The organism is Streptomyces sp. NPDC093149 (assembly GCF_044754145.1).
In the GTDB taxonomy this organism is placed as follows: domain Bacteria; phylum Actinomycetota; class Actinomycetes; order Streptomycetales; family Streptomycetaceae; genus Streptomyces.
Genome location: NZ_JBIVON010000002.1, coordinates 1 through 461,373, shown reverse-complemented (window position 1 = coordinate 461,373; position 461,373 = coordinate 1). Strand labels below are relative to the sequence as shown.

The following is a 461,373-nucleotide window of genomic DNA, read 5'->3' as shown; positions in this document are numbered from 1 at the left end:
GAGCTGGGGAGAGCCAGGAAGCTCGCGGACGGCGATCCCCGGGGGAGCTCGCCGGTGGAGAAGGCCATCGACGGTGTCTCCGAGTGGCAGGACCGCCACCGGACCGCCCGCACGACCGACGACGGCGGCGACTACGAGGGCGCGCTGAAGCAGATCATCGGGCCGAAGGACTCGACGGGTGAGTCCTTCGACCGGGTGGACGAGGCGCTGAAGCAGGCGCTCGCCCATGAGCAGGGCGAGTTCAGCCGGGCCGCGGAGAACGGGCGCGGGGCGCTGGGCGGGCTTCCGGCCGGCGCCGCCGCACTCGCCGCGCTGGGCGCCCTCGCCGCGATCCTCGGGGTCAACCGCAGGCTCTCGGAGTACCGGTGAGAGGGGGAGCGATGACCAGGAAGCGCACGGGCCCCGGGCTGCGCGGCTGGGGCGGGGTGACGGGCATGGCCGTGGCCTGCGCGGTGACGGCCTCGCTCACCCTGCTGCCGCTCTCCCACGGCGGCGCCGAAGCCTTCGTCCGGGACACCGCCGGACCGGGTACGGCGCAGGCCGTGCAGACCCGGTCCGGCGACTGCGAGGATCCGGAGGCGAGTCTGCCGCCGTCGAGCGGAAGCGGCCCGAGCATCGAGAAGATCAAGGCGCGCGGAAAGCTGATCGCCGGCGTCGACCAGAACAGCTTCCGCTGGGGTTACCGCGATCCGGAGACCGGTGGGATCGAAGGCTTCGACATCGACCTGGTGCGGGCCATCGCCAAGAACATCCTGGGCGATCCCGACGCGGTGATCTTCCGGGCCATCCCCACCAACCAGCGGATCGCCGCCCTGGAGAACGACAAGGTCGATGTCGTCGTCCGGACGATGACGATCAACTGCGCCAGGCTGCAGCAGGTCTCGTTCTCCACCGCCTATTTCCAGGCCGGGCAGCAGGTCCTGGCACCGAAGGGCTCGTCGATCACCGGGTTCGACAAGTCCCTGGCCGGCAAGCGGGTCTGCACCGCCGAGGGCTCCACCGCGTACGAGGCACTGGAGAAGCAGTCGTTCGGTGCGGTCTTCAAGGACGAGCACGACGGCACGGACGAGGACGAGGACCAGCTCACCGTCCCCAATCAGCTGGACTGCCTGGTGCGGCTCCAGTTGGGTGAGGTCGACGCGATCGTCACGGACAACGCGCTGGCGGCCGGACAGGCCGCCCAGGACCCGGCGGTCGAGCTCAAGGGCGACAAACCGTTCACCACCGAGTACTACGGCGTGGCCACGAAGCGCGGCGCCGACGATCTGGTGGCCCGGGTCAACCAGGTGCTGGTCGACTACCGCAGGGGTGGTGCGAACAGCCCCTGGATGGAGTCGTACCGGCACTGGCTGGAGGCCGGACTGCCGGGGATAAAGGCACCGCCGGCACCCAAGTACCGGAGCAACTAGTGCGGGGCCGGCCGGGTGCGCTCCGGCGCGGTCCCGGTCGGCGAGGCAGTGGCACTGATCCTTTCGGGCCCGTCCCGGCAGGAAGAGCGGAGAGGTGATCGATGGGCGTCGCGGGCTCCTTCCCCGGCTATGCGGGGAGGCCCCCCGGCCCGGTCATGGACCGGGACGAGGCGGACCGTGCGCTGGCCCGGCTGGGCGCGGAGCACGAGGCGATCGAGACCTCGCTCCTCGCCCTGCAGGACCACGCGGGCCGCCGGCTCCTGGAGGGCGCCGATCTGACCGGTGTCACCAAGGAGCGCTGGGCCTCCACCGAACAGTCGATCACCCTGCTGTGGGGGTACTTCGACGCCTACGCGGGGGCGCTGGCCGAGGCCCGCGCGGTGCGGGCGCGCCGACGCCACCCCAACCGGGACGACCTGGTGGCCCTCACCGAGCTGCTGCGCGGCCAGGGTGTCACCGTGGCGCACGCGGCCGGCCGCCCCGATCCGTCGATCACCGGCCCGGCCAGGCTCTCCGAGCGGTTCACGCTGGAGGAGCTGGTCGCCCGGATGAACGAGCTGTACGCCCGCTCGCTGGACATGGTCGTCGCCTCCGACTCCGTGTGGTCCGCGCTGCCCGCGCGGATAGACCTGCTCTCCGCCGAGCTGCACCGCACCCGCTCGCTGGCGCACTCCGTCGGTGTGCGGCCCGGTGAGCACCCGGCGGGTGACGATCTGGAGGCGATCACCCAGGAGCTGACCACGCTGCGGGTGCAGGTGATCTCCGATCCGCTGGCCTTCTGGCTGTCGGGGCCCGGCAGTTCGGCGCCGGGCGGCGGGCGGCCCGACACGACGCGGTACGACCGGGCGGCCCGCGCCCTGGACGACGTACGCCGCGAGATCGAGGCGGTGCTCGCGGTCCGGCAGGACGCCGAACAGCGCCTGGTCCACCTGCGTGACGTCCTCTCCCGCGCGGACCGGACGCTGACCGAGGCCCGGTCGGCGCGCGGCGAGGTGCTGGCGAAGATCGCCGCCTCGGAGGTGCCCGCGGTCAGCGGTCCGGCGACCGCGCTCCAGGAGCGGCTGGCCGCCGCGTCGGAGTACCGCAGGCATGCCCAGTGGCACCGGCTCTCCCCGCTCCTGGAGACGCTGGAGCGGGAGGCCGAGGAGGAGTTGTTGCGGGCCCGCGAGTCGCTGACCGCGGTCACGGCCCCGCTCGCCGTGCGGGCGGAGCTGCGCGGCAGGCTCGACGCGTACAAGGCGAAGGTCGCCCGGCACGGTCTGGCCGAGGACCCGCTGCTGATCGAGCGGTACGACGCGGCACGCCGGATGCTGTGGAGCGCGCCGTGCGATCTGCGGGTCGCCGCGCAGGCGGTGCTGCGCTACCAGGAGGCGGCGGCCGAACTGCTGTCGCAGCGCCGGGCCCCGGAACCGGAGGACCGGCGATGAGGACGGGTGTGCGCGAGGTGGACGGGCCGCCGCGGCGGCGGGGCGAACAGGGGGACGGACCATGAGTACGCAGTGCCAGCGCCCCGCGTGCGAGGGCAGTTACGAGGACGTGGGCGGCGGTGAGCTGTACTGCGACACCTGCGGGCTGGCTCCGGTCGTCTCCCCGAGCGGCACGGTGAGTTCGCCGCCCACCGGGATCGCGGGCGGCGGCGCGAGCAGCAGGGGCAGCAGGGGCAGCAGCAGCAGTTCCCGGGCCTCCTCGCGGTCCTCGTCCCGTTCGTCGACCTCGCGGCGTTCCGTTTCGGGGCGTCTGTCGCGCTCGTTGTCCGGCGGCGCCACGTCCCGTTCGGTGTCGGTGCGTTCCTCCGGTTCGTCCTCGGGGGCGTCCGGTCGCAGCAGGCTGGGTGCGGGGCTGGTGCAGGTACCGGACGTGCCGCGTCCCGACCCGCGCTCGGCGGTGATGGAGAACCCGGAGGTGCCGGAGCGGAAGCGGTTCTGTTCGCGTTCCGACTGCGGGGCCCCGGTGGGCCGGGCCCGTGGTGAACGGGCGGGCCGCACGGAGGGGTTCTGCACCAAGTGCGGCCACCCGTACTCCTTCGTGCCCAAGCTGCACGAGGGCGACATCGTGCACGGTCAGTACGAGGTCGCGGGCTGTCTGGCGCACGGCGGGCTCGGCTGGGTCTATCTCGCGGTCGACCGGGCGGTGTCGGACCGCTGGGTGGTCCTCAAGGGCCTGCTCGACACCGGCGACCAGGACGCCATGGCGGCCGCCATCTCGGAGCGCCGCTTCCTCGCCGAGATCGAGCACTCCAACATCGTCCGGATCTACAACTTCGTCGAGCACCTCGACCAGCGCACCGGCTCGCTCGACGGCTACATCGTGATGGAGTACGTCGGCGGCAAGGCGCTCAAGGAGATCGCGAACGAGCGCCGCACCCCGGCCGGGAAGCGCGATCCGCTGCCGGTCGAGCAGGCGTGCGCGTACGGCATCGAGGCGCTGGAGGCGCTCGGTCATCTGCACAGCCGCAACCTGCTGTACTGCGACTTCAAGGTCGACAACGCGATCCAGACCGAGGACCAGCTGAAGCTGATCGACATGGGCGCGGTCCGCAGGATGGACGACGAGGAGTCGGCCATCTACGGCACGGTGGGGTACCAGGCGCCGGAGGTCGCGGAGGTCGGCCCGTCGGTCGCCTCCGACCTGTACACGGTCGCGCGGACGCTCGCGGTGCTCACCTTCGACTTCCAGGGCTACACCAACGTCTTCGTGGACTCGTTGCCGGACCCGGACAACATCGAGGTGTTCCGGAGCTACGAGTCGTTCTACCGGTTGCTGGTACGGGCCACCGACCCGGATCCGGCGCGGCGGTTCGCCTCGGCGGCGGAGATGGCGGAGCAGCTGACGGGCGTGCTGCGCGAGGTGGTGTCGCTGCAGACCGGACGGCCGCGGCCCGCGCTGTCGACGCTGTTCGGCACGGAAGTACGGGTCACGGACACGCAGTTGTTCGCCGAGCTGACGGACGATGTGTCACGGCTGGGGGCACGGGCCGCCGCTCCGGCGTCGTCCGGGCGCTTCGGGCGAGGACGGAAGGGGGCGGGGACCGGCGCGCCCGCGGTCACCCCCGTGCCGGGTACGGGGCCGGGCGCGCTGCCCGCGGGTGTGCCGGCCGCGCCCGGACATCCGGTGGCGGGAGCCGGTCCGCTGACCGCGCCGCCCGCACACGTACGGTCCGGCGGCGCGGCGCTCCCGTACGCGCAGACCCCCGCCGCGATTCCGGGTCCTCGCGTCCCGGTCGCCGATCCCGGTGCGCCGTCGGGGCCGTACGTCCCGAACGGCCCCCGGCCGGCCGGGCTCGACGCACGGGCCACCTCGCTCGCCCTGCCCGTCCCCCGGGTCGACGCGAGCGACCCCAACGCGGGCTTCCTCGCCGGGCTGATGGCCACCGCTCCCGCCGAACTGATCGCCGCGCTCGGCGCCGTGCCCGCGGCGTCGCTGGAGACCCGGCTGCGTGAACTGCGCGCCCGTCTGGAGATGAACGAACTCGGTGCCGCGGGGCAGACCCTGGCGGAGCTGGAGGACCGGTTCCCGGACGACTGGCGGGTCGTCTGGTACCGCGGAATCACCTCGCTGGTCATCGGCGACAACGAGAACGCGGCGCTCTCCTTCGACGCGGTGTACGACGCGTTCCCCGGTGAGCCGGCGCCCAAGCTGGCGCTGGGGATCTGTGCGGAGGTGCTGGGCCAGCTGGACAACGCGGCCGAGTACTACCGGCTGGTGTGGACGACCGATCCGAGCTTCGTCAGCGCCGCGTTCGGCCTGGCCCGGGTGCAGATCGCCGCCGGGGACCGCACCGGGGCCGTGGCGACGCTGGAGTCCGTGCCGGAGGCGTCGATCCATTACACGGCGGCCCGGGTCGCGGCGGTGCGGGCGAGGCTGCGGGAACGGGCTCCGGACGAGCCGCTGATCGCCGATCTGACGGCCGCGGCCGAACAGATCTCGGGACTGGCCGGCTTCGGCCTGGGCGCGGTGCGCCGCGAGCAGTTGTCGACCGAGGTGCTGGGGAAGGCGCTCGACTGGGTGCTCTCCGGGAGTCCCGCGGCTCGGTCCTCGGCCCCCGGGGCACACGTGCCTGCCGGGTCGAACGGGCCGAGAACGCTGCTCGGCAGTGAGGTGGACGAGCGCGGCCTGCGTTTGGGGCTGGAGCGCTCGTACCGGATGCTCGCCCGGCTTGCGGAGCCCGGCGACGAGAGGATCGAACTGGTGGAGCGGGCCAACCGCTTCCGCCCCCGGACGTGGGTGTGAAAATGTCGCAGAAGCCCCAGGAGACGGCCTTGTCGAAGTGCCCCGGCTGCGAGGAGCCGCTGGAGCCGGGGGACCTGTTCTGTGGTGCGTGCGGGTACGACCTCTCGGCCGTGCCCGCGCCGCCGCAGGACCGCCCGACGATCGCCATGACCGTGCCGACGGAGAACGGCGCGGCGGCCCGCCCGGCCGAGGTCCGGCCCGACGAACCGGGCGGATCGGGCGACTTCGAGCTGGCCGCACCCGGGCCGGCGCCCGCGTCCGCACCGGCCGCCACATCATCGACGGCCGCGCCCGCACCGGCCGCGAAGGCCTCGCCGCCCGCGCCGGACCCCCGTACGCCCGCCGTCGATCTGTCCGCACCGCCGTCGGCCGGCACCAAGCTGTGCGTGGCCTGCCGGGCCGGCCGGGTCGACACCGACGGCTACTGCGAGAACTGCGGTCACGCCCAGCCGCGCGAGCGCGACCACATGGAACAGGAGCTCGGTTCGGTGGCCGCCGTCAGCGACCGGGGTCTGCGCCATCACCGCAACGAGGACTCGTTCGCGGTGTCGACCACCGCCCTGCCCGACGGTTCGCCTGCCGTCGTCGCGATCGTCTGCGACGGTGTCTCCTCGGCGAGCCGTCCCGACGAGGCGTCGGCGGCTGCCGCGAGCGCCGCCAACGAGGCGCTCCTGGAGTCGCTGCCGCGCGGCACCCATCCGCAGCAGGCGATGCACGAGGCGATCGTCGCCGCCGCCGAGTCGGTCAACTCCCTGGCGCAGGAGCCCGGTCGGGCCATGGAGCACGACCCGCACCGCCATCGGAACGCCCCGGCGTGCACCCTGGTCGGCGCGGTCATGGCGGCCGGTCTGCTGGTCGTCGGCTGGGTCGGTGACAGCCGCGTCTACTGGGTGCCGGACGACCGCACCAGCCCGCCCGCCCGGCTGACCGAGGACGACTCCTGGGCCGCGCAGATGGTGGCGGCGGGCCTGATGAACGAGGCGGAGGCGTACGCGGACGAGCGCGCCCACGCCATCACGGGGTGGCTCGGCGCCGACGCGTACGAACTGGAACCGCACACGGCCTCCTTCAAACCGGACCGGTCCGGTCTCGTGGTGGTGTGCACGGACGGGCTGTGGAACTACGCGGAGTCGGCGGCGGAGATGGCCGCGGCGGTGCCGGCCGACGCGCGGTCGCGGCCACTGCACGGCGCCCAGGTGCTGGTGGGTCACGCGCTCGACGGTGGGGGCCACGACAACGTAACAGTGGCTCTGCTGCCGTTCGCCGTACCGCCGCAGGGGGCAGGATCGGCCTGCGGCACCGCATGAGGCCCGTTCCGTAACGCTTGGTTCCCGTTCCGTTCGCCCCTTCCGCCCCGTCGCCTTCGCCCGCCTTCACCCTTTTTTTCTTCTCTCACAGCTGTCTTCATCCGACACCTGGAGTCCCGAGGAGCCGATCAGATGGCCAACTTCTCCAAGTCGAACGTGCCCCAGTTCTCCGTCGAGGTGTACCAGAACGAATATCTGCCGGAGGGTGGTCGCGAGGTCAACGCGATCGTCACGGTCACCTCCACCGGGGGCGGCACCACCGGAGGCGTCCCGCTGCCCGGTGCGGCGGGGACGCCCACGCGCACAGCGGGGCAGGCACCGGACGCCGCCGTGGTGATCATGGTCGACTGCTCCGGCTCGATGGACTATCCGCCGACGAAGATGCGCAACGCCCGCGACGCGACGGCTGCGGCGATCGACACCCTGCGCTACGGCACCCGGTTCGCCGTGGTCGGCGGTACGCACGTCGCCAAGGAGGTCTACCCGGGCAACGGAAGGCTCGCCGTCGCCGACGCCCGGACCAGGGCCCAGGCGAAGGAGGCCCTGCGCGCGCTCAGCGCCGGTGGCGGCACGGCGATCGGCACCTGGCTGCGGCTGACCGACCGGCTGCTCGGCGCCGCCGATGTGGAGATCCGGCACGGCATCCTCCTCACCGACGGGCGCAACGAGCACGAGGCGCCGGAGGATCTGCGGGCCGCGCTCGAATCCTGCGCGGGCCGCTTCACCTGTGACGCCCGCGGTGTCGGCACGGACTGGGAAGTGAAAGAGGTCACAGCCGTCGCCTCCGCGCTGCTCGGCACGGCCGACATCGTCGCCGACCCGGCAGGGCTGGCCGCGGACTTCACGCAGATGATGGAGAACGCGATGGGCAAGGAGGTCGCGGATGTCGCGCTGCGGCTCTGGACCCCCGTCGGGGTCGAGATCAAGTTCGTGAAGCAGGTCGCCCCCACGGTCGTCGATCTGACCGGTCGCCGCACCGAGGCGGGTCCCCGCGCCGGGGACTACCCCACGGGTTCCTGGGGCGACGAGTCCCGCGACTACCACATCTGTGTACAGGTGCCGGAGGCCGGGATCGGGCAGGAGATGCTGGCGTCCCGGGTCTCGCTGATCCTCCCCGACCCGTCGGGCGGGGCGCCGCAGACACTGTCGCAGGGTCTGGTACGGGCGGTGTGGACCGAGGACATGGCGGCGTCCACCTCGATCAACCCGCAGGTCGCGCACTACACCGGCCAGGCGGAACTGGCACAAGTCATCCAACAGGGGCTCGATGCGCGCAAGTCGGGAGATTTCGACGGCGCGACCGCGAAACTGGGCCGTGCGGTGCAGCTGGCGTCGGCGTCCGGGAACGAGGACACTGCGAAACTGCTTTCGAAGGTGGTGGACGTCGTCGATGCCGCGACCGGTACTGTGCGACTGAAGGCGAAGGTCGCGGAGGCCGACTCGATGACACTCGAAACACGCTCCACCAAGACCGTACGCGTCAAGAAATAACCGCACAGCAGCACAGTCGGGCCACCCGGCCGGAGCGATCCACCGGGTGGCGAAGAGCAACAGCGAACGACGGCCCCCGGGGCCGGACGAGGAGAGGAGGAAGAGCCGACATGCCGACCTGCCCGAACGGACACCAGTCGGGTTCCGATGACTGGTGCGAGGTCTGTGGCCATCGCATGGCCGGGGCTGGCGCGCCCGCGGGTGCAGTCCCCCCGCCGCCTCCCCCGCCGCCCGCTCCCGGTTACGGCCACCCGCAGGGCTCCGGCCCGGGCACGCCCCAGCAGGCCGAGCTCTGCCCGCAGTGCCGCACACCGCGCGAGGCGATGGCGCCGTTCTGCGAGGAGTGCCGCTGGAACTTCCTCACGAACACCGCGACGTCGTACACGCCGCTGGCCCCGTCCCACAGCGTTCCCGGCCCGCCGCCCGGCCTCAACCTGCCGCCCGGCTTCCAGGCGCAGCAGCCGCCGGGTCCGCAGCAGCAGCGCGATCCGTTCGAGTACCAGGGGTCGCGGCCCTCGCAGGTGAACCGCCCGGCCGAGCCGCTCTCCCCCGAGCCGGGAAGCCGCCCCGGCCCCCCGGCGCCGGGTCCGCAGTCGCCGCCGCCGTTCCAGCAGGGTCCGCCGTCCGCGCCGTCCTTCCAGCAGCAGTCGACACCGCCCCCGTCGTTCCAGCAGCAGTCGGCACCGCCGCTGTTCCAGCAGCAGTCGGCGCCGCCCTCGTTCGAGCGGCCGGGTCCGCCCGCGCCGCCCGCGCCGCAGCCGCCGGCCCCGCAGGGGCCGCAGGCCGGTGGCGACGACGACTGGATGCTGTCACCGCCGTCCCGCACCGAGGCCCCGCAGCCGTCGGGTCCGCAGCAGCAACCGTCGTTCCCGGGCCGGGAGCAGAACGAGCCGCCCGCGAGCTGGACCGCGGTCATCGCCCCCGACCGTGAGTACTTCCTGGCGATGATGCAGCGCAGCGGTCCCGAGGCGACCGGGCTCAACCTGCCCGCGTACTCCCCGGAGCAGCAGCTCGCGCTCACCGGCAACCAGGTCACCGTCGGTCGCCGCAGGCAGAGCACCGGCGAGTCCCCGGACATCGATCTGTCCGTGCCGCCGGAGGACCCGGGCGTCTCGCACCAGCACGCCGTGCTGGTGCAGCAGCCCGACGGCGGCTGGGCCGTGGTCGACCAGAACTCGACCAACGGCACCACGCTCAACGGTGCCGAGGACCCGATCCAGCCCTATGTCCCCGTCCCGCTCCAGGACGGCGACCGGGTGCATGTCGGGGCGTGGACGACGATCACGATCCGCCGGGACTGAGAGCCTGCCGGGTGACCTCCGGCCGAAGGTCACCCGGCAGGCTCCGAACCGCGCTATCCGTCGGGCAGTGGCCAGGCGTACGGCCCCTCGGGGTCGTCCAGCCAGGCCCATTGCCGCCCGTCGCGGACCGTGATGCCGAACCTCTCCCGCTCGGGGCGCCGCTCGCGCTGCCAGAGGGAGAGGGCCTCGCGGGGGTCGAGGGTGGCCTCGGTCAGCGTCAGCAGGAACTGGAAGAGTTCGTTCTCGCTGACGCGCCTGGGCACTGTGCCGGTGTGCGGACGTCGCGCCGATCCCGGTGGTGTGCCGCGCAGTGGCACGAAGTACGCGGGCGTGTGCAGGAACCGGCCCTCGGCGTACTTCCCGTGCGCCGACTCCCGTACCCGCAGCAGGATCAGTCCGGTGGCGAACGGAGCCAGTATCAGTGCGCCCGGCCTGCACTGGTCCAGCCAGGCCTGCGGTACGCACGGCAGGGTGCAGGTCACGATGATCCGGTCGTACGGTCCGCGCGGGGGCCAGCCCCGTGTGCCGTCCCCGGTGATCACGGCCGGGTGGTAACCGGCCGCCGCCAGGTGCCGGCGGGCCGACTCGGTGATCTCCGGGTCGAGGTCGAGGGTGGTCACGGCGTCGTCACCGAGCCGGTGCGCGAGCAGTGCCGCGTTGTAGCCGCTGCCCGCGCCGATCTCCAGGACGCGCTGCCCGTCACGTACGTCCAGCTCTTCGAGCATCCGTGCCATCAGCGACGGCTGGCTGCTCGACGAGATCAGCTCGCCGTCCCGGATCCGGGTGGCCAGCGCTCCGTCCGCGTACGCCCCGCGCAGCCACTGGGCCCGCCTGACCGGGTCGGGGTCCTCGCACCACAGGCGGTCCCGTCCGCCGCCCACGAAGTAGTACGGCACGAACAGATGCCGTGGCACCTCCTCGAACGCGGCCAGCCATTCCGGGTCACCGAGCACCCCGCCGGCCACGATGCCGCGCACCATCGCCCACCGCTCCTCGGCGGCGGACGCGGCGAACGGATCCGGCTGCGCGTCGTCCATACCTCCACCTTCCTGCGCCGGGGGCCCCGGGGCCAGGAACCGGGCCGGGTCCGGGCCGTCCCGTCGCGGACGCCGTGCGGTGGGCGACAGCCCGCGGCGGGAGGACCGGGACCTGGTGCCGTGACCGGCAATGTTTGCCCCGTGAGGAGTGTCGTCCAGTGCGTGCGATCGCAAGGCGGCCGGGAGTCCTTGTAGCGGAGCTACCAGGATTTTTGGCCAACGCCGCGAGCGTGCGTGCTGGACGGCGCGACGGGGCAAAGCTTGCCGGGAGGGGACCTAGGACCCCGGTACTCGGCCGGTGCGTCTGCGACCATGGACGGGTGACTGAGATTCCGCGCGACACGCTGCAGGAGCAGACCTTCTACGAGCAGGTCGGCGGCGAGGAGACCTTCCGACGCCTGGTGCACCGCTTCTACCAGGGGGTCGCCGAGGACCCGCTGCTCCGGCCGATGTACCCGGAGGAGGACCTGGGACCCGCCGAGGAGCGGTTCCGGCTGTTCCTGATGCAGTACTGGGGCGGCCCCCGCACCTACAGTGAGCGGCGCGGACATCCGCGGCTGCGGATGCGGCACGTTCCGTTCCAGGTGGACCGGGCGGCGCACGACGCGTGGCTGAGCCACATGCGCGTCGCCCTCGACGAGCTCGGACTGGCGCCGGAGCACGAGCGGCGACTGTGGGACTACCTCACCTACGCGGCCGCCTCGATGGTGAACACCGGCGGCTGAGAACGCCCGCTGTTCCCCGCGCCGGGTGCGAAATGCGTTCCCCCGTCGCCGATTAACGGTCACGATCCCATCAAGGTGCACGCACAAGCGGTTTCCAACAGCGCGCATGTCCTGACAACATCCGTAGTACGCCGGGGGGCGTGTGTGCGGTGAGGGTTCAGGGGGGCACGTGTGACGGGGTTCGTCTTTCTGCGGGTGAGGGCCTATCGTCTCCTGCTCGCCGCCGCTGTCCTCGCCATCCTGCTGACCACCTCGGTACTCGCCGCGCTCACCGCGTTCTCCGGTTCCGTCGGCGATGCCGCGCTGCGCCACGCCCTCACCCATCGGTCGGCGTCCGCCGCCTCGCTCGTCGTGTCGGCGCAGGTGGCGTCCGCTCAGCGGGACGCGGCCGACGCGGCCGTCCGCAAGAGCGCCCACGACACCTTCGACGGCCTTCCCGTGACCGTCCGGACGCTGGAGACATCGGGTTCGTACGCGCTGCCGGACAGTCTGCGGGCTCCGGGCGGCCGGGACGGCGACCCCGACCTCACCCACTTCGCCTCGCTCGACCGCAGCCGCGTCCGGCTGACCGCGGGCCGTATGCCGGCGGCCGGGACCAAAAGGGCCGGCGATCCCGTCCAGGTCGCCCTGCCGCACACCGCCGCCGGCGCCCTGAAGCTGAGGCCGGGCTCACGGATCACCCTCACCGACCGGCTGGACGACAAGCCGGTCCGCGTCCTGATCACGGGCTTGTACGAAGCCTCGGACCGGACCGACCCCTACTGGCAGTTGGACGAGCTCGGCGGTCGCGGCATCCGCACGGTCGCCTTCACGACATACGGTCCGCTGCTCGCCGACCCTGCGGTGCTCGGTTCGGGACGGGTGAGTTCCGGCACGGTGTCCTGGCTGGCCGCCGCCGATTTCCGCTCGGTCACCACGGGGCGGACGGACACCCTGCACGACGCCGCCACGGCTGCTCCGAAGAAGCTGCGGGCCACCCCCGGGTTCAGCAGCGGGGCCACCGTGCGGACCTCGCTCCCCCAGGTGCTGGAGCAGATCGACCGGGCGCTGCTGGTCTCCCGCTCCACGCTGATGATCGTGGCCGTCCAGCTGGTGCTGCTCGCCGGTTACGCGCTGCTGCTGGTGGCCCGGCTGCTGAGCAGTGAACGCGACGGGGAGACCCGGCTGTTGCGCGCCCGCGGCGGATCGCGCGGCCGCATCACCGGGTTCGCCGCGATCGAGGCGCTGCTGCTCGCGCTGCCCGCCGCCCTCCTCGCCCCGCTGCTCGCCGGGCCGCTGACCCGGCTGCTCGCGAACAGCGGCGCGCTGGCCCGGATCGGGTTGCGGCTCGACGCGGGCGCGACCGCGACCGTGTGGCTGGTCTCCGCCGTCGCGGCGCTGACGTGTGCGCTGGCCGTCGTGGCGCCCGCGCTGGCGGCCGGTGCCGGGGAGCGTCGCTCCCGCCGTGCCGCGGCGCTGCCCGCGCCGCTCCGGGCGGGCGCCGACATCGGCCTGCTGGTGATCGCGGCGGTGGCGTACTGGCAGCTCGACCGCCAGACGACGGGCTCCGGCAGCGGTGCGCTGAGCGGTGACCGGCAGGGCGGTCTCGGGGTCGATCCGCTGCTCGTCGCGGCCCCCGCCCTGTTGCTGCTCGCCGGCACCGTGCTGACGCTGCGTCTGCTGCCGCCCGCGGCCAGGCTCGCGGAGCGCCGCGCGGCGGGCGGCCGGGGGCTGGTCACGGCGCTGGCCGGCTGGCAGTTCAGCCGGCGCCCGCTGCGCAACGCCGGACCGGTGCTGCTGCTGGTGCTGTCGGTCGCCATGGGCATGCTGGCGATCGGGCAGCGCACCTCCTGGGACCGTTCGCAGGGCGACCAGGCGGACTTCAGGGCCGGTGCGTCGGTGCGGGTCGTGGGCAGTGTCGAGAACGATCCGGCGCAGGCGGGCGCGTACGCGCGGCTGCCGGGCGTACGGGAGGCGGCGCCCGCGTTCCGTACGACGTTGGACCTGTCCGACGAACGCACGGCCGAGATCCTGGCCCTGGACACCGCGCACGCCGACGAGCGGATGCTGATGCGCGGCGACCTCGGTGACCGGCCGCGGGAGCGGCTGTTCGACTCGCTCGCCCCGCGGGGGACCGCACGGGCCGGACTGCCGTTGCCGCGGCTCGCCCGGAAGGTCCGGTTCGACGTGCGGATCACGGCGGCCGGGGCGCCCGCGCGGACGTCGCCGTCCCGCGCCGCGCCGCTCCTCACCGTGCTGCTGGAGGACCGTTACGGCTTTCCGTACCGGGTACCGGCCGGAACCGTCCCCGTCGACGGGAGAACGCACCCGTTCACGTTCGCGGTGGCGGCCGGGGGCGATCTCGCGGTGACCGGGTTCGAGCTGGACGGCAACCGGCCGTACGGCCGGAGCGAGTCCCACCGGGTCGACATCGGCACCCTCAGGTCCGTGTCGGCCGACGGCACCGAGCAGACGGTCCCGGTGCCCGACGGGTTCGGCTGGGACGCCACGCAGACCGCCACCGGATCCGGTGAGGCGGGCCCTGGCGATCCGGTGGACGCGAGGGTCTCCGCGAAGAGTCTGCTGGCCTTCGGATACCGCACCGGCTCGAACACGGGCTGGTCGTCATCGACGCCTTCCTTCTCCGTACGGGCCACCGCGCCCCTTCCCCCGGCTCCGGCGCTGAAGGCCGTGGCCACCGACGCGTACCTGCGCGCCGCCGGTGCGAAGGAAGGACAGGACGTCGACGTCACGCTGGCCGGCGAGACGGTCCGGGTGAAGATCGTGCGGGTGGTGCACCGCCTGCCGACCACGGGTCCCGGTACCGCGCCCGAGGCCTCCGCCGGCAGCGCCGACCAGCAGCGGGACGGCGGCGCCCTGCTGCTCGACCTCAGGGCCGTCGGCCAGGTCCTCGCGCATCGCCCGGGGGCGGTGCCGAACCCCGTCGAGTGGTGGCTGAGCACCGCCCCCGGACAGGCCGGGAAGGTCGCCGCCGCGCTGCGGGCACAGCCCTACACCGATCCGGCGCAGGTCCTGGTGCGCGACGAGATCGCGCGGGAACTGGTCGGCGACCCACTGGGCGCCGGGCCGCAGTCCGCGCTGCCCGCGGTGGCGGTCGTCGCCGCGGCCCTGGCCGCGGTCGGCTTCGCGGTGAACGCCGCAGGTGCGCAGCGCGAGCGGACCGCCGAGTTCGCCGTGCTGCGGGCACTGGGGACGCCGCGCCGACGGCTGACCCGGATGATCGCCGCCGAGCAGGGTGTGCTGATCGTGATCGCGCTGCTGGTCGGGGCCGCGCTCGGGGCCGTACTGAACCGTGCCGTCGTGCCGCTCATCGTGCTGACCGGACAGGCCACCGCGCCGGTGCCCCCGGTGCTGGTGCAGTTGCCGGCCGGGCAGGTCGCCGCGCTGCTGGCGGGAGTCGCCGCGCTGCCGCTGCTGATCGTCGTGTCCCTCGCATGGCGCGGCGCCGATCCCGCGACCTCGCTGCGCCACCAGGGGGACAACTGACATGAGTCCGCGCTCCGTCCGAGACCGTCGCGCCACGGCCGCCTGTGCGCCCTGGGTCCGTACCCGGTTGCGTACCGCACCCGGCACGGCCTGGGCGCTCGGGCTGCTGGTGCTGCTGACGGCGTTCCTCGCCGCCGCCTTCCCGCGTGCCGTCGACCGTTACGAGAACGAGGGGCTGCGCCGTGACATCGCCACCGCGGACCCCCGGCTCAGTGTGCTGGAGCTGAGTACGCCGCAGCCCGATCTGCAGGTGCCTCAGCCACAACGCGAGGAAGCGGTGCGCGCGGCCTCGCTGGCGTCCGTCCACCGCGCGGTGCTGTCCGGTCTGCCCGACGTGCTGCGGCCCGACACCGCCCAGTCCGCGTACGGATTCCGCACCGTGACGCCGATCCCCTCCGAGGAGGGCTGGCTGCCCCGGCCCTATGGCATCGACCCCCAGCTGACGTACGCGACCCTCTCGGCCCTCCCGGACCACGCCGCCCTGCGCGCCGGGGCGTGGCCCACCGCGCACGGCACGGTCACGGCGCACACACCGCAGGTGGAGGGCGCGGTCACCGAGGAGACGGCGAAGGCGCTGCGGATCAGGGTCGGCTCGACCGTCTCCGTACCGACCCAGGGCGGCACGCCGCTGACCGTGCGGATCACCGGCATCATCGCCCCGGAGCGCCCCGAGGCCACCTACTGGTCGGCCCAGCCACTGCTCCGGACCCCGTCGCTGGTAGCCAAACCGAAGGACCCCGACCCGCGTTACTACTGGATCGCGGCCGTTCTGCTGCCGCCGGACGCCGCGCCCGCGCTGCTCGCCACCGCCGCTCAGCCGGAGGCGTTCTGGCGGATCGCGCCGGACGCCTCCCCCCTCACCGCCACCGACGTGCCGGCACTGCGCTCGTCGATCGCCTCGCTGGAGGGCGGTCCCGGGCTGGTGGACATGCGGGCGGTGGCCGGTCCGAACGCCACGCTCGAGACCGACCTGGACGCGATCCTCGCCAGGTACGACACCCTGCGCGAGGCGATCGGCCCGATCGTCACGGTCGCCGCCGTGGGCATCGGAGCGGTCGCCGTGGTCGTCCTGCTGATGACGATCGGACTGATGGCCGGACGGCGCCGCGGCGAACTGGCCCTGCTGCGTGCGCGCGGCGGATCGCTGCGCGGCATCGGCGGCCGACTGCTCGCCGAGACGGTGGTGACCACGCTGCCCGCGGCGGCGCTGGGTCTGCTGATCGCCGTGCTGACCATCGGGGAAGCACGGCTGTGGCCCTCGGTCACCGGCGCGCTCGCCGTCGCCGCGTTCGTCTGCGTCGCCCTGCCGCTGCGTACGGCGCTGCCGCACCGCAGGCCGCAGCCGCACGGTGCCCGCGACGATCTGATGAGCGCCCGCCCCTCACGGCGGCGCACGGTCGCCGAACTCACCGCGCTGGTACTGGCCGTCGGCGCGGTCGTCGCCCTGCGCCGGCGCGGTACGGGCTCCGGCGACGGCGACCTGCTGGTCAGCGCCGCCCCCGTGCTCGTCGGTCTGATCGCCGCCCTGGTCCTCGTACGGCTGCTGCCGGTGCCGCTGCGTCTCGCCCAGCGCTCCGTCGCCCGGCGGCGCGGCGCGATCGGCTTCCTGTCGCTGGCCCGTGCCGGACGCACCTCGGCGGGCGGCGCGCTGCCGCTGCTGGCGCTGCTGCTCGCGCTGACGACGACGGCGTTCGGCGGTTCGGTGCTCGCGGGCATCGCGGACGCGCGGGACAAGGCGGCGGTACGTGCGATCGGTGCCGACGCCCGGATCGGCGGCCCCGGCAGCTCCGTGCCGCTGCCGGACCGTCTGGTCCGGGAGGTGCGGGAAGCGGACGGTGTCCGGGAGGTGGCGGCTGTGGGGATCGAGTACGACGTCACGCTGCCGTTCGACGGGACCGGGGACCAGCAGACGAAGAGCGCCACCCTGGTGGCCGTCGACCCGGCGACCTATGCCCGGCTGGCCCGCTCGACCGGCCTCGGGGCGTTCCCCGCCGACCGGTTGGAGGTCTCCGGCTCCGCGGTCCGGAAGGCGCCGTCGCAGGACCGGGTGCTGCCCGTCATCGCGTCGCCGTCCGTCGCCCGGCGGCTCGGTGACCGGCCGCGCGACTTCTCCGCGGCGGCCGGGAACTTCAGCGCGCGGGTGGCGGGTGTCGTCACCCGCACTCCCGCCGTCGCCGTCAGCGACTTCCTGATCGTCGACGCCGCTTCGCTCCCCCGCCCGCAGACCACCGACCTGCTGGTCACCGGCGGTTCCCCGGACGCGAAGGCGCTGCGCACGGCGGCACACCGCGCGGGCAAGGACGTCACCGTGCGGCTGCGCACCGAGGAACGCGGCACGTTCGTCGACACTCCCGTGCAGCGGGGTGCCGGGGAGATCTACGCGGCGGCGATCGTGGCCGGGGCGGGCTACGCCCTGCTGGCCGTCCTGCTGTCGTTGCTGCAGACCGCCCCGGAACGCACCGCCCTGCTGGCCCGGCTGCGGACCATGGGCCTCACCTCCCGGCAGGGCAGACGGCTCCTGGGGTTCGAAGCGATGCCTCAGGCGCTGCTGGCGGCCGTCGGCGGGCTGCTCGTCGGCTGGGCGACGACCGCCTTGCTGGCGCCGGGCATCGACCTGGTGGGCCTCGCGCTCTCCACCGGATCCGGAGCCGCCGCACCCGACACCGTCCCGCTGCGGACCGACCCGTGGTCGCTGGCGCTCCCGGCGCTCGGCGTGGTCGTTCTCACCGCCGCGGTGGCCGCCGTCCAGGCCTGGTGGGCCGGCCGCCGCGGACCGATCACCGAACTCAGGTCAGGAGACCCCCGATGACGTCGCCGTCGACCGCCACCACACTGGCCGAACTCGAACAGCGGGCCGCCGCCCGCCGCGACCGGCCCTCGTACGGGCACGACGCGCTGATCGCCTGCGACCGCCTGGTCCGCATCTTCTCCGCGGACGGGGTCGAGGTGCAGGCGCTCCAGGGCCTCGATCTGCTGGTCACCGAGGGCGAGTTGATGGCCCTCGTCGGCGCGTCCGGCAGCGGCAAGTCGACCCTGATGAACATCCTGGCGGGCCTCGACGTGCCCACGGCCGGGTCGGCGAGGGTCGCGGGCTGCGATCTGCTGTCGATGGGCTCGAAGGAACAGCTGCGCTACCGCCGGGACGTCGTCGGGTTCGTCTGGCAGCAGACCGCCCGCAATCTGCTCCCGTACCTCACCGCCGTGCAGAACATCACCCTGCCGATGCAGCTGCGCGGCCGGGGACGCAACCGTGAACGGGCCGAGCGGGCCGAGTCGTTGCTCCGGATGCTGGGGCTGGAGGAGTGCCGCGACCGCCGCCCGCAACAGCTCTCCGGCGGCCAGCAGCAGCGGGTGGCGATCGCCGTCGCGCTCGCCAACCGCCCTTCGGTGCTGCTCGCCGACGAGCCGACCGGTGAGCTCGACTCGGCCTCCGGCGAGCAGGTCTTCGCCGCGTTCCGCCGTGCCAACGAGGAACTCGGCACCACGATCGTGATCGTCACGCACGACCACGCGGTGGCGAGCGAGGTCCGTCGCACCGTCGCCATCCGGGACGGCCGTACGTCCTCCGAGGTGCTGCGCCGCACCGAGGTCGACGCGGCGACGGGCCTGGAGTCCCAGGTGGCACGCGAGTACGCGATGCTCGACCGCGCGGGCCGCCTGCAACTGCCCGCCGACTACACGGAGGCGCTCGGGATGGAGCACCGCGTGATGCTGGAGCTGGAGCAGGACCACATCGGGATCTGGCCGGACGACCAGCCGCGCCCGTGACGGCAGTTGGTGGGGCCAGCCCCAGGCGGCTTCGACCGGGTGGCCCGATGTTCCCGCGCCCCGCACACCCCTAGCGTCGTACGGGAGTCATCCGCCTGATCCCGAGGAGCACGATGCGCGGCACCGCACTGGCCACCGCCGGCCTGGGCCTGACCTGTCTACTCGCGGGCACGGTGCCCGCGTCGGCCGTCCCTGCCACCCCTGCCACCCCCACTCACCAACGGCTCGTCTGGGGCCCCTGCTCGCCGGAGCAGCAGGAGCTGAACGAGGCGGGCGCGCAGTGCGCAAAGGTGACCGTCCCCCTGGACTACGCCGATCCCGGCGGGGCGACGATCCGGATCGCCGTCTCCCGTATCAAGGCGACCGGGCACGGGAAGCGGCGGGGCGTCCTGCTGTCGAATCCGGGTGGACCGGGCGGCACCGGACTCGCCAGCACCCTGCTTCTGCGGCCCGCCTTGAAGGATGCGGCCGACCGCTACGACCTGATCGGCTTCGATCCCCGATTCCTCGGCGAGTCCACCCCCATCGCCTGCGACCCCGCCACCCCGACGCAGGAGCCCGGCCCGACCACGACCCGCCGCGAGGACTTCGAGCGGTCGGTACGGTCCGCCCGCGACACCGCACGCCGCTGCCAGGAGCACGGGGACAACGCCCGGCTCCTCCCGCACGCCACGACCAGGAACGTCGCCCGCGACATGGACGCGATCCGCGCGGCGCTGGGCGAGCGCAGGCTGTCGTACTACGGCGTCTCGTACGGTGCCGACCTCGGGGCCGTCTACACCCAGATGTTCCCCCGCCGCGCCGACCGCATCGTCATCGACTCGTCGACCGACCCGTCGGCCACCCAGTACGAGCTCTTCCAGCGGGCGGGCAAGCCGCTCGAAGAGGCCCTGGACGCCTGGTCCGGGTGGGCCGCCCGGCACGACGGCACCTACCGGCTCGGCAAGACGCCCGCCCAAGTACGGTCGAGTGTCCAGCGGTTGCTCGATGGAGCCGAGGAGCGCCCGGTCACCGTCTCCGGCGTCCGGCTCGACGCGCCGTTGCTGCGGCTGGTGCTGAGGCAGCTCATCCAGCACGAGGAGTACGACCCGGCGCTCGCCGCTACGGTGCGCGACCTGGCCGATGCCGCCGCGGGCAGGCCGGTCGAGCCCGGCCCGGAGCTCGCCGCCATGCTCGAAATGCTCGCGTCGCCCGAGCTGGCGGACAGCATGCTGGGCGGAACCCTCTTCATGTGCGGCGACCGTGGCTGGCCGGCCGGCGGCTGGCCGGGGAACCCGGAGACGTACTGGACGAACATGGAGCGCAGCCGCGCCACCCAGCCCGTCTTCGGTCCGCTCGTCAACAGCATGATCGCCCCGTGCGCGTTCTGGACGAGCACGTCCCGCGAGCCCGCCACGGTGATCGGCAACGACGTACCCGTGCTGATGCTCCAGGCCCGGCGCGACAACAACGTCCCGTACGAGGGCGCGTTGGCGCTGCACCACCGCCTGACCGGTTCACGACTGGTGACGGCGGACATCCGTTCGCACGGGGTGTACGGGCGTGGACTCGACGGCCTCACCCCCGTCCCCTGCGCCGACGAAACCGTCGTCGCCTATCTGCGCGACGGCACACTGCCCGCCGCCGATCTGCTCTGCCCTCGCACCGGGGAGGAACGTTGATCAGCAGACGTACGGGCCTGGCGGCCACGGCGGCGGCCCTGTTCACGGCGGCGTCCGGCCCGGCGGCGACGGCCGCCGCGCCCCGTCACGACCCCGGGCTCGGCAGCCGTCTCCAGAACGATGTGGACGCGATCCTGGCCACCGGGGCGACCGGCGTACTGGCCGAGGTGCAGAGCGCCCACGGCCGGACGACCGCCCGCGCCGGCTCCGCCGACCTGCGGGCCCCGCACCTCCCGGTCCCCCGGGACGCCTACTACCGCATCGGCAGCGACACCAAGACCTTCACGGCCACGCTCGCCCTCCAGCTGGTGGGCGAGGGGCGGCTCGCGCTCACCGACACCGTCGAGCGGTGGCTGCCGGGCGCCGTGCGGGGCAACGGCAACGACGGCCGCAGGATCACGGTCGCCGATCTGCTGCGCCAGACCAGCGGGCTGAACGATTATCTCGCCGTCTCACCGGACGCGGCCGAGGCGTTCACCCCGGCCGGCTACCGCCGTTCGCGGTTTCGCACCACGCCCCCCGAGGACCAGCTGAAGGCGGCCGTGAGCCGGCCGCCCCTGTGGGTGCCGGACCCCGGACAGCCCGCCGGGGAACGGCGCTGGGGCTACTCCAACACCAACTACGTGGTGGCGGGCCTGATCATCGAGCAGGTGACCGGAAACTCCTGGGCGCAGGAGATCCACGACCGGATCATCGAGCCCCTGGGCCTGCGCCACACCTTCACACCGGGGACCTCGCCGTACGTCCCCCGGCCCACGGCCACCGCGTACACCTGGTTCCCCGGCCGCACCCGGCCGACCGACACGACGACGGCGTCCGGCGGCGGGGCCGACGGCTCCGTGATCAGCACCACCCATGACCACGGCGTCTTCCTGCGCGCCCTGATGAGCGGCCGGCTGCTGCGCCCGGCCCAGCTGGCGGCGATGAAGGAGACGGTCGCGGCCGAGGACTGGAGTGCGGCGCCGGGGGTCCGTTACGGACTGGGCATCGCCTGGCGCCCGGTGGCCGGGAGCGACGACGGGGTCTGGTTCCACGGCGGAACCCATCTGGGGATCGTCTCCGAGAGCGGAGTGACGCCGGACGGCTCCCGGGCCGCGACCAGCGCCACGTTCACCCTGCGCATGGGCGACCCGGCCCAGGACGCCCAGGACGCGGCCGCGCTACGACTGGTGGACAGGGCCCTGACCGGCTAGTGCTGTGACCGGAAAGGTTCACCGGCTCGCGACGCCCGGCAAACCTCTCCGGCCAGTTCGGCCCGATCGCCCTGCGCGTCAGGACGTCCTGTCGTCCGGGCAGGCGCTCAGCCCGCGCCCACCGTCACGGCGAGCGTGCCGAGTCCGCTGCCCGGACCGCGCAGGGCGATCGAGCCGAAGGGGGTACGCAGCCGCAGCCAGGACCCGGCCGCGAGCAGAGCGACGGGGAAGTCCGGCGCCGGGCGGAGGAAGCCCAGGGACTGGGCGGCGTGGACAGCCCTCAGCGGAAGCTCGGTGGGGCCGACGGTACGCGACCAGATCTCGCGGCCGATCAGGTCGCGCTCCGCCCGGGTGCGGCGGCCCTCGGGCAATGCCTCGTCGCGGGAACGGAACTCCGCCACCGCCGCGGTGACCGCTGTGCGCAGGGAGACCGGGTCGGGCAGGCCGGACACTTCGTGCCAGCCACCGCGGGGCGGCAGGACACCGGTCCACGGCGGCCCGGTGACCGGTGCGGGCAGGGCGCCCGAGCCGGCCGCCACGCCCTCGACATCGAGGGATTCGAGGAGCTCACCGGCGGACACCGTGATGTCGAACTCGTGCGATCCGGCCAGCCGCGCCGCCCGGATCGCCAGCACCTCGAACGACGGCGGCCTGCCGAACACGGCCAGCGCGCCGCCGCCCGCCTGCATCCGCACGGCGGCGGCCCGGTCGTAATGGATCAGCCGGCCGAGGAAGGCCGCGAGATCCGCGGCCTCCCTCGTGTCGGCGAACTCCAGCGACCTCACGGGCACTGTCATGCTGCGGCGGGCTCCTCGGCCAGGTACTGCTGGAGGAAGAGCTTCTCCTCGGCGGAGATCCGCCGAGGCCGCTCCTCCGCCAGGTCGTACGGCACGACGACGGTCGTGGCCCGCACGTACACCTGGTCCGGGTCCTTGATCTCGTACGCGATCGTCAGCGACGCGGCGCCGATCTTCGTGACCCAGGACTCGACGGTCACCGGCTCGTGCCGGTGGACCAGCGGCCGTACGTAGTCGATCTCGTGCCGGGCCACGACGGACCCGCCCGAGAAGGACGGCGAACCGTCCCCCGGCGCCAGCCGGAACATGAAGTCGATGCGCGCCTCCTCCAGATAGCGGAGGAAGACCACGTTGTTGACGTGGCCGAAGGCATCCATGTCCGACCAGCGCAGCGGGCAGTTGTAGATGTGACGTGCCAAGACGATCAGCCTCGCGTGAGCTTCTTGTACGTGGCACGGTGCGGACGGGCCGCGTCCGCGCCGAGGCGGTCGACCTTGTTCTTCTCGTACGACTCGAAGTTGCCCTCGAACCAGTACCACTTGGAGTCGCCCTCGTACGCCAGGATGTGCGTGGCGACGCGGTCCAGGAACCAGCGGTCGTGGGAGATGACCACCGCGGCGCCCGGGAACTCCAGCAGGGCGTTCTCCAGCGAGGACAGGGTCTCGACGTCGAGGTCGTTGGTGGGCTCGTCGAGGAGCAGCAGGTTGCCGCCCTCCTTGAGCGTCAGCGCCAGGTTGAGGCGGTTGCGCTCACCACCGGACAGGACGCCGGCCGGCTTCTGCTGGTCCGGGCCCTTGAAGCCGAACGCGGACACGTACGCCCGCGAGGGCATCTCGACCTGGCCGACGTTGATGTAGTCCAGCTCGTCCGAGACGACGGCCCAGAGGGTCTTCTTCGGGTCGATGTTGGCGCGGGACTGGTCGACGTAGGAGATCTTGACCGTGTCACCGATCTTGATGGAGCCGGTGTCCGGGGTCTCCAGGCCCTGGATCATCTTGAACAGCGTGGTCTTGCCCGCGCCGTTCGGACCGATGACGCCGACGATGCCGTTGCGCGGCAGCGTGAACGACAGGTCGTCGATGAGGACCTTGTCGCCGAAGGCCTTCGAGAGGTTCTCCACCTCGACGACGATGGAACCGAGCCGCGGGCCCGGCGGGATCTGGATCTCCTCGAAGTCCAGCTTCCGCATCTTGTCCGCCTCGGCCGCCATCTCCTCGTAACGGGCGAGACGCGCCTTGGACTTGGTCTGCCGGCCCTTGGCGTTGGAGCGGACCCACTCCAGCTCTTCCTTGAGCCGCTTGGCGCGCTTCTCGTCCTTGCGGCCCTCGACCTTGAGGCGGGCGGCCTTCTTGTCGAGGTACGTGGAGTAGTTGCCCTCGTACGGCAGGGCGCGGCCGCGGTCGAGCTCCAGGATCCACTCGGCGACGTTGTTCAGGAAGTAGCGGTCGTGGGTGACTGCGACCACGGCGCCCGCGTACTTCGAGAGGTGCTGCTCCAGCCAGTTCACCGACTCGGCGTCGAGGTGGTTGGTGGGCTCGTCGAGGAGGAGCAGGTCGGGGGCCTCGATCAGCAGCTTGCAGAGCGCGACGCGGCGCTTCTCGCCACCGGAGAGGTTGACGACCGGCCAGTCGCCGGGCGGGCAGCCCAGGGCGTCCATGGCCTGCTCCAGCTGGGCGTCCAGGTCCCACGCGTTGGCGTGGTCCAGGTCCTCCTGGAGCTTGCCCATCTCCTCCATCAGCGCGTCGGAGTAGTCGGTCGCCATGAGCTCCGCGACCTCGTTGAAGCGCTTGAGCTTGCCCATGATCTCGGCGGCGCCGTCCTGGACGTTCTCCAGGACCGTCTTCGACTCGTCGAGCTTCGGCTCCTGCATGAGGATGCCGACGCTGAACCCCGGCGACAGGAACGCGTCACCGTTGGACGGCTGCTCCAGGCCCGCCATGATCTTCAGCACCGTGGACTTACCGGCGCCGTTGGGGCCCACGACACCGATCTTCGCGCCGGGCAGGAAGTTCAGGGTGACGTCATCGAGGATCACCTTGTCGCCGTGCGCTTTGCGCGTCTTGCGCATGGTGTAGATGTACTCAGCCAAGAGAAACCGTCCGGCTATCGATGTGTGGGCAGATACACCCCATCTTGCCTGACGTCCATCCCGGGACGGAAACCAGTCTCATCAGGGGCCTGCGACCTGCCCCTCCACCGGCCCGTTCGTAGCCGATCCGTCACCTGCTGTCGCGCCCGAACGCCGACGAGCGCCCCTCGACCGGTGCCCGGGGCCGGCCCCGGGCACCGGTGTGGTCGACGGTGGCCGGGGCCGGAGGGCGGTCGCCGGGACCGGCGACCACCCCCGCCGCTCACTGCCCGTACGCGACCAGCAGGTCGGTGGCCGGAACCACCACGAGCCCGCCACCCGCTCCGAGACCGGTCAGCGGCTCGGACACGTTGTGCTCGTCGGGCCCGTTGATCGGCGCGCCGACGTCGGTGGACCAGACGGACTCACCGGTGGCGCCGTTGAGCGCCCACAGCCGACCGGTTCGGGAGCCGACGTAGACGTAGCCGTTGACGACGATCGGCGCCGTGCTGATCCCGCCGTCGCCCTCGAACTTCCAGCGAGTGGCCAGGGTGCGGCTGTGTCGCTCCTGAAGGACACCTTCATCCACGAAGTAGCCTTGACGGCCGTCGAAGGCCGGGGCGGGCGACCGGCCGGCGGCCTCGTAGGTGCCGCGGACCTGCCCGTCGGCGATGTCGAGGACCGAGGGGGCCATCCCGGCGTCGTCGCGAACCCAGACACCGCCGTCGGCGAGAACAGGGGTGCGGCCCCCGCCACCGGAGCAGTCCGTCCGGTGGTGCCAGATCGGGTTGCCCGACTTGGGGTCGAAGGAGTAAGTCTGCTCGCAGGCGTATGAGACGTAGACCCCGTTGGCCGTGACGGCGGGCGAGCTGTTGTCCCCGTTCGCGACGGGCTGGGTCCAGAGCACCGCGCCGCTGGAAGCGTCCACCGCGTACAAGGTGCCGCCCGAACCGGCGCCGCCCGTGTACACCACGCCGCCGGCGAAAGTGGGCGGCGAGGTGAAGGAATACTGTCCGGGCAGCGTGACGGTCCAGATCTCCTTCCCGGTGGCCGGGTTGAACGCCGTCAGCACGCCGTCGTAGTTCTGGGCGTAGAGCCGGCCGCCCCCGTAGGCGAGCGCGGACCACCAGTAGGTGCCGCCGAGGTCAACGGGCTCCCAGGCGTTCTCGCCCGTGGCCGCGTCAATGGCGTGGAGGACGGTGCCGTACCCGTTCGGCGAGGCGGCGGTGGCGAAGACGCGCCCGCCGGCCACGATGGGGTAGGAGACGTTCCCGCCCAGGTCGCGGGACCATTTCCGGCTGAGCGGCGGCGCGCCGACAGCGGTGTCGACGAGACTGCCGTCGTGCCGTGCGTTGATCTGGTAGGTGGTCGAGACTCCGGTCTGCGTCGGCTGCGCACCGACCGGCGTCACGGGCATGACGACCGACAGTGCCGCACCGAACAGGACGGCGATGGTTCTTCGAAGGTTCACTCGGACATCCCTCATCATCCGGCATCGCTGTGGCGATGCGCGCAAGGCGGTCCGGCCCCCGGGTCCGGCGGCCCGCTTCCAGGCCCCATGGTTCGCCAAGGACGTCTCAACCGCCCTGTATTTTCGATCAGTTGGACGTCTTCCGGACATCTTCGCGACCGCGTCCCGCGGTCCGGAGCAGGGCTCGTGGCGCTCTGCCGAACGGGTGGGAGCCCGCGCTCGCCGCCGACGGCATCGGCCCGGTGCCGGACATGGGCCGGCGCCACGCGGCGGCCCATGAGCACGGCATGCACGCCTTGCGGCACTTCTACGCCCGGCCCTTGTGGTCGCCGACGGGAACATCAGGGCGCCGAGCGGGAAACCTGCTGGTGAGGGGCTGTTTTGTGCCCTCACTCGGAGAGAGGCGCCCCGCTTTGCCGACGTCCGTTCCCGGACGGAAACCGGTCCGGCTCGCGGTACGCCCGGTCCCGTCTCCCGGCCCGCGCCGCACTCCGCTTTCCGGCATGCGACGGCCCCGGTACGCGTACGCGTACCGGGGCCGTCATCGGACCGTCGTGACAGTCCGCCCACCGTCCGTCATTCGGCGGTCACCGATGTGATCGTCGGCGTGATCCGTGCGGTGACTACTGGGCGGAGGACTGCGTCTTGCGCTTGCGGAGCATGAAGACCGCGCCGCCGCCGACGACGACGAGGGCGATCGCGACGCCCGCGATGACCGGGGTGGCGCTGGAGCCACCGGTCTCGGCGAGGTCACCCGAGCCGCCGGTCGAGCCGCCACCGGTCGTGGCCGGGGCGGGCTTGTCGCCGCCGGTCTGGGTGTCGGTGCCGCTGCCGCCGGTGCCGCTGCCGCTGGTCTTGCAGTCCAGGACGCCCTTGAACGTCTTGGTGAAGCCACCGGGGCCGGTCACCGTGATGTCGTACGCCTGGTCCTCGGCGACCGGGACGGTCACGGTCTCGGACTTGCCCGCCTCGACGGTGTGCTTCGCCCCGGCCAGCTCGAAGGTGAACGCCTCGTCGCCCTTGTTGGTCGCGGTGACGTCCACGCCGCCCTTGGCGCAGTTCTTCTCGGCCGACACGGCCGGGATCGCACCCTGCTTGGCCCAGGTCGCGTTGGCGGTCGCGGAGACCGTGGACTCGCTGGAGCCGGCCAGGATCATGGTCTGGCTCTTGGTCACCCCGGCGAAGGCCCGGCCGACGGGCACCGACGTGGTGGCCTGGACGGTCAGCGAGGCCGAACCGTCGGCGGCACCCGCCGGGACGTCGAAGTAGAGCTGGGCGCCGTCGGACGCGGTGGCCACGGGCCGACCGCCCTTGTCGGTGATCTTGACACCGCTGGCGGCGTCGGCGGGCGGGGTCACGGAGACCTGGCCCGCGTTGGTGTGGACGGTGACCGGGCCGAGCCGCTCACCGGACTTGCCGGAGACCGCGGCCGGGTCCAGGGCGAGGGACGCCTTGGGCTCGGCCTGGTCGGCGGCGTTCTGCTCCAGCCAGTCGGCGAGCTTCTCGGCCTGGCTGTCGGTCGCGTCGACGTCGGCGTCGTCCGAGTAGCGCCAGATCGCGACCTGGGTGCCCGCGGCCGCGGTCTTCTCGGTGAGCGGTCCGGTGCCGGCCTGCTCGGCGAGCGCCGCGAGGTCGTCGACCTGCGGGTAGGAGTGCTCCAGGATCCAGCGGATCTTGCCCGCGTTCTTGTTGCTGCCGAGCGAGGTCTGGTTCCAGGGGGTCTCCAGGTACTTCGCCTGGTCCTGGGTGGGGTTGTGGATGTCGATGCAGTACGTCTTGAGCTTGCCGCCGCCGTCGACGGTCATCTCGAAGAGACCGGCGGGCAGCTGCTGGTTCCTGCCGTCCGTGTGGAGCACGGCACGGTCGTAGGTCTTCAACCCGTCCAGGACCGCAGCCGCGCCGCCTTGATGCTGCGGCGCCTCGTCGGCGACCGCGCCGCCCGCGCCGACAAGGGTGCCCGCCATGACCAGACCGGATGCCACCACCGACGCGGCCAGCCGGGCCATGCCCCGCCGCCGTGGAGTACGGGTCGTCTCCGTGGACGACGAAACGGTCGCTGAAGAAGCAGAAAACACAGAATTCCCCTCCGGGCGAGGCCCTCCGCGCCTGATGCGCGTGTGGGGATTGCCTCGCCAGTCGACTCAAGTGCCCCGTGAGTACGGGGGAATCCTAAGGAGGAAGAGATGAACAATCCCCCGTCATACCGTCGTACAACCATTCCGAATCAGAATCGTTATCGCCGGTACCGCGCGCGGCGCCTCGACACGCGTCGGATCCGACCCTCCGTCAGATCCGTCCCCTCGCCCCCGTCCGGTCACGACACCGACGCGAGTTCCTGGCCACGCTTCTGACGCACCGTCGGCCGCCGCGCCCGCTGTCGGCCGACCCGTTCCGCCTGCTCGGACTTCTCGGACTGCTCGACCTGCTCGGACCGCGCGGACCGCTCGACCCGCTCGGCCTGCTCGACCCCCTCGGCCCTTGGCGCTTCGCGCGAACCACCCGGCCGCGCCTCGCTCACCTCCTGCGCTTCCCGTGTCTCCCGCGCCGGACCGCCCGACCAGTCCGGCTCGTCCGAGCGCCCCGGTCCCTCGCCCCGGTCCACCGCCCCGTCCACACTCCCCCGGTGTGCCACCGACCCCGGCTCGCTCCTCACCACCCGCCGGAACGCGGCCGTCCCCCGTGTCAGATCGTGTCCCACGGCGACCGCCTCGATGTCCACGAACGTCCGGCGCCGGTCCTCCCGTTCCTCCTCACGGACCTTCAACCTGCCGTGCACGACGAGCGGTTCTCCGACCGAGACGGAAGCGGACAGGTTCGACGCCAGGGTCCGCCAGGCCCACACGGTGTAGAAACTGGTGTGCCCGTCCGTCCAGAGCTGTTTCCCGCGATCCCAACGGCGCGGTGTCACCGCGAACCGGAATCGCGCCATTCCACCGGTCGCGGTCTCCCGGAACTCCACGCCTGTCGCCGCGTTTCCCACCAGTGTCACCAGGGTGTCATTCATGACTCCGCCTTCCCTTCGGCCTTCGGTTCCGGCGACCGCAGCCGCGCGGTCACCGGAACCAGGTTGAAGGGAAGGCGGAGACGCCGCTGATGCCTGTGGACTACCGGACGGTTGTGGAAAACTCCGTCACCGTCACGTACCGCTCCCGCACCTCGCGGTACCGCACGAGTTCCGCGGCCACCGGATCGAGTACCCGCGCCCGCCCGCAGGCCGCCGCCGCCTCGCGCAGTTGCCGCTCGGCCTCCTGTCCGTACCGTCGCGCGGGCCCCCGGGCCGCGACCGCGCACGACCACTCCACCAGCGGGCCTCCGACGACCCCTGCCAGCATCACCAGGGCGGGCGTGAGGAACCCGGGTGCGAATACCCCGACGATCTGGCCGACCAGCCAGAGCCCGCCGAAGATCTGCAGCAGCGTCATCGACGCCTGTGCCAGCACGGCGGCGGCCCACCACCTGGGCCGCGGCGGCCTCCCGCCCACGCGGCCGCTGTGCGCCACGCCGGAGGCCCCGGCCACCCCGGTCGCCACGACCGTCGAACCACCCGGACCCGCCTCACCTGCATCGCCACCCCCGTCCCCCGCACCGCCCGTCGGCCGGCCGCGCCCGTCCACGGCGCCGGTCCTCTCCGCCAGCTCGTCGAGCGCCTCCGGCAGTCCCTCGGCACCCTTCACCGCGGCCTCGCGGACCGCCTGGGCCCAGGGACCGGGCAGTCCGTCGGCGGCCCCGTCCGCGACCGTCCGCACCGCCTGTTCGACGCGTTGCCGGGCGGTGAGCTGCTCCTCGGGAGGTGCGGGCCGCGCCGGGCACTCCAGGCCCCCCGGCCGCCGGGTGGACTCGTACCAGCGCCACAGCCGCAACCACGGCGTGCCGCAGGCCCGTCCGGCGTTCCTGCGCCATTCGCGCTCGGCCGCCTGACCCGCCGCGCCCGCTCCGACGGCTTCCGCGAGCCGGTCGGCGAACTCCTCGCGGGCGCGTTCGCCCAGACCCGGGCGCCCCTCGGCGACGTAGACCGGACGCAGCCTGGCCGCTGCGGCGTCCACGTCCGCGGAGAGCCTGCGTGCGGCGGCCGTGCGCTCCTGCACGAACCGGCCGAGCACCTCACGCAGTTCGCCCATGCCTTCGCCGGTGAGCGCGGACAGGGACATGACGGTGGCGCCCGGTTCGCCGTGCTCGCCGAGCGCCATGCCGTCCTCGTCGAGCAGTCGCCGCAGATCGTCGAGCACCTGGTCGGCGGCGTCGCCGGGCAGCCGGTCGATCTGGTTGAGGACGACGAAGGTGATCTCGGCGTGCCCGGCGAGCGGCCGCAAGTAGCGCTCGTGCAGGGCCGCGTCCGCGTACTTCTCCGGGTCGACGACCCAGATCACCGCATCGACCAGCGCGAGCACCCGGTCGACCTGATCACGGTGTCCGGTCGCCGCCGAGTCGTGGTCGGGCAGGTCGACGAGGACGAGCCCCTGGAGCGCCTCGTCGGCGTCCGGACCGCCCTGCAGCGGCCTGCGCCGGAGCCGTCCGGGGATGGCGAGCCGGTCCAGCAGTCCGGCGGCCCCGTCGGTCCAGGAGCAGGCGATGGGCGCGGCGGTGGTCGGCCTGCGCAGCCCGGTGTCGGAGATCTGGACGCCCGCGAGGGAGTTGAAGAGCGTCGACTTGCCGCTGCCGGTCGCTCCGGCGATGGCGACGACGGTGTGCCGGGAGGAGAGCCGCCGACGGGCCGCCGCTTCGTCGAGCACGCGCCCCGCTTCGGCGAGGGTGGTCCGGTCGAGCCTGGCCCTGGACAGTCCGACGAGTTCACGCAGCGCGTCGAGCCGCGGCCCGAGCGGACCGCCGGAGGGTACGTACGCCTCGACCTGCGGCGGACGCACGTCGTCGTCCGGGGCGGCGCCGGGCTCGGGGTCCGCCGCCCTGACGGCCGCGCGCCGGGCGATGAGCCCGTCGTTCCAGTCGCCGCGCGCCTGAGGCGCCCGGCCCCGGGCGGGGCCGTCCTGGTCGCGGTCCTCGTGAGAAGCGGGACTCTCGCCCCGGCCGGGCCCCTCGTCAATGACGGCAGTCATCACTGCCACCTCTCCTTCTGCAGTACGGACAGGGCGGCGATCAGTTCGGCCTGCGGCTCCGGCGCCACGTCGAGTGCGTCGAGCGGCGCGAGCCGCCGGTCGCGCTCGCCGTCCAGCACCCGGTCGAGGCAGTCGGCGAGCAGGGCGCCGCCCTTGTCGCGCAGCCGCAGCGCACCCTGGGCACCGATCCGTTCGGCGAGCTGTTCGCCGGCGCCGCGGGTGCGCCGGCCGCCGAGCAGCGCGGCGGCCAGCAACGCCGTCACGGTCCCGGCGTCCGGCGCGGCGTTGCGTTCGAGTCGGCGCACCTCCTCCTCGGCGAGTTCCTCCAGCACCCGCCACCAGCGTCGTACGGCCATGGCGATCCGGCCCCGGATGTCCTCGGCGGGCCCCCACCCCCCGGCCTCCCGGCCGACGTCCTCGAAACCGAAGACCCCGGCCGCGGGCTCGCGCCGCCAGGTCGTGCGGATCTGTTCGTCGGCGGCCGCCACGGCGCACTGCAGAAGCGCGGCGAGGCTCTCCACCAGCGCTTCGAGGAGTTCCTCGGAGGTGCTGTACAGCGGGTATCCGCGCCAGCGGGTGCGGGCGTCCCCGGCAAGCACACCGCCGTTCGCCAGGCGCCGCCGGACCCGGGCGCCCTCCGTGCGGTACGCGTCCTCGACCACACCGGTCAGCCGCACGGCGGCCGCGTGCTGCGCCGCGACGGCCCCGGCCAGCGCGGGCATCCGCACGTCCAGCGAGGCGATCACCCCGGCCGCCGTGCGCCCGACCGCCTGCTGGCGCGCCGCCGGGTCCTGGGCGCGGTGGGTCAGCCAGGCCCGCAACGGGGCGACCGCGGTGGTGGGAAGCAGCCCACTGCCGCCGCCGGCCGATTCGGGCAGTTCGGGAATGGTGAAGCGTGGCACCTCACCGAGGCCCGCCTTGGTGAGCAGCGCCCCGTACTGCCGCGAGACCTCGCCGATCACCTGGTGCGGCACCCGGTCGAGGACGGTGACGAGCGAGGCGTCGTACTCCTTGGCGGTACGCAGCAGATGCCACGGCACCGCGTCCGCGTACCGGGAGGCCGTGGTCACCATGACCCACACGTCAGCGGCGGAGATCAGCTCGGCGGCCAGCATCCGGTTGCGCACCACGAGCGAGTCGATGTCGGGCGCGTCGAGGAGCGCGAGCCCGCGCGGCAACCCGGCGGCGGTCTCGACGCGCAGCACGGTTCCGTCCTCGTCCCCGCTCCCGTCGAATCCGTCGAGGGCGTCCAGCTCGTCGCACCGGCCCCGCGCCCCCGGCTCCTCCGGCGGCAGCCAGACCCGGGTGAGCTGCGGCAGCACACGGCCCCCGGCGAACCAGTGGTGATCGTCCGGATGGCAGACGAGCACGGGTGTCCGCGTGGTCGGCCGCAGTACCCCGGCCTCGCTGACCGGCCGTCCCACCAGCGAATTGACGAGCGTCGACTTCCCGGCCCCGGTGGAGCCGCCGATGACGGCGAGCAGGGGTGCTTCAGGGTCCCTGAGCCGGGGAAGCAGATAGTCGTCGAGCTGGGCGAGCAGCTCGCTCCGGGTCAGGCGAGCGCGCGGGGCTCCCGGCAGCGGAAGTGGAAGACGCACGGCAGCGACACGGTCGCGCAGGGCGGAAAGTGCGTCGATGAGCTGAGGCCGTACGTCCAAGGTCACCACATGCGAAGAATGCCCAATTTTGAAGCCTTTTTGAAGCGTATAGCCGCCTCTGCGCGCCGGTTCTCCCCTTGGGGCGGAGTCCGGACAGAGGGGACGAGTGGGGCGCAGGCATAACGAGTGCACAACACCCGGGGCGCGAGGCGTCAAAAGCGATGCGCGAATCCCACCCACCTGCGATTATCGGTTCGCTTCACCGAACCTCCACATCGTGCCACGCAGGTGAAGCAACCGGGTCGAGGCCATCGGAGCCCTATCCTTGTCCCGGCAGGTCACCGACCGGCCAGGCCTCAGGGCTCCAGGCCGCCGAGGCCACCATCCGGCCCCCGTAGCTCAGTGGATAGAGCAGGCGCCTTCTAAGCGCTTGGCCGCAGGTTCGAGTCCTGCCGGGGGCGCGTTGCCCGCACGACATCAGGCCCTCCCTCGGGAGGGCCTTTTTTGCGGGTCACCGCACCGTAGCGAGGGCGGCGTAGCGAACGCATAAGACCGACCGGCGAATGGGGGGGCGGCGTCGCGGGGCCGGGCACGCACATCCACGGCATTGTCGTCGGTCGACAACGCTCCGCGTTGCCTCCCTCCTCCGCCTCGCAGCCGCACGCACCCGGCCCCGCTCCTTCTCCCACCCCCCATCTGCCGGTCGATCCAAGCGCCGGACCCTTCCCAGGTCACGATGGGGAGGGTCCGGCGCTGTCCGGCCGTCACCGGATTTTCGCGGGTGGCCGTACCCAATACGTGTCGAAGTTTTCGGCTACGTGTCGAAGCTTTCGACCGGACCAGTCAGCCGGCATCCGGCATCCCGGGAAGATCCCCCGCAGCTTCGAGCCGCCTCTTGAGATCAGGAGGAGGTCGTGCCAGACGCGTGCCAGGTTGCGCGGGAGACCACGGGAAAGCCGGGGAACCGAGCGGCGGCCGAGCAGGGGCACCGGCGCTCTTGACCGCAGGTCAGCAGGGCAACCGGGGCCAGGGAACACGAGCTTCCCAAGGAGACGTCCTGAGCGCCTGCGCGGGCGTTCTGCCCGGATCCCTCACCACCCACTGACTCGTGGTGCGGCCCCGGTGCTCCGGTTACAGGAAGGCGTCAGTCGATGCGGGCGCAGAGGTCGTCCGTTGCCCCGTGCACCAGGTTCACGGCCTTGTACCCGACGGAGCTGATGTCCATCGTGTACACCCCGTCGACGATGTACAGGCCGCGCGGCAAGTTGCCCTTTCCCTCACCGATACCGGCCAGCACCGGGCCGTGCACGGCCCAGAACTGAGAGCCGTCGGTTCGGTGCTCGACGATGGCCGAGCCGCTCGCGTCGGCGTCGTAGAAGGCGCCGGTCCCGGTGTTCGTGATCCGTACGACCAGATCGCCCTTGTACGCGACGCGCCTCACGGTACCGTCGGGATAGGTGTCCAGTACAAGTTTCTTCACCTTGTCGATGACGGGTTCGCCGTGGACGGGGAAGTCGCACCGCAGCCCGGCGCCGACGTCCCACGAGGTGGAAGGTGCCGGCTCCCACCCGGTGCCGGTGGCGGCGGGTGCGGCCGACGCGGGCTGTACTCCCATGAGCGCGGCGGCAAGCACCAGCGGCGCGAGAACGGTTCGTCGCATGACTCTCCCTGGGCAGAGGGTTGAAAGGAAGGTTTCGCCGAAGAGGCGTACGCCAGTGTTCCGCCGGTCTCTGACCAAACCCTCACCACGACCGGCACGGACTGCGGACGCTCGGCCGGCCCTTAGGCTGTCGAGCGCCATGGAGTTCCAGTTGCTCGGTCCGTTCGCCGCCCGCCACGAGGGACGACAGGTGCTGGCAGGCAGCCGTCGCCAGGAGCGGTGTCTGCTGTCGGTCCTGCTGCTGCACGCGGGTCGCGCCGTGACGACCGAGCGCCTCATCGACCTGCTGTGGAACGGCGATGCGCCTGCCTCTGCCCGCGGCACCATCCACACCTACATAGGTCGGTTGCGTGCCGCTCTCAAGCCGTACGGAGTGCCGGTCGAAACCCGGCATGACGGCTACGCCGTCGAGCAGGGCCCTCATACGATCGACGCGCAGGAGTTCACCCTCCTCGTCCGGCAGGCGGCCGATGCCGGTGACCCCGCGGAGCAAGTCCGCCTCTACGACTGGGCCCTCGGGCTGTGGCGGGGCCCGCTGCTCGCCGACGTGGCCGACGACCGGCTGCGCACCCGCCTCGGCGGTCCTCTCGACGAGCTTCGCCTCTCCGCCGTGGAGCGGCGAGCGGAGGTGCAGCTCACCATGGGTCTTCACGACCGCGTCGTGGCGGATCTGACACCGCTGGTCGAGGAGTGTCCAGGGCGGGAACGGCTGGTCGCCGCCCAGATGACCGCTCTCTACCGCGGCGGCCGCCAGGCCGATGCCCTTGAGCTGTACCGCAGCACGCGTAAGGCGCTGGTTACCGAGTTCGGCATCGAACCGGGTGCGGAACTGCAGACGCTGCACGATCGCATGTTGCGTGGCGACCACCGACTCGACCGGCCTCCCGGACCCGTATACGCCGTGCGGGTCGGCGACCAATGGCTGCCATGGAGCACGAGCGGGCATCCCGCACTGGAGTTCTGCAACACCTACGCGGGCTGGGGCGGGGACCGGCTACCGGGATCGGAGTGGCTGCGAAGCTACGCCACGCTCGCTGTATGGGCCGGCCATATGGACCTGATCGAGGACCAGTTGGTCACCCGGCTGCGTGAACAGGCGCTGCGGCACCCCGACGAGGCTGCCGCAGCGCTCGCCGAGGCTCGGCAGTTCCGTACGAAGCTGTATGCCTGCCTGGCCGATCCGGGCGACGCCCGTGCCTTCAAGGCGGTGGCCGGCACCGTGGAGGACGCCGCCAGGCACTCGGTCTTCACCCGTGGCGAGGACGGTCTCGGACGCTGGCAGCCCTCCCCCTCCGCCCGTTTGCGGCTGCCCGTCTGCGCGGTGGCCCGTAGTTCGGGCGAACTGCTCGCGGACCCACGGCGCTTCATGGTTCGCAGCTGCCCCAGTGAGGACTGCGGCTGGCTGTTCCTCGACGCGAGCGGGCGCCGCAGATGGTGCAGCTTGGCGACCTGCGGCGCCAAACGGATGTCCAGCGGCCGCTGACGCAGGCACCGACCCCCTCACGCCACACCTCCGCTCGCGCGGAGAGGACTGTCGAAGATCCGGGCCCGGACCAGGTCGTCCTCCGGAAATTGATCGCGAATCGGCCCTTCCCGAGCCCCTCGTGGCGGATTCCCTGAGGCCGCTCGACGCCCGGCAGCCTGTAGTGCCTCTGCCGACCGATCCGGCGTCCCCCGTCCACCGACGTACATGATCTTGCGGAGTGGGCGACGAACCTCACCTGCTGTCACGCGCCGGCTCGTAAGTGGGACAGGATCTTCACCGACCCCGCCTTCACGACGGCGTGCCGGCCGCCGCATGGACGGCGATGGCCGCGATGTCGTCGTCGAGACGGCCGTGGCTGAAGCGGACCAGGTCGCTGTGCAACTGTCCGAGCAGCCGGGACGGGGAGCCCGCGTCCCACTGTCCCGCGTGCTGCACCAGCGGGAAGAACGCGCCGGTGCGGTCGCGGGTCTCGGTGACGCCGTCGGTGTAGAGCAGCAGCTGGTCCTCCGCGGCGAAGGAGAAGGTGTCGATGCGGTAGTCCTCCCCGACCAGCGCGCCCATGTTGATGGGTGGCGAGGGAGCCGTGGGGGTGACCTCGCGGACCATTCCCGCGCTGAGCAGCAGCGGAGGGGGGTGCCCCAGGTTGACGATGCCGACGGCGGATCCGTCGTCGGGGATCTCGACGAGCACGGCCGTGGCGAAGTACTCCATCGGGTCGCCGGGCAGCAGTGCGGTGTAGCGGCTCGTGCTGACGTCCAGTCGGCCTGCCACCCGTGCCAGGTCCGGCTCGTCGTACGCGGCTTCGCGGAAGCAGCCGAGGATCGCTGAGGCCATGCCGACCGCGGGGAGGCCCTTGCCGCGTACGTCTCCGATGATCAGGCGGACGCCGTGGACCGTCTCCAGTGCCTCGTAGAAGTCGCCGCCTACGCGGGCCTGGGCCGCGGCGGCCAGGTACAGAGCCTCGATGTGCAGCCGGCCGAGGCGGTGCGGCATGGGGCGCAGCACGACTTTCTGGGTCGTCTCGGCGACGGAACGAACCTCGGCGAGGGTCCGCTCCCGCCGCTGGCGCACATGGCTGGCGCAGGCGGCCGCGGCGGTGGCGCCCACGATCACCGCGAGGGTGAACAGGTGTGTGAGCTCCTCACTCACACTGCCGATGGTCACGGCGATCACTACGTCGAGGGCCGCGGCGAGCGCACCGATGGCCACCGTTCCGACCACTGGCCATATCGAGGCAGCGAGAGCGGGGGCGAGTGAGAGAAAGCGGCTGAAGTGGAGGTTGCTCGGAGTGACGAAGGCAACCACAGTGATGATGGCGATCAGTGCCAGGGGCGCCAGACGCACCACCTGCTCCCCGGGGCTGCTGCCCGCACTGCGCCAGAATCGATCCGACCAGTTCACATAAGCAGCATATAGGGGCAATTGCATCGAACCGGTCGGACACAGAGCCGGTAGCCCGCCGGGCCCAGGACAACCCGTAACAGCTCGGGCGCCGAAGGTGGGTCATCGAGCGCAGCATCAGCGCCTTCTTCGATCTCGCCGACACCGTCATCACCGTCCGTAGCCTGATCCGCCGATCCTGGACCACCCGCCGCCGGGATACCCGTCCCCGACGCCGCTCATGGCTGATCACCAGGGCACGGGCGTTCCGTCCCAGGAGAAGAAGCCACCGGTGGGGCCGCCGTCCGGCAGCAGGGCCAGGCGGAGGGCGCCCCTGGCGGCCTCGGCCGGGTCACCACCGGCAGAGGCGGCCCGCGGGTCGAGATCGGTGGCCCGCAGGCCGGGGGCGAGCGCGTTGACCTTGAAGCCCTCCTCGGCCGGCGTCCGGGCGTACAGGACGGTGAGGGCGACATGCCTGCCTATGCCTCGTCGTCGAGCGTTCAACAGGCCCGACGGGCACCCGCCGACCGGCTCGGCGAGATCCGTCGAATACCGCAGCTGTCGTCTTACGCCCGCCAGGGATTACGGGACAGCCCTTGGGCCTGCAGGTTTCGCATCGGGAGTATCCCCACGGACGGACGTCATTCGCTCGCTTCGAGGTCCAGACGCATCGCGTCCCGGAGCGCCTTGATGACGGTGATCAATACATGGTAGGCATCTTTGAGGTCATCGCCGGTGGCGCCCTCCTGGATCTGGTTCCGTACATCGCGCAGTCGCCTGAGGGATGCGTCCGAGTGCTCGGCGACGACCGCGGAAGCGGTGATGGACATCTGGTAACGCAGCTCATAGGCCCCGCCCTCGCGGAATGCTTCCCCAGCCTGCAGGGCGCGATCCTCCGCGACGAGAGATGATGACGCGATGTCCTTCAACTGATTCCTTGTCCGCATCAGTGCGGCCAAGTATTCGCCGTAGAGCTGACGTTTTATGTCCCGCTGCCGTGCCGTCTGATCACGCTGCCAACGGACACGATCAACGATCAAGGTCGAGCCGACTCCCACAAGCGCGCCAAGTGCCGTGCCGAGCAAGGTCCCCCAGTCCATGTCCCCAGACTAAGGGCTGCGCCGTGATCCCCGAAGTGCACCCGCACCACCACTCGTACCAAACGGCAACAGCACCCTGCGCGCTCGCGCAGAGCCCACCAACGGACTCGGAAGGCATGTGGCCCGGACCGCTCAGCGGTCCGGGCCTTCGTCGCCTCGTGATCCCCGGTGAAGCGGCAGGCGAACGTTGGGAATGCGTGCGCCGCAGCGCCCCCTGGTCGTCGGCGCTCCGCGCGTGCCGTCTCCGGATCGCTGCCCACGGCGAGTTGAGGACGGCAGATCGCGTGGCCACCTCCCGCCAAGGGGATTCTTCGCGCAGCACCTCAGCCGGTACCAGGTCGCGCCGGATGCGGAGGCGAGCCAGCCCGTGCGGTGACTCCTCGGATTCAGCGCTTGAGGCTCGACATCAGGTCGCGCATGTCACCGATCACGGCCGACTGGTACGGGGAAAGGTCCGTGATGTCCGGACCGCCGACGGCCGTGCCCTCGCCGTCGTCCTCGCCGGGGCCGTCGCCCAGGTACTGCGTGAAGGAGGAGAGGCTCAGCGAGAAGACCGCTCCGCCCTCCAGCACCCGCAGCTCCACGTTGCCGTCGTCCCCGGTCAGCAGATACGCCTTGTCGCCGATGTCCGGAACCGTCTCCAGCTTCGCCTCGGGATCGAATCCGAGATCGGTCACCTGCCGCCGCGCCTCGAATTCCGGGGCGGGGTCGGTCCTCTTGTGCAGTTCCACCTTGATTCCCACGGTGTAGTGGACCGACCAACCCCTCCCGGCCCGTTCCCCCCGGGTCCGGGAACGAAGAGGAATGAAGCACTGGGTCTGGTCGAGGACGGCATGGTGCAACATCGTCGAGCCGGCCACGGTGGTGCGCTCCCTCGGTGCGATCGCCGCGCCGATCGACTTCAGCCGCAGGGACGGGCAAGGGTCCCGGTCCAGCCGGTATCCGTGCATGTCGGGCTCTCGATCGCCCGGGCCGTGCAGGAAGAGCGCCGCCCCCCAGAGGGCCGACGCCGTCACCGCGCCGCCCAGCGCCCACAGCCACGGTCCTCGCCGCCGACGCCCCCCGGCCTGCTCCCGGTCGAAGCCGGCCATCACCTCGCGGGTCTCGACCGAATCGAACTCCCCCGCCATCTCCGGTTCAGAGATCACCGTGCCCCCCTCGGCCGTGTGTTCCGCCTTCGCCGCCATGATCGCAGGGTCTATGCCGCCGCACCGCGGAACCGGACAGGACGGAGCCCGCACAGGGTGTGCCCACGGGGCGGGGCGCCGGGCCCGGGAGGAGGCGTGCCGGCGCCCTCGGCCCCCGGCACGGCTGCGGGCGCCGCCGCCGTACCCGGACGGCCGGGCGAACATCAAGGGCTGTCCCGTAATCCCTGGTGGAGCGCCTTGGGAAAGTGTGCGCCGCAGCGCCTCGAGCGGTCCGGCGACGCCCTCTTCCGGCATGCACGCCCCCGACCGGCTCGCCGGGCCGGACCCCGTCGCCGGACGCCGCGCGGTGCGCGGCGGTCCGGCGACGGGGTTCCGGATCGGTCAGCGATTGAAGGAGGAGCCCAGCTTCGCGGCCTTCGCCACCGTGCCCAGCACGCCATGGCCGAAGGTGAACGAGCCCTTGGCCGTCACACCGGAGGCAGTGGTCGGGAACACCCACAGGGAGCCCGCGTCCGCGTTCTCGCCGGGGGCGCCGACGACCAGCTCGGCGCGGCCGTCGCGGTTGGCGTCGACCAGTTTGACGGCCCCGCCGAACTGGTCGTTCGCCTCCGCCGCGCCGGGGACGCCCGGCGTGTCCTGGTTGAAGCCCACGGTGCCCTTCCCGGTGGGGCCGGACGCGGTGCCGGGCAGGACCAGGACGGAGCCGGCGTTCTTCGTCCTGCCCAGGTCCTCGTAGGGGACGCCGACGGCTATGTCGCCGTATCCGTCGCCGTTCACGTCGCCGATCGACAGTGACGCGCCGAAGCCGTCGTGGACTTCGGCGGCACCGGGGACTCCGGCGGTGTCCTGGTTGAGGACCTTGGCCCGGTCGCCCCGCGGGCCGGTGGCGCTGCCCGGTACGTAGGTGATCATGCCGCCGAGGGCGAGCGGATAGTCCAGGTCGCTGTCGTAGCCCTCGATCGTGCGGCCCACGACGAGGTCGGCGTACTTGTCTCCGTTGATCTGCCCGGCCGCTATGGTCTCGCCGCCCTGGAGGCGGAAGCCGTTCGGCCGGTTGACGACGGTGTACTTCTCGGCGAGGCCCTTGGCTCCGCCGTTGCGGATGAGGATGCGCCGGGCGTCGAACTCGTCGCCGTCGTGGACGACGGCGGCCAGGTCGTCGCGGCCGTCGCCGTTGAAGTCGCCTGCGGCGAAGTCGAGATGGCGCAGATCGTCCATGTCCCGGATCACCCGGACGGGGGCCGCGGCGCTGCCGTCGCGCTTGAACGGGCCGGACAGGACGTGGAGGTCGCCCATGCCGAGGGTGACGATGTCCATGGCTCCGTCGCCGTCGAAGTCGCCGACGACGGTCTTGGCACCGATCCCCGCGTACCGCTCGTCGCCGGTCAGCAGGGTCGCACCGCCGGACAGCCCCTGCGGGCCGCCCCAGATCACGGTGAGCGAACCGGCGGCGTCGGCCGTACCGACCTTCTCGGTCCCGGCGCCGACCACGAGGTCGCTGTACCCGTCCCGGTCCAGGTCCGCGGAGACCATCGAGCTGCCGAACGCGTCACCGGCCTCGGCGGTGTCCGGGATTCCGGGCGAGTCCTGGGTGAAGACCTGCTTGGTGGAGGTCTGCAGACCGGCCTTGGAGCCGTACACCACACCCACGTACCCGGCTCCGGCCTTCCCGCCGACGGTGGCACCGGGCGCGGTGAACGCCATGTCGGGGTAGCCGTCGCCGTTGAAGTCGTCGCGTCGCGGGGCCGGGGTGGGCACGGCCCCCGCGGGGGACGCCGAGGCCGTGACGGGGGCGGGCGTCGACGCCTGGGCTGCGGGGAGGGTGATCACGGCGGTCGCCACGGTGATGGCGAGGGCCACGGTGGATCCGAGAGCACGGTGTGCCACGTGGACTCCTTCGTTCGTTCGGAGTTGGGGGGTGTGCCGTGCGCCGGGCACGGCACTGTGCAGACTCAGACCGGCGCGCACGGCCGAGGGTTGCGTTTCGGCATGAACCGTCACAGCGCCTCCACCTCACGTGAGTTGACGCGCGAACCCGGTGCCGGGCCGCTGAGGAGATCGGCCGACGGCGGCAGCCGCCCGAAGTTGAGGATGCGTGCCATGACCGGCCCCGCGCGTGACCTCCTGCTCCAACGGTTCCGGCGGGTGCGTGCTGAGCCGATCGCCCGTGACCCCCGCGCCACCGGATGCACCGTGCCATAGTCGGTTCCATGGACGCCGCCGAGAAACGACCCGCCGGGCCTCTTCTGGACCGCTTCATCGCCGACGCCGGTCGTGTCGTGCCCCTGGAGGCGGTCTGGGTGCACGGGTCCCTGGCGTTGGGGGACTATCAGCACGGACGCAGCGACCTCGACCTCGTGGCCCTCGTGGCGTCGGCGGTCAGCGACTCCCAGAGGCGGCAACTCGGGCTTCTGCACCGCACCTTGATCGCTGATGTGCCGGGGGCCTCGCTGCTGCACTGCTCCTACGTGGTGCGTTCGATGCTCCCTGAGGTGGGACGCGACCATGTGACCTGGGCACAGGGGCGGCTGTTCGAGCGGCCGGTCACCGCGGTCGGCCGACGGGAACTCAGTACGGGCGGGCTGTCGCTGTTCGGGCCGGGACCCGCCGGGCTCGTCCCGGAGGTCTCCGACCGGGAGCTGGCGGAGTTCGTCCGGAGCGACCTCAAGGACTACTGGTATCCGGCGAGCGCCAAGCCGTCCCTCTGGCTCCGCGATGTCTGGGTGGACCACGGACTGCTGACCCTCGCGCGGGCATCGGTGACCCTGCGGGACGGGCGGCTCATCACCAAGGGGGAGGCGCTGGAAGTGCTGGCCGAGTCGGGGGCTCCCGCAGAGGTCGTCGCCGACATCCACCACCGGCGCTACGGAGCCGATCCGCGCCCGGCCTCCCCGAAGTGGCGCGTCCGACGGGGGCGCCTGGCGCGCTCCTTCGTCCGGGCGGGCATCGAGCGGGCACTGTCGCAGTGACCGAACCCCTGACGAGCGGTATTCGCCGGAAAGCCTGAATCGATTCAGATTTTCCGCTCGTTCACACCACTCCCCACCCTCGACCGCGAGAAGTTCTCGTCACCGACCCATTGACTGCGCGAGCAGTCCCCGTCTAGCTTCCGAGCTGTCTCATTGAAACCTTTCATGGCGTGAGGGCCACCGCATCCCGTCGGCGCATCCCACCGCTGAGGAGCACCCATGAACCAGCCCGCCACGGGCCCGTCCCCGGCCACGGACCGGGCGGCCCCGGTCCTGGCGCTGAGCGACGTGAGCAAGTCCTTCGGTGCCGTACGTGCCCTTCGGGACGTGTCCCTGTCCCTGCTCCCCGGCGAGATCCACGCGCTCGCCGGGGAGAACGGCGCGGGCAAGTCCACTCTCATCAAGACGCTCGCCGGAGTGCATCGCCCGGACGGCGGACAGGTGTTGCTCGACGGTCGGCCCGTCGTCCTCCACGGACCCGCCGACGCCCGCGCCGCCGGGATCGCCGTCATCTACCAGGAGCCGACGCTCTTCCCCGACCTGTCGATCGCGGAGAACATCTTCATGGGCCGCCAGCCCCGGCGCGGGCTCGGCCGGATCGACCACCGCGCCGTGCGCGAGGCCACCGAGGGGCTGATGCGCCGGCTCGGTGTCGATCTGTCGCCCGACCGGCCGGCCCGTGGGCTCTCCATCGCCGACCAGCAGATCGTCGAGATCGCCAAGGCGCTCTCCTTCGACGCCCGGGTCCTGATCATGGACGAGCCGACGGCCGCGCTCACCGGCGGCGAGACGGCCCGGCTCTTCTCCGTCGTGCGGACACTGCGCGACCAGGGCGCGGCCGTGCTCTTCATCTCGCACCGGCTCGACGAGATCTTCGAGCTGTGCGAGCGGGTCACGACGCTGCGCGACGGCCGTCCGATCTCCTCCGGACCGCTGGCCGGACTCACCGAGGACGATCTGGTGCGACGGATGGTCGGACGCGATCTGGAGGACCTCTACCCGAAGCAGGACGCGGCGGTCGGCGGCGTCGCCCTGTCCGTCGGCCGTCTGACCCGCGAAGGTGTCTTCCGCGATGTGTCGTTCGAGGTCCGGCGCGGCGAGATCGTCGCGCTCGCCGGGCTCGTCGGTGCCGGAAGGACCGAGGTCGCCCAGGCGGTCTTCGGCGTCGACCGGGCGGACGCCGGGGAGGTACGAGTGGCCGGCACCATGCTGCGGCCGGGGTCGCCGGCCGCAGCGATGGCCGCCGGGCTCGCGCTCGTGCCCGAGGACCGTCGTCAGCGCGGGCTGGTCATGGAGCTGTCCATCGAACGCAACATCGGGCTCACCGGCCTCGGCGAGGTCCGCAGGGGCGGCCTCGTCCGCCGTGCCCTGGAACACGAGAGGGCCGCCGACTGGGCCGTACGCCTCCGGTTGAAGTACAGCCGGCTGACCGACGCGGTCGGCGTGCTGTCCGGAGGCAACCAGCAGAAGGTCGTGCTCGCCAAGTGGCTCGCGACCGAACCGTCCGTCCTCATCGTGGACGAGCCGACCCGTGGCATCGATGTCGGCACCAAGGCCGAAGTGCACCGGCTGCTCTCCTCGTTGGCCGCCGACGGGCTCGCGGTGCTGATGATCTCCTCCGATCTGCCCGAGGTGATCGGGATGGCCGACCGGGTGCTCGTGATGCGCGAGGGCCGGCTCGTGGCCGAACTCCCGCGCGGGGGCGCCACCGAGGAGACGGTCATGGCGGCGGCGACCGGCGTGGGCGGGAGGGCGGCAGCATGACCACCACCGTCGAATCCCCGTCGGACACCCGCGCCGAGACCCCGCCCCGCAGCGCCGCCTCGCTCGTGGACGCGGTCTTCCGGGCCCGTGAGTTCTCCATCGCCGGGGCGCTGGTCCTGCTGGTCCTGGGAACGTACCTCGCCAATCCGCGCTTCCTGTCCGACCAGGGCATCAAGGACCTGTTGCTCAACGCCTCGATCCTGGTGCTGCTCGCGGTCGGCCAGTCGGCCGTCGTCATCACCCGCAACATCGATCTGTCGGTCGGCTCCGTCGTCGGCCTCTCCGCCTTCGCCTGCGGGAAGTTCGTCGCCGGGACGGACCACGGCGTGCTCACCGTGATGCTGCTCGGCGTGGCCATTGGCGTGGTCTGCGGGCTCGTCTCCGGCGCTCTGGTCAGCTTCGGCAGGGTCCCGGCGCTCGTCGTGACGCTGGGCATGCTCTACATCATTCAGGGCGTCGACTACTGGTGGGCCCAGGGCGACCAGATCGGCGCCGCCGATGTGCCGGACCGGATCCTGGGGTTCGGCAGCGGCAGCGTCGGCGTCATCGGAATACCGTATCTGCCGCTGATCGCCCTGGTGCTGCTCGCCGCGACCGCGTACTTCCTGCGCGGCTACCGCTCCGGCCGGGAGCTGTACGCGATCGGTTCGAACCCGGAGGCCGCCCTGCTCGCCGGGGTGCCGATCCGCCGTCGGATCCTGGCCGCGTACGCCTTCTCCGGGGCCGTCGCCGGCTTCGCCGGGGCCCTGTGGCTGGCCCGTTTCGGCACGGTCGTGGCGGACAACGCGCACGGCTGGGAGCTGACCGTCGTCAGTGCCGTCGTCGTCGGCGGCGTCGCCATCACCGGCGGCACGGGAACGGTCTGGGGCGCGGCGCTGGGCGCCCTGCTCCTCACCACCATCGGCAGCGTCCTGATCGTCCTGAAGGTCGACGCCTTCTGGCAGGGCGCCATCACCGGTGCGCTGCTCCTGCTGGCCATCGGCGTCGACCGGATCGTCAACCTGCGGATGACCGCCGCCCTGAGGAAGAGGAGCGCCCGCCATGGGAACGGCGCCTGAGACGCAAGAGGCGGTGCCTGCCGGGCCGGGCGCCGCGAGGACGCCGAGGACCGGGGGCGGTCCGTTGCGGAGCGCCGCCCTGCGCTGGGACACCGCGGTCGGTGTGCTCCTGGTGGCGGTCTTCGTCATCGGACTCGGCTCCACGGACGGCTTCGGCTCCGCGGGGAATCTCGCCTTCGCCTTGAACGACATCGTCGAAGTCGCCGTGATCGCCCTGCCGATGACGCTCCTCGTCGTCGCCGGTCAGGTCGATCTGTCCGTCGCCTCCATGCTGGGCCTGGGCAGCGCGCTCACCGGCGCGCTGTGGAACGCGGGCTGGGCGTTCGAGGCGATCGTGCCCGTCGTGCTGCTGGCGGGTGTGGCGGGAGGGCTGCTCAACGGCTGGCTGGTCACCCGGGTGGGGCTGCCGTCGCTGGCCGTCACCATCGGCACCCTGGCCCTCTATCGCGGTCTGGCGTCGGTGGCGCTCGGCAGCGACGCGGTGACCGACTTCCCGCAGAAGTACACGGACTGGGCCGTCGACACCACCACCGTGCCGGGCACCTTCCTGACGTATCCCGTCGTGCTGTTCATCGTCCTCGCGGTGATCACGGCGATCGTGCTGCACGCCACGGGGCCGGGCCGTTCGCTGTTCGCGATCGGCGCCCAGGAGGAGGCGGCGTACTTCGCAGGGATCAGGGTCAAGCGGATCAAACTGCTGCTGTTCGTCGTGGCCGGGCTGTTCGCCTCGTTCTCCGGCGTCGTCTTCACCCTCCGGTACGGCAGTGCCCGCGCCGACAACGGTCTCGGATTCGAAATGCTCGTCATCGCCTCCGTGCTGCTCGGCGGCATCGACTTCGACGGCGGAAAGGGAACGCTCTTCGGCGCGGTCGCCGGGGTGCTGCTGATCGGGATCCTGAAGAACCTGCTGACGCTCAATGACGTGGCCAACGAGGTGCAGGTGATCGTGACCGGTCTGCTGCTCGTGGCGTCCGTCCTCACGCCCCGGGTGATCGCCTCCGTCGTCGAACGACGGCACCGGCGCGCCGCGAACGCGCGGCCCTGACCGCTTCGTTCCCCTCCCCGCACCTCTTCGGAAGCCCCGTACCTCCCCGAGAGCACCCGCACCCCTTCGAAAGCCCCGTACCTCCCCGAGAGCACTCGTACCTCGCCGAATGCCCCGTACCTCTTCGAAAGGCACATCGCCGCCATGATGCTCCGCAATGCCGCCGGGCGCCGCGCCTTCGCGACCGCCACCACCGCCGTCTCGCTCGCTCTCGCGCTCTGCGCCTGTTCCGGCACGACGAAGGACAGCGCGGGCAAGGACTCCGCACAGGCCGGGACCACGGCGAAGGCGGACCCGAACGCGCCGCTGAAGAAGGGCCTGAAGCTCGCCTTCCTGCCCAAGCAGATCAACAACCCGTACGAGAAGATCGTCGACGACGCGGGCATCGCGGCCGCCGGGGAGTACGGCGGGACGGGCAAGGAGGTCGGCCCGTCCGACGCCAGCGCCTCCTCGCAGGTCAGTTACATCAACACGTTGATCCAGCAGCGGCAGGACGCGATCCTGGTCGCGGCCAACGACCCGAACGCGGTGTGCGGCCCGCTGAAGCAGGCCATGCGCAAGGGCATCAAGGTCGTCGCGTACGACTCCGACACGGCGAAGGACTGCCGCCAGCTCTTCATCAACCAGGCGAGCTCGGAGGAGATCGGCCGCAGCCTGGTCCAGCACCTCGGTGCGCAGATCGGCTACAAGGGAAAGGTCGCGATCCTCTCGGCCACGCAGAACGCCACGAACCAGAACACCTGGATCGAGTTCATGAAGGACGAGCTGAAGCTGCCCGAGTACAAGGACATGCGGCTGGTGAAGGTGGCGTACGGGGACGACGCGGACCAGAAGTCGTTCCAGCAGACGCAGGGCCTGATGCAGGCGTACCCGGACCTCAAGGGCATCATCTCGCCGACCACCGTCGGCATCGCCGCCGCCGCCCGCTACCTGAGCGACTCCTCGTACAAGGGCAAGGTCGTGCTGAACGGGCTGGGCACGCCGAACCAGATGCGCAAGTACGTCAAGGACGGCACCGTCGAGCAGTTCTCGCTGTGGAACCCGCAGGAGCTGGGCTATCTCGGTTCGTACGCCGCCGCCGCGCTGGCTTCGGGGCAGATCAGCGGCGCGGAGGGCCAGAAGTTCAAGGCCGGAAGGCTCGGTGAGTACACGATCGGCAAGGACGGCGAGGTCATCCTCGGCGAGCCGACCGTCTTCGACCGGAAGAACATCGACACGTTCAACTTCTGAGCGCACACCGAGGTCTTCCACCTCGCATGACGCACGGCGGGCCGGTTCCTCCACGGCAGGGAACCGGCCCCCGTCCTTTGCGGGGCGCGTCCTACGCGGCGGCCACGGCCAGCAGCGCGAACGCGGCGAGGGACAGGACCGTCCGGATCCGGTGGAGGCTGTTCCAGCGGGACTCGAACGCCGCGCGGGCCGCGCCGTCGTCACCGCCCTCGGACTCCGCGAGCCGATAGTTCAACGGGATGTTCCCGACGATCGTGATCAGGTGACTGACGACCGCGCAGGCCAGTGCCGCCAAGGCGAGCAGTCGGCCGATGCCGCCGTCCCCGACGACGGCCGCCGCGGCCGGAAAGGCGATCACACCGAGGAAGAGGACCAGGAAGACCGGTCCGGGCACCTTCTCGTTGAAGCGGCGCATCGCGGCCGTGAACCGCTCATCGGGCAGTACCGCGATGCCGGGCATGATCGCGGTCAGGAACGTCAGCAGGAATCCGGCGTAGAGGCCGGTCGTGATCACGGCGAGCGCCAGGAACAGGGAGGACATGATGCCCATCATGACGTCGGTGGGCAGGCCGCACAGCCGACTTTCGCAGGTCTGTGCGACCGGGGCCGTTCCCGGGGGCCGTTCCCCGGTCGGCGAGGCCGTTCGGCGGGCCGGCGCACGGCCCGCCGGCTCACCCGGTCCGATGCGGCAACAAAGACCGGGGAGTCGGCGGAATATCGAGCTCAGGACACGATGTCCTTACGGCTGAACCCCCGGAAGGCGAAGGCGAACAGGATCAGGGCATACGTCACCGAGATCGCCGCGCCCTTCGCCATGCCGCCCCATTCCAGATCGGGCTGGAGCGCGTCCGCCCAGGCGAACTGCCAGTGCGCGGGCAGGAATTCGCGCCAGGAGCCGAGCGCGGTGACGGCGTCCAGCACATTGCCGACGATGGTCAGTCCGACCGCGCCGCCGACCGCGCCCAGCGGGGCGTCGGTCTTCGTCGACAGCCAGAACGCCAGCCCGGCGGTGACGAGTTGGGAGACGAAGACGAACGCGACGACGAGGGCGAGACGCGGCACGGTGGCCGACGTCGCGAGCGCGCCGCCGGTGGGGAGTTGGAGCGGCCCCCATCCGTACGCGGCGGTTCCCGCGGCCAGTGCGACCAGCGGCAGCAGCACCATCGCGGCCAGGCTGAAACCGAGCGCCACGACGAGCTTGCTCCACAGCAGTCTGGCCCGCGGCACGGGCGCCGCCAGCAGATAGCGCAGCGACGACCAACTGGCCTCGGAGGCGACGGTGTCCCCGCAGAACAGCGCCACCGGTACGACGAGCAGGAACCCGGCGGACACGAACAGGCAGGTCGCGGCGAAGTTCGCGGCGGACGCGGTCGCGGTGTCCATCAGCGTGATCCGGTCGCCGCCGCCCCGTGAGGACGGTGTGCCGCCGATCGCGAACGCGGTGATCAGGATGAACGGCAGCGCGGCCAGGACCCCGCCCATGAGCAGGGTGCGGCGCCTGCGCAGCTGACGTACCGCCTCGACGCGCAGCGGCAGGGTTCGCCGGGCGCGGTAGCCCGGGGCCTCGGCGGCCTCGGTGAGATCGGCTGCGGCACTCATGCGGAGCCTCCGGAGATCAGGGTGAGGAACGCGTCCTCCAGGCGGCGGTGGGGGCCGACACCGGTCAAGGGCACGTCCAGCCGGACCAGTTCGGCGATCAGCTCGGAGGAGGTGGCTCCGTCGAGCCGGACGAGCAGCCCGCGTCCGCCGTCCGTACGGACGGCCGAGCCGATCCCCGGCAGCGCCGCCACCTTCTCCACGAGGGGTTCGGCCACGTCCTGCGCGCTGGTGACGAGCAGCATGTCGCCGGAGCCGGTGATCTCGGCGACGGGGCCGGCCTGGACGAGCCGGCCGCGGTCCATGACCACGAGGTGGGTGCAGGACTGTTCGACCTCGGAGAGGAGGTGGCTGGAGACGATGACGGTACGGCCCCCGGCCGCGTACCGGATCATCACGTCGCGCATCTCCCGGATCTGGGGCGGGTCGAGTCCATTGGTCGGTTCGTCGAGGATGAGCAGGTCCGGCAGACCGAGCATGGCCTGGGCGATGGCGAGCCGTTGCCGCATGCCCTGCGAGTACGTACGGACGGCACGGGCCAGGGCGTCGCCGAGACCGGCGATCTCCAGGGCCCCCTCGATGTGCGCGTCCTCGGCGGGGCGCCCCGTGGCCTGCCAGTACAGCTCCAGGTTGGCGCGTCCGGACAGGTGCGGCAGGAAGCCTGCGCCCTCGACGAACGAGCCGACGCGCGACAGCACGGGCGCGCCCGGCCGGATGGCCTGCCCGAAGACGCGGATCTCGCCGTCGTCGGGCGTGATGAGGCCCATCAGCATGCGCAGGGTCGTGGTCTTGCCCGCGCCGTTGGGTCCGAGGAGCCCGAGCACCTGCCCCTTCTCGACCCGGAAGGACAACTCCTTCACGGCGAAGGCGGCCTCCCCCGTTCGAACGAAGCTGAGAGCTCGGCGAAGGTCGGCGGACCCGGCGTACTTCTTCGACAGGCCGCTGATCTGGAGGGGCACCTCGGCGAGCGCCGGATCGGGTGCGGGTGTGGCGGTACGGCGGCGGGCGGTGAGCAGCAGCAGGGCGGCGATCACGAGGGCGGCGGCCGGGAGCCCCCAGGTCCACCAGGGCAGGGTGGCCGGTGCGGTCCTCAGCGCGGGGACGGTGGGGACGGTCAGCGGGCCGAGGGTGGTGACCTCGTACGTCGTCGGCTCGGCCGGTGAGGCGTAGCCGAGGTCGGTGGCGGAGAGGACCAGGCGGAGCCGGTGTCCCGCGTCGAACGAGTGGTCGATGGCGGGCAGGGTCAGGGTCACGGGTCCGCCCTGTCGGTCCGGGGTGATCCGGAAGGGTGCGACCAGCTGGGAGGGCAGCACCTGCTGTCTGCCGTCCGGCGACACGTCGTACACCTTGCCGAACAGCACGGCGTCGCCGCGCCCCGCGTCGACGCGGACCCGCACGGTCGGGGAACCGGTGACGCGCAGGGACGTGTCCAGCGGGGCCGAGTCGAAGCGGGCGAACTGTCCGGGGAAGTCGATCGAGAGGCCGACGCCGAGGGAGGACAGCCGGGAGAGACCGCCGCCGATGCCGGGAACGGCGGAGATGGCGGGCGGGTTGGCCCCGGCGGGGTTACGGAACGTCTTGGTCCGACGCCCGAGGTCGAAGGTCTCACCGCCGCCGGTCAGCCCCGGGTACGTATCGCTGGTGGCCCCTCGGGTGAGTACCGCCCCGTCGGTGGAGTCGACGCCGCCGGTCCGGGTGACGCGGAATCCCGGGCCGGTGTCGGCGCCCTTGTCGCCCTTCAGGTAACGGTCGAACCAACCGGCGATCCGCTGCCTCACCCGGTCGGTCTCCGTCTCACCGCTGTCGTGCCCGCCGGCGATCCAGTCGACGGCGACCGGTGCGCCGTTGCCGCTGATCGCCTTGGCCATGGCGTCGGCCTGGCCGAGCGGGAAGAGGGAGTCGCTCTGGCCCTGGACGATCAGCGCGGGCACCTTGATGCGGTCGGCGACGGCGCTCGGCGAACGCTCGCTCAGCAGCGCACGCGCGGCGGCGTCCGGCTTTCCGTCGGCGGCGACCCGTTCGTACATCGCGCAGAGCCGCTGCTCGAACTTCTGGCAGCCGCCGCCGGTGGTGATGAAGATTCCGGCCCAGAGCTTCTTGAAGACCCCGTTGGGGAACAGCGCGTCGGCCAGGTTCCAGTAGGTGATCTGCGGTGCGATGGCGTCGACGCGCTTGTCGTACCCGGCGGCGAGGAGCGAGACGGCTCCGCCGTAGGAGGCCCCGGTGACCCCGACCCGCGGGTCGCCCTCCGCGTCGAGCTCCACCTCGGGCCGGTCCGCCAGCCAGTCGATCAGCCGGGACACGTCCCGGACCTCGCGGTCGGGGGCGTTGAGCGAGATCTTTCCGCCCGACTTCCCGAACCCGCGGGCGGACCAGGTCAGCACGGCGTATCCGGCACCGGCCAGCTGCTCGGCCTGCGCCCGCACGTCGTTCTTGCTGCCGCCGAACCCGTGCCCGATCAGCACGGCCGGCCGGCGTTCCGTGCCCCCGGTGGTGAAGTACGAGGTGTCGATGGACACCCCGTCGATCCGCATCATCCGGTCCTGGCGGTGCACGGCGGGCCCGCCGTCGTCGGCCGCGGCGGTCCAGACCCCCGCGCCGGCCAGCACGACGAGTACCGCGAGTGCCGCGGCCCATCGGCCGCGTTTACGGGGCGGCGGTCGCCACCACCGGGACGTACGCGTATCAGGGGTCTCCATGGCCCCGACTCTAAGACCGACCGGCAAATGAGGGGGGTGGAAGAAGGAGCGGGGCCGGGTGCGTGCGCCTGCAAGGCGGAGGGGGGAGGCAACGCGGAGGGGGCCCCTCCCATGCCTTTCGGGCTATGGGGGAGTTGTCGACCGACGACAACGCCGCGGATGTGCGTGCCCGGCCCCGCGACGCCGCCCCCCATTCGCCGGTCGGTCCAAGCGGGCGTTCGCCGCGTGCGGGCAGCCGCCAGGGGGGAACTCTCCCGCCCCCTTGCGGCGTAGGGCGTCCGTCCGCCGTACTCCGTACGCGGTATGCCGCGCGGCTCGGGCGGGCGCGTTCGGGCGGCCCCGCCCGGCGCGCCCGCGCAATCGGATCGCGCGAGACCGCAGGGGCTGGCACCCTGCCGACATGGATCACGCAGAGGTACTGCTCATCGGCGGGCGCGCGGGCGTAGGCAAGTCGACGGTGGCCTGGGAGGTCTCGGCGCAGCTGCGGGCCGTCGAGGCGGCGCACGCGGTGGTGGAGGGCGATCTGATGGGCCAGGTCCATCCGGCGCCGGAGGGCGATCCGCACCGGGCGGGAATCACCGAGCGCAACCTGACGGCGGTCTGGTCCAACTTCGCGGACCTCGGCTACCGGCGCCTGATCTATACGAACACGGTGAGCGTGCTGCCGGAGTCGGCGGCGATGTTCGAGCATGCGATGGGTGCGGACGTACGGATCGTGCGGGTCCTGCTCACCGCCTCCGACACCACGACGTACGGCCGGCTCGCGGGCCGCGAGATCGGCTCGGAACTCGGCCGTGAGGTGGCGAACAGCGTCCGCAAGGCCCGTCTCCTGGACGCACGTTCACCGGCGGACACGGTCCGGCTGGCGACGGACGGCAGGAAGGTCATGGACATCGCGCGCGAGGTGGTGGCCGTGACGGGGTGGGCGGATCCGGCGGGCACGAGCGGGACGGTGCTTTCGCCGTGAGGGCGGCGGCCTTCTGCGGTGCGTCGCTGCGAGGAGGGAGCGCGCCGGGAGCTCTTCGCAGCGCCGCCCGGTCCCGGCCCGTTGCCCGAGCGGCATCGGGTGCGGTTCACATGGTGTTGACGATGAGTCCGATGTGGGTGAAGTAGTTCAGCCCCCCGAAGAACAGGAACGCCAGTCCGGCCAGACCCCAGACGACCCCGATGACCGGGCTCATCCAGCTTCTGGGCCGACGCAGCGCGAACGGGAACAGGAGCGCGCCGATGCCCACCAGGACGTAGAGCCCGGACATGAAGCTCGCTTCCAGCACCGGCCACTTCGCGAACTCCCCGGAGATGGGTTCCTCCGGCGGCGCGGCGAAGAGGGTGTACTTCCAGCCCGCGGCGGCGATCCCGAAACAGGCGAGCCCGAGGCCGAACACGAAGACGGAGATGGGCGAGGCGACGCGGGACGTGCGAACGATGCGATCGGCGCTGTTGAGTTCGGCGCCGCGTTTCCAGAGGTAGAAGCTCGCCGCGAGAAGGAAGACGCCGAAGGCGAGTGCCGGCTCGCCGAAGATGACGTTGTCGAACGGGAAGCCCTGTCCGGCCAGCGGCCAGGTCAGGGTCATGTGGAGGCCGGTGGTCACCAGGGTGAAGCCGATGGCTCCGAAAGCCAGCACCCAGCCCTCGGGGGTGATGGTGCGTCCGGGTGTGAGGAGCTGACGCCCCAGCATCACCACGAGCAGCAGCCCGGCACCGGCGGCCACCGACATGATCGTGTTGTACGTCGGCATCCTGGTCCAGTCGATCTTCAGGCCGGTTGCCGCCAGGGAGATGGCATGGGGGGTCATTCGCGGAGCGTATCGCTGTATATGTTATTTATCGGGCATTAACTCTTCTGCCGGGGTCACGGGTCAGATCACGGCAGCCCCGGGGAGCGGGGCGTCGGCCGACGGATAGGGCGACTCGGGCGGCAGGAGTTCCGCCGCGTCGTCGAGCCGCCCGGCCGACACCCGTTCATGGATGCGCCGGGCGAGCGGGGTGACGTCGGTGATGGACACCGTCCACTCGTCCGCGTAACGCCGCGCCGCCTCGCCGGAGAGCCCGAGCTGGAGGGAGCGGTACGGGAGCCGGTTCAGGCGGAGATCGCGCTCGGGGTCCCACTGGACTCGGGCCGGGCTCCGGCGCAGGCTGCGCTGCCAGGCGGCCCGGTCGGGGTGGACCCCCCGCACGTAGTGGGACAGTTCGGAGCCGGCCAGGGCCCAATCGAAGCCCTCGCGAGTGATCTCGACGGCCAGGACGGTCTCCTGACCCTCCTTCGTGGCCCAGCCGCAGCGGTACATCATCCACAGGAAGCTCGGCTTGATCCATGTCATGCGGTCGCGCTTCCAGACGTCGGGGAAGCGCCCGTCGCGCGCGGCGGGACGGCCGATGTGCGGGGCGTACGCCTGGTAGACGGTGATGGTCGTGTCCGTGTACTGGGCGCGGATCTCGTGCTGTGGCCTGGTCGGGGCGGTCATGACCCCATCACAGCATCGGCCGGCCGGGTGCGGCGAGCGAGTTACCGCGCCGCGCGCGGCAGCCCGTACCGACGGCCGGCGGGACCTCAGGGCGCTCGCGGCCCGCCGACCGGCCGCCGGCCACGTCATCGGCGACGGCTGAAGGGGAGCCGCTTTCGCGGCTTCCCTTTTTCTGCTGTTCCCCGGCCGATTTCCAGCCGCATTCCGGCTGCTTTCCGGCCGCTTTCCGGCTGCGGCGGACGGGCCCGGTACGGACTCGCGAGCCCATCACCGCGAACGGGCCGGCTCCCGCCTGTTCCGGCCCCAGCCACGACGGTGCGAGGCGGCGCGATCCGGCGAAGGAGCAGGGAACCGGAGCCCGTGCCGCCGAGCGGGTCCGAACTCCCGCGACCGAGCGGACGACGATTACCTGAGAGGTAATTGAGATGGCCGCGCGCCGGTCATTACCGTCCCCGTATGGGCATGCGTTCCTCCGAAGACGACGGCGTCCTGGGGCTGCTTCTGCGTGACCTGCGGCGCCAGAAATCGCTCAGCAAGCAGATGCTTGCCGAGCGGGCCGGTTTTTCCCTGAACCACCTGAGGCGGATCGAGGCCTGCGAGCAGACCCCCGACGCCGAGACGGTTCTCCACATCGCCCAGGCGCTCGGGCTGCCGCCCGCGCACCGACAGCAACTCGTCGCCCGTGCGAGCGCGGCGGGAAGGCTGCGCTGGTACGACAGCGTGCCTCCGCTGCCGGATGACGTCCGCCCGGTTCTGGAGAAGGTGCTGACCGGTCATGAACCGTATCCGGCCATGGTCACCGACAGCTGCTGGAACATCGTGGCTCTCAATCACACGATGGAAATGCTGATGAGCGACGTCCCGGGCCATCTCCTGGCACCCGCCAATTTCCTCCGCATCATTCTTCACCCGGATGGACTGGCACCTCACCTGACCAATCTCGCCCAGGTTCGTCACCACGTCATACGCATGCTCCGGCGCTGGAGCGAAATCACCGGGGACGCCCGCCTGCGCGAATTGGAAGCGTCCATAGAAGGTCTTCCGGAGGCGCGGGGCACGGAATTATCCGACTCCGAGGGATCTGAATTCACTGATTCCGGCGAGGCGGACCGGCTGCTTCTCCCCATCGAACTGAACCGGGACGGCCGCCTCCTGACCTTCTTCCACATCGTCACCTCGTTCGGGGAGCGCCCCGGCACCCTGTTCTCCGATCTCCCCTGCGGTCCGCTGAGCGGCATCGCACTCGAATCGTTCCTTCCGGCGAACACCGAGACCCGGGTCCTCCTCGGTTCACCCACCCCGGTGCTCCCCGACGCCGGGGGCACGGCCGGCTCCACCCTGCACACACCTCCGGATCAGCAGCACGACAACGAAAGGAAGACCTCATGACGTCGTCCCAGAACGCGGGTACGGTCCCGGCGACGGGTGCCGCCCGTTCCGACAGCCTCCTGCGGTTCGCCCTCGTGGCGGACGTGGTCCTCACCGGTGCGAACGGCATCGGCTACCTCGCACTCGCCACGGTCCTGGACTCGTTCCTGGGAGTGCGCCTCGCGGTGCAGTACCCGGTGGGCGTGTTCCTCACCGTGTACGCCCTGTGGGTGCTGGTCGTCTCCCGCCAGGAGAACATCAACCGCGGCGCGGTCTCGGTCATCATCACCATGAACGTGGCCTGGGCCGTGCTCAGCGTCGCGACGGTCGCCATGGACTCGCTGAGCGCGACGGGCATCGGCAACGGATGGATCGTGTTCCAGGGCCTGGTGGTGGCGGCCATGGGGGCGCTCCAGTACGCGGGCCTGCGGCGCATGTGAGGGTGCGCCGGGCCGGGGCGGACCGGGCCGGCGCACCATCAGCGGGACGTCAGGGCCATGTCAGGACCCTCTGGCAGACTCTTCAATGTGAACGGGACGGGAAACCGGACCGGGAACACGGAGAGGTGCCCGGAGTGGTTTATCGGGGACCGCGCGCAAGCAAGGTCGGGCCCGCAAAGGTCCACGCAGGTTCGAATCCTGCCCTCTCCGCAGCACGCAGCAATGGATCCGGCCCTGCACTCCATCAGGAGCAGGGCCGGATCTGTCTGACTTCCCGCTGCGCGGCGGCAGACCGCATTACCCGTCTATTCTCGTGGGGCGTGCAGGATGACTTCCAGTGTCACAGCAGACAGCATCGACTTCGACAACACGCTCCGCGCCGTGGCGGAGTTCAGCGACAATCCCAGCGCGTTCCTGGCCCTCAGCAGCGGTAATTCCCGCTTCTCGCTGCCGGGTCTGCCCGGAGTGATCGTGTACCGGACCTCCGGCCCTTATCTGGTGCAGTTCGGCGGCCCCTTCTCTCCCCCGGACGCCGCGGGCCGGCTGCTCAAGGGCTTTCTGGAGTTCGCCGCCGCGCAGGATCGTACGGTCGTGTCGGTCCAGCTCCAGCAGGCGGAGACCGGCCTGTACACCGAGCACGGCTTCACCGTGAACCAGGTGGGCGCGTCGTACGCCATCGATCTGGCCGACTTCAGCCTGCGCGGCACGCGCTTCATGCAGCTGCGGAACAAGATCGCCCGTTCGTTCCGGGCCGGGCTCACCGTGACGGAGAGCCCTCTGGCGGACTGTGCGGAGGCGGTGGCCGAGGTCGACCGCGCCTGGCTGGGCAGCAAGGGCGAGCACGCCAAGCCGCTGGAGTTCCTGGTGGGTGAACTGGGCGGCGAGGCGCAGGCGCTGCGCCGTCTGTTCGTGGGCCGGATCGACGGCAAGCCCGTCGGGTACATCTCCTACTCCCCCGCCCACGGCAGCCGCAGCGGCTGGCTGCACGACCTCAGCCGCCGGCTTCCGGACAAGGTGCCGGGCATCATGGAGGCCATCAACCGGACGGCCATCGACACCTTCGTCTCCGAGGGCGCCGACTGGCTGCACTTCGGGTTCACCCCGTTCACCGGGCTGGACGAGGAGTACGAAGTGCCGGGCGCCAGCAAGGGGTTCGCCTGGTTCATGCGGTGGCTGCTGGCCAATGGCGCGGCCGTGTACCCGGCTCAGACGCAGCTGGCCTACAAGCAGAAGTGGGCGCCGCTGGTGCTGCCGGAGTACGTGGCCTTCCAGGGCGAGGCCCGGCTGAGCGGGCTCCTTCACATCTTCAAGGCGGCCAACGCCGTCTGAGGCGGCCACATCCGTCCGACCCGATCCGAGACCCGGGAGCTTGTCATGGGACCGACACCGGAGCAGTTGGAAGCCGCCGAGGGCCAGCTGCTGAACACCTTCTTCGGCCTGGCCGGCGACCCGGACAGCGCCGCCGCCGCTGCTGCGGCGGACCTGGCGCTGACGGAGCTGGACGCGCTGCTGGCCACGGTGCCCGAAGGGGCCTCCGCCTGAAGAACCACCGCCCGACGGTCGCCCCTCGCCGTCCGGAAGGCCCCCGGGACCCACCGGTCCCGGGGGCCTTCCGCGCCGTGCGCACCGTGTCCCGTCCGGCACCCGGCGGTGCGGGCGACGACGGACGACGGGCTGCCGACCGCGGGCCCGACGGGCTGCGGACACTGCGAACAGGCCCGGCGCAGTGCGGGCATGACGAGCGGGGGCCCGCCGGATCCGGTCCGGCAGGCCCCTGTGCGATGTCCGGGCGTCGGCCCGGGGCGGGTCGTTCAGTCCTGCGGCGGCAGGCCGTCGACCAGCACGATCTCGTCCGGAACCGGCCCGGCGGGGCGCTGCTCGGCCAGCCAGTCGAGGACGGCCCGGGGATCGAGGCGCGGCTTGCCGGAATCGGCCGAGGCCACCACCGGCCGGGGATCGTCCGCGTACTCGGGGCGAACCGCCTGCACGGCGTACCGGCCGGTGCCGCGCAGCAGGTCCTCCTCGGCCACGGCGGCCCGGAAACCGTTCGCGGTCAGCAGGTCCGTCACGAGCTGCACCCGGCCTTCGGTCGGGGTGCCCTTCTCGTCGTGGACCTCCATGCTGATCTGCTGGATCCGGGACCAGTGACGCTCGTCGACACCCCGCAGGACGTCCAGTTCCGCCCGCTGCACATCGATCTTCAGCAGATCGATGCGCTCCACTCCGGTCTCCTCGATCACGTCGGAGAGCGCCCTCAGCCGGCAGCGTCGCTCGGTGAGTTCGAAGTCCTTGGCGACCAGGGCCTCCACCTGGGCCAGGTGGTCGTCCCGGCCGGTGGCGCCGGTCTCCCGGGTGTTCGCGACGTACTGCTTGATCAGGTCGACCTCGTTGTCCAGGTCCGCGTAGTCACTGCGGCACGACATGATCGAGATGCCCGGATAGAAGTTGAAGACGATCTCCTGCTCCCGGTCGGACAGCCCGAAGGGCAGCAGCCGCGCGGAGACGCCGTGCCGCTCGACGTTGCTGCGCAGCACGTCGAAGACGTCGGGCACCGGTTCGTAGGCGAAAACGCGGGCCGAGGGGCAGCGGGCACCGACGAAGAGGCTGAACATTCCGATATTCGCACCCACATCGAAGACGACGGCGTCCTCGCGGAGAGTGATACCGCCCTGCAAGTAGGATTCGGCGGAAAAAATCTCGTCGTAGAGAAAACGCGTTTCGTGCGGATTTATCTCGGCGAGCTCGCTCAGCGGCCCGGCCGGTGAGAGGTCATTCGCGTTGTCCCAGCCCTGGATGCGCGCGGTCAGCCGGCCCGCGGCCGTCCGCTCCAGTCGCGCACGGGCGACACCGGGGTAGCGCAGAATCAGATCGCGCACATCGTCGAGTTCCGTCGTAGGCGCATCCGGCGAAGTGGTCCGGTCGGGCTTCGTCACGAGAAATTCCTCCGTCATCGACAATCGCTTTCCGGGGTGCGTGGAGCAGGGAGCGGTGTGCCGGGGCGTCGGGTCAGGACGCGACGGCGGTACTGCACAGCGGGGTACGTGCCACCACGAGCCGTTCGGCGCCGCCCAGCGCCGGGTCCTGGTTGAGGATCGCCATCATGCAGCTCTTGACGCTCGGCGAGGGCTCCATCCCGAACTCCTCGACCAGGCGGCTGCGCAACTGGTTGTAGGTCTGTATGGCCTCGGCCTGACGGCCGAGCCGGTAGAGGCACACCATCAACAGCTCGAACAGCCGCTCCCGCCAGGGGGCGAGGTAGGCGAGCATCTTCAACTCGCTCACGGCCTGCGCGTATCCGTCGATCGCGATGTCGAGCTGTATCCGTGTTTCCACGGCCGAGAGCCGGTTCTCCTCGAACTGGGCGGCGGCGCTCTGGCAGATCGGGCCGCCCGTGACACCCTCCAGCGGTGCGCCGTGCCAGAGCGACAGGGCCCGGTCGAACAGCTCCCTCGCGGCGACGGGATCATTCCGCATCAGCCCGCGTGCCTGTTTCGTCAGGGAGCCGAAGAGATGGACGTCCACCTCCAGCGGATCGACGTCCAGCACGTAGCTGGACGGGCGGGTGATGAGCCGCCGGCAGACGAACTCGTCGCCGAGCTCCGCACGGAGCACCTTCCGCAGCCGGGCCACCTGGGCCTGTAATGCGTTTCCGGGCTGACTCGGTATTCCTTCCTCCCACAGCTCCTCGAAGAACTGCTCCTTGGTCACCGGCTCACCCGCCTTCAGGAGCAGCAGCGCGAGCAGTGTGCACTGACGGGCACCCCGTAAAGCGGTCAGGCCGGTTCCGCTTGTTATTCCAACTGAGCCAAGAACCCTGAATGTCACGAATCCCCCCGCGTCCAATCGTCCGTTGACCGTCGGGAAGGGCCGTCACTCGTCGAATGGATATCGAGCATGCCCCTCGCTCGACCAACTGTGCAGGAGGGCAATTGGCAAAGTCCATTACCCACTCAGTAATTGACGCCGCACCGGGGTCGTGATAAAACCCATTCTCGGCGCGGTGTGCAAAAAAACAGCCAAGAATACCTGTGCGTCGGCCGGTACGGCCGAGCGTCCGCGTACCATCCGGCGCGCGGGCCCGGCGGCACCCGATGCCGCGCGGCGACGCGCGGTCCGGCACCGTCGGACCCGGCCGTGACACTCACGCAGCCTGCGGTTCCGCGCCGTTGCGGGCCTCGTCGCTCACCTTCCCGAGGAAGGCGGCCACCTCGCGGTACGACGCCCAGACCGACACCTCGCGGTACGGGATGGAGTGCTCCGCACAGTAGTCGATGACCATCGGCCGCACATGCCGAAGATTGACACGGGGCATGGCGGGGAACAGATGATGCTCGATCTGGTAGTTCAGCCCCCCGTACATGAAGTCGGTCAGCCGGCTGGACCGGATGTTCCGCGACGTCAGGACCTGGCGGTGGAGCCAGTCGAGCTGGACATCGCTGCGGTAGACGACCATGCCCTTGTGGTTCGGGGCGAAGACGGCTCCCAGATACAGGCCGAACACCGCCTGGTTGAGGAGCACGAACACCACGCCGGTCAGTGGTGACAGCACGGTGAACACGGCGGCCAGGCAGACCACGGCGTGCACCCCGATCAGCCCGAGTTCCAGGACGGGCCGGCGCAGCCCGCCCGCGCGCGCCGCCTTGAAGCCGGACGCGTGCAGCCGCCAGGCCTCCTGCCCCAGCAGCACGAAGAACATCACCGACTGGAAGCGGATGACGAACCGCCTGAAGCCGCTCGTCGCCTTCGCCGGCATCTCGTCCACGTCGAAGATGACCTGACGGCGCATCGTGTCCGGGTCGCGGTCGAGGTTGTTGGGGTTGCTGTGGTGCCGGTTGTGGTGGTTGATCCACCAGCCGTACGCGGTGCCCATCAGCAGATTCATGTGGATGGCGCCCAGCACCTCGGACGGCACCTTGGCCTTGCTGATCTGCTTGTGGCCCGTGTCGTGCGCGATGAAGCCGGTCTGGACGAAGGCCAGTCCCAGCACGACCGCCGTCACCAACTGCCACCAGGTGTCCCCGAACCAGAACAGGGCCACCCAGCAGGCCCCGAACAGCACGAGGTTGGAGATTATCTTGAAGGTGAAGTAGTCCTTCCGGGGATCCATGAGCCCGGCCTGCTTGACCTGTTCGGACAGCTCCTCGAAGGAGCCTGTCGGCGAGATGGTCAGCGAGTCCTGTCGGGCGGGCATGAGCGTTCTCCTTCATGTCGAGCCGAATGGCGCCGCGGTCAGGCCGCGGTGAACACGAGCACGGCGTTCTGTCCCCCGAATCCGAAGGAGTTGCTCAGCGCGACTCCGATCGGCAGGGCCCGGGGCGCCTTCGCCACGATGTCGACCTCGATGGCGGGGTCGACGCTGTCGAGGTTGGCGGTGGGCGGCACGGTCCCGTGTTCCAGGGCGAGGACGGTGAGCGCCGCCTCGATGGCTCCCGCGGCGCCGAGCGAGTGCCCGGTCACGCCCTTGGACGAGGTCACGGCGGGGCGCGTCCCGAACACCCGTTTCAGCACCCGGGCCTCGGTGAGGTCGTTGAGCGGGGTCGAGGTGCCGTGCGCGTTCACGTGGTCGACCTCGTCCGGGGCCACCCCCGCGTCGCGCAGAGCCGTGCGGATCGCGCGTTCGGCGCCGCGCCCCTCGGGGTCGGGGGCGGTGGCGTGATGGGCGTCGGCCGACGCCCCGTACCCGCTCAGCCGGGCCCTTACCCGGGCGCCGCGGGCGCGGGCGTCGGCCTCCCGCTCCAGCACCAGCACCCCCGCGCCCTCCGCCGCCACGAATCCGTCCCGGTCGGTGTCGAACGGGCGGGAGGCCGCGGCCGGATCGTCGCTCCGTCTGGAGAGTGCTCCCATCCGGGCGAATCCGGTCAGTACCGTCGGGGTCAGGCTCGCCTCGGTGCCGCCCGTGATCACCACGTCGCAGGTGCCGGACCGCAGCAGGTCCCGCGCCGTGCCGATGGCGGTGGCGCCCGAGGCGCATGCCGTGGCGGTGACCAGGTTGGGACCGAGGGCGCCGAACTCCATGGCCGCGTAACCGGACACCATGTTGACCGCGGACATCGGCACCAGCATCGGCGAGACGGAGGCCGCTCCCTGCCGGTCGAGGGTGCGGACCTGCTGCTCGAAGGTGGCGGTGCCGCCGAGGGCGTTGCCGAGGACCACACCGACCCGGGCCCCGTCCCAGTCGGCGGGGTCGAGCCCGCTCTCGTGGACGGCCTCCGCAGCGGCGATCAGGGCCAGTTGCACATAGCGGTCGAGCCGCCAGGCCCGCCGCTTGCCGAAGTGGGCCACCGGGTCGAAGTCGGCGGCGCGGCAGCTGAAGTCGACCGGCAGCCCCGCCAGAGCGGCATCGCGGGCCGCGGTCGGTTCGGCGTCCAGGACCCGCGTCCAGTTCTCCGCCACCCCGATGCCCGCGGGAGTCGCCAGGCCGAGGCCGGTGACCGCGATGTCACGGGCCCCGGCGCTGTCGCGGTCAGAGATCACAGCACGGCGCTCTTGCTGTCGACGAGGGCGATCAGGTCCTTGACCGATGATTCGGCGCCGACCTCCTCGTCGTCGATCTGTATGCCGAACTCACCGCCGGCGACCAGGGCGAATTCGACCAGGGCCAGCGAGTCCAGGTCGAGATCGCGCATCGTGGTGTCCTCGGTGACCTCCTCCGGCTCGACTCCGAACCGGCTGACGAGAACCTCGGTGATCCGGTCGAGAACGCTGGGCATCTCTGTCTCCTTAGTACGCATGGGGGGTGGGACGGGTGGTGTGACGGTGTGCCGGTGTGCCGGTGCCTGCCGTCAGACGGCGTCCAGCTGCGGCCAGCGCAGCGTGGTGGAGCCCCAGGCGAGGCCGCCTCCGAAGGAGGTGAGCACCACCGAGTGGCCGGCACGCAGGGTGCCGTCGGCCACCGAGTCGGCGAGCAGCAGCGGGACGGACGCCGCCGCGGTGTTGCCGACCCGGTCGATGTTGGACAGGGCGCGTTCGCCCGGCAGCCCGAGCTGTTCGGCGAGGGCGTCGAGAATGCGGGAGTTGGCCTGGTGGGCGGCGAGCCGGTCGAGGTCCCGCACGGTCCAGCCGGCCCGGTCGACGACCTTGCGCACGGAGCCGGTCATCCGCAGCACCGCGTGCCGGAACACCTGCTTGCCCTGCATGGCGAAGTAGTGGCCACGGGGCCCGGCCGGCAGGCCGCTGCCCCGCTGGCGCGAACCTCCGGCCGGTACCTCGATCAGATCGGAGAGGTGCCCGTCGGTGCCCAGGTCGAACCCGCCGAGCGCGCCGGGCTCGTCCGCCTCGCCGCGGCGCAGTACGACGGCTCCGGCACCGTCCCCGAAGATCGGACCGGTGGTGCGGTCCCGGGGGTCGAGCAGTGTCGAGTAGGCGTCCGCGCCGATCACCAGGACGTCGTCCGCGGCACCGGAGGCGATCAGGCCCGCCCCGGTCGCCAGTGCGTAGACGAATCCGGCGCAGACGGCCCCGATGTCGAAGGCCGGGACGCCGTCCAGACCGAGCCGCGCGGCCACCTCCGGGGCGGTCGCCGGGCAGGGGCGGTCCGGGGTGGTGGTGGCGAGGACCACCGCGCCGACGGATTCCTGCTGCGCCGACTTCAGGGCCCTGGCCCCGGCCTCGACGGCGAGCGAACCGGTCGACATCCCGGGCTCGATCACATGACGCTGCCGGATGCCGGTACGGGTCCGGATCCACTCGTCCGAGGTGTCCAGCCGGGCGACGAGCTCCTCGTTGGTCACCACCCGGGGCGGCAGCCAGGCGCCGAGCCCGCACAGCACCGCGGCCGGTCCGGTCGGCCGCCCGGCCGCGGCCGGGCCCGTCATGCGAGGGCCTCTTCCAGCCCCATGTACTTCAGGCGCTTGGCCTTCATGTCGTCGGACCACTGGTCGGCGGTGTCCTGCCGCTCCTGCGGGGTGGTGTCGATCAGCCGCCGGCCCGGCCAGATCTCGTAGTCGCCCACCACGTCACCGTGGCGGCGCAGCCCCTCCTGGAACCTCTCCTCGCGCCAGTGCACCATGTCGTGGGTGGGGAGCTCCTCCCACATGTCCATGCCGCGGCGGATGAGTTCGACGACCCGGTCCTTGTCCTGCGGGTGGTCGACCAGGTGGCGGCGCGCGATGTCCGCCCCGACCGTCAGATGACGGATCTCGTCGATGCCGGCGCCCTTGTCGATCTCCGCCGCCGCCGGGTCGAGGGGACGCCACTTGCGCTCGCTCAGTTCGGCGGCGGGGGCCAGGGCGCCCTCCAGGATGATGGTCATCATCACGACGCCGCCGATGAAGTCGCGGTCGTCACGCATGATTTCCAGGCTGCGCTGCTCCAGCGGCCCCAGCACGCTGTCCTTGTACGGCGAGGCGAAGGTGTCGACGGCCTCGACCAGCCGCTCGGGGGCGATGCCCAGCGCCAGCAGGTGGTTGCGGAAGACCATGGCGTGCCGGCACTCGTCCAGCACCTGGGTGGCGTAGAACTCCATGGTGTCGTTGTCCGGCGCGATCGGGACCAGGTACGACAGCACCCGGGTGGCCTTCTCCTCGGCCAGTGCCCGGAAGGCGTACTCCTGGGTGATGGCCTCGAAGAACGGCCCCTCCAGCATGTACGGGGCCACGGTGAGCGCGGGGTCGTGTCCGTCCGGCCTGCCGCGCAGGGTGCCCTGCGGTACGGCCTGCAGCCAGTAGCGGAGGTTGCAGTCCGCCGCGGTGAGCTCCAGGTCCATGGCGCCTTCGAGCAGCCCCGGGGCCTGGTCCCAGTCCGCCTCGGCGGGAATCTGCGTGGTCATGTGGTTTCCTCCTCGATCCGGATGTGACCGGGGTGAAGATGCCCGGCGAAGTACAGCAGTGGGGCTCCGCCGCCCTCGGCCGCGCAGGCCGTCACGGTGGCCAGTACGACCATGTGGTCCCCGGCCGGAACGCATTCGTGCACCCGGCAGTGCAGCCAGCTCAGGGCGGACCGCAGCTTCGGCACACCGCCCTCGCCCGGCGTCCACTGCACCCCTTGGAACTGGGCGCGTCCCGGGCTCTTGGAGCGGCTGGCGAAGTGCCGGGCCAGCGCGGACTGGTGGGCGGCGAGCACATTGACGGTGAAGTCGCGGTGCTGCGTGATGCGCGGGAGCAGCGAGCTGTCGTTCTGCAGGCAGACGGAGATCAGCGGAGGTTCGTGGGAGACGAAGGAGAACGCGCTGACCGTGCTGCCGTGCACCGCGTCCCCGCTGCCCACGGTCACCACCGACACCCCGGTGGGGAACCGCCGGGCCGCACTCCACACCGTGGTCTCGACGACCGGCCGGTGCGCCGTGCCGATCGGCGAGCTCATGAGGTGGCGGACTGGCGGGCGGGAGCCGGGGCGGGGGCGGAGGCCGGGGGCCTTCCCGGTCCCTGCTCCACGGCCGCTTCCAGCGCGGCGAACTGCGGATGGACGACGGGCTCGAAGCTGACGCCGAACGGCTTCAGGAAGTTGCCGAACAGGGCCCGGTCGCCGCACAGATGGATGGGGAGGGCGAGCAGCGCCCACTCGTTGCCGATGAGCAGGATCCACAGCAGGGCGACGACGCCCTGGGTCGCCATGCTGTGCATGGTGTTGTACAGCACGTAGTACGCCTTCGGTATCCGCTTGGTCCTGCTGCGGTGATAGGCGATGGCGCCGGGGATGTAGCCGATCAGGTCGATGTAGACGAAGAGCAGGGCGAAGGGCCACCAGCGGATGTCGCCCAGGTGCCGGAAGAAGAAGTAGAAGCTGACACCGAGGGCGAAGAGGTATTCGAGCCGGATCAGCCGGTAGGTGGCCTTGGTGTCGAAGCGGTTCAGCGCATCCATCAGGCGCCTCCTCGGGCGGAGAGCGAGTGGGCCGGCTCCGGAGCGGGACCGGGCAGATCGGTGAGCGCCTCGCCGCCCTCCAGCACCGTGATGGAACCGAAGAGCCCTTCGAGCACGGAGCAGATGGCCCGCTTGATCACGCGTTCGGCGATGGGGTCCATGATTCCCACGAGGCTCTCGATGCCGAAGTCGTAGGTGACCTCGAAGCGGACCTCGATGCCGGAGCCGGCCGGGGTGAGCTGCCAGCTGCCGCGGAATTCCTCGAAGTCGCCGTCGGTCTGGTCGAATTCGATCCTCAGCTTCTCCGGATCGAGGATCTCCGCCTCGTTCCAGCGCATGATGCCGCGCCGGAAGTTGACCTCCCAGTCGCTGTCGCGGGGTGCGTCGGGGGCGGTGGGCCGGTGGGTCTCGACGACGTGGATGTCCTCCGCGATGTCCGCGAAGCGGGTGAAGTCCGCGATGGTCTCGAAGGCCGCCGAGGGGTTCTCGGTGTCCAGGGCCACCAGGAGGTGAATGCTTCTCACGGTGATTCTGCTCCAGTTGTCGGAGGGGGAGGGGCGGCCGTACGGTCCGGTGGCTCAGGCGAGGACGGCGCGGGCGGCCTTCTCGAAGGCGTCGAGGAGGAACTGCACGTCGTCCTGGCTGAGCACCGCCGGTGGGGTCAGCCGCATGACGGTGGAGGAGTTGAGCGAGTGGTTGGCGAGGACACCGGCGCCGATCAGCTCCAGGAGCAGGTCCCCTGCCAGTCCGGGCACGGTGAACTCCAGGCCGATGAGCAGGCCCGCCCCGCGCACTTCGAGCAGCCGGTGGCCGAGCACCTCGCGGGCGATCCGCTCCAGCTCGGTCAGCAGCAGCCGCCCCAGCTCGTCGGACCGTTCGACCAGGGAGTCCTCCTTGATGGCGGCGAGCGCCCCGCGGGCGGCGGCCATCGCGAGCGGGTTGCCGGAGAAGGTCGAGGTGTGGATGAACGGGTCCTTGTCGAAGGGCCGGAACACCTGAGGGGTCGCGACCAGCGCCGAGACCGGCACCACACCGCCGGCCAGTCCCTTGCCCACCAGGAGGATGTCCGGCACGACGCCCTCCCGGTCGGCGCCCCACCAGGTGCCGAGGCGGCCGAGTCCGGTCTGGATCTCGTCGAGCACGAAGAGCGCGCCGTACTCGCGGCAGAGCCGGGCGACGTCCCGCAGATAGCCCTCGGGCGGCACGATCACACCGGCCTCGCCCTGCACCGGCTCGACGATGACGCAGCCCTCTCCGGGGAAGCGCGCCAGCTCGGCCTCCAGGGCGGCGGCGTCGCCGTACGGCACGTGCGAGACCTGCGGGAGCAACGGCCGGAACGGCTCCTGGAAGACGTCCTTCGCGGTGAGGCTGAGGGCTCCCATGGTCTTGCCGTGGTAGCCGAGGTCCATGGAGATCAGACGGCCGCGGCCCTGGGCGCGCGCCAGCTTGATGGCGCCTTCCACCGCCTCCGCACCGGATCCCGCGAAGTGCACCTTCTGCAGCCCGGCGGGAACGACGTCGATCAGTGCCTCGGCCGCGTCGACGACGGCGGGTTCGAGGAGCAGCCGGGTGGCGACCGGGTTGGTGTTGAGCTGCCGGGTCACCTCGGCGACGACCCGGGGGTGCCGGGCGCCCATCAGGAAGACGCCGTATCCGCCGCAGTTGAGGATGCGGCTCCCGGACGCGGTGTGGATCCAGGGGCCCTCGGCGGCGACCTCCACATCGCCGCCGAACATCTCGCCGAGCGAGGCGCGGCCCTTGCTCAGGAAGCGGCGGTAGCGGGTGACGAGGTCGGCGTACGGGTCCTTGGCGGGGGCCGGCGCGGTGTCGGTGTACGTGGTGGTCATCGTGGACGCTCCCGGTGTCATGCCACGACCAGCGGCTGGCCGGCGTAGTAGTCGAGCAGGCCGTCGACGGTGCTGGTGCGCGACGGCGGGTGGAAGGCGATCGCGTGGGTCGCCGCGGCGAGGTACGCGATGTCGGAGGAGGAGATGAAGGCCATGCCACCGAGCATCTCGACGGCCTGTGAGGTGATCTCGGCGATCAGCTTCTGCACACCGAAGCGGGTGACCAGCGCGGCCGCGAGCCCGTCGTTGTCGGTGTCGCCGTCCATGACGCGCCGGGCCAGTCCCTCGGTGAGCGCGGCCGCGGTCTCGATGCCGACGGCGAGCGCCCCGCGGTCGGCGGCGGAGCCCCGTCCGCGCTTGAGCACCCGGTCGACCAGGGAGCTGGCCATGCCGGTGTAGGCGGCGCACACGATCATCTGGAACCAGATCAGGCCGACCTCCTGGAGCTCGCTGAGGTCCTCGGCCAGTTCGGCCGGTGGCTGAAGGATCTGGCGATCGGTCACGAACACATCGGTCAGACGCACCTCGTTGCTCTCGGTGCCCTGCAGCGCGCTGGTCTTCCAGAAGGGGTGCACGCTGATGCCGGGGGTGTCGGCGGGCAGGATCAGGAAGCCCATGTCGACCGAGCCGTCCGGCCGGCGCATCCCGACGCTCGCGGTGATCAGGTCCATGGACTTCGACAGGCTGCACGGTTTCTTGGAGCCGGTCAGCAGATATCCGCCGTCCACCGGCCGGGCCTCCATGGTGGGGCTGAGGATTCCCTGTTCGGTGCGTCCCTCGGCGAAGGCCGAGGCCACCAGCAGGCGTTCCTGGGAGACCCGCTTCAGCAGCAGCTCGTCGAGGTCCGTGCCGTCCGCGAAGGTGTCGGCGACACCGAAGAGCGTGCCGATCGAGAAGTGGTGCATGGCCGTCGCCACGGAGAGGGAAGGAGCCGCGGCACCCAGGGCGCGCACCACCCGGGCCGCCTGGAGCGCGGTGGCGTCCGCCCCGCCGAACGCGGCGGGCACCAGCAGATTGGATCCGCCGTGGTCGCGGAAGATCCCGACGGCGGGGCTGTCGCCGGACTCCAGTTCGGCGAAGGGGACTTCGGCCAACCGGTCCAGCAGGCCGGGCAGCAGCGCGTCACAGGTATCGCGGTCGGCTTGCATGAACTGCATTACTGCTCCTCAGAGTTGTTTTCCGGCGTGGCGGTCGGCAGCGGTCCGGGACGCATCCCGGCGAGCTCGGCGTAGGCCCCGAACACCGCCTCGCGCGGCCTCACCCCGGTGGCGCGGGAGACGCCCTGCAGATGAGTGGTGCGCAGCATCGGGTAGTTGGCCTCGCCGAAGGCGCCGCCGGTACGCCCGGTGCCGCCGTGCGTCGGCAGATAGGGCAGGAACCCGATGTGCGAGTCGTTGACCTTGAGCAGACCGCCGTTGGAGACCTCGTTCACGAAGCGGTCGGCGACGGCCTCGTCCCTGGTCCACAGCGAGTTGCGCAGCCCGTAGGGGTTGCTGTTGACATAGGCGAGCATCCGGTCGAGCAGTTCGCCGTCGGGGGCCTGCTCGGGCACGATGACCGGCAACAGCGGGAAGAACGTCTCCTCGGCGACAGCCTCGATGTCCCGGCAGTGTTCGAGGCCGTCCACCCGCAGGACGGTCGGTTCCAGGAAGAGGCCCGTGTCGGAGGGCGTGCCGTCGGTCTCCATCCGGCGGGCGCCGTGGATCATGGTGGCGCCCTTGTCCAGTGCGTCCTGGACGTAGGCGTAGAAGCGCTCGCTGCGCAGTACGGGGGAGAGCAGCGCGCCGGGGTCCTCGGGCAGTCCCGGACGGATCAGTGACGCGGTCAGCCGCAGGCGTTCCAGCAGTTGCTCGGCGACGGCGGGGTGCACGATCACCTGGTTGGGCACCATGCAGATCTGCCCCGAGCCGAAGAAGCACTCGACGAGTGCCTCGCAGGCGGCCTCCAGATCGGCGTCGTGCCAGATCAGCACGGCGTCGTTGCCCGCGAGTTCGAGGACGGGCTTCTTGCCGTGCGCGACGCAGTCCCGTTCCAGCTCCAGGCCGGTGGTCACGCCCCCGGTGTAGAAGATGTCGTTGATGTGCGGGCTCTCCAGCCAGCTCTTGATGGCCGGTCCGGGGCGGGAGCAGAAGACGTTGAGCGTGCCGGGGGGCGCGCCGATGTCGTCGAGCGCCGGGGCGACCAGCTCACGCATCGCGTACATGACGCCGAGCGGTGCGCTGCGCGGGGCCCGTACGACCACGGCGTTGCCGGCGATCAGCGGGGTGATCCCGAACAGGGCGCTGCTGGCGGGAGCGTTCTGCGGCGGGTTGACGGCGACCACGCCGTCCGCCACGCGCCGTACGGTCATCCGGCGGCCGGCGTGCTCGATGCTCTGCTCCATCTGCCGGGCGCACCAGCCGAGGGTCTCCTCGCTGAAGATCTCCAGCAGACCGGCCACCTGCCATTCGGCGAGCGCCCTGGGGTTTCCTTCGGCGATGAGCAGATCGACGAACTCCAGGTGGTGGCGGAGCAGCCGTTCGCGGATTCCCCGGCCCAGCGCGAGACGTCGTTCCAGCGGAAACCGTGCCCACACCGGAGCCGCCGCGGCCGCTTCGCGGGACGCCTCTTCGACCGTGCGGTCGTCGGCCAGCGCGCAGCGTCCCACGACAAAGTCCGCCGCGTCCGCGGGATCGGCTTTACCACGCTCCAGTTTCCGCTTGAGTGTCAGACTCCTGAACACGTCGTCAAGAATCGACGACGTCTTCACCGTGTAGACGTGTCTTTCCGCTGGCACCTCATGTCCGGCGATATACGAGTCGTAGCTGAGGAACACGGGTCGGGGCGGTCGCGAACCACTCGTGGCGACTTGTCCGAAGGTCCCTGTGGGAGATTCCACGATTCGACGTCTTCCTTCCGAGGTGCTGGATGCTCGACGCTGCGGAGACAAAGGCTGCGGAAACACGGAAGTGGCCGAAAGCTGCGCGACTCGGCCCGTCGGCGATTCTTGCAGGGCGCACTGATACGGCCCTGACGGTCGACTGACCCATCCGAATACTGGACGGGCACGACGCCACACGTCCGAGATCAGGACAGTCCGGATTCTTATCGCCGATTCGCCGTTTATTTACGAGGAGGACAACACCGGGTCGGGCGATTAAAAGCCCTGCGGCCATGGGCGCATCATTCCGGCCAAAGTTTATTACAGCTCACGGCCGGGCCGGGAAGGGCGAAGTCCGGCTGCCTACCATGGACAAATGCGCGGACACACGATGGCCAGCGGACACACGAAGCCCAATCGAATCGGCCCCATGCTCCGGGAGTGGCGCCACCGACGCAATCTGAGTCAAATGGCGCTCGCCCTGCTGGCGGAGACATCCAGCCGTCATCTGAGCTTCATAGAGACGGGGCGCGCCAGGCCGAGTCGCGAACTGCTGCTGCGGCTCTGCGACCAGTTGGACGTGCCCGTGCGTCAGCGCAACGGTTTGATCATGGCCGCCGGATATGCGCCAGCCTATGAGGAGACTCCGATCGGTGAGTCCCACATGGATCGAGCCAATGAGGCCGTCGAGCGGCTCCTCACCGGCCACGAGCCGTACCCCGCCCTGGTCTTCGACACCGTTTCGGACATGTGCCGCGCCAACAGGTCGGCGATGGCGCTGCTGGACGGTGTCGCCGAGGAGCTGCTGCTGCCGCCCGTCAACGTCGTGCGGCTCGGGCTGCATCCGATGGGTATGGCGCGGCGGATCACCAACTTCGCCGAGTGGCGCCGGCATCTGCTCGCCCGGCTGAGGCGCGATGTCGCGTTCACCAACGACGAGCGGCTCGGTGCCCTGTACGAGGAGGTCCGCGCCTACCGCTACCCGTCGGGTCTGCTGGAGTCGGAGCCGAGCATCCCCGATCCCGCGGAAGCCCACCGCGTCGCGATTCCGCTGCACATCCGGGCGCTCGGGACCGAGTTGAGATTCTTCAGTGCCGTGACCGCCTTCGTGGCGCCCGCCGACGCCACACTGGCCGAGCTGACCATAGAGACGTTCTATCCCGCCGACACGCACACGGCCGCCACGCTCCACTCCCACCACTGGAGCGAACATCTGCGCGCGGCGGTCCCGGAGGGCTGTCCCCTGCTGCCGACCGGCCGTTGAGCGCACCCGCGACCGCGGGTGCGCTCAACGGTTCCGGGTCCGGGTGCGCTCGGCAGGCCCGGGATCCGGGTGCGGACGGTGCGGGCCCGGAAGGTCTTCTCGACCGCCGTGCGCTCAGACGGTCTCCTCGACCCCCGTGCGCTCGGCAGGCTTCGTCGGCGCGGGCTTTCCCGGCAGCAGCTGGATGGCGACGACCAGGACGAGCGCGAGGGCGGCCAGGTACACCAGCCCGGCGTCCAGCCCGTCCGCCGCGCTCGCCGGGGCGGCGTCGACGCTGCCGTAGTAGATGATGCCGATCAGCGCGACGCCCAGCGCGTTGCCCACCTGCATCATCGTGGTCAGAACCCCGGAGGCCGCACCGGCCAGGCGGGGCGGAATACCGGCCAGGACGGTCGAGTTGAGCGGCGCCATCACCATTCCCATCCCCGCTCCGTCGAGCAGCAGGGCCGGGGCGAGCAGCCAGATGTTCCCCTCGACGCCGATGCGGGACACCGTGAGGAAGAGCAGCAGCTGGCCGACCGCGATGAGCACGCCGCCGAGGGCCAGGGCCTGTCGTCCCAGCCAGGCGCCGAGCCGTCGCCCGGAGACGGACGTGACGAAGAACCCGACGCCCATGACCGTGAAGGTGAGGCCGGAGTCCAGTGCGCTCAGGCCGCGGCCCTGCTGCAGATACAGCGCGAGGACGAGGAAGAACGAGGCCATCCCCGAATAGAAGACGATCACCGCGAGCAGTCCGACGGTGAACGCACGCTGACGGAAGAGCCCCGGATCCAGCAGGGGCGAGCCGCCGCTCGCCGACAGCCGCCGCTGATGCAGCAGGAAGGCCCCGAGGAACGGCACGGCGAGGATCAGGCACACCCAGGTCCAGGCCGGCCAGCCCGCCTCCCGGCCTTCGACCAGCGGCAGCACCACGGCCACCAGCCCCAGGGTGACCAGCACCGTCCCGGGGATGTCGAGCCGGCTGGCCCCCTCCGCGCGTGACTCCGAGATCAGCTTCGGGGTCAGCAGCAGAGCGGCGGCCCCGATCGGCACATTGATCAGGAAGCAGCTGCGCCAGCCCAGCCCGGCGACATCGGCCTGGATCAGCGCCCCGCCTATCAGCTGGCCGCCGACCGAGGCCGAGGCCAGGACCAGGCCGTACGCCGTGAACGCCCGAGCGCGCGAGGCGCCGGTGTACGTGACCCCGAGAATGGTCAGCACCTGCGGCGAGAGCACCGCGGCCCCGATGCCCTGGGCGACCCTGGCGAGCACCAGCACCGGTGCGTCGGGCGCGATCCCGCACACCAGCGAGGCCGCCGTGAACAGCAGCAGCCCGATGACGTACAGACGGCGCCGGCCGAAGATGTCACCCAGCCGTCCCGCCGTGATCAGGCCACAGGCGTACGCCAGCCCGTATCCGGCCACGATCAGCTGGACCTGGGCCGTACTCGCGCCGAGTTCGCTCTGCACCGCGGGGATCGCGACGTTCACGATGAAGAAGTCGAGTACGACCATGAAGGTGCCGGCCAGGATCACCGGCAGCGCCAGGGAGCCGGTTCCCTCGGCGGTGGCGCGGCCCGCTTTCGGTGGTGCGGTGTTGGCGTCGTCCACAGCGCTCTTCCCCACGCTCGAACCAGTACAAGTCCTCCCACCTTCCGCGCGCGGCGGAGAGGGTGTCGATTACCTGCCAGGTAATTGTTCCGGCCACTGCCCGCTGCCTAGCGTCGAATGGTACGGACGCGAGGCGGCGGTGGCGGCAAGGCCCCCGTCCGTCGCGGCACAAGCGCGGGAGGGGCAGATGGTCCAGGAGAACGCGGGGCTCGGCGCCGCTTGGTTCCACACCGGCCGGGCACGGCCCGACGCGGCGTGCCGGCTGTACGTGTTCCACCACGCGGGCGGGTCGGCCGCGACGTACGCCCGCTGGGCGCAGATGCTGCCCGACGACGTGGAGGTCGCGGCGGTCCAGCTGCCCGGCCGGCAGAACCGCCGCGCCACACCGGCGTTCACCGATCTGGACGACCTCGTCGAGGCCGTCTACGAGGCCTTGGAGGACGACCTCGACGGACGTCGCTTCGCGTTCTTCGGGCACAGCATGGGCGCGCTGATCGCCTACCGGCTGACCCTCGCCCTGCAGAAGGACGGTGCGCCCGCCCCCGCTCTGCTCGCGGTCTCCGGATGGGAGGGGGGCGCTCACCGGCCGAGCCCGGTGCCCGTCGCCCAGCTCTCCGACGGGGAATTCCTGGCCCGGGTCGAGGAGTTCGGGGGCCTGCCGCCGGAGGTCACCGGGAACCGTGAGCTGCTCGACCTCGTACTCCCCACGCTGCGTGCCGACTTCACCGTGGTCAACGGATACACGGACGACCGTGCGCGGGTCGACTGCCCGGTGGTGGCCTACGGCGGGGCCTCGGACCCGCTCCTGGGCGGGGGCGCCATGGGCGCCTGGGCGGACCGGGCGGACGCGTTCCAGGGACTCAACGAGCTGCCGGGCGGCCACTTCTACATCTACGAGCAGGCCATGGCGGTGGCCGCGGATCTGGCGCGCCGGCTGCGGCGCGGCGCGGCGGGCCCGCGCCGGGGCTGACACCGGCCCCGGCCCCGGCGCCGGTTTCGGTGCCGGGGCCGGTTTCGGTGCCGGGGCCGGTTTCGGTGCCGGGGCCGGTGCGGCAGCCGATGCCGGCACCGGTACCGCCGTCGGCCCCGTCCGTCAGTGGATCTTGCTGGCCCGCCCTGCCCAGAACCGGTCCCGCAGTTCGCGGCGGAGCACCTTGCCGGTCGAGTTGCGGGGCAGGCCGTCCAGGAAGTCGTACCGGACGGGGATCTTGAAGTCGGCGATCCGCCCCTTCAGGGACAGCATCAGTTCCCTCGGGGTCGCCCGCATGCCCTCGTTCAGCACCACGCAGGCATGCACCGCCTCGCCCCAACGAGGGTGCGGAGCACCGATGACCGCCACCTCGGCCACCGCGGGGTGCTTGCCGAGCGCCTCCTCCACCTCGCCGGGGTAGACGTTCTCCCCGGCGACGATGATCGTGTCCTTGATCCGGTCGCAGAGATAGAGGTAGCCGTCCTCGTCGAGGTAGCCGGCGTCGCCCATCCGCAGCCATCCGTCCGTCAGGGTCCGCGCGGTGGCCTCCGGCAGGTTCCAGTAGCCCAGCATCACCGCGGCCGACCGCACCCACACCTCGCCGGTCTCCCCCGCCGCACAGGTCCTGCCGTCGGCGACGATCCGTATCTCCACCCCCGGGCACGCACGCCCGGCGGCACGCAGCCGCGGGCTTCCCGGTATGTGGTCGGGCATCGGCAGCAGGGCCACCGCGTTGCCCGTCTCGGTGGCGGCGTATGCCTGCACCAGATCGGCCCCCAGCACGTCGAGGGAGCGGACCAGCAACTCCTGTGCGATCGGCGATCCGCCGTAGACCGCCTTGCGCAGTGTCGCGAAGGTCTCCTTGGACGCGGCGGGCTCGGCCAGCATCATCTGGAGCATGGCCGGGGCGACGAACGTGGTGGTGACGCCCACGTCCCTGATCAGCGCGACCGCTTCCTGGGCGACGAACATCCGCATGATCACGTTCGTCACGCCGGCGGTGAACCCCTGCATGGACCAGGAGAGCCCGGCGATGTGCAGTCCCGGCAGCCCGATCAGGCTCTTGTCGCCGGGTTTCCAGTCCACCCAGTCCAGGCCGTTGTCGTCCATGGCGCGGCCCAGCGCGAAGAAGCTCCGGTGGGGCAGGACCACGCCCTTCGGCGGTCCGGTGGTGCCGCTCGTGTACATCTGGGCGACGGGCTGGGCGGGATCGGGGCGATAGCCGGTGCCGGTGTCCGGGAAGGCGGACTTCCAGTCCGCGTAACCCGCGCCGCGCCGTCCCAGGACATCCATGCCGACGATCGTCTTCAGCTCCGGCAGTTCGGCCTCGACCTGCTCGGCGGTGGCGCGGTACTCCTCCTCCACGAACAGCAGCCGGGCGCAGGAGTCGCGCAGCTGGTGCTCGACCTCGCTCTCGGTGAGCCGCCAGTTGACCGGTACCAGGACGGTGCCGCTCTTGGCGCAGGCGAAGGCGATCTCGTAGTAGTGCTGCGACTCCATGCCGAGGAACGCGACCCGGTCGCCGGGAGCGAGCCCCGCGGCGAGCAGGGCGTGCGCGGCGCGGTTGCTCTCACGGTCGAGTTCGGCGTACGTCACCTCGGTGCCGAGGTGGATCATGGCGACATGATCGGGCCGGACGGCGGCGTGGTGTCCGGGGATGGCGGCGAGTGTCTCTGGCGTGGCCTCGTCCATGGTCTCTCCATCAACAGGTCCGGCTGATCGGAAGGTTGCTGCCCGGCCGGGTGCGGCGCGGGGTTCAGTCCGAGGTCAGCCGTTGCTCGGCGAACTCGGCCAGGGAGCGTGCGCTGGGGTGGTCCAGCACCTCGGACACCGTGGTCCTGCGGCCCAGGGCCGTGCCCAGCTGCCCGCTGAGCCGGGCGGCGGCCAGCGAGTCCAGACCCAGGTCGAGGAAGTGCGCGCCGGGCTCGATCTCCGCGGGGTCGTCGAACTGGAGCTCGGCGGCCATCAGCGCACGGATGTGTCCGGTGAGGGCGGCGAGCCGTTCGTCCTGGCCCATGGAGAGCAGCCGTCCGGTGTCCAGCTCGGCCGGGGCGGTGGCGACGGGCCCGGCCGCCGCCGGGGCGTCCGGTGCGGTGCTCGGCCGGGCACCCGCTCCGGCCCCGGGCGAGAAGCGGCGCGGGTTCGCCGACCGGAGCCAGTACTCCTGGCGGTCGAAGGCGTAGCCCGGCAGCACCACCCGTCGCATCCGCCGCTCCGAGTGGAAGCCGGTCCAGGACACCGGGTATCCGGCGGCGTACAGCTTGGCGACCGACGACAGCAGCGCCAGGTCGTCCTGCTGGGCCGGGCGCAGACTGGGCAGCCAGGTGTCTCCCGGGGCGTCGAGGTTCTCCCGGGCCAGCGAGGACAGCGTGGCGGACGGCCCGATCTCGATGTACGCGTGCCTGCCGCGCCGGGCCACGGTGCGCATCCCGGCCGCGAAGTCCACCGGTTCGGCGATGTGCCGGACCCAGTAGTCGGGCTTGGAGATGTCCCGCCACCGGGCCACCTGACCCGTGAGGTTGGAGATCAGGGTGAACTCGGGCTCGTGGAAGACGATGCCGGCGAAGACCGCCCGGAACTCCTCGGTGACCGCGCCCATCAGCGGCGAGTGGAAGGCGTGCGAGACGGGCAGCCGCTTGACCCGCACGCCCTTGGCGGTCAGCGCGGTGGTCGCCGCGTCGAGCGAGGCGGCGCCGCCCGAGATGACGCACTGCGTGGGTGCGTTGTACGCGGCGACGGCGAGGTCCTCGTACGGCTCCACCAAGGCGTTCACCGTCTCGGCGGGAGCCCCGACGGCCGCCATGCCGCCGGGAGCGGTGACCGAGTCCATCAGCCGGGCCCGCACCGCCACCAGCCGCACCGCGTCGGCCACGGTGAAGAGTCCGGCGACGGTCGCGGCGACCACCTCGCCGATGCTGTGTCCGATGACGGCGGAGGGCCGCACGCCCCAGGAGAGCCACAGCCGCGCCAGCGCGTACTCCAGGACGAACAGGGCGGGCTGGGTGTACCGGGTGCGATGCAGTTCCTCGGCGTCCTCGGTACGGCCGAACATCAACTCCCTGATGGAGCGGCCCAGATGCGGGGCGAACAGCTCGTCCAGCTCGTCGACGGCCCGGCGGAACAGCGAGTGGCGGCCGTACAGGGCGAGGCCCATGCCCGGGTGCTGCGCACCCTGTCCGGTGAACAGGAAGACCGCTTTGCGTACGGCCTCCGGCCTGTCGGCCGTGGGCCTGGCGGCCCGGTCGGCGAGCAGTGCGCGCAGACCGGCGTGATCGCGGACGACTCCGGCGATCCGGTGGTCGAAGTGGGCGCGACCGGTGTTGCCGGTGTGGCAGATGGCGTCGACGGGCAGGTCGGGCCGGTCGGCCAGCAGCCGCTGGTAGCGCTCGATCTGCAGGGCGAGGGAGCGGGCCGACTTCGCGGACAGGGTGAAGACATGACCGCTCTCCCGGCCGGCGCCGACGGGCCGCCCGTCCGCCTCACGGTCCGCGTCCTTGGACCGGCCGTCCGTCTCACGGCCCGCGTCCCCGGCCGGATCCGTCTGCTCGCGGGCGGGGGCGTCCGCGTCGGCGGGCGCCTCTTCGAGGACCGCGGACGCCAGAGTTCCGGCGAAGCCGAAGGAGTTGACCATCGCGCGCCGGGTGGCGGACGTCCAGGGACGGGTCCGCGTGGGGATCTCGACCGGGGAGACCTCCCAGGGAATGCGCGAGGACGGCTTCTCGAAGTTGAGGTGCGGGAAGATCTCGCCGCTGCGGAGCTGGGCGACGGCCTTGATGACTCCGCCGATCCCCGCGGCCGGCTCCATGTGTCCGAGGTTGGTCTTGGACGAGCCGACGATCACCGGATCGCTCCTGCTGTGCGAGTCCGCGAAGACCTCGCTGATCGCACCGATCTCGATCGGGTCCCCGAGAGGGGTTCCGGTGCCGTGCGCCTCCACGTACTGGATGTCGCCGGGCTCCAGCCGGGCGCTGCTGAGCGCCCGCCGCAACAGGGTCTCCTGCGCCGCGCCGTTGGGCACGGTGAGCCCGGCGCTCTCCCCGTCCTGCCCGACGGCGCTGCCGCGGACGAGCGCCAGGACGGCGTCGCCGTCGCGCCTGGCGTCCGAGAGCCGCTTCAGCACGATCATGCCGCAGCCCTCGGCCCGGCCGTAGCCGTCGGCCGCGTCGTCGAAGGTCTTGCAGAGGCCGTCGGGCGAGAGCGCGGTCAGATCGGAGAAGAGTGCGGTGCTCCGGGGGTGGTGGATGGCGTTGACCCCGCCGGCCAGGGCGATGTCGCACTCGCGGCGGCGCAGCCCCTGGACGGCGAGGTGGAGTGCCACGAGGGAGGCCGAGCAGGCGGTGTCCACGGTGATGGAGGGCCCGCGCCAGCCGAGGAAGTACGAGAGTCTGCCGCAGATGCCCGAGTGCGAGACCCCGGCCGCGATCCGCCCGTCCAGTTCGTCGTCGGGGAGCTCGTCCATCTCCATCACGTAGTCGAGGGAGCTGGCGCCCACGTAGATGCCGCCGTTGCCGTGCCGCAGCGCGGTCGGATCGATCCCCGCGTGTTCGAGGGACTCCCACGCCGTCTCCAGCACGAGCCGCTGTTGCGGGTCCAGACAGTGCGCCTCGGCCGGGGCCGTCCTGAAGAACTTGGGGTCGAACCGTTCGAGGCCTTCGAGGAAGCCGCCGCCCGTGGTGCGGATGACGCCGCGGCCCTCACCGGACGCGTATGCCTCGACGTCCCAGCGGTCCTTCGGCAGCGGGCCGATGGCGCTGCGTCCCTCGCGCAGGAACTCGGTGAATTCCTCCAGGGAGTTGTTCCCGCCGGGAAAGCGCAGGCCGACGCCCACGATCGCGATCGGTTCGTATTTCTCCCGCAGCAGCTCCTTCAGGAGCTCACGCTGCCTGCGCAGATCCTCCCTGGCCTGCTCCAGGGCATCGGCGGTGGTCGCGTCGTCCAGGTCTGCCATGTCTGCTACCCCTGTCCCTGGTAGAGGTTCTTGAGGGCTTCGTCGACCAGATCGTCCGCCGAGGGGTCGGCGGGGGCGGCGGCGCGGGGGCCGGGGGCGGCGCCGGACGTGGTTCCGTCGCCGGGCGCGGACGCGCGCGCGGGACGGAACAGGCCGGGGAGCAGCTCGTCGCAGATGTGGTCCATCAGCTGGCCCACGGTGGGGCTGTTGAACAGCAGGTTCGCGCTGAGTTCGTGCCCGATCATCGACTCCAGGCTCTGCTTCAGATCGGTGATCGTCAGCGAGGTGAGCCCCAGGTCGAAGTAGCTCTCGTCCATGGGGAGTTCGTCGTCGTCCTCCATGAGGAGCGCGACCTTGAACTCGGCGACGACGAGGTCCTCCAAGGCCTGTCGCCGCTCGGACCGGGCGAGATCGAGCAGGTCCTCCACGACCGTGGTGGCGCCCACCGTCTCGGGCCCCGAAGGGCGTTCGTCCACCGCACTCACTGCCATCGCCTCCACCACGTCGAGCCTCCGCAAGAGCCCCCGGTACCGCGCTTCGTGGGTGCCGGATCCATTCCAGTCGACGAGCACGAGGGCAGTCCAGCGCCGTCGGACCGGCGGTACGGCCATGTGCCCGCGCCGTCAGCGACACGTCAGCGCGGGGGTGCGGCGGACATGACGACGGCCCGTACGGACACAGCGTCCGTACGGGCCGTCGGGTGGGGCTACGGGTCAGTGGTTGCGGGGGAAGCCCAGGTCCACGCCCGCCGGGGCGTCGGCCGGGTCCGGCCAGCGGGTGGTGACGACCTTGCCGCGGGTGTAGAAGTGCACGCCGTCGTTGCCGTAGATGTGGTGGTCGCCGAAGAGGGAGTCCTTCCAGCCACCGAAGGAGTGGTAGCCGACCGGCACCGGGATCGGCACGTTGACGCCGACCATGCCGGCCTCGATCTCCATCTGGAAGCGGCGGGCGGCGCCGCCGTCGCGGGTGAAGATCGCGGTGCCGTTGCCGAACGGCGAGGCGTTCATGAGGGCGACGCCCTCCTCGTACGTCTCGGTGCGCAGGACGCACAGGACCGGGCCGAAGATCTCGTCCTTGTACGCGTCCGAGTCGGTGGAGACGTTGTCGAGGAGGGAGAGGCCGATCCAGTGGCCGTCCTCGAAGCCCTCGACCGTGAAGCCCGTGCCGTCGAGGACGACATCGGCACCCTGGGCGGCCGCGCCCGTGACGTAGGAGGCGACCTTGTCGCGGTGGGCGGCGGTGATCAGCGGGCCCATCTCGGACGTCGGGTCGTTGCCGGGACCGATCTTGATCTTCTCGGCGCGCTCCTTGATCTTGGCGACGAGCTCGTCGGCGATGGAGCCGACCGCGACGACCGCGGAGATCGCCATGCAGCGCTCACCGGCGGAGCCGTACGCGGCGGAGACGGCGGCGTCGGCCGCGGCGTCGAGGTCCGCGTCCGGCAGCACCAGCATGTGGTTCTTCGCGCCACCGAGCGCCTGGACGCGCTTGCCGTTGGCGGTGGCGGTCGTGTGGATGTGACGGGCGATCGGGGTGGAGCCCACGAAGGAGACCGCGGCCACGTCGGGGTGGGCGAGGAGCCCGTCGACGGCGACCTTGTCACCGTGCAGGACGTTCAGCACACCGTCCGGCAGACCGGCCTCGGAGGCCAGCTCGGCCAGCAGGTTGGCGGCCGAGGGGTCCTTCTCGCTGGGCTTGAGCACAAAGGTGTTTCCGCAGGCGACGGCGAGCGGGAACATCCACATCGGCACCATGGCCGGGAAGTTGAACGGGGTGATGCCGGCGACGACACCGAGCGACTGGCGGATCGCGGAGACGTCGACCCGGCTGGAGACCTGCGTGGACAGCTCGCCCTTGAGCTGGGTGGTGATGCCGCAGGCCAGCTCGACGATCTCCAGACCGCGGGCGACCTCGCCCAGCGCGTCCGAGTGCACCTTGCCGTGCTCGGCGGTGATCAGCGCGGCGATCTCGTCGCGGTGGGCGTCCAGCAGCGCGCGGTAGCGGAAGAGGATCGCGGTGCGGGTGGCCAGCGAGGACGTGCCCCAGGTGGCGTAGGCGTCCTTGGCGGCGGCGACCGCCGCGTCGACCTCTTCGAGGGAGGCGAGCGCGACCTGCGTGGTGACGGCGCCGGTGGCCGGGTCGGTGACCGGGCCGTAGTTGCCGGACGCGCCCTCGACGGTCTTGCCACCGATCCAGTGGTTGACGGTCTTCATGACAGAACTCCTTCAGTGGCGTCTTCAGAGGTGGCGGCGTCGGTCGGCGACGTGTCGGTCGTACTCTTCGCGGGCTTTCACGGCCGACGGCCGGGTGGCCGTTTCGGCTACGGGAACATCCCACCACGCCTGCGCCGGAGGGGGGCCCGACACTGTGTCTGCCGTTTCGGTCTCGACGTAGACACAAGTGGGACGGTCCGCCGCGCGCGCCTGGGCAAGGGCTTCGCGCAGGTCACGCACGGTCTGGGCGCGGAGCACCCGCATCCCCAGCGAGCCCGCGTTGGCCGCGAGGTCGACGGGGAGCGGGGGGCCGGTGAAGGTGCCGTCGGCGGCCCGGTGGCGGTAGGCCGTGCCGAAGCGCTCGCCGCCGACCGCCTCGGAGAGGGAGCCGATGGACGCGTAGCCGTGGTTCTGGAGGACGACCAGCTTCACCGGGAGCTCCTGCTGCACCGCGGTGACGATCTCGGTGGGATTCATCAGGTACGTGCCGTCGCCGACGAGGGCCCAGACGGGGCGGCCGGGGGCGGCCAGCTGGACCCCGATCGCGGCCGGGATCTCGTAGCCCATGCAGGAGTAGCCGTACTCGACGTGGTACTGGTGCGGGGAGCGGGCCCGCCAGAGCTTGTGCAGGTCGCCGGGGAGCGAACCGGCCGCGTTGATCAGGATGTCGTCCTCGGTGACCAGAGTGTCGAGGAGGCCCAGGACCTGGGTCTGGGTGGGGCGGGCGTCCGGGTCGTCGGCGGTGAACGCGGCGGTGACGCGCCGCTCCCATTCCTCCTTGGCCTCGGTGTACTCGGTCTCGTAGGACGGGTCGACGCGATGGTTGCGCGCGGCGAGTGCGGCGGTGAGGGCTTCGAGAGCGGTGCGGGCGTCGGCGACGAGCGGCAGCGCGCCGAGTTTGTGGGCGTCGAAGCCCGTGATGTTGAGGTTGACGAAGCGCACCGCCGGGTTCGAGAAGAGCGTGGCGGAGGCCGTGGTGAAGTCGGAGTAGCGGGTGCCGATACCGATGACCAGGTCGGCGGTGCGGGCCAGCTCGTCGGCGGTCGCGGTGCCGGTGTGGCCGATGCCTCCGACGTCCGCGGGGTGGTCGTGGCGCAGGGAACCCTTGCCGGCCTGGGTCGAGGCGACGGGGATACGGGTGGCGGCGGCGAACGCGGCCAGGGTCTCCTCCGCCGCACTGTGATGGATGCCGCCGCCCGCCACGATCAGTGGCCGACGGGCGCCGCGCACGGCCCGTACCGCCCGGTCGAGCTCGTACGGATCGGGAGCGGGGCGGCGCACGTACCAGACGCGCTCGGCGAAGAACTCCTCCGGCCAGTCGTACGCCTCGGCCTGCACGTCCTGCGGCAGCGCGAGGGTGACCGCGCCGGTCTCCGCCGGGTCGCTCAGGGTTCGCACGGCCTGGAGGGCCGCCGGGATCAGGGCCTCGGGGCGGGTGATCCGGTCGAAGTAGCGGGAGACGGGGCGCAGGCAGTCGTTGACCGAGAGGTCCCCGGCGGACGGGACTTCGAGCTGCTGGAGCACGGGGTCGGCGGGCCGGGTCGCGAAGGTGTCGCCGGGCAGCAGGAGGACGGGGAGGTGGTTGATGGTGGCGAGGGCGGCGCCGGTGACGAGATTGGTGGCGCCGGGGCCGATGGAGGTGGTGACGGCGTGCGCGGAGAGCCTGCCGGACTGCCGGGCGTAGCCGACGGCGGCGTGCACCATGGCCTGCTCGTTGCGGCCCTGGAGATAGGGCATCGCGCGGCCCGACTCGGTGAGGGCCTGACCGATCCCGGCGACGTTGCCATGGCCGAAGATGCCCCAGGTGGCGCCGATCAGGCGCTGTCGTCGGCCGTCGCGCTCGGTGTACTGGCGGGAGAGGAAGGACACCAGGGCCTGGGCGGTGGTCAGCCTGCGGGTGCGTGGTGCGCTCATGAGCTCGCCTCCGAACCGTACGGCGGGACCGTCCCGTACAGCGGCAGTCTGGGGTCCACCGGCTGCGAGGTCCAGGTGTCACGGATCCAGCCGTGGTCGGGGTGGTCGCTGATCAGCCACTCCCGCTGCTCGCCCGGACCCGCCATCACATTGAGGTAGTACAGCGTGCGGCCGGGGGCCGCGATGGACGGGCCGTGCCAGCCGTCGGGGACGAGCACCGTGTCACCGCTGCGGACCTCGGCGAGGACGTCCGTGCCGCCGTCCCTCGACGGCGACACCCGGTGGTAGCCGAGCCCGTCGTCCGCCACCTCGAAGTAGTAGATCTCCTCCAGCACGGACTCGACTCCGGGGCGGTCCTCGTCGTGCTTGTGCGGAGGGTAGGACGACCAGTTGCCACCCGGGGTGAGGACCTCGACGGCGATCAGCCGGTCGCACTCGAAGGTGTCGGCCGCGGCGAAGTTGTTGACCTGACGGGAGCAGTTCCCGGTGCCGCGCAGCTCCACGGGTACCTCCGGCGCGGGGCCGTAGCGAGCGGGGAGTCGTCGCTCGCACTTCGCTCCTGCCAGGGCGAAGCGGCCTCCTGCGCCGGAGGCGATCTGTGCATGGGCGTCACGCGGGACGTACGCGAAGTCGGATACCCCGCTGAACACGCTTTCCCGGCCCAGCAGTTCAAAGATCTCACCTGAGGTGTGCACCGTACAGCCACCGGTCAACGGCAGTACGATCCACTCGCTCTCCCCGGTGACGAGCGTGTGAATTCCGCCCGGTCCCAGCTCCAGCACACGCAGGCTCGACCGGTCCCAGCCGGCCCGCTCCGGATCGATGTCGAGGGCATAGGGCCCGTTCGCCGTGGTTCCGGCGCGGAGGTGGTACCGCGGTTCGTCGTCCGTCGTCATACCCACTCCCTACCCCGTGCCGGGCTCTCGCCCGTTCCTCTCGGCTCCAGCAGCGACACGGCCGTGTCGACGGCCTCCGCCACCTTTCCGTCGGCCGGGTAGAGCAGCGAACGCCCCACCACCAGGCCCTGGACGGTCGGCAGTCGCAGCGCCGTGCGCCACTTCTCGAACGCGCCGTCCAGATCGTCGCGCACCTCGCCGCCCAGCAGCACGGCGGGCAGCGTGGAGGCCTCCATCACCCGGGCCATGTCGTCGGGGTTCTCGGTGACGGGAACCTTGAGCCAGGTGTACGCGGACGTCCCGGCGAGCCCCGAGGCGATGGCGATCGAGGTGGTGACCGCCTCCGCACCGAGGTCGTTGCGGACATGGCCGTCCGCGCGGCGGCAGAGGAACGGCTCGACGAAGACCGGCAGCCGGTGCGCGGCCATGGCGTCGATGGCACGTGCGGTGGCGTGCATGGTGTCGAGCGAGCCGGGGTCGTCGTAGTCGATACGGAGCAGCAGTTTGCCCGCGTCGAAGCGCAGACGGGCGAGGTCCTCGGGGCGGTGGCCGGTGAAACGGTCGTCGAGCTCGAAGGCCGCGCCCGCGAGCCCGCCGCGGTTCATCGAGCCGATGACGACCTTGTTCTCCAGCGCGCCGAGGAGCAGCAGGTCGTCGAGGATGTCGGCGGTGGCCAGGACTCCGTCCACACCGGGACGGGAGAGGGCGAGGCGGAGCCGTTCCAGGAGTTCGAAGCGGTTCGCCATGGCCAGTTCGCGGTCGCCGACGGCCAGGGAGCCACGGGCCGGATGGTCCGCCGCGATGATCATCAGGCGTCCGCCGCTGCCGACGAGGGGGCGTCTGCGGCGCCGCGCCGCGGCCTCCGCGACGGCCTCGGGGTGGCGCACGCGCAGGTGGACGAGTTCAAAGACCGAGGAGGCCGCGGGCGTCATGGAGTGGCTCCGGTGGGGCGGGAGGTGACGGCGCCTTCGGCCAGCGCCGTTTCGACTTCGTGCGGGAACGGCATCGCGGAGGAGCAGGCGAGCCGGGAGGCGACGATCGCGCCGGCCGCGTTGGCGTACCGCATGATGCGCTCCGTCTCCCAGCCGGCGAGCAGTCCGTGGCAGAGCGCCCCGCCGAAGGCGTCACCGGCGCCCAGGCCGTTGACGACCTCGACGGGCAGCGGCGGCACGTCGGCCACCGTGCCGTCGCGGTGGACGGCGAGGACGCCCTTGGGGCCCCGCTTGACGACGGCCAGTTCGATGCCCGCGGCGATCAGGGCGCGGGCGGCCGCGTGGGGTTCGCGCTCGCCCGTCGCGATCTCGCACTCGTCGAGGTTGCCGACGGCGACGGTGGCATGGGCGAGTGCCTCCCGGTAACGGGCGGCCGGGGCGCGGCGGGACGCGGGATCCTCCGTGGTGTCCCAGAACATCGGGCGCCAGTCGAGGTCGAAGACGGTGATGCCGGACCGGTCGCGGGCGCGGAGTGCGGCGAGGGTCGCGGTACGGCTCGGCTCGGCGCACAGGCCGGTGCCCGTCATCCAGAAGACCCGGGCGGACCGCACGGCGTCGAGGTCCAGTTCGGACGCATGGATCTCCAGGTCGGGTGCCTTGGGCTGCCGGTAGAAGTAGAGCGGGAAGTCGTCGGGCGGGAAGAGCTCGCAGAAGGTGAGGGGGGTCGGCCAGGCGTCGACGGGCGTCACCCACCGGTCGTCGACCCCGAACTCCCTCAACTGGTGGTGCAGATACTCCCCGAAGGCGTCCCGGCCGGTGCGCGTCACCACCGCCGTCCGTCGTCCGAGCCGGGCCGCCGCGACGGCGACGTTGGTGGGCGAACCACCGAGGAACTTCCCGAAGGTGTCGACCCGGGCCAGCGGCAGACCGGTCTGCAGGGGGTAGAGGTCCACGCCGATCCGGCCCATGGTGATCACGTCGTACTGCTCAGGCATACGCATCCCTTCGACCGGCGACCGGGGCGGCTGTTCCCAGGTCTAGCCCTCGCCCGGAACCCTGTCAATGCTTTGTCCGGACATAAGGACGAATGATTGACACTCACTCCCGGGGCCGGGAGGCTGGACGGCATGACCTCCTCCGCATTGACTCCGGCCCGTATCCGTATCGGTTCGGCACCCGACTCGTGGGGGGTGTGGTTCCCCGACGATCCCCGGCAAGTGCCCTGGCAGCGCTTCCTCGACGAGGTCTCCGCGGCGGGTTACGAGTGGATCGAGCTCGGCCCGTACGGCTATCTCCCGACGGACCCGGCCCGCCTCGCCGACGAGACCGGCCGCCGCGGACTCACCGTCTCGGCCGGGACCGTTTTCACCGGATTGCACCATGGACCGGACGTCTGGGACCGGACCTGGGCGCATGTCGCCGACATCGCGGCACTCACCCGGGCGATGGGTGCCGGGCATCTGGTGGTCATCCCGTCCTTCTGGCGCGACGACCGGACGGGCGAGGTCCTGGAGGACCGCGTTCTCACGGCCGAGCAGTGGCGCCACCTCACCACCCAGACGGAACGGCTGGGCCGCGAGGTACGGGACCGCTTCGGGCTGCGCATCGTCGTCCATCCGCATGCCGACACGCACATCGACAGCGAGGAGAACGTCAGCCGCTTCCTCGACGCCACCGATCCCGACCTGGTCTCGCTCTGCCTCGACACCGGCCACTACGCCTACTGCGGCGGTGACAGCGTCAAGCTGATCGAGACCTACGGCGAACGGATCGGTTATCTCCACCTCAAGCAGGTCGACCCGGAGATCCTGGCCGAAGTCGTGGCGCACGAGGTGCCGTTCGGGCCGGCCGTGGCGCGCGGCGTGATGTGCGAACCGCCGGGCGGGGTACCCGCACTGGAACCCGTACTCGCCGCCGCCCGCGAGCTGGACGTGGACCTCTTCGCCATCGTCGAGCAGGACATGTATCCGTGCCCTCCCGACAAACCCCTCCCCATCGCCCGCCGTACGCGGGACTTCCTCCGCTCCTGCGGTGCCCCGCGCGCCGACGGCCCCCGCCGGACCCCGGACACGCCGAACGACCCCGGGAAGTGACGAAGTGACGGTGCGCGGTGTTGTGCTCGACGAGGCGCCGGTACGCGGTCCCGGCCGCGCCCGCCGCCGAACACCCCGCCACCGCACGAGGAGCAACTCGCCGTGATCCGAAAGATGCTGTCGTTCCGCAGGACGGCCGGGGCCCCGGCCCTGGCCGCGGCCGCCCTGGCCGCCGCCCTCACCACGGCCCCGGGAGCCTCCGCCGACGCGCACAACCCGCCGCCACCGCCCGGCTCCAGCCCGGTCTGCGTCTTCTACGACGGCGACGGGCCGGCCTTCTTCGGGGAGCGGGGCGAGCGGGTCTCCCAGGTGCAGTGCATGCTGGCCAACCGCCACTATCTGCCGTGGTCCGCGCTCGACGGAACGTTCGGACCGCAGACCCTCCTCGCCGTGCAGCGCTTCCAGGCGGACCACCCGCCGCTCGCGCCGAACGGCCTGGTCACCCCGGCCACCTGGTCGGTGCTCCGGCACGCGGGGCCGAGTCGCACAACGCCTCTCCCCTATCCGCCGGTGTGACTCCGGTCGCCGGACGCCTCTCTCGCCAAGGGCTGTTCCGCAATCCCTCGAACACCATGTACTGCTTCTGTCACAGAGATCCATCTCTCGTCACAGGTGTCTTCGGTACGCGGGTCTTTCGTCACAGGCGCTCGACAGCCCCTCCCCGGAACTCGCCCCGTTTCGTTGCACCGGGCACTGACTGAGTGATCGTCAGCGTCGATACCGCGGCTCCCCCGGCGGCCTCCCCCGGCTGCCGCCGCAGTGCAGAGAGGTGTCACTTATGACGGACAGAAGACTCTGGTCCTACAAGGACATTGCCGCGCACATCCGGGTGCAGCCGGACACCGTCCGCTCCTACCGCAAACACGGTCACCTCCCGCCGCCCGACCATGTGGAGGGCGGCAAGCCCTACTGGTACGCGGACACCATCCGTGCCTGGGTCGCCTCAAGACCCGGCAACCGAGGGCGCGGTCACTGATCGCCTCCGGTCCCGTACGGCGAGCGGTCCCCACCCGCCGCCGCACGGGACCCCACTCCTTCGCCGGGGCGTGCGACCCGCCCTTCGACGGTTCGACGACGATCACTTGTGCCACGGGCGGCCGGGCGGATCTACGCGCCGCTGGTGACCCTTTCCCGCTCCGGGGCGTCCTTCGACATGTCCTCGGCCGCAACCGGCGCGGACTCCCCCTCGCTCAGGCCGAACCTCCGGTGGAAGGCCCGCAGCGGGGCGGGCGCCCACCAGGTGACCCTTCCCATCAGCTTCATCACGGAAGGAACCAGCAGGCTCCGCACCACCATGGCGTCCATCAGCACGGCCAGCGCGATACCGAGGCCCAGCATCTTGGTGTTGGTCACCCGTGATGTGCCGATGGCGACCATCACCACCGCCAGGATCACGGCTGCCGCGGTGATCAGCCCACCGGTGTGCCGCAGCCCGAAGGTCACCGACCGCTCGTGGTCCCCGGTGCGGTCGTACTCCTCCTTGATCCGGGAGAGCAGGAAGACCCCGTAGTCCATGGAGAGTCCGAAGGCGACGCAGAACATGAGCACCGGCAGTGTCGTCTCTATGTCCCCCGTGCTGGTGAAGGAGAGCAGCCCGGACAGATGCCCGTCCTGGAAGACCCAGACGACCGCTCCGAACATCGCCGTGAGACTGAGCGCGTTGAGCACGACCGCCTGAAGGGGGATCAGCACACTTCCGGTGAGCAGGAAGACCAGGAACAGCGTCACCACGACGATGATGCCCACCGCCCAGGGCAGCCGGTCGGCGATGGCGTGCTTGGAGTCGACCAGGACGGCCGCCGTGCCCGTCACCGAGGTGTCGAAGGGGGCGGGCTCGGCCCGGAGGTCCTGGACGAGCCGCTGGGTCCCCTCCCCCACGGACTCGCCGTCGGGCAGCACACTGAAGTAGGCGAACCGCCCCGCCGTGACCGGTCCGTCGACCCGCAGCACACCGGGAAGCCCGGCGATCCTGTCGCGGTATTCGGCGTACTGGGCCGGCGTCGCCGCACCCTCCGCGAGCACTTCGAGGCCGCCGCCCGGACTGCCCGGGAAACCGTCCCGGATGTGCTGCTGCACGACATGCGACTCGGCGGACGCGGGCAGCTGGCGATCGTCCGCAGTACCGAACTTCACCCCGAGGAACGGCAGCCCGAGCAGGACGAGCCCCACAGCGGTGGCGGCGGCGAAGACCGGCGCCCGACGCATCACCAGGGCCGCGAACCGGCCCCAGCCGCGGCCGGGCCCGGTCTCGACGGGCGCGGCGGATTCGGACGGCTCGCCATGTCCGCCCGGACGCCCTCGCCCGACTCCGCCGGAGCGCTCGGCCGAGCGCCCGTCACCACGTCGCAGCAGCCGGCGCAGATCGAGGGAGTTCACCCGTGGCCCGAGCAGCACCAGAGCGGCCGGCAGCAGCACGAGCGCGGCGGCCGCCGCCAGCAGGACCACGGCAATCCCCGCGTAGGCGAACGAGCGCAGGAAGTACTGCGGGAAGACCAGCATCGCGGCGAGCGAAACCGCGACGGTCAGCGCGGAGAACAGCACCGTGCGGCCCGCGGTGCGCAGCGTCGCCCCCACGGCCTCCCGGGTGTCCGCCCCGGCCGAGAGCTCCTCCCTGAACCGGCGCACGATGAACAGCGCGTAGTCGATGGCCAGTCCGAGGCCGAGGGCGGTGGTGAGGTTCTGGGCGAAGACCGAGACATCGGTGAATTCGGTGATGCCGCGCAGCACGGCATTGGTCCCCAGGATCGCGACGATGCCCACGCCGAGCGGCAGCAGGGCGGCGATCGCGCTGCCGAAGACCATGACCAGCAGCACGAGTGTCACCGGCAGGGCGATCATCTCGGCCCGCAGCAGGTCTTCCTGGATGATCGTCTGCATCTCGTGCCGAACGGCCACCGGGCCGCCGACCGAGACTTCCACCGGCCCGTGCACGCCCCGGTAGGCGGGAGCCATCCGGTCCAGGACCTCGCCCATCGCCTTGTCGTCACCCTCGATCCGGGCGGCGATCAGCGCCTCCCGCCCGTCCTCGGCACGCAGTGCGGGTGACTTGCTCTGCCAGTACGAGCCGACACCGGTGATGCCCTTCTCGCCGGCCAGCCGCTCGGTCAGCCGGGCCGCCTCGGCGGCCACCGCGGGATCGTCGACCGATGCGTCACCACTGTCCACGAGCAGCAGCAGATTCGGCTGGGACGCGGGGAACTCGCGCTCCAGCGCCTTGGTCGTATAGGTCGATTCGGCGTCCGGGGCCTCCCAGCCCCCACTGCCCATCCGGTCGGCCACCCCGCTGCCGGCGAACACGGCGAGCATCGTGATCACCAGGGCCGCGAGCAGCGCGAGCCGTGGTCGCGCGGTGACGAATCGCGTCCAGCCCCCCAGACGCTGCGGACCGTTCACTTCAGGCATGACGCGGTGTCCCCTTCCCCCCGGATCCGACGGCGTGCGACGGCCCCATGGGGCGGCGGCGCAGGGCAGCATGGATCAGTCGTTGCCGATTAGACTGGCAAACACGAGTCATCGCTCGCGTTTCACCAAGAATGCGAGCGACCACTCGTGTTTGTCAACCGCGCCATGAAAGCTGGGGATTGACCGTGTCGGAGGCCAGAGCGAGGCACACCGGAGACACGACGGGCATGGGAGGCGCGCGAGACGCGGGACACTCACGGGACGCCGGAGGGGCGAGAGACGCCAAGGGCACAGGAGACGGCGCCGAGGGGACAGGCGGCGCCCGCACGCAGGCCGCCGACACGGGTGGCGCCTCCACCACACCCCCGGGAACGGCCGCGGGAACAGCCGTGACAGGGGGCGCCGAAGCAACCACCGGCGCCCCTCGCCCCCGCCGCCGCCAGGCCCGCGGCGAAGCCCGCATCGCCCAGCTCCTCAAAGCGGCGGCCAGCGTCTTCTGCACCACCGGCTACACCGCCGCGAGCACCAACGCCATCGCCCGCGAAGCCGGCGTCTCACCGGGCACGCTCTACCAGTTCTTCCCCAACAAGGAGGCCATCGCCGTCGAACTCGGCGACCAACTCCTCAACCGCTGGCGGGAGACGTACGGCGCCGCCTTCCTTCCCGACCACCTGACGCTCCCGCTGGACCGGATGCTGGACGCCGTCCTCGACCCGCTGATCACCTTCAACTGCGAGAACCCGGCGTTCACCGTCCTGATGCACGGTGGGGAGATCCCCGGAATGATCACCCAGGGTCACGACGCACTCCACATGACCATGCTCAACCGCGTCGAGACGATCCTCGGCGGCTACCTGCCGGACACTCCGCCCGCCCAGATCGCCCGCATCGCCAACATGATCTTCACCCTCTTCAAGGGCGGGCTCGACCTGATCATGGCCCACGAGGGCGAGGAGCGGGACGCGTACACCAGGGAGCTGAAGACCGCGCTGCTCCGCTACCTCGAGCCGCTGGTCTGCGACACCCCGCTCCCGACTCCCCCGAATGCCCGATAGCTCCACACCTCATAGGATTCGGGCAATTCAGGAGATATGCACAGGGAGTACGCATGAACTGGTACACCGATCCCGGCAATCCGTCACCCGCCACTCCTTCCGGCCGACGGCCGGGCCCCGTCCCACCGCACCCCCAGGCCCCTCCGGAGCCACCACAGCCGCGCCCAGGCCTCTGGAAACGGTGCCTGTGGGGTGGCGCAGCCCTCTGGATCCTGACCGCGGTCGTCACGTACGCCACCCAGAACACCACCCTGCTGCCGACCCTCATCCTGCTCGGCAGCTTCCTGGTCCCGGCCGCCTTCGTCCTGTGGGCGTACGAACGACACGGCCGCGACCTCGGGGTGAACCTCATCCTCGGCTGCTTCCTGACGGGCGGAATCCTGGGCGTGCTGGGCGCCTCCGTCATGGAGTACTACCTGCTGAACCCGTCGCTCTGGATGTTCCTGGGTGTCGGGCTGATCGAGGAGGCCGTGAAGCTCGCGGCGCTGATGTTCGTACTCCGCCACCACACCCGCATCCACGGCATGCGAGCCGGACTGGTGCTCGGCGCGGCGGTCGGATTCGGGTTCGCCGCCCTTGAGAGCGCGGGCTACACCTTCAACGCCGCCGTCACCATGAAGGGCATCGATCTGCGCGCCCTGCTGGAGACCGAGGTACTGCGCGGGGTACTCGCGCCGTTCGGACACGGCCTCTGGACGGCGATCGCCGGCGGCGTCCTGCTCTCCTTCCGCAGGCCGAACGGGCGTTTCCGCTTCGCCGCACCCGTGATCGCCACCTATCTCGGCGTCGCCGTGCTGCACTCGCTCTGGGACTCGATGCACGGCATCGCGATCTGGCTGGTCGCCCGGGTCACCGACACCGGCCTGAGCCGCGCGCTCTTCGCGCAGGGGTACATCCCGACCCCCACCGAGGAGCAGCAGCATCTGTTCACGCTGTTCTCGGTGGGCGGCCTCGTCGTGATCACGTTCGTCGCACTGGCCTGGCTGCGGTCACTGGCGCGGAGCGCGCGCAGCAGACAGGGAGGCGCTCACGGCGAAGGGCGGGGCGCTCGCATTCATACCCCCTAGGGGTATAGTGTGATGAGCGTCGGGGCACCGGTCCTCCCGGACCCCGGCACCACGCCCTTTTGTGCTCGTCGAAGAGGAGAACACCATGACCGCCGAGACCCAGCTCCCCCAGGCCACCGGCTCCTGCTGCTCGCCCAGTGGCTCCTGCCACGACGGCGCGGACACCGGCGACCGGACGGCGGACGGCGTGACCACCGTGTACCAGGTGTCCGGCATGACCTGCGGGCACTGCGAAGGCGCGGTCTCCGAGGAGATCTCCGGCATCGAGGGGGTCACCTCGGTGAAGGCCGTCGCCTCCACCGGCCAGGTGACCGTGACCTCCCGGGCCCCGCTGGCCGAGGACGCCGTGCGCGCCGCGGTCGACGAGGCCGGCTACGAGCTCGTCGGCCAGGCCTGAACGCCACCGGCACACACCCGATACACCGGGTACGCAAAATCACCTGGATCACCCGTATCGCCCCCTTTTGCCGCCGGGCCGGACCCATCAGCAGATACTGGTGAGGTACGGCCCGGTCGGCGTTACAGGAGTTCGGACATGCACAGCGCTACAGAGGCCGAGACCCCGGCAGCGGGAGGTTCTGGGGCCGAACTCGCGATCGGCGGGATGACCTGTGCCTCCTGCGCGGCCCGCGTCGAGAAGAAGCTCAATCGGATGGACGGCGTCACCGCCACCGTCAACTACGCGACGGAGAAGGCCCGCGTCTCCCTCGGTCCCGGTATCGACCTCGCGGATCTGATCGCCACGGTCGAGAAGACCGGATACACGGCGCGGCCCGTACGCCGCCCCGAACCGGCGCCTCCCACCCCGTCGCGGGCCACGCCCGCGTCAGCCGCCATGCCGGTGTCGTCCCCTTCGGACGGCGTGCCGGTCACACGCGCGGGCGCCGCCACGGACCTTCCCGGGGACGGCAGCCCGCGCAGCACCGACGCCCGAGCCGCCGAGCACTCCACCGCCACCGGCGGCGACGTCCGGACCGACGCCGAGGCGGACACCGGGGGCGGAGCCGGAGCGGAGGCCGCCCCCGCGGTCGCCGATCTCTCCGAGCCGAGCACCGACCCCGCCGAACGGAGCGCGGACCTCGCCCTCGCCGCACTGCGGCAACGTCTGCTCGTCTCGGCCGTTCTCGCCGCCCCCGTCGTCGTACTCGCGATGGTCCCGGCCCTCCAGTTCGACAACTGGCAGTGGCTCTCCCTCACCCTCGCCGCCCCGGTGGTCGTCTGGGGCGGGCTGCCCTTCCACCGCGCCACCTGGACCAACCTCCGGCACGGCGCGGCCACCATGGACACCCTGGTCTCGGTCGGCACCCTCGCCGCCTTCGGCTGGTCCCTGTGGGCGCTGTTCTTCGGTGACGCGGGCATGACCGGGATGCGGCACGGCTTCGACTTCACCGTCTCGCGCGCCGGAGCCTCCTCCACCATCTACCTGGAGGTCGCCGCCGGCGTCGTGACCTTCATCCTGCTGGGCCGCTGCCTGGAGGCGAAGTCGAAGCGGAAGGCCGGCTCCGCGCTGCGCGCGCTGATGCACCTGGGAGCGAAGGACGTCACCGTCCTGCGGGGCGGTACGGAGGTGCGCATCCCCGTCGCCCGGCTCGCCGTGGGCGACCGTTTCGTCGTCCGTCCCGGCGAGAAGATCGCCACCGACGGGATCGTCGTCGGGGGCGTCTCCGCCGTGGACGCCTCCATGCTCACCGGCGAGTCCGTTCCGGTCGACGTGGGCGTGGGCGACCCCGTCACCGGGGCCACCGTGAACACCTCGGGCCGGCTCGTCGTGGAGGCGACCCGGGTCGGTGCCGACACCCAGCTGGCCCGGATGGCCAAGCTCGTCGAGGACGCCCAGAACGGCAAGGCCGAGGTACAGCGCCTCGCCGACCGGATCTCCGCGGTCTTCGTCCCCGTGGTGCTGGTGCTCGCCCTGGCCACGCTGATCGCATGGCTGCTCGTCACGGGCGACGTGACCGCCGCGTTCACCGCGGCCGTCGCCGTACTGATCATCGCCTGCCCCTGCGCCCTCGGCCTCGCCACCCCCACCGCCCTCATGGTCGGTACGGGCCGTGGCGCCCAGCTCGGCATCCTGATCAAGGGACCGGAGGTCCTGGAGGCCACGCATCGCATCGACACGATCGTCCTCGACAAGACCGGCACCGTCACCACCGGCCGGATGACCCTGCAGGACGTCCACCCCGTGCCCGGCACCGACGAGAGCCGGCTGCTGCGGCTGGCCGGGGCGCTGGAGCACTCCTCCGAGCACCCCATCGCCCAGGCCGTCGCCGCCGGAGCCGCGGAACGCATCGGCGGCCCCCTCCCCACCCCCGTGGATTTCGCCAACGTCGCGGGGCTCGGCGTACGCGGCACGGTCGACGGGCACCGGGTACTGGTCGGCCGTCCGCAGCTGCTCACCGACGCCGGCATCGACGTCCCCGACAGCCTGTCCGGCGCCGTGGCCGACGCGGCGGCCCGTGGCCGTACCGCGATCGCGGTCGCCTGGGACGGACAGGCACGCGGTGTCCTCGCCGTCGCCGACGCGGTCAAGGAGTCGAGCGCGGCGGCCGTCGCCGAGCTGCGCCGGCTCGGCCTCCGTCCCGTTCTGCTGACCGGCGACAACCGGGCCGTGGCGGACGCCGTGGCCCACGCCGTCGGGATCGACGAGGTCCACGCCGAGGTTCTGCCCGAGGAGAAGGTCCACGTCATCGAGCAGCTGCGGGCCCGGGGGCGCTCCGTCGCCATGGTCGGTGACGGGGTCAACGACGCTGCCGCCCTCGCCACCGCCGACCTCGGCCTGGCGATGGGGACCGGTACGGACGCCGCGATCGAGGCGAGCGATCTCACCCTCGTTCGTGGAGATCTCAAGGTGGCGGCAGACGCGATCCGGCTCTCCCGGCGCACCCTGGCCACCATCAGGGGCAACCTGTTCTGGGCATTCGGTTATAACGTTGCTGCCCTACCCCTTGCGGCATTTGGCCTGCTCAACCCTATGATTGCGGGAGCGGCGATGGCGTTCTCATCGGTCTTCGTCGTGACGAACAGCCTGCGGTTGCGTGCCTTCACGTAACTTCCACAAAGAGATTTAGATCACACCGGTTTCAGGGTAACCATCTGGTGGGTTCGCGAGTCTTAGAGTGCGATGCCAAGGATGTCTTGGGGGATGTCCGTCGAAGTGTCTTGGGGGACGCTTCGGGCAAGCGTTTGCCGGGGCACGTGCACCGGGGAGCTTTGAGCGGCCCTCCCGTGCGTACGTACCCCGGCGGACCGCACTGGAAGTACAAGTGAAGAGCGCAGTTCGCAGTGGGTGAGGAACGCCCCGGAGCTTCGGCTCCCACAGACGCCCGGCCGGATCCCGTGGGGGGAATCCGCTCGGGGATATGGGAAGCGCCTCGCTGTCGGCCCGTGGGGGGATCGATGGCGGGGCGCTTCTCGCTGTCGACCCGGCAGCGGCCGCACGGGGCCGGGCATGCAAATCGCCCCGGTCACCGCGCTCTGTGCGAAAGCGCGGTACACGGGGCGAAGACGACCGGCCTCGACGGCCGGGGCGGTGCGGTGGTACGAGGTCAGCGACCCTCGACCGGGACGAAGTCGCGCAGGACCTCGCCGGTGTAGATCTGGCGCGGGCGGCCGATGCGGGAACCCGGCTCCTTGATCATCTCGTGCCACTGGGCGATCCAGCCGGGAAGCCGGCCGAGCGCGAAGAGCACGGTGAACATCTCGGTCGGGAAGCCCATGGCCCGGTAGATCAGCCCCGTGTAGAAGTCCACGTTGGGGTAGAGGTTGCGCGAGACGAAGTACTCGTCGGAGAGCGCGTGCTCCTCCAGCTTCAGCGCGATGTCGAGCAGCTCGTCGGACTTGCCGAGCGCGGACAGCACGTCGTGGGCGGCGGCCTTGATGATCTTGGCGCGCGGGTCGAAGGACTTGTAGACGCGGTGGCCGAAGCCCATCAGCCGGACGCCGTCCTCCTTGTTCTTCACCTTACGGATGAAGGAGTCGACATCGCCGCCGTTGGCCTGGATGCCTTCGAGCATCTCCAGCACCGACTGGTTGGCGCCACCGTGCAGCGGACCCCACAGCGCCGAGATGCCGGCGGAGATCGAGGCGAACATGTTCGCCTGCGAGGAGCCGACCAGACGCACGGTGGAGGTCGAACAGTTCTGCTCGTGGTCCGCGTGCAGGATGAGCAGCTTGTCGAGCGCCGAGACGACGACCGGGTCCAGCTCGTACTCCTGGGCGGGGACCGAGAAGGTCATGCGCAGGAAGTTCTCGACGTACCCGAGGTCGTTGCGCGGGTAGACGAAGGGGTGGCCGATCGACTTCTTGTACGCGTACGCGGCGATCGTCGGCAGCTTGGCCAGCAGCCGGATCGTCGAGAGGTGGCGCTGCTCCTCGTCGAACGGGTTGTGGCTGTCCTGGTAGAACGTGGACAGCGCGCTGACGACCGAGGACAGCATGGCCATCGGGTGGGCGTCGCGCGGGAAGCCGTCGAAGAACCGCTTGACGTCCTCGTGCAGCAGCGTGTGCTGGGTGATCTCGTTCTTGAAGGTCGACAGCTCGTCGACCTTGGGAAGCTCACCGTTGATGAGCGTGTACGCGACCTCAAGGAACGTGGAGCGCTCGGCGAGCTGCTCGATGGGGTAGCCGCGGTAGCGCAGAATGCCCTGCTCACCGTCGAGGTAGGTGATGGCGGATTTATAGGCCGCGGTGTTGCCGTATCCGCTGTCCAGCGTCACGAGACCGGTATTGGACCGGAGCTTCCCGATGTCGAAGCCCTTGTCGCCGACGGTGCTGTCGATCACCGGGTAGGTGTACTCGCCGTCGCCGTACCGCAGTACTACAGCGTTGTTGGTGTGCTCGCTCACGTCATCCCTCACCGACGTAGTGCCTCTTCTTTGAGGTTCCCTGACTGTCTCCACCCTCCCCCATTTGGCTCAGGAGAGTGCACTCGGGGTCGTCCATTGGACCTACTCGCGGCACTCAGTGCCGCGAGCCTACTCATCCTGCCCCTTCGGATCCGGTTCCGGAAGGCCCGCGTGATGTTTCCCACCGATTTGATCGATCATTTTTTCCGCGGATCCTCCGCCCGAGCCCCCTGACAACCGGTAATCCAGCGCCGTACAGCGCCTGCCTGCGGAAACCGTGCGGACCGCCTGGCCGATCGCCTGCCGCGAGCCGACCAGCACGACGAGCTTCTTGGCCCTGGTCACGGCGGTGTACAGCAGGTTCCGCTGGAGCATCATCCAGGCGCTCTTCGTGACGGGGATGACGACGGCCGGGTACTCGCTGCCCTGGGAGCGGTGGATCGTCATGGCGTACGCGTGGGCCAGCTCGTCGAGTTCGTCGAAGTCGTAGGAGATCTCCTCGTCCTCGTCCGTGAGGACCGTCAGCTTCTGTTCGTCCAGGTCAAGGCCGGTGACGACGCCGACCGTGCCGTTGAAGACGCCGTTCTCCCCCTTGTCGTAGTTGTTGCGGATCTGGGTGACCTTGTCGCCGACCCGGAAGACCCGGCCGCCGAACCGCTTCTCGGGCAGATTCGGGCGGCCCGGCGTGATGGCCTGCTGGAGCAGCCCGTTGAGCGTGCCCGCGCCGGCGGGCCCGCGGTGCATCGGGGCGAGGACCTGTACGTCACGCCGCGCGTCCAGTCCGAACTTGGCCGGAATGCGGCGGGCGGCGACATCCACCGCGAGCACGCCCGCGTCCTCCGTCTCGTCCTCCACGAAGAGGAAGAAGTCCTTGAGGCCCTGGGTGAGCGGCGGTATCCCGGAGTTGATGCGGTGTGCGTTGGTGACGACTCCGGACTGCTGGGCCTGGCGGAAGATCGTGGTCAGCCGGACCGCCGGAACGGGGCTGCCGTCGGCGAGCAGATCGCGCAGCACCTCCCCCGCGCCGACCGACGGCAGCTGGTCGACGTCCCCGACGAGCAGGAGATGGGCACCGGGTGCCACCGCCTTCAGGAGCTTGTTGGCGAGCAGCAGATCCAGCATCGAGGCCTCGTCGACGACGACGAGGTCGGCGTCCAGCGGGCGGTCCCGGTCGTACGCGGCATCGCCCCCCGGCTTCAGTTCGAGCAGCCGGTGCACGGTGGAGGCCTCGGCCCCGGTCAGCTCGGAGAGCCGCTTGGCCGCCCGCCCGGTGGGCGCGGCCAGTACCACCTTGGCCTTCTTGGCGCGGGCCAGCTCCACGATGGACCGGACGGTGAACGACTTCCCGCAGCCGGGCCCTCCGGTCAGGACGGCGACCTTGCGGCTGAGCGCGAGCCGTACCGCGGCCTCCTGTTCGGGAGCCAGATCCGCCCCCGTGCGTGTGGCGAGCCAGGACAGCGCCTTGTCCCAGTCCACGTCCGCGAAGGCCGGCATCCGCTCCTCCGGCGTCCGCAGCAGCCGCTGCACCTGCGCGGCGAGGGCGACTTCGGCCCGGTGGAACGGCACGAGGTAGATCGCCGTGATCAGTTCGCCGCCCTCGGGCGACGGCACCTTCTCCCGTACGACGCCCTCCGGGTCCTCGGCCAGTTCCGCGAGGCACTCGATGACCAGTCCCGTATCGACCTGGAGCAGCTTCACACCGTCGGCGATCAGCCGCTCCTCGGGGAGGAAGCAGTGTCCCTGGTCGGTGGACTGCGACAGCGCGTACTGCAGACCGGCCTTGACCCGCTCCGGACTGTCGTGCGGGATGCCGACGGCCTGGGCGATCCTGTCGGCGGTGAGGAAGCCGATGCCCCAGACGTCGGCGGCCAGCCGGTAGGGCTGGTTCTTCACCACGGAGATCGAGGCGTCCTCGTACTTCTTGTAGATACGGACGGCGATGGAGGTGGAGACACCGACCCCCTGGAGGAAGACCATCACCTCCTTGATCGCTTTCTGCTCCTCCCAGGCGGCGGCGATCATCTTCGTCCGCTTCGGCCCGAGCCCGGGGACCTCGACCAGCCGCTTCGGCTCCTGCTCGATGATGTCGAGGGTGTCGACACCGAAGTGCGTGGTGATCCGGTCCGCCATGACCGGGCCGATGCCCTTGATCAGCCCGGAGCCGAGATAGCGGCGGATGCCCTGGATGGTGGCGGGCAGCACGGTCGTGTAGTTCTCCACCGTGAACTGTTTGCCGTACTGGGAGTGCGAACTCCAGCGGCCCTCCATCCGCAGGGACTCGCCGACCTGTGCGCCGAGCAGCGAGCCGACGACGGTCAGCAGATCACCCGCGCCCCGGCCCGTGTCGACGCGCGCGACCGTGTACCCGTTCTCCTCGTTGGCGTAGGTGATCCGCTCAAGCACACCTTCGAGGACGGCCATGTTGGACATGCTCCGACGCTATCGGTTCCCACCGACAACGCATTCCCGGCCTCGGAGGCCGTCCGTTTCCGGCGGCGACGGCGCCCGGGCGGCGCTGTCCGGACCGACGGGAGAGCATCCGGGCCAGGGCCTGTTGCGCCCGTGGTCCGGGACCGGAATGATCAGCAACTCCGGTGTGAGGAGAACGCCTTGGCATACGCCGACGGTCCGAGCGTGCACAGTGTCGTCCATGTCGAAGCAGCCGTGCCACGGGTCTGGGAGCTGGTGACGGACATCCGCCTGCCGGCCCGGTTCAGCCCGGAGCTGCGGTGCGTCGCCTGGCTCGACGGGGCGAACGGGCCCGTGGTGGGAGCACGCTTCGAGGGCTTCAACCACCACCGGATGCTCGGCGAGTGGCGGACCGTCTCCCACGTGATCGAGGCGGACGAACCACGCGTGTTCGCCTGGGCCGTCACGGACGCGGACGGCCGATACGGCGAGGTGACGCCGGACCCGGCGCGGCCCATGGCGACCTGGCGCTACGAGATCGAGGCCGAGGGTTCGGGCACCCGGCTGCGGCAGGCGGTCCGCCTCGGGCCGGGCCGCAGCGGGGTCACCGCGGCCATCGAGAGCCGCCCGGACCGGGAGCGGGAGGTGATCGCCTTCCGGCTGAAGGAACTGCGTGCGGGAATGGAGGCCACCCTCCAGGGCATCAAGACGCTCGCCGAGGAGGGCGGTCGGAGCGGCTGAGGGCTGTCCCGTGATCCCCGGCGGGCGCACGACGACAGCCACGCCACGGCACCTCGCCGCGTTGTCCGGACGCCTCGGGAAGCCGCTGTCCGGCGGCGCTCTGCCCCGGCCGGCCATGACCTCATCTGTCGGTGATCCCGGAGAGCCATGCCGTGTCCTGCGGACCCGGCGCTCCGAGGCCGGGCTCGGGCAGCCGGCGGACCTCGCCCGTTCCCAGAGCGACCGTGGCCCGTGGCCGCATCGGCCCGTCGCCCCTGCGTGAGAGCAGGACGAGTTCCCAGACTGTCGCCGCCATGGTGTCGAGCCGGGTGACACAGTCGGCGGTGACTCGCCGCGGATCCCGGGTCCGGCCCAGGGACAGATGTGGGGTGAAGTCCTCGACGGGCCCACTGCAGCGCGGGAACCGCTGCTGCAGCAGGCGGTGCAGGTCGGCCCACGGCGCCTGACCGGCTGCCGTCGGGTCGAGCCACACGGTGGAGTACGCCCTGTGCCGGAAGGTGCGCACCCCTTCCAGCCGGGCGGTGAAGACCGGCGTCTCGGCCGTCGCCGCGGCAAGCAGCGGGGCGGCCCGCACGAAGTCGGACTCCGGCACGAAACCGAAAAGCAGATTGACGTGCGGCGGCCATCGGTGGATCTGTGGATCGTGATCCCGGCGGATGTCCTGGATCGGCGGCCACAGCTCCGCGGGCGGGATCCAGGCCACCGCCGTGCGGGCCGTCGGGGGCACGTCGAGGACGCCGACGAGACCGCCCCCGCCGGAGTTCGTGTCGAAGCTCAGGTCCGCCTGCGGGGCCCGCGCCCGGCCGGCGCCCGACGCATCGATCCGGTCCACGCCCGTGGCCCGGTCCCAGACCACCTCGCCGTCCGCCTCGATGAACACCACCCGGTGCCACGGGATGTCGCCCCCGGGCACGAATGACGGCAGCGGGACGCGTTTGCAGGCATCCCCGCGCTGGCTGATCCCCAGCACGAACCGGGCCGGGTCGAACCGCGGATCCCAGCGGACCCGGTGATAGATCTCGTCGCTGGTTCGCATCACGCCTCCTCGCCCGCTCACGCCGCGACCGGCCGGACCGGCGCTCAGTGCGGCTTCACACACTCCACTACTCCACCTTCACCACGTCCGGCACATCGGGCAGCTTCTCCCGGCCGGCCGGGCCGGCGCTCAGACCCCCGTCCGGCCGTCGATGCGCTCGCGGATGAGGTCGGCGTGCCCGCAGTGGCGGGCGTACTCACCGATCATGTGCGTGTAGATCCAGCGCAGGGTGACCTGCCCGCCCATGAACGGGCTGGTGTCGTCGAGCGACCGGGCGGCGCAGTTCGCCCTGGCCCGCTCCACCTCGGACTGCCATGTCGACAGCGCCGTGTCGTAGCCGGCTCCCTCGGCGAGGTCGAACCCGCCGTCGCTCGCCGACGGGTCGGCGTCGGGGGTGAAGATCGGCGGCGCGTCCTCCTGGGCCAGGACCCGGCGGAACCAGTTCCGCTCGACCTCCGCCATGTGCTGGACGAGGCCCAGCAGGCTGATCGGCGAGGGTTCCACGGATGCCTCACGCAACCGCTCGTCGTCGAGCCCCTCGCACTTCTGGGCAAGGGTGGCGCGGTAGAAGTCCAGCCAACTCGTCAGCGACGTCCGCTCGTCGGCGTCCAGGGGCGGCATGGCGCGGTCGGGAGTGCTCATGGGCGACAGCCTGGCACGAGGGTCTGACAGCGGCAGTGATCGCCGGGGCTGCCGCCGCGGTCACACGGCGAGGCTCGGGCTGCCGCATCGAGGGCACTCCCGACCTGGCACAGAAGCAACAACCGGCCGGTTTCCGGAGCACCTTGAAATAATTCGCCCGCACACAACCACGGGCACACCTGATGATGTGCACATGGCACTGAAGGAGACGCTGGAGCGCGTGGACGCGGACCTCGCCGCGGGACGTGTGCCCATGGCCCGCCAACGACTGCGCGGACTGGTCTCGTCCTACCCGCACCATCCGGCTCTGCGCCGACGCCTGGCCGACATCTACCGGATGTACGGCGACCCTGCGGAGGCCGGCCGTTGGACGTACCTCGAAGAGGGCAGGCTTCCGGAAGAGGTCGCCGCGTTCGAGAAGAGGTACAACGACCCGGTGCGCCGGATGCGCGCCCTGGCCTGGCAAGGCCCGGAATCCGCGGCCGGCTCGCCCTTCGCCGAGGAGCAGTTGGCAACCGTGCGGACCGCCGCCTCCAAGGCCCTCGGCCATCCGGTCACCTGGGACACGCTCGCCGAGGTACGGGGTGACGCGCCGGAGGCGGGGTCGTTGCGCCAGTCCTTGGCGGCCATGGGCTGCGCGCTCCTGGCGATCGTGTTCGTCGGGATCTGGGTGAACGGGTTCCTCGACCTCTTCCGCTGACAGCGAACGCCTCGAAGTCGCCTGTGGCCACGCCACCGCCCCCGTCCGCAACAGCCCCCGGCACGCCTCCATCCGCAGGAGATCGCCCACCGGGGCACGAGCAGCGCGCCGACCGCCGCGAGGAGGTCACCGCCGCCGTGCCCGGTGTCGACGTGAACGACGGTGCACCCGTTCTCCTCATTGAGGTTTTCTCAGCGGTGATCACTTCCAGATTCCGTTGAGGACGAGTGCTGCTCGGGCGATGTCGCCGATCCGGCTGGGGCTGAATATGACGTGCTGCAGGGTGCGCCAGCGCTGTTTGAGTTCGGCGGCGGTGCGCTCGCCGAGGGCCCGGACGTGCCGCAGCAGGGCGCTGAACATGCGGGTGTCGACGTGAAGTGCCTGTTCGGACTGGCCTTTTGGGCGGCGCACGGGGATGCGGATGCCGATGCCCGCGCCGATGTAGCCCTTGTCAGCCAGGGTCGGCAGGCCGTCGGCCGCCGCCTGGCACAGCGCGGGCAGGGCGTGAATGCGGGCGGCGGTGATGGCGGAGGTGGAGCCGGGCTCGACGTCGGAGACCCTTGTGTTCAACGGGCACTGGAAGTGATCTTCATTGAGAAAACCTCAGTCACCACCCACACCAGCACCGTAACTAGTAATTTCAAGACGAAACTTCCTCATTGGCGTTCCCGGCAGCGGCTGCTGACGTCGGCGGCGAAGCCGCCCCAACCTGGCGCGGAACCTGACCCCGAAGCCGGGGACGAAGCGCCCCGTCAGAGCAGTTCCTGGTCGTACTTTGCCAGGATCGACTGCATGGCGATCCGATCCGGGCGGCCGGACGCCGACAGACGGGCGGCCTCGATGAAGAACCTCTCGAAGCCGGCTGGTGTGAGCATCACGAGGATTGTGCTCGGCTCGTCGCCGACGCTCGTAAACGCATGTGGGTAGGTGCGCGGCACGTGGAAGAACCCACCCGGACCCTCCTCGGCGACCCGGTCCCCGCACTGGAAGCGGAACCGGCCGCTCACCACGTGGAACGTTTCGTCATGGCCGCGGTGGCGATGGAGTGGAGCGCCTTGCCCCGGGGGGAAGGTGGACTCAAGCACCGCCAATGATCCGGCGGTCTGTTCGCCCGCGAGCTTGATCACGTACGGGCCCGGCACGTGGAAGCGACCGCCCTCTCCGGGCGGCAGCATCACAGGTTCACGGTTATCGTCGGCCATCTCGGAAGCTCCCTTGGTTTTCGTTGCAGTTCAAGACGGTTCAAGAACACTTCTCGCGTTTTCGATCAAGAACCGGACAGTCCGCCTCTTGAGAACGCGAGGCTAGAGCTCGACGATGACGGCTCCCAGGTGGCGTCCTTCGATGACCTCGAGCAATGCGTCGGGAGCATGGGCGATGCCGGTAACACGTACATGGGGGAAGGTGATATCGCCGGAGCGCAGCCAGTCGCCGAATCGCTGGATCCACTCCGCATGCACCTCGGGGTTGTCGTCCGCGCTGTAGCCGCGCATGGTGATCTTCTTCATGAGGAGCTGGAAGGAGTCCAGCTCCACCGGGGCCGTCCTACCGGTACCGCGTGCTGCCAGCTGCCCCGACAGAGCTCCAACCAGGACGAACCGTGCCCCCTCACGGGCAGTCGTCACCGCCGCGCGCAGCTGGTCACCGCCGACATTGTCCAGGAGGACATCGATACCGCCGGGCGCGGCCTTGGCCAGCTGCTCGACCATCGGTTCATCGGTGCCGCGGACCACCGCCGCGTCGTAGCCGAGTTCCCGGACCAGCCGTTCGGCCTTGCTCCACGAACCGGTGCTGCCGATCACCCGGCCGGCGCCCAGCAGGCGGGCGATCTGCCCGGCCATCGAGCCGATGGCGCTGCCACCGGCCGAGACGAACACGGTGTCGCCGGGCCGGAGGTGTACCCCCCGGGTCAGTGCCGCGTAAGCCGTCCCCCCGTGTCCCAGGTATGCGACCGGGTCCGGCAGCCCTCCGTCCAGTCGTGTGCAGGCCGCCGCGGCCACGACCGCGTACTCGCGCCACCCCAGGAAGTGGGAGACCAGGTCGCCGGGACACAGCCCGCTGTCGACTGGTGCCACGACGACCTCGCCAACAGCCTCGTCGGCCAGTGTGTCGCCCGGGCGCAGCGGGGGAAACGGCACACCCTCCACGGCCGCGTCGCTCTGACTGATCATCATGCGAAGCGAGGCCGAGACGCGGAAGAAGCGATTTCGGATCAGCACCCGATCGGCGCCCGGGTCCGGCAGCGGGATCTCAGCGATCTCCAGGTGCTGGCGGCCGGGCAGGCCGTCGGGGTGTGCGACGAGCCGGACTTCGCGGCAGGTCAGCGGAAGGTCGGACATGGCTTGCTCCTCAAATCGGGTGGAACATCGCAAGGCGGAGGGGCTACGTCCACGATTGATCAGGCAACTCGGTCGTTCCAGGCAGCCACAGAGCTGCGCCGCTTTTCGACACGCGTAGGGTGATCGTGCATGGATTCACTCGACCACCAGCTTGTTCATGCCCTGCACATAGACGGCCGAGCGCCGTTCAACCAGATCGCCGACGTGCTCGGCGTGTCCGACCAGACGATCGCCCGCCGCTACCGCCGGCTGCGTCAGACCGGCGCGCTACGCGTGCTCGGCCGCCTTGATGCTCGCCGCCTCGGACACGTCGAATGGGTCATCCGCCTGCAGTGCGCACCGGGTGCCTCGAGTGCCATCGCCGAGGCGCTTGCCAAGCGTGACGACACGTACTGGGTCCGCCTGGCCTCGGGTGGCACCGAGGTCGTTTGCAATGTCCACACCGGCAGCGAGCGGAATCGCGACGCGCTCTTTCTGAAGAAGCTCCCTGCGACTCGCCCAGTGACCGCAATCAGGGCGCACTGCTTCATCCACACCTTCCAAGGCGGCCCGACCGGTTGGCAAGCGGTCGCCTCGGCCCTGACAGAACAGCAGGCCGCCCAACTCGCACCGTCGCTCGCCGCACTCGGTACGGAGCCCGAGCCGATCGAGCTGGACGAGGGCGACCGCGCACTGCTGGGCGAGCTGGCATATGACGGCCGCGCCACCCATGTGGCACTCGCAGCAGCCACTGGATGGCACGAAGCGACCGTCCGCCGCAGGATCGCGTCCCTACGTGCGAGCGGAGCGCTGTACTTTGACATCGACGTCGACGACCGGCTCCTCGGTTACGCCAGCCCGGCGCTCCTGTGGATCTCCGTCGCTCCCCCCGAACTGGATGCTGTCGGACAGGCACTTGCCCAACACCCTGAGATCGCCTTTGCGGCCGCCACCACCGGCCCGACCAACCTGCTCGCCTCAGTCCACTGCCCGGACGTTTACGCCCTCTACGACTACATCGCGAACAGGGTCGCCGCCCTTCCCGGCATCCGCGACATCGACAGCGCGCCGATCCTCCGAACCGTCAAACGTGTGGGTTCGATGAGCAAGTGAGGTGACCCCCGCGCGCTCGGTTCGCCGGCACCGCGGGCATGCGCTCAGCCCGAGCCGGATTGGCGATGTCTTCCGCGCAGCTCTCGTGCTCAACGGGCACTGGAAGTGATCTTCATTGAGAAAACCTCATTGGCGTCGTCAAGCGGGTTGCCGACTCACGCTTCGAATGACCCGGCCGCGCTCCGACTGCGACGCGCATTTCATTCATTGCACGGGGCGAGTAGGTGACTTTTTCGCTCGCCATGGACCATACAGCGGTGTCCGTTTTGGAATGATTTAACACTTTCGTCGTGTGATGTGGCCGATATGGCGCGCGTCACCATGATGCGACTTAGTAGGACAAAGAACCCGCATCGTGGTCTGTTTGCGGTGATTCCGAAAGCCGTCACCCATTCTCTGTACTTATTCGGATAGTAAAGAGAGTCATTGACCGAAACTTGATCCCGGCTTAACACTTCTTGGCATCCCCCACGGAAGAGGTAATTTCCGATGCAGATCTCCGCGATGTCCAAGAAGTTCGCCCGCATGACCCAGACCAAGAAGATCTCACTGGGCATGGCCGCCGCAGGAGCCGCTGTCGTCGCCGGTTCCCTCGTCAGCGCTCCGGGCGCCTCGGCCGCCACCCCTACCCAGGCCGGCGACCGTGTCAGCACCTGGATCAACCAGTCACTGGAGATCATGCGCGCGCAGGGCATCCCGGGCTCCTACCACGGGATCCACCGCAACCTGATGCGCGAGTCGAGTGGCAACCCGAATGCCATCAACAACTGGGACTCCAACGCCGCCAAGGGCATCCCGTCCAAGGGCCTGCTCCAGGTCATCGACCCGACCTTCAAGGCCTATCACGTCCCCGGCACCTCGTGGAACATCTACGACCCGGTCGCCAACATCACCGCCGCCTGCAACTACGCGGCACATCGCTACGGCTCGATCGACAACGTCAACTCGGCGTACTGATCAGCATGTGATGAGGTTTCGGGAATTCACGAGACGGTCCCGACGAGACGAAACGGGGTCCGGTCGCAAGACCGGACCCCCCTCGTATTCCCCCTCCGTCAGGGCTTCCCGATCCCCCCGGATCCCTCCCCGGAAGCTCCCGACGACAGATATGACTCGGCGGGGTGCCGAACGGTTGCACGCCTTGACGATCTCTTTACCTTGATGGCAAAGAGGCCCTCTCAGCAGGCGTGTTCGGCGTAGCGGGACGCGACCTCGGCGAGCACTTCGGCGCCGTCGCGGGCCCAGAGGCCCTCGTTGAAGATCTCCACCTCGATCGGGCCGTCGAAGCCGGCGGCCTCGACCAGGGAGCGGAAGGCGCGGAAGTCCACGGCCCCGTCGCCCAGTTGCCCACGGCCGAGCAGAACGCCCGCCGGGAGCGGGGTGATCCAGTCGGCCAGCTGGAAGGAGTGGATGCGGCCGGCCGCGCCCGCGCGGGCGATCCGGTCGGGTGCCTGGTCGTCCCACCAGACGTGGTACGTGTCGACGACCACCCCCACCCGGTCGGCGGGGAAGCGCTCCGCGATGTCCAGGGCCTGGGAGAGCGTGGAGACGACGCAGCGGTCCGAGGCGAACATCGGGTGCAGCGGTTCGATCGCGAGACGTACGCCGCGCTCGGCCGCGTACGGCGCGAGCTGCCCCAGGGCGTCCGCGATGCGTTCGCGGGCGCCGCGCAGGTCCTTGCTGCCCGCCGGGAGGCCGCCGGAGACGAGGACCAGGGTGTCGGTGGACAGGGCCGCCGCCTCGTCGATCGCGGCGCGGTTGTCGTCCAGGGCGCGGGCCCGTTCCGCCGGGTCGAGGGCGGTGAAGAAGCCTCCCCGGCAGAGGCTGGTGACGGTCAGTCCGTTGTCGGCGAGCAGGGCGGCCGTGCGCTCCACGCCGTACTCCTGGACGGGGGCTCGCCACAGGCCCACCTTGTCGATGCCCGCCTTGGCGCAGCCCTCGGCCAGTTCGGGCAGCGACCACTGCTTGATGGTCTCCTGATTGATGGAGAGACGGCCGTCGCTCATCGGGTGCCTCCGTTGACCGTGAGCAGGGCACGCATCCGGGACTCGGCCAGTTCCGGATCGGGGAACAGGCCCAGTCGGTCGGCCAGTTCGTACGCCTTCGCCAGATGCGGCAGCGAGCGGGCGGACTGCAGGCCGCCGACCATGGTGAAGTGGTCCTGGTGCCCGGCGAGCCAGGCAAGGAACACCACGCCCGTCTTGTAGAAGCGGGTGGGCGCCCGGAAGAGGTGGCGGGACAGTTCGACCGTCGGGTCGAGGAGGTCGCGGAAGCCCTGGGTGTCACCGGTGTCCAGGACGCGTACGGCATGGGCGGCCAGCGGGCCCAGCGGGTCGAAGATGCCGAGCAGGGCATGGCTGAAGCCCCGGTCGTCACCCGCGATCAGCTCGGGGTAGTTGAAGTCGTCGCCGGTGTAGCAGCGGACCCCGCCGGGCAGGCGGCGGCGCACGTCGATCTCGCGCTCGGCGTCCAGAAGCGAGATCTTGATCCCGTCGACCTTGTCCGGGTGCTCGGCGATGACCTTCAGGAACGTGTCGGTGGCGGCGTCCAGGTCCGAGGAGCCCCAGTAGCCCTCCAGCGCCGGATCGAACATCGGGCCGAGCCAGTGCAGGACGACCGGTTCGGAGGCCTGGCGCAGCAGGTGCGCGTACGTCTCCAGGTAGTCCTCGGGCCCCTTCGCCGCGGCGGCGAGCGCACGGGAGGCCATCAGGATGGCCTGGGCGCCGCTCTCCTCGACGAGCGTGAGCTGCTCCTCGTACGCGGCCCTCACCTCGGCGAGCGAGGCCGGGCCGGCGGGGAGCTGGTCGGTGCCGACACCACAGGCGATACGGCCTGAGACGGCCTTCGCCTCGGCGGCGGAACGGCGGATCAGTTCGGCCGCGCCCGCCCAGTCCAGGCCCATGCCGCGCTGGGCGGTGTCCATGGCCTCGGCGACGCCGAGACCGTGCGACCAGAGATGACGGCGGAAGGCGAGGGTGGCGTCCCAGTCGACGGCGGCCGGTGAGTCGGGGCTGATGTCCGCGAACGGGTCGGCGACGACATGGGCGGCGGAGAAGACCGTACGGGAGGCGAGCGGTGCGCCGCCGGGGGCGAGGTCGAGCGGGGTGGTGCGGGGCTCGTACGGGCCCTGCGGGAGGTGGATGGTCACGGGGTCGGCTCCGATGTTCCGTACGCGGGGTGGATGGTCACAAGATCGCCTCCGACGTCCCGTGCGCGAGGTGGCCGGTCAACGGATCGGCTCCGTCGCCCGGCACGCCGGGCGGCTCGTCACAGTGTCAGCTCCGGCACGTCGAGGCGGCGGCCCTCGGCGGAGGACTTCAGGCCCAGTTCGGCGAGCTGCACGCCGCGGGCACCGGCCATCAGGTCCCAGGTGTACGGCTCGTCGAGGGCGATGTGGCGCAGGAAGAGCTCCCACTGGGCCTTGAAGCCGTTGTCGAAGACGGCGTTGTCGGGCATCTCCTGCCACTGGTCACGGAACGACTCGGTGACCGGGAGGTCCGGGTTCCAGACCGGCTTGGGGGTGGCCGAGCGGTGCTGGACGCGGCAGTTGCGGAGTCCGGCGACGGCGGAGCCGTGCGTTCCGTCGACCTGGAACTCGACGAGTTCATCGCGGTTGACGCGGACCGTCCAGGAGGAGTTGATCTGCGCGACGGCACCGCTCTCCAGCTGGAAGATGCCGTACGCGGCGTCGTCGGCGGTGGCGGCATACGGCTTGCCGCGCTCGTCCCAGCGCTGCGGGATGTGCGTCTGGACGTGCGCCTGGACGGTGGAGACCCGGCCGAACAGCTCGTGGAGCACGTACTCCCAGTGCGGGAACATGTCGACGACGATGCCGCCGCCGTCCTCGGCGCGGTAGTTCCAGGACGGGCGCTGGGCCTCCTGCCAGTCGCCCTCGAAGACCCAGTAGCCGAACTCGCCGCGCACGGAGAGGATCTCGCCGAAGAAGCCGCCGTCGATGAGGCGCTTCAGCTTCAGCAGGCCCGGCAGGAAGATCTTGTCCTGGACGACGCCGTGCTTGATCCCCGCGTCACGGGCCAGCCGGGCCAGCTCCAGGGCGCCCTCGACGTCCGTGGCGGTGGGCTTCTCGGTGTAGATGTGCTTCCCCGCGGCGATCGCCTTCTTGATCGCCTCGACGCGGGCCGAGGTGACCTGGGCGTCGAAGTAGATGTCGATGGTCTCGTCGGCGAGAACCGCGTCGAGGTCGGTCGACCACTCGGTCAGGCCGTGCTGCGCGGCGAGCTCCTCCAGCGCATGCGCGCGGCGGCCGACCAGGACGGGTTCGGGCCACAGCACGTCGCCGTCCCCGAGGTCGAGGCCGCCCTGCTCGCGGATGGCGAGGATCGAGCGCACCAGGTGCTGCCGGTATCCCATGCGACCCGTCACGCCGTTCATGGCAATGCGCACTGTCCTGCGTGTCACGAAAGTTCCTCCATACACCCGTAGCAAGCGCTTTCTATCGGAGATGACGCTAGCCTGCCGACAGCGGCCCGGACAAGAGGGGGCGCGCCGGCAACCTCTCTCACTCCTCTCACCCCCGGCACTCCTCGGAGGAAACCGATGACAGTCACCCTGGCTGATGTGGCGGCCCGCGCCCGGGTGTCCCCGGCCACCGTCTCCCGCGTGCTGAACGGCAACTACCCGGTGGCCGCGTCCACCCGGGAGCGGGTGCTGCGCGCGGTGGACGACCTGGACTACGTGCTCAACGGGCCCGCGAGTTCGCTGGCCGCGGCCACGTCCGACCTGGTCGGCATCCTGGTCAACGACATCGCCGACCCGTTCTTCGGGATCATGGCCGGGGCCGCGCAGACCGAGATCGGCGGGCCCGGGGACGGTTCCGGCCGAGCGGGCGGCGAGAAGCTCGCCGTCATCTGCAACACCGGCGGCTCCCCGGAGCGCGAGCTGACCTATCTCACTCTCCTCCAGCGCCAGCGCGCCGCCGCCGTCGTCCTGACCGGCGGCGCCGTGGAGGACCCGGAACACCGGGCGGCGGTCTCCGCCAAGCTGACGAAACTCGCGGACGCGGGCACCCGGGTGGTGCTGTGCGGGCGGCCCCCGCTGCCGGGCAGCGAGGCGGTCGTGGCCTCGCTCGCCTTCGACAACCGGGGCGGCGGGCGACGCCTCACCGAGCATCTGCTCTCGCTCGGCCACCGGCGGATCGGCTATGTCGCGGGCCCGTTGGAGCGGACGACGACCCGCCACCGCCTCGAGGGCCACCGTGCCGCGATGCGGGCGGCGGGGCTCTTCGGTGACGAAGGGGGTACGGAGGGGAGCCCGGCGCACGCGTACGACGAGGAGCGGCTCACCGTCCACGGCCCCTACGACCGCCGCTCCGGCTACGACGCGACCCTCGAACTGCTGCGCCGCGAACCCGGGGTGACGGCCGTCGTCGCCGCCAACGACACGGTGGCGCTGGGCGCCAGTGCGGCGATCCGGGACCGGGGCCTGCGCATCCCCGAGGACGTCTCGGTGGCGGGATTCGACGATCTGCCGTTCTCGGTGGACGCGGTCCCGGCGCTGACGACCGTACGGCTGCCGCTCTTCGAGGCGGGCGCACGGGCGGGGCGGCTGGCGATGGGCAAGGAGGCGCCGCCGCCGGGAGGCATCGCGACGATCGCGGCCGAGCTGATGGTGCGGGGGTCGACGGCGCCGCCGCGGGCGGTGTGAGGCTCCGCCCCGGGGCCGGGGTACCGGCGGGGCGGGCACCGGGGTCATGATGTGCCGGCCACCGTCCGGTCCGCGCGGGACGGTGACACGTACCGACGGAAGGAACACGCACATGAAGCTCGCCTTCTCGACCCTCGGAGTGCCGGGGATGCCGATGGCCGATGTCGTCCGGCTCGCCGCCGAGCACGGTTATCAGGGGGTGGAACTGCGCGCCCACCCCGAGGAACCGGTGCATCCGGGTCTCTCGGCACCGGAACGGGCCGACGTCGTCGAGGAGTTCAGGAAGGGCGGCGTCGAGATCCTGACCGTCGCCGGGTACGTCAGGGCCGCGGCCGAGGGGGACGACCGGCCCGTGCTGGACGAACTCGCCGGGCTGGTGGAGCTGGCCCACGACCTGGGTGCCCGGCACGTCCGGGTCTTCCCGGGCGGCGGCGACCAGGACCCCGCCGCGGCCGACGCGATCGCCGCCCGGCGGCTGGGCGCCGCCGCTCCGCACGCCGCCGACCGGGGCGTACGCATCCTGCTCGAAACCCATGACTCGCACCGGGCGGGCGCGGACGTGGCCCGGGTCGTCGAAACGGTCGGGCACCGGCAGGTCGGCGCGCTGTGGGACATCATGCACACCTGGCTGGCGGGCGAGGAACCGGCCGCCAGCCACGCCGTGCTGGCCCCGCACCTGGCCTACGTACAGGTGAAGGACATCGCGTCGGCCGAGGACACCGAACCGTTGGCGCTGGGCGCCGGGGTACTGCCCCTGCGGGACTGCCTGGACACGCTGGACCCGGACATCTGGGTCTGCTGGGAGTACGAGAAGCGGTGGCACCCGGGGGCGGCGGAACTGCCGGGGCTGCTCGGCGCGGGACGCGAGCACCTGCTGCGGCTGGGGGCACCCACGTCGTAGGCGGACGCGGGCACGGGCACCTCGCGGTCGCGGGCGCAGTCGCAGGCGTGTTCAGGCCCGCGCCCTCGGCCGCGGTTCCGGTTCCTGGTCCGGTCCCTGCTCCGGCTGCTGTGCCTGCTCCGATTCCGGTTCCGGCATCCGTTCCGGTGTCGCCGGTACCGCGCCGCCGGTCCGGCGCGCCCCCGCCAGCGACGTCAGAGCCACCCCGCCCACCAGCAGCGCCGCCGCGCACCACCGCAGCGGGCTCACCGACTCGCCCAGCAGCAGTGCGGCCGACGACATCCCGAAGACCGGGACGAGCAGCGTGAACGGGGCCACCGAGGACGCCGGGTGGTGGCGCAGCAGGAAGCCCCAGGCCCCGAAGCCGAAGACGGTGGTGATCCAGGCGACGTAGACGATGATTCCGACGCCGCTCCAGTCGAGCGCGGCCAGCGCGTCGGCGTCGCGGTCCCAGCCCTCGAAGAGGAGGGAGAGGCCGAGCAGCGGGAGCACGGGGACGGTCGAGACCCAGACCATGAAGTTGAGGGAGTCGGGCGGTGCGGCCCTGCGGGTCAGCACATTGGACACACCCCAGCAGGCCGCCGCCGCGATCACCAGGACGAAGGCGAGCACGGGCCCGCTCGTGCCCTCGTCGATCGCCGCCACGCCGATGCCCGCCAGCGCCACCGCCATCCCCGACATCCGTACTCTTCCCGGGCGTTCGCCCAGCGCGAGCGCCGCGAAGAGGGCCGTGAAGACGGCCTGCACCTGGAGCACCAGGGAGGACAGGCCGGCGGGCATGCCTCGGTCCATGCCGATGAAGAGCAGACCGAACTTCGCCACTCCGAGAACGAGCCCGACACCCACGATCCACTTCCAGGCGACCTTGGGCCGGCCGACGAAGAAGACCGCGGGCAGCGCGGCGACCAGGAAGCGCAGGGCGGAGAAGAGCAGCGGCGGGAAGTGCCCGAGGCCGATCTCTATGACGACGAAGTTGACACCCCAGACGGCGGCCACCAGGGCGGCCAGGGCGATGTGGAGGGGACGCATGCACCGAGGATCACCCGCGCGGACCATGTAGCACCAGCACGGACTCCTTCATGGTGGAATTGAGCGTTGCTAATGAATCGCAAGATCCCAACGGCCTCCCCCACTCCCTGTCGTGGGGAGGCCCCAAGTCCGGGAGGTTCCGGTGCTCGATCTGTCCCGGCTGCGCGCACTGCACGCCATCTCCGTCCATGGCTCCGTCGCGGGCGCGGCCGCCGCGCTCGGCTACACCCCGTCGGCGGTTTCGCAGCAGATCACCAAGCTGGAACGGGAGACCCGCACGACGCTTCTCGAACGCCGTGGACGCGGTGTCGCGCTGACCGAGGAGGCCCTCCATCTCGCCGCGACGGCCCAGCAGTTGCTGGCGATCATGGAGCGCGCGGAGACCACGCTGGAGGAGCGCAGGGGGCTGCCGACCGGGCGGCTGTCGATCGGCGCGTTCGCGTCCGCGGCGCGCGGACTGCTGCCCCGGGTGCTGGCCGGGCTGGACCGGGACCACCCCGCTCTGGACGTGCGGATGACCGAGGTCGATCCGCACCTCTCGGTCGACCTGGTGGCCAAGGGCGTGATCGATCTGGCGGTCGCGCACGACTGGGACATCGCCCCGCTGCCCGCGCCCGACGGCGTGGCGCAGGCGGTGATCGGTGACGACCTGTGCGATCTGCTGGTGCCCGAGGGTCATCGGCTCGCCGGGCGGGACGCGGTGCGGCGCGAGGAACTCGCGAGGGAGCGGTGGATCTGCCAGCCTCCGGGGACGGTCTGCCACGACTGGCTCGTACGGACGCTGCGTGCGGCGGGTTACGAGCCCGACATCCGGCACCAGGCGGAGGAGAACCACACCCAACTGGCCCTGCTCGCCGCCGGTCTCGGGGTCGCGATGATCCCCCGGCTGGGACGTGGGCCGCTGCCGACGGGAGTGGTGGCGGTGCCGCTCGCCCCCGTACCGGTGCGCCGGCTGTACGCGTTGTGGCGCACGGAGGCGGCCCGGCGGCCCGCGATCACGGCGGCCGTGTCGGCCCTCCAGTCGCACGGGGCAGCGGTGGGGCTGAGGTAGCGGGCCGGCCGGGGTCGTGGCGCCGCGCCCCCGATCGCCGGATCGGGACGGGATCGCCCGTGCCCTTCAAGCACTGGACAGGCTCAAAACGGTCCAGACCCTTGACCGGAAGTTATTTTCTGTATATCCGTGCTCCTTGGAAGTTTCTTTCACCTTCTCTCTCGTCCCCGAGTACGGCCGAAGGAGCTCACGTGCACCACCGCACCTCCAGACGCACCCTTCTCACCGCCACCGCCGCGACCGCCGCGGTCGCCGTCACCGGCGGCGTCATCGCCCCCGGCGCCGTCGCCGCCCAGAGGTCCGCGAGCAGCGGGCCCGGCGGCGGGCAGCACGACTCAGCCGCCACCACCAAGCGCCTCAAGGGGCTCATCTCCCGGATGACCCTGGAGGAGAAGGTCGGGCAGCTCTTCGTGATGCGGGTGTACGGGCACTCCGCCACCGAGCCCGATCAGGCCGACATCGACGCCAACCTGGCCGAGATCGGCGTCCGCACCGCCGCCGAGCTGATCGCCAAGTACCACGTCGGCGGAATCATCTACTTCGCCTGGGCGCACAACACCCGCGACCCGCACCAGATCGCCGACCTCTCCAACGGCATCCAGCGCGCCGGCCTCGCCGGCCCGACTCCGCTGCCGCTCCTCGTCTCCACCGACCAGGAGCACGGCATCGTCTGCCGCGTCGGCGAGCCCGCCACCTTGATGCCCGGCGCGATGGCGCTGGGCGCGGGCGGCTCGCGCTCCGACGCCCGCCGGGCCGGGCAGATCGCGGGCGCCGAGCTGGCGGCGATCGGCATCAACCAGAACTACGCCCCGGACGCCGACGTCAACGTCAACCCGGCCAACCCGGTCATCGGCGTACGGTCCTTCGGCTCCGACCCGCAGTCGGTCGCGGCGATGGTCGCCGCGCAGGTGAAGGGGTATCAGAGCAGCGGGATCGCCTCGACCGCCAAGCACTTCCCGGGCCACGGCGACACCAGCACCGACAGCCACACCGGCCTGCCCGTCATCCGCCACACCCGGGAGCAGTGGGCGGAGCTGGACGAGCCGCCGTTCCGGGCCGCGATCGCGGCGGGCATCGACTCGATCATGACCGCGCACATCGTGGTCCCGGCGCTGGATCCGGCCGAGGACCCGGCGACGCTCTCCCGTCCGATCCTCACCGGCATCCTGCGCGAGGAACTCGGCTACGACGGGGTCGTGGTGACCGACTCGCTCGGCATGGAGGGCGTGCGGACGAAGTACGGCGACGAGCGCGTGCCGGTCCTCGCCCTGCTTGCGGGCGTCGACCAGCTGCTCAACCCGCCGGACCTGGACGTCTCCTGGAACGCCGTCCTGGAGGCCGTGAAGAGCGGTGAGATCAGCGAGGCCAGGATCGAGGAATCGATCCTGCGCATCCTGCGCCTGAAGACGAAGCTCGGGCTGTTCGACGACCCGTTCGTCAGTCACAAGGGCGTGGACCACACCGTCGGGACACGGGCCCATCTGGCCGCCGCCGACCGGATCGCCGAGCGCACCACCACACTGCTCGCCAACGACGGTGCGGTGCTGCCGCTCTCGCGGCGGTCCCACAAGAACCTGCTCGTGGTCGGCGCCGACCCGGCCTCCCCGTCCGGCACCACCGGACCGCCGACCACCACCCTGGCCACCGCCTTCGGTGAACTGGGTTACGCGGCAACGGCGCTGTCCACCGGTACCGCCCCCACCAAGGCGAAGATCGACGAGGCGGTGGCGGCCGCACAGGGCAAGGACGCGGTGATCGTCGGGACGTACAACGTCACGGCGACCAGCTCGCAGCGCACCCTGGTGAGCGCCCTCGCGGCGACCGGCATCCCGGTGATCACCGTAGCGATCCGCAATCCGTACGACATCGCCCAGCTGGCCGGGACCGGGTTCGCGGCGAACCTGGCCACGTACTCCTGGACCGATGTCGAACTGCGGGCCGCCGCCCGCGTGATCGCGGGCCGCGCGGAGCCGGAGGGCACCCTGCCGGTGCCCGTGCAGCGCGCCGACGATCCGGCGCGGGTGTTGTACCCGGTCGGTCACGGGCTGACGTACTAGTGCCGTGACCGGCAAGGTTTGCCCCGTGAGGAGTGTCGTCCAGTGCGTGCGATCGCAAGGCGGCCGGAAGTCCTTTTAGCGGAGCCACCAGGACTTTTGGCCAACGCCGCGAGCGTGCGTGCTGGACGGCGCGACGGGGCAAAGCCTGCCGGGAGGGGCACCAGAACCCGGGAAGGGGCTGTGCGTGCGCACAGCCCCTTCCCTGTCTGCGAGGACGGCCTCACGTGGACCGCGTTCGCGAGGACGGCCTCACAAGGACGGTCTCACGAGGACCGATTGCTCAGGGGCGCAGTCCGCGCTCGTTCGTCACGTCCCGCTTGTCGAGCCGCGCGTCGAACTTCGCGAGCGGCTTCGCCTTCGCCGGGTCCTCCTGCACGGCGGCCGGCGCGACGCCCGCCCAGCGCAGAATGGCGGCGGTGGCCGTCGCCTTGTCATCCGCGTCGAGCCCTGCCACGTTGGAGCCGTGGTTGCCACCCGCCACGGTCATGACATAGCTGTCACGGGCGCCCGCGCCGAGCCGGAAGCGCTCCGCGCCCCACGGGTCGTTCTGCCCGTACACGTACAGCATGTGGTTGGCGTGGTGCTTCACCCAGGTGTCGACGTCACGCATCACCGACGGCTGGAACTTCATCGGGATGGAGCGCGGCACGTAGTTGCGCGGCGGCTGGTACCCGTACCGGCTCAGCTTGCCGAGCCACGGCTGCTTGATGTTCGGCGAACCGAGCTGGGTGCCCGCCTGGTAGTAGTACGGGGTGTACCTCTCCAGGCCCTGGTCGGTGTAGGCGGAGAATCCGGAGATCGAGTCGATCGAGTCCCAGATCGCCTGGTCGGGGGCGTTCTCGGCGTCGGCGGGGATGGTGTCGCAGTCGGACAGCAGGCTGTACTGCCAGTACGCCCAGACGTAGTCCATGACGACGGCCTCGTAGGCCCGGTCGAGCGAGCCGACGGTGTCGAAGGTGTAGCTGTTCGCGGCGGCGTACTCCTGGTACTTCTTCTCCAGCGGCCCGCGACGGACCAGCGCCTCGCGCTGCACCCCGTTCAGCCTGTCGCGGCACTCCTTGGTGCCGACGTTCTCGAAGAACCGGTCGTACGCCGAATCCTCCTTGTCGACGACGTCGTTGGGCGCGACGTACGCGACGACGCCGTCCATGTCATCGGGATAGAAGCGCTCGAAGTACGTGGCGGTCATGCCGCCCTTGGAGCCGCCGGTGGTCAGCCAGTTCTTGGTGTAGATCTGCTTCAGCGCGGTGAAGACGCGGTGCTGGTCGCTGGCGGCCTGCCAGATGTCGAGCTTGGACCAGTCGGCGGGCGCCGGGCGGGACGGGGTGAAGAAACGGTACTCCAGGGAAACCTGGTTGCCGTCGACGATCCGGGTCGGCTCGGAGCGGCTGGGGTTGGTGGAGACGTTGTAGCCACTGGTGTAGAAGACCGTCGGGCGGGACGTGTCCTTGTGCAGCAGGGTGATGCGCTGCTGGAAGGTGCCCTTGGACGGGTGCCGGTGGTCGATCGGCTGAGTGTAGTTGAGGACGAAGTAGCGGTAGCCCGCGTACGGCTTCTCCTCGATGAGACTCATTCCCGGGATGGCCAGGATGCGGTCCTTGATGTCCGTGCTCGTGCCGTCGTCGCCGACGGCCGTGCTCCGGAACGCGGTCGGTTCCGCGGCGGTGGCCGCCCCGGCCGAGGCACCCGTCGCACTCACCGTGCCGATGAGCACCGCGAGCGACAGGAACCCTCTGAGCGCCTTGCGCATGCACCCTCCCCATGATTCACAACATTCGTCGTGAACCTAGCGGGGCAACACCGGCACCGCCAGCCCCTGTTGCAGGGGAAAGATGCCAGGGCAGAACCATGGACCCGGGCCGTCGGCTCTCGGCGACCACCCCGGCCGCCGCCGTCGGCCCGCCCTCCGTCAGCAGAGAATCCAGCCCGTGGAACCGGACTTCCCCTCGATCGTGGCCGAGGCCCGGACGCACCGGTTCAGCGCGTGGACCGTCACCGGTCCGGCCTGCTTGGTGTACTTGCCGCTGTCGACGACGGGGCTGCCGCCGCGCGGCTGGATCATCACGGCCATCCTGCGGCGCGGGCCCGGCTTCTTGGCGACCGCGACGGCGCAGGCGTAGGAGCGGCTCTTGTAGACGCGCAGCTCACCGGTCTTGAACGGGACCGCCTTCGCGAGGCGCCCGGGGCAGACGGCCGCGGCGTGGGCGCTGCTCGCAGCGGTGCCGGTGAGCAGCAGACCGGCGGTCACCAGCGGCAGGACGAACAGGTGCGCGAGCATCCGGCGTCCGATGCCGATGCCTCTTCCGCCCCGGCCGGCCGTTCCGACCGCGTCGGACGCATCGGCCGCATCAGCCGCTCCGGTCTCCCCGGCCCCTCCGGCCCCTCCGGCCCTTCCGGTCCTTCTGATCACCAGCAGCCCCATCAGCTAATCGAACATTTGCGCCCTTGTTCGGTACATACGCACACATGCGTACGACGCAGGAGGCCATCCGAAGGTTGCACCCGGCGTGCTCCGCCTCCCGGGCAGCCGCATCGCCCCAGCATGGCTCCAACCAGGCAGAGCCACAGGAAAGGCAGGAACCGCCATGCTCCGACTCCGCCATGCACAGGGCCCCCTCGGCCGACGCGCCGTCGCAAGGACGCTGCTCGCCACCGCACTCCTCTCCGTCGTCGCCGTGGTCCCGGCCGCCGCGTCGGCCCCGCGGGCGCCGATGGCCGCGGCGCCGGTGCGCAGCGACGCCGGCACCCCGGCCTACCAACAGGTGGCCCACTTCTACGGTGCCTACATCGATGCCGTCAGGGCGGAGGGCGGCGGCAAGCTCGCCGCCGCCCTGAGGTCGTTCTACCTGACGTCCCACCTGCGCACCCAGCTGAACACCTGGGAGAGACGCAACCACGCGGACGCGGTGCTCCGCGCCCAGAACACCCCGCTCGACTTCCGGGTCACTCCGGGCGAGAGCGGGGCGGGCCACACCTGGTCGAAGGTGCGGCTCACCTGGAGCAACGGCAAGCACCCCGCACACACGTATCTGACCGTGCGGTCGGACCTGCGGACCGGAAGGATCTCCGGCATCGGCAGGTGAACGGGGGTGGACGGACCCGCCGTTCACACCCCGGCGGGCTCGTCCTCCCCGATGAAGGTGCGCCACAGCACGGCGTAGTGCCCGTCGCGGGCGAGGAGTTCGTCGTGCGTGCCGTCCTCGACGACCCGGCCGTGGTCCATCACCACGACCCGGTCGGCGCGGGCCGCCGTGGTCAGCCGGTGGGCGACGACCAGGGTGGTGCGCCGGCCGGTGAGCCGGTCGGTCGCCTGGTTGACCAGGGCCTCGCTGGCCAGGTCCAGGGAGGCGGTCGCCTCGTCGAGCAGCAGGACGTCCGGGTCGACGAGTTCGGCGCGGGCCAGCGCGATCAGCTGACGCTGACCGGCCGAGAGGTTGCGGCCCCGCTCGGCGACCTCGTGCAGATACCCGCCGTCCAGCGTGGCGATCATGTCGTGGGCGCCCACCGCCCGCGCCGCCGCCTCCACCTGCGCGTCGGTGGCCTCGGGCCGCCCGTAGGCGATGGCGTCGCGGACCGTACCGGCGAAGAGGTACGCCTCCTGCGGCACGACTCCGAGCCGGTGCCGGTACGCGGTGAGGTCGAGCCGGCGCAGATCGGTGCCGTCCGCCGTGACCCGGCCGCCCGTCGGGTCGTAGAACCGGGCGACGAGTTTGACGAGGGTGGACTTCCCGGCGCCCGTCTCGCCGACGAACGCGACCGTCTGGCCGGCCGGTATCCGCAGGTCGACCCCGATCAGGGCCTCTTCGGCGTCGTCCCCCGAGCCGTAGGCGAAGGACACGTCCTCGAAGGCGATCTCGCCGCGCAGCGACAGCACGTCCAGCGGTTCGTCCGCCTCGTCGGTGGAGGTCGGCTCGCGCAGCAGTTCCTGGATGCGGCCGAGGGAGACGGTGGCCTGCTGGTAGCCGTCGAAGACCTGGGAGAGCTGCTGCACCGGGGCGAAGAACAGATCGATGTAGAGGAGGTACGCGACCAGCGCACCGGTGGTGAGCGTGCCGTTGTCGACCCGGCCCGCGCCGACGATCAGGACGGCGGCCGAGGCCACCGCCGACAGCAGCTGCACGAACGGGAAGTAGACCGATATCAGCCACTGGCCGCGGACCCTGGCCCGGCGGTAGTGGTCGCTGCGCTCCGCGAACCGGTCCGCGCCGTCGCGCTCGCGGCGGAACGCCTGCACGATCCGCAGTCCGGAGACGGACTCCTGGAGGTCGGCGTTGACGACACTGATGCGTTCGCGGGCCAGCTCGTAGGCCTTGACGCTCTTGCGGCGGAAGAAGAACGTACCGACGATCAGCGCGGGCAGCGTGGCGAAGACGACGAGGGCCAGCGACACGTCGAGGACCAGCAGGGCGACCATGATGCCGAAGAAGGTGACGACGGAGACGAAGGCCGTGACCAGACCGGTCTGCAGGAACGTCGACAGCGCGTCCACGTCCGTCGTCATCCGGGTCATGATGCGGCCGGTCAGCTCGCGCTCGTAGTAGTCCAGGCCGAGCCGCTGGAGCTGTGCGAAGATCTTCAGCCGCAGGGAGTACAGCACCCGCTCGCCGGTGCGGCCCGTCATCCGGGTCTCGCCGATCTGGGCCGCCCACTGCGCGAGCACGACCACCAGGGCCAGCGCGGAGGCCGCCCAGACGGCACCGAGGGCGAGCCGGGAGACACCCTGGTCGATGCCGTGCCGGATCAGTACGGGCAGCAGGAGTCCGGCGCCCGCGTCCACCGCCACCAGTACCAGGCTCACCAGGAGCGGCAGCCCGAAGCCCCGCAGCAGCCTGCGCAGTCCGTAGGACTCCTCGGGCCGGACGGCCCTCGCCTCGTCGATGTCGGGGGTGTCGGTGGCCGGTGGCAGGGCCTCGACCTGGGCGAGCAGCTCGGGTGTCGCGGGCATGCCGGCCGCCCCGACGTCGCGGGGCTCGTCCTTGCGGACCCACAGGTGGGGGCTGATGCCGCGCTCGGCGTCGAACGTGGCGTCCAGCTCCTCCTGGAGCGCGCGGTCGTCCTCGGGGGTGGTGTCGACGGCGGAGGTCAGCGGGTGGTGTCCGGGCGAGGTGCCGCCGAGCTCGTCCGGGTCGGTGAGCAGCTGCCGGTAGAGCGCGCAGCGGCGCTCCAGCTCCTCGTGCGTACCGATGTCGGCGAGCCTGCCGTGGTCCAGCACGGCGATCCGGTCGGCGAGGCCGAGGGTGGAGCGGCGGTGTGCGATCAGGAGGGTCGTCCGCCCGGCCATCACCTGGCGCAGCGCCTCGTGGATCTCGTGCTCGACGCGGGCGTCGACGGCGGAGGTGGCGTCGTCGAGGAGGAGCAGCCGGGGGTCGGTGAGGATGGCGCGGGCGAGCGCGACGCGCTGGCGCTGGCCGCCGGAGAGGGTGAGTCCGTGCTCGCCGACCTTGGTGTCGTAGCCCTCGGGCAGGTCCGCGATGAATTGGTCGGCCTGGGCGGCGCGGGCCGCCTGCTCGATCTGTTCCTGTGTGGCGTCCGGGAATCCGTAGGCGATGTTGGCGCGGACGGTGTCGGAGAACAGGAAGCTGTCCTCCGGCACGAGGCCGATGGCGGCGCGCAGGGACCGCTGGGTCAGTTCGCGGACGTCGTGGCCGCCGACCAGGACGGCGCCGTGCGTCACGTCGTAGAAGCGGGGCAGCAGCAGCGAGACGGTGGACTTGCCGCTGCCGGACGCGCCGACGACGGCGACCGTCTCACCGGGCTCGATGGTCAGCGAGAACCCGTCGAGGACGGGGCGGTCGTCCGCGTAGCCGAACCGTACGTCGTCGAACTCGACGCTCGCGGGGGCGTCGGCCGGGAGTTCCTTGGTGCCGTCCTTGATGGCCGGCTCGGTGTCGATCAGTTCCAGTACGCGTTCGACACCGGCGCGGGCCTGCTGTCCGACGGTGAGGACCATGGCGAGCATCCGGACCGGACCGACGAGCTGGGCGAGGTAGGTGGAGAAAGCGACGAACGTGCCGAGGGTGATCTCTCCCCGGGTGGCGAGCCAGCCGCCGAGGGCCAGCATCGCGACCTGGCCGAGCGCGGGGACGGCCTGGAGCGCCGGGGTGTACCGGGAGTTCAGCCGGATCGTCCGCAGCCGTCCGGCGAACAGCTTGCGGCCGACCTCGCGCAGTTTGCCGGCCTCCTGGTCCTCCTGTCCGAAGCCCTTGACGACCCGGACCCCGGAGACGGCCCCGTCGACGACTCCGGCGACGGCGGCGGCCTGCCCCTGGGCGTACCACGTGGCGGGGAAGAGGCGGGCGCGGGAACGGCGGGCGATGTACCAGAGGGCGGGGGCGACGGCGATCGCGACCAGGGTGAGCAGGGGCGAGAGCCACGCCATGATCACCAGGGAGATGAGGAAGAGCAGTACGTTCCCGATGGTCATCGGGAGCATGAACAGAAGTCCCTGGATCAGCTGGAGGTCGCTGGTGGCGCGCCCGACGACCTGTCCGGTGGACAGCTCGTCCTGCCGCTTGCCGTCGAGGCGGGTGAGCGTCCCGTACATCTCGGTACGGAGGTCGTGCTGTACGTCGAGGGCGAGCCGGCCGCCGTAGTAGCGGCGGATGTACGTGGATATGTACACCAGCACGGCCGCGACCACGAGGAGCCCGGTCCAGACGGCGAGGGAACGCGTGTGGTCGACGACGACATCGTCGATGATCACCTTGGTGATCAGCGGGACGAGCGCCATCACCGCCATGCCGGCGAGCGACGAGCCGAGCGCCAGCAGCACATTGCGCCGGTAGCGCCAGGCGTAGCCGATCAGCCGCCGAGCCCAGCCCGAGGCCTGCGCCGTGCCCTCCGCGTGCCCTGCGTCCGTCACCGGTACCTCCCCGTTCGACCTGCTCTACCGGAAGGCACCAACGCGGTGGGCAGCGGATTTCATCCCGCTGTTACAAAAAACGGGCCCAAAGGGCTGTAGGCCGGTGCGACGTCTTGCCTACGACCTGCATACGACCGGCCGCTCAGGGCCTGTCACCCGCCAGGCTCTCGGGCGGTGGGCGGCCGGTCGGTGCCGGAGGCCGGCCGATCCGGCCTCCGGCACGCGGCTACGACTGCGGTGTCGCGGTGAGCATCCGTACGGCCGGTGCCTCCGGGACCGCGGGCACCGCCTCCTGCGGCGCGGCGGGCGGGGCGACGGTGGACTGGGTGGCGACGGCGGGGTTGAGGTCCTTGTGCACGGCGCGGGCGACGGCCTGGATGGTGTTGATGCCGTCGTTCATCGTCTTGTTGTCCTGGGTGAGCACGGTGATCGCGTAGTCGTGCCCCTTGCCCGTGAAGGCGCCGATGCTGTGGACCCGCCAGCCGTGGGTGGCGCGCGGCAGCCAGCCGTTCTTGACCTGGACGGTCACGCCGGACGGCGCACCGGCGGGCGTGCCCCAGCGCTGCGAGGAGACGACCTTGCGCATCAGGCCCAGCTCGTAGGAGCGCGCGTTGTCGCTCAGCACGGAGTTCTTCGCGGTCAGCAGGGTCAGCAGCCGCTGCTCGTCCTGGGCGGTGATCTGGGTCAGCCCCCAGTAGCCACCGGAGCCGGGCACGGTGTGCGTCATTCCGGCGGCCTTCAGGAACGCCTTGATCTTGGTCACCCCGAGCTGCTTCCACAGGCTGGTGGTCGCGTCGTTGTCGGACTTGGTGATCATGGCGGTGGTGAGGTTTATCTCGCGCTGGGTGAGATAGCGGTTGTGCTTCTTGTTGTCCCAGAGCAGCGCCGCCAGCACGGTCGCCTTCACGACACTGGCGGAGTCGTACTTCGTCGTCGCCCGCAGGGAGCAGTTCGTCTTGGTGGTGCGGTCGTAGAGCGCCACGGCCGTCGTCGACGTCCTCCCCTTGAGCGCGGCGGTGATGTCCTTCGTCAGCTTGGCTGCCAGCCCCGCCTTGCCGGACGTGCAGCTCACCGTCGGTGTCGCGGCGGCGGCGGGCGCGGCGCCGAGCGCCACGGGTACGAGCACGCCCGCGGCGAGCGCGACGGACAGCGCGCCACGCGCACGGCGGGTTATGTGGGATCCAGTCATGAGGCTTCCGTCCCCTGAGTCATCTGTACGGGCGCGCCCCCGGCACGCCCGTACAGATGACTCCCGGCGGACGGGAAAGTTGTACGAAACACGGTCCAATTGGCCAGGACTTGACGCTCGGGGCCCGATGCCTCCGCCCGGAAGTTCGCCGTGTCCGGGACCGGGGTAGTCAGTGATCGCATTCGTCGCCCGGTCTCATGAGGAGGTTCACGAAGTCATGTCCGAAGCCCAGCCGAGCACCGCCTACCGCTGCGGTCAGCTGTACGCGACCCTGCACGTCCTGTGTTCCGTCGGTACCGGCGACCGGGCGCTGGACAAGCAGGAGGCCCGGGACAAAGTGCTGAAGCGGCCGGAGGAGCACCTCGGACCCCCGCTGGGCAAGGCAGCCCAGTACGTGATGGCGGCCCGGCGGAAGGGGTCGGACCGCGCAAAGGCGGCCGACGAACTGTTCCGCGCCATAGTGGACTTCATACCGGCCAACGGCAAACTCCCCGCCGCTCTCGGGGAGGGAGAGAAGGGGGAGTTCACCAAGGGCTTCCATCAGCAGATGGCCGAGTACGCGACCACGCACGGCCGTCTGATGACATGACGGACGAGGTCCGGCGCGGTCACAGATGCGTCGGCTCGAACATCCTCAGCAGGGCCGGGAGCACGACCACCGAGGGGCCCGGCTGAGCGAGGGACTTCGCCAGGTCGGCGGCGAGCGTCTCGGGGGTCGTGCGGACCGCCGGGACGCCGAAGGACTCGGCGAGGGCGACGAAGTCGGGACGGGCGAGTTCCGTCGCCGTGGCCTCGCCGAAGGCGCCCGTCATGTACTCGCGCAGGATGCCGTAGCCGCCGTCGTCGACGATCAGCCAGGTGACGGGCAGGTCGTACTGGCGGGCCGTGGCCAGCTCCGCGATCGAGTACATCGCGCCGCCGTCGCCGGAGACCGCCAGGACCGGCCTCGTACGGTCGGCCGCCGCCGCACCGAGGGCGGCGGGGAAGCCGTAACCGAGGCCGCCCGCGCCCTGGGCCGAGTGCATCGTGTTCGGATGGCGGGCGTCGAAGGCGGACCAGGCCCAGTAGGCCAGGATCGTCATGTCCCAGAAGCTGGGCGACGCGTCGGGCAGGGCCTGACGGACCGAGGCGATGAGCTGCTGCTCCAGGGTGAGTTCCTGGGCGGCGATCCGGTCGCGCACCGCTGCGAGGACCGTGCGGACCCGCTCCGGCGCCGACGGGTCCTCGCGGCGGTCGACCGCGTCGAGGAGGTCGGACAGGGCCTCGCGGGCGTCGGCGTGGATGCCGAGCGCGGGATGGTTGGACTCCAGCTTGCCGGCGTCGGCCTCGATCTGGACGACCCGGCCGCGCGGGGCGAACGTGTGGTAGTTCGAGGAGAGTTCACCGAGCCCGGAGCCGACGACCAGCAGCACGTCGGCGGCTTCCAGGAAGTCCGTCGTGTGGCGGTCCTCCAGCCAGGACTGGAGCGAGAGCGGGTGCTCCCACGGGAAGGCGCCCTTGCCGCCGAAGGTGGTGACGACGGGCGCGTCGATCTTCTCCGCGAGCGCGAGCAGCTTGCCGGACGCGTCGGAGCGCACGACTCCGCCGCCCGCGATGATCGCCGGACGTTCCGCCCTGGACAGCAGGTCGGCCGCGACGGCGGTCAGTTCGGGACGGGCGTGCAGTGCGCGCGGGGTGGCGTCCATCGCCGTGACGACGGGCAGCGTGGTCTCGGCGAGGAGTACGTCCTGCGGGATCTCGACCCAGACCGGACCGTGCGGGGCGGTCAGCGCGGACTCCCAGGCGGCCGCGATCGCCGACGGGATCTGGGAGGCCGTACGGACGGTGTGGACCGACTTCACGACATCGCGGAACGACGCCTTCTGGTCCCTCAGTTCGTGCAGGTAGCCGTGGCGTCCGCCGCCCAGGCCCGCGGTCGGGATCTGGCTGGAGACGGCCAGCACGGGGGCGGAGGCCGCCGCCGCCTCCTGGAGAGCGGCGAGGGAGGTGAGCGCGCCGGGGCCGGTGGAGAGCAGCAGCGGGGCGACCTCGCCGGTGACCCGCCCGTAGGCGTCGGCGGCGAAGCCCGCGTTGTTCTCGACCCGCAGGCCGATGTAGTTCAGCGACGAGCGGCGCAGCGCGTCGAACATGCCCAGCGCGTGCTGGCCGGGCAGACCGAAGACGGTGGTCGCGCCGAGGCCCTGGAGCGTTTCGACGACGAGGTCTCCGCCGTTGCGTCCTGCCGGGGGGTTCAGAGCGGCCGCGATCTGCTCGGGGGTGAGCTGCGGCCGCTCGTCGTGGTGGTCGTGGCTCACTTCGTGCGGGCCTCTGCGATCTGGCGGGACATGACCGTCGTCAGCTCGTACGCCGTGTGGGAGGCGGCGACGGAGGTGATCTCGGCGTGGTCGTACGCGGGGGCGACCTCGACCAGGTCGGCGGAGACCAGGTTGCAGGAGGACAGGCCGCGGACGATTTCGAGCAGCTCGCGGGAGGTCAGACCGCCGGCCTCCGGGGTGCCTGTGCCGGGGGCGTGCGCCGGGTCCAGGACGTCGATGTCGATGGAGATGTAGAGCGGCCGGTCACCGATGCGCTGACGGAGCTGGTCGGCGACCTCGTCGACACCGCGCCGCATGACGTCGGCGGAGGTGACGATGCCGAAGCCCATCTTCGCGTCGTCGTCCAGGTCCTGCTTGCCGTAGAGCGGTCCGCGGGTGCCGACGTGGGAGAGCGCGGAGGTGTCGAGGATGCCCTCCTCGACGGCCCGGCGGAACGGGGTGCCGTGGGTGTACTCGGCGCCGAAGTACGTGTCCCAGGTGTCGAGGTGGGCGTCGAAGTGGAGCAGGGCGACGGGGCCGTGCTTCTTCGCGACGGAACGCAGCAGCGGCAGCGCGATGGTGTGGTCGCCGCCGAGCGTCATCAGACGGGCGCCGGTCGCGAGGAGGTCGTCGGCCGCGGCCTCGATCGTCTCGACGGCCTCGTTGATGTTGAACGGGTTCGCGGCGATGTCACCGGCGTCGGCGACCTGCGCGAGGGCGAACGGCGAGGCGTCCTGCGCCGGGTTGTACGGGCGCAGGAGGCGCGACGCCTCACGGATCGCGTTGCCGCCGAAGCGGGCACCGGGGCGGTAGGAGACACCCGTGTCGAAGGGCACGCCGACGACGGCGACGTCGGCGGTGCCGACCTCGTCGAGGCGGGGCAGCCGGGCGAACGTCGCGGGTCCGGCGTACCGCGGGACGCGGGAGGAGTCGACGGGACCGCGCGGCGTTTCGTTGCTGCTCATGGCGGGTGCCTTTCTTGTTGCGATGCGGGTGACGCGGAGGTGGTGCGAGCCTTGTGGGCGTTCGTACGTTATTCGACTGCGGGGGACGCGGTGGAGTGCGGGGTCCCCGCGGCGGCGGCGGTCTTCTCGGCCGCCGGACCGTCCTGGTCCGCCCGCCCCGCCAGCCGGTCGCGCCAGACGGCCAGCACGGCCGCGTCGGTGGGCTTCGTCGCCAGGGAGACGATCACATACACCGCGAGCGAGGCCAGCAGCCCGTAGTAGACGGGTTCGTTGGCGAGGATGCCGTACGTCGCCATCAGGCCGATCACGGCGACGCCACCGACCGACACCGCTGCCAACGCGCCCGCCGCGGTACCGCGGCGCCACAGCAGGCCGCCGAGGATCGGCACCAGCAGGCCGCCGACGAGGAGGTTGTACGCGACGGTCAGGGCCTCGACCACGTTGTTGAGCGCGATGGCGATGGCGATGACGGCGACACCCATGATGAGGATGAACGCGCGGTTGCCCTTCACCTCGTCGTGCTCCTCACCGCCGCCCCGTGAGACCACGCCCCGCAGCCGGGACCAGATGTCGTTGTTGGCGACGGTCGCGCAGGCGATCAGCGCACCGGAGGAGGTGGACATCACCGCGGCCAGCGCGGCGGCGAGGACCAGTCCCCTTACGCCGACGGGCAGTTCGTCCTTGACGATGGTCGCGAACGCGGTGTCCGCACTGGACAGGTTCGGGTACATGACCTTGGCGGCGGTGCCGATGACGGCGCCCGCGATCGCGTACACCAGACAGTACGTACCGGCGACGGTGCCGCCCCAGCGGGCCGTCCGGTCGCTCTTCGCGGTGAACACCCGCTGCCAGATGTCCTGGCCGATCAGCATGCCGAAGGTGTAGATCAGCACGTACGTGAAGATCGTCTCGCCGCCGATACCCAGCGGGTCGAAGTACTCGGTGGGCAGCTTGGCCTTCATCTCGCTGAAGCCGCCCGCCTTGATCACCGCGATGGGGAGCAGGAGCAGCAGCACACCGATGGTCTTGACGACGAACTGCACCATGTCGGTGAGCGTGATCGACCACATGCCGCCGAGCGTCGAGTACGCGACGACGATGGCGCCGCCGAGGATGATCGCGACGGTCCGGTTCACGTCGAACAGCACGTCGAAGATGGTGGCGTACGCGATGGTCGAGGTGACCGCGAGCATCAGCGTGTACGCCCACATGACGACACCGGAGATGATCCCGGCCCGGCCGCCGTAGCGCAGGTCGAGCATCTCGGAGACGGTGTAGACCTTCAGCCGGGCGATGCGCGCCGAGAAGAAGACGGAGAGGGCCAGCAGTCCGAGGCCGATGGTGAAGACCATCCAGGCGCCGGAGAGCCCGTACTGGTAGCCGAGGCCGACGCCGCCGATGGTGGAGGCGCCGCCGAGAACGATGGCGGCCATCGTGCCGGAGTACATCCAGGGGCCGAGGCGGCGCCCGGCCACCAGGAATTCGCTCTTGGACTTGGCGCGGCGCATGCCCCACCAGCCCATGGCGAGCATGCCGGCCAGATAGACGATGATCACCGCGTAGTCGACAGCCATGGGCTTCCTCCGTTTCAGTCATATGCGCTCGTCGTATGTGGTGAAGACGGTAGGTGGCCCGCAAGCGACGCTGAAGTGTACGTTTCATCCATAATTGAAATCCTCGATGGATGGACCGTCCATGCCGGAAGCCTCGGCCGGGGTCGCCCCGCCCAGTCCCCCTCCCCTCTCCGCTCCCCCCACGCCCCCGATCCCGCTCACGGAACTGCTCGCCCGTGAGGAGCTCGGGCTGCACCGGATCGCGGGTCCGGCCGAGGCGGATCTGTTGTGGGTGCACACCTCGGAGATGGCCGACCCGTACCCGTATCTGCTCGGCGGCGAGCTGCTGCTGAGCGCCGGGGTGCTGCTCAAGGACCCGGACGCCTTCGTGGCCCGGCTGGTGGAGGCGGGGGCGGCGGCGCTCGGTTTCGGGGTGACGCCGGTGTTCGACACGGTGCCGCAGGCGCTGATCGAGGCGTGCGACCGGCATGGGCTGCCGCTGGTGGAGGTGCCGCCCGAGGTCCCGTTCACGGCGATCGCGCGGGCGGTGTGGCGGCTGATGGCCGAGGCCCGGCACCGCGAACTGCGCCGGGTGACCCGGGCCCAGCAGGCCCTGGCCACGGCGGCGGCCAGGCCGGATCCGATCCCCGCGGTGCTGCACCAGCTGGCGGCTCAGTTGGAGGGCCGCGCGGTGCTGCTCTCCGCCGACGGCGAGGAGCTGCACGCGGCGGGCCGCCGTCCGGCCCCCGACATCGGGGCGGCGCTGACCCGGCTCACCCGGGTGGTCTCCACCGTGACACGCCCCGCCCCGGCGTCCGCGACCGACACCTTGCGCGAGGCGCACCTGTCCGCGTACGCGCTGGGCGGCGGCCAGGGTCTCGTCCTGGCGCTGGCGACGGACCGGCGCGAGGCGGGCGACCACACCATCGCCGGGGTCGCGGTCGTCCTGCTCTCCCTGCTGGCCGCCCCGCACCAGGGCGCCGACGCGGCGGGCCGGTCGGCCGCCCTCGTACGGATGCTGCTGGGCGCGGACCCGCAGGACGTCGCGCCGCTGCTCGGCGGCGCCGAGCAGTGGACGGTGGTGCACGCGCGCCGCAGCGGCGACGCCCCGGTCGACCCGCTCACCGCCGGTGCGCTGGGCGCCGCCCTCGGCTCGGCCCTGGTCGACGGGGGCCGGGGCCGCGACGCCGTCAGGGTGCTGGTCCCCGGCGGCGACCGGATCACCCCGCAGCCCGGCTGGACGCTCGGTGCCTCCTCCCCCGCACCCATCACGGCACTCGACCTCGCCGACGGCCAGGCATCCCGCGCCCTGGGCCGCGCCGTGGCCACCCGCACCCCGCTGGCCCACCACCACACCGGCGCCGGAGCCGGCCTGGCCGCCCTGATCCCTCCCGACCAGGCGGAGGCGCACGCCCGCGCCCTCCTCGCCCCGCTCACCGAGCCCCTGGCCGAGACCCTGCGCTGCTGGCTGAGCCTGCACGGCAGCTGGGACCGCACGGCCACAGCCCTCCAGGTCCACCGCAACACGGTCCGCCAGCGCATCGCCCGCTGCGCGACACTGCTGGACGCGGACCTGGACGACATGGACGTACGGACGGAGCTGTGGTTCGCGTTGCGGCAGCGGTGAGCCGCCGCCACTCCTGACGTACCTGCACCACGACACCGGCCGCCGCCTCGGAGGCCGCCCTCTGCCACTGCCGCACCTGAGCCGTACGGGAGCACAACATGCACAACAGGCACAACGACGCCATGCACATCGAACTACTGGTCGTGCCCGACTGCCCGAACACCCGGACCGCCGCCGACCGTCTCCGTCAGGAGCTCGACGGACTGGGCCTGCACGATGTGACGTTGCGGACCCGCACCATCACCAGCCAGGCCGAGGCGGAGGCCGCGCACTTCACCGGCTCGCCCACGATCCTGATCGACGGACGCGACCCCTTCGCCGAGCCCGGCCGGGCCCCCGGACTGACCTGCCGCGTGTACCGGACCCCGGACGGCCTGGCCGGCGTGCCGACGACCGACCAGCTGCGCCGGGCCCTGGCCGACACCCTCGGGGATGAACCCGCGACGCGTCACCCGGACCGGTGAGCTCAGCCTGACGCCCGCCCCGCCCTCCTGACGCGCCCCGGCACCCCGTCCCGACTCCGTGACCGCAGGCCTGCTCGACGGCGAAACAGGAGGGATCCCCCAGGACGGCCAGAACCGGTCAGGCGACGGAATGGGTGATCGTGCCGGTGTACTGTCCGACGGCTGCGGTGGCGGGCACGGTGATGACCAGAGTGGGATTCCAGCCACAGGTCTGGGTCGCGACCGCCCCCGAGTGGGAGAAGGCCGTGCGAGCCGCGTCGAGAGTGACTTGGTCGGCGGCAGTCGTCTGTCCGGGATGGCATGCGTCGTTGCCCGAGTCGGCGGTGACGGGTCCGGACCAGTAGGCGATGTTGCTCGTGGCGATGCTGCCGCCTGCGGCGGTCAGGGCGGTCGCGGTCACCGTGACGTCCCACTGTGATACCTCGCTTCCTGTGACCGTGATGGTCCCCAGTTGCGCACTGTGGGTACTGCCGACCGAGGCACTGCCCAGGTTGGCCGCCGTCGGCACGCTGATGGTCAGACTTGGTTGTGCCAGGGCACGCGTGGGGGGCGGCTTCGCCCGGCGGGAGGACGGGGCGCTGCTCTGCGGTGTCTTCGCGATGGTGGGGACGGCTCCCGGTCCGGTTGCCTCCGCGCTCGGTGTGCCCGTGGCCGGCGCGGAGGCGAATGGTGTCGGTGAGGGCTGGATGACCGCCGTGAACAGGACGGCGGTGAGCAGGATACGGGTGTGCACGAATGTCCGTCGGTGCCTTGGTGTGTGAGGTCAGGAGGTGGTGTTCCGGCCGCGTTTGCGTACGGCGAGTGCGAGCAGACCGACGGCGACAAGGGTTGCGGCGCCTGCTGCCCAGAGCGCGCGGCCGGAACCGGCGGCGATCATGGCGCGCACGGGTCTGCCGTCCCCGGCATCGGGGAAGGAGAGGTGCCCGGCGGCGGTGTGTTCCAGGAGACCGCTGCGCAGGGTGACTTCCGACGTCCACGGCCCCTTGGGGACGCTGGTGCCGAGAGTGAAGGTGATTTCTCCGGTTTCGCCGGTGGCGAGTGTGGGACCTTGGTTGCTGGTGAAGGGGCCTGCTGCCAGGCCGTCCGGGCCGTTCTTCAGCATCAGCTTGCCGCTGATGTCCACAGCCCGCGCCCCGGTGTTGCGTACCTGGGCGCGCAGTTGGGGCAGGCCACCGCGATCGCGTGCGGGGATGAGGTTGGTGATGCGGAAGTCGGAGGGCTGTTCGCCGCCGGGGCCGATGTCCAGGTAGACGCGGGTGCCGACGCGCTGGACCATGGCGATGTTGTTGTGACGTCCCGGGGCTGAGCGGTGCTGGGCCCAGATGACGCCGTAGCGTTCGCCTTCCGAGGCACGGCGGGGGACATGGATGGTGGCTCGGATACGGGCCTTGGTGTGAGGGCGCAGGGTGAGGCGGGCCGGTCTGAGGGTGATCCAGCGGGTGAGTTCGTTGCGCCTGCCGTTCGGCAGGTAGACGAAGTGGCCTCCATGGATGCCTGCCCTGCCCGCGTACATGCGCAGCTTCAGTGGCTTGCGGCTGTCGTTGGCCACTTCGAGCTTGCGGTGGATCGTGGCGCCGGGTGCCAGGTGGTCGATGATGTAACTGGCGGCGCGCGGATCGTCTTTGCGTTCGACGGGCGCTTCGAGCAGCTTGATTCCCAGGGTGATCCGGGGGACGCCTGGTGCCGTGTGTGCCGTGGCGGCGGCGGGGAGGCTGAGCAGCCCTGCCGCCGCCAGGAATGTGAGAACTCGCTTCATCGTGCTGTCAGGCCACCGAGTGCGTGATCGTGCCGGTGTACTGGCCGGCGGCGACGGTGCTGGGGACGTTCACGATCACGGTCGGGTTCCAGGAGGCGTTGTCGGCACCGCCGCCCCCGGTGTGCGCGAAGGCGGTCTGCGCGGAGGACAGGGTGACGGCGGCGGCCGCGGTGGCCTGGCCGGGGGTGAAAGTGCCGCTTCCGTTCGTACTCGTGGCGGGCCCCGACCAGTACTCGACATCACTGTTGGGGATGCTCTGGTTGGCGCCTCCGGCACCGGTGGTGAAGGCCGTGGAGGTCACCGTCGCGGTCCACGGAGCGGGCACGACACCGCGCTGGTCGTTGACCGTCACCGTGCCGAGTTGCCCGGTGGCCGTACCGCCGAAGGTCGTGTTCGACAGAGCCGCGCCGGCCGGCGCGCTCATGACGAGATTCGACCCCTGAACGGTGAAGGTGACAGTCGTGTCCTGGGCCTGAGCCGAAGACGTCACTGTGGCCAGCGTCAGCACAGAGGCCCCGACGACAACAGCAGGCAAGATTCTCATCCACGTTCTCCCAACGATCGGTTAGCCCCTAAGAGGTGTCCCGTAAGCCCTGGTGGGTCGGCGCGCGGCGTCGGATGCGGTGCATCGCAAGGCGGAGGGGCGTCCGCACACTGGATGCATGTGGACATTCCGACAACGCGGCGAGGTGCCGTAGCTGTCGTCGCGCGCCCGCCGGGGGTTACGGGACAGCCCTCAGGAGTACCAGCGCCGCCATCCGGAGCCATGGCAGCACCCGCAAGACCATGCACGCAGGCACACGGATGGTCCATTCGTCGGGGCCTTCCCTGTCATGACGAAAACGCATTCATGTTTTATTACTGACCTGTTGATACTCATCGACGTCCTGGACCAGCCACCGGAGCGAGGCGTTGTCTGTCGAGTTGCCGACGGCGCTCACACCCCGGAATCACGCCGAGGCCGACTCGCAGGACGTGCCCGTAGCACTCCAGGAGCGTTCCAGGACCGGCGAGTTCGCCACCGCACCTCACACACGGGCGAGCGGAGAGAGCACTTCCACGCGCGGGCGAGCGCAGAGGGCGCTTCGCGCAGGCCGTGCCAACCGCGCCGGGACAAAGGGTCCTTGCCGTGCCGGGCCGAGTGCCTTCACACGCGCGGGCGGCGGCTGTGGCGTGGTCGGGTGCTGGCGTCATTACCGCAGCCCGAGGCAGGGCAGCCAGTCGCGCGAGGCGTTGTGGTCGGCGGTGAGGAGGGCGCTCAGTGCGCCCGGGGCTCCGTCGAGCAGGGAGGTCCGAGCTGCCGAGGCCCGACCGGGCCGGGTGGTTCGGGGTTCGCCGGAGGTGAGCGCCGCCGAAAGTCGTCGGCCCAGGTGATCGGCCAGGCGGTCACGAAGGGCGCCGGCGGCCAGCAGGCCGGCCCAGCGGTGGAACGCGTCCGCCACCGCCAGCACGCCGGCGGCGCCGTGGCACAGCCCGAGTCGGTCCGTCAGAGGATCACCGAACAGGTCGGTGTCCTCGTCGTACCGCTCCGCGAGGGTGGTGAACGCGGTCGCCGCCCAGTCGGCCGTCGACCGGTCGCCCATGGCGTCGGCCGCGTCCCACAGCGCCCAGGTCACACCGGGAGTGCCGTAACACCATGCCTGACGGGCTCGTGCCCCGGAAGGAGGCAGGCCGTCGAGTCCGGCCGGGTCCCAGCTCCGGATGGACCGGTCGTCGTCGAAGGACTGCCGTACCAGCCAACGGGTGGCCCCGCGCAGGGCGTCCAGCAGCTCCTGCTCCGGGCCGACGCGGCGGACGGCGGCGGTGAGCGCGGCGACGAGCCCCGCCACGCCGTGCTCCGTCCCGGTGTTCACCCGGCCCTGCATCCAGCCCGGACTCGGGTGACCGGAGTACTGGCCGACGCGCAGTCGGCGCAGGTCACCGCTGTCGCACAGCTCGGTCAAGTGAGCTGTGAAAGTACGTAGTTGACTACGTCTCGGTTGGGGCTCGCCGACGCAGAGGGCCAGCAGGGTGCCGGACGGGCCGCTGATGAGGTCGTAGTCGGACAGGCCGACGTCCGCCGCCCGCCAGGGGCGCGCCCCCGCCCTGTCCAGCAGATGGTCGCGCAGCCGGTCGGCGGCGCGGTGCAGTGGTGGGTGGATGCGGGCGCCGAGTCGCAGGCCGACGAGGGTTCCGGCCATCCCGCCGTCGTACAGCCCGCAGTGGGAGGCGCCGCGACCGATGGCCTGCGCCCACGCGGCCACCGCGCGTCCGGCGCTCTCAGCGGCCGCGGGGTCGGGTGTCCGCGCCGCCGGACCGCGCGTCCCGGCGACCAGACAGGCCAGTACGGGAATGCCGGGGTCGGGCGTCGCATGCTCTCCGTCGGAGAAATCGTCGAGAAGTCGGACGGCGATCCGGACGGCGCCGTCGAGAGCCGCGCGACGCGGCGGGGCCTGGCTGCCTGGGTGCATCGGAGCTCCTGGTCGGGGGAGCCACGCGGATCGGGTCCGGGTGGCTTGGTTCAACTCAGCGGTGGGCAGGTGATGTCCGGGGGGAGAGCCGTCAGCGGTTGTTGTCCGCCGCTCGACCGCGTCGACATGGTCGAACAGGGGCCGCGGAGGCGCGCACCGGAGCGGTACGGCCGAGGAGCTTGCCCTCGGTCGCGGCATGACGGGAGCGGATTCGGACTTCGGCCATGTCAGTCCACCACCCCGACGTCGGCCAGGGCCTCGGCGACCAGGCTCTGCCGGGCGTACGACAGCCGTCCCCGGTTCCAGTGGAAGATCACGGCGTGGGCGGCGGCGCGACGTGGTCCACGCACCGCGCCACCGGACTCGAAGTAGCCGGTGCGCCAGCGATCCGCGGCCCGGCGCACCGCCTCACCGTGGAGCTCCTGCGACGTGCGCCAGGCCTCCGGCGTCCCGTCCAGCAGTTGTGCGCGTGGCCGTTTCCAGTGGATGCGGATGCCCTGGGCGGCCTGGCGGAGCGCGACGTCCCGGGGGCCGCCGGCCAGGGCGGGTCCGGTGTCCGCAAGCACCGCCTCCCAGACGCCCCGGTGTTCCCGGCCGACGATCCCCAGGCCGTCGAACATCTCGCGGAGCAGCAGGAGGGAGAGCCGCCAGTCGGCCGGTACCTGCCCGTCGCCGTCCCAGCGCCGGGCGTGGTGGTCGAGCCAGGCCAGCGAGTCCGCCGTGAACACCTCATGCACCCACGGCATGGAGGCGGGACCGCCGAAGAGGTAGGACTCCGGCTCGTACACCACGTACACCGGCGGGGCGATGAGCCCGTCGAACTCCGTCAAGCGGCCCCGGAGTTCGACCCGCAGTCCCACGGCGTCGTCCGCCCCGAACGCCTGGAAGCGCACGCACAACCCCGGCGGCTTGTGCATGAAGAAGAAGGCGTGTGCAGTGTGCGCGCCGAGGAGGTCGCGCGCGGTGTCGGCGAGCCAGGCGTACAGGCGCGGCCACGCACTCGACCGCGGGGCCAGGTTCACCTGTACCCAGCGCGCCTCCGGGTGCTCCACCCTCGGCATGGCACCTCCGTGTGTCGTGGTTCCGGCGTGGCAGGACCCCTCACGGACCGCGGCGTGCTCTCGCGGGCGCATTCGGATATCGGGAGAATCCCTTGGTTTCGCGTTGTGTCGCCCGCGGGTTCACGGGATGCGGTGGAGTCAGCAACGCTCGCCGGTCGAGCCGGATGCGCGGGGGTCGGGGGCCGAAGCCGTCCTGCTCAATGGTGTCGGGCCTCCCTGGCCCTTCACCCACCTATTTCCCGCTTTACCACCAACTGAAAGAGATATTTCAATTAGTCACATTATGAACAGGGGTGCGCTTGGCGCGCCCACGAGGAAAACGCACGTGGTCGATTGCGCCGTCGCACGGATCGGCGTGCACGGCCACCCCCGGTGAGACCGTCATGCGCACTCGGACCCGCTCGCCGATTCCGTCACCACGGATCTTCCCCGAGGGCTTCGCAGCCGCCTCCGGCCCAGGACGCGAGGGGCATCACCGGGCCGGGCATGGTGGATTCAGGGTGGTTCAGGACTCCGAAGGGCACGGGCCGGCGTCCGGGTCGCCGGGACCCCGGCCGGAGGTCCGGAGACGAAGGCCTCGGCTCTCGGCGACGCGGCACACATCGCGCAGCGCCTCGGCCATGCGGGCCACGACATAGCGGAGCTGCACCGACGTGACCTCGGAATCGCCGAGCATGTCGTCGACGTGGTCGAGGAGTTCGGCGGCCATGCCGAGCTGCACGCTCTCGACATTGTCGGCGACGCGGGAGACGTATCCGGTCCCGTCACCGATGACGTAACACGGGTTGCCGTCCACGCCGGACCACGGAAGCAGACGCACCGAATCGGAGCCCGGGGCGTTCGGGGCGATCACGCGGTCACCTCGACACCATGGATCGGGCGAGGCGCGATGCCGATGTCCGGAGTGGGGCGTACGCCCGCGGGAGGCACGGCGCGATACGAGTCCATGGGCCGGTGGCACTTCAGGGCGGGCCACCGGAACCGCAGCAGCGGCTCAAAAGCATCGGCGATACAGCGCAGCACGTCGTCAACTCCGTTGAGGTAGAGGGGCGTTTTCCGGACCGTGCGACGGCGGCGGCCGACGTCCGGGCGAGCCACCGCTGTGTAGTGATCCACTCACAGAGTGAGACGGTGCGGACTAGGCTCGCCAGGGGGTTCCAGGTGACAGGCCCTTTGGCGCACGGGAGTTGACCATGAGTAATACCTATGGCGATTGGTTGAAGGCTCAGCGGGAAGCGGCCGGACTGACGCAGCAGGAGCTGGCCGACGCGGCGATCATGACGCGGTCGCACATCTCACACATCGAGGCGGGGCGCCGCATCCCGTCGGAGGAGGACGCCCGGCGCCTGGACAAAGCCCTCAACACGGGGAACGTACTGAGCAGTTTCCTGCCGGGCAAGAATGACGGCACGATCGCCGACTTCTTCGAGCCCGCGCGCCAGCTCGAACAGCAGGCCACGATGATCAGGGAGTTCGCTCTGAACTTCGTGCCCGGCATCCTTCAGACGGAGCGATACGCTCGCGCGGTGCTCGGCCCAGCGTTCCCGCCCAAGAGCGACGAAGAGCGTGACAAGCACGTCGTCACACGCCTGGAACGAGCCAAGATCCTGAATGATCCCGTGACGCCCGTAGTCTGGGCGTTGCTCGACGAGGCGGTGCTGCATCGCCCCGTAGGCGGGCCGGGCGTCATGGCGGAGCAGCTCATGCACATCGTCCGACTGGCCGAGACCGAGCGGATCCGTGTGCACGTACTGCCCTTCGCGCTGGGCTTTCACCCGCTCATGGAGAGCATGCTCACCCTGATGTGGTTCGAGGACCAACCGCCCGTGGCGTACAGCGAGGCCCTACGCATGGGGAAGGTGCATGACTCTCCGTCCGTGGTGAGGCAGTTGCAGAGCCGCTACGATCTCGCTTTGAGCGACGCCCTGCCGCTGAAGGAGTCACAAGCCCTGCTGAGGGCGACAGTGAAGGAATACGCACACCATGACTGACCGCACCGTCCTGGACGCATCGACGCTCAGCGGCTGGCGCAAGTCGTCGCACAGCGGAAGCGAATCCGGCAGCTGTGTCGAGGTGTTGGACGGTCACCCCTCCGGCGTCCCCGTCCGCGACTCCAAGGCCCCGCACGGCCCCGCCCTCGTCTTCCCGGCAGTCGGCTGGTCGGCCTTCGTCGCCGCGGTCAAGGACGGCACCTTCCCCGCCTGAACGCCCCGTCCCGGCCCGCAGCGAAGGCGGACCGGGGCGGGGCTGTTCGTGCCGTACGAGTGTGCGGCGCTGCCGTGTTACGCCGTCGTCGGGGCGGAAGTCTCGCCGGTACGGTCGACCGCGGCTCGGGTGAGGACCGCGGAGGTGCCGACAACGGTTCCGGCCGGGCCGGCGTCGCCGGATTCGGTGAGGACCGTGCGCTCACCGAGGAACGCGTACGTGGTCCGGTCGAAGACCCACTGCGTCTGCTGCCCGTGTGCCGTACGGGCGACGGCGACGCCCTCGCGTCCTGCGGCGTCGGTGGCCGCATCGATCACCGTGACTCCGGGGATCTTCGCGGCGGCCTTGTAGAGCGCGGCGCCGACCTGCGGGGGTGCCCAGGTCTCGGCCAGCAGGTCGCCGATCGCGGTGAACGCTCGCTGGTCCGGGTCCTGGCCCTGCCCGCGGGTCTCGTCCCGGATCAGCTTCAGCAGGGCGTCCGGGTCGGTGGGCAGCGACGCGACGTACTTGTGCGTCGGGTCGCTGATCGACGCGGCCTTCTTGTGCGCGGTGCGGGGCCGGGGTGTCGCCCCTCGGCGGTCGAGGTCGTAGACCGGTGCGTCGTCACCGAGCGAGGAGTCGGGCTCGCCCTCCTCGCGCAGCAGGCCGGGGCGGCTGCCGTCGGCGGACAGCCACACCTGCCGCGTGTGTGCGGGAGGCATGGTCACCTCGCCGCCTCCGGCGCTCTGTCCGGCGAAGGCGACCTTGCTCTCGATGTACACGAACTGGTCGTCGCGGACCGTCGGTTGCTTCTCCCCGGCGGCGGCGAGCGCGATGCGGTCGAGCAGCTGTGCCGCTTCGGACGTGCCGGGGGTGCGGTCGCCCGGGGCCGCGGTGGTGCCGCGCCCCGGCGCGTCCGCGAGGTTGACCACCACGACGCCGCCGACCGCCAGGGCGCAGGCGACAGCGGGCACCATGACCCGGACCAGACGTCGGCGCGGGCGCGCGGCCCGGGGGGCGAGGCCGCCACGCGGTTCGGCGACGGCGGCCTCGCGCAGCAGCGCTTCCTTCAGCAGCAGTTCACGGTCGGGGTCCAGGCCGGGGACCGACGGCGGGGGCAGCAGTGCGGTGAGGCCGGGACCTTCGGTCTCCTCGGACCGGTGGTGCGTACGGCGCCGCGAGGTGAAGTTCATCTGTGGTTCTCCTGGGTCAGCAACGGGGCCACGGGGGCGCGGCCCGGCAGTGGCTTGTCGGGGGTGGTGGTCGCGGCGGGGGCTCTGTTTCCCGCCGCGGGTGGCCTGTCGGTTCCGGCCCGTGCGTCCGGCGCGCGTGTGGCGCGGGTTTCGGCCTCGGTGAGCTCGCGCAGTCGGGTACGGGCGCGGGACAGGCGCGACCGGACGGTGCCGACCGCCACGCCGAGCGCCTCGGCCGCTGCCGCGTAGTCCAGGCCGGCCCACACCACCAGCGTGAAGACCTCCCGGTCCCGGCGCCGCAGTCGGGCGAGAGCGGCGTGCGCGGCCCGCAGTTGCTCGGTGTCCGCGAGGTGCGTGACGAGGTCGTCGGCGAAGTCCGGGATCGAGCCGCGTTCCGGGACGCGGGCGAGCGCGATCTCGCGGCTTCGGCGGGTGCGTGCGTTGCGGCGCATGATGTTGGTGGCGATGCCCAGCAGCCACGGGCGCAGACCGTCCCCGTCGGGACGCAGCTTCTCGCGGCTGCGCCACGCTTCCAGGAAGGTCGACGAGACGACGTCCTCGGCCTCCGCCCAGTTGCCCGTCACCCGCAGGGCATAGCGGTACACCGCTTGGGCGTGCTCGTCGTACAGCTCCCCCAGGGCGTCGCGGTCTCCGCGGCGGAAGCGGTTCCTCATGAGTGATTCCACACTCTGCACTGCCGCGCCCGTTGCGCCGGTTCCGGTGACGTGCGCCACACGCATGCCGCCCCGGGATCACACCCCGCAGCCCGTGTGACTCAGCTCACGGGAACGCCGCCGCCCGGCAGCGCAGTGCAAGTCATGAACAGTTCTTCCGTATCCCGCCGGAGCGCGCTCCGGACACTCGCTCTCGCCGTCGCCCTGGTCGGCAGCACGACGCCCGCGTGGAACACCGCCGCCTTCGCCGCGGAGCCGGCGACGTACACCCTCACGATCAATCACCTCGACCGCACCGGCCACAAGACGGCGGACTACACCACCCATGTCACCGGAGTCTCCGGGCCGGGTGCCGACGAGGCCGTCCAGCCGTACGACGCCTCCGGCACGACCACCGTGCGTCTGCCCAAGGGCCGGTACCTCCTGGACAGTGCCCTGACCACCGGCACGGCGGCGGAGGGCACGGACTGGGTCGTCCAGCCGCGCCTCGACCTCGACCACGACTCCACCATCACCGTCGACGCACGGACCACCGCCCCTGTCGACGTGACTCCGCCCGACCGCTCCGCGGGTTTCCAGCACAGCGTGATGTTCGTGCAGGTCAAGCACGACGGCGCGGTCCGGACCACCAACCTCGTCAACGGCACACCGAACCTGCGCGTCGCACACCTGGGCCCCGACAGCGAACCCGGATCGGTGGAGCAGTGGTTCGACTCCTACTGGAGCACCGAGACCGCCGGCTACGCGCTCGGCCACACCTTCACCGGCAGCCGCGCCCTGACCGGGCTCGTCCGGCACCCCGCCGCGAAGGACCTGGCCACGGTGCGGATCCGCGGCGCGGCGCGGCCGGGCACCGAGGGGCGGGCGACCGTCGACCTGCAGCCCACGGCCGGACCGACCCTCGGCGTCTCCCAGACCCTGCCGGCCCCCGCGACCGCCACCTACTACGTGACGCCTGAACGCGGCACCTGGGACATCACCTACTGGGTCCCCACCGCGCCCGGCGCGGCATCGAACCGCTACAGCGCCGACGGCATCGCCGTACGCGCCGGAAGCACGACCACCCACACCTTCGACAACGCCGTCTTCGGCCCCGATCTCACCGACCGCCCCGGTATCGTGCGCGACGGTGACCGGCTCGCCGTCGACGTCCCGCTGCTCGCCGACGGCGACGGCCACGTGCCGTCGGCGCCGTCGTACGACTCGGCGTCGAGCACTCTGCACCGCAACGGCGTGCGCGTCGGGACGAAGACCGGCACCCCCGGGAAGGCCGCGTTCACCGTGGCGCCGGGGCGCGCGGCGTACCGGCTCACCAGCACGGTGAAGCGCGGCGGCGCGCCCGGCGTCGCCACGCGGGTGACCACGTCGTGGACCTTCACCTCGGACACGACGAGGGGTCCGGTCCCGGTGCCGGCGAGCGCCGTGCGGTTCTCGCCCGAACTCAGCCCGACCGGTACCGCGCCGGCGAACGCGACGCTCCGTGTCCCGGTCACCGTGCTGGGCGCCGCCGCGAACGGACGCGCACGTTCGTTGGCGGTCTCGATGTCCGTGGACGGTGGCACCTCGTGGACCCGGGTCCCGGTCGAGCGGGGCGCCGTCGAGATCCACAACCCGCGCGCGGGCACCGGCGTCTCTTTGCGTGCCGCGCTGACCGACACCGAGGGGAACACCCTCACCCAGACCGTCATCGACGCCTACCGCACTCGGTGATCCCGACTCGGTGATCTCGTGAGGCCTGCCCCTATGACGCCGTGGTCCGGGCAGGCGGACGGCGACTGCGCGCCGGTGTACACAGGGGCGCCCCGAGCCGTGACGCACGCTTCGGGCGCCCCTCCCTCCGCCCTGGCTTCAGCGGTAACAGCCGTGACACGGTGATGATCACCGAGAGTGCCTGCTTGATCACACAAGGGAATGAAGGGGCTTCGTCATGAACCGCATCGCCGCGCTCGCCGTCACCTCGATCGCCTTGACCCTGGGCCTCGGCTCCGGGCCCGCCGCGGCCGGAGCCGCCGAGAACGCCGGGACCGGGCCCGCCGCCACCGGGAGCGCCGCGGCGTCCTACAGCTGCAGCCCCGGCTACTTCTGCATCTACAGCGACTGGAACGGAGGCGGTACCCGCTGCCAGTGGTCGGACAAGCAGCGGGCGAACACCGCCGACGACTGCTCCTTCATCCAGCGGGGCCAGAACGTCCGCTCCGTCTGGAACGGGACCGGGCACCGCGTTCAGTACTACACCAAGACCAACTACAACTCCCGGGTCGGATCCACCCCCGCCGGAAGCGGCGGCAACCTCCAGGGGAGCTACCAGATCCGCTCCTTCAAGCCCCAGTAGGCGGGAGCGGGCAGCACGTACGGGAGCCCTTCCCGGCCGCCGGCCGGGGAGGGCTCCCGCGCGTCCGCGGCCGGAAGATCGGCTCGGGCGTGCTGAGCATCACCCTGGACAGCGTCGATGACCGGCGGGTAACTTTTGACCAGGACTGAGCAAGCGCTTAGCCAGCCTGGCCGAAGCTCACCCGAAAGCTCGCCCGAAGCCGATCGAAGCTGACCAAGGAGGCACCCCGTGCGCCGTACGGTATTCAACGAGGACCACGAGGCGTTCCGGGAGACCATCCGCGCCTTCATCGAGGCCGAGGTCGCCCCCGTCTACGACGAGTGGTTCGCGGCGGGCCAGGTGCCCCGCGACTTCTACTACAAGCTCGCCGAGCTGGGCATATTCGGCATCGAGGTGCCGGAGGAGTACGGCGGCGCCGGTGTGGAGTCCTTCAAGTTCGAGGCGATCATCTCCGAGGAGTGCGCCCGCGCGGCCGTCAACTTCGGCGGCTCCGGCGTGCACGTCCTGCTCTGCCTGCCGTACATCAAGGCGTACGCCACCGAGGAGCAGAAGAAGCGCTGGCTGCCGGACTTCGTCAGCGGCAGGACGATGTACGCCATCGCCATGACCGAACCGGGCACGGGTTCCGACCTGGCGGGCATGAAGACCACCGCCAAGCTCTCCGAGGACGGCACGCACTACATCCTCAACGGCGCCAAGACGTTCATCACCGGTGGCGTCCACGCCGACCGGGTCATCGTCTGCGCCCGTACGGACGCCCCCAAGGCGGACGACCGCCGGCACGGCATCTCCCTCCTCGTCGTCGACACCAAGGCCGAGGGCTACTCGGTCGGCCGCAAGCTCGACAAGCTGGGGCTGCGCACCTCCGACACCGCCGAGCTGGCGTTCGTCGACGTCAAGGTGCCGGTCGAGGACCTCCTCGGCGAGGAGAACAAGGGCTTCTCGTACCTCGGCCAGAACCTCCCGCAGGAGCGCCTCGGCATCGCCGTCGGCGCGTACGCACAGGCCAAGGCCGCCGTCCGGTTCGCCCAGAGCTACGTGCAGGAGCGCACCGTCTTCGGCAAGACCGTCGCGTCGTTCCAGAACACCAAGTTCGAGCTGGCCGCCTGCCAGGCCGAGGTGGACGCCGCCGAGGCCGTCTGCGACCGCGCCATCGAGGCCCACGACGCCGGTGAGCTGACCGCCGCCGAGGCCGCCTCCGCGAAGCTGTTCTGCACCGAGGTCGCGCACCGCGTGATCGACCGCTGCCTCCAGCTGCACGGCGGCTACGGCTACATGAACGAGTACCCGATCGCCCGTCTCTACGCGGACAACCGGGTCAACCGCATCTACGGCGGCACCAGCGAGGTCATGAAGTCGATCATCGCCAAGTCCATGGGCCTGTAGAACGGTTACGTTCTTTCCATGAGCTCAGCACTCGATTCCCTGCTCGATCTGCTCGACCTGGAGCGGATCGAGCAGGACATCTTCCGGGGTACCAGCCGCTCGGCGGTCGTACCCCGCGTCTTCGGCGGCCAGGTCGCGGCCCAGGCCCTGGTGGCCGCGGGCCGTACCGTCCCCGCCGATCGCACGGCCCACTCCCTGCACTCCTACTTCCTGCGGATGGGGGACCCCGGCGCGCCGATCGTCTACAGCGTCGACCGCATCCGGGACGGCCGGTCCTTCACCACCCGCCGGGTCGTCGCCGTCCAGCACGGCCAGCCGATCTTCCATCTCTCGGCGTCGTTCCAGACGTACGAGGAGGGCCTGGAGCACCAGGCGGCCATGCCGTCCGCCCCTGCCCCGGAGACCCTGCCCACGGCCGCGCAGATGCTGCCCCGGTACGCGGACCGCTTCAGCGACCCGGGGGTCGTGGACCGGCTGATCGAGGCGCGGGCCGCGGTCGACCTGCGGTACGTGGACGCCCCGCCCTTCGGCACGGTCGGCGAACCGCGCGAACCCCGCTCCCAGGTGTGGTTCCGCACCAACGGCAAGCTCGCGGACGACCCGTTGCTGCATGTCTGCATGGCGACGTACGTCTCCGACATGACGCTGCTCGACTCGGTGCTCCTCGCCCATGGGCGCGGGGGCTGGACGGTCGGCGACGTGGTCGGGGCGAGCCTGGACCACGCGATGTGGTTCCACCGGCCGTTCCGGGCCGACGAATGGCTGCTGTACGACCAGGAGTCGCCGTCCGCGTCCGGCGGGCGCGGGCTCGGCCAGGCCCGTATCTACACGCAGGACGGCCGGTTGGCGATCACCGTCATCCAGGAGGGCGTGGTCCGCGTCCCCCGGGGCTGATCCGTTCCCCGCCGCCGACCGCGGACCGGTCGGCGGCGGACCGGCCTGCGTCAGACGAGCCCCGCCGCGTCCAGCAGATAGTCCGTCAGCGGGTCGTAGAACCGCGGGTCCAGCACATGGTCGTCCAGCGGAACGGCCACCTGGAGCGTCCCCTCCGCCTCGCCGACGAACAGCGCCGGGTCGTTGCAGTCCGCGTACCCCACCGCGTCCAGCCCGCGCTGCGCCGCGCACCCCGCCCAGCCGTGGTCGGCGACCACCAGGTCCGGCAGCGGCCGGCCCTCGCGCTCCAGACCGTCCAGGATGGCGGCCATCGGGGCGGGCGAGTGGGTGTGCCAGAGCGTCGCGCCGCGCTCCTGCACCGCGACGTCCGCGAACTGGAACACCATGCCCTCGTCGGCCACCAGCCCCGAGGGAATCCTCACGATCTCGCAGCCGGCGGCCCGCAGCGCCTGGGCCGTCTGCCGGTGGACGTCGAGCAGCCCGCCCGGGTGCCCCGTCGCGAACAGCACCCGCTCCCTGCCCGCCGCCGCCTTCCGCAGCCGCGCCGCCATCCGCTCCAGGGCGTCGACCGTCAGCTCCGGGTCGATGGTGTCCTGCCCGAACCGGTGCTCCGGGTCGTCGCTGACCCCGCAGCGCTCGGCCATCACGGCCAGCACGTCCTGCTCGTCGCGCCACCGGTCGCCCAGTTCCAGACCCAGCCAGTAGTGGCGGTCGCCGTTGGCGAGCTTGCGGTAGTGGGAGAGGTTGTTGTCGCGGGGTGTGGCGACGTCTCCGGCGATACGCGTACGGACGAGATGTTCGACTAGGGCGGCACGGCTGGGTATCGGCATGAACCCATTGTGCCGTCAGGTGTGCGCAGTGTGCCGGGTGTCTTGCACGACGGACGGGCCGGCCGCTCAGGAAAGGCGGGTCGAGTACGTGATCTTCTTCAGGTGGTAGTACTGGGCGACGCACCGCGCCGGCCACTGGTTCTTGCCGTGGTTGCCGAACGGCTCCCCCATCCCGCTGACCGACACCGGGGTGTACGGAAGCACCTGGGCACCGCGCGCCGCCCCTGTCCGCAGGAAGTGGTCCTGGCGGTCCCAGCGCTGGGCGCGCACGTCCATCTGCCGCTCCAGGTGGAGCAGCGGAACCGCCAGGCCGACACAGGCCACGGCGCACACGGCGCCCGCGGCCACGGCCGTCGCCGTACGGATCCCCGGTCGGCGCGCCCGCAGCGCCCGTCCCAGCAGCGCGCCGATGCCGACCAGGAGCATCACGTACAGGAGGAGGAAGTCGCCCCAGACGCGGGACGCGATCACCACGCTCGTCCCGAAGGCGGGGTAGGCGACGACGGTGCAGAGGTACCCGGAGACCAGGAAGGTGAGGCATCCGGTGAGGACCAGGAGGAAGGGCCTGCGGCGCAGGGATCCGGCCGGCCCGTCCGTTCCCTGTCCGGCGCCTCGCACCAGCAGGCCCAGCAGTACGCCGACGGCGAGCGCTCCCACGTACTGCCAGGTCGTGAGGATCGTCCCCAGGATGTGCCCGAACGCCCGCAGCCCCGTGATCAGCGCCTCCGGGCCGAACATGGAGGAGCTGTCGGCGCCGAACCGTGCGCGCCGGGCGCGTGCGCCGGGCGACAGGTACAGGATGGCCGAGCCGACCGCCACTCCGGCGAAGGCGAACGCGCACCAGAAGCGCGCGTAGGTCCGGCCGGTACCGGGGGCCATCCAGCGGCTGAGCAGCAGCGCGGCGGCGAGCACGACGAACGCGACGACCGCCGTCTCCTCCGACAGCGTGCCGATGAAGACGCCGACGACGAAGGCGATGCCCACCGCGAAGTCGCGTCCCCGCCCGGTCCGCGCACGCAGCATCGGGATCAGGGCGGCGCAGGCCAGCACCGGTGACACGGTGTGCGAGACGGAGGAGGCGGGCCAGTAGAACGCCTTGTACGGGTTGGGCGACGCGAAGAAGAAGACCACCGCCGTCATCGCGCCCACCAGCAGCGCGAGACCGCGCGGCGCGGTCAGTCGGGCCCTGCGGAGCGCGGAGGCGGTCAGCGCCCAGAGGATGCCCAGCATGAGCACCCCGCTGACCAGGGCGAACCACTGATGGCCCGCGACACCGAAGGATCCGTACGCGATGACCAGCAAGGCGTTGGCGATGCGGCCGTTGTCGTGGAGGAAGAACTTCGCGATCATCCCGGAGGCGCCGTCGTCCCGTACGACCGGGAGGAAGCACCAGTCGTCCCCTCCGGGGCGGACCAGGCGGCCGATCCAGAAGGCCGCGCCGAGCAGGGTGAGCGGCACCAGGGTGAGGGCCACCGTCCAGATCGAAGCCCACCGTCGCACGGGGCCCGGACGGGCCTCCCGGGGGGACTCCTCGTTCTCCTTCTGTGCGTCAGCGGTCTTGGACGTGTCCGCGGTCATGTGCACTGGTGCCCTTCGTACGTTGCTCGCGTCTTGCGCGCCGAGAGGTTCAGGCGGTGGGGATGCGGGGGTGGGGGTGCGGGGGGTACGGGTTCAGGGGACGGGGGGCCGGGCGGGGCTCTCGGCCGGCCCGGTGCTCTGCCGGGCCAGGGCGGCGCCCGAGTCGATGGCCCAGCGGGCGAGCAGGAACGAGAAGGGGGTGGCGAGGATTCCCGCGGCCACGGCGGCGATGTTCTTGTCCATGCCGAGCCCGCTCACGCCGAGGTAGAGCAGAACGCCGGTGAGCACGAGATTGACGACGCTCGACAGGGGATACCGGACGAAGGCCTGCCAGGTCGGCTTCGTACGGCAGGTGATGTACGAGTTGAGCAGGAACGATCCCACGATGCTGACCGCGTATCCGATGACGTGCGCGGCAAGATAGGGAATCCAGGTGTTCAGTGAGACGTACACCGCCAGATATACCGCCGTATTGACGACGCCGATCATCCCAAAAATGATGAACTGGCGTACGGTACGGAATCTGGACGCCCCGATCGCGGTCGATCCGGTGCGTCCCGCGAGTGGCCTCCTGCCCCCGGTGGCGGGAGGGTCCGAACGGACCTCTGCCGGAATGTCGACCGGCAGGACGTGCGGGGATTCATCCGTTTCGCGCACCACGTAGTGGGGGCGGCGTTTCACCTCGTAGTAGATGCGTCCCACGTACTCGCCGATGATGCCGAGCGTGGCGAGCTGGATTCCGCCGAGCGCGACGACGGCCGTCAGCAGGGTGGTGTAACCGGGCACGCCGACACCGTGCAGGGCGACTTCGGTGATGATCCACAGGGCGTATCCCAGCGCGGCCAGCGCGAGTGCGAGGCCGGCGTGGATGGCCAGACGCAGCGGGCGGCTGTTGAACGAGATCAGTCCGTCGATCCCGTAGTTGAGCAGCCGTCGGCCGCCCCACTTCGAGCGTCCGGCCGCGCGCTGGGTGTTCTGGTAGGTGAAGCTGACGGTGTCGAAGCCGATCCAGGAGAAGATCCCCTTGGAGAACCGGTTGGTCTCGGGCAGCGCGAGCACCGCGTCCACGGCGTTGCGCGACAGCAGCCGGAAGTCGCCCTCGCCGTCGACGACCTCGACGTCCATGCACCGGCCCATCGCCCGGTAGTAGGCGGCGCTGAGAACGGTACGCAGGGCACCTTCGCCCGTGCGGTCCCGCCGCGCGACGACCTGGTCGTAGCCGCGCCGCCGCAGCTCCAGCATGCGGGGCAGCAGTTCGGGCGGGTGCTGGAGGTCGGCGTCCATGAGGACGACGGCGTCGCCGCGGGACATGCGCAGTCCCGCGAGCATGGCGGCCTCCTTGCCGAAATTGCGGCTGAAGGAGGTGTAGCGGACCCGTCGGTCCGCGGTGGCGAGCGATCCGATCCGGATCCTGGTGCGGTCGCTGCTGCCGTCGTCGACATAACAGATCTCGAAGGTCCGCCGCGTCGGTTCGAGGACGGAGATCAGCGCACGGTGAAATGCGTCGATCACCTCGTCCTCATTGAAGCAGGGGACAACGACCGAAACCTGACATGTTTTCATTTGAATTCCCCATCAGGCGTGGGCGAGACAGCTCAAACCATATGCCTGAGGGTCATCGCGACACTCCGTCCTGCGGAGCTCGCCGAGGAAAAGGAAGGAGAATTTGAGGAGCCGCTTCTCCCTTTTACATAAATTCATATGTTCAAAGGGCCGGTGAAAACGGTGCCGCACGGGGATGACGACGCATCCGCCGCAGGTGCCACGGCCATGCGCCACTGCCATGCGTCACGGCAGTGTCGCTGCCGGGCCCTACGGAACAGCCCTTACGCCCGCGCGGCCGCTTCGAAGGCCCCGCGGGCCAGCCGGTGCAGCAGTGCCGCCGTGTCCGCGCGGTCCGGCTGCGCGCCGGGGCGGCCCAGGTGCGGGGTCGAGTTCAGGAGCCCGAAGACGGCGTGGACGGCGGCGCGGGCCTCGTGCTCGGGAAGCTCCGGATACAGCTCGCGGACCACCTCCACCCACACCTCGACGTACTGCCGCTGGAGCTGGCGGACCCGCTTGCGGTCGGCCTCCCGGAGGCGGTCCAGCTCGCGGTCGTGGAGGGTGATCAGGGGGCGGTCGTCGAGGGCGAAGTCGATGTGCCCCTCGATGAGCGCGTCGAGCAGGGCCTGCGGGGAGCCGTCCCCACAGGCCGCGTCCTCCGACACACGCAGCCGCCCGCCCGCCAGCAGCCGCTCACTGATACCCACCAGCAGCTCGGCGAGCATCGCGTCCTTGCCGGGGAAGTGCCGGTAGAGGCCGGGGCCGCTGATCCCAACGGCGGCACCTATCTCGTCGACGCCGACGCCGTGGAAGCCGCGCTCGGCGAAGAGGCGGGCGGCCTCCTTGAGGATCTGCTCGCGGCGGGTGGGGGCGTCGGTCCTGGTGGTCATGGATTCGATTCTAGACAGGCGGGTTAGCGGTCGTTAACCTGAAGGAAGACGTTAACGCTCATTAACCACTGCGGTACGGGCAAGGGGGCTCGACACGATGCAGCAGGCACCGGTGCTGGCGAGCGCGGCCGATCCCGCCTCCGAGGCCTGGCAGGCCAACGAGGCGGCGCATCACGCGCTCGCCGACGAGCTGCGCAAGCGGCTCGCCACGGCCAGGCTCGGCGGGGGTGAGAGGGCCCGCGCGCGGCATGTGGCGCGCGGCAAGCTGCTGCCCAGGGACCGGGTGGACACCCTGCTCGACGCGGGGTCGCCGTTCCTGGAGCTGGCCCCGCTGGCGGCCGAGGGGCTGTACGGGGGCGCCGCCCCGGCGGCCGGGGTGATCGCGGGGATCGGCCGGGTCAGCGGGCGGGAGTGCGTGATCGTCGCCAATGACGCCACCGTCAAGGGCGGCACGTACTACCCGATGACGGTGAAGAAGCACCTCCGTGCCCAGGAGGTGGCCCTGGAGAACCGGCTTCCCTGCCTGTATCTCGTCGACTCGGGCGGGGCCTTCCTCCCGATGCAGGACGAGGTCTTCCCGGACCGGGAGCACTTCGGGCGGATCTTCTACAACCAGGCCCGGATGTCGGGGGCCGGGATCCCGCAGATCGCGGCGGTGCTGGGGTCGTGCACGGCGGGCGGGGCGTACGTCCCCGCGATGAGCGACGAGGCCGTGATCGTACGGAACCAGGGCACGATCTTCCTGGGCGGTCCGCCGCTGGTGAAGGCCGCGACCGGTGAGGTCGTGACGGCCGAGGAACTGGGCGGCGGCGAGGTGCACTCCCGTACGTCGGGGGTGACCGACCACCTCGCCGAGGACGACGCGCACGCGCTGCGGATCGTACGGAACATCGTGGCCACGTTGCCGGAGCGCGGGACGCTTCCGTGGCCGGTGCGGCCGGCCGAGGAGCCGAAGGTCGATCCCGCCGGCCTGTACGGGGCCGTCCCGGTCGATTCCCGGACGCCGTACGACGTACGGGAGGTGATCGCCCGGGTGGTGGACGGCTCGCGGTTCGCCGAGTTCAAGGCGGAGTACGGGACGACGCTGATCACCGGCTTCGCCCACATCCACGGCCACCCCGTCGGCATCGTCGCCAACAACGGCATCCTGTTCTCCGAGTCCGCCCAGAAGGGCGCCCATTTCATCGAGCTGTGCGACCAGCGCGGCATCCCGCTGGTCTTCCTGCAGAACATCTCGGGCTTCATGGTGGGGCGCGACTACGAGGCGGGCGGCATCGCCAAGCACGGCGCCAAGATGGTGACGGCGGTCGCCTGCACCCGAGTGCCGAAGCTGACGGTGGTGGTCGGCGGTTCCTACGGAGCCGGCAACTACTCGATGTGCGGGCGGGCCTACTCGCCGCGCTTCCTGTGGATGTGGCCGAACGCGAAGATCTCCGTCATGGGCGGCGAGCAGGCCGCGTCCGTCCTCGCGACGGTCAAGCGCGACCAGCTGGGTGACGACTGGAGCACGGCGGACGAGGAGGCCTTCAAGGCCCCGATCCGCGAGCAGTACGAGACCCAGGGCAACGCGTACTACGCCACGGCCCGGCTCTGGGACGACGGTGTGATCGACCCGATGGAGACCCGGCAGGTGCTGGGGCTCGCCCTGACCGCGTGCGCCAACGCCCCGCTCCCCCAGAAGGACCCTGCGGCGCCCGGCTTCGGCGTCTTCCGGATGTGAGGAACAGATGACGATGTTCGACACCGTTCTTGTCGCCAACCGCGGCGAGATCGCGGTACGTGTCATCCGTACGCTGCGCGAGCTCGGCGTCCGCTCGGTCGCCGTCTTCAGCGACGCGGACGCGGACGCCCGGCATGTGCGGGAGGCCGACACGGCGGTACGGATCGGGCCCGCGCCCGCCTCGATGAGCTATCTGAGCGTGCCCGCGCTGCTGGACGCGGCCCGTCGCAGCGGCGCGCAGGCCGTCCACCCCGGATACGGGTTCCTCGCCGAGAACGCGGGCTTCGCGCGGGCGTGCGCGGAGGCGGGGCTGGTGTTCATCGGTCCGCCCGCCGACGCCATCTCGCTGATGGGCGACAAGATCCGGGCCAAGGAGACGGTCGCGGCGGCCGGGGTTCCGGTGGTGCCCGGCTCGTCGGGGAGCGGGCTCAGCGATGCCCAGCTGGGCGACGCCGCCCGTGAGATCGGGACACCGGTGCTGCTGAAGCCCTCGGCGGGCGGCGGCGGCAAGGGCATGCGGCTGGTGCGCGACGCGGCGCTGCTCGCGGACGAGATCGCCGCCGCACGGCGTGAGGCACGGGCCTCGTTCGGCGACGACACGCTGCTCGTGGAGCGGTGGATCGACCGGCCCCGGCACATCGAGATCCAGGTTCTGGCGGACGCCCACGGCAACGTGGTCCACCTCGGTGAGCGCGAGTGCTCGCTCCAGCGCCGCCACCAGAAGATCATCGAGGAGGCGCCGTCCGTCCTGCTCGACGAGGAGACCCGGGCGGCGATGGGCGAGGCGGCCGTCCAGGCGGCCCGCAGCTGCGGATACGTGGGCGCGGGCACGGTGGAGTTCATCGTCCCGGGCAACGACCCCGCCTCGTACTACTTCATGGAGATGAACACCCGCCTCCAGGTCGAGCACCCGGTCACCGAGCTGATCACCGGCCTCGACCTGGTGGAGTGGCAGCTCAGGGTCGCGGCGGGCGAGCGGCTCCCCTACGCGCAGCAGGACATCGGGCTCACCGGCCACGCGATCGAGGCCCGGATCTGCGCGGAGGACCCGTCCCGCGGATTCCTGCCGTCCGGCGGCACGGTGCTCGCACTGAACGAGCCGCAGGGCAACGGCGTACGGACGGACTCCGGGCTCGGCGCGGGCGGCGAGGTCGGCAGCCTGTACGACCCGATGCTGTCGAAGGTCATCGCGTACGGCCCCGACCGCGCCACCGCCCTGCGCCAGCTGCGTGCGGCGCTCGCGGACACGGAGATCCTCGGCGTCCCGACGAACGCGGGCTTCCTGCGCCGGCTGCTCGCCCACCCGGCCGTGGTGGCCGGCGATCTGGACACCGGTCTGGTGGAGCGCGAGGTCGACGGGCTGGTGCCGGAGGGGGTGCCCGAGGAGGTCTACGCGGCGGCGGCACTGCTGCGGCAGGGCGTACCGGCGTCCGAGCCCGCCGCGGCCTGGGTGGACCCCTTCTCGGTGGCGAACGGCTGGCGGCTGGGCGGTACCCCGGCCCGCACGGTGCGCCACTTCCGGCTCCCGGGCCACGACCCCGTCCAGGTCTCGCTGCGCACCTGCCCGGCGGGCACCGAGCTGACGTTCGGCCATGTCGGGGAGGGCGCGCAGCCGCCGGAGCCCGCGACGGGCGCCTGCGGTCCGCTGGCCCCGATGCCCGGCGGCAGGGAGACGGCGAAGACGGTGGAGCTGACCGCGCACCGGATCGTCATCGAACTCGCCGGTTTCACCCACACGTTCGCCCACGCGGCCTCGTCGGAGGGGACCTGGCTGGGCCGCGACGGCGACACCTGGCACGTCCAGGACCACGACCCGGTGGAGGCGGCGCTGGCCGGTGCCGCCCGTTCCGGGGCGGACACGCTCGCCGCGCCCATGCCCGGCACCGTCACCGTCGTGAAGGTGGCGGTCGGGGACGAGGTCGTGGCCGGTCAGAGCCTGCTCGTCGTCGAGGCGATGAAGATGGAACACGTCATCTCCGCCCCGCACGCCGGGACCGTGACCGAGCTCGATGTCATCGCGGGTGCCACGGTCGTCATGGACCAGGTCCTGGCCGTGGTGGCACCCACCGGAGCTCCCGGGGAGGACGCATGACACCCCGCACCCTGCCCATGACCGTGCCCGCCCAGGACCTGCCCCCACGGGTGCGTGTCCACGAGGTCGGCGCCCGCGACGGGCTGCAGAACGAGAAGGCGGTCGTGCCGACCGAGGTGAAGGCGGAGTTCATCCACCGCCTCGCCGCGTCGGGCCTGACCACCATCGAGGCGACCAGCTTCGTGCACCCGAAGTGGGTGCCCCAGCTGGCCGACGCGGAAGACCTGTTCCCGCTTCTGGGAGACATCGGGGATGTCGCCCTGCCCGTACTCGTACCGAACGAACGCGGACTGGACCGGGCGCTCGCGCTCGGCGCCCGCCGCATCGCCGTGTTCGGCTCGGCGACCGAGACGTTCGCGGCCCGCAATCTCAACCGCACCGTCGACGAGTCGCTCGCCATGTTCGAACCGGTCGTCGCACGGGCCAAGGCCGACAAGGTGCATGTCCGCGGCTATCTGTCGATGTGCTTCGGCGACCCGTGGGAGGGGCCCGTCCCCGTCCACCAGGTCGTCCGGGTCGCCAAGGCGCTGATGGACCTCGGCTGCGACGAACTCTCCCTCGGCGACACCATCGGCGTCGCCACCCCCGGCCATGTGCAGGACCTCCTCTCCGAGTTGAACGAGGAGGGTGTGCCCACCGACACCATCGGCGTGCACTTCCACGACACGTACGGTCAGGCCCTCTCCAACACCCTCGCCGCGCTCCAGCACGGTGTGACCACCGTGGACGCCTCCGCGGGCGGCCTCGGCGGCTGCCCGTACGCGAAGAGCGCGACCGGAAACCTCGCCACCGAAGACCTCGTGTGGATGCTCGACGGCCTCGGCATCGAAACCGGGGTCGACCTCGACGCGCTCACCGCCACCAGCGTGTGGCTCGCCGAACAGCTGGGCCGACCCAGCCCGTCCCGTACCGTCCGCGCGCTCTCGGTGCGGTCCACCCAGTCCCACAAGGAGTGACACTGCCATGCCCCTGGACCACCGGCTGACCGCCGAGCACGAGGAACTGCGCCGCACCGTCGAGGAGTTCGCGCACGACGTGATCGCCCCGAAGATCGGCGACTTCTACGAGCGCCATGAGTTCCCGTACGAGATCGTGCGGGAGATGGGACGGATGGGCCTGTTCGGGCTGCCGTTCCCCGAGGAGTACGGCGGCATGGGCGGCGACTATCTCGCCCTCGGGATCGCCCTGGAGGAACTGGCCCGCGTCGACTCGTCCGTGGCGATCACGCTGGAGGCCGGGGTCTCGCTCGGCGCGATGCCCGTGTACCACTACGGCACGGAGGACCAGAAGCGGCAGTGGCTGCCGAAACTCTGCGCGGGCGAGGCGCTCGGCGCGTTCGGCCTGACCGAGCCGGATGCCGGTTCGGACGCGGGCGGCACCCGCACGACGGCGGTGCGCGACGAGGCGACGGGCGAGTGGGTGATCAACGGCTCCAAGTGCTTCATCACCAACTCCGGCACGGACATCACGGAACTGGTCACGGTCACGGCGGTGACCGGCCACAAGGAGAACGGCGCCCCGCTGATCTCCTGCATCATCGTGCCGTCCGGCACCCCCGGCTTCACGGTCGCCGCCCCGTACTCCAAGGTCGGCTGGAACGCCTCGGACACCCGCGAGCTGTCCTTCTCCGACGTCCGCGTGCCCCTGGGGAACCTGCTGGGCGAGGAGGGACGCGGCTACGCCCAGTTCCTGCGCATCCTGGACGAGGGCCGGATCGCCATCGCCGCCCTGTCCACGGGCCTGGCACAGGGCTGTGTGGACGAGTCGGTGAAGTACGCCAAGGAGCGCCACGCCTTCGGAAGGCCGATCGGCGCCAACCAGGCCATCCAGTTCAAGATCGCGGACATGGAGACGCGGGCGCACATGGCCCGGATCGGCTGGCGTGACGCGGCCTCGCGCCTGGTGGCGGGCGAACCGTTCAAGAAGGAGGCGGCCATCGCGAAGCTGTACTCGTCCTCGGTGGCGGTGGACAACGCCCGCGAGGCGACCCAGATCCACGGCGGCTACGGCTTCATGAACGAGTACCCGGTGGCCAGAATGTGGCGCGACTCCAAGATCCTGGAGATCGGCGAGGGCACGAGCGAGGTGCAGCGGATGCTGATCGCCCGGGAGCTGGGTCTGCCGGCCTGACGTACGAGTGACCACGGGGCGGTTCCCGATTGCGGGACCGCCCCCGTGCGGCGCCCGGCGACGCGGCCGGCCCCTGCCGCCGGGGCCGTGCGCGGGTACCTGATGCCGGGCCGGTCTCCTGGAGAAGCCCCCGGTGGTCCGCTTCGCCGTACCCGGGGCGCGGGCCGGGGCGCCGTGGACGACGATCCGACCCGCCGTCACCACGGCCTCGGCGGCTGACGGCCGGGTGCACGATGGAGGGTGGATCAGGGAGCATGACACCGGGAGCCTGCTCGCTCTCGTGCACCGGGCCGTAATCGTTCGACAGCGCCCGGACCGGGGCGGCAGAGTCGGTCCATGAAACCGCAGCACTGGCCCCTGTACGGGCTCCGCCTCCGCACGCCGCGTCTGGAACTCCGCCTTCCGGACCTGGAGTTGCTGGACGACCTCGCGTCGGTCGCCGTCGACGGGGTGCATCCGCCGGCCGAGATGCCGTTCACCGCCCCCTGGACCGACGCCCCGCCGGCCGAGCGCGGGAAGGCCGTGTTCCAGCACGTGCTGGCCACCGTCGCCGACTGGTCCGTGCGGAGCTGGGCGTTGAGCCTCGCCGTGCTGCACGAGGGGAAGGTGGTCGGGCGGCAGGACGTGATGGCGAAGGACTTCGCCGTCACCGGTGAGGTGAGCACCGGGTCGTGGCTGGGTCTCGCTCATCAGGGCCGGGGCATCGGCACCGAGATGCGGGCCGCCGCCCTGCATCTGGCCTTCGCCGGACTCGGCGCCCGGACCGCCGTCTCGGCCGCGATGACCGACAACCCGCGTTCGCTGGGCGTCTCGCGGCGACTGGGCTATCTGCCGGACGGGCTGGAGGTCGCCGCGGTACGGGGTGCGCCCGTCACCCTGCAACGGCTGCGGCTGGACCGGGACCGCTGGGAGGAGCACCGGGCCGTCGAGGTGACGGTCGAGGGGCTCGACGGCTGCCGGAAGGAGTTCGGGGCATGACGCTGTCGGTGCACACCTTCGTCCACGACGAGCACGGCCGACCGCGTCTTCTCGACGACCCGGAGGACGGCAGCGACATGGCCGGGACCGAGATCTGCCGGACCACCTTGTGGGGATCGGACGCCGCCCGGATGCTCGGCGCCCGGTTCCTCCCGGAGCTGGCCACCGGCGATCTGTACGTGGACCCGGAGGACGTCGTCGACTTCCTCGCCGAGTGCGAACTGCTCCACCAAAACGCCGCGACGCTCGCCGGAGGCGGCGGCGACCGACGGGACTACGTGGTGGCCCGGCTCGCCAACATCACCCGCGCCGCCCTGCGGGCGCGGGCGGTGGGCGGCGGGGTCCTGATCTGGTGAGCGGCCGGGCAACTCTCGAATGTTCAATGAGGTTAGGCTAACCTTCCTTCGAACACATCGGCGGCCGATTCCCGGCTTCGCTTCCTGTTCCTGGGAGGACCCCCCGCATGACGACGTCCGTCGCACCCCCCATCGCCCCCTTCCGGTTCTTCGACCTGACCGTCCTGCGGACCCGACGGCTCGGACCCTCCATGCTCCGGGTCACCTTCGGCGGCCCGGGACTGGACGGCTTCGCCGCCGGGGGCCGCGACCAGAGCCTGTCGCTGTTCCTGCCGCACCCCGGCCAGGCGGAACCAGTCGTTCCGGTCGGCGAGGACGGCAACTGGTTCGCCACCTGGCGCGCCCTTCCGGAGAACGTACGGGCCGTCATGCGTTCGTACACCGTGCGCGCCCAGCGCCACACGCCCGACGGGGCGACCGAGATCGACATCGACTTCGCGCTGCACGGGGACGGCGGCCCCGCATGCCGCTGGGCCGCCGCCGCCTCCCCCGGCGCCCCGCTCAAGGCACTGGGCCCGGCCGTCGAGGACAACACCGCCGTCCGCTTCCGCCCGCCGCAGGACACCGACTGGGTGCTGATCTGGGCCGACGAGACCGCCCTGCCCGCCGCGTCCGCCGCCCTGGAGTGGCTGCCGGCCGGCATGCGGGCCCGGGTCTGGCTGGAGGTCCAGCACACCGAGGACCGCCAGGCCCTCAACACCGCGGCGAAGGCCCGGATCAGCTGGCTCGTCCGGGACGAGGGCGCGCCCTCCGCCCTGGAGGCCGTCCGGGCGGCCGAGCTGCCCGAGGGGACGCCGTACGTCTGGATCGCGGGCGAGTCGTCGCAGGTACGGGCAGTGCGCCGCCATCTCGTACAGGAACGCCGGTTCGACCGCAGGCGCGTGACGTTCGTCGGGTACTGGCGGCGCGGGATGAGCGAGGAGCAGCTGCGCGAGACGGCGACGGCCGCGGACCACTGAGGACCGCCCCGTAACCCCCGGCGGGCGCGCGACGACAGCTACAGCACCTCGCCGCGCCGCCGGAACGTCCACATGCATCCGGTATGCGGACGCCCCTCCGCCTTGCGATGCACCGCATCCGACGCCGCGCGCTGATCCACCAGGGATCACGGGACAGCCCTTGGGCCCGCATCCGGCCCACCCACGGCCGCGCGGGCCGTCGTACGCCCCGGAGTACGGACCCCCGCACCCCCGGGAACGGAGCCGCGGCCCGAGCCGCGCACGGCCCGCAGACCGGAAGCGGCCATCCCCTACGCGCGAATCGGACAACCTGCGCGCGACGCGGGGGCGAGGGAACAATCCGATGCAAAGTTAGGTTAGGCTAACCTAACTTCAGCATCGGGCCCTCGCCCCCTCCTTCTGCCCTGAGGGCCGATGAAGTTTCCCCGCATCCGGGAGGACCCCTTCATGCGTTCGCACCTGCTCAACGACACGACCGCGGAGCACTACCGGCGCTCCGTGACCGCAGGAGTCGAACGGGTCGCAGCCAAACTCGCCGCCACAGACCGGCCGTTCACCGGTATCTCCGTCGACGAGCTCACTCCCGTCGTCGACGCGATCGATCTGGACCGACCGCTGGGCGACGCGTCCGCCGCCCTCGACGAGCTCGACCGCGTCTACCTCCAGGACGCCGTCTACTTCCATCACCCCCGCTATCTGGGCCACCTCAACTGCCCGGTGGTCATTCCCGCCGTACTCGGCGAGGCCGTGCTCTCGGCCGTCAACTCCTCGCTGGACACCTGGGACCAGAGCGTCGGGGGCACCCTGATCGAGCGCCGTCTCATCGACTGGACCGCGGGCCGGATCGGGCTCGGCCCGGCCGCCGACGGCATCTTCACCAGCGGCGGCACGCAGTCCAATCTGCAGGCCCTGCTGCTCGCCCGAGAAGAGGCCAAGACACCGCCCCACCACTTCACCCGGCTGCGCGTCCTCACCTCCGAATGCAGCCACTTCAGTGTCCAGAAGTCGGCGAAACTCCTCGGTCTGGGACCGGACTCGGTCATCGCCGTCCCCGTCGACCACAACAAGCGCATGCAGACCGTGGCGCTGGCCCGCGCCCTGGAGCAGTGCGTCGCCGAAGGCGCCGTACCGATGGCCGTCGTCGCCACCGCGGGCACCACCGACTTCGGCTCCATCGACCCGCTGCCCGAAATCGCCGCGCTCTGCCGGCAGTTCTCCACCTGGCTGCACGTCGACGCCGCGTACGGCTGCGGCCTGCTCGCCTCGCCCACGCGCCGGCACCTCCTCGACGGCATCGAGCACGCCGACTCGGTCACCGTGGACTACCACAAGTCCTTCTTCCAGCCGGTGAGTTCCTCGGCCGTACTGGTCCGGGACCGGGCAACGCTGCGCCACGCCACGTACCACGCCGAGTACCTCAACCCGCAGCGGATGGCCGCCGAACGCATCCCCAACCAGGTGGACAAGTCGCTCCAGACCACCCGCAGATTCGACGCCCTGAAACTGTGGATGACGCTGCGCGTGATGGGCGCGGACGGTGTCGGCAGGCTCTTCGACGAGGTCTGCGACCTGGCCGCCGAGGGCTGGCGGCTGCTGGCCGCCGATCCGCGCTTCGACGTCGTCGTGGAGCCGCGGCTCTCCACGCTGGTGTTCCGCTACATCCCGTCCGGCGTCACCGCGCCCATCGAGATCGACCGGGCCAATCTCCACGCCCGCAAGGCGCTCTTCGCCTCCGGCGAGGCCGTCGTCGCCGGCACGAAGGTCGGTGGCCGCCAGTACCTGAAGTTCACCCTGCTCAACCCCGAAACGACCGCGCTGGACATCGCCGCGGTACTCGACCTGATCTCCGGCCACGCCGAGCAGTACCTGGGAGACTCCCTTGACCGCGCTTCCTGAACCCCGTGATTCCCGCGGCCCCCACGACTTCATCGGGATCGGGCTCGGCCCGTTCAATCTGGGGCTCGCCTGTCTGACCGAGCCGATCGACGAACTGAACGGGGTGTTCCTGGAGTCCAAGCCGGACTTCGAATGGCACTCCGGGATGTTCCTCGAAGGCGCCCATCTCCAGACGCCGTTCATGTCGGACCTGGTCACGATGGCCGACCCGACGTCGCCGTACTCCTTCCTGAACTATCTGAAGGAGCGCGGGCGGCTGTACTCCTTCTACATCCGGGAGAACTTCTACCCGCTGCGGACCGAGTACAACGACTACTGCCGCTGGGCCGCCGCCGAACTGAGCAGCGTCCGCTTCGACGAGACCGTCGAGTCGGTCACCTACGACGAGGGCAGCGCGCTCTACACCGTCCGCACCACCACCGGCGGCGTCTTCCGCGCCCCGCGGCTCGTGCTGGGCACCGGCACTTCCCCGTACATCCCGGACGCCTGTCAGGGACTGGGGGGCGACTACCTGCACAACTCCCGTTACCTGGAAGGGAAAGCGGCTCTTCAGGCGAAGAAGTCCATCACTCTCGTCGGCAGCGGGCAGAGTGCGGCCGAGATCTACTACGACCTGCTCTCCGAGATCGATGTGCACGGCTACCGGCTGAACTGGGTGACGCGCTCGCCCCGGTTCTTCCCGCTGGAGTACACCAAGCTGACGCTGGAGATGACCTCCCCGGAGTACATCGACTACTTCCACGCCCTGCCCGAGGAGACCCGCTACCGGCTGGAGTCCGGACAGAAGGGCCTCTTCAAGGGCATCGACGGCGAGCTGATCGACGCGATCTTCGACCTGCTCTACCAGAAGAACCTGCCCGGTCCGGTGCCGACCCGACTGCTGACCAACTCCTCGTTGAACACCGTGAGTCACGACGAGAGCACCGGTACGTACACGCTGGGCCTGCACCAGGAGGAACAGGGCAAGGACTACACCCTCACCACCGAGGGCCTGATCCTCGCCACCGGCTACCGCTACCGCCCGCCCGCATTCCTCAAGGGCATCGACGACCGGTTGCGCCGGGACGGGCGGGGCCGCTTCGACGTGGCCCGCAACTACTCCATCGACACCACCGGCCATGGCGTCTTCCTGCAGAACGCGGGCACGCACACCCACTCGATCACCTCGCCCGACCTGGGCATGGGCGCCTACCGCAACGCGTACATCATCGGCGAGCTGCTCGGCCGTGAGTACTACCCCGTCGAGAAGTCCATCGCCTTCCAGGAGTTCGCCGTATGAGCCCGCACAACCGTGCCGCCGCCGGGCACACCGCCCTCGGCACCTTCTCCGTCCGCGCCCTCGACCCCCTCGCCGACGCCGAGCTGGTGCACGGCTGGGTCACCCACCCCAAGGCCGCCTTCTGGCTGATGGGCGACGCGGAGCTCCAGGATGTCGAGCGGGAGTACATGGCGATCGCCGCCCACCCGCACCACGACGCCTTCATCGGACTGCACGACGGGGAGCCGGCCTTCCTGATGGAGCGGTACGACCCCGCCGAGGTCGAACTCAAGGGGCTGTACGAGGCCGAGCCCGGCGACATCGGGATGCACTTCCTGGTCGCCCCGGCCGACACCCCGCTGCACGGCTTCACGCTGGGTGTGATCACCGCCGTGATGCGGACGCTGTTCGCCGACCCGTCCGTACGCCGGGTGGTCGTCGAACCCGATGTGCGCAACAGCGCGGTGCACGCGCTCAACAAGGCGGTCGGCTTCGAGGTGCTGGGCGAAATAGCCAAACCGGAGAAGAACGCCCTGCTCAGCGCCTGCACACGGGAACAGTTCGCCGCAGCGACCGGAGGCCCGGCCTGATGTCCGCCGTCATCGACAGCGTCGCCCACCTCACCCCGGAGCACTGGGCCACCGCCAACCGGCTGCTGATCCGCAAGGCCCTCGCCGAGTTCAGCCACGAACGGCTGCTGACCCCCACGCCGCTCGGCGGCGACCGCTACGCGGTGTGCAGCGACGACGCGGCGACCGAGTACCGCTTCACCGCGCGGCTCTTCGCCCTCGACCACTGGCAGGTCGAACCGGACTCCCTGTCCCGTCACCGGCACGGCTGCGAACTACCGCTGGACGCGGCTGAGTTCTTCGTGGAGCTGCGCTCCGCACTCGGTCTCTCGGCGGAGATCCTGCCGGTCTATCTGGAGGAGATCTCCTCCACCCTGGCCGGCACCGCGTACAAACTGACCAAGCCTCCCGTCACCTCCGCCGAACTGGTGCGGGCCGGGTTCCAGGCGATCGAGACCGGCATGACCGAGGGCCACCCCTGCTTCGTCGCCAACAACGGGCGGCTCGGCTTCGGCGTGGACGAGTACCGGGCGTACGCCCCCGAGACCGCGTCCGGCATCCGTCTCATCTGGCTCGCCGCCCGCCGCGACCGCGCCACCTTCACCGCGGGCGCCGGGCTCGACTACGGAACGCTGATCGCGGGCGAGCTGGGCGAGGAGACCCTGGCCCGGTTCGCGGCCACGATGTCCGGTCTCGGGCTCGACCTCGACGACCACCTGCTGATCCCCGTCCACCCCTGGCAGTGGTGGAACAAGCTGGCCGTCACCTTCGCCGGGGAGCTCGCGCAGCGGCATCTGGTCTGCCTGGGCGAGGGCGAGGACACCTATCTCGCCCAGCAGTCCATCCGTACCTTCTTCAACACCAGTGCGCCGGAGCGGCATTACGTGAAGACGGCACTGTCCGTCCTCAACATGGGCTTCATGCGCGGGCTCTCCGCCGCGTACATGGAGGCCACCCCCGCGATCAACGACTGGCTGGCCGAGCTGATCGAGCGCGACGAACTGCTGCGCGGGGCCCGCTTCTCGATCATCCGGGAGCGGGCGGCCGTCGGCTACCACCACCGGACGTACGAGGCGGCGACCACCAAGGGCTCGCCCTATCTGAAGATGCTCGCCGCGCTGTGGCGGGAGAGCCCCGTCCCCGGGCTGGCACCCGGCGAGCGGGTCGCGACCATGGCCTCGCTGCTCCACACCGACCACGAGGGCCGCTCCGTCGCCGCCGCGCTGATCGCCGAGTCGGGGCTGGCGCCCGCGGTGTGGCTGCGCCACTACCTGGACGCCTACCTGGTGCCGGTGCTGCACAGCTTCTACGCGTACGACCTGGTGTTCATGCCGCACGGCGAGAACGTCATCCTGGTCGTCGAGGACGGGGTCGTACGGCGCACGGTCTTCAAGGACATCGCCGAGGAGATCGCCGTCATGGACCCGGACGCGGTGCTGCCGCCACGGGTCGAGCGGATCCGGGTCGAGGTCCCCGAGGACATGAAGCTGCTCTCGGTCCTCACCGATGTCTTCGACTGCTTCCTGCGCTTCCTGGGCGCGGGGCTGGCGAGCGAGGACGTCCTCGACGAGGAGACGTTCTGGCGGACGGTCGCGGAATGCGTCGGCGGGTACCAGGAGTCGGTGCCGTATCTCGCCGAGAAGTTCGAGCAGTACGACATGTTCACCCAGGAGTTCGCGCTGTCCTGCCTGAACCGGCTGCAGTTGCGGAACAACAGGCAGATGGTCGATCTGGCCGATCCGTCGGGGGCGCTGCAGCTGGTCGGCACGTTGCGGAACCCGATCGCCAGGCCCTGAGACCGGGGCCGTCCGGCGACGCGACGGTCGCCGGACGGCCCCGGTCACCTCACTCCGCGGCCCAGGGAACCTGCGGAGCCCGGTAGTAGTCGATGCCGAGCGCCGAGAACCTCGGCCCCTGCGCACCCAACCGCACCTTGTACGTCTCCCAGTCGTGCGTGGCCGCGGGCGACCAACCCAGCTCCGCCACGCCGGGAAGCCGCGGGAACGCCATCTGCTCGATCTCGGCGCTGTTGGTCAGGGTCTCCGACCAGAGCGGCGCCTCGACACCGAGGACGGAGCCCTCCGGGGCCCCGTCGAGGTACGTCGCCGGGTTCCAGTCGTAGGAGCGCTGGGTGGAGACATATCCGGCCCAGGCCAGTCCCAGCTCGGTGTCCTTGTCGTACTTCATGTCGAGGTAGCTCCGGTCCGCCGGGGACAGCACCAGCTTCGTGCCGTTCACGGCGGCGTCCACCACCTGCTTGCGCTCGGCCGCGCCCGTCCGGTCGTAACCCCAGTACTGGGCGACCGCGCCCTTGACCGGCGTGGCCCCGGTCAGCTGGTGCCAGCCGATCACGGTCTTGCCGTACTTGCCGACGATGGCCTGCGCCTTGTCCATGAAGGCCACGTAGTCCGCGTGACTGGTGGAGTGCGCCTCGTCGCCGCCGATGTGGAGGTACTTTCCGGGGGTGAGCGCGGCCAGCTCACGGATCACGTCGTCCACGAAGTCGTACGTGACGGCCTTGGGGACGCAGAGCGAGCTGAAACCGACGGCGGTGCCGGTGTAGAGCGGCGGCGCGACACCGTCGCAGTTCAGCTCCGCGTACGAGGCGAGTGCCGCGTTGGTGTGGCCGGGCAGGTCGATCTCCGGCACGACCTCCAGATAGCGGGAGGACGCGTACCGGACGATCTCCTTGTAGTCGCTCTTCGTGTAGTAGCCGCCGACTCCCCCGCCGACCTCGGTCTGTCCTCCGTAGGTGGCGAGCCGCGGCCAGGAGTCGATGGCGATGCGCCAGCCCTGGTCGTCGGAGAGATGCAGATGGAGCTTGTTCATCTTGTAGAGGGCGAGCTGATCGATGTAGCGCTTGACCTCGGCCACGGAGAAGAAGTGCCGCGAGACGTCCAGCATGGCGCTGCGGTACGCGTACCGGGGCGCGTCCTCGACCGTGCCTCCAGCGACCTTCCACGGGCCCTTCTGGCGGCTGTCCTTCTCCACGTCGGCCGGGAGCAGCTGGCGCAGCGTCTGGACGCCGTGGAAGAGCCCTGCCGGGCCGCGCGCGGTGATGGTGACCGAGCCCCGGTTCGACTTCAGCGTGTAGCCCTCGGCGCCCGTCCCCTTGTCGTGGGAGTCGAGCCGGAGCCGGATGCCGTCGCCTCCCCGGCCGGTGACCGGCAGGGCGTACCCGGTGGACGGGCGGAGCACGCCCGCCAGGTAGTCGCCGATCTTCCGGGCCTCGCGGGAGTCGCCCTCGACGCGGATCCTGGTGTCCGCGGTGATGGTGTACGGAGTGCCGCCGGGCTTCGCCTCGGCGGGGGCGGGCACTATCTGCCCGAGCGGACGGGGCGTTGCGGCCGTGGCCGTCCCGCCGCTCGCCGCGTGCCCTTGCGGCGCCGCGCCGACACTGGAGATACCGGCCGCCGTGACGAGCAGCAGCGAGCCGAGAAGACGGGGAAGAGCGATGCGCTGTGTCCTGTGCAGTCTCACAAGCCGGGTCCCTTTCGACGGGTTCACACCTGTGGATCTCCTGACCGAACCATCACCATGCGTATCGCCTGCCCCACGGACGGTCAAGGTGTAGACCACTTCCCCGTTATGCGGCTGAGAGAATCCGGCTCATGGCGGAAATAATCCAGCGCGACGGGGCATGGACGTTCGACGGCGAGACGGTGCGGATCGTGCCGGGCGGGGGCAAGGGCATCCATCCCCTCCGGCAGGAGCTGGGCGAACGGGTCGTCCCGCTCCGGGCCCTGGCGGGCATCGCCTTCGAACCCGGCCGCAAGGGAGGCCGGCTGCGACTGCGGCTGCGCGACGGCGCGTGCCCGGTCCTGCGCGCCGCGGAGGGCAGGCTCAAGGACGCCTCGGATCCGTACCAGCTGGCCGTGGAGAAGGACCGCAGTGGAGTAGCGGAGTACTTCGTCGGGGAGGTGCGCAGCGCCCTGCTGATCGAGCAGGTGCCCACCGGTCCGGTGGACGGCTTCCTGCTGCCGGGCCCCTCGGTGCCGGTGGCCGGGGGCGGCGGGGACGGCACGGCCTCGTTCGACGGGGAGACCATCCGCCTCACCTGGAACTGGAAGGCCAAGGAGGTCAAGAGCTCGGCCGGCCCGGTCGCCTTTCCGGTGTCGGAGGTGACCGGGGTGCACTGGATGCCCGCCATCGGCCTGGAGAACGGCCATCTGCGCTTCGTACGGGGCGCGGCCACGGCTCCGGCCCCGGCGGCCGAGTTCGACCCGTACTCGCTGGATCTGTGGGGGCTGTCCAAGAAGGAGTACACGGCGGCACTGGTCGCGGCGGCGGTACTGGTCCGGCTGCCGGGCGCGGCGACGCAGGAGGCCGGAGCCGGGGCCGGAAGCGCGCGGCCCGCAAAGATCCCGGCCCCTGCCCCGGGCGGCGCGGTGACGTCCGCCCCCGCGCCGCCCGCGGACGACCACGATGCGCTGCTGCGCCGGCTGCGGGAGCTCGGTGAGCTGCGTCAGGCCGGGATACTCACCGACGACGAGTTCACGGCCGCCAAGCAGGCCGTCCTGAAGCGTCTGTGAATCGCAGGCGTCCCGATGCACTCATCGATCACCTCCGAGCCCGCCCGAGAGCGCAATCACACCCAGCCCTGCCCGATATCGGGCAGAATTGTTGCGTAAGTGCTCCGCCCACCGCAATATCAACGAGTGCTCGAACGCCGCTCGTCGCATGACGACCTCATCGATCACCTGGTGCGCAGCACCGCGCTCCAGCGCGGCGAGGCCGCCCGGGTGGTCCTCGACGTGCTGGCGTACTTCGACGAGACGACCGACGACTTCGTCCGCCGCCGCCACCGCGAACTGCAGTCCGGCGGCCTGGTGAACGCGGAGATCTTCGAGCGGATCGCGGCCGAGCTGCCGCACCGGGCGGTCGCGCCGCCGGAGCTCTCGCTCCGCCAGCTGCGCCGCATCGTCTACGGCTGAGCAACGAGCACCACAGGTACGTCGATGGAGGGGCAGAGACTCTATGTGCGGAATCGTCGGGTATATCGGGAAGCGTGATGTGGCCCCGCTGCTGCTGGAAGGGCTGCAGCGGCTGGAGTACCGGGGTTACGACTCCGCGGGCATCGTCATCACCGGCAAGGCGTCGGCCGGGAAGCCCGCCGCCCTGAAGATGGTCAAGGCGAAGGGCCGGGTCCGCGAGCTGGAGGCCCGCGTCCCCAAGCGTTTCACCGGCACCACCGGTATCGCCCACACCCGTTGGGCCACCCACGGCGCCCCGAGCGACGAGAACGCGCACCCGCACCTGGACGCCGACAACAGGGTCGCCGTCGTCCACAACGGCATCATCGACAACGCCGACGAGCTGCGCGCGAAGCTCGTCGCCGACGGCATCACCTTCCTCTCCGAGACCGACACCGAGGTGCTGGTCCACATGATCGCCCGCGCCCAGGCGGACACCCTGGAGGAGAAGGTCCGCGAGGCGCTGCGCTCGGTCGAGGGCACGTACGGCATCGCCGTCATGCACGCCGACTTCAACGACCGCATCGTGGTCGCCCGCAACGGCTCCCCGGTCGTCCTCGGCATCGGCGAGAAGGAGATGTTCGTCGCCTCCGACGTCGCCGCGCTGGTCGCCCACACCCGTCAGGTCGTCACCCTCGACGACGGCGAGATGGCCACCCTGAAGGCCGACGACTTCCGTACGTACACGACGGAGGGTTCGTCCACGACGGCCACGCCGACCACCGTGGAGTGGGAGGCCGAGTCGTACGACATGGGCGGCCACGACACGTACATGCACAAGGAGATCTCCGAGCAGGCCGACGCCGTCGACCGGGTGCTTCGCGGCCGGATCGACGACCGTTTCGCCACCGTGCACCTGGGCGGGCTCAACCTGGACGCCCGCGAGGCGCGCGGGGTCCGCCGGATCAAGATCCTGGGCTGCGGCACCTCGTACCACGCGGGCCAGATCGGCGCGCAGCTGATCGAGGAGCTGGCCCGTATCCCCGCGGACGCCGAGCCCGCCTCGGAGTTCCGCTACCGCAACCCGGTCGTCGACCCGGACACGCTGTACGTCGCGGTCTCCCAGTCCGGCGAGACGTACGACGTGCTGGCCGCCGTCCAGGAGCTCAAGCGCAAGGGCGCCCGGGTGCTCGGTGTCGTCAACGTGGTGGGTTCGGCGATCGCCCGGGAGGCCGACGGCGGTACGTACGTCCACGCCGGCCCCGAGGTCTGTGTCGTCTCCACCAAGTGCTTCACGAACACGGTCGTCGCGTTCGCGCTGCTCGCCCTGCACCTGGGCCGGATCCGGGATCTGTCGGTCGCCGACGGCAAGCGGATCATCGACGGGCTGCGCAGGCTGCCCGCCCAGATCAGCGAGATCCTGGCGAACGAGGACGAGATCAAGGAGATGGCGGCCCAGTACGCGGACGCCAAGTCGATGATGTTCATCGGCCGGGTGCGCGGCTACCCCGTCGCCCGTGAGGCCTCGCTGAAGCTCAAGGAGGTCTCGTACATCCACGCGGAGGCGTACCCGGCCTCCGAGCTGAAGCACGGGCCGCTGGCGCTGATCGAGCCCGCGATGCCGACGGTCGCGATCGTGCCGGACGACGATCTGCTGGAGAAGAACCGCGCCGCGATGGAGGAGATCAAGGCCCGCAGCGGCCGTATCCTCGCCGTCGCCCACCAGGTGCAGGAGAAGGCCGACCACACCATCGTCGTGCCGAAGAACGAGAACGAGCTGGACCCGATCCTGATGGGCATCCCGCTCCAGCTGTTCGCGTACCACACGGCGCTGGCCATGGGCCGTGACATCGACAAGCCGCGCAACCTGGCGAAGTCCGTCACCGTCGAGTAGCGCCCCGCACGGGCCGTGCCCGGCAGAGCGGCCCCGTACCCACCGCCGTCGTGGGTACGGGGCCGCTCCCGTGCGGGCCGCCGCCCGCCCCGGGGCCTCTCGTCCCGATGCCGCCGGGCTCGCGACGACCCCGGTGTGACCGATACCGAACCCCAACAGGGTGAGTCGCGGGGCGAGATGGCCGGGGGCAGCGGTGCCGGTGCTTTCCGCAGAGTCGCCATCGTCCACGGAGGGCTCCCTTCACATGCGGTGATCCTGCTGCCCCATGAGGCTTATGCACCTTTCACAAGCGCGCAATCCACCTGTGCGCGACAATGGATTGCCGGTTTCCACAGGCGAGTTGACGCCACGTCGGTGAAAAGAGCCACCCCTGTGACAGGGGTGGCGACAGGGACCGCCGGGACGCGGAACAGTCAGGGGATGACGACGACCGGCCGCTGCGCGCGACGCGCGAGCCGCCCCGCCACCGAGCCGAAGATGCGGCCGGCGATGCCGTGCGTGGAGCCGACGACGATGGCGTCCGCCGAGTACTCCCGGCCGACTTCCTCCAGCTCGTGACAGATGTCCCCGCCGCGCTCCACGAGCACCCAGGGAACCTCGGAGAGGTAGTCCGCGCAGGCCAGCTCCAGGCCGAGCACCTCGGTGCGGTGATCGGGCACATCGACGAAGACGGGCGGCTCGCAGCCTGCCCAGACCGTGGTCGGCAGCCGATTGGCGACATGGACGATGATCAGGCCGGAACCTGATCTTCGGGCCATGCCGATGGCGTATGCGAGGGCGCGCTCACTGGAGGTCGAGCCGTCGAAGCCGACCACGACCCCATGCCGGAAGGCGGGATCGCAGGAATGACGTGTCTCTTCGACCGCCTGCGGGTCCGACATGGGGTCGGCTACCTGCTTGCGGTCGGCGGGTTCGGGGATTTCGTGACCGGCCATCGGTGTCTCGGCGAAGAGAGTCCTCGTGAGGAGAGCGACTTGGGGAAGGTGCGTCAGCGGGCGGTGTTGCGGTGTCCGGGAATCATCTTCCCAACCCCTTACCCCCAAGGGTACGGCGCCACTCCTCCACTGCCCAGACCCGCGCAAAGCGCGCGCGACGTTTCACGGAGCATGCCCGAGGCGGACCCGTATGGCAATGCCGGTTGCGCGGTACATCGACGACGCCGGGCCCGGACGGCTCCGCCGGGTGACCGGCGGGACCCCGTCCGTCACCCCCTCCGCCGCACCGCGCAGCCGCCGCGCACCCGGAGTTGGATCATCACCCCGCCGTCGACCGCCGGCCCCGAGATCCGACCCCGGGAGTCACCCCGGCGTCACCCCGGCCCGCCCGCCCCGCCCGGAGCCCGCCGCCCGGCCGGGGGGCGCATGTCGGTCCGCCGGGCAGGATCCGACTGCCCGGCGAGGCCGTCGCGCCACTCCCCGCGATCGGCCGCCCACCTGCCGAGGGGCGCAAAGAAGCAACCGCTCATCACGGTTGTGCGCCGGTCCACTGACCGAATCACGTACGCACAACCATCTATTTTCAGCCAACTTCATACCCCTGTCGCATCCTTGCCGAATTGGCCGATCAACCCCCTTGCCACCAGGCAGGAAGAGACCGCGCGGTACGCTTCTACCCGACGGGGTTGGGCCATCAAGGCGAGGCGCACTTCCCTGCACGGCCGCCGAGTGAAACCCTTCGTGATCGAATGCTTCCCGCCAAGTTGCCTTGTCGACATAACGCCGGTTGGTGAACTTGTCACGCCGGCACCACGGGACGCAGTAGATTCGATCTTGGGTATCGAAGACTGGGGACTCGTGCAGGACCGAGGGGAAAAGTGCAGGAGCGACAGGCCCGTAAGGACCAGAAAGACGCGAACACCGAGGGGGGCTTAGCGTCATGAGCCAGGACTCCGCCGCCGCAACGGAGGCTGTACGGAAGCTCAGTGGACGACGACGACGGGAAGTCGTCGCCGTGCTGCTGTTCAGCGGCGGCCCCATCTTCGAGAGCTCGATCCCGCTCTCCGTGTTCGGAATCGACCGCCAGGACGCGGGAGTTCCGCGCTACCGACTCCTCGTCTGCGGCGGGGAAGAGGGACCGCTGCGGACCACCGGGGGACTCGAACTCACCGCGCCCTACGGGCTGGAGGCGATCAGCAGGGCCGGCACCGTCGTGGTGCCCGCCTGGCGTTCGATCACCTCACCGCCGCCCGCGGAGGCGCTGGACGCACTGCGCCGCGCGCATGAAGAGGGGGCCCGCATCGTCGGGCTGTGCACCGGGGCGTTCGTGCTCGCCGCCGCCGGCCTGCTGGACGGCCGACCGGCGACCACGCACTGGATGTACGCACCGACGCTGGCCAAGCGCTATCCGTCGGTGCACGTCGACCCGCGCGAGCTCTTCGTCGACGACGGCGACGTGCTCACCTCTGCCGGGACGGCGGCCGGGATCGATCTCTGCCTGCACATAGTCCGCACGGACCACGGCACGGAGGCCGCCGGGGCACTGGCCCGCCGGCTCGTCGTGCCGCCGCGGCGCAGTGGCGGGCAGGAGCGCTACCTCGACAGGTCTTTACCTGAGGAGATCGGCTCCGACCCGCTCGCCGAGGTCGTGGCCTGGGCGCTGGAGCATCTCCACGAGCAGTTCGACGTGGAGACGCTGGCGGCGCGCGCCTACATGAGCAGGCGGACCTTCGACCGCAGGTTCCGCTCGCTCACCGGCAGCGCACCGCTCCAGTGGCTGATCACCCAGCGGGTGCTGCAGGCGCAGCGCCTGCTGGAGACGTCCGAGTACTCGGTCGACGAGGTCGCGGGCCGCTGCGGCTTCCGCTCGCCGGTCGCGCTGCGCGGGCACTTCCGGCGCCAGCTGGGCTCCTCCCCCGCCGCGTACCGGGCCGCCTACCGGGCCCGTCGTCCGCAGGGCGGCGGCGCGGAGCCGGTCACCGCGACGATCGAGCCGGTCGTGCCCGCCCAGGGGCCCTCGGCCGGCCGTCGTGCCACGGCCGCGGCCGCCCCTCCGGGCCCGCATGTCGTGACGTCGGCGGCGGTCGGGACGGGGCAGCCGGAGCACGGCAAACCGGGACCCGACGCGTACTCCACCGGACGCCCGACCCTGCCGGGTCAGCGGAGTGCCCCGTAGGGTGGGGCCATGAACGACCGCATGGTGTGGATCGACTGCGAGATGACCGGGCTCTCGTTGACGGAAGACGCACTCATCGAGGTGGCCGCACTGGTCACCGACTCGGAGCTGAACGTGCTCGGCGAAGGGGTGGACATCGTGATCCGCCCGCCGGACACGGCCCTGGAGACGATGCCCGAGGTGGTGCGCCAGATGCACACCGCCTCGGGCCTCCTCAACGAGCTGGCCCGGGGCACCACCCTGGCCGACGCCGAGGCCCAGGTGCTGGCCTATGTCCGCGAGCACGTGAAGGAACCCGGCAAGGCCCCGCTCTGCGGAAACTCGGTCTCCACCGACCGAGGTTTCCTGGCGCGGGACATGGCGGCCCTGGAGGGCTACCTCCACTACCGGATCGTCGATGTGTCCTCGGTCAAGGAGCTGGCGCGCCGCTGGTACCCGAGGGCGTACTTCAACAGTCCGGAGAAGAACGGCAACCACCGGGCGCTCGCGGACATCCGTGACTCCATCACGGAGCTGCGCTACTACCGCGAGGCGATCTTCGTGCCGCAGCCCGGTCCGGACTCGGAGCGCGCCAAGGCGATCGCGGCGCACGTCGCGCCGCCCACGCCGTAGGTCCTTGTGAAGCCGCTGGTCATAGGCCTTTCGGGGGCTGGGACCGGCGGCTGAACAATGGGGGCGCGAGCACCCTCTCGGACCCTGTACACTTTTTCTCGGCCGGTCAGAAAAGACCGGGCATGGTGGGTATAGCTCAGATGGTAGAGCACCTGGTTGTGGTCCAGGATGTCGCGGGTTCGAGTCCCGTTACTCACCCTGATGGGAAGGGCCCCGGTCGATGACCGGGGCCCTTCTCGTGTCTGAGCCCCCCTCACCGGGCGGCCGTGTGACGGCAGTCACGAGGAGTCGCGGACGATCAGTTCCGTGGGGAGCACGATCTGCGGACGCTCCTGGTTCTCGCCCGCGATCTCCTGGAGCAGCACCCGGGCCATCGTGCGGCCCATCTCCTCGATCGGCTGGCGCACGCTGGTGAGCGCCGGGTCCATGTGACGGGCCACGGCCGAGTCATCGAAGCCGATGAGGGCCACGTCGTCCGGGATGCGCCGGCCGGCCTCGCGGAGCACCTGGCGGGCTCCCGCGGCCATGACGTCGGAGGCGGCGAAGACCGCGTCGACGTCGGGGCGGCGGGCGAGCAGCTCGCGCATGGCCCGAGCGCCGCTCTCCTCGCTGAAGTCGGCGCGGGCGATCAGTTGCTCGTCGGGGCCGAGACCGGCCTCGGAGACCGCCTTGCGGTAGCCGTCGAGGCGGCGCCGGGCACCGTAGACGTCGAGACGCCCGGTGATCGTGGCGATGGAGCGGCGGCCCCGGGCGATCAGGTGGTCGACGGCGGCGCGGGCACCCTCGAAGTTGTCGGAGTCGACCGAGGCGAGCGATTCGGAGGCGGACCTGCGGCCGCTCATCACGGCCGGCATGCCGAGCTGTTCCAGCAGGTCCGGCAGCGGGTCGTCGGCGTGGACGGAGACCAGCAGCACTCCGTCGACACGGTGCGCGGTCAGGTACTGGGCCAGCCGTCGGCGCTCGCGGTCGTTGCCGACGAGGGTGAGCAGCAGTTGCATGTCGGTGTCGGCGAGCGCCGCGCCGACACCGCGGACGATGTCGGAGAAGTACGGCTCGGCGAAGAAGCGGGTCTCCGGCTCGGGCACGACGAGGGCGATGGCGTCGGTACGGTTTCCCGCGAGCGCACGGGCCGCGCGATTGGGCACGTAGCCCAGTTCGGCGACGGCCGCCTCCACCGCCTCACGGGTGTGCGCGCTGACCCGCGGGGAGCCGTTGATGACCCGTGAGGCCGTCCCTCGCCCCACCCCCGCCCGTGCCGCGACCTCTTCGAGCGTGGGCCGCCCGCCGCTCCGTACTCGCGCTGCCGCCATGGCTGCCTCCCGTTCGCGGTCAATTTCTCACAGTCGGATAACCGAACCAAGTCCTGGTGTCGGCTCCCTTGACACTCGTCCGGGCCCGGCGGCCTTATCCGCAGCATCAATTATGGGAGCGCTCCCATTCTACGGGGACGGCATATCGGGTTCCGCGACCGCCGGTGTCGGCGGGAAATGACGGAGACCCGGCGCGGACGGCCGGGTCTCGGGAGGGGGCGTGTGCCGGTCGGGCTCAGCCGAGGTCGGTGACGGGGGGCAGTGCGTGGCGACGGATGACGTCGGCGTACCAGTGGGCGCTCGCCTTGGGGATGCGGCGCTGGGTGGCGTAGTCGACGTAGACGGCGCCGAAGCGCTTGGAGTACCCGTACGCCCACTCGAAGTTGTCCATCAGGGACCACAGGAAGTAGCCGCGGACGTCCGCCCCGTCGGCCACGGCCCGCTGTACGGCGTCGAGATGGCCGCGCAGGTAGTCGATCCGCTCGGGGTCCTCCACCCGGCCCTCGGGCGAGACGTAGTCGTCGAAGGCCGCGCCGTTCTCGGTGACCATCAGCGGCAGGCCGGGGTTCTCGCGGGAGACGTCGACGAGCAGGTTGTACAGCCCGTCGGGGTCGATCGCCCAGTTCATCGCGGTGCGCTTCTTGCCCTCGGAGAGGTGGAAGGCGACGTGCTCGGAGCCGGGCCACGGCGAGTGGTCGCTGTTGCCGTGGCCGTCGTCGCGCGAGTCGCCGGAACCGTCGGCGGGCGTGGAGACCAGCGTCGGCGTGTAGTAGTTGACGCCGAGGACGTCGACCGGCCGGGAGATGGCGGCCAGGTCGCCGTCCCGGACCAGCGTCGACCAGTCCACCAGGTGCGAGGTGTCGGCGATCAGGTCCTCGGGGTACGCGCCGCGCAGCATCGGGCCGGTGAAGACCCGGTTGCCCACCGCGTCGATCCGGCGGGCCGCGTCCATGTCGGCCTCACTGCCGGTCAGCGGGCGGACCTGGTGGAGGTTGAGGGTGACCGAGGTCTGCGCGGCAGCGGGGAGTCGGTCGCGCAGAACCTCGATCGCCCGGCCGTGGGCGAGGTTGAGATGGTGGGCCGCGCGCAGGGCGGCGGCCGGCTCGGTGCGGCCGGGGGCGTGCACGCCGGAGCCGTAACCGAGGAAGGCCGAGCACCACGGCTCGTTGAAGGTGGTCCAGGTCGTGACGCGGTCGCCGAGGGCGCCGGCCATGATGGCGGCGTAGTCGGCGAAGCGCTCGGCGGTCACCCGCTGGGGCCAGCCGCCGGCGTCCTCCAGCTCCTGGGGCAGGTCCCAGTGGTAGAGAGTGGCGACGGGCGCGATGCCCGCTTCCAGGAGCTCGTCGACGAGCCTGCGGTAGAAGTCCAGTCCGCGTTCGACGGCGGGGCCGCGGCCGGTGGGCTGCACCCGGGACCAGGAGACGGAGAAGCGGTAGGCCTTCAGGCCGAGCTGCTTCATCAGCGCCACGTCGTCGCGGTAGCGGTGGTAGTGGTCGGCGGCGATGTCTCCGGTGTCACCGTTGCGGACCTTGCCCGGAGTGCGGCTGAAGGTGTCCCAGATGGAGGGGGTGCGGCCGTCCTCGGCCGCGGCGCCCTCGACCTGGTAGGCGGCGGTGGCCGCTCCCCAGACGAAACCGGTCGGGAAGTCCGCTGCCTCGGGTGCCTGCTTCGGGGCGATGTCGGGTCGTACAGCAGTCATGCGGGAGCGCTCCCAGGGATGGACGGACAGGGGCAGGTAAGGGGTGGGGCTCCGGGCCGTACGGCCTGCGGTCGGGAGACAGTCCGTACGGAGCGTCCGGGGTGGGGCGGGTGACGCTCGGTCAGCCCTTGACGGCGCCGGACATGATCCCTCCGACGATCTGCTTGCCGAAGATCACAAAGACCACGAGCAGCGGCAGGGTGCTGATCAGCGCACCGGCCATCACGATGCTCTGGTCGGGGGTGTAGGAGGCGCTCAGCTGACCGAGGGCCACCTGGAGCGTGGGGTTCTGCTGATTGAGGGCGAGGTAGGGCCAGAAGAAGTCGTTCCAGGCCTGTACGAAGGTGAGCATCCCCAGCACCATCATCGCGGGGCGGGCCACCGGGAGGACCACGCTGCGCACGATGCGGAAGTTGTTGGCGCCGTCGATCTTGGCGGCCTCGATGAGTTCGTAGGGCAGCGCCTCGCTCAGGTACTGCCGCATGAAGAACACGCCGAACGCGCTGACCAGGGTCGGGAAGATCACCGACTCCAGCTTTCCGCCCCAGCCGATGTCGGACATCATCATGAACAGCGGGACGACGCTGAGCTGCGGCGGGATCGTGAGCGTGGCGACGACCCCGGTCATCAGCGCGCCGCGGCCCTTGAAGCGCATCTTGGCGAAGGCGTAGCCGGCCAGCGTGCAGAAGAAGAGCGTCGCCGCCGTGATGCAGCTGGAGACGATGACGCTGTTGACGATCGCCTTGCCGAGGTGTGCCTGGTTCCAGGCGCTGTCGAGGTTGTGCAGCAGCCGCCTGCCGGGCAGGAACGGCGGTGTGGTGGCGAGCACTTCGTCCTGCGTGTGGGACGCGGCCACCAGGGTCCAGTAGAGCGGCAGGAGCGAGCCGATGCCGACGACGGCCAGGGCGATGTAGGCGAACGGGCCGCCCTGCAACTGCTTGCCCGCGCCCGGCCGGAAGCGGGTGGGGCGCCGCGTCGCCCGGTGGACCGGCTGCGGGATGCCGAGTTCCGGTGCTGTGGTGGGGCTGGTCATGGTCATGGAAATCGCTCCCGGTCAGACCGCGGATTTGCGTACGAGGCGGCCGATGAGCCAGTTGACCGCGGCGATGATCAGCAGGAGGGCGAGCATCGCCCAGGCCACTGCGGCGGCCGGGCCGAGGTGCCCGAGGTTCCAGCCGTAGTTGTAGAGGTAGACGCTGAGCGTCTCGTACTGATTCTCGTTGCCGCCGGTCGCTCCGAGCGTGCCGCCCTCCAGGAGCAGGGGCTCACCGAACAACTGCATGGAGCCGATGGTCGAGATGACGATCGTGAAGAGGATCGTGGGCCGCAGCGAGGGGATGGTCACCTTGCGGAACTGCTGCCAGCGCGACGCGCCGTCCAGCGACGCGGCCTCGTACAGATCGCTCGGTACGGCCTGCATGGCGGCCAGGTAGATCAGCGTGTTGTAACCCGTCCAGCGCCAGATCACGATGACGGAGATGGCGATCTTCGAGGTCCAGTGGCCGTTGGCCCAGTTGGTGTCGCCGAGGCCGACGAAGTGCAGCGCCCAGTTGAGCAGTCCGCCGTCGGCCCGGAAGACCAGGGCGAAGACGAGGGCCGCGGAGGCCACGGAGGTGGCGTACGGGGTGAGGATGACCGTCCGCCAGAAGGTGCTGGCACGCAGCCGGTAGTTCAGAAGATGGGCCAGGCCGAGCGCGACCAGCAGTTGCGGGACCGTCGACATGACCCCGATCAGGAAGGTGTTGCCGACCGCCGTCCAGAACTCGGCGTCGTGCAGGATCTTGTCGAAGTTGTCCCAGCCGACCCACTCCATCCGGTCGAGGCCGGTCATCTCCACCCGGTGCAGGGCGATCCATCCGGTGTAGAGCAGCGGATAGAGCCCGAAGGCGCCGAAGACGAGGAAGAACGGAGCGATGTAGGCGTACGGCGACGCCTTGTCGTCGAACCGCCACAGCCGGCTCCGCCAGGCCCGTCGGCGGGACGGCACCGACGCGTGCGGGGAGCCGCCGGAGGGTGGCGGTGCGTATGAATCCCGGGTGGGAGTCGAGGTGGCCACGGGCGGGAGTCCTTCCCTGAGTAACGGGGTCGCCCGGGTGAGGGGCGGGCGTGGGCCGGGGGCGGGGCAGATGACGGGGGGCGCGTGCCGGAGCGGGCGGCTCCTGGAGGCCGCCCGCACCGGCGACGGTCAGCCGATCGCCTTGTCGATCGCGCTGGTCGCCGCCTTCCACGCGTCGTCCGGGCTGGTGCCGCGCTGCTCCATGTTGTTGATCTGGGTGGAGATGGTGTCCTTGATGACGCCGTCCTTCGGGCCGAGCACCGTCTCGGGGATCGACTTGGCCTCGTCGGCGTAGATCTGTCCGATCGGCGCGTCGTTGAAGTACTCCAGCTTCGCGTTCTTCACGTCGGGCAGGTCGTACGCGCCCTTGTTGGACGGGAAACTGCCGATCGCCTTGAAGACGGCGGCCTGCTGCTCGGGGGCGGTCAGCCACTTGACGAGCTTGGTGGCCTCGTCGACGTTCTTGCCGGACTTGGGCACGGCGAGGAACGAACCGCCCCAGTTGGCGGCGGTCGCACCGGGCGCGGTGGTGATGTTCCACTTGCCCTTGTTGGCGTCACCGGCGTTGACCGAGATCTGACCGGCCATCCACGCGGGGCAGGCCACGGTGGCGACGGTGCCCTTGCGCAGGGCGGCCTTCCACGGGTCGTTGAACTGGGCGAGGCCCTGCGTCAGCTTCTTGGACGCCGCCTCGGCGGCCAGGTTCCAGCCCTGCTCGACGCTGGGGCTTTCCTTGTAGACCGGCTTGCCGCTCTCGTCGTAGTACTGCTTCGCGTTCGAGCTCACCACTGCGTTGAACATGGCGCTCGCGGAGTCCATGAAGTAGGTGCCCGCGGGGGCCTTCTTCTTGTACTCCTCACCGAGCTTGAGGTAGTCCTCCCAGCCGCCGGAGACCTTCTTCGCGACCTCCTCGCGGTCGGTCGGCAGGCCGGCCTTCTTGAAGAGGTCGGTGTTGTAGCAGAGCGACATCGGACCGATGTCGGTACCCGCGCCGATCACCGCGCCGTCGGGCGTGGTGGCCTGCTTCTCCTTCCAGGAGACCCAGTCGTCGACGTTGATCACCTTGCTGAGGTCGGCGAAGGCGTTCGCCTTGGTGTCGACGATCTCCTTGATCCGGCCGACCTCGATGCCCTGGACGTCGGCGAGACCACTGCCCGAGTTCAACTGCTGGAGCAGCTTGGGGTAGTAGACCTTCTCGTCGGAGGTGACGTCTTCCTTGACCGTGATGTTCGGGTGCAGCTCGTGGTACTTGGCGAAGAGCCCGGCCTCCTTGTAGCCGAACTGCCCGAAGTCGGCGACGGTCAGCGTGATCTTCCCGTTCGCATCGGGGCCCGTGCTGCCCGATGAGTCCGAGTCGCTGCTGCAGCCGGTCAGCAACAGGGCCGAGGCTGTCAGCCCCGTGGTGGCCAGAACCGCGGCTCTGCGGCTCCGGCCGGCGACGGTGCGGGTGATGCGCATTCCACTACTCCTTGTTCCAGGGTGGGACTGGCGTTCTGACTGCGTGGCATACGCACCGGTGAGCGCGGGTGCCGGGTGGTTCAGGGGGGAGGACACGGGCAGTGCCGTTCGGACGGGAATCCCCGCACGATGTGGGAGCGCTCCCATGCGTCGATGTCGGAAGGTTCCTGCCTTGAGGGGGTGGGTGTCAAGAGTTGAAGGCGCTTCCGTTGCCCGAGTGTGTCCTGCAAGTCACGAGACCGTGTCCCGCCCAAGTCTTGCCATAACTCGCCGACTTCGGCCGCGGGGCCGCGCGTTTCCGAGAACACGCAGGCCAAGGGCTTTCCGAGGGAGGGCCGCCGCACCGGGGACGCCGAACAGCCGCCGACGCGCCGCGTTTCCGGCCGCCACCGGGAGTGGCCCTCGTCATCCCCGATTCACGGCCGACCGCCCGCCGGAAGGTGAACGGGGCATCACGCGACGGGGGTGGTCGGGGGCGCATCCGCGTTCTTTCTCCGAACCCGACGCCGGTACTCGGCGCTCCGGGCCCGGGGCGACCGGGCCCGGAGGCGCACCGGCCCGGCCCGGCAGACCGAGGACGCCGACAGGGCGACGTACGCCGACGCGGCCGTCGGAGTACGCCGCCCTGGAGCGGGACGGTCTGCGGGAGGCGGCCCGCGCAGTCGTTCCGGGTCACGGTCGAACTGCGCTGTCGACCAGCGGTGGCCGAGCGCGATCAGGCCGACGCACCGGACGATCGCGAGCCATCCGTTGTCACCGATCTCGGTGCCTGAGGGGTGTCCCGTGCCCATGGCGGGCGCGCGACGACAGCTACCGCACCTCGCCACGTTGCCGGAACATCCGCATACATCCAACTATGCGGACATCCCTCCGCCTTGCGATGCACCGCATCCGACGCCGCGCGCTGATTCACCAGGGATCACGGGACACCCCTCAGCAGCAGGCCGCGCAGGGGCTCGACGGCCGGGGTGAAGGGCCGGCACTCGGCGATCGGCCGGAACCAGCCCGGCATCGTGCCGGCCGGGGTGAAGGCGCTGGAGATGAGCGGCAGGAGGATCAGCGGCGTGGCCGCGTCGCCGACGGCCTCGGGGTTCGGGCCGGCCATGCCCGTCTTGACCGCGATCCAGGTGAGCGCCGGGGCCAAGAGCACGAGCAGCCCGAACGCCGCCGGCCACTCCAGGGCCTTGGCCTCCGCGGAGCGGAAACCGATGGCCACGGCGACGGCATCGACGAAGACCACGCCGGCGACCGACTGCAGCACGCCGCCGACGACGCACGTGTCACTCGCAGAACACCTGCACCTTTCCGTCGGGGTCGTCGACGTCGACGACGACGTCGCCGAGCTGCTCGACGAGCTCCTCGAGGTGCTGCGGCTTGAGCTCGGTGAGGTCGATCGGCACCCCTGACTTGTTGAGCTCCGCGTTGACCTTGGTGAGTGCCTGCGGAGGGACAAGGCTCGCGAGCCGGACCCCGGCGCGCAGCAGCTGGAGCGGGATCTGGATGTTGACCCGGCTCGGCCCGTCGCCACCGGATTCGTCCTCCGAGTTCACCACCACGCGCAGGTACTTGGGTCGGGGTTTCGGGCGGGGCGCGGCTCCCGCCGGGGACTCGGGCTGTTGGCGTTCGAGGGCGCCGATCAGCCGCTCGGCCTCGTCCGCGGTGATCTTGCCTTCGGCCAGCATCTGCAGGATCTGGCGGCGTTGCTCATTCATCGTTGCTCTTCCCCTCTGACTCATCTGACGCTTACCAGCACGGCCGTTCGGCCCTGCTCGATCTCGAACCGGGTGCCGGGCAGCGCCCACAGCAGTTGTCCGGTGACGCGCAGCGCGCCCGCCGGGCTCACCCGGGTGGCGCGGCATGCGACCAGTCCGGCCGTCACGGCGAGCAGCAGCAGCGGCGACAGCACCAGCAGGACCGGCAGGACGGGGACGTGCAGCCGCCACCGGCGGCCATCGGGACGGCGATGGCTCACCGTCACCAGGAACGGCATCATCGGGGCCTCTCCAGCTCGGCCAGCGCCTCCTGGGCGCTGATCTCCCCCCGTTGCAGGCGGTCGACGACATCGGCGCTGGTGGGCACCGGATCGGTGTCGACGAAATCGAGGGCTTCACCGATCCGCTTCAGCCGGGACTTGATCGTCGGGTAGCTCACCCCGAAGATCCGCTCCATCTCCTTGATCGAACCGTGCGACCGTACGAACGCGGCAACGAACACCTGGTCGTCGACGCCGAGTTGAGCCAGCTGCGGCGGCTCGAACTGCCCCTCGACCACGACACCGCTACCGGCGAGGCGGACACGCTCGACCACGAACGGCCGCCCCTGCGTCAGGTCCGTCAGTTCCTGCCAGTCCACGCTGGCCCCCTTCTCTCGGCGTCACGCTCGCCATTCATTTGTACCTTGAGTTTTTTAAGATTCCAAGCCGTGAATCTTGATTTTTCCAATTCGCTCTTCAATCCCTCCAGGGTGCAGGGCCGACGCCGGGCGGCCCGGCCGTACCGCCGTCGTCGGGCTCGACCACGGCCGGGGCCGCGCAGCGGGCGGATCGCGCAGTGGGCGGGTCGCGCAGCGGTCGGGGCACGCAGCAAGCGCGGGCCGTCGCCGGCCGGAGTGGAGGCGCGGAAGCCATAGCGGCCCAGCACGTCGAGGTTCGCGTGACTGAGCGGGGAGAGCCGGGCGGCGTCGTCCCCGTGACCTTGCGTAGAAACCCGGCGCGGCATCCCGGCCGTGCGCCGGGCGGACGGGAGCGATCCCGGCGTCGACCACGGTTCCGTGGCCCCCGGGGGCCGGTTGCCGGTTTCGTCCCCGACACCCCGCGGCCGGGCGCGCCGCCGCGACGCGTCGGAGCCGTCGGCCCTACGCCGCCCGCAGCCGGGCCAGCGTGGCCTCCAGCTCGGTCTGCGCGGCCCGGCCCGCCGAATCCGCGTCACCGGCCACGACGGCCCGCACCAGTGCGTCATGGCTCGCATCGCCGTGGTGCGGATCCTCGCGGCGCAGGCCGAACAGCTCGACGAGGTCGATGAGCCCTTGCCTCAGCGCGGGGGCGAACTCGCCGAAGAGGTCGGTGAGTACGGGATTGTGGGCCGCGACCACCACGGCCCGGTGCAGGGCGATGTCCGCGTCGACGAACTCGGCATCCCCTCCCGCCCCCGCCGCCCGCCGCGCGGTGAGTGCCGCGTCGAGGGCGACCAGGTCCTCGTCCGTGCGGCGTCGCGCGGCCAGCCGGGCGGCCTGGACCTCGATCAGCATGCGCACCTCGTAGACGTCGGTGACCGAGGCCCGGCGCAGTCGGGTCGGCCAGTCCTCCGTCACGTGGTCGGCGATGACGAAGACACCCGCGCCCTGACGGGGCTGGAGCAGGCCGAGCGTGGCCAGGGTGCGCACCGCCTCACGGACGGTGGAGCGGCCCACTCCGAGGGTCTTGGCCAGGGTGGTCTCGCCGGGAATCTTCGTGCCGACCGGCCAGTGCCCCTCGGTGATCTGCTCGCGCAGATGGTGCGTGGCCTGTTCGACCAGGGGGCTGGGGCGGAGCGGACCGAGCGAGGACACGGGTTTCACCTGTCAGGTTGTCTGAGGACTTGCTTCCTGGCTACTCTACCGGGCATGACGCACAGCGGTCTCCTTCTTCTCGGCTGCCGCGGCGGGGCCTGAAGCGACCGGCACCCCGCCGCGGGGTGCCGTGCTGTGCCGGTCGCATCCGGCGATGCGAGAAGAGACCGCCTTCATGTCCGACCGTCTGTCACCGATGCACAGCTTCCCCACCATCTGCACCCCGCGCGGGCCCGTGCCCGCCGACGCACCCCGCTGGAACCCGCAGCGCGCCGGCTCCATGCCGTCCCACCGCTACCGTTCGGCCTTCGACCGCGTCGAGGTCCCGCTGACCGGGCGCACCTGGCCCGAGGCCCGGATCGAGAAGGCCCCGCTCTGGGTGCCCGTCGACCTGCGGGACGGCAATCAGGCACTGGCCGAACCCATGGACACCCCGCGCAAGCGCCGGATGTTCGATCTGCTTGTCGCCATGGGGTACAAGGAGATCGAGGTCGGCTATCCGTCCGCGAGCCGCACGGACTTCGACTTCGTCCGGCATCTGGCCGGGAGCGGCGCCGTGCCGGACGACGTCACCGTGGTCGTGTTCACCCCGGCCAAGCAGGATCTGATCGAGCGGACCTTCGAATCCATCGAGGGAATGGACCGCGCGGTGGTCCATCTGTACATCCCGACCGCTCCGGTCTGGCGCGATGTCGTGCTCGGCCGCAGCCGGACCGAGCTGCACGGCGTGGTGCGCGAGGCGGCGACGCGGATGGAGCGCCTGGCGCGGGCGCGGCCCGCGGCGGACATCCGGTTCGAGTTCTCCCCCGAGGTCTTCGTCCTCACCGAGCCGGACTTCGTCCTGGAGCTCTGCAACGGCCTCACCGAGCTGTGGGACGCCTGTCCGGACCGGCCGGTCATCCACAACCTGCCCGCCACGGTGGAGATCGCCACGCCGAATGTGTACGCGGACCAGATCGAGTACATGCACCGTCACCTGGAACGGCGCGACGCCGTGATCCTCTCCGTCCACCCGCACAACGACCGCGGCACCGGCACCGCGTGCGCCGAACTGGCCGTCCTGGCGGGCGCACAGCGGGTGGAGGGCTGCCTGTTCGGCAACGGGGAGCGCACCGGCAATGTCGACCTGGTCAACCTGGCCCTCAACCTGCATGCCCAGGGCGTCGACCCGATGATCGACTTCTCCGACATCGACGAGATCCGCCGCACGGTCGAGCACTGCAACCGGCTGCCGGTGCCGCCCCGCCACCCCTACGGCGGCGATCTCGTCCACACCGCGTTCTCCGGCACCCACCAGGACGCCATCAGCAAGGGCTTCGCCCACCACGCGAGCAGCGGCTCGGACCTGTGGTCGGTGCCGTACCTGCCGATCGACCCGGCGGACGTGGGACGTACGTACGAGGCGGTCATTAGGGTCAACAGCCAGTCGGGAAAGGGCGGCATCGCCCATCTGCTGCGGAGCAACTACGGGGTGGACCTGCCGGCCGGGCTGCGCGCGGATTTCTCCCGCACGGTGCAGACCGCGACCGACGACAGCGGCCTGGAGGCCACGCCGAAGGATCTGTGGGAACTCTTCGAGGCGGCGTACCTGGCCCCCGGGCGGGACGGGAACGTGGCCCTGACCTCCTGGTCCACCGACCGGAACCCGGCCGGTGAGCACCGGTTCGTCTGCACGCTGCGGGTGGGCGACCGGGAGGGCGACTACGAGGGCACCGGCAACGGCCCGGTGTCGGCGTTCACCCATGCGCTGGCCGCGGCGGGCATCGAGGTGGACATCCTCGACTTCACCGAGCACGCGACGCCGACGGGGCGGGGCAGCCCGGCGATGGCGTACACGCAGTGCCGGGTCGGCACCGGCGGGGAGCGGATCTGGGGGGCGGGCCAGGACACGTCCGTCCTCACCGCGTCGATCCAGGCCGTGCTGTCGGCGGTGAACCGGGCGGATCAGGGCGTGTTTCGAAAGTAGCGTCGTCCGCCCGTAGGGCGGGCCAGGCGGCGTCTGGTGCGTGCTCGCAAGGCGGAGGGTCGCCCCGATACCGGTCGTATCGGGGCGAGCCCGACAACGCGGCGAGCGTGCGTGCCGGACGCCGCCTGGCAGGCGGGACTTTCGAAACACGCCCCAGCGGGACCGTCGGGCTTCGCCCGGGCACCGAGGAAGAGGGGGCGCGCGCCCCGGCCGGATGTATGGGACCGGCCGGGGCGCGTGGAGGGGGTGTTGGTCCGTGGGCGTCGGTCGTGCCGACGAGCCGATGATGGTCGCGTTGTCCGAAGACTCCGTCGACGAGTGAGCTGTCCGCGCCTCGATCGCCGTTCCGGGAAACCGGGGCGTGGTCGCCCGGCCGACGTACAGGAGCCCCGAACCCCATTGACCCGGAACGGTGTTGTCGGCCCTTGGCATCCCGGCCGAGACTTTCGGCGCTCTGCTACTCGAAGACCGACGGCGGTGGCGCCGGTGAAGGCCTGGCGTCCGCGTCGCTCACCGCCGCCGCGCCGCCGGTGAAGTCGGCGAGCGCCCGCCCGTGTTCGACGCGTCCGGGGTGCGGATCGGTCGCGACCCGGCGGGTCAGCTCCGCGACCTTCAGAGGCAGGTCCGAGGCGAGCAGCACGGCGTTGCCGAAGCGGCGGCCGCGCCAGACGGTCGGGTCGGCGGCGAGCGCCAGTTCGGGGAAGACCGTGGCCGCGGTGGCGATCTGGCCGCGGAGATGGGTCAGCGGCGGCCCGTCCGCCAGGTTGGCCACGTAGCTCCCGCCGGGCTTCAGGACCCGGCGCACCTCGGCGAGGAACTCGGTGCTGGTGAGGTGTGCGGGGGTACGGGCCCCGCTGAACACGTCCGCGATGACGAGGTCCGCCCAGTCGTCCTGGATCTTCCCGAGCCCGGCGCGGGCATCGGTGGACCGGACCCGGATCCTGGCCTGCGGGTCCAGCGGCAGCTCCCGGCGGACCAGTTGGACGAGCGCGGCGTCCACCTCGACGATCTGCTGGGTGGAGCGGGGCCGGGTAGCGGCGACGTAGCGGGCGAGCGTGAAGGCGCCGCCGCCCAGGTGCACGACGTGCAGGGGCTGCCCCGGGGGTGCGACGAGGTCGGCGATGTGGCCGATCCTGCGCTGGTACTCGAAGGACAGATACGTGGGGTCGTCGAGGTCCACATGGGACTGGGGGGCGCCGTCGAGCGTCAGTGTCCAGGCGTGCGGGCGCTCCCGGTCGGGCACCAGTTCGGCGAGACCGCCGTCCACGGGTTCGGCGAGGGGTTCCGCCCTGCGCCCGCCCACGCGTTCGGACCTGGCGTCGGCCTTGCGGTCGGTCCGCTTACGGGCGCCCGCGCCGCTGCCCGGCGTTCCTCGACGTGCCACTGCTGCTCGCGCCTGCTCACTGCTCATCGCTCCGGGCCGGTACGGAACCGGCCGTGCCGGAGGGATCCGGCCACCGGCCCATTATGGGCGCGCGGGCAGGGAGGCGGTGGTCAGCGGCAGCTGTCGGCCGCTTCGATCAGCCGGGCCGCCTGGTCGAGCGCGGCCCGCAGCGCGGCCGGGTCGGTGACCGGGGCGTCCTCCCCCGGCGGCAGCAGCCAGCCACTGCCGGTGACGGGCGGCTCGGCGGGCACGCGCAGCCCGCGGCCGTCGGTCCGCGTACAGGCGCTGCCCGGTACGTCCCACGCCTCGGCGGTGCCCGGCGGCACCAGGAAGCCGAGGGTGTCGCAGGCGCCGTCGTGCAGGACCGGGCCGACGGCCTCCAGGTCGGCGCCGCGGCGCAGGATGTCCACGGCCTCCAGTCCCTGGCGGGCCGGTACCGTCACCAGGTCGCAGGGTTCGGCGCCGTGGTCCTCCGTGAGGGCGGCGGGCGCCGTGGCACCCGTTGCGGCCGGGGTCGTCGCGGTCGTCCGCGAGCCGGTCTCCGTGCCGTGATGCAACAAGGGACCTCTCCTCTCATCGCCGGGCGGAGCCGGATTCCGTCTCCGCATGGACCAACGCGCCGATGGCGTCAAGGGCTACGGTGCCACGCCGCCGCAAAGGGTGGCAGTTCATGGCGGATCGTGGGCGATATACCCCTTTTGCACATAAACGCTGAATGTGTGACCCGTCACAGCCGGTACCTTCTTGCTCCGCCGGGACACCGGAAGCAGGAACCCCGGCTGCAGAAGAGAGGGCCAGTCCCTCTCTTTCGGATCAGGCCGGATCACGGAGCGGGGTCTGGTGCGTACAGCTGCACGGCGGAGGAGGGAAGCAACGCGAAGGGGGTCCCCCATGCCTTCGAGGCCACGGGGGAGTTGAGGACTGACGACAACGCCGCAGATGTGCGTGCCAGACCCCGCGAGCCCGGCAGGATCCGAAAGAGAGGGCCTATCCCATGGTGTCGACAGGGGCAGTTCCCAACCTCGCCTTCCGGCGGCTGCGCGGCCCGCGCTCCGCCGGGGAGTTCGCTGCCGCGGTACGCAGGTCCGCCCGCGAGATCGGCGAGCAGGTCGCGTGCGACGCCCGGTACATCGGACGCGTGGAGTCCGGCGAGATCCGCTGCCCCAACTACGCGTACGAGCGGGTCTTCCTGCACATGTTCCCCGGGACGACCCTGGCGGACCTGGGCTTCTCGCCGCGCGAATCCGTACGCGGCCGGGGTGCGCGGGCCGCTGCCGAAACCCCACCGCCCCCTGCGCTCCACAGCGACACCGATGAGGAGAGCGACGTGCTGCGTCGCGTATTCATGACGAGCGGCACCACCGCGATGGCGGCCGCGACCCTGGGCCTCGGCCTGGACGGCCCGTCCGCCGCCGCCCCCCTGCCCGACCCGCGACGCGTGGGCGAGGCCGAGGTGAGCGCCGTCGAGAAGGCAGTACGGCAGATCCGGCTGCTCGACGACCGGCACGGCGGCGACGGTCTGTACCGAAGAGCGTCCCGGCCGCTGCGGGCGGCGTACGCGCTGCTCGACTCCGGGGCCGCCACCAAGCGGTCCACCGCCGACCGGCTGCATGCCGGAGCGGGCGAACTCGCCATCTCGGTGGGCTGGCTGGCCCATGACTCGGGCCGGTTCGAGGACGCCCGCTCGCACTACGCGGAGGCGCTCGCCACCGCGCGGGTGGCGGGCGACGCGGCGCTGGAGGCCCATGCGTTCTGCAATACGTCGTTCCTGGCCAGGGACACGGGACGGCCCCGCGAGTCCGTACGCGCGGCCGAGGCCGGGCAGCGGGCGGCACAGCCGCTCGGCTCGCCGCGGCTGCTGGCCCTGCTCGCCCTGCGGGAGGCCGGGGGCCGGGCGGGGCTCGGGGACCGTACGGGCTGCGAACGGGCGATCGGCCGTGCGCACACCGCGTTCGGGCGCGGGCCCGGCGACGCCGATCCGGAGTGGATGACCTTCTTCCGGGAGGCGGAGCTGGAGATGCTGGAGGCCCAGTGCTGGTCGGCACTGGGCGACTGGTCGCGGGCGGCCCGCCACGCACTGCGGGCGACGCGGCTCCAGGACCCGCACTTCACCCGGAACCTGGCGCTGTACCGGGCCGAACTGACCACGGACCTCGCACAGGCCGGCCGGGCCGCGGAGGCGGCGACGGCGGGCCATCAGGTGCTGGACCTGCTGGACCGCGTCCAGTCGTCCCGTATCCGGGCGATGCTGGCGGGGGCGACGGCGGTGCTGGCGCCGCAGCGGGGTGCGGTGGAGGTACGAGGGTTTCTGGAGCGGTACGCGGAGGTCGCGGAGCCGGGCGCGTAGCCGCTTCGGCGTGCGCGTGGCGTCGTCCGACGGCGGACGAGCCCTCGCCGCGGTCCCGGAGGCCGGGACCGGTCGGGCCGGCGAACCGGGCCCGCCGGCCGTCCGGACGCGAAGTCCCCGCCCCTGGCCCGGGGAGCACGGGCGGGGCCCCGTCCGGCGGGCGGAGCCGCCCCCGCGACGGCCGGGTCACCGCTCCAGGTGGCCGGTGTCGTTCCAGCGTTCCAGCGCGGGTACCCCGTACGCCCACCCCAGCACCGAAAGCGATGTCGGATCGAGCCGGATGCGCGCCGCGAACGACACGTCCTCGCCGAGCCACCGCGCCCCCAGTGCCCGCAGGATGTGCCCGTGGGCGAAGACCAGGACGTCGCGGTCGGCCGAGCGGGCCCAGTCCACGATCTCGTCGGCGCGGGCGGACAGCTCGGCCAGGGTCTCCCCCTCCGGCACGCCGTCGCGCCAGATGAACCAGTCGGGACGGATCGCCTTGATCTCCGCCGGAGTCATCCCCTCGTACGCCCCGTAGTCCCACTCCATGAGCGTGTCCCACGGCTCGGCCCGGTCCGCGAAACCCGCGATCTCGCAGGTCTCCCTGGCGCGCAGCAGCGGGCTGGTGCGGACTTCGAGGCCCGGCAGGTCCGCCCACGGCCCGCGGTGCAGCCGCTCGCCGAGGAGCTTGGCGCCCGCACGACCGGTGTCGAGCAGCGGAATGTCCGTCCTGCCGGTGTGATTGCCCTTGACGGACCATTCCGTCTGGCCGTGCCGGGCGAGCAGGATACGCGGTGCCATGACGGCTCTCCCTGAAACTGAGATCTGAGGCCGGGGATCGGGACAGAGCGGATCGTCCGGTTTTCCCATCATCGCGCACGCGTACGCGAGGCAACCCCCGGGGCCGAACAGGCGTCCCTCTCTGCGCGGAGACATCCGGCGGAGAAATCCGGCGGAAAAGTCCGTACACGCAGGGGGTCTTCGACGGGGACCCCCGGGGGAATCACGGCAGGCGCGCACCGTACGGTTGAACGCCCGCCGTCGGTCGCATTAACACATGATGGAGAGCTTCCGGATGCAGCACGCCAGCACCGCGCCCGTGGCACGCCCCCGGCCCCGTTGGTGGACCGAGCTGCCGCTGCTGGCCCTGGTGTACGCAGCCTACTCGGCGGGCCGGCTGGTGGTGCGCGGCGACGTGTCCACGGCCGTCGACCACGGCCTGCGCATCCTGGACCTGGAGAAGACCCTCCACATCAACTTCGAACACCCGCTCAACCGGCTGTTCACCGCGCACTCCTCGATAGGCATACCCGCCGACTTCGTGTACGCGTCCCTGCACTATCTGGTCACCCCGGCCGTCCTGGTCTGGCTCTTCCGCCGCCGCGAGGCCCTGTACCGCAGGGCCCGCACCTGGCTGATGACCTCCACACTGCTCGGCCTGATCGGCTTCACCCTGCTGCCGACCTGCCCGCCCCGGCTGCTCGACGCCACGCACGGCTTCGTCGACACCATGGCGCAGTACAGCTCGTACGGCTGGTGGGGCAACGGGGCGAGTGCCCCGCGCGGCATGAGCGGAATGACGAACCAGTACGCGGCGATGCCGAGCCTCCACGTCGGCTGGGCGCTCTGGTGCGGAATCCTGCTGTGGCGCCACGGCCGCCACCCGCTCGTGCGGGCCGCGGGCATCGCGTACCCCCTGATCACCACGTTCGTGGTGATGGGCACGGCCAACCACTACTTCCTCGACGCGGTCGCGGGCGCCGCCGTGATGGGCGTCGGAGCCCTGCTGGCCGGACCGGTGATGCGTCTCGCGGACCGGGTCAGGGACCGGCTCGGAGCCCGCTTCCCGAGGCTCGTCACGACCACGAAGTCCCCGGTTGTCAGTACCGGATGCAACACTTCGGCGGGTGAGCGAATCCCTGGCCAGCGGACCACCTCCGCAGATTCCACCGACGCCCCGGCATCGGCCGACGCAGACGCCTCGGACGGCCGCGCGTCCCGGGCCGACACCGCAGCCCCCACAGGCGCTCGACCAGCACAGGACGACGCTCCGGCAGCGGCTCGCTGAGCTGCGGGGCCCGGCCGTCGCGGCCCGTCCGCTGGACGCCCGCGCGCTGGCGGCCCTCGCCGCCAACCCCGGCTGCCGGCGCCGCGCCCTGCTGGACGGCGCGGGGGTGGACAAGGCCGCGCTGGCCGCCGCGCTCGGTTCGCCCGCCCCCTTCGGCCAGTCCCAGTTCGCTCTCGTCCGGGGCAACGCCTTCGAGGCCAAGGTCAAGGCCGACGGCGGTACGGAGCTGATGCGGCTGCTGCACGAGCGTCTCGGCGGCGACGGCGAGGCCCCCCGCGAGGTGCTGGTCCCCGACCTGACCGCGGCCGGTCCCGAGGGCCGCGCGGCGCGTACGGCCCTCGCTCTGCGGGAGGCGACCGAGTCGGGCGGCTGGGCACTGCTGGACCACCCCATGCTGGCCCTGGAGGTCGCCGGCTCCCCGGCCTACCTGGAGCCGGACGCGGTGGCGGTGCATCCCGACGGCACCTGGACGGTCATCGAGATCAAGTCCTTCCCCATGATCGACGGTTCCGCCGATGCCGCGAAGGTCGGCGCGGCGGCCCGGCAGTCCGCCGTCTACGTACTGGCCCTGGAGCGGATCGCGGAGCGGACCGAGGGCGCCGGGGTCGGTCACCGGGTCCTGCTGGTCTGCCCGAAGGACTTCTCCAATCTGCCCACCGCCTCGGTCGTCGACGTACGCAAGCAGCGTGCGGTCACCCGGCGCCAGCTGACCAGGCTGACCCGGATCGAGGACATCGCGGCGACCCTGCCCGAGGGCGTCACCTTCGACCCGGAGTGCCCCCGGCAGCAGCTGGACGCGGCGGTCGAGTCGGTCGGCGCGGCCTACGCCCCGGAGTGCCTGTCCGCCTGTGAGCTGGCCTTCCACTGCCGGGCGAAGTCCCGCGCGGCCGGTGCGGTGGAGACCCTGGGACGGAGCGTGCGGGGCGAGCTCGGCGGGCTGACCACGGTGGGTGCGGTGCTGGCCGCCGCCGCGGGCAAGGAGGGCGACCCGGCCGATCCGACGGTCGCGGCCCTGCGGCGGGCGGCGGCGCTGCGCGCCGAGGCCCTGGAGGGCGGCCCGGCATGTCGCTGATCAGCACCCTGGCCCGGCTGGAGGCCGTGGACAGCGGCCGGGCACAGCCGATGACGACGGTCCTGCACCGCCATCTCACCGACCGGCCGCTCGTCCTGGTGCCGCTGACCACCGCCGGTGAGGCCGGCGCCCCGCTGGGCGCGCTCGTCGGTACCGACCGGGAGGCACCCCGGCTGCTGACGGTCGCGCAGCCGCGCGACCGGGACCTGCGGTTCGCGTTCCTCGCCGAGCTGGCCGAGGCGGTGCTGCCGCACATCGAGGCGTACGAGGACGTCGTCGAGCCCGCCGAGCGGAGCGAGACCGATCCGGCGACCGGGAAGAAGGTCAAGGTCGAGGTCGAGCTGTGCGCGGACGCACCGCAGTTGATCGTGCCGAGCCGGACGGGCATCGACTTCGTACGGCTGCTCGGCCGCTCGATGCGGTTCCGGCGCACGGCGGAGGACGACCCCGAGGCCCCTTACCCCGCGCCCGCCCGCGTCCCGCTGCTGGGCCGCTGGCTGACGCATTACGGGGAGCGGGCCAGGGTGCCGGGCTCCTCCCTGCTGCTCGCCACGACGGATCTGCTGAACCGGCACTGGGCGACCGGGCAGAGCAGCCTGGAGGACCAGCATCTGGGCGCGCTGCTGGCCTGGATCGACGCCCCGGCGGGCGAGTCCGGGGCACGGGCGGCACTCCGTGCGGAGCGGGAGCGCGACGGCGAAGGCCAGCTGCTGTGCCCGCCGGCCGGCCCGGCCACGGACCCGGCGTTCGACAACCGGCTGCTGGCGCCCGCCATCGAGAAGTACGACCGGGCGCGCACCTCGCTCGCGGCGGCCGAGGACGGTCTCGCCGCCGATGCCCGGCTCGGCGAACTGACCGCCGCCGAGCGGGAGATCCGGGCGCTGCTGGCCGGGGTGATGCGGCCGACGTGGGACGCGGTGTGGCGGGGGCTCGATCTGCTGAGGGAGCTGCCCGAGGGGGCCAGGGCCGAGGACCGCTGGACCAGGGACCGCTGGTCGTTCACCGGGCACCGGGACCGGGTGCGTTCCGGCGAGCCGCCGCAGCCGCGCCGGGACGACGCGGTGACGGCGGCGCAGAAACTGGCCTCGCGGGAGACGGCGCAGGCCCAACTGGAGGCGCAGGAGGCCTTGGACGATCCGCTGGTGCTGGCCGGGCGGCGGCTGGCCGGTGAGGCGTTCGTCGGCGAGGTGACGGAGGTGGTGATGGCGTACAGCGAGTCGAAGCGCCCGTCCCCGCGTCCACTGATCACGGTCCGCACGGACGAGCGCCCGCATCTCGGCGAGCGCACCAAGGTGTACCGCTCGCTCGAAGGCAGGCCGCAGACCGCCGAGTTCGTGGGATTCGCCGCGGAACCGGAGGACGGCGGCCCGCCGCCGCTGGTGCTGCGCATCACCGACCGGATGGGCAGGAGCAAGGAACCGGCCCCGGGTTCGGTGCCCGAGCAGGGTGACCGGATCTCCTGGACGCTGTTCGAGCACGATCAGCGCGGCGGCCCGAAGCTGCCGGACCCGGAGCAGACGCCGTGGACCCACGGCGGACCGCCGGGTGCGGCCGCGGAGCGCGCCGAGCATCCCGATCCCGTGACCGCGGAGGACCTCCTGTGAAGGCCGTATTCGACCCGGGCGCGCAGGCCGCGCGGGCGACCGACGCGATCCTCGCCGACACCCTGAGCGGTACGTCGCGCGGCATCGTGGTGGACTCCCCGCCGGGCGCGGGCAAGTCGACGCTCGTGGTGCGCGCCGCTCTCGAACTCGCTTCGGCCGGGCACCCGTTGATGGTGGTGGCGCAGACCAACGCCCAGGTCGACGACCTGGTGGTGCGGCTGGCCGAGAAGGACCCGGGACTGCCGGTCGGCCGACTGCACAGCAATGACACCGACCCGTACGACAAGGTGCTGGACGGTCTGGCCAATGTGCGGAAGTCGGCCAAGGCGTCGGACCTCGCCGGGCTCGACGTCGTCATCTCGACGGCCGCCAAGTGGGCGCACGTGAAGAACGTCGAGCCGTGGGGGCACGCGATCGTCGACGAGGCGTACCAGATGCGTTCGGACGCTCTCCTGGCCGTCGCGGGGCTCTTCGAACGGGCGCTGTTCGTCGGTGACCCGGGCCAGTTGGACCCGTTCTCGATCGTCGGCGCGGACCAGTGGGCGGGGCTGTCGTACGACCCGTCCGCGAGCGCGGTGTCCACACTGCTCGCGCACAATCCCCGGCTGCCGCAGCACCGGCTGCCGGTGTCGTGGCGGCTGCCCGCCTCCGCCGCGCCGCTGGTCTCGGACGCGTTCTACCCGTACACCCCGTTCCGCAGCGGTACGGACCACGGGGACCGGCGGCTGTCGTTCGGCGTCGCGTCCGACGGCTCGGCACCGGACCGGGTGCTGGACGAGGCCGCGGAGTCCGGCTGGGGCCTGCTGGAGCTCCCGGCCCGGCACACCCCGCGCACCGACCCGGAGGCGGTGCGGGCGGTGGCGCTGGTCGTCCGCCGGCTGCTGGACCGGGGCGGCGCGGCGACGAGCGAGCGTTCCTCCGAGCCGGTCCCGGTGACGGCGGACCGGGTCGCGGTCGGCACCGCCCATCGCGACCAGGCGGCGGCGGTACGGGCGGCGCTCGCGGAGCTGGGGGTGACGGGCGTGGCGGTGGACACGGCGAACCGGCTCCAGGGCCGCGAGTTCGATGTGACGGTGGTCCTGCACCCGCTCTCCGGCCGCCCGGACGCCACGGCGTTCCATCTGGAGACGGGACGGCTGTGCGTACTGGCCTCGCGCCACCGGCACGCCTGCGTCGTGGTGTGCCGGGCGGGCGTCGCGGAGCTCCTGGACGAGCACCCGTCGACGGAGCCCGTGCAGCTGGGGGTCACGGTGAAGTTCCCCGACGGCTGGGAGGCGAACCACGCGGTACTGGCGCATCTGGCGGAACACCGGGTGTCGTGGCGGCCGTAGCGCGCAGGGGCCTCTCCCGGAATCGTGCCTCGTGATGCGGGACATCGAGGGCAACGAGTTCCGCCCCGGCCGAGGGGCCGCGAACGTGTCCTCGTCCTGTCCCCGTGGACCAGGACGAGGAACCCGCCTGCCGGGCGCAGAAGGTTCCTCCTTCAGCGGTTCGGGACGGGCGGCATGCCGTTCCCTGGTTCCCGCGACCGAGGCGACGACGGCCGGCCGTTCGCGGAACGCCGGACGGCCACTTGCGCGACGTTGGACAATGGAGGGTGGCCGTCGGGCCCACCGAAGGAGGAAACACCACATGGCACAACCCGAGCGGAACGAGCAGCAGCGGCTGCGACCCGCGCCCCTGCTCTTCGAGCCGTCGGCGGCGGTCGCCGATCCCGAGCACTTCTTCGACCTGGAGTCGATGGACGATCCGCAGGAGCTGCTGGCCCGCGCCACCGAGCTGACCCTGGCGTTCCGCGCCGCGACCGACCGGGCGGTCGAGTTCCAGGCGATCGCGGCCGCCCAGCTCGCCGATCCGCGCCGGTTCGACCGGCTGACGACCGCGGACATCGCGCAGCGCGCGGAGTGGACCGAGGACTACGCCAAGAAGATGGTGGAGTTCGGCCGGAGCCTGCTGGGCGGCTCCGCACCCTGACCTCCGCCCCTGGGCCCGGCCCCGGCACCGGCCCTGACCGCGGGTACCACCACCTGACTGCGGGTACCACCAGTGGCATATGCCCGGCGGGCAAGATACTCCTCCGCACCCTCACCTGTCCCGATTTCCGGCAACTCTCGGAATCCTCTTGATCACTCCCGGTAGACATGCCTGCATGAGCGCATGGCTGCCAGACGAAACGACCCTGCACACCGGCGACACCCCCCGGCACTGCCCTGACGTCTTCGCCCTCCTGCGGGACCGGACCTCGGACCAGACGGCCCAGGTGACGGCGGCCGGCGCCGCCTGGCTCGCCGGCGCCACGGCCTATCCGCGCAGCACGCTGGCCCAGTGGGAGGCCCACCCCACTTCCCCGGGGGTACTGCCGTGCGGATCGGCCTTCGACGTGGTGAACGTGCCCACTCTCTTCGGCCGCCGGATGCTGGAACACCTGTGGTCCGACGGGCCCGGCTCCGGGCCCGTCGCCACGCATCGCGGACGGATGCTGCTCTTCGCCTCCCCCGGCACCGCCCAGCGGCTGCCGTCGCTGCTCGACTGGGAGGAGTGGGGCGGCGGTCTCGAACCGCGGGCCGCCGCGGATCCGCGGGAGCAGGACGGCGGCGAGGCCAAGGTCCCGCCGCTGCTCTGCCACGGCACCGGGGACGCCGTGACCGTCCCGCCCCTGACCTGCACGGCCGCCGCCCCGGGGCCCCGCTGGGTGGTCGCCCCCGACACCCGCGGCCCCTGGCTGCCGGGTCCCGACGTACTGCTCTGGGCCTGCGTACGCGTCACCAGGTCGGCGCCCTCGTCGGCGGCCCGGAATCCGATTTTTCCTCCTGCCGATCAGAGTGCTAATGTCTACGACGTCAGCAGGCGCCGCTAGCTCAGTTGGTTAGAGCAGCTGACTCTTAATCAGCGGGTCCGGGGTTCGAGTCCCTGGCGGCGCACAGACGGAAGAAGCCCCCTCGCGGAAACGAGGGGGCTTCTTCGTGATCACAGAAGCTCATGTGCCCGTGGTGATCCGGACCGTCCAGGCACCCGACGGCGTCCGGTCGGCGACTTCGATCCGGGCGTGCGCGCCGGGGATGCTGTATGTCTCGCCGACCCGCAGCGGGGCGTCGGCGAGCGGGGCGTACACGGACCGGTCCCAGCAGGCGTCGGTGGTCGGGTGGGTGTCGAGGACCTCGACCGGTCCGCCGCCGGACGGGATCGTGTTCCGCACCCGGTAGATCAGGACACCTTCGGCACACGTCGTCCGGTCGTTGCCGGTCGCACCCCGCGCCTCGATGGCCACAGCGCTGCCCTCACCGGTCCTGATCACCGCGAGCCGGGTGCCGAGGGAGCCGCCGGGCGCGGGCGCGGCGGCGATCGGCTCCAGGGTGATGTCCCGGCTGCGCTGGACACAGACCACCTGCCCGCGGTCCAGCCAGCCCAGCTTCCACTTGTGCCAGCCGAAGAAGTCCGGTGCGAGACCGAACTGGCTGCCCATCACGTCCCAGTCACCGACATAGGTGTCCCAGTCGCCCTTGCCGTCGGGCGGCCGGTGGTAGAGGTCCGGCAGGTCGAAGACGTGGCCGGTCTCGTGGGCCAGCACGTTGTGGTCCGGCGGGTGCTGCTCGAAGACGGTGACGAGGCGCCGGATCTCCGTACCGTCCGCGTGCAGCGGCTGCTCGAAGTTGACGACCTTGGTGGCGTCGGAGTCGACGCCCGGTGCGTCCGGGTCGGCGACCAGATAGACGATGTCGTACCGGGAGAAATCGACCTTCGGGTCGGCCGTCGCGATGGCATCGCGCAGATAGGCGCTGCGCCTCTCGTTGTTCCAGTCGCGCTGTATCCCGTACCAGTCGGAGGACTCGGGCATCTGGATCCACTGCTTCAGCGGGTGCGGGCGCAGGGTGAACTTCCCGTACGAGGCGCGCTGGAAGAACCGGGTGGTGGCGGGGAAGTAGTCGGCGGTGAGTTCCTTCGGGGTGACGGTGGGGCGGTGGTCGGGAAAGGACAGGAAGACCATGACCGCGTCGAGGGAGCGGACGGGGCGGGGGTAGGCGTCGTTCCAGTCCCCCAGGCCGAGCGAATGGTGCGCCTCGGTGCGGGGCAGTGCGCACGGGCCCGCCTCGCCGGTGGCGGCCACGGCCGGCCCGGCGACGAGGGAGGTGGCCGCGAGGGCCAGGAGAGAGGTCACGGCCGCGGCCACGCCGCGCAGGCTCGGCCTCTCCACTCCCCCGGTCCTGTGCTGACGCGGCACATCTACCTCCGGGTGCGGACTGCGGTCACGCACCCACCCTGTGATGGTTCGGGGCTTCCGTCCTGTTGAGCTGCCCCAGTCGAGTCAGCGTCCGGCCAAGACGTTCACCCTCACGGACAGTCACAATCAATCACTGGAAGATCGCGAAAGAACGGAACCACTCAGGAACGACCGGTCGCGGGCAAACCAGATCAGCTCGGGACTGACCCATGCGGGGCGAACGCGGGGCGTGGAGGGGGCGGGCGCTGGAACGGCCGACGTGCCAGCCTCTATGCTTCACCAGGCTTTCCCGCGTGGATCCCGCCTCCGACAGCGGCGTTCCGCGCGGTGGGCCAGTCCGGCCACACCTGTTCAGGACAGAACTGCACGGCGGGAGCGAACGGTGAGCGGAACCTCCGAAGGGCCGAGGCCCACGGCGGGCACACACCCCCACTCCGCAGGACCGTCGGTCACGGAGTGTCACACCTTGTGGCCCCCTGCCGGGGCCCATCGATCCGAGCCGCACGGCTACCGCGCCGCCTTCCGGGCCGCCACGCTCCCGATGGCCGTCGTCGACCACGAGGGCCTCGTCGTCGCCGCCAATGACGCTCTCGGCAGCCTCCTCGGCAACTCCGCCGCGGCACTGACCGCGCAGTCGGCGGCCGATCTGCTCGACCTCGTCGCGGACGGCCGCACCTGGCACGCGTACCGCGAGGTGCTGCACGGGCGGCGCTCGCGGTTCCGCTGCACCCGCAGGCTCAAGCATCCCGACGGGCGCTCCATGTGGGCAGAGATCACCGTCGTGCCGATGCCCGAACCGGAAGCCGGCCGCGCCGGTGGCTCCGGTTCCGGCCGGGTGCTCCTCTCCGTCGCGGACGTCAGCGACCGGCGTGAGCTGCAGAAGCGGCTGCGCCACCTCCAGATGCACGATCCGGTGACCCGGCTGCCCAACCGGACGCTGTTCTTCGAGCGCCTCTCGGCCGTTCTGGAGGCCCCCCGGCACCGGGACGGCCGGATCGGGCTCTGCTACCTCGATCTGGACGGTTTCAAGGCCGTCAACGACACGATGGGCCACCGGATCGGCGACCGGCTGCTCGCCGCCGTCGCCGCACGGCTCACCGACTGCGTGGCCCAGGACGGCCCGCACCGCCCCGGTGCCCATCTCGTGGCGCGCCTGGGCGGCGACGAGTTCGCCATCCTGGTCGAGGACTCCGCCGGTACGCAGCAGCTCACCGACCTGGCCCGGACGGTCCTGGCCGCGCTGGAGAAGCCCTTCGACCTGGCCGGGCAGCGGCTCTCCGTCTCCGCCTCGATCGGGGTGGTGGAACGGGCCGTGGCCGGCACCTCGGCGACCGGACTGATGCAGGCCGCCGACACCACGCTGTACTGGGCGAAGGCGGACGGCAAGTCCCGCTGGACGGTCTTCGACCCGGAGCGCAACGCCCACCGGATGACCCGGCAGACGCTCTCCTCCAACCTGCGGCCCGCCGTCGAGCGGGGCGAGTTCACCATCGAGTACCAGCCGCTGGTCGGGATGGCCGACGGAGTCGTACACGGTGTGGAGGCGCTGGTCCGCTGGAACCACCCGCAGTTCGGCATGCTCTCACCGAATCGGTTCGTCGCCATCGCCGAGGAGGACGGCTCGATCGTCCAGCTCGGCCGGTGGGTGCTGCGGTCCGCCTGCCGCCAGGCCCGCCGCTGGCAGCTCGATCACCCCACCGAGCCCCCGCTGTTCATCAGCGTCAATGTCGCCGTGCGGCAGGTCTGGGACTCCGACCTGGTCACCGATGTCGCGGAGATCCTCGCCGAGACGGGCCTCGATCCCGGACTGCTGCAGCTGGAGCTGACCGAGTCGGCGGTGATGGGCTCGGCGGGCCGCCCGCTCCAGGCCCTCCAGTCGCTCAGCGACATGGGCGTACGCATCGCCATCGACGACTTCGGGACCGGCTACTCCAACCTCGCCAATCTGAGCCGGCTGCCGGTCTCCGTACTGAAGCTGGACGGTTCGTTCGTGCGCGGCTTCCGCTACGAGGACGGTGCCCACCCGAGCCCGGCCGACGAGACGATCGTCGAGGCGATGGTGCACCTGGCGCACCGCCTCGGCCTGACCGTCACCGCGGAGTGCGTGGAGACGGCGGGCCAGGCCGAACGGCTGCGCCGGATCGGCTGCGACACCGGGCAGGGCTGGCTGTACTCACGGGCGGTGGCCCCGGAACGGATCGCCGAGCTGATCGGTGGCGGGCTGAAGGTCTGAGCCCCGGTGGTCCGGCCCTCCCCGGGGGGCCGGACCACCGGTGCCCGGGTCAGGCCGCCGGCAGCCCGTACGCGTCCGCGATGAGCTCGTAGCTGCGCAGCCGGGCCTCGCCGCCGTGGGCGTTGGCGGTGATCATCAGTTCGTCGGCGCCGGTGCGCTTGGCCAGGTCGTCGAGGCCCGTACGGACCTCGTCCGCCGTGCCGTGGACGATGTTGGCCAGCCAGCTGTCGACGAACTCCCGCTCCATGGGGCTGAAGGCGTACGCCTCCGCCTCCTCGGGTGTCGGGACCAGGCCGGGGCGGCCGGTGCGCAGGCGGACCATGGACAGGGCGCCGGAGAGCACCTGGCGGCGGGCCTCGCCCGCGTCGTCGGCGGCCAGGGCCGAGACCCCGATCAGCGCGTACGGGGCGTCGAGCACCGCGGACGGCCGGAACGACTCCCGGTACAGATCGAGGGCCGGCACCGTGTTCTGCGCCGAGAAGTGATGGGCGAAGGCGAACGGCAGGCCGAGCACACCGGCCAGCCGGGCGCTGAAGCCGGAGGAACCGAGCAGCCAGATCGGCGGACGGGCCACGGACTGGACGCCGCCCTCGGCCGTGGCCTGGACCGGTCCGGGGACCGCGTGGATACGGGAGTAGGGGTGGCCGTCGGGGAAGTCGTCGTCCAGGAACCGGGTCAGTTCGGCGAGCTGCTGCGGGAAGTCGTCGGCGCCCTCGCCCAGCCGGTCCGTGCGGCGCAGGGCGGCTGCCGTGGCGCCGTCGGTGCCGGGGGCACGCCCGAGACCGAGGTCGATGCGGCCCGGCGCCATGGCCTCAAGGGTGCCGAACTGTTCGGCGATGACGAGCGGTGCGTGGTTCGGCAGCATCACGCCGCCGGAGCCGAGCCTGATGCGCTCGGTGTGTGCGGCGAGGTGGGCCAGGATCACGGCCGGTGAGGAGGAGGCGACGCCGGGCATGGAGTGGTGTTCGGCGACCCAGTAGCGGTGGAATCCACGGCGCTCGGCGAGCTGCGCGATGTCCACGCTGGTGCGCAGCGCCTGGGTGGCGGTGCGGCCCTGGCCCACGGTGACCAGGTCCAGCACGGAGAGCGGAACGGTGGCCGTTCCCTCCGTCTTGCCACGGATCTCGTCGCCTCGAATCTCGTCCACGTCCTGGCCTCTCCGGTGTTGCGCCTACGTCCGGCTCGTACGTCCGGAAGAGCCCAACAGGAGGTGGTCTCCGTTTATTCCCCGCCGGCCGGACGGCCGAGCGCCCCGGCTCACCGGCCGGTGTGGGTCTGCCTTCCGGACCACCCCTTTCTTCCGCTGTGCGCGCGCTCCCGGCCCGCGCCCCACTTGGCCACCGGGGCCGGGGGTGCCTCGCGCTCGGCGAAGATCCTGCCGAGCCTCGGGGACCACGCCCGGCGGTCCGCCAGCCGCAGCCCCTCCCGCACCGACACCTGGTTCCCGGTGAGGACCGGTTTGCCGAGCAGCCTCTCCAGCTCCGTCACGTGCGCGACGGTGTGCAGGGCGGTGTCGGGCAGCAGCATCACGTCCGCCTCCGGCCGGTCCGCGGCCATGACGAGGTCCTTCACCTCGTCCAGGTCCCAGGCGGCGGCCTCGGCGGCGGAGGCGAGACCGGCGGCGCGGGTGGCGGTCACCTCGATGCCCGCGGAGTGCAGGAAGGCGGCGAACAGCGCGGCGACGGGCTCGGGGTAGGTCGCGGCGACCGCCACCCGGGCGGCGTCCAGTTCCCGTACCGCGTGGACGAAGGCGAAGGAGGTGCTGGAGGCGGGCACCCCGGCCGCCCTGGCCAGGGCGGCCGTCTGTTCATGGGCGCCCTCCCAGCCGTACAGGAAGCTGCCGCTGCTGCTCACCCAGACGACGGACTCGACGCCGGCACGTTGCAGCTCCGCCACCCCGGCGGCCAGCCGCTCGGGCGTACCCGTCCGCATCAGCGTGTCCGTCCCGTAGTCGTCCTCGTCGACGTCGGTGTGGTTCACGACCAGCCTGACGGCGTCGAGCAGGATCTCCATCCGCGGGAAGTCGTCCTCCGCGAAGTGGCCCGGGTAGAGAAAACCGAGGGTCGTCATGTCCACCCCTTCTGTTCCTGCGGGTGCCTGGACGGGACGGGAGCGGCGTACGCGCGCGTGAGCGTTTTCGCCCGTCCCTCCCAGTATTCCCCCATCCGTCGTCGCTCCCCCGGTGAGCTGTTGACGAAGACGGGCGTGGCTGCGAGCGTGGTCAATCCGCACATCCCAGAGGCAGCGGAGCGACCGTCCCTCATGTCAGAGCCCACCCTGCTCGTCCTGGACACCGACCCGTCGCCGCGTCTCGGCCGGCTGACCGGCAGGGCCGACATCCGGTACACCGACGAGGCCGGACTCGCCGCACGGCTTCCGGCAGCCGACGTGCTGCTGGTGTGGGACTTCACCTCCGACGCGGTACGGGCCGCCTGGCCGGGCGACGGGCCGCGCCCGGCGTGGGTCCATACGGCGAGCGCGGGCGTGGACCGGCTGCTCTGCCCGGAGCTGACCGCGTCCGACACGGTGGTGACCAACGCGCGGGGCATCTTCGAGCGGCCCATCGCCGAGTACGTGACGGGTCTGGTGCTGGCGTTCGCCAAGGACCTCCCCCGCACGCTGGAGCTCCAGCAGCGGCGGCTGTGGCGGCACAGGGAGAGCGTCCAGGTCGCGGGCAGCCGTGCGGTGGTCGTCGGCGCGGGTCCCATCGGACGGGAGATCACCAGGATGCTGATCGCCCTCGGGGTCCAGGTGGCGCTCGTAGGACGCAGCGCGCGGCGCACCATCCACGGGGTGGCGGAGCTGGACCGGCTGGCCTCCATGGCCGACTGGGTGATCTGCGCGGCGCCGCTGACGGAGTCGACCCGTTCCATGTTCGACGCGCGGTTCTTCGGGCTGATGCAGCCCTCGGCCCGCTTCATCAACGTGGGGCGCGGACCGTTGGTCGTGGAGGACGATCTGGCCGCCGCGCTGCGCAAGCGCTGGATCGCGGGCGCGGCGCTCGATGTGTTCGAGCGGGAGCCGCTGGAGCCGCGCAGCCCGCTCTGGGACGTGCCGGATCTGATCGTGTCGCCGCACATGAGCGGCGACACGGCGGGCTGGCGGGACCGGCTGGGCGAGCAGTTCGTCGAGATGTACGAACTCTGGGCGGCGGGCGAGCCGTTGCCGAACGTGGTGGACAAGCGGCGCGGGTACGTCCCCGTGCGGGACCGGAACGAGTGAGCTCGACCGGTGCGGTCCGTCGCCCGTTCCAGCCTTCGATGACGGAGATCTCCCCATGACGGGTCGTCATGGACCTTTCCCGGCAGGGCCGTACTCCCTGCGCACCGGCCGCCGCGCTCCGCCCGCGAACGGACACGGGAAGGTCACCTTCCGGCCACCGTTCGATCACAGGCGGCGCCTTCCTGCATAGACGCACGGGATCGGGCAGGCGCTCCCCCTGTCCGGACTGTTCGCCCGCTCCAGGAGATCACGAACCATGGCTGACTTCCCCGACCTGTCCCGCAGGGGCTTCCTCAACCGATCAGCAGCCGTGGGTGGTCTGCTCGTCGTCCCCGGTCTGCTCTCCGCATGCAGCAGGACGGACGCCGGTTCGGCGGACGGTGCGGGGGCGCTCGACAAGCTCCGCAAGCAGGGCTTCGTCCGGGTCGCGTACGCCAATGAGGCCCCGTACGGCTATCTGGAGGGCAAGCAGCTCAAGGGCGAGGCGCCCACCCTGCACCGGGAGATCTTCAAGGCCCTCGGCGTCGACGAGCTGAAGCCCACCCTCTCCGAGTGGGACGGCCTGATCCCGGGACTTCAGGCGGGCAAGTACGACGTGGTCAGCGCCGGCATGGCGATCACACCGGAGCGCTGCGCCAACGCCCTTTTCTCCGAGCCCGAGTTCATCTCGCCCACCGCGCTGATGGTGAAGAAGGGAAACCCGAGGAAGGTCACCGACCTGGCGTCGGCGAAGGCCGCCGGGATCACCGTGGGCGTGATGTCGGGCGCCGTCGAGGGCTCGTACGCCGAGGGCGCCGGCATCGCGAAGGACCGGATCAAGTCCTTGCAGAAGCCGCAGGACGGCGCGGACGCGGTCAAGGGCGGCCGGATCGACGCGTTCCTGCTCACCGGCATCTCGCTGCGCTGGCTGGCGAAGACGAATCCCGACACCGAGGTCACCGAACCCTTCCTGCCCGAGCTCGACGGCAAGAAGCAGTACAGCCCCGGCGGCGCCGTCTTCCGCAAGGGCAACGAGGAGCTGCGGGACGCCTTCGACCGCGAGCTGAAGAAGATCGTCTCGGACAGCTCGCGCTATGTGGGCCTGCTCCGGGACTACGGCTTCGGGGCCACCGAGCTCCCGCCGGCCACGTTGAAGACGGCCGATCTGTGCAACGGCTGACGGGGACGGGCCGCACCGCATGAGTGATTTCTTCTCCGCCTTCTTCGACGATCTGCCGCAGTTGCGCTCGGGGTTGTGGGTGACTCTCGAAGCCACCGTCCTGGGCGCGCTGGCCGCCCTGTTCCTGTCGTTCGTCCTCGGTCTGATGTCGGTCGGCCGGCTGCCGGTGCTGCGCGGTGTGTCCCGCGTGGTCGTGGAGTTCTTCCGCGGCACCTCGCTCTACATCCAGCTGTTCTGGCTCTACTACGCGATGCCGACGCTGACCGGGTACGAACTGACGCCGCTGCTCTGCGGTGTCGTCGCCTTCGGTCTCAACTACGGCGCGTACGGGGCCGAGGTGGTGCGGGGGGCGATCAACTCCGTACCGCGTGCCCAGTACGAGGCGGCCGTCGCGCTGAACATGACGCCGTTGCACCGGATGCGGAAGGTGATCCTTCCGCAGGCCTGGGTGCAGATGATCCCGTCCTTCACCAATCTGCTGATCCAGTTGCTCAAGTGCACCCCGCTGCTGTGGCTGATCTCCGCGGCCGACCTGATGACCGTGGTCCAGCAGTTGCGCGACCGCACCGGTGAGACGCTCACCGCGTACCTGACCCTGCTGGTCGTCTACTTCGTCCTGGCCTACGCGCTGACCCTGCTCATGAACCTGCTGGAGCGGAACGCCAAGCGCCGGCTCGGCCTGGCGACCGGTGCGGGCTCGCTGCTGCGCAGCCGCAGCGCCGCGGAAGCCGTCGCGTCGGCGACCGGGGGTGCCCGGTGAACGGATTCGACTGGAACGCCGCCGGGGACGCCCTGCCCCTGCTCCTGCGAGGTTTCGAGGTCACACTGCTCGCGACCGTGCTCGGCACGCTCGTCGCCGCCGTTCTCGGGCTCGCCGTCGCGGTCGCCGGACGGGCCGCGAGCCGGTTCGTGACGGTACCGGTTCGGGTCGTGATGGAGTTCATCCGGTCCACCCCGCTGCTCGTCCAACTCGTCGGCGCGGCAGCCCTGTTCACCTCGGTGGAACCGCTGGTGACCGGCATCGTGGTGCTGGGTGTCCACTACGCCGCGTACACCTCCGAGGTGTACCGCGCGGGAATCGACGGCGTGCCGAAGGGCCAGTGGGAGGCCTGCCGGGCGCTCTCGCTCGGCCCCCGGCGGACCTGGCAGGCCGTGATCCTGCCGCAGGCGGTGCGCAATGTGCTGCCCGCCCTCGGCAACTACGCGATCGCGATGTTCAAGGAGACCCCGTTCCTCGCCGTGATCACGGTGCAGGAAATGGTCTTCGAGGCGCGGAAGTACGGCGCCGACCACTTCGCGTACACCGAGGCATTCACGCTCGCCGGGCTGGTCTTCCTGGTCGCGAGCTACCCCACCTCACTGCTGATGAGAAAGCTGGAGAAGCGCCTTGGCCACTGAACCCCTCCCTCCGCACAAGACGGCGGCCCCGGTCCCGAAGGACGCCGCACCGGCCTCCGCCGCGCCGGGGACCGGCCATCCGCTGGTCCGCTTCGACCACGTCGTGAAGCGGTACGGGGACCATGTCGTCCTCGACGGCCTGGACTTCTCGGTGCGGCGCGGCGAGCACGTCACCCTGATCGGGCCCAGCGGCTCGGGAAAGACCACCATCCTGCGGCTGTTGATGACGCTGGAGAAGGTCAGCGACGGTGTCATCCGGGTGGACGGCACCCCGCTGTCCCACATCGAGGCGCCCGACGGGTCGCTGAGGCCGGCGACCGAGAAGCATCTGCGCGAGGTCCGGAAGAAGATCGGCATGGTCTTCCAGCAGTTCAACCTCTTCCCGAACATGAAGGTGCTGCAGAACATCACCGAGGCCCCGGTCAGCGTGCTGGGCATGGACCGCGACGAGGCGGAGGCGCGCGCCCGCGAACTGCTCGATCTGGTCGGGCTCTCGAAGAAGATCGACGCACACCCCTCCCAGCTCTCCGGCGGACAGCAGCAGCGGGTGGCGATCGCCCGCGCACTGGCGATGCGGCCGGAGATCCTGCTGCTGGACGAGGTGACGTCCGCGCTCGACCCGGAGCTGGTGGCCGGCGTGCTGGAGCTGCTGAGCGACATCGCGAGGAACACCGACATCACCATGCTCTGTGTGACCCACGAGATGAACTTCGCCCGGGACGTCTCGGAGACGGTACTGATGTTCGATGCCGGACGCGTGGTCGAGTCGGGTCCACCGGAAAAAATCTTCACCGATCCTGCACACGGACGTACGCGCGAGTTCCTGGCCGCACTGCTGTGACCTCGCCATTCGTCCCGCGTCATTGACTCTGGCATATGCCGGACGGATGCGCCCCAGCTCCTGGAGCCGGAGGGCACACCGCGACATCACCAACACCCGCCCCGGAAGGGGCCCTTGGCGGCTATCGTGAGGGCAGAGTTTGCGGTCACAACCTGGTGGGGGAAACCGTGACGTTGAAGCCCGAACCGACCGCACCGTTCCATTCGGTGCAGTACGCCCTTCGTGTTCTCGAAACGGTCTCCAAGCACGGCAACGGTGTGACGGACACCCAGATCTCCCGGGAGACGGGGCTGCCCCTCGGGCACCTCACCCCCCTGCTGCTGATGCTGCGCCGCGAAGGGTACGTCGAGCAGATCACCGACGGCGCCTATGTCATCGGCTCCTCGCTGCTGCTCCTGGGTTCCGGCGCGGCCCGTAGACAGGCACTGGAGACCAAGCTCCAGGGGATGCTGGCACAGCTGCGCGATTCGGTCGGCGCGGCGGTCTACATCAGCCGGTACGTCGACGGCGAGATCCGCGTCACGCAGTACGCCGACGGTCCCCTCACCCCCGCCGTGAACGAGTGGGTGGACTTCCGCTCCTCCGCGCACGCGTCCGCGGTCGGCAAGTGCCTGCTCGCCCAGCTCGACCAGAACGGCCGCCGCGACCATCTCTCGCGCCACAAGACGGCCCGGCTCACCTCGCGGACGATCACCAACGAGAAGGTCCTCTTCTCCAAGCTGGACAGCCAGCCGGCCACGGTCCCGGTGCTCGACATCCAGGAGTACGCGGTCGGCACGGTGTGCGCGGCCGTGCCGCTCACGGCCGGCTCGTCGGCGGGATGCCTGGCACTGTCGCTGCCGATCGAGGACGCGCATCGCCTGCGCGCGGCGGCGGACACGCTCAACCGTCGGGCGGCGCCCGTGCTCCTGTCGCTGGCGCTCTGACACCGCGCGGGGCATCCCGGGGCGGCCTCACCCCCAGCGGGGGAGAGGCTCAATGCCGCTCCGGCCGACTCGACCTTCCCGGATCGAACCGTTTCAGACCGTCTCATCCGGTTTCGCCCGGTTCTGGCCCCGTTCATTCCCGGTGTCATCAGCACCCCTCGGGAGCAGGTATTATTTTCCTGTCAGCAGGCGCCGCTAGCTCAGTTGGTTAGAGCAGCTGACTCTTAATCAGCGGGTCCGGGGTTCGAGTCCCTGGCGGCGCACAGACAACGCACTGGGCGGTTCACGTACACACGTGAACCGCCCAGTGCGTTTTTTGCTGCCCAACGTAATGAACGATCGTCTTACACAGTCGTACTAGACATGCGTATTACACGCCCGTATATTCCCAGGCATGACGAACGCTACGAGCACCACCGCCGCACGCGGCGACCTCGCCGGTCGCCGGGAATGGACCGCCTTCGTGGTCCTCCTGCTCCCCCTCCTCCTCGTCTCGATGGACGTCTCCGTCCTCTTCTTCGCGATCCCGTCCATCGACCGGGACCTCGCGCCCAGCGCCACTCAGCAGCTCTGGATCTTCGATGTGTACGCCTTCGCCCTGGCCGGCCTGCTCATCACGATGGGCTCGCTCGGCGACCGGATCGGCCGCCGCAGGCTGCTGCTCCTCGGCGCGTTCGCGTTCAGTGCCGCGTCCGTCGTCGCCGCGTACTCCACCAGTCCCGAGATGCTGATCGCGGCCCGCGCCGTGCTCGGGATCGGCGGTGCGACGCTGATGCCGTCGACGATGGGGCTCGTGCGGAGCATGTTCCGCGACGAGCGGCAGCGGGGCCGGGCCATCGGCATCTGGTCGGGTGCCATGGCCGGCGGGATCGCGCTCGGCTCGGTGCTCAGCGGTGTCATGCTGGAGCACTTCTGGTGGGGCTCGGTCTTTCTGATCAATGTGCCGGCGATGGTGCTGCTGCTGGTCCTGGTGCCGGTGCTGGTTCCGGAGTCCAAGGACCCGAACCCCGGCCGGTTCGACTTCCTGAGCGTGCCGCTGTCGATGGGCGCCGTGCTGCCCGTCGTCTACGGGGTCAAGGAGAGCGCCGCCCACGGGTTCGACGTGCCGCGCGCGCTGCTCATCGCGGCCGGGCTCCTCGTCGGACTGCTCTTCGTCCGCCGTCAGCGCGGTCGCGGCGACGCGATGATCAGCCGGGAGCTGTTCCGGGACCGCGGCTTCGCGGCGGGCATCGGGCTGAACGCACTGGCCACGTTCGCCATGATGGGCTCCTCGTTCTTCACCACGCAGTATCTGCAGTCGGTGCTCGGCATGGGCACGATGGAGGCCGCGCTGTGGAGCCTGGCCCCGTCCTTGGCGGTGGGAGCCGCGGCCCCGACGGCCACGGCGATCGCGCAGCGGACCGACCGCACGCGTGTCATCTGCGCCGGTTTCGTGATCGCCGCCGCCGGTTTCTCCGTCCTCGCCCTGACCGGTACGGACTCGCTGTGGCTGCTGCTGGGCGGTTGCGCCGTGATGAGCTGCGGCATCGTCACCGTGATGGCGCTCGTCTCGGATCTGGCGCTGTCCACCGCCCCGCCCGCGAGGGCCAGTTCGGCGGCCTCGCTGCTGGAGACCGGCCAGGAGTTCGGCGGCGCGATGGGCATGGCCCTGCTGGGTGCGGTGGCCACGGCCGTCTACACCGCGCAGATGCCGGGCTCGGCACCGGAGGCCGCCCGCAAGACGCTGCCAGGTGCGGTGGCCACGGGAGACGAATCGCTGATCTCCGTCGGGCGGGAGGCGTTCGTGCACAGCATGCAGTACGCCTCGGTGACGGGGGCCGCCCTGCTGCTGGTGGGAGCGGTGCTGGCCATGACGCTGCTGCGGCGGCGCACCGCCCCGGCGAGCCGGGACGAACTGGCCCTGACGAGTTAGGGGCTCTCATGCGAATCGGGTGGATCGGGTGAGTCGGCCCGGATCGAGGCGCGGCGCCCGGGCAGCCGGTGCCTCACCGGTCCCGGTCAGTGGCAGCCCCCGGGGGGGGCGGAGCGGGGCGGGCCCGGTTGGGACCGCCCCGCTCCGCACAGCCGTTGGCTAAGCGTCAGAACTGCACATCGGAACAGGCGTAGAACGCGTTGGCCGTGTCGGCGATGGTCCAGACGCTCAGGATGATGTGCTTCCCGGTCTTCTGGGTGGGGATGGTGCCCTGCTGGGTCAGGGTCGCCGGGGGCTGCTTGCCGCCGTACGGCACCGTCATGAAGGGCTGCGGCTCCAGGTCGGCCCTGGTGAGCGGCTTGGTGGGGTCCCAGCCGTTCTTGGTGATGTAGTAGCGGAAGTCCGTCGTGGCGTGGCGTGCGGTGAACTGCCAGCGGAAGCTGAAGCCCTGCCCGGCCGTGACAGCGGTGGCCGGCCAGTTGCCACCGCGCGGGTCGTCGAGCTGGGCGAACTCGGAGTGACCGCCGGAGCAGATCTTGCCGTCGGCCGGACCCGCCGCCGGGAAGCCCTTGGGGCCCTCGACGCTCTGCGGCTCCCACTGGATGTTGCCGCAGTTTGTCACCGTGCCGTTGGCACAGAGCTTCTGGCGGCTGATGGGGTTGTCGGTGTAGCCGTGACTGCCGGCGCTGCTCGTCGCGAACATCGAGACGGCCGCCACCGCCAGGCCGACTACGGCCGCGCTTGCCCGTTTACGCATTGCTGTCGCTCCTCAAGAACGTGGGGGAGGTTCCATGAGCCCTGCTGCGCGCGTGTTGCGGTCTAGACCAAGCCTTAGATTATTGACGGGGCATGAACATGTCCAGACCAATGGGAGTTGGATTCCGCTTCGCCTCCCGAGCGCCCCCACGAGTCCCTCAGGCCCCCTCCCCGCTGCTGCGTCCGGTGTAGAAAGCCACCGTCAAGTCCTTGACCAGCGACTTCCGTTCATAGTCGTCCAGCTCCACGATCCCCCTCGCGGTGAGCCGGTTGACAGTGTCGTCCACCGCGTCGACCACCGAAGTCAGCACGCTGTCACGGTGCTTGGCGTCGATGGCGGCGATCCTGCGCCGCTGCATGGCCGCGGCGACCTCGGGCGCGTACTCGATGCCGGTCGGCTGCGCCGAGTACACCTCGATGCCCACGGGTTCGCAGTCGGCCTTGAGCATCCGGGTCAGCGCGTCACCGACCGCCTCCGCGTCGCGCAGCGTGTGCGCGTCCTCGTGGAACGCGTCGGCGGGCAGTTGCGAAAGGACCCGGGCCATCGCCGCCTCGACCTGCTCGCGCAGATACGCCTCGTGGTCGGCGACCCCTAGCGTCGCCCGTGCGGTGTCCCTGATCCGCCACACGACGAGGACGACGACGCGCAGCGCCGTACCGTTGGCGTCCACCGAGGGGAGCGGTTCGCTGCGCCAGTGCCGCAGGCGTACGTCGACCCGGCGGCGCAGCAGCAGGGGGCTGATCCACATCAGTCCGGTCCGGCGCGCACTCCCCCGGTACTCGCCGAAGAGCGTCAGCACCCAGGCGTACCCGACCCGTCCGCGGCTCAGACCGCCGAGAGCAAAGAGCACCACCGTGACCAGCGCGGCGAGCGCCGCCCAGGCCCCGAGGCCGATTCCGTGGTACGGACGCGAGCCGATCCCGAGCCGGTCGGGCACGGCGGCGGGCAGCGCGCCGACCCACCAGAGGACGGCGAACCCCGCGGCGATCCCGGCCAGTCCGGCGAGCAGCGCGACCCAGCCGGGCAGCGCGGGCCCCGGCCGCTCGGCCAGCCGGGGGTCACCGACCGGTGCCGGCCTCGTCGACGGCCGCACCTGCGGTCCCCTCGGCGCGGGCGGTCGCCGCACCCGCACCGTCGGACCGCCGCCGTCGGCTCCCCCGGGCAGCACACCGGCGGGGAGCGCGGCGGCGTCGGCGTGTGCGGAATCCTCGCGGAAGAGCAGGTGCACGGGAATGGACGCGGTCCGCTCACCCGCGATGACGGCGTGGTGCCGCCCGGCGCCCCACGGGCTGCCGCCGGACCGCTCGGCCCCGTCGCCCCCGGAGACGGGAAGGGGGCCGAAGACGGTGTCGACTGCCGCCCGGTGCCGGGAGGAGGGGGACGGGAACGGCGTGTCGGAACCGGGCCCGGTGCGGTGCCCGGCCAAGGCCGGCACGGGCGCGGGGCCCGGCACCGAGTCCTCGACGGCCGCGCTGCCCGAAGCCGCGACCGGGACAGCTGCGGTGCCCATGGCCTTGGGAACGTGTGCGGTGCCCGCGGCCGGGAGCGGTGGGGTGCCCATGGCCGGAACGTGTGCGGTGCCCGCGGCCGGGACAGCTGCGGTACCCATGGCCGGGACCGACACGGCGGCCGAGGCCGCGCCGAGCGTCGCGGGGTCCACGGACTTCCTCGGCACCAGGTCCAGCACGAGGTCGACCACGGAGTCCGGCCCCGCGCCCGACCCCACGTCCGGGGCGGAACCCGGCCCCGGGCCCGCACCGGCCGCCCGGCCGGGAGCCGCCTCCGCCCCCGGAGCACCGTCCGGCCCCCCGCCCGCCCCCGGAACCGGAATCGCGCCCGGCCCCCCGTCGCCCCCCTGCTCCTCTTCCCGTCCCCTCCCGTTCTCCGGGGTTCCGGAGCTGTCCGACACCGTGGATCCCATTCCCGCCTCCGTCATGCATGTCCGCCGTCGTGTCACGCGAAGAGTCGCCGCCAGGTCTCCGGACCGGGGTAGCCGTCGGCCGCTCCGCCCCGCCAGCCCTGGGCCCGCTGGAAGGCCTCGACATTGCGCCGGTCCGCCTCGGTCCAGCGGGGTCCCGGTCCCGACCGGTAGTACGTGCCGTATCCCTTCTTCACCAACTGCTTGCCGAGCCTGTCGACATGGCTGTTGGACTGGCCGGGCCGAAAATGGCCGCGGCCCGGGAACGTCGAATCGGAGTTCGAACCCCCCTGGCCGTCTCCGCTTCCGGTGGGGACGTCACGACCGGTTCCGCCGATCAGCAACCGCCAGGTGCCGGGGCCGGGGATCCCGTCCGCCTCCTTGCCCTTCCAGCCCTGCGCCTTCTGGAAGGCCTGGGTCGCGAGCCGGTCGGCGTCGCCCCAGACGGGGCCGGGACCGACCTTGTAGAAACGTTTGCCGCCCCGCTCCACGAGCATCTTCCCGAGCCGGGTGACGTACTCGTTGCTCGCCCCGGGACCGAACTTCCCGGCGCCCGGGAACCCCGTCGACGACGACGGACCGCTGCCTGCGCTGCCGCTCCCGCTGCTGAGACCCTTGTACCGGTAGGCGACGTACTTGCCGGAGTTGGTCCAGTACGCCATGGGCGTCGTCTGTTTGCGGGTGTGCGGCTTCGTCTGCTCGTACGCCGTGTAGTGGGTGTGCGTGTAGTCGGTCCAGCCGCCGAAGATCGTGACGTGCGAGCCCTTCGCGGGGTTCGCCGGATTGTGGAAGAGCAGGATGTCGCCCGGCTGCAGATCCTTCCTCGCGATCCGCTGCCCGAACTTGGCGAGGCTGCCGGTCCACTCGTTGCCGGGCAGGTTCCAGGCCATCGACACATAGCCGGAGCAGTCCTGCCGGTATCCGTCGGACCAGTACTTGTTCATGCTGTACGGAACCTGCGCGGCCACCCACTTCTTCGCGCGGTTGATGATCGCGGCCCTGCTGGTCCTGGGCAGCGTGCTGCCCGTGGACGAGGGCGGGCCCGAGGCCCCCGCGCCCTTCAGCGGTCCGGGCCTGCCCTGCGGGCTGTCCGGATCCCCGTCGGCCAGGGCGAGCGGGTCGCCCTCGTCGGCCGGGTCCGCCGGAACCGTCGACGCCGTCGTCCCGTCCGTCCGGGCGGCTCCGGTCGACTCCACCGGCCGGCCGCCCGGCGCGCTCGCCGCCTCCGCCGCGCCGGTGCTCAGCACCACGCCGGCCGCGGTGACCAGCACCAGCGCACGGCGCGCGCCATGTGCGGCCGGATGACCTCCGTACCGCACGGGCAAGGCACCGGCGGCGGTTCGCCGTTGCGCGGCGCACCCCGCACAGATGCAGTCGATGGCGGGCACGTACTCCTCGAAAGCCGGCACAGTCATGCGATTCCCCTCCGCACTCGTCAAGATCTTTGGGCGCATCTGCACGGGCGTCAGTGTCTCAACTCTCCTGACATAATGCATTTTGACGGACAGAAGAGAAAAAACGACCATCCGACAGGCCGTGAGGGGCTGGAAATGGTCAGGAGCACGCCCCACCTTCGGGTAGAGTTCTCCAGGTCAGCAGGCGCCGCTAGCTCAGTTGGTTAGAGCAGCTGACTCTTAATCAGCGGGTCCGGGGTTCGAGTCCCTGGCGGCGCACGCAGAGTCAAGGCCCCCTCACTACGCGTGAGGGGGCCTTGTTCGTTTCCGAAGAAGGCCTCCGCATCGCCGCCTTCGCGAGCATCGCGCGACCGCCACACAGCCGACGCGCGCCCCGCGCACGGCCGGCCCGCCACGGACACGCGGTCACCGTCCCGTCACCCAGCGGCCCGAAACTCCTCCGCCACAGGAGGGCCCGCACCGCGCGGACCGAGCACGGCCCCCACAGCTCGGCGAGGGCCCGACCGCGTGGACGGATCCCCTCACCCGGCAGCCGCGCCGACCGCGGGGGCGTACGGGACGACCTCGATCAGTACCGGACGGGCTTCTTCCCGCCCCCCGAGGGCAAACTCCTCGACAGTCACCGAGTTGATCATCTTCTACCCGGCGTCCGCCCCGAACTGGATTCTCGCGGAACCGAGTTGTGCTCCGGTCCCGGGGACGGGTGCCTCGGGCGTGCGGATCGACCCGATGGCCGGGACGATGCCGTACGGCTCCCGTACTGTCCGCCGTGGTACGGAAGTTGGACACATCGACGGCGAATCCGTCCGCCGCCCACGGCCTCAGGCGCCGTCGCTCCCGCCGGACTTCCTTCCGGTCAGATAGGCCGACACAACCACATTCGCGTCGTAGGAGTGCGATGCCCGGTCGTAGGTGCCGCCGCAGGTGATCAGGCGGAGTTCCGCGCGGCCCCGCTTACGGGGGCCGTAGGCCTTGTCGGCGTTGAAGCGTTCACGGGTGAGGACCTGGACGTCGTCGACGGTGAATTCGGCGACGCTGCCGTCCGCGCGGGTCACCTCGACCTTGGCGCCGGGGCGGGCCGCGCTCAGTCCGTAGAAGACGGCCGGCTCGGTCTCGGTGTCGACGTGGCCGACGAAGAGGGCGGGGCCCTTCGCGCCGGGCTGGGTGCCGTCGCCGTACCAGCCGACGGTCCGGGGCGTGTCGAACGACGGTGGTTCGATCGCGCCGTCCCCGTCCAGGCCCCGGGCGATCACGGGCGCCTCGATGCCGAGCGACGGGATCTCGACCCGCTTCGGCACGGAGCCCTCGACCGGGTCGTGCGGCGGGGGCAGCGGGACGCCGAGCGGGCGTCCGACCGCGGCGATGTCGCCGGTGGTCGGGGCGGAACTGGCGCCGGAGCCGTCGGTGATGTCGCGGCCCCAGAGCCACAGGCCCATCAGCAGGACGGCCCAGGCCACTCCGGTGAGCAGTCGGCCGTGGTCCGAGGAGCGGTCCGGGGCGGACACGTCAGTCCTTGGCCGGACGGCGACGGCGCACGCTGCGGAACACGACGACGACGACCGCGACGGCGGCCAGGGCCAGGCCGATCACCGCGTGCACGAGGCCGGGGCCGCTCCGATGGGCACTCTGTTCGTTGAGCAGGGCGGTCCCGCCCCCTCCGGCGCGGACCGGGGCCAGCGGCGTGGGTCTGTTCCGGTCGGCGACCGTGACCTTGCCGGACATCGTGGTGCCTCGGCCGTCCGAGCAGACGACCCGGATGTCGTGGTCGCCCGGGGAGGCGTCCGAGCTGATCCGGGCCGCGGCAAAGAGGCCCCCGTCCGTGGCGGGCGAGAACCGTGTCCCGGAGGCGAAGGCATCGGATTCGCCCTTGGCCTCCTTGCCCTCGCAGCCGTCCAGCCGCAGGTCCACCCCGTCGCCCGGGGCGGCGGAGAGCGGGGTCACCGAGAGGCCGGCGCGACTGCCGGAGCCCGTCCCCGGGCCGGAACCGGTGCCGGAGTCGGCCAGCGCGGCGGAAGCCGGCACCAGGGTCGCCACGACCACCGCGACGGCACAGAACGTGAGGGGTATGGAACGCATCGTAAACCTCCTCAGGAAAGGTTCACGCCTGCGTCGGCATTCCGCATCCGCAGGAGCGGGGGGTACGGGGCGCGCGGGGACCGCCCCGGATCGCCCCCGCGCCTCTCCTGGCGGCGCCCGCCGGGCTCAGTCCGCGTCGATGAGGTCGACCAGGTCGGCGATGGAATCGACGACCCTGGACGGCCGGAAGGGGTACTTGTCGATGTCGGGGACGGCGGTGAGGCCGGTCAGGACCAGGAACGTCTGCATCCCGGCCTCCAGTCCGGCCAGCACGTCGGTGTCCATCCGGTCGCCGATCATGGCGCTGGACTCGGAGTGGGCCCCGATCGCGTTGAGCCCGGTGCGCATCATCAGCGGATTGGGCTTGCCCGCGAAGTACGGGGCCTTGCCGGTGGCCTTGGTGATGAGGGCGGCGACGGACCCGGTCGCGGGCAGCGGGCCCTCGGCGGACGGGCCGGTCTCGTCCGGGTTGGTGCAGATGAAGCGGGCGCCGCCGTTGATCAGCCGGATCGCCTTGGTGAGCGCCTCGAAGCTGTACGTACGGGTCTCGCCGAGGACCACGTAATCGGGGTCGTGGTCGGTGAGGACGTAGCCGATGTCGTGCAGAGCGGTGGTGAGCCCGGCCTCTCCGATGACGTACGCCGTGCCGCCGGGCCGCTGGTCGTCCAGGAACTGGGCGGTGGCCAGGGCGGAGGTCCAGATGTTCTCCACGGGCACGTCGAGACCCATGCGGTCGAGGCGGGCGTGCAGATCACGCGCGGTGTAGATCGAGTTGTTCGTGAGGACCAGGAAGGGCAACCCCGAGTCCCGCAGCCGCTTGATGAAGGCATCCGCCCCGGGGATCGGTGTCCCCTCGTGGATCAGGACTCCGTCCATGTCGGTGAGCCAGGATGAGATCGGCTTGCGCTCTGCCATGTGGGACTCCTGCCGTACGCCGTGTGCGGGGACGCCGGCGGCACCGCGTTGTGCAGCGCCGACGTCCCCGATTTTAGAGCGTCCGTTCGACCGGCAGGTAGTGCCGGAGCGCTCGGTGCGAGCCGGGGCCGGGACCACGGCCGTCCGGTTGGACCAGCCGGCGTGATCCGACCGGACGGCCCAGACCCGTTACCTTTTTGCGACGATGGACCGGGGCCCGGTTTCCCCGCGATGCGTCTCCGGGCCGCGGTCAGCTGCCGGTGGCCGACTTCCAGGCCCCGACGTACGTGTCCAGGTGGGTGCCGATGTCCGACCAGTCGGGCGCGAAGACCTCGACGCCGTCCATCAGCTTGGCGAGCGCGAGGGCGTTGGCGTCGGTGGCCTCGACGTCCTTGCGGGCGGAGAACCCTCCGCCGACCGCGCTGACGTCCTTCTGGGCCTGCTCGGAGAGCATGAAGTCGAGCAGCTTCTTGCCGTTGGCGCTGTGCGGGGCCTTGTCGACCAGGCCGGCCGCGTAGGGCAGGGCGAACGTGGTGGGCTTGCCGCCCTCCTTCGCGGGGAACCAGATGCCGAGGTTGGGCATGTCCTTGGACTGCGCGTAGTTCATCTGGACATCGCCGTTGGCGGCGAGCAGTTCGCCCTTGTCGACCTTGGGGGCGAGCTTGCCGGTGGAGGCGGACGGGCCGACGTTGTTGGCCTGGAGCTTCTTCAGGTACGCCATCGCCGGCTCCTTGCCGCCGAAGTCGTGCATGGCCTTGATGAGTACGGCCGTACCGTCACCGGCGACTCCGGGGGTGGAGTACTGGATCTTGTTCTTGAACCTGCCGTCGAGCAGCTCCTCCCAGGTGGTGGGTGCCGTCTTCAGCTCCTTCTTGTTGTAGATGAACCCGAAGTAGTTGTTGACGACCGAGGTCCACTTGGAGTCGGACGCCTTGTCGGCGCCGTCGACCTGGTCGGAACCGGCCGGCGCGTACGCCGCCAGCAGCCCCTTCCTGTCGGCCTGCTGGATGAACGGCGGCAGCGTGACCAGCACATCGGCCTGGGTGTTGGACTTCTCGCGGACGGCGCGCTGCACCATCTCGCCGGAGCCGCCCTCCACGTACTCGACCTTGATGCCGGTCTTCTTCTCGAAGTCCTTGAAGACCTTGTCGTACCAGCCGTCGCCGTTCTCGCCCTTGAGGCCGTCGGCGCTGTAGACGGTCACGACCTTCTCGTCGGAAGCGGCCGAGGAGCCGCCGCAGGCGGAGAGGGTGGCGGCGAGGGCGAGGCAGCCGGTGACGGCGGCTATGGGCTTGAGGTGGTTCTTGCGCATGGCAGTCGTATCTCCTGGAAGTCGGCCGGGAGCCGGCCGGAGTCAGTACGGGAGTGTCGGCGGATCAGCGGAACGAGGCCCTGGTGCGGATCCGGGAGACGCCGAGCAGCACGAGCAGCGTCGTTCCCATCAGGACCACGGCGACGGCCGCTCCGGTGAAGAGCGAGCCGCGGTCGGTGGCCGCGAAGATCTGCACCGGGAGCGGTGTCCAGTCCGGCGGGTAGAGCATCATCGTGGCGCTCAGCTCACCCATGGACAGCGCGAAGCAGAGCCCCGCCGCCGCCGTGAGGGACGGCAGCAGGAGCGGCAGCTTGATGCGCCACAGGACGTACGAGGGTCGGGCACCGAGACTGGCCGCCGCCTGTTCGTACATCGGGTCGAGACGTACTGTCGCCGCCGAAACCGACGAATAGGCGAACGCCGTGACAAGAATCGTGTGCGCCAGGATCACGATCCAGCTCGTCCCGTTCAGCAGTATCGGCGGTTTGCTGAAGGCGACGAGCACGGCGAGGCCCACGACGACGGACGGCACGGCGACCGGCAGCATGAACAGCGCGTCGAGGAACCTTCTGCCGCGGCTGCGCAGCGAGGCGGCGGCCAGGGCGGCCCAGGAACCGACGGTGAGGGCGAGCAGACTGGCGCTGACGGCGGTGATCAGGCTGGTGGTCAGGGCCTGCAGGGAGTCGCCGCCGGTCGCGGCCGCGTAATGCCCGGTGGTCGGCCCCGAGGGGAAGGCGCCGGACCAGTTGGTGGTGAACGACGCGGCCAGAACGACCAGCAGCGGCACCGCGAACAGGGGAACGAAGAGCACGAAGAACACGGCCCAGGCGGCCCACTTCCCCGTACGGCTATGCACCAACACGGCGGCTCACCATCCGATACAGGCTGTAGAGACCCACGGAGATCGCGATGTTGACGACTGCGACGACACAGGCCGCCGGGTAGTCGGACTCCAGGATCGCCTTGCTGTAGACGAGCATCGGCAGGGTCGTGACCCCTTTCGCGCCGGTGAACAGCACGATGCCGAACTCGTTGAGACACATCACGAGGACGAGGCTGCCGCCCGCCGCGAGCGCGGGGACCGCCTCGGGGAGGATCACCTGCCGCACGATCCGGGCCGGCTTCGCGCCCAGCGAGGACGCCACCTCCAGCTGCGCGCTGTCGAGCTGGGAGAACGCGGCGAGCAGTGGGCGCATCACGAACGGGGTGAAGTAGGTGATCTCGGCGAGCAGGACGCCCCACGGGGTGGTGAGGAAGTCGAAGGGGCCGTTCGACGCCCCGGTGACGTCCGTCCAGAGGCCGTTGGCCATGCCGACGCTGCCGTAGATGAACAGCAGGGCGAGCGTGATCAGGAACGACGGGAAGGAGAGGAAGACGTCGATGAACTTGGCGACCGCCTTGCCGCCGGGGAACGGTACGAACGCGATGACCATGGCCAGGACGAAGCCCAGCACCAGGCATCCGACGGTCGAGCCGGCCGCCAGCCAGACGGTGGTCGTCAGCGCGGAGCGGAACGACTCGGAGGCGAACACCTCGCCGTACGGGGCGAGCGAGGTGCCGCCCTCGTCCGGGCCGAAGGACTGCTGGACGACGAGAGCCAGCGGGTAGAGGAAGACGAGCGCGAGGACGGCGACGGGCGGCAGCGCCCAGACGAAGCGGGGGATGCGGCGGGCCTCGCGGGCCGGGGCCTGCGGGCCGGCCGCCGGGGGCGTCGCCCCGTACGGGCCGGTCCCGCTGCCGCCGGTGCGCCGGCGGGGCGCCTTCGCCGCCGTGATGCCGGGCGTGACGGGGTGCGCGGTGCCGGGGCCTCTCGTTTGGATCACGCCGGGCTCGCGGGGTTCGGTGCCGCGCCTCGCCGCGTTGTCGTCGGTCGCCATGGCTCCGCCGTTCCTCCCTCCTCCGCCTTGCGATCCACAGCACCGAACCCCGCTCCCTGATCCGGCCTGATCCGAACGAAAGACCCTAGCCATCGGCCCCTCCTCCGGCTCCCGGCGCCGCACCCACGGGGAGCAGTACCGCGTCCTCGGCCGCGAAGTGCAGCGTGACCTTGTCCCCGAGCGCCGGGGTCTCGCGCAGTTCGCGGAGGTCCGCCTTGACCCGGTGCCCGTCGATGTCGACGTACAGCCGGTGCGTGGAGCCCCGCCACTGGACCTCGGCGATGGTGCCGCTCAGCGCGTTGGGCCCGTCGCCGAGCCCGACCAGGTGGGGCCGGACGCACAGCGTGGCGGTGGCACCGCCGGGCACTTCGCCGGTCGGTACGTCGAGCGCGCGCCCCGCGAAGTCGACGGTGTCGGCGCCGTCGGCGACGGTGACCGGCAGCAGATTGGCGTTGCCGACGAACGACGCCGTGAACTCGGTACGCGGACGGCGGTACAGCTCCTGCGGGGTGCCGCAGTCCTGCAGCCGCGCCTTGTCCATGACCGCGATCCGGTCGGCGAGGGTGAGTGCCTCGACCTGGTCGTGGGTGACGTACAGGATGGAGACGTCCGGCAGCTCCCGGTGCAGTCGCGCCAGTTCGGCGAGCATTCCGGAGCGCAGCTGGGCGTCGAGCGCGGAGAGCGGCTCGTCCAGCAGGAGAACGCCGGGGCGGATGGCCAGCGCGCGGGCGATGGCGACGCGCTGCTGCTGGCCGCCGGAGAGTTCGCGCGGGTAGCGCTCGGCGTAGCCGGCCATGCCGACGAGTTCGAGCGCCTCGGCGACCCGCTCGGGGATCTCCGCCTTGGCGGCCTTGCGGGCCTTGAGCCCGAAGGCGACGTTGTCCCGGACCCGCATGTGCGGGAAGAGGGCGTACTGCTGGACGACCATGCCGATGCCGCGCCTGTGCGGCGGCAGGCCGGTGACGTCGCGGTCGCCGAGGTACACCCGGCCGGAGACGGGCTGGACGAATCCGGCGACGGCGCGCAGGGCGGTGGTCTTGCCCGACCCGGAGGGCCCGAGCAGCGCCATGACCTCGCCGGGTTCGACGGCCAGATCGAGCCGGTCGAGGACGGTGTTCTTGCCGTACGCGACGCTGACCTGGTCGAACCTGATGCCGCTGCGGACGGCGTCGGCCCCGCCCGTCATGCCTCTGCCCGCGCGATCAGGTCCGGGAGCTCGGCGACCGAGCCGAGCACATGTGTGGCGCCGTGACGGGTCAACCGGTCCTTGTCGTGGGCGCCGGTGAGCACACCCGCGACGATCCCGGCCCCGGAGCGCACGCCGCTGAGCATGTCGTACGAGGTGTCGCCCGCGACCACGATCCGCTGGACACCGTCGACGGCGCCGGTGCGCAGGAACGCGGCGAGGACCATGTCGGGGTAGGGGCGGCCGCGACCGCCCGCGTCGGCCGGACAGAGGGTCAGGGCGACCAGGTCCTGCCAGCCGAGCGCGGCCAGGATGGCGTCCTGGGTGGTGCGGGCGAAACCGGTGGACAGGACCACGGTCCGGCCCTCGGCCTTGAGCCTTTCGATGGCCTCGCGGGCGCCCGGTACCGGCGCGATCCGGCCGCCGCCCACCAGCTCCCCGTACGCCTCCTCGAAGGCGGTGTTGGCCCGCTGGGCCCGGTCCTCGTCGCCGAAGAGGTGACGGAAGACGGAGATCTTGGACTCGCCCATGGTGGCGCGCACGTGGTCGAGCTTCTCCGCGTGGTCGGCGGAGCCCGGCTCCACGCCGAGGCGCTCGGCCGCGACGGAGAACGCCTGCTCGACGAGACCGCCGTCGGCGACGGTGGTGCCGGCCATGTCGAGGACGATCAGGTTCAGCCTGTCGGTGGTGTTCGACGTGTAGGTGTTGCTCAACTTCTTCACCAGCCCAGTTCGTTGGCGGTCGTTTCGGCGATGGCGGGCGAGCAGGTCATGCCGCGCCCGCCCGGACCGGTGACCAGCCAGACGCCGTCCCGCACCTGCCGGCGGTGGACGACACGGCTGGTGTCGGTGCACTGGGCGTAGACGCCGGCCCAGCGGTGGCGGATCCTCGGCAGCGGGCGGCCGAGGAAGGACTCGACGACTCCGGTGAGGTGCTCGTACGGCTCCTCGACGGTGTCGAAGGAGAAGGGGTGCTCGTACTCGTGGGTGTCGCCGATGGTCAGTCCGCCGTCGCGGCGCTGGACCATCAGGAGCTGCATCCTGTGCTGTGCGGCGGTGGGCTCCTGCGCCTGTTCGGCGTTGAGGGTGTCCAGCGCCTCGCTGCGGTACGCCGGGTAGTAGCGGAAGCTGTCGGCGTCGGCGACGGAGGTGGTGAGCCGCTCGCCGAGCGGGTCGGTCTGCATCATCTGGAGCCGGACGCGGCGCACCGGCAGATCGGGGCCGGCCAGTTCGCGTACGAGTCCGCCGAGCCAGGCTCCGGTGGCCAGGATCACGGCGTCACCGGTGTGGACATCGCCGTGGTCGTCGCGGACGGAGGCGGTGCCCACCACCTCGCGGACCTCGCGCCCGCCGAGGTACGTATACCGGCCCGACTTCAACAGCTCTCGCTTGAGGGCCAGTTGGGCGGTGCGCGGCTCGACCGCGGCGTCCCGCTCGCACCACAGGGCGGCGGTGAATCCGCCGCGCAGCGCGGGGTTGATCGCACGGGCCTCGTCGGCGGTGAGCAGCTTGTAGCCGCGGGCCGCCGCGTCGGAGCGGGCGACGGCCGCCTCGGCCACGGCGATCTCCGGTCCGGTGCGGAGCGGGGTGAGCGAGCCGCAGGCCCGGAAGCCGAGATCGGGGACCCGGGCCCCGATGCCCTCCCACAGTTCACGGGCGCGCAGGGCGGTCTCCAGTTCCTCGCCACCGGCCCGGCCGCTGACCCATATCTGTCCGAAATTGCGGAGCGATGCCCCGCGCGCCTCGCTCTCTCGCTCGATCTGTACGACCTCGTGGCCGCGGTTCACTGCGTGCCAGGCGTGCATGGTTCCCACCACGCCGGCTCCTACGACGATGACTCTCACGGCGGCCACGCTCCTCGGGGCCGGTGACCCGTACGGATCGGTGCGGCAACGGGAGGGTGAACTGGGCCCCAAACTTGGACTAGACCCGTTATATTCTCGTTATCAAAATAAGTCGGCCGACCACCGTCGCCCCGGGGTCGTTCAGCGCCCGTCCTGCGCGCCCAGGTGCGCGGTGAAGGAGAACCTGTCCCCGCGGAAGAGGGTCCGTACGCGCTCCAGCGGCTCGCCGTCGGTGTCGCGCGAGATCCGGTGGATCAGCAGCATGGGCAGCGCGGGCGGTGTACCGATGAGCAGCGCCTCGCGCGGCGTCGCGAGCACGGTCTCGATCCGCTCGTCCGCGTCGCCGAAGGAGATCCCGAGCCGGTCGCGCAGATGGGCGTAGAAGGACGAGTCGGGGTCGAACCCCGTGTCCAGATCCGGTACGCGGGCGACGGAGACGTAGGTGCTCTCCAGGCCGACCCGGTCGTCGTCGGCGAGCAGCACCCGCTCCAGGTGCCAGACCGGTTCGCCGCGCGCCACCCCGATATCGGCGGCCAGCGCCTCGGGGCAGGGGAACCGCTCCAGACCGATGAGGCGGCGGCCGGGGGTACGGCCCTGGCGGCGCACGCCCTCCGTGTAGCTCGCCAGCGAGAGCGGCTGCTCCAGCTTGGGGCCCGCGACCACGGTGCCGCGCCCCTGGCGGGCGAGCCGCCCCTCCAGCAGCAGTTCGCGCAGCGCCTGGCGCACCGTCTCGCGCGAGACCTCGTAGCGCTCGGCGAGATCGCGCTCGGTGGGCAGCATGCCACCTTCACCCAACTCCTCTATGAGGAGGGAGACATGAGCCTTGACCGCGTAGTACTTGGGGATGCGGCCGTGCTCCGGGATGCCGGAGCGGATGGGTGCGCCAGGTGTCTGGTCGTGCGGGTAGTCCACGCGCCCGATGGTGGCAGACGGACATGAACACGCGTGAACGGCCGATGGCGTGAAGGCGGCGGGAAAGGGCGGTTCAGCGGCGGGGGCGGCGCGGACGGCGGGTCCGGAGCACCATGGCCCCGCCGCCGATCAGGAACCCGGCGACGGTGATGCCGGCGTACGCAACGGCGTCCGAGCCGGTCGCGGCCAGCTCGGGCAGACCGCTCTCCCCCGGGGCCCGGCCGGGCCGGACCGGCCGCGGGGTCTCGCCGCCACCGACGGTCCGGGACCCGTCGGGCGCGGCGTCACGCGGGGTGTCGCGGGGGGTGTGGGCGGTGTCCTTGGTTCCGCCGACGTCCGCGGGCTCGCCGACGTCCCCGGTTCCGGCGATGCCCCCGGGCTCATCGGGCTCATCGGTCCCGCCGCCGTCGTCGACGACGGTGAACGGGTAGTCGCCGGTCTCACCGACCCAGGCCCCGTCGTCCTTCCCGGACGTGCCGCTCGCCCCGTGCTGCCGCTGGACGATCGCGGCGTTGGCGGTGATCCGTCCCGGGCTGGTGTCGGAGGTGAACGCCATCCGGACCTCGACGGTGACGGTTGCGCCCGCGGGGACGGTGAAGCCCTCGAAGGTGTCGCCGTCGTCGCCGAAGACGCCGATCTGCTCGTCCTGGTCGCTGGTCTCCCAGCTGACCCGGTGCTCCACCTCGGGACGGGTCTGTTCGGAGAACTTCAGCTGGATCTGGCCGGAGGTCAGCTTGCGGTCCCCGTCGGTGAGGACCAGCACCGGATGGATGGCCCGGCACGGCTCGGTGGTGGTGTTGGTCAGGTCCAGGTACCAGGTCCCGTAGCCGCCGCCGGACGCGTAGGTGTCCGGGCCGCCGCGGATACGGGCGCTGATCGGGAACTCGCTCGCCGCCGGATCGCCGCAGGCGGACGGCTGGCCGGCGGTGGCGGCCTCCGGCTTCGAGACCGGGGCGGCCGAGGACGCCGCGGCGGCCGGAGCGGCGGACGCGCCGCCGAGAACGGCGGGAACCACGCTCGCCGCCGCCAGCCCGAGCGCCAGCCCGTGCCGCGTCCGCCCGGGGAGCGGCGACACGCGCAGGGGCGGCGAGGGAGGCCGCGCGGAGGCGGTGGACACGGGGATGGACGCCCCGCCGGGGAGCGGGAGGGACACGGGGCTCGCCATGGGGAGGGACGCGATGCCGGACGTGAAGGGCGATACGGCGTCGGCCGCGCGGCCCGTCCCGGAGCCGGCCGGGGAGGGCGTGGCGGACGGGGGTGGTGTGGAGGGCATGCGGGGATCACCCTTCGCGGCTCGCGGGACGGTCGGCTGGGAGAGCGCTGAAGACCTTGGCCGGACCTGGGAGCGGCGGCCGACGCGTACAACCACAAGGCGCCGGAGCCGTGCGTGCCGACCGCCACGGGTCCGGCCAAGATCCTCAGCACCCGCCCAGCCTTTGTGTGCCGGAGTTCACCGGTCCTGGACGGCGACGCTGCCACGCACGCGCGAGGCGACCGGCACCGACATGCCGGTGGATCGGCCGGCCGGCCGCCGGGCACCGCTCGATCAGCCCAGCCGCGCGCCGCGCTCGCCCGTGTCCGCGCTCCCGACCCGTCCGAACAGCGGGGCCAGAACCAGTTGTGCGGCTCCCTCCGCGACCGGCCGGTCCCCTCCTCGTGCGGCGGTGACCGGCACCGGCGCGTCGGGGCCGCCCCGGCGGGCGCGCTCGTCGATCACGGCGCGGACGCCCCGTACGTACGGCTCGGGATCGGCGGCGACGGTACGGCCGCCGAGCACCACCCGGTCGATGTCGAGCAGCCCGACGAGATTGGCGGCGCCGGTGCCCAGCACCCGGGCGGCCTCCGCGACGTCGCCGCGGGCGACGGCGGCGAGACAGAGCGCCTCGATGCAGCCCCGCCCGCCGCAGCCGCACACCGGGCCGTCCAGCTGGACGGTCTGGTGCCCGAACTCACCGGCCCCGGTACGGGCCCCGCGGTGCAGCGCCCCGCCGAGGACCAGCCCGGCGCCGAGCCCCGTCCCGAGGTGCAGATAGGCGAAATCGCCCGTGCCGGCCGCGCGCAGGGCGAGCCCCAGGGCGGCGGCGTTGGTGTCCTTGTCGACGTCGACGGGCAGCCCGGTCCTCGCGGCGAGCGCGTCCCGCAGCGGATACCCGTCCCACTGCGGGAACCCGGTGACGCGGTGCAGCACCCCGCCCCGGTGGTCGAGCGGCCCCGGCACCGCCACGCCGACCCCGAGCACCGGCCGGTCCGTGGTCGACACGCCCCTGCCCCGCTCGGCCGTCCCCGCACCCGCGCCGCGCACCGCCGCGACCGCGTCCGCCGCCGCCGTGAGGACCTCGTCCGCCGGGGCGCCGAAGTCCAGTGGGGCGGTGCGGCTCGCGGCGACCGCGCCGGCCAGGTCGACGAGCACCACCGTCAGCCCGTCACGGTCGAGGTGCAGACCGACCGCGTACCCGGCGTCCGGCACCAGCCGCAGCACGGTGCGCGGCTTGCCGCCGGTGGAGGCCCGGTGGCCCGCCTCGGCCACCAGGCCGTCGGCCCGCAGCCGGGCGGTGATCTTGCTGACGGCCTGCGGTGTGAGCCCGGTGCGCTCGGCGAGTTCGAGCCTGCTGATACCGGGCTCGCCCGCCACCCGCAGCAGATCCAGCAGCAGCGCCGCGTTGTGGCTGCGCAGCGTCGGCAGGTTCGCGCCGCTATTACTCCTGTTCACCGCACCATTGTCCCTGTCGCTTGCACTTCGGCAACAGCGTTGCTTAAGTGACATGCATGACTGGCAACGCGACTCACGAGACGCCCGGACTGCCCGGGACCCCCCTGCGCGTCGGGCTCGTCGGCTACGGCCTGGCGGGTTCCGTCTTCCACGCCCCGCTGATCGCCGCGACCGAGGGCCTCGTCCTCGACACGGTCGTCACGTCGAACGAGGAGCGGCGGGCGCAGGCGCGCGCCGAGTTCCCCGGCGTGCGTTTCGCCGCGTCGCCCGAGGAGCTGTGGGACCGCGCGGACGCACTCGATCTCATCGTGATCGCCTCGCCGAACAGGACCCATGTCCCGATCGCGACCGCCGCGCTCAGGGCGGGTCTGCCGGTCGTCGTGGACAAGCCGGTCGCCGGTACGGCCGCCGAGGCGCGGGAGCTCGCGGCCCTCGCCGAGGAGCGCGGGCTGCTGCTCTCGGTCTTCCAGAACCGCCGCTGGGACAACGACTTCCTCACGCTCGCCCGGCTGATCGCGGACGGCGAGCTGGGGGACGTCCAGCGCTTCGAGTCCCGTTTCGAGCGGTGGCGCCCGCAGCCGAAGGGCGGCTGGCGCGAGTCGGGCGATCCGCAGGAGATCGGCGGACTGCTGTACGACCTGGGCAGCCATGTCGTCGATCAGGCGCTCGTGCTGTTCGGACCGGCGGTACGGGTGTACGCGGAGTCCGACGTACGCCGCCCCGGCGCCGCCGCCGACGACGACACGTTTCTCGCGATCACCCATGCGAACGGGGTCCGCTCGCATCTGTACGTCAGCGCCACCGCGGCCCAGCTCGGTCCGCGCTTCCGGGTGCTCGGTTCGAACGCCGGCTATGTGAAGTACGGCCTCGACCCGCAGGAGGCCGCCCTGCGCGCGGGAGCGCGTCCGACGCCGGGAGGTCCGTGGGGCGAGGAGCCCGAGACGCTGTGGGGCAGGATCGGTTCGGGCGAGTCCCCGCTGACGGGCGGCGGCGCCCCGATCCGCACGCAGCCGGGCGACTACCCCGCGTACTACGCGGCGGTCACCGACGCGCTGCGCGGAAGGGGTGACAATCCAGTGACCGCTCTGCAGGCCGCGGCGGCCCTGGACGTCCTGGAGGCCGCCCGCCGCTCGGCCCGCGAGGGCGTCACCGTGACCCTGCCAGCCGCACCCCCGTCCGCCTCCGCCGACAACGAGGAGCAGCCCGTATGAACCCCACCGCTCCGACCATCTCCGAGCTCATCGCCCAGGAGCGCCGACTGACGCTGCCGCACTTCAGCTACGACGACGCCTACGCGCTCGGCGGCCTGCTCGTCGCGATGGCCCGGGAGAGGCACGCCCCGATCGCGATCGACATCCGCCGCGGCGCACAGCAGCTCTTCCACGCCGCGCTGCCGGGATCGAGCGCCGACAACGACGCCTGGATCGACCGCAAGCGCAAGGTCGTGGAACGGTTCGGCGAGAGCTCCTACCTGGTGGGAACCCGGTTCCGGGCGAAGGGGACGACGTTCGACGACGCCTCGCGCCTGGACCCCGGCACGTACGCCGCGCACGGCGGTTCGTTCCCGATCGCGGTCGAGGGCGCGGGCGTCATCGGCTCGGTCACGGTCTCGGGCCTGCCCCAGGCGGAGGACCACGCCCTGGTGGTCGAGGCGCTGGAACAGTTCGCGACGACGATCGGCGCATGACGCGAAGGAGGGGTGGGGCGCCACCGACGCGACACCCCACCCCTCCGATCTTTAGGCGTCCTTCAGTTCCTGGCGCTGCCGCCCCAGCCCCGTGACCTCCAGCTCCACGACATCCCCGGCCCTCAGATACGGCTTGGGCTCGGGCTGCCCCATCGCGACCCCCGCAGGCGTCCCGGTGTTGATCACATCGCCGGGGTACAGGGTCATGAAGTGGCTGAGGTAGCGGACCACTTCGCCCACCGGGAAGATCTGGTCGGCCGTGGTGCCGTCCTGCTTCAGCTCACCGTTGACCCAGAGCTTCAGCGGCAGCGCCTGCGGGTCGGCGATCTCGTCCGCCGTGACCAGCCACGGCCCCAGCGGATTGAACGTCTCGCAGTTCTTGCCCTTGTCCCAGGTGCCGCCGCGCTCGATCTGGAACTCGCGCTCGGAGACGTCGTGCGCGGTCGCGTATCCGGCGACGTGCGCGAGTCCCTCCTCGGCGGACTCCAGGTATCGGGCGGTGCGCCCGATGACGACGGCGAGCTCGACCTCCCAGTCGGTCTTGACGCTGCCGCGCGGCACCAGCACCGTGTCGTGCGGCCCGACGACGGTGTCCGGCGCCTTGAAGAACAGGATCGGCTCGGTGGGAATCTCCGCACCGGTCTCGGTGGCGTGGTCGTGGTAGTTCAGCCCGATGCACACGATCTTGCCGATCCGGGCGAGCGGCGGCCCGACCCGCAGTCCCCCGGCATCGAGCGCGGGCAGCTCTCCGGGCGCGGCCGCGGCGGCCCGCACCCGGGCGAGCGCGGACTCGTCGGCGAGCAGCGCACTGTCGATGTCGGCGACGATTCCCGACAGGTCACGCAGGGTTCCGTCCCGGTCCAGCAGCGCCGGCCGTTCCGCACCTGCCGTTCCCACACGAAGCAGCTTCAACGGTCTTTCTCCCCTTGGTAGAGATCGGGCCCGTCGGATGGGTGGCGGCCACCGCAGGCTTGTCCGATCGTCCAAGACATCCGATCACTCCGCAAGACCCTGTTCACACACTGGACCGGCGCACTCGCCGCCCCGGTCACGCAGCGGTGGCCACGGCGGTGCCCGCGGCCGGCATGTCGCGGTAGAGGACGGCCCGCTCGACTGCGGTCCAGGTGGTGCTGGTGACGACGTACAGGGCGGCGGCGAGCGGCACGACGGAGACGGTGAAGAGGGTGGCGAAGGACATCAGCGGCATCAGCTTTGTCATCGCGCCCATGCCCGGCACCGGCTGTCCGTCGGGGCCGGTGGCCGGGGTGACCGGGTTGGCGGCCATCTGCCGCTTCGTACGCCGGAAGTTGAACGTGGCCACGACGGCGACGATCGCGAACAGGCCGAGGTAGACCATGCCCTGCGCCCCGAACGGCCCGCCGTGCGCGAGCGCGTCCTGCCAGCGCTCGCCGAGCGGGGCGCCGAAGAGCTGGTGGCCGAGCAGCTCGTTGGGGTCGCCGTCGATCGTCCGGCTGGAGAAGAGGTGGTAGAGGAGGAAGAAGGCGGGCATCTGCAGAAGGCTCGGCAGGCAGCCGGAGAGCGGCGAGACGTTCTCCGCCTTGTGCAGTTCCATCAGCGCCTTCTGCATGCGCTCGGGGTTCTTGCCGTGCTTCTTGCGCAGCTCGGCGATCTGCGGCTGGAGCCTGGTGCGGGCTTTCTGTCCGCGCGCAGCGGCCCGCGACAACGGGTGCACGGCGAGCCGCACGAGCGCCGTGAACAGCACGATCGCGGCGGCGGCGGACGCGGTCTGGAAGAGCGGGTGCAGCACATCGGCCAGGCCACCGACCAGGCCGGCGAATGCGGACATGAAGACGGACATGGGTGAGCCCTCCGGGGGTCTCGTCGTGCCGGGAAGAAGAACGAACTCGGCATGACGGACCGCGAGGGGGGTGCTCGCTGCTGCGTGAGCCCCTACGCGGCCGTCGGGAGGGCGCGGCCGGGGGCTCGGGGGCGTCGGCGCCCCTTGGCGTCAGGATCTCGCTGCGGCAGGAACGCGGTGCGTTTCTCCCGGTCGCGGATGGCCGTACGGACCCGGGTGCGGGGCACGGGGACGGCGCAACGGGCGCTGATGACGGAGGCGGCGACGAGCGCGGAGCCGGCGGCGGCCGTGGCGGCGAGCGCGACGGCGGCGGGGAGGCTGCCGCCCTCGGCGAGGAGCACTTCGGTGACGAAGAAGATCAGCAGTCCGGCGGGGCGGAGCAGCCGGGCGAGGGCGCCGCGCAGACGCTTCGTGTCACCGCTCATCGGCCCCTCCCTTCTTCCCCTTCGCGGCCGGACGGCCGGCCCACACGCTTCTCGCGCAGGTGTGCGTTCGGCTCTCCAGCCGTTATACACGATGAGTCCGGCGCACTCGTCCGCGCTCAGGGGCGTCCGGTGTCCAGAGGTCGCAGCAGCCGGTGCGGCACCAGCAGGGCACGGCCGACCGGATCGGCAGGGTCCGGATCGAGTCCTTCGCCCGGCCGCATCTCGACGTCCCCGGGCGGTACGGGCAGCGCGCAGGCCGGGCATTCGCCGTACGCGCCCAGTTCCGTACCGCAGGAGACGTGGACGAAGACGCGCATCCGCCGGGTGCCGGGGAGGTGGTCGCGCCCCCACGCCCCGAGGGTACGGACGACCGGCCAGAGGGCTTCGCCGCTGGCGGTGAGGACGTACTCGTCGCGCGGCGGCGACTCCTGGTAGCGGCGTTTCTCCATGACTCCGGCCTCTATGAGGGACTGGAGCCGGGTGGCCAGCACCGCGCGGGGCATGCCGAGGTGGGCCAGGAAGTCGTTGTAACGGCGTACGCCGAAGAAGGCGTCGCGGACCACCAGCAGCGTCCAGCGCTCCCCGACCACCTCCAGCGCGCGGGCCATCGAGCACTGCTGCGCCGCGTAGTCCTTGCCGAGAGCCATGGCGACCACTTTACCCCGCGACAGTTCAATGAACGAACCTGCCGTGCTAGCGTCGGCACGGACGCATGAGTTCAATGACCGAACCTTGGACCCTCTCTTCCTCGTCGAACGGACCGCCCGGACCGGTCCCGGTCCCGGTTCCACAGCAGCCCGTCAGCCCCCTCCGCAGCCCACAGTCCCTGGAGCGAAGCCATGGCACAGCCCGTACGCCCCGGTCCCCCGCAGCCCTCTGCCGCGCGGGAGACACCCGAGACGCACCGGAGCCGTGATGCCCCGCCCCAGCCCCTGACCCGCCCCCCGACGGCCACCGTCGCCACCGACCCCCTCACCCGCCGCCGTGCCGCCCTCCGCCCCGGCGCCACGCTCGCGACCACCGCGGCCGCCACCGCCGTCGCGCTGATGAACTACACGGCGCCGATGACGACCGTCCCCGGCATCTCCGCCGCCCTCGCCACCCCCGTGTCCGGCCGGGCCTGGCTGCTCAACGGCGCCCCGCTCGGTCTCGCGGTCTTCCTCCTGATCGTCGGCAGCCTCGCCGACGACTACGGCCGCCGTCGGCTCTTCCTCATAGGCACCCTCGCCCTCGGCGTCACCACCGGCCTCGGCGCCCTCGCGACCACCACCGTCGCCTTCACCCTGGCGCGCGTGGCCCAGGGCGCGGCGAGCGCCGCGATCCTCGCGGCCAGCCTCGGCCTGCTGGTCGGCGCGTTCCCCGCCGGGGCGGCCAGGATCAGGGCGACCGGGATCTGGGGCGCGTTCGTCAGCGCGGGCATCGCGCTCGGCCCGCTGCTCGCGGGCTCGCTCGGCTCCGTCGACTGGCGGCTCCCGTACGCCGTGCTCGCGCTCGCGGCCCTGCTCACGGGCGTGTTCGCGTTCCGTACGCTCGAAGAGTCCCGGGCGCCACGCGGTGGCCGCCCCGATCTGGCGGGGGCCGCGGCGCTGGGCCTCGCGATGACGGCGCTGCTGGCCGCGCTGACGCTCGGCCGGGACGGCTGGCTGCGCGCGCCCATCGGTCTGCTGCTGCTCGCCGCGCTGGCCCTGACCGCCGGATTCGTCGCGGTGGAGCGCCGGGCCGCGGCGCCGCTGATCGATCTGTCGCTGCTGCGCAGCCGCCTGTTCCTGGCGTCGTCGGCCGGCGGGCTGTTCACCGGCCTGTCGGTGATCGGTCTGTTCAGCTGTCTGCCGACGCTGCTCCAGCAGGCCCTGGGAATGTCGGCGCTGGGGACGGCCTGGCTGTTCCTGCTCTGGTCCGGTACGTCGTTCGTGGTGGCGTTGCAGGCGCGGCGGCTCGCGGGCCGGGTCGCGGCCCGGCACCAGCTGGCCGTGGGCTTCGTCCTGCACGCGGTGGCGGTGCTGTCGCTGCTGGGCACCCTGGACACGGCGGGCACCGCGCACATCGGCGCGTCGCTGTGGCTGCGGCTGCTGCTCGCTCTGGTCGTGGCCGGCATCGGCAGCGGACTGCTCAACGCGGCGCTGCCGCGTCTGGCGGTCGAGTCGGTGCCGCCCGAACGGGCGGCGATGGGTTCGGGCGCGAACAACACCGCCCGGTACATCGGCTCGTCGGCGGGCGTGGCCCTGACGATCGCGATCGCCGCGACGGGCTCGGGCGCGAACGGCGCGCTGTTGCTGTCGGTCGCCCTGGCCCTGGTGGCGACGGTCAGTGTCCTGTTCCTGCGCGAGCGCCGCTGATCTCCTGCCCGTCCTCCTCGGTGCCGATCTCGTCGCGCGCGAGCACGTCGTCGTCCGGCCGGTCGTCGCGTTCGCGCGGCCCGGCGTACGTCACGGCGAGCGCGACGACGAGGTTGGCGGCGAGCGCCACGATGCCCGCGTTCACCCCCCACAACGGATCGTGCTCCGTGAACACGAACCCGCACACCAGGCCCACCCCGACGACCAGCCCGCTCATCGCCCCGAGCAGGGTCAACCGCCGCCACATCAGCCCCAGCAGCACCATGGGGAGCAGCTGCGCCATCCCCTCGTACGAGATGAGGGAGAGTCGCACGAGGGTGTTCGGCGCGGTGTACGTGAGCACGAGCGCGATCACCCCCGCGACCACCACGACCGTCTGTGCGGCGCCCTTCTGCCGCCGCTCCCACCGCGGCACGAGCGAGAGCACGCTGCGCCCCCACATCGTGCCGATGACCAGCATGAAGACGGCCATCGGCACGATCGACGAGAGCGCGGCGGCCACACCGATGATGCCGACCGTCCAGGCCGGCAGGGAGTCCACGACGAGCTTGAAGAGGGCCAGGTTGGACTCGGCGCCGACGAGCCCCGGCACGACGAAGAGAGCCGCCATGCCGAGCAGCATCGGCACGAAGAGCAGCACGTTGTAGGCGGGCAGCAGCATCGCGTTGCGGCGCAGCACGTCGGCGTTCTTCGCGCCGAGGTAGCCGGCGACGGTCGTCGGGAAGATCACCACGGTGAGGGAGTTGAGGAACGAGGTGGTGATGAACCACGCCTGGCCGAGCCCGCTGTCCCCGTGCCCCGGGAACGTCAGCCACTCGCTCTTCTCGGTGACGAGCCGGTCGAGGAAGGGCCCGTATCCGTCGAAGTAGTGCAGCGGGACGTAGAAGGCGAGGAAGCCGAGCGTGGCGATCACGAGGACGTCCTTGAGGACGGACACCCACGCGCTGCCGCGCAGCCCGCTCACCACGACGAAGCCGGTGGTGACGGCGAAGGCTATGAAGTACGCCCAGTTCAGGCTGATGGCACCGTAGGAGATGGTCGAGACGACCACGCCCATGCCGGTGATCTGGAGCTGGATGTACGGCAGCAGGAAGACGGTGGCGAGGACGGCGACCAGCGCGCCGAGCCAGGGCCGCCCGAAGCGGTGCGCCACCATGTCGGTGATCCCGACCAGTCCGTGCTTGCGCGCGTACGCCCAGAGCATCGGCCCGACGACATAGCCGACGGCGTAGCCGCAGGACATGTACGCCACCACGTAGAGCACCGGCGCCCCGTAGTTGTAGCCCCATCCCGCGGCGCCCAGGTAGCTGAAGCTGGTGTAGCCCTCACCGGCCATCAGCACCCAGATGAACACGGTCCCGAGGCTGCGTCCGCCCACGGACCACTCCGCGAGCCCGCCACCGCCCCCGCTCCCGCTCCGCCGCCCGCGCATCGCGAGCAGCCCGAGGGCGACGGTGGCGGCCATGAAGACCCCGAAGACGGAGGTCGCGATCGTGGCGTTCACCGGCGGTCCCCCCGTCGGGTCAGCCATACGGCGACGGGGGTCAGCAGCGTCGCGCCGAGCAGCCACACGAAGAGGAACGGCAGTCCGAGAACCACGGGACGGACCCGGTTCACGAACGGCAGCGCCCCCAGGTACAGCGCGTAGGGAACCAGCAACCACAACAGATGCGGACGTCTTCTGAGCACGTCAGGGAACCTTACGGCCTGGTGCACGAGGGCGAGCGGGCTGCACCGCTACCGCGCCCGGACATCCGTCAGCCTCCCCCATACGACAAGCCGGTATCGGGAGGTGAATTCGGGCGTGCACGTAGTGAGCGTCACATAGGAGCCGGCCGCGGTGTAGCCGGGGTACGGCTTCACGTTGCTGCGCGGGACGGCCGCGATGACACCGCCGTCGCGCGCACTGGTCTGCCCGAGCGTCCGGTCGACGGTGTACGTGTAGACGGCGTCCCGCGTCTCGATGTCGATCCGGTCCCCGCGCCGCAGCCGGTTGATGTACCGGAAGGGCTCGCCGTGCGTGTTGCGGTGCCCGGCGAGCGCGAAGTTCCCCGCCCGGCCGGGCTGCGCGGTGCCCGGGTAGTGCCCGACGTACCCCTTGTCGAGCACCCCGCGCTTGCTGATGCCCTGGGCGACGGGGGCGGCGAGCCCGAGCCGCGGGATGCGGATGACGGCGTACGCCTGATCCCGGCGGGGTCCGGTGGGTACGGTGTGTCCCGCGGACGAACGGCCACCGGAGACCCCGGGGCCGGACCCGCCGCGGCCCCCCGCACCGTCGCCGTCCCCCTGCGACTGCCCCTCGTTCCCTTCTTGCCCCGCTTTCTCCCGTTCCGGCTCCGCCCACTCCCGTTGAAGGGCCCGCACCTCGTGCCGGGCGTCGGCGCGGGCCTGCCGGTTGGTCCACCACAGCTGATGAACAACGAGCAACAACAGGACGACGCCGAGGGTGACCACCACCTCGGCACCCGTCCAGAGCCCGCGCGCGGCGGCCCTGCGCCCTCGCGAGTTCCGCTGTGTCACAACCGGTATCCGCTCCCGCACGGCCCGCACGATAGGGCCATGTCCCCCAACTCTCCAGAGCCGGAACCGCCCTCCGTGCAGGTGCCGTACAGCAGTACGGTGTGATTCATGCGCCCCGACACGCCTGCCGACCACACCACCGAAGCCGAGCGCCTGCTGCGCACCGCGGCGCAGTATCCGGAGGACCGTGAGCCGCTGCTCCTCCAGGCCGCGGCCCACCTGGAGCTCGCCGGCGACCGCGCCCGCGCCACCACCCTCTACGACGAACTGCTCGCCTCCCCCGACCTCGAACACCCGCACCTGGTGAAGGCCCTGAACGCGGCCAACCTGTGGGAGTACGGCCACGAGGCCGAGGCCCGCGCGATCCTCGACGGCATCCGCGCCGCGGGCCCGCTCGACCCCGCGCCGTGGGAGATCGCGGCCGAGACTCTCGAATCGCACGACGAGCTGACCGCGGCCCACGACTGCTTCACGACCGCGCTGACCCTCCTCCTGACGCCGGGCGAGGAGGTCCCGTACGCCACGCAGTCGCTGCTGATCGGCCGCCACCGTGTGCGCAGGCTGATGGGCACCGACCACGACGTCTGGGACGAACTGGCAGACACCCTCCACACCGCCGCCGTCCCGCTGGACGAATTGCACGACCCGAAGCGCCTGTGGGCGCTGGGCTCCTCGGACCCGGGCGAGCTCCGGGCCGAGATCACCCGCATCCGCGCCGAACTGGGCACGTACCGCACCGCGCTGTCCCGCCCGTTCCCGGTGGCGGTGCTGCACTGGCCGGCCGCCGAGCTCGACGAACTCCTCACCGCGTACCCGAACCTGCGCAGCGAGTACCCCTCCCATCCCGACCACCTGGCCCGTCTGGAGGCCGCACTCCGCGACCTCCACCACGCGGGCACCCCGAACCTCGGCATCGTGACCGGCACGGTCCCGTCGTACGAGGCCTTCGCCGCCTCGGAGGCCACGTCCCCGGCCGACCCGGACCTCCTCCCCCAGTACGCCACCACCCTCGCCGCCCGCGGCCGGGCGACCCCCTGGCCCCCGGCCCGCAACGCGGCGTGCTGGTGCGGCTCGGGCCGGACGTACCGGGAGTGCCACGGCACGGACTGAACCGACGGCACGGAGGGCGGCCCCGGCCCGGCCGGGGCCGTTCCCGTACCGCACGGCCACCCACCCATGACCTCGCGTGCGAACGTGACACATCGGGCCCCGACTGTCACGTCACGACGACGGGGGTGGCGGCCCCCGGAATCTCGATGGCCCCGTCATGCCGCCGATCCGTAGGGTGCAGCCATGCCCGACCTCCAGCGTCTCCACCCCGACCACGCCCCGGCCCTGCTCGCGTTCGAGCAGGAGAACCGCACGTTCTTCGCCGCATCGGTCCCGGACCGCGGCGACGACTACTTCACGAACTTCGACGCCCGCCTCGCGGCCCTCCTCGCCGAACAGGCCACGGGTGACTGCCACTTCCACGTCCTGGTGGACGACCAGGGTGTGATCCTGGGCCGCTTCAACCTGGTCGACGCGGCGAACGGCTCCGCCGAACTCGGCTACCGGGTAGCCGAAAAGGCCACCGGCCGAGGCCTGGCCACCGCCACCGTCCGCCACCTCTGCACCCTGGCGGCCGAGGAGTACGGCCTGACCACACTGCGGGCCGCAACCACACACGACAACCCGGCCTCACAGGCGGTCCTGAGCCGAACGGGGTTCGTCCCCACCGGAGAAGAAGTCCAGCTGGAGGGATACCCGGGGCTCGCTTACGTACGGAGTACGGCGGGCGAGGTCTGAGAAGCCGCCAGGGGTTTTGTCAATCGGACCTCCCCCTGTCGCACCTTTGCAATATCATCACATTCCAACTAGCCGTCTCAGGGCCACGCCTCTGCATGCAGGTCTCAGCTCTGTGTGCTCGAGGAAGTTCACATGGCGCCCTATCAGCCGTCCGCCGACTGGCAGTTCGAGATCCCGACCTCCGGCAGCAAGCAACTACCTCCCGCTGCACGCTATGTCGAATCTCTGACACACCAGGGCTACGGCTTCGAGGCGGCCATCGCGGATCTCGTCGACAACTCCATCGACGCCGGCGCTCGCAACGTCGTGGTGAGCTTCCTCCGGGACGAGGAACGGCTCGTCAGCCTGCTCGTCCTCGACGACGGATGCGGCATGAACGACGAGGCCCTGGACACGGCCATGACGGTCGGCGGCCGTGAGGGCTACTCCGAAACGGCACTCGGTCACTTCGGTGCGGGGCTCAAGGCCGCGTCCCTCTCCCACGCCGACTCGCTCACCGTCATCAGCCGTACGAAGCGCAGCCCGTCGACCGGCCGCCGCTGGCTGACCGCGCGCGCCCAGGCCGACTTCACGTGCGACATCGTCGACCCGGGCTACTGCCAGGACCTCGTCGACCGCTACGACGGGCTGATCGAGTGGCACGGCACGATCGTCCGCTGGGACCGGGTCCGCGCCTTCGACACCGTCACCACCGGTCAGGCCGACCGTTTCCTCAACGACGCGATCGAGAAGCTGGAGACTCATCTCGGACTCCATCTGCACCGCTTCCTCACCTGCGACGACTTCAACATCGACATCGTCGTCGAGGACGTACGCACCAGGGAGGAGCTGGACCACCGCGGTGTAGAGCCGATCGACCCGTTCGGCTATCGGGTATCCGGCCGGGCCGGGTATCCCCGTACGTACACCGCGCCGGTCGAGGGCGTCGGTGAAGTGGCGCTGACCGCCCATATCTGGCCGCCGAAGTCACCGCTGGTCAGCTTCCGCGGCATCGGACCGCTCGCCGAACGCCAGGGTTTCTACATCTACCGCAACGACCGTCTCGTCCAAGCGGGCGGCTGGAACAGCACCCGCAGCGCGGAGGGTCACCTCGCTCTCGCCCGGATCGCCGTCGACCTGCCGAACGAGTCGAACGACGTCTTCAGCCTCACGGTGAAGAAGGACGGCGTCACCGTCACCCCCGCATTCGCACGCGGTCTGGAAAAGGCCACGGACGGGGCCGACCACACCTTCGGCGCGTACGTCCAGGAAGCGGAGACGGCGTACCGGGAAGCCGCCCGGCGCGCCACCGAGCCGCAACGCAAGGCCGTCCTCCCGGCAGGCAAGGGCATCGACCCGAAGCTGAGGCGCACGCTGCGCGACGAGCTGCCCGAGCTGGAGGGCGAGGACCCGATCTCCTTCCGCTGGGACGCGCTGCCGTCGGACGTGTTCTTCGAACTCGACCGCGAGGGACGGGAAGTGCGGCTCAACAAGGAGTACCGGCAGGTCTTCAACGGGGGCCGCCGCGGCGGGCTCAACGACGCGCCGGTGGTGAAGAGCATGCTCTACCTCTTGGTCAACGAGATCTTCCAGAAGGAGCGGGTCAGGGCCGTCCACACTGACAACGTCGCCCTGTGGAACAGCGTCCTGGTGACGGCGGCGCGCTGCGAACTCGCGCGCTGAACCACCGGACCGCCGCCCCGCCCCGTACGAGAAAGCCTCCCGCCATGACCGATCATCTGTTCAACCTGCACGGCGACGTCCTGGCCGCGATGCGACGCGGCCCGAAGCACTTCACCAAACTGGCCTTCGCCCTCTCCGAGGCCGACGAACCTGCCGACACGGAGCTGAGCCACTTCCGGGACCGGATCGTCGCTGCCGGTCCCGGCGAGGAGCTCACCGCGCTCTGGCACCGCACACTAACCGCCTGGGACCTGGCGGAACAGGCCGACTGGTCCACCGCCCCACCCCGTACGGACGCCCGCCGCACGGACACGTACAACCGCCTCGGCTTCAGCGCCGACCTGCGCAAGGCACTCGACGAGGCGGTCCCGGTCTTCAAGGAGCCCGGCCCCACGGTCATCAGCAAGGAGTTCACCTCCTGGTACTCGCGTGACATCGCGCCCGCCCGCTCCTTCTACTGGACCTCCTACGAGCAGCTCCTGCGCCGCAAGGGCTGGTCCGACGCCGCGGTCTCCAGCCTCGACGAGGCGAGCCATGCCGTGGTGGAACGCCTCTCCGACCCCATCCGCACCGAGGCGTACGGCGCCCGCGGCCTGGTCGTGGGCTATGTCCAGTCCGGCAAGACCGCCAACTTCACCGGAGTCACCGCAAAGGCCGTCGACGCCGGCTACCGCCTGGTCATCGTCCTCGGCGGAACGCTGAACCTGCTGAGGGGGCAGACCCAGCGCCGCCTGGACATGGAACTGATCGGCCAGGAGAACATCCTGCGCGGCGCCGATCCGTCCGATCCGGACGCCCTGGTCGGCATCGACTACCAGGACGACGAGGACTGGCCGGCGCAGTTCGTCAGCCACGGCCACCGTCCGTTCAACATCGAGCGGCTCACCACCCGGGACAACGACTACCGCAGCCTCCTCCAGGGCATCCGCGCCTTGGAGATCGAGAAGCGCGAACCGCACCTCCCGTTGTACGCCCCCGAGAACCTACACCGGGCGGCCGCCCGTGTCATGGTCGTCAAGAAGAACAAGTCCGTCCTGACAAACCTGGTGAAGGATCTCAAGAAGATCGGCCCGATCCTCCGCGAGATCCCCACCCTGATCATCGACGACGAGTCCGACCAGGCGTCCGTGAACACCTCCGACCCCAAGAAATGGGAGTCGGGCCAGACGCGGCGCACGGCGATCAACGGACTGATCTCCCAGCTCCTGGGCCTGCTCCCCCGGGCCCAGTACGTCGGCTACACCGCCACCCCGTTCGCGAACGTCTTCATCGACCCGAGCGACGGCGAGGACATCTTCCCGCGCGACTTCCTAATCTCCCTGCCGCGGCCCGTCGGCTACATGGGCGTGCAGGACTTCCACGACCTGGACGGCGAGGGCACGGCCGAGGAGACCCACGTACGCGGCATTCACGAGAGCACGGGCGACCGCCTCCAGGAGGCCATGGACGCGTTCGTCCTGACCGGCGCCCTGAAGCTGTACCGCGCCGACCACGGGGTCCCGGAAGGCCCGTTCCGCCACCACACGATGCTGGTGCACGAGTCGGTGAAGATGGACGACCACGCCGATCTCGCACTTCGTATCAACACCCGGTGGCACCAGGCGGGTTACACCTCCCAGGAGGGCCACGCCCGCCTGGAGAAGCTGCTCACCGACGACTTCGCCCGATACGCGGACGCCGGTCTTCAGGCCCCCGGCACGTACGCCGAACTGCGCCCCTACGTGTCGCGCGCCCGCCAGCTCATCAACGCGGGCGGCAACCCGGTCGTGGTCGTCAACGGCGACACGGACCGCTACTTCTCCCAGATCGACCTGGATTTCGACCGCACCCCGAACGTCTGGAAGATCCTGGTCGGCGGCACCAAGCTGTCCCGCGGCTTCACGGTCGAGGGCCTCACCGTCACCTACTACCGCCGCACCACCCGCCAGGCGGACACGCTGATGCAGATGGGCCGCTGGTTCGGCTTCCGCCCCGGCTACCGCGACCTGGTCCGCCTCTACATCGGCCGCGAGGAACCACTCACGAAGACGCAGACCGTCGACCTGTACGAGGCCTTCGAGGCCATCTGCCGCGACGAGGAAACCTTCCGCTCCCAGCTCTCACGCTACGCGGAACTGGTCGACGGCAAACCACAGGTGACCCCGGCCCAGGTCCCGCCGCTGGTCTCCCAGCATCTGCCGTGGATCAGGCCGAGCGGCCGCAACAAGATGTTCAACGCGGAGCTGGTGGAGATCCGCTCGCCCGGACAGTGGGTCGAGCCGACGGCATACCCGACGGCTCCGGGGGACCTGCGGCACAACGCGGAGGTGTGGATGCCCGCCCTTCGGTCGCTGAGCACAGACCCGGCCGTTTTTGTCACCCTCTCCGAAACAGACCGGGGCAGCTATACCCGCTACCCGGCGAAGACCGCCGTCCTCCCCCATCGTCAGCTGCTGGACATCATGAGTAGCCTTACCTGGGGTCGCCCAGACCTCTTCGCTCCTCACCTCGCGTATCTCCAGGACCCCAACGACAGCGGGTGCGCGACCGACGACTGGGTCCTTGTGCTCCCGCAGACTTCCGGCCGCACAAGCGTGGAAGCGCGGATCGGGGACTCAGATCCGCTCACTCTCGTTCAGCGCAAGCGCAACGCCCGCGGCGTCTTCAACCGCATCTCCGGTATGGCCCACCGCCAGTCCGCCGAACGCATCGCCGGCCTGCTTCCGCTCAGCGAGGAAGACCCCTTTGCCACCCAGTTCCACCAGCAGCGGCGGGGCGTCGTGCTGCTCTATCCGGCAGTCGACCGCGAGCTTGGCGCACCCGCCGATGTCGCAACTAGGGGCCATATCGATCCGGCCGAGGTCGTGATGGCTGCAGCGTTCATCCCGGCTGTCAGCCGAACAGCCAAGCAGGTACCCTTCGTTCGCTTCCGCACCATCGACTCATCACGCGACGGGGAAGCGATCGTCACGGCCGGTTGACGACGTTCTACGCGACAGGAAATCGGACCAGAGATCGGGAGCTTGCAGGTGGGACGGCTTGTTCTTCAGGCGCCTGGGGAAATCTGCACGAACACGGATACAGCCCCGGAGCATGTCCTTCGCAGGCCTGAGCATGACGTCGAACTCCAGGCCGTCCTTGGCTGGTTCCGTGACCAGCCAACCGGCCTGCTCTACACCGAAGCAATCCGCAACTCGATCGACTATGTCCTTGATGGAGGCAGAACCGGCCGGTTCGATCTGCTGTCGCCCGACGTGCATCCGGGCGAGCGGGCTTCGGTTGGTGCGAAGCTGGAGTACGAGGTTCTACGGATCTTTAACCTCCCCAAAGCCAAGCCTCTCGATACGCTCATCGCCAGCGCCCCGGTAGACATCAAAGCGACAGTCGGGGACAACTGGGCTATCCCGAAGGAAGCGCACTGCCAGCTGTGCATCTGCACCCAGATTCAGCTGAAGAAAAATCGACACAGGTCATGGCTTGTCCGGACACACCGATCGTGGCTGTACAGGGGCAAGGGCAACAATGACGGTAAACGCGGTCTGGCCGTTGACGCCCGCACTAACTGGGGCGTCCCGCTCTACGACTGGGAAGATCTGCCCATCAACCCTCTGCGGTACCTGACCGAAGAACAGGCCACGCAGGTCCTGGCGAAGAAGCCCGGACAGGTGAAGCGGCTGCTGATGATGTTCCGCTTTCTAGAGGGCCACAAAATTCCCCGGAACGTCATCCTCACTGTCGGAGCAGGCAGGGACGACCCAATGCGCCGAACCAGGCAGGCTCGGGATGAAGCCATTAAGGAAGGCTTGATACTTCTGTGCGGCGACTGGGTCAAATCCCGCGAACAAGCCGCAGCACGAGGTATCGCCCTCGGCGCCGGCGAGTGGATAGCGCTTCGAGACGAATCGGCCAAGTAGTCCGCAGGCAGCCACGTGCCAGACTGCTTACAGGCACTAGATACCAAAGATTGGAGTGCAGTGTCTGACCCCGGAGCCTGGACGCCGCCTGAAGGCTCTTGGGCGTCCTCAGCCGCACGGCGCAGGAACATGCAGGCCATTCGGAGCCGCGATACCAAGCCCGAGCGGCTGATCCGTCGGCTTGTCCATGCCAGCGGCCTCCGCTACCGAGTCGCGGCCAAGCCACTGCCAGACCTTCGCAGGACGGCCGACATGGTCTTCCGTCCGGCAAAGGTCGCAGTGTTCATCGACGGCTGCTACTGGCACGGCTGCCCCGAGCACTATGTCCCGCCCAAAACCAACCCCGGGTACTGGTCGGACAAGGTGGCACGGAACGTGGCCCGTGACCGTGACACTGACCTGCGCCTAGCCGAGGCCGGCTGGCTGGTACTGCGCTTCTGGGAGCATCAGGACTCAGACACCTGCGCGCTCACGATCGTCAGCGCTGTCCGCGAGCGACGGCACGCTCTGTCCGGGTAGCAGATCCCGCACCTCAGCCTTGCGCCGCTCGTCGCGTGCGTGGGCGGCGCGCAGCACAGCAGCGATGGCGTTCCCTACTGCTTCGGCAACAGGCGGAGGGAACGCATTTCCCACCTGCCGGTACTGAGCAGTTTTACCGCCGCTGAACTTCCAATCTCTCGGAAATCCTTGGACGATAGCCGCTTGTCCAACCGTCAACATAGGACCGTCCGGACGGAAAAGATCGCGCTCCCTGCTGCGCTTCTTCTCGCTTTCCTTGTAATCGTTAGCGACACCCATACCGCACACACCTAGATCATTCCAAGCCGCCTTTGCGCGGCTCGGACCCAAGTCAGCTCCACCATGCTTCTTTGAGCCACCAACGAGCGTAGGCGCAATGCCGCCATCCCTCTTATTTGCGGCAGCCTTGGATGCCTTTTCCTTCCAAACATCAAGACGCTCCCGCGCCTCGACTGCAACATCTCCACCCATTTCCAGGTACGGCTGATACCTGGCTTCCATGGATTTATTAAGCGCCTCAAAAACACTCTTCGGGGCGCCCGTAGCAGTAGGCCATACGAATTCAAGATCACCGAGCACATCCTCACGGATGGCCACCAGAACAGCTCGCGGACGCAACTGAGGCACACCAAAGTCGCTAGCCTCCAGGACCTCCCACTTGCACACCCTATAACCAAGCCCATCGAAATCTTCTTCCAGGCCCGTTTCAGGGTGCTTGGCTCGACCGCCCTGAAGCTTCGCCTCGATATAGGCGCGGTAGTCGCTGAACTTCGCATCTTTAATGCCGCGAACATTTTCAATCATCACAGCTCTGGGGCGGAGGTCATCAACGAGTTTCAGCATCTCAGGAAAGAGATCCCGCTCGTCATCCTTCCCCAATTGCTTACCGGCATGCGAAAACGGCGGACATGGAACCCCCCCAGCAAGCAAGTCAAGTTTTCCGCGCGAGAGATGGCCACCAAGGGTCTTGGATGACTTCTTCAACCCTGCCGGCAGTGGACGAAATTCCTTGACATCACCCTTGACGACATCGCAATTCTTCCGCTCCCAGCTCCAGCCGTCGAGGGCCTTGATGTTATTTTCCAGGGTAGTCGCGGCATGCTCATCAATCTCAACAAGCGCAATGTGCTTAAAACCGGCTGCATGGAGACCGATGGCCTGACCTCCGGCACCCGCGCAAATCTCGATCGAGGTCAACACGTGATCCTCTCTCAAGGTCGGCGTGTTGTCGCTGAGCGTCATCGGCTCCTCCTGGCGTGACTGATACAGACACGCCAGTGTCGCATCCGCCGCTGACAACGCTTCAAGACACTCGCCCTCCCGCTCGGCCCGGTCAGCTCTCCAGCAGGCCTTGCAGATCCTGCCGCATCTCGTCCCGCAAGGCAGCCGGAAGCTGCCGGTACATGCCCCACGCTTGATCGACCGGCTTCAGAGGCCTGCCATCTGCCTCCATCCACTCGAACAGTTCTTGCTTGCTCCGGCGAGGAAGCGCCTTCACCCGCTCCCAAACCTGCGCGGCATCCAACTCGACGCCGGTCAGATTCCTGACCAGCTCATTGCACCGTGCACACTCAGTGATGAGGTTTTCAGCATGAGTGCCACCGCCCGACGCATGCGGGCTCACATGGCCTAGCGTCAGCCGGGCATGCGAGTCAGGTTCTCCCGGATACGCCTCAGCCGCACCAACGCCACACCGCCGGCACATGTGCCGGTCACGCTCATACACATAGCGGCGCGTCTTCGCGCTGATCTGGCGAAGTCCAGCCGCACGGTGCTCCCGCTCCCAGACCGGCGCCCCGATCTCCTCCAGGTACAGCTGATCCGGCTGCAGACTCGGCCTGTCCAGGTTCGTCTTGATCACCCAGCCGGCCGGACGAAGATCCCGCATGCGGCGATCCACCTGCTCCGCACCGGTGATGGCTGCTCGCAGAGCGGCCTTCGAAAAGGTGCCGCGGACTCCGACTTCATCCCGCAGCCACAGGGCCACACGCACCCGCGTGCCCAGGTCCTGGTTGCGCCAGTTCAGCTCTCCGGCCGTCATTGTCCGTCCATTCCAAACAGAACGTATGCATGAGTAATGAGCACTTAGGGTGATGAAATTAGCTTGCCGCCACTTGCCGCGGCAAGTGGCGGCAAGCTCCTCGCTGATGGCATCTGCCATACCCACCACAGCGAGAGGGCATCCGCATGGCGCAGTCAGGAATCAACCACCAGCTACTCTTTCGGCCAACGTGCATCGAAATCTGCGCAGGTGCGGGAGGACAGGCCCTGGGACTCGAATGGGCGGGATTTGGACACACCCTCCTGGTCGAGCTGGATCACGATGCTGTGCAGACCCTCCGTGCTAATCGTCCGCACTGGAACGTTCTGCCAGCCGATGTACGTGACCTCTCCTCGGACAGCCTCAATCCGGGCAACCACAGCATCGAACTCCTCGCTGCCGGCGTGCCGTGTCCGCCCTTCTCGCTGGCAGGAGAACAACTCGGCCCGGCAGACGAGCGGAATCTCTTCCCTGACTTGCTGAGGCTCTCCGCAGCGCTGCGGCCTCACGCCGTGATGGTGGAGAACGTGAAGGGCATCCTGCAGCCCAAATTCGACTCGTACCGGTCTGCCGTACTTCAAGAGCTCTCCGACCAGGGATACCGCACCAGCTGGAGGCTCTTGCGAGCCTGTGACTACGGCGTTCCTCAGCTCCGTCCCCGTGCTGTGCTTGTGGCATTGCGACCTGAGGCCTTCGCCCAGTTCAGCTGGCCCAAGCCCACTGCCTGCCCGGACACGGCCCCAGCCGTGGGAACCGTCCTGTACGAATCCATGGCCTCCCGCGGCTGGGAACTCGCAGAGCAGTGGGCAATGGGCGCCATGCGCATCGCACCCACCCTCTGCGGCGGTTCCCAGAAGCACGGAGGTGCAGACCTCGGGCCATCCCGCGCACGGCACGCATGGGCAAAGCTCGGCGTGAACGGTTCCAGCGTTGCCGATGAACCACCCCCGCCGGGATCGACGCTGCCCGTGCGGCTCACTGTCGCGCAGACGGCATTGCTTCAGGGATTTCCGGCCGACTGGACGTTCGCCGGGCGGAAGACCTCGGCCTACAGGCAAATTGGCAATGCGTTTCCGCCTCAGGTTGCTGAAGCAGTCGGGCGCAGCATCGCTGCCGCGTTGGCTCAGGCAGGGAGTACCGCCGGTGAGGGCAGGACCCAGACTGGCACGTTCGGAAGCCACGCTTCTGCCAGAAGCCTCTGCCCGGTACCTGTGAAGAGCCCTGGTGTCATGGCCTGAGTCGGCACGACGAGTCGCGCCGACTCCCACCGCCCACCCCCGGTCTTGTCATGCGGAACAGCCGAGTGCAGCCATCGGCGACTGACGGTGGCTACATTCAGCGCGCTGCCATCCGCACCAACCAGGACAGCGGCGAGACTCCATTCTGTGTCCGTCAGCATGACCTCGTACTCATGTCGCGTCAGGTGAATGACCAGCCTGGTGGGGTCCGTCGTTGACTTGACCTCCAGATGCGAGACATCCTCGAACGACAGCATGGCTTCGATGTCGTATCCGTATGCATCCGACTCCGCCGCCACATGCCTGATCTGCGGTACATCGCCTCGGCGGAGCAATTCAAGGAGCGCCTGCTCGCCAGCCGCCCCGGTCTCCCTCCTCGCTTCCTCAGCGGCTCGGCTCCACAGGACGTGAGGGACTGCTGAGGCCTTCTCTGCGTCCCATACTTGGCTTTCGTCAACGTCCACGACTGGGCGGCCGCGCGCCGTCACCATGCCTGTCCGCTTTAGCCAGGCAAGCCCCTCGGCGTACTGCGCCGGCGTAAGGTCCGCGTAGCGTGGATGGTGCGTGAATATCACCTGAGCACGCGGAACACCCGCTACCCGAAGCTTTTCCAGCCACCGAAGCGCAGCACGACGTGTAGCTTCACTGGTCGGTGACAGCATCGAAATGCCTCAGCAATGCGCGGACATCGGCCATGTCCATGCCGGTCGTGCCAGAGGGCTCTTCCTCTAGATCGGCCAGCTGCTGCACGGACGGGTCGTCCAAGATGCGTCCCATGAACTCCAGCTTCTCTTCAAGCCGCATCGCAACCACCTCATCGATGGTTCCCTCGACTGCAAGGACGGTGACCCGGGTCTCCGTCCCAGGCGCTAGACCCAGCCGATGAATTCGGTCCAGGCTCTGGAGGAAGCGCCCAGCCATGAAGTCACGGTCTATGTAGACCGCGTCATGGCAGTCATGGTGCAGACTGATTCCCTCGCCAAGGGTGGCAGGGTTGGAGATCAGTACGTGGCAGTCGGAATCTTCGCGAAACCGGCGGATTTCCTGCTCACGATCAGGTGTGCCGCCATGCACCACCGCAGGCTGATATGCCGCGAACATCTTCTCGATGGTGGTGATGCTCCGCACGAATGTCGTCCAGACCAAGGTCTTACGTCCCATCGCGGCATTCTTCGCCACAATGTTCAGAGCTTCCTTGTATTTGGGGGAAAGCTCGTGACGTGGCAGGTTCCGCATCAGCGAGTACAGCGACTCGGTCTCGGGAACTTCAAGCGGCGGCACCTGGTACGTCAGGGGTTCATAACGGCTTCCGCCCTCAACAAGGAGCGCAGGACTAGTGGCTGCCATGAGCAGACGCAGCATCGCCTTGCCAAGGGCGTCGAAGTCCGCCCGTGAGGCCTCAGCCCGGGTGGTGAAGCGCCCCACCAGGGCGTCGTACACCTCACGGTGCAGATCCGGCATCTTCAAGCGCCTGATACGCGTCTCGAACGGAGGGAGCCTCAACTCGTTCTTAGTCGTCCGGGTGAAGAGCGGGCGGAGCACAGAACTGGCGTAGGCAAGGTCTCCTCCCCCTACCGCCTGTGTCACTACCCGCCGACCGTGCCCCGGCCACACAAACGACAGCAAGTTCTCAAGGTCCCGGGCACCATTCGGTGCCGGCGTACCGGTCAGGATCAGGCGGCGGCGACTGAGCGGCCCCAGCGCCATACATGCGCTGCCGTATGTCCCCTGTGCCCCCAGCTTCATTCGATGAGCTTCGTCAAGGATGACCATGGAAGGTGCGCCACGCAGCCAAGAGGCTAGCGCACCCAACGACCGGTCGAGCCGCTCATAGTTCACGATCAGAATCTCGGCCCTGGGGTCGGGATTCTTCCCCATCACGGTGGTGAACGGAGGCTCCTTAAAGCAGAGGTCGCTTTCGGACAGCCAGGATTCGTACGCTGACTTCGGGCTGACGACCAGCAGTCGACGCACCTCACTGCGTTCACGCATGGCCGCGTACACCGCAAGCCCCACACGAGTCTTCCCCGCTCCAGGGACGCTGAAGTTGGCACCGTGCTGCATCGACAGCAAATGCGCGATGTCACGCCGCTGGAATTCCGTGAGGTCGGCGCGCCAGGAGGATCCCAGTTCCGCTTCCAGGGCGCTGTCGTCCCAGACCGGCGCCGGACTCGGCGCCTGCAGCCGTTGTTCCGCCCGGTCAGCATCGTCGAGGACTTCCCCAACCAGCGCGCCGAGCTCATCCGCCCACACGACCGACTCTGGATGAGGCCAGTCGGCTAGGACGTCGATGCCTACAAGGAAGTCGTCGAGAGACAGCTCCAGAGCTAGCCGCCCGCGCAGTCCGCCCCCAGGAAAGCGGGCTGCCAGTCGGGTCAGATCGCTGCGGAACGGCTCACCGACTCGCAGCACGGCCTTGGTACGCGAAACATCGAACCCGATATGCAGGGACGGTTCTTCCGCCACCGTCACGACGCCTCCTCGCGTACCGCGTCGAGCAGCCACGCAATACCATCACCAGGTACTTCAATGCTCTGCGCAGCAGCCAGGGCCAGCTTCCCGAGGGATGCCCGCAGCTTGAGAACCGCCTCGTCGAGGGCCTCCTCATCCAGGCTCCGGGATCCTCGGGCCAGCACCATGTCCGTGATGCACTGCTCGATGTCCTGACAGGCGTCATGAAGGCGGTCGGGCGCAGCCTGCTTCCGCTTACGCACCCGGGCGTCCTTGCCGGCAGGCTCCAGAGCATCTTCTACCGCCCTATGTGCTCCCTCGAACACTGCGACGGCCTTGTCGAACTGAGCTGAAGAGACCTTGTCCTCGGCGCGGATGACAGCCTTTGCTCGGAGAACCGAATCCGTGAAGGCGCGGGCCGCGGCCACCTGGGGCACCTCAGCCTTGACCGCCCGGCCGATGCCGGGAATCACGCGCTCGGGAGCCGCCGCAGGTGCGGCCTTCAGTTCATCCGGCAGCCGGTGGTCCAGGTAGCGCGTCCGGAAATCCGCTTCAATGAGACGGACATCGGTCTTGGAGAATTCCATGACGACGGCAGCCAGACGGTTCTCCTTGAGAAGCTCGGCCTTCCTCGGGTCGCCCTTGGACTCCTTGGCGTAGGCACGGTGCACCTCGCGAAGCTTCTCCTGAGCATCCTCGAAGTCCAACAGCCGGAGCTGTACGTCACCCGTCGCAGACCTGTCCCTCAGATCACGAAGGCAGGTCAGCACCCAGAGATCCTGCTCAGCCGTCGCCTCCCGGATACGGAACTCCCGCGCGATCTCCTTCAGCGGCCGCCCAGCCTCAACTTGCTCGTCAATCGTGAGCAGCCGGTTGATATACGAATACGGACGACGTGTGTCGTGCCGCAACTGAAGAGAGAGTTCCACCTGGTTGATGTCCGCCCAGGTGTAGGAGTCCGGCAGCACCCCCACCCGGATAGAGGCGACGCCGAGTTCGCGCAGTGCTGCCGCTCGGGTGTTGCCGTTGACCAGGATGCCGTCGGGCGTGATGAGTCCCGGCTCGTTCTGCCGGAAGTCATTGAGGCTCTGCTTCAGCTCCTCGAAATCCTTGTCCCGCTTTGAGGGGTCAGACGGCTCAGCCTGGAGCAGGTACTGGAGGTAGCTCTGGCTCTCATCGCTCCACGGATCCTCGTCCAGCCTGCGGTCCTGCTGCGGGTCAAAACTGCGCTGAGCCCGGATGCGGTGAGTGCCAGGGTTGTAGTAGAGCGACCCAACCGGCATGTCGATGACCTGTACGACCTGCGGCTTTGTACGCCACTCAATCGTCAGAGTCTCTTGGAGACCGGTCCCGGCAGCGGCCTCCTTGAGGCGCCGCTCTACGAGGTCCGTGTTCTCAGCGGCAAGTGGTGGCCGGCCGAAGTCCCCGACGTCCCTGCTCACAGTGCATTCTCCTTTGACTCTGGCTTGCGAAAGACGTAACTGCTGGTGACGGTGGGGCCGCGACCGTCAGCGACCCCACCGTGGTTGTGTGAATCCGGCTCAGGCGGGGGGCAGCCCAAGGGCCGCGCGCACCTTGTCCCTGGACTCCGCCGGCAGCGTACGGAAGTCTGCCCACAGCTGCTCCACGGCACCAAACTCCCGCCTGTCTGCGGCGACCCAGTCCGCCAGCATCTGACGCTGCAACGCACCGAGCTTCTCAATGCCCGTAATCACAGCGTTCAGGTCTGCCTCCAAGCCGCGGCCGCCCACACGACAACGGTTGCACTCCGCGACGAACTGCACCGGGGTGCTGCCGTCGGGCTGCTTCACCTTGCGGCGGGCGATGTCGATCTGAGCCGACTCGAACGTGCCAGCGTAGACTTGCCCGGCCGTGATCCCGCACGAGCGGCAGCGGTTCCCGTCACCGGCAAGGATCTTCCGCCGCTGGGTGTCCGTGATGGACGAACTGACCTTGGTGGCCTTGCCCGGCTCCCAGACAGGCTGCCCCTGCGCGACGAACCGCTGCTCATGCTGGCCCAGCAGTCCGTCTTCCCTGTGCGTGTCGATCTGCCAGCCGTAGTCGCGCAGGTCACGCACCCGCCGGTCAGCCTGACTGATCCCGGGAAATGCCTTCTTGACATCCTCCTTGGTGAAGACGTTGCCCTCCCCGATCACCGTCACCAGCCACAGCGCAGCGCGCTTCATGGTTCCGAACTTTTCGTCCTGCCACGACGGCAGAGCCATTCCACATTCCCCTCATGTCAGGTACACGGCAGCTCGGCTGGCGCCAGGAGGATTTCCGCTAGCACCCCTTGCGAGCACCGCCAGTTTTCCCGCACAGCGCCTCACAGCGCCAGGCTCTACGAGGTTTCGAGGGGAGATGGAAAACTCCCGCGCACGGTGAAAAGTGACCGTGTCGGCGACAATTGAGCGCCCATCACTGACGCTTCAGCGAACGGACTTCACGCGTGACACCCAAGTCGCATAAGTGGAAAGAGCTGCCAAGTGACATCACGGCGGCCCACCGGGCCCTGGTGACGGCGCTGCGCGAGATCCGGCAGTGCAGCCCCCGCACCCAGGCACAGATCGCCAAGGACGCCCACCAGGCAGCGACGACCCTCTCGAACCACCTCAACGGCGGCCGCATCCCCGAGGAGGCTCTCCTGCAGGGGTTCTACGAGGTCATAGCGAAAGAAGCCGCGGGCGGTGAGCCCTTGCCGCACACCCTGGACGCATTACTGGAACTCCGCATCCACGCACAGAAGAAGCACTGCGACTGCTGCAGTGTCGGATACCCGTCTGCAGGCGAAGAAGGGAAGCGGCCGGCTTCCCGCGCTGTTCGGATTTCACGGGTACAGCGGCAGGCGCTGCGTCTTCGCCGCCTGACCCGTCGGCGAGACCTTTCTATGCCGCAGACACGAATCAGGGTGCCGGTCCCCCGAGCAGAGGGGGACCGGCACCCTTCAGAAGCCGCCGAGGTCACATGGACAGAGACAGCGGTCGTGGCTCGCTACCTCTCCGACGGCCGAAACCGCGACGCAGATCTCTTGCTCTGGCGGGCTGGGACGTCCTACTCCGCAGACAACATCCTCAAGGCCGTAGCTTCATGCCGCGCAGCCGGTCTGCCGGACGCCGCCGAAGCGATACTGATCAGCGCGGCTGAACGTACGGACAAACGGGCCGTCATGAGCATCACGGCAGCCTTCAACCACGCCGGCCGGCACGAGGACGTCGCGGTCCTGCTTGCAGCCGCAGTTCGGGCCTCTGACTGACTCCTAGCTCCCTGAGATCTCCATCAGGCTGCCTCTGTCTCCGCCTCGTAGTGCATCTGAGCGTGGTCGAGGAGAGCCTCAGGGTCACCTCCCTGCGCGGCGACCCAGTGCAGCAGGTCAGCGATGAGATCGGTAGCGGATTCCTCAAGCATCCGAGCTGGGCAGCTCTGGACCGGGCCCGCGGCGCCGACCTCACGCCGATACTGCGAGAGGGCCATTTCCGCTCGCAGTACTCTCCGGCACTGGTCCTCTGGATTTGCCGGCAGCTCGCACCACACAGCCTTGCCCGTCGAGGTCAGTACCGTTCCCCAGTCGACCGCAATACCAGCGAGCAGGTGCAGACCTCGGCCGCACTCCTCCTCGCAGGACATCGAAGCGAGTTCCGGCACGCGATAGTCCGTGTCGTGGAGTTCGATCCGCAGGCACTCCGCCACAGGCTCCAGCACAAGTATGGCGGGAGCTCCTTCTCCGACATGCTTGATCACGTTGGTCGCCAACTCAGTGACCACAAGTTCAGCATCGTCAGCAACGGCCAGCATCCCCCACGCCCCCAGCTGGCTTCTGACCCTTCTCCGCAGACCACGCAGCGACGCGGGCGCAGCCTCGAAGGGCAACACGTTGCGGAGTCGGGTTCCGTTGTCGTCGAATCCGGACATACACATCTCCCTTTGGCCACGCCAGCTCCGCGCCCACCGTGTCCGCACGATCGCGCTGCGTAGCTGATTGATGGTGAGTATGCCAGCGAGAAGTCTCTCTATGTAACTTCTCACGCGACTCACCCGGGTGAATCTGCGCATTCCTCAACTGACGTCTCACCACGCCTTGTTGCATGGACACGTTGGTCCGCCCAGAACGAAAGGCAACTCCGCATGACGTCGAGGACCACTACACGGCGCAGACAACTCGGCGCGATGATGCGCAAGCTTCGGGCCGGCAAAGGCATGACGCTGGAGGAGGCGGGTCGACTCGTCGGCGTGTCAAAGGCGACCGTCAGCCGCTACGAGACACAGGAAGGTCCGGTGAAGTGGCCCATCGTCGACGCCCTATGCCGGCAATACGACGCATCCGAGGCAGAGCGCAACGCAGTGGTCGCCCTCGCGAAGGGCGTCAAGCAACAGGGCTGGTGGGCGCCGTTCTCCGATTCCATCCCGGCCGACATGAACCTGCTTCTGACGCTTGAGGACGAGGCTACACGGGAAGACCACTTCTCCTGCGTATACGTACCGGGCCTGCTTCAGACCCGCAGCTACAACACTGCCATCCAGCAGGCGAACGAGATGCGCCTCACCCCCAAGGAGATCGCGCAACTCGTCGACATCCGCATGAAACGACAAGAGATCCTGGCCCGCCCCAAGCCTCCGCACCTCTGGGCAATCCTCGATGAGTCCGTGATCCGGCGCGTGGTCGGGTCACGCGAGATCATGCGCGGCCAGCTCGACCGCCTGCTGGAGGCCAATGAATCACGAGACATCACTCTCCAGGTCCTTCCGTTCTCCAACGGGGCCCACGCGGCAGCTCTGGGAAGCTTCGTGATCCTGGGCGGCGCCGAGCCATCGCTCGACGTCGTCTATGTCGACCTGCATGTCGGATCGCTCTTCATGGAGAAGGACGAAGAACTCGACCGATACAGACTTGCGTTCGACTACCTGCGAGCACAAGCCTTGGACATGGCCGCTTCATCAGCCCTGATCGGGCGTGTCCGCAAGGAGATTTGATGGTTTCGTCCAATCAGGATGACTCAGCTTTTCCGTGGTTCAAGTCCTCTTACAGCGGAGGCAACACAACCGAGTGCATCGAGGCCGCCGTTCTCGCCGAGTCGACAGCCGTGCGTGATTCGAAAGTCCCTGACGGGCCGAGGCTGACGTTCGGCCGTGCTGCCTGGACGCGGTTCCTAACGTCCCTGCAGAGCACTGTGACGGAGTAGGCATCCCATGAGAGGAGGAGCCCTGCAGCGGGAAGCTTGCGCACCCATCGGCTTACTGCCAGCTGCACGCATGCGCGAGGGGCATCAGGTCGCATGCCGCGCTCCTGAGTCAAGTCTGTGGAGTGTTGTGATGGATGAAGAACGCGCACACTGGTTCAAGTCGTCGTACAGCGGCGGAAGCGGCACCGAGTGCGTTGAGGTAGCCGAACTCGCATCCGCCATCGGTATACGCGATTCGAAGTGCCCTGAAGGGCCCCGAGTCGCCGTCCAGAGAAGCGTCTGGACCGAGTTTGTCCGGGGACTGCAGCACCACACGTAGAGGGGGGCACACTGAACGCTCGTGGCCCGACTTGGCGCCCTTCACTCCAGCAGTTGATAGCGTGAATCTGTTCCGCCTCGGTCGACACCATCGACGTGCCGAGCGCAGGATCGATGCCGTGCACGTGGAAGGCCCAAAGCCCTTGGTCAGACATGGAGCTGACCAAGGGCAGAGGGTGAGAGACAGGCTCAGCGGCCACGCGGGCCCCACATGGCGGTACGTCACAGCACTTGGTCACGGTTTCGGTTCGTCGCCTCTCTGCGTGCCGAGCAGATCGGCGTCCGATCGGACTTGGCAACCTCCGTCAGCGCACGTCGAGGCTCCGACGTGCCTGGGCGATCGCGTGTTGTGCCTCGGCTCCGAACACAGCGGACTCGCACCCTGCCTGCCACACCCGCTCGTAGGTGGCGATGGGGTCCGCGTCGTCGAGCCACAGCTCGGCATGCCAGTCCTCGGTGACCACGAGGCGGCTGTCGAAGCTCCAGAAGCCATTGGCCGGAGGAACCTTCACCGCTGCGTGGAGGGGGACGATTGCGAGGTCGACGGTGTCCACACCGATGACGCCGGCCAGGCGGTCCAATTCCGCGGCCAGTACCTGCGGAGGGAAGATCAGGATGCGCAGCGCCGCATCCCACATCAGGGCATGAGGTTTCTTGCCTCGACGGTACAGCCACTCCTGCCGTTTCATTCAGGAGCGGACGGCTTCTTCTGTGTCACGGACGGAGTTCTGAAGTTCCGCGTACCTGAGAAAGACATGGCGCGCGTAGTTGGCCGTCTGGAGCATGCCCGACACCATCGTCGGCTCCCACTCGTGGATGGTCGAGGCGCCGACGATCAGCTCGTTCCAGGTGTCCTGTACTGGGCGGCTCCTGGACGCGAGTTGCCTTCGCCATGAACGTACGTGGGACTCGATTACCCCCAGCCGGGCATGCAGTTCTTCGCACGCATCCGGGTGACCGGTTGCGACTGTCCACAGTCTCAGGTCTTCGGGGGTGGCAGTCCGGCGGCCGCTCTCCAGCTTGCTGATCTCGGATTGTGTCCAGCCGAGGTGTGCGGCCAATTCCGAGCGGGTGAGCGGGCGTCCAGGGCGCGGAGCGCGGAGTTCCTTGAGCCTGGCCCCAGGGCCACGCGTGCCTCTTGATAGTCCAAACTCACCGGTTCAGCACATGCTTTCAGTCGAGCTCGTTGACTTCGGCCGCGAACAGCTCGTGCGGGACAGCGTGATGCCACGCCGCGTCGCCTACCAGCAGCAGCGCACCACTTCCACCGGCTCCGTGACGAGTTCGACGTCCACGAGTTGATCGCCGGAGTCGAAGTTCAGTCGCGCGACGAGTCGCGAATCGGAGATCCAGAGATCCTCCTCCAGCAGTCCGAGCCGTCCCGCTTCGGCCCTCTGCAGATTTGTGATGTCCTCACCGAGGGCAGCATTACGCTTCGCATTGTCGATCAGGTAGAGCTGACCAGGGGTCGGCAGGTCGTCGGCGAACGCCCACTCGCGGCCCGGGCCGGCGCCCGCTGGATACTCTCCCGGTATGAAGATCATGATGGGTGCTCTTGCGGCTGGGGCGGGATTCGGGGCGGCCACCTCGCTCATCAACGCGCTTTCCTCCCCGTACGGGGAGCTCGGCGCTCCTCTGAGGGGCACCATTTGGGCCGGCGCTGCCAAGGTGCTCAGCCTGCTGGTGGACGCGGGCTGGTCCTGGGCCGCGCTGGCGGTGGCGGTGGGCTGGCTGGCCGGGACACCGGTCCGGGGCGCGCTGGCCGGGGCCCTGGCGCTGATCGCTGCCACGGGGGCGTACTACGTGACGGACGCCTTCGCCTCGGGGGCCGAATCGGAGATGGTCAGGTGGGGGGTGGCAGCAGTGCCGCTCGGGCTGGCCCTGGGCGCGGTGGGTGCAGCCATCCGGCGGCCTGGATTGATCGGCCTGCTTGCGGCGTTGACGGTTCCGGTGGGTGCTGCCGTGCAGATGGTCGTGCTACCGCCCCAACCGCACCCCACCTTGACCCCGACCATTGTTCTGGCCGAGGTCATCGTCTGGACGGGCGCCGTGCTCACTGCCGGCTGGGTTGTCCACCGATTCTGGGCGGCGAGGCGTGCAGCCGTGGCCGGATAGCGGAACCACCAGGGATGCCCCGTTCCGGGCAACGGCGAGCCGACGGCCGTCTCTCTCAGGATTTCCCCCATTGGCTCAGCGGGCGAGCGGGAACATCCGGCTGAGACGCGGCAGCCGACGCGACGCTTCGTCCGCGTTGCGTATGTCCCATGCCTCGCCGCTCGGTTCGGGGTTGCAGGGGAGGTCCAGGCCCTCGGCCTCCAGCGCCCTCTCAAGGCCTTCCTCCTCGCCCGTCAGCAGGTCGAAGGCCTCGGCCGCGACGTAGTCCAGCGACTCCCACTCGGGCCACTCGTCGTCCGACCACTCCTGCGGGGGACGTCCGGCCAGCGCGCGCAGCTTCGGGGTCCTTGCCAACGAATCCGGATCGGCCACCGCCCTCTCGTACGCCTCTCGGCCGAGACCGAGCACCCAGAACTGGAAGTACCAGAAACTGTCGTCGGAGCACGATCCTCCTTGGATCTGCTCGGCGGCGACCCACATCTCCCACGTGTCGATCCGCTGTCGCACCCGGTGCAGGCACGACTGGAACTGCACGATCTCTGCCGGTGACCGCTGCATGAGTTGCTCACGCAATGCCTCCAGCCGCTGGTCCGGGTCATCGGTCTGCTGCTGGCAGCCCTCCATCAGGGCCCAGAAGGAGTTCTCATCCATGGGCCGCACTATGGCAGTCGGGTCGGACACACCCACTTCCGGTCGTCTCCTTCGTCCGTGAAGGCGGGTCGAACGGGTGAGGAGCAGCCTGGTGGTCCTCCTCCTCAACCGTGCGGTCGCGGTGGCAATGGTCGACGGCGCGGCCGCCGGGCTCGCGCTGCTCGACGATCTCGACCGCTCCTGGGCGCTGCTGCGGCGCTTTCCGGTCCGTCGTGCCCCGGCCGACTCGCCCACCGCGGTCCTACTGTGCTGCGCCTCAATCACGCTGCGGAATGACTCAGGAACGCCTGGTCGCCTTCGGCAAGAGGCAGTTATCCTCGGCGGACTCGTGTGAAACACCCTTATCCCGGAGGGGACATGAGGATCACCCTGGAAGTCGGCGGCCCCGCCGAGACCGACGATCTGCGGCAGTGGCTGCGGCGCAATCCCGAGCTGCGGGGCGCCGTCGGTCAGGCACTGTCCGGGCCGCCCATGCCGGGCAGCATGAGCGGGGGCGCGGCCGAGCTCATCCCCGTGCTGCTGACACCCGGTGGGCTCACCGCCGCCGTGGCCGCGGCCGTCGTCGCCTGGTTGCAGAGCAGACGGGGGAACCAGACTGTGACGATCAACCGGCCGGACGGTACGCAGGTCACAGTCACTTCCGAGCGGGTGCGAGGGCTGACGGCCGAAGGGGCCGGCGATCTCGCGCAGAGGGTGGCCGAGGCGCTCCAGCAGCCGCCGCAACCCGCCCCGCCGACGGACGGGCACGATGACCGGCAGCCGGACACGGCGGAGCGGAACTGACCGTGAGGGATCAGCAGGGGGACTTAAGCAGCGCCAACTGCCACGCGGTCGTGGTCGGTACGGGCCGGTGCGGCAGAGGTGGCGGCACAGCGCTGTCTGATCTGCCCGGCGCCGCGCGCTCGGCGCAGGCTGTCGCCGCGGCACTGCGGGAGAACTGCGGCATGGACGGCAGGGTCACCGAGATCATCGACCCGGAGGGGCCGACCGAGGTGCTCGCCGCCGTGCAGGCCGCTATCGACGCCTCCGAGGGCGGAGTCGTCCTCTTCTACTTCATAGGCCACGGCCTGGTCGGCCCCGGGCGGCAGTTGTACCTGTCCACAGCGGGCACCTCCTCAGCCGATGACACCGTCCACGCCGTCCCCTACGACCAGGTGGGCAAGCGGCTCGGTGAGGCCGCGGCGAGCACAGTGGTCGTCCTGGACTGCTGCTTCTCGGGCCTAGCGCAAGCCGCGCCGCAGGAGTCGTACCGCGAGGTCATCACCTCGGCCCGCCCCGAGGGCAGCTTTCTGCTGGCCTCGGCGACGCACTATGCCGCCTCGTTCGCGCCCGTGGATGCCGAACACACTCTCTTCAGCGGGGAGTTGCTGAGGCTGCTGACGGAAGGCGATCCGGGCGGGCCTGCCTGGTTCACCCTGCTCGATCTCTACCGGATACTCGACCGCCGTTTCCAGGGCAGTGCCGCACGCCCGCACTCGGATGGTGTCGGCCGGGCCTCCGACCTGACTCTCGCCCGTAACCCCGGCAGGCTCGTCCACGACGCCGCCATGGAACCGGAGCCCGCGCAGGGAGGCGGCCCGTGCCCATACCCCGGAATGCGACCATTCCTGCCGGAACAACACCATCTCTTCTTCGGCCGTGAGGAGTTGACGCGCAGCCTGGTGAGCCGGGTGACCGATGAACCTTACGCGGGGCCGGTCGTCCTGGTGGGCGCATCGGGAGCCGGTAAGTCCTCCCTGCTCAGGGCCGGACTCGTGGCCGGCCTGGAGGGTCAGGGGGTGCTGCTGATCCCGGGGCCTGGTGCGCAACCGTTCCATACGCTCGTGGAGAGCTGGGCAACGGCGGTGGGGCGGCCGTTCGCCGAGGTGGAAAGCGAGTTGGGCACCGGACGGTTCGGCGGCGGCGGGCCGGGCGTGCTGGTCATCGACCAGCTGGAGGAGATTTTCACCCAGTGCCGGGACGTGGAAGAGCGTGAACTGTTCGTCCGCGCCCTGGCCGGGGCGGGCTCCGACAGTCCCCGCATCGTGCTGGGTCTGCGCGCCGACTTCTACGACCAGGGCCTGAACAACGCTCGGCTCGCGCGGATCGTCAGGTCCGGGCAGTTCACCGTGGCCGCCATGTCCAACGACGAACTGCGAGCGGCCGTCGAACGGCCCGCGGAACACGCCGGGCTGCGCCTGGAGGACGGGCTGTCCCACCACATCCTGCGCGAACTGCGTCAGGAGCGGGCCGCCGAGGGCGACGCGGTCGCGCTGCCGTTCCTTGCCCACGCCCTGCGGCAGACCTGGGCCGGGCGTCGCGGCACCACGCTGACCTTCGCCGCGTACCAGGCCGCGGGCGGGATCCGCACCTCCGTCGCCCGGACCGCCGACGAAGTCCACGACGCACTCGGCGCCGACGACCGAAGCCGGCTGCGGGAACTGCTGCTACGCATGGTCCTGGTGGTCGACGACGACGGCCGCGTGGTGCGCCGCCGCGTCCCCGCGCGGGAACTCAACCAGGTCGCCGATCTGCTCGGACAGCTGGCCGCGGCCCGGCTCGTCATCGTCGACCAGGACGAGGCGCAGCTGTGCCACGACTCCCTTCTCAACGCCTGGCCACGGCTGCGGGACTGGATCGCGGACGACCGGGCCGGACTCCTCGCACGTCGAAGGCTGAGTGATGCGGCTGATGGATGGCACGAGGCGGGCCGCCCGCAGAGCGGCCTGTACGGGGGCGATCAGCTGGCTTCGGCGCGCACGCAGCTTCCTGGGAGTGGCGGCACGCTGCCCATGCGGCCCGTCGAGCGGGACTTCCTGCGCGCGAGCGGTCGCGCGGAGCGCCGCACGAGGAACCTGCGCCGGGCCGCGGTTTCCGTCGTGACCGTGCTGGCCCTGCTCGCCACGACGCTCGCCGTGTTGGCGCGCGGCGCGCAGCGGGACGCGGAGGGCCGGGCGACCGTCCTGCTCGCCGACCAGGTGGCAGCGAAGGCGGACGCCATGCGCGAACGCGATCCGCAGACCGCGCTGCGGCTCAGCCTGGCGGCATATCGCACGGCGCAGACGCCCGCCACCCGGTCGAGCCTCTACTCGGCGTACCTGACGGAGACGCCGGTCGAAGTCTCGGGCGGGCATCGCGAGCCGGTGCTCAATATCGCGTTCAGCCAGGACGGGGATGTCCTTGCGACCAGCCAGCGCAACGGGTGGGTGCAGCTGTGGGACATCTCCCGCCGGAACGTGCCTGTGAAGGCGGGGACATTGAAACTGAACGGCAGCGCAGCCATCGCCTTCCACCCGCGCACCCGGCTGCTGGCGGCGCAGACGGCCACGGAACTCGCCCTGTGGGACGTCACCGACCCTCGGCGGCCCAAGCGGCTCGCCGCACGCGGCGTCCCCAAAGGCGTCACGTACACCCTGGGGTTCGCTCCGGACGGCCGCACGCTCGCGGCAGGCAGCGACAAGGGACGTCTACGGCTGTGGGACGTGTCGAAACCCTCGGCGCCGCTGCTGCGGACGGACCGCTCGGCGGCTTCCACCGCGCTCATCTCGCTGGCGTTCCGCCACGACGGCCTGCTGGTCACGGGCAACGGCATCAGCGGGAAAGGCGCGTCGGAGCGGCTGGCGGAAGTGCGGTTGTGGGATGTGCGCGATCCGGCACGGGCGCGACTGCTGGACACCGCCAAGACCACCTCAGTGATGGCAGTCGCCGCCCACCCGACGCGGGATCTGCTGGTCGCGACCGGCGCGGGCGGAAAGATGGCCTGGTGGACTGTGGAGGGCGGCCGTCGGCTCAAGCGCGTCGAGCCCGAGGACGAGTGGGGCAGCGAATGGGGTTACGGTGACCTGCCCTCACTGAGTTTCCGCCCGGACGGGGAAAGGCTCGCCGCGGCGAACAACAGGGCCACCGGTGGCGCCCAGCTCCGAAGAACGGTCGCGACCGGTGCGGAGCTGCTCGACTCCCTGGCCGAACTGGGGACGGCACGCGGGGGCGAGCCGGCCCAGTCGGTCGCCTACAGCCCCGACGGACGCCATCTCGCCGTGGGCGACATGGGAGGCAACGTACGAGTCTGGCCACAGCGTGCTCCCGCACCCCGGCTTCTCGGGGCGATGACAAACGGGGACCCGGGCACCAGTCCGATCAGCGACGACGGAACGCTCATGGTCGCCGAGGGCACAGAGGGCACAGACGACACAGAGACCACCCAGGTCTGGGACCTCCGCAGCGCGGACACGGCCGAAGGGGCCGATCCACGTCTGCGGTTCACGCTGCCCAAGCCGTGGAAGGCCCGCTACTTCCTCCCGGGGACCGACCGGCCGGTGCTGATGGCGCACCGATGGACGCAGGGCACGGAGGACCACGCGTTCCGGCTGTGGGACTTCGGCAGAGACGCGAAGAAGCCTCCGGTTCCGGGAGCAGAAATCCCGGTGACGGCCGCGAACGTGCGCACGGCGGTATCTGCGGACGGCAGGCTTCTGGTCCTCGGCGGCATGGCCACCGGCACGGTGCAGATATGGGACGTACGGGACGTCCGCCGCCCGGTGCGGCGCGCAACGATTCCCGCGGTGCCGGTCTCCGAATGGGAGAGTCTGTTCTTCCTGGGCGACCGGGGGCTCGCGATCGTGGACCGGGGCGAGCCCGGGCGGGGCAGACCGCTGGACCTGCGCATCTGGGACCTCACTGATCCCGCCGAGCCGGTCAAGGGCGTTCTCCTCAAGGACGCGGCCATGGGGCAGGCAGGCTACGTGCCCTCGACGCGGCTCCTGATGCACGACGCTCTCGCCCAGCGGACCCAGCTCTGGGACATGCGAGACATCCGCAGGCCCCGGAAGGCTGCCCTGCTGCCAGCCGCGTCCGGCGGCTATCAGCCAGTCGGTAAAGGCATCCTGGCGACGACGCTCGCCGACGGAACCGTGAAGTTCTGGGACGCGAGCGACCCGTACAAGCCCCGGGAGACGGGCGAGATGCGCCTCGACGGCGCCCTCACGGACATCAGGCCGTCGCCGGACGGGAAGTGGGTCCTGACGGACGAGCCCTACCGCATCTGGAAGGCGGAGAAGGACGGCACATGGCGCACGCCGGCCATCGCCACCGTGGAAGGCGTGAAGGGCCTGAGGCTGCTGCCCGCCGGCAGCCCTTTCATGGCTGTGACCACGGACAGCGACCTGGAAGGGCGGCACTCGGGGGGACTCACCTACCTGATCGACTTCGACACCGACCGCATCTACGACCGGCTGTGCACCACCCACCCCCTCAGCGTCGAGAAGAAGCAGTGGAAAGCACTGCTCCCGCACCTGAACCACCAACCGTCCTGCGGCTGAGGGGCATCGCCCACGGGAGAGATCGCCGCGCGCCCCTCGTCTCCGAGTTGCATACCGCTAGGTGCTCCACCGCATCACCGAGCACCCCGACACGGACATCACGTACAAAGCCGAATGCCTCTGGTGCAAATGGTCCACCTGACCTGCCACAAACTCCGCGCGTGTCGACGTGGCGTGCATGAGCCACCCCGGACGCAGTGGGCACAAGAGCTTCCGGCGCGTCCGTACATCGTTTGCCGTGGTCGTGCGGTGAGCCTTCCTCGTCGCAGTCCGAGCCGTGCGCGAGGTCAGCCCTCGCCCGGCAGGGCGGCCGACGTCCCGCTGATTCTCGCGATCCGTTCCCGCCACGGGATGCGGTCGGGCTCCGGCGCGGGGACGCCGTGGAGGGGCGCCTGCGCTGCGGACCGGCGGCACGGTGCGCATTCCGTCTCGTCGGCCAGTGGGCGGAAGACGTGTTTGCCGCCCGGCCCCTTGCACTCCAACAGTTCGCTGACGGGTTGGGACTGGTGGGGCAGCGGTGGGAGCCGGAGTTCGGGGAGCTTCTGGATGAGGCGGTAGCGCAGGAATCCGACTGCCGAGCGCACGCCGTTCTCGGGGCGTTCGGCGAGTAAGGCGTGGCGGAGGTCGGACTCGGTCAGGCCGCGTTCCAGCCACTTGACCGCCTCCACGGCCAGCGCGCGTGCTTCCTGTACGCCCAGGTGGAGTTCGCGGCGCGTGTGGCGCAGGGAGAGCAGGACCCGTTCCGCTCGGGCGAGCTGCGCCGGGTCGGGTGCCGGGGTCGTCGGGGTCGGTTCCGGTGCCGGTCCGGGCGTCGGCTCGGGTTCGGAGGGTGGGTGGGGAGTGGTCTTGTCACTGTGGTCTTCTACCGGTTGACAGCCACCGACCGTCCGGGCAGTCGGTTCACCGACCGTCGGGAACCGCGTACTCGGTGGCGGGACGGCCGTGGGCGAGGCCTCTCGCAGGTGCCCCGCCTGCTCGCCCGTCAGAGGGCTGTTCGCGACCAACTGCTCGGTCAGCCAGCGTCCCCCGCCGCCCTGGCTCCGCCACTCGTGCACGTATCCGTGCTCGACCAGCTGTTCCTTCGCCTTCTGGTACGCGCGGCCCTTGATGCCCAGCTTCTGGGCGAGTTCGCTCAACGGCTTGTACGTGGGGCCCTCGGGCAGACCCTGGACGTACAGGAGGAGGATCTTCGCGTCACTGCTCAAACGCGGATGGCGGACGACATCATGTGATGCCTTCGTATAGCGCGCGGTGGGCGCGATAGAATGACGCAGCATTTCCGGTGGGTCTCTTCCACTGGTGGTGTAGGCCCTCGGATGGTGTTGTCAGCACCGCCGGGGGCTGCCCCATGTACACGGAAGCGCACAGAGGGTGATGATTTCGTCACCGTACCGCATCGCCTCCATCTCCCGCCACGCGAACGGAACTTCGCCCCATCAGGCAAGCCGGATCGAGCTGTGCCGGTGGTTTGCCGGTGGTACGCCCACCGTCTCCGCCGCTTCGCACGCGAGTTCACCGGTGAAGTTGTTCACCAGGCACCGGATGGTCCGGCCTGTGCACGGAGGCGCGCGTGCCTGCACGGCAGCCTGTTCGTCCAGCCGTTGTGTGCCCCCGTCCTCGAAGTCACGGAGTACGGGGGCACACAGGAATCGGCGCGTCAGTGCTGCTGCTGCGCCTTGCGACGACGGATCACCAGGTAGCCGCCGGCCGCGACGAGCGCGGCGGCCGCTGCGGACAGCAGGCCGACGGGTGCGCCGTTACCGGTCTCGGCGAGATCCCCGCCGGTCTGGGTGGAGGGTGACGAGGAGGCAGAGGCGGAGGAGCCCGAAGCCGGGGACGCCGGGGCAGCGCCCTCAGAGGCGGACGACGCGGGCTCCGCGGTGGACTGCTCCGGGCCGGACGGGGTCACGGACGTCGACGGGGCCGCGGACGTCGACGGAGTGTCGGACGGGGACGTGGAGTCGGACGGGGACGGCTTGCCGCCACCGGGCTTGCCACCACCGGGCTCCTCACCGCCCGGCTTCGATTCTTCGCCGCAGTCGACCCAGAAGACCTTGTGCTTGGCCTTGCCGTGCTCACCGTCGAAGTTCCAGAACAGCTTGTAGTGACCGTCGGGCAGGGACTGGTCCTGCGAACGACCATGCCCCTCACCGTCGAGCGTCAGCGAACCGGACTTCACGGTCTCGCCCTTGACATGGGCGGTCGGGGCCCAGGCTTCGATGCGCCAGTCGACGCTCTGCTTCGCGTCGAAACCGAAGGCGTCGAGATAGAAGGTGCACACGTGAGGCTCGTTCTTACGGAGCTCCTCACCGGTCGAGGCATCATGGATCTTCACGGTGCCGTTGTCGCCGGGGGCGGTGGCGTATGCCGTAGGGGCAAGCAGCAGGGCCGCGGTGACGGCGGCCGTGAGCGTGCCTGCGGAAGCAACTGTGCGCATGGGAAATCCAACGGTTGGGAGTAGAAAGGGCTTCCGTGGGGGGCTGCTCAGCTTCCTGCGACCGTCGCGTACCCGTCAATGCACCTATGACCACATGCGTCACAGAGTGCATCACTTGCCCCCTTAGTCCCGCATAACGATTGGATCATCGCTCCGGCCGATTCCGACGATTTGACTTGCTCCTACATATCGAGAAAGCTGGATATGAACCAGAAGTCGAACGGAGAGGCAGGCCGGTGGACCCCCTGGCCGTACACAAGGCGCTCGCCAATCCCGCACGCCTGCAGTTCATGCAGTGGCTGCGGGAGCCGGAGAAGCACTTCGACGAGGACTCCTACCGACAGCAGGGGCTCGGCTTCCACATCGGGGTGTGCGTGGGCGACATCCAGAAGCGCGCCGGACTGGCGCAGTCGGTGGTGTCCGGATACCTGCAGACCTTGAAGGACGCCGGGCTGCTCACCTCGGAACGCATCGGCAAGTGGACGTACTACCGGCGCAACGAGCCGGTGATCGCGGAGTTCGCCGCGCACGTCCGCGACGAGCTGTAGACCCGACGAATCCCCCGCGAGCGCCGCTCCGGACCCAAACATATCTACTTTTCCAGATTTAACGAAAGGTCGCCATGAGAAAGGCCTCCGTCACCGTCCTGGTGCTCGCCCTGGGCGTGTTCGGGATCATCACCACCGAGATGGGCATGGTCGGCGTGCTCCCCCAGGTCTCGGCGGCACTCGACGTCGCACCGTCCACCGCCGGCTGGCTCGTCGGAGTGTTTGCCCTGGTCATCGCCGTATCCGGACCGTTCACCACGCTGCTCGCCTCCGGCATCGACCGCAAGAAGGTGCTCGCGACCGCGATAGCCGTGTTCGCCGTGTCCAACGCCGTCTACGCGCTCACCACGCAGTACGAGGTGATGCTCGCCTTCCGTATCGTTCCCGCGCTCTTCCATCCCGTGTTCTTCGCGGTCGCGCTCGCGACCGCCGCGCGGCTGGTGCCCGCAGAGGACGCCACCCGCGCCACGACCACCGTGTTCGGCGGCGTCACCGTCGGCTTCGCCTTCGGGGTGCCACTGACCTCGTACCTCGCCGAGCATGTGTCCCTGGCCTCGGCGTTCTGGTTCGGCGCACTCGTCAATCTGCTCGCCTTCATCGGCATGCTGTTGTTCGTCCCACCGATGCCCGTCGCTCAAAGGGTCTCCTACGGAACCCAGTTGAAGGTCCTGAAGCGGTTGCGGTTGTGGCTGACCATCGCGTCCGTCGTGCTCGTCTTCGCGGCGATGTTCTCGGTCTACGGCTACTTCGCCGAGTACCTGGGCCGGGTCACGCACATGGACGGCACCTGGGTCAGCGCCATGCTGATGGCGTTCGGCGTGGTGATGGTCCTCGGCAACTTCGTCTTCGGTGAGCTGTTGCGGCGCGATCTCATTCGTACCGTGGTCGGCTACCCGGTTCTGTGTCTGCTCGTCTATGTGCTCCTGTACGCCGTGGGCCCGCTGTTCGCGCCGATGGTCGTCGCCGTGCTGGTCTGGGGGGCCGTGCACTCGGGCGGGCTCGTCGTGAGCCAGAGCTGGCTGGGGCGGGACGCCTCCGACGCGCCCGAGTTCGGCAACAGCCTCTTCATCTCGTTCTCGAACCTCGGCATCACGGTCGGAACGGCGGTCGGGGGATGGGTCCTGTCCGCGTACGGAGCCCGTCAACTCACCTGGGTGGGTACGGGGTTCGCCGTCGCCGCACTGTTGGTCACGGCTCTGCGGCTGAGCCTGGACCGCGCCGGGGTGCGGCAGGGACCGTCGGTCGCCTCCGGCGAACAGATGCACGGAGAGGTGCGGGCCTGAGACCCGTCGTTCTCATCGCACCCGTCGCGTCTCCGACCCCCGGCCGTCCGGGAGACGCCGTAGTGTGCGGCCAGGAACCGTCCGGAGGGGGAACGTTCATGGGAACGACCAGCACCGACGACGCACGGGCCGGGGAACGCGAGGATCTTCTCGCGATCGTCGCCGATCAGCGCACCAACTTTCTCTACACCGTCGCGGACATCGGTGACGAGCAGGCCGCACTCACCACCACCGTCAGCGAGCTGACGCTCGGCGGCCTGGTCAAGCATCTCGGTGACGTGCAGCGGACCTGGCTCGCCGTGGTGGACGGCACGGCGCCCGGCGAGGTCGGCTGGGCCGACCTCGATCCCGACAGCAATCGGATGACCGACGGCGAGACCCTGGCCGGGCTGCTCGAAGCCTTTCACGCGGCGGCGGCGGAATTCGATCGCGCGGTGCGGCAGGAGCCCGATCTCGGCCGTCTCGTGACACTTCCTCGGTACCCGTGGTCACCGCCGGAGCCGATCACGTGGACCGTACGGCACGTGCTGCTGCATGTCTTCCGGGAGATCGCGCACCACTGCGGGCACGCGGACATCATCCGCGAGGCGCTGGACGGCGCCAGCACCACGGCCCGGATGGCCGAGGCCGCCTCGCGCAGCGCCGGCGCGGATGGTGGCGACGGCAGCGACATCGGAAGTTGACGGCCGGGGCGGGCCTGGCGGTCGGCCGGGGCGGGCCCGGCGGTCCGTCTCGGTTGTGGGCCCCGTCCCCGGCCCGGATCCCTCCTGGCGTGAGCCTCGCCCCGGTGGCGGGTCCACCTCGGACGCATGACCGCCCCGGACGCATGACCGCCTCGGACGCGTGACCGCCCCGGACGCGTGACCACCTCGGACGCATGACCGCCCCGGGCCTGCGCGGTACGCGGTCCGGGGCGGTGCGCGTTCCCCGGCGTCATGAAGGCACGAGCTGCCGCCTGCCGCGAACCGACGCATCTCCCCCGCGAGACCGCACCGGGCGCCCGCCGATCCGGCATCCCGGTTCCGGCCCCCGAGGCGTCGCCCCCGGACCCTGAAGCGTCGTCCCCGACCCCTGAAGCGTCGCCCTCCGACCCCTTCGCCGTCACCACAGCCTCCGGCAGCGCGTACGAGCATCGGCGCCCGTGCCACGAAATCCCCACGTCCTGCCGTCTTCTGGCGCATCGTGTTCCGTCCCCTGGCGCATCGTGTTCCGTCCCCTCTCCTCGTGCCGCGTCGCGTTGCGATGCGTGGACCGTGGCGGTCCGGCAGAGCACTCCACCGATGAAGCGCATGCGGCCAAACGAGTGCCTCTTGGCCGGTCTCGGGGCGCGCGGCAGGAGGATTCAGGAGACTGGCGGCCGGCACTGGGAGCGGCTCCTGACTGTGCTTGCGGAAGCGTCGATTTCCGGCCACAACACAACGCCCCTTACGCTGCACCACATCGGTCACCAACGGTCGGCCGGGAGAGAAGGGCGACAACATGACCTCAGAGACCAACACACTGGGCACCATCGATGCCACAACTGCCGTGCTGGAGGCGGAACTTCCCCGCCTGGAGCAGCACCAGCAGACCCTGGAGAAGGAACTCGCGACTGTCACCGAGCGGCTGGAGTCGGTGCGGACCGCGCTGACGGCGCTGCGTTCGCTGGCCGCCTCCCCCGTTCCCGCGAACACGGAGGCGCGTGAGGTCAGGACGGAGGACGTCAAGACCGAGGACGAGGACGCCAAGGCCGAGGCCGAGAGCGTTGCCGCTGCCGAGGTTCCGCAGACCCCGCAGATCCCGCAGCAGGCTCAGGGTTCCATCGATTCCGCCGTCCGGGCAGAGGCCCCGCAGGAGCCGGCAGCGGCTGCCCCCGCACGCCGCACCGCCCGGAAGACGTCCGCCCCCAAGGGCCGCAAGCAGGCTGCCGCCGCCAAGCCGAAGAGCGAGCGCGGCCAGGCCAAGAAGGCCGTCGCGACCAAGGCCGCCAACTCCGCGCAGCCCGCGAAGACCACGAAGTCCGCCGAGCCGGCGGCCAAGAAGGCCGCCGCTCCGAAGGGCAAGAAGGCCGCCGCCGCGTCCGCCAAGGCCACCAAGTCCGCGAAGGCCGCGGCCCCGAAGAAGGCGGCGCCCGCCGCACCGGCTGTCGACGACAGTGGCAGCCTCACCGAGATGGCCATCAAGGTGCTGTCCACGTTCGGCGACACCCCGGTCCGTGCCCGTGACGTCACCGAAGCCCTGGGGCGGGAGCTGACCCCCAACGGCATCAACACCGTCCGCAGCACCCTGGACCGGCTCGTCGCCACCTCCCGTGCCCACCGCGCCGGCCGGGGCCTCTACCAGGCCCCCGCCAACTGAGAAGTCCTCGCAGGGGAACAGCACGCGCCGTACGTCACCGCTCCCGTTGCGGCCTCCGGGCCGTGACAGGAGCGGTGACGGGGGTCATCGGCCGGCCTGAGCCCGGCGACGTGCGGTGCGGCCTTCGGTGACATGCGGTGCGGCCTTCGGCGCCGGGTGCGTTGTGCCTGCTGCGGCTGCCGCGCCTGTTGTGCGTGTGGTGCGTGACTTCGCGTCGTGGCCGGAAATGATCACGGGCCCCGACGTGGTGTGAACGAACGGATCACCTGACGCGGTCGGCGATGATCCGGGCGCACTCCATGGACTCGCTCCGCGTCGTGTCCACCTCCAGGTCGTAGGACACTCCCCGGTGGACCACGTCCGCCTGCGACGCCGCCATGCCCGTGACCCGGTCACCGCGCGCCACCTCGCGGGCTGCGGCGACCTCGCTCTCGCACCGTACGCCGACCCACAACACGCCTACGCCGTTCAGCGCCTTCTGCCAACGCCGCTGGGACTCCGCTCCGCCGAGGAAGACCTCGTCGACGATGATCCTGGCTCCGGAACGGGCCATCGTGGCGACCCCCTCGATCCACGCCGTCTCCAACGTACGGAACTCGGGGCCCACGACCACCTCACCGTCCGGTGCGAACTCGATGCCGGCGTCCGATGCCCGCATGGACGCGGGCATCGCGTCGACCAGTGTGTCGACGCCGAAGGCCAGCCAGGGCTCCGGCAGGACCGCCTGCAGACACCGGGCGATCCCGGACTTCCCTGAGCTGGAGCCACCGTTGAGCACGATCATCCGGGTCATCACGGCGCCACTCTATGACCACGTCCGTGAGCTCACCCGACAGATCCATAAGCTCTGGACGTCCCCGCCGGACTCATGAGTCCATAGGAGACCGGTACGGGCCGGATCAGCGTCGTCAGGGGGTCGTCAATGCCGCGCCGCGGAGTGAGAGTTCCAAGTTTTCGGCTGTGTGCGGGGATCGTGCTCGGCCCGGCCGCCGGGCTGGTGACACTGTGGCTGCTGACCCTACTCGGTCATGCCCTCTACACCTGGGAGAGCACACTCGGACTGTTGCTGCTGCTGGGGAGCGGCATTGCCGTCGGTTGCGCCATGGCACTCACGCGACTGGGCACCGGCATCGGGTACTCGTGGGGGCTGCTGGGAGGGATAGCGGCCATGTTCTTCTGCGCCCTGCACATGCAGTACCTCTCGTCCAACGCCCTGCACGACCGGGGCCGGGAGGTGTACGGCGTGATAGAGAAGGAGACCTCCTCGTCCTCCGACCCGGACGGCGTCACGACCTACACCTACGCCGTCTCCTACCCGGGGAACCTGCGTCAGCGCGAGCTGTCCACGGTGAGCACGGAGTTGCGGACCGGAGGTCGGTATCTCATCACCATCGACCCGCAGCGCAAGGTCCACCCGGCCCTCGGTCCCAGACCCGGTACGGACGTCTTCCACCTCGTCTGGGAGATCGTGAGCGGCGTATTCGTCGTACTCTTCTGGACCGCCTCCGTCATGATGCGTTTCCGGCCGGACGAACTCGACGGCTGGTGGGAGGCTTAGGCCGTTTCTTTCGGTCATCCGATCGTTGGCCGGGGTGTGTCGCCGGCGCGGATACGGCCCGGCCTCGGCATGAACCTCGTCCTGCCCACGGCCCCGTGCACCCGCGAGACCGGCGCACCAACGTGATCACAGGCAGCCGAACACCGAGGTCCCCGCCGAAGTCGGGCCAAGTGTCGGGGCGGCCGTTCTCAGCCCGCCTCCCCCGCCCTCAGCTCGGGGAACCCCGTTCGGTGGGCCGCCAATGCCGTTGCCGCGCCGGCGATGAGCAGGGCGAACGCGGTCCACGGCACCGCCCCGATCCCGGCCCGGACGAGGACCTGGCCGCCGAGGACCGCGCCGGTACCGATGCCGATGTTGAAACCGGAGTTGAGCACGGAGTCGGCGACCTCGGGGCTGGCCGGGGCCGCCCGCACCACCGCCGCGTGCAGCAGCGTGGGCAACGCCCCGAAAGCCAGGCCCCACGCGGCGGCGGCCACCAGCACGACCACCGTGGAACGTCCGGCCACCGCGAGAACCAGCACGGCGCCCGCCAGCAGACCGAGCCCGCCCAGCACTGCCGCGCGCGGACGACGGTCCACCAGCGCCGCGGCCGCCCCGACCCCCACCGCGCCCGCCGCGCCGTACGCCAGAAGCGCCCAGCTGATCGCTGACCCACCGAGCCCGGCACGTTCCAACAGCGGTGCGACGTAGGTGTAGACCGCGAACTGGCCCAGCATCACGACCAGCGTCGTACCGGAGACGACCAGAACACCGGGCGTCCGCAGCACCGCGGCCACCCGCGTCCCGCCCCGCGCCCGGTCGCCGGGCCGCGCGGGCAGGAAGCGCGCCACCAGCACGGCGAGCACCAGCGCGAGCACGGCCAGGCCGCCGAAAGCCGTCCGCCAGCCGACTGCCGAACCGACGGCCGTCCCGAGCGGCAGACCGGCCGTCAGCGCGACGGCCTGGCCCGCGAACACGATCGCCACCGCCCGGCCGACCCGCTCGGGGGCGACCAGTCGGGCCGCGTAGGCCGCGGCCGTCGACCAGAACACCCCGGCGATCAGCCCGCCGGCCACCCGCGCCGCCGCGGCGAGCACGAAGCCGCCGGAGACCGCCGTCACCGCGTTGACCACGGCGAATCCGGCCAGGAGAAAGACCATCAGTGGACGCCGGGGAAGGCCTCGGGTGAGCGCCGTCAGCGGTATCGCCCCGAGGGCCATCGCGTAGGCGAACGCCGTGACCAGGAGCCCGGCCACGTCCTCGGACACGCCCAGATCGCGGGCCGTCGAGGGGAGGACCCCGGCCGGCAGCATCTCGGTGGTCAGGGCCAGGAACACCGCCGCCGACAGGCTGAGCAGCCCGCCGACGGGCCAGCCGGGGACGGGGGAGACGGAGGAAGAGGATTGTGCTGTCTTCGACATGTCTGGAACGCTAGAACTCTGACATCGATGTGAAAGTCAATCCCGGCCGTGTGAGGTGGCACACATGAGGATCGGCGAGCTGTCCCGGCGTACCGGGGTGAGCCCGAGGCTGCTGCGCTACTACGAGGAGCAGGGCCTGCTCGACCCCGCCCGGGAGGGCAACGGCTACCGCAGCTACCCGGACAACGCGGTGCGCTGCGTCCAGCAGATCCGCGAGCTGATCGACTCCGGCCTGTCGACGCGCGCCCTGCGTTCGGTCATCCCCTGCCTGCACGGCTCGGTGACCCTCCCGGCCGCCCCGGGGCCGGAACTGACCGCCCTGCTCCGGCGCGAACTGGACCAGCTCAACGAACGCATCGACTGCCTCACCCGCAACCGCGACGCGATCCGCGACTACCTGGAACCCCGCTCCTGAGCGACAGCCGGAAGCGCCTGCGCCCATCGCACAGGCCATGGGAACTGTCGGACGCGCGTCAGAGGCGGTGCGGGCGGGCAGTGCGTCGAGGAGGAGGTCGCTCGGGCTGACCCGCCCGCCCCGGCTCATGCTCGCCGCCGGCGGCTTCGGCGTCCGCGTGCGCTCAGGGTCTGCCACACCTCCTGGCCGGCGCTTCCCACACCACGCCTCCGCACCTCGGGATAGCGTTCACTGTCCATTCATTGCAACGCGCAAGAGAGAAGTCGTTGCATTGCCTCTTGGAACATTGCAATGATTTATCGGCTCTGACCTGCATTCTTGCATTTCATGAGCAACAAACATGTTGCTGGATCAGTGAACGCTACGTAGCGTTTCCACCATCAGAAACAACGAGCCGAAGGAACGCACGATGCAGAAGAAGCAGGCCACCATGCAGAAGTTCGACACCCCCGCCCCGGTCTCGGCCACCCTCGACATCCCCGCGGGACACATCCGGTTCATCGCCGCCGACCGGGCCGACACCACCGTCGAGATCCTCCCCGCGGACGCCTCCAGGAGCCGCGACGTGAAGGCGGCGGAGCAGATCGAGGTCGTGTACGGCGACGGCGTCCTGCGGATCGAGGCCCCGGCGGCGAAGAACCGGATCCTCGGCCCCTCCGGATCCATCGAGGTGACCGTCCAACTGCCCGCCGGCTCCCGGATCGAGGTGAAGGCGGCCGACGCCGAGCTCCGGGGCGTCGGACGGCTCGGCGACGTCGCTTTCGAGGGCGCGCAGGGCTCGGTCAAACTCGACGAGGCCGCGAGCGCCCGCCTGACCCTCCAGGCCGGCGACATCTCGGTCGGCCGCCTGGGCGGCCCCGCACAGATCAGCACCCAGAAGGGCGACCTCCACATCACCGAGGCCGTGCGCGGCACGCTCACGCTGCGCACCGAGCACGGCGACATCTCGATCGGCGCCGCCCAGGGGATCTCCGCCTCCCTGGACGCGGGCACCACCCACGGCCGGATCCACAACGCGCTCAAGAACGCCGACGGCACCACCGGCCTGAACATCCACGCCACCACCGCCTACGGCGACATCACCGCCCGCAGCCTGTAGCCGGAAGCCGCTCCTTCTCCCACTGCCCGTCGTGGGCGAGGCCGTCAGGCCGGGAGCAGCATCCCTCGTGGGCGAGGCCGTCAGGCCGGAAGCAGCATCGCGACCACCACCACGGCAAGCAGCCCGATGTACGCCCAGGCGTAGGTGCGGTCCGGGATCCGCGGCGGGCGCCGTCGCAGCACCGCGATCACCGGCAACGCTCCGAGGAGCAGCGCCGAGGCGGCACGGAGGTCGATGAGACCCACCAGGTGCGTATGCGCGTCCTGGGCGGCGGGAAGCGCGGCGCCGCCCAGGGACCATGCGGTGGCCGGGAGCGCGATGGCGAGGGTGAGGGGGTTGGCCAGCGCGGTCGCCATCTGCATCGTGTGCCCGGCCCGCCGCATCGCGGGGACGGTCATGACGCTGCCTCCCACGCCGAGGAAGGCCGCGACCGCACCGATCGGCGCGCCGAGAACGGCCGACGGCGGACGCGGGGCGTCGGAGGTCGCCTCGACCCGGGTGCGCGGGCGCAGGAAGCCGGGGCGCAGGAGGAGGTCGGCGATGGTGAGAGCGACGTACGCGACGAACGCCCAGCGGACCGGGCCGGCCGGGGCGAGGCGCATGGCAAGTGCGCCGACCGAGGCACCGGCCGCCAGCAGGAGCAGCAGCGTGCCACTGCCGCGGAGCGCGAGGAGGACCCGCCGCGGTGTGACGGCCGTCGCGAAGCCCGCGTTCACCAGCATCACCAGGGCCGAGGTGGCCGTCGCCACCCGCATCGCGTCCGCTCCGAGTGAGGCGTCCGCCCACACCACGACCGGCACCGCGACGAATCCGCCGCCGAATCCGAACAACACCGTCGTCGTCCCGGTGAGGAGTCCGATCCCGATCAATGCCACAACGTCCATGGCTCCCACTCCACCAGCTCGGGCGGAGTTCCCGCATGCGATGGTCGGCACCATTCCTTCGCGTCTCGGCCAGTAGGGTGGCTGGGGTGAAGAACGTCTCCCTGGACGGCGTCGACCACGTCGACCGGGCCGTCCTGCCGATCGGCACCGACTACCCGCCCGGCCATGTACTGGACTGGCACGAACACCGGCGCGCGCAGTTCCTCTACGGCGCCACCGGGGTCATGGTCGTCGACACCGCCGACGGCAGCTGGACCGTTCCGCCCGAGCGCGCCGTACTGATTCCGGCCGCCACCCGGCACCGGGTCCGCATGCTGGGGGTGAGCACCCGGAGCCTGTACATCGAGCCGGATGCCGTCCCGTGGTGGCCCGGCACCTGCACGGTCGTGGACGTGTCGCCGCTGCTGCGCGAACTGCTGCTGGCAGCGGTCGAGTTCGAGGCCGATTACAGCCTTTCCGGGCGGGAGGGAAGCATCGCCGCACTCCTTCTGCACGAGATCGCCGAGCTCTCCCCGCTCCCGTTCCACGTCGGGATCCCCGCCTCCGCCGATCTTGCGAGGCTCTGCCGGGAGTACCTGGCCGCGCCTGACGCCGGCGTCACCAACGCCGCATGGGCCGCCAGGACGGCCATGAGCGAACGGGCCTTCACCCGGCGTTTCCGTTTCGAGGTCGGTGACAGCCCCGCCGTCTGGCGGGCGCGCGCCCGCCTGCTCGCGGCCGTGCCGCTGCTGCGCACCGCCTCGGTCAGCGAGGTCGGGGGTCGTCTCGGCTACGCCTCCCCCGCCGCGTTCACCGCCGCGTTCACGCGCACCTTCGGCATGCCCCCGTCCCGCTTCGCCGCCGGGGCCTCTCGTCCGGATCACGCCGGGCGTCGCGGGCCGGTGAACCCCTCCGGTCACAGCACCGGCCACCGGAGCGGCGCTCCTGGCCGCGCCGGGGCGGGAGGCAGGGGACGCCGGCAGTGACCCGGACGCGATGAGCTACGGCACGTCCCCCAGCCAGTCCCACCTGTCCGGTGTGCCGGGCCTGGGCCCGTACTCGGCGTGGCCACCCGGACCGTAGGCGCCGATCTCCGTGGTCAGCATGGCTCCGGTCGCACGTTCCTCGGCTGTCCACCCGGTCACGTCCAGCAGCAGCCCGTCGAGGGGGCCGCCGACCAGTTCCACGTACTCGTGGCCGGGCTGCGGCCCGGGATCGGGGTCGTCGTGGTCGGCGCCATAGACCCGGCGCCGCATCAGCTCGTCCATGCGGGCAGGATCGCATCGACCACTGACATCGATGCTCGCACGCGGGTTCCGGTGGTCGTGGCCCTGCCCCCGACCGGCATCACCGGGCCACTTCTACGCGGGGTGTGTGGTGCTGCTCGCCTGGTTCGGGATCGTGGCCGGGCTCGGTCCGCTGTACTGGCCCGGACTGTGCGTGGTCGCCGGGCAGTTGGGATGGCAGGTATGGCGGGCCGACCCCGCGGATGCCGGAGCCTGCGGGCGGGCGTTCGCCACCAATCCTGCGTGCGGACTGCTCATCCTCGCGGCCGTGCTCGCCGGGCGGGTCGGTACTCTCGGCTGAAGGAGACGGATCCTGGAGGTGCTGGTGGGACTGCGGGAACGGATCGCGGCGGAACTCACGGCGACCATGCACGGCGGGGATCTCAAGCTGGAGCGGTACGCGGGGCCGCCCGGTGATCCCGGGCTGTTCGGGATCGCTCCGGGGGATCCGGTGTGGCGGGTGCACGGGCAGGCCACCGGGATGCTCACCGGCGGGTTCGCCGCGCTCATGCTCCAGTCGCTGCATCCGCTGGCCATGGCGGGGGTCGACCAGCACTCCGACTTCCGCGCCGATCCGGTCGGGCGGCTGAACGGAACCGTACGGTTCATCACCACGACCACCTTCGGCTCCTCGGCCGCCGCCCGCGAGGTAATCGACCTCGTCCGGCGGATCCACACCCGGGTGCACGGCACCGCCCCCGACGGCCGGCCGTACCGCGCGGACGACCCCGACCTGCTCACCTGGGTGCACACCGCCGAGGTGCGCAGCTTCCTCGCCGGCCACCAGACCTACGCACCCCGGCCGCTCCGGCTGACCCCCGCCGAGTGCGACGCCTACTACCGCCAAGTCGCCCCCATGGCCGAGGCGTTGGGCGCACGGAACGTGCCGCGCACGTCCCTCGAAACCGAGCGGTACCTGGCTCGCATCCGCCCCCGACTCCACGCCACTCCCGCCGCGTTGGACTCGGTACTGTTCCTCCGCCGCTTCGGACGCACACGACGGGAGCGGCTGGTCGTCAGCCTGCTCACGAACGCCTCGGTCGGACTCCTCCCCGACTGGGCCCGCACCGAACTCGGCATCCACCGCCCGGCCCCCGTCCGCACCGGCTGGGACCGCCCCCTGGCGACAGCCGTCGGACGCACTCTCGAGTGGGGGCTCGGGCCCTCCCGGATCCAGGCCGCCGCACGGGGGCGGCTGGCGGGGGCGCGGCAGGGATGACGCCGAGATCTTCGAGGCGTCCGGCAGCAGCATGCTTCGGCGGAGGGGAACCGGCGGCTCACCGGGTTTCATGACCGGGCGCGGTCAGGCTTCCGCCCCGCCCCCCGGGCCCTGCCGCCGGACTCCCGCCTGCGGCGCGGCGCCAAGTGCTGTGACCCGCATGGCCGTCGGCAGAACCGATTCAGCAGTTCCCGTCCGGGTGAAGAAATCCCCTATCCGTCGGTAACCGCAGGTCAGAGCCACAGACTTGGGCGGTTCCGAATTCTTCTTCCCCCGCACAAGGAGTGCCTTTCATGCGTCTTCGTTCCACCGTGGCTGCCGCCTTCGGAGCGCTCGCGCTCGCCGTCGCCGTGCCGGCCTCCGCCGACGCGGCCTCCGGAGGCTTCAGCTACACGTACAGCGGCCTCGACGGCGCCCCGCAGATCGGCCTCCTGTTCAACCCGCCGAGCGGGGCCTGCGTCACCCTGCCCGAGGTCGCCGACCCCGCTTCGTCGAGCCCCGCCCACACGCCGTGGAACCACACCGACGCGACCGCCACCGTCTTCACCGGTGTCGACTGCGAGGGCGACTACTTCACCCTCCGGCCGAACGGCGGCCACGCCTCCAGCCGGCTGAAGCTGCGGTCCGTCGTCTTCAGCTGATCCGTCATCACTGATCCCCGTCCGGCCGCGCCCCGGTACGAGCCGCACCTCTCTCGTACCGGGGCGCGGCCGTTACGGGGGCCGGGAGTCACTGCGGACGGGCGCGGGTGGTCGTTGCGGGTGAGGGCCGCCACGGCGAAAGGCAGCGGCGGGCGGACGTCAGGCCAGGATCGGGACGAGTCCCAGGCCGAAGACGACGTAGAAGAGTGCCGCCACGGCCAGTCGCCCGGGGGTGAGCTTGTGGGCACGCATCGTCACCAGGAGGTAGACGATCGCGGCCATGGTGATCAGTCCGGCCCAGAGCAGGGCGCCGTCGAACTTCCAGCTGGTGAACAGCAGTCCCAGGCCGCTGGGGACGGTCGCCTGGATCATCATGGCGCCCGAGATGTTCGCCAGGGCGAGTTTGGTCTTGCCCTGACGGACCCAGATGATCGCGTTCATGATCTCGGGCAGCTCCGTCGCGATCGGCGAAAGGAGCAGCGCGGTGACCGCGGCCGAGAGGCCGAGCATCGGGCCGATCGCGTCGAGCTGCTTCACGAACAGCTGGGACGCGAAGAAGATGACGACCAGCGTGGCCAGGGTCTGGACCACGACGGCCCAGGTGGCCGGGGAGGCCGCCTTGGGCTGCAGCTTCAGCGGCTCCAGTTCCTCGTCCTCCTCGCCGTCGTCGCCGCTGCGGATCTCGCGCCAGAAGTAGACGGCGTAGGCGCCGAAGAACAGCAGGCCGAGGGTGGGCTTGAAGGCGAAGGCGACCAGGCCGAGGGCGACCTTGACGATGAAGATCGGCAGGAACCACTTCTGGTCCTTGGCCAGCCGCTTCATGTCCTTCTCATCGCCCAGCGCCTCGACCCCGTCGGGGCCGTCGGCCGGCCCGCCGGTGGTGGCCAGGACCAGGCTGCGCTCCTTGCGGCGCTTGAGAAGCAGCATCCCGCCGGTCACGCCGTAGGCGACCGTGGCCAGCGCCAGCGGACCGCCCATCGCCGCGCCGACGCCGATGTTCCTGGCCTCCTCGGTGGCGCCCGTGGTGACCGCGACCAGCGTCACCACCGACTCGGGCAGTGCCGTGCCGAACGCGGCCAGGATCGTGCCGACCGCCATCTTCCCGACATTGAGGCGCTCACCCAGCCACTCGACCGCGTTGACGAACCACTCGCACGCGAGATAGATCGCCACCGCGCACACGATGAGCAAAACGAAATGGATCACACTGACCGCCCGGCTTTCCCGCGCCGCGGGTTCCTGGGCGATACGCGGCAGGAGTCCCGGCGTACGACCTCGGCCCCGCGACGTACGTACATCGTCGACAAAGAGCCGAAGGTCTCGCCCACCCGGCAGATTCCGCACGGGCCCGGCCACCGGGAGCCGCAGGGGCTCCAGCATGTCGACGACCGGTTTGCGGGGCTACTCCCCTTCGCAGCCGCCCACTGTACACAGAACCGGCATACCCCGGAACCGGCCTGCTCCGCCGATGGCCCTCCGGGCGGCCCCGGCGTCGCACCGCGCCTCCGGTGCCGCCCGCTCCTCAGCCGGTGATCAGGGTCTGCAGCGCGGGCGCGTACAGGTCCGCGATGTGTTCGGGGCCTGCCTCCGCGCCGGCACCGTCGCGGTGGAGGCTGAGGGTGGCGCCGAGACCGAGGAGGTGGCCGGCGATCAGTTCGGCACGCAGAGCGGGTTCGGGGCCGGGGAGGCGGGCGGCCAGGGGGTCGGTGACCTGTTCGTGGAAGCGGTCGCGCAGCAGGGAGCGTTCGTCGCGGTTGCCGAGCGAGAAGACGACCCGCAGCAAGGGATCGGACTGCAGTTCCCGGCGTCGTCTCACCAGCGTCACGACCATGTGGCGGCCCAGCGTGCCGAGCGGTGCGTCGAAGAGTTCCGCGGCCGCGGGGCCGAAGTCGGCGACGGTGTTGAAGAGTTCTTCCTTGCGGCCGAAGTGCTTGACGACCAGCGACGGGCTCACCCCCGCGTCGGCCGCTATGGCCCTGATGGTCACCTCGGCGTACGGACGCTGCGTGAACGCGCGGCGGGCGGCGCGCAGGATCGCGTCCCGGCCCGTGCCCGCCGCGTCCACGGCACCCGGCGCCGGTACGGTGGCCTGCCCGCTGGTCATGTGCCCTCCCGGATCGACATCGTCCGCACACCGTCCGCCCCGTCGCGGGCGGCCTCGCGGCTCCCTTCGACCGTACCCGTCGCGGACCTGCGGCCGCCGGGCAGGAACAGCGTGACCAGCAGCGCCGCGAGCGCCGCGCCCGCCGCGATCAGGAAGACCACCTGGTAGGCGTGGAGCGTCGGAGCCGTCCGGCCACCCGCCAGGAACGTGAGGTTCGCGAGCACCGCGGCCACCGTCGCGCTGCAGAACGCCTGCCCCACCGACCTCATCAGGGTGTTGAGACCGTTGGCCGCGCCCGTCTCGCTGACCGGGACGCCGCGCATCACCAGCGCGGGCAGCGCCGAGTACGCGATGGCCGTGCCCGAAGCGACGACCGTCGCACCGGCGATGATCAGCCAGAGGCTGTGGCTGGTGAAGTACCGCACCACGTATCCGGCCGCGATCACCCCCGCAGCCAACGCCAGGCTGACCTTCGGACCGTACTTCGCGGAGATCCGCGCCGAGACCGGTGAGAGCGCCACCATCATCACGCCGCCCGGCAGCAGACACAGCCCGCTGACGACGAGCGAGGCGCCCAGCCCGTATCCCGTCGCCTTCGGCTCCTGCACCATCTGCGCGGTGACCAGGGAGTTGGCGTAGAAGGCGAAGCCGATCAGCAGGGCCGCGACATTGGTCAGCAGGACGGCCGGGCGGGCCGAGACGCGCAGGTCGACCATGGGCGTCGCGACGCGGAGCTCGTACGCGCCCCAGACCGGCGCCAGCACCACGGCCGCGACGAGCAGCAAGACCGTACGGGCCGACGTCCAGCCCCAGTCCGCGCCCTGGGTGACCGCCAGCAGCAGACAGACCAGGGTCCCGGACAGGCCCAGCGCGCCGACGGCGTCGAAACGGCCGCGGGTGCGGATCGGGGACTCCGGTACGCACCACAGCACCAGCAGGACGTCGATGACGCCGATCGCTCCCGAGACCCAGAACATCGTGTGCCAGTCGAAGTTCTCGACGACGAGTGCGGCGAGGGGAAGTCCGATCGCCGCGCCGATGCCGAGCGTCGAACTCATCAGCGCCACGGCGGACAGCACACGCTCGGGCGGGAGTTCGTCACGCAGGATGCTGATGCCCAGCGGTGCCACGGCGAGCGCCGCGCCCTGCAGGGCGCGGCCGGCGATCAGCACCCCGATGTGGGAACTGACCGCGCACAGCACCGACCCCAGCACCAGCACCATGAGCGAGGCGACGAGCACCCGGCGCTTGCCGTACATGTCGCCGACACGGCCCAGGACGGGCGTGAAGACGGCACCGGTGAGCAGGGTGACGGTGACCAGCCAGCTGGCCGCGGCCGGGGAGGCGCCGGTGAGGGCCGGGATGTGCGGAAGCAGCGGTACGACGATCGTCTGCATGACCGCGACCACGACGCCGCAAAAGGCCAGCACGCCGACGGCGAAACGGGGATGCGGGGCCTGTTCACCAGTGGTGGCGGCGGCGGTCGGGGCGGGTATGTCCGCGGGCATGGCTCTCCGTACGGTGCTCGTCGGCCAGGGCATCGCGCAGGGGGTGCACGAGCGTTCACCCCCTCAGGGTAAACGCCCGTGCACCCCCTCGGCGACAGGAAGTACGGACGCCGCGTTAGCCTCGAAGACCCGGGCTCCGGGCCCGGACGACACGGACGAGAAGGCGAAGGTGGCTGCGATGGCGAAGGTTCCTGCAGCGGCGGTGGCGGCGAGCGGGCTGGTCGGCGGGTACGCCGTCGCCCGGTGGACGAAGAAGCGGCCGCTGGGCGGGGTCGCCCTCGCCGCCGCGGGCAGCGTCGCCGCGTACGAGTGGAACCGGCAGGCGGGACCGCGTGCGGCCGTCGGGCTGACCGCCGCGTATGTCGCCGCGTTCGCCGGTTCGCACCCGCTGGCCAAGAAGGTCGGCGCCTGGCCCGCCGTCTTCGCCGTGGCGGGCGGCGTGGCCGCCGCGTCGTGGGCGGTCACACACCGGGCCGCCTGACTCAGAGCCCGGCGCCCGTCCCCGCGCACCGGACCCGGGGCGCGCCGGGCCCCGGCTCCCGCGGGACCGGACGCCCCGGACTCCGCGCGCCCCGCGTCCTACGCCCCCAGCGCCCGCGACACCGTGTAGATCAGCAGCCCCGCCAGCGCACCCACCACCGTGCCGTTGATCCGGATGAACTGCAGGTCGCGGCCGATGTGCGCCTCGATCTTCTTCGACGTCTGGTCCGCGTCCCAGCTCGCGACCGTGTCGCTGATCAGCGAGGTGATCTCCGCGCGGTACGTCGTCACGACATAGACCGCCGCGTCCTCCAGCCAGCCCTCCAGCTTGGCCTGCATCCGCCCGTCCGTCGCCAGCCGCGCACCGAACGACAGCAGCGAGGCGCGCGCCCGCAGCCGCAGCTCGCTCTGCTCGTCGTCCGCCGCCGCGATGACCATCGTGCGTACGGACGACCAGGCCGACGCGATGACCTCCTGCACCTCACCGCGCCCCAGGATCTCCGACTTCAGCCGCTCCACCCGCGCCCGGGTGTCCGTGTCCGTCTGGAGGTCGGCGGCGAAGTCCGTCAGGAAGGTGTCGATCGAGGCGCGCGCCGGGTGCCCCGGCATGTCCCGCATCTCCGTGATGAAGCGCAGCAGTTCCTTGTAGACCCGCTCCCCCACCCGCTTGTCGACGAACCGCGGCGTCCAGCCCGGCGCCCCGCCCTGCACCGCGTCCATCACCGAATCGCCGTGCAGCACCAGCCAGTCGTGGGCACGCACACAGATCAGGTCCACCATCCTGCGGTGCCCGCCGTCGGCGACGATCTTCTCCAGCATCTTGCCGAGACCGGGGGCGATCTCCGCCGCGTTGGCCCGCCGGGTGATCGCCTCGCCCACCACGGCCTGCACATCGGAGTCCCGCAGCACCGTCAGCGCACCGCGCAGCGCGGTCGACAGCTCGGCGGTGACCCGGTCGGCGTGCTGCGGCTCGGCCAGCCAGGCCCCGAGCCGGCCGCCGATACCGAGGGAATGTATACGGCTGCGCACGACATCACCGGAAAGGAAATTCTCCCCGACGAAGGAACCCAGAGAGGCCCCCAGCTGGTCCTTCTTGGTGGGGATGATGGCGGTGTGCGGGATCGGCAGGCCGAGCGGACGCTTGAACAGCGCCGTGACGGCGAACCAGTCGGCCAGCGCACCCACCATCCCCGCCTCGGCTGCCGCGGCGACGAAGCCCGGCCAGCCGCCCACGCCCGCGTTCTTCGCCCAGGTGGCGAGGACGTACACCAGCGCGACCAGCAGAAGGAGGCCTGTCGCCGTGGTCTTCATCCGGCGTACACCGCGCCGCTTCTCCTCGTCTGCGGCGGTGTACGCGAACGAGGCAAGGGGGGCCGGACGGCCGCCGGGCCCGGAACGGGCCGCGCCCACCGCCCGCTCGTGGGCACGCTCCGCCTGCCCCGCACCCTGTTCCCCGGGTCCGGTCCGATCGATCCGTTCCATCCGCTCCACCCGTCCGCGTACGTATCGCCCCCGGTGTCCCGTACGCATTGTCCTTACCTGACCTACTCCCGGGCCGCACGTCGAGTTCCCGGAGCCCTGCCCCATCATGGGATCAGCCCGACCATCACGAGGAGACACACCGCCCATGCCCAGGCGTCAGGGGTACGCCCTGCTCATCGCCCTCGTGGCGGGCACCGCCGCACTCGCCGCCGGGGTGGCGTTCGCCGGCCCGCTGCTGTTCTCCGGTTCCGGCACCGGCCGCAAGCAGACCGCCGCACCCGATCCGCGGTCCGTGGCCCGTACGCCCGCCGCGCCCGCCCACTCCACCGGCCTCTGGCTCAGCACCTGGACGGCGGCACCCACCACCGGCGTGATCGACACGTACCACGGCGACCCGGCCCGGCGCACCATCCGTAACGTCGTGCACACCAGCATCGGGGGCGACGCGGCCCGCATCACCCTCTCCAACCTCTTCGGTACGCGCCCGCTGGTGATAACCCACGCCACGGTGAACACCCGCCCCGTGACCTTCCGCGGCGCGTCCACCGTGACCGTCGCCGCGGGCGGCCGGGTCGTCAGCGACCCGGTCGTCGTCCCGGTCGCCGCCGACGCGGATCTCGTCGTCGCCCTGCGCACTCCCACCGCCGAAGGTCCCGTCACGATCCACCCGGGCACCCACCAGACGTCGTACGTGGAGGACGAGCGGGGCACCTGGCGCACCACCGACTGGCGCTACCTCACCGCCGTCGACGTGCACAACGAGACCGCCGCCGGAACGATCGCGGTGATCGGCGACTCGCTCACGGCGGGCACCGGCTCCACCCTCGACGCCAACAGCCGCTGGCCCGACGTCCTGGCCGACCGGCTGCACGACCGGTACGCGGTGGCCAACGCCGGCATCGCGGGCAACCGCATCCTGCGCGACGGACGCGGCGTGCGGGCGAGTGCCCGCTTCGACCGCGACGTACTGGACGTCGCCGGGGTGAGGACCGTCGTCATCGCGCTGGGCATCAACGATGTGCAGCAGTCTCCGCAGGAGACCGACCCGCGACGCATCGCGGACGCCCTGCGGTCCCTGACCCGGCGCGCCCACGCACACGGACTGCGGGTCGTCGGGGCGACACTGATGCCGTACGAGGGGTTCCGCACCTGGACGCCCGCCCAGAACGCCGTCCGGGAACAGGTCAACGACCTCATCCGGGCGGGCGGGGTCTTCGACTCGGTCATCGATTTCGACAAGGCGGCCCGCGACCCGTACCACCCCTCCCGGCTCCTGCCGTCCTACGACTCCGGCGACCACCTCCACCTGAACGACACGGGCTACCGGCAGCTGGGTTCAGTGGTGGACCTGGCCGCCCTGCGGCACGGACAGCCCGTCTCCGACCAGCTCTGAGAGAAGGGCGGGGCCGCCGCGGCGGAGGGCCGTTCGAGCCGGGCGGGAAACAGAACGGCCTTCGGGCTCAGCCCTCGAACCGGCCCGAGGCCCCCTCGCCCTTCTCCGAACCGCCGCGCCGCCGGTCCAACTCCCGGGCCCGTTCGGCCTCCTTCAACCGCTGCTTCTCCGCCTTGCTCCGCTTGCGCTCCACACCGACGCCGCCCATCAGCGCGAACCCCGTGATCCGCACCCGCGGGGAATCCGGCGACAGAACCCCCTCGTCCTTCGAGTGCTCCCCGAAGCCGCCCATGATGCCGATGCCCCTGACGTCGGCATTCAGCTCCGGCGGCACCACCACATGAATGCCACCCATGATCGTGATGCAGCGGATCACCACCTCACGGTCCTCGAAGCTGGCCTCACGCAGATCGATCTCACCGCCGCCCCACATCGCGAACGCGGTGAACTTCCGGCCCACCGTCCAGTTCCCCCGCCGGCCGAACCCGCCCCAGAACGCGAAGGCCCCGCTCGACGTAGCGGGCTTGCCGACCCGGTCCGCCCAGCGCGCCCCCGACCCCGTCGCCGCGCGTACCGGAGCCTGACCCAACGAGGCCACCTCCGCCCCCGGCGCCGGAAGATCACGCACGAGCGGCTCCAACTCCCCGTGCGTACGCGCCTTGTAGGCCGATTCGAGCCGCTGCTCGAACTCCTCCATCTCCAGCCGGCCCTCGGCCACCGCCTCGCGCAGGGTCTCGGCGACACGCTCACGCTCGGTATCGGAGGCACGCATTTCCGGAAGGTCACTTGTCATACCGCGCAGCCTATTGAACGCGTACGCTCCCGTCACCGACCCGCAGGCCGCCGGACGACGCGTACATCTTCGCGATCACGGCCTCGATGTCGGGCTCGCGTACCGACAGGTCGACCAGAGGATAGTCCGCGGCGATCCGGGCGACCAGCGGCGCGGCCGACTCCGAGGCCGGAAAGGCCAGCCACTGGCGCGGCCCCTCCACCTTCACCGTGCGGACCGAAGGCGACGAGTCCAGCCGGATCGGAGGGATTTCACGCTCCAGGTCGACCACCAGGGTCCGCTCGCTCTCACCCACCTCGTGCAGCCCGGCGAGCGCGCCGTCATACATCAGCCTGCCGTGGTCGATCACCATCACGCGCTTGCAGAGCTGCTCGATGTCCGTCAGGTCGTGCGTGGTGAGCAGCACCGTCGTTCCGCGTTCGGCATTCAAGTCCCGCAGGAACTGACGGACTTTGACCTTGGACACGACGTCCAGGCCGATCGTCGGCTCGTCCAGGTACAGCACCTCCGGATCGTGCAGCAGCGCCGCCGCGATGTCCCCGCGCATCCGCTGCCCCAGCGACAGCTGCCGTACGGGTACGTCCAACAGCTCGCCCAGGTCCAGGAGTTCGACGCAGCGGTCCAGATTCTCGCGGAAGCGGGCGTCGGGGATCCGGTACATCCGGTGCATCAGCCGGTAGGAGTCGCGCAGCGGCAGGTCCCACCAGAGCGTGGTGCGCTGGCCGAACACCACCCCGATCCGGTGCGCCAGCCTCGTACGCTCCCTGGACGGGTCGATGCCCGCCACCCGCAGCCGGCCGCCGCTCGGTGTGAGGATGCCGGTCAGCATCTTGATCGTGGTCGACTTCCCGGCGCCGTTCGGCCCGATGTAGCCGACCATCTCACCGCGCGTGACACGGAAGCTGATGGAGTCGACCGCGCGCACCTGGTGACGTTCGCCGCGCATGAAGCCGGTCCTGCGGCGCACGTCGAAGACCTTCTCGACGTCGTCGAGCTCGATGAAACCGGCGCCGTCGCCGGCGCGTGCGGTGTCGGTGGTGTCGGTGGTGTCGATACCGCTGACAGCGGTGTCGGTGTCGGGTCCCGCGTCCATGCCCCTCATCCCTGACCTCATCCCTGACCTCGTCCCTGCCCTGTCCCGCCCTGTCCTGCCCGGTGTTCCGTCAACTTCCCGTGCTGCGGTAGGCGCGCAGACCCGTGCGCCAGGCCAGACCCGCGAGCAGCCCGCACAGGCCCGCCACCACCGGGGGCAGGAACGCCACCCAGTCCGGCAGATCAAGCGGATAGTCCCGGCCCAGCACGTAGAGCGCGGGCAGCCAGTTCACGAAGGCCAGCGGCACCACGAACGTCACCCCGCGCACCAGATCCTTCGCGAAGATCGACGGCGGGTACTGGAGCAACGTGTTCCCTCCGTACGTGAAGGAGTTCTGCACCTGGGAGGCGTCCTGCGCGACGAACTGGAACGCCGCCCCGGCCACGAACACCGCGGCGTAGATCGCCGCCCCGCTCAGCAGCATCAGCGGGATCATCACCACCCTCAGCGGCGTCCAGTCGACGTCCAGCGCCACCAGCGCGTACCCGAGAACCAACGCCCCCTGAGTGATCCGCCCCAGCCTGCGCAACGCGAACCGGTCCGCCGCGACCTGGGCGAGCACCGGCACCGGCCGCACCAGCAGCGTGTCCAGCGTGCCGTCGCGCACCCGCCGTCCCAGCCGGTCCATCGAGCCCATCACCAGATCGGCGAGCCCGAACGCGGTGCCCGAGGCCCCGTACAGCAGCGCGACCTCGGGCAGCGAGTAACCGCCCAGCGCGTCCACGTGCGAGAACATCAGCAGGATCGTGACGAAGTCGAAGGCGGTCGCCGCGAAGTTCCCGAACGCCGTCATCGCGAACGAGGCGCGGTACGCCATCGTCGAGCGCAGCCACATCGCCGCGATCAGCCCGTAAGCCCGGACCCCCTCGACGAGCCTCGACCGCTCGACGAACACCACCTCGGGCAGGTCCGCCGTCCCGGCCCCGGCCGCCTCCACCGCACCGGCCGTCTCAGCCACCCTGGACCACCACCCTCCTCGTCGCCACCGACTGCACCAACCGGCCCACCAGCAGCAGCGTCACCGCCCAGCCGCCCTGGAAGGCGTACGCCTCCACCAGACCCCACCCCGTGTGCTTGCCGAGCAGCACATCGGCAGGGACCTGGAGCAGCGACGACCACGGCATCGCCCGTGCCACCTCGCCCAGCGCGCCGGGGAACAGCGTCAGCGGCAGCAGCATCCCGGAGAAGAACATCCCGGCCAGGGCCGTCATCTGCGACACCCCCGCACCGTCCAGCAGCCAGAACGCGGAGAGCGCCACGAGATAGCGGATCGCGAAACTGACCAGGACACCGAGGGTCACCGAGACGAGAAAGGCCAGCCAGGCCCACGGCGAGGCGGGCAGCGCCAGATCGAAGGCGAGCGAGCCCACCAGCATCGGCACGATGCCGCGGCCCAGCAGATGGAATGCGGCCCGGCCCACATCGCCTGCCATCCACCAGAGTTGGAGATCCACCGGGCGGTAGAGATCGACCGCGACATCGCCGGTACGGATCCGCTCGATCAGCTCGTCCTCGAAACCGCCGCCCAGCATGGAGCAGGTCATCAGCAGAGCCTGCCCCAGCCAGACATAGGTGAGCGCCTCGGACATGTCGTAACCGCCGAGCTGCGGACGCTGGTCCCACAGCGCCACATAGGTGTACGCCAGGATGAAACCGAAGACGGTGTTGGTGAAGACTCCCGCCGCCGTCGCCGTTCGATAGGTGGCATGGCGCCGGAACCCGCCCGCCGCCACCACCGCGTACAGCCGCACCGCATCCACCCCCGTCGCTCGTCGCTCGGGCGCCCAACGGCGTTGGACACCAAAGCGCAAGACCTTAGACCAGTGGAGGCAGCCGCCGCGACCGCTTTTCGGGGGCGATCCGAGGCTTATTCCACGGAAAGGGGCACTATGAGAAAACTGACCGCGGCCGAGGAGTCTGCACGGACATGAGCGACGAGCCACAGCAGCCGAGCGGGGAGAACGAACCCCGGCCCTGGGCCCCCAGGGATCCGTCCGCCCACGACGACAACAGCGCTCACGCCGGCCACGACAGCCACAGCAGTCACAGCGGCCACAGCGGCCACGGCGGAGAACAAGGCGACGGGCACGACAAGGCGAAGGAGCCCGAGCGCCCCGGGCGCACCGGCTGGCGCCGCGCCCTCCCCACCTGGCGAATGGTCGTCGGCGCCGCCCTCGTCGTCGTCGCCCTCCTGATCGGCGGCTTCATCGCCGGATACGAACTCGTCGGCATCCCGCCCGCCAACGCCAGCGCCACCGCGCAGTCCAACGTCTACCTCTACAAGGACGGCAGCGTCATCGCCCGCTCCGGCGAGGTCAACCGGGAGAACGTCGAACTCGCCCAGGTCCCACTCACCGTCCAGCACGCGGTCCTCGCCGCCGAGGACCGCGACTTCTACTCCGAACGGGCCGTCGACCTCATGGCCATGGCCCGCGCCGCCTGGAACACCTTCACCGGCAAGGGCACGCAGGGCGGGTCGACCATCACCCAGCAGTACGTCAAGAACTACTACCTCGGCCAGGAACAGACCGTCACCCGCAAGATGAAAGAGTTCTTCATCGCGGTCAAACTCAACCGCGAGGAGTCCAAGAGCCAGATCTTCGAGGGCTACCTCAACACCAGCTACTTCGGCCGCAACGCCTACGGCATCCAGGCCGCCGCCCAGGCCTACTACAGCAAGGACATCGGCTCGATCACCACCGCCGAGGGCGCCTACCTCGCCTCTCTCCTCAATGCCCCCAGCGCGTACGACGTCGTCGTCCACCCCGAGAACAAGGCCGCGGCCCTCGCGCGCTGGAACTACGTACTCGACGGCATGGTCAAGGAGAAATGGCTCGGCGCCGGCGAACGCGCCGCCATGAGGTTCCCCGTGCCGGGCAAGGTCAAGCCACCCACCGGACTCTCCGGACAGCGCGGCTACGTCGTCCAGGCCGTCGACGACTACCTCACCAGCAACAAGATCATCGAAGAGAACACCCTGGCCACCGGCGGCTACCGGATCACCACCACCCTGGAGAGGAAGAAGCAGAACGCGCTCGTCAAAGCCGTCGACGACAACGTGATGTCCCGGACGAGCACCGACCGCGAGGCCGACCGCAACGTCCGCGTCGGCGGCGCCTCCATCGACACCGGCACCGGCCGGGTCGTCGCCATGTACGGCGGTATCGACTACACCAAGCAGTACGTGAACAACGCGACCCGCCGCGACTACCAGGTCGGCTCCACCTTCAAGCCGTTCGTCTTCACCTCCGCCGTCGCCAACGGCTCCACCACCCAGGACGGGCGGCGCATCACTCCCAACACCGTCTACGACGGCATGAACAGGCGCATGGTCGAGGGCCCCGACGGACCCACCGGATACTCCCCCGCCAACGAGGACGACATCGACTACGGCCCCATCACCGTCCGCAGAGCCACCGACAAGTCCGTCAACGCCGTCTACGCCCAGATGGCCGAGGACGTCGGCCCCGGAAAGGTCGAGCAGACCGCCATCGGCCTCGGCATCCCCGAGAACACCCCCGACCTCACCCCGTACCCGTCCATCGCGCTCGGCGTCGCCACCGCGAGCGTCCTCGACATGGCCGAGGCGTACACCACCCTCGCCGACCACGGCAGGCACCGCGCGTACGTCCTCGTCGACAGGGTCAGCAAGGGCGGCACGGACCTGGAGCTCCCCGGCAGGAACACCGGGCAGGCCGTCAGCCGGGAGGCGGCCGACACCACCACCGCGATCCTTCAGAGCGTCGTCGAGAGCGGCTCCGGCGCCGCCGCCCAAGCAGCCGGCCGCCCCGCCGCGGGCAAGACCGGCACCGCCGAGGACGACAAGGCGGCCTGGTTCGCCGGATACACCCCCGACCTCACCACCGTCATCGCCGTCATGGGCCAGGACCCCGAGACCGGCGTGCAGAAATCGCTCTACGGAGCACTCGGACTGGCCCGCGTCAATGGCGGTGACACACCCGCCCGGACCTGGGCCCAGTACACCGAGGCCGCACTCCGCGGCACCATGGTCCAGGACTTCGACCTCAACCTCGAAAGCGGCGCCGAGGAAACCGTCCCGCCCACCGAACAGAGCAGCAGCCCCGGCAGCACCGTGACACCAACCGGGCCTCCCGTCGGCACTCCGCCCGGCAGCACCGGAAGCACCTCACCCAGCGGCCCGCCCGGACCCGGAACCGGCGGACCCGCCATCGGCGGCACGGAGACCGGCGGCCCGACCGGCGGCGGCGCGGAGAACGGCGGCGCGGTGAACGGCGACGGGAACATCGGCGGTCCGGACGGCCCCGGCACCGGGAACGGCCACGACTGGCTCCCGGGCGCCCCGGGCACCCCCGCCCCCTCGACACCCATGGCACCGTCGCCACCCCCGGCACCCGTAGCACCCCCGGCACCCGTAGCACCCCCGGCGCCCGTGGCACCGCCGACACCCCCGGCACCCGTGGCACCGCGTCAGTGACCCGAGGTCGCCTTCAGCCCCACGACAGCCACCAGCAACAAACAGACGAAGAAGATCCGGGCGGCAGTCGCCGGCTCACCCAGCACCACCATGCCGAGGATCGCCGCACCGGCCGCACCGATACCGACCCACACGCCGTACGCCGTACCGATCGGGAGCGTCCTCGCCGCATGGGACAGCATCACCATGCTCGCCACGATCCCGAGCCCCGTGAACACACTCGGCCACAGCCGGGTGAAACCCTCCGTGTACTTCATCCCGATCGACCAGGCCACTTCCAGCAGACCGGCGACAACCAACAGAACCCACGCCACGACGGCACCTCCGACAAGACAGAACGCGAACAACACAGGTGCGTCGTCTTTGCGAAGCCCGGTACGGCGCGTCTCGTCGGGATGGCTCCACCGTAGCAAAGAACAAGCAAAAGACCTGGTGACACCGGTCACCAGGTCACTCGCGACAGCCACGACCTACAGATACAACCCGGTGGAATCCACCGACCCCTCGAACCGGTCCGCCGCCACCGCGTGCAGATCCCGCTCACGCATCAGCACATACGCCACACCGCGCACCTCGACCTCCGCACGGTCCTCGGGGTCGTACAGCACCCGGTCACCCGGCTCCACCGTCCGCACGTTCTGACCCACCGCGACCACGACAGCCCAGGCCAGCCGACGGCCGACCGCAGCCGTCGCCGGAATCAGGATGCCGCCGCCCGAACGCCGCTCGCCCTCCGGCGTATCGGACCGGACCAGCACACGGTCGTGCAACATGCGGATGGGCAGCTTGTCGTCGGTGTTCTCGCTCACGCCCCGCAACCTACCTGCCCGCCGCGACTCCGCACGCCCCCGGGGTACGCGGATCGCGGCATCAGTTCTTCCTGCGCCGCTTCGACGCCACGACCAGACCCACGACACCCACCGCGAGCAACGCCGCCGGGATCACCCGCTCCAGACGCGGAGCCCCGTCCTCGGACACGAACTGCGCCTTCACATCCGAAACCGTCCGGTTCACCGCGACGAAAGCCCGCCCCGCCGTCCGGTCCACGGCCTCGGCGGCCTTGGCCTTCGCATCACCCATGATCGTCTTCGGGTGCACCCGCACCCCGATCTCATCGAGCACCACCGCAAGCTGCTCACGCCTGCTGATGATGTCCGCCTCGATCTGCGCAGGGGTCCTCGCATCCGACACCGCGCCGCCTCCGTGGTCCTCGTCCGGTAAACCTTCATCGACAGTCTGTCAGCTCGACCGCCCACGCACCCGGCGGCACCCCCTATTACGCTCGGTCCCGTACACCCCACGCGCCACCTGAGGAGAACCATGAGCGAGCGACTCCAGCCCGGCGACACCGCCCCCGCCTTCACCCTCCCCGACGCCGACGGCAACGAGATCTCGCTCGCCGACCACAAGGGCCGCAAGGTCATCGTGTACTTCTACCCGGCCGCCCTCACCCCCGGCTGCACCAAGCAGGCCTGCGATTTCACCGACAACCTGGAGCTGCTCGCCGGCGCCGGATACGACGTCATCGGCGTCTCCCCCGACAAGCCCGAGAAGCTCGCGAAGTTCCGCGAGAAGGAGAACCTCAAGGTCACCCTGGTCGGCGACCCCTCCAAGGAGACCCTTGAGGCATACGGCGCCTTCGGCGAGAAGAAGCTCTACGGCAAAACGGTGACGGGCGTCATCCGCTCCACGATCGTCGTGGACGGGGAGGGCAAGGTCGAGCGAGCCCTCTACAACGTCAAGGCCACCGGCCACGTGGCCAAGATCATCAAGGACCTCGGCATCTGACCCGCCCCGCCGGGAACGGCTCCCGCGACCGCCGGACCCCCTGGCTGCCGCAGAGAACCGAGAAGCCCCTCGGACGGCCCCGCCGCATCACGGCGGCGGGGATCGATGTCAGTCACTTCCCCGGCATGAATCGTCCGCAACCGGGTCTGCTGTTCACCATCGAGGAACTTCGGACGGCTGTCGCCTCCGCCGAGACTGTTCGGGCAGTGGCACGGAGCCTGGGAGTGCGTGACGACCGCCGGTCGCGCTCCGCGCCGGCGAGCATGCTGCACAGGAAGGGGATCGACACTTCCCACTTCCGCAACGCACGCCTCGCGATCCCGGAGAAGACCCTGCGGGAAGCCGTTCCGCCGCAAGAGAAAGGGCGGCTCCAACACCTCCGTACAGCGACCTCTCCGTGCCGCGAATGCCCCTGGCCCGCTACCATGGGTCGGGATATGCGGCCGTAGCCAAACTGGTATCGGCGGGTGTTTTAGGGGCATCTGGGAGAAATCCTGTGTGGGTTCGAATCCCACCGGCCGCACTGACCGTGACTCCGAAGGCTCGGCTCGCAGTGACTGCGGGCCGAGCATTCGGCGTTCCAGGGGTCACCCCACCAACTCCCGCACCACCGGCACCAGCGCCCGGAACGCCTTGCCGCGGTGGCTGATCGCGTTCTTCTCCGCCGGGGTCAGCTCGGCGCAGGTGCGCATCTCGCCCTCCGGCTGGAGGATCGGGTCGTAGCCGAAGCCGTTCGTGCCGGACGGGGTGTGGCGCAGGGTGCCCAGGAGGCGGCCCTCGACCACGCGTTCCGTGCCGTCGGGGAGGGCGAGGGCCGCCGCGCAGGCGAAATGGGCGCTGCGGTGCGGGTTGTCGATGTCGGAGAGCTGGGCCAGGAGCAGGTCCAGGTTGGCCCGGTCGTCGCCGTGGGTGCCGGCCCAGCGGGCGGAGAAGATGCCGGGGGCGCCGCCGAGTACGTCCACGCAGAGGCCGGAGTCGTCGGCGATGGCGGGGTGGCCGGTGGCCTCGGCGAGGGCGTGGGCCTTGAGGAGAGCGTTCTCGGCGAAGGTGACGCCGGTCTCCTTGACGTCGGGGATGTCCGGGTACGCGCCCGCGCCGACGAGTTCGTGGTCGAGGCCTGCGTCGGCGAGGATCGCGTGGAGTTCGGTGATCTTCCCGGTGTTGCGGGTGGCGAGGATGAGGCGGGTCATGTCACCCAGTATCGGTGGTGGCCAGGGGGTGCAGAGCCGTCGCCGTTGTCCGGGCTGTCAGGGCGTGCAGGGCCGTCACGGCTGTCAGGGCGTGCAGACCTTGCCGATCTCCTGGGCGGCGTCGGTGACGGGGGTGATGTCGGGGGTGGCGTCGCCCTTGTCGATGGCGTCACGGACGTTGCCGACGCCGGACCGGAGGTCGTCGACGGCCTTGCCGAGGTCGGCGTTGTCGGTCTTGTCTCCGAGGTCGGCGAGTTCCTTCTCGATGGTGTCGAGGGCTTCGGATGCCTGGGTGGGGTCGTTCGAGGCGTTGGAGACGGCCTGTTGGAGGTTGTCGACGCCGGTGGCGATGGCGTCGGCGGTACGCACGCAGTCGAGTGCCTTGTCCATCGCGCCGCAACCGGCTGCCGCGGTGAGGGTGAGGGTGGTCAGGGTCAGCGCGAGGGTGATGCGGCGGTGGCGGGTGGCCTTGGCCATGGTGCGGTTTCCTCCCCGGGTGCGGATACGCGGACGGGCGCACGGTTCGACCCGTGCGCCCGTGTTCGTAACGACGCGTTGTGGTGCGTATGTGGTTGCTTCTTTACCTGCGTGCCCGAAGCCTGCCCGTGCTTCTCGTGGGCTCGCGGGGGTTACTCGCCGAGGGTGCGGGCGAGGGCTTCGTTCTGGAGGGCGGTGAGGTCCGCGCAGCCGGCGGTGGCGAGGTCGAGGAGGACGCCCAGTTCCTTGCGGTCGAAGGGGGTGGCCTCGGCGGTGCCCTGGACCTCGACGAAGCGGCCGTCGCCGGTGCAGACGACGTTCATGTCGGTGTCGGCGCGGACGTCTTCCTCGTAGCAGAGGTCGAGGAGGGGGGTGCCGTCGACGATGCCGACGCTGATCGCGGAGACGGTGTCGGTCAGCGGTTTGCGGCCGTGCTTGACGAGCTTCTTGCGCTGGGCCCAGGTGACGGCGTCGGCGAGGGCGACGTAGGCGCCGGTGATGGCGGCGGTGCGGGTGCCGCCGTCGGCCTGGAGGACGTCGCAGTCCAGGACGATGGTGTTCTCGCCGAGGGCCTTGTAGTCGACGACGGCGCGCAGGGAGCGGCCGATGAGCCGGCTGATCTCGTGGGTGCGGCCGCCGATCTTGCCACGTACGGATTCCCGGTCGCCGCGGGTGTTGGTGGAGCGGGGCAGCATGGAGTATTCGGCGGTGACCCAGCCTTCGCCGCTGCCCTTGCGCCAGCGGGGGACGCCCTCGGTGACGGAGGCGGTGCAGAAGACCTTGGTGTCGCCGAAGGAGATGAGTACGGAGCCTTCGGCGTGCTTGCTCCATCCGCGTTCGATGGTGACGGGGCGGAGCTGTTCGGGGGTGCGGCCGTCGATACGAGACATGGCGTCGACTGTATCCGGTGCGGGGAGGGGGCCCGTTCGGGTGTCGGGGGCGGCTGCCGGGGCGGTGCGGTGCGGGGTGCGGGGTGCGGGGTGGTTTCCGTTTCGGTGCGGGACAGGCCCCGTCCGGGTGGGCGGGGCCTGCGTGGCGCTGAGCGGTCGGGCTCAGCGGGGGGTTATGCGGAGGGTTCGACGGCCGGTCACATCATGTCTTCGATGTCGGCGGCGATGGGGTCGGCGTCGGTGCCGATGACGACCTGGATCGCGGTGCCCATCTTGACGACGCCGTGGGCTCCGGCGGCCTTGAGCGCGGCTTCGTCGACCTTGCTGGGGTCGTGGACCTCGGTGCGGAGGCGTGTGATGCAGCCTTCGATCTCGTCGATGTTCTCGATACCGCCGAGCCCGGCGACGATCTTCTCAGCCTTGCTGGCCATGGCCTTCTCCCTGGTTGTTCACATGCGTGCGACGGCCCACCCTGGGTCCGTTTCGTCACCGTAACGCACGTTTGGCCCAGCTTCGCGAGCGAGTGTCTGGACCGTCCCCAATGATGACGATCATCGGTGCCCTGTCTTCCAGGCGGGTTACGCACCGTACCTCAACTGGTCTACACCAGTGTGCAACGACCGCCGACCGCGCCGTGTTCCGGGAGGACGCCGATGAGCTCGACGAGCAGCGCCGCAGTACCGCGGAGGACATGGTGGAACGGCTTCTTCCAAGGCCTCCAGAAGATGGGCCGCAGCCTCCAGCTCCCGATCGCCGTCCTGCCCGCGGCGGGCATTCTCAACCGGCTCGGCCAGCCGGACGTATTCGGCGACGAGGGCCTGCGCTGGGGCAACGTGGCCAAGGTGTTCGCGGCCGCGGGCGGTGCGCTGCTCGACTCGGGGCTCGGCCTCCCGCTGCTGTTCTGCATCGGTGTGGCGATCGGCATGGCGAAGAAGTCGGACGGTTCGACCGCGCTCGCCGCGGTGGCCGGCTTCCTCGTCTACTACGCGGTGCTGCACGCCTTCCCGGTGGACTGCGCGCCCGGCTCGACGTTCACCTCGGGCGGCACCTGGTTCGGCACCTGTGTCACCGGCAACGCCACGGTGACGGCCGCGCAGTACCAGAACCCCGGGGTGTTCGGCGGCATCGTGATGGGTCTGCTGTCCGCCTGGTTCTGGCAGCGGTACCACCGGGTCAAGCTGGTGGACTGGCTGGGCTTCTTCAACGGCCGTCGGCTCGTCCCGATCATCATGGCGTTCGTCGGCCTGCTCTTCGCCGCGTTGTGCGCCTGGCTCTGGCAGCCGATCGGCGACGGTCTGACCAGCTTCTCCAAGTGGCTGGTGGACCTGGACTGGGCCGGCTCCGGCATCTTCGGTGTCGCCAACCGCGCGCTGCTGGTCATCGGTCTCCACCAGTTCCTGAACACGTTCGTCTGGTTCCAGTTCGGCGACTTCACCAAGCCGGACGGCACGGTCGTGCACGGTGACATCAATCGCTTCCTGGCGGGCGACCCGACGGCCGGTCAGTTCACCTCGGGCTTCTTCCCGATCATGATGTTCGCCCTGCCCGCGGCAGCGCTGGCGATCTACCACTGCGCCAAGCCGCATCGCCGCAAGGCGGTCGGCGGCATGATGCTCTCGGTCGGCCTGACGTCGTTCGTGACGGGCATCACCGAGCCGATCGAGTACTCGTTCCTCTTCGTCGCGCCGCTGCTGTACGCGATCCACGCGGTGCTCACCGGCGTCTCGATGGCGGTGACCTGGGCGATCGGGGTCAAGGACGGCTTCAGCTTCTCCGCGGGTCTGATCGACTACGTCATCAACTGGAGCCTGGCGACCAAACCGTGGCTGATCATCCCGATCGGCCTGGTCTTCGCCGCCGCGTACTATGCGATCTTCCGGTTCGCGATCACCGGATTCAATCTGCAGACGCCGGGCCGGGAGCCCGACGAGCTGGAGGCGGAGATCGAGAGGGATCTCACGAAATAGCAGATCAGGCGGGTCTTTCGACCCCATCGACAGAGGCCCTCGGACCCTTGAGTCCGGGGGTCTTCGCCATGTCACCGAACGTGGGCGATAGCTCATGCGAAGTAGTCGGATCGTGAAGGTTCCTTATCCCGCCCACACCGTGCTACAACTGGTCTACACCACTGAGTGGTTCAGACCACGTGGCGATCTGCCGCGTTCTTCGAGTCGCCGCCTCCCCCCTCATCGACCTGGGCGGCGCCTTGTCCAATGGAGGAAGTTGATGTCCACGGCAGACACCGCGCCCGCGGTCACCAAGAAGAAGGGCGCCGGCGCGATGGCGGTCATGCAGCGCATCGGCCGCAGCCTCATGCTGCCGGTCGCGGTGCTGCCCGCGGCCGCGCTCCTGGTCCGCCTCGGCAACGACGACATGCTCGGCAGGGACTCGTTCCCGGGCTTCATCACCAAGATCGCGAGCTTCATGGCCGCGGGTGGCAACGCGATCCTCGACAACATGGCGCTGCTGTTCGCCGTCGGCATCGCGATCGGCTTCGCCAAGAAGTCGGACGGCTCGACCGCCCTCGCCGCCGTCACCGGTTACCTGGTCTTCCAGAAGGTGCTCGCCACCTTCACCGACAGCAACCTGCCGCAGGTCGCGACGGTCGTCGACGGCAAGGTGGTCATGACGGACGCCCCCGTGGACGCCAAGGTCCTCGGCGGTGTGGTGATGGGCATCATCGTCGCGCTGCTCTACCAGCGGTTCCACCGGACGAAGCTGCCGGCCTGGGCGGGCTTCTTCGGCGGCCGCCGGCTGGTCCCGATCCTCTCCGCGTTCGCGGGCCTGGTCATCGGCATCGCCTTCGGTTACATCTGGCCGGTGCTCGGCACCGGACTGCACAACTTCGGTGAGTGGCTGGTCGGTTCGGGCGCGGTCGGCGCGGGCATCTTCGGTGTCGCCAACCGTGCGCTGATCCCGGTCGGCATGCACCACCTGCTGAACTCGTTCCCGTGGTTCCAGGCCGGTGAGTACCACGGCAAGAGCGGCGACATCAACCGCTTCCTGGCCGGTGACCCGACGGCCGGACAGTTCATGACCGGCTTCTTCCCGATCATGATGTTCGCCCTCCCGGCGGCCTGCCTCGCGATCGTCCACTGCGCCCGCCCCGAGCGCCGCAAGGTCGTCGGCGGCATGATGTTCTCCCTCGCGCTCACCGCGTTCGTCACCGGTGTGACCGAGCCGATCGAGTTCACCTTCATGTTCATCGCCCCGGCGCTGTACGCGGTCCACGCGGTGCTCACCGGTGTCTCCATGGCCCTCACCTGGGGCCTCGGCATGAAGGACGGCTTCGGCTTCTCCGCCGGTGCGGTCGACTTCTTCCTGAACCTCGGCATCGCGAGCAAGCCATGGCTGCTGGTGCTGGTCGGTCTCTGCTTCGCGGTGGTCTACTACGTGGTCTTCCGCTTCGCGATCACCAAGTTCAACCTGCCGACCCCGGGCCGCGAGTCCGACGAGGAGCTGGCCGAGCTCCTCAAGGCCGAGGCGAAGTAGTCCTCGGCGCGGGCCCGGCCCGTACGCCGCGACGGCTCGAAGCCCTCACCTCCCCGGCGGGAGGTGAGGGCTTCGTCGTGCCCCGGCTGCGGTCGGGCCTCAGATCTCGTAGACCGCGCCCGGCGCCGCCACCTCGACCGGTCCGTCGAAGAACATGCGGGCATCGGCCAGGTTGCGGTCGGCGTCGGTCCATGGCGGGATGTGGGTGAGGACGAGACGTCCCACTCCGGCGCGGGCGGCGATCTCGCCCGCCTCGCGGCCGTTGAGGTGGAGGTCCGGGATGTCCTCCTTGCCATGGATGAACGATGCTTCGCAGAGGAACAGATCGACGCCCTCGGCGAGCTCGTCCAGGGCCTCGCAGGCGCCCGTGTCGCCGGAGTACGTGAGCGAGCGGCCGCCGTGCTCGATCCGGATGGCGAAGGAGTCGACGGGGTGGCAGACCTTCTCTGTGCGGACCGAGAAGGGGCCGATCTCGAACGAGCCCGGCTTCAGCGTGTGGAAGTCGAAGACCTCGCTCATCGCCCGCTCGGACGGGGTGTCGCCGTGCGCGGTGGTCAGCCGCTGTTCGGTGCCGTCGGGACCGTAGACCGGGAGGGGCCCGGCAGGGCCACCGTCGTGCCGGTAGTAACGGACGACGAAGTAGGCGCACATGTCGATGCAGTGATCGACATGGAGGTGGCTGAGAAAGACGGCGTCGAGGTCGTAGAGACCGACATGGCGCTGCAGCTCGCCGAGGGCGCCGTTGCCCATGTCGAGGAGCAGCCTGAAGCCGTCGGCCTCTACGAGGTAGCTCGAACACGCCGATCCCGGGGACGGGAACGAGCCGGAGCAGCCGACGACGGTGAGCTTCATGGAGCGTGAACCTCCGAGACGTGGGAACGGGGAGGGTTCGTGCGGTCTGTTGAGCGGTTTGTCGAGCGTAAAGCGCGAAACAGCTGGTCGCTCCTCCACGGCCGTCCGTTGTGGGGGAACTCACCTGCTCTGTCACCGGTTCGATGGAAGAGGTGGGAACGCCGGTACGGTCGGGGCATGGACATGTCCTGGTGGTGGATCGCGTTCGCCGTTGTCGTGCTGCTCGCGCTCGTGGCGGCGCTCGCCGATGGGCGGGGGCGGGGAGGGCGGCGGCCGGGCGGGCGTTCCGGCAGGTCGGCGGGGACGCGCTCGGGCGGGCGTCCGGGCGGGCGGATGCGCCCGCCGGCGGGGCCGGGGCGTGGGACGGGGCCGGAGCGCGGACCGCGGCCGGGTGAGATCTGGTGGGCCGAGGTGCCCTACGAGGACGGGCCCGGGGCGAAGGACCGGCCCTGTCTGGTGCTGTCGGTACGGGGTGGCTCGGCGCGCGTCGCGAAGATCACCAGCAAGTATCACGAGGAGCGGCCCGGGGTGATCGCGCTGCCCGCGGGGACGGTGGGGGATGCGCGGGAGCGGGCGAGTTTCCTGGAGACGGACGAGTTGCGGGAGGTTGCCGTGCGGGGGTTCCGACGGCGGGTGGGGGTGGTGGACCCGGGGGTGTGGGAGCGGGTGCGCGGGCTCGGCTGAGGTCGGGGCGCGGGGCGCCTCGGGCGCGGCCCGGAGGCGGGCCCGGTCGCCGGACGGGCCGGTGGTCGGGTCTGTTCGGCTCGCCCGGCGATCGAGTACGGCGGGCAGTCGAGGGCTGTCCCGTGATCCGTGGTGGATCAGTGCGCGGCGTCGGATGCGGTGCATCGCAAGGCGAAGGAACATCCGCATACTGGATGTATGCGGATGTTCCGGCAATGCGGCGAGGTGCCGTAGCTGTCGTCGTGCGCCCGCCGGGGATCACGGGGCAGCCCTTACGCCCAGAGCTGGCCGTGCAGTGTTTCGATGGCCGCTTCCGTGGTCGGGGCGGTGTAGACGCCCGTCGACAGATACTTCCAGCCGCCGTCCGCCACGACGAAGACGATGTCGGCCTGCTCCCCGGCCTTGACGGCCTTGTTTCCCACTCCGATCGCGGCGTGGAGCGCGGCGCCGGTGGAGACGCCCGCGAAGATGCCCTCCTGCTGGAGGAGTTCGCGGGTACGGGTGACGGCGTCCGCGGAGCCGACCGAGAAGCGGGTGGTGAGGACCGAGGCGTCGTACAGCTCGGGCACGAAGCCCTCGTCGAGGTTGCGGAGCCCGTAGACCAGGTCGTCGTAGCGCGGCTCGGCGGCGACGATCTTGACGTCGGGCTTGTGTTCGCGCAGGTAGCGGCCGACGCCCATGAGCGTGCCGGTGGTGCCGAGGCCTGCCACGAAGTGGGTGACGGACGGGAGGTCGGTGAGGATCTCCGGGCCGGTGGTGGCGTAGTGGGCGCCTGCGTTGTCGGGGTTGCCGTACTGGTAGAGCATGACCCAGTCGGGGTGCTCGGCGGCCAGTTCCTTGGCCACGCGTACGGCCGTGTTGGAGCCGCCGGCCGCCGGGGAGGAGATGATCTCGGCGCCCCACATGGCGAGCAGGTCGCGCCGTTCCTGGGAGGTGTTCTCCGGCATGACGCACACGATGCGGTAGCCCTTGAGCTTGGCCGCCATGGCGAGCGAGATGCCGGTGTTGCCGCTGGTGGGCTCCAGGATGGTGCAGCCGGGGGTCAACCGGCCGTCCTTCTCGGCCTGTTCGACCATGTGGAGCGCGGGGCGGTCCTTGATCGAGCCGGTGGGATTGCGGTCCTCCAGCTTGGCCCAGATCCGGACGTCGGCCGAGGGCGACAGCCGCGGCAGGCGGACGAGCGGTGTGTTGCCCACCGCGGCGAGCGGGCTGTCGTACCGCATCAGTTCATGCCCGCCCGTCGCCCGACCGCCGCCCCGGCCGGACGGGGCTTCGCCCCGGCGGCTCCACCGGCGACGGCCGGGAGGATGGTGACGTTGTCGCCGTCGCTGAGCTCGGTGGAAATGCCGTCCAGGAAGCGGACGTCCTCGTCGTTGAGGTAGACGTTCACGAAGCGGCGGATCTCGTCGCCGTCGACGATGCGCTCGCGGATCCCCTTGTGGCGGCTGTCCAGATCCGTGAAGAGGTCGGCGAGGGTCTCTCCGTCGCCCTCGACGGCCTTGGCGCCGTCGGTGTAGGTGCGGAGGATGGTCGGGATGCGGACCTCGATGGCCATGGCGTGGGCTCCTGTCGGATGCGGAGAGGTGGCGTGGGGCGCGCGGCTCTGCCCCCGCGCGGGGGTTGGTGCGTTTCGGACGGGTGCTCGGGCCGCGGGCCCGGCTCAGGCCTGGCGGCCGGCGGGCAGGCCGCTCGTACAGATCGCGCTGGAGAGCCTGCACAGGTCGACGTGCAGCCGCGCAACGAGCAGCATGCCCGGCGTCTTCTCGCTCACGTCATGGGGAACCATGCGGTCATCGTATCGATTCCCGGTCCGTGATCCGGAGTGTGATCTCACCTGATGGATGATTGACGTTCGCCAGGCGGACAGAGTCGCGAAGGGCCCGGCCCCGCCCGTCCGACGGGGCGCCGGGGCACCGGGCTCGGGCGGCGGGGTCGGGCGGTGCGAGGAGGTCAGGCGGGCTCGTACGCCTCGACGATCTCGACGGGCTCCTCGGTGATCTCGCCGTCCACGATGCGGTAGGAGCGGAACTGGAAGGGGCCCGCGTCGTCGGTGTCCGCGGTGGAGACGAGGACGTAGTGCGCGCCGGGTTCGTTGGCGTACGTGACGTCGGTGCGGGAGGGGTAGGCCTCGGTCGCGGTGTGGGAGTGGTAGATGATCACCGGCTCCTCGTCGCGGTCGTCCATCTCGCGGTAGAGCTTGAGGAGGTCGCCCGAGTCGAACTCGTAGAAGGTGGGCGAGCGGGCGGCGTTGAGCATGGGGATGAACCGTTCGGCCCGGCCGGTTCCGGCCGGACCCGCGACCACGCCGCACGCCTCGTCGGGGTGGTCGGCGCGGGAGTGCGCGACGATCTGGTCGTGGAGCACCTGGGTGATGGTCAGCATGGCGCCCAGGATAGGCGGGCGGGCCCCCGCGTACCGAGGAGTGGTACGCGGGGGCCCGCATGGTGGACGCGGCCGTTGGGACGGCGGTCGTCCGGGGATGGTCCGGGGTTCGTACGAGGTGGCCTCAGCTCTTCGCGAAGGCCTTGTTCTCGGGGTTGCGGGCCCTGAGCACCAGGTACGAGACGCCGAGGGCGGCCGCCCAGAACGGGGCGCAGTACAGCGAGACCCTGGTGTCCTTGTCGATGCCCATCATCACGACGACCAGGCCGATGAAGGCCAGTGCGAAGAAGCTGGTGTACGGGGCACCGGGGGCCCGGAAGCCGGATCGCGGGAGTACGCCGAGGTCGGCGAGGCGGCGGTAGCGGATCTGGCAGACGAGGATCATGATCCAGGCCCACATGCCGGAGATGGTGGCGAAGGAGACGACGTAGGTGAAGGCGTCACCGGGCCACTGGTAGTTGATCCAGACGCCGACGAGCATCAGGGCGGCGGAGAAGGTGGTGCCGACCAGCGGGGTGCCGCTCCTGGTGAGCCGGGTGAAGAACTTCGGGCCCTGCCCGTTGAGCGCGAGGTCGCGGAGCATGCGGCCGGTGGAGTACATGCCGGAGTTGCAGGAGGAGAGGGCCGCGGTCAGTACGACGAAGTTGACGATGCCGGCGCCGATTCCGAGGCCCATTTTCCGGAACGCGGCGACGAACGGGGAGACGCCGGGCTGGAACTCGGTCCACGGAACCACGGAGAGGATCATGACGAGGGCCCCGATGTAGAAGACCGCGATGCGCCACGGCACGGTGTTGATGGCCCTGGGCAGGACGGTCTTCGGGTCCTTGGACTCGCCCGCGGTGACGCCGACGAGTTCCACGGCGAGGAACGCGAACATCACGATCTGCAGGGTCATCAGGGTGCCCTTGATGCCGTGCGGGAAGAAGCCGCCGTCGTCCCAGAGGTGGGCGACGGACGCGGTGTCCCCGGCGTCGGAGAAGCCGAGGGTGAGAATTCCGGCGCAGATGAGGATCATGCCGACGATGGCCGTCACCTTGACCATCGAGAACCAGAATTCGAGTTCCCCGAAGAGCTTTACGGAGATCAGGTTCACGCCGTACAGGATGATCGTGAAGACCAGTGCCGACACCCATTGCGGAATGTCGAACCAGAATGTCATGTACTGGGCGGCGGCGGTGACTTCGGTGATTCCGGTGACAACCCAGAACAGCCAGTAGGTCCAGCCGGTGACAAAGCCTGCGAAGGGCCCGATGAATTCGCGGGCGTACTCCGAGAAGGATCCCGACACCGGGCGGTACATGAGGAGTTCGCCCAGGGCGCGCATGATGAAGAAGATCACCAGGCCCGCGACGGCATAAGCCAGGACGAGACTGGGGCCGGCCTTGGAGATCGCCTTTCCCGCACCGAGGAAGAGGCCGGTGCCTATGGCCCCGCCGATGGCGATCATCTGGATCTGGCGGGCGCCGAGGGCCCGCTGGTACCCCTCGCCCGTCGCTCCGGCATTCGTGGCCGGTGCGGCCTGTCGGCCGCTCTGTCCCTTGTCGACCTGCGCCGATGTCATGTGCTGCGCCTTTCTCCACGCCGGTCCGCGCCGTCGAAACCGCGGACCGGGTCCTGATCCCCCCGGATATGGATGGAGTGCCGCCGGCGGTCGCCGGTTTGTAGCGCCCTCGGGAACAAGGGTGGCGTCCCCGAGTGGTCGTGAAGATTTATCACGGGCACACGGGTGAATCATCGGAGCCGATGTGGTACACAGCACAGGAAAAAGCGGACAAGGGTTTTCAGTCGCCGCATAAGCGACTGTTCAGGTGACGGGATCGTTATTCGGATTTGAGCATCCGTTGAGCGAACGCGCCTCGTCGGGAGTCGGGGAAGCGGGACGCGGGAAGCCCGGAAACCCGGATCGGGGCCGGGAAACGCGAATGCCGCGACTGATTCGGGGCCCGGGGGCACGAAAACCGGGGCCGGGAGCGCGGAAACCGGGTCCGCCCGCCAGGCCCGCGAAACGGCGGCCGGGAGCCGGGAGCCGGGGGACCGGGAAGCCGGGAACTACGGCATCAGGGTTTCCACGAGGGTTTCCTGGAGCGCGCCGAGCCAGAGATAGGCCATGACCATCGGCTTGCGCGGATCACTGTCGGGAAGCCGGTACAGCGATCCGGCCTCGCCCTCGTCGTCGTCGGACACCTCCAGACGGGTGCCGATGGTGAGCCGGAGATCATTGAGGGCACCGAGCCAGTGACGGCATTCGTCACCGGAGAGCTTGAGTACGGCGCCGCCGTCCTCGGCGACGGACAGGGCGTCCAGGGTGCGTACGACGGTGAGGGCGTCATCGCGCTTGCGGGCGCGCAGGTCGTTCTCGGTGAAGCGGCGGAACTCCGCGGAGGCGGCTCGCAGTTCGCTGTCCTCGTCGCCGTACGCCTCGGGGAAGAGGCGGGCCAGCGCGGAGTCGGTGGGCGGTTCACTGGGCCCTTCCGCGAAGAGGGCGGCCAGCGGGTCCTCGCCGTCGGCGGGTTCGTCGCCGGGTCCGATCAGTTCCAGCAGCTGGACGGCGAGGGAGCGCAGGATCGCGATCTCCACGTCGTCGAGCGCGACGGCCGCGCCGCCGCCGGGGGTGGCCTCGAAGTGGCCGGCCATGGGTTTTCTCCGATGGTGGGTCGGGCGGGGCAGAGGGGAACTGATCGGTCTAGTTGCGGTCCTGCGTGAGCGTGGCCCACAGCCCGTAGCCGTGCATGGCCTGGACGTCACGCTCCATCTCCTCGCGGCTGCCGCTGGAGACGACGGCCCGGCCCTTGTGGTGGACGTCCAGCATCAGCTTGTGGGCCTTGTCCTTGGAGTAGCCGAAGTACGCCTGGAAGACATAGGTCACATAGCTCATGAGATTGACCGGGTCGTTGTGGACCAGCGTCACCCAGGGGACGTCGGGCTCGGGGACGACGAGACTCTCCTCGGCCGATTCGGGACGCTCGATCTCTGTGGGGGCGACGCTCACCCACCCCATGCTGCCACTCGGGAGGGGTCATCGCACAAACGACCCGAGATCTCGTCACTCTGACGACATAGGGGTAGCATCCCGAACATGAACTCTGCGGACCTTGGGCGACGGGTCGGTGTGCCGTCGACGGCACTCTTCACCGACCAGTACGAGCTCACGATGGTGCAGGCCGCGCTGAAGGCCGGCACGGCCGACCGGCGCTCGGTCTTCGAGGCATTCACCCGCCGGCTGCCGGAGGGCCGGCGCTACGGCGTCGTCGCGGGCATCGGACGGGTGCTCGACGCGGTGGAGAACTTCCACTTCGACGACGAGATGCTCACCTTCCTGCGCGAACAGAACGTCGTCGACGGACCCACGCTCGCCTGGCTGGCCGACTACCGCTTCAACGGCGACATCTGGGGCTACCCGGAGGGCGAGGTGTACTTCCCCGGCTCGCCGATCCTGCGGGTCGAGGGCTCCTTCGCCGAGTGCGTGCTGCTGGAGACGGTGATCCTCTCGATCCTCAACCACGACTCGGCGATCGCCGCGGCGGCGTCGCGGATGTCCGCCGCGGCGGGCGGACGCGGCCTGATCGAGATGGGTGCACGCCGCACCCATGAACTGTCGGCGGTGGCGTCGGCGCGTGCCGCGTACATCGGCGGCTTCGACACCACCTCCGACCTGGCCGCGGGCTTCCGCTACAACATCCCCACCGTCGGGACGAGCGCCCACGCCTTCATCCTGCTCCACGACACCGAGCGCGACGCGTTCCGGGCCCAGGTCGACTCGCTGGGCCGGGGGACGACGCTGCTGGTCGACACGTACGACGTCGCCGAGGCGGTCCGTACGGCGGTCGAGGTCGCCGGGACCGACCTCGGTGCCGTACGCATCGACTCCGGGGACCTGCTGCTGGTCGCGCACCGGGTGCGGCAGCAGCTGGACGAGCTGGGCGCCACTGGGACGAAGATCGTGGTGACGTCGGATCTGGACGAGTACGCGATCGCCTCGCTGGCCGCGGCGCCCGTCGACGCGTACGGGGTGGGCACGCAGCTGGTGACCGGCAGCGGGCAGCCCACCTGCTCGATGGTCTACAAGCTGGTCGCCCGCGCCGGATCCGCCGACCCCGCGGAGCCACTGCGCCCGGTCGCGAAGAAGTCGCTCGGCTCGAAGGCATCGGTGGGCGGTCGCAAGTGGGCCGCGCGCAGGCTGGACGAGAACGGGGTGGCCGAGGCGGAGGTGATCGGCACCGGTCCCGTACCCCCGGAGCTGGCCGACCGGCAACTGCTGGTCGAGCTGGTCAGGGGCGGCGAGGCGATCGCCCGGGAGCCGCTGGACGCGGCACGCGAGCGGCACGTCGCGGCGCGGGCGGGGCTGCCGATGTCGGCGATGCAGTTGTCCCGCGGGGAGCCCGTGATCCCCACGGAGTTCGTGTGACGGGGCGGGCGCGGGGAAGGTGACCGGCCCGAGGGGCGGCCGTGTCGTCCCTCCGTCGCCCAAGGGGCCCGACGGTGCCGGCGGGAGCGCTTGAACCCGGCGCCAATGCACCGCCCCCTCCCCGAACCGCTCCCGAGTCCCCAAGGGCTGACCCGTAATCCCTGGTGGAGCAGCGCGCGGCGTCGGATGCGGTGCATCGCACGGCGGAGGGACGTCCGCATACCGGATGTATGCGGACGTCCCGACAACGCAGCGAGGTGCCGCAGCTGACGTCGCGCGCCTACCAGGGGTTGCGGGTCAGCCCTTAGGCTCGAACACGTCCCTCATGACCGCCGACCCGTCCCCCACCGAAGGACACCCGTCATGCACCGCGCCTTGATCGTCGTGGACGTCCAGAACGACTTCTGCGAGGGCGGCAGCCTCGCCGTGGCGGGCGGCGCCGATGTCGCCGCCGCCATCACCGACCTGATCGGCGAGGCCCAGCCCGGATACCGCCATGTGGTGGCCACCCGTGACCATCACGTCGACCCCGGCAGTCACTTCTCCGCACAGCCGGACTTCGAGCACTCCTGGCCCGCGCACTGTGTCGCCGGTACGGAAGGGGTTGGCTTCCATCCGAATTTCGCCCCCGCGGTCGCCTCGGGAGCGATCGACGCGGTGTTCGACAAGGGTGCCTACGCCGCGGCGTACAGCGGCTTCGAGGGCCTCGACGAGAACGGTGTGGGACTGGCCGACTGGCTGCGGGACCGCCACGTCACCGAGGTCGACGTGGTCGGCATCGCGACCGACCACTGCGTACGGGCGACGGCGCTGGACGCGGTCCGGGCCGGCCTCACGGCGCATGTCCTGCTCGACCTGACCGCGGGGGTCGCCGAGGAGACCACGGAACGGGCGCTGGAGGAGCTCCGCAGGGCGGGTGTGAAGCTCTCCGGCAAGCCCGTGGTGTAGCCGGGCGGATCAGCCACGGGCCGGTACGGACGGGCGCAGCAGCGCCCGGATGGGATGCCAGAGCTCCTGCGCCCGCTGGGGCCGGGCCCGCCAGAGCATCCCGTCGGGGTGGTGGAGCACGGCGGTGATCTCGTCGGGGGTGGGCGGCTCGGCATTGCCGCGGAGATAGACGGCGCGCAGGCCCAGATTGCGCAGCCGGGTCAGCGCGCGGGCCCGGTTGGCCGCGTGCACCAGGACCCGGACCGGGGTGCCCGGACCCGTTCCGTCCGTCGGGCCGGTCAGGGTGATCGCCACCACCACCGTGCCGTTCGGCAACTTGCTGAACCCTCCGCCTGCCATGCTCCGCGCTCCCCCGTGAGACGTCGTGTCAATAAGGATCTGAACAAGAGGCACCTAAACACGATCGGCCGCCGCCCGCTAGAGGGCGACGGCCGATCAAGCTCTGACCTGCGGTGATGCGGAACTACTTGTGCGAGGATCCCACCTTGACGATCATCGTCGAGCCGTCGCGCGGCTCGCTGACGACCGTGATCCGGGTGTTCGTGTCAGTGACCTGAACGCTTCCGGTCTTGTTCTCCTTGTACCAGTAGGTTCCCTTGTGGTCGTCGAAGACCGGGATGCCGAGCTGCGGCTTGATCTGCACCGGCACATCGGCCTTGTGCAGGGTGAAGCCGTCGGTCGCGTACCGGCTGAAGGGTGCGTCGAAGGGCTGGATCTTGTTGCGGATGATCGTGCCGTCCGCCCACTTCAGCGGCTTGGCGTGCGCGTCGATCGGCAGGATCAGGCCCTTGCCCGGGTGGGTGGAGACGTTGTTGTCCTTCTGGGAGGTGTCCCACTGCCAGATGAGCAGACCGGTCTGGTACGGGTAGTGCTCGACCCAGTCCGGACGGGTGCTGGAGAAGCCGAAGTTGTACGGGCCGACCTCGAGGGTCTTGTCGTAGCTGACGTACTGGCGGTTCTCCGCGATGTAGTACTGCGGGTAGTCCTTGGTGAACGACTCGCCGACGCGGGAGAAGCCCTTGGCGGTCCAGCCGTTGTCGTCGCCCTCGGCGTTGTCCGAGAAGATCACGGCGCCGTCGGCGTTGACCGCGATGGTGTCGGCGGCGAAGCCGACGCCGCCCGCACCGCCGTCGGTGGTGTAGCGGAAGCGGATGTCGATCTTCTTGCCCGCGTAGGCGTCCAGCGGGTAGGAGAGCTTCCGGTAGGCGCCGGAGACGTCGGTCAGGGCCGGCTTGTCACTGGCGTCGCGCGGAATCGCCTTGCCGTCGGCCGTGCCGTCGATCGCGGTCCAGCTGGCGCCGCCGTTGTCCGACACCTCGGTGTAGAGGAAGTCGTAGTCCTTCTCGATGTCCCACCAGCCCGCGAGGTCCAGGGAGGCCTTGGACTTGCCGGTCAGGTCGACCGAGCGGGTCAGGGTGTTGTTCAGGTTGTCGCCCATGTCGCTCCACCACTGCTTGGAGCCCTCCGCGGGCTTCGTGACAGCGGTGGTGACGGGCTTGTCGGGCAGCGTGACGAGGAGCGCCTGCTTGTCCTTGGTGTTGTACTCGGACACGCCCAGCTTGTGGGTGGAGTTCGTCGCGGCCTTGGCCTCGCCGTAGTTGAGCCAGCCCAGCTGGAGCTTGTCCCAGGCGGTCATGTCGCCGGGCAGGTCACCGATCTGGTTCTTGCCGGTGCCGAGCCAGGAGCCCGCCGACATCAGGGACCAGAAACCGACCGAGTTCTCGGCGGTGTTGGTGGTGTCGTACAGGTCGGGCAGACCCAGGTCGTGGCCGTACTCGTGGGCGAAGACGCCCAGGCCGCCGTTCTCGGGCTGCGCGGTGTAGTCGCCGACCCAGAAGCCGGTGTCGCCGATCTCGGTGCCGCCGGCCTTGTTCTCGGCCGGGCCGGTCGCACCGGCGTTGGTGCCGTAGGCGTACCAGCGGTGCGCCCAGATGGCGTCGGTGCCCTGCGCGCCGCCACCCGCGGACTCGTCCTCACCTGCGTGGACGATCTGGAAGTGGTCGATGTAGCCGTCGGGCTCGTTGAAGTCGCCGTCGTTGTCGTAGTCGTAACGGTCCCACTGGTCGTACTGCGCGAGATCCGCCTTGATCTGCTCCTGGGTACGGCCCTTGGCCTTCTGGTCGGCGACCCAGGCGTTCACGCCGTCGCGGATCATGTCCCAGGCGTTGGCGCAGTTGGTCGCGCCGCAGTAGTTGGAACCGTAACGCGCCTCGTTGTACGGCACCTTGACCCAGTCGGAGACCTCGCCGTCGACCGAGTAGCGCCCGGAGGACGTCTTCTCGTAGTAGGTCTTCAGCGAGTCCTTGCCGGCGCCCTCACCGAAGTAGAGGTCCTGGAAGTGCGCCTGGTTGTAGTCGGCCTGCCAGGCGGTGCTGTTGTCCTTCTTGGGGTCCGGCTTGGCGATCGTGTTGTGCGCCGGGCCGGGCGTGCCGCCGTACTTCTTGACAGGAGGCTTCGGGCCGTCTCCGTCCGGGTCGAACATGGTCGTGTCGTCGACCTTGTCGCCGAACTCGACCAGGATCGTGAAGATCTTGTCGGTCTTCTCGCGGCCGAGCTCGACGTACTTCTTGTCGTCGAGCTTCACGACCTGGGAGCCGTTCCGCTTCGATATCTTCTTGTCGCCCGATATGACCTTTTCCAGGGCGGCCTGACGCTGCGCGTCCTGCCGCTCGCTGAAGGGGCCCTTCAGATCGTGCTCGTTGCCCTTGGCCGAGCCCGGGTCGCGGCGCTCGACCGCGGAGGCCTTGGCCCCTGATGCGTGGTCATCCGCCTGAGCGGTGGCGAAAGCTGACGCCGTGGCGGCAGTGGCGGCCATGGCCACGACAACCGCTGCGGCGCGAAGCGCCCGTCTGTGAGTGCTCACTTGATGCAGTCCTCCCCGGCGCCCGCGGCTGCGGCCTGGGGTGGTGTGGTGGGGCCGCGCGCGGATACGCGTCACAAGTGACGACATTCGACCGGAGTTACGAGAGAAAAGACAGATCTTGACTTGAACAGGCCAAGTGCACTATGCAGGAGAACATTTCCGTTATCCGGACGTTCATCGGGCAGGCAACCGGCGCGTCACAGCCCAGGCCTGGAGCGCCGAATGACTCCGTGCGCCCCCCATGCACCGGCACCGTGGGTTAGGTCACGCTTACTACCGGCCCCACTCGGGCATCCACCGTCGTAGAGTCGCTCGACAGTGCGACCGTGTCGAGAGACTGCCCATCCGATGCCCCGAGGACGGATACCGCCATGCCGCGTATCACTGCCGCACAGTTCTCCTACGGTTCGGTCACCGTCGTCTTCTCGACCCTCGCCATGCTGCTGCTCTCCCGTACGGGTTCGGGCCTCGGCATCGCCGTCATCGGGACCGCGGCGCTCGCGCTCGGCCTGCTGGTGGCCGTGACCGTACCCCTCCCGTCCCGGGCGGAAACAGCGAAGTCGTCGAGGGCCGGGGCCGCGGCCCGTACGAACCAGGACGTGGTTTCCGCCGCCGTCGAGGCCGAGGGCCTCGCCCGCGACGGGGTCCCTGCCCCGATCGCGGCGGCCCGTGCGGCCGAGCAGCGCGTGACGGCGCGTGCGGACCGGCGCCGCAACGAGCACTCCCTGAGGCGCTGACGCTCAAAGGCCTCGGTCTCCGTACGGGTTCGGCGAACGAGCCCGTACGGAGACCGAGGCCTTTGTGGCGCGAGGTGAGGGCCTGCCTCAGTCGGTCTGGACGACCACCGTCTTCGCCGCCTTGTCCTGCAGGCCCTGACGGTAGGGCTTGTCCGTGAACATGAGCACGATGTTGATCAGCCACCACAGGCAGGGGCAGCACAGCAGCGCCGGCAGCCACAGCACCACGGCCCGCAGGAACGCCGCCCCGGTGTCCGGCACCCGGCCGTCGTTGAGCATCGCGACCCGCAGTTTCAGCAGCCGTTTGCCGATGGTCCGGCCGTCCTTGTGCGTGAAGTACGTGTCGTACGCGACGTAGACCACCAGCCCGATCAGCGACCAGATCAATTGGTGACTGCTGTACGTCTGGCTGAAGACGTTGCCGACACCGTTGTTGCTGGTGTTGTCGTTCGTCACCTCGACCGCGCCGCCCCAGGGCAACGAGATCAGATACAGCGGGATCGAGATGATCAGGAAGTCGATCAGCCGGGCCAGGATTCGCTTTCCCGGTTCGCCGAGCGGCGGCATACCGGCCAGCGGATCGACGCCCCCGTACGGGCCACCGCCGCCATGGGGACCGGGTTCGTACGGCGGCGGAGGGGGAGCGCCGTAGGGCGAACCCGATGGCGGTCCCTGAGGCCCCTCGGGTCCCTGAGGCCCGTGAGGTCCCTGAGGCCCCTGGGGTCCCTGAGGCTCCTGCGGCCCTTGTGACCCCTGCGGCTTCTTGAGGAACGGGTCGTCCTCGGGCGGCTCGCCGGACGTCGGCTGATCGTTGCTCATGGGGGCAGTGCATCCCGGCCCACCGGCGCCCGCAACGGCTCAGAGCCTGTCGGGTGACCTTCGATCGGAGAGCGGACGCGGCGTGGCGGGTGCGATTCCAAGACGCCGCGATGGCCTCGGACGGGGTCTCCCCCGCTCCTTGAGAACTCGGGGAAGGAGCCACCGAGGCATTTCGGCAACACCGGAGGGGGTCCCCCTGGCCCTCAAGGCCTTGGGGGAGTGCGTACCACGCCGTGGCCGCCCGATCAGAGGTCACCCGGCAGGCTCTCAGGCGCGTTCGGGGGAACGGGGCCTCCCCCGGGACCCCTCACCCGATGGGCCGTCACCCGGACGAGTGCGCGCGGCGACTCCCCACGGGTTCGGCCCCGATGCTCCGGAGCCGACCCGCGTGTCCGGCACGACGCGTCGGCGCCCGGGGTCAGCCCGCGACGAAGGTGTGCGCCGCCTTGTCGTGCCAGCACTGCCGCCACGGCCGGTCGAACAGGCACCAGAGCACATTGACCACCCCGACCACCAGGACGCCCAGCACGCCGTAGACCAGCCAGCGGCGCAGCGCGGCACCGAAGGCCGGGGCCCCGTGGGACTCGATGTCCCGCACTTCGAGCCCGCAGAGCTTCTTGCCGAGCGTACGGCCCCACTTGGCGGTCGGCAGCGCCTCCAGCAGGAGGCCGAGCACCAGGAACGCGCCGAGCACCGCGCCGAACAGACCGGCCGTGGTGGAGTCCACCAGCCAGACGGTGACCGTCTCGCCGGACAGCTTCGCCGCGCTGATCTTCTCGTCGATGTGGTCCATCGCCCGCGAGACGAGCGGGAACCCGATCGCGCCGACCGGCACGGCCAGCACCACCGTGTCGACGAGCCGGGCGGCGAACCGCTTGCCGAGTCCGGCGGGCCTCGCCGATGCCTGGGCCTGCGCGAGCTGCTGGAACGGGTCGTCGACCGGGGGCTTCCAGGGCACGACGGGCTGATCCGGCTGTCCGCCCTGCGCACCGAACTGCGGATGGGGCTGCTGCGCCTGGAGCGGGAGCTGGGGCTGGGGGCGGGCGGCCTGCTCGGGATGGGCCAGCTGATGGACGTGCTGCGCCCAGGAGGCCGCACCACCGCCCGGACCCGGCGTGAGAGGGCCGTGGGGCTCGCCCGGGGCGGGGGCGCCCGGGGCAGGGGCGGCCGGGGCAGGGGCCGGCGCGGGACGCGGGTCCGGAGCCGGGCCGGGGGGCTGCGCCGGGGTCTGCGCGGGAGGCCGCGGACCGGTACCCGGGGAAAGCGCGCGGATCGCCATCGTCCCGTCCGTGGGCGGTTGTTCCGTCGTCCTCGGAGCGGGTGGGCGGGCGCCCGGGCCCACGGCGCGGATCGCGACCGTACCGTCGGTGGGCGGCCCTCCGGCTTCGCCGCCGCTGCCCGTACCGCTGCCACCGGGGCGGCCCGTGCGGTCGCTGCGGATCGCGACGGTGTTCTCGGGTGTCTGGCCGCCGCCGCGCACGGCCGGCAGCGCACCGGCCGCCGGGTCCGGGGAAACGGGCCGGCGCGGGTCCGCGGGAGCACGGTCGACGGGCGTCCGGACCGCGGGGGCGCGATCGACCGGGACCAGGCCGCCCGGTGCCCGGACCGCGGGAAGACGGTCGGCCTCCGGCCCCGGGCCGGACCCGGCCCCGGACTCCGGCCCCGACGGCCGACTCCGCTCGCCGCGTTCGTCCTGCGCACCGGGGTGCCCGGTGCCGCCCCAGGAGACCCGCCGGTCGCGTTCTCCGCCGAAGCCGGTCTGCCGGGACGCGTCCGCCTGCCAGGCGGTGGCCGGTTCAGGACGGTTGTCCGTGAGCGGCTCCTCGTCGAGGAAGACCGGACCGGTCTCGTCCAGCGGTGCGTCGGCCGACGCGGATACCGGGGCCGTCGGCTGCGGTCCACCCGCCGCTCCGGCGGGCGCCACGGGCGCCGAATCGCCCTGCGGAGGGGCGGGCCGGCTCGTGCCGGGCACCCACGAGGCGCCGTTCCAGTACCGGACGTATCCGGGAATGGACGGGTCGGGGTAGTACCCCTCGCGGGGGCTTTCGTCACCGGGTGCCGGGGTTGGGGCGCTCATCACCGTGGTCCCGTATCTCTTCGAGGCCGCAATTCAACGGGTCCACATCTATCAGACGCCCGCGTACCCCTGGGCGGCTCCAGGGGATTGGGCCACTTTCCGGTCACCCGGAAATTTTTTCCCGAAGTCGCGTAATGGACGGCGGGGAGGGCGCTCTCTCCCAGTGCGGACCGGTCACGGGACCGGCCCACAGGCACTGGAAGGACGCACTCATGCACACCGTCGTGGAACGCGAGCTGGAGTTCAAGCTGGTTCTGTCGCCCGAGCGCAGCATCCCCGTCCCCGCCAGGCTGACGTATCGCACGGAGGATCCGTACGCCGTGCACGTCGCCTTCCACATCGGCTCCGACTTCCCCGTCCACTGGACGTTCGCCCGCGAGCTGCTGGTCGAGGGCGTGTTCCGGCCGTGCGGCCACGGGGACGTACGGATCTGGCCGACGAAGGTCGACGTCCGCAACGTCATCTTCGTGGCGCTGACTTCGCCGGACGGCGACGCGCTGCTGGAGCTGCCGTCCGCCGCGGTGGCCGCCTGGGTGGAGCGGACGCTGCGGCTGGTCCCGCCGGGCACGGAGTCCGAGCGGCTGGGTATCGACGAGGGTCTCGCCGAGCTGCTCGCGCCGCTGCCTGCCGACGATCTGTGGCTGAGCGACCCGTGGGGGCCTGACGATTCGCAGGACGGCGACGCGTGAACGGCCACGGCGCCGGCAGGCCGTCAGAACACCTTGCCCGGGTTGAGCAGCCCCAGTGGGTCGAACGCCTGCTTGATGCCCCGGTGCAGTTCGACGCCCACCTCGCCGAGTTCGCGCGCGAGCCACTCCTTCTTCAGGACACCGACCCCGTGTTCGCCGGTGATCGTGCCGCCGAGTGCCAGGCCGAGCGCCATGATCTCGTCGAAGGACGCACGGGCGCGCCGGGACTCGTCGGCGTCGGTGTGGTCGAAACAGACGACGGGGTGCGTGTTGCCGTCGCCCGCGTGTGCGCAGACACCGATGGTGAGGCCGTACTTCTCGGCGACGGCGGCGGTGCCTTCGAGCATCGCGCCGAGTTTCGAGCGCGGAACGCAGACGTCGTCGATCATCGTGGCCGACTTGACGGTCTCCAGCGCGGTGAGCGCCATCCGCCGGGCCTGGAGCAGCAGATCGGACTCGGCGGCGTCCGCCGCGGGGACCACCTCGGTGGCGCCCGCAGCGGTGCACAGCTCGGCGACGGCGGCCAGGTCGGCGGACGGGTCCGGGGTGTCGAAGGCGGCGAGCAGGAGCGCCTCGGTGGTGTCGGGGAGGCCCATGGAGGCCATCCTGTTGACGGCACGGACCGTCGTACGGTCCATCAGTTCGAGGAGTGACGGGGTGTGACCACGCTCCATGATCCGGCAGATCGCGTCGCAGGCGGTGGCCGCGCTCGGGAACTCGGCGGCCAGGACCAGCTGCCGCGGGGGCCGGGGCTTCAGCGCCAGCACGGCCTTGACGACGATGCCGAGGCTGCCCTCCGAGCCGACGAAGAGCCGGGTGAGGTCGTAGCCGGCGACGCCCTTCGCGGTGCGGCGGCCGGTGGTGAGCAGCCGCCCGTCGGCGAGGACGACGTCCAGGCCGAGCACGTACTCCGCGGTGACCCCGTACTTCACGCAGCACAGACCGCCGGAAGCGGTGCCGATGTTGCCGCCGATGGTGCATGTCTCCCAACTGGAGGGATCCGGCGGGTAGTGGAGGCCGTGCTCGTCGACCGCCCGGGAGAGGACCGCGTTGACGACGCCCGGTTCGACGACCGCGATCCGGTCGACCGGGCTGATCTCCAGGATCCGGTCCATCTTCACCAGGGAGAGCACGATGCACCCGTCGGAGGCGTTGGCCGCGCCCGACAGACCGGTGCGGGCCCCCTGCGGGACGACCGGGACGCGCAGGGCCGTGGCCGTGCGCATGACGTGCTGGACCTGCTCGACCGTGCGCGGGAGCACGACGACGGCCGGTGTGCCCGATGCGCAGAAGCTCGCCATGTCGTGCGCGTACGAGGCGGTGATGTCGGGATCGGTGATCAGGGCCTCGTCGGGCAGCCCCGCACGCAGTCGTTCGAGAAGACCGTTCATGGTCCGAGCGTGACACCCGGGCCCATTGGTGTGAACCCGTCTGCGGCTGCCTCCGCAAGGCGCGGTGTGCTCTTCGTACTGACGCAGAGTGATCGGCATGGATGTCATGCCGCAGCAGCCTCCGGAGTCCCCCGATTCGACCGAGCCTCCCCTTGAGCCCCCCGGAACCCGGCCGGCACCGCCGGACCCGGTGTCGTCGGACGAGCTGCCGCCCCTGTCGCTGCGGACGACGCTGCGCAGGGCGGCCATGGGCATGGTGGCGGGTGCGGTGCTGGTGACGGGTGCGGTGGTGGCCGTGCCGGAGGACGAGAAGAAGTCCGCGCCACCGCCCGCGCCGGGGCCGGTCTCGCGGGCCCTTGCGGCGACGGACCTGGGCTATCCCGCCTCGCTCTCCGATCTGACGGCGCTGATGGGGGACCGGCAGCAGTGGGTGGGCACGCATCCTTCCGACGCGGGGGCGTGGGCCCTGCTCGGTGCGTCCTATGTGGAGTGGGCGCAGCGCTCCGCGGACGCGGCGTACTTCGGCCGGGCCGAGCAGGCGCTGCAGCGCTCGCTGAACGTCGAGCCGGGTGAGAAGGGGAACACCGCGGCCTGGGTGGGGCTCGCGACGCTCGCCAATGCCCGGGGCGACTTCGGCGCGGCGAAGAAGTGGGGCGAGAAGGTCCGTGCGCGGGAGCCGAAGCAGTGGGCGGTCTACCCGCCCCTGATCGACGCGTACAACGGCCTCGGTGACTACAAGGCCTCGCGCACGGCGGTGGGGAGGTTCACGGCGCTGCGCCCCGGCGGCGCCGCGCTGCTGCGTACGGCGCGGATGTACCGGGACCACGGAGGGCGGGAGGAAGCGCTGGCGAACGCGCAGGCCGCGGCCGACCGGGCCACGACCCCGGCGCAGAAGGCGGAATGCCTGTATCTGCTGGGCGAACTGGCCTGGGAACGCGGCAAGCCCGAGGAGGCGGTGGCGCAGTACGGCGCGGCGCTGCGGGCCGACCGTACCCACCCCGCGTCGCTCGCGGGACGGGCCAGGGCGCTGGCCGCGCTCAGCCGTACGGACGAGGCGCTGCGCGACTACCGGGCGGCGCTGGCTTATCTTCCCCGGCCCGAGTACATGCTCGAACTGGGTGAGTTGTACGAGTCGCTGGGACGGGACGACGAGGCCCGGAACCAGTACGGACAGCTCGGTGAGGCTCTCACGCGCGGCGACGCCCAGGGAGTGGACAACGCGCTGCTGCGCGGCCGCTTCGAGGCCGCTCACGGGGATCCGGCGGTGGCGGTGGAGCTGCTGCAGGCGGAGTGGGGCCGATCGCACCGCAGCGCGGCCGTGGCGGACGCGCTGGGCTGGGCGCTGCACCGCTCCGGCGATTCGTCCGCCGCGCTGCGGTACGCGACGCAGGCGGTCGACACGGGCGGGTGGAACGCCTCGTACATGTCCCACCTGGGCGCGATCCAGCAGGCGTTGAAGGACTACGGTCCGGCGCGCCGCAATCTGGCGGCGGCACTGGGCATCAATCCGCACTTCTCACCGCTGGAGGCCCCGGCGTCCCGGGAGGCACTGGACTCGCTGGCCCAGCTCCCGCCGGGCGGCCCGCAGGACATGCGGCCCGCCCCGGAACCCGAGCCGGCCGCGCGGGCCGAGCCGGAGGCATCCGGGCGGGTGCCACAGCGGCAGGCGCCCGCGAGAACCCCGGAGCCGGTCGCGACCCCGGTGGCCGAGCCGAGCGCGCCGGGCGCCGGGCCGCAGCCGCCGGATCCGGAGCTGCGGCTGGCGGCAGGAGCGCCCGGCCCCGGCACCCACGCGCCGGGCAGCCGCTGACGGGCCGCCGGGGCCGATCCGCCCGCGCGCCGCGTGCCCGGGGTGCCTGCCCGGTGCCGGCCGCGCCTGGGGCGGGGCCCCGGTTTCGCCGGGGCCCCGCCGTCGCACCCTGGGGATCAGAGGTTGCCGCGCTTCTCCTGCTCGCGCTCGATCGCCTCGAACAGGGCCTTGAAGTTGCCCTTGCCGAAGCCCATCGAGCCGTGGCGTTCGATCATCTCGAAGAAGACGGTCGGGCGGTCCTGGACCGGCTTGGTGAAGATCTGCAGCAGGTAGCCGTCCTCGTCGCGGTCGACGAGGATCTTCAGCTCGCGCAGGATCTCCACGGGGACCCGGGTCTCGCCCGCCCACTCGCCGAGGGTGTCGTAGTACGAGTCGGGCGTGTCCAGGAACTGCACGCCGGCGGCCCGCATCGCGCGTACCGAGGCGACGATGTCGTTCGTGGCGAGCGCGATGTGCTGGACGCCCGCGCCGCCGTAGAACTCCAGGTACTCGTCGATCTGGGACTTCTTCTTCGCGATGGCCGGCTCGTTGATCGGGAACTTGACCTTGAGCGTGCCGTCGGCGACGACCTTGGACATGAGCGCGGAGTACTCGGTGGCGATGTCGTCGCCCACGAACTCCTTCATGTTGGTGAAGCCCATGACCTTGTTGTAGAAGCCGACCCACTCGTTCATCCGGCCGAGTTCCACGTTGCCGACGCAGTGGTCGATGGCCTGGAAGAAGCGCTTGGCGGGCGGCTCGACGATCGGGGCCGCCGCGACGAAGCCGGGCAGGTAGGGGCCCTCGTAGCCGGTGCGCTCGACGAGGGTGTGGCGGGTCTTGCCGTACGTGGCGATGGCGGCGAGCACGACCGTGCCGTGCTCGTCCTTGACCTCGTGCGGTTCGGCGAGACCGAGGGCGCCGTGCTCGACCGCGTACGCGTAGGCCGCTCGGGCGTCCGGGACCTCGATGGCCAGGTCGACGACACCGTCGCCGTGCTCGGCGACATGGTCGGCGAGGAAGCGGCCGTGGTCGGTGGACGCCTTGATGACGGAGGTGAAGACGAAACGGGCGGAGCCGTTGGTCAGGACGTAACTCGCCGTCTCGCGGCTGCCGTTCTCCGGTCCGGAGTAGGCGACCAGCTTCATGCCGAAGGCCGTCGAGTAGTAGTGCGCGGCCTGCTTGGCGTTGCCGACGGCGAAGACGACCGCGTCCATTCCCTTGACCGGGAAGGGGTCGGCCTGCCGGGCTGTGTCGGGGGTGGTGTGCAGAGTCTCAGTCATGTTCGAAGGCTCTCGCCGCTTCGCAAGGTGCGCAACAGTTCGCGAATTCACTGGGCAATCTGCACAGCCGAAGGGGACGATGGCCGGGCTATCTGTACATGATGACCATCACAGCGACCCCCGGAGGCGGACCATGGCGATCGATCATCTGGACGGGCGGCTCATCGTACTGCTGGCCCGTGAACCCCGTATCGGCGTCCTGGAGGCATCGCGCCGGCTCGGCGTGGCGCGCGGGACGGTGCAGGCCCGCCTCGACCGGCTTCAGTCGAATGGAGTCATTCGCGGATTCGGCCCGACCGTCGATCCGGCGGCGCTCGGCTACCCGGTCACCGCGTTCGCGACCCTGGAGATCAAGCAGGGCCAAGGGGTCGATGTACGGGCCCACTTGGCCGGTGTTCCGGAGGTGCTGGAGCTGCACACGACCACGGGGCACGGCGACATGCTCTGCCGTCTCGTCGCGCGATCCAACGCCGATCTTCAACGGGTGATCGACCGGGTCGTCGGTTTTGATGGCATCGTCCGGGCCTCCACGGCCATCGTCATGGAGAACCCGGTTCCGCTGCGCGTCATCCCGCTCGTCGAGCAGGCCGCGGGGGACGACGACTGAGCCGAGGAGTGACGTGTGAGCTTCTGGGAGTATCTGGGCAACCGGCACCAACAGCTGCTCACCGACGCGTACCAGCACGTCAGCGCCGTGTTCCAGTGCATGGTCATCGCCACGCTGCTCGGTGTCCTGATCGGCGTCGTCACCTATCGCAGCGGATGGGCGGGGTCGCTGGCCATCACATCGACGGCGACGGTCCTCACCATTCCCTCGCTCGCCGCGATCGGTCTGCTCATCCCGCTGGTCGGGCTCGGGGTCGCGCCCACGGTGATCACACTGACGCTGTACGGGCTGCTGCCCATCGTCCGCAACTCCATCGTGGGGCTGCGCGGCGTCGATCCGGCGCTGGTCGACGCGGCGCGGGGCATCGGGATGTCGCGGACGGCCCGGCTGTGCCGGGTGGAACTGCCGCTCGCCTGGCCGCCGATCCTCACCGGCATCCGGGTCTCCACACAGATGCTGATGGGCATCGCCGCCATCGCCGCGTACGCCTCGGGCCCCGGCCTGGGCAACGAGATCTTCCGCGGCATCGCCTCGCTGGGCAGCGCCAACGCGATCAATCAGGTGCTCGCGGGCACGCTCGGCATCGTCGTCCTCGCCCTGCTCTTCGACGCCGCGTACGTCCTGCTCGGGCGGCTCACCATTCCCAGGGGGATTCGTGTCTGAGACCGCCGGTTCCGAAGGCGCCGGTTCCCGCGCCGCCCACGGGAGCACGGCCGCCGACGACGCCGCGACGACGCGGACCACGTCGGGCGCCACCATCCATCTGGACAACCTGACCAAGCGCTACCCGGGCAATCCGAGCCCGGCGGTGGACAACGTCTCGATGGACATCAAGGCCGGCGAGACGGTGATCTTCGTCGGCCCGTCCGGCTGCGGGAAGTCCACCACCCTGAAGATGATCAACCGGCTGATCGAGCCGACGTCCGGGCGGATCAGGATCGACGACGAGGACGTCACCGACATCGACCCGGTGAAGCTGCGCCGCAAGATCGGATACGCGATCCAGTCGTCCGGGCTCTTCCCGCACATGACGGTCGCCGAGAACATCGCCCTCGTACCGAGGATGGTCGGCTGGTCGAAGTCGAAGGTGAAGGACCGGGTCGAGGAGATGCTCGATCTGGTCGGCCTGGATCCGCGGGAGTTCCACGGGCGCTATCCGCGGGCGCTGTCCGGCGGACAGCAGCAGCGGGTGGGCGTGGCACGGGCCCTGGCGGCCGATCCGCCGGTGCTGCTGATGGACGAGCCGTTCGGCGCGGTCGACCCGATCACCCGCGACCACCTCCAGGACGAGCTGATCCGCCTCCAGCACGAGCTGCACAAGACGATCGTCTTCGTCACCCATGACTTCGACGAGGCGATCAAGCTGGGTGACCGGATCGCCGTGCTGCGCGAGCGTTCGCACATCGCGCAGTTCGACACCCCCGAGGCGATCCTCACCAACCCGACGGACGACTTCGTCTCGGGTTTCGTCGGCGCCGGTGCGGCGTTGAAGCGGCTCAACCTCACCCGCGTACGGGATGTGGAGATGGCCCAGTTCCCGACGGTGACGGTCGACGACCCGCTCCAGTCGATCTTCAACAGGCTGCGCGGCGGCCCGCACAACGAACTGCTGATGCTGGACCGCAGGAACCGCCCGTACAAGTGGCTGCGGCGCGGCGACCTGATGCGGGCCCGGGGGTCGCTGGCGCGTGCCGGGCAGCTCGTCCACGACACCGTGACGCGCGACGCGACGCTGCACGACGCGCTGGAGGCGGTGCTGACCGACAGCGGCGGACGGGTCGCGGTGACGGGGCGACGCGGCGAGTTCATCGGGGTCGTCGACATGGAGACCCTGATGAACTCCGTCCATGAACTGCTGGAGGCCGACCGGCTCGCCGCCATCGAGCACCAGCACGATCTGGAGGAGCTCCGCACCCACCGGACCGAACAGGAGCCGGAGGGCGGTGCGGGCGCATGACTCCCGACAACCCGCTGAATCCCGAATCGAGGCGGCCCCCGCGCCCCCTCCGCCCGGCGCCCGCGTCCGACAAGGACCGCCCGCCCGGCGAACACGACGTCAGGGGCCACGCCTTCCACGACGAGGAGGAGGAACCCGCACCACCCCCACCGGCCGGGCCGCGGCGCCGGCTCTCCTGGCCCAAGCTGGTGGTCCTGCCGGTCGCGCTCATGGTCGTCCTGGCCGTCACCTATCTCTGGATCACCAGCGTCCACCTCGATTCGATCGCGCGGAACTCGCTCACCGGCGGCAATGTGCAGCTGCGCTGGTGGCAGCATGTGAAGCTGACCGCGATCTCGACGTTCTGGGTGCTGATCATCGCCGTCCCGCTGGGGATCGCGCTGACCCGGCGCAGGCTGCGCAGGGGCGCCCCGCTGGTCACCGCGATCGCCAACATCGGACAGGCGACCCCGGCGATCGGCCTGCTGGCACTGCTGGTGATCTGGCTGGGCATCGGCCCGTCGACGGCGATCATCGGCATGGTGATCTACGCGGTGCTGCCGGTCTTCTCGAACACGGTGGCCGGTCTCAAGGCGATCGAACCGAACCTGGTCGAGGCCTCGCGCGGCATCGGCATGTCCGCGATGGGGACGCTCACCAAGGTCGAACTGCCGCTCGCCGTGCCGCTGATCCTGGCCGGTGTACGGACGGCGCTGGTGCTCAACGTCGGTACGGCGACCCTGGCCACCTTCGTCGGCGGCGGCGGGCTCGGCGACCTGATCACCTCGGGCATCCAGACCCAGCGGATGCCGGTGCTGGTGCTCGGCTCCGTGCTGACGGTGGTGCTGGCGCTGCTGGTGGACTGGCTGGCCTCGCTGGTCGAGCTGGCACTGACACCGCGTGGCCTGGAGGTGGGATGAGGATGGGCCCGCGAAAGGTGCGTGCCGGGCTCGTGGGGGTGCTCGCCCTGGCACTGCTGCTCTCCGGGTGCGGACTGAAGAGCGGTTCGCCGATGGTGGACGACGTGGTGCCCGGCTCCGTCGGCCGGGGCAGGCCGCTGTCCGGCGCCTCGCTGACCGTCACCTCGAAGAACTTCAGCGAGAACATCGTCCTGGGCCAGATGATCGGCCTGGTCTTCAAGGCCGCCGGGGCGGAGGTCCTGGACCGGACGAACCTGCCCGGGTCGATCAGCGCGCGCGAGGCGATCGTCAAGGGCGGGGCGGACGCCATGTACGAATACACGGGCACCGGCTGGATCACCTACCTGGGCCACGCGAAGCCGATCGCCGACCCGCTGAAGCAGTGGGAGGCGGTCCGTGACGAGGACCGGCACAACGGCGTGACCTGGCTGCCGCCATCCACCCTCAACAACACCTACGCGCTCGCCATCAGCCGGAAGAACAACGCGAAGTACCACCTGAGGACGCTCTCCGACGTCGCCGCGCTCGCCGGGAAGAACCCGTCGGCGGTGACGATCTGTGTGGAGAACGAGTTCGCCTCGCGCGACGACGGGCTGCCGGGCATGGAGAAGGCGTACGGGATGAGTCTCCCGGCCGCCAACATCAAGAAGATGGACGCCGGGATCATCTACACCCAGGTCTCGAAGTCCAACTCCTGCCTGCTGGGCGAGGTGTTCACCACGGACGGCCGGATCAAGGCCATGGACCTCGAAGTGCTCGTGGACGACAAGCACTTCTTCCCCAACTACAACGCGGCGCCGGTCGTCCACAGCAAGACCTTCGAGAAGTACCCGCAGATCGCGGGGCTGCTCGACCCGGTCAGCAGGAAGCTGACGACGGAGGTCGCCCAGGTGCTCAACGCCAAGGTGGACGTCGACGGCCAGGACCCGCACGACGTGGCGAAGGAGTGGCTGATCCAGGAGGGGTTCATCAAGAAGGGGTGAGCCGTCACGGCCCCGAGGGCAGGGTGCAAAGAAATCTCTGCAAAAAAACCGTTGCAAAGAGAGTTTTGCAACTCTACGGTTGAACCATGCCCGCAACAGAGAACGACGGCGAGAGCGCCGTCGTCGGCCAGAATGTCCACACGGTCGACGCCCGCACCCTGCGCGCACTCGCCCACCCCCTGCGACTGCGCCTGCTGAGCGCGCTCCGCGAGTTCGGCCCCGCCACCGCCTCCGGACTCGCGGACCGACTGGGCGAGTCCAGCGGCGCCACCAGCTACCACCTCAGGCAGTTGGCGACGTACGGCTTCGTCGAGGACGACCCCGAGCGCGGCAAGGGCCGCGAACGCTGGTGGCGGGCCGTCCACACGGGCACCGCCTTCAACAGCGACCGATTCCTGAGCCACCCGGATCCCGAGGTGCGCGGCGCGGTCGGCGTCGTACTCCACGAGATCGCCACCGCACACGCCCAGGAACTGAACACCTGGCTCGGCACGATGCACGAATGGCCCGAGGAGTGGCTGCACGGCTGGGACGCCAGCGACTTCAAGGTGCGCCTCACCCCCGATCTCTCCAGGGAGCTGATCGGAAAGATCCACGATCTCATCGCGAGCTATGAGGACCGGGTGCCGGAGGGTACGGAGGGCTCGGCCACCGTCCGCAGCCACGTGCACCTCTTCCCTCGCCCCGCCGAGTAACGAACCCACCGAGCACGGCCCGAAGAGCGGTGGACCCGTCCGGCGGACGGGTCCACCGTGCGACGCCGCCGGCCGTGCGGGAAGCCACCGGGCACCGAGCCGGCCGTGCGACGAAGTCACCGAGGAACGAGCCCCTCCGACCGGAAGGACACCGCCATGCACTCCGACACGCATCTGCTGCTGCACGACCAGCGCTCCGCCGAACTACGGCAGCGGGCAACGGATTTCGATCTCGTCCCGGCTGATCCGCGCGCCTCGCTGCGCGCCCGGCTGGGATGGCTCCTCGTGGAGTCGGGGCTGCGCATCATGCCCCGCAGCCCCGACCACCCCTCCATCGCGCCCGGTACGGCATGAGCGGCCGGGGGGACCGCAGGCGCGACCGCATCCCGCTCATCGCCGTACTGTCCGCCAACTCCATCTCCACGGCCGGTACTTCACTCACGCTCATCGGGGTGCCGTGGTTCGTCCTGGAGACCACGGGCAGTGCGGGGCGGGCCGGTGTCGTAGCCTTCTGCGCGACGCTGCCGATCGTCGTCTCCGCGCTGATCGGCGGACCCGTCATCGACCGGATCGGACGCCGCCGGGTCTCCGTCGCCTCCGACCTGGTGTGCGGCCTCGCCGTCGCCGCCATCCCGCTGCTGTACTACGCGGACGCCCTGGCGTTCTGGACGCTGTGCGCGCTGATGGCCGTCAGCGGGCTCCTGCACACCCCGGGCAACACGGCGCGCTACGTCCTCGTGCCGGATCTCGCCGAACACGCCGGCACCACCCTCGCACGTGCCGCCAGCCTCTTCGACGCCGTCTCACGCGGCGCCCGGATGGTCGGCGCGGCGCTGGCCGGCATGCTGATCGCGCTGGTCGGCGCGGAGACCGTGCTGCTGCTGGACGCCGCGACGTTTCTGACGTCCGCGCTGCTGATCGCGTTCGGGGTGCGCGGAGTGCGGGCGGCCGAACCCCGCAAGGCCGCAGCACCCGTGTCGCTGCGCGCGTACCGCACCGAACTGCGCGAGGGATACGCCTACTTGCTGAGCAACCGGCTGCTGCTGGCGGTCGTGGTGATGGTCATGTTCATGAACGGCACGGATCAGGGCTGGAACGCCGTCCTGCTGCCGGTGCACGCCTCCGCCGAACTGGGCGGTGCCCGGGACATCGGGCTGCTCACCGCGCTCTTCGGCGCCGGTGGACTGACCGGGGCGCTGCTGTACGGATGGTTCGGCGACCGCTTCTCGCGGCGGGCCGTGTTCACGGTGTGCGTGCTGTTGTGCGGTGCGCCCAGGTACGCCGTCGCGGCGCTGACCGGTACGACGCTGCCGCTCGCCGTGACCATGGCGCTGAGCGGCATCGCGGGCGGGGTGCTGAACCCGGTCCTGACGACGGTGATCTACGGAAGCGTGCCCGACGAGCTGCGCAGCCGGGTCTCCGGAGTCCTCACGGCGGGCGGCGAACTCGCCATGCCGGTGGGCGGTCTCGTGGCGGGCCTGCTGGTGGAGAGCACGGGTGCACGGGGCGCGCTGCTGGCGATGGGCGGGGGGTATCTGCTGGCGACGCTGAGCCCGGTGGTGTTCCCGGTGTGGCGCACGATGGACGAGGCGGGGTCCGGGGCCGAGGAGAGGCCGGGGTCCGGGGCGGTGGGAGCGGTGGACGCCGCCGTACCGTCACCGGCCGCCGAGGTCAGCAGCTCGGTACCTTGTGGCCCTGCTCCAGCGCCCGGAGCGAGGACACCGCGTTCTTGAGGGTCGTGACCGGGATCAGCCGGAGCCCCTTGGGAAGCTCGGCCCCCGCCTCGGTGCATTCGGCCTTCGGGACGAGGAAGACGGTCGCGCCGTCGCGGTGCGCGGCCTGAGTCTTCAGCGACACCCCGCCGACCGCTCCGACCTCGCCGTTCGCCTGGATCGTGCCGGTGCCCGCGATGGTGCGGCCACCGGTGAGATCGCCGCCGGAGCCGTCGCCCGCGAGCTTGTCGACGATGCCGAGCGCGAAGAACAGTCCCGCGCTCGGGCCGCCCACATCGGCGAGGTGCAGGGTGACGTCGACCGAGCCCTTGGGCTTGCCGAGGTAGTTCAGGGCAGCGTCGACGGCGGAGTTCTGCGACTTCCTCATGTCTTCGAGGTTGTGCTTCTCGATCTCCTTCTCGGAGCCGCCGGTCGGGTAGACGGAGTCACGGGGCAGCACCGCACGGTCCGTACGGAACCAGCTGTCGATCACATCGCCGATGCCGACGTCGGCGGTGGGCCCGGTCGCGACGATCGTCGTCATCCGCAGCTCGCCCTTGGTGGGGCGGGTGGGCGCGCCCTTGATGCTGATCACCGGTGTGCCGTGATCGTTCCCGAGCACGTTCGCGGTCGTGCCGGGCTGCGCCAGCGTGAACGGCAGCGGCGCGAAGGCCGCCACACCGAACAGGGCGAGGACGGGCAGGGCGCACAGGGCGAGGGTGCGGGAGCGCGAGAGACGAGTGAGCACCCGCCCAATCTAACCGCCGGGGCGACCGCGCGCGGGCCGGGTGGCGCGGGCCGCACCCGCCGAAGGCCCTACCTGAGCGCGTCCGCCACCTCGCGGGCCGCGTCCACCACACGGGGGCCGACCCGTTCGGGTACGGAGTCGGCGAGCATCACCACACCCACGCTGCCCTCGACCCCCGTCACCCCCACCAGCGCGGCCGCGGCCCCGCTCGCCCCGGCTTCCAGTTCACCGTGGGTGAGGGTGAAGGCCGTCTCCCCCACCGGCTTCTGGCGGGCGGCGAGTATCGCCCGGCCCGCGGCGCCCCGGTCCAGCGGGTGGCGGAAGCCGGCCCGGTAGGCCACGTGATAGTCGGTCCAGGTCGGCTCGACGACCGCGACCGCCAGCGCGTCGCTGCCGTCGACCAGCGTGAGATGGGCGGTGGCGCCGATGTCCTCGGCGAGGGAGCGCAGCGCGGGGAGCGCGGCCTCCCGGACGAGCGGATGCACCTGGCGGCCCAGGCGCAGCACACCGAGACCCACTCTGGCCCGGCCGCCCAGATCGCGGCGCACCAGTGCGTGTTGTTCCAGGGTGGCGAGCAGACGGTAGACCACTGTTCGGTTGACGCCGAGTCTGTTGGACAACTCGGTGACGGTCAGGCCGTGGTCGGTGTCGGCGAGCAGTTTGAGGACCCTCAGTCCCCGGTCGAGCGTCTGGGAGGTTTCCGCGGTCACGACGCCCTCTCCTCTTTGGTGAGCGGCGGCGGCTGGTCCCACGGAAGGTGCGCCGCCGGTCCCAGCGGCTGCGCACGGAGAGGCCGCCGGCCTGGCCAAGGCACCGGCTGCGCTCCGCGGCGGCGTTGCCACGGGGCGTTCATTTTTGGGGACAGTAGCGAGCCAGTCCGCTCAGCGGAAGACCTCGTCCAGAATCCGGGCGTCAGCGGAAGGGGAGTTGGCTTGAAGAAGCATAAGGGCCGGTCAGCGGGGCGTCGGCCGAATCCTGGGCGTCTACGCGCGTCCAGGTCGGCCGACGTCCCGGCGACGCTTCGTGCACCGGACGTGAACGGTCGTTAGCTCACCGTGAACGACTGTTGCACAATTTTTCCGTTCACCAGCACCTCGCAGGCCCTGATCGCCTTCGTCGCCGGGTCGCGGACGGTGAAGTTGAGAGCGAAGGTGCCGTCCAGTCCGATGACCCGGGTGACGTAGGAGTCCGATGTCTGCTTCCCGTCCGCGGTGCGGCCGGTCACCGAGACCGTGGCGACGGGGGCGAAGCCCCGCCCGGTCACCTGGACCGCCGTGCCGACCGGCCCCTCGGGCGGCGAGAGCGCGAAGGCCGGCCCGGCGGGCACGCTCCCGTCCTGCACGGTGAACGCCGCCGTCTCGGTACGGGGGTTGACGAGGACCTCCCGGACCCGGATCGCGACGGTGTCGGTGGCGTTGACCGTGAAGGTCTGCGAGAACGCCCCGTCCAGTCCGACCACCTTGGTCCTCGCCGGGTCGGACGTCTGTGATCCGTCGGCCCGCAGGCCGACGATGGACACGGTGGCGACCGGGGCGAAGCCCTGACCGAGGACGGTGGCGGCGGTGCCCTTCGGGCCGGCCGACGGGGTGAGGACGACGAAGGACGGGGCCACGGTCAGCGGGGTGACCGCCTGCGCTCCTGCGGCGGTGACCTGGAGCGCGTACACGGCGCGCGGGGTGGATCCGGCCACGGTGACCGTACCGGCGAGCGTTCCGTCGGCGCTGATCCGGAGGGTGGAGCCACTGATCCGCGCGCTGTCGCAGCCGCTGCCGTCGGCGGCGCAGAGTGCGGCGACGGGTGTGGTGCCGGTGGGCCAGTCACCGCCGGAGAGGGTGATCGTCCCGCCGGGTTTGACCTTCGCCGCGCCCGCGGAGAGCGTCGCGGAGGCGTCGGTCACGGTGAACGGCGTGGTCAGCACGGTGGCCGGATCGTTGCCCTCGTCGACCTGGATCGCGGCGATGGCCGGGTCGGAGACGGTGAAGTCGACGCCGAACGTGCCGTCGGGGGCGCTCTTCACATAGACGGCGGTGTCGTCGAGTGTGGCCCCGCTCGCGTCCAGGCCGACGGTGTTGATCCAGCGGTCCTGGAAGTAGTTGCTGCCGGTGACCCGGACGACGCTGCCGACCGGAGCGCCGGCGCGGGAGAGCGCGATGGCCCGGGGCCCGCCGGGGACGTACGCCTTGACGGTCAGGGGCGCGGTCGCCTCCTTCGTACCGTCGCCGACCTTCACCAGGTACGAGCCGTCCGGCACCGCGCCCGCGGGGGCGAGGACCGCGCTTCCGGTCAGCTCCCCCGAGCCGCTGATCGCCAGGGTGCTGGAGACGAACTTGCCGGTGTCGCAGCCACCGCCGTCCGCCGAGCACAGCGACGGTACGGGGGTGGCGCCGACGGTCCACAGGCTGCCGGTCAGGGCGACGGCCGTGGACGGCCGGACGGCGGTGGCGGGCGCGGTCAGGGTGGCCGGATGTCCCGCGGTTCCCTCGGCGGTCACGGTACCGATGGAGCCGCCCCCGCCGACCACGTCGCACGGGGTCTCATAGGTGGAGCCGAGCACTTTCGTACGCGTCAGATTGCGCACCGGGGTGAAGGAGATCGGCCCGCTCGCGTCGGCCGGGATGATGAAGTCCCCTTCGTACGGAGGGATCTCTATGGGCTTCCCGGACGGGATGTCGAGGTTGATCTGGGGTCCGGTGACGGTGACCGTGCCGGTCGCGCCGCCCGACATCGCGAAGTCGATGCTGGGGGTGGTGGGCACATTGCTCAGGCTGAGCCCGCTGGTCGCGGGCGACGGTCCGAGGGTGACCTTGGCGTGGACCTTGCCGCCGGGGTCGACGATGGCCGGCGAGAGGTCGACGCTCATCTGCTGCGGCCCGGTGGCCTCGCCCTGACCGGCGGGCAGGGAGCAGTGGACGGTCGGGGTGACCGTACCCGCGTGGGCGGCGGGGGCGAGTACGACGGTCCCACCGGTCCAGACGAGCACGGTCCCCGCGGTGAGCGCGACGGCACGACGTAATACCGCGCCCGGCCCTCCTCGTCTTCCCGGTCTTTCTGGTCTTCTCGATCTCGGCCGTACGGACATGCGGCTCCTTCGCGACTGCGGAAATCCTTCGAATTCGAAATGGCGGCGCCCGCCTGCTCCATTGCGATACGGAGCAGGCGGGCGTCTCCGGTACTTTCCCTGACTTCTCTGGCTTCTCTGGCTTCTCCGGCTTCTCTGGCTTCTCTGGTTTCCCCGACGGTGACGGATCTCAGAGAAGAGTGAGTGTCAGGGTGGCGCTGTAATCTCCGGGCCGGGTGAATCCGGGCACCGTCAGAGTGAGATCGGCATCGGCGTCGAACCGGCCGCCCGTGAACGGGCGGGATCCGTCCGGGTTCATCCGGCAGAGGCTCGCCGCCTCGCTCCCGAGTGCGGCGGGCGAGCCGGCCACCGGCACTCCCACGCTTCCGTTCTGCGCCGTGCATCTGGGTGTCCACCGGACGGCGTCCGCCGGGATGGTGCCCCCGTCGGCGCTGGTGAAGCCGGTGAGGGTGGCGGTGAGGGACCAGCCGCTGTTGACGCCTCGGGCATCCTCCACCTCGACCCGGTTGAGCCGGGAGCGCTGCACACCGCTGCCGGTGCCCAGGACCGTCGTGCCGAAGTCGACGGTGTCGCCGTCCTGGACCATGGACAATGTCCCGGCCCGGACCGAGGTGTTCAGCCGCTGGTCGGCGCTGCCGCCACCCCCTCCCCCGCCCGTGGAGACGGTGAACGGGGCGGTCCGTACGGTCGCCGGATCATTGCCCTCGTCGGCCTGGACGGCGACGACGGCGTCGGAGATCACGGTGAACTCGACGGCGAAGGTGCCGTCCGGGCCGCTCTTGACGTAGACCGCGCTGTCGTCGATCCCGGTGCCCGTCGCGTCGAGACCGATGACATTGATCCAGCGGTCCGGGTTGTAGTTCTTGCCGCTGACCGTGATCACGCTGCCGACCGGTCCGCTGCTTCGCGACAACGAGATCTCGCGGTCGCCGGCCGCGACGGCCCTGACCGTGAGGGGAGCGGTGGCCTCCTTCGTACCGTCGTTGACCTTCACCTCGTACGCGCCGTCCGGCACCGCCCCGGCCTCCGCGAGGGTGGCCGTGCCGTGCAGCGTTCCGTAGCTGTCGACGGTGAGGGTGTGGCCCTTGAACTTCAGCGGGTCGCAGCCGCCACCGCCCACCGCGCAGAGCGACGGAACGGGCGCACCGCCCGGCGTCCATCCCGAACCACCCAGTGTCACGGCGGTGTTGGGACGTACGGGGTCGGCGGGAGCGGTCAGGTGCGCGGGCTCGGAGCCGGTGCCCTCCACCGTGACGGTGCCGACGGAGCCGCCCCCGTCGACCACGTCGCAGGGTGTCTCGAAGACCGAACCGAGCACCTTCGTCTGTGTCAGCGTACGGACCGGGGCGAAGGAGATCTCGCCGGAGGCGTCCGCCGGAACCAGGAAGTCCCCCTCGTACGGCGGGAGTTCGATGGGCGTGCCGGCCGGGATGTCCATCGTGAACTCGGCGCCCCGCACGGTGACGGTGCCGGTGGCCCCGCCGGACATGGCGAGGTCGAGACTGGGGATGGTCGGCACGTCGTCCAGCGCGAGAGCGCTGGTGGCGGGGGACGGGCCGAGCGTGACCTTCGCGTGCACCTTGCCGCCCGGAGCGACGACCGCGGGTGACAGTTCGACGGTCATCTGCTGGGGCCCGGTGGCCTCGCCCTGACCGGCGGGCAGGGTGCAGTGGACGGTCGGGGCGACCGTACCGGCGGCCTGCGGCGCGGGCGGTGGAGCGGCCTGGGCGGTGGCCCCGACGCAGCTCAGGGACAGTACGAAGCAGGCAGCGAGCAGACCGGTCACGCCAGGTCTTCGTCGTCGAATCACCAGACACCCCTCCATGGCCCATTGATTGCGCACATTGAGGAGGTCGCGTGCGGAGAAGTCAAGAGAGAATTGACTGATCCTTAGGCCGACCGGCAAATGGGGGGCGGCGTCGCGGGGCCGGGCACGCACATCTGCGGCGTTGTCGTCAGTCAACAACGCTCCGCGTTGCCTCCCTCCTCCGCCTTGCAGCTGCACGCACCCAGCCCTGCTCCTTCTCCCACCCCCCATTTGCCGGTCGGCCTTATCTGAAATGCCCGAAAAGCATTTCCACGGGCACTTTAAGTGCACCTGTTGGCATCTCTTGACATCTCTGAAGATCACCGTTTCACTGCACCCGACATGCCGGGCCCGGCACACAGATCCGCAAGAAGATCGCACACCGAGGATTGAGCCGAATCCTGCGAATCTGCGGAATTCAACCGGAAGGAGTTCCCCCCGTCATGTCAGTCCCTTCATTGCGTTCGCCGAACCGAAGACACCTCCCGCTGGTGCTGGCCGCGGCCTGTTCCGTGGCCGGCGCGCTCGCCCTGGCGCCGACCGCCCAGGCGGTGACCCCGTCGACCGCGACGGCCACGTACGACTGCGGAACCTGGGGCAGCGGTCTCGCCACCCTGACCGCCGTCGACTCGGGCACGACCAAGACCATCAAGATCAACTCCATGGCGATCACGATGCCTCCGGGCACCAGCGCCGACCCGAACAGCATCACGACGACGCTCAAGCTCACCAAGACCTCGGGCGGCGTCACCAGTCAGGTGCAGTTCTCCGGTAAGACCAACCCCGGCATGATCAGCCCCAACCCGATCACCCTGGGACCGCTCAAGCTCACCTCCGGCACCCTGGCGGCGGGTGACCGCACCGACTCCGTGGTGCTGTCCGGCCCGCCGAGCGCCACGAACTGGTCCTTGCAGATCGTGGCCTCGTCCCCGACGTCGGCCACGGTTCCGTGTGTGGCCACGGTCAGCCAGTCCGCGCCCTTCACCTGGTAGCCGTCGGCCCGGGATTCCGGTAACCACCCGGGATCCCTTTGACCGCCCGGGATTCCGGTGACCGCCCGGTACCGGTCCGTCCGATACCGGTCCGTCCGGCATCCGCCCGTCAACGGGCCGTACGTCCGCCCGCCCGGCGTCGACCGGGCCCGACCCTCACCCGATCCGCACCAGGTCCGCACGAACGACGCCGGCCCGGGGCGAGGACCGCTGTCCCCGCCCCGGGCCGGCACTTCACGGGAGCGGACTCACCTCATACGGGTGGCCCACTCCTGCACCTTCTCGATCCGCTGCTGGATCTGCCCGGCCGTGGCCTCCGCGCTCGGCGGCCCGCCGCAGACCCGGCGCAGCTCGGTGTGGATCACACCGTGCGGCTTGCCGCTCTGGTGCGTGTACGCCGACACCATCGTGTTGAGCTGCTTGCGCAGCCCCAGCAGCTGCTTGTGGGTGACCACCGGTCGCGCCTCGGCCGGCTTCTCCAGCAGATCGGCTTCCCCGGCCGGCTTCTGACGGCTGTGGGCGATCTGACGGGTCTGCCGCTTCTGGAGCAGCAGCTGCACCTGGTCGGGCTCCAGCAGCCCCGGAATCCCCAGGTAGTCCTGCTCCTCCTCGCTCCCGGGATGCGCCTGCATGCCGAATTCGGCACCGTCGTAGAGCACCCGGTCGAAGACCGCGTCGGATTCGAGGGCCTCGAAGGGCAGCTGGTCCTCGGTCTCCTCGTCCTCCAGCTTCTCGGCGTCGGCGAGGAGCTTGTCCTCCTCCGCGAACGGGTTCTCCTCGTCGCTGCCGTTCTTGGGCTTGTCGAGGACGTGGTCCCGTTCGACCTCCATCTCGTTCGCGAAGTCGAGGAGCATCGGGATGGTCGGCACGAAGACGGAAGCGGTCTCGCCGCGCCTGCGCGAGCGCACGAAACGCCCAACGGCCTGCGCGAAGAAGAGCGGCGTGGAGATGGTGGTCGCGTACACGCCCACGGCGAGACGCGGCACGTCGACGCCCTCCGACACCATGCGGACCGCTACCATCCAGCGCGAATCGTCCTGGCTGAACTGGTCAATCCTCTTCGACGCGGCCTTCTCGTCGGAGAGGACCACGGTGGCCTTCTCGCCGGTGACCTGCTTCAGGATCTTGGCGTACGCGCGCGCCGACTCCTGGTCGGTGGCGATGACGAGCCCACCGGCGTCGGGGATGCCCTTGCGCACCTCGGTCAGCCGTTTGTCGGCGGCGCTCAGCACATTGGGGATCCAGTCCCCGGTGGGCGAGAGCGCGGTACGCCAGGCCTGCCCGATGGCGTCCTTGGTCATCGGCTCGCCGAGCCGGGCGGCGATCTCGTCACCGGCCTTGGTGCGCCAGCGCATGTTGCCGCTGTAGCTGAGGAAGATCACGGGCCGGACGACGCCGTCGGCGAGCGCGTTGCCGTAGCCGTACGTGTAGTCGGCCGAGGAGCGCCGAATGCCGTCGTTGCCCTCCTCGTACAAGACGAAGGGGATCGGATTGGTGTCGGACCGGAACGGCGTACCGGTGAGCGCGAGCCGCCGGGTGGCCGGGTCGAACGCCTCCTGGCACGCCTCGCCCCAGGACTTCGAGTCACCGGCGTGGTGGATCTCGTCGAGGATCACGAGGGTCTTGCGCTGCTCGCACCTGTTGCGGTGCAGCATCGGGCGGACGCCGACACCCGCGTAGGTGACCGCGACGCCGTCGTACTCCTTGCTCAGCGGGCCCGCACTGTAGTCGGGGTCGAGCTTGATCCCTATCCGGGCCGCTGCCTCGGCCCACTGCTTCTTCAGGTGCTCGGTCGGCGCGACGACGGTGACCTGCTGCACGACGTGGTGGTGCAGCAGCCATGACGCGAGGGTCAGCGCGAAGGTGGTCTTCCCCGCGCCGGGGGTGGCGACCGCGAGGAAGTCGCGCGGCTGCTCCTGGATGTACTTCTCCATGGCGCCCTGCTGCCAGGCTCGCAGCTTGCCGGCCGTGCCCCAGGGGGCGCGGCCGGGGAAGGCGGGTGAGAGGTGGTGGGAGGCGGTAGTAGTCACGGTCTCCGGTTCGGGTCTCTCGGGTACGTGGGGCGCTGTCCGTACGGACCGGGACGGGCACGTACGCGATACGACAACCGGGCCACCTTACCGGGGGGCGCTGCGTGAACCGCCTCGAACTACGCCGCCCCGCAGGGAATTGCGATGGCTGTCACACGTCGTCGACGACCAGCTCGCGCAGCCCCTGAGAGATGACTTTCACCTCGTCCATTTCCCCTGTGGCCACCGCGATGACCAGGCGTTCCGCGGCATCGATGTCCGGGCGCAGATCGATCCCGTTCATCGCGAGGAACGTCACGCACGACAGCCAGGCCGTGCGTTTGTTGCCGTCGAAGAACGGACGGTTGATCACCAAGGACTGCAGGAGCGCGGCGGCTTTGTCGATCGGATCCGGGTATGCCTCCTCGCCGAACATGGCCGCGGCAGGACGGTGGGCCGCCGATTCGAGGAGCCCGGCGTCGCGCACGACAACGTGCATGTCCGCGCAGGCATGCTCGGCGATGACGAGGATGTCCTCGGAGGTCAGGTAGACACAGGTCACTTGAGCCGCTCCATGAGCTCGCTCCACTTGGCCGCCTGCTCCTTGGCCGTCTTGCGGACGATGGCCTGCTGAGCCGTCCTGGCCAGGTAGTCGTCCACGGCCTGCAGCAGTATGGCGTGCATGCTGGTCCCCTCCTGCTCCGCTCGCTGCTTGAGGGCCTCGGTCTGGTCGTCACGAAGACGCAGGTTCATAGCCATACCAAAACGGTACCGCCGAATGGGGCCAGAGTGGTACCAAGCGGCGCCTAAGCCTTTGCCCGCACCCGCCCCGCCACCCACGCCCCCACCAGCGCCACCCCCGCCATCGGCAGGAAGACCACCGCGAACGCCCCCGGGTGGGATCCGGAGGCCCCCGCCTCCACGGCCTCGTGCACCGCCCCCACCGTCCCGCCGCCGAGTGCGGCGAAGGCCGCCCCGCCCGCGGCCAGCAACAGGACGTTGGACAGCCCGTCGGAGATCTGAAGGGCGGCCGAGTTCGCCCCCGCCTCCTCCGGCGCCGAGAGCTTCAGCAGCAGCACGCTCGTCGATGCGATCACCATGCCCATGCCGAAGCACCCGAAGGCCCAGGCCACGGCCACGGTCCAGACCGGCACCGCGTCGATCAGCACCGACGGCGCCGCCGCGATCGCCGCGGCGACCAGCACCATGCCGCCCACCATCAGACGTTCCCGGTACGGCTCCAGGCGCGGCCGGGACTGCACGTACGACCCGAGCGCCCAGGTCCCGCCCCCGGCCGCGAGCGAGAGCCCCGCCAGGGTCGGGCTCAGTCCGCGCTCGGTCACCAGCATCAGCGGTACGAACGACTCGGCGGCGATGAACGACCCGGCCGCCACCCCGCGCAGCAGCACCACCGACGGCAGCCCACGCGCCGCCCGGCCCGTACCCGGGGGCAGCAGCCCCCGCACGGCGGGAACGAGCAGGGCGACACCCACCACGACCGGCAGCAGCGCGAACCAGTTCCGCTCCTGCCCCGCGTACTGGAGCAGCCCCGCCCCCACCGAGATCCCGAGCGCGAGCACGATGCGGCGCCGGTCGTACGGCTCGACGGGTGCCGCGGGATCGGCCGGTCCCGACGCCCGCCGCCGGATCGCGGGCAGCGCGAGCGCCAGCGGGAACACCACGAGCACAGGGATGCCGATGAAGACCCACCGCCACCCCAGGTGCTCGGTCACGCTCCCGGCGGCGAGCGGCCCGACGACGGACGGGATCACCCAGCTCGCGGCGAACGCGGCCATGATGGACGGCCGCAGATGCTCCGGATAGGCCCGGCTGATCACCACGTACAACGCCACGATCACCAACCCGCCACCGAGCCCCTGGACGGCCCGTCCGACGATGAACATCCACATGCTGCCCGCCGTGCCCGACAGCAGCAGCCCCGCCCCGAACGCGCTGATCCCGGTGGCGAGCGGCGCCAGCGGCCCACGCCGGTCCGCCCACTGCCCGGAGAGCACCATGGCGAACAGGCTGGTGGTGAAGTACGCGGAGAACGCGAACGCGTAGAGCGGAATGCCGTGCAGCTCACGGGCGGCGACCGGCATCGCGGTCCCCACGGCCGTCGCCTCGAACGCGATCAGGAACACGACGGAGACGATGCCGACACTGAGCGCCCGATAGGTGCGACCGAGCACGCTTTCGGATTCGACGGGTGGGGTCGGTATTGCCGCGGGGACGGCGGTGCCGGTATCGGTACCGGCGTCTCGTGGTTCCAGGGCACTCATGAGCCCAAGAGTAAGGGGCAAGATCTCATATGGACCCTGTCGCGAGACGGTCCGCCGCTCGTCCGTTGGTCGTAGGACCGCGACGTGCCGGGCGGGCGGCGGCAGAACCCGATCGTGAACGCGGTGTGGCAGTCGCATTGCGACCCGCCCCGCACTCTTGAGCACCGAGAACACCCGCCCCTACGGTCGAACCACGACGAGGAACACACGGCCGTGTGCCCGAGTGGTTCAGGGGCTCGACTGCAACTCGAGTTACACCGGTTCGAATCCGGTCACGGCCTCGCAGACGAAGCCGCCCTCCCCGGGGAAGTTCCGGGGAGGGCGGCTTTGCCGTGCCCCGGGCAGGGACCAGAACGTGAAACGGCTCGCCCCTGTCCACGAGCCCGGCATCCATTTCCCACGCGTGGATCAAGATCCGCAACATACGCGTCGTCGACGTGGTCGCCGTCGGTCGGGTGCCCGACCGCGGTCCGCTGGTCGGCTTCCCCGGCGCGGTTCTCGTGGGCGAGCGGCAGCAGCAGGGTGGTCTGCGGTACGTAGACAGTGTCGACACCGGGTGGAGCGACGGGGAACGGCAGGGGACGACCGTACTCGCCCGCCTGCTCCGGGCCGCCGAGATCGACGCGCTCGCACGTGAGGAACCCGCACTTATGATCGATCGCCTGTGGTGGACCGTTGATCACGTGGGTAGCGTGGCGGGCTGAGCAGGTTTCCGATCAAGGACACGGGGGTGTCGACGATGTCGTTCGAAGACGAGTGGGGCGCGGAGAAGGCCGCCGTCGCCATGAGGCTGAACCAGGCCGGCAGCACCGGTGGCTCGACGCCGGCGAAGGGATCGGCCGACTACGTGGTCGTGGATGACGAGCTGGGGGACATCGGCCACGCCGCCTACGGGCTCTTCAACGGCCTCGAATCGGGCGGCAAGCACGCGAGCGCGGCGAGCGAGACCGCCGGCACGAGCCTGAAGGGCGACGGCTTCGACAGCGGCGCGGCGCTCAGTGAGGTGAACCGGACCTGGGAGACGCAGGTGAAGACTCTCCTCCAGGCATGCGCGCACATCTCCAACCACCTCGACTACACGAAGTCCTCGAACAAGGCCGAAGACGAGCGGATCGGGGCGCAGTTGCGCATCGTCGGACCCGTCGCCCCCGGCGCCGACGGGGCCGTGCCCGTCTCCCAGATCGACAAGTACTTCCGGTAAGGAGCCGTCCTCATGCCCACCTTCGAGCAGCTCCTCAACGTCAGGCTCGGCCCTCTCGACACCGCGGCCACCCAGTGGACCGAGATGATCAAGAAGTTGACGGATCTCCAGACCGACGCGAAGGCCATGAAGACCAAGGCCGACAAGTCCACCTGGAAGGGCGAGAACGCCACCGTCACCCAGGAGTTCGTCACCAAGACCGCCAAGGAGTTCAGCGACGCCGTCACCGAGGCCGAGTCCGTACGCGACCTCCTCAAGGACGCCCACGCCCTCCTCAAGTCCGCGCATGACGACCTCAAGGACGCCTACGACAACCCGCCGCCGGGCATCACCATCTATCCCGACGGCGTCCTCAGCCACCGCGTCCACCCCGACCGCCGGTCCAAGGACAGCACCGAACCCATCGCGACCGAAGCGCAGTTCGACGCGCTGCGCAGCAAGCTCGAAGGCATCCTGAAGCGCGCCAACGAGGCCGACGAACTCTGCGCCTGGGGCCTGCGCGCGCTGATCCGGAACCATCCCAACGACTTCGGCAGCACCGACCTCGGTGGTGTCGCCGACGCGAAGAAGATGCGCGCCGAGGAGAAGCAGCAGGCGGAGAACGGCCGCGAGGCCGCCAAGCTCTACAGTCGATGGGAGTACCTCGACGACAAGGAGCGCGAGCGGCTCCTCACGCTCGCCGAAGGCGGGAAGGACTCGCCGGCGTTCGCCGCCGAGCTCATGCAGAACCTCGACTACAACGGCCGCAAGGACCAGGAGGCGGTGCTGCTGCTCGCCGGCAGCCTGGAAGGCGGTGGCCGCGACGGCCAGGTTTCCGCCACGGACGCCCGTCTCTACAAGGCCCTGTCCGGCAGCCTCGCCACCGCCACCGGCCCCGACTCCCCGATCGGCTCGCCCGGCGGCATCACCTCCGCCTGGACCGACCGGCTCATCGCCACGGCCCGCGACGGCAACGGCCTGCCCGCCCAGCACCCCGGGGCGCTCAAGGGAGGGGCCGCGGGCTGGAACGCTCTCACTCACCTGATGGCCGCCGACGCCGGCGACGACGCCGTGTACGACCCCAACAAGAAGGGGTCCTCGCCCTGGAAGAAGGACGAGGGCGATCCGGTCTACAGCGAGGCATTCCTGACCGAGGTCGGCGACTCCATCCGGGAGTGGGAGACCAACGACAAGGACGCGTACGACGGCGTCATGAAGAACTGGCAGGGCACGCAGGAAGACCCGATGAAGGGTCTGCTGAACGCGATGAGCCGCAACCCGTCCGCCGCCACCCACTACTTCGACCCGAACACCACCGACAACCTCAAGTACTTCCTGGAAGACCGGGAGTGGCCCGGTGGCGACGTCGAGAGCAAGATGCCGACAGAGACCCAGTACACCTCGGCCCGCGCCGAACTCGGCCTCGCGCTCGAGTCCGCGGCCACCGGCCGCGTGCCCGGTTCACCGCTGCACCCGGTGCCCGCTCACCACGACGGCGCCGAGACCGCGATCTTCGAGCGTGTGATGGGCGAGTACACGGAGGCGCTCAAGAAGGACCAGAGCGCCGTCCCCGTCTCCATGCGCCTGCCGATGGCCGACATGATCGCCGACTACGGCTCCGACGTGCACCAGATCCTCGGCAAGAACATGGACGGGCCGACCGACTTCAACAACCTCGAGATCGACCGGGGCGACCTCACCCGGATCATCCGCTCCACAGCCGAGGACCCAAACGCCTTCAAGGCCATCCACACGTCGCAGACCGTCGTGATCGCCGACGGGCTGGATCGCTTTCCGGCGGACTCCTTCCGCAAGGAAGACCGTGAGCTGCATGCCTGGGTCAGGCAGTCCTCGACCGTGCTCGGCCACCTCGACGGCGTGCGCGGCGACGTCATCTACGACCTGGGCCAGGCGAAGAAGGACGCCAACGCCTGGCAGAAGATGGTCAATTACCACCTCTACGGCGGGGCGCTGACCCCCATCCCGATCCTCGGGGACGCGGTCCAGCGCGCGGTGGACGCGGGCACTAACGCGTACATGAACGAGGAGAACGTCAAGGTCGACGCCGCCACCCGCAACAACATGATCAGCCATTACGACGAGGGCCAGAAAGAGATGTACGCCATGCTGCGCAAGATGGCGAGGGCGCGCGGGCTCGAGAAGACGGAGCTGGATGCGAGCCCCGGCGAGTACGAGGACGGTCTCCAGCCGATTGCCGAGCAGTGGTACCAGAACGGAATCAAGGACGCCGACATGAAGATGGGCGAGCGCTACTGATGGACAAGAAGTACCTCGTTCTGCCTGTCGTCCTGGTGGTCGCGGCGGCCGTCATGGCTGCCGTCCAGCTGTGGCCCAGCGAACTGAAGGACCTGCGGGCCCAGAATCTGTGCCTGGGCATGCTCACCGAGCAGACCGCGGGCGGGCTCGACGACCGCAAGGGCGGTGAGCTGATGGCGGACGAGTACGAGCCGGAAGGGTCGAAGGGAGACCCGGTGTTCTCCACCATCTGCTTCGTCGGACGCAAGACAGGCGAGAACACGACCTACCGTGGTCAGTACACACTCGACGTCCAGGCCACCAACCTGCTCAACGCCCCCGCAGAGGGTGCCACCCGCCTCGCTGGAGGCCGCTCCGGCTGGGTGGGCCCCCGGCAGAGCGAGGTCCAACTCCCCGCCGCGTGCCCCAAGGAGATGCGGACGGGCGCCTCGTACGTCACCGTCGTCCTGAAGGTCGCCCCCGGTGTCGTCGCGGCGCAGAACTGGAACGACAATGCACTGACCAAGGCATCCCGCACGATCATCCTGGAGGCGGTGGACAACCTGGCCAAGCAGTACGACTGCGAGGCGTAGGACCGGCGTCAGCGGGGGCAGTCGTCGTCCACGGGCCCCCGCTGGACGCGAGCCCCGGCGAGTACGAGGACCACCTCCAGGCGATCGCCGAGCAGTGGTACGGGAACGGCATGGGGGACGCGGACAAGGCGATGGGACAGTGATCGATGGACAAGAAGTGGCTGCCCCTGACCGTCGTGCTCGGCGTCGCTGGAGTGGCCGTCGTGACGGCGAGCCTCTGGCCTGACGCCAAGGAGAAGCCGCCGCTGCCGCAGAGCCTGTGTTACGGGGCGCTTAGCCGGCAGACGGCGGAACTGATCGACGACGGCAAGGGGGGCGAGGTCAGCACGGAGGAGTGGGAGAGCAAGGGCAAGGGCGACCTCACGGTGTTCAAGACGTGCCAGGTGATGCGCGCCAATCCAGATAGCGACTATCCCCGGGGGATTTACCAACTGATCATCGAGGACTTCCGGAGCGACCCCGGCCCCGGGAAGGACTCCGTCCCCCTCGGCCTCGGATTCACCGGCTGGGTCCTCCCCGACGAAGCCAGAGTCACGCTGCCCGCCGGCTGCGCCGCCCGCATGGGTTCGACCTCCCCGTACATCATGGTGACGCTCAAGGCGCCCTCACAGGAGGAGAAGAAGAGCCTCGTCGACCGGAACACCGCGATCCGCAACAGCGCGGCCGTGGTACGGGAAGCCGCTGCCAAGCTGGCCAAGAAGTACGACTGCGAGGCGTAGGACCGGCGTCAGCGGGGGCAGCCGTCGTCCACGCTCCCTGCTGTACGTCGGCGCGGTGGGCGACTTGCTCGGTCGCCCACCCCAACGGGGCTTCGATCTTGTGGTCACGCGTCGCTCACCTGCGAAAACGCCCTTCATGGCCCGCGAACTGCCCCCGACCCGCCTCAACCCGATGCGACGGCACCGTCCACGCGAGCCCGCCGCAGCCCCGCGAGAACCGCGTCGACCGTCTGCTCCACGCTCTGCCCGGTCGTGTCCAGCCGGAGCCCGATCGTCTCCTCCCGCAACACCCGGTCCAACGCCTTGACCGTCCACCCGGCCCTGTAACTGCTCTTGCTCCGCCCGGCCTCCCGCTCGACAACGGCTTGCGGCTCGGGGGCGAGCACGACGACGTACAGCGGCCGGGTCCGTACGAGGCTGACATACGTGGCCAGTTCCTCTCCGAGCACCACGTCCTGCACCACGGCGGTCCACCCCTCACCCGCGTACACATCGGCCGTCGTCGCCGACAAGCGGTACCGAAGATGGAATTGGGCGACCGCCTCCTCGTCCGCCCCCGGCACCATCTCGGCCCGCCCAGGTCGAACAAGGGGTACGACTGGCCACCGCGCGCCCTCGCTGATGCCCTGGCCTTGCCACCGACAGAAGCGCGGCCGACGGTCCAGCCCGTGTCAGGTCCGGGGCTTCAGCACGGGCTTCTCGGGCAGTCCGCCGTTGTTCTCGCACTGCAGATCCTTGGCCACAGCCAGGGACGCGGCATGCACAATCTTCATGTTTTCCGCCCAGTGTTCCGGCGTGTTCTGCGCGGTGGCCTTCCGGTGGGTGAAGCTGCCGTAGATACGCATCGGGGTCTCCCTCGACCCCTTGAGTCGGGGGCTCACACACTCAAAATAGAGAAACGCCCCTGCACTGGTCGCCCCGGACCGCTTTCCCATGGTGTAGTAATGCTCACCGTTCGAATGACCTTCATTCAAATCCTGCGGCGGATATATATCGAAATTGACCTTTGAACGGTCCATGGGTGCACCTCCTTCCGGATTTATCTCGCACAGCCTTCCCCCTGACGCCAATGTGCGCCCCTCCTCGTACCCGGCCTTCAACCCATCCACTACCCGCTGCATACCATTCGTGCCGCTCCAGGCAAAGGATGTCGCACCTGTGACGGACTCAACCGTCTTCGCCAGCGGACCCGCGAACAGCCCTCCACACACCTGCCCTGCCCCAACATAGTCCGGTGGTTCCTCCTCGCCGCCACACCCGGCCACACCAACGCCGACAGCCACCACCACCCCGACAACGCACCAGACACCCCTCGTTCGAACCGTCCTCATACGCCTACCCCTCCTGCGCCCTTCACCGAATCGGGTCTCACGTCTGGGGATCATTACCCTGCTGCTGCGCACGGGCGTTCCCAACCCCGTACCCGATCAGCATCGAATCCCTCAGATCCTCACGGAATTTTTTGTCGGCATCAGAATCAGTCGTATTTCGATCCAAGAAATTCTCCATGGGCGACTCAGCCATGGACTCGCCACCCTTGTACACCTTGGTCTTCTCGTCCCGGGTGAGTTCCTCCATCTTTTCCTTGTGCTCATCCACAGAGTTGTCGGACAGATCCCCGATGAACTGGCCGACGACGTTTTCCACGAGTCCGCTGCCCGCATCAGTACCCAACCCGATGAGTGTCGCCGCCACCCCCGCCGCTGCGACCTCCGGAAGAAAAGCGACCCCTGCGGCAACACCCACACCGGCTCCGAACTGCATCCAGCCGGACCGTGCGTTCACGGCCTTCTCGTAATCCTCGTGCATCTTCACGTTCGTTGCCACGACCTGATCCGCACGGGACTGGTCGAGCATGCCCTGCACTTCTGCGCCCGTGCGCACCACCGCCCGTGCGTCCCCCTCGTGGATCCTGCCGTCCGGACCCACTTGATGCTCCAGCATGTTGGAGCTGTAGATCTGCTCGGCAGTGGAGACGGTCGCGTATGCGTCCGGGTGCTGGCCCAAGGTGGTAAGGAATTTACGTGTGATGTCTCTCGCATCTCTTCCTCCCACATCGGAGAAGTCGAGGCGGCCTTCCGAGGCACTTCCTGGCGCAAAGACACTCGATGAATCGTCCTTGGTCAGAGCCCAGTTGATGTCGTCGATGTACCCGGCTGCCATGACACCCAGACTGTCGGACATCGCCCCCTGCGTCTTGAGCAAGCCGGCATCCTCGCCGTACTTCTCCATAACGCTGCGCATGACCTTGGCGTTGTCCGCGTCCCGCGTGACGCCCTCGTGCGGGCTGTCGTACGGATAGCCGAGAGTCGCCGACTCCAGCGCATGTCCCAGCGCATCTGGCATATAGCCGAGCGAGCTCTCCATCTCCTTCGGGGTGTGTTCGTCGACGTCCCCGAAGTTCTGCCACTTCTCGTTGCCGAAGAAGTCGAGATAGTTCTCGATCTCCCTTCTGTCCTTGTCCTTGCCCAGGTCCGCCATGGCCCCCTTGTTGACTGTGCCGTCCTCGTTGTACGCGGTCGGTGTGTCGGCGAAGAAGTGCTTCGCTGCGTCCGGGCTGTGACCGAGAGCCTCCAGCATGGAGACGGTCGGGTCGAAACCGGAACCGTTCACCCCGGACGGATTGAAGGGGTTTTTGCCAGGGATGGTCACCATACTGTTTCCCCGGAACATGTCCGGGTTCTTCTGGTGCAGCTGCGCCACATGCTCGGCTATCGGGTTGAGGAACTTCGTGTCGTAGTTCCCGTACCGCATGATCCCACCGAGCAACTGGTAGCCGAACGGCCCGTTGTTGTCGTACTTGCTGAGCGGAATCTGTTCGGTGCCGAGCTTACGTAGCTGTGGCCCCCACTCGGCCGTGAAATTCTTGTCAAGCGAGGCAGTGGCCAGGTTGAGGCCGAGATTCTTCTGAAGGTCTTGAACGTCCTTCAGGCGCTGTTTGTCGACATCGGGATAATGGAACGTATCGGTCGAGAGCTGTCCGAAGAACGCGAGTGACTTCTCCGGTCCGAGCTTCTGATAGAAGTCCTTCGCGAACTCCTTCGACTTGCCGTTGTCGTGCAGCAGTTCATTGAGCGTCTGCAGCTCGGTGTGGGTGATGTCGCGACCCTTGGCAGCAAGTGCGGCGGCTCGGGCCGCCTCCTCCTGGTCCAGGTTCTTGTACTTCGGCGCCTTGAAGTCGTGGCCCTCGGTGACGTTGGCCTCAAGGGCGTTCCTGAAGGCAACATCGGTGTCGTTGCAGTTGTCGACGATGAGGTCGATCTTCTTCTGCCATGCCTCGATCGCCTTCTTCTGCTGGTCCAGCATTTCGAAGTAGTCGGGATCTCGGTTTGGCGAGATGCCGGATTCTTCCATCGGGTGCCGAGCCGTCACCTTGCCCTTGGCGTCGACATGGATTCCGGCCGCCGGCCCCTCGTCGTCGCGGATACGGATGAGTTCGTCCTTGGCCTTCTTGATGGCTGCATGAGCGTCTTCAAGAATCTGCTTGACGCCCTTGGCCTCGGCAGCGGCGTCCTTGAACTCATTGGCGGTCTTGGTGATGAACCCCCTGGTGACGCCCGCGTTGGCGCCCTCCCATTCCGCCTTGTCCGCCTTGACCTTCATGCCGTCCCGGGCATCCTCGGCCAGCCGGTCCAGAGCGGTGACCATCTTCGCCCAGTCGTCAGCCGCCGCCTTCAGCTTGCCCACGGGCGCGTCGACTATGTCCTCGAACTTCAGCATGCTCCTGCTCCCGCGTGCTACTTCAGATATTCGTTGAGCTTGGAGACAGAAAGCAGATCGCCAGCAATCTGCACATCATCTTTTGCATGGGCGGACTTGGTGTAGTTCAGATGGTTCGAAATCTGCGCACAGGCATCCAGGAGCGTCTTCAGGTGCGTGTTCCACCGGTCATGCACCTTCAGCAGCGCGGAGCCACTGTCGAAGTTGCCATTGGTGAGCGCAATCGCCGCCTCGAAGGTGGTGGGGCGGGCATGGTCTCCGTCTTTGGAGAGCCGAGTACGTAATTCGTACGCATCATGCCCAATAGCGCCCAAGTTGTCCTGGTTTACCGCCAGATCGGCGTTACCTGGGCCGTCATGACCACCCACGCCACTCTCGACGCCATTGAGTCGCATATTGACCCTTTGTGCCGATTCTGCGCGAAGAGTCGCCCATTCTGCATCAAACGTCACAAAAGCCCCCGTACTCATTCCTGGATGCCCCGAAGTCATCTGTACTGACGCTGACGCTAGCCGCTCAGCATCACCCGCCGCACGCCATGACGCACCCACTTTTCGACTGCAACTGGAGGCAGGGGGGATTAAGGGTCGGATGTCTGCTGCGCCTCAGCATCTCGGCTCACCCGCCAGAACCACCGACACCGACGTCCACGCCGGGGGCCCGGTTGCCTGTCGTTGCCCGAATCTGCCCTGCCGAAGCCGTGTGATTCGTACAGCGCCCGAGTCCGTACGAGGCCGACGTACGCGGCCGGTTCCGTCCCGCGGTTCCAGCGACGTCCAGCCCCTCCTACCGGCACACGGAAGCGATGACGTCAGCCCTGCCACCGCCCCATGGCCGCCGTGCGGATTTCCCAACGTGGTCCGTACGAACGCGGCGCTTCCGCCGGTACGCCCCCGACCCGACGCCCTGGCCGGCGCACGGCCCTGATCCGCGCGCCGCCCAACTCGTCGCGCCGCCCAACTCGTTGCGTTGCAAGACTCGTTTCGACGCCCGACCCGCATACGGCTGTCAACACCGCTGCATCAAATGACGGTTGACCGCCATGTGCAGATCCGACACGCCCAGCAGGCGTCAACTCCCGTCCGACGGCCCAGACTCACCTCGGCGCCCGGAACCTCCGCTTCCCCCGGGCGTCCGAGGAGTGCTCGTGATCAGACCTTCCGCAGGAGGAAGAGCTGCCCTGCTCGCCGCAGGGCTCGCCCTGGTGCTGCTCTCGGCAGGGCAGACCGCCGCCGCGCCGGACACCGCGTCCTTACCGGCCACCTTCACCGGGGCCCAGGGCGCGAGCACCACCGTCACCCTCATCACCGGTGACCGCGTCACCCTCACCGACCTCGGCGGCGGCCGGAAGACCGTCACCGTCGACCGGGCCGAGGGCGCCACGGGGGCCGTCCGCAACGAGACCGTGAACGGCAGGATCACCGTCATACCCGACGAGGCCCGTCCCTACCTGGAGGCGGGTGTACTCGACCGGCGGCTCTTCGACGTCACCGGCCTCGTCGAGCAGGGCATCACCGGCGATCTGCCGCTGATCGTGACGCACGGCAAGGGTGCCCGCGCCGCCGTCGCCCCGCGCGGCACCAAGACCGTCCGGACCCTGCCCAGCATCGGCGGCGCGGCCGTACGAGCCACCGAACCAGCCGCCTTCTGGCGCGAGTTCACCGACTCCGCCCGCCCCGGCGCCCGCTCGGCCGGTGCCATGAAGGTCTGGCTCGACGCCCGGGTCAAGGCCGCCATGGCCGACTCCAACGCCCAGATCGGCACCCCCAAGGCCTGGGAGGCCGGCCTGACCGGCAAGGGCGTCAAGGTCGCCGTACTCGACACCGGCGCCGACCTCTCCCACCCCGACCTCGACGGACGGGTCGCCGAGAGCCGGTCCTTCATCGAGGGCCAGGAGGTCGCCGACCGCAACGGTCACGGCACCCATGTCACCTCCACCGTCGGCGGCAGCGGCGCGGGCTCCGCGGGCAAGGAGCAGGGCGTCGCCCCCGCAGCCACTCTCGCCGTCGGCAAGGTCCTCAACGACCAGGGCACCGGCTCCGAGTCGCAGATCATCGCCGGCATGGAGTGGGCCGCCCGGGACATCGACGCGAAGATCGTCTCGATGAGCCTCGGCTCCAGCGAGGGCAGCGACGGCACCGACCCCATGGCTCAGGCGGTGAACACCCTCTCCGCCGAGACCGGCGCCCTCTTCGTCATCGCCGCCGGCAACTCCGGTGCCCCGGGCTCCATCGGCTCACCCGGCGCCGCCGACTCCGCGCTCACCGTCGGAGCCGTCGACTCCGCCGACCGCGCCGCCTACTTCTCCAGCCAGGGCCCCCGCTACGGCGACCAGGCCCTCAAGCCCGACATCTCCGCCCCCGGTGTCGACATTCTCGCCGCCCGCTCCCAACTCGTCGGCGGCAGCGGCCTCTACACCTCCAAGAGCGGTACGTCGATGGCGACCCCGCACGTCGCGGGCGTCGCCGCGCTCCTCGCCGAGCGGCACCCCGACTGGACCGGTGCCCAGCTCAAGAACGCCCTCATGTCCAGCTCCAAGACGCTCACCGCGTCCTCGTACGCCCTCGGCTCGGGCCGGGTCGACGTAGCTGCCGCGATCTCCGCGAACGTCACCGCCACCGGCTCCGCCGACCTGGGCTTCTACTCCTGGCCGTACGAGTCGAACAAGCCCGTGACGAAGACCGTCACGTACACCAACTCCTCCGACGCGCCCGTCGAGCTGAACCTGGCCGTCGAGGGCATGCCGGAGGGCACCGCCGCCGTCGCCGACACCACCCTCACCGTCCCGGCCCACGGCACCGCGCGGACCACCGTCACCGGCGACGGCGCCAAGGCCCCCGTCGGCACCAGCTCCGGCCGCATCACCGCCACCTCCGGCGGCACGCCCGTCGCGCACACCGCGCTCGGCCTGGTCAAGGAGGAGGAGCGTTACACCCTCACCGTCCATGTCAAGGACCGCGACGGCGCCCCCACCCCCGCCTGGCTCGGGGTGCAGCACCTGGTAGCGGACGAAGACCCGTTCCCGGCAGCCGTCGGCGAGTCCGGCACCGTCCAACTGCGCCTGAGGCCCGGCACGTACACCGTCGACACCTTCCTCGACGTCCGCGGCTCGCACGGCAAGGACTCCCTCGGCCTCGGCTTCCTCACCGATCCGGAGATCGTCCTCGACCGCGACCGCGAGATCACCCTCGACGGGCGCCGGCTGCGTGAGATACGCGCCGAGGTCGACAAGCGCACCGAGACCCGGCAGCTCCTGATGGAGTTCGACCGCAAGGCTGACGGGGCCTCCTACGGCGGCGCCGTCCAGGTCCCGCCGAAGTACGACTCGGTCTTCGCCGCGCCCACCACCAAGCCCGCCACCGGCACCTTCGAGTACCGGACGGTCTGGCGGCTCGGCAAGCCGATGGTCGAGGTCACCGCGGGCGGCGTCCGGCTCTCCGACGTCACCCCGCAGCGCGGCGCCGCCTTCCTCGACGGCCGTCACCGTCTCGGCGTCGTCGACGCGGGCACTGGCACCGCCGCGGAGTACGCCGGCAAGGACGTCACCGGCAAGGCGGTCCTGGTCCGCCGTACCGAGGGCGCCGACCCCACCCAGCTCGCCCAGACCGCCCAGGACGCGGGCGCCGAGGTCCTGTTCGTCACCGACGACCAGCCCGGCCGGCTGATGGCGTGGTTCGGCACCGCCGACCACGAGGACCGGCCGCTCGCCGTCGCCACGGTGAACGCGGCCGACGCCGCAAGGATCGCGGCCGCCGCAGCCCGCGGGACGGCACTCGACCTGACGGGAACCCGCTTCACCCCATACACCTACGACCTCTCCGAGGGGCACCCCGGCGCCATCGGCACGGACCTGGTCTTCCGGCCCGGCAAGCACGAACTCGCCACGATCCACTCGAAGTACCACATGCCGACGGCCAAGAAGGAGATGGGCGGCGAGTTCCGCTACTCGATCACCGACACCTTCCGGTACGGCTTCGGCTTCCAGGAGTGGATCGTCTTCCCGACCGAGCGCACCGAGTACGTCTCCACCGGCACCGGCCAGCGCTGGCACGAGTCCGTCGCCCTGCTGAACTCGCTCGAGGAGCGCAGCGGCACCCCGTCCTACCGCGGCGGCAGCAAGGTCGAGCTGGAGTGGTTCAAGCCGGTCTGGCACCCGTGGCTCGGTACCGGCCTCGGATGGGGTCAGCAGCGCGCCGGCGACGAACTGCGGTTCAACACGCCCGGCTGGGGGGACTCCGGACCGGACCACACCGGCTTCGGCGACGTGTGGAACGACTCGACGACGAGCCAGTACACCGAGGTGTACGTCAACGGCGAGCGGGTCGACCGCAGGAAGAGCTCCGGCGCCTACGCCCGGAAGGCCCCCGCGCAGGAGGCCACCTACAAGGTCGTCACCGACACCGCGCTCGACCCGGCCCGCTGGCGTCTCTCCACCAAGGGTCACTCCGAGTGGACCTTCCGCTCCAAGGAGACCCCGGCCGACCGGTACACCTACCTGCCGCTGATCAACCTCGGCTTCGACCTCGACACCGACCTCGTCGGCGACGTCCGGGGCGGCAGCCAGGTGCCCGTACGGATCTACGCCGAGTACGTCAAGGGCGCGGCGGACACCGGTGTCCTCGGCGGCGGCTCCCTGGAGGTCTCCTACGACGAGGGGGCGACCTGGACGAACGTCGCGCTGCACTCGTCGCGCGGCGCCTCCTGGAACGGTGAGCTGCGCGTCCCGAGCGGCGCGAAGTTCGTCTCGCTGCGGGCGGGCGCGAGCGACGACCGGGGCGGCTCGGTGAAGCAGGAGCTCATCCGCGCGGTGGGCGTGCGCTGACCACACCGCATACGACGCGCAGTTCGACCAGGTCTCGGGGCACGGCCGGAACTGTCGGGCCGTTCCCGGGACCTGGTCCGCCGACCCTCCGGCGTCGTGCACGGACATGGCCGACCGGGTCCCCGCCGGACTCTGCGGACTTCCCGTAGAGCAGATCGAACTGGACACGGATCTCTTCGTGATTCGCGCGCGGCGCGGGCAGTCGCCTTCTCCCGTACGGTCCGGAGATCAGTAGGCGATCGTCGTCTCTTCCTTGAGCGCTTCCTTCACCATCTCCCGCAGGTGCGTCTCGTCCTCCTTGCTGAGCGAGGTCTGCACAAGCTGACCGCCGAACTTGACGATCTCGGGGATGACCTTGTCGCGGGCGGACTTCCTGACGAGCACGAAAACGGCGGCGGCGCCGGGCCGGAGATTGGCGCTCAGCTCCTTCATGAAGTCGTCGTTGACACCGGTGTCGACGACGGACCCACCGGCGGCGCCGGCCGCGGCGCCCACCGCGGCCCCGAGGAACGGCACGAGGAAGAGCAGCCCGATGACGCTCCCCCACAGCGCACCACCCACGGCACCGTTACCCACGTGGTTGACGGCCTGATGCAGCTTGATCTTGCCGTCCTTCTCACGCCGTTCCACGACGACGACGTCCTCCAGCTCGACGAGGTGCTCGCGGTTCATGGACAGCAGCTTGTCCCGGACCCGGTCGGCGGTGGCGAGATCGTCGTAGGCGATGACGAACAGATTGCTCATGCGGCTGACTCCTCCTCATGGTGCGTTACCGCATCAACCATAGAGGAACTGCTATTAAATAAGACATTAGGTCCGAATGTATCGGCCCTCCAGCCGCTTCAGCTCTCCGCCGCTCCCGCCACCCGCGCCCGGCCGAGTTCCGCGAGGACCGCGTCGACCGTCTGCTCCACGGTCTGCCCGGTCGTGTCCAGCCAGAGCCCGATCGGCGGCGTCTCCTCCCGCAGCACCCGGTCCAGCGACTCGACCGTCCACCCGGCCCCGTAACCGCTCTTGCCCCGCCCGGCCTCCCGCTCGGCAACGACTCGCGGCTCGGGGGCGAGCACGACGACGTACAGCGGTCGGGTCCGTACGAGATCGATGTACGCGGCCAGCTCCTCCCCCAGCACCACGTCCTGCACCACGGCGGTCCAGCCCTCGTCCGCGTACACATCGGCCGTCATCGCGGACAGGCGGTACCGGAGCCGGAGTTGGGCCGCAGCCTCCTCGTACGCCCCCGGCACCATCTCGGCCCGCCCGGACACCACCATCCGCCGGAAGACATCCCCCCGCACATGGACAGCGCGCGGCAGCCGCTCGGCAAGCGCCTGGGCGACGGTGGACTTACCGGAGGCCATCACACCGGTGATGAGGATGACGGCGGGGCCGGGATCAGCAGCTTGCGACACGCTCGCGCTCAGCCCGCTACGGCGCCGGCCAGGAAGGCGGTCCAGGCAGCGGGGGCGACGGTGAAGGTGGGGCCGTCGGTGACCTTGGAGTCGCGGACGTGGACGGTGTGGGGGCAAGTGGCGACCTCGACGCAGGCCTCACCCTCGTTGTTGCTGTAGCTGGACTTGCGCCAGTCGTAGGCGACTTCGACGCAGGCGCCGCCCTCGTTGTTGCTGTAGCTGGACTTGAACCAGAAGAGCTCGGGCCCGGTGGTCACAGTTGCCTCGCCTTCGTTTCGATGATCTCCGCCGACTTCCAGGGGTTGAGCGCCTGGGCCCGCAGGATGCCGAAGAGGTCGAACATGTCACCCACCTGCTCCGGCCTGGAGATCAACCTATCGCCGCCCTGGCTCTCCGCGAAGACCAGATTGCGGCCTTCCGCCGTACACATCAACTGCATCGGTCCGTTCAACCCCGCGTGCGTGTGCTGATCCGAGGGCATCACCTGCACGGTGAGGTGGTTCATCCGCCGCATGCACTCAAGCAGATGCAGCAACTGTTCCTTCAGCACCTCCGCACCACCGAGCGTCCGGCTCAGGATCGACTCCTCGATGACGAACCCGACGTACGGCGGAGGCGTGCGCATCAGCACCGCCTGCCGTTCCAGTCGCGCACCGACATGCCGGACGATCTCGTCCTCCGTATACGCGGGTTTGCGAGCCCGGTACAGCGCGTACGCGTACGCCTCCGTCTGTAGCAGCCCCGGGAACAGCATCGTCTCGTAGGCACTGATGACCCGCGCCTGCCGTTCCAGCCGCGCCCAGTCCAGGAACTTCGCCGGATACTTCTCCTCGTCGACCAGCTCGATGCACGCCTTCAGCGCACCCCCGGCCACAAGGACCCGGTCCGCGTCGGCCAGCAGTTCCAGCGTCGGAATGCGCTCTGCCCGCTCGACCGCCCCCATCAGCGATTCCGAGATCAACAACTTGTCCGCAGCGTCCTTCTGCGTGAGCCCGGCCCGCACCCGATGGATACGGATCAGTTCGCCCACGAGCCGCCGCACCTGCGACGGCTCACCACTCGTCCCCACAGCCACCACCACCCTCACCACATCCCGTCGATGTGGACCGCGTCCTCCTGGTCACGCTATGCGTCCACCTGGATGCTTGGGGTCATGACGAGCAAGAAACTCCCCGAATGGGTACCCGCCGCCGGGCTCCAACTCCACCTGGCCGGAATCCACTTCGACGCCATCCGCCTACGAGGCGTTCGGGGCGAGGCAGTGCTTCAGCACCTCGGGACGCTCACCGAAGGCGAACCGGGCCCGGTCGTAAGGGAGATCGCGGGCGCCCGGTGGACGTACTTCCTGATCCCGCCCGGGTCGAGCAAGGAGTACGACTGGCCACCAGGCACCAGGTGCTTCGGGCCGGCTGCCTGTGACCAGTACGTGGGAATCCCCGCACCGGACGGCAACACGTACCCGCTGAGCTGGCGGTGCGGGGCACCGGAAGAGGGTGAGTTCGTGGACGTGGAGCTGCTGTACGGGCTGGTGATGGCGCAACTGGCCCCGGAGGAGGCGTGAGGCGGACGGCGCCGCCTTCATCTGCTCGGCCTTCGACCCTCCCGGCCACGTTCGCCACCGGTCCCGCACGCCGCGAGTGCCGACGCCCGAAGCACACATCGCGGAAGCCGTACCGGCCTCACCGCGCACGTCATCCCGGCACCACGGTCTGGTCCGTGGACGCAGCCTGCTCGTCGTGCCGGCGAGGCATCCGCGGACGAGCTCAGCCTCTGGCCCCGGTCGCCGTCATCCGCAGGAAGTGGTCGGCGTCCTCGGGCTCGGCCAGATTGCCGAGCTCCAGCCAGGAGCCGTCCGCGAAGCGGATACGGAACGTGGCGAAGCCTCGCGGCTGCCCCGCCTCCGCCTCAATGCGCGCCTCGTCGGCCCTGAATTCCGCCACGATCCCGAAGTCGTTGGCCTTGGTCGCCGCAAGACGGCGGCGCGGCGAGGCCGCGACAAAGATACGGTCCCGGTCCAACAGGATCAGCCGTCGTGGACTGGGCGACTGCGAGAACCAGCGCAGCACCAGCTGACCTGCCGCCAGGTTCCAGTCCCCGTCGAAGACACCGTCCCCGGGCCCGCGGTCTCTGGTCGGCGTCTCACTTCTCCGGCCGGGCTCACTGCGCCGCGCCCGCCCCTGGAGCATCCTGTCGATCCGCTTCCCGAGCACGTCGATCAGATAGACCGGGATGATGACGACACAGAACACCACCGCGCCCACGTACAGCAGCCAGTGGTGACGCCCTTTCAGCCGCCCCTTGCCGGCTGCACGGTGTACGTCCTTCGGTGGCTTCGGTATCGCCCGGGGAATGCTGCACCACACCAGAGCCGACGGTTCAGCACCCAGGACCTTCTTGGCCCTCTGGTGCACCTTGCGCTTAGCCATGCCTTGATCGTAGGGGCGCGGCCCGGACACGCCGAGGCTGCGGCCGGCAGCAGCGATGCGGCCTGTTCGACGGGCAGGACACGAGGTGTCCTGAGTGCGTCGCGATGGCCGCGTCATCACCTGTCCCACTGGTCTCACTGAACCCGCTGGTCTCGCACGACTCGGTCTCGGTGGCCACGTTCGCGTGTTCCGTGGCGTTCCTGGTATTCGGTCAGATCGTCCGGCTCACCGCCCCACCGGCCATCCCAGTTCTCATGCTCCCAACAAGGGGCGCAGTTGTAGCCCTTGGGATTGTGTCCGGAGGAACTGAGTAGGCTGCCGTTGTTCTGATGACGTCCGGGGGGATTTCCGCTACATGCAGCAGCCGCGTCGAACCTTCGCACGGCAGATCGGCCCCTACACCGTCATCACGAGGCTGGATCCAACCGGCCCCGGCGCGATGCCCGTCCCCGAACACCGTTTCATCGCGCGCAGCGCGGACGGCGACCGGACGTCCGTAGTGAGCGTCCCGTTGGACGAAGCTGCTTCCGCCCGATTCCTCATTGAGGCTCAGGTCGCCCGGTGCCATCTCGGCCCCTGGTTCGCCCCCGTCACCGAGTACGCAGATCCCGGCATGCCCGCGTGGTGCGCGCACCCGTACGAGCCCGCCGTCCCGCTCTCGACGGCCCTGGCCGTCCACGGTGGTCCGTTGCCGGACGAGACGCTACGGGCCCTCGGCCTCTGCCTGGCAGAGACGCTGGCCACCACCCATGCCTCCGGGCTGGCCTACGCCGGGGTGTCCCCCGCCGCCGTACTGCTGGCTGGGAACGGACCACGACTCACCTGCTTCGGTGCGGTACGGACCGCCGCCGAGGACGGACAGACACGCTCGGGGCTCCCTGGCCTCGAACCCGGCAGTCTGCCCCCGGAGCAGGCCACTGGTGGACGCCCGCGTCCTCCCGGTGATGTTTACGCACTGGGCGCGGTCCTCGCGTACGCGGCCACCGGGCACACGGTTCCCGACCGCGAGGAGCTTCCCTCCCTGTTCCGCTCCCTCGTACCTGCGTGCCTGGCCCGCGACCCGGCCGCCCGCCCGCGCGCCATCGACGTCCTGCAGGCGTTGGCCCCTTCCACGTCCGGCACAGCTCCTTCCCCCACCGTCATCGATCCAGGATCGAGAGAGATCCCCCTCCCTGGTCGTGTGATCGCTGCCCTCGCTCGCCAGTCTGCGGAAATCCTCGCCGCGGACCTCCCCCTGTCCCTCGGAAGCTGACCGTGCTCAAGCCCCTCCTCCACGACGATCCACACCGCATCGGTTCCTACCGGCTGGCAGCCCGGCTCGGCAGCGGCGGTATGGGCACGGTCTATCTGGCACGCTCGCCGGGCGGTCGCACGGTGGCGCTCAAGACCGTCCACGCGCACATCGCCGCTGACGCCACCTTCCGTACCCGCTTCCATCTCGAAGTGGACGCCGCCCGCGTCATCGGAGGTCTGCACGGCGCCCGGGTGTTCGATGCGGACCCGCTTGCCGAAACACCCTGGTTGGCCACGGAGTACGTCCTCGGCCCGCCCTTGGACGAGGCGGTCTCCCGTTGCGGTCCGCTTCCGGAGGCTGCGGTGCGTGCGGTAGGAGCGGCTCTGTGCGGCGCGCTCGGTCAGCTGCACAGCTCGGAGGTGGTGCATCGTGACCTGAAGCCGTCCAACGTCATGCTCAGCGCCTACGGCCCGAAGGTCATCGACTTCGGTATCGCCCGAGCGATCGGCGACGACCGCCTCACCCGCGTGGGAGCAGCCGCCGGCACACCCGCCTTCATGTCCCCGGAACAGGCGACCGACCAGGAACACACGTCGGCCGGTGACGTCTTCGCACTAGCCGGTGTCCTCGCCTTCGCCGCCACGGGCCACGGCCCCTTCGGCGGCGGGCAGGCGGCCGATCTGCTCTACCGGGTCCGTTACGCAGACCCGGACCTGACCGGCGTACCGACAGCGCTGGCCCCGCTCCTCGCCCGGTGCCTCACGAAGGACCCGTCCCTGCGCCCGACCACGCAGGAGCTGGCCGCCGCACTCCACGACGGACACGGCCAGTTCGCGGATCACCTGCCCCACGCCTTCCTTGCGGAGATCGCCCGTCGCGCGGCGGAGGTCTGGCAGTTCAGGCCCGAGCGCCTTCCGGCGGCACCGAAGGAACCCGCCACGGGTCAGGGCGTGACGGCGTCTCCGCGTACCGGCACGTCCCGCCGCAGGCTCTTGTTCCTTTCGGGGGCGGCGGGGCTGGCTCTCACGGGCGCGGGGCTGTGGCTGCGGGCGGGTGGGTCCGGAGAGAAGCCGGAGACCGCTGCGGGCGGTGCGGCTACGCCGTCCGGGGCGGCGACACGGCCCGCGGCCCGGTCATCGGCCCGTGCGGTGGAGGGGCCGTGGCGCGTTCTGTGGACAAACGATTCGTCCACGGCCGACAGCGTGATACCACCCGCATGCACAGACCAGGTGATCACTCTGCGCGACCAATCCAGACTGCGCGGCCTGGACCCGGCCGACGGTCGGGACCTCTGGGCGTACGGTCCGATGTGGTTCGACTCCGAGGTCATCACGGACGGCATCCGGCTCTACTGGATCGTCGGTGAATCAAAGGAGGAACGCTCCGTCGTCACCCTCGATCCGGCCACCGGCCGGCCCGCCCGTTCCCTCGCCCCGCTGACCGACTTCGACGTGCCGGCCGAAACAGGCGGCGCCCATTTGCTCCACGCGTCCGCCGGAACCCTCTACCTAGCGGCCTCGGACGAGGCATCGGATGTGTACCACTGGAAGTTGCAAGCCATGGACACCACCTCGGGGAAGGTACGCTGGCGCGCGCCCCTCAAGAGGGCGAGGGCAGGACGCCACTACTCCAAGGCCTACGCCAAGGCTGTCGGACACCGGCTCATCGTGGGGCAGATGCTGGACGACCTCGTACTCAGCGCGTACGACACCCGTTCGGGCACGTTGCTGTGGCGGCGGACCCTGCCGACCAGGTCCGGCAGCAGCCCCTCCCCCGTGAACACCGGCGATCAACTCGCCACCGACGACACCCATCTGTACATCGGAGCAGCCTCGCTTCAGGCCATCAACCTGTCCGACGGCACGGTGGCGTGGGAGTTCGGCCGTAACCACGGGGCGCCCTCGGACGGCGGAGACGGCTACGGGCCACCTGCGGCACAGGGCGGTCTCGTGTACGTGGCCGAGGGGGACCGCGCAATCGTCGCGGTGGACGCGGAACGCGGTGCGCTCTTCTGGGAGGCGCCGGCTCCGCCCAACATCGGCCCTGCCACGGACTCACCCCCTGTCCTCGGCCGCACCCATCTCTACTACGAGGCCGGTATCGGGCTGGGCGCGGTCGACCTGAGCACACAGAAGTACGCGCAGACGATGGATACGAAGATCCGCAACTTCGTGTACATGGCAGACAAGAACAGGCTCGTCGGTGTCGGCCTCAACACGGTGGAGGCCCTGCGCCTCGACTGATGACACCGGACCACCCCGCCCTAACAACGCTTCCTCCGGCCCGCACGGTCACGACGGCCGCCTCGTGAGAAGGACCTTTCTCCCATGAAACCGCTCGGCACTGGAGACCCGCTCCGGCTCGGCCCCTACCGTCTGTTCGGTGTGCTCGGCGAGGGCGGGATGGGCAAGGTCTACTTCGGGCAGGACGGCAACGGCCGCCGCGCCGCGGTGAAATCGCTCCGGCCCGAGCTGTCGCACGACCAGCAGCTCGCGCAGCGCTTCGTCCGCGAGGCGCAGACCGCGCGATCCGTCACCGGCGAGGGTGTGGCCCGGGTGCTGGACGCGCAGGTCGAGGGCGGGCGCCCATGGATCGCCAGTGAGTTCCTGGCCGGCCCCAACCTGGAGGAGGCAGTCGCCTCCCATGGCCCGCTCGACGGCACGACCGTGTACGTCCTGGCCTCGGCCCTGGCCCGCGCCCTGCACGACATCCATGCCGCCGGTCTCGTGCACCGCGACCTCAAGCCGGCGAACATCGTGCTGACTTCGGACGGACCCCGCGTCATCGACTTCGGCATCGCGCGCCCGGAACACGGTCTCACCCTGACGACCACGGGGCAGATTCCCGTCACACCCGGATACGGTGCGCCCGAGCAGGTGCTCGGCCACCGGGTGGGCCCGGCCGCCGATGTCTTCTCCCTGGGTGCTGTGCTGGTGTACGCCGCAAGCGGCCAACGCGCCTTCACGGGCGAGCATGTCGCAGCCGTCCAGTACGAAGTCGTACACGGCGCCGCCCAGTTGTCACACATCCCCGAGCCACTGCACGCCCTCATCGCTCCCTGCCTCGCCAAGGAGCCCGGACTCCGTCCCGGACCGGAACGGATCGCCCAGGCGCTCACGCCCCCACGCCGAGCGAAGAAGGTCTGGCGACAGGGCGGCCTGGCGCCCCTGATCGGGCGGTACGAGAGTGAGGCCGGCCGCCTGCTTCCCGCCACCCGGCCCGAACCGATGAGTCGCACCCGCCGCAAGCTCCTGACAACGCTCGCCGCCGGAGGAGCCGTACTCGCCGTCGGTGGCGGCACGGCCGCGTGGCGGCTCAAGGACGATTGAGCCGCATGCGGCGCCGGTCGGCCAGCAGCAACGGGCCTGTGACGCCGACGCAAAGCACCCCGAACGCGCACACCGCGAGCGCGGCCCAGAAGGGCCCGCTGTGCCCTCCGTCCATAGCGGCTGCCACAGCATCGGCGCCCGCCTTGTCGGGCTCCTTCTTCGTGGGCGACGGCCCTGACGGAGTGGGCGACGCCGTGCGATAGTCGGGGATGGGATCCCGGTCCGCCGGGCCCGGCTCGCCCGGCGTCTCCAACGCGATCCGGGGGCGGACAGCGCCGAAACCGATGTAGTCGTTGCGCATCGCCCCGCTGGTGGGGCCACCGGCCGTGTTCACCAGCACGCGCACGACCTGTTCGGCCGTCCACTCGGGGTGTTTCGCCCAGATCAGGGCGGCGGACGCGGAAGCGAGGGCGGTGGCCACAGCCGTGCCTCGGTTCCTGCACAGCCCTGCCCGGTCGGCACAAGCGCTGATCACGTCCTCGCCGGGGGCGCTGAAATCCACCGTGATCCCGATGCCAGCCTTCTTGATCGCCTTCACGTTCTTGTCGATACCGGTGACGCCGACGACTCCGATGTCCGCGGCCGGGTACTTCACCGGCGGCTCGTCCGTCGAGGAGTCACCGACCGCCGCAAAGATCAGTTTCCCTTTGCTCCGGGCGTACTCCACGGCTTCCCGCACCGACGCGTCGGCCTTGGTGACGCCGAACGACACGCTGATGATCTTCGCCTCGGAATCTGCCGCATACCGGATCGCCGGGGCCATGCCCCTGCTGACAGCCCTATCACGTTCAGCAGTGCTACCGGCCCCCTGACCGTCCGGTATCACCAGGGGAAGAACCTTGGCTCCGGGAGCGAGTCCAAAAGCGCCCTCCCCGCCGTCGGCCCGTTTCCCGGTGCCGACGATCAGGGCGGCCGTCGTCGTACCGTGTTCGTTCTGCTCCTCGGCCTCGGCCCGTGCGAAGTTCTTGCCCGGCAGCAACTGACCGGCAAGTTCGGGAACCTCACGCACCCGGGTGTCGACGAGGCCGACCGTGACACCCTCCCCCGTGCTGGTCCGCCACATCTCCTTGGCCTTCATAGCATCGAGGTGCCACTGCTGGGAGAAGACGGTGTCCGCTTGCGCGGGTGCGGCCACGCCGCCGACCATCAACAGCGCCAACACGGCTGGCATACCCGCTCGATGACGCCTTGGTCGCCTGCCCCTGCTGCGCATACACCGCCCCTCCCTCGGTTTCGCTCCCAACTCTTTCAGAAACCCCTCGCGCTCTTGCACGTCAGCCCCCTGCCCTGGAGGCCCGTACGTGCGGCAGAGAAGCCATACACGTGGGACGCGGTTCATGAGGCTGCGGGTACTGCACCGGCGCCGCGCAGAGTCGACAGACGCAGGCCCAGCGGCGCCACCCACCAGCAGTAGGTCCAACACGGCCGACATCATGGTTCGGCGTCGTGTAAGTCTCCTGCTTCTGATGCGCATCCGAATCCTTCGTGAGTGCTCTGCTGATCAGTCAAAGACCCGCGGAACAACCCGTCGACCGCCCTGATGCCAGGTCTCATCACCCTCGCCCGAACGCGGGCTCAGCCGGTCGGCCCTTCACCGTACGAAGTGCCCCCGCAGGACGAGTTGGCGCCGGGAGGAGCGGAAGGAGGAGGGCCGAAGGCCGGGGGTGTGGGCTGATGCCGCGGCCGGGCCTGCTGGTACAGGTTGGGGTACGGAGGTTGGTGGGGGTACGCGAGCGGCGCGGCTGCGGCGGCGGACTTGCTGCGGTGGGAGCGGATGGTGAAGGCGGCCACCGCTACGCCGATGAGGGCGGCTGCGCCGATACCGAGACCGATCCAGAGGCCGGTGCTGTTGCCGGAGGCCGGGGCTCCGGCGGCGGTTTTGTCAGCGTTCTTTGAACTTCCGGTCGCCTTGGAAGGTTTGGCGGAAGGGCTGGGGCTCTCGGCCGCTGCGAGATCGGGAAGCGGGTACACGTCGGCCGGCCCCGGGTCGCCCGGGGTCTTCAGGGCGATGCGGGGACGGATACAGCCGTAGCCGACGTAGTCATTGCGCTTGGCACCGCTGGTCGGGCCGCCGGCCGTGTTCAGCATGACGCGGAGAACCTGATTGTTAGTCCAGTCAGGGTGCTTGGACCAGATGAGAGCGGCGGAGGCGGAGGCGATGGCAGTGGCGTCACTAGTCCCGTGAGAGTTGCACAACTGCGTTCCGCCTGTACACGCGTGGACCATATCGATACCTGGCGCCGAGAGGTCTACCTGAGCACCATGCTGGGATTCTTCAGTCTTTTTTATCTTCTTATCAAGCGCCCCGACGCCAATGACACCAGGGGTCGCCGCGGGATACTCCAGACCGTTCTCTTTGTTTCCACTGTTTCCGACTGCAGCAAAAACTAGAGACCCCTTTCCAATGGCATACTTTACCGCCTCCGAAAGCTCCCGCGAGCCAGCTTCATCGCCTTGCGAAATATTAATAACCTTGGCACCATTATCCGCCGCAAAGCGAATACCAGCGGAAACATCTTCGCTGAAGTTCACACTCCCGGTTACACCATTAACCTTTCCCGTATCGCCCCTCAGCCGAATGGGTAAGATCTTAGCTCCCGGAGCGAGCCCGAAGGCACCATCACCTCCACCCGATTTTCCCGTTCCTGCAATCAGGCCAGCCATGGATGTCCCGTGACCGTCATAGTCAACCCGCTCATTTTCACCCCCTGTCGCCCCATTGGCTTTTCCGAAGTTATCCCTCACGCGAATGGGGAGAATTTCAATTGAAGGCGCTAACAAAAGGCGCCTCCCCCCATCTCCGGAATCGCCCGCCCCGGCGACGAGGTCAGCCATCCCGGTCCCATGATTGTCGTAATTGGTGTACTCATCACCTGGAGAGTCGGCCGCCAGATCTTTCCCTTTAAGTACACGCCCTCGGAGATCAGGGGTTGACGCATCGACACCTGAATCAATAACGGCGACGGTATTGTTTCCTCCCGTACTCGACGCCCATATCTGGTCGGCCTGCATCACGTCCAGGTGCCACTGCTTCGCACGAACAGAGTCCGCGGACACAGGGCAGGGCTGGCGCCCACCAGCAAGGACGCCGCTACCGCGGATACGACGGTTCCACGACGGATGGCCGCTGCACTGATGGGCATGCCTCGCTCGCAGGCGGGACGGAACGAGTTCACCTGGTGGGGCCGCCCTGGTTCGGAGCGCCACCGTAGGGCGAGTTGGTTTCTGGGCCGCCCGGCGGCGGAGCGTAGGGCGCGTACGACGGCTGCTGATAGGCGGACGGCGGCTGGTACGACGGCGGGGCCGAGGCCGTAGCCCGGCGGCGACGGGAGCGGATGACGACGAAGGTCACCACAGCACCGGCAAGAGCCGCCACGAGGACGCCCAGGCCGATCCAGAGTGCGGTGTTGTTGCTCTGGTCGTCAGCTATCGGAGGAGCAGCAGCGGGCTTGTCGCTTTCCTCGGCGCTGTTGCCGGCTTTGGACGGCTCGGCGGCGGGAGCCGGCGACGCCGCTGCGGCAAGATCGGGGAGCGGGTAGACATCGGCTGGGCCGGGGTCGCCGGGGGTCTTCAGAGCGATACGGGGGCGGACGACCCCGTATCCAACGTAGTCGTTGCGTAGTGCGCCACTGGTCGGAGCGCCGACTGTGTTGAGCAGGACCCGCAATACCTGGTTATTGGTCCAGTCCGGGTGCTTGGACCAGATCAGCGCGGCGGAAGCGGAAACGACGGCTGTGGCATCGCTGGTGCCACTGGTCTTGCATAGTCTCGTGCCCCCGCTGCAACCGTGCACCATGTCCACGCCTGGGGCAGAGAGATCGACCTGCGGGCCGTACTGAGAGAAATCCGCCTTGTGCAGGTCCTTCCCAATCGCCCCCACGCCGACGACCCCCGGGGTCCCGGCAGGATACTCGATCAGGTTTCCTTCATCAGCACTATTCCCCACAGCCGCGAAAATGAGCGCGCCTTTATCCAAGGCATATTTCACAGAATCTGTGAGCTGTCGCGACCCCGCATCCTTACCAATCGAAGCATTGATAACTTTTGCACCGTGGTCGACCGCAAAGCGAATCGCCACAGACAAGTCTTCATTGAAATATTTGTTTCCTGTCGCCCCATTCACCTTACCGGCTGTATCCCTCAGGCGAATCGGCAGGATTTTTACTCCCGGAGCGAGCCCGAAAGAACCACCACGTACATTTCTGGTTCCGGCGATGATGCTCGCCATCCCAGTCCCGTGATTATCGTAGTCCGTGCGCTCATCTCCCGGGGAATCCTTCGCCAGATCCAATCCCTTGAGGACCCGCCCCTGAAGATCTGGGATGGATGCGTCCACGCCCGAATCGATAACAGCTACGGTGACGTTCTCCCCCGTGCTCAATTCCCACATCCGCTCAGCCTGCATCGCATCCAGGTACCACTGGTCCGAACGGACAGAGTCCGAGTACGCAGGACTGGCGCCCACCAGCAGCAGCACCGTTGCGGACGAGACGGCAATTCCACGACGGATGGCCGCTGCACTGCTGGTAAGCATCCGATTCCCTTTTTCTGGTTTCTGCTACTCAGTCGATCACCGGCGGGACAACCCGTCGGTCACCCTGCTGCCAGGTTTCCTCATTCTCGACGAGGTAATCCGGACGTTCCCGCTCATCACCGCTTGGGTCTCCGGCTCTCGGACTATGGGAAGCCCCGCGACCTACCTGTCCAACTCCTCGGCTGCCGTCGCCCATTGCCGTACCCCGCACCAGACCGGTGCCACCGGGCGTAAAGGGGCGTGTGCCCGCGCGACCGGGCTGCTGGGGGCGACCCCCCACGATGCCCCCTGTCTCGCCCGCCAATCGGCGACCGCCGACGATCCCGCTCTGGCCGCCACCCCCGGCCCCGCCCATCCCGGCGCCGTGTCCCATCACTCCGCGACCGGCGTGAGTGCCCTCGCTGCCGATCACAGTGCCGCGAGGAAGGCCCCCCGCGGGACGCCCAGATGTCTGAGCGGCCGGACGGCCACCCACGATTCCGGTGTCCCGGGACGGCCTCCCCATGGGTCCTGCCACCGGGTTCCCTGTGGCCGAAGGCATCGGTGGACGAGAGATACCTGTTGCCCTGCCGCCCGCATTCGTCGACGGAGCCTGCACCGTGGTTCTGCCACCGATGCTCGGCGGCAGAACGGCAGGCGTTACAGGCAGGCCGCCATCGGGCTTAGCCAGGCCCGGCACTTCTGGCTGGTGCACGGAAGGATTCGGTGCGGGCTTGGGCGGCGTCGCGACACCATCGATCTCCATGTCCACCGGGCGCGACACAGTACCGCCTACGGGAGCGGTCACGCTTGAGTGCGCAGTTGAGGGTGCTGCCGCCCCACCAGGCGATTCGTAGCCAGCTCCGGGCGTCGAAACATTCCGGGGCATCGCACCGGCGGCGCCCGCTGCCGCCCCCCCATCAGAGACATAGCCATCGGCGTGGTCGCGTCCCGTCACCGGGTCCGGCGCGATCACCTTCGGCGGCGGCGGAAATTCCGGCTTCTTCAGGGCGCCGATTCCATCCACCGACTGGTTGTACGCCTGAGAGAGCTTCGTCATCTCCCTGGCCATCGCGTCCTTCTCCGCACCCAACTTCGTCGCGAGTGCTGACGCGTCCGGGTCGTTCCGTGCCGAGAGAGCCGCCTTCAGGGTCGCCTCCGCACCTGGCTCGGGCTGAGGTGCTGCTGCCTTGGCTGAAACGATCGCCTCAGCGGCTTCGCCGAGTCGCTTCGACGCCTCCCTGCTGTACAGGCCCAGACGCAAGGTGGCGTTGGCCAGGTCGGCGCTCCAGGTGCGGAACGAGTTCGCTCCGGCACCCTTCCAGTCCACGATCTGCGGACGGATCTTCAGCTCTTCGCCGATCCTGTCGATCTCGGTCGCCGCGCTCAACAAGCGGTCAGCCGCGGCCTGAACAGCCCCGCTGTTAGCTTTCTCCAGCCACGCACTCATCTTCTCGTGCGGCATGCCATCGAACGATGTCGTACCCATCTCACACCCCCGCTTTTACCGGTGCCGAACCAATGATCGCGGTCATCAGGTGCCCGCGACGCCCGCCGTGTCGCCTTCCGTCGGCTTCGCAACCGCCGACTGCCCACCGGCAGGCTTCCCCTCCTCGGGGACCGGGTTGTACACCCCGTCGTAGTGCTCCTGCGTGTGGCTCTTGATCGCGAGCATGCGGTCGCGAATGTCGTCGTCAACATTCTCGTAGCCCTTGTGCGACGCAAGGACCGCGATGCTCAGACCCTCTATAGAATCCGACAGCAGCTTCGAGAGGGTTTCCAGCTCCGTGACGACCTTCTTGTACGAGGCGTGCAAGCCGGATGCCTCTGCCCACGCGGGGTCGCCGAACTGAGTGTCACCGATGGTGACTTCGCCCAGCTTCTTCGTGTCTGCCGGAGAAGCCTTGAGGTCGCGCAGGAGTTCATCGATGCGGTCGCGGAACTTCGTGAACGACGTCAGTTCGGTGACCAGTTCGCCCACGGCGTTCTGGGCCACTGCGCCGATGGCCCCCATGCCACCCAGCACACCCAACGAATACGCCGAAGACTCCGCCCCCGGATCACTCTGTCCCACAGCAACCTCCCCCGTTTAGCAACAGTCGATTGACGCTTCGACTTCAGCCTCGGGGTTCACCTTAGCCAGCCACGGTGACAGTGTGCATCTCCGGGTTGCACCTGCAACCCGGATCGCATCGGATCACGCCAACCGTGCAGGGCTCAGGACTTGGGCGCCGCCACCGCCGCCTGGGGGCGGATCGGTAGGCGGTTGATCGGGCGGCCGGTGGCGGCTCGTACCGCTGCGGCCACCGCGGCGGGGGAGGTCACCACGGGGATCGCGGAGGCGGGCTTGGCGCCGAAGGGGGCGACCACGTCTCGTTCTTCGATGAGTTTGACGATGCGAATGTCCGGCGCGTCCAGGGCGGTCGGCAGTGCGTAGCCGGTGAGGTCGGGGTGACGGATCAGGCCGCGAGCGCTGCGGAGGTTCTCGGTGAGGGCGGCGCCGATGCCCTGGGTGATGCCCGCCTCGATACGGGTGGCCAGTTGGGACGGGTTGAGGATCCGGCCGACGTCTTGGGCGACCGCCATCTCCACGACCCGGACCGAGCCGAGTTCGATGTCCACGTCCACCACCGCGCGGATCGCGCAGAAGGCGAGGCCGACGAACGCGTCGCCCTGGCCGGACTCGTCCAGGGGTTCGGTCGGGTGGGGGCGGCACTGGGCGGTGGCCCAGAGTTCCTTGCCGTCCATCGCTTCCGTGACGGTCGTGGACAGCACCCCGTCGTAGGAGGTGATCTTGCCGCCCGCGATCTGCAGCAGTTCCGTGGACATGCCGAACTTGTGGGCCAGGGGCTGGAGAAGCTGCGTACGGACCATCTTGGCGGCACGTTCCACGGCTCCGGCCGAGACCCAGGTGTGGCGACCGTGCGTGGCGGGGCCCGCAGGGGGCTGGTCGGTGTCGACGGACGCCACATGGACCTCTTCGATGCCCAGCGTCTCCTGGACCACCTGGCGGGCGAGGGTCGAGAAGCCCTGGCCCGTCTCCACCGCGGCGCAGATGACCGTGGCGACGCCGTCGTGAACCCTGACGGTGGCCGTGGAGACCTCGTCGGCGCCCTCCGCTCCGAGCATGTGGACCATGCCCAGCGCATAGCCGACGCCCCGGCGCACCGCGCCGGGCTCACCCGCGCCCTCCGGGCCGCCGGGGAGCAGCCAGTCGTCCTCCGGGGCGTCCTTGGGAAGGGCGGGGAGGGGGAAGTCGCGTACGGAGGTGAGGAGTTCGGAGACCGGTGCGGGACAGGTCACCGTCTGGCCGGTGGGGAGGATGTCGCCGGTGGACAGGACGTTGCGCAGGCGCAACTCGGCCGGATCGATGCCGAGTTTGGCGGCCAGCTTGTCCATCTGGCCCTCGTAAGCCGCGCAGACCTGCATCGCGCCCTCGCCGCGTACATGGCCGGACGGCGGGTTGTTCGTACGGACCGCCCAGCCCTCGATGAAGGCGTGCGGGACGACGTACGGGCCACAGGCGAACGCGACCGCCGCGGCCAGCGACTCGGACGAGGCATCGGCGTACGCGCCCGCGTCGAGCAGGATCTGCGCCTCGACCTTGACCAGCCGGCCCTCGGCGTCCGCGTGGTGGCGGTAGCGCAGGAGCGTCGGGTGGCGGTGGGCGTGGCCGAGGAAGGACTCCTCGCGGGTGGCGGCCAGTTTGACCGGGCAGCCGGTGCGCAGGGCCAGCAGGCCCAGCGGGAGCTGGAAGCCGGGGTCCTCGCGGTCGCCGGTCGCGCCGGGAACACCGGTGACGACGACCTTCACCCGGTCCGGTTCCAGGCCGAAGCAGGCGGCGGCGAGATCGCGGTCGGTGTGCGGGTCGGTGGAGGCCGTGTAGATCTCCACGCCGCCGTCGGGCCGGGGCACGGCGAGTCCGGCCTCGGCGCCGATCGGGGCCGGGTCCTGACGGCCGATGCGGTACAGGCCCTCGACGATGACCTCGCCGGTGACCTCCGGGTCGCCGTAGCACAGCGGGATGTGGCGGATCAGATTGCCGTCGGGGTGCAGCGGTTCGGCCTCGAACGCCTTCTCCGGGTCGGTGACCGGTTCCAGGACCTCGTACTCGACGGCGATGGCCGCGGCGGCGAGCCGGGCCGTGTCGGGGTGGTCGGCGGCGACCGCGGCGATCGGCTCGCCGTGGTGGCGGACCAGGTCGGAGGCGAAGACCGGACGGTCGACGACCCTGCGTCCGTACGCGCTCTCCCCCGGGACGTCCGCATGCGTGATGACGGCCCGTACCCCCGGCATCTCGGCAGCGCCCGAGGTGTCGATGGACAGGATGCGGGCGTGCGGGTGCGGGGAGCGGAGGACGGCCGCCCAGAGCAGGCCCTCGGCCCAGAGGTCGGCGGCGTAGGGGAAGGTGCCCTCGGTCTTGGCGCGCGCGTCGGCGGGCGGGAGGGAGACGCCGAGGCCGAGTGCGGGCGGCTCGGTGTCGGGACCCTCGACCGATGGGGCGGTGATCCGTGTGCTGGTCGCGTTGGCAGCGGTGGCTGCGTCGTTGCTCACGCCATGCCTCCGTCCTGCGAGTGCGGCTGGACACCACCGGCGCTGGCGGCGGCCTGATGCGGAATACGGGCCTCGTCGGACTCCGGGGACGGAGAGTCCGACGAGGCGGGTCCGGCGTCGGCCTCGCGGTCTGCGATGACCTCGTTCACGGCGTCGAGGACGCCCCGGTAGCCGGAGCAGCGGCAGAGGTTGCCGCAGAGTGCCTGACGCGTCTCCAGTTCGCTGGGGGCGTGGTTGCCCTCCAGGAGGTCGTGGATGGTCATGGCCATACCGGGGATGCAGAAACCGCACTGGACGGCACCGCATTTGGCGAGGGCGCGCTGGACGTCGGACGGCTCACCGTCGACGGCCAGGCCTTCGACCGTACGGACCTCGCTCCCGGCCGTGGTCGCCGCCGGGACCAGGCAGGAGGCGACCAGACGGCCGTCCACCTGGACGTTGCAGGCGCCGCACTCACCCTGCGAGCAGCCGTCCTTGGCACCGGCGAGGCCGAGGCGCTCACGCAGCACGTAGAGCAACGATTCGCCGATCCAGGCGTCGGTGACGGGGCGGTCGGCGCCGTTCACGTGCAGGACGTAGGAGGTGGCGGGGTGCTCGCTGGGGACGTCGAGGGGCTGGGCTTCGGCAGGTTGGGCTTCGGCGGGATGGGCTTCGAGGAGCTGGGCTTCCGGGAGCTGAGCTTCGACGGGTTCGGTTCCGGGCGGCTCGGCCTCGTGGGACCGAGCTTCGGAGATCAGCTCTTCAGGGGAGCGGGCTTCGATGGGATGGGCTTCGGCGGGATGGGCTTCGGAGGTCTGCGCTTCGAGCGGTGGGGCCTCCGGCAGTGATGCCTCTCCCGGGGTGCCGCCCAGGGGCGTGCCGGAGTCCGTGTCGGCTGTCGTACCCGGCTCGGAGTCGGGCACCGCGCCGGTCGGCGGCTCGGCCGGGCGCTGCTCGGGCCGACCGTCGACCGCCGGAGCGGCGGGGACCTGCGTGAGGTCGACTCCGAGAGCGGGAGTGTCTCCGGCAGCGGGCGCGGGGCCGTCCTGCGCGGCGGTGACCGGTGTCTCCGATGCCGCCTCGGGGACCTGCGGGGACTCTCCGTACGCCACGGAAGACGTCGCGGAGGACGCCACGGAAGACGCCGTGTGCGTCGTGGGAGGAGATGCGGGTGCGGTCTCCGGGGATGCTGCGGAAGGCGTCGTGGAAAGCTGCGCATCGGGTGCGGAATCGGCTTCCGGCGCGTGCTGCGGCTCGATGTCCGCGCCGGGGGCCGGCTCCACCGCGGGCTCGGGCCCGGCCTCGGGCTCCGCGACCGGCTGCTGTGTCGCCCACGGTGCGGGAGCACCGCCCGGCAACGTGGCCGGAGGAGTCCGGTCCGCGTACCACTGGGAGGCCAGGGCCGAGGCCGCGAACTCGCCCGACTCCTCCGGGAGGTCGCCGTCCGCGACCGGAATCGTCCACTGACCGGTGTGGCCGGACTGGCCCGTGTGGTCGGCGTGTCCGGACTGACCCGTGTGGTCGGCGTGATTGATGTGACCAGCCGAACCGCCATGCCCAGCCGAACCGCCGTGACCGACCGGACCACCGTGGCCGCCATGGCCGCCATGGCCGCCATGGCCGACCGGACCACCCTGATCACCGTGGCCGATCGCACCACCATGGCCGCTGTGGTCACCGTGGCCGACCACACCACCGTGGTCGATGTGACCACCGTGGTCGGCGTGACCACCGTGGTCGGCGTGGCCGCCATGTCCGGTGTGGCCACCGTGGTCGACATGACCGCCCTGGTCGACATGGGCCGCGTGGTCGGCGTGCCCGCCGAACTCCGTGGATCCGGCGGCCTGCGCGGACTCGGTGAAGTTCCACTGGCCGGTCGCGGCCTGCGTTCCCGGGTACTGCTCCTGCTGCGGGTACCCGTACCCGTACTGCGGCTGCTGGTTCGGGTCCGGCCAGTGCACTGCGCCGGGTTCCGGCTGCTCCGCTCCCGTACCCCGCTCCTGGCGGCCCTGTGGCTGTACGACCCAACTGCCCGTGGCCGCCGGGTCGAGTCCGGCCGCGGGTGTCAGCGGCACGATCATCGGCGGTACGTAGCCGTGGCCGGGCGCGGCCAGCGGGATGTTCGCCAGGTCCTCCGGCGGCAGGTGGACGAAGGCGGTCGCCTCGGCGTCGTACTCGCCGCCCTGCGGCGTCGGCTGCCAGCCCCCGTGCTGCGGCTGCTCCCGCTGCCCGTGCTGTTCGTTGTGTTCCTCGTTGCTCACGACAGTGCCCTCCCCAGCGCGCGTCGGGCCAGCGCGGCGACGGTACGCCGCAGATGCAGTACGGCGGGGGGCAGCGGTGGTGCCTCTCCCCCGTCGGCAGGCGGTGCCTGGTCCGGGATGCAGGCCGCGGCGACGTACTCGCCGAAGGCGGCCAGCGCGTCGGGGGCCAGGCCCCGTTCGCCGTCCCAGTCGATCAGTGAGGCGATCCAGCGTTCGGCCTCCAACGGGCGCAGCGGCATCGGCGCGATGGCGCCGACCGCGCAGCGCACCCCGCGCCGGGCCGGGTCCAGGACGATCGCGACGGACGCGGTGGCGCGGCCGGGACCGGTGCGGCCGGTGGCCTTCAGGAAGACCTGGGGGGCGTGCAGCAGCGGTACGCGGACGAAGCCGATCAGTTCGGCGGGTTCGAGCATGTCGCGGCCGGCCAGCAGGTGCGAGACCGGGATCTCGCGGCGGGAGCCTCCCGGGCCCACGATGACGAGTTCGGCCTCCAGAGCGGCGAGCACCGGCAGGGCGTCACCGGTCGGGGCGGCGGTGGCGATGTTCCCGCCGAGCGTTCCGGCGTTACGGATCTGGGGCGGGCCCGCGGCGCGCGCGGACGCGGCCAGAGCGGGGATGAGGGCGGCGAAGTCCGGCCGCCCCATGCGTGCGTGGGTGAGTCCGGCACCGAGCAGGGCGTGGCCGTCCTGGTAGTGCCAGCCGCGCAGCTCACTGATCCGGCCCAGGCCGACCAGTCCCGAGGGGCGCAACAGCCCCTTGTTGACGGCCGACATCAGGTCTGTTCCGCCTGCCACAGGAACGGCGGCGGGCATGGCGCCGAGTGCCGCCACGGCCTCGTCGAGCGAGGCCGGCAGCGTCACCGACTGCGTCGCCTGCGGTGCGTGCGTGGTCAACCCAGCTGCCCCTTCCCGGTGTCCCGGCTGTCCGGCTTGTATCGCCGTACGGTACGTGCTCAAAGCCTGGACGTGGCAACTCTGGCACATCTTCCGATCGGACCGACGCGAGGGTCCACGAAGGGCATATCCGTCCCCGACCTGGGGGTTGATCCCGATTCGCCCCGCTTCCGTGCGGAGTGTGAATCGCCGCTTCCCGGCGGGCCCCCACGGGTCGTTCGCACTCGGGCGGCTCCGTTCCGACAGGGCGCGTTCCACCGGAGGCGCGGACCGGTGCGGCGTATCGGCGGGGCGCGTACGGGTACGGGTGCGGGTGCTCCGGTGAGACCTACCCGTGGCGGCGCATACGGGTACGGGTGTTCCGGTGAGACCTGCTTGTGGCGGCGTGTCCGCGGCGCGCGTATCAGGTGAGGCGTACCCGTGGCGGCGTGTCCGCGGCGCGCGTACCGGATGACGTGCGTCGGCCGTCACGCCCTCTCGGAGCGTGACGGCCGGTCCCGGAGCGCGCCGGGATCACACGTTCGGGGGCGGTCCCTCAAGAGGGCGTCCGAGGACCCCGGGGCGCTGCTGCCGGGGCAACGGGCCCGTCGGTGGCCGGTAATCGACGCCGAGGGCGTCCAAGCGGGCGTAGTGCGTGGTCATCCGGCGTTCGAAGTCGGCGTAGTCCCGTTCCGCGGGGGCGGGCAGGGGCGACCAGGCGACCTCCGCGAACGCGGCGAGGCGCGGGAAGACCTGGTAATCGACGCGGGCCCGGTTCTGCATGACCTCGGTCCACACATTGGCCTGGGTGCCGAGGATGTGACGGGCCGCCTCCTCCGAGAGGCCCGCGGGCACGGGTTCGAACCGGTAGACGTCCTCCAGGGTGCGGATGAACCCGATGGGCATCGGTTCGTCGGGTCCGCCGTCCTGACGGTGGTCCAGGTACACGTGCTGCTCCGGGCACATCACGACGTCGTGACCGGCCTCGGCGGCCGTGATGCCGCCGCCGTACCCCCGCCAGGACGACACCGCGGCGCCCGTCGGGAGACCGCCTTCGAGGATCTCGTCCCAGCCGATCAGACGGCGGCCACGCGCGGTGAGCCAGGTGTCGAAGTGCCGGATGATCCAGGACTGCAGCTCGTCCTCGTTGGCCAGGCCGAGTTCGTCGATCCGCGCCTGGGCGGCCGGGGACTCCTTCCACTGGTCCTTGCGGCACTCGTCGCCGCCGATGTGGACGAACGGCGAGGTGGCGGCGGGGAAGAGGTCCAGGACCTCTTCGAGCACGCCCTCGAAGAAGCGCAGGGTGTTGTCAGTGGGGGCGAGTACGTTCGCGTTGATGCCCCAGGTGTCCCAGACGGAGAGGGTGGTGGTGTCGATGACGTCGGTGTTGCCCAGTTCGGGGTACGCGGCGATGGCGGCCTGCGAGTGTCCCGGGATGTCGATCTCGGGGACGACTTGGATATGCCGCTCCGCCGCGTACGCGACGATCTCGCGGATGTCGTCCTGGGTGTAGTGGCCGCCGTGCGGGGTCTCGTCCCACAGCTCGGAGGCCCGGTGGCCGTGCTTGGTGCGGGCCCGCCAGGAGCCGACCTCGGTGAGCCTCGGGTAGCGCTTGATCTCGATGCGCCAGCCCTGGTCGTCGGTGAGGTGGAAGTGGAAGACGTTCAGCTTGTGGGCCGCGAGGAGGTCGAGGTAGCGCAGGACGTCGTCCTTGGGCAGGAAGTGCCGTGCCACGTCGAGCATCATGCCGCGCCACGGGAAGCGGGGCCGGTCCTCGATGTCCGTGGCGGGGATGACGCGCCGTGTGCCGGGGTCGACCGGCGCGCGGCGGAAGGCTTCCGGTCCCAGGAGCTGGCGGAGTGTCTGTGCGCCCCAGAAGACTCCGGCGGCGCTCCCTCCGGTGATCTCGACGTACCGGCCGCCGGGCCCGGTGGACAGCCGGTACCCCTCGGGGTCCAGAGCCGGGTCGATGCGCAGCCGGATGGTGTGCGCGGTGTCCTCGCCGGCCGGCGCGAGGGGCAGGGCGAAGGCGGCTCCGAGCGTGGAGCGCAGCCAGCGTTCGGTGTCCTCGGTACCGGGGGCCGCCGTGATGGTGGTGAGCGGGTCCAGCGGGAATCCGTCCTGTTCCGCCGCATCACCGGAGTCAGCCGCGTCGGCGGCGTGCACGGGTGCCGGGATCAGCGCCGGGATCAGTTCCATGGCCATGGCGTCAGTCCTTTACCGCTCCGCCGAGTCCCGAGACCAGGCGGCGCTGTACGAGTACGAAGAAGACCAGCACGGGAATGGTCATCACCGTCGAGGCTGCCATGATCCCTCCCCAGTCGTTCTCGTCGGGTTTGAAGAAGACCAGCAACGCCATCGGGAGCGTCGACTGGGAGGTGTCGCTGATGATGAACGACTTCGCGAACAGGAAGTCGTTCCAGGTCGAGATGAACGAGAAGACACTGGTCGCCACCAGGCCCGGGAAGACCAGCGGGAAGAGGATCTGCCACAGGAAGCGGGCGCGGCTGGCGCCGTCGATCCAGGCGGCCTCCTCCAGCGCGTCCGGGACGGCCTTGACGAAGCCGCGCAGCATCCAGATCGCGAACGGCAGCGAGAAGGCGAGGTGCGGCAGGATCAACGAGCCGAGCGTGTTCAGCTGGCCGAAGTCCCGCATCAGGAAGAACAGCGGGATGGTCAGTGCCTCGACCGGCACCATCTGCGCGACCAGGAACATGATCAGCAGTGTGGTGCGGAAGCGGAATCTGAACCGGGTCACGGCCGTCGCCGCCAGGAAGGCGATCAGTGCGGAGGCGATGACGACCGTTCCGGCGACGATCAGGCTGTTGAGGAAGTACCGCCCGAAGTCGTGCTGTTCGAAGACCCGGCGGAACGAGTCCAGGGACGGCGACAGCGTCCATGGGCGCGGATCGGTGGACTGGATCTCGCCGGCCGGTTTGAGGGCGGAGAGCACCATCCAGTAGAGCGGGAAGGCGACCGCCGCGGCGATCAGGAGGGCCGCGGCCTCGGCGGCCGGCCGTCCCGGACGGCGGATGCTCAGCATGCTCCGTGCGCTCACAGTTCCTCCCCCTGGCGGCGCGTCAGTCGCAGATGGACGAGCGTGACGGCGAGCAGGATCACGAGCATCACGACGCCGATCGCCGAGCCGAGGCTGTACTGCGAGGACGCGAACGCCTTCTGGTACGCGTACACGTTGAGCACCAGGTTCTGGCCGGCGATGCCGCCGCCGTTGGTCATGACATAGATCTGGGTAAAGATCTTGAAGTCCCAGATGATCGACTGGATGGTGACGACGACGAGAATCGGCCGCAGCATCGGGGCCATGACCGAGCGCCAGATCCGCCACTGCGAGGCGCCGTCCAGCGCGGCCGCTTCGAGCACCTCGACGGGGATCGCCCGGATGCCCGCGTACACGGTCACCATCACGAACGGGAACGAACACCACAGCACTTCGAGGAGCACCAGGGCGAAGGCGCTGTAGCGCCCGTACGTCCAGGAGAAGTCGCCGAGCCCCAGCGCCCGGTTGACCGGGCCGAAGTCCGGGTCGAAGAGAAACACCCAGACGGTGGAACCGGTGATCGCGGGGGTCGCCCAGGCGCCGAGCGCGGCCAGCATCAGCGCGAGCCGCGGCACGGCCCGGATCCGGGTCAGCAGGACGGCGAGCGCGCAGCCGACCAGCAGGGTGGCCAGCACGCAGGCGGCGGCGAAGACGACGGTCGCCAGGAGCACCTGCCAGAACTGTCCGTCCCCGAAGAGCGTCGCGTAGTTCCCGAATCCTTGGAAGGTGGCCGGTTCACCACCGCTGACCTGGGCCTGGGTGTACTCCAGGAAGGAGATCAGGCCGAGTTGGTAGATCGGGTAGACGAGCAGCCCGCCGAGGAGCACGAGCGCGGGCAGGAGGTAGAGCCAGGGGGTCCAGCCGGAGCGGCGTGCGGACGGGGCGGGGCGGCGGCGCCGGGGCGGGCGGGCGGAGGTCCCGCCCGCCCCGGACGTACTGGGCGCTTTGTACGCCGTACTGTTCGCGGCCATCGTCAGCCCGCGTCGGCGAACGCGGCGTCCATCTTCTTCGCCGCGTCGTCCGAGGCCTTCGCCACGTCCTTGCGGCCGCTGACGATCTCCTGGAACATCGTCGGCAGGACCAGCGAGGAGTCGATCTGGCCCCAGCCCGGCGAGGCCGGGACGAACTTCGCGCCCGCGCCGAGCGTCTTGACGAACGGCTCGACGAACGGCTGCTTCTTCGCGACCGTCGCCCGCACGTCCGTGTAGGTCGGCAGGAAGCCCATCGCGTCGAACATCTTCGCCTGGGTCTCCTTGCCGGTCAGGGACTTCATCAGGTCCACGGCGAGGCTGCGGTGCGAACTGCTCTTCAGCACACCGATGTTGTTCCCGCCCGCGAACGCCGGGGCGATGGAGCCCTCCGTGACACCCGGCAGCGGCACCACCGCGTACGCGCCCTTCACCGAGCCCGCCTCGACGGCCGCGTGACTGAAGTCGCCGCCGATCGCCATGGCGGCCTTGCCGGAGGCGAACGCGGTGACGGTGGCGTTGCCGCCCATGGACGCGCACTTGGCGGCCGGGCAGTTGTCGTCACCGAAGAGCGAGGTGTACGCCTCGATGCCCTTGCGGGCCTTGTCGCTGTCGATGGCCGCCTTGTACGTGCCGCCGTCGCCGTCGGCCAGCTCACCGCCATGGGCCCAGATGAACGGCATCGCACCGTACGTGTACGCGCCACCGACCGCCAGTCCGTACAGATCCGGCTTCTTCTTGTGGATCTTCTTCGCGGTGGAGATCAGCTCGGCCTGGGACTTGGGGGCCTCGATCCCCAGGTCCTCGAAGATGTCCGTGCGGTAGTACAGCGCGCGGACGCCGACGAAGAACGGGGCTCCATAGATCTTGCCGCCGACCGTGACGGACTGCTTGGCGGTCGGGTCGGTGTCCTTGGCCTCGTCCCAGGCGGCGAACTCCGCACCGACGTCGGCGAGTCCGCCGTCCTTGACGTATCCGGCGGTGTCCGTGTTGCCGTACTCGATGAGGTCCGGGGCGCTCTTCGGGTCGTTGAACGCCGCCTTGATCCGCTGGGCGCGGGTCTCGACCGGTATGTACTCGACTTCGACCTTCGCACCCTTGTGCGCCTTCTCGAAATCGGCGACCGCCGCGTCGACGACCTGTTCCTTGGGCTTGTTGCCGACCTCCTGGAACAGCCAGACACGCAGCGTGCCGGTCTTCTCGTCCCCCTTCGCTCCGGTGTCGGAGGTCTGCGGCGCACAGGCGGTGGCGGTGAGACCCGCCAGCACAAGCGCCGCGGCCGGGGCGGCAATTCGGGCAGACAGCTTCATCCGGAACCCCTACCGGTAGGCGTTGCAACATACGCAACGCTCGTTTCGTTCTGCACAACTGGCAGGAGAGTAGGTGTGCGTACGGACGCCGACAAGTGGTCTCAACCACTCTGTGACCCGGGGGAGCAGCCCGTGCAACGCAAAGGGCCCCCGGGGTGCGCGTCAACGCGCACCCCGGGGGCCCGAAGCAGTGGCGGCCGAACGGCCCAGGACTACTTCTTGTCCTTGCCGCCCTTGCCCTTGTCCTTGTCGCCGCCGGCGCCCATGGACTCGTAGATCTCCTTGCACATGGGGCAGACCGGATACTTCTTGGGGTCGCGCCCCGGTACCCAGACCTTCCCGCACAGTGCGACCACGGGGGTGCCCTCCAGGGCACTCGCCATGATCTTGTCCTTCTGGACGTAATGGGCGTAGCGCTCGTGGTCGCCGTCGCCGTTCGACACCTGTGGCGTCGGCTCTACGAGGGTCCCCGTACCTGCCCCGCGCTCGGGCTCAAGAGTGCTCATAACCGCCAAGGGTACTTAAAGCCCGGAGCTTCAGTTCAGCGACGGGTCGTCCGGGTAGGTGGCGATCATCGCCAGTTCGCTGCGCTGGCGGCGCAGGACCGCCCGCCAGAGGTGCTCCGGGCGCGGGGAGGAGACGTCTCCCGGCTCGGACTCGACGACGTACCAGGCCCCCTCGGCCAGCTCCGTCTCCAGCTGCCCGGGACCCCAGCCGGCGTATCCGGCGAAGATGCGCAGCGAGCCGAGCGCCGCGGCCAGCAGCTCCGGCGGCGCCTCCAGGTCGACCAGGCCGATCGCCCCGTACACCCGGCGGAAGCCCAGGGGGTCCCCGCTGTTCGGGCGGGGGCGGGAACGCGGCGAGGAGCCCTCGTCGCCGGGGATGACCGCCACTCCGAGCGCCGAGTCGAGCGAGACCGGGCCGCCCTGGAAGACGACGTCCGGCTCGCCCGTCAGGCCGGCCCAGGACGTGAGGATGTCGCCGACGCCGACCGGGGTCGGGCGGTTCAGGACCACGCCGAGCGAGCCCTCCTCGTCGTGGTCGAGGAGCAGCACCACCGCGCGGTCGAAATTCGGATCCGCGAGCGCGGGTGTGGCCACGAGCAGTCGCCCTGTGAGCGAGGACACCTCGGTCATGGCAGAAATGATCCCGCATCTTCACCCCTCGCGGGGGCCAAGTGGGCCGCCCGGTCGCCGAACGGGCCCGAGCGCAGCTCAGGGCGCATGGATGCACGGAGAGCGCACGGCCCCGGGGCGTTGCGGACGGTAACCCTCCGCAAGAGTCGGGAAGCAGAGCGTGTTGTGGCGGATTCATGACGTTCGCACACCCCCCGACCTCTTACGGAAGGGGGTACGCGGGCCATTACCCTTTCGTTTGGCCCCCTGCCCGACCACTCCGGAACGCGAGATTCATGACCGGCACAGACGATGTCCTGCTTGTCCACGGCGGAACCCCGCTGGAGGGCGAGATCCGCGTCAGAGGCGCCAAGAACCTGGTGCCGAAGGCAATGGTCGCCGCGCTGCTCGGCAGCGGGCCCAGCCGGCTGCGCAATGTGCCCGACATCCGCGACGTGCGGGTGGTGCGGGGACTTTTGCAGTTGCACGGTGTGACGGTCCGGCCGGGTGACGAACCGGGCGAACTGATCCTTGACCCGACCCATGTCGAGAGCGCCAACGTCGCCGACATCGACGCCCACGCGGGCTCGTCGCGCATTCCGATCCTGTTCTGCGGCCCGCTGCTGCACCGGCTGGGCCACGCGTTCATCCCGGGACTCGGCGGCTGCGACATCGGCGGCCGGCCGATCGACTTCCACTTCGACGTGCTGCGCCGGTTCGGCGCGACCATCGAGAAGCGCGCGGACGGCCAGTACCTGGAAGCCCCGCAGCGACTGCGCGGCACGAAGATCCGGCTGCCGTACCCGTCGGTGGGTTCCACCGAGCAGGTGCTGCTGACGGCCGTGCTCGCCGAGGGCGTCACCGAACTGTCCAACGCGGCCGTGGAGCCCGAGATCGAGGACCTCATCTGCGTACTGCAGAAGATGGGCGCGATCATCTCGATGGACACCGACCGGACGATCCGGATCACCGGTGTCGACCGGCTGGACGGCTATACGCACCGCGCGATCCCGGACCGCCTGGAGGCGGCCTCCTGGGCGTCCGCGGCGCTGGCCACCGAGGGCAACATCTACGTACGGGGCGCACAGCAGCGCTCGATGATGACGTTCCTGAACACCTTCCGCCGGGTCGGCGGCGCGTTCGAGATCGACGACGAGGGCATCCGTTTCTGGCACCCGGGCAGCGCGCTGAACGCCATCGCCCTGGAGACGGACGTGCACCCCGGCTTCCAGACCGACTGGCAGCAGCCGCTGGTCGTGGCCCTGACACAGGCCTCGGGCCTGTCCATCGTCCACGAGACGGTGTACGAGTCCCGGCTCGGCTTCACCTCGGCGCTCAACCAGATGGGCGCGCACATCCAGCTCTACCGCGAGTGCCTGGGCGGCTCCGACTGCCGCTTCGGCCAGCGCAACTTCCTGCACTCCGCGGTCGTGTCCGGGCCGACGAGGCTGCAGGGCGCGGATCTGGTCATCCCGGACCTGCGCGGCGGTTTCTCGTACCTGATCGCCGCGCTGGCGGCGCAGGGCACCTCGCGGGTGCACGGCATCGATCTGATCAACCGGGGCTACGAGAACTTCATGGAGAAGCTGGAGAAGCTGGGCGCGAAGGTGGAGCTGCCCGGCGGGGCGCTGGTCTGAGACCCGGCGGCCGACGGCTGCTGACGGGGGTTCGGGGCGCTGCCCCGGGCCCCCGTTTCACGTTCCCCGGAGGGTCCGGGTTCGTCCCTCCGGGTCCACGTTGGCGACAGAGGCCCGGAAAGGGCCCTCTCGGGCCGGTACACGGAAGGGCGGTCACCCTGGTCGGGTGACCGCCCTTCGTCGCGCCTGTGGGGCTTACTTGCCCTTGGCGGCTTCCTTGAGCTTGGAGCCCGCGGAGACCTTCACGCTGTAGCCGGCCGGGATGTTGATCGGGTCGCCGGTCTGCGGGTTACGAGCGGTGCGAGCGGCACGGTGGGTGCGCTCGAAGGTCAGGAAGCCGGGGATGGTGACCTTCTCGTCGCCCTTGGCGACGATCTCACCGACGGTCTCGGCGAGCGCGGCCAGCACGGCGTCGGCGTCCTTGCGAGTCACCTCGGCGCGGTCGGCCAGGGCGGCCACCAGCTCACTGCGGTTCATGTTGTTACTCCCGTGTTCTTCTTGCCTGTGAGGCGTGAGATCGAAGCCGATGCTGCCAGGGCCCTCGGACAGTCCCCGGACCCGGGTCTGTCGTCAGACCCTCGCGCCCGATTACGCATCCTGCCCCCACCTGCGGCGGGAAAGCCAATCCGGCACCCTCCGGAGTCACACGAAAAGCACCACTGCCTCATCGTGGTGACGTTCCGTCGACTCCCCGAAAGCGGTCCGCAGCGGATGCGGGGCTCTGCGGGACGCGCCGCCCGCCCACCCTAAAGGGGCGTTTGGGGCGCCGCGACCCGCGACGCGCCGTACGCGGGGCCGACGTGGGGTGCCGCGGCCGCGGCCGGACACCCGCAGGGGGCCGCGGCGGGTACTGCGAAGGGTCGGCGTCAGCCGAGCTCCCCCGCGCCCGTCACGGTACCGCCCGCCGCCTTCGCGGCGTCCCGGACGGCACCGGCGACCGCCCCGGCGACCTTGTCGTTGAAGACCGACGGGATGATGTAGTTCGCGTTCACCTCGTCCTCCGCGACGACGTCGGCGAGGGCACGCGCGGCGGCGAGCATCATCTCGGTGTTGACGGTGCGGGACTGGGCGTCCAGCAGACCGCGGAAGACACCCGGGAAGACCAGCACGTTGTTGATCTGGTTCGGGAAGTCGGAGCGGCCGGTGGCGACAACTGCCGCCGTCTGGCGAGCGATTGCCGGATCCACCTCGGGGTCGGGGTTCGCGAGCGCGAACACGATCGCACCGTCGGCCATGGCGGCGACATCGGTGCCGTCCAGGACGTTCGGGGCGGAGACGCCGATGAAGACGTCGGCGCCCACGACGGCCTGCTTGAGGGTGCCCGTGACGGACTCGGGGTTGGTGTTGTCGGCGATCCAGCGCAGCGGCGAATCGGCGTCGGCGGAGACCAGGTCCTCGCGGCCGGCGTGCACCACACCGTGGATGTCGGCGACGACGGCGTGCTTGACGCCGGCGGCGATGAGGAGCTTCAGGATGGCCGTGCCGGCCGCTCCGGCGCCGGACATGACGACGCGTACGTCCCCGATTCCCTTGCCCACCACGCGCAGTGCGTTGGTCAGCGCGGCCAGGACCACGATCGCGGTGCCGTGCTGGTCGTCGTGGAAGACGGGGATGTCCAGGGCCTCGCGCAGCCGCGCCTCGATCTCGAAGCAGCGGGGTGCGGAGATGTCCTCCAGGTTGATGCCCGCGAAGCCGGGGGCCATCGCCTTGACGATCTCGACGATGGCGTCGGTGTCCTGGGTGTCCAGGCAGATCGGCCAGGCGTCGATGCCGGCGAAGCGCTTGAACAGGGCAGCCTTGCCCTCCATCACCGGGAGGGCGGCCATCGGACCGATGTTGCCGAGGCCGAGTACCGCGGAACCATCCGTCACGACTGCGACGGAGTTGCGCTTGATGGTGAGGCGGCGGGCGTCCTCGGGATTCTCGGCGATCGCCATGCAGACCCGGGCCACACCCGGGGTGTAGATCATCGAGAGGTCGTCACGGTTGCGGATGGGGTGCTTGGACGCCATCTCGATCTTGCCGCCGAGGTGCATCAGGAACGTACGGTCGGAGACCTTCCCCAGCACGACGCCCTCGATGCCGCGCAGGTTCTCGACGATCTCGTCCGCGTGCGCGGTCGAGGTGGCGGCGATGGTGACGTCGATCCGCAGCTTCTCGTGGCCGGAGGCGGTCACGTCGAGGCCGGTGACCGAACCGCCGGAGGACTCCACGGCCGTGGTGAGCTGGGAGACCGCTGTGCCGCTCGCGGGCACCTCCAGCCTGACCGTCATCGAGTACGAGACGCTGGGCGCCGTTGCCATGGCCGAGTCCTTCGCTTTCCTTAGCTTCTTTGCCGCGCGGCCGGGGCGCTCGCCTCGGACACGCTCCCCGATCGTCGCACCTACTGGCCGGTAGCCGGTAATGACTGCCACTTTTCGGAAAGTAGTTTCCACCATACGAGAGATGACCGCTTCAGCGGAACCCCTCATCACTTCCGGCCCGACCGCCTCCGTGGATCCGGCCGGGTCCGTAAACAAGAACAGACCCGCGCCACCGGAAGGTGACGCGGGTCTGTTCTTGTTGGTCGAGCGGCACCGACCCGCCATGCTCGCCTCGCGGCAAGTGGTCGCTCGAAGCGACGAAGGTTGGGCCCGGGGGCTTGGATCGAGCCGGTGCCGACACCAGGCTAACAAAGACCCCGCAGAAGTGATTCCCGGAGTACGGGTCGATTCGGAAATCCGCTCGCCCGGCGGTGCCCGCGCCCGCCCGTCCAGTCGCTCAGCAGGCGCGGGACGACGCCGTCGCCCGGTCCCCCTCAGCGCGCCCGGTGCCGGGTCCCGGTCCGGGTCCGGGGCCGTGCCCGGTGCCGGGTCCGGGTCCGGGTCCGGGGCCGCCCTGTCAGTCCCTCAACAGGTCCGGGACACCGTCCTCGTCCGGCAGGTCCCGCTTCCCGGAGACCACCGTGAGCTGCTGCGTCGCACGCGTCAGCGCCACGTACAGCACCCGCAGGCCCGCCGGGGACTCGTCCGCGATCTCCGCGGGCGAGACGACCACCGTGGCGTCGTACTCAAGGCCCTTCGCCTCCAGGCTGCCCAGCGCCACCACCCGCTCGCCGAGCTCGGCGAGCCAGTCGCGGGCCTGGGCCCGGCGGTTCATCGCGACGACCACACCCACCGTGCCGTCCACCTCGGCCAGCAGCCGCCGTGCCTCCTCGCGCACCGAGGCGGCCAGATCGCCGTCCCGTACGGTCTCGAAGCGCGGCTTCACGCCGGTGGAGCGGACCGCGGCCGGTGACTCCATGCCGGGCATCGCCAGCGCCAGGACCTTCGAGGCCAGCTCGGCGATCTCCGCCGGGTTGCGGTAGTTGACCGTGAGGGTGAAGCGGCGGCGCGGACGGTTGCCGAGCGCCTCGTCGCGCGCGCGGGCGGCCTCGTCCGGATCGGACCAGGAGGACTGCGCCGGGTCTCCGACGATCGTCCAGGTGGCGTGCCGGCCGCGACGGCCGACCATGCGCCACTGCATGGGCGTGAGGTCCTGCGCCTCGTCGACGATGACGTGCGCGTACTCCGTACGCTCCGCGGCCAGCCGCTCGGCGCGCTCGCGCTGGGTCTCCTCGCGCTGCGGCATCAGCTCCTCCAGACCGGAGAGCTGGTCCAGCGGGTCGAGATCGCGCTTCTTCTTCGGCCGGTGCGGGGTGCCCAGCAGCGTCTGCAGCTCGTCGAGGATCGCCACGTCGTGCACGGAGAGCGGCCCGTTCCCCTCGCTGTCGAGCCGCTTCAGCGAGCGGGCGAAGCGGCGCACCTCACCCTGGTTGAGGACCCGGCGCGCCCAGCGGCCGAGCCGCTTCTCGTCCGCCATCGCGGCGAGCACCCCGCGCGGGGTGAGTTCGGGCCACCAGGCGTTCAGGAAGTCGAGGAAGGGGGTCTCGGTGGAGACGTCCTCGTCGAAGGAGGAGCGCAGCTCCGCGGCCAGTTCGGGGTCGGTGTAGCGGCCCCGGCCGGAGGACTTGTTCCAGAGGGCGTCCAGGAGCATTCTGCGGGCGCGCGGGCGCAACAGGTTGACCGGAGCGGTGCCGCCGAGCACGGCCTGCCGGATGCGGTGCAGTTCGTCCGCGTTCAGCTCGACACGGGCGCCGAACGCGACGACCCGCAGCCGGGTCGGGGTGCCCGGGGTCCGGTCGGTTCCGTCGGTTCTGTCGATTCCGTCGGTTCCGTCGGCCTCGTCGCCGAAGGACAGCTGGCCGTCCTGCTCCGGGGCCCTGCGAGGGGTGCCGGGCTGCTCCAGTGCCCCGCGTGCCGCCTTGCGCAGCACCTGGAGCATCCGGGAGGAGCCCTTGATCCGGGCGACGGCGGGTTCGTCGTACGTGGTGGCGCCCTCGACGCCGGCCGCCTCGTCGGAGAGCGAGCCGACCGCGCGGATCGCGACCTGCCCCTCCTCGCCCAGCGAGGGCAGCACACCCTCGGTGTACGCGACCAGGAGCGGGGTCGGTGAGACGACGAGGATGCCGCCCGCGTACCGCCGCCGGTCCTGGTAGAGGAGATAGGCGGCACGGTGCAGGGCGACGGCGGTCTTGCCGGTGCCCGGACCGCCCGAGACCTCGGTGACGGAGGCGGCGGGTGCCCGGATCACCAGGTCCTGCTCCGCCTGGATGGAGGAGACGATGTCGCGCATCGTGTGGCTGCGGGCCTGGCCGAGCGCCGCCATCAGGGCGCCGTCGCCGATGACGGGAAGCCTGTCGCCACCCAGGTACGCGGTCAGCTCGGGGCGCATCAGGTCGTCCTCGACCCCGAGCACCCTGCGGCCCTTGGAACGGATGACCCTGCGGCGCACCACCCGGCCCGGTTCCTTCGGCGTCGACCGGTAGAACGGCGCGGCGGCCGGTGCGCGCCAGTCGATGACCAGCGGCGCGTAGTCGGAGTCGAGGACGCCGATGCGGCCGATGTGCAGCGTCTCGGCGATGTCGGCGGAATCGTCCTCGCGTACGGCGTCGTCGGCCGGCTCGACGGAGGTGTACGCGCCGTCCGGGCCGCGTTCGCCGTCCTTGCCGAGCAGCAGATCGATCCTTCCGAAGAGGAAGTCCTCGAACTCGCTGTTCAGCCGGTTGAGGTGGATTCCGGCCCGGAACACCTGGGCGTCGCGCTCCGCGAGCGCGCCCGGGGTACCGACCTGGCCGCGCTTGACGGCGTCGTCCATGAGAAATTCCGCCTCGTGGATCTTCTCTTCGAGACGGTCGTAGACACGGTCGAGATGTTCCTGCTCGACACCGATTTCCCGGTCCCGCAACGAATCGACAGCGGCATCCTGCGCGGCCACCGAGGCCCCCTTCTGACGTGCATTGGGCAGCCGTCAACCCTATGCGAAGGGGGGCCCGCCGCGCACCTGCCGCGCGTAGCGAAATGACTCGCGGGGATTTCGATCAGGCATCGGCCCCCGCGTCCGGCACCGCGGGAGTGCCGGCCTCCGTGCCCGCGTCCCCGGCCGTGCCCGCGTCCCTCGACCCGCCCGTGCCCCCGGCCGCACCCGCGTCCATGAGCGCCACCGCGGCCGCTCTGCGCCGGTGGCGGGCCACCCGCTCCCGGTTTCCGCACACCTCGCTGGAGCACCAGCGGCGTCGGCGGCCCCGTGAGGTGTCCAGATAGAGCCGACGGCAGTTGTCGCCCTCGCAGCGGCGCAGCCCGGCCCGGGCCACCGGGTCGGTCAACAGCTCCACGACGTCTCGGGCCACGGCGGCCAGCAGCGCCCCGCATTCGGGATCGGTGCTCAGGGCCCGTACCAGCGTGCCGCTCCCGCCGCGTACGGCCCGGAGTCCCGGAGGGGCGGTTGCGGCGAGCGCGTTGACCCGTGCCAGGGCGCTCTCGGCTCTGCGGCCGGCGAGCTCGGCGGTCAGCAGGTGCTCCACGCCGGCCCTCAACTGCCGGAAGCGCGCCACCCAGGTGTCGTCCACCGCGCCGAGGTGGGTGCCGCTCGGCACGAGTCCCGTGGCCACCAGCCAGTCGGCGAGCCGCTCGGCGCCGTCGAGCAGTTCGCAGGCGCCGGAGGTGCCGATCCCTGTTGCCACCAGGTCCAGGCAGGGGCGCCCGGAGTCGAACCGCCAGTCGTACGAGCTCTTGCCCGCCGCCATGCGTAGGTCACCGCCTCGGGGTCTCCGATCGGGGTCTCCCCCAGGGTGCCCCTCGGGCGTCCACCCCGGAACCCCTGCCGCCGCACGGGTCCGCGGCGACCGGGGCCCGTACGGTGTCCCGATGGACAACGACCCCCGTACCGCCACTCCGGAGGCCGGGCCACTCCTCCTCCGGCCCTGGCTGCCCGAGGACATGGCGGCCCTGATCGAGGCGTACCGCGATCCCGCGATGCGCGCCATGCTGCGCGTGCTGGTCACGGACGAGGCGGAGGCACGGCACTGGCTGCGGGTGCAGCAGGAGGGCCGGGAATCCGGCAGCCGCTTCAGTTTCGCGGTGATCGATCGCGATCTCGACGACGAGCTGGTCGGCAACGTGGCGCTCAAGTACCCCGCACCGGGCTCCGCCGGCGCGGAGGTCGGCTACTGGACGACGGCACGGGCGCGCGGCCGCGGGGTCGCCCCGCGAGCGCTCGGGGCGCTCACCGACTGGGCGTTCGAAGCGTTCGCCGGGGACGGTCTCGTGCGGCTGGACCTGTTGCACCAGGTGGGCAACGACGCGTCCTGCCGGGTCGCTGAGAAGAGCGGTTACGGCTTCGCGGAGGTCCTCCCCGCGCGTCCGCCGTGGCCGCGCGACGGACACCGGCATGTGCGGCTGCGCACCGGGCACGTCGGGTAGCCGTTCCGTCCCGTCGCCGGGCGGGCTCCCTCTGCTCCCACGCCCGCCCGGTGGAACGATGCCGGTCCGAGATCACCGCCGGTCGGTCCGCCCGGGGCCGTCACCCCGTCGGCGACGGACCGTCGTGCAGAATCCGCTGGAACAGCCGGTGGTCGCGCCACTCGCCGTTGATGTGCAGATAGCGCGGGGCCATGCCGTACTGCTCGAAGCCGCACTTGGCGAGCACCCGCTGCGAGGCCTCGTTGTCCAGCACCGTCCCGGCCTCGACCCGGTGCAGCCGCAGATCGTCCCTGGCCACCTCGCAGACCCGCTCCACGGCGGCCGTGGCCAGGCCGCGGCCCGCGTGCTCGACATCGACCCAGTAACCGAGGATTCCGCTGTGGAACGGCCCGAGCACGATGCCGGTGAGGTTGAACCCGCCCACCGCGCGGTCCTGTTCGTCGGCGAGCACCCACGGCATCGCCCGCCCCGCGTCACGGTCCGCGAGCATTCCGGCCAGCCGTTCCCGCTGTCCCTGCTCGGTGTAGAAGGCGTCGGGCCGCACGGGCTCCCAGCGGCTCATGTACGCACGACTGCGGGTCAGGGACACGGCGAGGGAGGCGGCGTCGGCCGGGGTGGCGGGACGCAGCCGTATGTCCGCGTCGAGCCGGTGGATGTCATCGATCATCCCGTCACGCTATCCCGGCCCCGTCACACGGTCACGCCGTTTCCCGCGCGGACAGGACAGCCCTCAGCCGGTCGAAGGTGCCGATCAGCTCCGCCCGCCGCTTCTCCTTGTACTCCGGTTCGGGTTCGAGACCGTCGATGGTCCGTTCCCACACGTCCATGAAGGTCTTCTCCCAGCGCTCGACCACCGCCGCCCCGGGCACCGTGGCGCCGACGTAGTGCTGCTCGGCGATCAGACACAGCAGCTCGACGTTGCACGGCACGGCGACGCCCCAGTACTCGTCGGGCTCCAGGCCGGCCGGGTCGCCGGCCATGGCCTCCTCGATCTCCGAGACGAGCCGCCCGGTGATGCCCGACAGATGATCCGCCGCCGTGTCGTCGTCGAAATTCCCACTGCCCCAGGTACCCACAAGGCCCCCTCCGGTCGTCGTTCCGTGCCTGCGACCGTTCTAGCAAGCCGCACTGACAACGGCCGGGTTCCGCCCGGCAGACCCCACCGGCGGCAACGGGCGCCGTTCCGGCGAGCCGCCCTTGCGACGGAGGGCGGCGCGCGAGCGCCGTGCGGGCCTGGACGCCCGCGTATGGAGCTGCGCGCCTGAGCGATGGAGCGGGACCCTCCTCGCCACTTCACTGGGAGACATGACAACCACTCGGCCCATGCGCCCCTCCCGCACCCCGCAGCACCTCGTGCTCGGCGGTGCCGCCGTCGCCACCGGACTGGTCGCGGGCACGTTCTACGTGTTCTCCTGCGCGGTCATGCCGGCCCTCGGGCGCAGCGACGACCGGACCTTCATCGAGGTCATGCAGAACATCAACGACGTGATCGAGAACCCGGTCTTCTTCGCCGGATTCTTCGGGGCGCTGATCCTCACGGCGGTCGCCGCCTGGCAGCAGCGCCGGTCCCCCGGTCCGCGCCTGTGGATCTTCGCCGCCCTCGCCGTGTACGCCGTCGCCTTCCTGCTCACCTCGGGCGTCAATGTCCCGTTGAACAACGCCCTCGCGCACGCCGGGAATCCGGCACGGATCGCCGACCCCGCAGCCGTGCGCGAGAGCTTCGAGGGTGCCTGGGTGGCCTGGAACGCCGTCCGGGCCGTCCTGTGCACCGCTGCTCTCGCCCTGCTCCTTCGTGCCCTGTTCCTGACGGCTCGCAGCCATCCGCGAGGTTCTCAGGAATCCTCGTACTCGCTGTCCCCCACCGGGTCCAGTGCCAGCCGGTAGCCGCGTTTGACGACCGTCTGGATGAGCCGGGGCTCGCCCAGCGCCGTACGCAGCCTCGCCACGGCCGTCTCCACCGCGTGTTCGTCGGTGCCGCTGCCGGGCAGTGCGCGCAGCAGATCGGCGCGGGCCACCACCCAGCCCGGCCGACGGGCCAGGGCGTGGAGCAGGGCCATGCCGGCGGGCGGCACCGGGCGCGGTCGGCCGTCGACGATCACGGCATGACCGCGGATCTCGACCCGATGTCCGGCCACCGGCAACGCGCCCACTCGGGCGGGGAGTTCATGGCAGAGCAGCTGAACGAGCGGCGCCAGCCGGAAGCGCTCCGGCTGGACGGTACCGATCCCGCGGGCCCGCAGCGGAACGGCGGTGACCGGCCCGACGCAGGCCACGAGAACGTCGTCCCGCAGCGCGCCCAGAAGTTCCGGGAGCAGCCCGCGCTTCTCCGCCCGGCGGAGCAGCGAGGCGGCGGCGGGAGCGCTGGTGAAGGTGAGGGCGTCCAGGCCCCGGGCCAGGGTGATGTCGAGCATCCGGTCGAGCGGGGCGATGTCCTCGGGGTCCACCCAGCGGTAGACGGGTACGGCGACGACCTCGGCCCCCGCCGCGCGGAGGGGCTCGATGAAGCCGGGGAGGGGTTCGCCGTGCAGTTGGAGCGCGATGCGGCGGCCTGCCACCCCCTCGTCGAGGAGCCGGTCCAGCACCTCCGCCATGGACTCCGAGGCGGGGGACCACGTCTCGGTCAGCCCGGCGGCCCGGACGGCGCCCTTGACCTTGGGGCCGCGGGCCAGCAGTTCGGCGCCGCGCAGGGTCTCCAGCAGCCGGCCGCCGAGACCCCAGCCGTCGGCGGCCTCGATCCAGCCCCGGAAGCCGACCGCGGTGGTGGCGACGACCGCGTCGGGGGCGGAGTCGACGATGTGACGGGTGGCGGCGAGGAGTTCGCCGTCGTCGGCGAGCGGCACGATCCGCAGGGCGGGCGCGTACACGACGGCCGCCCCCCGTCGCTCCAGCAGTGTGCCGAGCTCCTCCGCGCGGCGTGCGGCGGTGACCCCGACGGTGAAGCCCGTGAGTGGCCCGTGCTGTTCGCCCTGGTGCATGTGGTCTACCCGGCTCTCGTCCCGCTGCTGCCCGATGATGCCGAGGGCCGAGCCTGCCAACGGTGCGTGACAGACCTGGTTCACTCGTATTTCCCGCCCGTTACGTCGCATGACATCGGACGGTCATGATCGCACCTCGCCCGCACACGACGCGGCCGAGCCGGGGCTCGGCGGGGCGGGCGCCGGCCGGATGCGGGCCGGATGCGGGCCGGCGAAGGTATACCGTCCCTCCGCCGCCCCGGACCCGTGCCGCTCCGGCCTTTGTCCCGCCGTCCCTTTGTCCCGCCGCCGTCCGGACCGCTTCCATGATCCGCCGTCCCATGATCCGCCGTCCCGTGATCCGCCGTTCCGTGATCCGCCGTTCCGTGATCCGTCTTCCGGACGCCTGGATCAGGCGTGCCCCGCCATGAGCGACGCGTCGGGTTCCGGCAGCCAGCTCCCCTCGGGACGCACCATCCAGCCCTCCTCGGAACCCAGTCGGGCCGCGGCTTCGCGCAGGGCGTCGAGGCCGGGGTGACGCAGCCCCTTGCGCCAGACCAGCAGGAGCGGGGAGATCGGTACGGGCCGGACCAGCGGACGCATCACGGTGCCCGGCAACGGCGGAAAGTCGACCATGCACAGCACCGGATACCCCGACTTGGCCGTGACCCGTTGGAATTCGGCCACACCGATCGCGAGCGGTACGGGTGGTGCCAGTTCGATCCCCCACTCGGCGAAGAGCAGCCGGGCGAGGTCCGTCCACTCCGTGGTGCGCGGGTTCCCGGCGCCCGCGTAGACGGTCTCACCGGCCAGGTCGTCCAGCGCGACGGCCTCACGCGCGGCAAGACGGTGATCGACCGGGAGCAGCACGGCCATCGGCTCGTACCGCACCGGCTGGAGGCCGAGCCGGGCCCGGACCGCGGGGTCGAGTCCGGCGGCCCGGCCGAAGGAGACATCGATCCGACCGGCGAGGATCTCCCCGGCGGCCCAGGTGAGTCCGCTCTCGAAGCGCGCCATCAGCTCGCACCCCGGAGCCAGTTCCCGCGCGCGGGCGAGGACCCGGGCGGCCGTCATGCCGTCGGTGTTGAGGTCGACGAAGAGCGGCCGGGCAGCGGGGTCGGTGAAGGCCGCGGCAAGATCGGCGTGCGCCTCCAGCACCCGCCGGGCGTACGGGAGGAGCCGTTCGCCGTCGGCGGTGAGGGAGACCTGCCGCGTGGTCCGTACGAACAGCTCCGCACCCAGTTCGCGTTCCAGGCGGCGGATGTCCCGGCTCAGCGCCTGCTGGGCGAGGTAGAGCCGGGCCGCGGCACGGGTGAAGTGCAGTTCCTCGGCCACGGCGACAAAGGCACGGAGCAGCCGGGCGTCGGTATGGGGATGCGTCGGGGCGCCCATGTCGGCGGAGGAAGCCATGGCGAGAATTTACAACAGAGGTGCGTCAATCGGTACGGAGAAGGTGTTGGACCGCGTGGGCCGCGCGCACCGAGGGTTGAGCCATGCCGTACGAGAGAACCCCGTCCGCCGCCCCCCTGCTCGCCGTCTCCGGAGACCTGCTGGTCATCGCCCCGCGTGCGACAGCCCCCGCCCGGCCCGCGTCCGCCAATCCCTACCGCAGGCTGCTCGCCACCCCGGGCGCGCGTGCGTTCACGGCCGGTAACCTTCTCGCCCGGGTGCCCATGGGTATGTTCAGCGTCAGCGCGGTGATCATGATCGCCGGTTCGCACGGCTCCTACGCCCTGGCCGGTGCCGTCACCGCGACCGGTCTCGCCGCGACGGCGGTGGTCGCACCCTGGACGGCCCGGCTCGTCGACCGGTACGGGCAGGCCAGGGTCGCCGTGCCCGCCACCGCGATCGCCGCTCTCGGGTCGATCGCCCTGCTGCTCTGTGTGCACTACGGCGCCCCGGTCTGGACGCTCTTCGCCTCCTACGCCGCGACCGCCACCACCCCCAACACCGGCGGGATGTCCCGAGCCCGCTGGGCCCATCTGCACCGGGGCGACCCGGCCGCCCTGCACACCGCGAACTCCTTCGAACAGGCCGTCGACGAGCTCTGCTTCATGCTCGGCCCGGCCCTCGCCGCCCTGCTGTGCGCGGCACTCTTCCCGGAGGCCGGAACACTCGTCGGGGCGATCCTGCTGATGACCGGCGTGCTGATCTTCGCCGCCCAGCGCGCCACCGAACCGCCGGTGGCGCCCCGTACCCACGCGGGTTCCCCGCTCCGCGCCTCCGGCATGCCGGCCCTGCTCGCCGCCTTCCTGGCCACCGGAGCGGTCTTCGGCGCGATGGAGGTCGTCACGATCGCCCACGCCGGGGGTGCGATCCTGGCCCTCCAGGCAGCCGGATCATGCGTGGCGGGGCTGTGGTACGGATCACTTCGCCCGGCCGCGGACATCCGGCGCCGGCTGCTGGGCTGCCTGGCGGGCATGACGGCGCTGATGTCCCTGCCGCTGCTCGCCGCCTCCGCGACCGATTCGCTGCTCGCCCTCGCCGGCGCACTGCTGCTGGCCGGTGCCGCCACCGCCCCCACCATGGTCACCGGGATGACGCTGGTGCAACGCCTCACCCCCGAGGGCCAGTTGAACGAGGGCATGACCCTTGCCGTGACCGCACTGCTGGGCGGGATCGCCGTGGGGTCGGCGACCGGCGGCTGGATGGTGGAGCACACGGGGCAGGTGACCGGCTATGCCGTACCGATGTGCGCGGCGGGGCTGGCGCTGATCGTCGCGGGGGCCGGGGTCCGCGCCCCCCGGAGCTGACGCCGGGCGGCAGAACTCCGGGCACAAGAACGAGGACCCCGTCGCCGGTGGGCAACGGGGTCCTCGTTCACATGGGAATTGTGGAGATGGCGGGAATCGAACCCGCGTCCAACGGTGCAGAATCAGGGCTTCTCCGTGTGCAGTCCGCTGCGATTTTCTCGGCCCCGGAGATCACGCGAACAAGTCTCCGACGGGCTCAGTCACTGTTTGATTTCCTTCCAGGCCCCGTGACCGGGTCTAGAAGTTTAGATCCCTTGATGATGCCAGGATCCGGGTCGGGATCACCCCCGGGCTGACACTTCGCAAGTCGCTACTTAGGCAGCGAGGGCGAAGGAATCGCGCTTGGTGTTGGCGATTATTGGTTGCGACATATGGTTTACGAGATCATTGCCGCTTCCTCGACACGCTTCCCCTGCTTCGACATCCGCTGTCGAAACCGATCATCCCCATGTTGTTTTTTCAATGTATGCACCCGCTGTGGAGTGCAGTGCCATCGTACGTGACCAACGCACGACGATGCCAGCCTATTCCTGCGAGCCGCCGCCGGCTCCGCACGCACGCTCGCGGCTACGCGCTGCGCTGGCGCCGGCGCGCTGCCGAGATCGCACGGTTGGTCTCCCGCAGGTCCTGCTTCTCGCGCAGGGTCTGCCGCTTGTCGTACTCCTTCTTGCCCTTGGCGAGCGCGATCTCGACCTTCACCCGGCCGTCCTTGAAGTACAGCGCGAGCGGCACGATCGTGTGCCCCGTCTCGCCGGACTTCGACTCCAGCTTGTCGATCTCCGCCCGGTGCATCAGCAGCTTGCGCTTCCGCTTGGCCGAGTGGTTGGTCCAGGTCCCCTGCACGTACTCCGGGACGTGGATGTTGTGCAGCCATGCCTCGCCGCCGTCGATCTGGACGAAGCCGTCCACGAGCGAGGCCCGGCCCAGCCGCAGCGATTTGACCTCGGTGCCCATGAGTACGAGACCGCACTCGTAGGTGTCGAGGATGTGGTAGTCGTGCCGCGCCTTCTTGTTCTGCGCGATGAGCTTGCGCCCGGTGTCCTTTTCCTTAGCCATAGTGCGGCCATTTTCGCACTACGACCCACCCCCGAGGCCACTCAATACTGTCTCGGCCCGCCGCTCGGCCCCGGAGCCGACCGCGAGGTCCGGGGTGATGCCGCGGCCGTCGACCCCTCGGCCCGCCGGGGTGCGGTAGTGGCCGACGGTCAGCTCGGCCACCGAACCGCCCGGGAGCTTGCTGGGCATCTGCACCGAACCCTTGCCGAAGGTGCGCGATCCGACGGTGACGGCACGGCCCCGGTCCTGGAGCGCGCCGGTGAGGAGCTCGGCCGCGCTCATCGTGCCGCCGTCCACGAGGACGACGAGGGGGCGGACGGTGTCGCCGCCCGGCTGCGCGTAGAGCGCGCGCTGCTCGCCGTGCACGTCGTACGTGGCGACCAGGCCGCCGTCCAGGAACGCGGAGGCGGCGGTGACGGCCTCGCTGACCAGGCCGCCGGAGTTGCCCCGGAGATCGAGGAGCACCCCGGCGCGCGCCGGTGCGTCCCGGACCGCGTCACGGACCTTCGCGCCCGAGCCCCTGGTGAACGAGTCGACCTCGATCAGCACAGCTGCGGAGGGATCGGAACGGCCCGGTCCGATCCGTCGCACGGTGACGGCCTCGGTGGTGAGTTCGGCCCGCCGCAAGGTCTCGGTCCGCAACGCGGCTCCCCGCTGGACCCCCAGGACGACGGTGGTGCCGACGGCCGCCTCCGTACGGTCTCCGCGCAGCAGGGCGACGACCTCGGAGACGGGGCGCTTGTCGACCCGACGGCCGTCGACGGTACGGAGCAGGTCACCCGGCTCGATGCCGGCCCGCTCGGCGGGGCCGCCGGGCTGGACCCGGGCCACCTCGACCAGTCCGTCGGCGGAGCGCTTGGCGGAGATCCCGACGCCGGTGTACGAACCGTCGAGGGCCTGCTCGAACTCCTCGTACTGCCGCTCGTCATAGACCGCGCCCCAGCGGTCGCCGCTGCGGCTGACGGCTTCCTCGGCCGCCTTCTTGCCGGACTTGCCGTCGGCAACGGCCCGCGCGGCGGCGGCGGCCACCTCGTCGCCGTCGAGGGTGGCGGCGACGGAACGGGTCACCGGCTCCGAGGACTTCGCACCGTCGCGCGGCAGGGAGTCGGTGGCCGCGGCGGTGGCCAGCACGCTCGCGAAGACCAAGGTCAGGGCCGCCCCGCGGCGCACACCGCGGGGCCCGAAACACTGCGTGGGACCCGACATGGCGTCGAGTCTAGGACAACGCCCCTGCGGCGCACGGCCGGTTGACCGTGCACCGCAGGGGCGCTTGTCACACCTTCAGGTACTTGCGGAGCGCGAAGAGAGCGGCAACGGCGGGCATCAGCAGACCGATCGCCAGGACCAGGGGCAGCTTGGTGAAGACCGCGTCCCAGCCGATGAAGTCGATCAGATTGAGCTTGCTCTGCAGCGCCAGGCCACCGTCGATCAGGAAGTACCGGCCGGCCAGCAGCATGACGCAGGCGAGCACGCCGCCGAGAAGTCCGGCGAACGCGGCCTCCATGATGAACGGCATCTGGATGTAGAAGCCGGAGGCGCCGACGAGCCGCATGATGCCGGTTTCACGCCGTCGGCTGAACGCGGACACCCGGACGGTGTTGACGATCAGCATCAACGCGATGACCAGCATCAGCGCCATCACGAAGAGGGCGGCCACGTTCATGCCGTTCATCAGCTGGAAGAGGTTGTCCAGGATGGATCTCTGGTCCTGGACGGACTGCACTCCGTCGCGGCCGGCGAAGGCGGTGGCGACGACCTTGTACTTCTTCGGGTCGTGGAGCTTGACCCGGAACGACTCCTGCATCTGGTCCGGCGTGATGTTGCTCGCCATGGGCGAGTCGCCGAACTGCTGCTGGTAGTGCTTGTACGCCTGGTCGGCCGACTCGTACGTGACCGTCTGGACCGCGTCCATCTTGTGGAGATCGGCCTCGATCTCCTTCTTCTGCTCCGTGGTGACGGCACCCTTGGCGCACTTGGGCGTGGAGGTCACATCGCTCTTGCTGCAGAGGAAGATCGAGACGTTGACCTTGTCGTACCAGTAGTCCTTCATCGTGCTGACCTGCTCGCGCATGAGCAGCGCGCCGCCGAACAGGGCGAGCGAGAGGGCGACGGAGACGACGACGGCGAAGGTCATCGTGAGGTTGCGACGGAGGCCGACGCCGATCTCCGACAGGACGAACTGGGCGCGCATGGCGTCCTTTCAGTGCTCGATGCTCAGTGCTGGTAGCCGTAGACGCCGCGGGCCTGGTCGCGTACGAGACGGCCCTTCTCCAGCTCGATGACGCGCTTGCGCATCTGGTCGACGATGTTCTGGTCGTGGGTCGCCATGATCACGGTGGTACCGGTGCGGTTGATCCGGTCCAGCAGCTTCATGATGCCCACGGAGGTCTGCGGGTCGAGGTTGCCGGTCGGTTCGTCCGCGATCAGCAGCATGGGGCGGTTCACGAACGCCCGCGCGATCGCCACTCGCTGCTGCTCACCACCGGAGAGTTCGCCGGGCATCCGGTCCTCCTTGCCGCCGAGGCCGACCAGGTCGAGAACCTGTGGCACCGCCTTGCGGATCTCACCGCGCGGCTTGCCGATGACCTCCTGCGCGAACGCCACGTTCTCCGCGACGGTCTTGTTGGGGAGGAGGCGGAAGTCCTGGAACACCGTGCCCAGCTGGCGGCGCATGTGCGGCACCTTCCAGTTGGACATGCGCGCGAGGTCCTTGCCCAGAACATGAACCATGCCCTGACTGGCGCGCTCTTCACGGAGGATGAGTCGCATGAAGGTGGACTTGCCGGAGCCGGAGGAGCCCACCAGGAAGACGAACTCGCCCTTCTCGATATCGAGAGACACATCCCGTAGAGCGGGACGGCTCTGCTTCGGGTAGGTCTTGGAGACGTTGTCGAATCGGATCACGGATGCACCACGGTCGGCCGGGAGTAGGTGTGCGTGACCATACGCGAAGCGGACTGAGGCGTGCAGGCGCGCGTCCGGGGATGGGTGTTTTATGGCGGAACGGCACCGGTCGACAGCGAGGCCGAAGCAGTACAGATCGGGCGATGTCCGGCGGGCCGCGCCGAAATCCGCGCGAGCTGGCACAGTGGGAGGGGGAACGGATGCGTTTCCATGAGCGTTGTGCGGAGTGAAGGCGTATGCGGCTCCGCCGCGCGGGAGGAGGAAAGCGCATGACCTATGACCGACTGGTGTGCGCAAACTGCGCGGCGCCCGTGAACGAGGGCCGCTGCCCCGTGTGCCGGGCCAGCCGTGAGCGGCTGCAGCAGGAACAAGGGCAGGGAATCTTCGCGGGACTGAGCCCCGTGACGCTGGTGGCCCTGCTCGTGGTGCTGCTGGGGGCGCTGGCACTGCTGGCGCACCAGAGCGTCTAGCACCGGAGCGCGCGGTCGAGGCCGTCCGCCCGTGAGGGCGTGTATGTGTACGCGGAGGGGCCCGGGATGCCTGTCGGCATCCCGGGCCCCTCTGTGCGCACCTGGCCCTTAGGCGACCGTACGGCCGTTCATCAGGCGCGGCAGGATCCGGAAGCCGACGCCTCCGGCGATCATCGTCGCGGCGCCGACCAGCAGGAACGTGGTCTCGGCGGCACCGGTCTCGGCGAGCTCGTCCTTGCCCTTGCCCTGCTCGACCGGCTGGTTGCCCGCCGAGTCGGGGGTGGTGTTGTCCGCGCACTTCGCACCGTCGAGGTCGACGGTGCAGGTGTTGGTGTCGCCACCGGTGGTGCCGGAGGAGGCGTTACCGGAGGTACCGCCGTTGCCGGAGGTACCGCCGTTACCGGAAGTGCCACCGTTACCGGAGGTACCACCGTTACCGGAGGTGCCGCCCTGGTGGCCCGCGCCACCCTGGTCACCGGCACCACCCTGGTTGCCCGCGCCACCCTGGTTGCCCGCGCCACCCTGGTCACCGGCGCCACCCTGGTTGCCCGCGCCACCCTGGTCACCGGCGCCACCCTGGTTGCCCGCGCCACCCTGGTCACCGGCACCACCCTGGTTGCCCGCGCCACCCTGGTCACCGGCACCACCCTGGTCGCCCGCGCCACCCTGGTCACCGGCACCACCCTGGTCGCCCGCGCCACCCTGGTCACCAGCGCCACCCTGGTTGCCCGCGCCACCCTGGTCACCGGCACCACCCTGGTCGCCCGCGCCACCCTGGTCGCCACCCTGCGTGGTGCCGCCCTGGTCGACGCCGCCCGGGTCGCCGCCCTCGGTGCCGCCCTGGGACTCGCCCGACGGCCCGTTGAGGCCGGCGTCGATCCCCAGACCGGATTCGTCGACGTGAGCGTTGGCCGACAGCCCGGCAACGTCGACGCCGACGGCCGATGCCACTCCGGCAGCGGTGAGCGAGGCGCCCGCGGCGATCACCGCACCCGCGGCTATCCGCGCGACGCGTACTCGCGTCTTCTTGGTCATCTGCTGCTACCCCCAGTAGCTGTTCTCGTCAGTGGAGCAGCCATATGCGGGCCCCGGCTCTGCGGGGTTCGCTCCGAACGGCGCCACATCGAGTCGTGGCCATACCGCCCGCCCCCGTTCACACCCGTCCCAGACATACGCATGCTGCCCTAGCACCCTGTCCAGAGTTAAGGACTACGTCAAGGCCGTTCCGGGCAATGTGAGCCGGTTTGCTCGCAGTTGACCGTCATTCAGAATCACGACTGTGACGCACTCGCCACGGCGTCTGCGCAACTCGGAGGCCCAACTCCCTTTCGGAGCAGCTCCGTACCGCCCCCGACGAAAACGGTGGTGCCGGAACCCTCGGGGATTCCGGCACCACCGCAAGAAACAGAGGCAAGAAACAGAGGCAAGAAACAGAGGCGAGGAACAGGACAGGAACAGGCCCCTGCGGCCCGCCTACTTCTCCCGCTGCTTGCGCCAGCGGATGCCCGCCTCCAGGAAGCCGTCGATCTCGCCGTTGAAGACCGCTTCCGGGTTGCCCATCTCGAACTCCGTACGCAGGTCCTTGACCATCTGGTACGGGTGCAGGACGTACGACCGCATCTGGTTGCCCCAGGAGTTGCCGCCGTCGCCCTTGAGGGCGTCCATCTTGGCCTGCTCCTCCTGGCGGCGGCGCTCAAGGAGCTTCGCCTGGAGGACGTTCATCGCGGACGCCTTGTTCTGGATCTGCGAGCGCTCGTTCTGGCAGGAGACGACGATGCCGGTCGGGAGGTGGGTCAGGCGCACCGCGGAGTCCGTGGTGTTGACGCCCTGACCGCCCGGACCCGACGAGCGGTACACGTCGACGCGGAGCTCGGACTCGTCGATCTCGATGTGGTCGGTCTGCTCGACCACGGGCAGCACCTCGACACCCGCGAAGGACGTCTGGCGACGGCCCTGGTTGTCGAAGGGCGAGATCCGGACGAGCCGGTGGGTGCCCTGCTCGACGGAGAGCGTGCCGTAGGCGTACGGCACCTGGACGGCGAAGGTGGTCGACTTGATGCCGGCCTCTTCCGCGTACGACGTCTCGTAGACCTCGGTCTTGTAGCCGTGCCGCTCGGCCCAGCGGATGTACATGCGCTGGAGCTTCTCGGCGAAGTCGGCGGCGTCGACGCCACCGGCCTCGGCCCGGATGTTGACCAGGGCCTCGCGGGCGTCGTACTCGCCGGAGAGGAGCGTACGGACCTCCATCTCGTCCAGCGCCTTCCTGACCGACTCCAGCTCGGACTCGGCCTCGGCGAGGGCATCGGCGTCGCCCTCGTCCTGGGCGAGCTCGAAGAGGACCTCAAGATCGTCGATCCGGCCGCGGAGGGCCTCGGTCTTGCGGACCTCGGCCTGGAGGTGCGAAAGCTTGCTGGTGATTTTCTGCGCCGCCTCCGGGTCGTCCCAGAGGGAGGGCGCGGCCGCCTGCTCCTCAAGCGCGGCGATGTCCGCCCTCAGCGCATCCAGGTCCAGGACGGCCTCGATCGACCCCATGGTCGAGGAGAGGGACTTCAGCTCTTCGGAAATATCGACGACTGCCACGGGTCCAGCGTAACGGCTGTCGGCGCGGACATTCCTCGGGCCGCATGATCACGACTCGGCGACCGGGTGCGCGGAGCGTCCGCGGCCCCTGCCGCCGAGGGCCGCCGAGGGCGCCGCCCGGCTCCGGAAACCGTCGGGAACCGCCCCGTGGGGGCGCTCCGGTCAGGGCGTTCCCGGCGCCGAGTTCTTCGTGTCCTGTGCGGGCGCGTTCGTGCCGTCGTCGCCCAGCGCCAGCCAGCCGCCGATGCCGAGGGCGACCACCAGCACCAGCGCCGCGGCGCCCAGCGTCAGACGGCGCTTGCGGACCGCCGCGGACTTGTTGCGGGCCGAGCCGGGTCGGGGCCTGCCCGGAGCACGCGGGGCCCTGGCCGTGCCCCGGGGACCGCCGGAGAGTTCGTCGGGGGCCGGGACACGCATGCTCGTGTGGGTGTCGCGGTTGGAGTCGGTGGACGATCCGGGGACCAGCGGGACCGCGCCGCGGCGGCGGGGCTCCTCGGGCGGGGTGTACTGCTGCTCGTCGTACGTCCGGGGCTCCGGTTCGGCGTCCGGCTCGTCCACGTCGAGCGGCGGGATGCCGGCCAGCTGCGGGAGCTGCTCGCGCAGCCGGGCCGCCAGCTCGGAGGCGCGCAGCCGGGAGGCCGGGGCCTTGGCCAGGCACTGGACCAGGAGCTGCCAGAGCTCCTCGGGGATGCCCGGGAGCGGGACGACCGTCTCCGTGACGTGGCGGCGCAGGACCGCGCCGGGGTGTCCGCCGCCGAAGGGCGTGAAGCCGGCGAGGAGTTCGTACAGGACCGTGGCGAGGGCGTAGATGTCCACAGCGGCACGGGGCGGGAGGCCCTCGACTATCTCGGGGGCCAGATAGTCCGGCGTGCCGATGATCTTGCTGGCCTTGGTGCGGCGCGGGGTGTCGATCAGTTTGGCCACGCCGAAGTCGGTGAGCAGCGCGGGGTGCGAGCCGCCGGGGCCGAGCGGGCCCTCCATGTCGAGCAGGATGTTCTCCGGCTTGACGTCACGGTGGACCACCCCGGCGGCGTGCGCGGCGGCCAGGCCGTCGGCGACGTCCGCGATGATCGCGACGGCGGCCTCGGGGGCGAGGCGGCGTTCACGGTCGAGGCGGGTGCGCAGGTCCGTGCCGCGGACCAGGTTCATGACCAGTGCCAGGTCGTTGCCGTCCACCACGAGGTCGCGGACGGCGACGACATGGGGATGGTCCAGTCCGAGCAGCGCGGTGCGCTCCTGGACGAAGCGGCCCACGAGCTCCTGATCGGACGCGAGGTCCTCGCGGAGCAGCTTGATGGCCACCGGGCCCTCGGGCCCCTCGCCGAGCCACACCGTGCCGGCGCTGCCGCGCCCCAGGATCTGGTGGGCGGTGTACCGGCTGCCGATATTCCGTGCCAAGACTGCTCCCTCAGCGGCTGGCGATGGACCGTCGCTCATGACCCCCGGTCGACAAAGTTACGCGTCGATCGGGGTGTTGAGTGCCCGGGATGGCGCCAACCCTCACTTCTGCGGGCGAAATGAGATGGAAACTGGCCCGCAGAAGTCGATTTGGCTACAGAGTTGATGATGCGTCGGCTGCTCAGGAACCGCTGCTGCCGCTGCTCCCGCCACCCAGCTTCGAGACCCAGTCGGTCACGGTGGAGACGGTGTCACTGATCGCCTGCCAGTAGCTCTTGCCCTGGCCGATCCAGTCCTGCAGCGGGGTCAGTTCCCAGATCAGCCAGCCCGCGACGAAGAGCAGGACCAGCGTGAACAGGCAGCCCTTGAGGCAGCCGAGTCCGGGGATCCTCATCGGGTTGGCGCTGCGCTGCCTGGGCTCGCGGGGCTGCCTCGGGGCAGGCTGCTGGGGCGGCGGCGGCTGCGGGGGCGCGTACTGCTGCCGCTGGTACTGCTGTTGGGGCTGGTGCTGCTGTTGGGGCTGGTGCTGCGGCTGATACTGCTGCCGCTGGGGCTGGGGGTACTGCTGCTGCGGCTGCTGGTACTGCTGCGGCTGCTGTCGTTGCTGCGGCTGGGGCCGCTGGGGGCGGCGGCGCAGCGGGTCCTGGTTCGGGTCGAGGTGCTGGACCTGTGTCTGCTCGTTGCGGTCGCGGGCCGCCTGGAGCTGGGACTGCCAGGGGTGCGGGTCCTCGGACTGCGGAGCGCCGTCCGGGCGCGGCGGTACGGGCGGCATGACCGAGGTCGGGTCGGCGTGCCCGCCCGGGCCCTGACCGGGGGCGTGCTGCATGACGCTGGTCGCGGCGTTCGGATCGTACGAGCCCGCGTTGCTCGGCAGCACCTGCGTCGGGTCGGCCGCGCCGGGCGTCTGCGGAACGGCCGCGGGCGCCGGGTCGGGTGCGAGCAGGGCGCCCACGCCGTCGGCCGCGGCGATCTGGGCGGAACTGGCGTGCACGCCGATCCCGTCCGCGACGACGCGCAGGCCGCGGGCCAGGTTCTCGGCGCTGGGCCGCCGGTCGGGGTCCTTGCTCAAGCAGCGCTCTATGACCGTCCACAGCGGGGCCGGGACGGTGGTGGGGCGGCGGGGCTCCTCGCTGAGGTGCCGGTGCAGGACTTCGAGAGCGGTGCCGCCGGAGAACGGCGGGCGGCCGGTGACCAGCTCGTACAGCAGGATGCCGGCGCCGTAGATGTCGACGGCGGAGGTCTGCGGGCGGCCCTCGGCGGACTCGGGCGCCACATAGGCGGGCGTGCCGACGAACTCATGGGTGCGGGTGAGGCCCGGGGAGTCGGCCAGTCGCGCGATGCCGAAGTCGGTGAGCATCGGGCGCATCCGGCCGTCGCGCTCGTCGAGCAGGACGTTGGCGGGCTTCAGGTCGCGGTGGACGACGCCGTCGGCGTGGCTGGCGGCGAGCGCGTCCGCGATCTGGGCGGTGAGCAGCGCGGCGGCGACCGGGGTGAGCGGGCCGTTCTCGCGGAGGTAGCGGTGCAGGTCGGGGCCGTCGACCAGATCCATGACGAGGGCGAGGAGATCGCCCTCGACGACCAGGTCCCGGGTGCGCACGATGTTCTCGTGGGTGAGCCGGAGCAGCACGGAGCGCTCGCGCAGGAATCGCATCACGACGTCCGCGTCGTTGGCGAGCTCCTCCTTCAGGACCTTGATCGCCACGGTCTCGCCGGGCTGGCCGGCCACGGCCGCCTCGGCGCCTGCGGCCTCCCGCTGGCGGGCACGCCAGACGGTGCCCGTGGCGCCGCGTCCCAGCGGCTCCTCGAGCAGGTACTTGCTGCCTACCGGCCGCACGTCATGCGCTCCCTGCTGATCGTGGTGCTTGCGGTGCTCCCGGATCGGCCCGGGAGTTCCGGCCCACTCTAGGGCCTGTCGTCAAACTGCCGTCGCCGCCCGGAGGGCTGCCGTGCGGCGCCCGGCCCGCACGACGGACCGCGGTCCGGGCGCGGGACTGCCGGCGGGGTCGAACCGGTCCGCCCGGTGATCGTCGCCGGTTGCGCCCATCGGGCCCGGATGTCTCCCGGGGAGATATCGGACCGGTCGCGGAACAAGACGCTCACATCGGGCCGATGGTTGCCGCACACCAGTACGACGAATCGTTTCGGACACTCTCCCGGAACAGTTCCGTCGCGGAGAACCTTCCAAGCAGGCACTTATGGGCGCACAGCAGACGTTTCAAGATCACTTAGCGGTGACCCCCGGGCGTGTTGTCAGTGGCAGGTGCGAGGATGCCTACAGCACGGGACTGTGGGGTCGGGAGCCCTGCGGCACGTGACGAACCTGTACCGGACGACGCGTCCGTGTCGGGTGGGGGGAATCACAGGGCTTCTCCCCTGCCCGGCGCCCCGCGCAGAAGGGACCGCTGACGGCGATGCAGATCCGGCTGACCGTCCTCGCGCCGCGCAGCGGCCAGACCCCGGCGCGCGCCTGCGACGTGCTGGTCACCGCCCCGTCGGGGACGGCGCTCGCCACGGTGGCGTCCCCCCTGGCCGCGGCGGTCTCCGGGCCCGACGGCTCGCTCGGCAGCGGTGCGGTGGTGCTGTTCGCCGGGCGCGAGCGGCTGGACGCGCAGCGGTGCGCGCTGGGTGAGCCCCCGCTGGTCGACGGAGCGGTGCTCTCGCTCCAGGTCCCGGGCGAGGACGAGGTGGCGGACGACGCCGTGCCGGCGCAGCTGCACGTGGTCGCGGGGCCCGACGCGGGCGGCGTCCATCTGCTGCACGGCGGCCGGGTCCGGATCGGCCGCTCCGCCGACGCGGACGTCCCGCTCGACGACCCCGACGTGTCCCGGCTGCACTGCGCGGTGACGGTCTCGGCGGACGGCCTGGTCTCGGTCGCGGACCTGGGCTCCACCAACGGCACCCTGCTCGACGGCGCGGAGGTCCGCGACCGCCCGGTCCGCCTGGATCCCGGCGCGCTGCTGCGGCTCGGCGAGTCCACGCTCCGGCTGACCTCCGGCGCCCGTACGCCGACGCTGGCGACGGCCCCGGACGGCGAGGGGCACCTTCGGGTCTCCGGCACGGCGGGCACGGCCGGCGCCGACGGCGACCCCGAGGCGTACGGCTCCGGTCACGCGTACGCCCGGTCCGTCTCCCCCGGCTCCGGGCCCGCCCCCCAGGAAGGGGCCGACGACCCTCACGCGTACGGAGGCGGTGACGGCGGGCACACCGACGCCCGCCGCCGGTCCCCCGCCGAGCGCTCCCCCCGGTCCGCGGGCGAGGAGTCGCCCCGGCGGGGCGGGATAGGCGCCTGGGCCCGCAGACTCGCGGGCAACAAGGGCGAGCCGGTCCACGAGGCGACACCCGACGGGACGGGGGAGGCAGGGCCGCCGTATCCGTCCACCGACCCGCTGGCGCCACCGGGGTCCGCCGCGTCGAGCGCCTGGCCCGACCCCGCGGCCGTGCTGCTGACCGCGCTCGGCCCCGGCCCCCGGCTCTGGGAACGCGGCGCCGCGCACCCGGAGGCGCTCGTGGTGCGCCTGGGCACGACGGACCGGGCCGGGCTTCCCGCCGTGCCGGTGACCGTCGGGCTGCGGGAGGCCGGTTCCCTCGGGCTCGCCGGGCCGCGGACGCGGCTGGCCGGACTCGCCCGCTCGACGGTGGCGCAGCTCGCCGCGCTGCACTCCCCCGCCGATCTGGAGATCGTGCTGATCAGCACGGACCGCGCGCGCGGCGCGGACGAGCGCAGGCGCGAGTGGGCCTGGCTGGGCTGGCTGCCCCATCTGCGGCCGATGCACGGCCAGGACTGCCGGCTGCTCCTCGCGTACGACCGCGAGCAGGCCGTCGCCCGTACGACGGAGCTGTCGCGCCGGCTGGACGAGGGGCCGCTCGGGCCCGGCTGGGCAAGCCTGGACCGGAGCACGGTCGCCGAGGCCGCCGGGCAGTACACCGGGCCCCACACCGTGGTGATCGTCGACGGCGACCCCGGTTCGGCGGCGCTGCGCGAGACCACCGCCCGGCTGGCCGCCGCGGGCTCGGCAGCCGGAATCCATCTGATCTGTCTGGCGGAGACCCCGGCCGCCACGCCCACCTCACCGGTCGCGGCGACGTACGAGGCCGCCTGCCACGCCTCGATCGCGTTCCGCGAGTGCGGGGCGGTGGCGATGCTGAGCGGCGATGTGGCGACGGCCCTGCGACTGCTGCGTACCGCGGACGGCCGGGCCGCGGGCCGTGGCACGGTCGCCACGGTGGACGCGGTGTCGGCGCACTGGGCCGAGCGGTTCGGCCGGGCACTGGCCCCGCTGCGCGCGGAGGGGTCGGCCAGGTCCCACGGCCGGCCCGCGTCGGCCGCGCTCCCGCCGACCGCCCGGCTGCTGGACGAGCTGGGCCTGGCGCGCGCCACCCCGGCCTCCCTGATGGCCCGCTGGGCCTCCACCGCGGACGACCAGCCCGGCGCCACGGTCCGCGGTTCCGGCCGCTGGACGGGCGGGCCGGGAGGTGCGGCCGGTGGCGGCAGGGAGGCGGACGCCCGCGGACCGGGCCGTACGGAGCACCCGCGCGGCGCGACCCCCCGCGTGGGCGCCCAGCGCTCGGCGCCGGACGGTGTGGGCGGATACGGCCCCGGTCAGGGCCGCACCCCGTATCCCGGCAGCGACACCGCCACGCACGTCGGCACACCGGGCCACGGCCTGGCGCGCGACGAAACCCACGACACCCGTGGCTCCGGGCGCACCCCGTACCCCGGCGCCGCCGCCCCCCGGGGCGGCGGCGGCCCCTACGCCGGACCGCCCGGGGACACTCCGGGCTCCCGCACCGTCGCCGGGTCGGAGTTCCATGGCGGTGGAGATGCCCAGAGGGCCGACGGTCCCCGTTCCGCCGGGTCCGCGCACACCCCGAACCGGGTGAGCGGACCGCGCGGTGGCGACACGCCCCGGATCGCGGCGCGGACCGCCGAGGGCGCGGCGCCGGCCGGACGTGCCGCCGTGGCCGCGGACACCGGCACGGGCACGCCCGCCGCCGCCCCCGCCGAAGGCACCGCCGTCGTGGCCGCCGGGCGGCCGTTCGTGGTGCTCGGGGCCGGTCCCCGGGGCCCGGTCGGTGTGGACCTCGCGGAGGAGGGCCCCCATCTCCTCATCGAGGGGCCGCCCGGCAGCGGACGTACGGAGCTGTTGCGGGCCGTCGCCGCCTCACTGGCCGCGGCCGCCCGCCCCGACCTGCTGGGCATACTGCTGGTCGACGGCGCCGGGGGCGAGCGCGGCGAGAGCCTCGGCCCGTGCGCCGAACTCCCGCACGCGTTCGCCCACCTCGTGGCCTCCGACCCGTTGCGGATGCGCGAGTTCGCGCAGGCGCTGGGCGGTGAGCTGAAACGGCGGGCCGAGCTGCTCGGTTCGTACGACTTCACCGAGTGGCACCACCGGCACGAGGCGGCGCGGCGGATGGTCGGTCAGCGTCCGCCGACGGCCGCCGAGCAGCGGGGCGACGTGGACTCGGCGATGAGCGGGACGCTCCGGCTGCGGCCCGCTGCGGCGCGGTCCGCAGCCGGGCCTTCCCCGCTGCCCCGGCTCGTCGTCCTGGTCGACGACTTCGACGCGCTGGTCGCCCCGGCGCTCGGCAGTCCCGGCCGGCCGGCCGCCGGTTCGGTCGTGCGGGCCCTGGAGGCCGTGGCCCGGGAGGGCGGCCGGCTCGGCGTCCACCTGGTCGCGACATCCGCCCGCCCGGACCGCACGGAGGACACGGACCTGACCCACGGGGCCCGGCTGCGCATCGTGCTGGACGCGCCGGTCGTCCCGCCCTCGCCGGAGGACCCGGCGCCCGGTCGTGGCCGCCTCGGTCATCCGGACGGACGGGTGACGCCGTTCCAGGGCGGCCGGGTGACGGGACGCATCCCGCGTACGGCGACGCTGCGCCCCACCGTCGTGCCGCTGGAGTGGGAGCGGATGGGCGATCCGCCCACCCGGCGCCCCGTCCGGGAGCTGGGCAACGGCCCGACGGACCTGGCGCTGCTCGCCAGTGCGCTGGAGCGGGCGGCCCGGTCCGTCGAAGCGGAGCCGATAGCCCCGTTCGGGCCCGTACGCACCTGAGTCCGCCTGGTCCGTACATGCACTGACATGACGTCACGAGCCCATTACGATCAAGGAGTTGACGCAGGGAGCGGTATTGCGGCCCCCGTGCACCGGGCGTAGGACTGTGCGCACACGACGATGTGAGAGACGGGGAAGCTATGCGCACAACCCTTCGGATCAGCAGGGCCGCCGTGGTGTTCAGCGCCATCGGCGCACTGGCCCTCACCGGTTGCAGCGACGACGGTGGCAGCGGAAAGGGCAAGCCGGAAAAGAGCTCCGGGAACGGCAAGGGGGGCTCGTCGAGCGTCGCCCTGCCGAAACTGGACGGCGAGAAGCTCTCGGTCGCGGCGGTCTGGACCGGAGCCGAGCAGGCCAACTTCGTCAAGGTCCTCAAGGAGTTCGAGAACCGCACGGGGGCGACGGTCACCTTCGTCCCGGCCCAGGACCCGATCGTCAACTTCCTCGGTACGAAGATCGCGGGAGGTCAGCCGCCGGACGTCGCGATGATCCCGCAGGTCGGCGCGATCCAGCAGGCCGCGCAGAAGAAGTGGGCCAAGCCGGTCGGCCCCGAGGCCAAGGCCGAGCTGGACAAGAACTACTCGAAGGTCTGGCAGGACCTCGGCACGGTGGACGGCACCCAGTACGGCGTCTACTTCAAGGCCGCCAACAAGTCCCTGATCTGGTACAACGCCAAGGCGTTCGAGAACGCGGGCGCGTCCGAGCCGAAGACCTGGAAGGACTTCCTGGCGACGGCCGAGGCGGTCTCCGCCTCGGGTGTCACCCCGGTCTCGGTCGGTGGCGCGGACGGCTGGACGCTCACCGACTGGTTCGAGAACATCTATCTCTCCCAGGCGGGCCCGGAGAAGTACGACCAGCTGGCCCAGCACAAGATCAAGTGGACGGACCCCTCCGTCAAGGACGCGCTGACCACGCTCGCGCAGCTCTTCGGCAAGCCGTCACTGATCGCAGGCGGCGCCGACGGCGCGCTGCAGACGGAGTTCCCGGCCTCGGTCACCCAGACCTTCACCGGCGGAGACCAGCCGAAGGCCGCGATGGTCTACGAGGGCGACTTCGTGGCCGTCAACATCGCGCAGACGAAGGCGAAGATCGGGACGGACGCCAAGGTGTTCCCGTTCCCGGCGGTCGGCGCCGAATCCCCCGTCGTGACGGGCGGCGACGCGGCGGTGGCCCTGAAGGACGGCAAGGGCGCCCAGGCCCTGCTGACCTGGCTGGCCTCGACCGACGCGGCGAAGATCATGGCCGAACAGGGCGGGTTCATCTCGCCGAACAAGGCCCTGGACGCCGCCGCGTATCCGAACGAGGTGCAGCGCACGATGGCGAAGGCGCTGATCTCGGCGGGTGACGCGGTCCGGTTCGACATGTCCGACCAGGCCCCGCAGTCCTTCGGCGGGACGCCCGGGAAGGGCGAGTGGAAGACCCTCCAGGACTTCCTGAAGAACCCGAAGGACATCGCGGGGACCCAGGCGAAGCTGGAGTCCGACGCGGCCAAGGCGTACAAGAGCTGACGGGATGACGACAGCCGCAGCGGGGGGCGCCGACGCGGTGCCCCCCGCCGACAAGCATCCCTCCGGACAGCCGTCGGTACCCGCGCCCAGGAAGCCGTCCGACGCCCCGGCCGGTGGCCCGGGGCGCGGACGCAGGAGTGTGACCGGCACCCGCCGGATCATCGCCGCGCTCTTCCTGGCGCCCGCGCTGGTACTGCTCGGCGCGCTCGTGGTCTATCCGATCGTGTACTCCGTGTACCGGTCGTTCTTCGACCAGGCGGGTACGGGCTTCGCCGGATTCGACAACTACAAGGCGCTGTTCACCGACGACACCATCCGTACGGCGATCAAGAACAACGCGATCTGGGTCGTGTTCGCGCCGACGGTCTCCACGGCCCTCGGGCTGATCTTCGCGGTGCTGACGGAACGGATCCGCTGGGGTACGGCGTTCAAACTGATCGTCTTCATGCCGATGGCGATCTCCATGCTCGCCGCCGGCATCATCTTCCGGCTGGTGTACGACCAGGCCCCGGAGCGCGGGGTCGCCAACGCCGTATGGGTGGGTGTGCACGACACGTTCGCCGAGTCGGCGAGCTATCCGAAGGCACATCCGCTGCCCGTCCATCCGCTCAAGGCGGGCGGCGGCGGCTCGTTCGTCACCAAGGCGCCGGTACGGGCCGGACAGCCGGTCCGACTGCCGCTGGTCGGTGTGGCACCGGCGAAGATGCCGACGGACGCGAAGCCGGCGAAGGCCGCCGCGGCGGAATCCGGGAAGATCACCGGCACCGCGTGGCTGGACTTCACCAAGGGCGGCGGCGGCAGACCGAATGTCATCGACGCCAAGGAGCTGGGGCTCAAGGGCATCAAGGTCGAGGCGGTCAAGGACGGCAAGGTGGTCGCCTCGGCGACCGCGGGCGCGGACGGCACGTTCACCCTGCCCGCCTCCGCCGACGGCGCCGAGCTCCGGTTGCCCGCGTCGAACTTCAAGGAGCCGTACAACGGGGTCGAGTGGCTCGGCCCGACGCTCGTCACACCGGCGATCATCGGCTCCTACGTCTGGATGTGGGCCGGGTTCGCGATGGTGCTGATCGCCGCGGGCCTGGCCGGACTGCCGCGTGAACTCCTCGAAGCGGCCCGGGTGGACGGCGCGAACGAATGGCAGGTGTTCCGCCGGATCACGGTGCCGATGCTCGCGCCCGTTCTCTCGGTGGTGCTGGTCACGCTGATGATCAACGTCCTGAAGGTCTTCGACCTGGTCTTCATCATCTCACCGGGCTCCTCGCTGGCCGACGCGAACGTGCTGGCGCTCCAGCTCTACCGCTCCTCGTTCGGCACGGACGCCGACCTCGGGATCGGCAGCGCCATCGCCGTACTCCTGCTGCTGCTGGTACTCCCGGTGATGTACGTCAACATCCGCCGGATCCGGAAGGAGGGGCGCCGATGACGACAGCCTCGGCCACGACCGCGAGCACGACGGCCGGTACCGCACCGGTGAAGGCCGAACGGTCCCTCGGAGCACGCATCGCCGCCCGCGCCGGAGGCGGTGTGATGCGGGTCTTCCTCATCCTGGTGGGTCTGTTCTGGCTGATGCCGACCGTCGGGCTGCTGCTCTCCTCGCTGCGCGGCGCGGACGACATCGCGTCGAGCGGCTGGTGGAAGATCTTCACGGCCCCCTCCCAGCTCACCTTCGACAACTACTCCCGGCTGCTCGACAATTCGACCATCACCCACTCCCTCCTCAGCACGGTCCTGATCACCGTCCCGGCGACCGTCCTGGTCGTCGTGATCGGGTCACTGGCCGGATACGCCTTCGCCTGGATGGACTTCCCCGGTCGCGACTGGTGGTTCCTCGTGGTCGTGGCGCTGTTGGTGGTGCCGGTCCAGGTGGCTCTGGTCCCGGTGTCCAAGCTCTTCGGCGCGGTCGGGATCTTCGAGACGACCTTCGGCGTGGTCATCTTCCACACGGCCTTCGGTCTGCCCTTCGCGATCTTCCTGCTGCGGAACTTCTTCGCGGAGATCCCGAGGGAACTGCTGGAGGCGGCCCGGCTCGACGGAGCGGGTGAGATCCGGCTCTTCACCCGGGTCGTGATGCCGCTCGGCGGTCCGGCGATCGCCTCTCTGGGAATCTTCCAGTTCCTCTGGGTGTGGAACGACATGCTGGTCGCGCTGATCTTCGCGGACTCCGGCTCCCCGCCGATCACCGTGGCCCTGCAGCAGCAGGTGCGGCAGTTCGGCAACAACATCGATGTGCTGGCGCCCGGCGCCTTCGTGTCGATGGTGATTCCGCTGGCGGTCTTCTTCGCCTTCCAGCGCCAGTTCGTCTCCGGCGTGATGGCGGGCGCGGTGAAGTAGTACGTCGCACAGTCGTACGTCAACACGGGGTGGTCCTGTTCACCGCAACAGGGCCACCCCACCTGCACTTTCACAGGTTTGCCACGTTTTGACGTAACTCCGTCACTCCATCGGCCGTTTGCGGACCGCCCGCCCGCGCTGCGAACGACCCATGGATGTGTTGTGCCCCGGTTCAGTGTCATCGTGCCCGCGTACCGGGTTCAGGCGTATCTGCACGAGAGCCTGGACTCGGTGCTGACCCAGTCGTTCGAGGACTTCGAGCTCATCGCGGTGGACGACTGCTCACCCGATGCCTGTGGCGCCGTCATCGACGAGTTCGCGGCCCGCGACGGCCGGGTGCGGGCCCTGCACCTGCCGGAGAACGTGGGCCTGGGCCGGGCCCGGAACGCCGGGATCGCGCAGGCCACCGGCGACTACCTGATCTTCCTGGACAGCGACGACACCCTCGCCCCCGGCGCACTGCGGGCCGTCGCCGAACGGATCGAGGAGACCGGGGAACCCGACGTCCTGGTCTACGACTACGCCCGTACGTACTGGACGGGCGAGAGCGTGCGCAACACCTTCGCCGAGCACCTCTCCCAGACCGGCCCCGCCACCTTCACGCTCGCCGACCGGCCGGGGCTGCTGAAGGTCCTGATGGTCGTCTGGAACAAGGCGTACCGCCGCGAGTTCGTCGAGGCCGAGAAGTTCGCCTTCCCGTCCGGTTACTACGAGGACACTCCCTGGACCTACCCGGTGCTGATGGCCGCCCGCTCGATCGCGGTACTCGACCGGGTGTGCGTCGGCTACCGGCAGCGGCGCCAGGGCAACATCCTGGCCACCACCAGCCGCAAGCACTTCGACATCTTCGAACAGTACGACCGGGTCTTCGCGTTCATCGACTCCCACCCCCGGCTCGCGCCCTGGCGGCCGGTGATCCACCGCAGGATGCTCGACCACTTCTGCACGGTGTTCACCACCCGGGGCAGGCTGCCGCGCGGCAGCCACGCCGAGTTCTTCCGCCGTGCCCGCGCCCACTGCGGCCGCTACCGCATCCCCGGCGCCCCCGCCCCGCACCGCGCCCGGCTGCGCCACGGCCTGATCCGGCTGGGCGCGCGCCGAACCTACCGCGCGCTGTGGGCGGCGCAACTGCTGCACAGACGGCTGCGGAGGGTCACCGCGGCCGTCCGCCGGGTACTGCGGGCCGGCGCCCTCCAGGCCTACTACCGCGTCCAGTTGCGGCTGCCCGTCCAGAGGGACCGGGCGGTGTTCGCCGCGTACTGGCACCGCGGCTACACCTGCAGCCCGGCGGCGATCGAGGCGAAGGCCCGCGAGCTGGTCCCCGGCCTGCGGACCGCCTGGATCTGCCGCCCCGAGGACGCGCACACCGTGCCCACCGGGACGCGCAGCATCGCCCCCGGGACGTACGGCTACTGGCGGGCGCTGGCCCGCTCCGGCTATCTGGTGAACAACGTCAACTTCGACCGGCGGCTGGTCAAGCGGCGCGGCCAGGTGCTGCTCCAGACCCACCACGGCACCCCGCTCAAGACCATGGGGCTGGACCTTCAGAACCGCCCGGCGGCGGCCCGCGGGACCGATTTCGGCCAGTTGCTCGCCAACGTCGACAAGTGGGACTTCTCCCTCTCCGCGAACCGGCACTCCACCCTCGTCTGGGAGAAGGCCTATCCGTCGGCCTCCGCGAGCTGTGCGACGCTGGAGTACGGCTCTCCGCGCAATGACATCTACCAGCGGGCCACCGCCGACGACGTGACGCGGCTGCGCGAGTCGATCGGCGTCCCCGAGGGCACCCTGGCCCTGCTGTACGCGCCCACGCACCGCGACTACCGGCGCGATCAGCACTCCGTGCTCGATCTGGCACGCGTGGCGCGGGCCCTCGGTCCGGGCTTCGTCATCCTGGCGCGCGCCCACTACTCGTACGGGGCCCAGCCGGTCCGCGAGCCGCATCCGCGGGTCGTCGACGTCAGCGGCCACCCGTCCGTCGAGGCCCTCGCGCTCGCCTCCGACGCGCTGATCACGGACTACTCGTCGCTGATGTTCGACTACGCCAATCTGGACCGGCCCGTCGTCATCCACTGCGGCGACCGCGAGGCGTACGAAGCGGCCCGCGGCACCTACTTCGATCTGCACTCCTGCCCGCCCGGCGCGATCGCGTACAGCGAGGCCGAGCTGCTGGACGTCTTCACGACCGGCCACTGGTGCGGCGCGCACGCCACCCAGCGGCGCGAGGCGTTCCGGGAGCGCTTCTGTCCGTACGACGACGGGCACGCGGCGGAGCGGGTGGTGCGCCGGGTGTTCCTGGGCGAGACGGCCGTGCATCCGCCGGTGATCCCTCCGGCGCTGCGGCGGCCCGCACCGGCGGCGGGCGACCCGGCACGCGTCCCGGTCCCTGCCCGCGCCGCGCTCCCCGGGGACCGGCAGGCCTCCACGGGCCTCGGTCTCGCCGGGGCGCGGCCCACCAACCTCCCCTGACCGCGCCCCTCCCCGTACCCCGTGCCCGCCCCGAGAACCGAGTCCGAGAAAGAGCCCGCATGCCCCGGCTGAGTGTCGTCATCCCCGTCCGTCGCGCCCGAGGGCAGCTGCGCGAGTGCCTGGAATCGGTGCTCACCCAGTCGTTCACGGACATCGAGGTGATCGGGGTCGACGACGGCGCGCCGGACGGATCGGGGCTGCTGTTCGACGAGTTCGCCGCACGCGACCGCCGGGTGCAGGCCGTCCATCTGCCGTCGGGGGCCGGCCAGGACGGGCGGCGCAACGCCGGGGCGGAGCGGGCCGTCGGCGACTATCTCCTGTTCCTGGAGGGGAACTTCGTCCTGCTGCCGGGCGCCCTGCGGGCCGTCGCCGACCGGCTGGAGGCCGGTGATGACCCCGACCTGCTGCTGTTCGGCCATCACCGGCGGCCGTTCCGGGGCCGCCCCCGGCCGACCCGGTCACTGGAGCTGCTCCGCACGCTGCCCGAGGACCGGCTCACCCTGGCCGGGCATCCCGTGCTCCTGGACATCGCACCGGTCTCCTGGAACCGCGCCGTGCGCCGCACTCTTCACGAGGGCGAGAAGCTGGTCTTCGGACCGGGGCTGCACGGGGAGCGGATGTACGCGGTCCAGACCCTCGCCGCGGCCGGATCCGTCGCCGTGCTCCCCATCGCGTGCGTCGAGCACCGCGGCCGGCGCGGTCTGCCCGTCGAGACCGACGGGCCCGAACCGGCGGACGGCACCGCACCGCACCGGCTCGTCGACGCGTACGCCGGTCTGATGGAGTTCGTCCGGGACCGGCCGCCACTGCGTCCCGTACGGGCCCTCCTCTTCGACCGGGCGGCCTCGGAACTCCTCGCCGGGTACCCGTCGGTGACCCGGCGACGCAGGCGCTACGTGCGGTCCGTGGCGGCCTTCCACCGGGCGCACCGGCCCGAGGAGCACCGCTTCGCGGCTGGTGCCAAGGGGCTGCGGCCGAGACTGATGGGCGGCGGCCGGTACGCCGCGCTCGCTGCCCTCGACACGGTCCTGGCCCTGCGCCGGAGCCTGCGGGCCGCCCCCGGTGCGGTCCGGGCGCGGGCCAGACGCACCCTGTCCACGCGCTACTACTGGTGGCAGCGGAGGCTTCCGCTGGACCCCGGGCTCGCCGTCTACGCCGCGTACTGGAACCGCGGGGTGAGCTGCAATCCGGAGGCCGTCTTCCGCAAGGCCCGGGAGCTGGCCCCGCAGGTGCGCGGGGTGTGGGTGGTGGCGAGGAACCAGGTCGACTCGTTGCCCGGGGGCATCGACCACGTGGTGCCGGGAACCCGCCGCTACTGGCAGGTGCTGGCCCGTGCCACGTACTTCTTCAACAACGTCAACTTCCCCGATCACCTGGTCAAGCGGGCCGGACAGATCCATGTGATGACCCATCACGGCACGCCGCTGAAGATCATGGGGCTCGACCAGCAGGACTATCCGGCGGCGGCCCAGGGGCTGAACTTCGACCGGCTGCTCCAGCGCGTCGACCGGTGGGACTGGAGCGTCTCGGCCAATCCCCACTCCACCGAGGTGTGGGCCCGCGCCTACCCGGGCGCCGCGCGGTCACTCGAAGCGGGATATCCGCGCAACGACGTCTTCGCGACCGCGACGGACGAGCGGATCGCGGAGATCCGCGCGGGGCTCGGCATCCGTCCCGGGCAACGGGCCGTGCTGTACGCGCCGACGCACCGCGACTACGAGGCGGCGTTCACCAGCCGGCTGGATCTGGTCCGGCTCTGCGAGGCGCTCGGCCCGGACACCGTGGTGATGGTCCGCGCCCACTACTTCTACGAGGGTGCCGGGCTGCCGGAGCACCCCTCGCTCCTCGATGTCTGCGAACATCCGCGGATCGAGGAGCTGTGCCTGGCGGCGGACGCGCTGGTGACGGACTACTCGTCGGTCATGTTCGACTACGCCCATCTGGACCGTCCGATCGTGGTGCACGCCCCCGACTGGGAGACGTACCGCACGGTCCGGGGCGTCTGCTTCGATCTGCTGTCCGGAAGACCCGGCGACACCCCGGGGGCGGTCTCCACCGGCACCGAGGAGCTGGCCCGGATCCTCCTCGACGGCAGCTGGCGGAGCCCGGCGAACGAGGCGCTGCGGGCCGCGTTCCGGGCCCGGTTCTGCCCGTACGACGACGGGCGCGCCGCGGAACGGGTGGTACGGCAGGTGCTGCTGGGGGAAGCGGCGCCGGTCGGCGGACGGGCCTGAGGACGAGGTCCGTCCGCCGACGCGGTCTCAGCGTTGCTGGCCCGCCATCACCGTGACGAGCCCGATGACCACGAGCAGCGAACCGGCCCAGGTCCACATCGAGGTCCGTTCGTGCAGCACGGTCGCGCCGGCCAGCACGATCAGCAGATACCCGAGGGCGTTGAACGGGTAGGCGATGGACAGCGGCACCTTGGCCAGGGTGGTCATCCAGGCGAGCGCCGACACCGCGAAGACCACCAGGCCGAGGACGACCCAGGGGCTGGTCGCGGCACGCAGGACGACGGATCCCCCGCCCTGCGCGGCGGCGGCCGCGGCGCCCTTCATCCCGTGCTTGAGCATGATCTGGCCGCCCGCCGACGAGAACACGGCGAACAGCAGCAGCATCAGACTGGGAAGGGTCAAGACCTTGCTCCTGACTGCGACGACCGGGGTTGCGGACGATGGTGCGGGGGCGGCACGGAGGACGTCGGCCTCAGACGCCGACCCGGTCGGCATGGACGTACTGTCGGTCGAGGATGTCCTGTACATCGACGTGCTCTCCAGCGATGATCGTCTCGGCCGCGTGCGGGGTGAGCAGTGCGACGTGCTGATAGCCGAACAGCGTCGGCCGGATCCGGGTGAGCAGTTTCGACACCCCGCCGAGGACCGCGGGAAGCGGTCCTGTGCCGAGCAGTGCCCAGAACGGAGCCCCGGTGGAGACGACATGGAGGACGTCGTAGCCCGCGGCCCTGACCGTGCGGCGCAGACTGGCCCGGGTGAAGAAGCGCAGGTGCGTTTCGTCGAGGATGCCGCGCCGGTCGTAGTCGAAGACCCCGAGCGCCACCCGCAGCCTTGAGTACCAGTGGCTGAAGTTCGGCACGGAGAGCAGCACATGGCCGCCCGGCCGCAGCACGGTGGCGACCTCGGCGAGCACCCGCTCGGGGCGGGAGAGGTGCTCGATGACGTCCCCGGCGACCACGTAGTCGAAGTCGGCGCCGATCCCCGCGGGCAGGCCCTCCTCCAGGTCGGCGAGGTGGAAGTGGGTGCATTTCTCGCGTACGCCGGGAACCTCGACGTAGTCCACGCCCGTCACCTCGTGGCCGAGGGCTTCGAGGCGCTGCGCGAACAGGCCTCCGGAGCAGCCGAGATCGAGGACCCGGCCGGGCGGGAGGCTGCGCATCTTCTCCAGGATGACGGCGTGCGAGGAACCGTCGCCCTCCTTGAACGCGTACTCGACGGGCTTGGGGATCCAGGCGCAGGTGCCGAATCCCTTGACGGCGAGCCGGTATTCGAGGACGTCCTTGACCACGTCCTTCGCGTACTTCATGCCGTTGACGTAGCAGATCTCGTCGCCGTAGTAGGTGGGGACGGGGATCTCCTTGATCCGCATTCCCTCGTTGAGCAGCTGGACGATGATCTGGGTGTCGAAGTCGAAGGCGTCGGTGTTCCGGTGGATCGGCAGCTTCTTGAGCGCCGCGACGCTGTAGGCGCGGTACCCGGAGTGGAATTCGGTGAGCTGCGAGCCGAGGAGCGCGTTCTCCAGGCGGGTGAGAATGCGGTTGCCGAGCCATTTGTACATCGGCATGCCGCCCTTGAGGGCGGACCCGGACTTCATCATCCGGGAGCCGAAAACTGCTTCGCATTCGCCGCGCTCGATGGGTGCGACCATGTCGGGCAGGAATTCCGGCGCGTACTGCCCGTCGCCGTGCAGCAGCACGACGATGTCGAGCCCGTGTTCGACGGCCAGCGCGTATCCGGCCTTCTGGTTTCCGCCGTATCCGAGATTCTTGGTGTGCCGCATCACCACGGTCCGCGGCATTCCCTCCGTCTGCGACCAGCGGCAGCCCGCGGTGAAGGTCGCGTCGTGGCTCGCGTCGTCGAGGATGAGGACCTCGGCGACCTTGGACCGGAATTCCTCCGGAATGCGGTCGAGGGTCCTCTCCAGCGTCGTCTCGGCGTTGTACGCGACCACCAGGATGCCGATCCTGGGGCTCGGGCTTTCCTTCACGGGGCGTTCTCCAGTTGTGCTCGGTGCTCGGTGCTCGGAGGGGGAGGCGGTCAGTTGACGGAGGAACCGGTGGACCGCGAGGTGCGGGAAACCATGACCGGGGGCCGCCCGGCGGTGGGCAGCGCGGGCACGGTCGGCGGTGCGGCGAGGATCTTGCGGATTCCGCTGGCGAGACCGACGGCGAGGACGAACCAGCCGGCCTCGCCGAAGTGCAGCACCGTCTCGCTCCAGCGCACGGCGGAGCGCCCCTGGTAGCCGAGGACCGCGGTCACGCCGAGCAGACAGCTGTACGCGGCGCCTTCCCAGAACCCGACGACGAACAGCCCGGCGGCGGCCCAGGTCAGGTACTGCAGGGCCGAAGCGGTGGAGAGCAGCAGCAGGAGGCCCATCGTGACGCCGACGACCACGGGCAGTTGCCCGGGACGCAGCCGGGCGAGCCAGACCCCGGCCGCCACACAGGCCAGCACGAAGAGGAAGTGGCCCTCGCCCTGGACGAAGGTGATGAACGACTGGGGCAGTCCGAGCACGTCGGCGAACCGGACGATGCCCCAGAGGCGGTAGTTGCCGCCCGCGTACTCCAGGACGTTCTCCTTGAGGTTCTCCGGCACGGTCAGCAGGACCGGCCCCCAGACGAGGGCGATCAGGGCGGTGAACCCGGCGGTGAAGCGGATGAGCACCGGCCGGCCGGCCCGCAGCGCGACGACGAACAGCGCAGGGATCACCACCACCGGGATGAACTTCACGCTGATCGAGAGCGCGGCGCACACCCCGGCGGCCAGCGGGGACTTCCGGTCCACGAGCAGATGGGCGGCGGCCAGGGCGAAGGTGATGGCCACCGCGTCGGTGTTGCCGTGATAGCCGGAGGTGGCGATCAGTACGGGGCTGAGCGCCACGCCCACCCCGCAGGCGACCGCCAGACCGACGGAGCCACGCCGGCGCATGATTTCGAACACGATGAGCGCGCAGAAGAAGTCGGCGATCGAGGCAGGTGATCTGATCAGCGTTCCGAACGGAATTCCGATTTCGGAGAGGTCGTTCAGGCCGAGAAGCATCCAGCCGGCCAGTGGCGGATGATTGTAGACGGGCAGTCCCGGCAGCGGCTGTTCGTAAATCCGAATGGGGCCGTATCGCACGATGGCCTTGGCGAAACCGTGAAAAATTCGTACGTCGGCCGGGCCCGGCATGTTCGCCGCGATCAGCATTCGGGTGAGGAGACCGACGGCCGCGGCGGCGAGCACCACCGCTCTCGCCCGCCGCACATCCCAGGTTTCGCACCGCATTCGGATACCCATGAAAACAGAACGTAGCAACCCGCAGGCGCCGGACAACGCACCGATAACCACACTTATATGGATCGCGACTTCCATGCCCTGGGTATCTGCGCAAACGTCCGAATTCCTGAATCACTCGAACGGTTCAAGCGGGGCGTGGTGGCATGGGCCCGGTCCGCACGGACCGGGCCCGGCGGACCGGGGCCGGATCGGGGCCGTACCGGTCACCGGAGCATCCGGTCGACCACCCCCGCCGCCGCGTGTCCGTCGTCCAGGTCGCAGAAGTCCCGGCGAAACGCCTCGTACGCCTGCGCGTGTCCCTTGGTTGCCCGCTCCGGGTCGCGCAGCGCCTCGACGAGTCCGGCGGAGCCGGGGATCAGGGGGCCGGGGGCGCGGGTCTCGAAGTCGAAGCAGAAGCCGCGCAGGGTGTCCCGGTAGTGCGCCAGGTCGTAGGTGTGGAAGAGCATCGGGCGGCCGGTCTGGGCGAAGTCGAACATCAGCGAGGAGTAGTCGGTGACCAGCGCGTCGCTGATCAGCATCAGCTCGCCGACGTCCCCGTAGCGCGAGACGTCACGGACGAAGCCGCTGCCGCTGTCCGGCAGGCGGTCGGTCACCAGATAGTGCCGACGCACCAACAGAACGGTGTCCGCGCCGAGTTCCCGCTCGGCCACGGCCAGATCGAGCCGCAGGTCGAGGGCGTAGCGTCCGCCGCCCCGCGGCCGGTCGTCGCGCCAGGTCGGCGCGTAGAGCACGACCCGCCTGCCCTCGGGAATGCCGAGCCTCTCGCGCACCGCGGAGGCGACCTTGGTCCGGTCCGTGGCGTGGAACAGGTCGTTGCGGGGGTAGCCGCACTCCAGGACCTCGCCCCCGTACCCGAACGAGCGCCGCAGGACGGGGGTGGAGAAGCGGTTCGGGGAGACCAGGAGGCTCCACTGGCGGGCGCGCTGCTCGATGGTGGCGATATAGGCGGCGTTGGCCCGCGCGGTACCCGCGAGGTCGAGACCGATGCGCTTGAGGGGGGTGCCGTGCCAGGTCTGGACGACACATTGCCCCTCGCGCCGCTCGAACCACTCCGGCAGCTGGGTGTTGGTGACGATGTGACGGCTGCTCGCCAGCGCCTCGTGCCAGGCGGCGGAGCCGTGCTCGACGGCCGTGGCGCCCTCCGGGATCCGGGCCTGCTGGTCGCGCACCACCCACAGCTGCTCCAGCGCGATTCCCCGCCGGGCCACTTCCTCATGGATCGCGCGCGGCGAGTCGGAGTACTGGCGGCCGTCGAAACTGCTGTACAGCACGGTGTCGCGCAGCGGCATGGACCGCCGGCCCCGGTACGCCTCGCGCAGCAGCCGCGTGCCGCGCGGGCCGCGTTCCGCGGCGGCGAGGACCGATGCGCAGTCGATCAGCAACTGGTCGTGGAAGCGCCGGTCGATGACGTACGTCCGGCCCGCGAGGGTACGAGCCGCGGGCAGGGTGCGGTGGGCGGCGGCCGGGATGCGCAGCGGGGTGCCGCCGGTGTCGTCCGGCGCGTCCTTCTCGCGGAGGAAGAGGTACCAGTGGCCCTCGCCCAGCGGCAGTTCCCCGCCGGGCACCCCGACGGCGTCCGGCCGGAGCACCGCCCCGAACCGGCGTGATCCGGCGGCGCCGGAGAGGGCCAAGGGGAAGACGGCCTCCTCGCCGTGCCCGCTGTGCCGGGCCACCAGTTCGACGGGCCGGTCCGGGTCGCCCGGGTAGGTGCCCTCCAGGAGGATCTGTCCGTTCTCCGTCCAGGTCGCCAGGTCGACGGCCGGCTGTACGGTGCGGTCGCTGATCAGCAGGTTGCCCCGCGGACCGGCGGTGAGACCGAGTTCGCGCCGCTCGTCGCCGTGCCGGTCCAGCGGGTAGCGGCCCGGCAGGACGGGCCCCGGCACATCGATCGGCGTCCGGCGGCCGTCCGGGCCGACGAGATGCAGGCTGTAGGAGACCTGCGCGGGCACCGCCCCCTCTCCCGTTCCCGGCCGGGCGTCGGCGAAGGCGCCTAGCGGGACGTCCGCGGTGAAGCGCCGCCAGCCCGCCGCCGAGGGCACGGTCCCCTCGTGCACGGTCACCGGACGGTCGAAGGAGGTTCCGGAGGCCCGGTGGGTGAACGCGAGGCGCAGCGGCCCCGCACCGAGGCGGTCGCGGATCATCCCGTCGATCACCACGGTGGCGTCGCCGTCGCCCGTGTCGCCCGCGCGGTGCGTCTCGAAACGGGCGTCGATCCGCTCGGCGTGCAGCACCAGCCTGCCGCCGTCGAAGGCGGGCACGATCCGGTGGTCGCCGTCCGGCCGGTGCACGGGCGGTGGTGCGGCCGCCTCGTTCGTCGAGAGGCCGGAGCGGCGCAGCATGCCGTGCCCGGCGATGCCGATCTCCAGGCGCCAGGTGAGCCGTTCGAGACTGCCGCCCGCGTCGATGCGGAGCCTGGCCGGGTCGATGACGGTCTCGAAGCCGGACCGGTCGTAGTCGTGCAGGCTCTGCCGGGACCGGGCGGTGGCCTCGGGCTCGACGACCGTGCGCAGCCGGAGCGGCACCACGTGCCGCCGTCCCGCCCGCAGCCACCCGGCCCGGAACTCGCTTCCGCGCGAGGTGGCCGGCAGGTTCCGGATGTACGCGTACCCCTTGAGGTGCAGCCTGCCGTCCCGCCAGCGGGCGTCCCGCAGCCGGGCCGTGAGCGGCAGGTCCCGGTCGGTGACCCGCAGCACCGGGCGCGGAACCGGCCGGGTGAGGGCCGGAAAGAAGGCGCTGCGGCGCCGTACGCCCCGTACCGCGAACGCGCCCGGCTCCGCCTTGTCGTGGGCGAGCAGCGCCAGCAGTTCCTCGGTCCGCCGCTCGCGCACGAGGTGCCACATCAGCCGCAACCGCAGCGGGAGCGCCTCCAGGACGGCAGGGTCGACCTGGTCGGTGAACTCGTTGGCGTAGGTGAGGAAGGCGCGCCGGTACTCCTCGTCGCCGTCGGGCAGGGCCTCCATGAAGTACCAGAGGTCATGGGCGAGGACGTGTGCCTCGTACTGCCGTTTGTCGGCGGCGCCGCGGTGCTCGTCGAGGAAGGTGGAGACGCCCAGTACGTGCGAGGCCCGGTCCTGGACGCCCCGGACGACGGCGCGGCGGGCGGTGATCGAGCCCTCCCGGTCGCGCCAGTGGTACACGGCGTCCTTCAGCACGTCGACGGAGCGGGCCAGGAAGTGGGCCGGCAGGACGACCGGGATGTCCTCGTACAGGGCGCCGACCGGGAAGGCGAAGGCGTGCTCGTCCCAGAAGGAGCGGCGGAACACCTTGTTGCAGGCGATCCGGTCGGCCGCGAGGTCCCAGTCGCGCGAGATGTGGGTGCGCAGCCGCGTCGTCGCCATCGGTTTGCGGAAGTTGGGCGACTGCTGGAGCCTGCCGGAGGCCCGCAGCCGCAGCACGTTGCCGGACGCGAAGTCCGAACCCGTCTCGTCCAGGGCGCCGATGAGGAGTTCGTACGCGCGCGGCGGGAGCACGTCGTCGCTGTCGACGAAGGCGAGATGACGGGCACCCGGATCACAGTTGCGGACCCCGGTGTTGCGGGCGTGCCCCAGTCCGCCGTTCTCCTGGCTCACCAGCCGGAACCGGCCGTCCTGCGCGGCGAACGCGGCTGCCAGGGCCGCGCTGTTGTCGGTGGACCCGTCGTCGACCATCACCACTTCGAGGTCGGCCATGGTCTGCTCCGCGAGGGACTTCAGACAGTCCGTCAGATAGAGCTCGACGTTGTGGACGGGTACGACGACACTGAGCCGTGGCGGCATGTTGGGCACGTCCGTTCATCGGGGCCTGGTTGTCCGTACGGCTCAACCCCGGGGACGGCCGGGGGTCACCGGTTGCGGTCTCTCCCGAACGGGTGACATCGCTCGCGCCGCGTTGCCGGTCGGGTCTACCTCGCGTCGCCCAGGAACAGCCGCCGCACCACGCGCTCGGCCGCGTGCCCGTCGTCGTACGGGCAGAAGCGCCGCCGGAACGCGGCCCGCAGCTCCGTCGTCCGCGGCGAGCACCACTCGCCCGTTCCGAACAGGTCCAGGAGTTCGTCCTCGGTGGTGGCGACCGCGCCCGGGGTGTCGCCGGGGCGGCCCGAGAGCAGATCGAAGTAGGTGCCGCGCGAGGCCCGGTAGGCGGCCCAGTCCGGGACATGGCTGATGATCGGGCGGTCCAGGCAGGCGTAGTCGAACATCAGCGACGAGTAGTCGGTGATCAACGCGTCGGAGACCAGGCAGAGTTCCTCGACGGACGGATGTCCGGTCACATCCATCACCCGGGCGCTCCCCAGCCCCGCCGAGCGGCCGTAGAAGTAGTGCGCGCGGACCAGCACCACGTACTGCGGCCCGAGTTCGCGGGCCAGCCGGTCCAGGTCGAGGTGGGGGACGAAGCCCTTGCGGTAGTCGCGGTGGGTGGGCGCGTACAGCAGCACGGTCCGGTCCGGGGGGAGGGCGAGGCGCCGGCGGATCGCGGCGGTCTGCTCCGCGGTGGCGGTGAAGAAGATGTCGTTGCGCGGGTAGCCGAGGTTCAGGTGCTCGTAGCCGGAGGGATAGACCCGGTCCCAGATCTCGGTGGTGTGCGGATTGGCCGAGAGGGAGAAGTCCCACTGGTCGGCGTGGGCGACGATCCTCTCGAAGCTGATGCCGTGGGTGAGGGCCGGGTAGGGGCGCTGGTCCAGGCCCATGGTCTTCAGCGGGGTGCCGTGGTGGGTCTGGAGGTAGCGCTGACCGGGGCGTTTGGTGAACCCGCCGGGGAAGCTGGAGTTGTTGATCAGATACGTGGCGGTGGCCATGGCCCGCCAGTAGGCGCGCGAGCCCTCGATGACGTACGGGATGCCGGGCGGTACGCGGTCGCGGTGACGGGACGAGACGGCCCACACGCCCCGGATGTGCGGGGCCAGTTCGAGGGCCTTGGCGTGGATCGCGGCCGGGTTGCAGGCGACGCCCCGGTTCCAGTAGGCCCCGTACACCGCGAGACGGGGGTCCAGCGGACGGTGCAGGTCCATGCGGTACGCGGCGCGCATGACGCGGGCGCGGAGCGTCTTCCTGCGGCGGAGCAGCGCGGCCCGGGTGCGGGTGCGGCCGGTGCGGGCGGCCTCCCGGGCCCGCTCGACCGCGTAGCTGCCGGGGAGGCCGGCGGCGCGGTGGAAGGCGGCGCGGTCCTCGGGGGCGATCCGGCCGGGGTCGGCGAGGACGGCACGCAGATGGCGGGTGCGGGCCGTCCGGACGCGCGGGTCGTGGCCGGTCTCGGCGAGCAGCCGTTCGTACGCGTCGAGGATCGCGAAGTGCCGGCGCCCCGGGGTGGTGGCGAAGGTGCCGGTGCGGCGGACGCGGTGGCGGACACAGATCCGGTCGAGGGTGGCGAGCGTGCCGGCGTCGGAGGCGAGGAGGGTGGCGCGCAGGACGGGGAGGACGTCCTCGTACGGACCGTCGGTGAAGCGGAGGCCGTGCGCGGCCCAGAAGGCGCGGCGGAAGAGGCGCGGGGTGGTGGTGGAGAAGGCGTCGGGCACCGGCTCCGGGGACGTGACGTCGCCCCACCAGTCGACGCGGTCGTGCCCGAGGAGGAGCACGTCCGGTTCGCTCCCGGCCGGGAGTGCGTCGATCGCTTCCAGGGCGCCCGGTCGCAGCAGGTCGTCGTCGTCGAGGAAGAGCAGGTACCGGCCGCGCGCCTCGGCCGCCCCGGCGTTGCGTGCCGGGCCCGCGCCGTGGTGCCCGGGGAGGGTGAGCACCCTGACCCTCGGGTCGCGCGCCGCGAACTCGGCGGCGATGCGGGCACTGCCGTCCCGGGACCCGTCGTCGACGACGAGCAGTTCCGGTCCGCCGCCGGCCCGGCCGAGCACGGACTCCAGGGTGGCCCGGAGATATCCCTGAGCGCGGTGGACGGGCACGACGACACTGAGGAGCATGGCAGCCGAGCGTAATCGCGCACTCACCGCGCGCCGAATCGCCTGTTCACCCGTTCGGGGCAGTGCCGGTGACCGGGGGCGTCCGCCCCGGTTGACCGGACATGAAGCCGCGCCTCAGTGTCGTCGTCCCCGTCCACAACGTCGAGGACTGTCTGGAGGACTGCCTGCGGTCGGTGGCCGGACAGTCGGTCACCGACATCGAGGTGGTCCTCGTCGACGACGGTTCGACGGACGGCAGCACCGCCGTCGCCCAGGCCTTCGCCGCCCGCGACCGCCGCTTCCGTTATGTCCGCCGGCCCAACGGCGGTCTGAGCGCGGCCCGTAACACGGGCGTACGGCACACCACGGCGGACGTGCCGTACCTGGCGTTCGTCGACAGCGACGACATCGTCGTCCACGACGCCTACGAGCGGATGCTGGCCTCCCTGGAGTCCACCGGCTCCGACCTCGCGACCGGCAATGTGTGGCGGCTGGACGAGCGGGGGCGGCAGCAGGCCTGGCAGTACCGCTGGCTGACCGCCACCCGGACACGCACCCACATCAGCCGTGATCCTCGGCTGCTCGCCGACCGGGTCGCCTGGAACAAGGTGTTCCGGCGCTCCTTCTGGGACCGGCACGCCTTCGCCTTCCCGGAGGGGAAGCTCTACGAGGACACCCCGGTGATGATCCCGGCGCACTTCCTGGCGGGCTCGGTCGACGTGCTGCACGAGCACGTCTACTACTGGCGGGTGCGGGAGGGGTCGATCACCCGGCGGCGCACGGATGTCCGGGGCGTACGGGACCGGATCTCGGCGTGCGAACAGGTCAGCGCGTTCCTGGCGGGCCGGGGCGGGATGGCCAACGGCGCCGCGCGGCGCCGCTACGACCTCTCGTGCCTGCGCGACGACTTCGTGTACTTCCTGGAGGGGCTCACGATGGGCGGGCCCGAGTACCGGGACGCGTTCATGGCGGGCGCGGGGGCGTTCCTGGACCGGATGGAACGGATGGACGGGCCGGCCAGATCGGGCTGGGCCGTGGCGCACGAGCTGCCGGCGGAGCTGCGGATCAAGTGGCGGCTGGTGAAGGAGCGCAGGCTCGCGGAGCTGCTCTCCGTGCTCGCCTTCGAACGGGCCAACGGCACCGGAACGTTCCTGGTCGGCGGCGTGCCGGGGCGGCGGCAGGCCGGTTTCCCCGGCGTCCCTGTCAGCACCCGGCCGGCCCGTACCGATCTCCCCGCCGTGGCCCGGCTGCTGGAGGCGCGGTGGGACGACGACGGAAAGCTGCGGCTGCGGGGTTACGCGTACATCCGCAATCTGCCGGCCGCGTCGTCGCGTCAGTCGCTGAAGGTGGGCATGGTCCGCTCGACCCATGGCCAGCAGCTGCGGACGGTGCCGGTACGGAACGTCCCCTCGCCCGAGGCGACCATCGACTCCGGTCAGCAGCTGCACAGTTACGACCACTCCGGCTTCGAGCTCACACTCGACCCGCGCCGGCTGCGGCCCGGCGGCTGGCTGGTGGGGATGATGGTGGCCGCTCAGGGCACGGTCCGCCGGGTGGCCGTGCGCGCCGTGGAGGCGGGGGCCGTCCAGCCGATGGTCCATGACCTGGGTGACGGCCGGCGGGCCGTGCTCGACTACCTGGGCGGTCGGCTCCGGTTGACGCTGGCCCAGCTGCCGGCCCGGTGCGAGGACCGCCGTATCGGCGAGGACCTGGAGCTGACCGGCCGGCTGTACGGGAGCGCCCCGCCGAAGGCCCTGGTGCTGACCTGCGAAGGGGTGCGGGACCAGGAGTTCGGCCACCCGGTCGAGTGCCGGGCGGACGGTCGTTTCACGGTACGGATTCCGCTCGCCGACCTCGCGGGGATGGCGGCCGCCTCACCGGCACCGCACCGGGCGCCGCGCGAGGTCGAGCCGGAGCCGGGCGGGCGGTGGCGGGCCCGGCTGGTGCTGGCGGACGGGTCGCGGGTACCGCTGGCCGCGGCCCCGGAGGCGGCGCCGCCGGTCGTGGCCGACGCGGCGGGCGAGCTGGTGCTGGACCTGAGCGGGCAGCCGTTCGTGGACGGGGCCGCGTGGACGGCGGAGGGGGCGCTGCGGATGGAGGGGGTGACCGGGGCCGGGGCGGGAGTGCGGCAGGACGGCGGCCCGGACGACCGGCTCGTACTGCGGCACGAGGCGCTGCGCGTGACGGTGACGGTCCCCGTCACGCACGAGGAGCCGCGCGCCGGCGCGTACGGCACGGTCGGCGCCGGAGCGTCCGACGGGACGTTCGAAGAGGCGCCCGAAGGGCCTGGCGAGGGGGCCTGCGCGGCTGCCTGCGAGGGGCGCCGCTTCACCGCGTTCCTCGCGCCCTCGGTGGCCGCGGGGCTGCACGAGGGCCGCTGGGACGCGTATCTGGGCGGCCGGCCGGTCCGGGTGCTGACCGCGCTCGGCACCCGGCTGCCGCTCCACCGCACCGGCGCGGACGGCACGGCCCCCGCGCCCCGCCGGGAGTTCGCCCTGGACCGCAGATTCGGCGACCGGCTGACCGTGCAGGCCGGGCCGGTGCTCGCGGTCCCCGAGCGGGGCGCGTACCGCGGGGCCGAACTGCGCGGGACGTACTATCCGGCCCGGCGTGCGCTGCCGCTGCGGGACGCCGTGCTCTACACGGGCGGCGACTCGCCGCGCGCCGTCCACGCCGAACTCGTGCGCCGGGGAGTGGAGGCGGAGCACCTCTGGGTCACCGACGGGCTGCACGGGCACACCCCGGCCACCGCCGTCCCGGTCATCGAGCACAGCGCCGGCTGGTACGAGGCGCTCGCGCGGTCGCGCCGGATCGTCACCGCCGACCAGTTGCCCGAATGGTTCGAGCGACGGCCCGGCCAGACCGTCGTGCAGACCTGGCACGGCACCCCGCTCGGCCGCTTCGGCACGGACCTGGGCGGCACCCTGTACGCCGACCACCACCACCTCGCCTCGCTGCCGCACCGGGCGGCCCAGTGGTCCGTCCTGGTCTCCCCCAGCCGCCGCTCCACCCCGTTGCTGCGCCGCGCGCTGGCCTACGGGGGCGAGGTCCTGGAGGCGGGCTCCCCGGCCAACGATCTGCTCTTCTCGGCCGACCGGGCCAAGACCGCCGAGCGGGTACGGCGCAGGCTCGGCATCCCGGACGGCCGCCAGGTCGTGCTGTACGCGCCGACCTACCGTGACCAGCTGGCGCTCCCGCCGGGCACCGGAGGCGAGCGGCCCCGCTACCGCTGGGATCCGGTGCTCGACCTGGCCGCCCTGGCACGGTCGCTCGCCGACGGCCACACCCTGCTGGTGCGGCGCCACCCGAGGGTGACCGGGAGCGTGCCCGAGGGGCACGGCATCCGGGACGTGTCGGCACACCCGGCCGCCGCGGAACTGCTGCTGATCGCCGATGTGCTGGTCACGGACTACACCGGGCTGATGTTCGACTACGCGCACACGGGCCGCCCGATGCTCTTCCACACCTACGACCTGGAGCACTACCGCGACACGGTGCGCGGATTCTGCCTGGACTTCGAGACGCGGGCGCCGGGTCCCCTGCTCGTCGGCACGGACGAGATCGCCGCGACGCTGCGCGACCCGGGCACGCTGGCCGCGTCCGCGGCGCGGCACGCGGAGGCGTACGAGAGCTTCCGCCGGGACTTCTGCGACCTGGACGACGGCGGAGCGGCGGCGCGGGTGGCGGACCGGCTGCTCGCCGAGGGGTAGGGCCCGGCCGGCCCGGGTTCCCGGACGGGCTTCCCGAGGGCTGTCCCGTGATCCCTCGGGGCCTGTCGGGTGGCCTCGGATCGGACGGCGGGCGCGGTCCGGTGCGTGCGGTTCCGAGGCGGAGGAGGGAGTCGGACGGGGACTTTCCTGCTCGAACGCGGCTGAGAGCTCGGGGAAGGAGCGTCGGCGGCCGACGACAACGGCCCGCCCGGTCGGAGGTCACCCGACAGGCTCTCAGCCGGACCGGTTCTTGAGCGCGGCGACCGCGGATGCCGCCAGGTCGTCGAGGTAGCCCTTGGGCAGCGGGGAACGGACGACGGCGAGCCGCCAGTAGAGCGGGCCGACGATCAGGTCCAGGGCGCGGTCCGGGTCGCTGTCCTCGGGCAGTTCGCCGCGCGCCACGGCGTCCCGCACGACGACGGCGGCGATGCCCTGCTGCGGGTCCAGCAGGGCGGCCTTGATCGTGTCGGAGATCTCCGGGCTGCGGGCCGCCTCGACCAGCAGGTCCGGGATGACCTGCGAGGCGACGGGGTGGCGCAGGGCGTAGGAGGCGAGCTCCAGTACGGCGCGGACGTCCCCGTACAGCGAACCGGTGGCCGGGGCCGGCATGCCCTGGACGGCGACGGCGGAGACCAGGTCGAGAACCAGGGCCAGCTTGGACTTCCAGCGGCGGTAGACGGCGGTCTTGCCGACGCCCGCGCGCCGGGCGATGCCCTCGATCGACATCCGGGCGAAGCCCACCGCGGCCAGCTCCTCGAAGACGGCGCTGCGAATCGCATCGGTGACGTCCTCGCGCAGCACGGCGGCTCCGGCGGGGACACGGCGGCGGGTTCCCGGGTCGGTGGTCATGGCCGAATCATAGTCCGTAACGACGAAACGGTTGCGTTGCGACGCACATGCGTCCTACCCTCGGCGTTGCGACGATACGGTTCCGTCCCGTCGATCGTCGCGTTCCCGCCCTCCCGTCGAAAGCGATCGTGGTGAGCCAGACAACAACCCCAGCGGCCCCGGCCGACACCCCCGCCGGTGCTCTCCTCCCGGTCTACGCCCCGGGCGAGCTCGCCGCGCTCGCCGCCCGGCACGGACTGACCATGAGCGGGGCCCGGCCCTCCCTGGGCGCGTACGTCCGGCAGCTGTGGGGACGGCGGCACTTCATCACGGCGTTCGCCACCGCCAAACTCACCGCCCAGTACAGCCAGGCGAAGCTCGGCCAGATCTGGCAGATCATGACCCCGCTGCTGAACGCGACGGTCTACTACTTCATCTTCGGCGTCCTGATGAACACGAAGCGCGACATCGAGGACTTCGTTCCGTTCCTCGTCACGGGCGTGTTCATCTGGACCTTCACCAGCAGCTCGATCACCGCGGGCACCCGCGCGATCAGCGGCAACCTGGGCCTCGTACGGGCCCTGCACTTCCCGCGCGCCTCGCTGCCGATCGCACTCGCCCTCCAGCAGCTCCAGCAGCTGCTGTTCTCGCTGGGCGCGCTGGTGCTGATCCTGGTGGGGTTCGGGCAGTTCCCCAGGCCGTCGTGGCTGCTGGCGGTTCCGGCGCTGTTCCTGCAGGCCGTGTTCAACACCGGCGTCTCCATGGTGGTGGCGCGGCTGGCCGCCCGGACGCCGGACGTCGCCCAGCTGATGCCGTTCATCCTGCGCACCTGGATGTACGCCTCGGGCGTCATGTGGAGCGTGGACAGGATGCTCGCGGGAGACCGGGTTCCGCACTACGTGGTGGTGATGCTGGAGTGCAATCCCGCCGCCGTCTTCATCGACCTGATGCGGTTCGCGCTCATCGACAGTTTCGGCGCGTCCCATCTGCCGCCGCATGTGTGGGCGATCGCCGCGGGCTGGGCGCTCGTGTGCGGGGTGGGCGGATTCGTGTACTTCTGGCAGGCCGAGGAGCGGTACGGACGTGGCTGACAACGTGACCGACACCAACGAACGGGTACCGACCGTCGTCGTGGACGACGTCCACATCACGTACAAGGTCAACGGCGCCCGCACCGGAAAGGGCAGCGCCACCTCGGCACTCAGCCGGATCGTCTCGCGCCGGCAGGCCCCGGGAGTACGCGAGGTGCACGCCGTGAAGGGGGTGAGCTTCGCCGCGTACAAGGGCGAGGCCATCGGTCTGATCGGTTCCAACGGCTCGGGCAAGTCGACGCTGCTGAAGGCGATCGCCGGCCTGCTGCCCGCGACGAAGGGCCGGGTGCACACCCAGGGCCAGCCCTCGCTGCTCGGGGTGAACGCGGCGTTGATGAGCGATCTGACCGGCGAACGCAATGTCGTCCTCGGCGGCCTCGCGATGGGCATGACGCGGACCGAGATCCGCGAGCGCTACCAGGGCATCGTCGACTTCTCCGGCATCAACGAGAAGGGCGACTTCATCACCCTGCCGATGCGGACGTACTCCTCCGGCATGGGCGCCCGGCTGCGGTTCTCGATCGCGGCCGCCAAGAGCCATGACGTCCTCCTGATCGACGAGGCGCTGTCCACCGGCGACGCCAGGTTCCAGCGACGCAGCAAGGAACGGATCGTCGAACTGCGCAAGGAGGCGGGCACGGTCTTCCTGGTCAGCCACAGCAACAAGTCGATCACCGAGACCTGCGACCGGGCGATCTGGCTGGAGGCCGGGACGCTGCGGATGGACGGTCCGGCGGACGAGGTCGTGGCCGCGTACGAAAGGTTCACCGGCAAGAAGTAGGCCGTCGCGGCGGGGGCGATAAACTCCCCTGCCGCACAACGGGGTTGCGCCAAAGCCGCCTCGGGGCAGGCGGGACTTCGCGGACACGGCCCAGGGGGACACATGCAGGACGGCGTACCGGGACCGCTGCGGGCGGACGACCCGCGGGAGATCTCCGGCTACGCCCTGCGGGCCCGGGTGGGCGAGGGCGGAATGGGCACCGTCTATCTCTCGCACACCCGGGGCGGCCAGCCCGTCGCCCTGAAGGTGATCCGCGGGGAGCACGCGCGGGACGCGGAGTTCCGGATGCGCTTCGCCCGGGAGGTGGCCGCGGCCCGCCGGGTCTCCGGATACCACCTGGTGCCCGTCGTCGACCATGACGTCGAGGGGCCGCGGCCCTGGCTCGCCACCCACTACGTCCCCGGGCTGCCGCTGGACGCCATGCTCGGCGCGCACGGGCCGCTGCCGACGGACGCGGTGCTCCGGCTGACCGGCGCCCTCGCCCGCGCGGTGGACGCCGTCCACGCCGCCGGGGTCATCCACCGGGACATCAAGCCCGGCAATCTGCTGCTCGCCGCGAGCGGCCCCTGGCTGCTGGACTTCGGGATCGCGCGGGCCGCCGGTGCCCCGACCCTCACCACGGCGGGGCGGCTGATCGGCAGCGCGAAGTACATGTCGCCCGAGCACGCGCTGGGCCGGGACCTCACCCCCGCATCCGATGTGTTCGCGCTCGGGCTGCTGGCCGCCGAGGCCGCCACCGGGCAGCATCCGTACGGCCGGGGCCACGGTCTCGCCGTCGCCGCCCGGATCGCGGGCACCGACCGCGAACCCCCGCGCCTGGACCATCACCCGCGGCCGCTGCGGCAGTTGCTCGAAAGCTGTCTGGCCGCCCGGCCCGAGGAGCGCCCCGCCGCCCGCGAGGTCGCCGGGATGTGCCGGGAGGCGCTCGGCGGGGACGGCGGCACGGGGCAGGGGGAGTTCACCTGCTGGCTGCCGGACCCGGTGGCGTCGGCCGTGGCGCGGATCGAGACGGCGACGCGGCCCCGCCCGTCCTCGTACACCCCCACCTATGTGCCGACCGTGCGTGATCCACTGGCCGCCGGCCGGCCCCGCCGGATCCGCCGAAGCTCCGGCCCGCAGTGGTGAATTGACGGCCCGCCACCTGTCGTAGGCTCCATCCGGTCGGATTTCGGCCACGCGAGCGGGGGAGGCTCCCATCAGTACCGGCACGGGCGACATACTCACACCTCTGGGACCGGACGATCCGCGCGAGACCGCCGGCTACCGGCTGCTCGCCCGCATCGGCGAGGGCGGCATGGGGACCGTCTATCTCTCGCACACCCGCGGCGGCCAGGCTGTCGCACTGAAGCTGATCCGCCGCGAGTTCGGCGACGATCCCGAGTTCCGCCGCCGGTTCGAGCAGGAGGTGCAGGCCGCCCGCCGGGTACAGGGCTATCACCTGGTGTCGGTGGTCGACCACGACACCTCCGGCCGACAGCCCTGGCTCGCCTCGGCGTTCGTGCCCGGCATGTCGCTGCATTCGGCGCTCGCGGACCACGGGCCGCTGCCGCTGCCCACGGTCTTCCGGCTCATCGGCTGTACGGCCCTGGCGCTCACCGCCATCCACGCGGCGGGGGTCGTCCACCGCGATCTGAAGCCCGGCAACATCCTGCTCGGGGCGAGCGGTCCGTACGTCATCGACTTCGGGATCGCCCGCGCCGCCGACGCCACCCAGCTCACCCGCAGCGGCGGGCTCATCGGAACCCCGCAGTTCATGTCACCCGAGCACGCCCTCGGCGAACCGGTCGGACCGGCCACCGACGTCTTCTCGCTCGGTCTGATCGCGGCGCTCGCGGCGACCGGCCGCCATCCGTACGGTACGGGCGGGGCGATGACCGTCGCCGCCCAGATCGCCAACACCGAGCACCGGCCGCCGCGGCTCGACGGCTATCCGCAGGAGCTGCGCCCACTGCTGGAACGCTCCCTCGCCGCCGACCCGCGGGTGCGCATCACCCCCGCCGAACTCGCCGCCCTGTGCGAGCAGTCGGCCGGACGACCGCTGAGCGAATCGGCCGACTGGCTGCCGGAGCCGCTCGCCGCCGAGATCGCCCGCCGCGAGCAGGCAGCGCAACTGCCCCCGCCACCGGGGCGACCGGCGCAGTCGGCGACGGACCCGGCGGCGGTCCCCACCTACCCGCCGGGCACCGGCCCGTCACCGACCGGCGCCACCGCCCCCGCCGCCCCGGTGCCGCCGGGTGCGCAGACCGGATTCGCGACGACCCTGCCGCACCAGCCGCCCACGCCACACACCCCGCCGCAGCCCGCTTACCCCACCGTGCCGCCGCCGGTGCCCGCCCCGGCCCCGGGGACCGCGCCCGCCCCGAAGTCCCGGAAGCCGCTGCGGATCGCGGCGGCCGCAGGGGTCGCGGTGCTGCTGGTCGCGGGGACCTGGGTGATCGCCACCCGCAGCAATGACAAGGGCGGCGACAGCACGAACGCCGGCGTCAAGCACAGCGACCGGCCCTCGGCCCCGGATTCCGGTCCGGAATCCGATCCGAAGCCGTCGGGCTCCCCCTCGTCCGGATCGCCCACGCAGCAGAGCAGCTACAAGGTGATCTTCAAGGACCGGCCGTTCGCGCTGCGGGCACCCGCCGAGCCGAGTGTCATCGGAGTCGATCTCGACGAACCACGGATCTCTGGCCCCAGCGAATTCACCGACAGCGACGACGAGCTGGAGCTGAGCGAGGTGTCGGGCGGCAGCTGGACCTTCCGTACGCCCATGGGCAAGAGCGCCGGAGCCACCCCCGAACAGTGCCTTCAGGGCTCGCAGTCCGACGTGCTGCCGTCCGAGATCAGGGAGAAGGAACTCCAGCGCGGCCAGACCCTCCCGGTGGGCACCCGCTTGTGCACGGTGACGTCCGACGGCAATCTCGCCATGCTGAAGATCACCAAGGTGGAGCGGCGCACCACCAACGATCTGCCGGACTACTTCACCGAACTCACCCTGTGGCAGCGGTAGAAGCCCCGCCGCCGCAGCAGCACCCGCTTCCCGACAGCCCCGGGCCGAGACGGGCCCCGGCCCGCGGTCACGTCCGTCGGACGACAAGGGGCGGGGCGGTCGCCGGGCACTCCCGACGACCGCCCCGCCCCAGAACCCGCTACGCGTGCGTGCGCAGCAGCGTCCGCATCGTCCGCATGGCCACCGAGAGGTTCGCCAGGTCGAACGAGTCCGAGCCCTGGATCTCCTCAAGCGTGGAGCGCGACCGCGTGAGGATCGCCGCGTTCTTCTCCTCCCACGCCTGGAACCGCTCCTCCGGCGTGGAGGTCCCGTTGCCCACGGACAGCACATCCGCGGTGAGCGCGGCGTGCGCGGCGTACAGGTCCTCGCGGATGGAGGCCCGTGCCATGGACTGCCAGCGGTCGGCCCGCGGCAGTTCGATGATCCGGTCCATCAGCTGCGTGATGCCCAGCCGGTCCGCGAGGTCGTAGTACACCTCCGCGACGGCGAGCGGGTCCTTGCCGGTGCGCTCCGCGATCGCCACGACGTCCAGCGCCGGGAAGGCGGACGAGAACCCGGCGACGCGCTGGGCCAGCTCGCCCGGGACACCCGCCTCGGTGAGCTCCTCCAGGATCGACTGGTACCACTCCAGGTCGGCGCCCATCAGCATCTTGGGCAGCTCGGCCCAGACCTGCTCGACACCGGCCTTGAAGAAGTCGATCGTCCCGGCGATCTCCAGCGGCTGCGGCCGGTTGCCGAGCAGCCAGCGCGAACCGCGCTCGACGAGCCGACGCGAGTGCAGCCTGATCCGGGTCTGCACATCGGAGGCGACCTTGTTGTCGAGCGCCTCGACGGCGTCCCACACCTGGCCGAGGCCGAAGATCTCGCGGGCCACGAACTGCGCCCGCACGATCTCCTCGATCGAGGCTCCGGTCTCCTCCCGCAGACGGTGCAGGAAGGTCGAACCGCCGCTGTTCACGGTGTCGTTGACCAGGACCGTGGTGATGATCTCGCGACGCAGCGCGTGCCCGTCGACCGCCTCGGGGAACTGCTCGCGCAGTTGCTCCGGGAAGTAGGCGTGCAGCAGCTTCTGCAGGTGCGGGTCGTCCGGCAGGCTGGTCCGGATCAGCTCCCGGGCCACCGTGATCTTCGTGTACGCGAGCAGCACGGCCAGCTCGGGCTGGCTGAGCCCCTTTCCGGCGTTCAGCAGTTCACGGATCTGCCGGTCGCTGGGCAGGAACTCCAGGCCGCGGTCGAGGTCCCCGTCGCGGACCAGGCGGCGCATGAAGCGCTGGTGGGCGTGGAGCAGGGAGGGCGACTGCGCCGTGGCGTTGGTGAGCGCCACGTTCTGCGCGTAGTTGTTGCGCAGCACCAGACGGCCGATCTCGTCGGTCATCTCGGCGAGCAGCTTGTTGCGCTGCTTGACGGTCATGTCGCCGTCCCGCACCAGACCGTTGAGCAGGATCTTGATGTTCACCTCGTGGTCCGAGGTGTCCACACCGGCACTGTTGTCGATCGCGTCGGTGTTGATCCGGCCGCCGTTGCGGGCGAACTCGATCCGGCCGAGCTGGGTGGCGCCGAGGTTGCCGCCCTCGCCGACGACCTTGGCCCGCAGGTCCTGGCCGTTGACACGGATCGCGTCGTTGGCCTTGTCCCCGACGTCCGCGTTCGACTCGGCGGAGGACTTGATGTACGTGCCGATGCCGCCGTTCCACAGCAGGTCGACACGGGCCTTGAGGATGGTCTGCATCAGCTCGGCGGGCGTCAGCTTGGTGACCCCCGGCTCGATGCCGAGCGCCTCCCGGATGTGCGCGTTGATCGGGATGGACTTGGCGCTGCGCGGGTGGATGCCGCCGCCCGCGGAGAGCAGGTCCTTGTTGTAGTCGGCCCAGGAGCTGCGCGGCAGGTCGAAGAGGCGGCGCCGCTCGGCGTACGAGGTGGCGGCATCCGGGGTGGGGTCGATGAAGATGTGCCGGTGGTCGAAGGCGGCGACGAGCCGGATGTGCTCGGAGAGCAGCATGCCGTTGCCGAACACGTCACCCGACATGTCACCGACGCCGACGACGGTGAAGTCCTCGGTCTGGGTGTCGTGGCCGAGCTCGCGGAAGTGCCGCTTGACGGACTCCCAGGCGCCGCGGGCGGTGATGCCCATGCCCTTGTGGTCGTACCCGGCGGAACCGCCGGAGGCGAACGCGTCGCCGAGCCAGAAGCCGTACGAGACGGCAACCTCGTTGGCGATGTCGGAGAACTTCGCGGTGCCCTTGTCGGCGGCGACGACCAGGTAGGTGTCGTCCTCGTCGTGACGGACGACGTCCTTGGGTGGCACGACCTCGCCGGCCACCATGTTGTCGGTGATGTCGAGCAGCGCCGAGATGAAGGTGCGGTACGAGGCGATGCCCTCGGCCATCCAGGCGTCACGGTCGACGGCCGGGTCCGGGAGCCGCTTGGCGACGAAGCCGCCCTTGGCGCCGACGGGCACGATGACGGTGTTCTTGACCATCTGTGCCTTGACCAGTCCGAGGATCTCCGTCCGGAAGTCCTCGCGCCGGTCCGACCAGCGCAGACCGCCTCGCGCGACCTTGCCGAAGCGCAGGTGCACACCCTCGACGCGCGGCGAGTAGACCCAGATCTCGAACGCCGGGCGGGGCGCGGGCAGATCCGGGATGGACTGCGGGTCGAACTTCATCGAGACGTAACCGTGCGGCTTGCCGTCGTCCGACATCTGGAAGAAGTTGGTGCGCAGGGTGGCCTTGATGACGGTGAGGAAGGACCGCAGGATCCGGTCCTCGTCGAGGGAGGCGACCTGGTCCAGGGCCCCGTCCAGCTCCTCGAGGAGCCCGTCGGTCAGCTCCGTACCGGCCCGCTGGCGCTCGGGCGACATCCGCGCCTCGAAGAGCGAGACCAGCAGCCGGGTGGTGTGGACGTTGTTGCGGAGAGTGCTCTCCATGTAGTCCTGGCTGAAGGTCGATCCGGCCTGGCGCAGGTACTTCGCGTAGGCGCGCAGCACCATCGCCTGCCGCCAGTTCAGACCGGCGCCCAGCACGAGCGAGTTGAAGCCGTCGTTCTCCGCCTCACCCGTCCACACGGCGGCGAAGGCGTCCTGGAACCGGTCGCGGGCGTCGTCGGCGAGGTAGTTGCCGTTGCCGTTGGTCTGCGGCATCCGCAGGCCGAAGTCGTAGATCCAGGCGTGGGTGCCGTCGGTGCAGCGCAGCTCGTACGGACGCTCGTCGACGACCTCGACGCCGAGCCGCTGGAGAGCCGGGAGGACGGCGGACAGGGAGACCTGCTCGCCGGTCCGGTAGATCTTGAAGCGGCGCTCGCCGGGGCCCGCGCCGACGGGCTCGTAGAGGCTGAGGGCGAAGTCCCTCTCGCCCTTCTTGAGCGCTTCGAGATGGACCAGGTCGGAGACGGCGGCGCGCGGCGTGTGGTCCGCCTTGTAGCCCTCGGGGAACGAGTGGCCGTACTGGCGCAGCAGCTCGGCGGCACGCTCCTCACCGCACTCGGCGCCGAGCGCCTCCTGGAATCCGTCGGCCCAGGAGCGGGCGGCTTCGACGAGCCGGGCCTCGATACGGTCGGCCTCGGCGTCGGTGAGGTCGGGCAGCTCGGTGCCGGGGGCGACCCGGACGACGAAGTGCAGCCGGGAGAGGATCGACTCGGTGTTCCAGGCGGTGAAGTCGACGCTGGTGCCGCCCAGTTCCTCCTTGAGGATGTCGATCAGACGCAGCCGCACACCGGTGGTGTAGCGGTCGCGCGGCAGGTAGACGATCGCGGAGTAGTAGCGCCCGTACTCGTCCTGGCGCAGGTAGAGCCGCAGCCGGCGGCGCTCCTGGAGGTACAGGACGGATGTGACGACGGAACGCAGCTGGTCGACGGGCGTCTGGAAGAGCTCGTCGCGCGGGTACGTCTCCAGGATCTGGAGCAGGTCACGGCCGTCGTGGCTGTTGGGCGAGAAGCCCGCGCCCTCCAGCACCTCGGCGACCTTGCGGCGGATGACGGGCACCCGGCGCACGGACTCGGTGTACGCGGCGGACGAGAACAGTCCGAGGAAGCGGCGCTCACCGATGACGTTGCCGTCGGCGTCGAACTTCTTCACGCCGACGTAGTCGAGGTAGCTGGGGCGGTGGACGGTCGACCGGCTGTTGGCCTTGGTGAGGACGAGGAGCTTGCGCTCGCGGGCCTTGGCCCGTGCGTCGGCGGGCAGCCGGTCGAAGGACGGGCTGACGGGGTGCGCCTCGTCGACGCTGTGGTGCGGGTCGGAGCGCAGGATGCCGAGGCCGGTACCGGGGACGGCGGCCAGCGAGTCGGTGTCCTTCAGCTCGTACTCGCGGTAGCCGAGGAAGGTGAAGTGGTCGGCGGCGAGCCAGCGCAGCAGCTCCCCGGCCTCGTTCACCTCTTCGTCGGCGAGGTCGTCGAGCGGCTCGCCGGGCAGGTCGTCGGCGATGCGCAGCGCGGCCTCGCGCATCTTCTCCCAGTCCTCGACGGTCTCCCGCACGTCGGACAGCACGCGCAGCAGATCGGCGGCGATCTGCTGGAGGTCGGAGCGGTCGGTCTCACGGTCGATCTCGACGTGGATCCAGGACTCGACGAGCGCGTCGTGCGGCAGCTCGGTCCCGGCTGCCTTGGCACCCTTGGCGTTCGTGCGGTCCTGCGGGCGCGTGGCGTGACCGTTGCCCTGGGCGAGGACCTCGATGAGCTTGCCGGTGACGTCGCGGCGCACGACGACCTGCGGGTGGATCACGACATGGATGCCGCGCCCCTGCCGGGACAGCTCATTGGTGACGGAGTCGACCAGGAACGGCATGTCGTCGGTGACGACCTCGACCACGGAGTGGCTGCACGTCCAGCCGTTCTCCTCGACGGTCGGAGTGTGCACGCGGACGTTCGCCGTGCCCTGCGGACGGTTCTCGGCGAGCCGGTAGTGGGAGGAGGCCGCACCGAAGACGTCGACGGGGTCGCGGCCGGCGATGTCCTCCGGAGCGGTGTGCAGGTAGTAGCGCTGGAGGTAGGAGAGGAGTACGTCCTGCCCGGGACGCTCCTGCCCGGCCCCGGTGGCCGCGGCACTCACCCGGGGGGTACCGCCCGGGCCACCGACACCACCGCCCGGGCTGTTGTCAGCTACCTTGGCGGCCCGTGCGAGCAGCTCGGCCTTGGCTTCGTCCAGCTTGGTCTGCATGTCCTCTGGCTCCTGTCGCGCGCCGTTGCGTGACGTAGGTGTAAAAGGCGACGTACCGCCACGACACGGGGTTTCCGGTCTGAGTCGACGCTATGCCGCTATGAGAGATACCCGGGCCCATATTGGCCAATTTTGACAGTCGGGCCGGGCTGTGAGGATCAGTGATGGCCCGGGTGCTGTGGCACTCCGGGCGCAGGCCGGGGGCTTCGCTGCCCCCGAGGCGTATCGCGCTGATCACGGGGTCCAGGCTATCTCGCCCGCCCCCGTAACCGTCACGACCCGTATGTGTACAAAAGAAGGTCCCGAAGTTTGACACTCTGGACAGCGCGGCGGCCGGTATTGCCGCACTCTGGTAGACGGAACAGGCCGACGAACCCGTGGGAGCCCCGCCATGGCACCGAAGATCCTGATCGTCACCGGCGATGCCGCCGAGTCCCTGGAAGTCCTCTACCCGTACCAGCGGCTGCGCGAGGAGGGGTACGACGTCCACATCGCGGCCCCCGCCCGCAAGACGCTCCGCTTCGTGGTCCACGACTTCGAGCCCGGCTTCGACACGTACACCGAGAAGCCCGGCTACACCTGGCCCGCGGACCTGGCCTTCTCCGAGGTCGACGCCGGGGACTACGTGGCCCTGGTCGTCCCGGGCGGCCGGGCCCCCGAGTATCTGCGCAACGACGCCGAGCTGCGCAAGATCCTCAAGGCCTTCTTCGACTCGGACCGTCCGGTGGCCCAGATCTGCCACGGCCCGCTGATGACGGCGGCCGTCGGCGCACTGGCCGGCCGGCACGTCACCGCGTACCCCGCCCTGGAGCTCGACATGCAGGCGGCGGGCGCCACCTTCGAGGACCACGAGGCGGTGGTCGACGGCACGCTGATCTCGTCCCGCGCGTGGCCGGACCACTCGGCGTGGATGCGCGAGTTCCTGAAAGTGCTCCGCACGAAGGCCCCGGTCACCGCCTGACGGCGCCTTCCAGGGACCGCGCCCGCGCCCTTCAGCTCCTATCCGGCCATTTCCTCGGCCAGCTCGGCGGCTTCGGCCAGGCTGTCGACCACGGGCACCCCGGCCGCCTCCAGGCTGGCCCTGCTGTGCGATCCGCCGGTGTACAGGACGGCCTTCGCACCGACGTGGGCGGCGGCCACGGCGTCGTCCACCGCATCGCCGATGACCACCGTGCGCTCCGGGGATATCCCGTCCAGCGCGGCGAGGTGCCGCTCCATGTGGAGCGCCTTGCTGCCGCCGGACGGCCCGGTGCGCCCGTCGACGCGTACGAAGTGCCGCTCGATGCCGTACCCGCGGACCACGGGGACGAGCTGGTCATGTCCGTACATGCTCAGGAGGGACTGGCTGCCCCCGCCCAGCCGCCACCCCGCGAGGAGTTCCTCGGCGCCCTCGGTGAGCCCGCAGGCGGCCCGCTGTTCGGTGTAGTACCTGTGGAATATCCCGTCCATCCGCTCCCACTCGGCCTCCGTGGGCAACCGGCCCATCAGCCGCTCGTAGAAGCGGGGGATCGGGATGCAGTACATCTCCCGGTACTGCTCCAGCGTGATCGGTTCCAGACCGACCTCGCCGAACGCGGCGTTCGTCGCGCCGACGACCGCGGCGTTGTCGTCGAGCAGTGTGCCGTTCCAGTCCCAGACCAGATGCGTGCGGTGCTTCCCATGCGTCCCCATGCGTCAGAAAGTACCCGCAGGGTCCGACAGCCGACCCCGGGAGCCGGCCCGGACCCGGTCCGGGGGCCGCCCCGATCGCCGGCCCGGGAGCGGCCCGATCCCGTCCGGGGGCCGGCCCGAGGGCCGGTCCGACGGCGCGGGGGCCCCTGTTCCGCCCGCTCTCAGCCGATCAGATTCGGGATCTCCTGGATGCCGAACCACAGCAGCTCGTGGTCCTCGGCGCCGTCCACGATGAACTGCGCGTCGTCGTCACCGAGGTCCGCGGCGCCCAGAGCCGCCGCGGCGGCCGTGACGTCCTTCTCCGCGTCGTCGGCGTCGACGTGCACCGCGGCGGCCTCCGTCAGCGCGACGGGGGACGCGATCCGCACCTCACCGATCGACGACGAGTCGAGGCTGTGGTCCGGGTCGGCGACGGCCGAACCGTCCGGCACGTCGACGGCCACGACGACCCGCCGGCGGACCACGTCGGGGTTCCCGGCGATCAGGCGCAGCGAGGCGGAGGCGGCCCGGTTGAGCGCCGCGTACTCCAGCTCCTCGATGTCGTCGGAGACGTACCACTCGCGCAGACCGGGAGTCACCGCGTAAGCGGTCAGCGGACCGGGACCGATCTCGCCCGCCTTGTACGCCGCTGCGAGTCCGGGGAGCGTCAGGGGGACGTACACGCGCATGGCTGGCCGCTTTCGTAGTCGGAAACGCCCTCAGGATACGTGCGACGTCCCTCTTTGGGGTTACGTGCACCGCCGCCGCCCCGTCCACCCGGCAACCGTCTCTCACCCTCCCCCCGCCCGCCTCGCGCCCCGCACGACACCCGGCACATCACCCGGATAGGTGATTCCACCCGATCGCGTCCGACACCTCTTCGGCGCTTGCGGCCGCCTCCGCCGTCGCCGTAGAAGGTCCACAGCAGAAGTTACCGCCCGGTATTCGGCCGGGCCTCTGAAGCACGGGGGCGATGAGCAATGAGCACGAACAGGACCCGGCCCACCGGACGACACGACCGACGCAGGCCCGAGGCCGTACCACCGCAGCGCACAAGGACTCCCCGGCGCCTGCGCCCCCACCACTGGTTCGCCGAGCGCCTCCTGGCGGTTCTCAGCGGCCAGCGCCCGGTGCACTGGATGCTCGGACACACCATCGGGGAGGCCTACGACCAACTGGCCGAACTGGCTCCCCGCACCCCGCTGAGGGCCCGCGGCGCCCGCCCCGTGATCCGCATGTGCCACGGCGCCCAGCCGGCCCCGGGTGTGGTGGAGGCCTGCGCGAGCATCGCCGCGGGCGAACAGGTGAGGGCGATGGCCTTTCGCCTCGAACAGGGACCGGACCTCCGCTGGCGCTGCGCCGCGGTGGAGCTGGGCGACGAACACCTGCGGGTGGCGACAGCCCGGTAGAGGCCCGACCAGGGACCTTCCCGCGGCCCTCCCGGCACCCAGAGGGTCCGGCGCCCGAACCGAACCGGGGCCGGGCGCCGGAGCGGGGCCGGGTCCCGGACCGAAGCCGGAACCCGAACCGAAGCCGGGGCCCGAACCGGGGCCGGAGCCCGGACCGAGGCCGGGGCCGTGGGAAAACAAACCGGGGCCGAGCACCCGAACAAGGTGCCCGGCCCCGGTCAGAAGCCGATCGGCGCCAACAGCGCCGACGTCACCGCGACCGCTACTTCTTGCGGCGCCGCCCACCGCCACCGTTCTTCTGGGCCTTGCGGCGCTCCGCCCGGGTCAACCCGTCCGACTCGGACCCGGCCCCGCCGTCACCGTTGGAGAAGTCGCCCTCGACGACCCCGCCCTCCCCGTCCACCGTGGGAGCGGAGAAGTGCAGCCGGTCGGGACGCTGCGGGGCGTCGAGCCCCTTGGCCCGGATCTCCGGACGCGCCGCCGGTACGAGGTCCTCCTTGGCGAGCGAGGTCTGCTCGGCCTCGTCCTGCACCGGAACCTCCTCGACCTGCTGCTCGACCTGGACCTCCAGGTTGAACAGGTAGCCGACGGACTCCTCCTTGATGCCCTCCATCATGGCGTTGAACATGTCGAAGCCCTCGCGCTGGTACTCGACCAGCGGGTCCTTCTGCGCCATGGCACGGAGGCCGATGCCCTCCTGGAGGTAGTCCATCTCGTAGAGGTGCTCACGCCACTTGCGGTCCAGGACGGACAGCACGACACGCCGCTCCAGCTCACGCATGATGTCCGAGCCGAGCTGCTTCTCGCGCTCGCCGTACTGCTCGTGGATGTCGTCCTTGATGGACTCACCGATGAACTCGGCGGTGATCCCGGCCAGGTCGCCGGCCGCCTCCTCCAGTTCCTCGACGGTGACCTTCACCGGGTAGAGCTGCTTGAACGCACCCCACAGCCGGTCCAGGTCCCACTCCTCGGCGAAGCCCTCGGCGGTCTCCTGACGGATGTAGTCGTCGATCGTGTCGTCCATGAAGTGGCGGATCTGGTCCTGCAGATCCTCGCCCTCCAGGACCCGGCGACGCTCGCCGTAGATGACCTCGCGCTGCCGGTTGAGCACCTCGTCGTACTTCAGGACGTTCTTACGTGTCTCGAAGTTCTGCTGCTCGACCTGCGACTGCGCCGAGGCGATCGCCCTCGTCACCATCTTGTTCTCGATCGGCACGTCGTCCGGCACATTGGCCATCGACATGACGCGCTCGACCATCTGCGCCTTGAACAGCCGCATCAGGTCGTCGCCGAGCGACAGGTAGAAGCGGGACTCGCCGGGGTCGCCCTGACGGCCGGAACGACCGCGCAGCTGGTTGTCGATACGCCGCGACTCGTGCCGCTCGGTGCCCAGGACGTAGAGCCCGCCGAGCTCCCTGACCTCTTCGAACTCCGCCTTCACGGCCTGCTCGGCCTTCTCCAGCGCCGCGGGCAGCGCGGCCGCCCACTCCTCGACATGCTCGACGGGGTCGAGGCCGCGCTGGCGCAGCTCCGCCTCGGCAAGATCATCGGGGTTGCCGCCGAGCTTGATGTCGGTGCCTCGTCCGGCCATGTTCGTCGCGACCGTGACCGCGCCCTTGCGGCCGGCCTGGGCGACGATCGTCGCCTCGCGGTCGTGCTGCTTGGCGTTGAGCACCTCGTGCTGGACACCGCGCTTGGAGAGCTGCTGCGAGAGGTACTCGGACTTCTCGACCGAGGTGGTGCCGACCAGGATCGGCTGGCCCTTCTCGTGCTTCTCGGCGATGTCGTCGACGACCGCCGCGAACTTCGCGACCTCGGTGCGGTAGATCAGGTCCGACTGGTCGGCACGGACCATCGGCCGGTTCGTCGGGATCGGCACCACACCGAGCTTGTAGATCTGGTGGAACTCGGCGGCCTCGGTCATCGCCGTACCGGTCATGCCGGAGAGCTTGCTGTAGAGGCGGAAGAAGTTCTGCAGGGTGATCGTGGCGAGCGTCTGGTTCTCGTCCTTGATGTCCACCCCTTCCTTCGCCTCGATCGCCTGGTGCATGCCCTCGTTGTAGCGGCGGCCGGCGAGGATACGGCCGGTGTGCTCGTCGACGATCATGACCTCGCCGTCGATGACGACGTAGTCCTTGTCCTTCTTGAAGAGTTCCTTCGCCTTGATGGCGTTGTTGAGGTACCCGACGAGAGGGGTGTTCACGGACTCGTAGAGGTTCTCGATGCCGAGCCAGTCCTCGACCTTCGAGACACCGGACTCATGGATGGCGACGGTCCGCTTCTTCTCGTCGACCTCGTAGTCGCCGGTCTCCTCGATGCCCTTGAGCGGGTTGCCCGCCTCGCCCTTGGTCAGGCGCGTGACCAGCTTGGCGAAGTCGCCGTACCACTTGGTGGCCTGGTCGGCCGGGCCGGAGATGATCAGCGGCGTACGGGCCTCGTCGACGAGGATCGAGTCGACCTCGTCGACCACGGCGAAGTTGTGGCCGCGCTGGACCAGCTCGTCCGCGGACCACGCCATGTTGTCGCGGAGGTAGTCGAAGCCGAACTCGTTGTTCGTGCCGTACGTGATGTCGCAGGCGTACTGCTCACGGCGCTGGGCCGGCGTCATGTTGGCGATGATGCAGCCGACGGTCAGGCCGAGGAACTTGTGGACCCGGCCCATCAGCTCGGAGTCGCGCTCGGCGAGGTAGTCGTTGACCGTGATCAGGTGCACGCCCTTGCCGGAGAGCGCGTTGAGATACGCCGGCAGGGTACCGACCAGGGTCTTGCCCTCGCCGGTCTTCATCTCGGCCACATAGCCGAGGTGCAGGGCTGCGCCGCCCATCATCTGAACGTCGTAGTGGCGCTGTCCGAGGACCCGCTTGGCGGCCTCACGGACGGTCGCGAATGCCTCGGGGAGCAGGTCGTCCAGGCTCTCGCCGTCCGCGTACCGTTCCTTGTACTCGTCGGTGAGCGCCCGCAGCTCGGCGTCGGAGAGGTTGACGAAGTCCTCTTCGATGGAGCTGACCTGGTCCGCGATGCGGTGCAGTTTGCGCAGGATCTTGCCTTCGCCTGCACGCATGAGCTTGTTGAAGACGGACACTGAGGCTGGTCTCCTTGCCGGTCGGGCCTGGCACTGGGTCGTGGAATGGACTCTGGCGCGGGCACGGCAGGTGGGCCCCACCGCAACGGCCATCGTAAGCGAGGACCCCGTCGCGCCGGGAGGGCTGCCGCCGCGTCGGCTCCACCGTCCCCTCCCAGTCAACGGCCGGGGGGCGCCGAAGGTGCCGGGAAGTCCGAAAAGTGTTCGCTTCCCGGTCGGCTCCCCAGCAGAATCCGTACATGGAGCCGATCACCCTCACCACGGAGCGTCTGCTGCTGCGCCCCTTCGCCGGTGGCGACGCGGACGAGATCCATGCCGCCTGTCAGGACCCGGACATCCAGCGCTGGACGGTCGTGCCCTCCCCGTACAGCCATGCCGACGCGGAGTTCTTCGCCGAGAAGCAGTCCCCCGGCAGCTGGCACGACGACTCCGCGTACGACTTCGCGGTGGTCCTGCGCGGCAGCGGGGCGCTGGTGGGCGCGGTCGGCATCATCCGCCGCAATCTGCCCGGCACGTACGAGGTGGGTTTCTGGACCGCCAGGGAGCACCGGGGTCGCGGCTACACGTCGGAGGCGGTCCTGGCCGCCGCCCGCTGGACCTTCACCTCGCTCGGCGGCGACCGGCTGGAGTGGCGGGCCGAGGTCGGCAACGGCCCCTCGCGTGCCGTGGCGCTGAGAACGGGATTCCGGATGGAGGGCGAGCAGCGATCGGGACTGCTCAACAAGGGGGTACGGCGCGACGCCTGGATCGGTGCGCTGATCCCGTCCGATCTCGGCCTGCCGGGCACCGAAACCTATCTGCCCGCAGCCGGCTGACCCCGGTCGGTGAACTCCAGACCTGGATGTCAGTGCCTCCCTCTAGGGTGCGGGACATGACGTCTGTGCCGCCCCCCGCCGCCGAACTCTCCGCCGACCAGGCGCGCAGGATCGCCCTGCGTGCCCAGGGCTTCCTGGGTGCTCCGGACCGCCGGGCCGGGGTTCCGGGTGTGCTGCGGCATCTCGGTGCCGTGCAGCTCGACACGATCTCGGTGCTCGCGCGTTCGCACGAACTGATTCCGTACGCGCGCCTCGGCGCGATCGGCCGGCACGCGGTCGAGGAGGCGTACTGGTCGGGCGGCCGTACCTTCGAGTACTGGTCGCACGCGGCGTGCATCCTGCCGGTCGAGGAGTGGCCGCACTTCGCGTTCCGCCGCCGCGCCTACCGCTCGCGCCCCCACTGGCACCACGCCCTGCCGGACGGCGCGTACGAAACAGTGATCAAGCAGCTGCGCGCCGAGGGCCCGCTGACGGCGACGGAGCTGGGCGGCGCGAAGAACGGCGGGGAGTGGTGGGACTGGTCGGAGTCGAAGGTCGCCGTCGAGCGCGCCCTGATGTACGGGGAGGTGGTGTGCACCGAGCGGCGCAGCTGGAAGCGGGTGTACGACCTCGCCGAGCGGGCCCTGCCCGACGCCGTGCTGCACGACGATCTGGACGACGCGGAGTGTCTGCGCCGGCTGGTCGCGCTCGCGGGGCAGTCCCTGGGCATCGGCACCCGCGCGGACATCGCGGACTACCACCGGCTCAAGGGGGAGCAGTTCGACGCCGTCGTGGCCGACTCCGGTCTGGTGCCGGTGACGGTGCGTGGCTGGGCGAAGCCGGCCTGGGCGGACCCGGCGGCGCTGGCCTCGGAGCCGCGCGGGAGGCATCGCACGACCCTGTTGTCGCCGTTCGACTCCCTGGTCTGGGAGCGGGCGCGCACCGAGCGGATCTTCGGTTTCACGCACCGCCTGGAGGCCTATGTCCCCAAGCCCAAGCGGATACATGGCTACTTCGCGATGCCGCTGCTGGCGGGCGGAAGGCTGCAGGGCCGCGTCGACCCGGCGCGCGAGGGCAGCACACTGGTGGCCCGTCAGGTGTCCCTGGAGAGCGGGAAGGCCGTGGTACCGATGGCCGAGGCTCTGGTGGAGGCCGCGTCCTGGGTCGGCTGCACGGACGTCCGGCTGGAGCGGGTCGACGCACCGGAACTGCGCGGGCCGCTCGCTCAGGAAATCGCCCGCGCTCTGGCGTGAGCGCGCATTCCCTTCCCTTTACCCGGAGCCGGCCCGTTCGATCCGTTCGGTCCCGTCGTCGCAGCGGTCACCTGATCTCCAGGATCTTCTCCCGCATGGCATAGACCACGGCCTCCATCCTGGAGTGCAGCTGCAGCTTCTCCAGAATGTTGCGGACGTGGTTCTTCACCGTGTTCTCGGAAATGAACAGCTCCTTCGCGATATCGCGATTGTTCATGCCCGTTGCAACGAGTTTCAGGACTTCGAGCTCACGGTCGGTGAGCCGCGGCGCGGGCACCAGCCGGCGCTCGTCGGTCCGCTGGATCATCGACTTGAACTCGGTGAGCAGTTTGGACGCCATGGAGGGGCTGATCTGGGACTGCCCGTCGGCGACCGCGCGAATCGCCGTGGCCACCTCGTCCGTCGAGATCTCCTTGAGGAGATAGCCGGTGGCACCCGCCTTGATCGCATCGTAGAGGTCGGCCTCCTCATCGCTGATCGTCAGCATGATGATCTTCGCGCTGGGGGCCACCTCCTTGATCGACGTACAGGCCTCGATACCCCCGCGCCTGGGCATCCGTACATCCATCAGCACGATGTCGGGCAGCAGATCGGCAGCCTTGTCGACCGCCTCCGCCCCGTCACCCGCCTCACCGACGACCTGAATGTCCTCCTCCTGGGCGAGGACGATCTCCAGCCCTCTGCGGAAGAGAGCGTGGTCGTCCACCACGAGGACCCGGATCGGCTCCTTGTGGGAACCACTTTCCGCGCCGCTGCCGGTACCGGCAGCGCCACCGGCGTCATTCGCATCGCGCACGGGCCCGAAGGTGTCCGCCATCGTTCCTCCCCCTGAAGGCCATGGCCTGAAGTTCACAAACTGTCCGCCAACGGCAGTTCACAGAGCGCCGGTTGGCTTGGGACGACATGATTTCATGCCTGGACGTCGGAGCGGTGATCCCGTGGCCGCACACGGGTGCCCCTGGGGGCGCACAGACGCTCCAGGGGCACCGTGGGAGCGTGGCGTCAGCCGCCGAGCGCACCGCCCGCGCCGCCCGCCTCATCGGCGGCCAACGGATCGGTCCTCAGGTGAATGACACCGTAGTCATAAGCATGCCGCCGGTAGACGACACTGGGTTCCTTCGTCTCGGAGTCGACGAACAGATAGAAGTCGTGCCCGACCAGCTCCATCTCGTAGAGCGCTTGATCGAGCGACATGGGTGCGGCGACATGCGTCTTCTCGCGCATCACCAGCGGACCCTCGCCCTGTACCTCCAGCGAGCCGAACCTGGTGGTGGGCACGGTCTGGCCCGTCTCGCTGCCCACCAGATCCCCCTCGCCGTTGAACGACGCCGCGCCCGGCACGGTCTCGGCGACTTCCGCAGCGGGAATCCGGCCGTTGCCACGGCGGCTGTAGCGCTTGTCGTGCTGCTTGCGCAGCCGCGCCTCCAACTTGCCGGTGGCCAGGTCCAGCGCTGCGTACGGGTCGCCTGCGGCCGCTTCCGCCCGAATGACCGGCCCACGCGAACGGAGCGTGATCTCCACCCGGTCGGAACGATCGGCCTGACGGGGGTTCGGCTCCTTGGACACCTCGACGTCGAGGCTGATCACCTTGCCGTCGAACTTCTGGATCTTGTCCAGCTTCAGCTTCTCGGCCACGTGCTTGCGGAACCGCTCCGGCACCTCGGTCTTGCGGCCCTTGACGACGATGTCCACGCAGAACTCCGTTCCCGGATCGCTCCGCTCAGCGGCGGAGCGTCTCCCTTTTGCACCAGGCCCCGGTGATGACCGGAGCCGCGGACTCGGTGACTTCCACCTCCTCCTCCCCCATCGGCAGGGTCTCCACCCCACCGAATTCCCTGCTTCCGGACTACTGGTGAGTTGCCTGCCCGAAACCTGGCGGTGCATTCGTCGAGGTCCGGCATTCACCATTCCTCACAACCGAACATAGCCTGCCCGGCCTGATGTCGGCACCCGCTACTCGCACGTACCTCCGTTCAGGTCTTTTTACTCACTCACTACCTGCAACGATGCAAGTTCACTGACAGTTCCGGTTTGTTTCGAAGGCCGACGGAGAAACTGCGACAACGGCCGCCTGCCCACTGCCGTGTGCGATGCCCTCGCGCCCGCCCGCTGTCGCGATCGCCCGAGCCGCCTCGGCCAGCGAGGCACCGGTCGTCAGAAGGTCGTCCACCAGCACCACCCGTCCGGCCGCAAGCAGCCGTTCACCCCCGGCCACGACCTCCAGGGCCCCCGCGAGATTCTCCTGCCGCTGCCGGGCCCCGAGCCCCACCTGATCGGCCACCGGGCGCCGCTGCCGGAGCACCGCGACCACCCGGGCCCCGGTACCGCGGCGCCGTAGCTCACCTGCGGCGGCCAGAGCGATCCGCCGCGTCGGATCGTGGCCCCGCGCCGCCACGGCCCGCCGCGCCGACGGCACGGGGACGAGCAGCAGCGGGCCGACGTCGCCCGCATACCTCGCCCCGGCCTGTACGGCCCCCGCCAGCGCCTTGCCGAGCGGCCCGGCAAGCCCCAGAGCACCCCGCTCCTTATGGGCCAGGAGCACCGCCCGTACCGCGTTCTCGTAGCCTGCCGCCGCATGCACCACCGGCAGGCCTCTGGGCTCCGGCGCCGGCCTCACCCGGCGCGGCGCCTGGCCGCACAGGTCCGCTCGGCACTCCTCGCACAGCTCCGTACGCGGCCTGCCGCAGCCACCACAGGACACCGGAAGGACCAGCCCTGAGATCTCCCGCCACCACCCCCGCATGACTCCACTGTGCCCCTCCGGCAGGCACCCGGCCACCCCTGTGGAAAACGCGGCGCCGGACGCGCGGTTCCCGGCCCGGACGCGCGGGTCTCAGCCCGGGTAGACCAGCGAATGGCCTCCCTTGACCACCGTCTGCCAGTTGTCACCCGGCGACAGCTTCACTATCCCGTCACTCAACGTGGCCGCCATCAGCGGCAACTGCTCGTCGTCCGCCGCCGCGACCGACGACACCTGGTTCACGCCGGGCAGAACACCGGACGCGGGCGTCGAACCGTCCGCCTGCGCATAGCGCACCTGCTGGACGCCGCCCTGCTCCTTGCCGACCACCACGAGACGGCTCCGGCCCGACCACGACATCGCGGTCACGTCCGTCAGCTGGGGGGCGGCCTGGCGCAACTCCACCACCGACACCCGCTGATCCGTCTCCGGCCCGTGCCGCTCGATCCGGCCGATCTTCAACGTGGTGTGGCCGTCCTGGGTCACCAGGAGCGCGATCCGCACTCCGTCCGCGGACATCCGCAACGCCTCGATCCGGCCGTCCAGGCCCGGCACGGCGACCACCTCCGGTCTGCCGCCCCCACCGGCCAGCCGCAGCAGCCTGCGGTTGCCGGGATCCCGGTCGGCCACCCAGAGGTCGCCCCGGCCGTCCCAGCTCGGCACCGACAGACGGTCGTTCTCGTCCGCGGCCTTGCTGGTCACCGAGGCAGCCGGAAGCTCGCCGTCCGAGACGATGGACGACACATAGAGGGACGCCTTGTCCCGCGAGACCGCCGCCGCCGACTGCTCGTCCCTCGCCACACCGACCGTGCCCATCTGCACCGGTCCATGGCCGAGCGGGCCGGTCACCGCCTCCGGGGTGCCGCTGCCCTTGGTGCTCCCGGGAATACGCTCCACATGCCCCTTGCCATCGATGAAGTACTGGCTGTCCGGGCCGCTCGACGAGCCGTCAGGGGCGAACTCCTCCGCCTGATCCGTCCCCAGAACGCACAAAGGGGAGCCGTCGGAGCGTTGCAGCTCGACCTGCTCGACCCGTGCGGACGTCAGGTCCCGCAACGTGTAGAGGATCTGAGAGGCCATCATGCGGCAGGAACGCTGTCCGACGCCGTCCGCCTTCTTGCTGAGCGGGACCTTCAGAACATTGCGGTCGTCGGGGGTCAGGGAAGTGACGCCCTTCTGCAGCGTCGTACCCGCGGGGAAGCTGGAGCGGACCACCGGGCGCAGCCAACTGGTCGGTCCCGCCAGCAGGCTTCGGACGGCCTGCGTCACGGTGTCCATCTTGGTGGCGGGGTCCGTCCGGCTGCGGAGGTAGACGGGGTCGGCGACCAAGGTCGACTGCGCCTCCGTCCGCCCCCCGGCGAAGTAGTACTTGTCGACGGAACGGTAGAGACGTCTGAAGTCCGACTGCCCGAGCAGAAGGCCGTCCGGCACGCCATCGATGCGCCACTCCTTGCCCTCCGGCCCGTTCTCTCTCACCAGGCGCAGGGTCTGGTCGTAGTCCGTGGGCGCAAGTGGCTGGTAGGCGCTCTGGGCGTCGACCGTTGCCACCTTCTCACCGGTCAGGCTGTAGGTGACGTCCGAGACGCCGGGGTCTCTGTCGCGGAACGGACGGTCGCTCCGGTTCGGCGCCTTGGTGAGCACCGTCGTGAACGCGCTCGGCCTCCACTTGCTCGCCGCCTTCTTCGTCAGGTACATGCGGGTCGTCCTGAAGCCCGGGTCATCGCTGGTCATGGACTCCAGGAAGCCGTCGACGACCTCCTCGGGGGTGGCGTTGTCGCGCGGCGCCACGGCGTACACCTGTACCTGGGAGTCACCCGGCTGCGATGCGTCCACAGCCTTGACGTCCCCGGTGACAGGCATCGAGCTGCACGCGGACAGCAGCAGGACACCGCATCCGAGCAGTGCGACCAGCCCGGGCACACGCTCATGGCCGCCCCTGTGACGGTCAGTGCCCATGGTTCGCGTCCCCCCGGTCCGGGTCCTGCCCTGCAGAGTCGAAATCTCCACCCGGCCGTTCCTCGGCGGGGCGCGCGACCACGCGTGCGCCACTCCCCGGCAGGGCCGCAGGATGCACCGAGACCGGCGCCGTCCGGGAAGCCACGGGAGCATGCGAGGGTACGGGCAGTGCGGCGCGGTCGTTGCCTCCGGGCTGGGCCGGCACTGCCGTCAGCCGGTGCTCACTCCCGGTCGTGGGAGCGGTCGCGGCTCGCTCCCGGTTATCCCGGTTGCGCCGGGAATCCTCGGGTTCCAGCGGTATCGGCGATCCGCGCAGCGGTTCGTCCGCCGTGCGCGGCAGAGTGAGCCGGAACTGTGAGCCGCCTCCCGGCTCACCCCATGCCTGCAGCCAGCCGCCGTGCAGCCTCGCGTCCTCCACGGCGATGGACAGTCCGAGTCCGGTGCCGCCGGTCGTCCGCGCGCGGGCCGGGTCGGCCCGCCAGAAGCGATTGAACACCCTCGTCGCCTCGCCCGGCTTGAGTCCCACACCGTAGTCCCGGACGGCCACGGCGACCGCGCCTCCGGCCACTCCCATCCGCACCACGACGTCCCGGCCCTCGCCGTGCTCAACGGCGTTGACCACCAGGTTGCGCAGGATGCGTTCGACCCGCCGTGCATCAGCCTCCGCGATCACCGGCTGCTCGTCACCGACCACCCGGATCCGGGTGCCCTTGCGCTCGGCCAGCGGCTCGGCCCCGCCGATCACCCGTCGCACGACCTGCCGCAGATCTATCGGCTCGGCCTCCAGCGCCGCTGCGCCCGCGTCGAACCGGCTGATCTCCAGCAGATCGGAGAGCAGCGACTCGAACCGGTCGAGTTGATCCCCGAGCAGCTCCGCGGAGCGGGCCGTCACGGGATCGAAGTCGCTGCGGGCCTCGTGGATGACATCCGCGGCCATCCGCACGGTCGTCAGCGGTGTCCGCAGCTCGTGGGAGACATCGGAGACGAAGCGCCGCTGCATCCGCGACAGCTCCTCCAGCTGCTGGATCTTCAGCTGCAGATTCTGCGCCATCTTGTTGAAGGCCTCACCGAGCCGCGCGATGTCGTCCTCGCCCGTGACCTTCATCCGTTCCTGGAGCCTGCCGGCGGAGAGCCGCTCGGCGATGCCCGCCGCCATCCGCACGGGTGTGACGACCTGCCGCACCACGAACCACGCGATGGCCCCGAGCAGCACGACGACGAACAGCCCCGCTGTTGCCAGCGTTCCCCTGACCAGCGTCAATGACTTCTCCTCCTGCGTCAGCGGGAAGAGGTAGTACAGCTGGTACGGGTTGTGGTCGATGTCGTACAGCCGTTTGCCCACGACGAGTCCGGGCTGCGACGGCTGCCCGTTCGCGTACTGGATCCGGGAGTATGTCTGGAACGCCCCGGGGCCCTTGTTCACGGAGTCCCGCAGGCTCTGCGGAATGCTCACCGCCTCCACACTGCCCGAGCCGCGCGGCGCACGGGTGCCCTCGTCGGCACTGAGCGCCACCACGTTGAAGGCGTTCTTGCCGCCGCTGGCGAGCTGGTCGACGAGTTCGGTCCGCCAGGAGTTGTTGGCCGTGGTGCCGTCCGTCGTGTCACCGCCCTGCCCACCAGGGACGAGCGGAGCGTTGGCCTTCTCCTGGGCTGCGGCGAAACCGCCGGCGGCCTGGGTCTGGGCAGCCTTGCCCTTCGCCTCGAGAAGGCCGTTGCGTACCTGCCCGATCACGACGATGCCGAGCAGCAGCACCACACCGAGCGACATGAGCAGCGTGCCCGCCACGACCCTCAGCTGCAGATTCCGCCGCCACAGCCGCACGGCCGGCAGCAGCGGACGCCGCACCCAACGCATCAGCAATCGCGGCACAGGACCGCCGAGCGCCCGGTCCCGGATCAACCGGCCGCCCTGCAGAAGACGCCCCACCGGGGACGCCTTGTGTCCTGGAGCAGCAGCCCGCTCCGCACGGGCTCCCGGCTCCCCGGGCTGCGGAGCAGCGCTACCCAGGGGCATGTCAGCTCGGTCCGGCCTTGTAACCGACCCCTCGGACGGTCACCACGATCTCAGGCCGCTCCGGGTCCTTCTCGACCTTCGAGCGCAGTCGCTGGACATGCACATTCACCAGCCGGGTGTCGGCGGCGTGACGGTACCCCCACACCTGCTCCAGCAGCACCTCACGGGTGAAGACCTGCCACGGCTTGCGGGCGAGCGCGACGAGCAGATCGAACTCCAGCGGGGTGAGCGCGATCGACTGCCCCTCCCTCTTCACCGAGTGACCGGCCACATCGATGACCAGATCCCCGATGGTCAGCTGCTCGGGCGCCGGTTCCTCGGACCTCCGCAGACGTGCCCTGATCCGGGCGACCAACTCCTTAGGTTTGAACGGCTTCACGATGTAGTCGTCGGCCCCGGACTCCAGACCCACCACCACATCAACCGTGTCGCTCTTGGCAGTGAGCATGACGATCGGCACACCCGACTCGGCCCTGATCAACCTGCAGACCTCGATGCCGTCCCTACCGGGCAGCATCAGATCCAGCAGGACCAGGTCCGGCTTGGCCTCTCGAAATGCGGCAAGTGCCTTGTCGCCGTCCGCTACGAACGACGGCTCGAACCCTTCACCACGCAGCACAATCCCGAGCATCTCGGCCAGTGCGGTGTCGTCGTCGACGACAAGGACGCGTCCCTTCATAATCGACATCATCCCATTAGCTAATCGTTACCTGCGATGACCTGGCACACAGCTCTGCCAGTCCGACCCCCGTGACCGGGGAAACCACGCCCCCCTCCGTGACGATCGCCGTGACCAGCTCCGGCGGTGTGATGTCGAACGCGGGGTTGTACGCCGGGGCTCCCACGGGCGCCCCCAACAGCCCGCCTGCATCCCCTGCCCGCAAGGATGTGAACTCCGTCACTTCACTCCCGGGGCGCTGCTCGACGGTGATCGACGCCCCGTCCACGGTGTCCGGATCGACGGTCGTGGTCGGCGCCACGACGATGAACGGTACGTGGTGGTACTTCGCGAGCACCGCCAACGGGTAGCTGCCCACCTTGTTCGCCACCGATCCGTCCGCGGCGATGCGGTCGGCTCCGATGATCACGGCGTCCACCTCCCCCGCGGCGAACAGCGAGCCCGCGGCGTTGTCCGTGAGCAGGCTGTACGGCATGCCATTGCGCGCGGCCTCGTATGCCGTCAGACGCGCCCCCTGCAGCAGCGGGCGGGTCTCATCCACCCACAGCCGACGCAGCCGCCCCTCCCGGTGCGCTCCGAGCGCCACCGCGAAAGCAGTGCCCCGACCGCCCGAGACGAGCGCCCCCGTATTGCAGTGGGTCAGCAGTTGATGGCCGGGGCCCGGCAGCAGTTCGTCCAGGAGAGCGAGCCCGTATCGCGCCATACGCCCACTGGCCTCCGCATCTTCCCGGTGCAGTGCCCGGGCCTCGGCCAGCGCCGTCTCGGCGGCCCGCTCCGGACCGGCCCCCTTCCCGACAGCCGCCCGGTACGCCCCTACTGCCCGCCGCACCCCGTATCCAAGATTCACCGCGGTGGGCCTCGACCGCTCCAGCAGTCCTGCGGCCTCCACCACGTCATCGCCTCGCACCGCTGCGAGAGCCACCCCATAGGCCCCCGCGATGCCCAGCAACGGCGCTCCGCGTACCGCCAGCACCTGGATCGCCCGCACCAGCGCCGGCACATCGGTGCACACCAGCTCGACCTCCTCGGCAGGCAGTCGCGTCTGGTCGAGAAGCGCCAGTGCGGGACCGTCCGGAAGGTCGTCCCAGCGAAGTACGGCATGAGGCTCGATGCCCATACGCGATTGCGCGTCCTGATCAGCCATCCGCCCAGTCTGCCCGCTGAGCCGCCCACAAATGAAGGTACGAACGAGATACGACGCCAGACCCGTACCGGAGCAACGCGTGGCACGATGGCTGCCAACCTGCCGTCCCGATGCGCGGACAGGACCATGAAGGAGCGAGAATGAACGACACTCCGGGCTGGGCCTCGCCCGGATCTGCCCCCTCCGAGGGTCAGGGGGCAGGCGTCCCCCGGCCTTCCGACCCCATCGACGGCAGCGGCCCGGCGGCGAACTGGTCCCCCACGCAGCCGCCCGCAGGGCAGTGGTCCCCACCAAGCGCTCCCGGCACAGGCCCCGGCGCGCCTCCCCCGGCCCCCGGCTGGGGCGGAGGGCCTCAGGGCCACGGCTGGGGAACCGGGCCTCAGGGGCACGGCTGGGGGCAACCGCCTGTGGCGGCCAAGCCCGGTGTCATCCCGCTCCGGCCACTCGGCGTCGGCGAGATCCTCGACGGCGCGGTCTCCACGATGCGCGCCCACTGGCGCACGGTCCTCGGCATCACGTTGACGGTGTCCGTGATCGCCCAGGTCGCGATCACCCTTGTGCAGCGCTATCTGCTGCCCGAACCCGCGGCGATCGACCCGAACGCCACCGGCTCGGAAGCACTCCGGCAAAGCGCCGACTCGGCGCAGTCGGCACTCATCAGCAATGTGCCGTCCCTGCTCATCACCATGATCGCCACACTGATCACGACATCCGTACTGACCGTGGTGATCAGCCGCTCGGTGCTGGGCCGCCCCGTGACTCTCGCCGACGCATGGCGCGAGGCCCGTCCCCGCCTTCCCCAATTGCTCGGGCTCACGCTGCTGCTGACCCTGATCAGCGCCGCCATCATGACGGTCGGCCTGTTGCCAGGCATGCTGATCGGCTCCACCGCAGGCGCCGGGCTCGTCGTCATCGGGCTCCTGGCCGCGTTCGTCGTCGTCATCTGGCTGATGGTCCGTTTCTGCCTCGCCTCGCCGGCCCTGATGCTGGAGCGGCAATCGATCACGGCCTCCATGCGCCGCTCCGACAAGCTGGTCAAGGGGGCGTGGTGGCGGGCCTTCGGCATCCTGGCTCTCACCTGCCTGCTCACATTCGTCGTGTCCGTGATCATCGCCATCCCGTTCAGCATCATCGCGATGACCGTGGACGGCGGCGGTATGGACCGCTTCCTCACCGACGGCTCCATGGATTTCGGCTGGCCGTTCCTGATCGTCTCCGGCATCGGCCAAGTGATCACCGCGGCGATCACCTACCCGCTCTCCGCCGGTGTGATGGCCCTGCTCTACGTCGATCAGCGCATCCGTCGCGAGGCTCTCGACCTCGAACTCGCCCGGGCGGCCGGCCTGCCCGGATACGACACCAGGAGCTGATGCCATGTCGGGGGCGGGGGGCGCGACAACGGCACGGCTACTGATCCGCACGAGCGGCGGCGTACCTGTGGACACTCCGCGTGTCCCCGCCCGCGAGGCGGCAAAGCATGAGTTGTCCAAACCGATGTACCACGAGAACGATCCCAACCTCCTCCAACGCGGCATCGACCGTCTCTGGGGCTGGATCGGCGATCTCCTGAGCACGGCCTCCGGCGTCGCGCCGGGCGGCTCGCTCGGCCTTGTCGTACTCGTACTGGTCGTCATCGGCCTGGTCGCCGCACTCTGGTGGCGGCTGGGCACCCCCCACCGCACTGTGCGTTCCTCTGACGCCCTCTTCGACGACAGCCCCCGCAGTGCGGCCGAACACCGGACGGCCGCCGAGGCCCACGCCGCTGCACTTCGCTGGAATGCGGCGGTCCAGGAACGCATGCGAGCCATCGTCCGTGCTCTGGAAGAACGAGCCCTGCTCGACCCCCGCCCCGGACGTACCGCCGATGAGGCCGCCGCCGAAGCGGGCCATCCACTGCCCGCACACGCCAAGCGACTCCGCGCGGCCGCCAGAGCGTTCGACGATGTCACATACGGCGACCGCGCCGCGGACCAGCAGGCGTATCTGGACCTGCGAGCTCTTGACCTCGATCTCGAAACCGCGAAGCCTCTCCTGGCATCCGTGGTCCAGGGAGCAGTCGAATGACCGAGGTCACCGCCGTCCCCACCACCTCGGCCTCCCGCACCCCACGCCAGATCTGGTCCCGCACCCGCGGCCTGCTGCTCGCCCTGCTCGTGCTCCTCGCAGCCGGAATCACTCTGGCAAGCATGCGCTCCGGTGACCAGCACGGCCGCCTCGACCCCCGTTCCGCCGACCGCTACGGCAGTCGGGCCGTCGCCGAGCTCCTCAAGGATCACGGCGTCTCCGTCCACGTGGCCACCACACTCGACGACGCCACGGCCCAGGTCGGCGCCGACACCACGTTGCTCGTCACCTCCCCCGATCTGCTGACACCGAGCCAGCAGAGAGAACTGCGCGCCACAACCGCACGCTCGGCCGGTCGAACCGTTCTGCTCGCGGCGGGCCCGCCGTCCGTGGGCACCCTGCTTCCCGGCGTCCGTGCGGACTCCCGGCGACCGGTGGCGCCCCTCTCCCCTCAGTGCTCCCTGCCTGCCGCCCGCAACGCCGGCCATGTCGAAACAGGAGGCTTCCGCTACGCCTCGGACAGCCTCGACACCCTCGGCTGCTTCCCGAGCGAGGGCCTCCCCACCCTGCTCCTGGTCGAACACAGCGCGGGCGACACCGTTCTCCTCGGTTCCCCCGACCTTCTCTACAACGACCGACTCGGCAACCAGGGCAACGCCTCCCTGGCCCTTCAACTTCTTGGTTCCCGCCCGCATCTGGTCTGGTACCTCCCCTCGCTCGCTGATATCTCCGCTGCCGCCGACAACGGCGGTGACAATGCCGACGGCGCCCAGGGCAGCCGCAGCTTCGCCGACCTGATCCCCCGAGGCTGGCTGTGGGGCACCCTGCAACTCGCACTCGCCGCTGTGCTCGCCGCCGTCTGGCGGGCCCGCCGTCTGGGTCCCCTGGTCACCGAGCGGCTGCCCGTGGCCATACGGGCCTCCGAATCCACCGAGGGTCGAGCCCGCCTCTACCGAAGGGCGAACGCCCGCGATCGGGCCGCAGATGCACTGCGTTCCGCCACGCGCACTCGCATAGCCCCACTCATCGGCGTGTCCCCGCGCGATGCCCATTCCCCCGCAACGCTCATCCCTGCTGCTTCCGCCCGGGTCGGCGCCACCCACAGCGACCTCCGAGCCCTGCTCTTCGGTCCTGTTCCGTCCGACGATGACGCACTTGTACATCTGGCAGACCAACTCGAAACCCTCGAAAGAGAGGTACGCACGTCATGAGCGCCCCGCCTTCTGTGCCCGCCGGCACCACCGAGACTCTCGGGAACGGCGACACAGCCCGCGCATCCCTGGAAGCGCTGCGCTCCGAGATCGCCAAGGCCGTGGTCGGCCAGGACCCTGCAGTCACCGGACTCGTCGTCGCTCTGCTCTGCCGAGGCCACGTCCTTCTCGAAGGCGTCCCCGGCGTGGCCAAGACCCTCCTGGTACGGGCTCTCGCGGCCTCACTCGAACTCGACACCAAGCGTGTCCAGTTCACCCCCGACCTGATGCCGAGCGACGTCACGGGCTCACTCGTCTACGACGCCCGCACAGCAGAGTTCTCCTTCCAGCCCGGCCCCGTCTTCACCAATCTGCTTCTTGCCGACGAGATCAACCGCACGCCTCCCAAAACGCAGTCCTCCCTCCTGGAAGCGATGGAAGAACGCCAGGTCACGGTCGACGGAACCCCCCGCGCCCTGCCCGACCCGTTCCTCGTCGCCGCCACGCAGAATCCCGTCGAATTCGAGGGCACCTACCCGCTCCCAGAGGCCCAGCTGGACCGGTTCCTCCTCAAACTGACGATGCCCCTGCCGTCCCGCGACGAAGAGATCAGCGTCCTCACGCGGCATTCCACGGGCTTCAACCCGCGCGACCTCGAATCAGCGGGCATACGCCCCGTCGCCGGTGCGGCAGACCTGGAAGCCGCCCGCGATGCAGTCGCCCGGACCAAGGTCTCCCCCGAGATCGCCGGCTACGTCGTCGATATCTGTCGTGCCACGCGTGAATCCCCCTCGCTCTCCCTCGGAGTCTCTCCCCGAGGCGCAACCGCTCTGCTCTCGACCTCCCGGGCCTGGGCCTGGCTCACTGGCCGCGACTATGTCATTCCGGATGATGTGAAGGCCCTGGCGCTCCCCACACTCCGCCACCGCATCCAGCTGCGGCCCGAGGCGGAGATGGAGGGCGTCACCCCCGACTCCGTCATCACCGCAGTCCTCGCCCACGTACCCGTACCCCGATGAGGCGGTGAAAGTGGCTCTCACCGGACGTACCGCCTTGCTGGCCGCCCTGGGGTCACTCCCCGTAGGCATCCTGGCCCCCAGTTGGACAGGCATGCTCGCGGTCAACGCACCGCTCTCTCTGGCAATTCTGTGCGACTACGCCCTGGCCGCACCAGTGCGAACGCTTAAGTTCACTCGATCCGGTGATACAACTGTTCGACTGGGCGAGACCGCGGAAGTACAACTCACCGTAACCAACACTTCTGGTCGTCGTCTGCGCGCACACCTCCGCGATGCCTGGCCCCCCAGCAGTTGGCCCGCCGGGGCCGAGCAGGCATCGTCACGTCATGCGCTGACGGTTCCGGCGGGAGAACGCCGACGGCTGAACACCACCCTGCGACCGACACGGCGGGGTGACCGTCGGGCCGAACGTGTCACCGTCCGCTCTTTCGGCCCTCTGGGGCTTGCGGCTCGCCAGGGAAATCACGAGGTGCCCTGGACGGTACGTGTCCTGCCGCCTTTCGCCAGCCGTAAGCATTTGCCGTCCCGCCTCGCCAGGCTCCGCGATCTCGACGGCCGCACCAGTGTCCTGACACGTGGAGACGGCACGGAGTTCGACAGTCTCCGCGCCTACGTGCCTGGTGACGACACGCGCTCCATCGACTGGCGAGCCACGGCACGTCAATCCGCCGTCGCAGTCCGGACGTGGCGGCCCGAGCGGGACCGCCACATTCTCGTTGTCCTGGACACCGGCCGTACATCGGCGGGTCGTGTGGGCGACGCGCCCCGTCTCGACGCCTCTCTGGATGCGGCACTGCTTCTCACCGCACTTGCCACTCGGGCGGGCGACCGCGTCGATCTGCTCGCCTACGACCGCCGTATCCGTGCCCACGTCCAGGGCCGGTCAGCCGGGGAGGTCCTGTCGGCCATGGTGAATGCCTTGGCGCCGATCGAACCGGCACTCGTGGAAACAGATGCGCGGGGATTGAGCGCTGCCGTGCTGGCCGGCGCCCCTCGTCGCTCTCTGATCGTGCTCCTCACAGGCCTGGATGCAGCCCCCGTGGAGGAGGGCTTGCTGCCCGTTCTCCCCCGACTGACTCAGCGCCACACCGTGCTGGTGGCTTCGGTGGCTGACCCGCACATCGAAAAGATGGCCGAGGCCAGGGGAAGCGTGGATGCCGTTTACCAGGCCGCCGCCGGCGCACAAGCCCGAGCGAGACGGCTTCGCACGGCAGAGCAACTCCGACGTCACGGCGCGGTGGTTGTCGATACCACCCCGGACAACCTCGCCCCGGCTCTCGCCGACGCCTACCTGGCCCTCAAGGGGGCAGGTCGCCTTTGACCCGGACCCCCACATCAACGGAATCCATTCATCGGGGAGGAAGCCCGCCCGATGAACCCTGAAACGCGGAAAAGCCCCGTGCCACAAGGACACGGGGCTTCCCGTAAAAGGAGTTCGGCGGCGTCCTACTCTCCCACAGGGTCCCCCCTGCAGTAC

General features: G+C 70.4%; 384 protein-coding genes, 8 tRNA genes, 1 other RNA gene, 8 pseudogenes and 1 riboswitch (1 of these 402 only partly in view). Of the genes and pseudogenes, 176 read left to right on the top strand and 225 right to left on the bottom strand.

Annotation, left to right across the window (positions count from 1 at the left end):
- The 7 genes from ACIQCZ_RS08605 to ACIQCZ_RS08575 form a co-directional block, all read left to right on the top strand.
- On the top strand, positions 1-369 hold the 3' portion of the coding sequence (locus tag ACIQCZ_RS08605; RefSeq protein WP_402280766.1) for a hypothetical protein. It extends 1,026 nt beyond the left edge of the window; only the last 369 of its 1,395 coding nucleotides appear in the window; its start codon lies off the left edge, out of view; its stop codon occupies positions 367-369.
- A gap of 11 nt (positions 370-380) precedes the next feature.
- The gene (locus ACIQCZ_RS08600; protein WP_402280764.1) at positions 381-1,409 is read left to right on the top strand and encodes a glutamate ABC transporter substrate-binding protein; all 1,029 of its coding nucleotides are present in this window, start codon (positions 381-383) and stop codon (positions 1,407-1,409) included.
- Positions 1,410-1,510: 101 nt separating this feature from the next.
- On the top strand, positions 1,511-2,836 hold the full coding sequence (locus ACIQCZ_RS08595; RefSeq protein ID WP_402280763.1) for a hypothetical protein: 1,326 nt from the start codon (positions 1,511-1,513) through the stop codon (positions 2,834-2,836).
- 61 nt (positions 2,837-2,897) lie between these two features.
- Entirely contained in the window at positions 2,898-5,639 is a 2,742-nt protein-coding gene (locus tag ACIQCZ_RS08590) for a tetratricopeptide repeat protein (protein WP_402280761.1), read from the top strand.
- The gene (locus ACIQCZ_RS08585) at positions 5,636-6,946 is read left to right on the top strand and encodes a protein phosphatase 2C domain-containing protein (RefSeq protein WP_402280759.1); all 1,311 of its coding nucleotides are present in this window, start codon (positions 5,636-5,638) and stop codon (positions 6,944-6,946) included. Before ACIQCZ_RS08590 ends, ACIQCZ_RS08585 begins: the two co-directional genes overlap by 4 nt.
- A 132-nt stretch (positions 6,947-7,078) precedes the next feature.
- Positions 7,079-8,437: a VWA domain-containing protein gene (locus tag ACIQCZ_RS08580; protein ID WP_402280758.1), complete on the top strand. Its 1,359-nt coding sequence runs from the start codon at positions 7,079-7,081 to the stop codon at positions 8,435-8,437.
- A gap of 110 nt (positions 8,438-8,547) precedes the next feature.
- Positions 8,548-9,738, top strand: coding sequence for an FHA domain-containing protein (locus ACIQCZ_RS08575; RefSeq protein ID WP_402280756.1), 1,191 nt, complete (start codon positions 8,548-8,550; stop codon positions 9,736-9,738).
- A gap of 53 nt (positions 9,739-9,791) precedes the next feature.
- Here the strand turns inward: ACIQCZ_RS08575 and ACIQCZ_RS08570 are convergent, their stop codons facing one another.
- Positions 9,792-10,775: a methyltransferase domain-containing protein gene (locus ACIQCZ_RS08570; RefSeq protein WP_402280754.1), complete on the bottom strand. Its 984-nt coding sequence runs from the start codon at positions 10,773-10,775 to the stop codon at positions 9,792-9,794.
- Positions 10,776-11,095: 320 nt separating this feature from the next.
- Between ACIQCZ_RS08570 and ACIQCZ_RS08565 the strand changes: the two genes are divergently transcribed.
- The 6 genes from ACIQCZ_RS08565 to ACIQCZ_RS08540 all read left to right on the top strand — a co-directional run bounded on the left by ACIQCZ_RS08565 (position 11,096) and on the right by ACIQCZ_RS08540 (position 21,608).
- A complete protein-coding gene (locus ACIQCZ_RS08565) occupies positions 11,096-11,500 on the top strand; it encodes a globin (RefSeq protein WP_351080412.1) in 405 nt (134 codons plus the stop codon).
- Between the two features lie 171 nt (positions 11,501-11,671).
- The gene (locus tag ACIQCZ_RS08560) at positions 11,672-14,986 is read left to right on the top strand and encodes an FtsX-like permease family protein (protein ID WP_402280752.1); all 3,315 of its coding nucleotides are present in this window, start codon (positions 11,672-11,674) and stop codon (positions 14,984-14,986) included.
- Position 14,987: 1 nt separating this feature from the next.
- The gene (locus tag ACIQCZ_RS08555) at positions 14,988-17,795 is read left to right on the top strand and encodes an FtsX-like permease family protein (protein ID WP_402280750.1); all 2,808 of its coding nucleotides are present in this window, start codon (positions 14,988-14,990) and stop codon (positions 17,793-17,795) included.
- Positions 17,792-18,754, top strand: coding sequence for an ATP-binding cassette domain-containing protein (locus tag ACIQCZ_RS08550; RefSeq protein WP_402280749.1), 963 nt, complete (start codon positions 17,792-17,794; stop codon positions 18,752-18,754). Before ACIQCZ_RS08555 ends, ACIQCZ_RS08550 begins: the two co-directional genes overlap by 4 nt.
- Before the next feature lie 113 nt (positions 18,755-18,867).
- The gene (locus tag ACIQCZ_RS08545; RefSeq protein WP_402280748.1) at positions 18,868-20,415 is read left to right on the top strand and encodes an alpha/beta hydrolase; all 1,548 of its coding nucleotides are present in this window, start codon (positions 18,868-18,870) and stop codon (positions 20,413-20,415) included.
- Positions 20,412-21,608, top strand: a complete 1,197-nt coding sequence (locus tag ACIQCZ_RS08540) for a serine hydrolase domain-containing protein (protein WP_402280746.1) — start codon at positions 20,412-20,414, stop codon at positions 21,606-21,608. Before ACIQCZ_RS08545 ends, ACIQCZ_RS08540 begins: the two co-directional genes overlap by 4 nt.
- 107 nt (positions 21,609-21,715) lie before the next feature.
- Here ACIQCZ_RS08540 and ACIQCZ_RS08535 read toward each other — a convergent pair whose 3' ends face one another.
- From ACIQCZ_RS08535 to ACIQCZ_RS08500, 8 genes and pseudogenes are all read right to left on the bottom strand, one after another.
- Positions 21,716-22,405: a hypothetical protein gene (locus ACIQCZ_RS08535; RefSeq protein ID WP_402280745.1), complete on the bottom strand. Its 690-nt coding sequence runs from the start codon at positions 22,403-22,405 to the stop codon at positions 21,716-21,718.
- The gene (locus ACIQCZ_RS08530; RefSeq protein ID WP_361439864.1) at positions 22,402-22,824 is read right to left on the bottom strand and encodes a thioesterase family protein; all 423 of its coding nucleotides are present in this window, start codon (positions 22,822-22,824) and stop codon (positions 22,402-22,404) included. Before ACIQCZ_RS08530 ends, ACIQCZ_RS08535 begins: the two co-directional genes overlap by 4 nt.
- 5 nt (positions 22,825-22,829) lie before the next feature.
- Positions 22,830-24,494 (bottom strand): energy-dependent translational throttle protein EttA, encoded by a 1,665-nt coding sequence (gene ettA / locus ACIQCZ_RS08525; RefSeq protein WP_093895354.1) that lies wholly within the window; start codon positions 24,492-24,494, stop codon positions 22,830-22,832.
- A gap of 262 nt (positions 24,495-24,756) precedes the next feature.
- Positions 24,757-25,944, bottom strand: a complete 1,188-nt coding sequence (locus ACIQCZ_RS08520; RefSeq protein WP_402280743.1) for a PQQ-binding-like beta-propeller repeat protein — start codon at positions 25,942-25,944, stop codon at positions 24,757-24,759.
- 623 nt (positions 25,945-26,567) lie between these two features.
- A complete protein-coding gene (locus ACIQCZ_RS08515; RefSeq protein WP_402280741.1) occupies positions 26,568-28,019 on the bottom strand; it encodes an LAETG motif-containing sortase-dependent surface protein in 1,452 nt (483 codons plus the stop codon).
- A 563-nt stretch (positions 28,020-28,582) separates the two neighbouring features.
- A pseudogene (locus ACIQCZ_RS08510) lies at positions 28,583-28,948 on the bottom strand (single-stranded DNA-binding protein); the annotation flags it as partial.
- A 100-nt stretch (positions 28,949-29,048) separates the two neighbouring features.
- Positions 29,049-30,995 (bottom strand): GTPase, encoded by a 1,947-nt coding sequence (locus ACIQCZ_RS08505; RefSeq protein ID WP_402280739.1) that lies wholly within the window; start codon positions 30,993-30,995, stop codon positions 29,049-29,051.
- Positions 30,995-32,653 carry a dynamin family protein gene (locus ACIQCZ_RS08500; RefSeq protein WP_402281257.1) on the bottom strand — a complete coding sequence of 553 codons (1,659 nt, stop codon included), beginning with the start codon at positions 32,651-32,653 and terminating at the stop codon, positions 30,995-30,997. The genes ACIQCZ_RS08505 and ACIQCZ_RS08500 overlap by 1 nt, the downstream gene beginning before the upstream one ends.
- Positions 32,654-32,981: 328 nt before the next feature.
- Between ACIQCZ_RS08500 and ACIQCZ_RS08495 the strand changes: the two genes are divergently transcribed.
- A tRNA-Arg gene (locus tag ACIQCZ_RS08495) sits at positions 32,982-33,054 on the top strand.
- 683 nt (positions 33,055-33,737) lie between these two features.
- Here ACIQCZ_RS08495 and ACIQCZ_RS08490 read toward each other — a convergent pair.
- Positions 33,738-34,253 carry a hypothetical protein gene (locus ACIQCZ_RS08490; RefSeq protein WP_402280737.1) on the bottom strand — a complete coding sequence of 172 codons (516 nt, stop codon included), beginning with the start codon at positions 34,251-34,253 and terminating at the stop codon, positions 33,738-33,740.
- Between the two features lie 139 nt (positions 34,254-34,392).
- Between ACIQCZ_RS08490 and ACIQCZ_RS08485 the strand changes: the two genes are divergently transcribed.
- Positions 34,393-35,736 carry a BTAD domain-containing putative transcriptional regulator gene (locus ACIQCZ_RS08485; RefSeq protein WP_402280735.1) on the top strand — a complete coding sequence of 448 codons (1,344 nt, stop codon included), beginning with the start codon at positions 34,393-34,395 and terminating at the stop codon, positions 35,734-35,736.
- A 291-nt stretch (positions 35,737-36,027) separates the two neighbouring features.
- Here the strand turns inward: ACIQCZ_RS08485 and ACIQCZ_RS08480 are convergent, their stop codons facing one another.
- Positions 36,028-37,140, bottom strand: a complete 1,113-nt coding sequence (locus ACIQCZ_RS08480; RefSeq protein ID WP_402280734.1) for a PP2C family protein-serine/threonine phosphatase — start codon at positions 37,138-37,140, stop codon at positions 36,028-36,030.
- 116 nt (positions 37,141-37,256) lie between these two features.
- Between ACIQCZ_RS08480 and ACIQCZ_RS08475 the strand changes: the two are divergent.
- Positions 37,257-37,358, top strand: a pseudogene (locus ACIQCZ_RS08475) (IS5/IS1182 family transposase); the annotation flags it as partial.
- A gap of 10 nt (positions 37,359-37,368) precedes the next feature.
- Here the strand turns inward: ACIQCZ_RS08475 and ACIQCZ_RS08470 are convergent.
- From ACIQCZ_RS08470 to ACIQCZ_RS08455, 4 genes and pseudogenes are all read right to left on the bottom strand, one after another.
- A pseudogene (locus ACIQCZ_RS08470) lies at positions 37,369-37,587 on the bottom strand (short-chain dehydrogenase); the annotation flags it as partial.
- 173 nt (positions 37,588-37,760) lie between these two features.
- Positions 37,761-38,219, bottom strand: coding sequence for a hypothetical protein (locus tag ACIQCZ_RS08465; protein WP_402280733.1), 459 nt, complete (start codon positions 38,217-38,219; stop codon positions 37,761-37,763).
- A gap of 386 nt (positions 38,220-38,605) precedes the next feature.
- A complete protein-coding gene (locus tag ACIQCZ_RS08460; protein ID WP_402280731.1) occupies positions 38,606-39,406 on the bottom strand; it encodes a hypothetical protein in 801 nt (266 codons plus the stop codon).
- A 342-nt stretch (positions 39,407-39,748) separates the two neighbouring features.
- Positions 39,749-41,254, bottom strand: a complete 1,506-nt coding sequence (locus ACIQCZ_RS08455) for an FG-GAP and VCBS repeat-containing protein (protein ID WP_402280730.1) — start codon at positions 41,252-41,254, stop codon at positions 39,749-39,751.
- A 323-nt stretch (positions 41,255-41,577) separates the two neighbouring features.
- Between ACIQCZ_RS08455 and ACIQCZ_RS08450 the strand changes: the two genes are divergently transcribed.
- From ACIQCZ_RS08450 to rhaS, 5 genes are all read left to right on the top strand, one after another.
- The gene (locus ACIQCZ_RS08450; protein WP_402280728.1) at positions 41,578-42,336 is read left to right on the top strand and encodes a nucleotidyltransferase; all 759 of its coding nucleotides are present in this window, start codon (positions 41,578-41,580) and stop codon (positions 42,334-42,336) included.
- A gap of 219 nt (positions 42,337-42,555) precedes the next feature.
- The gene (locus tag ACIQCZ_RS08445) at positions 42,556-44,100 is read left to right on the top strand and encodes a sugar ABC transporter ATP-binding protein (RefSeq protein WP_402280727.1); all 1,545 of its coding nucleotides are present in this window, start codon (positions 42,556-42,558) and stop codon (positions 44,098-44,100) included.
- Positions 44,097-45,158, top strand: a complete 1,062-nt coding sequence (locus ACIQCZ_RS08440) for an ABC transporter permease (protein WP_402280725.1) — start codon at positions 44,097-44,099, stop codon at positions 45,156-45,158. Before ACIQCZ_RS08445 ends, ACIQCZ_RS08440 begins: the two co-directional genes overlap by 4 nt.
- Positions 45,142-46,203 carry an ABC transporter permease gene (locus ACIQCZ_RS08435; protein ID WP_402280723.1) on the top strand — a complete coding sequence of 354 codons (1,062 nt, stop codon included), beginning with the start codon at positions 45,142-45,144 and terminating at the stop codon, positions 46,201-46,203. The genes ACIQCZ_RS08440 and ACIQCZ_RS08435 overlap by 17 nt, the downstream gene beginning before the upstream one ends.
- A gap of 144 nt (positions 46,204-46,347) precedes the next feature.
- On the top strand, positions 46,348-47,433 hold the full coding sequence (rhaS, locus tag ACIQCZ_RS08430; protein WP_402280721.1) for a rhamnose ABC transporter substrate-binding protein: 1,086 nt from the start codon (positions 46,348-46,350) through the stop codon (positions 47,431-47,433).
- A gap of 91 nt (positions 47,434-47,524) precedes the next feature.
- On the opposite strand, the gene ACIQCZ_RS08425 is transcribed toward rhaS, so the two are convergent.
- The 3 genes from ACIQCZ_RS08425 to ACIQCZ_RS08415 all read right to left on the bottom strand — a co-directional run bounded on the left by ACIQCZ_RS08425 (position 47,525) and on the right by ACIQCZ_RS08415 (position 51,728).
- On the bottom strand, positions 47,525-47,974 hold the full coding sequence (locus ACIQCZ_RS08425) for a DUF1772 domain-containing protein (RefSeq protein ID WP_402280720.1): 450 nt from the start codon (positions 47,972-47,974) through the stop codon (positions 47,525-47,527).
- A 182-nt stretch (positions 47,975-48,156) separates the two neighbouring features.
- Positions 48,157-49,032 (bottom strand): ABC transporter permease, encoded by an 876-nt coding sequence (locus tag ACIQCZ_RS08420; protein ID WP_402280719.1) that lies wholly within the window; start codon positions 49,030-49,032, stop codon positions 48,157-48,159.
- Complete coding sequence (locus ACIQCZ_RS08415) at positions 49,029-51,728, bottom strand: alpha/beta fold hydrolase (protein WP_402280718.1); 2,700 nt, start codon at positions 51,726-51,728, stop codon at positions 49,029-49,031. The genes ACIQCZ_RS08420 and ACIQCZ_RS08415 overlap by 4 nt, the downstream gene beginning before the upstream one ends.
- Positions 51,729-52,128: 400 nt before the next feature.
- On the opposite strand from ACIQCZ_RS08415, the gene ACIQCZ_RS08410 reads away from it, so the two are divergent.
- A complete protein-coding gene (locus ACIQCZ_RS08410) occupies positions 52,129-52,695 on the top strand; it encodes an AAA family ATPase (protein ID WP_402280716.1) in 567 nt (188 codons plus the stop codon).
- Positions 52,696-52,801: 106 nt separating this feature from the next.
- Here the strand turns inward: ACIQCZ_RS08410 and ACIQCZ_RS08405 are convergent, their stop codons facing one another.
- Entirely contained in the window at positions 52,802-53,524 is a 723-nt protein-coding gene (locus ACIQCZ_RS08405) for a DUF981 domain-containing protein (RefSeq protein ID WP_402280714.1), read from the bottom strand.
- A 63-nt stretch (positions 53,525-53,587) separates the two neighbouring features.
- Positions 53,588-54,193, bottom strand: coding sequence for a DUF4291 domain-containing protein (locus ACIQCZ_RS08400; RefSeq protein ID WP_402280712.1), 606 nt, complete (start codon positions 54,191-54,193; stop codon positions 53,588-53,590).
- Positions 54,194-54,649: 456 nt separating this feature from the next.
- On the opposite strand from ACIQCZ_RS08400, the gene ACIQCZ_RS08395 reads away from it, so the two are divergent.
- The 5 genes from ACIQCZ_RS08395 to ACIQCZ_RS08375 all read left to right on the top strand — a co-directional run bounded on the left by ACIQCZ_RS08395 (position 54,650) and on the right by ACIQCZ_RS08375 (position 57,543).
- Positions 54,650-55,582, top strand: coding sequence for a helix-turn-helix domain-containing protein (locus ACIQCZ_RS08395; RefSeq protein ID WP_402280710.1), 933 nt, complete (start codon positions 54,650-54,652; stop codon positions 55,580-55,582).
- Positions 55,579-56,001, top strand: a complete 423-nt coding sequence (locus ACIQCZ_RS08390) for a hypothetical protein (RefSeq protein WP_351080467.1) — start codon at positions 55,579-55,581, stop codon at positions 55,999-56,001. The genes ACIQCZ_RS08395 and ACIQCZ_RS08390 overlap by 4 nt, the downstream gene beginning before the upstream one ends.
- A 119-nt stretch (positions 56,002-56,120) precedes the next feature.
- Positions 56,121-56,211: transfer RNA gene (locus ACIQCZ_RS08385), tRNA-OTHER, on the top strand.
- A gap of 117 nt (positions 56,212-56,328) precedes the next feature.
- Entirely contained in the window at positions 56,329-57,330 is a 1,002-nt protein-coding gene (locus ACIQCZ_RS08380) for a bifunctional lysylphosphatidylglycerol flippase/synthetase MprF (RefSeq protein WP_402280708.1), read from the top strand.
- Positions 57,331-57,375: 45 nt separating this feature from the next.
- Positions 57,376-57,543: an ABC transporter ATP-binding protein gene (locus ACIQCZ_RS08375; protein WP_376270144.1), complete on the top strand. Its 168-nt coding sequence runs from the start codon at positions 57,376-57,378 to the stop codon at positions 57,541-57,543.
- Positions 57,544-57,812: 269 nt separating this feature from the next.
- Here ACIQCZ_RS08375 and ACIQCZ_RS08370 read toward each other — a convergent pair whose 3' ends face one another.
- The 13 genes from ACIQCZ_RS08370 to ACIQCZ_RS08310 all read right to left on the bottom strand — a co-directional run bounded on the left by ACIQCZ_RS08370 (position 57,813) and on the right by ACIQCZ_RS08310 (position 70,370).
- Positions 57,813-58,934: an FkbM family methyltransferase gene (locus ACIQCZ_RS08370; protein WP_402280706.1), complete on the bottom strand. Its 1,122-nt coding sequence runs from the start codon at positions 58,932-58,934 to the stop codon at positions 57,813-57,815.
- 73 nt (positions 58,935-59,007) lie between these two features.
- Entirely contained in the window at positions 59,008-59,826 is an 819-nt protein-coding gene (locus tag ACIQCZ_RS08365) for a BTAD domain-containing putative transcriptional regulator (RefSeq protein WP_402280705.1), read from the bottom strand.
- A gap of 316 nt (positions 59,827-60,142) precedes the next feature.
- A complete protein-coding gene (locus ACIQCZ_RS08360; RefSeq protein WP_376288998.1) occupies positions 60,143-61,192 on the bottom strand; it encodes a fatty acid desaturase family protein in 1,050 nt (349 codons plus the stop codon).
- 38 nt (positions 61,193-61,230) lie between these two features.
- Positions 61,231-62,475, bottom strand: coding sequence for a beta-ketoacyl-[acyl-carrier-protein] synthase family protein (locus ACIQCZ_RS08355; protein WP_402280704.1), 1,245 nt, complete (start codon positions 62,473-62,475; stop codon positions 61,231-61,233).
- Positions 62,472-62,711 carry an acyl carrier protein gene (locus ACIQCZ_RS08350; RefSeq protein WP_376270152.1) on the bottom strand — a complete coding sequence of 80 codons (240 nt, stop codon included), beginning with the start codon at positions 62,709-62,711 and terminating at the stop codon, positions 62,472-62,474. Before ACIQCZ_RS08350 ends, ACIQCZ_RS08355 begins: the two co-directional genes overlap by 4 nt.
- 72 nt (positions 62,712-62,783) lie before the next feature.
- Entirely contained in the window at positions 62,784-63,815 is a 1,032-nt protein-coding gene (locus ACIQCZ_RS08345) for a beta-ketoacyl-ACP synthase III (RefSeq protein ID WP_402280703.1), read from the bottom strand.
- Positions 63,812-64,768: a VlmB-like protein gene (locus ACIQCZ_RS08340; RefSeq protein WP_351080483.1), complete on the bottom strand. Its 957-nt coding sequence runs from the start codon at positions 64,766-64,768 to the stop codon at positions 63,812-63,814. Before ACIQCZ_RS08340 ends, ACIQCZ_RS08345 begins: the two co-directional genes overlap by 4 nt.
- A complete protein-coding gene (locus tag ACIQCZ_RS08335; protein WP_402280701.1) occupies positions 64,765-65,301 on the bottom strand; it encodes a flavin reductase family protein in 537 nt (178 codons plus the stop codon). Before ACIQCZ_RS08335 ends, ACIQCZ_RS08340 begins: the two co-directional genes overlap by 4 nt.
- Positions 65,298-65,801: a hypothetical protein gene (locus ACIQCZ_RS08330; protein WP_402280700.1), complete on the bottom strand. Its 504-nt coding sequence runs from the start codon at positions 65,799-65,801 to the stop codon at positions 65,298-65,300. Before ACIQCZ_RS08330 ends, ACIQCZ_RS08335 begins: the two co-directional genes overlap by 4 nt.
- Positions 65,801-66,325, bottom strand: coding sequence for a type II toxin-antitoxin system RatA family toxin (locus tag ACIQCZ_RS08325; protein WP_376209634.1), 525 nt, complete (start codon positions 66,323-66,325; stop codon positions 65,801-65,803). Before ACIQCZ_RS08325 ends, ACIQCZ_RS08330 begins: the two co-directional genes overlap by 1 nt.
- Before the next feature lie 54 nt (positions 66,326-66,379).
- Positions 66,380-67,648, bottom strand: coding sequence for an aspartate aminotransferase family protein (locus ACIQCZ_RS08320; RefSeq protein ID WP_376209636.1), 1,269 nt, complete (start codon positions 67,646-67,648; stop codon positions 66,380-66,382).
- A 17-nt stretch (positions 67,649-67,665) separates the two neighbouring features.
- The gene (locus ACIQCZ_RS08315; RefSeq protein ID WP_402280698.1) at positions 67,666-68,805 is read right to left on the bottom strand and encodes an acyl-CoA dehydrogenase; all 1,140 of its coding nucleotides are present in this window, start codon (positions 68,803-68,805) and stop codon (positions 67,666-67,668) included.
- On the bottom strand, positions 68,805-70,370 hold the full coding sequence (locus tag ACIQCZ_RS08310) for an aldehyde dehydrogenase family protein (protein WP_402280696.1): 1,566 nt from the start codon (positions 70,368-70,370) through the stop codon (positions 68,805-68,807). Before ACIQCZ_RS08310 ends, ACIQCZ_RS08315 begins: the two co-directional genes overlap by 1 nt.
- A 514-nt stretch (positions 70,371-70,884) precedes the next feature.
- Between ACIQCZ_RS08310 and ACIQCZ_RS08305 the strand changes: the two genes are divergently transcribed.
- The gene (locus ACIQCZ_RS08305; RefSeq protein WP_402280694.1) at positions 70,885-71,772 is read left to right on the top strand and encodes a helix-turn-helix domain-containing protein; all 888 of its coding nucleotides are present in this window, start codon (positions 70,885-70,887) and stop codon (positions 71,770-71,772) included.
- A gap of 114 nt (positions 71,773-71,886) precedes the next feature.
- On the opposite strand, the gene ACIQCZ_RS08300 is transcribed toward ACIQCZ_RS08305, so the two are convergent.
- Entirely contained in the window at positions 71,887-73,377 is a 1,491-nt protein-coding gene (locus ACIQCZ_RS08300; protein ID WP_402280692.1) for an MFS transporter, read from the bottom strand.
- 172 nt (positions 73,378-73,549) lie between these two features.
- Between ACIQCZ_RS08300 and ACIQCZ_RS08295 the strand changes: the two genes are divergently transcribed.
- Positions 73,550-74,332 (top strand): thioesterase II family protein, encoded by a 783-nt coding sequence (locus tag ACIQCZ_RS08295; RefSeq protein ID WP_402280690.1) that lies wholly within the window; start codon positions 73,550-73,552, stop codon positions 74,330-74,332.
- Positions 74,333-74,455: 123 nt separating this feature from the next.
- Here ACIQCZ_RS08295 and ACIQCZ_RS08290 read toward each other — a convergent pair whose 3' ends face one another.
- From ACIQCZ_RS08290 to iolC, 8 genes are all read right to left on the bottom strand, one after another.
- Positions 74,456-76,024 (bottom strand): long-chain-fatty-acid--CoA ligase, encoded by a 1,569-nt coding sequence (locus tag ACIQCZ_RS08290; RefSeq protein WP_402280689.1) that lies wholly within the window; start codon positions 76,022-76,024, stop codon positions 74,456-74,458.
- Between the two features lie 64 nt (positions 76,025-76,088).
- Positions 76,089-79,280, bottom strand: a complete 3,192-nt coding sequence (locus tag ACIQCZ_RS08285; RefSeq protein WP_402280687.1) for a type I polyketide synthase — start codon at positions 79,278-79,280, stop codon at positions 76,089-76,091.
- Between the two features lie 5 nt (positions 79,281-79,285).
- Positions 79,286-79,771, bottom strand: a complete 486-nt coding sequence (locus ACIQCZ_RS08280) for an acyl carrier protein (protein ID WP_402280685.1) — start codon at positions 79,769-79,771, stop codon at positions 79,286-79,288.
- Between the two features lie 222 nt (positions 79,772-79,993).
- On the bottom strand, positions 79,994-81,493 hold the full coding sequence (locus ACIQCZ_RS08275) for a CoA-acylating methylmalonate-semialdehyde dehydrogenase (protein WP_402280683.1): 1,500 nt from the start codon (positions 81,491-81,493) through the stop codon (positions 79,994-79,996).
- A 24-nt stretch (positions 81,494-81,517) separates the two neighbouring features.
- Positions 81,518-83,407, bottom strand: a complete 1,890-nt coding sequence (gene iolD / locus ACIQCZ_RS08270) for a 3D-(3,5/4)-trihydroxycyclohexane-1,2-dione acylhydrolase (decyclizing) (RefSeq protein WP_402280681.1) — start codon at positions 83,405-83,407, stop codon at positions 81,518-81,520.
- Positions 83,404-84,303, bottom strand: coding sequence for a 5-deoxy-glucuronate isomerase (iolB, locus tag ACIQCZ_RS08265; protein WP_402280679.1), 900 nt, complete (start codon positions 84,301-84,303; stop codon positions 83,404-83,406). The genes iolD and iolB overlap by 4 nt, the downstream gene beginning before the upstream one ends.
- A complete protein-coding gene (locus tag ACIQCZ_RS08260; RefSeq protein WP_402280678.1) occupies positions 84,300-85,235 on the bottom strand; it encodes a deoxyribose-phosphate aldolase in 936 nt (311 codons plus the stop codon). Before ACIQCZ_RS08260 ends, iolB begins: the two co-directional genes overlap by 4 nt.
- Entirely contained in the window at positions 85,232-86,230 is a 999-nt protein-coding gene (iolC, locus tag ACIQCZ_RS08255; protein ID WP_402280677.1) for a 5-dehydro-2-deoxygluconokinase, read from the bottom strand. Before iolC ends, ACIQCZ_RS08260 begins: the two co-directional genes overlap by 4 nt.
- A gap of 132 nt (positions 86,231-86,362) precedes the next feature.
- On the opposite strand from iolC, the gene ACIQCZ_RS08250 reads away from it, so the two are divergent.
- The 3 genes from ACIQCZ_RS08250 (at position 86,363) to ACIQCZ_RS08240 (ending at position 88,304) form a co-directional block, all read left to right on the top strand.
- On the top strand, positions 86,363-87,328 hold the full coding sequence (locus ACIQCZ_RS08250; RefSeq protein WP_402280675.1) for a sugar phosphate isomerase/epimerase family protein: 966 nt from the start codon (positions 86,363-86,365) through the stop codon (positions 87,326-87,328).
- Between the two features lie 102 nt (positions 87,329-87,430).
- Entirely contained in the window at positions 87,431-87,844 is a 414-nt protein-coding gene (locus ACIQCZ_RS08245) for a peptidoglycan-binding protein (RefSeq protein ID WP_402280674.1), read from the top strand.
- Between the two features lie 262 nt (positions 87,845-88,106).
- The gene (locus ACIQCZ_RS08240) at positions 88,107-88,304 is read left to right on the top strand and encodes a MerR family transcriptional regulator (RefSeq protein ID WP_351080521.1); all 198 of its coding nucleotides are present in this window, start codon (positions 88,107-88,109) and stop codon (positions 88,302-88,304) included.
- A 131-nt stretch (positions 88,305-88,435) separates the two neighbouring features.
- On the opposite strand, the gene ACIQCZ_RS08235 is transcribed toward ACIQCZ_RS08240, so the two are convergent.
- Positions 88,436-90,730, bottom strand: coding sequence for an MMPL family transporter (locus tag ACIQCZ_RS08235; protein ID WP_402280673.1), 2,295 nt, complete (start codon positions 90,728-90,730; stop codon positions 88,436-88,438).
- Positions 90,731-91,119: 389 nt separating this feature from the next.
- On the opposite strand from ACIQCZ_RS08235, the gene ACIQCZ_RS08230 reads away from it, so the two are divergent.
- The 4 genes from ACIQCZ_RS08230 (at position 91,120) to ACIQCZ_RS08215 (ending at position 95,901) form a co-directional block, all read left to right on the top strand.
- Positions 91,120-91,785 carry a TetR/AcrR family transcriptional regulator gene (locus ACIQCZ_RS08230; protein WP_402280671.1) on the top strand — a complete coding sequence of 222 codons (666 nt, stop codon included), beginning with the start codon at positions 91,120-91,122 and terminating at the stop codon, positions 91,783-91,785.
- A gap of 53 nt (positions 91,786-91,838) precedes the next feature.
- The gene (locus ACIQCZ_RS08225; protein WP_402280670.1) at positions 91,839-92,852 is read left to right on the top strand and encodes a PrsW family intramembrane metalloprotease; all 1,014 of its coding nucleotides are present in this window, start codon (positions 91,839-91,841) and stop codon (positions 92,850-92,852) included.
- Between the two features lie 85 nt (positions 92,853-92,937).
- Entirely contained in the window at positions 92,938-93,249 is a 312-nt protein-coding gene (locus tag ACIQCZ_RS08220) for a heavy-metal-associated domain-containing protein (protein ID WP_402280668.1), read from the top strand.
- 138 nt (positions 93,250-93,387) lie between these two features.
- Positions 93,388-95,901 (top strand): heavy metal translocating P-type ATPase, encoded by a 2,514-nt coding sequence (locus ACIQCZ_RS08215; protein WP_402280667.1) that lies wholly within the window; start codon positions 93,388-93,390, stop codon positions 95,899-95,901.
- A gap of 496 nt (positions 95,902-96,397) precedes the next feature.
- On the opposite strand, the gene ACIQCZ_RS08210 is transcribed toward ACIQCZ_RS08215, so the two are convergent.
- Together ACIQCZ_RS08210 and ACIQCZ_RS08205 are read right to left on the bottom strand one after the other, a co-directional pair.
- Positions 96,398-97,696: a citrate synthase gene (locus ACIQCZ_RS08210; protein WP_376270192.1), complete on the bottom strand. Its 1,299-nt coding sequence runs from the start codon at positions 97,694-97,696 to the stop codon at positions 96,398-96,400.
- 129 nt (positions 97,697-97,825) lie between these two features.
- Entirely contained in the window at positions 97,826-100,126 is a 2,301-nt protein-coding gene (locus ACIQCZ_RS08205; RefSeq protein WP_402280666.1) for an ATP-dependent RecD-like DNA helicase, read from the bottom strand.
- 180 nt (positions 100,127-100,306) lie between these two features.
- On the opposite strand from ACIQCZ_RS08205, the gene ACIQCZ_RS08200 reads away from it, so the two are divergent.
- Positions 100,307-100,846, top strand: coding sequence for an SRPBCC family protein (locus ACIQCZ_RS08200; RefSeq protein WP_402280664.1), 540 nt, complete (start codon positions 100,307-100,309; stop codon positions 100,844-100,846).
- A gap of 121 nt (positions 100,847-100,967) precedes the next feature.
- On the opposite strand, the gene ACIQCZ_RS08195 is transcribed toward ACIQCZ_RS08200, so the two are convergent.
- Both ACIQCZ_RS08195 and ACIQCZ_RS08190 read right to left on the bottom strand, forming a co-directional pair.
- Positions 100,968-101,882 carry an RNA repair domain-containing protein gene (locus ACIQCZ_RS08195; protein WP_402280662.1) on the bottom strand — a complete coding sequence of 305 codons (915 nt, stop codon included), beginning with the start codon at positions 101,880-101,882 and terminating at the stop codon, positions 100,968-100,970.
- 129 nt (positions 101,883-102,011) lie between these two features.
- Positions 102,012-102,524 (bottom strand): DinB family protein, encoded by a 513-nt coding sequence (locus ACIQCZ_RS08190; RefSeq protein ID WP_402280660.1) that lies wholly within the window; start codon positions 102,522-102,524, stop codon positions 102,012-102,014.
- Positions 102,525-102,717: 193 nt separating this feature from the next.
- Between ACIQCZ_RS08190 and ACIQCZ_RS08185 the strand changes: the two genes are divergently transcribed.
- On the top strand, positions 102,718-103,224 hold the full coding sequence (locus ACIQCZ_RS08185; protein WP_402280658.1) for a DUF6584 family protein: 507 nt from the start codon (positions 102,718-102,720) through the stop codon (positions 103,222-103,224).
- A 201-nt stretch (positions 103,225-103,425) separates the two neighbouring features.
- Here ACIQCZ_RS08185 and ACIQCZ_RS08180 read toward each other — a convergent pair whose 3' ends face one another.
- The 3 genes from ACIQCZ_RS08180 to ACIQCZ_RS08170 form a co-directional block, all read right to left on the bottom strand.
- On the bottom strand, positions 103,426-103,794 hold the full coding sequence (locus ACIQCZ_RS08180) for a transposase family protein (protein WP_402280657.1): 369 nt from the start codon (positions 103,792-103,794) through the stop codon (positions 103,426-103,428).
- Positions 103,795-103,976: 182 nt separating this feature from the next.
- Complete coding sequence (locus ACIQCZ_RS08175; protein ID WP_402280655.1) at positions 103,977-104,426, bottom strand: cupin domain-containing protein; 450 nt, start codon at positions 104,424-104,426, stop codon at positions 103,977-103,979.
- Positions 104,427-104,528: 102 nt separating this feature from the next.
- Positions 104,529-105,563: an MDR family NADP-dependent oxidoreductase gene (locus ACIQCZ_RS08170; RefSeq protein ID WP_402280654.1), complete on the bottom strand. Its 1,035-nt coding sequence runs from the start codon at positions 105,561-105,563 to the stop codon at positions 104,529-104,531.
- Between the two features lie 129 nt (positions 105,564-105,692).
- Between ACIQCZ_RS08170 and ACIQCZ_RS08165 the strand changes: the two genes are divergently transcribed.
- On the top strand, positions 105,693-106,655 hold the full coding sequence (locus ACIQCZ_RS08165) for an Lrp/AsnC family transcriptional regulator (RefSeq protein WP_402280652.1): 963 nt from the start codon (positions 105,693-105,695) through the stop codon (positions 106,653-106,655).
- Positions 106,656-107,144: 489 nt separating this feature from the next.
- The gene (locus tag ACIQCZ_RS08160; protein WP_402280651.1) at positions 107,145-107,612 is read left to right on the top strand and encodes a transglycosylase SLT domain-containing protein; all 468 of its coding nucleotides are present in this window, start codon (positions 107,145-107,147) and stop codon (positions 107,610-107,612) included.
- A 221-nt stretch (positions 107,613-107,833) separates the two neighbouring features.
- Here the strand turns inward: ACIQCZ_RS08160 and ACIQCZ_RS08155 are convergent, their stop codons facing one another.
- The 3 genes from ACIQCZ_RS08155 to ACIQCZ_RS08145 all read right to left on the bottom strand — a co-directional run bounded on the left by ACIQCZ_RS08155 (position 107,834) and on the right by ACIQCZ_RS08145 (position 111,074).
- Positions 107,834-108,661 carry a sugar phosphate isomerase/epimerase family protein gene (locus ACIQCZ_RS08155; RefSeq protein WP_402280649.1) on the bottom strand — a complete coding sequence of 276 codons (828 nt, stop codon included), beginning with the start codon at positions 108,659-108,661 and terminating at the stop codon, positions 107,834-107,836.
- Entirely contained in the window at positions 108,658-109,803 is a 1,146-nt protein-coding gene (locus ACIQCZ_RS08150) for a dihydrodipicolinate synthase family protein (protein ID WP_402280648.1), read from the bottom strand. Before ACIQCZ_RS08150 ends, ACIQCZ_RS08155 begins: the two co-directional genes overlap by 4 nt.
- Before the next feature lie 119 nt (positions 109,804-109,922).
- Positions 109,923-111,074: a Gfo/Idh/MocA family oxidoreductase gene (locus ACIQCZ_RS08145; protein ID WP_351085378.1), complete on the bottom strand. Its 1,152-nt coding sequence runs from the start codon at positions 111,072-111,074 to the stop codon at positions 109,923-109,925.
- Positions 111,075-111,212: 138 nt separating this feature from the next.
- On the opposite strand from ACIQCZ_RS08145, the gene ACIQCZ_RS08140 reads away from it, so the two are divergent.
- Both ACIQCZ_RS08140 and ACIQCZ_RS08135 read left to right on the top strand, forming a co-directional pair.
- Positions 111,213-112,319, top strand: a complete 1,107-nt coding sequence (locus tag ACIQCZ_RS08140) for a LacI family DNA-binding transcriptional regulator (protein ID WP_402280645.1) — start codon at positions 111,213-111,215, stop codon at positions 112,317-112,319.
- A 112-nt stretch (positions 112,320-112,431) separates the two neighbouring features.
- Complete coding sequence (locus ACIQCZ_RS08135) at positions 112,432-113,220, top strand: sugar phosphate isomerase/epimerase family protein (protein ID WP_402280643.1); 789 nt, start codon at positions 112,432-112,434, stop codon at positions 113,218-113,220.
- A gap of 51 nt (positions 113,221-113,271) precedes the next feature.
- On the opposite strand, the gene ACIQCZ_RS08130 is transcribed toward ACIQCZ_RS08135, so the two are convergent.
- On the bottom strand, positions 113,272-114,249 hold the full coding sequence (locus ACIQCZ_RS08130) for an EamA family transporter (RefSeq protein WP_402280641.1): 978 nt from the start codon (positions 114,247-114,249) through the stop codon (positions 113,272-113,274).
- Positions 114,250-114,391: 142 nt separating this feature from the next.
- Between ACIQCZ_RS08130 and ACIQCZ_RS08125 the strand changes: the two genes are divergently transcribed.
- Positions 114,392-115,300 (top strand): LysR family transcriptional regulator, encoded by a 909-nt coding sequence (locus tag ACIQCZ_RS08125; protein ID WP_402280639.1) that lies wholly within the window; start codon positions 114,392-114,394, stop codon positions 115,298-115,300.
- Between the two features lie 191 nt (positions 115,301-115,491).
- On the top strand, positions 115,492-117,357 hold the full coding sequence (locus ACIQCZ_RS08120; RefSeq protein ID WP_402280638.1) for a glycoside hydrolase family 3 protein: 1,866 nt from the start codon (positions 115,492-115,494) through the stop codon (positions 117,355-117,357).
- Between the two features lie 280 nt (positions 117,358-117,637).
- Here ACIQCZ_RS08120 and ACIQCZ_RS08115 read toward each other — a convergent pair whose 3' ends face one another.
- Together ACIQCZ_RS08115 and ACIQCZ_RS08110 are read right to left on the bottom strand one after the other, a co-directional pair.
- Positions 117,638-119,107: a S28 family serine protease gene (locus tag ACIQCZ_RS08115; RefSeq protein ID WP_402280636.1), complete on the bottom strand. Its 1,470-nt coding sequence runs from the start codon at positions 119,105-119,107 to the stop codon at positions 117,638-117,640.
- 159 nt (positions 119,108-119,266) lie between these two features.
- On the bottom strand, positions 119,267-119,635 hold the full coding sequence (locus ACIQCZ_RS08110; protein WP_402281255.1) for a hypothetical protein: 369 nt from the start codon (positions 119,633-119,635) through the stop codon (positions 119,267-119,269).
- 307 nt (positions 119,636-119,942) lie between these two features.
- Between ACIQCZ_RS08110 and ACIQCZ_RS08105 the strand changes: the two genes are divergently transcribed.
- Complete coding sequence (locus tag ACIQCZ_RS08105) at positions 119,943-120,440, top strand: hypothetical protein (RefSeq protein WP_402280634.1); 498 nt, start codon at positions 119,943-119,945, stop codon at positions 120,438-120,440.
- 23 nt (positions 120,441-120,463) lie between these two features.
- Here the strand turns inward: ACIQCZ_RS08105 and ACIQCZ_RS08100 are convergent, their stop codons facing one another.
- Positions 120,464-124,219: an ABC transporter ATP-binding protein gene (locus tag ACIQCZ_RS08100; RefSeq protein WP_402280633.1), complete on the bottom strand. Its 3,756-nt coding sequence runs from the start codon at positions 124,217-124,219 to the stop codon at positions 120,464-120,466.
- 226 nt (positions 124,220-124,445) lie between these two features.
- Complete coding sequence (locus ACIQCZ_RS08095; RefSeq protein ID WP_402280631.1) at positions 124,446-125,408, bottom strand: serine hydrolase; 963 nt, start codon at positions 125,406-125,408, stop codon at positions 124,446-124,448.
- A 217-nt stretch (positions 125,409-125,625) separates the two neighbouring features.
- Between ACIQCZ_RS08095 and ACIQCZ_RS08090 the strand changes: the two genes are divergently transcribed.
- Complete coding sequence (locus ACIQCZ_RS08090; protein ID WP_402280630.1) at positions 125,626-125,997, top strand: hypothetical protein; 372 nt, start codon at positions 125,626-125,628, stop codon at positions 125,995-125,997.
- Between the two features lie 19 nt (positions 125,998-126,016).
- Here the strand turns inward: ACIQCZ_RS08090 and ACIQCZ_RS08085 are convergent, their stop codons facing one another.
- The 3 genes from ACIQCZ_RS08085 to ACIQCZ_RS08075 all read right to left on the bottom strand — a co-directional run bounded on the left by ACIQCZ_RS08085 (position 126,017) and on the right by ACIQCZ_RS08075 (position 130,241).
- On the bottom strand, positions 126,017-127,702 hold the full coding sequence (locus ACIQCZ_RS08085; RefSeq protein ID WP_402280628.1) for a thiamine pyrophosphate-binding protein: 1,686 nt from the start codon (positions 127,700-127,702) through the stop codon (positions 126,017-126,019).
- Positions 127,699-128,667 carry an agmatinase gene (speB, locus tag ACIQCZ_RS08080; RefSeq protein ID WP_361448763.1) on the bottom strand — a complete coding sequence of 323 codons (969 nt, stop codon included), beginning with the start codon at positions 128,665-128,667 and terminating at the stop codon, positions 127,699-127,701. Before speB ends, ACIQCZ_RS08085 begins: the two co-directional genes overlap by 4 nt.
- A 68-nt stretch (positions 128,668-128,735) precedes the next feature.
- Positions 128,736-130,241, bottom strand: coding sequence for a sodium:solute symporter (locus ACIQCZ_RS08075; RefSeq protein WP_402280626.1), 1,506 nt, complete (start codon positions 130,239-130,241; stop codon positions 128,736-128,738).
- A 121-nt stretch (positions 130,242-130,362) separates the two neighbouring features.
- On the opposite strand from ACIQCZ_RS08075, the gene ACIQCZ_RS08070 reads away from it, so the two are divergent.
- Positions 130,363-131,847 (top strand): PucR family transcriptional regulator ligand-binding domain-containing protein, encoded by a 1,485-nt coding sequence (locus ACIQCZ_RS08070; protein ID WP_402280625.1) that lies wholly within the window; start codon positions 130,363-130,365, stop codon positions 131,845-131,847.
- A gap of 98 nt (positions 131,848-131,945) precedes the next feature.
- Positions 131,946-132,311 (top strand): hypothetical protein, encoded by a 366-nt coding sequence (locus tag ACIQCZ_RS08065; RefSeq protein WP_402280624.1) that lies wholly within the window; start codon positions 131,946-131,948, stop codon positions 132,309-132,311.
- Positions 132,312-132,429: 118 nt separating this feature from the next.
- Here ACIQCZ_RS08065 and ACIQCZ_RS08060 read toward each other — a convergent pair whose 3' ends face one another.
- The 7 genes from ACIQCZ_RS08060 to ACIQCZ_RS08030 form a co-directional block, all read right to left on the bottom strand.
- Entirely contained in the window at positions 132,430-133,044 is a 615-nt protein-coding gene (locus ACIQCZ_RS08060; protein ID WP_402280622.1) for a hypothetical protein, read from the bottom strand.
- A gap of 30 nt (positions 133,045-133,074) precedes the next feature.
- Positions 133,075-134,067, bottom strand: coding sequence for a peptidase (locus ACIQCZ_RS08055; protein WP_402280620.1), 993 nt, complete (start codon positions 134,065-134,067; stop codon positions 133,075-133,077).
- Positions 134,068-134,074: 7 nt separating this feature from the next.
- Positions 134,075-134,491: a hypothetical protein gene (locus tag ACIQCZ_RS08050; protein ID WP_402280618.1), complete on the bottom strand. Its 417-nt coding sequence runs from the start codon at positions 134,489-134,491 to the stop codon at positions 134,075-134,077.
- Between the two features lie 769 nt (positions 134,492-135,260).
- Positions 135,261-136,517 (bottom strand): lanthionine synthetase LanC family protein, encoded by a 1,257-nt coding sequence (locus ACIQCZ_RS08045; RefSeq protein ID WP_402280617.1) that lies wholly within the window; start codon positions 136,515-136,517, stop codon positions 135,261-135,263.
- 227 nt (positions 136,518-136,744) lie between these two features.
- Positions 136,745-137,578: a thiopeptide-type bacteriocin biosynthesis protein gene (locus ACIQCZ_RS08040; RefSeq protein WP_402280615.1), complete on the bottom strand. Its 834-nt coding sequence runs from the start codon at positions 137,576-137,578 to the stop codon at positions 136,745-136,747.
- Positions 137,579-138,083: 505 nt separating this feature from the next.
- Positions 138,084-138,431, bottom strand: coding sequence for a hypothetical protein (locus tag ACIQCZ_RS08035; RefSeq protein WP_402280613.1), 348 nt, complete (start codon positions 138,429-138,431; stop codon positions 138,084-138,086).
- A complete protein-coding gene (locus ACIQCZ_RS08030; protein WP_402280612.1) occupies positions 138,428-138,694 on the bottom strand; it encodes a hypothetical protein in 267 nt (88 codons plus the stop codon). Before ACIQCZ_RS08030 ends, ACIQCZ_RS08035 begins: the two co-directional genes overlap by 4 nt.
- Before the next feature lie 77 nt (positions 138,695-138,771).
- Between ACIQCZ_RS08030 and ACIQCZ_RS08025 the strand changes: the two genes are divergently transcribed.
- Both ACIQCZ_RS08025 and ACIQCZ_RS08020 read left to right on the top strand, forming a co-directional pair.
- Positions 138,772-139,569, top strand: a complete 798-nt coding sequence (locus ACIQCZ_RS08025) for a helix-turn-helix domain-containing protein (protein WP_376209730.1) — start codon at positions 138,772-138,774, stop codon at positions 139,567-139,569.
- Positions 139,562-139,783: a DUF397 domain-containing protein gene (locus ACIQCZ_RS08020; RefSeq protein WP_389635828.1), complete on the top strand. Its 222-nt coding sequence runs from the start codon at positions 139,562-139,564 to the stop codon at positions 139,781-139,783. The genes ACIQCZ_RS08025 and ACIQCZ_RS08020 overlap by 8 nt, the downstream gene beginning before the upstream one ends.
- 77 nt (positions 139,784-139,860) lie before the next feature.
- Here ACIQCZ_RS08020 and ACIQCZ_RS08015 read toward each other — a convergent pair whose 3' ends face one another.
- On the bottom strand, positions 139,861-140,955 hold the full coding sequence (locus ACIQCZ_RS08015; protein WP_402280609.1) for a CU044_5270 family protein: 1,095 nt from the start codon (positions 140,953-140,955) through the stop codon (positions 139,861-139,863).
- Positions 140,952-141,629, bottom strand: a complete 678-nt coding sequence (locus ACIQCZ_RS08010) for an RNA polymerase sigma factor (protein ID WP_402280607.1) — start codon at positions 141,627-141,629, stop codon at positions 140,952-140,954. The genes ACIQCZ_RS08015 and ACIQCZ_RS08010 overlap by 4 nt, the downstream gene beginning before the upstream one ends.
- 144 nt (positions 141,630-141,773) lie before the next feature.
- Between ACIQCZ_RS08010 and ACIQCZ_RS08005 the strand changes: the two genes are divergently transcribed.
- From ACIQCZ_RS08005 to tesB, 4 genes are all read left to right on the top strand, one after another.
- Entirely contained in the window at positions 141,774-143,339 is a 1,566-nt protein-coding gene (locus ACIQCZ_RS08005; protein ID WP_402280606.1) for a serine protease, read from the top strand.
- A gap of 217 nt (positions 143,340-143,556) precedes the next feature.
- Positions 143,557-143,961, top strand: a complete 405-nt coding sequence (locus ACIQCZ_RS08000) for a peptidase inhibitor family I36 protein (RefSeq protein WP_402280605.1) — start codon at positions 143,557-143,559, stop codon at positions 143,959-143,961.
- A gap of 228 nt (positions 143,962-144,189) precedes the next feature.
- The gene (locus tag ACIQCZ_RS07995; protein ID WP_351082649.1) at positions 144,190-145,347 is read left to right on the top strand and encodes an acyl-CoA dehydrogenase family protein; all 1,158 of its coding nucleotides are present in this window, start codon (positions 144,190-144,192) and stop codon (positions 145,345-145,347) included.
- Between the two features lie 18 nt (positions 145,348-145,365).
- On the top strand, positions 145,366-146,241 hold the full coding sequence (gene tesB, locus ACIQCZ_RS07990) for an acyl-CoA thioesterase II (protein ID WP_402280604.1): 876 nt from the start codon (positions 145,366-145,368) through the stop codon (positions 146,239-146,241).
- Positions 146,242-146,291: 50 nt separating this feature from the next.
- On the opposite strand, the gene ACIQCZ_RS07985 is transcribed toward tesB, so the two are convergent.
- The 4 genes from ACIQCZ_RS07985 to ACIQCZ_RS07970 form a co-directional block, all read right to left on the bottom strand.
- Positions 146,292-147,071 carry a phosphatase gene (locus ACIQCZ_RS07985; protein WP_402280602.1) on the bottom strand — a complete coding sequence of 260 codons (780 nt, stop codon included), beginning with the start codon at positions 147,069-147,071 and terminating at the stop codon, positions 146,292-146,294.
- Between the two features lie 66 nt (positions 147,072-147,137).
- Complete coding sequence (locus ACIQCZ_RS07980) at positions 147,138-148,649, bottom strand: DUF6056 family protein (RefSeq protein WP_402280601.1); 1,512 nt, start codon at positions 148,647-148,649, stop codon at positions 147,138-147,140.
- Between the two features lie 93 nt (positions 148,650-148,742).
- Entirely contained in the window at positions 148,743-150,212 is a 1,470-nt protein-coding gene (locus ACIQCZ_RS07975) for a glycosyltransferase (RefSeq protein WP_402280600.1), read from the bottom strand.
- 263 nt (positions 150,213-150,475) lie between these two features.
- Positions 150,476-151,081, bottom strand: a complete 606-nt coding sequence (locus tag ACIQCZ_RS07970; RefSeq protein WP_351082640.1) for a TetR/AcrR family transcriptional regulator — start codon at positions 151,079-151,081, stop codon at positions 150,476-150,478.
- A gap of 97 nt (positions 151,082-151,178) precedes the next feature.
- Here ACIQCZ_RS07970 and ACIQCZ_RS07965 point away from each other — a divergent pair, with 97 nt between their 5' ends.
- The 11 genes from ACIQCZ_RS07965 (at position 151,179) to ACIQCZ_RS07915 (ending at position 164,835) form a co-directional block, all read left to right on the top strand.
- On the top strand, positions 151,179-152,801 hold the full coding sequence (locus tag ACIQCZ_RS07965) for a carboxyl transferase domain-containing protein (RefSeq protein WP_376270262.1): 1,623 nt from the start codon (positions 151,179-151,181) through the stop codon (positions 152,799-152,801).
- Positions 152,802-152,808: 7 nt separating this feature from the next.
- Positions 152,809-154,893: a biotin carboxylase N-terminal domain-containing protein gene (locus ACIQCZ_RS07960; RefSeq protein ID WP_402280599.1), complete on the top strand. Its 2,085-nt coding sequence runs from the start codon at positions 152,809-152,811 to the stop codon at positions 154,891-154,893.
- The gene (locus ACIQCZ_RS07955; RefSeq protein WP_402280597.1) at positions 154,890-155,849 is read left to right on the top strand and encodes a hydroxymethylglutaryl-CoA lyase; all 960 of its coding nucleotides are present in this window, start codon (positions 154,890-154,892) and stop codon (positions 155,847-155,849) included. Before ACIQCZ_RS07960 ends, ACIQCZ_RS07955 begins: the two co-directional genes overlap by 4 nt.
- Positions 155,850-155,856: 7 nt before the next feature.
- The gene (locus tag ACIQCZ_RS07950) at positions 155,857-157,023 is read left to right on the top strand and encodes an acyl-CoA dehydrogenase family protein (protein WP_402280596.1); all 1,167 of its coding nucleotides are present in this window, start codon (positions 155,857-155,859) and stop codon (positions 157,021-157,023) included.
- A gap of 336 nt (positions 157,024-157,359) precedes the next feature.
- Positions 157,360-158,001, top strand: a complete 642-nt coding sequence (locus ACIQCZ_RS07945; RefSeq protein WP_402280595.1) for a GNAT family N-acetyltransferase — start codon at positions 157,360-157,362, stop codon at positions 157,999-158,001.
- Positions 157,998-158,357 (top strand): hypothetical protein, encoded by a 360-nt coding sequence (locus ACIQCZ_RS07940; RefSeq protein ID WP_402280593.1) that lies wholly within the window; start codon positions 157,998-158,000, stop codon positions 158,355-158,357. Before ACIQCZ_RS07945 ends, ACIQCZ_RS07940 begins: the two co-directional genes overlap by 4 nt.
- A gap of 107 nt (positions 158,358-158,464) precedes the next feature.
- Positions 158,465-159,316 carry a siderophore-interacting protein gene (locus tag ACIQCZ_RS07935; protein ID WP_402280592.1) on the top strand — a complete coding sequence of 284 codons (852 nt, stop codon included), beginning with the start codon at positions 158,465-158,467 and terminating at the stop codon, positions 159,314-159,316.
- Positions 159,317-159,763: 447 nt separating this feature from the next.
- Complete coding sequence (locus tag ACIQCZ_RS07930) at positions 159,764-161,212, top strand: pyridoxal phosphate-dependent decarboxylase family protein (RefSeq protein ID WP_402280591.1); 1,449 nt, start codon at positions 159,764-159,766, stop codon at positions 161,210-161,212.
- Positions 161,196-162,491, top strand: coding sequence for a lysine N(6)-hydroxylase/L-ornithine N(5)-oxygenase family protein (locus ACIQCZ_RS07925; protein WP_402280590.1), 1,296 nt, complete (start codon positions 161,196-161,198; stop codon positions 162,489-162,491). Before ACIQCZ_RS07930 ends, ACIQCZ_RS07925 begins: the two co-directional genes overlap by 17 nt.
- A complete protein-coding gene (locus ACIQCZ_RS07920; RefSeq protein WP_402280588.1) occupies positions 162,488-163,060 on the top strand; it encodes a GNAT family N-acetyltransferase in 573 nt (190 codons plus the stop codon). The genes ACIQCZ_RS07925 and ACIQCZ_RS07920 overlap by 4 nt, the downstream gene beginning before the upstream one ends.
- The gene (locus tag ACIQCZ_RS07915) at positions 163,060-164,835 is read left to right on the top strand and encodes an IucA/IucC family protein (RefSeq protein WP_402280587.1); all 1,776 of its coding nucleotides are present in this window, start codon (positions 163,060-163,062) and stop codon (positions 164,833-164,835) included. The genes ACIQCZ_RS07920 and ACIQCZ_RS07915 overlap by 1 nt, the downstream gene beginning before the upstream one ends.
- A 49-nt stretch (positions 164,836-164,884) precedes the next feature.
- On the opposite strand, the gene ACIQCZ_RS07910 is transcribed toward ACIQCZ_RS07915, so the two are convergent.
- Positions 164,885-166,519 carry a beta-N-acetylhexosaminidase gene (locus tag ACIQCZ_RS07910; protein WP_402280585.1) on the bottom strand — a complete coding sequence of 545 codons (1,635 nt, stop codon included), beginning with the start codon at positions 166,517-166,519 and terminating at the stop codon, positions 164,885-164,887.
- Between the two features lie 131 nt (positions 166,520-166,650).
- On the opposite strand from ACIQCZ_RS07910, the gene ACIQCZ_RS07905 reads away from it, so the two are divergent.
- The 3 genes from ACIQCZ_RS07905 to glmS all read left to right on the top strand — a co-directional run bounded on the left by ACIQCZ_RS07905 (position 166,651) and on the right by glmS (position 169,846).
- Positions 166,651-167,571: a DUF4429 domain-containing protein gene (locus tag ACIQCZ_RS07905; RefSeq protein ID WP_402280584.1), complete on the top strand. Its 921-nt coding sequence runs from the start codon at positions 166,651-166,653 to the stop codon at positions 167,569-167,571.
- A 126-nt stretch (positions 167,572-167,697) separates the two neighbouring features.
- On the top strand, positions 167,698-167,973 hold the full coding sequence (locus ACIQCZ_RS07900) for a hypothetical protein (protein ID WP_093900391.1): 276 nt from the start codon (positions 167,698-167,700) through the stop codon (positions 167,971-167,973).
- 43 nt (positions 167,974-168,016) lie between these two features.
- Entirely contained in the window at positions 168,017-169,846 is a 1,830-nt protein-coding gene (gene glmS / locus ACIQCZ_RS07895) for a glutamine--fructose-6-phosphate transaminase (isomerizing) (RefSeq protein WP_402280582.1), read from the top strand.
- A 413-nt stretch (positions 169,847-170,259) separates the two neighbouring features.
- On the opposite strand, the gene ACIQCZ_RS07890 is transcribed toward glmS, so the two are convergent.
- Entirely contained in the window at positions 170,260-170,781 is a 522-nt protein-coding gene (locus tag ACIQCZ_RS07890; RefSeq protein ID WP_266361344.1) for a universal stress protein, read from the bottom strand.
- 940 nt (positions 170,782-171,721) lie between these two features.
- Between ACIQCZ_RS07890 and ACIQCZ_RS07885 the strand changes: the two genes are divergently transcribed.
- The 3 genes from ACIQCZ_RS07885 to ACIQCZ_RS07875 all read left to right on the top strand — a co-directional run bounded on the left by ACIQCZ_RS07885 (position 171,722) and on the right by ACIQCZ_RS07875 (position 173,767).
- Positions 171,722-172,957, top strand: a complete 1,236-nt coding sequence (locus ACIQCZ_RS07885) for a helix-turn-helix domain-containing protein (RefSeq protein ID WP_402280581.1) — start codon at positions 171,722-171,724, stop codon at positions 172,955-172,957.
- A 9-nt stretch (positions 172,958-172,966) separates the two neighbouring features.
- Entirely contained in the window at positions 172,967-173,569 is a 603-nt protein-coding gene (orn, locus tag ACIQCZ_RS07880) for an oligoribonuclease (RefSeq protein WP_402280579.1), read from the top strand.
- A 125-nt stretch (positions 173,570-173,694) separates the two neighbouring features.
- A tRNA-His gene (locus tag ACIQCZ_RS07875) sits at positions 173,695-173,767 on the top strand.
- An 80-nt stretch (positions 173,768-173,847) separates the two neighbouring features.
- On the opposite strand, the gene ACIQCZ_RS07870 is transcribed toward ACIQCZ_RS07875, so the two are convergent.
- The 11 genes and pseudogenes from ACIQCZ_RS07870 to ACIQCZ_RS07820 all read right to left on the bottom strand — a co-directional run bounded on the left by ACIQCZ_RS07870 (position 173,848) and on the right by ACIQCZ_RS07820 (position 183,638).
- Entirely contained in the window at positions 173,848-174,879 is a 1,032-nt protein-coding gene (locus tag ACIQCZ_RS07870) for a LacI family DNA-binding transcriptional regulator (RefSeq protein ID WP_351073249.1), read from the bottom strand.
- 235 nt (positions 174,880-175,114) lie between these two features.
- Positions 175,115-176,578 carry a GH1 family beta-glucosidase gene (locus ACIQCZ_RS07865; RefSeq protein ID WP_376219104.1) on the bottom strand — a complete coding sequence of 488 codons (1,464 nt, stop codon included), beginning with the start codon at positions 176,576-176,578 and terminating at the stop codon, positions 175,115-175,117.
- A gap of 121 nt (positions 176,579-176,699) precedes the next feature.
- Positions 176,700-177,617: a carbohydrate ABC transporter permease gene (locus ACIQCZ_RS07860; RefSeq protein ID WP_402280577.1), complete on the bottom strand. Its 918-nt coding sequence runs from the start codon at positions 177,615-177,617 to the stop codon at positions 176,700-176,702.
- 15 nt (positions 177,618-177,632) lie between these two features.
- Complete coding sequence (locus tag ACIQCZ_RS07855) at positions 177,633-178,634, bottom strand: carbohydrate ABC transporter permease (RefSeq protein WP_402280575.1); 1,002 nt, start codon at positions 178,632-178,634, stop codon at positions 177,633-177,635.
- A gap of 129 nt (positions 178,635-178,763) precedes the next feature.
- Complete coding sequence (locus tag ACIQCZ_RS07850) at positions 178,764-180,092, bottom strand: ABC transporter substrate-binding protein (protein ID WP_402280574.1); 1,329 nt, start codon at positions 180,090-180,092, stop codon at positions 178,764-178,766.
- Positions 180,093-180,757: 665 nt separating this feature from the next.
- Positions 180,758-180,862 (bottom strand): annotated as a pseudogene (locus ACIQCZ_RS07845) (ABC transporter permease); the annotation flags it as partial.
- Between the two features lie 164 nt (positions 180,863-181,026).
- Positions 181,027-181,365 (bottom strand): annotated as a pseudogene (locus tag ACIQCZ_RS07840) (ABC transporter permease); the annotation flags it as partial.
- Positions 181,366-181,372: 7 nt separating this feature from the next.
- Entirely contained in the window at positions 181,373-181,804 is a 432-nt protein-coding gene (locus tag ACIQCZ_RS07835; protein WP_402280572.1) for an SHOCT-like domain-containing protein, read from the bottom strand.
- Between the two features lie 20 nt (positions 181,805-181,824).
- Positions 181,825-182,085, bottom strand: coding sequence for a hypothetical protein (locus tag ACIQCZ_RS07830; protein ID WP_402280571.1), 261 nt, complete (start codon positions 182,083-182,085; stop codon positions 181,825-181,827).
- The gene (locus ACIQCZ_RS07825) at positions 182,082-182,444 is read right to left on the bottom strand and encodes a DUF2089 domain-containing protein (RefSeq protein ID WP_402280569.1); all 363 of its coding nucleotides are present in this window, start codon (positions 182,442-182,444) and stop codon (positions 182,082-182,084) included. Before ACIQCZ_RS07825 ends, ACIQCZ_RS07830 begins: the two co-directional genes overlap by 4 nt.
- 501 nt (positions 182,445-182,945) lie before the next feature.
- On the bottom strand, positions 182,946-183,638 hold the full coding sequence (locus ACIQCZ_RS07820; protein ID WP_402280568.1) for a FadR/GntR family transcriptional regulator: 693 nt from the start codon (positions 183,636-183,638) through the stop codon (positions 182,946-182,948).
- A 175-nt stretch (positions 183,639-183,813) separates the two neighbouring features.
- Between ACIQCZ_RS07820 and leuA the strand changes: the two genes are divergently transcribed.
- Entirely contained in the window at positions 183,814-185,604 is a 1,791-nt protein-coding gene (leuA, locus tag ACIQCZ_RS07815; RefSeq protein ID WP_402280567.1) for a 2-isopropylmalate synthase, read from the top strand.
- A 457-nt stretch (positions 185,605-186,061) separates the two neighbouring features.
- Here the strand turns inward: leuA and ACIQCZ_RS07810 are convergent, their stop codons facing one another.
- A complete protein-coding gene (locus tag ACIQCZ_RS07810) occupies positions 186,062-186,988 on the bottom strand; it encodes a spermidine synthase (RefSeq protein ID WP_402281253.1) in 927 nt (308 codons plus the stop codon).
- Between the two features lie 110 nt (positions 186,989-187,098).
- Positions 187,099-187,548: a hypothetical protein gene (locus tag ACIQCZ_RS07805; protein WP_402280566.1), complete on the bottom strand. Its 450-nt coding sequence runs from the start codon at positions 187,546-187,548 to the stop codon at positions 187,099-187,101.
- A gap of 434 nt (positions 187,549-187,982) precedes the next feature.
- On the opposite strand from ACIQCZ_RS07805, the gene ACIQCZ_RS07800 reads away from it, so the two are divergent.
- Positions 187,983-189,335 carry a tetratricopeptide repeat protein gene (locus ACIQCZ_RS07800; protein WP_402280564.1) on the top strand — a complete coding sequence of 451 codons (1,353 nt, stop codon included), beginning with the start codon at positions 187,983-187,985 and terminating at the stop codon, positions 189,333-189,335.
- Positions 189,336-189,521: 186 nt separating this feature from the next.
- Here the strand turns inward: ACIQCZ_RS07800 and ACIQCZ_RS07795 are convergent, their stop codons facing one another.
- Positions 189,522-190,118, bottom strand: a complete 597-nt coding sequence (locus ACIQCZ_RS07795) for a histidine phosphatase family protein (RefSeq protein ID WP_402280563.1) — start codon at positions 190,116-190,118, stop codon at positions 189,522-189,524.
- A 274-nt stretch (positions 190,119-190,392) separates the two neighbouring features.
- On the opposite strand from ACIQCZ_RS07795, the gene ACIQCZ_RS07790 reads away from it, so the two are divergent.
- The 6 genes from ACIQCZ_RS07790 (at position 190,393) to ACIQCZ_RS07765 (ending at position 196,982) form a co-directional block, all read left to right on the top strand.
- A complete protein-coding gene (locus ACIQCZ_RS07790) occupies positions 190,393-191,385 on the top strand; it encodes a phosphatase PAP2 family protein (protein WP_402280561.1) in 993 nt (330 codons plus the stop codon).
- Between the two features lie 1,062 nt (positions 191,386-192,447).
- Complete coding sequence (locus ACIQCZ_RS07785) at positions 192,448-194,061, top strand: hypothetical protein (protein WP_402280559.1); 1,614 nt, start codon at positions 192,448-192,450, stop codon at positions 194,059-194,061.
- A complete protein-coding gene (locus tag ACIQCZ_RS07780) occupies positions 194,058-195,392 on the top strand; it encodes an AAA domain-containing protein (protein ID WP_402280557.1) in 1,335 nt (444 codons plus the stop codon). The genes ACIQCZ_RS07785 and ACIQCZ_RS07780 overlap by 4 nt, the downstream gene beginning before the upstream one ends.
- Positions 195,393-195,693: 301 nt before the next feature.
- Complete coding sequence (locus tag ACIQCZ_RS07775) at positions 195,694-196,035, top strand: hypothetical protein (RefSeq protein ID WP_351073279.1); 342 nt, start codon at positions 195,694-195,696, stop codon at positions 196,033-196,035.
- Between the two features lie 175 nt (positions 196,036-196,210).
- Positions 196,211-196,918: a bifunctional DNA primase/polymerase gene (locus ACIQCZ_RS07770; RefSeq protein WP_402280555.1), complete on the top strand. Its 708-nt coding sequence runs from the start codon at positions 196,211-196,213 to the stop codon at positions 196,916-196,918.
- Positions 196,909-196,982, top strand: a tRNA-Lys gene (locus ACIQCZ_RS07765). The genes ACIQCZ_RS07770 and ACIQCZ_RS07765 overlap by 10 nt, the downstream gene beginning before the upstream one ends.
- A gap of 56 nt (positions 196,983-197,038) precedes the next feature.
- Here ACIQCZ_RS07765 and ACIQCZ_RS07760 read toward each other — a convergent pair.
- Complete coding sequence (locus ACIQCZ_RS07760; RefSeq protein ID WP_402280553.1) at positions 197,039-198,253, bottom strand: M6 family metalloprotease domain-containing protein; 1,215 nt, start codon at positions 198,251-198,253, stop codon at positions 197,039-197,041.
- Positions 198,254-198,662: 409 nt separating this feature from the next.
- Here ACIQCZ_RS07760 and ACIQCZ_RS07755 point away from each other — a divergent pair, with 409 nt between their 5' ends.
- Complete coding sequence (locus ACIQCZ_RS07755) at positions 198,663-200,513, top strand: putative bifunctional diguanylate cyclase/phosphodiesterase (protein ID WP_402280552.1); 1,851 nt, start codon at positions 198,663-198,665, stop codon at positions 200,511-200,513.
- 49 nt (positions 200,514-200,562) lie between these two features.
- Here ACIQCZ_RS07755 and ACIQCZ_RS07750 read toward each other — a convergent pair whose 3' ends face one another.
- Both ACIQCZ_RS07750 and ACIQCZ_RS07745 read right to left on the bottom strand, forming a co-directional pair.
- Complete coding sequence (locus ACIQCZ_RS07750) at positions 200,563-201,660, bottom strand: LLM class flavin-dependent oxidoreductase (RefSeq protein WP_402280551.1); 1,098 nt, start codon at positions 201,658-201,660, stop codon at positions 200,563-200,565.
- Positions 201,661-201,770: 110 nt separating this feature from the next.
- On the bottom strand, positions 201,771-202,583 hold the full coding sequence (locus ACIQCZ_RS07745) for a decarboxylase (RefSeq protein WP_402280549.1): 813 nt from the start codon (positions 202,581-202,583) through the stop codon (positions 201,771-201,773).
- 192 nt (positions 202,584-202,775) lie between these two features.
- Between ACIQCZ_RS07745 and ACIQCZ_RS07740 the strand changes: the two genes are divergently transcribed.
- The 8 genes from ACIQCZ_RS07740 (at position 202,776) to ACIQCZ_RS07705 (ending at position 209,971) form a co-directional block, all read left to right on the top strand.
- Positions 202,776-203,735: a D-2-hydroxyacid dehydrogenase gene (locus ACIQCZ_RS07740; protein WP_402280547.1), complete on the top strand. Its 960-nt coding sequence runs from the start codon at positions 202,776-202,778 to the stop codon at positions 203,733-203,735.
- Between the two features lie 256 nt (positions 203,736-203,991).
- Positions 203,992-204,894, top strand: a complete 903-nt coding sequence (ehuB, locus tag ACIQCZ_RS07735) for an ectoine/hydroxyectoine ABC transporter substrate-binding protein EhuB (protein WP_402280545.1) — start codon at positions 203,992-203,994, stop codon at positions 204,892-204,894.
- Positions 204,895-204,913: 19 nt separating this feature from the next.
- On the top strand, positions 204,914-205,654 hold the full coding sequence (ehuC, locus tag ACIQCZ_RS07730; RefSeq protein WP_402280543.1) for an ectoine/hydroxyectoine ABC transporter permease subunit EhuC: 741 nt from the start codon (positions 204,914-204,916) through the stop codon (positions 205,652-205,654).
- Positions 205,651-206,292 carry an ectoine/hydroxyectoine ABC transporter permease subunit EhuD gene (ehuD, locus tag ACIQCZ_RS07725; RefSeq protein WP_402280542.1) on the top strand — a complete coding sequence of 214 codons (642 nt, stop codon included), beginning with the start codon at positions 205,651-205,653 and terminating at the stop codon, positions 206,290-206,292. The genes ehuC and ehuD overlap by 4 nt, the downstream gene beginning before the upstream one ends.
- Positions 206,282-207,133, top strand: coding sequence for an ectoine/hydroxyectoine ABC transporter ATP-binding protein EhuA (gene ehuA, locus ACIQCZ_RS07720; RefSeq protein ID WP_402280540.1), 852 nt, complete (start codon positions 206,282-206,284; stop codon positions 207,131-207,133). Before ehuD ends, ehuA begins: the two co-directional genes overlap by 11 nt.
- Before the next feature lie 167 nt (positions 207,134-207,300).
- Positions 207,301-208,059, top strand: a complete 759-nt coding sequence (locus tag ACIQCZ_RS07715; RefSeq protein ID WP_402280538.1) for an IclR family transcriptional regulator — start codon at positions 207,301-207,303, stop codon at positions 208,057-208,059.
- Between the two features lie 189 nt (positions 208,060-208,248).
- Positions 208,249-208,322 (top strand) — tRNA-Lys (locus ACIQCZ_RS07710).
- A gap of 131 nt (positions 208,323-208,453) precedes the next feature.
- On the top strand, positions 208,454-209,971 hold the full coding sequence (locus tag ACIQCZ_RS07705) for an MFS transporter (RefSeq protein ID WP_402280536.1): 1,518 nt from the start codon (positions 208,454-208,456) through the stop codon (positions 209,969-209,971).
- Between the two features lie 166 nt (positions 209,972-210,137).
- Here the strand turns inward: ACIQCZ_RS07705 and ACIQCZ_RS07700 are convergent, their stop codons facing one another.
- The 3 genes from ACIQCZ_RS07700 to ACIQCZ_RS07690 all read right to left on the bottom strand — a co-directional run bounded on the left by ACIQCZ_RS07700 (position 210,138) and on the right by ACIQCZ_RS07690 (position 214,061).
- Positions 210,138-210,728, bottom strand: a complete 591-nt coding sequence (locus tag ACIQCZ_RS07700) for a lytic polysaccharide monooxygenase (RefSeq protein ID WP_402280534.1) — start codon at positions 210,726-210,728, stop codon at positions 210,138-210,140.
- A gap of 157 nt (positions 210,729-210,885) precedes the next feature.
- The gene (locus ACIQCZ_RS07695) at positions 210,886-212,649 is read right to left on the bottom strand and encodes an SPFH domain-containing protein (RefSeq protein WP_402280532.1); all 1,764 of its coding nucleotides are present in this window, start codon (positions 212,647-212,649) and stop codon (positions 210,886-210,888) included.
- A gap of 32 nt (positions 212,650-212,681) precedes the next feature.
- Positions 212,682-214,061 (bottom strand): peptidoglycan-binding protein, encoded by a 1,380-nt coding sequence (locus ACIQCZ_RS07690; protein ID WP_402280530.1) that lies wholly within the window; start codon positions 214,059-214,061, stop codon positions 212,682-212,684.
- Positions 214,062-214,245: 184 nt separating this feature from the next.
- Between ACIQCZ_RS07690 and ACIQCZ_RS07685 the strand changes: the two genes are divergently transcribed.
- Positions 214,246-214,319, top strand: a tRNA-Lys gene (locus tag ACIQCZ_RS07685).
- Between the two features lie 563 nt (positions 214,320-214,882).
- Here the strand turns inward: ACIQCZ_RS07685 and ACIQCZ_RS07680 are convergent.
- The 12 genes from ACIQCZ_RS07680 to ACIQCZ_RS07625 form a co-directional block, all read right to left on the bottom strand.
- Positions 214,883-215,566, bottom strand: a complete 684-nt coding sequence (locus ACIQCZ_RS07680; protein WP_402280529.1) for a class F sortase — start codon at positions 215,564-215,566, stop codon at positions 214,883-214,885.
- A gap of 1 nt (position 215,567) precedes the next feature.
- The gene (locus ACIQCZ_RS07675) at positions 215,568-216,137 is read right to left on the bottom strand and encodes a hypothetical protein (RefSeq protein ID WP_402280527.1); all 570 of its coding nucleotides are present in this window, start codon (positions 216,135-216,137) and stop codon (positions 215,568-215,570) included.
- 126 nt (positions 216,138-216,263) lie between these two features.
- On the bottom strand, positions 216,264-217,052 hold the full coding sequence (locus tag ACIQCZ_RS07670; protein ID WP_402280525.1) for an HAD-IIA family hydrolase: 789 nt from the start codon (positions 217,050-217,052) through the stop codon (positions 216,264-216,266).
- Between the two features lie 250 nt (positions 217,053-217,302).
- Positions 217,303-218,364 carry a 2-aminoethylphosphonate ABC transporter substrate-binding protein gene (locus tag ACIQCZ_RS07665; protein WP_402280524.1) on the bottom strand — a complete coding sequence of 354 codons (1,062 nt, stop codon included), beginning with the start codon at positions 218,362-218,364 and terminating at the stop codon, positions 217,303-217,305.
- 64 nt (positions 218,365-218,428) lie between these two features.
- On the bottom strand, positions 218,429-219,226 hold the full coding sequence (locus tag ACIQCZ_RS07660) for an ABC transporter permease (RefSeq protein ID WP_402280522.1): 798 nt from the start codon (positions 219,224-219,226) through the stop codon (positions 218,429-218,431).
- A complete protein-coding gene (locus ACIQCZ_RS07655; RefSeq protein ID WP_402280520.1) occupies positions 219,213-220,241 on the bottom strand; it encodes a 2-aminoethylphosphonate ABC transporter permease subunit in 1,029 nt (342 codons plus the stop codon). The genes ACIQCZ_RS07660 and ACIQCZ_RS07655 overlap by 14 nt, the downstream gene beginning before the upstream one ends.
- A gap of 85 nt (positions 220,242-220,326) precedes the next feature.
- Positions 220,327-221,427 carry an ABC transporter ATP-binding protein gene (locus tag ACIQCZ_RS07650; protein WP_402280518.1) on the bottom strand — a complete coding sequence of 367 codons (1,101 nt, stop codon included), beginning with the start codon at positions 221,425-221,427 and terminating at the stop codon, positions 220,327-220,329.
- Positions 221,424-222,149: a phosphonatase-like hydrolase gene (locus tag ACIQCZ_RS07645; protein WP_402280517.1), complete on the bottom strand. Its 726-nt coding sequence runs from the start codon at positions 222,147-222,149 to the stop codon at positions 221,424-221,426. The genes ACIQCZ_RS07650 and ACIQCZ_RS07645 overlap by 4 nt, the downstream gene beginning before the upstream one ends.
- Positions 222,146-223,270, bottom strand: coding sequence for a TIGR03364 family FAD-dependent oxidoreductase (locus ACIQCZ_RS07640; protein ID WP_402280515.1), 1,125 nt, complete (start codon positions 223,268-223,270; stop codon positions 222,146-222,148). The genes ACIQCZ_RS07645 and ACIQCZ_RS07640 overlap by 4 nt, the downstream gene beginning before the upstream one ends.
- Positions 223,271-223,411: 141 nt before the next feature.
- The gene (locus ACIQCZ_RS07635; protein WP_351073320.1) at positions 223,412-224,182 is read right to left on the bottom strand and encodes a GntR family transcriptional regulator; all 771 of its coding nucleotides are present in this window, start codon (positions 224,180-224,182) and stop codon (positions 223,412-223,414) included.
- Positions 224,183-224,255: 73 nt separating this feature from the next.
- A complete protein-coding gene (locus ACIQCZ_RS07630; RefSeq protein ID WP_402280512.1) occupies positions 224,256-225,455 on the bottom strand; it encodes a hypothetical protein in 1,200 nt (399 codons plus the stop codon).
- Positions 225,456-225,728: 273 nt separating this feature from the next.
- Positions 225,729-226,892, bottom strand: a complete 1,164-nt coding sequence (locus tag ACIQCZ_RS07625) for an ROK family protein (RefSeq protein ID WP_402280510.1) — start codon at positions 226,890-226,892, stop codon at positions 225,729-225,731.
- Between the two features lie 56 nt (positions 226,893-226,948).
- On the opposite strand from ACIQCZ_RS07625, the gene ACIQCZ_RS07620 reads away from it, so the two are divergent.
- Entirely contained in the window at positions 226,949-228,103 is a 1,155-nt protein-coding gene (locus ACIQCZ_RS07620) for a Gfo/Idh/MocA family oxidoreductase (protein WP_402280508.1), read from the top strand.
- On the top strand, positions 228,100-228,579 hold the full coding sequence (locus tag ACIQCZ_RS07615) for a heme-degrading domain-containing protein (protein ID WP_351073328.1): 480 nt from the start codon (positions 228,100-228,102) through the stop codon (positions 228,577-228,579). The genes ACIQCZ_RS07620 and ACIQCZ_RS07615 overlap by 4 nt, the downstream gene beginning before the upstream one ends.
- A 51-nt stretch (positions 228,580-228,630) precedes the next feature.
- On the opposite strand, the gene ACIQCZ_RS07610 is transcribed toward ACIQCZ_RS07615, so the two are convergent.
- The 4 genes from ACIQCZ_RS07610 to ACIQCZ_RS07595 form a co-directional block, all read right to left on the bottom strand.
- Complete coding sequence (locus tag ACIQCZ_RS07610) at positions 228,631-229,491, bottom strand: fumarylacetoacetate hydrolase family protein (RefSeq protein ID WP_402280506.1); 861 nt, start codon at positions 229,489-229,491, stop codon at positions 228,631-228,633.
- Between the two features lie 136 nt (positions 229,492-229,627).
- A complete protein-coding gene (locus tag ACIQCZ_RS07605; protein WP_402280505.1) occupies positions 229,628-230,398 on the bottom strand; it encodes a YidC/Oxa1 family membrane protein insertase in 771 nt (256 codons plus the stop codon).
- Between the two features lie 92 nt (positions 230,399-230,490).
- A complete protein-coding gene (locus tag ACIQCZ_RS07600; RefSeq protein WP_402280504.1) occupies positions 230,491-230,823 on the bottom strand; it encodes a DUF6412 domain-containing protein in 333 nt (110 codons plus the stop codon).
- A 116-nt stretch (positions 230,824-230,939) separates the two neighbouring features.
- On the bottom strand, positions 230,940-231,470 hold the full coding sequence (locus ACIQCZ_RS07595) for a winged helix-turn-helix transcriptional regulator (RefSeq protein WP_402280502.1): 531 nt from the start codon (positions 231,468-231,470) through the stop codon (positions 230,940-230,942).
- A 192-nt stretch (positions 231,471-231,662) separates the two neighbouring features.
- Between ACIQCZ_RS07595 and ACIQCZ_RS07590 the strand changes: the two genes are divergently transcribed.
- Complete coding sequence (locus tag ACIQCZ_RS07590) at positions 231,663-233,159, top strand: MFS transporter (protein WP_402280500.1); 1,497 nt, start codon at positions 231,663-231,665, stop codon at positions 233,157-233,159.
- On the opposite strand, the gene ACIQCZ_RS07585 is transcribed toward ACIQCZ_RS07590, so the two are convergent.
- The 3 genes from ACIQCZ_RS07585 to ACIQCZ_RS07575 all read right to left on the bottom strand — a co-directional run bounded on the left by ACIQCZ_RS07585 (position 233,128) and on the right by ACIQCZ_RS07575 (position 235,679).
- Positions 233,128-234,663: a sodium:solute symporter gene (locus tag ACIQCZ_RS07585; protein ID WP_402280499.1), complete on the bottom strand. Its 1,536-nt coding sequence runs from the start codon at positions 234,661-234,663 to the stop codon at positions 233,128-233,130. The two genes, ACIQCZ_RS07590 and ACIQCZ_RS07585, sit on opposite strands and share 32 nt — an antisense overlap.
- Complete coding sequence (locus tag ACIQCZ_RS07580; protein ID WP_389732798.1) at positions 234,660-234,818, bottom strand: DUF3311 domain-containing protein; 159 nt, start codon at positions 234,816-234,818, stop codon at positions 234,660-234,662. Before ACIQCZ_RS07580 ends, ACIQCZ_RS07585 begins: the two co-directional genes overlap by 4 nt.
- Before the next feature lie 78 nt (positions 234,819-234,896).
- Positions 234,897-235,679 (bottom strand): class E sortase, encoded by a 783-nt coding sequence (locus ACIQCZ_RS07575; protein ID WP_402280497.1) that lies wholly within the window; start codon positions 235,677-235,679, stop codon positions 234,897-234,899.
- Positions 235,680-235,787: 108 nt separating this feature from the next.
- On the opposite strand from ACIQCZ_RS07575, the gene ACIQCZ_RS07570 reads away from it, so the two are divergent.
- From ACIQCZ_RS07570 to ACIQCZ_RS07545, 6 genes are all read left to right on the top strand, one after another.
- Entirely contained in the window at positions 235,788-236,789 is a 1,002-nt protein-coding gene (locus ACIQCZ_RS07570) for an SEC-C metal-binding domain-containing protein (protein ID WP_402280496.1), read from the top strand.
- Between the two features lie 183 nt (positions 236,790-236,972).
- On the top strand, positions 236,973-237,467 hold the full coding sequence (locus ACIQCZ_RS07565; RefSeq protein WP_402280494.1) for a GNAT family N-acetyltransferase: 495 nt from the start codon (positions 236,973-236,975) through the stop codon (positions 237,465-237,467).
- A 132-nt stretch (positions 237,468-237,599) separates the two neighbouring features.
- Positions 237,600-239,129 (top strand): ATP-binding protein, encoded by a 1,530-nt coding sequence (locus ACIQCZ_RS07560; RefSeq protein WP_402280493.1) that lies wholly within the window; start codon positions 237,600-237,602, stop codon positions 239,127-239,129.
- Between the two features lie 44 nt (positions 239,130-239,173).
- A complete protein-coding gene (locus ACIQCZ_RS07555) occupies positions 239,174-242,089 on the top strand; it encodes a Z1 domain-containing protein (RefSeq protein ID WP_402280492.1) in 2,916 nt (971 codons plus the stop codon).
- A gap of 48 nt (positions 242,090-242,137) precedes the next feature.
- Positions 242,138-243,022 (top strand): NaeI family type II restriction endonuclease, encoded by an 885-nt coding sequence (locus tag ACIQCZ_RS07550; RefSeq protein WP_402280490.1) that lies wholly within the window; start codon positions 242,138-242,140, stop codon positions 243,020-243,022.
- Between the two features lie 60 nt (positions 243,023-243,082).
- Positions 243,083-243,541 (top strand): very short patch repair endonuclease, encoded by a 459-nt coding sequence (locus ACIQCZ_RS07545; protein ID WP_402280489.1) that lies wholly within the window; start codon positions 243,083-243,085, stop codon positions 243,539-243,541.
- On the opposite strand, the gene ACIQCZ_RS07540 is transcribed toward ACIQCZ_RS07545, so the two are convergent.
- Both ACIQCZ_RS07540 and ACIQCZ_RS07535 read right to left on the bottom strand, forming a co-directional pair.
- Positions 243,476-244,783, bottom strand: a complete 1,308-nt coding sequence (locus tag ACIQCZ_RS07540) for a DNA cytosine methyltransferase (protein ID WP_402280487.1) — start codon at positions 244,781-244,783, stop codon at positions 243,476-243,478. The two genes, ACIQCZ_RS07545 and ACIQCZ_RS07540, sit on opposite strands and share 66 nt — an antisense overlap.
- A 91-nt stretch (positions 244,784-244,874) precedes the next feature.
- On the bottom strand, positions 244,875-245,582 hold the full coding sequence (locus ACIQCZ_RS07535) for an HNH endonuclease (protein WP_402280486.1): 708 nt from the start codon (positions 245,580-245,582) through the stop codon (positions 244,875-244,877).
- A 146-nt stretch (positions 245,583-245,728) separates the two neighbouring features.
- Here ACIQCZ_RS07535 and ACIQCZ_RS07530 point away from each other — a divergent pair, with 146 nt between their 5' ends.
- Positions 245,729-246,820 (top strand): DNA cytosine methyltransferase, encoded by a 1,092-nt coding sequence (locus ACIQCZ_RS07530; protein ID WP_402280485.1) that lies wholly within the window; start codon positions 245,729-245,731, stop codon positions 246,818-246,820.
- Here the strand turns inward: ACIQCZ_RS07530 and ACIQCZ_RS07525 are convergent.
- From ACIQCZ_RS07525 to ACIQCZ_RS07510, 4 genes are all read right to left on the bottom strand, one after another.
- Complete coding sequence (locus ACIQCZ_RS07525; RefSeq protein ID WP_402281252.1) at positions 246,706-247,311, bottom strand: protein NO VEIN domain-containing protein; 606 nt, start codon at positions 247,309-247,311, stop codon at positions 246,706-246,708. The two genes, ACIQCZ_RS07530 and ACIQCZ_RS07525, sit on opposite strands and share 115 nt — an antisense overlap.
- Positions 247,312-247,462: 151 nt before the next feature.
- The gene (locus tag ACIQCZ_RS07520) at positions 247,463-249,292 is read right to left on the bottom strand and encodes a DEAD/DEAH box helicase (RefSeq protein ID WP_402280484.1); all 1,830 of its coding nucleotides are present in this window, start codon (positions 249,290-249,292) and stop codon (positions 247,463-247,465) included.
- Positions 249,289-250,713: a transcriptional regulator gene (locus ACIQCZ_RS07515; protein WP_402280482.1), complete on the bottom strand. Its 1,425-nt coding sequence runs from the start codon at positions 250,711-250,713 to the stop codon at positions 249,289-249,291. Before ACIQCZ_RS07515 ends, ACIQCZ_RS07520 begins: the two co-directional genes overlap by 4 nt.
- A gap of 99 nt (positions 250,714-250,812) precedes the next feature.
- The gene (locus ACIQCZ_RS07510; protein WP_402280480.1) at positions 250,813-251,496 is read right to left on the bottom strand and encodes a hypothetical protein; all 684 of its coding nucleotides are present in this window, start codon (positions 251,494-251,496) and stop codon (positions 250,813-250,815) included.
- 224 nt (positions 251,497-251,720) lie between these two features.
- On the opposite strand from ACIQCZ_RS07510, the gene ACIQCZ_RS07505 reads away from it, so the two are divergent.
- A complete protein-coding gene (locus ACIQCZ_RS07505; RefSeq protein WP_402280478.1) occupies positions 251,721-252,524 on the top strand; it encodes a hypothetical protein in 804 nt (267 codons plus the stop codon).
- Positions 252,525-252,547: 23 nt separating this feature from the next.
- Here ACIQCZ_RS07505 and ACIQCZ_RS07500 read toward each other — a convergent pair whose 3' ends face one another.
- A complete protein-coding gene (locus ACIQCZ_RS07500; RefSeq protein ID WP_402280477.1) occupies positions 252,548-253,180 on the bottom strand; it encodes an ATP-binding protein in 633 nt (210 codons plus the stop codon).
- Between the two features lie 213 nt (positions 253,181-253,393).
- On the opposite strand from ACIQCZ_RS07500, the gene ACIQCZ_RS07495 reads away from it, so the two are divergent.
- From ACIQCZ_RS07495 to ACIQCZ_RS07485, 3 genes are read left to right on the top strand one after another with little or no spacing between them, the layout of a single operon-like run.
- Positions 253,394-254,239 (top strand): helix-turn-helix domain-containing protein, encoded by an 846-nt coding sequence (locus ACIQCZ_RS07495; RefSeq protein ID WP_402280475.1) that lies wholly within the window; start codon positions 253,394-253,396, stop codon positions 254,237-254,239.
- Entirely contained in the window at positions 254,239-254,448 is a 210-nt protein-coding gene (locus ACIQCZ_RS07490) for a DUF397 domain-containing protein (protein WP_402280474.1), read from the top strand. Before ACIQCZ_RS07495 ends, ACIQCZ_RS07490 begins: the two co-directional genes overlap by 1 nt.
- 7 nt (positions 254,449-254,455) lie before the next feature.
- Positions 254,456-254,767: a DUF397 domain-containing protein gene (locus ACIQCZ_RS07485; RefSeq protein ID WP_402280472.1), complete on the top strand. Its 312-nt coding sequence runs from the start codon at positions 254,456-254,458 to the stop codon at positions 254,765-254,767.
- 304 nt (positions 254,768-255,071) lie between these two features.
- Here ACIQCZ_RS07485 and ACIQCZ_RS07480 read toward each other — a convergent pair.
- Both ACIQCZ_RS07480 and ACIQCZ_RS07475 read right to left on the bottom strand, forming a co-directional pair.
- Positions 255,072-255,922 (bottom strand): annotated as a pseudogene (locus tag ACIQCZ_RS07480) (helix-turn-helix domain-containing protein).
- An 85-nt stretch (positions 255,923-256,007) separates the two neighbouring features.
- Positions 256,008-256,310 carry a DUF6879 family protein gene (locus ACIQCZ_RS07475; protein ID WP_402280471.1) on the bottom strand — a complete coding sequence of 101 codons (303 nt, stop codon included), beginning with the start codon at positions 256,308-256,310 and terminating at the stop codon, positions 256,008-256,010.
- Here ACIQCZ_RS07475 and ACIQCZ_RS07470 point away from each other — a divergent pair.
- Positions 256,300-256,881 carry a hypothetical protein gene (locus ACIQCZ_RS07470; RefSeq protein ID WP_402280469.1) on the top strand — a complete coding sequence of 194 codons (582 nt, stop codon included), beginning with the start codon at positions 256,300-256,302 and terminating at the stop codon, positions 256,879-256,881. The genes ACIQCZ_RS07475 and ACIQCZ_RS07470 overlap by 11 nt on opposite strands.
- 75 nt (positions 256,882-256,956) lie before the next feature.
- Here the strand turns inward: ACIQCZ_RS07470 and ACIQCZ_RS07465 are convergent, their stop codons facing one another.
- The gene (locus tag ACIQCZ_RS07465; protein ID WP_402280468.1) at positions 256,957-257,532 is read right to left on the bottom strand and encodes a DUF4240 domain-containing protein; all 576 of its coding nucleotides are present in this window, start codon (positions 257,530-257,532) and stop codon (positions 256,957-256,959) included.
- Between the two features lie 91 nt (positions 257,533-257,623).
- Here ACIQCZ_RS07465 and ACIQCZ_RS07460 point away from each other — a divergent pair, with 91 nt between their 5' ends.
- Genes ACIQCZ_RS07460 through ACIQCZ_RS07450 form a run of 3 tightly spaced genes read left to right on the top strand, consistent with a single transcriptional unit; the run spans position 257,624 to position 262,829 of the window.
- A complete protein-coding gene (locus ACIQCZ_RS07460; RefSeq protein ID WP_402280467.1) occupies positions 257,624-257,866 on the top strand; it encodes a hypothetical protein in 243 nt (80 codons plus the stop codon).
- A 23-nt stretch (positions 257,867-257,889) separates the two neighbouring features.
- Positions 257,890-258,315, top strand: coding sequence for a hypothetical protein (locus ACIQCZ_RS07455; RefSeq protein WP_402280466.1), 426 nt, complete (start codon positions 257,890-257,892; stop codon positions 258,313-258,315).
- A gap of 2 nt (positions 258,316-258,317) precedes the next feature.
- Complete coding sequence (locus ACIQCZ_RS07450; protein WP_402280465.1) at positions 258,318-262,829, top strand: caspase family protein; 4,512 nt, start codon at positions 258,318-258,320, stop codon at positions 262,827-262,829.
- Between the two features lie 287 nt (positions 262,830-263,116).
- On the opposite strand, the gene ACIQCZ_RS07445 is transcribed toward ACIQCZ_RS07450, so the two are convergent.
- Positions 263,117-264,034, bottom strand: a complete 918-nt coding sequence (locus ACIQCZ_RS07445) for a hypothetical protein (RefSeq protein ID WP_402280464.1) — start codon at positions 264,032-264,034, stop codon at positions 263,117-263,119.
- Positions 264,035-264,486: 452 nt separating this feature from the next.
- The gene (locus ACIQCZ_RS07440; RefSeq protein WP_402280463.1) at positions 264,487-265,266 is read right to left on the bottom strand and encodes an LPXTG cell wall anchor domain-containing protein; all 780 of its coding nucleotides are present in this window, start codon (positions 265,264-265,266) and stop codon (positions 264,487-264,489) included.
- Between the two features lie 236 nt (positions 265,267-265,502).
- Between ACIQCZ_RS07440 and ACIQCZ_RS07435 the strand changes: the two genes are divergently transcribed.
- From ACIQCZ_RS07435 to ACIQCZ_RS07420, 4 genes and pseudogenes are all read left to right on the top strand, one after another.
- Positions 265,503-265,814: an ArsR/SmtB family transcription factor gene (locus ACIQCZ_RS07435; protein WP_391741555.1), complete on the top strand. Its 312-nt coding sequence runs from the start codon at positions 265,503-265,505 to the stop codon at positions 265,812-265,814.
- A 74-nt stretch (positions 265,815-265,888) separates the two neighbouring features.
- Positions 265,889-266,824 (top strand): annotated as a pseudogene (locus tag ACIQCZ_RS07430) (MFS transporter); the annotation flags it as partial.
- A gap of 371 nt (positions 266,825-267,195) precedes the next feature.
- On the top strand, positions 267,196-267,780 hold the full coding sequence (locus ACIQCZ_RS07425; RefSeq protein ID WP_402280462.1) for a DUF664 domain-containing protein: 585 nt from the start codon (positions 267,196-267,198) through the stop codon (positions 267,778-267,780).
- 796 nt (positions 267,781-268,576) lie between these two features.
- Complete coding sequence (locus tag ACIQCZ_RS07420; protein WP_402280460.1) at positions 268,577-269,434, top strand: hypothetical protein; 858 nt, start codon at positions 268,577-268,579, stop codon at positions 269,432-269,434.
- Positions 269,435-269,696: 262 nt separating this feature from the next.
- Here the strand turns inward: ACIQCZ_RS07420 and cpt are convergent, their stop codons facing one another.
- Complete coding sequence (gene cpt / locus ACIQCZ_RS07415; protein WP_402281250.1) at positions 269,697-270,218, bottom strand: chloramphenicol phosphotransferase CPT; 522 nt, start codon at positions 270,216-270,218, stop codon at positions 269,697-269,699.
- Between the two features lie 189 nt (positions 270,219-270,407).
- On the opposite strand from cpt, the gene ACIQCZ_RS07410 reads away from it, so the two are divergent.
- On the top strand, positions 270,408-270,992 hold the full coding sequence (locus tag ACIQCZ_RS07410) for a hypothetical protein (protein ID WP_402280459.1): 585 nt from the start codon (positions 270,408-270,410) through the stop codon (positions 270,990-270,992).
- Positions 270,993-271,180: 188 nt separating this feature from the next.
- Here the strand turns inward: ACIQCZ_RS07410 and ACIQCZ_RS07405 are convergent, their stop codons facing one another.
- Entirely contained in the window at positions 271,181-272,392 is a 1,212-nt protein-coding gene (locus tag ACIQCZ_RS07405; protein ID WP_402280458.1) for an MFS transporter, read from the bottom strand.
- A 64-nt stretch (positions 272,393-272,456) separates the two neighbouring features.
- Between ACIQCZ_RS07405 and ACIQCZ_RS07400 the strand changes: the two genes are divergently transcribed.
- Complete coding sequence (locus ACIQCZ_RS07400) at positions 272,457-272,807, top strand: MerR family transcriptional regulator (protein ID WP_402280457.1); 351 nt, start codon at positions 272,457-272,459, stop codon at positions 272,805-272,807.
- 430 nt (positions 272,808-273,237) lie between these two features.
- Positions 273,238-273,906, top strand: a complete 669-nt coding sequence (locus ACIQCZ_RS07395) for a DUF4097 family beta strand repeat-containing protein (protein WP_402281249.1) — start codon at positions 273,238-273,240, stop codon at positions 273,904-273,906.
- An 80-nt stretch (positions 273,907-273,986) separates the two neighbouring features.
- Here the strand turns inward: ACIQCZ_RS07395 and ACIQCZ_RS07390 are convergent, their stop codons facing one another.
- Complete coding sequence (locus ACIQCZ_RS07390) at positions 273,987-274,790, bottom strand: sulfite exporter TauE/SafE family protein (protein WP_402280455.1); 804 nt, start codon at positions 274,788-274,790, stop codon at positions 273,987-273,989.
- Positions 274,791-274,876: 86 nt separating this feature from the next.
- Here ACIQCZ_RS07390 and ACIQCZ_RS07385 point away from each other — a divergent pair, with 86 nt between their 5' ends.
- On the top strand, positions 274,877-275,755 hold the full coding sequence (locus ACIQCZ_RS07385; protein ID WP_402280454.1) for an AraC family transcriptional regulator: 879 nt from the start codon (positions 274,877-274,879) through the stop codon (positions 275,753-275,755).
- A 15-nt stretch (positions 275,756-275,770) separates the two neighbouring features.
- On the opposite strand, the gene ACIQCZ_RS07380 is transcribed toward ACIQCZ_RS07385, so the two are convergent.
- A complete protein-coding gene (locus ACIQCZ_RS07380; RefSeq protein ID WP_376270424.1) occupies positions 275,771-276,037 on the bottom strand; it encodes a hypothetical protein in 267 nt (88 codons plus the stop codon).
- A gap of 106 nt (positions 276,038-276,143) precedes the next feature.
- On the opposite strand from ACIQCZ_RS07380, the gene ACIQCZ_RS07375 reads away from it, so the two are divergent.
- The 3 genes from ACIQCZ_RS07375 to ACIQCZ_RS07365 all read left to right on the top strand — a co-directional run bounded on the left by ACIQCZ_RS07375 (position 276,144) and on the right by ACIQCZ_RS07365 (position 277,915).
- Positions 276,144-276,356 (top strand): hypothetical protein, encoded by a 213-nt coding sequence (locus ACIQCZ_RS07375; protein ID WP_402280452.1) that lies wholly within the window; start codon positions 276,144-276,146, stop codon positions 276,354-276,356.
- An 18-nt stretch (positions 276,357-276,374) separates the two neighbouring features.
- Entirely contained in the window at positions 276,375-277,274 is a 900-nt protein-coding gene (locus ACIQCZ_RS07370) for an oxygenase MpaB family protein (RefSeq protein ID WP_402280451.1), read from the top strand.
- 293 nt (positions 277,275-277,567) lie between these two features.
- Positions 277,568-277,915, top strand: coding sequence for a hypothetical protein (locus tag ACIQCZ_RS07365; protein ID WP_402280449.1), 348 nt, complete (start codon positions 277,568-277,570; stop codon positions 277,913-277,915).
- Positions 277,916-278,074: 159 nt separating this feature from the next.
- On the opposite strand, the gene ACIQCZ_RS07360 is transcribed toward ACIQCZ_RS07365, so the two are convergent.
- The 3 genes from ACIQCZ_RS07360 to ACIQCZ_RS07350 all read right to left on the bottom strand — a co-directional run bounded on the left by ACIQCZ_RS07360 (position 278,075) and on the right by ACIQCZ_RS07350 (position 281,527).
- Positions 278,075-279,121: a sodium:calcium antiporter gene (locus ACIQCZ_RS07360; RefSeq protein WP_402280448.1), complete on the bottom strand. Its 1,047-nt coding sequence runs from the start codon at positions 279,119-279,121 to the stop codon at positions 278,075-278,077.
- A 316-nt stretch (positions 279,122-279,437) separates the two neighbouring features.
- On the bottom strand, positions 279,438-280,019 hold the full coding sequence (locus tag ACIQCZ_RS07355; protein WP_376270437.1) for a TetR family transcriptional regulator: 582 nt from the start codon (positions 280,017-280,019) through the stop codon (positions 279,438-279,440).
- On the bottom strand, positions 280,016-281,527 hold the full coding sequence (locus ACIQCZ_RS07350; RefSeq protein WP_402280447.1) for an MFS transporter: 1,512 nt from the start codon (positions 281,525-281,527) through the stop codon (positions 280,016-280,018). The genes ACIQCZ_RS07355 and ACIQCZ_RS07350 overlap by 4 nt, the downstream gene beginning before the upstream one ends.
- A 178-nt stretch (positions 281,528-281,705) precedes the next feature.
- On the opposite strand from ACIQCZ_RS07350, the gene ACIQCZ_RS07345 reads away from it, so the two are divergent.
- Complete coding sequence (locus ACIQCZ_RS07345; RefSeq protein ID WP_402280446.1) at positions 281,706-282,008, top strand: hypothetical protein; 303 nt, start codon at positions 281,706-281,708, stop codon at positions 282,006-282,008.
- A gap of 98 nt (positions 282,009-282,106) precedes the next feature.
- On the opposite strand, the gene ACIQCZ_RS07340 is transcribed toward ACIQCZ_RS07345, so the two are convergent.
- Positions 282,107-283,489 (bottom strand): DUF445 domain-containing protein, encoded by a 1,383-nt coding sequence (locus ACIQCZ_RS07340; RefSeq protein WP_402280445.1) that lies wholly within the window; start codon positions 283,487-283,489, stop codon positions 282,107-282,109.
- A 145-nt stretch (positions 283,490-283,634) separates the two neighbouring features.
- On the opposite strand from ACIQCZ_RS07340, the gene ACIQCZ_RS07335 reads away from it, so the two are divergent.
- Complete coding sequence (locus ACIQCZ_RS07335; protein WP_402280444.1) at positions 283,635-284,882, top strand: SGNH/GDSL hydrolase family protein; 1,248 nt, start codon at positions 283,635-283,637, stop codon at positions 284,880-284,882.
- Positions 284,883-284,949: 67 nt separating this feature from the next.
- Here the strand turns inward: ACIQCZ_RS07335 and ACIQCZ_RS07330 are convergent, their stop codons facing one another.
- From ACIQCZ_RS07330 to ACIQCZ_RS07315, 4 genes are all read right to left on the bottom strand, one after another.
- Positions 284,950-285,654, bottom strand: a complete 705-nt coding sequence (locus ACIQCZ_RS07330; protein ID WP_402280443.1) for a DUF1707 domain-containing protein — start codon at positions 285,652-285,654, stop codon at positions 284,950-284,952.
- Between the two features lie 31 nt (positions 285,655-285,685).
- On the bottom strand, positions 285,686-286,768 hold the full coding sequence (locus ACIQCZ_RS07325; RefSeq protein WP_402280442.1) for an ATP-binding cassette domain-containing protein: 1,083 nt from the start codon (positions 286,766-286,768) through the stop codon (positions 285,686-285,688).
- Between the two features lie 70 nt (positions 286,769-286,838).
- A complete protein-coding gene (locus ACIQCZ_RS07320; protein ID WP_402281247.1) occupies positions 286,839-287,705 on the bottom strand; it encodes an ABC transporter permease in 867 nt (288 codons plus the stop codon).
- A 13-nt stretch (positions 287,706-287,718) separates the two neighbouring features.
- Complete coding sequence (locus ACIQCZ_RS07315; protein ID WP_402281246.1) at positions 287,719-288,519, bottom strand: ABC transporter permease; 801 nt, start codon at positions 288,517-288,519, stop codon at positions 287,719-287,721.
- A gap of 176 nt (positions 288,520-288,695) precedes the next feature.
- Here ACIQCZ_RS07315 and ACIQCZ_RS07310 point away from each other — a divergent pair, with 176 nt between their 5' ends.
- On the top strand, positions 288,696-291,224 hold the full coding sequence (locus ACIQCZ_RS07310; RefSeq protein ID WP_402280441.1) for a transglycosylase domain-containing protein: 2,529 nt from the start codon (positions 288,696-288,698) through the stop codon (positions 291,222-291,224).
- On the opposite strand, the gene ACIQCZ_RS07305 is transcribed toward ACIQCZ_RS07310, so the two are convergent.
- The 3 genes from ACIQCZ_RS07305 to ACIQCZ_RS07295 form a co-directional block, all read right to left on the bottom strand.
- Positions 291,218-291,538, bottom strand: coding sequence for a multidrug efflux SMR transporter (locus tag ACIQCZ_RS07305; protein ID WP_351073407.1), 321 nt, complete (start codon positions 291,536-291,538; stop codon positions 291,218-291,220). The two genes, ACIQCZ_RS07310 and ACIQCZ_RS07305, sit on opposite strands and share 7 nt — an antisense overlap.
- Positions 291,539-291,575: 37 nt before the next feature.
- Positions 291,576-291,640, bottom strand: a riboswitch (guanidine-III (ykkC-III) riboswitch).
- 54 nt (positions 291,641-291,694) lie between these two features.
- Complete coding sequence (locus ACIQCZ_RS07300; RefSeq protein WP_030923137.1) at positions 291,695-292,033, bottom strand: co-chaperone GroES; 339 nt, start codon at positions 292,031-292,033, stop codon at positions 291,695-291,697.
- A 61-nt stretch (positions 292,034-292,094) separates the two neighbouring features.
- Positions 292,095-292,415: a DUF3618 domain-containing protein gene (locus tag ACIQCZ_RS07295; protein ID WP_376208068.1), complete on the bottom strand. Its 321-nt coding sequence runs from the start codon at positions 292,413-292,415 to the stop codon at positions 292,095-292,097.
- Positions 292,416-292,544: 129 nt separating this feature from the next.
- Here ACIQCZ_RS07295 and bcp point away from each other — a divergent pair, with 129 nt between their 5' ends.
- Positions 292,545-293,012, top strand: a complete 468-nt coding sequence (gene bcp, locus ACIQCZ_RS07290) for a thioredoxin-dependent thiol peroxidase (RefSeq protein WP_402280438.1) — start codon at positions 292,545-292,547, stop codon at positions 293,010-293,012.
- Positions 293,013-293,451: 439 nt separating this feature from the next.
- Positions 293,452-293,535 (top strand) — tRNA-Leu (locus ACIQCZ_RS07285).
- Between the two features lie 64 nt (positions 293,536-293,599).
- On the opposite strand, the gene rdgB is transcribed toward ACIQCZ_RS07285, so the two are convergent.
- The 4 genes from rdgB to ACIQCZ_RS07265 form a co-directional block, all read right to left on the bottom strand.
- The gene (gene rdgB / locus ACIQCZ_RS07280) at positions 293,600-294,202 is read right to left on the bottom strand and encodes an RdgB/HAM1 family non-canonical purine NTP pyrophosphatase (RefSeq protein WP_402280436.1); all 603 of its coding nucleotides are present in this window, start codon (positions 294,200-294,202) and stop codon (positions 293,600-293,602) included.
- An 84-nt stretch (positions 294,203-294,286) separates the two neighbouring features.
- Positions 294,287-294,679, bottom strand: coding sequence for a hypothetical protein (locus tag ACIQCZ_RS07275; protein ID WP_402280434.1), 393 nt, complete (start codon positions 294,677-294,679; stop codon positions 294,287-294,289).
- A 152-nt stretch (positions 294,680-294,831) separates the two neighbouring features.
- A complete protein-coding gene (gene rph, locus ACIQCZ_RS07270; protein WP_402280432.1) occupies positions 294,832-295,569 on the bottom strand; it encodes a ribonuclease PH in 738 nt (245 codons plus the stop codon).
- A 197-nt stretch (positions 295,570-295,766) separates the two neighbouring features.
- A complete protein-coding gene (locus ACIQCZ_RS07265) occupies positions 295,767-296,000 on the bottom strand; it encodes a glucose PTS transporter subunit EIIB (RefSeq protein ID WP_014156020.1) in 234 nt (77 codons plus the stop codon).
- Between the two features lie 222 nt (positions 296,001-296,222).
- On the opposite strand from ACIQCZ_RS07265, the gene ACIQCZ_RS07260 reads away from it, so the two are divergent.
- Positions 296,223-297,536 carry a PTS transporter subunit EIIC gene (locus ACIQCZ_RS07260; protein WP_402280430.1) on the top strand — a complete coding sequence of 438 codons (1,314 nt, stop codon included), beginning with the start codon at positions 296,223-296,225 and terminating at the stop codon, positions 297,534-297,536.
- A 259-nt stretch (positions 297,537-297,795) separates the two neighbouring features.
- On the top strand, positions 297,796-299,061 hold the full coding sequence (locus tag ACIQCZ_RS07255; protein ID WP_402280428.1) for a PTS transporter subunit EIIC: 1,266 nt from the start codon (positions 297,796-297,798) through the stop codon (positions 299,059-299,061).
- 99 nt (positions 299,062-299,160) lie between these two features.
- On the opposite strand, the gene ACIQCZ_RS07250 is transcribed toward ACIQCZ_RS07255, so the two are convergent.
- Positions 299,161-299,913 (bottom strand): MBL fold metallo-hydrolase, encoded by a 753-nt coding sequence (locus tag ACIQCZ_RS07250; RefSeq protein ID WP_402280426.1) that lies wholly within the window; start codon positions 299,911-299,913, stop codon positions 299,161-299,163.
- Positions 299,914-300,090: 177 nt separating this feature from the next.
- On the opposite strand from ACIQCZ_RS07250, the gene ACIQCZ_RS07245 reads away from it, so the two are divergent.
- Positions 300,091-300,597, top strand: coding sequence for a type II toxin-antitoxin system PemK/MazF family toxin (locus ACIQCZ_RS07245; RefSeq protein WP_402280424.1), 507 nt, complete (start codon positions 300,091-300,093; stop codon positions 300,595-300,597).
- A gap of 272 nt (positions 300,598-300,869) precedes the next feature.
- Here the strand turns inward: ACIQCZ_RS07245 and ACIQCZ_RS07240 are convergent, their stop codons facing one another.
- The 7 genes from ACIQCZ_RS07240 to clpS form a co-directional block, all read right to left on the bottom strand.
- The gene (locus ACIQCZ_RS07240; protein ID WP_361451058.1) at positions 300,870-301,820 is read right to left on the bottom strand and encodes a cysteine synthase; all 951 of its coding nucleotides are present in this window, start codon (positions 301,818-301,820) and stop codon (positions 300,870-300,872) included.
- Complete coding sequence (locus tag ACIQCZ_RS07235; RefSeq protein ID WP_402280422.1) at positions 301,820-302,152, bottom strand: MoaD/ThiS family protein; 333 nt, start codon at positions 302,150-302,152, stop codon at positions 301,820-301,822. Before ACIQCZ_RS07235 ends, ACIQCZ_RS07240 begins: the two co-directional genes overlap by 1 nt.
- A gap of 105 nt (positions 302,153-302,257) precedes the next feature.
- The gene (locus tag ACIQCZ_RS07230; protein ID WP_402280420.1) at positions 302,258-302,383 is read right to left on the bottom strand and encodes a putative leader peptide; all 126 of its coding nucleotides are present in this window, start codon (positions 302,381-302,383) and stop codon (positions 302,258-302,260) included.
- 164 nt (positions 302,384-302,547) lie between these two features.
- Complete coding sequence (locus ACIQCZ_RS07225; protein WP_402280418.1) at positions 302,548-302,979, bottom strand: Mov34/MPN/PAD-1 family protein; 432 nt, start codon at positions 302,977-302,979, stop codon at positions 302,548-302,550.
- 124 nt (positions 302,980-303,103) lie between these two features.
- Positions 303,104-304,543 (bottom strand): amino acid permease, encoded by a 1,440-nt coding sequence (locus tag ACIQCZ_RS07220; protein ID WP_402280416.1) that lies wholly within the window; start codon positions 304,541-304,543, stop codon positions 303,104-303,106.
- Positions 304,544-305,031: 488 nt separating this feature from the next.
- Positions 305,032-305,616 (bottom strand): DUF2017 domain-containing protein, encoded by a 585-nt coding sequence (locus ACIQCZ_RS07215; RefSeq protein ID WP_402280414.1) that lies wholly within the window; start codon positions 305,614-305,616, stop codon positions 305,032-305,034.
- Positions 305,617-305,665: 49 nt separating this feature from the next.
- A complete protein-coding gene (gene clpS, locus ACIQCZ_RS07210) occupies positions 305,666-305,980 on the bottom strand; it encodes an ATP-dependent Clp protease adapter ClpS (RefSeq protein WP_093900291.1) in 315 nt (104 codons plus the stop codon).
- A 78-nt stretch (positions 305,981-306,058) separates the two neighbouring features.
- Here clpS and ACIQCZ_RS07205 point away from each other — a divergent pair, with 78 nt between their 5' ends.
- The gene (locus ACIQCZ_RS07205) at positions 306,059-307,387 is read left to right on the top strand and encodes a nicotinate phosphoribosyltransferase (RefSeq protein WP_376289139.1); all 1,329 of its coding nucleotides are present in this window, start codon (positions 306,059-306,061) and stop codon (positions 307,385-307,387) included.
- 363 nt (positions 307,388-307,750) lie between these two features.
- Positions 307,751-308,335 (top strand): isochorismatase family protein, encoded by a 585-nt coding sequence (locus ACIQCZ_RS07200; protein WP_402280413.1) that lies wholly within the window; start codon positions 307,751-307,753, stop codon positions 308,333-308,335.
- Positions 308,336-308,344: 9 nt separating this feature from the next.
- Here ACIQCZ_RS07200 and ACIQCZ_RS07195 read toward each other — a convergent pair whose 3' ends face one another.
- Entirely contained in the window at positions 308,345-308,674 is a 330-nt protein-coding gene (locus tag ACIQCZ_RS07195; RefSeq protein WP_402280411.1) for a hypothetical protein, read from the bottom strand.
- Between the two features lie 124 nt (positions 308,675-308,798).
- The gene (locus ACIQCZ_RS07190) at positions 308,799-311,198 is read right to left on the bottom strand and encodes an immune inhibitor A domain-containing protein (RefSeq protein WP_402280410.1); all 2,400 of its coding nucleotides are present in this window, start codon (positions 311,196-311,198) and stop codon (positions 308,799-308,801) included.
- A gap of 371 nt (positions 311,199-311,569) precedes the next feature.
- Between ACIQCZ_RS07190 and ACIQCZ_RS07185 the strand changes: the two genes are divergently transcribed.
- A complete protein-coding gene (locus ACIQCZ_RS07185; RefSeq protein ID WP_402280408.1) occupies positions 311,570-311,935 on the top strand; it encodes a hypothetical protein in 366 nt (121 codons plus the stop codon).
- Between the two features lie 87 nt (positions 311,936-312,022).
- On the opposite strand, the gene ACIQCZ_RS07180 is transcribed toward ACIQCZ_RS07185, so the two are convergent.
- Complete coding sequence (locus ACIQCZ_RS07180) at positions 312,023-312,754, bottom strand: RDD family protein (RefSeq protein ID WP_402280407.1); 732 nt, start codon at positions 312,752-312,754, stop codon at positions 312,023-312,025.
- 418 nt (positions 312,755-313,172) lie between these two features.
- On the bottom strand, positions 313,173-314,831 hold the full coding sequence (locus tag ACIQCZ_RS07175; RefSeq protein WP_402280405.1) for an RDD family protein: 1,659 nt from the start codon (positions 314,829-314,831) through the stop codon (positions 313,173-313,175).
- A 212-nt stretch (positions 314,832-315,043) separates the two neighbouring features.
- Here ACIQCZ_RS07175 and ACIQCZ_RS07170 point away from each other — a divergent pair, with 212 nt between their 5' ends.
- On the top strand, positions 315,044-315,520 hold the full coding sequence (locus ACIQCZ_RS07170) for an SsgA family sporulation/cell division regulator (protein WP_402280403.1): 477 nt from the start codon (positions 315,044-315,046) through the stop codon (positions 315,518-315,520).
- A 23-nt stretch (positions 315,521-315,543) separates the two neighbouring features.
- On the opposite strand, the gene ACIQCZ_RS07165 is transcribed toward ACIQCZ_RS07170, so the two are convergent.
- Positions 315,544-316,911 carry an FAD-binding oxidoreductase gene (locus ACIQCZ_RS07165; protein WP_402280402.1) on the bottom strand — a complete coding sequence of 456 codons (1,368 nt, stop codon included), beginning with the start codon at positions 316,909-316,911 and terminating at the stop codon, positions 315,544-315,546.
- Between the two features lie 97 nt (positions 316,912-317,008).
- Between ACIQCZ_RS07165 and ACIQCZ_RS07160 the strand changes: the two genes are divergently transcribed.
- Positions 317,009-318,721: a tetratricopeptide repeat protein gene (locus ACIQCZ_RS07160; RefSeq protein ID WP_402280400.1), complete on the top strand. Its 1,713-nt coding sequence runs from the start codon at positions 317,009-317,011 to the stop codon at positions 318,719-318,721.
- Positions 318,722-318,837: 116 nt separating this feature from the next.
- On the opposite strand, the gene hppD is transcribed toward ACIQCZ_RS07160, so the two are convergent.
- The gene (gene hppD / locus ACIQCZ_RS07155) at positions 318,838-319,983 is read right to left on the bottom strand and encodes a 4-hydroxyphenylpyruvate dioxygenase (protein ID WP_376208025.1); all 1,146 of its coding nucleotides are present in this window, start codon (positions 319,981-319,983) and stop codon (positions 318,838-318,840) included.
- 133 nt (positions 319,984-320,116) lie between these two features.
- On the opposite strand from hppD, the gene ACIQCZ_RS07150 reads away from it, so the two are divergent.
- The 8 genes from ACIQCZ_RS07150 (at position 320,117) to ACIQCZ_RS07115 (ending at position 326,857) form a co-directional block, all read left to right on the top strand.
- The gene (locus ACIQCZ_RS07150; RefSeq protein ID WP_376208023.1) at positions 320,117-320,590 is read left to right on the top strand and encodes an Lrp/AsnC family transcriptional regulator; all 474 of its coding nucleotides are present in this window, start codon (positions 320,117-320,119) and stop codon (positions 320,588-320,590) included.
- Between the two features lie 15 nt (positions 320,591-320,605).
- Positions 320,606-321,253, top strand: a complete 648-nt coding sequence (locus ACIQCZ_RS07145; RefSeq protein WP_351073458.1) for an ABC transporter permease — start codon at positions 320,606-320,608, stop codon at positions 321,251-321,253.
- A 94-nt stretch (positions 321,254-321,347) separates the two neighbouring features.
- Positions 321,348-322,547 (top strand): betaine/proline/choline family ABC transporter ATP-binding protein, encoded by a 1,200-nt coding sequence (locus tag ACIQCZ_RS07140; RefSeq protein ID WP_402281245.1) that lies wholly within the window; start codon positions 321,348-321,350, stop codon positions 322,545-322,547.
- Complete coding sequence (locus tag ACIQCZ_RS07135) at positions 322,544-323,446, top strand: ABC transporter permease (protein ID WP_402280398.1); 903 nt, start codon at positions 322,544-322,546, stop codon at positions 323,444-323,446. The genes ACIQCZ_RS07140 and ACIQCZ_RS07135 overlap by 4 nt, the downstream gene beginning before the upstream one ends.
- 2 nt (positions 323,447-323,448) lie before the next feature.
- Positions 323,449-324,429: a glycine betaine ABC transporter substrate-binding protein gene (locus tag ACIQCZ_RS07130; protein WP_402280396.1), complete on the top strand. Its 981-nt coding sequence runs from the start codon at positions 323,449-323,451 to the stop codon at positions 324,427-324,429.
- A gap of 86 nt (positions 324,430-324,515) precedes the next feature.
- Positions 324,516-325,124: a helix-turn-helix domain-containing protein gene (locus ACIQCZ_RS07125; RefSeq protein WP_402280395.1), complete on the top strand. Its 609-nt coding sequence runs from the start codon at positions 324,516-324,518 to the stop codon at positions 325,122-325,124.
- A gap of 156 nt (positions 325,125-325,280) precedes the next feature.
- Entirely contained in the window at positions 325,281-325,478 is a 198-nt protein-coding gene (locus ACIQCZ_RS07120; RefSeq protein WP_402280394.1) for a hypothetical protein, read from the top strand.
- Positions 325,475-326,857 (top strand): MFS transporter, encoded by a 1,383-nt coding sequence (locus ACIQCZ_RS07115; protein ID WP_402280392.1) that lies wholly within the window; start codon positions 325,475-325,477, stop codon positions 326,855-326,857. Before ACIQCZ_RS07120 ends, ACIQCZ_RS07115 begins: the two co-directional genes overlap by 4 nt.
- Here the strand turns inward: ACIQCZ_RS07115 and ACIQCZ_RS07110 are convergent.
- The 4 genes from ACIQCZ_RS07110 to ACIQCZ_RS07095 all read right to left on the bottom strand — a co-directional run bounded on the left by ACIQCZ_RS07110 (position 326,796) and on the right by ACIQCZ_RS07095 (position 332,449).
- Complete coding sequence (locus ACIQCZ_RS07110) at positions 326,796-327,584, bottom strand: S16 family serine protease (RefSeq protein ID WP_402280391.1); 789 nt, start codon at positions 327,582-327,584, stop codon at positions 326,796-326,798. The two genes, ACIQCZ_RS07115 and ACIQCZ_RS07110, sit on opposite strands and share 62 nt — an antisense overlap.
- A 68-nt stretch (positions 327,585-327,652) precedes the next feature.
- Positions 327,653-328,294, bottom strand: coding sequence for an IclR family transcriptional regulator (locus tag ACIQCZ_RS07105; protein ID WP_148838225.1), 642 nt, complete (start codon positions 328,292-328,294; stop codon positions 327,653-327,655).
- 335 nt (positions 328,295-328,629) lie between these two features.
- Entirely contained in the window at positions 328,630-330,564 is a 1,935-nt protein-coding gene (locus ACIQCZ_RS07100; protein WP_402280390.1) for a hypothetical protein, read from the bottom strand.
- A gap of 268 nt (positions 330,565-330,832) precedes the next feature.
- Entirely contained in the window at positions 330,833-332,449 is a 1,617-nt protein-coding gene (locus tag ACIQCZ_RS07095; RefSeq protein ID WP_402280389.1) for a hypothetical protein, read from the bottom strand.
- A gap of 464 nt (positions 332,450-332,913) precedes the next feature.
- Between ACIQCZ_RS07095 and ACIQCZ_RS07090 the strand changes: the two genes are divergently transcribed.
- Positions 332,914-333,462 (top strand): hypothetical protein, encoded by a 549-nt coding sequence (locus ACIQCZ_RS07090; protein WP_402280388.1) that lies wholly within the window; start codon positions 332,914-332,916, stop codon positions 333,460-333,462.
- 248 nt (positions 333,463-333,710) lie between these two features.
- Here ACIQCZ_RS07090 and ACIQCZ_RS07085 read toward each other — a convergent pair whose 3' ends face one another.
- The 4 genes from ACIQCZ_RS07085 to ACIQCZ_RS07070 form a co-directional block, all read right to left on the bottom strand.
- A complete protein-coding gene (locus ACIQCZ_RS07085; RefSeq protein ID WP_402280386.1) occupies positions 333,711-335,492 on the bottom strand; it encodes a DEAD/DEAH box helicase in 1,782 nt (593 codons plus the stop codon).
- Between the two features lie 151 nt (positions 335,493-335,643).
- Positions 335,644-336,033 carry a type II toxin-antitoxin system death-on-curing family toxin gene (locus ACIQCZ_RS07080; protein ID WP_402280384.1) on the bottom strand — a complete coding sequence of 130 codons (390 nt, stop codon included), beginning with the start codon at positions 336,031-336,033 and terminating at the stop codon, positions 335,644-335,646.
- Positions 336,030-336,230 carry a ribbon-helix-helix protein, CopG family gene (locus tag ACIQCZ_RS07075; protein WP_026290595.1) on the bottom strand — a complete coding sequence of 67 codons (201 nt, stop codon included), beginning with the start codon at positions 336,228-336,230 and terminating at the stop codon, positions 336,030-336,032. The genes ACIQCZ_RS07080 and ACIQCZ_RS07075 overlap by 4 nt, the downstream gene beginning before the upstream one ends.
- 47 nt (positions 336,231-336,277) lie before the next feature.
- Positions 336,278-337,753 carry an MFS transporter gene (locus ACIQCZ_RS07070; protein WP_402280382.1) on the bottom strand — a complete coding sequence of 492 codons (1,476 nt, stop codon included), beginning with the start codon at positions 337,751-337,753 and terminating at the stop codon, positions 336,278-336,280.
- 209 nt (positions 337,754-337,962) lie between these two features.
- Between ACIQCZ_RS07070 and ACIQCZ_RS07065 the strand changes: the two genes are divergently transcribed.
- The 6 genes from ACIQCZ_RS07065 to ACIQCZ_RS07040 all read left to right on the top strand — a co-directional run bounded on the left by ACIQCZ_RS07065 (position 337,963) and on the right by ACIQCZ_RS07040 (position 342,501).
- Positions 337,963-338,034 (top strand) — tRNA-Cys (locus tag ACIQCZ_RS07065).
- Between the two features lie 156 nt (positions 338,035-338,190).
- A complete protein-coding gene (locus tag ACIQCZ_RS07060; protein WP_402280381.1) occupies positions 338,191-338,457 on the top strand; it encodes a hypothetical protein in 267 nt (88 codons plus the stop codon).
- Between the two features lie 35 nt (positions 338,458-338,492).
- Complete coding sequence (locus ACIQCZ_RS07055) at positions 338,493-338,954, top strand: hypothetical protein (protein WP_376270523.1); 462 nt, start codon at positions 338,493-338,495, stop codon at positions 338,952-338,954.
- A gap of 12 nt (positions 338,955-338,966) precedes the next feature.
- Positions 338,967-341,210: a DUF6571 family protein gene (locus ACIQCZ_RS07050; protein ID WP_402280379.1), complete on the top strand. Its 2,244-nt coding sequence runs from the start codon at positions 338,967-338,969 to the stop codon at positions 341,208-341,210.
- Positions 341,210-341,782: a hypothetical protein gene (locus tag ACIQCZ_RS07045; RefSeq protein ID WP_402280377.1), complete on the top strand. Its 573-nt coding sequence runs from the start codon at positions 341,210-341,212 to the stop codon at positions 341,780-341,782. Before ACIQCZ_RS07050 ends, ACIQCZ_RS07045 begins: the two co-directional genes overlap by 1 nt.
- A 146-nt stretch (positions 341,783-341,928) precedes the next feature.
- Entirely contained in the window at positions 341,929-342,501 is a 573-nt protein-coding gene (locus ACIQCZ_RS07040) for a hypothetical protein (RefSeq protein WP_402280375.1), read from the top strand.
- 164 nt (positions 342,502-342,665) lie between these two features.
- On the opposite strand, the gene ACIQCZ_RS07035 is transcribed toward ACIQCZ_RS07040, so the two are convergent.
- The 4 genes from ACIQCZ_RS07035 to ACIQCZ_RS07020 form a co-directional block, all read right to left on the bottom strand.
- On the bottom strand, positions 342,666-343,013 hold the full coding sequence (locus tag ACIQCZ_RS07035; RefSeq protein ID WP_402280373.1) for a hypothetical protein: 348 nt from the start codon (positions 343,011-343,013) through the stop codon (positions 342,666-342,668).
- 159 nt (positions 343,014-343,172) lie between these two features.
- Positions 343,173-343,520: a hypothetical protein gene (locus ACIQCZ_RS07030; RefSeq protein ID WP_402280372.1), complete on the bottom strand. Its 348-nt coding sequence runs from the start codon at positions 343,518-343,520 to the stop codon at positions 343,173-343,175.
- A 349-nt stretch (positions 343,521-343,869) separates the two neighbouring features.
- On the bottom strand, positions 343,870-346,221 hold the full coding sequence (locus ACIQCZ_RS07025; RefSeq protein WP_402280371.1) for a hypothetical protein: 2,352 nt from the start codon (positions 346,219-346,221) through the stop codon (positions 343,870-343,872).
- Positions 346,222-346,238: 17 nt separating this feature from the next.
- Positions 346,239-346,673: a hypothetical protein gene (locus ACIQCZ_RS07020; RefSeq protein ID WP_402280369.1), complete on the bottom strand. Its 435-nt coding sequence runs from the start codon at positions 346,671-346,673 to the stop codon at positions 346,239-346,241.
- A gap of 695 nt (positions 346,674-347,368) precedes the next feature.
- On the opposite strand from ACIQCZ_RS07020, the gene ACIQCZ_RS07015 reads away from it, so the two are divergent.
- The gene (locus tag ACIQCZ_RS07015) at positions 347,369-351,043 is read left to right on the top strand and encodes a S8 family serine peptidase (protein ID WP_402280367.1); all 3,675 of its coding nucleotides are present in this window, start codon (positions 347,369-347,371) and stop codon (positions 351,041-351,043) included.
- Between the two features lie 228 nt (positions 351,044-351,271).
- Here the strand turns inward: ACIQCZ_RS07015 and ACIQCZ_RS07010 are convergent, their stop codons facing one another.
- The 4 genes from ACIQCZ_RS07010 to ACIQCZ_RS06995 form a co-directional block, all read right to left on the bottom strand.
- Positions 351,272-351,787, bottom strand: a complete 516-nt coding sequence (locus tag ACIQCZ_RS07010) for a DUF1269 domain-containing protein (protein ID WP_402280366.1) — start codon at positions 351,785-351,787, stop codon at positions 351,272-351,274.
- Between the two features lie 98 nt (positions 351,788-351,885).
- On the bottom strand, positions 351,886-352,452 hold the full coding sequence (locus tag ACIQCZ_RS07005) for an AAA family ATPase (protein ID WP_402280364.1): 567 nt from the start codon (positions 352,450-352,452) through the stop codon (positions 351,886-351,888).
- Positions 352,453-352,460: 8 nt separating this feature from the next.
- Complete coding sequence (locus tag ACIQCZ_RS07000) at positions 352,461-352,709, bottom strand: DUF397 domain-containing protein (RefSeq protein ID WP_402280362.1); 249 nt, start codon at positions 352,707-352,709, stop codon at positions 352,461-352,463.
- Positions 352,706-353,527: a Scr1 family TA system antitoxin-like transcriptional regulator gene (locus ACIQCZ_RS06995; RefSeq protein WP_402280360.1), complete on the bottom strand. Its 822-nt coding sequence runs from the start codon at positions 353,525-353,527 to the stop codon at positions 352,706-352,708. Before ACIQCZ_RS06995 ends, ACIQCZ_RS07000 begins: the two co-directional genes overlap by 4 nt.
- Before the next feature lie 78 nt (positions 353,528-353,605).
- On the opposite strand from ACIQCZ_RS06995, the gene ACIQCZ_RS06990 reads away from it, so the two are divergent.
- A complete protein-coding gene (locus tag ACIQCZ_RS06990; protein WP_376289166.1) occupies positions 353,606-354,013 on the top strand; it encodes a hypothetical protein in 408 nt (135 codons plus the stop codon).
- A 202-nt stretch (positions 354,014-354,215) separates the two neighbouring features.
- Here ACIQCZ_RS06990 and ACIQCZ_RS06985 read toward each other — a convergent pair whose 3' ends face one another.
- Positions 354,216-354,878 (bottom strand): hypothetical protein, encoded by a 663-nt coding sequence (locus ACIQCZ_RS06985; protein ID WP_402280358.1) that lies wholly within the window; start codon positions 354,876-354,878, stop codon positions 354,216-354,218.
- A gap of 355 nt (positions 354,879-355,233) precedes the next feature.
- On the opposite strand from ACIQCZ_RS06985, the gene ACIQCZ_RS06980 reads away from it, so the two are divergent.
- From ACIQCZ_RS06980 to ACIQCZ_RS06970, 3 genes and pseudogenes are all read left to right on the top strand, one after another.
- Positions 355,234-356,130 (top strand): serine/threonine protein kinase, encoded by an 897-nt coding sequence (locus ACIQCZ_RS06980; RefSeq protein WP_402280357.1) that lies wholly within the window; start codon positions 355,234-355,236, stop codon positions 356,128-356,130.
- A gap of 2 nt (positions 356,131-356,132) precedes the next feature.
- Positions 356,133-358,355, top strand: a complete 2,223-nt coding sequence (locus tag ACIQCZ_RS06975; protein ID WP_402280355.1) for a PQQ-binding-like beta-propeller repeat protein — start codon at positions 356,133-356,135, stop codon at positions 358,353-358,355.
- Between the two features lie 84 nt (positions 358,356-358,439).
- A pseudogene (locus ACIQCZ_RS06970) lies at positions 358,440-359,423 on the top strand (serine/threonine-protein kinase); the annotation flags it as partial.
- 4 nt (positions 359,424-359,427) lie between these two features.
- Here ACIQCZ_RS06970 and ACIQCZ_RS06965 read toward each other — a convergent pair.
- The 14 genes from ACIQCZ_RS06965 to ACIQCZ_RS06900 form a co-directional block, all read right to left on the bottom strand.
- Complete coding sequence (locus ACIQCZ_RS06965; RefSeq protein ID WP_402280353.1) at positions 359,428-360,612, bottom strand: S8 family serine peptidase; 1,185 nt, start codon at positions 360,610-360,612, stop codon at positions 359,428-359,430.
- Positions 360,613-361,016: 404 nt separating this feature from the next.
- A complete protein-coding gene (locus ACIQCZ_RS06960) occupies positions 361,017-362,453 on the bottom strand; it encodes a S8 family serine peptidase (RefSeq protein ID WP_402281244.1) in 1,437 nt (478 codons plus the stop codon).
- Positions 362,454-362,613: 160 nt separating this feature from the next.
- Entirely contained in the window at positions 362,614-363,975 is a 1,362-nt protein-coding gene (gene mycP / locus ACIQCZ_RS06955; RefSeq protein ID WP_402280352.1) for a type VII secretion-associated serine protease mycosin, read from the bottom strand.
- Positions 363,976-364,003: 28 nt separating this feature from the next.
- Complete coding sequence (locus tag ACIQCZ_RS06950) at positions 364,004-365,443, bottom strand: WXG100 family type VII secretion target (protein WP_402280350.1); 1,440 nt, start codon at positions 365,441-365,443, stop codon at positions 364,004-364,006.
- Between the two features lie 45 nt (positions 365,444-365,488).
- A complete protein-coding gene (locus ACIQCZ_RS06945) occupies positions 365,489-365,968 on the bottom strand; it encodes a hypothetical protein (RefSeq protein ID WP_402280348.1) in 480 nt (159 codons plus the stop codon).
- Positions 365,969-366,171: 203 nt separating this feature from the next.
- Entirely contained in the window at positions 366,172-368,508 is a 2,337-nt protein-coding gene (locus tag ACIQCZ_RS06940; RefSeq protein WP_402280347.1) for a xanthine dehydrogenase family protein molybdopterin-binding subunit, read from the bottom strand.
- A complete protein-coding gene (locus ACIQCZ_RS06935) occupies positions 368,505-370,748 on the bottom strand; it encodes a 2Fe-2S iron-sulfur cluster-binding protein (RefSeq protein WP_402280345.1) in 2,244 nt (747 codons plus the stop codon). The genes ACIQCZ_RS06940 and ACIQCZ_RS06935 overlap by 4 nt, the downstream gene beginning before the upstream one ends.
- On the bottom strand, positions 370,745-371,641 hold the full coding sequence (locus ACIQCZ_RS06930; protein ID WP_351073509.1) for an FAD binding domain-containing protein: 897 nt from the start codon (positions 371,639-371,641) through the stop codon (positions 370,745-370,747). Before ACIQCZ_RS06930 ends, ACIQCZ_RS06935 begins: the two co-directional genes overlap by 4 nt.
- Before the next feature lie 513 nt (positions 371,642-372,154).
- Positions 372,155-373,825 (bottom strand): beta-N-acetylhexosaminidase, encoded by a 1,671-nt coding sequence (locus ACIQCZ_RS06925; protein ID WP_402280344.1) that lies wholly within the window; start codon positions 373,823-373,825, stop codon positions 372,155-372,157.
- 4 nt (positions 373,826-373,829) lie between these two features.
- Positions 373,830-374,663 carry a carbohydrate ABC transporter permease gene (locus tag ACIQCZ_RS06920; RefSeq protein WP_391744076.1) on the bottom strand — a complete coding sequence of 278 codons (834 nt, stop codon included), beginning with the start codon at positions 374,661-374,663 and terminating at the stop codon, positions 373,830-373,832.
- A gap of 11 nt (positions 374,664-374,674) precedes the next feature.
- A complete protein-coding gene (locus ACIQCZ_RS06915; RefSeq protein ID WP_402280342.1) occupies positions 374,675-375,649 on the bottom strand; it encodes a carbohydrate ABC transporter permease in 975 nt (324 codons plus the stop codon).
- Between the two features lie 2 nt (positions 375,650-375,651).
- Complete coding sequence (locus tag ACIQCZ_RS06910) at positions 375,652-376,956, bottom strand: extracellular solute-binding protein (protein ID WP_402280340.1); 1,305 nt, start codon at positions 376,954-376,956, stop codon at positions 375,652-375,654.
- Between the two features lie 212 nt (positions 376,957-377,168).
- Entirely contained in the window at positions 377,169-377,462 is a 294-nt protein-coding gene (locus ACIQCZ_RS06905) for a DUF3039 domain-containing protein (RefSeq protein ID WP_072484142.1), read from the bottom strand.
- Positions 377,463-377,492: 30 nt separating this feature from the next.
- Positions 377,493-378,092: a YqgE/AlgH family protein gene (locus ACIQCZ_RS06900; protein ID WP_351073518.1), complete on the bottom strand. Its 600-nt coding sequence runs from the start codon at positions 378,090-378,092 to the stop codon at positions 377,493-377,495.
- Between the two features lie 275 nt (positions 378,093-378,367).
- On the opposite strand from ACIQCZ_RS06900, the gene murA reads away from it, so the two are divergent.
- Complete coding sequence (murA, locus tag ACIQCZ_RS06895; protein ID WP_365689133.1) at positions 378,368-379,708, top strand: UDP-N-acetylglucosamine 1-carboxyvinyltransferase; 1,341 nt, start codon at positions 378,368-378,370, stop codon at positions 379,706-379,708.
- A gap of 195 nt (positions 379,709-379,903) precedes the next feature.
- Here murA and ACIQCZ_RS06890 read toward each other — a convergent pair whose 3' ends face one another.
- From ACIQCZ_RS06890 to ACIQCZ_RS06875, 4 genes are all read right to left on the bottom strand, one after another.
- Positions 379,904-380,185, bottom strand: a complete 282-nt coding sequence (locus ACIQCZ_RS06890; RefSeq protein ID WP_003968811.1) for an HU family DNA-binding protein — start codon at positions 380,183-380,185, stop codon at positions 379,904-379,906.
- Between the two features lie 389 nt (positions 380,186-380,574).
- Positions 380,575-382,011 carry an NAD-dependent malic enzyme gene (locus tag ACIQCZ_RS06885; protein WP_376221548.1) on the bottom strand — a complete coding sequence of 479 codons (1,437 nt, stop codon included), beginning with the start codon at positions 382,009-382,011 and terminating at the stop codon, positions 380,575-380,577.
- 577 nt (positions 382,012-382,588) lie between these two features.
- A complete protein-coding gene (locus ACIQCZ_RS06880; RefSeq protein ID WP_402280338.1) occupies positions 382,589-385,003 on the bottom strand; it encodes a HelD family protein in 2,415 nt (804 codons plus the stop codon).
- Between the two features lie 103 nt (positions 385,004-385,106).
- On the bottom strand, positions 385,107-385,811 hold the full coding sequence (locus ACIQCZ_RS06875; protein ID WP_402280336.1) for a CGNR zinc finger domain-containing protein: 705 nt from the start codon (positions 385,809-385,811) through the stop codon (positions 385,107-385,109).
- A gap of 121 nt (positions 385,812-385,932) precedes the next feature.
- On the opposite strand from ACIQCZ_RS06875, the gene ACIQCZ_RS06870 reads away from it, so the two are divergent.
- Positions 385,933-386,487: a GNAT family N-acetyltransferase gene (locus tag ACIQCZ_RS06870; RefSeq protein WP_402280335.1), complete on the top strand. Its 555-nt coding sequence runs from the start codon at positions 385,933-385,935 to the stop codon at positions 386,485-386,487.
- A gap of 100 nt (positions 386,488-386,587) precedes the next feature.
- Here ACIQCZ_RS06870 and ACIQCZ_RS06865 read toward each other — a convergent pair whose 3' ends face one another.
- The gene (locus tag ACIQCZ_RS06865) at positions 386,588-387,154 is read right to left on the bottom strand and encodes a GNAT family N-acetyltransferase (RefSeq protein WP_402280333.1); all 567 of its coding nucleotides are present in this window, start codon (positions 387,152-387,154) and stop codon (positions 386,588-386,590) included.
- 31 nt (positions 387,155-387,185) lie between these two features.
- The gene (locus ACIQCZ_RS06860) at positions 387,186-387,563 is read right to left on the bottom strand and encodes a DUF4259 domain-containing protein (RefSeq protein WP_402280332.1); all 378 of its coding nucleotides are present in this window, start codon (positions 387,561-387,563) and stop codon (positions 387,186-387,188) included.
- A 229-nt stretch (positions 387,564-387,792) separates the two neighbouring features.
- Between ACIQCZ_RS06860 and ACIQCZ_RS06855 the strand changes: the two genes are divergently transcribed.
- Positions 387,793-388,371, top strand: a complete 579-nt coding sequence (locus ACIQCZ_RS06855) for a DUF1772 domain-containing protein (protein ID WP_402280331.1) — start codon at positions 387,793-387,795, stop codon at positions 388,369-388,371.
- Here the strand turns inward: ACIQCZ_RS06855 and ACIQCZ_RS06850 are convergent.
- On the bottom strand, positions 388,320-389,462 hold the full coding sequence (locus ACIQCZ_RS06850; protein ID WP_402281243.1) for a uroporphyrinogen-III synthase: 1,143 nt from the start codon (positions 389,460-389,462) through the stop codon (positions 388,320-388,322). The two genes, ACIQCZ_RS06855 and ACIQCZ_RS06850, sit on opposite strands and share 52 nt — an antisense overlap.
- Positions 389,463-389,852: 390 nt before the next feature.
- Positions 389,853-390,851: a LysR family transcriptional regulator gene (locus tag ACIQCZ_RS06845; RefSeq protein ID WP_402280329.1), complete on the bottom strand. Its 999-nt coding sequence runs from the start codon at positions 390,849-390,851 to the stop codon at positions 389,853-389,855.
- Positions 390,852-390,934: 83 nt separating this feature from the next.
- Here ACIQCZ_RS06845 and ACIQCZ_RS06840 point away from each other — a divergent pair, with 83 nt between their 5' ends.
- Positions 390,935-392,194 carry an MFS transporter gene (locus ACIQCZ_RS06840; RefSeq protein ID WP_402280327.1) on the top strand — a complete coding sequence of 420 codons (1,260 nt, stop codon included), beginning with the start codon at positions 390,935-390,937 and terminating at the stop codon, positions 392,192-392,194.
- A gap of 78 nt (positions 392,195-392,272) precedes the next feature.
- Here ACIQCZ_RS06840 and ssrA read toward each other — a convergent pair.
- The 5 genes from ssrA to ftsE form a co-directional block, all read right to left on the bottom strand.
- Positions 392,273-392,642: a transfer-messenger RNA gene (gene ssrA / locus ACIQCZ_RS06835) on the bottom strand.
- Between the two features lie 119 nt (positions 392,643-392,761).
- On the bottom strand, positions 392,762-393,250 hold the full coding sequence (smpB, locus tag ACIQCZ_RS06830) for an SsrA-binding protein SmpB (RefSeq protein WP_351073540.1): 489 nt from the start codon (positions 393,248-393,250) through the stop codon (positions 392,762-392,764).
- Between the two features lie 18 nt (positions 393,251-393,268).
- A complete protein-coding gene (locus ACIQCZ_RS06825) occupies positions 393,269-394,456 on the bottom strand; it encodes a S41 family peptidase (RefSeq protein ID WP_402280325.1) in 1,188 nt (395 codons plus the stop codon).
- 67 nt (positions 394,457-394,523) lie between these two features.
- Complete coding sequence (gene ftsX / locus ACIQCZ_RS06820) at positions 394,524-395,441, bottom strand: permease-like cell division protein FtsX (RefSeq protein ID WP_376223121.1); 918 nt, start codon at positions 395,439-395,441, stop codon at positions 394,524-394,526.
- 23 nt (positions 395,442-395,464) lie between these two features.
- Positions 395,465-396,154 (bottom strand): cell division ATP-binding protein FtsE, encoded by a 690-nt coding sequence (gene ftsE, locus ACIQCZ_RS06815; protein ID WP_148018939.1) that lies wholly within the window; start codon positions 396,152-396,154, stop codon positions 395,465-395,467.
- Positions 396,155-396,423: 269 nt separating this feature from the next.
- Here ftsE and ACIQCZ_RS06810 point away from each other — a divergent pair, with 269 nt between their 5' ends.
- Positions 396,424-396,624: a hypothetical protein gene (locus ACIQCZ_RS06810; RefSeq protein ID WP_351073547.1), complete on the top strand. Its 201-nt coding sequence runs from the start codon at positions 396,424-396,426 to the stop codon at positions 396,622-396,624.
- A 108-nt stretch (positions 396,625-396,732) separates the two neighbouring features.
- On the opposite strand, the gene ACIQCZ_RS06805 is transcribed toward ACIQCZ_RS06810, so the two are convergent.
- The 4 genes from ACIQCZ_RS06805 to ACIQCZ_RS06790 all read right to left on the bottom strand — a co-directional run bounded on the left by ACIQCZ_RS06805 (position 396,733) and on the right by ACIQCZ_RS06790 (position 402,436).
- Positions 396,733-397,659 carry a hypothetical protein gene (locus ACIQCZ_RS06805; protein WP_402280322.1) on the bottom strand — a complete coding sequence of 309 codons (927 nt, stop codon included), beginning with the start codon at positions 397,657-397,659 and terminating at the stop codon, positions 396,733-396,735.
- A gap of 438 nt (positions 397,660-398,097) precedes the next feature.
- Entirely contained in the window at positions 398,098-399,204 is a 1,107-nt protein-coding gene (gene prfB, locus ACIQCZ_RS06800) for a peptide chain release factor 2 (RefSeq protein WP_072489181.1), read from the bottom strand.
- Positions 399,205-399,366: 162 nt separating this feature from the next.
- Positions 399,367-400,602 carry a serine/threonine-protein kinase gene (locus ACIQCZ_RS06795; protein ID WP_402280320.1) on the bottom strand — a complete coding sequence of 412 codons (1,236 nt, stop codon included), beginning with the start codon at positions 400,600-400,602 and terminating at the stop codon, positions 399,367-399,369.
- Positions 400,603-400,783: 181 nt separating this feature from the next.
- Positions 400,784-402,436: a protein kinase gene (locus ACIQCZ_RS06790; protein ID WP_402280318.1), complete on the bottom strand. Its 1,653-nt coding sequence runs from the start codon at positions 402,434-402,436 to the stop codon at positions 400,784-400,786.
- 577 nt (positions 402,437-403,013) lie between these two features.
- Here ACIQCZ_RS06790 and ACIQCZ_RS06785 point away from each other — a divergent pair.
- The 6 genes from ACIQCZ_RS06785 (at position 403,014) to ACIQCZ_RS06760 (ending at position 415,200) form a co-directional block, all read left to right on the top strand.
- Entirely contained in the window at positions 403,014-406,658 is a 3,645-nt protein-coding gene (locus tag ACIQCZ_RS06785) for an FtsK/SpoIIIE domain-containing protein (protein WP_402280317.1), read from the top strand.
- Positions 406,659-406,798: 140 nt separating this feature from the next.
- Entirely contained in the window at positions 406,799-408,166 is a 1,368-nt protein-coding gene (locus ACIQCZ_RS06780) for an ABC transporter substrate-binding protein (protein ID WP_402280315.1), read from the top strand.
- 139 nt (positions 408,167-408,305) lie between these two features.
- Complete coding sequence (locus ACIQCZ_RS06775; protein ID WP_402281242.1) at positions 408,306-409,589, top strand: carbohydrate ABC transporter permease; 1,284 nt, start codon at positions 408,306-408,308, stop codon at positions 409,587-409,589.
- Positions 409,586-410,497, top strand: a complete 912-nt coding sequence (locus ACIQCZ_RS06770; RefSeq protein ID WP_402280313.1) for a carbohydrate ABC transporter permease — start codon at positions 409,586-409,588, stop codon at positions 410,495-410,497. The genes ACIQCZ_RS06775 and ACIQCZ_RS06770 overlap by 4 nt, the downstream gene beginning before the upstream one ends.
- Positions 410,498-410,659: 162 nt before the next feature.
- On the top strand, positions 410,660-412,966 hold the full coding sequence (locus tag ACIQCZ_RS06765) for a CDP-glycerol glycerophosphotransferase family protein (RefSeq protein WP_402280312.1): 2,307 nt from the start codon (positions 410,660-410,662) through the stop codon (positions 412,964-412,966).
- 59 nt (positions 412,967-413,025) lie between these two features.
- Complete coding sequence (locus ACIQCZ_RS06760) at positions 413,026-415,200, top strand: CDP-glycerol glycerophosphotransferase family protein (RefSeq protein ID WP_402280311.1); 2,175 nt, start codon at positions 413,026-413,028, stop codon at positions 415,198-415,200.
- 27 nt (positions 415,201-415,227) lie between these two features.
- Here ACIQCZ_RS06760 and ACIQCZ_RS06755 read toward each other — a convergent pair whose 3' ends face one another.
- The 5 genes from ACIQCZ_RS06755 to ACIQCZ_RS06735 form a co-directional block, all read right to left on the bottom strand.
- Positions 415,228-415,602 carry a hypothetical protein gene (locus ACIQCZ_RS06755; RefSeq protein WP_402280310.1) on the bottom strand — a complete coding sequence of 125 codons (375 nt, stop codon included), beginning with the start codon at positions 415,600-415,602 and terminating at the stop codon, positions 415,228-415,230.
- A 70-nt stretch (positions 415,603-415,672) separates the two neighbouring features.
- On the bottom strand, positions 415,673-417,187 hold the full coding sequence (locus ACIQCZ_RS06750; RefSeq protein ID WP_402280308.1) for a methyltransferase domain-containing protein: 1,515 nt from the start codon (positions 417,185-417,187) through the stop codon (positions 415,673-415,675).
- Between the two features lie 50 nt (positions 417,188-417,237).
- Positions 417,238-418,479, bottom strand: a complete 1,242-nt coding sequence (locus tag ACIQCZ_RS06745) for a hypothetical protein (protein WP_402280307.1) — start codon at positions 418,477-418,479, stop codon at positions 417,238-417,240.
- 203 nt (positions 418,480-418,682) lie between these two features.
- Positions 418,683-422,234, bottom strand: a complete 3,552-nt coding sequence (locus ACIQCZ_RS06740; RefSeq protein WP_402281241.1) for a CDP-glycerol glycerophosphotransferase family protein — start codon at positions 422,232-422,234, stop codon at positions 418,683-418,685.
- Positions 422,235-422,359: 125 nt separating this feature from the next.
- The gene (locus ACIQCZ_RS06735) at positions 422,360-424,363 is read right to left on the bottom strand and encodes a CDP-glycerol glycerophosphotransferase family protein (RefSeq protein ID WP_402280306.1); all 2,004 of its coding nucleotides are present in this window, start codon (positions 424,361-424,363) and stop codon (positions 422,360-422,362) included.
- A 101-nt stretch (positions 424,364-424,464) separates the two neighbouring features.
- On the opposite strand from ACIQCZ_RS06735, the gene ACIQCZ_RS06730 reads away from it, so the two are divergent.
- Positions 424,465-428,052, top strand: coding sequence for a CDP-glycerol glycerophosphotransferase family protein (locus tag ACIQCZ_RS06730; protein WP_402280304.1), 3,588 nt, complete (start codon positions 424,465-424,467; stop codon positions 428,050-428,052).
- A gap of 234 nt (positions 428,053-428,286) precedes the next feature.
- Here the strand turns inward: ACIQCZ_RS06730 and ACIQCZ_RS06725 are convergent, their stop codons facing one another.
- Positions 428,287-428,901 (bottom strand): TetR/AcrR family transcriptional regulator, encoded by a 615-nt coding sequence (locus tag ACIQCZ_RS06725; protein WP_351073578.1) that lies wholly within the window; start codon positions 428,899-428,901, stop codon positions 428,287-428,289.
- A 128-nt stretch (positions 428,902-429,029) separates the two neighbouring features.
- Here ACIQCZ_RS06725 and ACIQCZ_RS06720 point away from each other — a divergent pair, with 128 nt between their 5' ends.
- The 4 genes from ACIQCZ_RS06720 to ACIQCZ_RS06705 all read left to right on the top strand — a co-directional run bounded on the left by ACIQCZ_RS06720 (position 429,030) and on the right by ACIQCZ_RS06705 (position 433,750).
- Positions 429,030-429,971 (top strand): ABC transporter permease, encoded by a 942-nt coding sequence (locus tag ACIQCZ_RS06720; protein WP_402280303.1) that lies wholly within the window; start codon positions 429,030-429,032, stop codon positions 429,969-429,971.
- Positions 429,877-430,752 (top strand): ABC transporter ATP-binding protein, encoded by an 876-nt coding sequence (locus tag ACIQCZ_RS06715; protein ID WP_402280301.1) that lies wholly within the window; start codon positions 429,877-429,879, stop codon positions 430,750-430,752. The genes ACIQCZ_RS06720 and ACIQCZ_RS06715 overlap by 95 nt, the downstream gene beginning before the upstream one ends.
- 102 nt (positions 430,753-430,854) lie before the next feature.
- Positions 430,855-431,877: a serine/threonine-protein kinase gene (locus ACIQCZ_RS06710; protein ID WP_402280300.1), complete on the top strand. Its 1,023-nt coding sequence runs from the start codon at positions 430,855-430,857 to the stop codon at positions 431,875-431,877.
- A 40-nt stretch (positions 431,878-431,917) separates the two neighbouring features.
- Positions 431,918-433,750, top strand: coding sequence for a serine/threonine-protein kinase (locus ACIQCZ_RS06705; protein ID WP_402281240.1), 1,833 nt, complete (start codon positions 431,918-431,920; stop codon positions 433,748-433,750).
- 139 nt (positions 433,751-433,889) lie between these two features.
- Here the strand turns inward: ACIQCZ_RS06705 and ACIQCZ_RS06700 are convergent, their stop codons facing one another.
- Complete coding sequence (locus ACIQCZ_RS06700) at positions 433,890-438,902, bottom strand: NAD-glutamate dehydrogenase (protein WP_402280298.1); 5,013 nt, start codon at positions 438,900-438,902, stop codon at positions 433,890-433,892.
- A gap of 391 nt (positions 438,903-439,293) precedes the next feature.
- On the opposite strand from ACIQCZ_RS06700, the gene ACIQCZ_RS06695 reads away from it, so the two are divergent.
- On the top strand, positions 439,294-439,863 hold the full coding sequence (locus tag ACIQCZ_RS06695) for a DJ-1/PfpI family protein (protein WP_351085319.1): 570 nt from the start codon (positions 439,294-439,296) through the stop codon (positions 439,861-439,863).
- 38 nt (positions 439,864-439,901) lie between these two features.
- Here ACIQCZ_RS06695 and ACIQCZ_RS06690 read toward each other — a convergent pair whose 3' ends face one another.
- Positions 439,902-440,573, bottom strand: a complete 672-nt coding sequence (locus ACIQCZ_RS06690; protein ID WP_402280296.1) for an HAD family hydrolase — start codon at positions 440,571-440,573, stop codon at positions 439,902-439,904.
- 161 nt (positions 440,574-440,734) lie between these two features.
- Positions 440,735-441,241: a DUF6912 family protein gene (locus ACIQCZ_RS06685; RefSeq protein WP_402280294.1), complete on the bottom strand. Its 507-nt coding sequence runs from the start codon at positions 441,239-441,241 to the stop codon at positions 440,735-440,737.
- Positions 441,242-441,532: 291 nt separating this feature from the next.
- On the opposite strand from ACIQCZ_RS06685, the gene ACIQCZ_RS06680 reads away from it, so the two are divergent.
- A complete protein-coding gene (locus ACIQCZ_RS06680; RefSeq protein WP_376274168.1) occupies positions 441,533-441,961 on the top strand; it encodes an Rv3235 family protein in 429 nt (142 codons plus the stop codon).
- A gap of 262 nt (positions 441,962-442,223) precedes the next feature.
- On the opposite strand, the gene secA is transcribed toward ACIQCZ_RS06680, so the two are convergent.
- A complete protein-coding gene (secA, locus tag ACIQCZ_RS06675; protein ID WP_402280293.1) occupies positions 442,224-445,043 on the bottom strand; it encodes a preprotein translocase subunit SecA in 2,820 nt (939 codons plus the stop codon).
- A gap of 239 nt (positions 445,044-445,282) precedes the next feature.
- On the opposite strand from secA, the gene ACIQCZ_RS06670 reads away from it, so the two are divergent.
- Together ACIQCZ_RS06670 and ACIQCZ_RS06665 are read left to right on the top strand one after the other, a co-directional pair.
- The gene (locus ACIQCZ_RS06670) at positions 445,283-445,858 is read left to right on the top strand and encodes a GNAT family N-acetyltransferase (RefSeq protein WP_402280292.1); all 576 of its coding nucleotides are present in this window, start codon (positions 445,283-445,285) and stop codon (positions 445,856-445,858) included.
- A gap of 56 nt (positions 445,859-445,914) precedes the next feature.
- Complete coding sequence (locus ACIQCZ_RS06665) at positions 445,915-447,090, top strand: winged helix-turn-helix domain-containing protein (RefSeq protein WP_402280290.1); 1,176 nt, start codon at positions 445,915-445,917, stop codon at positions 447,088-447,090.
- Between the two features lie 67 nt (positions 447,091-447,157).
- Here the strand turns inward: ACIQCZ_RS06665 and ACIQCZ_RS06660 are convergent, their stop codons facing one another.
- The 7 genes from ACIQCZ_RS06660 to mtnA all read right to left on the bottom strand — a co-directional run bounded on the left by ACIQCZ_RS06660 (position 447,158) and on the right by mtnA (position 455,623).
- The gene (locus ACIQCZ_RS06660) at positions 447,158-447,907 is read right to left on the bottom strand and encodes a response regulator (RefSeq protein ID WP_402280289.1); all 750 of its coding nucleotides are present in this window, start codon (positions 447,905-447,907) and stop codon (positions 447,158-447,160) included.
- Between the two features lie 185 nt (positions 447,908-448,092).
- A complete protein-coding gene (gene hpf / locus ACIQCZ_RS06655) occupies positions 448,093-448,782 on the bottom strand; it encodes a ribosome hibernation-promoting factor, HPF/YfiA family (RefSeq protein ID WP_351085335.1) in 690 nt (229 codons plus the stop codon).
- Between the two features lie 322 nt (positions 448,783-449,104).
- On the bottom strand, positions 449,105-449,833 hold the full coding sequence (locus ACIQCZ_RS06650; protein ID WP_402280287.1) for a ComF family protein: 729 nt from the start codon (positions 449,831-449,833) through the stop codon (positions 449,105-449,107).
- A 90-nt stretch (positions 449,834-449,923) separates the two neighbouring features.
- Positions 449,924-451,786: an LpqB family beta-propeller domain-containing protein gene (locus tag ACIQCZ_RS06645; protein ID WP_402280286.1), complete on the bottom strand. Its 1,863-nt coding sequence runs from the start codon at positions 451,784-451,786 to the stop codon at positions 449,924-449,926.
- Positions 451,776-453,800 carry an MtrAB system histidine kinase MtrB gene (gene mtrB / locus ACIQCZ_RS06640; RefSeq protein ID WP_402280285.1) on the bottom strand — a complete coding sequence of 675 codons (2,025 nt, stop codon included), beginning with the start codon at positions 453,798-453,800 and terminating at the stop codon, positions 451,776-451,778. The genes ACIQCZ_RS06645 and mtrB overlap by 11 nt, the downstream gene beginning before the upstream one ends.
- Before the next feature lies 1 nt (position 453,801).
- A complete protein-coding gene (gene mtrA / locus ACIQCZ_RS06635; protein WP_007448372.1) occupies positions 453,802-454,491 on the bottom strand; it encodes a two-component system response regulator MtrA in 690 nt (229 codons plus the stop codon).
- A gap of 4 nt (positions 454,492-454,495) precedes the next feature.
- On the bottom strand, positions 454,496-455,623 hold the full coding sequence (gene mtnA / locus ACIQCZ_RS06630; protein WP_402280284.1) for an S-methyl-5-thioribose-1-phosphate isomerase: 1,128 nt from the start codon (positions 455,621-455,623) through the stop codon (positions 454,496-454,498).
- Between the two features lie 140 nt (positions 455,624-455,763).
- On the opposite strand from mtnA, the gene ACIQCZ_RS06625 reads away from it, so the two are divergent.
- Genes ACIQCZ_RS06625 through ACIQCZ_RS06605 form a run of 5 tightly spaced genes read left to right on the top strand, consistent with a single transcriptional unit; the run spans position 455,764 to position 461,217 of the window.
- On the top strand, positions 455,764-456,993 hold the full coding sequence (locus tag ACIQCZ_RS06625; RefSeq protein ID WP_402280282.1) for a glycerophosphoryl diester phosphodiesterase membrane domain-containing protein: 1,230 nt from the start codon (positions 455,764-455,766) through the stop codon (positions 456,991-456,993).
- Positions 456,994-456,997: 4 nt separating this feature from the next.
- The gene (locus ACIQCZ_RS06620; protein WP_402280280.1) at positions 456,998-457,687 is read left to right on the top strand and encodes a DUF4129 domain-containing protein; all 690 of its coding nucleotides are present in this window, start codon (positions 456,998-457,000) and stop codon (positions 457,685-457,687) included.
- Positions 457,684-458,898 (top strand): DUF4350 domain-containing protein, encoded by a 1,215-nt coding sequence (locus tag ACIQCZ_RS06615; protein ID WP_402280278.1) that lies wholly within the window; start codon positions 457,684-457,686, stop codon positions 458,896-458,898. Before ACIQCZ_RS06620 ends, ACIQCZ_RS06615 begins: the two co-directional genes overlap by 4 nt.
- Positions 458,895-459,896 (top strand): AAA family ATPase, encoded by a 1,002-nt coding sequence (locus ACIQCZ_RS06610; protein ID WP_402280276.1) that lies wholly within the window; start codon positions 458,895-458,897, stop codon positions 459,894-459,896. The genes ACIQCZ_RS06615 and ACIQCZ_RS06610 overlap by 4 nt, the downstream gene beginning before the upstream one ends.
- Positions 459,897-459,906: 10 nt before the next feature.
- A complete protein-coding gene (locus ACIQCZ_RS06605; RefSeq protein WP_402280274.1) occupies positions 459,907-461,217 on the top strand; it encodes a DUF58 domain-containing protein in 1,311 nt (436 codons plus the stop codon).
- The last annotated feature ends 156 nt before the right edge of the window (positions 461,218-461,373 follow it).

Coding starts and splice junctions, on each gene's coding strand:
- ACIQCZ_RS08600 (WP_402280764.1), top strand. CDS start 381: ATGACCAGGAAGCGCACGGGCCCCGGGCTGCGCGGCTGGGGCGGGGTG.
- ACIQCZ_RS08595 (WP_402280763.1), top strand. CDS start 1,511: ATGGGCGTCGCGGGCTCCTTCCCCGGCTATGCGGGGAGGCCCCCCGGC.
- ACIQCZ_RS08590 (WP_402280761.1), top strand. CDS start 2,898: ATGAGTACGCAGTGCCAGCGCCCCGCGTGCGAGGGCAGTTACGAGGAC.
- ACIQCZ_RS08580 (WP_402280758.1), top strand. CDS start 7,079: ATGGCCAACTTCTCCAAGTCGAACGTGCCCCAGTTCTCCGTCGAGGTG.
- ACIQCZ_RS08575 (WP_402280756.1), top strand. CDS start 8,548: ATGCCGACCTGCCCGAACGGACACCAGTCGGGTTCCGATGACTGGTGC.
- ACIQCZ_RS08570 (WP_402280754.1), bottom strand. CDS start 10,775: ATGGACGACGCGCAGCCGGATCCGTTCGCCGCGTCCGCCGCCGAGGAG.
- ACIQCZ_RS08555 (WP_402280750.1), top strand. CDS start 14,988: ATGAGTCCGCGCTCCGTCCGAGACCGTCGCGCCACGGCCGCCTGTGCG.
- ACIQCZ_RS08550 (WP_402280749.1), top strand. CDS start 17,792: ATGACGTCGCCGTCGACCGCCACCACACTGGCCGAACTCGAACAGCGG.
- ACIQCZ_RS08545 (WP_402280748.1), top strand. CDS start 18,868: ATGCGCGGCACCGCACTGGCCACCGCCGGCCTGGGCCTGACCTGTCTA.
- ACIQCZ_RS08535 (WP_402280745.1), bottom strand. CDS start 22,405: ATGACAGTGCCCGTGAGGTCGCTGGAGTTCGCCGACACGAGGGAGGCC.
- ACIQCZ_RS08505 (WP_402280739.1), bottom strand. CDS start 30,995: ATGACTGCCGTCATTGACGAGGGGCCCGGCCGGGGCGAGAGTCCCGCT.
- ACIQCZ_RS08490 (WP_402280737.1), bottom strand. CDS start 34,253: ATGCGACGAACCGTTCTCGCGCCGCTGGTGCTTGCCGCCGCGCTCATG.
- ACIQCZ_RS08485 (WP_402280735.1), top strand. CDS start 34,393: ATGGAGTTCCAGTTGCTCGGTCCGTTCGCCGCCCGCCACGAGGGACGA.
- ACIQCZ_RS08465 (WP_402280733.1), bottom strand. CDS start 38,219: ATGGACTGGGGGACCTTGCTCGGCACGGCACTTGGCGCGCTTGTGGGA.
- ACIQCZ_RS08460 (WP_402280731.1), bottom strand. CDS start 39,406: ATGGCGGCGAAGGCGGAACACACGGCCGAGGGGGGCACGGTGATCTCT.
- ACIQCZ_RS08450 (WP_402280728.1), top strand. CDS start 41,578: ATGGACGCCGCCGAGAAACGACCCGCCGGGCCTCTTCTGGACCGCTTC.
- ACIQCZ_RS08445 (WP_402280727.1), top strand. CDS start 42,556: ATGAACCAGCCCGCCACGGGCCCGTCCCCGGCCACGGACCGGGCGGCC.
- ACIQCZ_RS08440 (WP_402280725.1), top strand. CDS start 44,097: ATGACCACCACCGTCGAATCCCCGTCGGACACCCGCGCCGAGACCCCG.
- ACIQCZ_RS08435 (WP_402280723.1), top strand. CDS start 45,142: ATGGGAACGGCGCCTGAGACGCAAGAGGCGGTGCCTGCCGGGCCGGGC.
- rhaS (WP_402280721.1), top strand. CDS start 46,348: ATGATGCTCCGCAATGCCGCCGGGCGCCGCGCCTTCGCGACCGCCACC.
- ACIQCZ_RS08425 (WP_402280720.1), bottom strand. CDS start 47,974: ATGTCCTCCCTGTTCCTGGCGCTCGCCGTGATCACGACCGGCCTCTAC.
- ACIQCZ_RS08420 (WP_402280719.1), bottom strand. CDS start 49,032: ATGAGTGCCGCAGCCGATCTCACCGAGGCCGCCGAGGCCCCGGGCTAC.
- ACIQCZ_RS08415 (WP_402280718.1), bottom strand. CDS start 51,728: ATGGAGACCCCTGATACGCGTACGTCCCGGTGGTGGCGACCGCCGCCC.
- ACIQCZ_RS08410 (WP_402280716.1), top strand. CDS start 52,129: ATGGATCACGCAGAGGTACTGCTCATCGGCGGGCGCGCGGGCGTAGGC.
- ACIQCZ_RS08405 (WP_402280714.1), bottom strand. CDS start 53,524: ATGACCCCCCATGCCATCTCCCTGGCGGCAACCGGCCTGAAGATCGAC.
- ACIQCZ_RS08400 (WP_402280712.1), bottom strand. CDS start 54,193: ATGACCGCCCCGACCAGGCCACAGCACGAGATCCGCGCCCAGTACACG.
- ACIQCZ_RS08395 (WP_402280710.1), top strand. CDS start 54,650: ATGGGCATGCGTTCCTCCGAAGACGACGGCGTCCTGGGGCTGCTTCTG.
- ACIQCZ_RS08390 (WP_351080467.1), top strand. CDS start 55,579: ATGACGTCGTCCCAGAACGCGGGTACGGTCCCGGCGACGGGTGCCGCC.
- ACIQCZ_RS08380 (WP_402280708.1), top strand. CDS start 56,329: ATGACTTCCAGTGTCACAGCAGACAGCATCGACTTCGACAACACGCTC.
- ACIQCZ_RS08375 (WP_376270144.1), top strand. CDS start 57,376: ATGGGACCGACACCGGAGCAGTTGGAAGCCGCCGAGGGCCAGCTGCTG.
- ACIQCZ_RS08360 (WP_376288998.1), bottom strand. CDS start 61,192: ATGCCCGCCCGACAGGACTCGCTGACCATCTCGCCGACAGGCTCCTTC.
- ACIQCZ_RS08350 (WP_376270152.1), bottom strand. CDS start 62,711: ATGCCCAGCGTTCTCGACCGGATCACCGAGGTTCTCGTCAGCCGGTTC.
- ACIQCZ_RS08345 (WP_402280703.1), bottom strand. CDS start 63,815: ATGACGGGCCCGGCCGCGGCCGGGCGGCCGACCGGACCGGCCGCGGTG.
- ACIQCZ_RS08340 (WP_351080483.1), bottom strand. CDS start 64,768: ATGACCACGCAGATTCCCGCCGAGGCGGACTGGGACCAGGCCCCGGGG.
- ACIQCZ_RS08335 (WP_402280701.1), bottom strand. CDS start 65,301: ATGAGCTCGCCGATCGGCACGGCGCACCGGCCGGTCGTCGAGACCACG.
- ACIQCZ_RS08330 (WP_402280700.1), bottom strand. CDS start 65,801: ATGGATGCGCTGAACCGCTTCGACACCAAGGCCACCTACCGGCTGATC.
- ACIQCZ_RS08320 (WP_376209636.1), bottom strand. CDS start 67,648: ATGACCACCACGTACACCGACACCGCGCCGGCCCCCGCCAAGGACCCG.
- ACIQCZ_RS08315 (WP_402280698.1), bottom strand. CDS start 68,805: ATGCAGTTCATGCAAGCCGACCGCGATACCTGTGACGCGCTGCTGCCC.
- ACIQCZ_RS08305 (WP_402280694.1), top strand. CDS start 70,885: ATGCGCGGACACACGATGGCCAGCGGACACACGAAGCCCAATCGAATC.
- ACIQCZ_RS08295 (WP_402280690.1), top strand. CDS start 73,550: ATGGTCCAGGAGAACGCGGGGCTCGGCGCCGCTTGGTTCCACACCGGC.
- ACIQCZ_RS08290 (WP_402280689.1), bottom strand. CDS start 76,024: ATGGACGAGGCCACGCCAGAGACACTCGCCGCCATCCCCGGACACCAC.
- ACIQCZ_RS08285 (WP_402280687.1), bottom strand. CDS start 79,280: ATGGCAGACCTGGACGACGCGACCACCGCCGATGCCCTGGAGCAGGCC.
- ACIQCZ_RS08280 (WP_402280685.1), bottom strand. CDS start 79,771: ATGGCAGTGAGTGCGGTGGACGAACGCCCTTCGGGGCCCGAGACGGTG.
- ACIQCZ_RS08275 (WP_402280683.1), bottom strand. CDS start 81,493: ATGAAGACCGTCAACCACTGGATCGGTGGCAAGACCGTCGAGGGCGCG.
- iolD (WP_402280681.1), bottom strand. CDS start 83,407: ATGAGCGCACCACGCACCCGCAGGCTGACCACCGCCCAGGCCCTGGTG.
- iolB (WP_402280679.1), bottom strand. CDS start 84,303: ATGACGACGGACGACGAACCGCGGTACCACCTCCGCGCCGGAACCACG.
- ACIQCZ_RS08260 (WP_402280678.1), bottom strand. CDS start 85,235: ATGACGCCCGCGGCCTCCTCGGTCTTTGAACTCGTCCACCTGCGCGTG.
- iolC (WP_402280677.1), bottom strand. CDS start 86,230: ATGCCTGAGCAGTACGACGTGATCACCATGGGCCGGATCGGCGTGGAC.
- ACIQCZ_RS08250 (WP_402280675.1), top strand. CDS start 86,363: ATGACCTCCTCCGCATTGACTCCGGCCCGTATCCGTATCGGTTCGGCA.
- ACIQCZ_RS08240 (WP_351080521.1), top strand. CDS start 88,107: ATGACGGACAGAAGACTCTGGTCCTACAAGGACATTGCCGCGCACATC.
- ACIQCZ_RS08235 (WP_402280673.1), bottom strand. CDS start 90,730: ATGCCTGAAGTGAACGGTCCGCAGCGTCTGGGGGGCTGGACGCGATTC.
- ACIQCZ_RS08225 (WP_402280670.1), top strand. CDS start 91,839: ATGAACTGGTACACCGATCCCGGCAATCCGTCACCCGCCACTCCTTCC.
- ACIQCZ_RS08220 (WP_402280668.1), top strand. CDS start 92,938: ATGACCGCCGAGACCCAGCTCCCCCAGGCCACCGGCTCCTGCTGCTCG.
- ACIQCZ_RS08215 (WP_402280667.1), top strand. CDS start 93,388: ATGCACAGCGCTACAGAGGCCGAGACCCCGGCAGCGGGAGGTTCTGGG.
- ACIQCZ_RS08205 (WP_402280666.1), bottom strand. CDS start 100,126: ATGTCCAACATGGCCGTCCTCGAAGGTGTGCTTGAGCGGATCACCTAC.
- ACIQCZ_RS08195 (WP_402280662.1), bottom strand. CDS start 101,882: ATGCGAACCAGCGACGAGATCTATCACCGGGTCCGCTGGGATCCGCGG.
- ACIQCZ_RS08190 (WP_402280660.1), bottom strand. CDS start 102,524: ATGAGCACTCCCGACCGCGCCATGCCGCCCCTGGACGCCGACGAGCGG.
- ACIQCZ_RS08185 (WP_402280658.1), top strand. CDS start 102,718: ATGGCACTGAAGGAGACGCTGGAGCGCGTGGACGCGGACCTCGCCGCG.
- ACIQCZ_RS08175 (WP_402280655.1), bottom strand. CDS start 104,426: ATGGCCGACGATAACCGTGAACCTGTGATGCTGCCGCCCGGAGAGGGC.
- ACIQCZ_RS08170 (WP_402280654.1), bottom strand. CDS start 105,563: ATGTCCGACCTTCCGCTGACCTGCCGCGAAGTCCGGCTCGTCGCACAC.
- ACIQCZ_RS08165 (WP_402280652.1), top strand. CDS start 105,693: ATGGATTCACTCGACCACCAGCTTGTTCATGCCCTGCACATAGACGGC.
- ACIQCZ_RS08160 (WP_402280651.1), top strand. CDS start 107,145: ATGCAGATCTCCGCGATGTCCAAGAAGTTCGCCCGCATGACCCAGACC.
- ACIQCZ_RS08155 (WP_402280649.1), bottom strand. CDS start 108,661: ATGAGCGACGGCCGTCTCTCCATCAATCAGGAGACCATCAAGCAGTGG.
- ACIQCZ_RS08140 (WP_402280645.1), top strand. CDS start 111,213: ATGACAGTCACCCTGGCTGATGTGGCGGCCCGCGCCCGGGTGTCCCCG.
- ACIQCZ_RS08135 (WP_402280643.1), top strand. CDS start 112,432: ATGAAGCTCGCCTTCTCGACCCTCGGAGTGCCGGGGATGCCGATGGCC.
- ACIQCZ_RS08130 (WP_402280641.1), bottom strand. CDS start 114,249: ATGCGTCCCCTCCACATCGCCCTGGCCGCCCTGGTGGCCGCCGTCTGG.
- ACIQCZ_RS08115 (WP_402280636.1), bottom strand. CDS start 119,107: ATGCGCAAGGCGCTCAGAGGGTTCCTGTCGCTCGCGGTGCTCATCGGC.
- ACIQCZ_RS08110 (WP_402281255.1), bottom strand. CDS start 119,635: ATGCTCGCGCACCTGTTCGTCCTGCCGCTGGTGACCGCCGGTCTGCTG.
- ACIQCZ_RS08105 (WP_402280634.1), top strand. CDS start 119,943: ATGCTCCGACTCCGCCATGCACAGGGCCCCCTCGGCCGACGCGCCGTC.
- ACIQCZ_RS08095 (WP_402280631.1), bottom strand. CDS start 125,408: ATGACTGGATCCCACATAACCCGCCGTGCGCGTGGCGCGCTGTCCGTC.
- ACIQCZ_RS08090 (WP_402280630.1), top strand. CDS start 125,626: ATGTCCGAAGCCCAGCCGAGCACCGCCTACCGCTGCGGTCAGCTGTAC.
- speB (WP_361448763.1), bottom strand. CDS start 128,667: ATGAGCAGCAACGAAACGCCGCGCGGTCCCGTCGACTCCTCCCGCGTC.
- ACIQCZ_RS08075 (WP_402280626.1), bottom strand. CDS start 130,241: ATGGCTGTCGACTACGCGGTGATCATCGTCTATCTGGCCGGCATGCTC.
- ACIQCZ_RS08070 (WP_402280625.1), top strand. CDS start 130,363: ATGCCGGAAGCCTCGGCCGGGGTCGCCCCGCCCAGTCCCCCTCCCCTC.
- ACIQCZ_RS08065 (WP_402280624.1), top strand. CDS start 131,946: ATGCACAACAGGCACAACGACGCCATGCACATCGAACTACTGGTCGTG.
- ACIQCZ_RS08055 (WP_402280620.1), bottom strand. CDS start 134,067: ATGAAGCGAGTTCTCACATTCCTGGCGGCGGCAGGGCTGCTCAGCCTC.
- ACIQCZ_RS08050 (WP_402280618.1), bottom strand. CDS start 134,491: ATGAGCGCGCCGGCCGGCGCGGCTCTGTCGAACACGACCTTCGGCGGT.
- ACIQCZ_RS08045 (WP_402280617.1), bottom strand. CDS start 136,517: ATGCACCCAGGCAGCCAGGCCCCGCCGCGTCGCGCGGCTCTCGACGGC.
- ACIQCZ_RS08040 (WP_402280615.1), bottom strand. CDS start 137,578: ATGCCGAGGGTGGAGCACCCGGAGGCGCGCTGGGTACAGGTGAACCTG.
- ACIQCZ_RS08025 (WP_376209730.1), top strand. CDS start 138,772: ATGAGTAATACCTATGGCGATTGGTTGAAGGCTCAGCGGGAAGCGGCC.
- ACIQCZ_RS08020 (WP_389635828.1), top strand. CDS start 139,562: ATGACTGACCGCACCGTCCTGGACGCATCGACGCTCAGCGGCTGGCGC.
- ACIQCZ_RS08015 (WP_402280609.1), bottom strand. CDS start 140,955: ATGAACTTCACCTCGCGGCGCCGTACGCACCACCGGTCCGAGGAGACC.
- ACIQCZ_RS08010 (WP_402280607.1), bottom strand. CDS start 141,629: ATGAGGAACCGCTTCCGCCGCGGAGACCGCGACGCCCTGGGGGAGCTG.
- ACIQCZ_RS08005 (WP_402280606.1), top strand. CDS start 141,774: ATGAACAGTTCTTCCGTATCCCGCCGGAGCGCGCTCCGGACACTCGCT.
- ACIQCZ_RS08000 (WP_402280605.1), top strand. CDS start 143,557: ATGAACCGCATCGCCGCGCTCGCCGTCACCTCGATCGCCTTGACCCTG.
- tesB (WP_402280604.1), top strand. CDS start 145,366: ATGAGCTCAGCACTCGATTCCCTGCTCGATCTGCTCGACCTGGAGCGG.
- ACIQCZ_RS07985 (WP_402280602.1), bottom strand. CDS start 147,071: ATGCCGATACCCAGCCGTGCCGCCCTAGTCGAACATCTCGTCCGTACG.
- ACIQCZ_RS07980 (WP_402280601.1), bottom strand. CDS start 148,649: ATGACCGCGGACACGTCCAAGACCGCTGACGCACAGAAGGAGAACGAG.
- ACIQCZ_RS07975 (WP_402280600.1), bottom strand. CDS start 150,212: ATGAAAACATGTCAGGTTTCGGTCGTTGTCCCCTGCTTCAATGAGGAC.
- ACIQCZ_RS07970 (WP_351082640.1), bottom strand. CDS start 151,081: ATGACCACCAGGACCGACGCCCCCACCCGCCGCGAGCAGATCCTCAAG.
- ACIQCZ_RS07965 (WP_376270262.1), top strand. CDS start 151,179: ATGCAGCAGGCACCGGTGCTGGCGAGCGCGGCCGATCCCGCCTCCGAG.
- ACIQCZ_RS07960 (WP_402280599.1), top strand. CDS start 152,809: ATGACGATGTTCGACACCGTTCTTGTCGCCAACCGCGGCGAGATCGCG.
- ACIQCZ_RS07955 (WP_402280597.1), top strand. CDS start 154,890: ATGACACCCCGCACCCTGCCCATGACCGTGCCCGCCCAGGACCTGCCC.
- ACIQCZ_RS07950 (WP_402280596.1), top strand. CDS start 155,857: ATGCCCCTGGACCACCGGCTGACCGCCGAGCACGAGGAACTGCGCCGC.
- ACIQCZ_RS07945 (WP_402280595.1), top strand. CDS start 157,360: ATGAAACCGCAGCACTGGCCCCTGTACGGGCTCCGCCTCCGCACGCCG.
- ACIQCZ_RS07940 (WP_402280593.1), top strand. CDS start 157,998: ATGACGCTGTCGGTGCACACCTTCGTCCACGACGAGCACGGCCGACCG.
- ACIQCZ_RS07935 (WP_402280592.1), top strand. CDS start 158,465: ATGACGACGTCCGTCGCACCCCCCATCGCCCCCTTCCGGTTCTTCGAC.
- ACIQCZ_RS07930 (WP_402280591.1), top strand. CDS start 159,764: ATGCGTTCGCACCTGCTCAACGACACGACCGCGGAGCACTACCGGCGC.
- ACIQCZ_RS07920 (WP_402280588.1), top strand. CDS start 162,488: ATGAGCCCGCACAACCGTGCCGCCGCCGGGCACACCGCCCTCGGCACC.
- ACIQCZ_RS07915 (WP_402280587.1), top strand. CDS start 163,060: ATGTCCGCCGTCATCGACAGCGTCGCCCACCTCACCCCGGAGCACTGG.
- ACIQCZ_RS07905 (WP_402280584.1), top strand. CDS start 166,651: ATGGCGGAAATAATCCAGCGCGACGGGGCATGGACGTTCGACGGCGAG.
- glmS (WP_402280582.1), top strand. CDS start 168,017: ATGTGCGGAATCGTCGGGTATATCGGGAAGCGTGATGTGGCCCCGCTG.
- ACIQCZ_RS07890 (WP_266361344.1), bottom strand. CDS start 170,781: ATGGCCGGTCACGAAATCCCCGAACCCGCCGACCGCAAGCAGGTAGCC.
- ACIQCZ_RS07885 (WP_402280581.1), top strand. CDS start 171,722: ATGAGCCAGGACTCCGCCGCCGCAACGGAGGCTGTACGGAAGCTCAGT.
- orn (WP_402280579.1), top strand. CDS start 172,967: ATGAACGACCGCATGGTGTGGATCGACTGCGAGATGACCGGGCTCTCG.
- ACIQCZ_RS07870 (WP_351073249.1), bottom strand. CDS start 174,879: ATGGCGGCAGCGCGAGTACGGAGCGGCGGGCGGCCCACGCTCGAAGAG.
- ACIQCZ_RS07865 (WP_376219104.1), bottom strand. CDS start 176,578: ATGACTGCTGTACGACCCGACATCGCCCCGAAGCAGGCACCCGAGGCA.
- ACIQCZ_RS07860 (WP_402280577.1), bottom strand. CDS start 177,617: ATGACCATGACCAGCCCCACCACAGCACCGGAACTCGGCATCCCGCAG.
- ACIQCZ_RS07850 (WP_402280574.1), bottom strand. CDS start 180,092: ATGCGCATCACCCGCACCGTCGCCGGCCGGAGCCGCAGAGCCGCGGTT.
- ACIQCZ_RS07835 (WP_402280572.1), bottom strand. CDS start 181,804: ATGAATGAGCAACGCCGCCAGATCCTGCAGATGCTGGCCGAAGGCAAG.
- ACIQCZ_RS07830 (WP_402280571.1), bottom strand. CDS start 182,085: ATGATGCCGTTCCTGGTGACGGTGAGCCATCGCCGTCCCGATGGCCGC.
- leuA (WP_402280567.1), top strand. CDS start 183,814: ATGTCCGACCGTCTGTCACCGATGCACAGCTTCCCCACCATCTGCACC.
- ACIQCZ_RS07800 (WP_402280564.1), top strand. CDS start 187,983: ATGGTGTCGACAGGGGCAGTTCCCAACCTCGCCTTCCGGCGGCTGCGC.
- ACIQCZ_RS07795 (WP_402280563.1), bottom strand. CDS start 190,118: ATGGCACCGCGTATCCTGCTCGCCCGGCACGGCCAGACGGAATGGTCC.
- ACIQCZ_RS07790 (WP_402280561.1), top strand. CDS start 190,393: ATGCAGCACGCCAGCACCGCGCCCGTGGCACGCCCCCGGCCCCGTTGG.
- ACIQCZ_RS07785 (WP_402280559.1), top strand. CDS start 192,448: ATGTCGCTGATCAGCACCCTGGCCCGGCTGGAGGCCGTGGACAGCGGC.
- ACIQCZ_RS07775 (WP_351073279.1), top strand. CDS start 195,694: ATGGCACAACCCGAGCGGAACGAGCAGCAGCGGCTGCGACCCGCGCCC.
- ACIQCZ_RS07770 (WP_402280555.1), top strand. CDS start 196,211: ATGAGCGCATGGCTGCCAGACGAAACGACCCTGCACACCGGCGACACC.
- ACIQCZ_RS07745 (WP_402280549.1), bottom strand. CDS start 202,583: ATGACGACCCTCGGTTTTCTCTACCCGGGCCACTTCGCGGAGGACGAC.
- ACIQCZ_RS07740 (WP_402280547.1), top strand. CDS start 202,776: ATGTCAGAGCCCACCCTGCTCGTCCTGGACACCGACCCGTCGCCGCGT.
- ehuB (WP_402280545.1), top strand. CDS start 203,992: ATGGCTGACTTCCCCGACCTGTCCCGCAGGGGCTTCCTCAACCGATCA.
- ehuC (WP_402280543.1), top strand. CDS start 204,914: ATGAGTGATTTCTTCTCCGCCTTCTTCGACGATCTGCCGCAGTTGCGC.
- ACIQCZ_RS07705 (WP_402280536.1), top strand. CDS start 208,454: ATGACGAACGCTACGAGCACCACCGCCGCACGCGGCGACCTCGCCGGT.
- ACIQCZ_RS07700 (WP_402280534.1), bottom strand. CDS start 210,728: ATGCGTAAACGGGCAAGCGCGGCCGTAGTCGGCCTGGCGGTGGCGGCC.
- ACIQCZ_RS07695 (WP_402280532.1), bottom strand. CDS start 212,649: ATGGGATCCACGGTGTCGGACAGCTCCGGAACCCCGGAGAACGGGAGG.
- ACIQCZ_RS07690 (WP_402280530.1), bottom strand. CDS start 214,061: ATGACTGTGCCGGCTTTCGAGGAGTACGTGCCCGCCATCGACTGCATC.
- ACIQCZ_RS07675 (WP_402280527.1), bottom strand. CDS start 216,137: ATGCGTTCCATACCCCTCACGTTCTGTGCCGTCGCGGTGGTCGTGGCG.
- ACIQCZ_RS07670 (WP_402280525.1), bottom strand. CDS start 217,052: ATGGCAGAGCGCAAGCCGATCTCATCCTGGCTCACCGACATGGACGGA.
- ACIQCZ_RS07665 (WP_402280524.1), bottom strand. CDS start 218,364: ATGCGCAAGAACCACCTCAAGCCCATAGCCGCCGTCACCGGCTGCCTC.
- ACIQCZ_RS07655 (WP_402280520.1), bottom strand. CDS start 220,241: ATGGCGACCGACGACAACGCGGCGAGGCGCGGCACCGAACCCCGCGAG.
- ACIQCZ_RS07650 (WP_402280518.1), bottom strand. CDS start 221,427: ATGACGGGCGGGGCCGACGCCGTCCGCAGCGGCATCAGGTTCGACCAG.
- ACIQCZ_RS07630 (WP_402280512.1), bottom strand. CDS start 225,455: ATGCCCTCCACACCACCCCCGTCCGCCACGCCCTCCCCGGCCGGCTCC.
- ACIQCZ_RS07620 (WP_402280508.1), top strand. CDS start 226,949: ATGACTGGCAACGCGACTCACGAGACGCCCGGACTGCCCGGGACCCCC.
- ACIQCZ_RS07615 (WP_351073328.1), top strand. CDS start 228,100: ATGAACCCCACCGCTCCGACCATCTCCGAGCTCATCGCCCAGGAGCGC.
- ACIQCZ_RS07605 (WP_402280505.1), bottom strand. CDS start 230,398: ATGTCCGTCTTCATGTCCGCATTCGCCGGCCTGGTCGGTGGCCTGGCC.
- ACIQCZ_RS07600 (WP_402280504.1), bottom strand. CDS start 230,823: ATGAGCGGTGACACGAAGCGTCTGCGCGGCGCCCTCGCCCGGCTGCTC.
- ACIQCZ_RS07595 (WP_402280502.1), bottom strand. CDS start 231,470: ATGGCTCTCGGCAAGGACTACGCGGCGCAGCAGTGCTCGATGGCCCGC.
- ACIQCZ_RS07590 (WP_402280500.1), top strand. CDS start 231,663: ATGGCACAGCCCGTACGCCCCGGTCCCCCGCAGCCCTCTGCCGCGCGG.
- ACIQCZ_RS07570 (WP_402280496.1), top strand. CDS start 235,788: ATGCGCCCCGACACGCCTGCCGACCACACCACCGAAGCCGAGCGCCTG.
- ACIQCZ_RS07565 (WP_402280494.1), top strand. CDS start 236,973: ATGCCCGACCTCCAGCGTCTCCACCCCGACCACGCCCCGGCCCTGCTC.
- ACIQCZ_RS07560 (WP_402280493.1), top strand. CDS start 237,600: ATGGCGCCCTATCAGCCGTCCGCCGACTGGCAGTTCGAGATCCCGACC.
- ACIQCZ_RS07555 (WP_402280492.1), top strand. CDS start 239,174: ATGACCGATCATCTGTTCAACCTGCACGGCGACGTCCTGGCCGCGATG.
- ACIQCZ_RS07540 (WP_402280487.1), bottom strand. CDS start 244,783: ATGACGCTCAGCGACAACACGCCGACCTTGAGAGAGGATCACGTGTTG.
- ACIQCZ_RS07535 (WP_402280486.1), bottom strand. CDS start 245,582: ATGACGGCCGGAGAGCTGAACTGGCGCAACCAGGACCTGGGCACGCGG.
- ACIQCZ_RS07530 (WP_402280485.1), top strand. CDS start 245,729: ATGGCGCAGTCAGGAATCAACCACCAGCTACTCTTTCGGCCAACGTGC.
- ACIQCZ_RS07525 (WP_402281252.1), bottom strand. CDS start 247,311: ATGGTGACGGCGCGCGGCCGCCCAGTCGTGGACGTTGACGAAAGCCAA.
- ACIQCZ_RS07510 (WP_402280480.1), bottom strand. CDS start 251,496: ATGGCTCTGCCGTCGTGGCAGGACGAAAAGTTCGGAACCATGAAGCGC.
- ACIQCZ_RS07500 (WP_402280477.1), bottom strand. CDS start 253,180: ATGTCCGGATTCGACGACAACGGAACCCGACTCCGCAACGTGTTGCCC.
- ACIQCZ_RS07495 (WP_402280475.1), top strand. CDS start 253,394: ATGACGTCGAGGACCACTACACGGCGCAGACAACTCGGCGCGATGATG.
- ACIQCZ_RS07490 (WP_402280474.1), top strand. CDS start 254,239: ATGGTTTCGTCCAATCAGGATGACTCAGCTTTTCCGTGGTTCAAGTCC.
- ACIQCZ_RS07485 (WP_402280472.1), top strand. CDS start 254,456: ATGAGAGGAGGAGCCCTGCAGCGGGAAGCTTGCGCACCCATCGGCTTA.
- ACIQCZ_RS07470 (WP_402280469.1), top strand. CDS start 256,300: ATGAAGATCATGATGGGTGCTCTTGCGGCTGGGGCGGGATTCGGGGCG.
- ACIQCZ_RS07475 (WP_402280471.1), bottom strand. CDS start 256,310: ATGATCTTCATACCGGGAGAGTATCCAGCGGGCGCCGGCCCGGGCCGC.
- ACIQCZ_RS07465 (WP_402280468.1), bottom strand. CDS start 257,532: ATGGATGAGAACTCCTTCTGGGCCCTGATGGAGGGCTGCCAGCAGCAG.
- ACIQCZ_RS07455 (WP_402280466.1), top strand. CDS start 257,890: ATGAGGATCACCCTGGAAGTCGGCGGCCCCGCCGAGACCGACGATCTG.
- ACIQCZ_RS07440 (WP_402280463.1), bottom strand. CDS start 265,266: ATGCGCACAGTTGCTTCCGCAGGCACGCTCACGGCCGCCGTCACCGCG.
- ACIQCZ_RS07425 (WP_402280462.1), top strand. CDS start 267,196: ATGGGAACGACCAGCACCGACGACGCACGGGCCGGGGAACGCGAGGAT.
- ACIQCZ_RS07420 (WP_402280460.1), top strand. CDS start 268,577: ATGACCTCAGAGACCAACACACTGGGCACCATCGATGCCACAACTGCC.
- cpt (WP_402281250.1), bottom strand. CDS start 270,218: ATGATCGTGCTCAACGGTGGCTCCAGCTCAGGGAAGTCCGGGATCGCC.
- ACIQCZ_RS07405 (WP_402280458.1), bottom strand. CDS start 272,392: ATGTCGAAGACAGCACAATCCTCTTCCTCCGTCTCCCCCGTCCCCGGC.
- ACIQCZ_RS07400 (WP_402280457.1), top strand. CDS start 272,457: ATGAGGATCGGCGAGCTGTCCCGGCGTACCGGGGTGAGCCCGAGGCTG.
- ACIQCZ_RS07395 (WP_402281249.1), top strand. CDS start 273,238: ATGCAGAAGTTCGACACCCCCGCCCCGGTCTCGGCCACCCTCGACATC.
- ACIQCZ_RS07390 (WP_402280455.1), bottom strand. CDS start 274,790: ATGGACGTTGTGGCATTGATCGGGATCGGACTCCTCACCGGGACGACG.
- ACIQCZ_RS07380 (WP_376270424.1), bottom strand. CDS start 276,037: ATGGACGAGCTGATGCGGCGCCGGGTCTATGGCGCCGACCACGACGAC.
- ACIQCZ_RS07365 (WP_402280449.1), top strand. CDS start 277,568: ATGCGTCTTCGTTCCACCGTGGCTGCCGCCTTCGGAGCGCTCGCGCTC.
- ACIQCZ_RS07355 (WP_376270437.1), bottom strand. CDS start 280,019: ATGACCAGCGGGCAGGCCACCGTACCGGCGCCGGGTGCCGTGGACGCG.
- ACIQCZ_RS07350 (WP_402280447.1), bottom strand. CDS start 281,527: ATGCCCGCGGACATACCCGCCCCGACCGCCGCCGCCACCACTGGTGAA.
- ACIQCZ_RS07345 (WP_402280446.1), top strand. CDS start 281,706: ATGGCGAAGGTTCCTGCAGCGGCGGTGGCGGCGAGCGGGCTGGTCGGC.
- ACIQCZ_RS07340 (WP_402280445.1), bottom strand. CDS start 283,489: ATGGAACGGATCGATCGGACCGGACCCGGGGAACAGGGTGCGGGGCAG.
- ACIQCZ_RS07335 (WP_402280444.1), top strand. CDS start 283,635: ATGCCCAGGCGTCAGGGGTACGCCCTGCTCATCGCCCTCGTGGCGGGC.
- ACIQCZ_RS07330 (WP_402280443.1), bottom strand. CDS start 285,654: ATGCGTGCCTCCGATACCGAGCGTGAGCGTGTCGCCGAGACCCTGCGC.
- ACIQCZ_RS07325 (WP_402280442.1), bottom strand. CDS start 286,768: ATGGACGCGGGACCCGACACCGACACCGCTGTCAGCGGTATCGACACC.
- ACIQCZ_RS07310 (WP_402280441.1), top strand. CDS start 288,696: ATGAGCGACGAGCCACAGCAGCCGAGCGGGGAGAACGAACCCCGGCCC.
- bcp (WP_402280438.1), top strand. CDS start 292,545: ATGAGCGAGCGACTCCAGCCCGGCGACACCGCCCCCGCCTTCACCCTC.
- rdgB (WP_402280436.1), bottom strand. CDS start 294,202: ATGACCCGCCTCATCCTCGCCACCCGCAACACCGGGAAGATCACCGAA.
- ACIQCZ_RS07275 (WP_402280434.1), bottom strand. CDS start 294,679: ATGGCCAAGGCCACCCGCCACCGCCGCATCACCCTCGCGCTGACCCTG.
- rph (WP_402280432.1), bottom strand. CDS start 295,569: ATGTCTCGTATCGACGGCCGCACCCCCGAACAGCTCCGCCCCGTCACC.
- ACIQCZ_RS07265 (WP_014156020.1), bottom strand. CDS start 296,000: ATGGCCAGCAAGGCTGAGAAGATCGTCGCCGGGCTCGGCGGTATCGAG.
- ACIQCZ_RS07260 (WP_402280430.1), top strand. CDS start 296,223: ATGAGCTCGACGAGCAGCGCCGCAGTACCGCGGAGGACATGGTGGAAC.
- ACIQCZ_RS07255 (WP_402280428.1), top strand. CDS start 297,796: ATGTCCACGGCAGACACCGCGCCCGCGGTCACCAAGAAGAAGGGCGCC.
- ACIQCZ_RS07250 (WP_402280426.1), bottom strand. CDS start 299,913: ATGAAGCTCACCGTCGTCGGCTGCTCCGGCTCGTTCCCGTCCCCGGGA.
- ACIQCZ_RS07245 (WP_402280424.1), top strand. CDS start 300,091: ATGGACATGTCCTGGTGGTGGATCGCGTTCGCCGTTGTCGTGCTGCTC.
- ACIQCZ_RS07240 (WP_361451058.1), bottom strand. CDS start 301,820: ATGCGGTACGACAGCCCGCTCGCCGCGGTGGGCAACACACCGCTCGTC.
- ACIQCZ_RS07235 (WP_402280422.1), bottom strand. CDS start 302,152: ATGGCCATCGAGGTCCGCATCCCGACCATCCTCCGCACCTACACCGAC.
- ACIQCZ_RS07230 (WP_402280420.1), bottom strand. CDS start 302,383: ATGGTTCCCCATGACGTGAGCGAGAAGACGCCGGGCATGCTGCTCGTT.
- ACIQCZ_RS07225 (WP_402280418.1), bottom strand. CDS start 302,979: ATGCTGACCATCACCCAGGTGCTCCACGACCAGATCGTCGCGCACTCC.
- ACIQCZ_RS07220 (WP_402280416.1), bottom strand. CDS start 304,543: ATGACATCGGCGCAGGTCGACAAGGGACAGAGCGGCCGACAGGCCGCA.
- ACIQCZ_RS07215 (WP_402280414.1), bottom strand. CDS start 305,616: ATGGCCGGCCACTTCGAGGCCACCCCCGGCGGCGGCGCGGCCGTCGCG.
- clpS (WP_093900291.1), bottom strand. CDS start 305,980: ATGGGGTGGGTGAGCGTCGCCCCCACAGAGATCGAGCGTCCCGAATCG.
- ACIQCZ_RS07205 (WP_376289139.1), top strand. CDS start 306,059: ATGAACTCTGCGGACCTTGGGCGACGGGTCGGTGTGCCGTCGACGGCA.
- ACIQCZ_RS07200 (WP_402280413.1), top strand. CDS start 307,751: ATGCACCGCGCCTTGATCGTCGTGGACGTCCAGAACGACTTCTGCGAG.
- ACIQCZ_RS07195 (WP_402280411.1), bottom strand. CDS start 308,674: ATGGCAGGCGGAGGGTTCAGCAAGTTGCCGAACGGCACGGTGGTGGTG.
- ACIQCZ_RS07185 (WP_402280408.1), top strand. CDS start 311,570: ATGCCGCGTATCACTGCCGCACAGTTCTCCTACGGTTCGGTCACCGTC.
- ACIQCZ_RS07180 (WP_402280407.1), bottom strand. CDS start 312,754: ATGAGCAACGATCAGCCGACGTCCGGCGAGCCGCCCGAGGACGACCCG.
- ACIQCZ_RS07175 (WP_402280405.1), bottom strand. CDS start 314,831: ATGAGCGCCCCAACCCCGGCACCCGGTGACGAAAGCCCCCGCGAGGGG.
- ACIQCZ_RS07170 (WP_402280403.1), top strand. CDS start 315,044: ATGCACACCGTCGTGGAACGCGAGCTGGAGTTCAAGCTGGTTCTGTCG.
- ACIQCZ_RS07165 (WP_402280402.1), bottom strand. CDS start 316,911: ATGAACGGTCTTCTCGAACGACTGCGTGCGGGGCTGCCCGACGAGGCC.
- ACIQCZ_RS07160 (WP_402280400.1), top strand. CDS start 317,009: ATGGATGTCATGCCGCAGCAGCCTCCGGAGTCCCCCGATTCGACCGAG.
- hppD (WP_376208025.1), bottom strand. CDS start 319,983: ATGACTGAGACTCTGCACACCACCCCCGACACAGCCCGGCAGGCCGAC.
- ACIQCZ_RS07150 (WP_376208023.1), top strand. CDS start 320,117: ATGGCGATCGATCATCTGGACGGGCGGCTCATCGTACTGCTGGCCCGT.
- ACIQCZ_RS07135 (WP_402280398.1), top strand. CDS start 322,544: ATGACTCCCGACAACCCGCTGAATCCCGAATCGAGGCGGCCCCCGCGC.
- ACIQCZ_RS07130 (WP_402280396.1), top strand. CDS start 323,449: ATGGGCCCGCGAAAGGTGCGTGCCGGGCTCGTGGGGGTGCTCGCCCTG.
- ACIQCZ_RS07125 (WP_402280395.1), top strand. CDS start 324,516: ATGCCCGCAACAGAGAACGACGGCGAGAGCGCCGTCGTCGGCCAGAAT.
- ACIQCZ_RS07120 (WP_402280394.1), top strand. CDS start 325,281: ATGCACTCCGACACGCATCTGCTGCTGCACGACCAGCGCTCCGCCGAA.
- ACIQCZ_RS07115 (WP_402280392.1), top strand. CDS start 325,475: ATGAGCGGCCGGGGGGACCGCAGGCGCGACCGCATCCCGCTCATCGCC.
- ACIQCZ_RS07090 (WP_402280388.1), top strand. CDS start 332,914: ATGTCAGTCCCTTCATTGCGTTCGCCGAACCGAAGACACCTCCCGCTG.
- ACIQCZ_RS07075 (WP_026290595.1), bottom strand. CDS start 336,230: ATGGCTATGAACCTGCGTCTTCGTGACGACCAGACCGAGGCCCTCAAG.
- ACIQCZ_RS07070 (WP_402280382.1), bottom strand. CDS start 337,753: ATGAGTGCCCTGGAACCACGAGACGCCGGTACCGATACCGGCACCGCC.
- ACIQCZ_RS07055 (WP_376270523.1), top strand. CDS start 338,493: ATGTCGTTCGAAGACGAGTGGGGCGCGGAGAAGGCCGCCGTCGCCATG.
- ACIQCZ_RS07050 (WP_402280379.1), top strand. CDS start 338,967: ATGCCCACCTTCGAGCAGCTCCTCAACGTCAGGCTCGGCCCTCTCGAC.
- ACIQCZ_RS07045 (WP_402280377.1), top strand. CDS start 341,210: ATGGACAAGAAGTACCTCGTTCTGCCTGTCGTCCTGGTGGTCGCGGCG.
- ACIQCZ_RS07040 (WP_402280375.1), top strand. CDS start 341,929: ATGGACAAGAAGTGGCTGCCCCTGACCGTCGTGCTCGGCGTCGCTGGA.
- ACIQCZ_RS07030 (WP_402280372.1), bottom strand. CDS start 343,520: ATGGACCGTTCAAAGGTCAATTTCGATATATATCCGCCGCAGGATTTG.
- ACIQCZ_RS07025 (WP_402280371.1), bottom strand. CDS start 346,221: ATGCTGAAGTTCGAGGACATAGTCGACGCGCCCGTGGGCAAGCTGAAG.
- ACIQCZ_RS07010 (WP_402280366.1), bottom strand. CDS start 351,787: ATGAGCAATCTGTTCGTCATCGCCTACGACGATCTCGCCACCGCCGAC.
- ACIQCZ_RS06990 (WP_376289166.1), top strand. CDS start 353,606: ATGACGAGCAAGAAACTCCCCGAATGGGTACCCGCCGCCGGGCTCCAA.
- ACIQCZ_RS06985 (WP_402280358.1), bottom strand. CDS start 354,878: ATGGCTAAGCGCAAGGTGCACCAGAGGGCCAAGAAGGTCCTGGGTGCT.
- ACIQCZ_RS06980 (WP_402280357.1), top strand. CDS start 355,234: ATGCAGCAGCCGCGTCGAACCTTCGCACGGCAGATCGGCCCCTACACC.
- ACIQCZ_RS06965 (WP_402280353.1), bottom strand. CDS start 360,612: ATGCCAGCCGTGTTGGCGCTGTTGATGGTCGGCGGCGTGGCCGCACCC.
- ACIQCZ_RS06960 (WP_402281244.1), bottom strand. CDS start 362,453: ATGCAGGCCGACCAGATATGGGCGTCGAGTACGGGAGGAAACAATACC.
- mycP (WP_402280352.1), bottom strand. CDS start 363,975: ATGCTTACCAGCAGTGCAGCGGCCATCCGTCGTGGAATTGCCGTCTCG.
- ACIQCZ_RS06950 (WP_402280350.1), bottom strand. CDS start 365,443: ATGGGTACGACATCGTTCGATGGCATGCCGCACGAGAAGATGAGTGCG.
- ACIQCZ_RS06945 (WP_402280348.1), bottom strand. CDS start 365,968: ATGGGGGCCATCGGCGCAGTGGCCCAGAACGCCGTGGGCGAACTGGTC.
- ACIQCZ_RS06925 (WP_402280344.1), bottom strand. CDS start 373,825: ATGGCCATGGAACTGATCCCGGCGCTGATCCCGGCACCCGTGCACGCC.
- ACIQCZ_RS06920 (WP_391744076.1), bottom strand. CDS start 374,663: ATGCTGAGCATCCGCCGTCCGGGACGGCCGGCCGCCGAGGCCGCGGCC.
- ACIQCZ_RS06915 (WP_402280342.1), bottom strand. CDS start 375,649: ATGGCCGCGAACAGTACGGCGTACAAAGCGCCCAGTACGTCCGGGGCG.
- ACIQCZ_RS06910 (WP_402280340.1), bottom strand. CDS start 376,956: ATGAAGCTGTCTGCCCGAATTGCCGCCCCGGCCGCGGCGCTTGTGCTG.
- ACIQCZ_RS06905 (WP_072484142.1), bottom strand. CDS start 377,462: ATGAGCACTCTTGAGCCCGAGCGCGGGGCAGGTACGGGGACCCTCGTA.
- ACIQCZ_RS06900 (WP_351073518.1), bottom strand. CDS start 378,092: ATGACCGAGGTGTCCTCGCTCACAGGGCGACTGCTCGTGGCCACACCC.
- murA (WP_365689133.1), top strand. CDS start 378,368: ATGACCGGCACAGACGATGTCCTGCTTGTCCACGGCGGAACCCCGCTG.
- ACIQCZ_RS06890 (WP_003968811.1), bottom strand. CDS start 380,185: ATGAACCGCAGTGAGCTGGTGGCCGCCCTGGCCGACCGCGCCGAGGTG.
- ACIQCZ_RS06885 (WP_376221548.1), bottom strand. CDS start 382,011: ATGGCAACGGCGCCCAGCGTCTCGTACTCGATGACGGTCAGGCTGGAG.
- ACIQCZ_RS06875 (WP_402280336.1), bottom strand. CDS start 385,811: ATGGCGGCGGGCAAGAGCTCGTACGACTGGCGGTTCGACTCCGGGCGC.
- ACIQCZ_RS06870 (WP_402280335.1), top strand. CDS start 385,933: ATGGACAACGACCCCCGTACCGCCACTCCGGAGGCCGGGCCACTCCTC.
- ACIQCZ_RS06865 (WP_402280333.1), bottom strand. CDS start 387,154: ATGATCGATGACATCCACCGGCTCGACGCGGACATACGGCTGCGTCCC.
- ACIQCZ_RS06855 (WP_402280331.1), top strand. CDS start 387,793: ATGACAACCACTCGGCCCATGCGCCCCTCCCGCACCCCGCAGCACCTC.
- ACIQCZ_RS06850 (WP_402281243.1), bottom strand. CDS start 389,462: ATGCACCAGGGCGAACAGCACGGGCCACTCACGGGCTTCACCGTCGGG.
- ACIQCZ_RS06845 (WP_402280329.1), bottom strand. CDS start 390,851: ATGGCTTCCTCCGCCGACATGGGCGCCCCGACGCATCCCCATACCGAC.
- ACIQCZ_RS06840 (WP_402280327.1), top strand. CDS start 390,935: ATGCCGTACGAGAGAACCCCGTCCGCCGCCCCCCTGCTCGCCGTCTCC.
- smpB (WP_351073540.1), bottom strand. CDS start 393,250: ATGGCTAAGGAAAAGGACACCGGGCGCAAGCTCATCGCGCAGAACAAG.
- ACIQCZ_RS06825 (WP_402280325.1), bottom strand. CDS start 394,456: ATGTCGGGTCCCACGCAGTGTTTCGGGCCCCGCGGTGTGCGCCGCGGG.
- ftsX (WP_376223121.1), bottom strand. CDS start 395,441: ATGCGCGCCCAGTTCGTCCTGTCGGAGATCGGCGTCGGCCTCCGTCGC.
- ACIQCZ_RS06810 (WP_351073547.1), top strand. CDS start 396,424: ATGACCTATGACCGACTGGTGTGCGCAAACTGCGCGGCGCCCGTGAAC.
- ACIQCZ_RS06805 (WP_402280322.1), bottom strand. CDS start 397,659: ATGACCAAGAAGACGCGAGTACGCGTCGCGCGGATAGCCGCGGGTGCG.
- ACIQCZ_RS06785 (WP_402280317.1), top strand. CDS start 403,014: ATGCAGATCCGGCTGACCGTCCTCGCGCCGCGCAGCGGCCAGACCCCG.
- ACIQCZ_RS06780 (WP_402280315.1), top strand. CDS start 406,799: ATGCGCACAACCCTTCGGATCAGCAGGGCCGCCGTGGTGTTCAGCGCC.
- ACIQCZ_RS06770 (WP_402280313.1), top strand. CDS start 409,586: ATGACGACAGCCTCGGCCACGACCGCGAGCACGACGGCCGGTACCGCA.
- ACIQCZ_RS06760 (WP_402280311.1), top strand. CDS start 413,026: ATGCCCCGGCTGAGTGTCGTCATCCCCGTCCGTCGCGCCCGAGGGCAG.
- ACIQCZ_RS06745 (WP_402280307.1), bottom strand. CDS start 418,479: ATGGGTATCCGAATGCGGTGCGAAACCTGGGATGTGCGGCGGGCGAGA.
- ACIQCZ_RS06740 (WP_402281241.1), bottom strand. CDS start 422,234: ATGCCGCCACGGCTCAGTGTCGTCGTACCCGTCCACAACGTCGAGCTC.
- ACIQCZ_RS06735 (WP_402280306.1), bottom strand. CDS start 424,363: ATGCTCCTCAGTGTCGTCGTGCCCGTCCACCGCGCTCAGGGATATCTC.
- ACIQCZ_RS06730 (WP_402280304.1), top strand. CDS start 424,465: ATGAAGCCGCGCCTCAGTGTCGTCGTCCCCGTCCACAACGTCGAGGAC.
- ACIQCZ_RS06725 (WP_351073578.1), bottom strand. CDS start 428,901: ATGACCACCGACCCGGGAACCCGCCGCCGTGTCCCCGCCGGAGCCGCC.
- ACIQCZ_RS06715 (WP_402280301.1), top strand. CDS start 429,877: ATGTGTGGGCGATCGCCGCGGGCTGGGCGCTCGTGTGCGGGGTGGGCG.
- ACIQCZ_RS06710 (WP_402280300.1), top strand. CDS start 430,855: ATGCAGGACGGCGTACCGGGACCGCTGCGGGCGGACGACCCGCGGGAG.
- ACIQCZ_RS06700 (WP_402280298.1), bottom strand. CDS start 438,902: ATGCAGACCAAGCTGGACGAAGCCAAGGCCGAGCTGCTCGCACGGGCC.
- ACIQCZ_RS06695 (WP_351085319.1), top strand. CDS start 439,294: ATGGCACCGAAGATCCTGATCGTCACCGGCGATGCCGCCGAGTCCCTG.
- ACIQCZ_RS06690 (WP_402280296.1), bottom strand. CDS start 440,573: ATGGGGACGCATGGGAAGCACCGCACGCATCTGGTCTGGGACTGGAAC.
- ACIQCZ_RS06685 (WP_402280294.1), bottom strand. CDS start 441,241: ATGCGCGTGTACGTCCCCCTGACGCTCCCCGGACTCGCAGCGGCGTAC.
- ACIQCZ_RS06680 (WP_376274168.1), top strand. CDS start 441,533: ATGAGCACGAACAGGACCCGGCCCACCGGACGACACGACCGACGCAGG.
- ACIQCZ_RS06670 (WP_402280292.1), top strand. CDS start 445,283: ATGGAGCCGATCACCCTCACCACGGAGCGTCTGCTGCTGCGCCCCTTC.
- ACIQCZ_RS06665 (WP_402280290.1), top strand. CDS start 445,915: ATGACGTCTGTGCCGCCCCCCGCCGCCGAACTCTCCGCCGACCAGGCG.
- ACIQCZ_RS06660 (WP_402280289.1), bottom strand. CDS start 447,907: ATGGCGGACACCTTCGGGCCCGTGCGCGATGCGAATGACGCCGGTGGC.
- ACIQCZ_RS06650 (WP_402280287.1), bottom strand. CDS start 449,833: ATGCGGGGGTGGTGGCGGGAGATCTCAGGGCTGGTCCTTCCGGTGTCC.
- ACIQCZ_RS06645 (WP_402280286.1), bottom strand. CDS start 451,786: ATGGGCACTGACCGTCACAGGGGCGGCCATGAGCGTGTGCCCGGGCTG.
- mtrB (WP_402280285.1), bottom strand. CDS start 453,800: ATGCCCCTGGGTAGCGCTGCTCCGCAGCCCGGGGAGCCGGGAGCCCGT.
- mtrA (WP_007448372.1), bottom strand. CDS start 454,491: ATGATGTCGATTATGAAGGGACGCGTCCTTGTCGTCGACGACGACACC.
- mtnA (WP_402280284.1), bottom strand. CDS start 455,623: ATGGCTGATCAGGACGCGCAATCGCGTATGGGCATCGAGCCTCATGCC.
- ACIQCZ_RS06625 (WP_402280282.1), top strand. CDS start 455,764: ATGAACGACACTCCGGGCTGGGCCTCGCCCGGATCTGCCCCCTCCGAG.
- ACIQCZ_RS06620 (WP_402280280.1), top strand. CDS start 456,998: ATGTCGGGGGCGGGGGGCGCGACAACGGCACGGCTACTGATCCGCACG.
- ACIQCZ_RS06615 (WP_402280278.1), top strand. CDS start 457,684: ATGACCGAGGTCACCGCCGTCCCCACCACCTCGGCCTCCCGCACCCCA.
- ACIQCZ_RS06610 (WP_402280276.1), top strand. CDS start 458,895: ATGAGCGCCCCGCCTTCTGTGCCCGCCGGCACCACCGAGACTCTCGGG.